This window comes from Actinomadura rugatobispora, assembly GCF_055379765.1.
In genome coordinates this window covers 3,589,326-4,044,668 of sequence record NZ_AP029191.1, presented here as the reverse complement: position 1 = coordinate 4,044,668, position 455,343 = coordinate 3,589,326, and the positions used below count along the sequence as shown (strand labels likewise).

Annotated in this window: 414 protein-coding genes, 2 tRNA genes, 5 pseudogenes and 1 riboswitch (1 of these 422 cut by a window edge); of the genes and pseudogenes, 224 read left to right on the top strand and 197 right to left on the bottom strand. The window is 71.6% G+C overall.

Features of this window, described 5'->3' with window-relative positions:
- The 11 genes in view from ACZ466_RS17380 to ACZ466_RS17330 are tightly spaced (at most 24 nt apart) and all read left to right on the top strand, a layout consistent with a single transcriptional unit that may run on beyond the window.
- A protein-coding gene (locus ACZ466_RS17380; protein ID WP_378280074.1) for a T3SS effector HopA1 family protein crosses the window boundary here: on the top strand, positions 1-434 show its 3' end. Its footprint begins 553 nt before the window's first position; only the last 434 of its 987 coding nucleotides appear in the window; the start codon falls outside the window, past its left edge; its stop codon occupies positions 432-434.
- Entirely contained in the window at positions 431-1,303 is an 873-nt protein-coding gene (locus ACZ466_RS17375; protein ID WP_378280073.1) for a hypothetical protein, read from the top strand. Before ACZ466_RS17380 ends, ACZ466_RS17375 begins: the two co-directional genes overlap by 4 nt.
- Positions 1,300-1,896 carry a flavoprotein gene (locus tag ACZ466_RS17370; protein WP_378280072.1) on the top strand — a complete coding sequence of 199 codons (597 nt, stop codon included), beginning with the start codon at positions 1,300-1,302 and terminating at the stop codon, positions 1,894-1,896. Before ACZ466_RS17375 ends, ACZ466_RS17370 begins: the two co-directional genes overlap by 4 nt.
- Entirely contained in the window at positions 1,893-3,122 is a 1,230-nt protein-coding gene (locus ACZ466_RS17365) for a 50S ribosomal protein L11 methyltransferase (protein WP_378280069.1), read from the top strand. Before ACZ466_RS17370 ends, ACZ466_RS17365 begins: the two co-directional genes overlap by 4 nt.
- A complete protein-coding gene (locus ACZ466_RS17360; protein ID WP_378280067.1) occupies positions 3,119-4,471 on the top strand; it encodes a YcaO-like family protein in 1,353 nt (450 codons plus the stop codon). The genes ACZ466_RS17365 and ACZ466_RS17360 overlap by 4 nt, the downstream gene beginning before the upstream one ends.
- On the top strand, positions 4,471-5,148 hold the full coding sequence (locus tag ACZ466_RS17355; protein ID WP_378280066.1) for a TfuA-like protein: 678 nt from the start codon (positions 4,471-4,473) through the stop codon (positions 5,146-5,148). Before ACZ466_RS17360 ends, ACZ466_RS17355 begins: the two co-directional genes overlap by 1 nt.
- Positions 5,145-5,960, top strand: coding sequence for a phytanoyl-CoA dioxygenase family protein (locus ACZ466_RS17350; protein WP_378280064.1), 816 nt, complete (start codon positions 5,145-5,147; stop codon positions 5,958-5,960). The genes ACZ466_RS17355 and ACZ466_RS17350 overlap by 4 nt, the downstream gene beginning before the upstream one ends.
- A complete protein-coding gene (locus ACZ466_RS17345; protein ID WP_378280062.1) occupies positions 5,957-6,667 on the top strand; it encodes a C1 family peptidase in 711 nt (236 codons plus the stop codon). Before ACZ466_RS17350 ends, ACZ466_RS17345 begins: the two co-directional genes overlap by 4 nt.
- Positions 6,664-7,527, top strand: a complete 864-nt coding sequence (locus ACZ466_RS17340; RefSeq protein ID WP_378280060.1) for an SDR family NAD(P)-dependent oxidoreductase — start codon at positions 6,664-6,666, stop codon at positions 7,525-7,527. Before ACZ466_RS17345 ends, ACZ466_RS17340 begins: the two co-directional genes overlap by 4 nt.
- Entirely contained in the window at positions 7,524-8,687 is a 1,164-nt protein-coding gene (locus tag ACZ466_RS17335) for a cytochrome P450 (RefSeq protein WP_378280058.1), read from the top strand. Before ACZ466_RS17340 ends, ACZ466_RS17335 begins: the two co-directional genes overlap by 4 nt.
- A gap of 24 nt (positions 8,688-8,711) precedes the next feature.
- Positions 8,712-9,608: a JmjC domain-containing protein gene (locus tag ACZ466_RS17330; protein ID WP_378280056.1), complete on the top strand. Its 897-nt coding sequence runs from the start codon at positions 8,712-8,714 to the stop codon at positions 9,606-9,608.
- A 43-nt stretch (positions 9,609-9,651) separates the two neighbouring features.
- Here ACZ466_RS17330 and ACZ466_RS17325 read toward each other — a convergent pair whose 3' ends face one another.
- On the bottom strand, positions 9,652-10,041 hold the full coding sequence (locus ACZ466_RS17325; RefSeq protein ID WP_378280054.1) for a hypothetical protein: 390 nt from the start codon (positions 10,039-10,041) through the stop codon (positions 9,652-9,654).
- Between the two features lie 204 nt (positions 10,042-10,245).
- Here ACZ466_RS17325 and ACZ466_RS17320 point away from each other — a divergent pair, with 204 nt between their 5' ends.
- Positions 10,246-10,770 carry a pyridoxamine 5'-phosphate oxidase family protein gene (locus ACZ466_RS17320; protein WP_378280052.1) on the top strand — a complete coding sequence of 175 codons (525 nt, stop codon included), beginning with the start codon at positions 10,246-10,248 and terminating at the stop codon, positions 10,768-10,770.
- 227 nt (positions 10,771-10,997) lie between these two features.
- Entirely contained in the window at positions 10,998-13,049 is a 2,052-nt protein-coding gene (locus ACZ466_RS17315; RefSeq protein ID WP_378280050.1) for a WD40 repeat domain-containing serine/threonine protein kinase, read from the top strand.
- Positions 13,050-13,506: 457 nt separating this feature from the next.
- On the opposite strand, the gene sigJ is transcribed toward ACZ466_RS17315, so the two are convergent.
- Complete coding sequence (gene sigJ, locus ACZ466_RS17310; protein WP_378280048.1) at positions 13,507-14,418, bottom strand: RNA polymerase sigma factor SigJ; 912 nt, start codon at positions 14,416-14,418, stop codon at positions 13,507-13,509.
- A 157-nt stretch (positions 14,419-14,575) separates the two neighbouring features.
- Between sigJ and ACZ466_RS17305 the strand changes: the two genes are divergently transcribed.
- Positions 14,576-15,205, top strand: a complete 630-nt coding sequence (locus ACZ466_RS17305; RefSeq protein WP_378280046.1) for an LUD domain-containing protein — start codon at positions 14,576-14,578, stop codon at positions 15,203-15,205.
- A 293-nt stretch (positions 15,206-15,498) separates the two neighbouring features.
- Here the strand turns inward: ACZ466_RS17305 and ACZ466_RS17300 are convergent, their stop codons facing one another.
- Entirely contained in the window at positions 15,499-16,650 is a 1,152-nt protein-coding gene (locus ACZ466_RS17300) for a hypothetical protein (protein WP_464043879.1), read from the bottom strand.
- 649 nt (positions 16,651-17,299) lie between these two features.
- Here ACZ466_RS17300 and ACZ466_RS17295 point away from each other — a divergent pair.
- From ACZ466_RS17295 to ACZ466_RS17255, 9 genes are all read left to right on the top strand, one after another.
- On the top strand, positions 17,300-17,734 hold the full coding sequence (locus ACZ466_RS17295; protein WP_378280042.1) for a hypothetical protein: 435 nt from the start codon (positions 17,300-17,302) through the stop codon (positions 17,732-17,734).
- Positions 17,735-17,777: 43 nt separating this feature from the next.
- A complete protein-coding gene (locus ACZ466_RS17290; RefSeq protein ID WP_378280040.1) occupies positions 17,778-18,146 on the top strand; it encodes a hypothetical protein in 369 nt (122 codons plus the stop codon).
- 33 nt (positions 18,147-18,179) lie between these two features.
- Entirely contained in the window at positions 18,180-18,566 is a 387-nt protein-coding gene (locus tag ACZ466_RS17285) for a rhodanese-like domain-containing protein (RefSeq protein WP_378280038.1), read from the top strand.
- Positions 18,567-18,673: 107 nt separating this feature from the next.
- On the top strand, positions 18,674-20,464 hold the full coding sequence (locus tag ACZ466_RS17280) for an AfsR/SARP family transcriptional regulator (RefSeq protein ID WP_378280037.1): 1,791 nt from the start codon (positions 18,674-18,676) through the stop codon (positions 20,462-20,464).
- A 152-nt stretch (positions 20,465-20,616) separates the two neighbouring features.
- The gene (locus ACZ466_RS17275) at positions 20,617-21,498 is read left to right on the top strand and encodes a glycosyltransferase family 2 protein (protein WP_378280035.1); all 882 of its coding nucleotides are present in this window, start codon (positions 20,617-20,619) and stop codon (positions 21,496-21,498) included.
- A gap of 893 nt (positions 21,499-22,391) precedes the next feature.
- A complete protein-coding gene (locus ACZ466_RS17270; protein WP_378280033.1) occupies positions 22,392-22,754 on the top strand; it encodes a hypothetical protein in 363 nt (120 codons plus the stop codon).
- 9 nt (positions 22,755-22,763) lie between these two features.
- Positions 22,764-24,440, top strand: coding sequence for an NAD(P)/FAD-dependent oxidoreductase (locus ACZ466_RS17265; protein ID WP_378280031.1), 1,677 nt, complete (start codon positions 22,764-22,766; stop codon positions 24,438-24,440).
- Positions 24,441-24,505: 65 nt separating this feature from the next.
- Entirely contained in the window at positions 24,506-24,649 is a 144-nt protein-coding gene (locus tag ACZ466_RS17260; RefSeq protein WP_378280029.1) for a hypothetical protein, read from the top strand.
- A gap of 22 nt (positions 24,650-24,671) precedes the next feature.
- The gene (locus ACZ466_RS17255; RefSeq protein ID WP_378280027.1) at positions 24,672-25,973 is read left to right on the top strand and encodes a cation:proton antiporter; all 1,302 of its coding nucleotides are present in this window, start codon (positions 24,672-24,674) and stop codon (positions 25,971-25,973) included.
- Between the two features lie 198 nt (positions 25,974-26,171).
- Here ACZ466_RS17255 and ACZ466_RS17250 read toward each other — a convergent pair whose 3' ends face one another.
- The 4 genes from ACZ466_RS17250 to ACZ466_RS17235 form a co-directional block, all read right to left on the bottom strand.
- Entirely contained in the window at positions 26,172-27,725 is a 1,554-nt protein-coding gene (locus ACZ466_RS17250) for a tripartite tricarboxylate transporter permease (RefSeq protein WP_378280025.1), read from the bottom strand.
- 12 nt (positions 27,726-27,737) lie between these two features.
- Positions 27,738-28,193, bottom strand: coding sequence for a tripartite tricarboxylate transporter TctB family protein (locus ACZ466_RS17245; RefSeq protein ID WP_378280023.1), 456 nt, complete (start codon positions 28,191-28,193; stop codon positions 27,738-27,740).
- 15 nt (positions 28,194-28,208) lie between these two features.
- Positions 28,209-29,189: a tripartite tricarboxylate transporter substrate binding protein gene (locus tag ACZ466_RS17240; protein WP_378280021.1), complete on the bottom strand. Its 981-nt coding sequence runs from the start codon at positions 29,187-29,189 to the stop codon at positions 28,209-28,211.
- 269 nt (positions 29,190-29,458) lie between these two features.
- Positions 29,459-30,235: an IclR family transcriptional regulator gene (locus ACZ466_RS17235; protein ID WP_378280019.1), complete on the bottom strand. Its 777-nt coding sequence runs from the start codon at positions 30,233-30,235 to the stop codon at positions 29,459-29,461.
- 165 nt (positions 30,236-30,400) lie between these two features.
- On the opposite strand from ACZ466_RS17235, the gene ACZ466_RS17230 reads away from it, so the two are divergent.
- From ACZ466_RS17230 to ACZ466_RS17215, 4 genes are read left to right on the top strand one after another with little or no spacing between them, the layout of a single operon-like run.
- Positions 30,401-32,110 (top strand): thiamine pyrophosphate-binding protein, encoded by a 1,710-nt coding sequence (locus ACZ466_RS17230; RefSeq protein WP_378280018.1) that lies wholly within the window; start codon positions 30,401-30,403, stop codon positions 32,108-32,110.
- A gap of 26 nt (positions 32,111-32,136) precedes the next feature.
- The gene (locus tag ACZ466_RS17225; RefSeq protein ID WP_378280016.1) at positions 32,137-33,411 is read left to right on the top strand and encodes an aspartate aminotransferase family protein; all 1,275 of its coding nucleotides are present in this window, start codon (positions 32,137-32,139) and stop codon (positions 33,409-33,411) included.
- Complete coding sequence (locus ACZ466_RS17220) at positions 33,408-34,805, top strand: amidase (protein WP_378280014.1); 1,398 nt, start codon at positions 33,408-33,410, stop codon at positions 34,803-34,805. The genes ACZ466_RS17225 and ACZ466_RS17220 overlap by 4 nt, the downstream gene beginning before the upstream one ends.
- Positions 34,802-35,539 carry an SDR family oxidoreductase gene (locus tag ACZ466_RS17215; RefSeq protein ID WP_378280012.1) on the top strand — a complete coding sequence of 246 codons (738 nt, stop codon included), beginning with the start codon at positions 34,802-34,804 and terminating at the stop codon, positions 35,537-35,539. The genes ACZ466_RS17220 and ACZ466_RS17215 overlap by 4 nt, the downstream gene beginning before the upstream one ends.
- Positions 35,540-35,554: 15 nt before the next feature.
- Here ACZ466_RS17215 and ACZ466_RS17210 read toward each other — a convergent pair whose 3' ends face one another.
- The 9 genes from ACZ466_RS17210 to ACZ466_RS17170 form a co-directional block, all read right to left on the bottom strand.
- Positions 35,555-35,701, bottom strand: a complete 147-nt coding sequence (locus ACZ466_RS17210; RefSeq protein WP_378280010.1) for a hypothetical protein — start codon at positions 35,699-35,701, stop codon at positions 35,555-35,557.
- 79 nt (positions 35,702-35,780) lie between these two features.
- Positions 35,781-36,041, bottom strand: a complete 261-nt coding sequence (locus ACZ466_RS17205; protein ID WP_378280008.1) for a hypothetical protein — start codon at positions 36,039-36,041, stop codon at positions 35,781-35,783.
- Positions 36,041-36,802: an SDR family NAD(P)-dependent oxidoreductase gene (locus ACZ466_RS17200; protein ID WP_378280006.1), complete on the bottom strand. Its 762-nt coding sequence runs from the start codon at positions 36,800-36,802 to the stop codon at positions 36,041-36,043. The genes ACZ466_RS17205 and ACZ466_RS17200 overlap by 1 nt, the downstream gene beginning before the upstream one ends.
- A gap of 19 nt (positions 36,803-36,821) precedes the next feature.
- On the bottom strand, positions 36,822-38,801 hold the full coding sequence (locus ACZ466_RS17195) for an acetoacetate--CoA ligase (protein WP_378280004.1): 1,980 nt from the start codon (positions 38,799-38,801) through the stop codon (positions 36,822-36,824).
- Positions 38,785-39,621 (bottom strand): mycofactocin-coupled SDR family oxidoreductase, encoded by an 837-nt coding sequence (locus ACZ466_RS17190; RefSeq protein ID WP_378280002.1) that lies wholly within the window; start codon positions 39,619-39,621, stop codon positions 38,785-38,787. Before ACZ466_RS17190 ends, ACZ466_RS17195 begins: the two co-directional genes overlap by 17 nt.
- A gap of 15 nt (positions 39,622-39,636) precedes the next feature.
- Entirely contained in the window at positions 39,637-40,611 is a 975-nt protein-coding gene (locus ACZ466_RS17185) for a fumarylacetoacetate hydrolase family protein (RefSeq protein WP_378280000.1), read from the bottom strand.
- Positions 40,608-41,444 carry a cupin domain-containing protein gene (locus ACZ466_RS17180; RefSeq protein WP_378279998.1) on the bottom strand — a complete coding sequence of 279 codons (837 nt, stop codon included), beginning with the start codon at positions 41,442-41,444 and terminating at the stop codon, positions 40,608-40,610. The genes ACZ466_RS17185 and ACZ466_RS17180 overlap by 4 nt, the downstream gene beginning before the upstream one ends.
- A 114-nt stretch (positions 41,445-41,558) precedes the next feature.
- A complete protein-coding gene (locus ACZ466_RS17175; RefSeq protein WP_378279997.1) occupies positions 41,559-42,734 on the bottom strand; it encodes a serine hydrolase domain-containing protein in 1,176 nt (391 codons plus the stop codon).
- A gap of 30 nt (positions 42,735-42,764) precedes the next feature.
- A complete protein-coding gene (locus ACZ466_RS17170) occupies positions 42,765-43,277 on the bottom strand; it encodes a nuclear transport factor 2 family protein (RefSeq protein ID WP_378279995.1) in 513 nt (170 codons plus the stop codon).
- A gap of 152 nt (positions 43,278-43,429) precedes the next feature.
- Here ACZ466_RS17170 and ACZ466_RS17165 point away from each other — a divergent pair, with 152 nt between their 5' ends.
- Positions 43,430-44,203: an IclR family transcriptional regulator domain-containing protein gene (locus tag ACZ466_RS17165; RefSeq protein ID WP_378279994.1), complete on the top strand. Its 774-nt coding sequence runs from the start codon at positions 43,430-43,432 to the stop codon at positions 44,201-44,203.
- Between the two features lie 204 nt (positions 44,204-44,407).
- Here ACZ466_RS17165 and ACZ466_RS17160 read toward each other — a convergent pair whose 3' ends face one another.
- Both ACZ466_RS17160 and ACZ466_RS17155 read right to left on the bottom strand, forming a co-directional pair.
- On the bottom strand, positions 44,408-46,381 hold the full coding sequence (locus ACZ466_RS17160) for a sensor histidine kinase (protein ID WP_378279992.1): 1,974 nt from the start codon (positions 46,379-46,381) through the stop codon (positions 44,408-44,410).
- Positions 46,371-47,060 carry a response regulator transcription factor gene (locus tag ACZ466_RS17155; RefSeq protein ID WP_378279991.1) on the bottom strand — a complete coding sequence of 230 codons (690 nt, stop codon included), beginning with the start codon at positions 47,058-47,060 and terminating at the stop codon, positions 46,371-46,373. Before ACZ466_RS17155 ends, ACZ466_RS17160 begins: the two co-directional genes overlap by 11 nt.
- Before the next feature lie 93 nt (positions 47,061-47,153).
- Here ACZ466_RS17155 and ACZ466_RS17150 point away from each other — a divergent pair, with 93 nt between their 5' ends.
- From ACZ466_RS17150 to ACZ466_RS17140, 3 genes are all read left to right on the top strand, one after another.
- Positions 47,154-47,909 carry a L,D-transpeptidase gene (locus tag ACZ466_RS17150; protein WP_378279989.1) on the top strand — a complete coding sequence of 252 codons (756 nt, stop codon included), beginning with the start codon at positions 47,154-47,156 and terminating at the stop codon, positions 47,907-47,909.
- Between the two features lie 22 nt (positions 47,910-47,931).
- Entirely contained in the window at positions 47,932-48,153 is a 222-nt protein-coding gene (locus ACZ466_RS17145) for a hypothetical protein (protein WP_378279987.1), read from the top strand.
- Between the two features lie 187 nt (positions 48,154-48,340).
- Positions 48,341-49,588 carry a tetratricopeptide repeat protein gene (locus ACZ466_RS17140; protein WP_378279986.1) on the top strand — a complete coding sequence of 416 codons (1,248 nt, stop codon included), beginning with the start codon at positions 48,341-48,343 and terminating at the stop codon, positions 49,586-49,588.
- Between the two features lie 315 nt (positions 49,589-49,903).
- Here the strand turns inward: ACZ466_RS17140 and ACZ466_RS17135 are convergent, their stop codons facing one another.
- Positions 49,904-50,983, bottom strand: coding sequence for an endonuclease/exonuclease/phosphatase family protein (locus tag ACZ466_RS17135; protein WP_378279984.1), 1,080 nt, complete (start codon positions 50,981-50,983; stop codon positions 49,904-49,906).
- A gap of 23 nt (positions 50,984-51,006) precedes the next feature.
- Entirely contained in the window at positions 51,007-51,606 is a 600-nt protein-coding gene (locus tag ACZ466_RS17130; RefSeq protein ID WP_378279982.1) for a M15 family metallopeptidase, read from the bottom strand.
- 168 nt (positions 51,607-51,774) lie between these two features.
- Between ACZ466_RS17130 and ACZ466_RS17125 the strand changes: the two genes are divergently transcribed.
- The 6 genes and pseudogenes from ACZ466_RS17125 (at position 51,775) to ACZ466_RS17100 (ending at position 56,730) form a co-directional block, all read left to right on the top strand.
- Positions 51,775-52,470, top strand: a complete 696-nt coding sequence (locus tag ACZ466_RS17125) for a response regulator transcription factor (protein WP_378279980.1) — start codon at positions 51,775-51,777, stop codon at positions 52,468-52,470.
- A gap of 10 nt (positions 52,471-52,480) precedes the next feature.
- Positions 52,481-53,575 carry a HAMP domain-containing sensor histidine kinase gene (locus tag ACZ466_RS17120; protein ID WP_378279977.1) on the top strand — a complete coding sequence of 365 codons (1,095 nt, stop codon included), beginning with the start codon at positions 52,481-52,483 and terminating at the stop codon, positions 53,573-53,575.
- Between the two features lie 513 nt (positions 53,576-54,088).
- Positions 54,089-54,988: a TIGR04222 domain-containing membrane protein gene (locus tag ACZ466_RS17115; RefSeq protein ID WP_378279976.1), complete on the top strand. Its 900-nt coding sequence runs from the start codon at positions 54,089-54,091 to the stop codon at positions 54,986-54,988.
- Positions 54,988-55,844: pseudogene (locus tag ACZ466_RS17110) on the top strand (MbnB/TglH/ChrH family RiPP precursor modification enzyme). Before ACZ466_RS17115 ends, ACZ466_RS17110 begins: the two are co-directional and overlap by 1 nt.
- Entirely contained in the window at positions 55,844-56,368 is a 525-nt protein-coding gene (locus tag ACZ466_RS17105) for a hypothetical protein (protein WP_378279974.1), read from the top strand. Before ACZ466_RS17110 ends, ACZ466_RS17105 begins: the two are co-directional and overlap by 1 nt.
- Entirely contained in the window at positions 56,365-56,730 is a 366-nt protein-coding gene (locus tag ACZ466_RS17100) for a hypothetical protein (RefSeq protein ID WP_378279972.1), read from the top strand. Before ACZ466_RS17105 ends, ACZ466_RS17100 begins: the two co-directional genes overlap by 4 nt.
- A gap of 274 nt (positions 56,731-57,004) precedes the next feature.
- Here ACZ466_RS17100 and ACZ466_RS17095 read toward each other — a convergent pair whose 3' ends face one another.
- The gene (locus ACZ466_RS17095; protein ID WP_378279970.1) at positions 57,005-57,409 is read right to left on the bottom strand and encodes a RidA family protein; all 405 of its coding nucleotides are present in this window, start codon (positions 57,407-57,409) and stop codon (positions 57,005-57,007) included.
- Between the two features lie 206 nt (positions 57,410-57,615).
- Here ACZ466_RS17095 and ACZ466_RS17090 point away from each other — a divergent pair, with 206 nt between their 5' ends.
- A complete protein-coding gene (locus ACZ466_RS17090; RefSeq protein ID WP_378279968.1) occupies positions 57,616-57,996 on the top strand; it encodes a winged helix-turn-helix transcriptional regulator in 381 nt (126 codons plus the stop codon).
- A gap of 545 nt (positions 57,997-58,541) precedes the next feature.
- Here the strand turns inward: ACZ466_RS17090 and ACZ466_RS17085 are convergent.
- The 4 genes from ACZ466_RS17085 to ACZ466_RS17070 form a co-directional block, all read right to left on the bottom strand.
- Positions 58,542-59,186, bottom strand: a complete 645-nt coding sequence (locus ACZ466_RS17085) for a DNA alkylation repair protein (RefSeq protein WP_378280445.1) — start codon at positions 59,184-59,186, stop codon at positions 58,542-58,544.
- Between the two features lie 59 nt (positions 59,187-59,245).
- Entirely contained in the window at positions 59,246-59,890 is a 645-nt protein-coding gene (locus ACZ466_RS17080; protein WP_378279966.1) for an SRPBCC family protein, read from the bottom strand.
- Positions 59,887-60,237 carry an ArsR/SmtB family transcription factor gene (locus ACZ466_RS17075; protein ID WP_378279964.1) on the bottom strand — a complete coding sequence of 117 codons (351 nt, stop codon included), beginning with the start codon at positions 60,235-60,237 and terminating at the stop codon, positions 59,887-59,889. Before ACZ466_RS17075 ends, ACZ466_RS17080 begins: the two co-directional genes overlap by 4 nt.
- A 1,601-nt stretch (positions 60,238-61,838) precedes the next feature.
- Complete coding sequence (locus tag ACZ466_RS17070) at positions 61,839-63,299, bottom strand: alpha/beta hydrolase (RefSeq protein WP_378279963.1); 1,461 nt, start codon at positions 63,297-63,299, stop codon at positions 61,839-61,841.
- Positions 63,300-65,778: 2,479 nt separating this feature from the next.
- Between ACZ466_RS17070 and ACZ466_RS17065 the strand changes: the two genes are divergently transcribed.
- The 3 genes from ACZ466_RS17065 (at position 65,779) to ACZ466_RS17055 (ending at position 69,112) form a co-directional block, all read left to right on the top strand.
- Complete coding sequence (locus ACZ466_RS17065) at positions 65,779-66,105, top strand: hypothetical protein (protein ID WP_464043878.1); 327 nt, start codon at positions 65,779-65,781, stop codon at positions 66,103-66,105.
- A 567-nt stretch (positions 66,106-66,672) separates the two neighbouring features.
- Positions 66,673-68,037, top strand: a complete 1,365-nt coding sequence (ltrA, locus tag ACZ466_RS17060) for a group II intron reverse transcriptase/maturase (protein WP_378279961.1) — start codon at positions 66,673-66,675, stop codon at positions 68,035-68,037.
- Positions 68,038-68,341: 304 nt separating this feature from the next.
- On the top strand, positions 68,342-69,112 hold the full coding sequence (locus ACZ466_RS17055; RefSeq protein WP_464043877.1) for a transposase family protein: 771 nt from the start codon (positions 68,342-68,344) through the stop codon (positions 69,110-69,112).
- A gap of 489 nt (positions 69,113-69,601) precedes the next feature.
- On the opposite strand, the gene ACZ466_RS17050 is transcribed toward ACZ466_RS17055, so the two are convergent.
- The 3 genes from ACZ466_RS17050 to ACZ466_RS17040 all read right to left on the bottom strand — a co-directional run bounded on the left by ACZ466_RS17050 (position 69,602) and on the right by ACZ466_RS17040 (position 72,170).
- Positions 69,602-70,180, bottom strand: coding sequence for a dihydrofolate reductase family protein (locus ACZ466_RS17050; protein ID WP_378292925.1), 579 nt, complete (start codon positions 70,178-70,180; stop codon positions 69,602-69,604).
- Positions 70,181-70,323: 143 nt separating this feature from the next.
- The gene (locus ACZ466_RS17045; RefSeq protein WP_378292927.1) at positions 70,324-71,505 is read right to left on the bottom strand and encodes a sensor histidine kinase; all 1,182 of its coding nucleotides are present in this window, start codon (positions 71,503-71,505) and stop codon (positions 70,324-70,326) included.
- An 8-nt stretch (positions 71,506-71,513) separates the two neighbouring features.
- Entirely contained in the window at positions 71,514-72,170 is a 657-nt protein-coding gene (locus ACZ466_RS17040; protein WP_378292929.1) for a response regulator transcription factor, read from the bottom strand.
- A gap of 116 nt (positions 72,171-72,286) precedes the next feature.
- On the opposite strand from ACZ466_RS17040, the gene ACZ466_RS17035 reads away from it, so the two are divergent.
- The 4 genes from ACZ466_RS17035 to ACZ466_RS17020 are packed head-to-tail and all read left to right on the top strand — an operon-like array spanning position 72,287 to position 75,877.
- Positions 72,287-72,793 carry a hypothetical protein gene (locus ACZ466_RS17035; RefSeq protein WP_378292931.1) on the top strand — a complete coding sequence of 169 codons (507 nt, stop codon included), beginning with the start codon at positions 72,287-72,289 and terminating at the stop codon, positions 72,791-72,793.
- 14 nt (positions 72,794-72,807) lie between these two features.
- On the top strand, positions 72,808-73,977 hold the full coding sequence (locus tag ACZ466_RS17030) for a peptidoglycan-binding protein (RefSeq protein ID WP_378292933.1): 1,170 nt from the start codon (positions 72,808-72,810) through the stop codon (positions 73,975-73,977).
- The gene (locus ACZ466_RS17025; RefSeq protein WP_378292935.1) at positions 73,974-74,678 is read left to right on the top strand and encodes an ABC transporter ATP-binding protein; all 705 of its coding nucleotides are present in this window, start codon (positions 73,974-73,976) and stop codon (positions 74,676-74,678) included. The genes ACZ466_RS17030 and ACZ466_RS17025 overlap by 4 nt, the downstream gene beginning before the upstream one ends.
- Positions 74,675-75,877 (top strand): ABC transporter permease, encoded by a 1,203-nt coding sequence (locus tag ACZ466_RS17020; protein ID WP_378292937.1) that lies wholly within the window; start codon positions 74,675-74,677, stop codon positions 75,875-75,877. The genes ACZ466_RS17025 and ACZ466_RS17020 overlap by 4 nt, the downstream gene beginning before the upstream one ends.
- Positions 75,878-76,032: 155 nt before the next feature.
- Here the strand turns inward: ACZ466_RS17020 and ACZ466_RS17015 are convergent, their stop codons facing one another.
- Positions 76,033-76,833: an SDR family NAD(P)-dependent oxidoreductase gene (locus ACZ466_RS17015; RefSeq protein ID WP_378292939.1), complete on the bottom strand. Its 801-nt coding sequence runs from the start codon at positions 76,831-76,833 to the stop codon at positions 76,033-76,035.
- A 102-nt stretch (positions 76,834-76,935) separates the two neighbouring features.
- Here ACZ466_RS17015 and ACZ466_RS17010 point away from each other — a divergent pair, with 102 nt between their 5' ends.
- From ACZ466_RS17010 to ACZ466_RS17000, 3 genes are all read left to right on the top strand, one after another.
- On the top strand, positions 76,936-77,568 hold the full coding sequence (locus ACZ466_RS17010) for a TetR/AcrR family transcriptional regulator (protein ID WP_378292941.1): 633 nt from the start codon (positions 76,936-76,938) through the stop codon (positions 77,566-77,568).
- 120 nt (positions 77,569-77,688) lie between these two features.
- Positions 77,689-78,705: an SPFH domain-containing protein gene (locus tag ACZ466_RS17005; protein WP_378292943.1), complete on the top strand. Its 1,017-nt coding sequence runs from the start codon at positions 77,689-77,691 to the stop codon at positions 78,703-78,705.
- Entirely contained in the window at positions 78,702-79,595 is an 894-nt protein-coding gene (locus ACZ466_RS17000; RefSeq protein ID WP_378292945.1) for a diacylglycerol kinase catalytic domain-containing protein, read from the top strand. Before ACZ466_RS17005 ends, ACZ466_RS17000 begins: the two co-directional genes overlap by 4 nt.
- A 16-nt stretch (positions 79,596-79,611) precedes the next feature.
- On the opposite strand, the gene ACZ466_RS16995 is transcribed toward ACZ466_RS17000, so the two are convergent.
- The 8 genes from ACZ466_RS16995 to lanL all read right to left on the bottom strand — a co-directional run bounded on the left by ACZ466_RS16995 (position 79,612) and on the right by lanL (position 93,644).
- Positions 79,612-81,177 carry an ABC transporter substrate-binding protein gene (locus ACZ466_RS16995; RefSeq protein WP_378292947.1) on the bottom strand — a complete coding sequence of 522 codons (1,566 nt, stop codon included), beginning with the start codon at positions 81,175-81,177 and terminating at the stop codon, positions 79,612-79,614.
- 233 nt (positions 81,178-81,410) lie between these two features.
- Positions 81,411-83,246, bottom strand: a complete 1,836-nt coding sequence (locus tag ACZ466_RS16990; RefSeq protein ID WP_464043876.1) for a WD40 repeat domain-containing serine/threonine protein kinase — start codon at positions 83,244-83,246, stop codon at positions 81,411-81,413.
- On the bottom strand, positions 83,247-85,229 hold the full coding sequence (locus ACZ466_RS16985) for a WD40 repeat domain-containing serine/threonine protein kinase (RefSeq protein ID WP_378292909.1): 1,983 nt from the start codon (positions 85,227-85,229) through the stop codon (positions 83,247-83,249).
- A gap of 48 nt (positions 85,230-85,277) precedes the next feature.
- Positions 85,278-86,984 (bottom strand): ATP-binding cassette domain-containing protein, encoded by a 1,707-nt coding sequence (locus tag ACZ466_RS16980; protein ID WP_378292911.1) that lies wholly within the window; start codon positions 86,982-86,984, stop codon positions 85,278-85,280.
- On the bottom strand, positions 86,981-88,753 hold the full coding sequence (locus ACZ466_RS16975; protein ID WP_378292913.1) for an ABC transporter transmembrane domain-containing protein: 1,773 nt from the start codon (positions 88,751-88,753) through the stop codon (positions 86,981-86,983). The genes ACZ466_RS16980 and ACZ466_RS16975 overlap by 4 nt, the downstream gene beginning before the upstream one ends.
- Before the next feature lie 147 nt (positions 88,754-88,900).
- A complete protein-coding gene (locus ACZ466_RS16970; protein WP_378292921.1) occupies positions 88,901-89,056 on the bottom strand; it encodes a VenA family class IV lanthipeptide in 156 nt (51 codons plus the stop codon).
- A gap of 5 nt (positions 89,057-89,061) precedes the next feature.
- A complete protein-coding gene (locus ACZ466_RS16965) occupies positions 89,062-90,921 on the bottom strand; it encodes an alpha/beta hydrolase family protein (protein WP_378292915.1) in 1,860 nt (619 codons plus the stop codon).
- Positions 90,918-93,644 carry a class IV lanthionine synthetase LanL gene (gene lanL, locus ACZ466_RS16960; protein WP_378292917.1) on the bottom strand — a complete coding sequence of 909 codons (2,727 nt, stop codon included), beginning with the start codon at positions 93,642-93,644 and terminating at the stop codon, positions 90,918-90,920. Before lanL ends, ACZ466_RS16965 begins: the two co-directional genes overlap by 4 nt.
- Positions 93,645-94,324: 680 nt before the next feature.
- Between lanL and ACZ466_RS16955 the strand changes: the two genes are divergently transcribed.
- Positions 94,325-95,422: a GNAT family N-acetyltransferase gene (locus tag ACZ466_RS16955; RefSeq protein ID WP_378292919.1), complete on the top strand. Its 1,098-nt coding sequence runs from the start codon at positions 94,325-94,327 to the stop codon at positions 95,420-95,422.
- Here the strand turns inward: ACZ466_RS16955 and ACZ466_RS16950 are convergent.
- The 3 genes from ACZ466_RS16950 to ACZ466_RS16940 form a co-directional block, all read right to left on the bottom strand.
- On the bottom strand, positions 95,419-97,128 hold the full coding sequence (locus ACZ466_RS16950) for a nuclease/transposase family protein (protein WP_464043875.1): 1,710 nt from the start codon (positions 97,126-97,128) through the stop codon (positions 95,419-95,421). The genes ACZ466_RS16955 and ACZ466_RS16950 overlap by 4 nt on opposite strands.
- Positions 97,129-97,449: 321 nt before the next feature.
- Entirely contained in the window at positions 97,450-97,650 is a 201-nt protein-coding gene (locus ACZ466_RS16945; protein ID WP_378289306.1) for a DUF397 domain-containing protein, read from the bottom strand.
- 16 nt (positions 97,651-97,666) lie between these two features.
- The gene (locus ACZ466_RS16940; protein ID WP_378289308.1) at positions 97,667-98,536 is read right to left on the bottom strand and encodes a helix-turn-helix domain-containing protein; all 870 of its coding nucleotides are present in this window, start codon (positions 98,534-98,536) and stop codon (positions 97,667-97,669) included.
- Positions 98,537-98,710: 174 nt separating this feature from the next.
- Here ACZ466_RS16940 and ACZ466_RS16935 point away from each other — a divergent pair, with 174 nt between their 5' ends.
- Positions 98,711-99,457: an ATP-binding protein gene (locus ACZ466_RS16935; RefSeq protein ID WP_378289310.1), complete on the top strand. Its 747-nt coding sequence runs from the start codon at positions 98,711-98,713 to the stop codon at positions 99,455-99,457.
- Positions 99,458-99,478: 21 nt separating this feature from the next.
- Here the strand turns inward: ACZ466_RS16935 and ACZ466_RS16930 are convergent, their stop codons facing one another.
- The 10 genes from ACZ466_RS16930 to ACZ466_RS16885 form a co-directional block, all read right to left on the bottom strand.
- Entirely contained in the window at positions 99,479-100,795 is a 1,317-nt protein-coding gene (locus tag ACZ466_RS16930) for a hypothetical protein (RefSeq protein WP_378289312.1), read from the bottom strand.
- Positions 100,782-101,198: a hypothetical protein gene (locus tag ACZ466_RS16925; protein ID WP_378289314.1), complete on the bottom strand. Its 417-nt coding sequence runs from the start codon at positions 101,196-101,198 to the stop codon at positions 100,782-100,784. The genes ACZ466_RS16930 and ACZ466_RS16925 overlap by 14 nt, the downstream gene beginning before the upstream one ends.
- Complete coding sequence (locus tag ACZ466_RS16920) at positions 101,195-102,328, bottom strand: molybdopterin-dependent oxidoreductase (protein ID WP_378289316.1); 1,134 nt, start codon at positions 102,326-102,328, stop codon at positions 101,195-101,197. The genes ACZ466_RS16925 and ACZ466_RS16920 overlap by 4 nt, the downstream gene beginning before the upstream one ends.
- A complete protein-coding gene (locus ACZ466_RS16915; RefSeq protein WP_378289318.1) occupies positions 102,304-102,930 on the bottom strand; it encodes a methyltransferase domain-containing protein in 627 nt (208 codons plus the stop codon). Before ACZ466_RS16915 ends, ACZ466_RS16920 begins: the two co-directional genes overlap by 25 nt.
- A complete protein-coding gene (locus tag ACZ466_RS16910) occupies positions 102,927-103,592 on the bottom strand; it encodes a TIGR04282 family arsenosugar biosynthesis glycosyltransferase (protein ID WP_378289320.1) in 666 nt (221 codons plus the stop codon). The genes ACZ466_RS16915 and ACZ466_RS16910 overlap by 4 nt, the downstream gene beginning before the upstream one ends.
- Positions 103,589-104,260 (bottom strand): glycosyltransferase family 2 protein, encoded by a 672-nt coding sequence (locus ACZ466_RS16905; RefSeq protein ID WP_378289322.1) that lies wholly within the window; start codon positions 104,258-104,260, stop codon positions 103,589-103,591. Before ACZ466_RS16905 ends, ACZ466_RS16910 begins: the two co-directional genes overlap by 4 nt.
- Positions 104,257-105,270, bottom strand: coding sequence for an NAD-dependent epimerase/dehydratase family protein (locus ACZ466_RS16900; RefSeq protein ID WP_378289324.1), 1,014 nt, complete (start codon positions 105,268-105,270; stop codon positions 104,257-104,259). The genes ACZ466_RS16905 and ACZ466_RS16900 overlap by 4 nt, the downstream gene beginning before the upstream one ends.
- Positions 105,271-105,390: 120 nt before the next feature.
- Positions 105,391-106,506, bottom strand: a complete 1,116-nt coding sequence (locus ACZ466_RS16895) for a sensor histidine kinase (RefSeq protein ID WP_378289326.1) — start codon at positions 106,504-106,506, stop codon at positions 105,391-105,393.
- Positions 106,503-107,225: a response regulator transcription factor gene (locus ACZ466_RS16890; RefSeq protein WP_464043868.1), complete on the bottom strand. Its 723-nt coding sequence runs from the start codon at positions 107,223-107,225 to the stop codon at positions 106,503-106,505. Before ACZ466_RS16890 ends, ACZ466_RS16895 begins: the two co-directional genes overlap by 4 nt.
- A gap of 26 nt (positions 107,226-107,251) precedes the next feature.
- Complete coding sequence (locus ACZ466_RS16885) at positions 107,252-107,809, bottom strand: helix-turn-helix domain-containing protein (protein ID WP_378289328.1); 558 nt, start codon at positions 107,807-107,809, stop codon at positions 107,252-107,254.
- A gap of 62 nt (positions 107,810-107,871) precedes the next feature.
- Between ACZ466_RS16885 and ACZ466_RS16880 the strand changes: the two genes are divergently transcribed.
- The 3 genes from ACZ466_RS16880 to ACZ466_RS16870 all read left to right on the top strand — a co-directional run bounded on the left by ACZ466_RS16880 (position 107,872) and on the right by ACZ466_RS16870 (position 111,337).
- Positions 107,872-108,819 (top strand): alpha/beta hydrolase, encoded by a 948-nt coding sequence (locus ACZ466_RS16880; protein WP_378289330.1) that lies wholly within the window; start codon positions 107,872-107,874, stop codon positions 108,817-108,819.
- 48 nt (positions 108,820-108,867) lie between these two features.
- Positions 108,868-109,752 carry a CPBP family intramembrane glutamic endopeptidase gene (locus ACZ466_RS16875; protein ID WP_378289332.1) on the top strand — a complete coding sequence of 295 codons (885 nt, stop codon included), beginning with the start codon at positions 108,868-108,870 and terminating at the stop codon, positions 109,750-109,752.
- 148 nt (positions 109,753-109,900) lie between these two features.
- Positions 109,901-111,337 (top strand): serine/threonine protein kinase, encoded by a 1,437-nt coding sequence (locus tag ACZ466_RS16870; RefSeq protein WP_378289334.1) that lies wholly within the window; start codon positions 109,901-109,903, stop codon positions 111,335-111,337.
- Here the strand turns inward: ACZ466_RS16870 and ACZ466_RS16865 are convergent.
- From ACZ466_RS16865 to ACZ466_RS16840, 6 genes are all read right to left on the bottom strand, one after another.
- Positions 111,250-113,517: a transglutaminase TgpA family protein gene (locus ACZ466_RS16865; RefSeq protein WP_378289336.1), complete on the bottom strand. Its 2,268-nt coding sequence runs from the start codon at positions 113,515-113,517 to the stop codon at positions 111,250-111,252. The two genes, ACZ466_RS16870 and ACZ466_RS16865, sit on opposite strands and share 88 nt — an antisense overlap.
- Positions 113,514-114,629, bottom strand: coding sequence for a DUF58 domain-containing protein (locus ACZ466_RS16860; RefSeq protein ID WP_378289338.1), 1,116 nt, complete (start codon positions 114,627-114,629; stop codon positions 113,514-113,516). The genes ACZ466_RS16865 and ACZ466_RS16860 overlap by 4 nt, the downstream gene beginning before the upstream one ends.
- Positions 114,630-114,631: 2 nt before the next feature.
- The gene (locus ACZ466_RS16855) at positions 114,632-115,636 is read right to left on the bottom strand and encodes an AAA family ATPase (protein ID WP_378289340.1); all 1,005 of its coding nucleotides are present in this window, start codon (positions 115,634-115,636) and stop codon (positions 114,632-114,634) included.
- 33 nt (positions 115,637-115,669) lie between these two features.
- Complete coding sequence (locus ACZ466_RS16850; protein ID WP_378289342.1) at positions 115,670-117,460, bottom strand: YncE family protein; 1,791 nt, start codon at positions 117,458-117,460, stop codon at positions 115,670-115,672.
- Positions 117,461-117,763: 303 nt separating this feature from the next.
- The gene (locus ACZ466_RS16845) at positions 117,764-118,063 is read right to left on the bottom strand and encodes a WXG100 family type VII secretion target (protein ID WP_378289344.1); all 300 of its coding nucleotides are present in this window, start codon (positions 118,061-118,063) and stop codon (positions 117,764-117,766) included.
- A gap of 11 nt (positions 118,064-118,074) precedes the next feature.
- Complete coding sequence (locus ACZ466_RS16840) at positions 118,075-118,416, bottom strand: hypothetical protein (protein WP_378289346.1); 342 nt, start codon at positions 118,414-118,416, stop codon at positions 118,075-118,077.
- 356 nt (positions 118,417-118,772) lie between these two features.
- Here ACZ466_RS16840 and ACZ466_RS16835 point away from each other — a divergent pair, with 356 nt between their 5' ends.
- Together ACZ466_RS16835 and ACZ466_RS16830 are read left to right on the top strand one after the other, a co-directional pair.
- A complete protein-coding gene (locus ACZ466_RS16835) occupies positions 118,773-119,114 on the top strand; it encodes a hypothetical protein (protein WP_378289348.1) in 342 nt (113 codons plus the stop codon).
- Entirely contained in the window at positions 119,114-121,627 is a 2,514-nt protein-coding gene (locus ACZ466_RS16830; protein ID WP_378289350.1) for a TPR repeat domain-containing protein, read from the top strand. Before ACZ466_RS16835 ends, ACZ466_RS16830 begins: the two co-directional genes overlap by 1 nt.
- Positions 121,628-121,684: 57 nt before the next feature.
- Here ACZ466_RS16830 and ACZ466_RS16825 read toward each other — a convergent pair whose 3' ends face one another.
- Positions 121,685-123,076 carry an EsaB/YukD family protein gene (locus ACZ466_RS16825; RefSeq protein WP_464043861.1) on the bottom strand — a complete coding sequence of 464 codons (1,392 nt, stop codon included), beginning with the start codon at positions 123,074-123,076 and terminating at the stop codon, positions 121,685-121,687.
- A 222-nt stretch (positions 123,077-123,298) separates the two neighbouring features.
- Between ACZ466_RS16825 and eccCa the strand changes: the two genes are divergently transcribed.
- On the top strand, positions 123,299-127,240 hold the full coding sequence (gene eccCa / locus ACZ466_RS16820; RefSeq protein WP_378289462.1) for a type VII secretion protein EccCa: 3,942 nt from the start codon (positions 123,299-123,301) through the stop codon (positions 127,238-127,240).
- A gap of 15 nt (positions 127,241-127,255) precedes the next feature.
- Here the strand turns inward: eccCa and ACZ466_RS16815 are convergent, their stop codons facing one another.
- The 4 genes from ACZ466_RS16815 to ACZ466_RS16800 all read right to left on the bottom strand — a co-directional run bounded on the left by ACZ466_RS16815 (position 127,256) and on the right by ACZ466_RS16800 (position 132,291).
- Entirely contained in the window at positions 127,256-128,920 is a 1,665-nt protein-coding gene (locus ACZ466_RS16815; RefSeq protein WP_378289354.1) for a serine/threonine-protein kinase, read from the bottom strand.
- A gap of 73 nt (positions 128,921-128,993) precedes the next feature.
- The gene (locus ACZ466_RS16810; RefSeq protein ID WP_378289356.1) at positions 128,994-130,250 is read right to left on the bottom strand and encodes an ABC transporter substrate-binding protein; all 1,257 of its coding nucleotides are present in this window, start codon (positions 130,248-130,250) and stop codon (positions 128,994-128,996) included.
- 2 nt (positions 130,251-130,252) lie between these two features.
- Positions 130,253-131,236 (bottom strand): hypothetical protein, encoded by a 984-nt coding sequence (locus ACZ466_RS16805; protein ID WP_378289358.1) that lies wholly within the window; start codon positions 131,234-131,236, stop codon positions 130,253-130,255.
- Positions 131,237-131,382: 146 nt separating this feature from the next.
- The gene (locus tag ACZ466_RS16800; protein WP_378289360.1) at positions 131,383-132,291 is read right to left on the bottom strand and encodes an alpha/beta fold hydrolase; all 909 of its coding nucleotides are present in this window, start codon (positions 132,289-132,291) and stop codon (positions 131,383-131,385) included.
- Between the two features lie 267 nt (positions 132,292-132,558).
- On the opposite strand from ACZ466_RS16800, the gene ACZ466_RS16795 reads away from it, so the two are divergent.
- The 3 genes from ACZ466_RS16795 to ACZ466_RS16785 all read left to right on the top strand — a co-directional run bounded on the left by ACZ466_RS16795 (position 132,559) and on the right by ACZ466_RS16785 (position 135,751).
- Positions 132,559-133,713, top strand: a complete 1,155-nt coding sequence (locus tag ACZ466_RS16795; RefSeq protein ID WP_378289362.1) for a sensor histidine kinase — start codon at positions 132,559-132,561, stop codon at positions 133,711-133,713.
- Positions 133,710-134,369 carry a response regulator gene (locus ACZ466_RS16790; protein ID WP_378289364.1) on the top strand — a complete coding sequence of 220 codons (660 nt, stop codon included), beginning with the start codon at positions 133,710-133,712 and terminating at the stop codon, positions 134,367-134,369. The genes ACZ466_RS16795 and ACZ466_RS16790 overlap by 4 nt, the downstream gene beginning before the upstream one ends.
- Positions 134,370-134,461: 92 nt before the next feature.
- Entirely contained in the window at positions 134,462-135,751 is a 1,290-nt protein-coding gene (locus ACZ466_RS16785; RefSeq protein WP_378289366.1) for an alkaline phosphatase family protein, read from the top strand.
- Positions 135,752-135,842: 91 nt separating this feature from the next.
- Here ACZ466_RS16785 and ACZ466_RS16780 read toward each other — a convergent pair whose 3' ends face one another.
- Positions 135,843-136,646, bottom strand: coding sequence for an alpha/beta fold hydrolase (locus tag ACZ466_RS16780; RefSeq protein WP_378289368.1), 804 nt, complete (start codon positions 136,644-136,646; stop codon positions 135,843-135,845).
- A gap of 81 nt (positions 136,647-136,727) precedes the next feature.
- Between ACZ466_RS16780 and ACZ466_RS16775 the strand changes: the two genes are divergently transcribed.
- Complete coding sequence (locus ACZ466_RS16775) at positions 136,728-137,651, top strand: hypothetical protein (RefSeq protein ID WP_378289370.1); 924 nt, start codon at positions 136,728-136,730, stop codon at positions 137,649-137,651.
- Between the two features lie 44 nt (positions 137,652-137,695).
- Here the strand turns inward: ACZ466_RS16775 and ACZ466_RS16770 are convergent, their stop codons facing one another.
- Complete coding sequence (locus ACZ466_RS16770) at positions 137,696-140,950, bottom strand: hypothetical protein (RefSeq protein ID WP_464043855.1); 3,255 nt, start codon at positions 140,948-140,950, stop codon at positions 137,696-137,698.
- Between the two features lie 211 nt (positions 140,951-141,161).
- Between ACZ466_RS16770 and ACZ466_RS16765 the strand changes: the two genes are divergently transcribed.
- Positions 141,162-141,713 carry a dihydrofolate reductase family protein gene (locus tag ACZ466_RS16765; protein WP_378289376.1) on the top strand — a complete coding sequence of 184 codons (552 nt, stop codon included), beginning with the start codon at positions 141,162-141,164 and terminating at the stop codon, positions 141,711-141,713.
- A gap of 38 nt (positions 141,714-141,751) precedes the next feature.
- On the opposite strand, the gene ACZ466_RS16760 is transcribed toward ACZ466_RS16765, so the two are convergent.
- Positions 141,752-142,309 carry a maleylpyruvate isomerase family mycothiol-dependent enzyme gene (locus ACZ466_RS16760; protein ID WP_378289378.1) on the bottom strand — a complete coding sequence of 186 codons (558 nt, stop codon included), beginning with the start codon at positions 142,307-142,309 and terminating at the stop codon, positions 141,752-141,754.
- 82 nt (positions 142,310-142,391) lie between these two features.
- Between ACZ466_RS16760 and ACZ466_RS16755 the strand changes: the two genes are divergently transcribed.
- Entirely contained in the window at positions 142,392-143,000 is a 609-nt protein-coding gene (locus tag ACZ466_RS16755; RefSeq protein WP_378289380.1) for a TetR family transcriptional regulator C-terminal domain-containing protein, read from the top strand.
- On the opposite strand, the gene ACZ466_RS16750 is transcribed toward ACZ466_RS16755, so the two are convergent.
- Together ACZ466_RS16750 and ACZ466_RS16745 are read right to left on the bottom strand one after the other, a co-directional pair.
- Positions 142,997-143,137: a hypothetical protein gene (locus ACZ466_RS16750; RefSeq protein WP_378289382.1), complete on the bottom strand. Its 141-nt coding sequence runs from the start codon at positions 143,135-143,137 to the stop codon at positions 142,997-142,999. The genes ACZ466_RS16755 and ACZ466_RS16750 overlap by 4 nt on opposite strands.
- A 330-nt stretch (positions 143,138-143,467) precedes the next feature.
- Positions 143,468-144,109, bottom strand: coding sequence for a TetR/AcrR family transcriptional regulator (locus ACZ466_RS16745; RefSeq protein ID WP_464043852.1), 642 nt, complete (start codon positions 144,107-144,109; stop codon positions 143,468-143,470).
- 140 nt (positions 144,110-144,249) lie between these two features.
- Here ACZ466_RS16745 and ACZ466_RS16740 point away from each other — a divergent pair, with 140 nt between their 5' ends.
- The 5 genes from ACZ466_RS16740 to ACZ466_RS16720 are packed head-to-tail and all read left to right on the top strand — an operon-like array spanning position 144,250 to position 148,354.
- Complete coding sequence (locus tag ACZ466_RS16740; RefSeq protein ID WP_378289386.1) at positions 144,250-145,083, top strand: TauD/TfdA dioxygenase family protein; 834 nt, start codon at positions 144,250-144,252, stop codon at positions 145,081-145,083.
- 1 nt (position 145,084) lies between these two features.
- Positions 145,085-145,660: a nuclear transport factor 2 family protein gene (locus ACZ466_RS16735; protein ID WP_378289388.1), complete on the top strand. Its 576-nt coding sequence runs from the start codon at positions 145,085-145,087 to the stop codon at positions 145,658-145,660.
- Positions 145,661-145,691: 31 nt separating this feature from the next.
- A complete protein-coding gene (locus ACZ466_RS16730) occupies positions 145,692-146,618 on the top strand; it encodes a TIGR03564 family F420-dependent LLM class oxidoreductase (RefSeq protein ID WP_378289390.1) in 927 nt (308 codons plus the stop codon).
- Complete coding sequence (locus ACZ466_RS16725) at positions 146,615-147,367, top strand: SDR family NAD(P)-dependent oxidoreductase (RefSeq protein WP_378289392.1); 753 nt, start codon at positions 146,615-146,617, stop codon at positions 147,365-147,367. Before ACZ466_RS16730 ends, ACZ466_RS16725 begins: the two co-directional genes overlap by 4 nt.
- Before the next feature lie 12 nt (positions 147,368-147,379).
- Entirely contained in the window at positions 147,380-148,354 is a 975-nt protein-coding gene (locus tag ACZ466_RS16720; RefSeq protein ID WP_378289394.1) for a TIGR03621 family F420-dependent LLM class oxidoreductase, read from the top strand.
- A gap of 11 nt (positions 148,355-148,365) precedes the next feature.
- On the opposite strand, the gene ACZ466_RS16715 is transcribed toward ACZ466_RS16720, so the two are convergent.
- A complete protein-coding gene (locus tag ACZ466_RS16715) occupies positions 148,366-149,136 on the bottom strand; it encodes an SDR family NAD(P)-dependent oxidoreductase (RefSeq protein ID WP_378289396.1) in 771 nt (256 codons plus the stop codon).
- The gene (locus ACZ466_RS16710) at positions 149,133-149,888 is read right to left on the bottom strand and encodes an SDR family NAD(P)-dependent oxidoreductase (protein WP_378289398.1); all 756 of its coding nucleotides are present in this window, start codon (positions 149,886-149,888) and stop codon (positions 149,133-149,135) included. Before ACZ466_RS16710 ends, ACZ466_RS16715 begins: the two co-directional genes overlap by 4 nt.
- Before the next feature lie 75 nt (positions 149,889-149,963).
- Between ACZ466_RS16710 and ACZ466_RS16705 the strand changes: the two genes are divergently transcribed.
- Positions 149,964-151,154 carry a cytochrome P450 gene (locus tag ACZ466_RS16705; RefSeq protein WP_378289400.1) on the top strand — a complete coding sequence of 397 codons (1,191 nt, stop codon included), beginning with the start codon at positions 149,964-149,966 and terminating at the stop codon, positions 151,152-151,154.
- Between the two features lie 8 nt (positions 151,155-151,162).
- On the opposite strand, the gene ACZ466_RS16700 is transcribed toward ACZ466_RS16705, so the two are convergent.
- The 6 genes from ACZ466_RS16700 to ACZ466_RS16675 all read right to left on the bottom strand — a co-directional run bounded on the left by ACZ466_RS16700 (position 151,163) and on the right by ACZ466_RS16675 (position 154,953).
- Complete coding sequence (locus ACZ466_RS16700) at positions 151,163-151,750, bottom strand: TetR/AcrR family transcriptional regulator (protein WP_464043846.1); 588 nt, start codon at positions 151,748-151,750, stop codon at positions 151,163-151,165.
- A 60-nt stretch (positions 151,751-151,810) separates the two neighbouring features.
- A complete protein-coding gene (locus ACZ466_RS16695; protein WP_378289404.1) occupies positions 151,811-152,407 on the bottom strand; it encodes a cadmium resistance transporter in 597 nt (198 codons plus the stop codon).
- 139 nt (positions 152,408-152,546) lie between these two features.
- Positions 152,547-152,921, bottom strand: a complete 375-nt coding sequence (locus ACZ466_RS16690; RefSeq protein WP_378289406.1) for a hypothetical protein — start codon at positions 152,919-152,921, stop codon at positions 152,547-152,549.
- Positions 152,922-152,987: 66 nt separating this feature from the next.
- Complete coding sequence (locus tag ACZ466_RS16685) at positions 152,988-153,590, bottom strand: response regulator transcription factor (protein ID WP_378289408.1); 603 nt, start codon at positions 153,588-153,590, stop codon at positions 152,988-152,990.
- Positions 153,587-154,714 (bottom strand): sensor histidine kinase, encoded by a 1,128-nt coding sequence (locus ACZ466_RS16680; protein ID WP_378289410.1) that lies wholly within the window; start codon positions 154,712-154,714, stop codon positions 153,587-153,589. The genes ACZ466_RS16685 and ACZ466_RS16680 overlap by 4 nt, the downstream gene beginning before the upstream one ends.
- A 20-nt stretch (positions 154,715-154,734) precedes the next feature.
- Positions 154,735-154,953: a hypothetical protein gene (locus tag ACZ466_RS16675; protein ID WP_378289412.1), complete on the bottom strand. Its 219-nt coding sequence runs from the start codon at positions 154,951-154,953 to the stop codon at positions 154,735-154,737.
- 162 nt (positions 154,954-155,115) lie between these two features.
- Between ACZ466_RS16675 and ACZ466_RS16670 the strand changes: the two genes are divergently transcribed.
- The 4 genes and pseudogenes from ACZ466_RS16670 to ACZ466_RS16655 form a co-directional block, all read left to right on the top strand.
- Entirely contained in the window at positions 155,116-156,000 is an 885-nt protein-coding gene (locus ACZ466_RS16670) for an ABC transporter ATP-binding protein (protein WP_378289414.1), read from the top strand.
- An 11-nt stretch (positions 156,001-156,011) separates the two neighbouring features.
- Positions 156,012-156,731: an ABC transporter permease gene (locus ACZ466_RS16665; protein WP_378289416.1), complete on the top strand. Its 720-nt coding sequence runs from the start codon at positions 156,012-156,014 to the stop codon at positions 156,729-156,731.
- Positions 156,732-156,833: 102 nt separating this feature from the next.
- On the top strand, positions 156,834-157,601 hold the full coding sequence (locus ACZ466_RS16660; RefSeq protein ID WP_378289418.1) for an SDR family NAD(P)-dependent oxidoreductase: 768 nt from the start codon (positions 156,834-156,836) through the stop codon (positions 157,599-157,601).
- A pseudogene (locus tag ACZ466_RS16655) lies at positions 157,598-157,883 on the top strand (sigma factor); the annotation flags it as partial. The gene ACZ466_RS16660 and the pseudogene ACZ466_RS16655, both read left to right, overlap by 4 nt.
- A gap of 15 nt (positions 157,884-157,898) precedes the next feature.
- Here ACZ466_RS16655 and ACZ466_RS16650 read toward each other — a convergent pair.
- Positions 157,899-159,578, bottom strand: a complete 1,680-nt coding sequence (locus ACZ466_RS16650; protein WP_464044076.1) for an IS200/IS605 family accessory protein TnpB-related protein — start codon at positions 159,576-159,578, stop codon at positions 157,899-157,901.
- Between the two features lie 132 nt (positions 159,579-159,710).
- Between ACZ466_RS16650 and ACZ466_RS16645 the strand changes: the two genes are divergently transcribed.
- Entirely contained in the window at positions 159,711-160,427 is a 717-nt protein-coding gene (locus tag ACZ466_RS16645; protein WP_378289420.1) for a sigma factor-like helix-turn-helix DNA-binding protein, read from the top strand.
- 41 nt (positions 160,428-160,468) lie between these two features.
- Positions 160,469-161,335: a TIGR03620 family F420-dependent LLM class oxidoreductase gene (locus ACZ466_RS16640; protein WP_378289422.1), complete on the top strand. Its 867-nt coding sequence runs from the start codon at positions 160,469-160,471 to the stop codon at positions 161,333-161,335.
- Between the two features lie 18 nt (positions 161,336-161,353).
- On the opposite strand, the gene ACZ466_RS16635 is transcribed toward ACZ466_RS16640, so the two are convergent.
- On the bottom strand, positions 161,354-162,109 hold the full coding sequence (locus tag ACZ466_RS16635; RefSeq protein ID WP_378289424.1) for an SDR family oxidoreductase: 756 nt from the start codon (positions 162,107-162,109) through the stop codon (positions 161,354-161,356).
- 203 nt (positions 162,110-162,312) lie between these two features.
- Here ACZ466_RS16635 and ACZ466_RS16630 point away from each other — a divergent pair, with 203 nt between their 5' ends.
- The 3 genes from ACZ466_RS16630 to ACZ466_RS16620 are packed head-to-tail and all read left to right on the top strand — an operon-like array spanning position 162,313 to position 164,334.
- The gene (locus ACZ466_RS16630; RefSeq protein WP_378289426.1) at positions 162,313-162,759 is read left to right on the top strand and encodes a VOC family protein; all 447 of its coding nucleotides are present in this window, start codon (positions 162,313-162,315) and stop codon (positions 162,757-162,759) included.
- A 37-nt stretch (positions 162,760-162,796) separates the two neighbouring features.
- Complete coding sequence (locus tag ACZ466_RS16625) at positions 162,797-163,000, top strand: hypothetical protein (RefSeq protein ID WP_378289428.1); 204 nt, start codon at positions 162,797-162,799, stop codon at positions 162,998-163,000.
- Positions 162,997-164,334 (top strand): dihydrolipoyl dehydrogenase family protein, encoded by a 1,338-nt coding sequence (locus ACZ466_RS16620; RefSeq protein WP_378289430.1) that lies wholly within the window; start codon positions 162,997-162,999, stop codon positions 164,332-164,334. Before ACZ466_RS16625 ends, ACZ466_RS16620 begins: the two co-directional genes overlap by 4 nt.
- Before the next feature lie 54 nt (positions 164,335-164,388).
- On the opposite strand, the gene ACZ466_RS16615 is transcribed toward ACZ466_RS16620, so the two are convergent.
- Positions 164,389-164,940: a dihydrofolate reductase family protein gene (locus ACZ466_RS16615; protein ID WP_378289432.1), complete on the bottom strand. Its 552-nt coding sequence runs from the start codon at positions 164,938-164,940 to the stop codon at positions 164,389-164,391.
- Positions 164,941-165,043: 103 nt separating this feature from the next.
- Between ACZ466_RS16615 and ACZ466_RS16610 the strand changes: the two genes are divergently transcribed.
- Together ACZ466_RS16610 and ACZ466_RS16605 are read left to right on the top strand one after the other, a co-directional pair.
- Complete coding sequence (locus ACZ466_RS16610; RefSeq protein WP_378289434.1) at positions 165,044-165,502, top strand: MarR family winged helix-turn-helix transcriptional regulator; 459 nt, start codon at positions 165,044-165,046, stop codon at positions 165,500-165,502.
- Between the two features lie 45 nt (positions 165,503-165,547).
- Positions 165,548-166,879 carry an FAD-binding oxidoreductase gene (locus ACZ466_RS16605; RefSeq protein ID WP_378289436.1) on the top strand — a complete coding sequence of 444 codons (1,332 nt, stop codon included), beginning with the start codon at positions 165,548-165,550 and terminating at the stop codon, positions 166,877-166,879.
- A 3-nt stretch (positions 166,880-166,882) separates the two neighbouring features.
- Here the strand turns inward: ACZ466_RS16605 and ACZ466_RS16600 are convergent, their stop codons facing one another.
- The 3 genes from ACZ466_RS16600 to ACZ466_RS16590 all read right to left on the bottom strand — a co-directional run bounded on the left by ACZ466_RS16600 (position 166,883) and on the right by ACZ466_RS16590 (position 169,180).
- Entirely contained in the window at positions 166,883-168,052 is a 1,170-nt protein-coding gene (locus ACZ466_RS16600; RefSeq protein WP_378289438.1) for an erythromycin esterase family protein, read from the bottom strand.
- Between the two features lie 133 nt (positions 168,053-168,185).
- Entirely contained in the window at positions 168,186-168,650 is a 465-nt protein-coding gene (locus ACZ466_RS16595) for an iron chaperone (RefSeq protein WP_378289440.1), read from the bottom strand.
- A gap of 62 nt (positions 168,651-168,712) precedes the next feature.
- Entirely contained in the window at positions 168,713-169,180 is a 468-nt protein-coding gene (locus tag ACZ466_RS16590) for a carboxymuconolactone decarboxylase family protein (RefSeq protein WP_378289442.1), read from the bottom strand.
- Positions 169,181-169,354: 174 nt separating this feature from the next.
- Here ACZ466_RS16590 and ACZ466_RS16585 point away from each other — a divergent pair, with 174 nt between their 5' ends.
- On the top strand, positions 169,355-171,841 hold the full coding sequence (locus ACZ466_RS16585) for a tetratricopeptide repeat protein (RefSeq protein ID WP_378289444.1): 2,487 nt from the start codon (positions 169,355-169,357) through the stop codon (positions 171,839-171,841).
- A gap of 12 nt (positions 171,842-171,853) precedes the next feature.
- On the opposite strand, the gene ACZ466_RS16580 is transcribed toward ACZ466_RS16585, so the two are convergent.
- The 5 genes from ACZ466_RS16580 to ACZ466_RS16560 form a co-directional block, all read right to left on the bottom strand.
- On the bottom strand, positions 171,854-173,269 hold the full coding sequence (locus ACZ466_RS16580; RefSeq protein ID WP_378289446.1) for a sensor histidine kinase: 1,416 nt from the start codon (positions 173,267-173,269) through the stop codon (positions 171,854-171,856).
- Between the two features lie 237 nt (positions 173,270-173,506).
- A complete protein-coding gene (locus tag ACZ466_RS16575) occupies positions 173,507-174,265 on the bottom strand; it encodes an ABC transporter ATP-binding protein (RefSeq protein ID WP_378289448.1) in 759 nt (252 codons plus the stop codon).
- Positions 174,265-176,088: a branched-chain amino acid ABC transporter ATP-binding protein/permease gene (locus ACZ466_RS16570; protein ID WP_378289450.1), complete on the bottom strand. Its 1,824-nt coding sequence runs from the start codon at positions 176,086-176,088 to the stop codon at positions 174,265-174,267. Before ACZ466_RS16570 ends, ACZ466_RS16575 begins: the two co-directional genes overlap by 1 nt.
- A complete protein-coding gene (locus tag ACZ466_RS16565; RefSeq protein ID WP_378289452.1) occupies positions 176,088-176,978 on the bottom strand; it encodes a branched-chain amino acid ABC transporter permease in 891 nt (296 codons plus the stop codon). The genes ACZ466_RS16570 and ACZ466_RS16565 overlap by 1 nt, the downstream gene beginning before the upstream one ends.
- Positions 176,979-177,242: 264 nt before the next feature.
- Positions 177,243-177,923 (bottom strand): TetR/AcrR family transcriptional regulator, encoded by a 681-nt coding sequence (locus ACZ466_RS16560; protein WP_378289454.1) that lies wholly within the window; start codon positions 177,921-177,923, stop codon positions 177,243-177,245.
- Between the two features lie 330 nt (positions 177,924-178,253).
- On the opposite strand from ACZ466_RS16560, the gene ACZ466_RS16555 reads away from it, so the two are divergent.
- The 3 genes from ACZ466_RS16555 (at position 178,254) to ACZ466_RS16545 (ending at position 180,827) form a co-directional block, all read left to right on the top strand.
- A complete protein-coding gene (locus ACZ466_RS16555) occupies positions 178,254-179,408 on the top strand; it encodes an ABC transporter substrate-binding protein (protein WP_378289456.1) in 1,155 nt (384 codons plus the stop codon).
- 88 nt (positions 179,409-179,496) lie between these two features.
- On the top strand, positions 179,497-180,312 hold the full coding sequence (locus tag ACZ466_RS16550) for a class I adenylate-forming enzyme family protein (protein ID WP_378289458.1): 816 nt from the start codon (positions 179,497-179,499) through the stop codon (positions 180,310-180,312).
- The gene (locus ACZ466_RS16545; RefSeq protein WP_464044075.1) at positions 180,222-180,827 is read left to right on the top strand and encodes a hypothetical protein; all 606 of its coding nucleotides are present in this window, start codon (positions 180,222-180,224) and stop codon (positions 180,825-180,827) included. Before ACZ466_RS16550 ends, ACZ466_RS16545 begins: the two co-directional genes overlap by 91 nt.
- A gap of 61 nt (positions 180,828-180,888) precedes the next feature.
- Here the strand turns inward: ACZ466_RS16545 and ACZ466_RS16540 are convergent, their stop codons facing one another.
- Together ACZ466_RS16540 and ACZ466_RS16535 are read right to left on the bottom strand one after the other, a co-directional pair.
- A complete protein-coding gene (locus ACZ466_RS16540) occupies positions 180,889-181,215 on the bottom strand; it encodes a hypothetical protein (protein WP_378292756.1) in 327 nt (108 codons plus the stop codon).
- Between the two features lie 124 nt (positions 181,216-181,339).
- The gene (locus ACZ466_RS16535) at positions 181,340-184,525 is read right to left on the bottom strand and encodes an AfsR/SARP family transcriptional regulator (protein WP_378292754.1); all 3,186 of its coding nucleotides are present in this window, start codon (positions 184,523-184,525) and stop codon (positions 181,340-181,342) included.
- Positions 184,526-185,277: 752 nt separating this feature from the next.
- Here ACZ466_RS16535 and ACZ466_RS16530 point away from each other — a divergent pair.
- Together ACZ466_RS16530 and ACZ466_RS16525 are read left to right on the top strand one after the other, a co-directional pair.
- Entirely contained in the window at positions 185,278-186,453 is a 1,176-nt protein-coding gene (locus ACZ466_RS16530) for a hypothetical protein (RefSeq protein ID WP_378292752.1), read from the top strand.
- 245 nt (positions 186,454-186,698) lie between these two features.
- On the top strand, positions 186,699-187,106 hold the full coding sequence (locus ACZ466_RS16525) for a hypothetical protein (protein ID WP_378292750.1): 408 nt from the start codon (positions 186,699-186,701) through the stop codon (positions 187,104-187,106).
- Here ACZ466_RS16525 and ACZ466_RS16520 read toward each other — a convergent pair.
- Positions 187,090-189,228: a hypothetical protein gene (locus ACZ466_RS16520; protein WP_378292748.1), complete on the bottom strand. Its 2,139-nt coding sequence runs from the start codon at positions 189,226-189,228 to the stop codon at positions 187,090-187,092. The two genes, ACZ466_RS16525 and ACZ466_RS16520, sit on opposite strands and share 17 nt — an antisense overlap.
- A gap of 860 nt (positions 189,229-190,088) precedes the next feature.
- Between ACZ466_RS16520 and ACZ466_RS16515 the strand changes: the two genes are divergently transcribed.
- Complete coding sequence (locus ACZ466_RS16515) at positions 190,089-190,253, top strand: hypothetical protein (protein WP_378292746.1); 165 nt, start codon at positions 190,089-190,091, stop codon at positions 190,251-190,253.
- A gap of 1,282 nt (positions 190,254-191,535) precedes the next feature.
- On the opposite strand, the gene ACZ466_RS16510 is transcribed toward ACZ466_RS16515, so the two are convergent.
- Positions 191,536-191,904 (bottom strand): nitroreductase family deazaflavin-dependent oxidoreductase, encoded by a 369-nt coding sequence (locus tag ACZ466_RS16510; RefSeq protein WP_378292744.1) that lies wholly within the window; start codon positions 191,902-191,904, stop codon positions 191,536-191,538.
- Positions 191,905-192,052: 148 nt separating this feature from the next.
- On the opposite strand from ACZ466_RS16510, the gene ACZ466_RS16505 reads away from it, so the two are divergent.
- Positions 192,053-192,664 carry a TetR/AcrR family transcriptional regulator gene (locus tag ACZ466_RS16505; protein ID WP_378292742.1) on the top strand — a complete coding sequence of 204 codons (612 nt, stop codon included), beginning with the start codon at positions 192,053-192,055 and terminating at the stop codon, positions 192,662-192,664.
- A gap of 9 nt (positions 192,665-192,673) precedes the next feature.
- On the opposite strand, the gene ACZ466_RS16500 is transcribed toward ACZ466_RS16505, so the two are convergent.
- Both ACZ466_RS16500 and ACZ466_RS16495 read right to left on the bottom strand, forming a co-directional pair.
- Entirely contained in the window at positions 192,674-193,270 is a 597-nt protein-coding gene (locus ACZ466_RS16500; RefSeq protein ID WP_378292740.1) for a class I SAM-dependent methyltransferase, read from the bottom strand.
- 59 nt (positions 193,271-193,329) lie between these two features.
- Entirely contained in the window at positions 193,330-193,764 is a 435-nt protein-coding gene (locus ACZ466_RS16495) for a WapI family immunity protein (RefSeq protein ID WP_378292738.1), read from the bottom strand.
- A 360-nt stretch (positions 193,765-194,124) separates the two neighbouring features.
- On the opposite strand from ACZ466_RS16495, the gene ACZ466_RS16490 reads away from it, so the two are divergent.
- On the top strand, positions 194,125-195,015 hold the full coding sequence (locus tag ACZ466_RS16490) for an NBR1-Ig-like domain-containing protein (protein WP_378292736.1): 891 nt from the start codon (positions 194,125-194,127) through the stop codon (positions 195,013-195,015).
- A 47-nt stretch (positions 195,016-195,062) separates the two neighbouring features.
- Here the strand turns inward: ACZ466_RS16490 and ACZ466_RS16485 are convergent, their stop codons facing one another.
- The 3 genes from ACZ466_RS16485 to ACZ466_RS16475 are packed head-to-tail and all read right to left on the bottom strand — an operon-like array spanning position 195,063 to position 197,767.
- Positions 195,063-195,995 carry a peptidase inhibitor family I36 protein gene (locus ACZ466_RS16485; RefSeq protein ID WP_464043834.1) on the bottom strand — a complete coding sequence of 311 codons (933 nt, stop codon included), beginning with the start codon at positions 195,993-195,995 and terminating at the stop codon, positions 195,063-195,065.
- A 34-nt stretch (positions 195,996-196,029) separates the two neighbouring features.
- Entirely contained in the window at positions 196,030-196,908 is an 879-nt protein-coding gene (locus tag ACZ466_RS16480) for a peptidase inhibitor family I36 protein (RefSeq protein WP_464043832.1), read from the bottom strand.
- A gap of 31 nt (positions 196,909-196,939) precedes the next feature.
- The gene (locus ACZ466_RS16475) at positions 196,940-197,767 is read right to left on the bottom strand and encodes a peptidoglycan-binding domain-containing protein (RefSeq protein ID WP_378289874.1); all 828 of its coding nucleotides are present in this window, start codon (positions 197,765-197,767) and stop codon (positions 196,940-196,942) included.
- Positions 197,768-198,367: 600 nt separating this feature from the next.
- Between ACZ466_RS16475 and ACZ466_RS16470 the strand changes: the two genes are divergently transcribed.
- On the top strand, positions 198,368-199,990 hold the full coding sequence (locus ACZ466_RS16470; protein WP_378289872.1) for a SpoIIE family protein phosphatase: 1,623 nt from the start codon (positions 198,368-198,370) through the stop codon (positions 199,988-199,990).
- Positions 199,987-201,126 carry a cobalamin B12-binding domain-containing protein gene (locus tag ACZ466_RS16465; RefSeq protein WP_378289870.1) on the top strand — a complete coding sequence of 380 codons (1,140 nt, stop codon included), beginning with the start codon at positions 199,987-199,989 and terminating at the stop codon, positions 201,124-201,126. The genes ACZ466_RS16470 and ACZ466_RS16465 overlap by 4 nt, the downstream gene beginning before the upstream one ends.
- Positions 201,127-201,147: 21 nt before the next feature.
- Here the strand turns inward: ACZ466_RS16465 and ACZ466_RS16460 are convergent, their stop codons facing one another.
- The 10 genes from ACZ466_RS16460 to ACZ466_RS16415 form a co-directional block, all read right to left on the bottom strand.
- Positions 201,148-202,068 (bottom strand): hypothetical protein, encoded by a 921-nt coding sequence (locus ACZ466_RS16460; protein WP_378289867.1) that lies wholly within the window; start codon positions 202,066-202,068, stop codon positions 201,148-201,150.
- 438 nt (positions 202,069-202,506) lie between these two features.
- Positions 202,507-203,379, bottom strand: a complete 873-nt coding sequence (locus ACZ466_RS16455) for a hypothetical protein (protein ID WP_378289865.1) — start codon at positions 203,377-203,379, stop codon at positions 202,507-202,509.
- Between the two features lie 122 nt (positions 203,380-203,501).
- The gene (locus tag ACZ466_RS16450) at positions 203,502-204,764 is read right to left on the bottom strand and encodes an MFS transporter (RefSeq protein ID WP_378289863.1); all 1,263 of its coding nucleotides are present in this window, start codon (positions 204,762-204,764) and stop codon (positions 203,502-203,504) included.
- On the bottom strand, positions 204,761-205,936 hold the full coding sequence (locus ACZ466_RS16445) for a PLP-dependent cysteine synthase family protein (protein WP_378289861.1): 1,176 nt from the start codon (positions 205,934-205,936) through the stop codon (positions 204,761-204,763). Before ACZ466_RS16445 ends, ACZ466_RS16450 begins: the two co-directional genes overlap by 4 nt.
- Positions 205,937-206,094: 158 nt before the next feature.
- Positions 206,095-206,553 carry a hypothetical protein gene (locus ACZ466_RS16440; protein WP_378289859.1) on the bottom strand — a complete coding sequence of 153 codons (459 nt, stop codon included), beginning with the start codon at positions 206,551-206,553 and terminating at the stop codon, positions 206,095-206,097.
- 46 nt (positions 206,554-206,599) lie between these two features.
- Entirely contained in the window at positions 206,600-206,839 is a 240-nt protein-coding gene (locus ACZ466_RS16435) for a hypothetical protein (RefSeq protein ID WP_378289857.1), read from the bottom strand.
- Between the two features lie 47 nt (positions 206,840-206,886).
- Positions 206,887-207,192, bottom strand: a complete 306-nt coding sequence (locus tag ACZ466_RS16430; RefSeq protein WP_464043827.1) for a hypothetical protein — start codon at positions 207,190-207,192, stop codon at positions 206,887-206,889.
- 62 nt (positions 207,193-207,254) lie between these two features.
- Complete coding sequence (locus ACZ466_RS16425) at positions 207,255-207,407, bottom strand: hypothetical protein (RefSeq protein ID WP_378289855.1); 153 nt, start codon at positions 207,405-207,407, stop codon at positions 207,255-207,257.
- A gap of 89 nt (positions 207,408-207,496) precedes the next feature.
- Positions 207,497-208,657 carry a L,D-transpeptidase gene (locus ACZ466_RS16420; protein WP_464043825.1) on the bottom strand — a complete coding sequence of 387 codons (1,161 nt, stop codon included), beginning with the start codon at positions 208,655-208,657 and terminating at the stop codon, positions 207,497-207,499.
- Between the two features lie 279 nt (positions 208,658-208,936).
- The gene (locus ACZ466_RS16415) at positions 208,937-209,314 is read right to left on the bottom strand and encodes a hypothetical protein (protein ID WP_378289850.1); all 378 of its coding nucleotides are present in this window, start codon (positions 209,312-209,314) and stop codon (positions 208,937-208,939) included.
- Between the two features lie 386 nt (positions 209,315-209,700).
- On the opposite strand from ACZ466_RS16415, the gene ACZ466_RS16410 reads away from it, so the two are divergent.
- The 4 genes from ACZ466_RS16410 to ACZ466_RS16395 all read left to right on the top strand — a co-directional run bounded on the left by ACZ466_RS16410 (position 209,701) and on the right by ACZ466_RS16395 (position 212,460).
- Positions 209,701-210,081, top strand: a complete 381-nt coding sequence (locus tag ACZ466_RS16410; protein ID WP_378289848.1) for a BlaI/MecI/CopY family transcriptional regulator — start codon at positions 209,701-209,703, stop codon at positions 210,079-210,081.
- Entirely contained in the window at positions 210,078-211,019 is a 942-nt protein-coding gene (locus tag ACZ466_RS16405) for a M56 family metallopeptidase (protein ID WP_378289846.1), read from the top strand. Before ACZ466_RS16410 ends, ACZ466_RS16405 begins: the two co-directional genes overlap by 4 nt.
- Before the next feature lie 93 nt (positions 211,020-211,112).
- A complete protein-coding gene (locus tag ACZ466_RS16400; protein WP_378289844.1) occupies positions 211,113-211,841 on the top strand; it encodes a DsbA family protein in 729 nt (242 codons plus the stop codon).
- Complete coding sequence (locus ACZ466_RS16395) at positions 211,822-212,460, top strand: vitamin K epoxide reductase family protein (protein WP_378289842.1); 639 nt, start codon at positions 211,822-211,824, stop codon at positions 212,458-212,460. Before ACZ466_RS16400 ends, ACZ466_RS16395 begins: the two co-directional genes overlap by 20 nt.
- Positions 212,461-212,501: 41 nt before the next feature.
- On the opposite strand, the gene ACZ466_RS16390 is transcribed toward ACZ466_RS16395, so the two are convergent.
- Entirely contained in the window at positions 212,502-213,110 is a 609-nt protein-coding gene (locus tag ACZ466_RS16390) for a methyltransferase family protein (protein WP_378289840.1), read from the bottom strand.
- A gap of 137 nt (positions 213,111-213,247) precedes the next feature.
- Entirely contained in the window at positions 213,248-213,634 is a 387-nt protein-coding gene (locus ACZ466_RS16385) for an ArsR/SmtB family transcription factor (protein ID WP_378289838.1), read from the bottom strand.
- Between the two features lie 191 nt (positions 213,635-213,825).
- Between ACZ466_RS16385 and ACZ466_RS16380 the strand changes: the two genes are divergently transcribed.
- Complete coding sequence (locus ACZ466_RS16380; RefSeq protein WP_378289836.1) at positions 213,826-215,256, top strand: phenylacetate--CoA ligase family protein; 1,431 nt, start codon at positions 213,826-213,828, stop codon at positions 215,254-215,256.
- Positions 215,257-215,273: 17 nt separating this feature from the next.
- Here ACZ466_RS16380 and ACZ466_RS16375 read toward each other — a convergent pair whose 3' ends face one another.
- Positions 215,274-217,442, bottom strand: coding sequence for a serine/threonine-protein kinase (locus ACZ466_RS16375; protein ID WP_378289834.1), 2,169 nt, complete (start codon positions 217,440-217,442; stop codon positions 215,274-215,276).
- Complete coding sequence (locus ACZ466_RS16370) at positions 217,439-219,526, bottom strand: protein kinase domain-containing protein (RefSeq protein ID WP_378289832.1); 2,088 nt, start codon at positions 219,524-219,526, stop codon at positions 217,439-217,441. Before ACZ466_RS16370 ends, ACZ466_RS16375 begins: the two co-directional genes overlap by 4 nt.
- A 550-nt stretch (positions 219,527-220,076) precedes the next feature.
- On the opposite strand from ACZ466_RS16370, the gene ACZ466_RS16365 reads away from it, so the two are divergent.
- Genes ACZ466_RS16365 through ACZ466_RS16350 form a run of 4 tightly spaced genes read left to right on the top strand, consistent with a single transcriptional unit; the run spans position 220,077 to position 223,569 of the window.
- Positions 220,077-220,649 carry a MauE/DoxX family redox-associated membrane protein gene (locus ACZ466_RS16365; RefSeq protein WP_378289830.1) on the top strand — a complete coding sequence of 191 codons (573 nt, stop codon included), beginning with the start codon at positions 220,077-220,079 and terminating at the stop codon, positions 220,647-220,649.
- Positions 220,646-221,212 carry a TlpA family protein disulfide reductase gene (locus tag ACZ466_RS16360; protein ID WP_378289828.1) on the top strand — a complete coding sequence of 189 codons (567 nt, stop codon included), beginning with the start codon at positions 220,646-220,648 and terminating at the stop codon, positions 221,210-221,212. Before ACZ466_RS16365 ends, ACZ466_RS16360 begins: the two co-directional genes overlap by 4 nt.
- Positions 221,213-221,221: 9 nt before the next feature.
- Positions 221,222-223,081, top strand: coding sequence for an ABC transporter ATP-binding protein (locus ACZ466_RS16355; RefSeq protein ID WP_378289826.1), 1,860 nt, complete (start codon positions 221,222-221,224; stop codon positions 223,079-223,081).
- Entirely contained in the window at positions 223,078-223,569 is a 492-nt protein-coding gene (locus tag ACZ466_RS16350) for a S26 family signal peptidase (protein ID WP_378289823.1), read from the top strand. Before ACZ466_RS16355 ends, ACZ466_RS16350 begins: the two co-directional genes overlap by 4 nt.
- Before the next feature lie 32 nt (positions 223,570-223,601).
- Here the strand turns inward: ACZ466_RS16350 and ACZ466_RS16345 are convergent, their stop codons facing one another.
- Positions 223,602-224,612, bottom strand: a complete 1,011-nt coding sequence (locus tag ACZ466_RS16345) for a SagB/ThcOx family dehydrogenase (RefSeq protein ID WP_378289821.1) — start codon at positions 224,610-224,612, stop codon at positions 223,602-223,604.
- Between the two features lie 345 nt (positions 224,613-224,957).
- Positions 224,958-226,733: an AfsR/SARP family transcriptional regulator gene (locus tag ACZ466_RS16340; protein ID WP_378289819.1), complete on the bottom strand. Its 1,776-nt coding sequence runs from the start codon at positions 226,731-226,733 to the stop codon at positions 224,958-224,960.
- A 673-nt stretch (positions 226,734-227,406) separates the two neighbouring features.
- Between ACZ466_RS16340 and ACZ466_RS16335 the strand changes: the two genes are divergently transcribed.
- The 12 genes from ACZ466_RS16335 to ACZ466_RS16280 all read left to right on the top strand — a co-directional run bounded on the left by ACZ466_RS16335 (position 227,407) and on the right by ACZ466_RS16280 (position 238,637).
- Entirely contained in the window at positions 227,407-228,648 is a 1,242-nt protein-coding gene (locus ACZ466_RS16335) for a hypothetical protein (RefSeq protein ID WP_378289817.1), read from the top strand.
- 16 nt (positions 228,649-228,664) lie between these two features.
- Complete coding sequence (locus tag ACZ466_RS16330; protein WP_464043815.1) at positions 228,665-229,387, top strand: alpha-ketoglutarate-dependent dioxygenase AlkB; 723 nt, start codon at positions 228,665-228,667, stop codon at positions 229,385-229,387.
- Positions 229,388-229,628: 241 nt separating this feature from the next.
- Positions 229,629-229,808: a hypothetical protein gene (locus ACZ466_RS16325; protein WP_378289813.1), complete on the top strand. Its 180-nt coding sequence runs from the start codon at positions 229,629-229,631 to the stop codon at positions 229,806-229,808.
- A gap of 508 nt (positions 229,809-230,316) precedes the next feature.
- Positions 230,317-231,255, top strand: a complete 939-nt coding sequence (locus tag ACZ466_RS16320) for a LysR family transcriptional regulator (RefSeq protein WP_378289811.1) — start codon at positions 230,317-230,319, stop codon at positions 231,253-231,255.
- Between the two features lie 319 nt (positions 231,256-231,574).
- Positions 231,575-232,840: an aromatic ring-hydroxylating oxygenase subunit alpha gene (locus ACZ466_RS16315; protein ID WP_378289809.1), complete on the top strand. Its 1,266-nt coding sequence runs from the start codon at positions 231,575-231,577 to the stop codon at positions 232,838-232,840.
- A complete protein-coding gene (locus ACZ466_RS16310) occupies positions 232,824-233,147 on the top strand; it encodes a hypothetical protein (protein WP_378289807.1) in 324 nt (107 codons plus the stop codon). The genes ACZ466_RS16315 and ACZ466_RS16310 overlap by 17 nt, the downstream gene beginning before the upstream one ends.
- Positions 233,148-233,235: 88 nt before the next feature.
- A complete protein-coding gene (locus ACZ466_RS16305; RefSeq protein WP_378289805.1) occupies positions 233,236-234,498 on the top strand; it encodes an aromatic ring-hydroxylating oxygenase subunit alpha in 1,263 nt (420 codons plus the stop codon).
- 4 nt (positions 234,499-234,502) lie between these two features.
- Positions 234,503-234,838 carry a hypothetical protein gene (locus tag ACZ466_RS16300; protein ID WP_378289803.1) on the top strand — a complete coding sequence of 112 codons (336 nt, stop codon included), beginning with the start codon at positions 234,503-234,505 and terminating at the stop codon, positions 234,836-234,838.
- Positions 234,795-236,198 (top strand): cytochrome P450, encoded by a 1,404-nt coding sequence (locus ACZ466_RS16295; protein WP_464043812.1) that lies wholly within the window; start codon positions 234,795-234,797, stop codon positions 236,196-236,198. Before ACZ466_RS16300 ends, ACZ466_RS16295 begins: the two co-directional genes overlap by 44 nt.
- Positions 236,199-236,367: 169 nt before the next feature.
- Entirely contained in the window at positions 236,368-236,670 is a 303-nt protein-coding gene (locus tag ACZ466_RS16290) for a DUF1330 domain-containing protein (protein WP_378286420.1), read from the top strand.
- 2 nt (positions 236,671-236,672) lie between these two features.
- Positions 236,673-237,701, top strand: a complete 1,029-nt coding sequence (locus ACZ466_RS16285; RefSeq protein ID WP_378286419.1) for an LLM class flavin-dependent oxidoreductase — start codon at positions 236,673-236,675, stop codon at positions 237,699-237,701.
- A 3-nt stretch (positions 237,702-237,704) separates the two neighbouring features.
- Positions 237,705-238,637, top strand: coding sequence for an LLM class F420-dependent oxidoreductase (locus tag ACZ466_RS16280; RefSeq protein ID WP_378286418.1), 933 nt, complete (start codon positions 237,705-237,707; stop codon positions 238,635-238,637).
- 613 nt (positions 238,638-239,250) lie between these two features.
- Here the strand turns inward: ACZ466_RS16280 and ACZ466_RS16275 are convergent.
- The 14 genes from ACZ466_RS16275 to ACZ466_RS16210 all read right to left on the bottom strand — a co-directional run bounded on the left by ACZ466_RS16275 (position 239,251) and on the right by ACZ466_RS16210 (position 253,053).
- A complete protein-coding gene (locus ACZ466_RS16275; RefSeq protein ID WP_378286417.1) occupies positions 239,251-240,033 on the bottom strand; it encodes a hypothetical protein in 783 nt (260 codons plus the stop codon).
- The gene (locus ACZ466_RS16270; RefSeq protein WP_378286416.1) at positions 240,030-240,347 is read right to left on the bottom strand and encodes a hypothetical protein; all 318 of its coding nucleotides are present in this window, start codon (positions 240,345-240,347) and stop codon (positions 240,030-240,032) included. The genes ACZ466_RS16275 and ACZ466_RS16270 overlap by 4 nt, the downstream gene beginning before the upstream one ends.
- 26 nt (positions 240,348-240,373) lie before the next feature.
- Positions 240,374-240,907 (bottom strand): nuclear transport factor 2 family protein, encoded by a 534-nt coding sequence (locus ACZ466_RS16265; protein ID WP_378286415.1) that lies wholly within the window; start codon positions 240,905-240,907, stop codon positions 240,374-240,376.
- The gene (locus ACZ466_RS16260) at positions 240,900-242,150 is read right to left on the bottom strand and encodes an aromatic ring-hydroxylating oxygenase subunit alpha (protein ID WP_378286414.1); all 1,251 of its coding nucleotides are present in this window, start codon (positions 242,148-242,150) and stop codon (positions 240,900-240,902) included. Before ACZ466_RS16260 ends, ACZ466_RS16265 begins: the two co-directional genes overlap by 8 nt.
- A gap of 28 nt (positions 242,151-242,178) precedes the next feature.
- Positions 242,179-243,681: an amidohydrolase family protein gene (locus ACZ466_RS16255; protein WP_378286413.1), complete on the bottom strand. Its 1,503-nt coding sequence runs from the start codon at positions 243,679-243,681 to the stop codon at positions 242,179-242,181.
- Complete coding sequence (locus ACZ466_RS16250) at positions 243,678-244,139, bottom strand: (2Fe-2S)-binding protein (RefSeq protein WP_378286412.1); 462 nt, start codon at positions 244,137-244,139, stop codon at positions 243,678-243,680. The genes ACZ466_RS16255 and ACZ466_RS16250 overlap by 4 nt, the downstream gene beginning before the upstream one ends.
- Positions 244,136-247,108: a molybdopterin cofactor-binding domain-containing protein gene (locus ACZ466_RS16245; RefSeq protein WP_378286411.1), complete on the bottom strand. Its 2,973-nt coding sequence runs from the start codon at positions 247,106-247,108 to the stop codon at positions 244,136-244,138. The genes ACZ466_RS16250 and ACZ466_RS16245 overlap by 4 nt, the downstream gene beginning before the upstream one ends.
- On the bottom strand, positions 247,105-247,344 hold the full coding sequence (locus ACZ466_RS16240; RefSeq protein WP_378286410.1) for a hypothetical protein: 240 nt from the start codon (positions 247,342-247,344) through the stop codon (positions 247,105-247,107). The genes ACZ466_RS16245 and ACZ466_RS16240 overlap by 4 nt, the downstream gene beginning before the upstream one ends.
- A gap of 88 nt (positions 247,345-247,432) precedes the next feature.
- Positions 247,433-248,578, bottom strand: a complete 1,146-nt coding sequence (locus ACZ466_RS16235; RefSeq protein WP_378286409.1) for a hypothetical protein — start codon at positions 248,576-248,578, stop codon at positions 247,433-247,435.
- A 102-nt stretch (positions 248,579-248,680) separates the two neighbouring features.
- Positions 248,681-249,547, bottom strand: a complete 867-nt coding sequence (locus ACZ466_RS16230; RefSeq protein WP_378286408.1) for an ABC transporter permease — start codon at positions 249,545-249,547, stop codon at positions 248,681-248,683.
- Between the two features lie 53 nt (positions 249,548-249,600).
- A complete protein-coding gene (locus ACZ466_RS16225; protein WP_378286407.1) occupies positions 249,601-250,386 on the bottom strand; it encodes an ABC transporter ATP-binding protein in 786 nt (261 codons plus the stop codon).
- On the bottom strand, positions 250,383-251,225 hold the full coding sequence (locus ACZ466_RS16220; RefSeq protein WP_378286406.1) for an aspartate dehydrogenase domain-containing protein: 843 nt from the start codon (positions 251,223-251,225) through the stop codon (positions 250,383-250,385). Before ACZ466_RS16220 ends, ACZ466_RS16225 begins: the two co-directional genes overlap by 4 nt.
- Positions 251,222-252,619: a gamma-glutamyltransferase gene (locus ACZ466_RS16215; protein WP_378286405.1), complete on the bottom strand. Its 1,398-nt coding sequence runs from the start codon at positions 252,617-252,619 to the stop codon at positions 251,222-251,224. The genes ACZ466_RS16220 and ACZ466_RS16215 overlap by 4 nt, the downstream gene beginning before the upstream one ends.
- Entirely contained in the window at positions 252,616-253,053 is a 438-nt protein-coding gene (locus tag ACZ466_RS16210; protein ID WP_378286404.1) for a VOC family protein, read from the bottom strand. Before ACZ466_RS16210 ends, ACZ466_RS16215 begins: the two co-directional genes overlap by 4 nt.
- A gap of 194 nt (positions 253,054-253,247) precedes the next feature.
- Here ACZ466_RS16210 and ACZ466_RS16205 point away from each other — a divergent pair, with 194 nt between their 5' ends.
- Positions 253,248-253,913, top strand: coding sequence for a GntR family transcriptional regulator (locus tag ACZ466_RS16205; protein WP_378286403.1), 666 nt, complete (start codon positions 253,248-253,250; stop codon positions 253,911-253,913).
- A 225-nt stretch (positions 253,914-254,138) separates the two neighbouring features.
- Positions 254,139-254,294: a hypothetical protein gene (locus tag ACZ466_RS16200; RefSeq protein WP_378286401.1), complete on the top strand. Its 156-nt coding sequence runs from the start codon at positions 254,139-254,141 to the stop codon at positions 254,292-254,294.
- 231 nt (positions 254,295-254,525) lie between these two features.
- Here ACZ466_RS16200 and ACZ466_RS16195 read toward each other — a convergent pair.
- Positions 254,526-254,611 (bottom strand) — tRNA-Leu (locus ACZ466_RS16195).
- Positions 254,612-254,715: 104 nt separating this feature from the next.
- Here ACZ466_RS16195 and ACZ466_RS16190 point away from each other — a divergent pair.
- Positions 254,716-256,014, top strand: a complete 1,299-nt coding sequence (locus ACZ466_RS16190) for a M20/M25/M40 family metallo-hydrolase (RefSeq protein ID WP_378286400.1) — start codon at positions 254,716-254,718, stop codon at positions 256,012-256,014.
- Between the two features lie 1,667 nt (positions 256,015-257,681).
- Here the strand turns inward: ACZ466_RS16190 and ACZ466_RS16185 are convergent.
- Positions 257,682-257,867, bottom strand: a complete 186-nt coding sequence (locus ACZ466_RS16185; RefSeq protein WP_378286399.1) for a DUF5703 family protein — start codon at positions 257,865-257,867, stop codon at positions 257,682-257,684.
- A 233-nt stretch (positions 257,868-258,100) separates the two neighbouring features.
- Here ACZ466_RS16185 and topA point away from each other — a divergent pair, with 233 nt between their 5' ends.
- The 6 genes from topA to ACZ466_RS16155 all read left to right on the top strand — a co-directional run bounded on the left by topA (position 258,101) and on the right by ACZ466_RS16155 (position 267,636).
- Complete coding sequence (topA, locus tag ACZ466_RS16180) at positions 258,101-260,842, top strand: type I DNA topoisomerase (RefSeq protein ID WP_378286398.1); 2,742 nt, start codon at positions 258,101-258,103, stop codon at positions 260,840-260,842.
- Between the two features lie 27 nt (positions 260,843-260,869).
- Positions 260,870-263,035, top strand: coding sequence for a dTMP kinase (gene tmk / locus ACZ466_RS16175; RefSeq protein WP_378286397.1), 2,166 nt, complete (start codon positions 260,870-260,872; stop codon positions 263,033-263,035).
- 58 nt (positions 263,036-263,093) lie between these two features.
- Complete coding sequence (locus ACZ466_RS16170) at positions 263,094-264,233, top strand: DNA polymerase III subunit delta' (protein ID WP_378286396.1); 1,140 nt, start codon at positions 263,094-263,096, stop codon at positions 264,231-264,233.
- A 180-nt stretch (positions 264,234-264,413) separates the two neighbouring features.
- The gene (locus tag ACZ466_RS16165; RefSeq protein WP_378286395.1) at positions 264,414-266,141 is read left to right on the top strand and encodes a S8 family peptidase; all 1,728 of its coding nucleotides are present in this window, start codon (positions 264,414-264,416) and stop codon (positions 266,139-266,141) included.
- Positions 266,142-266,271: 130 nt separating this feature from the next.
- On the top strand, positions 266,272-266,742 hold the full coding sequence (locus ACZ466_RS16160) for a low molecular weight protein-tyrosine-phosphatase (RefSeq protein ID WP_378286394.1): 471 nt from the start codon (positions 266,272-266,274) through the stop codon (positions 266,740-266,742).
- Positions 266,743-266,757: 15 nt separating this feature from the next.
- A complete protein-coding gene (locus tag ACZ466_RS16155; protein WP_378286393.1) occupies positions 266,758-267,636 on the top strand; it encodes a fructosamine kinase family protein in 879 nt (292 codons plus the stop codon).
- A gap of 19 nt (positions 267,637-267,655) precedes the next feature.
- Here the strand turns inward: ACZ466_RS16155 and ACZ466_RS16150 are convergent, their stop codons facing one another.
- Positions 267,656-269,605 (bottom strand): WD40 repeat domain-containing serine/threonine protein kinase, encoded by a 1,950-nt coding sequence (locus ACZ466_RS16150; RefSeq protein WP_378286392.1) that lies wholly within the window; start codon positions 269,603-269,605, stop codon positions 267,656-267,658.
- A gap of 211 nt (positions 269,606-269,816) precedes the next feature.
- Here ACZ466_RS16150 and ACZ466_RS16145 point away from each other — a divergent pair, with 211 nt between their 5' ends.
- The 3 genes from ACZ466_RS16145 (at position 269,817) to ACZ466_RS16135 (ending at position 272,648) form a co-directional block, all read left to right on the top strand.
- The gene (locus ACZ466_RS16145; protein WP_378286391.1) at positions 269,817-270,836 is read left to right on the top strand and encodes a hypothetical protein; all 1,020 of its coding nucleotides are present in this window, start codon (positions 269,817-269,819) and stop codon (positions 270,834-270,836) included.
- A gap of 103 nt (positions 270,837-270,939) precedes the next feature.
- A complete protein-coding gene (locus ACZ466_RS16140) occupies positions 270,940-271,761 on the top strand; it encodes a PSP1 domain-containing protein (RefSeq protein WP_378286421.1) in 822 nt (273 codons plus the stop codon).
- A gap of 2 nt (positions 271,762-271,763) precedes the next feature.
- Positions 271,764-272,648 carry a GNAT family N-acetyltransferase gene (locus ACZ466_RS16135; protein WP_378286390.1) on the top strand — a complete coding sequence of 295 codons (885 nt, stop codon included), beginning with the start codon at positions 271,764-271,766 and terminating at the stop codon, positions 272,646-272,648.
- Positions 272,649-272,663: 15 nt separating this feature from the next.
- Here the strand turns inward: ACZ466_RS16135 and ACZ466_RS16130 are convergent, their stop codons facing one another.
- The 6 genes from ACZ466_RS16130 to ACZ466_RS16105 form a co-directional block, all read right to left on the bottom strand.
- Positions 272,664-273,584 (bottom strand): AfsR/SARP family transcriptional regulator, encoded by a 921-nt coding sequence (locus tag ACZ466_RS16130; protein WP_378286389.1) that lies wholly within the window; start codon positions 273,582-273,584, stop codon positions 272,664-272,666.
- Positions 273,585-273,801: 217 nt separating this feature from the next.
- Positions 273,802-274,359: a hypothetical protein gene (locus ACZ466_RS16125; protein WP_378286388.1), complete on the bottom strand. Its 558-nt coding sequence runs from the start codon at positions 274,357-274,359 to the stop codon at positions 273,802-273,804.
- Between the two features lie 87 nt (positions 274,360-274,446).
- On the bottom strand, positions 274,447-275,574 hold the full coding sequence (locus tag ACZ466_RS16120) for a fatty acid desaturase family protein (RefSeq protein ID WP_378286387.1): 1,128 nt from the start codon (positions 275,572-275,574) through the stop codon (positions 274,447-274,449).
- A gap of 30 nt (positions 275,575-275,604) precedes the next feature.
- Positions 275,605-276,705 carry a ferredoxin reductase gene (locus ACZ466_RS16115; RefSeq protein ID WP_378286386.1) on the bottom strand — a complete coding sequence of 367 codons (1,101 nt, stop codon included), beginning with the start codon at positions 276,703-276,705 and terminating at the stop codon, positions 275,605-275,607.
- A gap of 294 nt (positions 276,706-276,999) precedes the next feature.
- On the bottom strand, positions 277,000-277,662 hold the full coding sequence (locus ACZ466_RS16110) for a response regulator (protein WP_378286385.1): 663 nt from the start codon (positions 277,660-277,662) through the stop codon (positions 277,000-277,002).
- Positions 277,659-279,083 carry a sensor histidine kinase gene (locus tag ACZ466_RS16105; protein ID WP_378286384.1) on the bottom strand — a complete coding sequence of 475 codons (1,425 nt, stop codon included), beginning with the start codon at positions 279,081-279,083 and terminating at the stop codon, positions 277,659-277,661. Before ACZ466_RS16105 ends, ACZ466_RS16110 begins: the two co-directional genes overlap by 4 nt.
- 122 nt (positions 279,084-279,205) lie before the next feature.
- Between ACZ466_RS16105 and ACZ466_RS16100 the strand changes: the two genes are divergently transcribed.
- On the top strand, positions 279,206-279,967 hold the full coding sequence (locus tag ACZ466_RS16100) for an ABC transporter ATP-binding protein (protein ID WP_378286382.1): 762 nt from the start codon (positions 279,206-279,208) through the stop codon (positions 279,965-279,967).
- Positions 279,964-280,803 (top strand): ABC transporter permease subunit, encoded by an 840-nt coding sequence (locus ACZ466_RS16095; RefSeq protein ID WP_378286380.1) that lies wholly within the window; start codon positions 279,964-279,966, stop codon positions 280,801-280,803. Before ACZ466_RS16100 ends, ACZ466_RS16095 begins: the two co-directional genes overlap by 4 nt.
- Before the next feature lie 20 nt (positions 280,804-280,823).
- Here ACZ466_RS16095 and ACZ466_RS16090 read toward each other — a convergent pair whose 3' ends face one another.
- Positions 280,824-281,576 carry a DUF427 domain-containing protein gene (locus ACZ466_RS16090; RefSeq protein WP_378286379.1) on the bottom strand — a complete coding sequence of 251 codons (753 nt, stop codon included), beginning with the start codon at positions 281,574-281,576 and terminating at the stop codon, positions 280,824-280,826.
- A gap of 80 nt (positions 281,577-281,656) precedes the next feature.
- On the bottom strand, positions 281,657-283,168 hold the full coding sequence (locus ACZ466_RS16085; RefSeq protein WP_378286378.1) for an MDR family MFS transporter: 1,512 nt from the start codon (positions 283,166-283,168) through the stop codon (positions 281,657-281,659).
- A 107-nt stretch (positions 283,169-283,275) separates the two neighbouring features.
- Here ACZ466_RS16085 and ACZ466_RS16080 point away from each other — a divergent pair, with 107 nt between their 5' ends.
- The 4 genes from ACZ466_RS16080 to ACZ466_RS16065 all read left to right on the top strand — a co-directional run bounded on the left by ACZ466_RS16080 (position 283,276) and on the right by ACZ466_RS16065 (position 286,636).
- A complete protein-coding gene (locus ACZ466_RS16080) occupies positions 283,276-283,935 on the top strand; it encodes a TetR/AcrR family transcriptional regulator (RefSeq protein ID WP_378286377.1) in 660 nt (219 codons plus the stop codon).
- 78 nt (positions 283,936-284,013) lie between these two features.
- A complete protein-coding gene (locus ACZ466_RS16075; protein WP_378286376.1) occupies positions 284,014-285,531 on the top strand; it encodes an alpha/beta hydrolase in 1,518 nt (505 codons plus the stop codon).
- A 55-nt stretch (positions 285,532-285,586) separates the two neighbouring features.
- A tRNA-Thr gene (locus ACZ466_RS16070) sits at positions 285,587-285,662 on the top strand.
- Positions 285,663-286,057: 395 nt separating this feature from the next.
- Positions 286,058-286,636, top strand: a complete 579-nt coding sequence (locus ACZ466_RS16065) for a dihydrofolate reductase family protein (protein WP_378286375.1) — start codon at positions 286,058-286,060, stop codon at positions 286,634-286,636.
- Here the strand turns inward: ACZ466_RS16065 and ACZ466_RS16060 are convergent.
- On the bottom strand, positions 286,618-287,328 hold the full coding sequence (locus ACZ466_RS16060; protein ID WP_378286374.1) for a helix-turn-helix domain-containing protein: 711 nt from the start codon (positions 287,326-287,328) through the stop codon (positions 286,618-286,620). The genes ACZ466_RS16065 and ACZ466_RS16060 overlap by 19 nt on opposite strands.
- Positions 287,329-287,818: 490 nt before the next feature.
- Between ACZ466_RS16060 and ACZ466_RS16055 the strand changes: the two are divergent.
- Positions 287,819-288,106 (top strand): annotated as a pseudogene (locus ACZ466_RS16055) (RNHCP domain-containing protein); the annotation flags it as partial.
- A 300-nt stretch (positions 288,107-288,406) separates the two neighbouring features.
- Here the strand turns inward: ACZ466_RS16055 and ACZ466_RS16050 are convergent.
- The 4 genes and pseudogenes from ACZ466_RS16050 to ACZ466_RS16035 form a co-directional block, all read right to left on the bottom strand.
- Positions 288,407-288,911 (bottom strand): annotated as a pseudogene (locus tag ACZ466_RS16050) (DinB family protein).
- 47 nt (positions 288,912-288,958) lie between these two features.
- Positions 288,959-290,935 carry an ArnT family glycosyltransferase gene (locus ACZ466_RS16045; RefSeq protein ID WP_378286373.1) on the bottom strand — a complete coding sequence of 659 codons (1,977 nt, stop codon included), beginning with the start codon at positions 290,933-290,935 and terminating at the stop codon, positions 288,959-288,961.
- 31 nt (positions 290,936-290,966) lie between these two features.
- Positions 290,967-292,226, bottom strand: a complete 1,260-nt coding sequence (locus ACZ466_RS16040) for a bifunctional glycosyltransferase family 2/GtrA family protein (RefSeq protein ID WP_378286372.1) — start codon at positions 292,224-292,226, stop codon at positions 290,967-290,969.
- A 72-nt stretch (positions 292,227-292,298) separates the two neighbouring features.
- Positions 292,299-293,117, bottom strand: a complete 819-nt coding sequence (locus ACZ466_RS16035) for a response regulator transcription factor (RefSeq protein ID WP_378286371.1) — start codon at positions 293,115-293,117, stop codon at positions 292,299-292,301.
- A gap of 199 nt (positions 293,118-293,316) precedes the next feature.
- Here ACZ466_RS16035 and ACZ466_RS16030 point away from each other — a divergent pair, with 199 nt between their 5' ends.
- The 3 genes from ACZ466_RS16030 to ACZ466_RS16020 all read left to right on the top strand — a co-directional run bounded on the left by ACZ466_RS16030 (position 293,317) and on the right by ACZ466_RS16020 (position 299,594).
- Positions 293,317-294,777 (top strand): sensor histidine kinase, encoded by a 1,461-nt coding sequence (locus ACZ466_RS16030; protein WP_378286370.1) that lies wholly within the window; start codon positions 293,317-293,319, stop codon positions 294,775-294,777.
- 454 nt (positions 294,778-295,231) lie between these two features.
- Entirely contained in the window at positions 295,232-299,068 is a 3,837-nt protein-coding gene (locus ACZ466_RS16025) for a Pls/PosA family non-ribosomal peptide synthetase (protein WP_378286369.1), read from the top strand.
- Positions 299,069-299,264: 196 nt separating this feature from the next.
- Positions 299,265-299,594: a DUF4326 domain-containing protein gene (locus tag ACZ466_RS16020; RefSeq protein ID WP_378286368.1), complete on the top strand. Its 330-nt coding sequence runs from the start codon at positions 299,265-299,267 to the stop codon at positions 299,592-299,594.
- Here ACZ466_RS16020 and ACZ466_RS16015 read toward each other — a convergent pair.
- A complete protein-coding gene (locus tag ACZ466_RS16015; protein WP_378286367.1) occupies positions 299,591-299,989 on the bottom strand; it encodes a MarR family winged helix-turn-helix transcriptional regulator in 399 nt (132 codons plus the stop codon). The genes ACZ466_RS16020 and ACZ466_RS16015 overlap by 4 nt on opposite strands.
- Positions 299,990-300,049: 60 nt before the next feature.
- Here ACZ466_RS16015 and ACZ466_RS16010 point away from each other — a divergent pair, with 60 nt between their 5' ends.
- A complete protein-coding gene (locus ACZ466_RS16010; RefSeq protein WP_464043793.1) occupies positions 300,050-301,546 on the top strand; it encodes an MFS transporter in 1,497 nt (498 codons plus the stop codon).
- A gap of 2 nt (positions 301,547-301,548) precedes the next feature.
- Here the strand turns inward: ACZ466_RS16010 and ACZ466_RS16005 are convergent, their stop codons facing one another.
- Both ACZ466_RS16005 and ACZ466_RS16000 read right to left on the bottom strand, forming a co-directional pair.
- A complete protein-coding gene (locus ACZ466_RS16005; protein ID WP_378286365.1) occupies positions 301,549-304,149 on the bottom strand; it encodes a VIT domain-containing protein in 2,601 nt (866 codons plus the stop codon).
- Positions 304,146-304,835, bottom strand: a complete 690-nt coding sequence (locus ACZ466_RS16000) for a MerR family transcriptional regulator (protein WP_378286363.1) — start codon at positions 304,833-304,835, stop codon at positions 304,146-304,148. The genes ACZ466_RS16005 and ACZ466_RS16000 overlap by 4 nt, the downstream gene beginning before the upstream one ends.
- Positions 304,836-305,340: 505 nt before the next feature.
- Here ACZ466_RS16000 and ACZ466_RS15995 point away from each other — a divergent pair.
- The 3 genes from ACZ466_RS15995 (at position 305,341) to ACZ466_RS15985 (ending at position 309,807) form a co-directional block, all read left to right on the top strand.
- A complete protein-coding gene (locus ACZ466_RS15995) occupies positions 305,341-307,281 on the top strand; it encodes an RNA polymerase sigma factor (RefSeq protein WP_378286362.1) in 1,941 nt (646 codons plus the stop codon).
- Positions 307,282-307,449: 168 nt separating this feature from the next.
- Positions 307,450-308,667, top strand: coding sequence for an NlpC/P60 family protein (locus tag ACZ466_RS15990; protein WP_378286361.1), 1,218 nt, complete (start codon positions 307,450-307,452; stop codon positions 308,665-308,667).
- A gap of 225 nt (positions 308,668-308,892) precedes the next feature.
- The gene (locus ACZ466_RS15985; RefSeq protein WP_378293641.1) at positions 308,893-309,807 is read left to right on the top strand and encodes an IS982 family transposase; all 915 of its coding nucleotides are present in this window, start codon (positions 308,893-308,895) and stop codon (positions 309,805-309,807) included.
- A 29-nt stretch (positions 309,808-309,836) separates the two neighbouring features.
- On the opposite strand, the gene ACZ466_RS15980 is transcribed toward ACZ466_RS15985, so the two are convergent.
- The gene (locus ACZ466_RS15980) at positions 309,837-310,328 is read right to left on the bottom strand and encodes an inorganic diphosphatase (protein ID WP_378292905.1); all 492 of its coding nucleotides are present in this window, start codon (positions 310,326-310,328) and stop codon (positions 309,837-309,839) included.
- A 114-nt stretch (positions 310,329-310,442) separates the two neighbouring features.
- Between ACZ466_RS15980 and dacB the strand changes: the two genes are divergently transcribed.
- From dacB to ACZ466_RS15925, 11 genes are all read left to right on the top strand, one after another.
- Positions 310,443-311,864, top strand: a complete 1,422-nt coding sequence (gene dacB / locus ACZ466_RS15975) for a D-alanyl-D-alanine carboxypeptidase/D-alanyl-D-alanine endopeptidase (RefSeq protein WP_464043790.1) — start codon at positions 310,443-310,445, stop codon at positions 311,862-311,864.
- Positions 311,865-312,017: 153 nt separating this feature from the next.
- The gene (locus ACZ466_RS15970) at positions 312,018-313,127 is read left to right on the top strand and encodes a zinc-dependent metalloprotease (RefSeq protein ID WP_378292903.1); all 1,110 of its coding nucleotides are present in this window, start codon (positions 312,018-312,020) and stop codon (positions 313,125-313,127) included.
- A gap of 211 nt (positions 313,128-313,338) precedes the next feature.
- A complete protein-coding gene (gene tilS / locus ACZ466_RS15965) occupies positions 313,339-314,376 on the top strand; it encodes a tRNA lysidine(34) synthetase TilS (protein WP_378292897.1) in 1,038 nt (345 codons plus the stop codon).
- A gap of 58 nt (positions 314,377-314,434) precedes the next feature.
- Positions 314,435-314,998 carry a hypoxanthine phosphoribosyltransferase gene (gene hpt / locus ACZ466_RS15960; protein WP_378292895.1) on the top strand — a complete coding sequence of 188 codons (564 nt, stop codon included), beginning with the start codon at positions 314,435-314,437 and terminating at the stop codon, positions 314,996-314,998.
- Positions 314,999-315,517: 519 nt separating this feature from the next.
- Entirely contained in the window at positions 315,518-317,524 is a 2,007-nt protein-coding gene (gene ftsH, locus ACZ466_RS15955) for an ATP-dependent zinc metalloprotease FtsH (protein ID WP_378292893.1), read from the top strand.
- A gap of 5 nt (positions 317,525-317,529) precedes the next feature.
- On the top strand, positions 317,530-318,144 hold the full coding sequence (gene folE, locus ACZ466_RS15950; RefSeq protein ID WP_378292891.1) for a GTP cyclohydrolase I FolE: 615 nt from the start codon (positions 317,530-317,532) through the stop codon (positions 318,142-318,144).
- A 176-nt stretch (positions 318,145-318,320) separates the two neighbouring features.
- Positions 318,321-319,280, top strand: coding sequence for a dihydropteroate synthase (gene folP / locus ACZ466_RS15945; protein WP_464043786.1), 960 nt, complete (start codon positions 318,321-318,323; stop codon positions 319,278-319,280).
- Positions 319,277-319,708: a nuclear transport factor 2 family protein gene (locus ACZ466_RS15940; RefSeq protein WP_378292889.1), complete on the top strand. Its 432-nt coding sequence runs from the start codon at positions 319,277-319,279 to the stop codon at positions 319,706-319,708. Before folP ends, ACZ466_RS15940 begins: the two co-directional genes overlap by 4 nt.
- A gap of 8 nt (positions 319,709-319,716) precedes the next feature.
- On the top strand, positions 319,717-320,091 hold the full coding sequence (gene folB / locus ACZ466_RS15935; protein ID WP_464043784.1) for a dihydroneopterin aldolase: 375 nt from the start codon (positions 319,717-319,719) through the stop codon (positions 320,089-320,091).
- Complete coding sequence (folK, locus tag ACZ466_RS15930; RefSeq protein ID WP_378292885.1) at positions 320,088-320,669, top strand: 2-amino-4-hydroxy-6-hydroxymethyldihydropteridine diphosphokinase; 582 nt, start codon at positions 320,088-320,090, stop codon at positions 320,667-320,669. Before folB ends, folK begins: the two co-directional genes overlap by 4 nt.
- A gap of 150 nt (positions 320,670-320,819) precedes the next feature.
- Positions 320,820-321,293, top strand: a complete 474-nt coding sequence (locus tag ACZ466_RS15925) for a DUF3180 domain-containing protein (protein ID WP_378292883.1) — start codon at positions 320,820-320,822, stop codon at positions 321,291-321,293.
- Here ACZ466_RS15925 and ACZ466_RS15920 read toward each other — a convergent pair.
- Entirely contained in the window at positions 321,290-322,003 is a 714-nt protein-coding gene (locus ACZ466_RS15920) for a hypothetical protein (RefSeq protein WP_378292881.1), read from the bottom strand. The genes ACZ466_RS15925 and ACZ466_RS15920 overlap by 4 nt on opposite strands.
- Positions 322,004-322,043: 40 nt before the next feature.
- Positions 322,044-323,192: an NADH-quinone oxidoreductase subunit D gene (locus ACZ466_RS15915; protein ID WP_378292879.1), complete on the bottom strand. Its 1,149-nt coding sequence runs from the start codon at positions 323,190-323,192 to the stop codon at positions 322,044-322,046.
- A 208-nt stretch (positions 323,193-323,400) separates the two neighbouring features.
- On the opposite strand from ACZ466_RS15915, the gene ACZ466_RS15910 reads away from it, so the two are divergent.
- From ACZ466_RS15910 to ACZ466_RS15900, 3 genes are read left to right on the top strand one after another with little or no spacing between them, the layout of a single operon-like run.
- The gene (locus ACZ466_RS15910; RefSeq protein WP_464043780.1) at positions 323,401-324,120 is read left to right on the top strand and encodes a PH domain-containing protein; all 720 of its coding nucleotides are present in this window, start codon (positions 323,401-323,403) and stop codon (positions 324,118-324,120) included.
- Positions 324,117-325,787 (top strand): PH domain-containing protein, encoded by a 1,671-nt coding sequence (locus tag ACZ466_RS15905; protein ID WP_378291365.1) that lies wholly within the window; start codon positions 324,117-324,119, stop codon positions 325,785-325,787. Before ACZ466_RS15910 ends, ACZ466_RS15905 begins: the two co-directional genes overlap by 4 nt.
- 39 nt (positions 325,788-325,826) lie before the next feature.
- Positions 325,827-327,041: a cytochrome P450 gene (locus tag ACZ466_RS15900; protein ID WP_378291363.1), complete on the top strand. Its 1,215-nt coding sequence runs from the start codon at positions 325,827-325,829 to the stop codon at positions 327,039-327,041.
- Positions 327,042-327,045: 4 nt separating this feature from the next.
- Here the strand turns inward: ACZ466_RS15900 and ACZ466_RS15895 are convergent, their stop codons facing one another.
- Entirely contained in the window at positions 327,046-328,077 is a 1,032-nt protein-coding gene (locus ACZ466_RS15895; protein WP_378291361.1) for an SAM-dependent methyltransferase, read from the bottom strand.
- Positions 328,078-328,207: 130 nt separating this feature from the next.
- Here ACZ466_RS15895 and ACZ466_RS15890 point away from each other — a divergent pair, with 130 nt between their 5' ends.
- The 11 genes from ACZ466_RS15890 (at position 328,208) to ACZ466_RS15840 (ending at position 340,291) form a co-directional block, all read left to right on the top strand.
- Positions 328,208-329,431: a sensor histidine kinase gene (locus tag ACZ466_RS15890; RefSeq protein ID WP_378291359.1), complete on the top strand. Its 1,224-nt coding sequence runs from the start codon at positions 328,208-328,210 to the stop codon at positions 329,429-329,431.
- Between the two features lie 98 nt (positions 329,432-329,529).
- Positions 329,530-330,189, top strand: coding sequence for a response regulator transcription factor (locus ACZ466_RS15885; protein WP_378291371.1), 660 nt, complete (start codon positions 329,530-329,532; stop codon positions 330,187-330,189).
- Between the two features lie 182 nt (positions 330,190-330,371).
- Positions 330,372-330,620, top strand: a complete 249-nt coding sequence (locus ACZ466_RS15880; RefSeq protein WP_378291357.1) for a hypothetical protein — start codon at positions 330,372-330,374, stop codon at positions 330,618-330,620.
- A 392-nt stretch (positions 330,621-331,012) separates the two neighbouring features.
- The gene (locus tag ACZ466_RS15875; protein ID WP_378291369.1) at positions 331,013-331,711 is read left to right on the top strand and encodes an ABC transporter ATP-binding protein; all 699 of its coding nucleotides are present in this window, start codon (positions 331,013-331,015) and stop codon (positions 331,709-331,711) included.
- A 3-nt stretch (positions 331,712-331,714) separates the two neighbouring features.
- Entirely contained in the window at positions 331,715-334,321 is a 2,607-nt protein-coding gene (locus ACZ466_RS15870) for an ABC transporter permease (RefSeq protein ID WP_378291355.1), read from the top strand.
- Positions 334,322-334,676: 355 nt separating this feature from the next.
- On the top strand, positions 334,677-335,606 hold the full coding sequence (locus ACZ466_RS15865; protein ID WP_378291353.1) for a Rossmann-like and DUF2520 domain-containing protein: 930 nt from the start codon (positions 334,677-334,679) through the stop codon (positions 335,604-335,606).
- 26 nt (positions 335,607-335,632) lie between these two features.
- Entirely contained in the window at positions 335,633-336,511 is an 879-nt protein-coding gene (panC, locus tag ACZ466_RS15860; RefSeq protein WP_378291350.1) for a pantoate--beta-alanine ligase, read from the top strand.
- 9 nt (positions 336,512-336,520) lie between these two features.
- Positions 336,521-336,934, top strand: coding sequence for an aspartate 1-decarboxylase (gene panD / locus ACZ466_RS15855; RefSeq protein ID WP_378291348.1), 414 nt, complete (start codon positions 336,521-336,523; stop codon positions 336,932-336,934).
- Between the two features lie 68 nt (positions 336,935-337,002).
- On the top strand, positions 337,003-338,640 hold the full coding sequence (locus ACZ466_RS15850) for an L-aspartate oxidase (protein ID WP_378291345.1): 1,638 nt from the start codon (positions 337,003-337,005) through the stop codon (positions 338,638-338,640).
- Entirely contained in the window at positions 338,637-339,494 is an 858-nt protein-coding gene (nadC, locus tag ACZ466_RS15845) for a carboxylating nicotinate-nucleotide diphosphorylase (RefSeq protein ID WP_378291343.1), read from the top strand. Before ACZ466_RS15850 ends, nadC begins: the two co-directional genes overlap by 4 nt.
- Before the next feature lie 14 nt (positions 339,495-339,508).
- Positions 339,509-340,291, top strand: coding sequence for a type III pantothenate kinase (locus ACZ466_RS15840; RefSeq protein ID WP_378291341.1), 783 nt, complete (start codon positions 339,509-339,511; stop codon positions 340,289-340,291).
- Positions 340,292-340,479: 188 nt separating this feature from the next.
- On the opposite strand, the gene ACZ466_RS15835 is transcribed toward ACZ466_RS15840, so the two are convergent.
- The 5 genes from ACZ466_RS15835 to ACZ466_RS15815 all read right to left on the bottom strand — a co-directional run bounded on the left by ACZ466_RS15835 (position 340,480) and on the right by ACZ466_RS15815 (position 343,630).
- On the bottom strand, positions 340,480-340,920 hold the full coding sequence (locus ACZ466_RS15835; protein ID WP_378291339.1) for a hypothetical protein: 441 nt from the start codon (positions 340,918-340,920) through the stop codon (positions 340,480-340,482).
- The gene (locus ACZ466_RS15830; protein ID WP_378291336.1) at positions 340,917-341,723 is read right to left on the bottom strand and encodes a phosphotransferase; all 807 of its coding nucleotides are present in this window, start codon (positions 341,721-341,723) and stop codon (positions 340,917-340,919) included. Before ACZ466_RS15830 ends, ACZ466_RS15835 begins: the two co-directional genes overlap by 4 nt.
- 14 nt (positions 341,724-341,737) lie before the next feature.
- Positions 341,738-342,274: a hypothetical protein gene (locus ACZ466_RS15825; protein WP_378291334.1), complete on the bottom strand. Its 537-nt coding sequence runs from the start codon at positions 342,272-342,274 to the stop codon at positions 341,738-341,740.
- A 372-nt stretch (positions 342,275-342,646) separates the two neighbouring features.
- The gene (locus tag ACZ466_RS15820) at positions 342,647-342,961 is read right to left on the bottom strand and encodes a hypothetical protein (protein WP_378291332.1); all 315 of its coding nucleotides are present in this window, start codon (positions 342,959-342,961) and stop codon (positions 342,647-342,649) included.
- Between the two features lie 366 nt (positions 342,962-343,327).
- Positions 343,328-343,630: a hypothetical protein gene (locus ACZ466_RS15815; protein WP_378291330.1), complete on the bottom strand. Its 303-nt coding sequence runs from the start codon at positions 343,628-343,630 to the stop codon at positions 343,328-343,330.
- A 162-nt stretch (positions 343,631-343,792) separates the two neighbouring features.
- Between ACZ466_RS15815 and ACZ466_RS15810 the strand changes: the two genes are divergently transcribed.
- The 4 genes from ACZ466_RS15810 to lysX all read left to right on the top strand — a co-directional run bounded on the left by ACZ466_RS15810 (position 343,793) and on the right by lysX (position 347,729).
- Positions 343,793-344,920, top strand: coding sequence for a helix-turn-helix domain-containing protein (locus ACZ466_RS15810; RefSeq protein ID WP_378291327.1), 1,128 nt, complete (start codon positions 343,793-343,795; stop codon positions 344,918-344,920).
- On the top strand, positions 344,917-345,192 hold the full coding sequence (locus ACZ466_RS15805; protein ID WP_378291325.1) for a hypothetical protein: 276 nt from the start codon (positions 344,917-344,919) through the stop codon (positions 345,190-345,192). The genes ACZ466_RS15810 and ACZ466_RS15805 overlap by 4 nt, the downstream gene beginning before the upstream one ends.
- 92 nt (positions 345,193-345,284) lie before the next feature.
- Positions 345,285-345,803: a 2'-5' RNA ligase family protein gene (locus tag ACZ466_RS15800; RefSeq protein WP_378291323.1), complete on the top strand. Its 519-nt coding sequence runs from the start codon at positions 345,285-345,287 to the stop codon at positions 345,801-345,803.
- Positions 345,804-346,238: 435 nt separating this feature from the next.
- A complete protein-coding gene (gene lysX, locus ACZ466_RS15795; RefSeq protein ID WP_378291320.1) occupies positions 346,239-347,729 on the top strand; it encodes a bifunctional lysylphosphatidylglycerol synthetase/lysine--tRNA ligase LysX in 1,491 nt (496 codons plus the stop codon).
- 2 nt (positions 347,730-347,731) lie between these two features.
- Here the strand turns inward: lysX and ACZ466_RS15790 are convergent, their stop codons facing one another.
- Complete coding sequence (locus ACZ466_RS15790) at positions 347,732-348,949, bottom strand: cytochrome P450 (protein WP_378291318.1); 1,218 nt, start codon at positions 348,947-348,949, stop codon at positions 347,732-347,734.
- Between the two features lie 52 nt (positions 348,950-349,001).
- Positions 349,002-350,030, bottom strand: a complete 1,029-nt coding sequence (locus ACZ466_RS15785) for a LacI family DNA-binding transcriptional regulator (protein WP_464043768.1) — start codon at positions 350,028-350,030, stop codon at positions 349,002-349,004.
- Positions 350,031-350,599: 569 nt separating this feature from the next.
- On the opposite strand from ACZ466_RS15785, the gene ACZ466_RS15780 reads away from it, so the two are divergent.
- A complete protein-coding gene (locus tag ACZ466_RS15780) occupies positions 350,600-350,830 on the top strand; it encodes a LuxR C-terminal-related transcriptional regulator (protein ID WP_358399412.1) in 231 nt (76 codons plus the stop codon).
- A 558-nt stretch (positions 350,831-351,388) separates the two neighbouring features.
- Here ACZ466_RS15780 and ACZ466_RS15775 read toward each other — a convergent pair.
- The 3 genes from ACZ466_RS15775 to ACZ466_RS15765 form a co-directional block, all read right to left on the bottom strand.
- A protein-coding gene (locus tag ACZ466_RS15775) for an IS5 family transposase (RefSeq protein WP_378291367.1) occupies positions 351,389-352,287 on the bottom strand; the annotation gives its coding sequence in 2 pieces (ribosomal slippage) (positions 351,389-351,945 and positions 351,945-352,287; 900 coding nt in all).
- 60 nt (positions 352,288-352,347) lie between these two features.
- The gene (locus ACZ466_RS15770; protein WP_378291312.1) at positions 352,348-352,977 is read right to left on the bottom strand and encodes a class I SAM-dependent methyltransferase; all 630 of its coding nucleotides are present in this window, start codon (positions 352,975-352,977) and stop codon (positions 352,348-352,350) included.
- A gap of 311 nt (positions 352,978-353,288) precedes the next feature.
- Positions 353,289-354,248, bottom strand: a complete 960-nt coding sequence (locus ACZ466_RS15765) for an NlpC/P60 family protein (RefSeq protein WP_378293442.1) — start codon at positions 354,246-354,248, stop codon at positions 353,289-353,291.
- A 36-nt stretch (positions 354,249-354,284) separates the two neighbouring features.
- Positions 354,285-354,405, bottom strand: a riboswitch (cyclic di-AMP (ydaO/yuaA leader).
- Between the two features lie 321 nt (positions 354,406-354,726).
- Here ACZ466_RS15765 and ACZ466_RS15760 point away from each other — a divergent pair.
- The 5 genes from ACZ466_RS15760 to ACZ466_RS15740 all read left to right on the top strand — a co-directional run bounded on the left by ACZ466_RS15760 (position 354,727) and on the right by ACZ466_RS15740 (position 361,133).
- Complete coding sequence (locus ACZ466_RS15760) at positions 354,727-355,275, top strand: amino-acid N-acetyltransferase (protein ID WP_378293444.1); 549 nt, start codon at positions 354,727-354,729, stop codon at positions 355,273-355,275.
- A 3-nt stretch (positions 355,276-355,278) separates the two neighbouring features.
- Complete coding sequence (locus ACZ466_RS15755; RefSeq protein WP_378293446.1) at positions 355,279-356,136, top strand: RDD family protein; 858 nt, start codon at positions 355,279-355,281, stop codon at positions 356,134-356,136.
- Between the two features lie 8 nt (positions 356,137-356,144).
- Positions 356,145-357,206 (top strand): RDD family protein, encoded by a 1,062-nt coding sequence (locus ACZ466_RS15750; RefSeq protein ID WP_378293448.1) that lies wholly within the window; start codon positions 356,145-356,147, stop codon positions 357,204-357,206.
- Between the two features lie 711 nt (positions 357,207-357,917).
- Positions 357,918-358,241, top strand: coding sequence for a histone-like nucleoid-structuring protein Lsr2 (locus tag ACZ466_RS15745; RefSeq protein ID WP_197009256.1), 324 nt, complete (start codon positions 357,918-357,920; stop codon positions 358,239-358,241).
- Between the two features lie 375 nt (positions 358,242-358,616).
- Positions 358,617-361,133, top strand: coding sequence for an ATP-dependent Clp protease ATP-binding subunit (locus ACZ466_RS15740; protein ID WP_464043765.1), 2,517 nt, complete (start codon positions 358,617-358,619; stop codon positions 361,131-361,133).
- Positions 361,134-361,247: 114 nt separating this feature from the next.
- Here ACZ466_RS15740 and ACZ466_RS15735 read toward each other — a convergent pair whose 3' ends face one another.
- Positions 361,248-361,619 (bottom strand): hypothetical protein, encoded by a 372-nt coding sequence (locus ACZ466_RS15735; protein ID WP_378290651.1) that lies wholly within the window; start codon positions 361,617-361,619, stop codon positions 361,248-361,250.
- A 72-nt stretch (positions 361,620-361,691) separates the two neighbouring features.
- Between ACZ466_RS15735 and ACZ466_RS15730 the strand changes: the two genes are divergently transcribed.
- Positions 361,692-362,312 carry a hypothetical protein gene (locus ACZ466_RS15730; RefSeq protein ID WP_378290649.1) on the top strand — a complete coding sequence of 207 codons (621 nt, stop codon included), beginning with the start codon at positions 361,692-361,694 and terminating at the stop codon, positions 362,310-362,312.
- A 483-nt stretch (positions 362,313-362,795) separates the two neighbouring features.
- Here ACZ466_RS15730 and add read toward each other — a convergent pair whose 3' ends face one another.
- Positions 362,796-363,773 (bottom strand): adenosine deaminase, encoded by a 978-nt coding sequence (add, locus tag ACZ466_RS15725; RefSeq protein ID WP_378290644.1) that lies wholly within the window; start codon positions 363,771-363,773, stop codon positions 362,796-362,798.
- A gap of 741 nt (positions 363,774-364,514) precedes the next feature.
- Here add and ACZ466_RS15720 point away from each other — a divergent pair.
- The 5 genes from ACZ466_RS15720 to ACZ466_RS15700 all read left to right on the top strand — a co-directional run bounded on the left by ACZ466_RS15720 (position 364,515) and on the right by ACZ466_RS15700 (position 368,889).
- Positions 364,515-365,141 carry a dihydrofolate reductase family protein gene (locus tag ACZ466_RS15720; protein WP_378290642.1) on the top strand — a complete coding sequence of 209 codons (627 nt, stop codon included), beginning with the start codon at positions 364,515-364,517 and terminating at the stop codon, positions 365,139-365,141.
- A 12-nt stretch (positions 365,142-365,153) separates the two neighbouring features.
- On the top strand, positions 365,154-365,489 hold the full coding sequence (locus ACZ466_RS15715) for a YciI family protein (RefSeq protein ID WP_378290640.1): 336 nt from the start codon (positions 365,154-365,156) through the stop codon (positions 365,487-365,489).
- On the top strand, positions 365,486-366,745 hold the full coding sequence (locus ACZ466_RS15710; RefSeq protein WP_378290638.1) for an RNA polymerase sigma factor: 1,260 nt from the start codon (positions 365,486-365,488) through the stop codon (positions 366,743-366,745). The genes ACZ466_RS15715 and ACZ466_RS15710 overlap by 4 nt, the downstream gene beginning before the upstream one ends.
- An 879-nt stretch (positions 366,746-367,624) precedes the next feature.
- Complete coding sequence (locus tag ACZ466_RS15705) at positions 367,625-368,116, top strand: VOC family protein (RefSeq protein ID WP_378290636.1); 492 nt, start codon at positions 367,625-367,627, stop codon at positions 368,114-368,116.
- Positions 368,113-368,889 (top strand): MerR family transcriptional regulator, encoded by a 777-nt coding sequence (locus ACZ466_RS15700; protein ID WP_378290655.1) that lies wholly within the window; start codon positions 368,113-368,115, stop codon positions 368,887-368,889. Before ACZ466_RS15705 ends, ACZ466_RS15700 begins: the two co-directional genes overlap by 4 nt.
- Positions 368,890-368,913: 24 nt before the next feature.
- Here the strand turns inward: ACZ466_RS15700 and ACZ466_RS15695 are convergent, their stop codons facing one another.
- On the bottom strand, positions 368,914-369,786 hold the full coding sequence (locus tag ACZ466_RS15695; protein WP_378290634.1) for an HhH-GPD family protein: 873 nt from the start codon (positions 369,784-369,786) through the stop codon (positions 368,914-368,916).
- A gap of 67 nt (positions 369,787-369,853) precedes the next feature.
- Here ACZ466_RS15695 and ACZ466_RS15690 point away from each other — a divergent pair, with 67 nt between their 5' ends.
- Positions 369,854-370,447 (top strand): hypothetical protein, encoded by a 594-nt coding sequence (locus ACZ466_RS15690; protein WP_378290632.1) that lies wholly within the window; start codon positions 369,854-369,856, stop codon positions 370,445-370,447.
- 100 nt (positions 370,448-370,547) lie between these two features.
- Here the strand turns inward: ACZ466_RS15690 and disA are convergent, their stop codons facing one another.
- From disA to ACZ466_RS15670, 4 genes are all read right to left on the bottom strand, one after another.
- On the bottom strand, positions 370,548-371,630 hold the full coding sequence (disA, locus tag ACZ466_RS15685) for a DNA integrity scanning diadenylate cyclase DisA (RefSeq protein WP_378290630.1): 1,083 nt from the start codon (positions 371,628-371,630) through the stop codon (positions 370,548-370,550).
- 113 nt (positions 371,631-371,743) lie between these two features.
- Entirely contained in the window at positions 371,744-373,354 is a 1,611-nt protein-coding gene (radA, locus tag ACZ466_RS15680) for a DNA repair protein RadA (protein ID WP_378290628.1), read from the bottom strand.
- 55 nt (positions 373,355-373,409) lie between these two features.
- Positions 373,410-374,468, bottom strand: coding sequence for an alpha/beta fold hydrolase (locus tag ACZ466_RS15675; protein WP_378290626.1), 1,059 nt, complete (start codon positions 374,466-374,468; stop codon positions 373,410-373,412).
- A gap of 48 nt (positions 374,469-374,516) precedes the next feature.
- Positions 374,517-375,215 (bottom strand): class I SAM-dependent methyltransferase, encoded by a 699-nt coding sequence (locus ACZ466_RS15670; protein WP_378290623.1) that lies wholly within the window; start codon positions 375,213-375,215, stop codon positions 374,517-374,519.
- A 129-nt stretch (positions 375,216-375,344) separates the two neighbouring features.
- Here ACZ466_RS15670 and ACZ466_RS15665 point away from each other — a divergent pair, with 129 nt between their 5' ends.
- From ACZ466_RS15665 to ACZ466_RS15630, 8 genes are all read left to right on the top strand, one after another.
- Complete coding sequence (locus ACZ466_RS15665; protein WP_378290621.1) at positions 375,345-376,229, top strand: sugar phosphate isomerase/epimerase family protein; 885 nt, start codon at positions 375,345-375,347, stop codon at positions 376,227-376,229.
- Positions 376,226-376,843, top strand: a complete 618-nt coding sequence (locus tag ACZ466_RS15660; protein ID WP_378290619.1) for a TetR/AcrR family transcriptional regulator — start codon at positions 376,226-376,228, stop codon at positions 376,841-376,843. Before ACZ466_RS15665 ends, ACZ466_RS15660 begins: the two co-directional genes overlap by 4 nt.
- 120 nt (positions 376,844-376,963) lie before the next feature.
- Complete coding sequence (locus tag ACZ466_RS15655; protein ID WP_378290617.1) at positions 376,964-377,728, top strand: ABC transporter ATP-binding protein; 765 nt, start codon at positions 376,964-376,966, stop codon at positions 377,726-377,728.
- Positions 377,725-378,459 (top strand): ABC transporter permease, encoded by a 735-nt coding sequence (locus ACZ466_RS15650; protein ID WP_378290615.1) that lies wholly within the window; start codon positions 377,725-377,727, stop codon positions 378,457-378,459. Before ACZ466_RS15655 ends, ACZ466_RS15650 begins: the two co-directional genes overlap by 4 nt.
- Positions 378,460-378,605: 146 nt before the next feature.
- Complete coding sequence (locus tag ACZ466_RS15645) at positions 378,606-379,871, top strand: LCP family protein (RefSeq protein ID WP_378290613.1); 1,266 nt, start codon at positions 378,606-378,608, stop codon at positions 379,869-379,871.
- 114 nt (positions 379,872-379,985) lie between these two features.
- A complete protein-coding gene (locus ACZ466_RS15640) occupies positions 379,986-380,906 on the top strand; it encodes a proline dehydrogenase family protein (RefSeq protein ID WP_378290611.1) in 921 nt (306 codons plus the stop codon).
- Between the two features lie 64 nt (positions 380,907-380,970).
- Entirely contained in the window at positions 380,971-381,765 is a 795-nt protein-coding gene (gene proC, locus ACZ466_RS15635) for a pyrroline-5-carboxylate reductase (protein WP_378290609.1), read from the top strand.
- A gap of 112 nt (positions 381,766-381,877) precedes the next feature.
- Positions 381,878-382,330, top strand: coding sequence for a hypothetical protein (locus ACZ466_RS15630; RefSeq protein ID WP_378290607.1), 453 nt, complete (start codon positions 381,878-381,880; stop codon positions 382,328-382,330).
- Positions 382,331-382,346: 16 nt separating this feature from the next.
- On the opposite strand, the gene ACZ466_RS15625 is transcribed toward ACZ466_RS15630, so the two are convergent.
- A complete protein-coding gene (locus tag ACZ466_RS15625) occupies positions 382,347-383,417 on the bottom strand; it encodes an alpha/beta hydrolase (protein ID WP_378290605.1) in 1,071 nt (356 codons plus the stop codon).
- Positions 383,418-383,616: 199 nt separating this feature from the next.
- On the opposite strand from ACZ466_RS15625, the gene ACZ466_RS15620 reads away from it, so the two are divergent.
- The 6 genes from ACZ466_RS15620 to ACZ466_RS15595 all read left to right on the top strand — a co-directional run bounded on the left by ACZ466_RS15620 (position 383,617) and on the right by ACZ466_RS15595 (position 388,945).
- On the top strand, positions 383,617-384,834 hold the full coding sequence (locus ACZ466_RS15620; RefSeq protein ID WP_378290603.1) for an acetoin utilization protein AcuC: 1,218 nt from the start codon (positions 383,617-383,619) through the stop codon (positions 384,832-384,834).
- A gap of 49 nt (positions 384,835-384,883) precedes the next feature.
- Positions 384,884-385,687 (top strand): phosphatase, encoded by an 804-nt coding sequence (locus ACZ466_RS15615; RefSeq protein ID WP_378290601.1) that lies wholly within the window; start codon positions 384,884-384,886, stop codon positions 385,685-385,687.
- Between the two features lie 348 nt (positions 385,688-386,035).
- Positions 386,036-386,239, top strand: coding sequence for a helix-turn-helix domain-containing protein (locus ACZ466_RS15610; protein ID WP_030163775.1), 204 nt, complete (start codon positions 386,036-386,038; stop codon positions 386,237-386,239).
- A gap of 567 nt (positions 386,240-386,806) precedes the next feature.
- Positions 386,807-386,905 carry a 30S ribosomal protein bS22 gene (locus tag ACZ466_RS15605; protein ID WP_018654693.1) on the top strand — a complete coding sequence of 33 codons (99 nt, stop codon included), beginning with the start codon at positions 386,807-386,809 and terminating at the stop codon, positions 386,903-386,905.
- Positions 386,906-386,952: 47 nt separating this feature from the next.
- Positions 386,953-387,969: an NAD-dependent epimerase/dehydratase family protein gene (locus ACZ466_RS15600; RefSeq protein ID WP_378290598.1), complete on the top strand. Its 1,017-nt coding sequence runs from the start codon at positions 386,953-386,955 to the stop codon at positions 387,967-387,969.
- A 46-nt stretch (positions 387,970-388,015) separates the two neighbouring features.
- Positions 388,016-388,945: a lysophospholipid acyltransferase family protein gene (locus tag ACZ466_RS15595; RefSeq protein WP_378290596.1), complete on the top strand. Its 930-nt coding sequence runs from the start codon at positions 388,016-388,018 to the stop codon at positions 388,943-388,945.
- A gap of 850 nt (positions 388,946-389,795) precedes the next feature.
- Here ACZ466_RS15595 and ACZ466_RS15590 read toward each other — a convergent pair.
- Complete coding sequence (locus tag ACZ466_RS15590; RefSeq protein WP_378290594.1) at positions 389,796-392,030, bottom strand: sulfatase-like hydrolase/transferase; 2,235 nt, start codon at positions 392,028-392,030, stop codon at positions 389,796-389,798.
- Positions 392,031-392,094: 64 nt separating this feature from the next.
- Here ACZ466_RS15590 and ACZ466_RS15585 point away from each other — a divergent pair, with 64 nt between their 5' ends.
- Positions 392,095-392,694, top strand: a complete 600-nt coding sequence (locus ACZ466_RS15585) for a TetR/AcrR family transcriptional regulator (RefSeq protein ID WP_378290592.1) — start codon at positions 392,095-392,097, stop codon at positions 392,692-392,694.
- Between the two features lie 54 nt (positions 392,695-392,748).
- Here the strand turns inward: ACZ466_RS15585 and ACZ466_RS15580 are convergent, their stop codons facing one another.
- Positions 392,749-393,321, bottom strand: coding sequence for a dihydrofolate reductase family protein (locus ACZ466_RS15580; RefSeq protein ID WP_378290590.1), 573 nt, complete (start codon positions 393,319-393,321; stop codon positions 392,749-392,751).
- Between the two features lie 537 nt (positions 393,322-393,858).
- Here ACZ466_RS15580 and ACZ466_RS15575 point away from each other — a divergent pair.
- Positions 393,859-394,107: a hypothetical protein gene (locus tag ACZ466_RS15575; protein ID WP_378293383.1), complete on the top strand. Its 249-nt coding sequence runs from the start codon at positions 393,859-393,861 to the stop codon at positions 394,105-394,107.
- A 12-nt stretch (positions 394,108-394,119) separates the two neighbouring features.
- Here the strand turns inward: ACZ466_RS15575 and ACZ466_RS15570 are convergent, their stop codons facing one another.
- Entirely contained in the window at positions 394,120-395,079 is a 960-nt protein-coding gene (locus ACZ466_RS15570) for a threonine ammonia-lyase (protein ID WP_378293381.1), read from the bottom strand.
- Between the two features lie 158 nt (positions 395,080-395,237).
- Here ACZ466_RS15570 and ACZ466_RS15565 point away from each other — a divergent pair, with 158 nt between their 5' ends.
- Positions 395,238-396,218 (top strand): small ribosomal subunit Rsm22 family protein, encoded by a 981-nt coding sequence (locus tag ACZ466_RS15565; protein WP_378293384.1) that lies wholly within the window; start codon positions 395,238-395,240, stop codon positions 396,216-396,218.
- A gap of 107 nt (positions 396,219-396,325) precedes the next feature.
- Here the strand turns inward: ACZ466_RS15565 and ACZ466_RS15560 are convergent, their stop codons facing one another.
- Complete coding sequence (locus ACZ466_RS15560; protein WP_378293379.1) at positions 396,326-396,892, bottom strand: HEAT repeat domain-containing protein; 567 nt, start codon at positions 396,890-396,892, stop codon at positions 396,326-396,328.
- A gap of 496 nt (positions 396,893-397,388) precedes the next feature.
- On the opposite strand from ACZ466_RS15560, the gene ACZ466_RS15555 reads away from it, so the two are divergent.
- Genes ACZ466_RS15555 through ACZ466_RS15530 form a run of 6 tightly spaced genes read left to right on the top strand, consistent with a single transcriptional unit; the run spans position 397,389 to position 403,259 of the window.
- On the top strand, positions 397,389-398,816 hold the full coding sequence (locus tag ACZ466_RS15555) for a hypothetical protein (RefSeq protein WP_378293377.1): 1,428 nt from the start codon (positions 397,389-397,391) through the stop codon (positions 398,814-398,816).
- Between the two features lie 3 nt (positions 398,817-398,819).
- A complete protein-coding gene (locus ACZ466_RS15550) occupies positions 398,820-398,975 on the top strand; it encodes a hypothetical protein (protein WP_378293375.1) in 156 nt (51 codons plus the stop codon).
- A gap of 27 nt (positions 398,976-399,002) precedes the next feature.
- Complete coding sequence (locus ACZ466_RS15545) at positions 399,003-399,968, top strand: DUF1152 domain-containing protein (protein ID WP_378293373.1); 966 nt, start codon at positions 399,003-399,005, stop codon at positions 399,966-399,968.
- A 54-nt stretch (positions 399,969-400,022) separates the two neighbouring features.
- A complete protein-coding gene (gene deoC, locus ACZ466_RS15540) occupies positions 400,023-400,973 on the top strand; it encodes a deoxyribose-phosphate aldolase (RefSeq protein WP_378293371.1) in 951 nt (316 codons plus the stop codon).
- Positions 400,974-400,975: 2 nt separating this feature from the next.
- Complete coding sequence (locus ACZ466_RS15535) at positions 400,976-402,406, top strand: aldehyde dehydrogenase family protein (RefSeq protein ID WP_464043750.1); 1,431 nt, start codon at positions 400,976-400,978, stop codon at positions 402,404-402,406.
- Entirely contained in the window at positions 402,399-403,259 is an 861-nt protein-coding gene (locus ACZ466_RS15530) for an aldehyde dehydrogenase family protein (protein ID WP_464043748.1), read from the top strand. The genes ACZ466_RS15535 and ACZ466_RS15530 overlap by 8 nt, the downstream gene beginning before the upstream one ends.
- On the opposite strand, the gene ACZ466_RS15525 is transcribed toward ACZ466_RS15530, so the two are convergent.
- On the bottom strand, positions 403,147-404,565 hold the full coding sequence (locus ACZ466_RS15525) for a hypothetical protein (protein ID WP_464043746.1): 1,419 nt from the start codon (positions 404,563-404,565) through the stop codon (positions 403,147-403,149). The two genes, ACZ466_RS15530 and ACZ466_RS15525, sit on opposite strands and share 113 nt — an antisense overlap.
- Between ACZ466_RS15525 and ACZ466_RS15520 the strand changes: the two genes are divergently transcribed.
- Both ACZ466_RS15520 and ACZ466_RS15515 read left to right on the top strand, forming a co-directional pair.
- Positions 404,564-404,809 (top strand): DUF2630 family protein, encoded by a 246-nt coding sequence (locus ACZ466_RS15520; RefSeq protein ID WP_378293294.1) that lies wholly within the window; start codon positions 404,564-404,566, stop codon positions 404,807-404,809. The genes ACZ466_RS15525 and ACZ466_RS15520 overlap by 2 nt on opposite strands.
- A 2-nt stretch (positions 404,810-404,811) precedes the next feature.
- The gene (locus tag ACZ466_RS15515; RefSeq protein WP_378293296.1) at positions 404,812-405,693 is read left to right on the top strand and encodes an LLM class flavin-dependent oxidoreductase; all 882 of its coding nucleotides are present in this window, start codon (positions 404,812-404,814) and stop codon (positions 405,691-405,693) included.
- Positions 405,694-405,720: 27 nt separating this feature from the next.
- Here the strand turns inward: ACZ466_RS15515 and argS are convergent, their stop codons facing one another.
- The 6 genes from argS to ACZ466_RS15485 all read right to left on the bottom strand — a co-directional run bounded on the left by argS (position 405,721) and on the right by ACZ466_RS15485 (position 411,336).
- Positions 405,721-407,466: an arginine--tRNA ligase gene (argS, locus tag ACZ466_RS15510; protein WP_378293298.1), complete on the bottom strand. Its 1,746-nt coding sequence runs from the start codon at positions 407,464-407,466 to the stop codon at positions 405,721-405,723.
- A gap of 59 nt (positions 407,467-407,525) precedes the next feature.
- Complete coding sequence (plsX, locus tag ACZ466_RS15505) at positions 407,526-408,806, bottom strand: phosphate acyltransferase PlsX (RefSeq protein WP_378293300.1); 1,281 nt, start codon at positions 408,804-408,806, stop codon at positions 407,526-407,528.
- A 145-nt stretch (positions 408,807-408,951) separates the two neighbouring features.
- A complete protein-coding gene (locus tag ACZ466_RS15500; RefSeq protein WP_378293302.1) occupies positions 408,952-409,341 on the bottom strand; it encodes a hypothetical protein in 390 nt (129 codons plus the stop codon).
- 95 nt (positions 409,342-409,436) lie between these two features.
- Positions 409,437-409,796 (bottom strand): hypothetical protein, encoded by a 360-nt coding sequence (locus ACZ466_RS15495; RefSeq protein ID WP_378293304.1) that lies wholly within the window; start codon positions 409,794-409,796, stop codon positions 409,437-409,439.
- Positions 409,793-410,620 carry an alpha/beta fold hydrolase gene (locus ACZ466_RS15490; protein ID WP_378293306.1) on the bottom strand — a complete coding sequence of 276 codons (828 nt, stop codon included), beginning with the start codon at positions 410,618-410,620 and terminating at the stop codon, positions 409,793-409,795. Before ACZ466_RS15490 ends, ACZ466_RS15495 begins: the two co-directional genes overlap by 4 nt.
- Positions 410,617-411,336 (bottom strand): DUF998 domain-containing protein, encoded by a 720-nt coding sequence (locus tag ACZ466_RS15485; protein WP_378293308.1) that lies wholly within the window; start codon positions 411,334-411,336, stop codon positions 410,617-410,619. The genes ACZ466_RS15490 and ACZ466_RS15485 overlap by 4 nt, the downstream gene beginning before the upstream one ends.
- A 319-nt stretch (positions 411,337-411,655) precedes the next feature.
- Between ACZ466_RS15485 and ACZ466_RS15480 the strand changes: the two genes are divergently transcribed.
- From ACZ466_RS15480 to ACZ466_RS15455, 6 genes are all read left to right on the top strand, one after another.
- The gene (locus tag ACZ466_RS15480) at positions 411,656-412,942 is read left to right on the top strand and encodes a KamA family radical SAM protein (RefSeq protein ID WP_464044017.1); all 1,287 of its coding nucleotides are present in this window, start codon (positions 411,656-411,658) and stop codon (positions 412,940-412,942) included.
- A 95-nt stretch (positions 412,943-413,037) separates the two neighbouring features.
- Complete coding sequence (locus ACZ466_RS15475; protein WP_378292233.1) at positions 413,038-413,628, top strand: YHS domain-containing protein; 591 nt, start codon at positions 413,038-413,040, stop codon at positions 413,626-413,628.
- Positions 413,629-413,648: 20 nt separating this feature from the next.
- Positions 413,649-416,606: a BTAD domain-containing putative transcriptional regulator gene (locus tag ACZ466_RS15470; protein WP_378292235.1), complete on the top strand. Its 2,958-nt coding sequence runs from the start codon at positions 413,649-413,651 to the stop codon at positions 416,604-416,606.
- A 21-nt stretch (positions 416,607-416,627) separates the two neighbouring features.
- Positions 416,628-416,948 (top strand): ArsR/SmtB family transcription factor, encoded by a 321-nt coding sequence (locus tag ACZ466_RS15465; protein WP_378292237.1) that lies wholly within the window; start codon positions 416,628-416,630, stop codon positions 416,946-416,948.
- Positions 416,945-417,457: an SRPBCC family protein gene (locus ACZ466_RS15460; protein WP_378292239.1), complete on the top strand. Its 513-nt coding sequence runs from the start codon at positions 416,945-416,947 to the stop codon at positions 417,455-417,457. The genes ACZ466_RS15465 and ACZ466_RS15460 overlap by 4 nt, the downstream gene beginning before the upstream one ends.
- A 70-nt stretch (positions 417,458-417,527) precedes the next feature.
- A complete protein-coding gene (locus ACZ466_RS15455) occupies positions 417,528-418,724 on the top strand; it encodes an NAD(P)/FAD-dependent oxidoreductase (protein WP_378292241.1) in 1,197 nt (398 codons plus the stop codon).
- On the opposite strand, the gene ACZ466_RS15450 is transcribed toward ACZ466_RS15455, so the two are convergent.
- Entirely contained in the window at positions 418,694-419,077 is a 384-nt protein-coding gene (locus ACZ466_RS15450; protein WP_378292272.1) for an ATP-binding protein, read from the bottom strand. The genes ACZ466_RS15455 and ACZ466_RS15450 overlap by 31 nt on opposite strands.
- A gap of 180 nt (positions 419,078-419,257) precedes the next feature.
- On the opposite strand from ACZ466_RS15450, the gene ACZ466_RS15445 reads away from it, so the two are divergent.
- The 5 genes from ACZ466_RS15445 to ACZ466_RS15425 are packed head-to-tail and all read left to right on the top strand — an operon-like array spanning position 419,258 to position 421,385.
- On the top strand, positions 419,258-420,136 hold the full coding sequence (locus tag ACZ466_RS15445) for a helix-turn-helix domain-containing protein (protein WP_378292243.1): 879 nt from the start codon (positions 419,258-419,260) through the stop codon (positions 420,134-420,136).
- A complete protein-coding gene (locus ACZ466_RS15440) occupies positions 420,133-420,345 on the top strand; it encodes a DUF397 domain-containing protein (RefSeq protein ID WP_378292246.1) in 213 nt (70 codons plus the stop codon). Before ACZ466_RS15445 ends, ACZ466_RS15440 begins: the two co-directional genes overlap by 4 nt.
- Complete coding sequence (locus tag ACZ466_RS15435; RefSeq protein ID WP_464043738.1) at positions 420,284-420,550, top strand: DUF397 domain-containing protein; 267 nt, start codon at positions 420,284-420,286, stop codon at positions 420,548-420,550. The genes ACZ466_RS15440 and ACZ466_RS15435 overlap by 62 nt, the downstream gene beginning before the upstream one ends.
- Positions 420,489-420,749: a DUF397 domain-containing protein gene (locus ACZ466_RS15430; protein ID WP_378292250.1), complete on the top strand. Its 261-nt coding sequence runs from the start codon at positions 420,489-420,491 to the stop codon at positions 420,747-420,749. The genes ACZ466_RS15435 and ACZ466_RS15430 overlap by 62 nt, the downstream gene beginning before the upstream one ends.
- 36 nt (positions 420,750-420,785) lie before the next feature.
- A complete protein-coding gene (locus ACZ466_RS15425) occupies positions 420,786-421,385 on the top strand; it encodes a cadmium resistance transporter (RefSeq protein WP_378292252.1) in 600 nt (199 codons plus the stop codon).
- Between the two features lie 3 nt (positions 421,386-421,388).
- On the opposite strand, the gene ACZ466_RS15420 is transcribed toward ACZ466_RS15425, so the two are convergent.
- Positions 421,389-422,282 carry a LysR family transcriptional regulator gene (locus ACZ466_RS15420; RefSeq protein WP_378292254.1) on the bottom strand — a complete coding sequence of 298 codons (894 nt, stop codon included), beginning with the start codon at positions 422,280-422,282 and terminating at the stop codon, positions 421,389-421,391.
- 61 nt (positions 422,283-422,343) lie between these two features.
- On the opposite strand from ACZ466_RS15420, the gene ACZ466_RS15415 reads away from it, so the two are divergent.
- The gene (locus ACZ466_RS15415; protein WP_378292255.1) at positions 422,344-422,679 is read left to right on the top strand and encodes a DoxX family protein; all 336 of its coding nucleotides are present in this window, start codon (positions 422,344-422,346) and stop codon (positions 422,677-422,679) included.
- Here the strand turns inward: ACZ466_RS15415 and ACZ466_RS15410 are convergent.
- From ACZ466_RS15410 to ACZ466_RS15395, 4 genes are all read right to left on the bottom strand, one after another.
- The gene (locus ACZ466_RS15410; protein WP_378292256.1) at positions 422,661-423,605 is read right to left on the bottom strand and encodes an alpha/beta fold hydrolase; all 945 of its coding nucleotides are present in this window, start codon (positions 423,603-423,605) and stop codon (positions 422,661-422,663) included. The genes ACZ466_RS15415 and ACZ466_RS15410 overlap by 19 nt on opposite strands.
- A 122-nt stretch (positions 423,606-423,727) precedes the next feature.
- Positions 423,728-424,249 carry a YbhB/YbcL family Raf kinase inhibitor-like protein gene (locus tag ACZ466_RS15405; protein WP_378292257.1) on the bottom strand — a complete coding sequence of 174 codons (522 nt, stop codon included), beginning with the start codon at positions 424,247-424,249 and terminating at the stop codon, positions 423,728-423,730.
- 131 nt (positions 424,250-424,380) lie between these two features.
- Positions 424,381-425,205: an ABC transporter ATP-binding protein gene (locus tag ACZ466_RS15400; RefSeq protein WP_378292258.1), complete on the bottom strand. Its 825-nt coding sequence runs from the start codon at positions 425,203-425,205 to the stop codon at positions 424,381-424,383.
- Positions 425,198-426,172, bottom strand: coding sequence for an ABC transporter permease (locus ACZ466_RS15395; RefSeq protein WP_378292259.1), 975 nt, complete (start codon positions 426,170-426,172; stop codon positions 425,198-425,200). Before ACZ466_RS15395 ends, ACZ466_RS15400 begins: the two co-directional genes overlap by 8 nt.
- Positions 426,173-426,348: 176 nt before the next feature.
- On the opposite strand from ACZ466_RS15395, the gene ACZ466_RS15390 reads away from it, so the two are divergent.
- Positions 426,349-427,953 (top strand): bifunctional phosphatase PAP2/diacylglycerol kinase family protein, encoded by a 1,605-nt coding sequence (locus ACZ466_RS15390; RefSeq protein WP_378292261.1) that lies wholly within the window; start codon positions 426,349-426,351, stop codon positions 427,951-427,953.
- Here the strand turns inward: ACZ466_RS15390 and ACZ466_RS15385 are convergent.
- Positions 427,913-429,106 carry a cytochrome P450 gene (locus tag ACZ466_RS15385; RefSeq protein WP_378292262.1) on the bottom strand — a complete coding sequence of 398 codons (1,194 nt, stop codon included), beginning with the start codon at positions 429,104-429,106 and terminating at the stop codon, positions 427,913-427,915. The two genes, ACZ466_RS15390 and ACZ466_RS15385, sit on opposite strands and share 41 nt — an antisense overlap.
- A 76-nt stretch (positions 429,107-429,182) precedes the next feature.
- Between ACZ466_RS15385 and ACZ466_RS15380 the strand changes: the two genes are divergently transcribed.
- The gene (locus tag ACZ466_RS15380) at positions 429,183-429,404 is read left to right on the top strand and encodes a DUF6158 family protein (RefSeq protein ID WP_378292264.1); all 222 of its coding nucleotides are present in this window, start codon (positions 429,183-429,185) and stop codon (positions 429,402-429,404) included.
- Between the two features lie 28 nt (positions 429,405-429,432).
- On the top strand, positions 429,433-429,975 hold the full coding sequence (locus ACZ466_RS15375; RefSeq protein WP_378292266.1) for a YceI family protein: 543 nt from the start codon (positions 429,433-429,435) through the stop codon (positions 429,973-429,975).
- 1 nt (position 429,976) lies between these two features.
- Here ACZ466_RS15375 and ACZ466_RS15370 read toward each other — a convergent pair whose 3' ends face one another.
- The 6 genes from ACZ466_RS15370 to ACZ466_RS15345 all read right to left on the bottom strand — a co-directional run bounded on the left by ACZ466_RS15370 (position 429,977) and on the right by ACZ466_RS15345 (position 437,332).
- Positions 429,977-431,584: an ABC-F family ATP-binding cassette domain-containing protein gene (locus ACZ466_RS15370; RefSeq protein WP_378292268.1), complete on the bottom strand. Its 1,608-nt coding sequence runs from the start codon at positions 431,582-431,584 to the stop codon at positions 429,977-429,979.
- Positions 431,585-431,660: 76 nt separating this feature from the next.
- Positions 431,661-432,821 carry a methyltransferase domain-containing protein gene (locus tag ACZ466_RS15365; RefSeq protein ID WP_378292270.1) on the bottom strand — a complete coding sequence of 387 codons (1,161 nt, stop codon included), beginning with the start codon at positions 432,819-432,821 and terminating at the stop codon, positions 431,661-431,663.
- Positions 432,822-433,220: 399 nt separating this feature from the next.
- Positions 433,221-434,597 (bottom strand): IS1380 family transposase, encoded by a 1,377-nt coding sequence (locus ACZ466_RS15360; RefSeq protein WP_378293550.1) that lies wholly within the window; start codon positions 434,595-434,597, stop codon positions 433,221-433,223.
- A gap of 204 nt (positions 434,598-434,801) precedes the next feature.
- Complete coding sequence (locus tag ACZ466_RS15355) at positions 434,802-435,959, bottom strand: methyltransferase domain-containing protein (protein ID WP_378288046.1); 1,158 nt, start codon at positions 435,957-435,959, stop codon at positions 434,802-434,804.
- Positions 435,960-436,244: 285 nt separating this feature from the next.
- On the bottom strand, positions 436,245-436,487 hold the full coding sequence (locus tag ACZ466_RS15350; RefSeq protein WP_378288047.1) for a DUF397 domain-containing protein: 243 nt from the start codon (positions 436,485-436,487) through the stop codon (positions 436,245-436,247).
- The gene (locus ACZ466_RS15345; protein WP_378288048.1) at positions 436,484-437,332 is read right to left on the bottom strand and encodes a helix-turn-helix domain-containing protein; all 849 of its coding nucleotides are present in this window, start codon (positions 437,330-437,332) and stop codon (positions 436,484-436,486) included. Before ACZ466_RS15345 ends, ACZ466_RS15350 begins: the two co-directional genes overlap by 4 nt.
- 88 nt (positions 437,333-437,420) lie before the next feature.
- Here ACZ466_RS15345 and ACZ466_RS15340 point away from each other — a divergent pair, with 88 nt between their 5' ends.
- On the top strand, positions 437,421-437,843 hold the full coding sequence (locus ACZ466_RS15340) for an ATP-binding protein (RefSeq protein ID WP_378288049.1): 423 nt from the start codon (positions 437,421-437,423) through the stop codon (positions 437,841-437,843).
- Between the two features lie 275 nt (positions 437,844-438,118).
- On the opposite strand, the gene ACZ466_RS15335 is transcribed toward ACZ466_RS15340, so the two are convergent.
- Positions 438,119-439,816: a proline--tRNA ligase gene (locus ACZ466_RS15335; RefSeq protein ID WP_378288050.1), complete on the bottom strand. Its 1,698-nt coding sequence runs from the start codon at positions 439,814-439,816 to the stop codon at positions 438,119-438,121.
- A 65-nt stretch (positions 439,817-439,881) separates the two neighbouring features.
- Between ACZ466_RS15335 and ACZ466_RS15330 the strand changes: the two genes are divergently transcribed.
- On the top strand, positions 439,882-441,987 hold the full coding sequence (locus ACZ466_RS15330) for a hypothetical protein (protein WP_378288051.1): 2,106 nt from the start codon (positions 439,882-439,884) through the stop codon (positions 441,985-441,987).
- A 40-nt stretch (positions 441,988-442,027) separates the two neighbouring features.
- The gene (gene proS / locus ACZ466_RS15325) at positions 442,028-443,476 is read left to right on the top strand and encodes a proline--tRNA ligase (RefSeq protein ID WP_378288052.1); all 1,449 of its coding nucleotides are present in this window, start codon (positions 442,028-442,030) and stop codon (positions 443,474-443,476) included.
- Here proS and ACZ466_RS15320 read toward each other — a convergent pair.
- The 7 genes and pseudogenes from ACZ466_RS15320 to ACZ466_RS15290 all read right to left on the bottom strand — a co-directional run.
- Positions 443,470-443,934: pseudogene (locus ACZ466_RS15320) on the bottom strand (DUF6328 family protein); the annotation flags it as partial. The gene proS and the pseudogene ACZ466_RS15320 sit on opposite strands and share 7 nt — an antisense overlap.
- Before the next feature lie 128 nt (positions 443,935-444,062).
- Positions 444,063-446,210, bottom strand: a complete 2,148-nt coding sequence (locus ACZ466_RS15315; protein WP_378288054.1) for a SpoIIE family protein phosphatase — start codon at positions 446,208-446,210, stop codon at positions 444,063-444,065.
- A 106-nt stretch (positions 446,211-446,316) separates the two neighbouring features.
- Positions 446,317-447,078 carry an ANTAR domain-containing protein gene (locus ACZ466_RS15310; protein WP_378288055.1) on the bottom strand — a complete coding sequence of 254 codons (762 nt, stop codon included), beginning with the start codon at positions 447,076-447,078 and terminating at the stop codon, positions 446,317-446,319.
- Between the two features lie 179 nt (positions 447,079-447,257).
- On the bottom strand, positions 447,258-447,683 hold the full coding sequence (locus ACZ466_RS15305; RefSeq protein ID WP_378288056.1) for a CBS domain-containing protein: 426 nt from the start codon (positions 447,681-447,683) through the stop codon (positions 447,258-447,260).
- Between the two features lie 121 nt (positions 447,684-447,804).
- Positions 447,805-448,284 (bottom strand): SSI family serine proteinase inhibitor, encoded by a 480-nt coding sequence (locus tag ACZ466_RS15300; protein ID WP_378288057.1) that lies wholly within the window; start codon positions 448,282-448,284, stop codon positions 447,805-447,807.
- Between the two features lie 174 nt (positions 448,285-448,458).
- A complete protein-coding gene (locus ACZ466_RS15295; protein ID WP_378288058.1) occupies positions 448,459-449,052 on the bottom strand; it encodes a sigma-70 family RNA polymerase sigma factor in 594 nt (197 codons plus the stop codon).
- 492 nt (positions 449,053-449,544) lie between these two features.
- Entirely contained in the window at positions 449,545-452,730 is a 3,186-nt protein-coding gene (locus tag ACZ466_RS15290) for a M14 family metallopeptidase (RefSeq protein ID WP_378288059.1), read from the bottom strand.
- A gap of 264 nt (positions 452,731-452,994) precedes the next feature.
- Here ACZ466_RS15290 and ACZ466_RS15285 point away from each other — a divergent pair, with 264 nt between their 5' ends.
- On the top strand, positions 452,995-453,882 hold the full coding sequence (locus ACZ466_RS15285; protein WP_378288060.1) for a hypothetical protein: 888 nt from the start codon (positions 452,995-452,997) through the stop codon (positions 453,880-453,882).
- 52 nt (positions 453,883-453,934) lie between these two features.
- Positions 453,935-455,137 carry a hypothetical protein gene (locus ACZ466_RS15280; RefSeq protein ID WP_378288061.1) on the top strand — a complete coding sequence of 401 codons (1,203 nt, stop codon included), beginning with the start codon at positions 453,935-453,937 and terminating at the stop codon, positions 455,135-455,137.
- Positions 455,138-455,343 lie beyond the last annotated feature (206 nt).

The following is a 455,343-nucleotide window of genomic DNA, read 5'->3' as shown; positions in this document are numbered from 1 at the left end:
CGGCCCTGCTCAAGTCGGTGCTGGACGAGCTGAACCGGCACCGGATCGCGTTCGAGGCGAAGACGGTCAACAACCCCGCGTCGTTGCTGCGCCGGGACTCCTTCGTCGTCTACTTGGAACGCCCGCACTGGGAGCGGCACCGCGAGTTCTTCACCGACCTGCGGCGCACGCACGAGGCGGACCTGCGTGAGGACTACCCGCGTTTCGCCCTGCGCTTGGCCAGGGGCATGTCGTTCGCGCAGGATCCAGACCTCCCCGAGGGGACCATGAGTTTCGGCGAGCACCGCAGCCTGCTGGTGGCCGAAGGGCTGCTGGACGCCTTCGACGCCGGCGTGCGCACCCCGGCCGGGCGGTTCGGCGCGATCTCCGCCCGGTACCGGGCGGCCGGACTGGATGTGCGCACGCCCTACCTGAACCAGGAGGCGGTGCGGTGACCGGCGCCGAGCGCGTCCGCGACATCCGCGGCCCCATCGCTGATCGGCTGTGCTTGCGCACGCGGTCGGGCTTCCAATGGGTCGAACGCCTCCACCGTCCCGGCCCGCACTACCTCGGCCGGGCACAGTTGTCCTTGCTGCGCGAGGCTTTCCCGGGCGCGCACGTGCCGTGGGCGTACTCGGCCGCGGTGGCGGTGTGGCCCGCCGTGCCGTCCCCGGCACTGCTCAGCGACCGCATGCTGACATCCGCCTTCGCCGAGGACGACCCAGACTGGCCGCGGACCCTGCGTGCACTGGGCGCGCTGGCGGCCAGGGTGCACCGGACCCCGCTGACCGACGAGTTGCGCGCCGCCCTGCCCGACCGCAGCGGTGGCCCCGCCTGGCTGGCGGAGGAAGCCGTCGCCGCCGAGGTGCGGGCGCATCGGGCGCTGCTTCCGCTGGAGACCGCACCGGAGTTGGCCGCGGCCGCGGCCCGCCCGCCCGCCTCCGGCCCCGCGACCCTGGTCCACGGCCGGCTGTCCGCCGGATCGTGCGCGGACGGCCCGGTGCCGCTGGCGTGGCGCGAGGCCGGGATCGGCGACCCGCAGCGGGATCTGGCACATCTCCTCGCCGAGATCGTGGAGGCCGCGGCGTTGGTGAACTGCCCGGCACCGGTGGCGCGGGCGCGCGTGGAGGCGTTCCTCGACGGTTACCGCGACCTGGCGCCCGCCGGCCTCCCGCCGCTGTGGGACGCGGTCGCGCGCCGGATCGTCGAGCACTACGCGCAGGGCGTATGGGCCGGCGGCGACCTGGCCGGCGCCGCCGCCGCGCTGCCCTCGGTGGAGCGCTGCTGGGCCGAACTGCGACCGGCGGGAGTGGCGCACCGGTGAACGGCGACAAGATCGACCTGTCCGGTGCGCGGATCGTGCTCGGGGTGAGCGGTTCGGTCGCCGCGCTGGGCACCGCGCACCTGCTGATGTGGTTGCGCACCCGGTTCGGCATCTCCGACGTCTGCGTCGTGCTGTCGGAGGTGGCGCAGCGGTTCGTGACCCCCGCGTCGCTGACCGCCGTCGCCGACTGCGCGGTCGTGACCGGCTGGTCCGACCTGCCCGAGGGCACCAGGTCGCACGTGGGCGTCGCCGCGCGCGCCGACGTCGTGCTCGTGGTGCCCGCCACCGCGAACACCCTGGCGAAGATCGCCAACGGTATCGCCGACACCACGCTCACCGCCGTCGTGGCCGCCGCGAGCTGTCCGGTGATCCTGGCGCCGTCGATGAGCGAGATCACCTGGAACAAGCCCGCCACCCGGCGCAACGTCGCCCAGCTGGTCGCGGACGGCCACCAGGTCGTCGACCCCAAGGAGGGGATCTCGACCAGCACGTCCGAACTGGAGCTGGGCTCGGTCGGCGACTTCCGCGGCCCGCTGGTGCGCGCGCTGATCGCCACCCGTACGGCAACACCCTGGGGAGAGGAGCGACCATGATCACCAAGGACACGGTGCTCATGAGGAGACCGGACCTGATCGTCCAGCTGGACAGTGCCAACACCGTCCGCGTGCACCACGGCAGGGTGGTGTCGGAGTTCGGCGCGCACGCGCTGGCGTTGCTGGACGTGTTCTGGCGATCGCGCACCGTGGGAGAGGCGCTGCGCCTGCTCGCACCGAGGCTGGCCGGTGCGCGGGCACTGGACGAGGCGGTGAGCACCCTGAGCCAGCTGGTCTCGGCGGGGGTGCTGGCCACCGAGCACCGGCTGGGCTTCACCGACCTGGTGTTCCCGATGGGCGGCTACGGCATGGCCTACCCGAACATCCGGATGCTGGACGACCCGATGCGCAAACGGCTGTTCGTGCGCGCGGTCAAGGAGGTCGTCCAGCCCGGTGACGTCGTGCTGGACCTGGGCACCGGCTCGGGCATCCTCGCCGTGGCCGCCGCACAGGCCGGCGCCCGGCTCGTCTACGCCGTCGAGCCCGCGCAGTCGATCGGCGTGGCACGGGCGGTGGCCGAGCGCAACGGCTTCGCCGACCGGATCACCTTCCTGCGCGACTGGTCGTCCTCGGTCGACCTGCCGGAGAAGGCCGACGTGCTCACCACCGACATCGTCGGCAACGACGCGCTGGACATGGCCATCTGGGAGACCGTGCAGGACGCCCGCGAGCGCCTGCTCGTCCCCGGCGCGCGACTGGTACCCGAGGTGATCACCGCCTACGCGACCCTGGTGCGCCTGCCGCCGGAGTTCGTCGCGGCGCACCGGGTGGTGCCCGAGCACGTCGAGGAGTGGAACGCCCGCTACGGGATGGACTTCTCGCCGGTACTGGAGCACGACCGCGACCGGGTGGCCGGGTTCTACGAGCCGCCGGACGTCGCCGCGCGGTGGGCCCGGCTGTCCCCGCCGGTCCCGCTGTTCGACGTGGACCTGCACCATCGCGCCCGCGCGTTCACCAGCACCGCCGAGGTGGTCGCCGACCAGGCGGGGGCCGCGAACGGTGTGATGATCCACTTCGAGGCCCGGCTGTCCCCGGGCACGACCCTGTCCACCGACCCGGCGGGCGGTTGCGCCAAGAGCCACTGGTTCACCGCCGGGTGGGCCTTCCCCCGGCCGGTCGACGTGGTGCCCGGCACCGCGGTCACCCTCGCGTACCACTACACCGGCGACGGCCGTGCCGCCGTCGAACTCGCCGGGTCGGCGGCGCTGGAGGAGGTGACGGCGTGAGGATTCGTGACCACGCACCGAAGTTCGCCGGCAGCGGCACGCACCGCGAAGTGGCCACCGAGGAGACCGCGGCCCGGATCTGGCCGTACCTGCGGCACGTCGGGGTCACCCGGGTCGCCAACATCACCTGGCTGGACTCCATCGGCATCCCTGTGTACAACGCGATCGCGCCCCGCTCGCGCGACCTGATCTCGGTCTACAACGGCAAGGGCCTGCGGCCGGTGGACGCCAAGGTGTCGGCGGTGATGGAGGCGGTGGAACGGTTCGCCGCCTGGCAGCCGCGCACGCCCGCCGCCATCGCCTCCTACAACGAACTGGTCAAGGGCGGCACCGCGGTGCTCAACCCGGCCGACTGCAACACCAGGCTGCACGCGCGCTACCACGACGACCTGCCGGTGTCCTGGTTGACCGGCTACGACCTCGTCAGGCGGGAGCCTGTGATGGTCGCCATGCACGGCACCACCTACAGCGACCAATACCACGAGTCGCCGGTCTATCACATCGCCTCCACGAACGGCCTCGCCTCCGGCAACACCCTGGAGGAGGCGGTCACCCACGCGCTGTGCGAGCTGATCGAACGCGACTCGATGACCCTGGCCGAACTGGTGACCACCTACCTGGAAGGCGTGCTGCGGACCGGGACATCGGTGCCCCGCCAGCCCGAGGCGGTGACCGCGGCGATGCGGTCCCGGCACCCGCACTTCGACATGGACCGGCTGCCACCCGCGGTGGCCGAGGTGGCGGCCCGCTTCCGCGCCGCCGGCGTCGAGGTGCGGATGGTGGACATCACCTCGGAGCTGGGCGTGCCCAGCGTCTGGTGCGCCACGGTGGACACCTTCGGCCCGACCTTGGAGGCGCAGGGGCACGGCGGATTCGGCACGCACCCCGACGTCGAGGTGGCGATGATCCGCGCGCTGACCGAGTGCGCGCAGAGCCGGGCGGTGGACATCCAGGCCATGCGCGAGGACATCAGCACCCCCGACGAGGAGGTCCCCAAGCACCTGCAACACGTGCACCGGGCCGCCACCATCAACAAGTCCGGCTGGTGGTGGGAGCCGACCGACGTGCTCACCACCGCGGCCGACGTGCCCAGTCACCCCTCCGGCGACGTCACCGCCGACCTGCGGTTGCTGCTCGACCGGCTGGTGGCCTGCGGACTCGACCGGGCCATCGTGGTGGACCTGTCCCCGCCGACGGTGCCCGCCTCGGTGGCCAGAGTGATCGTCCCCGGTCTGGAGTCCTGGTCGGTGGACCACAGCAGGCTGGGCGCGCGGGCGGCCCGGCTGTGGAACGAGACCGTCACCGGCCTGGCCCGCCCGGCCGAGGCGGCCGCGGGGAGGGGGGTCTGATGCGCGCGGTGGTGTTCTGCGGTACCAGCCTGAGTCACGCGGACGCGGCGCGGGTGCTCGACGCCGAGTACCTGCCGCCGGTCGGCAAGGGCGACGTGGACCGGCTGCTGGCACGGCCCCGGCGGCCGGACCTGATCGGCATCGTCGACGGCCGGTTCTTCCAGTCGCTGTCCATCTCCCCCAAGGAGATCCTGCGCGCGCTGGACGCCGGCGTGGCGGTCTACGGATCCTCCAGCATGGGCGCGCTGCGCGGGGTGGAGTGCGCCCCGTACGGCATGGTCGGCATCGGCGCGATCTTCGAGGCCTTCCGTTCCGGGGAAACCGACGAGGACGATGAGGTGGCCATCACCTACTCGGCCGAGACGCTGGAACCTGTGTCCGAGCCGTTGATCAACCTGCGGTTCGCGATCGCGGCGGCGGTGCGCGCGGACGCGGCGACCCCGGAGCTGGGAGAGCGGTTCCTGCGCGTGGCCAAGGAGATGTACTTCCCGAGGCGGACCGCCGCCGCCGTGCTGTACGAGCTGCGGCGGGAGTTCGCCGCCGACGAGGTGGACGCGCTGGCCGCGTACCTGCGCACGAGCGCACCGGACACCAAACGCGCGGACGCACTGCTGTTGCTGGAGCGGATGGGCGCGGATCTCACGGCCGGACAGGCCCCCTCAGGGGTGCGCGGATGACCGGTGCGGCGCAGGACCTGCGCGAACGCCTGCTGGCCGACGGCTACGCCTTCCCGGTGCCGGTGCTGCGTCCGGAGGAGGCCGCCGAACTGCTGGCCGCCGTGCGCAGGCACGAGCAGATCTCCCGCCGGGTCGGCGGCCGGGTCGCGCAGCGGTGGAACTCGCCGAAGCTCCACCTGCTGGCGCCGTGGGCGGACAGGCTGGTGCGTGACGAGCGGCTGCTCGACATGGTCACCGGGATCATCGGCCCGGACGTCCTGGTGTGGTCCACGACCGTGTTCACCCGCCCGGCGGGCGGCGCCGGACGGCTCGCCTGGCACCAGGACGCCCTGCACTACGGCTGGACCAACCCGCGCGGCAACGCGGTGCGGGTGTGGCTGGCGCTCACCGGCACCACGCGGGAGAACGGCACGATGCGTTTCCTGCCCGGCCCGCACAACAGCGAGCTCGTGCCGCACCGGGCGAGCGGCGGGCCGTACGGGCTGGAGGTGGACATGGACATCGACGAGGCCGCCGGCGTCGACGTACTGCTGGCGCCGGGCGAGGCGTCGCTGCACACGCCCACGACGGTCCACTCCTCCGGCCCGAGCACGGCGACGACCGACCGCGTGTGCTTCGCCATCGACTACATCAGCCCGGCACTGCGGCAACTCCCCGCGCCCGACAGCGCCCTGCTCGTTCGCGGCAGCGCCACGCCGGGCTCCTTCGCGCTGGAGGAACCGCCGGACAGCGAGTACGGCGCGGCCGGCCTGCGCCGCTTCCACGAAGCGGTCCTGGTGCGGGACAAGCACTTCGCCGCGGTCGGCCGATGATCGCCGGCGCCGGTCTCCCAGAGCGCGTCGCCCTGGACCCCGCCGCGTTCCCGCCCGTCGAGGACCACCAGTGGTACCCGACGTGCGCGGCGGCGGTCACGGCGACGCTGGCGGCCTTCCACACGCATCGGCTCACCGGGGCGGTGCGGCGCCCGTCGGTGCTGTTCAACTACTTCACCTCGCGGATCGTCGGTGACTTCATCCGGGGCGAGGGCTCGCGGGTGGACTGGTGCCTGGCGGCGTGGCGGCGGTTCGGCATCCCCGACGAGGCCGGCTGGCCGTTCACGGCGGCGGCGATCGACCGGATGCCGGACGCGCACGCCTTCGTCCAAGCCAAGGCATACCGGGGCATCGGCTACCGCAGGCTCGACGGCGCGGGCACCTCCGGGCGAGCCCGCCTGGAACGCGTCCGCGAGCACCTCGCGGCGGGGGCACCGGTGACGGTGGACTACCCGCTGAACCCGGTGCAGGCCCCGGCGGGCGAGACCGGGGAGATCCCCGAGTTGCCACCCGGCGCCGAGCACCACGCCCGGCACGTTGTCCTCGCCGTCGGATACGACGACCGGCGCGGTGCCCTGCGCGTCCGCAACAGCTGGGGCACAGGCTGGGGCGAGACGGGGCACGCCTGGCTGCCGTACCGGTACGTGCTCGCGGGCCAGACGGAACACCATTGGACGGTCGAAACAGCCCCCTGGGAGAGCACATGACGGACACGGTTGCGGTGGTCACCGGCGCCAGCGCCGGCATCGGCGCGGCGACCGCCCTGGAACTCGGCAGGCGGGGCCTCCACGTGGTGCTCGTCGGCCGCGACGAGGAACGCCTGCTCGCGGCCTCCCGCGCGGTCGACGAGGTCGCGCCGACGCCCTCGCGCCCGGTGCGCGCGGACTTCACGCGCCTTGACGACGTGGAGGAGCTGTCCCGCGTCCTGCACGGGGACTATCCGGGGATCGACGTCCTGGTCAGCAACGCGGGCGTGCACACCACGCGCTGGGAGCTCACCGGGGATGGACACGAGATCACCAACCAGGTCAACCATCTGGCGCCGTTTCTGCTGACCGGCCTGGTGTGGGATCTGCTGTCGGCGCGCCCAGGCGGCCGGGTCGTGCAGACAGGCTCGCTGCTGGCCGAGGGACTGGACCCCGAGGATCTCAACCGCACGCGCAGCCGCCGCGCGGGCTGGGGTGCCTACAAGGCGTCCAAACAGGCCAACGCGTTGGTCGCGGTGCACCTCGCCGGCCTCACCGGTCCGGCCGGACCGGTCCCGACGTGCTGCCACCCGGGCATGGTGCGGACCACCTTCGCCTCCGGATCACTGCCGTACCGCACGTTCCGCCGGGCGTTCCCCTTCCTGTTCCAACCGGTCGAGACCGCCGCCCTGGCCCTGGCCGATCTCGCGACCGGCGAGGACGGGGTGAACCACCCGGGGGCGTTGTTCAACGGCACGAAACGGGTGCGGAGCCTCAAACGCTGGCGGGATCCCACGCTGGCGCGGCGACTGTGGGAGGCCACTGAACGGGCGCTCGGTAATGACCGGCTCGGCCCGGCGCACCCGAGAGTCGGCACATGACGGCGCTGGAGCGGTTCCTCGGCGCGGACCTCTTCCACCAGGACATCCACCCGCTGATCGCCGAGGTGCGCGCCGGGACCCCGGTCGCGGCCGTCGACGTGCCCGCCACCGGCGAATCCCCCGCGTCCCGGCAGTTCTACGTGTTCACGCATGCGCTGGTGCGCGAGGTGATGGGTGATCCGGCGCGGTTCTCCAACCTCGCGTACGCGCCGCAGATGCGCATGTTCGCGGGGCGGACGATGCTGGAACTCGATCCGCCCGAGCACTCCGAGTACCGGGGCCTGATCGCGCCGCTGCTGCGGTCGTCGGTCGTCGGCCGCCGCTACCGGGAGCTGGTGGACTCGGTCGTCACCGCCGGGGTCGGCAGGCTCACCGGACGAGCGGAGCTGCTGGCCGACCTGACCTCGTGGGTGCCGGTGCGCGTGATCGGCGGGCTGCTCGGCGTGCCCGAGGCGGACATGGAGAAGTTCTGCGCGCTGGCCCTGCGGCTGATCGACGTGTCCTCGGAGTGGCGGGAGGTGGCCGAGGCGCGGACGGAACTGGCCGGATACTTCGCCGAGCTCGTCACGACACACCGGGGCGGGCCGGACCTGCTGGGCGACCTGCTCGCGATCCGGGCACCCCGCCGGTTGAGCACCGAAGAGCTGGTGTCGTTCCTGCTGCTGCTGATCCCGGCGGGCATCGAGACGACCCACCGGGCCGCGGCGAGCCTGCTGCTGACCCTGTTGCAGCGCCCGGCGCTGCTGGACGAGGTACGAGCGGACCGGTCGCTGCTGCCGAGGGCGATGGAGGAAGTGATGCGCTGGGAACCCGCCGTGGCCGGCGGGCTGCGGATCGCCCGGCGGCCGACGACCCTGGGCCGGGTCACGGTGCCCGCCGGTGCGGTGGTGTACACGTCCTTCCTCGCCGCCAACCGGGACCCGGCGCGGTTCGCCGATCCGGACGTCTTCGACATGCACCGCGACGGGCTGCAGCACGTGACCTACGGGCACGGGCCGCACCTGTGCCTGGGGATGCACCTGGCCAGGTTCGAGGTCGTCGCACTGGTGAACCGGGTCCTGGACGTCCTGCCGGGCCTGCGGCTCGATCCGTCGGCTCCGGAGCCGTACTTCCACGGCAAGATCTACCGGACGCCGAACGCCCTGCCCGTTGTTCTCTAGGCCGGACCGGAGGTTGAGGGACCCATGTACGTACCGGAGTTCACCGAACTCGTGGGTGAGGAATCCGAGTTCTTCTCTTCCGTCTTCAACAAGAGACCGATCCTGCGGCCAGGCGCGTTGCTCGAGCGGCATGCGGAGCTGCTGACGGTCGCCGACCTGGACGAGCTCCTGCGGTCGGGCACGGCCCGGCTGCCCTACGTGCGGGTCACCAAGGACGGCGATCCGGTGCATCCCATGAGCTACACGAAATTGCTGCGGGTGCAGGGGGAGTATTTCGCCGACGCGGTGGTGGCGGAGCAGGTGCTCGGCCTGTTCCGGTCCGGGGCGACCATCACGTGGAATACGATCAACCACCTCCACGCGGGCGTGCGGGGACTGACGACCATGCTGGGCGCCAAGTTCTCCACCAGATGCGACGCGGTGGCCTTCCTGACGCCGTCGGGTACCGAGGGCTTCCGTCCACACCATGACCCGGTGGACGTGTTCGTGGTGCACCTGCACGGCCGGAAGCGGTGGCAGGTGTGGGGGCTCCCCGAGACGCGGAAGGGGGACGCCGCCCAGTTCTCCCGGGAGGACCTGGGCGACCCGCTGTTCAGCGAGGTGCTGGAACCCGGGGACGTCATGTACATGCCCTACGGAACTCCGCATGTCGCGATGGCGGAGGGTGGTGTGTCGCTGCACCTGTCAGTGGTGGTGCGGCCTCGTATGTGGGGGGACTTGGTGCAGCAGGTGGTGCGATCGGCCGTCGCAGGCAATTCCGCGTTCATGACCTACCCCTATGTGAATGTGGACAACGTTGGGGAGTTGGTCGTCGGGGTGAAGGAAATGCTGGGGACCCTCGTGGAGGAGTTGGAAAAGGTCGATATCAGAGAGGTCGTCGCCGGATTCACGCAGGACGGCGGGAAGGAAGTCCGACTGTAGGAACGGAGGAGCGCCTGTCGCGTCGCGTGGCCGCCTGTGCGTCCTACCGAGGCTGGACGCTGCCTGTTTCGAACCATTCCCGCGATGTCCCTGACAGCAGCCAGATGACGGCGCCGATGACGGCGAGGGTGACGACGGTGACGACACCGCCGATGAGATCCGGCGCCGTCAGCAGCACGGTGAACTGGATCAACGCACCGAACAGGAACAGCGACTCCAGCACGAGCGCGAGGTAGCGGCCCCACGGCACGCCGCGCATGACCTGGACGGCGCTGAGCCCCAGGGCGGCGGTCAGACCGACGCACATCACCCCCAGCATGATGAGCGGGCCCGCACCGTCCTGGCCATGCTCGTGCTTGGACGAGGCGTCCATGAACAACCCGGACGTGCCGAGGGCAAGGACGGCGGTGTGCAGGCCCAGCAGTGCGACCACACACCTGATTCGATTGGGGACGCGTGGGGACGTCCCGGGCTTGGGATCTGTCATGTGCGCCATTGTGAAGGCGCCACGTCGAGACCCCTCCCGAACCGGTCCATGCTGTGGCGTGAGGGTTGCCCACGTTGGCGTTACAGCGATGAGTTCTGGGCCTGGCGCTGGTCTGTTTCTTGTCAGTACTCGTGAGGGAGGGGCGGAGACATGACCGATCGCGATCCCGCTGAGGCCGTCAATCTCGACATCTACGGCTCTGGTCCACTGCCATGGAGCACGGCGCACGACCGGTTGGCGGCAGAGTTGCCCCGGGCGGATGTCCCGCTGTTCCTTGGGACGGTCCGTCCGGACGGGCGTCCGCACTCCGCCGCCGTCGGAGCTTATTGGTTGGAAGGCGACCTCTACTTCACCAGTGGCCCCGGCACCCGCAAGGCCCGCAACCTGGCGGCGAACCCGGCGTGCACGATCTCCGTCCGGCTGACCGGCGTCGACCTCGTCCTGGAGGGCGAGGCGGCCAGGACCGTCGACTCCGGCATCCTGGCCCGCGTCGCGGCCGGGTACCGGGAGGGCGGCTGGCCCGCGGAGGTGGACGGCGACGCGCTCACCGCCCCCTACAGCGCGCAGAGCGCGGGGCCCCCGCCGTGGCATTTGTACCGGTTCACCTTCCACACCGCTTTCGGAGTGGCCACCAGCGAACCCTTCGGCGCCACACGCTGGCGCTTCGACCGCTGAACCACCCTCCAAAGTGGTCCACTGCCCAACAATGCGCTGCCCGGCCGGGACGGGCCACTCTGAGGAATGGACGCGGGGCGGCCTGGAAATCGGCTATCGCGGCACGCCAAAAGATCACGTGGAGGTTTCCGGGCGACGAGGGGCGTAGGGTGATGGCCTCATGCTCGGGCCGGGCGATCAGTAGAATTCCCCTGCCGCTGCTCCTACGTCTTGAGGGTGGGCCGTTGGTGGACTCTTTGCAGCCTGGCGACCCGGCCAAGGTGGGCGACTACCTGCTGCTGGGCCGCCTGGGCCGGGGTGGCATGGGTCAGGTGTACCTCGGACGATCTCGCGCCGGGCTCAGGGTCGCGGTGAAACTGATCCATGCCCAGTACGCGGACGACCCCGACTTCCGGCGGCGGTTCTCACGGGAGGTCGAAGCCGCACGGCGGGTGGGCGGGCACTACACCGCCCAGGTCATCGACGCCGACCCCGGCGCGGATCCGCCCTGGATGGTCACCGCCTATGTGGACGGCCCGTCCCTGTACGACGCCGTCGACACGATCGGCCCGTTGCCGCCGGACACTGTTCAGACGCTGGGCGCGTGTCTGGCCGAAGGGCTGGCGGCCATCCACAAGTGCGGGCTCGTGCACCGTGATCTGAAGCCGGGCAACATCGTTCTCGCGGCCGACGTGCCCCGGATCATCGATTTCGGTATCGCCCGTGCTCTCGGCTCCCGGGGTATGACCACCCACGGGAGGGTGCTCGGAACCTACGCGTACATGTCTCCGGAGCAGGCCCGGGCATGGCCCACCGGGCCGGCGAGCGACATCTTCTCGCTCGGCTCCGTGCTCGCCTACGCCGCCGTCGGCCACCCCCCTTTCGGTCGAAAGGACGATTCCGAGCTGCTGGAACGCATCATCGACGGATCACCTGATCTCACCGGAGTCCACGAATCGCTGCGCGGCCTGATCGAGGCCTGCCTGCAAAAGAGTCCCGCCGACCGGGTCACGGTCACCGAAATTCTCGAGCGGCTTGAGGCGGCCGACACGCGGGAATGGCCGCCGCCCGTCATCGCCAGTCTCATCAGGGCGAGAGCCGCCCAGTCGGAGGGGCAGTCCCCTCCGGCATTCCCCAGGCCCGTCCCTCACCACGAAACCCTCACGCCGCCCGGGCAAATCCCGGGTGCGGCATCCCCGCGCGGTGTGGGGGCGACTCCGCCCGACGCGTCGTTTCCGCCGTTCAATGCCGGGTTCGCGCCACAGGGGCCTCGCTCTCCCGCGATTCCCGCCGCCATTCGGCGCCGTACGCTTCTGTTCGCCGGGGGCATCGGCGCGGCGGCTCTGACCGTCGTCGGCGCCCCGGTGGTCGTCGCGCTCGCGCGTTCGGACGAGGAGAAAAGCCCCCGCGGCGGCAGCACCGCGCCGTCCGACCCGAACCAGCTGACCGGGCACAAAGCCTCGGTGACCTCGGTGGCCTTCAGCCCGGACGGCAAAACGCTCGCCAGCGCCAGCGCCGACCACACCATCCGAGTGTGGGACACGGTGAGCAGGAAGGCCCGCGCGTCGCTCACCGGGCACACCGCCGGTGTCACGTCCGTGGCGTTCAGCCCCGATTGGAAGACCCTCGCCAGCGGCAGCGCCGACAGGACCATCCGGTTCTGGGACCTGCGGAGCAGCACCACCAAGGCGACGCTCGCCGGGCACACCGGCCCGGTCACCTCCGTCGACTTCTCGCCCGACGGCGGTTTCCTCGCCAGCGGCAGCACCGACCAGACCGGGCGCCTGTGGAACGTGGCGACGGGACAGAACACCGCGACGCTGAGGAAACGGCCGGTCACCGTGAACTTCGTGGCGTTCGGGCCCGACGGGACGGTGCTGATGACCGCTTACGCCGACAACACCGTCGGCTTCTGGCGGACGGCGAAGCCCGGCGAGGATCCCGGCGTCCTGACCATCAACGACATCAGTTCCGTCAACGGCCTGGCGGTGTCGAGGGGACTCATCGCCATCGGCGCCACTCCCGGCATCGTCTCGCTGTGGGACGGAGAGAAAAGCGTCCCGCCGCCACTGCGCACGACGAGTCCGGTGAACGCGATCGCGTTTCATCCTGACGCGACGAGGCTGGCCGTCGGAACCAGCGGCGGAACCATCCTGCTGTGGGACACCAAGAAACACCAGGTCGTCGGCGCCCCGTTCACCGGGCACAGCGACGCCATCACCTCGGTGGCGTTCAGCCCCGACGGGAAACTTCTCGCCAGCGGCAGCGCCGACAAGACCATCCGGCTGTGGAACACCTGACTGAGAATTTCCGTGTTCTCATGCGGCTCCCGCCAGGCTGAGCCGGTCGACGTTGTCGCATTCGGCGTCCAGGACGGCCCGCAGCGCGCGGGCCCGAGCGCCATGGTGTCGTCCGGCTCGGTTTCGTGGTCGACGACGCCGGCGCGGGCCCGTCGTCGAGGGTGTCACACTCGGCCCTGCCTCGCCGTCGACCAGGCATGGGGATGACAGACCGGGACGCCGAGGAACTGCTCGCGCGGTCCTTCGAGACCCCCGGCCGCGGCTGCTGCGCGGGCTTGACGTCCGCGACCTGGCCGCCCGGCGCTGCTCGTCCTGGAACTGCGAGCGCACCGAGTTCGGCGGAGATCGCCCAGGTCGTCGGCCGCACCTCCGCCGCGGTGCGGCACCTTGCCTCACGGGCCCGGCGGCACGTAGGGGATCGTCGGCCCCGTAGCTTTCAGAGCCAGGGAGAGGCGCCTCAGCCGGTCGTCCAGCGACGGAGTTTGTCGGGGTTGCGTACTACCCAGATGTGCCTGATCCGGTCGCCCGCGACCTCGAACGCGAACACCGTCACGGTGACGCCGTCCTGCTGAGCCACCAGACCGGGCTGACCGTTGACCGTCCGTTCCAGGAAGGTCATGGTGGCGGGCGTGCGGCGGGCGAGCTCGACCCAGGTGCGCGCGATCCGCTCACTGCCTTCGATGGGGTGCAGGAAGGTGGTGGCGAGGCCGCCGCCGTCGGCGATCGCCGTGGCGTCGGGGTCGAGCAGGCCGATCAGGGCGTCGATGTCCTTGGCCTCCCAAGCCTGCTTGAAATCCCTGATGACTCGGGTGGGCTGGGCTGCCGGAGTCGTCGCGGAAGGCTGTGAGTCCCGGATGCGGCGGCGGGCCGAGGAGGCCAGCTGGCGGCACGCCGCCGGGGTACGGCCGACGACCTCGGCCACTTCGGCGAAGGAGTGGCAGAAGACGTCGTGCAGGATGAACGCGACGCGTTCGGCCGGGGTCATCGATTCCAGCACGACGAGGAAGGCCAGGTTGACCGACTCGTCCAGGGTGACCCGGTCGGCGGGGTCGGCGACGGTGCCGTCGGGGAGCGGCTCGGGGATCCACTCGCCCACGTAGGTCTCTCGCCGGGCCCGTGCCGAGCCGAGCACGTTGAGGCAGACGCGGCTGGCGACCGTCGTCAGCCAGGCGCCGGGAGACTCGATGGCGTCCTGCTGCCGCCGGGACATGGCGTACCAGCGGGTGTAGGTCTCCTGCACGGCGTCCTCGGCCTCGGTCAGCGAGCCCAGCAACCGGTACGCGAGATTGATCAGGTGACGCCGCTCGCTCATGATCGCGTCCAGGCCCGGGGCGGGCCGGCCCTGTTCCGGCTCGGATCGCGTGGTCATGGCGCCGTCGGCTCCCTCTGTCGCATCGGTCCTCACCAGTTCGACAAGACGGCGCACCGGAATGTGAGGCGACGCACCGGCCTCACATTCCTGAGGGCTGCGTTGTCGAACTGCCGAGACCAATCGTCATCCAGCGCACAGGGAGCTCAGAGACATCATGACCAGCTCGACTCCGGAGACACCGTTCGCCGACGCGGCGCCCCCGCAGAGTCTGGAGCGGGCGGCTGCCGCGCTGACCGCGCACGGTTTCACCGTCGAGATCCTCGATGACGCCGCCGCCGCGCGTACCCGTGTCAGCGAGCTGATACCCGACGGAGCCAGCGTGTTCACCGGGGCCAGCGAGACCCTCCGACTGTCCGGCATCGATGAGGACATCAACACCGGTGGGCGATACGAGGCCGTCAAGCCGCGCACCCTGGCGATGGACCGCACCACCCAGGCGGACGAGATCCGGCGGCTGCGCGCCGGCCCCGACGTCGTCGTGGGCAGCGTCCACGCGGTCACCGAGACCGGTTCCCTCGTGATCGCCTCGGGCAGCGGAAGCCAGCTGCCCGGCTATTCCGGCGGCGCCGCCCGCGCGATATGGATCGTCGGGGCGCAGAAGGTGGTGCCCGATCTGAGCGTCGCGCTGCGTCGCGTCGAAGACCACTGCCTGCCGCTGGAGAACGCCCGCACCCAGGAGGCCCATGGGTGGCCCAGCGCCATCAACCGCCTTCTCATCCTCAACGCGGAGTACCAGCCTGGACGCGGCACCGTCCTGCTGCTCCGCGAAGCCATCGGATTCTGAACAACCCGTCGGGCAGTGGGCCCAGATGCTCCAGCCGGAGTTACGGGCCGATCAGACGTCGCGTCTGAGCACTGTCCTCGGCGGCCGCGATGGCGCGCTGAGCGGCGAACCTGACGCCGTGCTCGTCGACAGCGGCGGCTTCATCCGCCTGAGGTCGCAGGCTGGCTTCGGGACCGGGCCGGCCAGCAGATCCTGTACGCGGACCTACCGGCCGACCTCGCCCCGTGGCCGGCGCCGGCGGTCACGGGCTGTCGGCCGCTCCGCCGCCGGGACGCGCGTGAGGTATCGAGGGCTTATCGGGTCAGCCGTCCGTGCTTCCAGATCGCAGAGTCGGCGGAGGCCCTGTCCACCGGGAAGACTTCGCCGACCGCCCACAGCCGCGGGCTGCGCGGCACGGTCGTCAGGTCGTAGACCAGGACCGCCTTCCCGTCGGGACGTTGCGGTCGCGCCGTCGTCCACCGCCCGTTCGCGTAGTGCAGAAGCTCAGGCGCCTCATACGGCTGGTCGGTGCCCGAAATGAACCACACGCCCCCGCGCCCGTCGGGAATTGCCTGCCGCAGGGACCTGGCACCGATATCGGGCACCTGGACGCGGCGCCACGAGGTCCCGTCGAAATGCAGCGCGAGAGGAGTCTCGGTGTAGTTCTCTTCGCTCGCCTGGTATTCGAACCCCACCACCCACACGTCGTGGGGCGACTGGGCGCGGATGTCGAAGAAGCCGACGCTGTGGTCGTCCTCCTCCGGCAGATCCGGGAGGTCCACCTTGCTCCAGGTGCGGCCGTCCCAGTGCGCCACCATGTCGTAGCCGGTCGGTGCGGTGCCCACGGCCCAGATGTCGTCCGCGGCCACGGCGTCGGCGCCCGCCAAAGTCCCCGGCGGGGTCTCGACCTGCGTCCACGTGCGGCCGTCGAAGCGCCAGGTGCCGACGCCCGGCCCTACGCGCGAGCCGCCGAACACCCACACGTCGCGTCGGCTCAACACCACGGCATCGGTGATGAGCTCGCCCGACGGCCACCGCTTGGAGACGCTCCACGTGCGCCCGTTCCAGCGAAGTGCGAAGGCCTCCCCGGCGAAGTCACTGCCGCCGAACGCCCAGACGTTGCGCGGGCCCGACGCGTTCGCCGCAGAGATCGGACGTTCCAGCCCGGCCGGTAGCGGAACCTTCTTCCACGACGTGCCGTTCCAACGCTCGGCGGTCGGGACGGATCCGGCGTCCGACAGGCTCCCGCCGAACGCCCAGGCATTGGCCGGTCCGGTCGCGACCACCTCGTCCAGCCAGTCGTAGTGGCCCCGATCCTTGATGTCGGCGATACGCCATGCGGGCGTTCTGGCCGTGTCCGCCGGAGCCGCCCCGGTCGTGTCCGACGCAGCCGCGGGAGCGATACCGACGCCGAGCCCGAGAACGGCCGCCGTCAGGGCAGCATGCAAGGCGAATGCTCGAGACATTCCCCCGTCCTTCCTTCCACCCGATCCACGTAGATCGAGAAAGGCGGTGACCGGGCTGAACCGCGCTCGATCTGCAGGACGTTCGGATTCATGGAAGCGTTGACACGAATGTCCGGGAGTGGTCAAGAGGCGCAGCAAAGGGATCTTGGTGGTGCTGCGCCGTCAGGTCGTGGCTGGACTGGGACGACCGCGTCGTGCTCAGGCGGTGGTGCCTCGGCTTCACTTCAGGAACTCGTTCTCGGTCTCCAGTTGCCGGTTACGCGGCCAGTTCCTTCTTCTCCGCCGAGGTCGGCCGGCCGGATCCGTTGTCGGCGCTGGCCTGGTTCACCCAGTTCTGCGGGCAGGTCCGGCTGATCCACAGGTCCTTGCCATCGAGGTGTCACCCTGGCGCGCCGGCTCGACCGCGGCGCCGGAACTCGGGCGGGTGCGGTGCGGGCATGACGGTCATCCTTCCTGGCGATCGCGCCGTCACACGTTCGCTCACACGCCGGCACCGCATCGTCTATGTCAACGGCAGTCGGAAACTGCCGCGGGGCGCACGAACGGGGGATGAAATGCCACGCACCGCCGTGATGGCCGGCTGGCGTGCCTTCACCGATGCCGGGGAATCCGGGGCGTGCGCCTTCTCGACGACGTGCAGAAGGCGAACATGAAGGTGAAAACTCTGCGGGGGAGAGTCGCGGGCACGCTCGCGCTGGGCGCGCTGGCGACCCTGGTCACCGGCGCACTGCCAGCGGCGCCCGCGGGTGCCGCGACCGCGCGGTGCACGCTGCGCATCTCGGCGTCCTTCGAATACCAACTGGTCAAGTACAACCGGGTCACCAACACCTGCACGCCCGCCGACACGCGCGACCGGATGGTCCAGTCCATCATGTGGGGCGCCGACTGGCCGGACGGCGACGATTTCCGGTACTCGCGGAGCCCGGTCCTCCTCAACGAGACGTACACGGTCCAGACGGTCCTCCTCAACGAGGACAGGGCCACCGGGGACGAGGTCTACACGGAGAACAGGTTCGTGCGGCCGAACGGGTCCATCTACACCGTCGAATCCAATGAGGTGCACGGCGACTTCTGGCCGTTCTAGCGCCGCCGGCGGAACACGCGGGAACCGAAGAAAGGACAATGCCATGGCCATTCGCGGGAAACTGCACGCGAACGCGGCCCATCTGCTCCACCCGGGCGAGCCGCTGCAGGCGGCCTTCTGCGCACAGACGACGAACCCGTTCCTCGCGCTGCTCTCCATCTGGATCATCATTGTCAAGGACGCCTACCGCGTTGTCGTGGTCACCGACAGGCGGATCCTGGTGTGCCGGTCCGGACGGCTCAGCATGAGCAAGGTCGGCGGCGTCATCAGCGAATATCCGCGCAATCTGCGGATCGGGCCCCCGAGCGGCGTCTGGTGGCGCTGCGAAACGCTGGGCGAACGACTCTACGTCCACAAGCGCTTCCACAGGGACGTGAACGCCGCAGACGCGGCTCCGCACATCGGAAACTGAGCGATTCCGCTCGGAAGGAGAACTGGAGAAACCATGAGAAAGACCGTCAAGGACCTGGTGGCCAATGCCAGGCAGCAGGTCCGTGACATGTCGGCGGCCGAGGTCGCCGAGGCACTGGAAGGCGGCACCGCGGTCGTCGTCGACCTGCGCGAGCCGGACGAGGTGCGCCGCGACGGCGCCATCGCCGGCGCGGTGCTCGCACCCCGCGGGATGCTGGAGTTCTGGGCGGATCCCGCCTGCCCCTACCACCGGCCCGAGTTCGACCCCGCTACGCGGACGATCCTGTACTGCGCGTCCGGTGGCCGGTCCGCGCTGGCCGCGCGGAGCCTGAAGGAGATCGGGTACACCGACGTCGCCCATCTCGGCGGCGGGCTGACGGCGTGGGAGGAGGACGGCCGCCCGGTCACGTCCCAGCCGTGACAGGTGGCCGGATCCGGATGGCCGCGTGCGGGGGCGCCGCGTGCGGGGACACACTGGTGACTCTCCGGACGGGCGCCCCGCGCGCGCCGTCGAACGAGGTGGGAGCCATGGTGACGATCCGGCTGCTCGGCCCGCCGACCATCGAGCGGGACGGGCAGCCGGTGCGGACGCCCCGGGGCCGGAAGGCGTGGGCCCTGCTCGGCTACCTGCTGCTGGCCGAGCGGCCGCCGAGCCGGCAGCGCCTGGCCGAGCTGCTGTTCGGCGACGCCGGCGACCCGCTTGGGGCGCTGCGCTGGGCGCTCGCCGAGCTGCGCCGCGCGCTCGGCACCCCCGGCCTGTTCGGTGGCGACCCCGTGGCGACCGAACTGGGGGGCGGGGTGCGGGTCGACCTCCACGTGCTCAAGGACGCGAGTGACGACCCCGCCCCGCTCCTGGACCTCGGCGGCGAACTCCTCGAAGGCGTGAACCTGGCCGCGAACCCGGAGTTCGAGTCGTGGCTGCTGGTGGAGCGGCACCGCGTGTCCGCGGCGGTCGAGGCGCGGCTGCACCAGGCGGCGGTCGCGCTGCTGGCGGCGGGAAACGCTCGCGAGGCGATCCCGTACGCGTCGCGTGCCGTCGCCCGCAACCCCGTCGAGGAGGGCCATCACGAGGTCCTGGTCCGCGGCCTGGCGGCGGCGGGCGACCGGGCCGCGGCACTGCGGCAGGCCGCGGTGTGCGAGGACATCCTGCGCCGCGAACTGGGCGTCGCGGCCTCGCCGGCGCTCCGGGAGGCGGCGGCCGTGGCCCCCGTCCCCCCGCCCGTCCCGGCGCTGAGCGCCCGGGCGACGGCGTCCAGCCGGCTGGAGGCCGGCCGCGCCGCCATCGTGGCGGGCGTCATCGACGCCGGCCTGCAGTGCCTCCGCGCCGCCGTGGCGGAGGCGGCCCGCTCCGGGGACGTCGCACTGCGGGCCCGCGCGGCGGCCGCGCTGGGCGGCGCGCTCGCCCACGCGACCCCGGGCCGCGACGAGGAGGGGCCGCTGCTGCTGCACGAGGCGATCCAGCTGGCCGACCGGGCGGGGGACCGCGCCACCGCGGTGACCGCCCACCGGCAGCTGGGCTTCCTGGAGGTGAAGGCGGGCCGCCGCAAGACCGCCGACGCCTGGCTGGCGAAGGCCGAGGCGCTGGCGGAGACGGACGAGCAGCTCAGCGCCGTCCTCGGCGTCCGCGGCATGAACGCCTCCGACCGCGGCGACTACCCGGCCGCCCTCCGCCACCTCCGGGGGTCGGTGGAGCGGGCACGCTGCTGCGGCGACCACCGGCAGCGGGCGTGGTCGCTGTCGATCCAAGCCCGCGCGCACCTGCTGCGCGCCGAGCGCGCCGAGGCGATCGCCGCGCTGGCCGACTCCCTGGAGCTGGTGTACGAACAGCGCTGGATGGCGTTCCTGCCCTGGCCGAGGGTCCTGCAGGCGGAACTCGACCTGGCCGCCGGCGAGGCCGACGCCGCGGCCGACGCGCTGGAGCAGTCCTGGGTGCTGGCCTGCCTGCTCGGCGACCCGTGCTGGCAGAGCATGTCCGCGCGAGGGCTCGGCCTGCTCGGCGTCCACCGCGGGGACCGCGCCGCCGCCACCGGCTGGTTCGAGGACGCGGCGACCCGGTGCACCCGGATCCCGGACCGCTACCAGTGGGTCCACGGCTACGTCCTCGACGCCATGATCACCGCTGCGCTGGACGACGGCGACGCCGACCGCGCCGGGCCGCTCGTGGCGGCGTTCGCCTCGCTGGCCGCCCGCTGCGACATGCGCGAGTTCGTGGTGCGCGCCCATCTGCACCGGCACCGCCTCGGAGACGGGAGCGCGCTCACCGCCGCCCGGCTGCTCGCCGCCGACATCGACAATCCCGCGCTCGCGAAGCGGCTCTGAACAGGACGGTGCCGACCAACGACTCGTACTCGGCCAGGCCGGGCCGCCGCCTATCGGGCAGGTTCGTGGCGGGCCAGGTGAGGGCGCCCGCGGCGGTGAGGATCGATGACGACAAGCGCGCGGCGTCGGGTTCCGGCGCGGACGCGGGCCGCTTGAGCACTGAGTTTTGGGCACCGGCCGGGCGGTACGCGCCGCGGACCCGGATCGTGCTGGCCGCGCTCCCGCTGGCCGGATTCGCCGCCTGGGCCATGACCCACCTCGTCGCGATCGTCACCACCTTCCGGACGCCGTTCGGGGCGACCTGCGTGGCCTGGACCGTGTCGTTCCTGACGCTGCGGTGGCTTCCGGTCTCCTGGCTGGAGCGCCCGTTCCGTGCGTCCGGCGAACGGCGCGCGGCCCTCGACAAGCTGACCGTGACCGTCCAGGTGCCCGTCTACAACGAGGACCCGGCCGCGCTGCGCGCCTGCCTGCGCTCGGTGCTGGAGCAGAGCCGGCGGGTGGACCGCGTACGGGTCGTCAACGACGGGTCCGCGGACACCGACGGCGAGCCCGTCACCTACGACGACGTGCGCCGCGACTTCGAGGCCGCCGCGTCCGCGCTCGGGATCGACACCACATGGGAGCTCACCGCGAACCGCGGCAAGCGGTTCGCGCAGATGCACGCCCTCGCCGGCGACGACGCCGACGTCTTCGTCACCCTCGACAGCGACTCCGTCCTCGACCGGCACGTCGTCCGGGAGGGGCTCCTGTCGTTCGCGGACCCGCGCGTGCAGTCGGTGGGCGGGCACGTCCTCGTCCTCAACCGAAGGGCGAACCTGCTGACCCGCATGACGTGCGTGCTGTATCTGCCGTTCACGCGCGGCATGCGCAGCGCCCAGTCGGTGCTGCGGCGGGTGACCACCAACTCCGGGACGCTGGCGTTCTACCGGGGCGAGGTGGTGCGGCGCGCCGCGGGTGTGTACGAGCACGAGCGGTTCGCCGGCCGAGTTCGATCGCGTTCACGCTGGTCCCCGAACGGCTGGACCACTACCTGAAGCAGCAACTCCGCTGGATGCGCGGGACCACCGTGCGTCACCTGTGGTGGCTGCGCTACCTCGTGAGCTACCTGTCGGCCCTGCGCATCTTCGTCGTCCGGCGCAGCGACGAGCCGTAGGCCGACCGCCGGCCTGAGGGATGCAAGCGACCGGCAGCGCACCGGGCGTCAACCTCACCCGCGTCAACCCGCCGCGTCAGTCCTGACCGATCGGCCGGATGGTGTGGAGCCCCGTGAAGCCCCGTGTGGCGGAAGTCCAGCAGGGGCTATGACCGAGCTGGCAGTGATCACCCTGCGCTTCGCGCCGGTCCGCGGATCGTGACCGTCGGGTGCGTCCTGGGGCTCGTCTACCTCGCCGAGAAGACCGCAGTGGTGATCACGCAGTGGCTGGGGCCGCCGACGCCAGGGCACGACCGGCCGTGCCCCAGCTCTCTCCACCCACCTTGGTGCGTGTTCTCGGTCGGCCTGCCGGTGCTGACAGCACTGGCGATCAAGTGTGGCGGGCGCTGGCGGAGGCGATCGCGATCCGCTCCGCCCTGACCGCCTACCAGGCGCGGCGACCGGCCAGGGCGAGGGGACCTCGACAGCGGGGCCGGCTGGCTGATGCAGGTGTCCTCAGCCTTCGACGCCCCCGGCCGGAAACATCCCCTGGCGCCGCGTTGCGCCTCCCGGTGTAGCGAGTGAGGGTTTCGTCCCGCGGCGCGCTGGCCGACCTGCGGCTGAGCAGGGACATCCAACGCTTCGGGGCGACCGCGCTCGGTGGCCGCTGAGATCCCTCTGGTGTCCCGCTGGCGAGACGGCTGGATTTCGCTCCGGCAAACGTCGGCCCTCTGGAAACCGGCGGCGGCTGATCTAGCCTCATTCAGTCAGCTCCCACCGACGGCTGGAGGCGCGATGAGTCTCGAAGAGCAAATCCTCGAGGTCGAACTGGAGCAATGGAAGATTCTCTCCTCCGACGACGGTGCGGCGTTTTACCGCGACCGTTTGTTGAAGGACGCGCTCATGGCCGTGCCCGCGCCGCATGGGATCATGGACCGGGACACCGTCGTCAGCGAGGTGACCGGGGCGCCGCCGATCGTGGAGTACGAGCTGTTCGACCCCAAGGTCGTCCTCCTGACCCCCGACAGCGGCGTCATCGTCTACTCGATGTGGCAGCGCCGCAAGGGTCAGGAAGGCTTCAAGGCCGCCATCTCCAGCGTCTACACCGTCCAGGACGGCGAGCTGTACATGGCCTACCACCAGCAGACTCGGCTCTAGGCCGTTTCCATGGCCAACGCTACGGATCACGACGTCGTCATCCTCGGTTCGGGCATCGCGGGCTCCGTCGCGGCGGCCTGCCTCGCCCGGTCCGGACTGGACGTCCTGATGGTCGACGCGGGCAGCCACCCGCGCTTCGCGGTCGGCGAGTCGACCATTCCGGTCACCTCCACGATGGAACGGCTGCTCGCCGAACGCTATGGCGTTCCCGAACTGGCGCACCTTTCCTCGTTCGAGGGCGTCCAGGAGCACATCAGCACCAACTGCGGGGTGAAACGCAATTTCGGCTTCGTGTACCACGAGGCCGGGAAAGAGGTCGACCCCGGGCAGGTCCACCAGTTTCCCATCTCGAAGATCGCGCATACCGAGAGCCATTTCTTCCGGGCCGACGTCGACCACTGGATGGTGCGCGTCGCGCAGCGGTACGGCGCGCGGCTGCAGGAGAACACCCGGGTCGGCGACATCCGCATCGCCGACGACGCCGTCACGCTGCTCGCCGAGGACGGCGTGGAGATCAGCGGCCGCTTCCTGATCGACGCCAGCGGGTTCCGGTCGCCGCTGGCGGTGCAGGAGGGGTTGCGCGAGACGCCGACGCGGCTGCGCACCCATTCGCGTTCGATCTTCACGCACATGACGGGCGTCGTCCCGTTCGAGAAGACCCTCGACCGCGCCGACGCCTACGGCAACCCCAGCCCGTGGAGCGAGGGGACGCTGCACCATGTGTTCCCCGGCGGCTGGATGTGGGTCATCCCGTTCGACAACCACGCCGGGTCCACCAGCGACCTGTGCAGCGTGGGCATCAGCTACGACCCGCGCATGCACCCCAAGGGGGACGACCCCCAAGCGGAGTTCGACCGGTTCCTGGCCGAGCACCCTTCGGTGCGCGAGCAGTTCCATGAGGCGAAGGCCATCCGGCCATGGGTGTCCACCGGGCGGCTGCAGTACTCCTCCAACCGCACCGTGGGCGACCGCTGGTGCCTGACCGCGCACGCGGCCGGGTTCATCGACGCGCTGTTCTCGCGCGGTCTGCAGAACACGATGGTGGTGCTGAACGAGCTGCTGTGGCGCGTCATCGAGGCATGCCGCGACGATCACTTCGAGGCCGGCCGCTTCAAGCCCGTCGAGGACCTGGAACAGGGACTGCTCGACGTCAACGACGAGCTGGTCGCCGGGGCCTACACCTCGTTCGGGCACTGGGACCTCTGGGACGCCTGGTTCCGCGTCTGGGAGAGCAACCAGGTCCTGTCCACGATGGAGGTCTCGCGAGCCTATGCCAAGTACCTGCGCGACCAGGACTCCGAGGCCCTGGCCCACCTGGCGGCGGTCGGCCCGAGCGGGCTGCTGCCCGACCACGCTCCGCTGCGCACGATGACGCAGCAGGCGAACACGGTCGCCGCGGAGGTCCAGGAGGGGCTGCGTACGGCGGCCGAGGGTGCGGACCAGATCTTCGCCCTGCTGCGGGAGGCCGACTTCATCCCGCCACCGTTCGGCCTGGCCGACCGCGCCCACCGGTGGTTCGACATCACCCCGGCGAAGCTCGCACAGACGGTGCTCTGGACCCGGAAGGAGGCTCCTCCGGAGATCGGGAGGCTGTTCGCCGAGGGCATCTTGCTGCCGCTGGACAGCCAGATCACCGGCCACGAGAACGCCGTCCGCCGGGAGATCAAGGACTTTCTGGGTGAGTGATCCACGGGCCGCCTTCTGTGAAGGCGGCCCGTTTCCTTTTCTCGAGCAGCCGACGGAGCCGAACCTTGCCGACCGGGTCATCCGGTCGCGGTGCCTCGGAGCTGGTGTCGAGCTACTTCGTCGTCGCCTACCTGGGCCTGACCGTCCCGGTCATCGGCGTGGCCGTCGTGCCGGCCAACGGCACCCTGCTGGTAGTGGGGGCTTGGTGACCCTCAGGACCAGGAGCGTGCGATGAGCCTGTCCGACGCCGACCTGTTCCGGCTGCTGGCGACGATGGTCCTGCTGCTGGTCGCCGCCCGCCTGCTGGGCAGGTTGTTCGCGCGGTTCCGGCAGCCGCCGGTCGTCGGGGAGATCCTCGGCGGGCTGCTGCTGGGGCCGACGCTGTTCGGCCTGCTCGCCCCGGAAGCGCAGCGCTGGCTGTTCCCCGCCGACGGCCCGGTCGCCTCCGGCCTCGGGCTGGTCTACCAGCTCGGGATGCTGCTGCTGATGTTCGTGGCGGGCGCGGAGATGCGCAGCGTGTTCTCCCGCCGCGACACCGCCGCGGTGACGGTGATCGCCGTGGTCGGGATGGCGCTGCCGCTGGCGGCCGGGCTGCTGGCGGTCCGGTTCGTGGACCTGTCCGCCCTGGCCGGACCCGCCCGCGACCACACCGCCCTGGTACTGGTGCTGACCGCGGCGCTGGCGGTCACCAGCATCCCCGTCATCTCCCGCATCATGCTCGACCTGGGGATCATGCAGACCTGGTTCGCCCGCACGGTGCTGTCGGTGGCGGTGCTGGAGGACATCGTCCTCAACATCCTCCTCGCCGTGGCCCTGGGTCTGGTGAACGAGGACCAGGGCGGCGGCTTCGGGATGACCGCCCTGCTGCACGGCCAATCCACCGCCACGGTCGCGGGCTACCACGCGCTCGCCTCGCTCCTCTTCTTCGCCCTGGCACTGGCCGCCGGCAGGCTGCAGGCACGCGATCGCCCACACCGCCTGACCGTCGGGCGCACCGACGACCGCGTCACCGCCCAGGTGGCGCTCACCCTGGCGGTCACTGCGCTGGCCCTGCTGCTGGGCGTGGCACCGATGTTCGCGGCGTTCGTCGTCGGGCTCCTGGTCGGCTCCCGCGATGGCGAGTCGGCGGCGCTGGCCACGACCCGGACGTTCGCCTCGGCGTTCTTCATCCCGATCTACTTCGCGATCGTCGGCCTCAAGCTGGACCTGGTGCATGGCCTGGCGCCCGGCTTCACCCTGGCGTTCCTGCTGTTCGCCTGCTTGGTGAAGATCTCCAGCGTCTACGCCGGGGCCCGGCTGACCGGCCACGGCCCGGTGGACGCCGGTAACCTTGCTGCCGCGATGAACGCCCGCGGTGGCCCCGGCATCGTCATGGCCACCCTCGCCTACGACGCCGGGATCGTCAGCCAGCAGCTGTTCACCGCCCTCATCCTGACCGCCGTGGCCACCTCCCTGCTGGCCGGCGCCCTGCTGGACCGCGCCGTGGCCCGCGGCCACTTGCTCCCCCAGATCCCTGAACCCGCCGCGCCATGACGGGGCGGCCTGGCGGGCTGCGGGTGGCCGGCGGGGTGCCTCAACGTCCTCGCGGCCCATGAGATGTGAGCTTCGGAATGCTCCGGCAAGCTTCCTGCCGGCCATGTCCTTCGTGCCCTCGTATCCCCTGGTGGTGACCGTCGCCGCCGCCCGGGCGGTCTGGGAGTCGACGACGATCGCCACCGGAACGGGGCAGTCTCAATCGTTCATGCTGCGGACCGTTTTCTCCTGGTGATCGGGGGCCGGTTCGGAGGCGTCTGTCGGCTCCGCCGGGTCGGGGCGCTTCCTGGAACGCCGGATGTTGCCGATCAGGGGACTGAGCAGCAGGGCAAGGGTGAGGACGAGGATGACGGCGGAGACCGGGCGGGTGGCGAAGATGCCGAGGTCGCCGTTGGAGATGAGCAGGGACTGGCGGAAGGAGCGTTCCAGAATGGCGCCGAGGGCCAGGGCGAGGACCAGCGGGGCCGGGTCGAAGCCGGTCTTGCGCATCAGGTAGCCGATGATCCCGCAGCCGAGGGCCACCCACACGTCGAAGGTGCTGCTGTTGATCGTGTAGACGCCGAGCAGGATCACGGTGACGGTCAGCGGGGCGAGCAGGGTGAAGCGCAGCCTGAGCAGCCGGATGAACATTCCGACGAGCGGGACGTTGAGCACCAGCAGCATGAGGTTGCCGACGTACATGGACGCGATCACGCCCCAGAAGACCTCGGGGTGCTCGTTGATGAGCTGGGGTCCGGGGGTGATGTCCTGGATCAGCAGCGCGCCGAAGATCACCGCCATCACGACGTTGGACGGGAGGCCCAGCGTGAGGAGCGGGATGAAGGCCGCGGTGGACGAGGCGTTGTTCGCCGTCTCCGGCCCGGCCACGCCCTCGATGGCCCCCTTGCCGAACCGCTCCGGTTGTTTCGCCCGGCGTTTCTCGACCGCGTAGGAGACCAGCGAGGAGATGACGCCTCCGCCGCCGGGGACGATGCCGATCAGGAAGCCGATCACGCCGCCGCGCAGCACCGACCCGCGGGCCTGCCGCCAGTCGCGCCGTGACGGCCAGACCCGGGAGACCGGAGGCAGCGAGCCCGGCGTGGTGGTCTGGTGCTCCAGGTTGTAGAGCATCTCGCCGATGCCGAACAGGCCCATGGCCACGGCGACCATGTCCATGCCGTTGAGCAGTTCGCCGAAGCCGAAGGTCAGGCGCGCCTGGCCGGTGATGGGATCCTGGCCCACGGTGGCGATCAGCAGGCCGATTCCGACCATGACCAGGCTCTTGGCGAACGATTTCGTCCCCAGGAACGCGACCATCGCCATTCCCAGGACGGTCAGCGCCGCGTACTCCGGTGGCCCGATGGCCAGCGCGGCCCGCGCGAGCAGGCCCGACACCAGGGTCAGGCCGATCACCGCGACCGTGCCGCCGAGGAACGAGCCGACCGCCGCGATGCCGAGCGCCGGGCCGGCGCGGCCCTGCCGCGCCATCTGGTAGCCGTCGAAGGTGGTGACGATCGACGCGGACTCACCCGGTAGCCGCAGCAGTACGGACGTGATCGTCCCGCCGTACATGGAGCCGTAGTAGATCCCGGCCAGCATGATGATCGCTGACTCGGGGCCCATGGAGAAGGTCAGCGGGAGCAACAGGGACATCGTCGCCACCGGTCCGAGACCCGGTAGCACTCCGATGACCATGCCCGCGAACACTCCGATGAAGACGAACAGCAGGTTCGCCGGTTGGAGCGCGACCGCGAGGCCGTCGAGCAGGCCCATATGCCGTCTCCCTCAGATTCCCCAGATGATGTCGCGGGGCAGTGGAACCTTCAGCACCAGCGCGAACAGGCAGAAGAACGCGGTCGAGGCGGCCGCTGACACGGCGACCGTGAGCAGCCACGGCTCCTTGCCGAGCACCCGGATCCAGAACGTCAGCAGCAGGAACGCGGGGAGTGTGAACCCGGTGTGCGGGAACAGCAAGGCGTAGCCGATCATGCCGGCGACGGCCGACCAGACGGCTCCGGCCCCGCCGGTGAACGGTTCGTGGTCGCTGAAGTCGCGGCGCAGCAGGAGCGCCAGTGATCCGAGCACGGTCAGGCAGCTCACGATGAGGGGCCACATGCCGGCCCCCGGGTCGCTCGGCGTCCCGGCGTCCAGGGCCAGCGAGCCGGCCATGCCGAGGCAGCCCGCGGACAGGGACGCCACGGCGGCGGCCCGACGGCCAATGATCTTCAGGGGGTGTTCCATGCCGGACTCCGGGGGTCAGCGCTTGAAAATCTGGCGGTAGGTCTGCTGGAGGTCACTTATCGTCTTCGCATAAGCATCGGGACCGACGAACTGCTTGGGAATGTAGTTCTCCCCGATCGTCGCGACGACCTTGGGGTCCTGGAGGGTCTCCCGCAAGGCCGTCTCGAGCTTGCGTGTCACGGCGTCGGGCATGCCCTTGGGACCGGCGAGGCCGTTCATGCTGACGCTGAGCGTGAGGGTGGTGAACCCCAGTTCTTTGAGCGTGGGGACGTCGGGCAGGTAGGGAGCCCGTTCGGGGGACGTGATCGCCAGCGCGCGCATCTCTCCCGCGCTGACGCGGCTCAGGATGTCCTTGCTGGCGTCGACGATCGCGGCGTCCACGTTCTTGCCGAGCAGGGCGGTCAGGGCGGGCGCCACGCCCTCGAACGGCACCGGTTTGATCGGCACCTTGTACTCGCGCTGCAGGCGTTCCATCTCGATGTGCCCGGACACGGTCGCTCCGGCCGTCGCCACCTCGACGTCGCCGGGTCTGTCCCGCGCCGCGTCGAAGAACTCCTTCGCGCCCCGGTACTTCGAGTCGTTCGGGACGACCAGGACGCCGGCTCCGCGGTAGGTCTGACCGATGGGCTGGAACCTGTCCATCGTGAAGCCGACGTTCTGCCTGGTGGAACTGATGACCGCGAACGGCAGGCTCAGGTCGCAGAGCGTGTACCCGTCGGGCTTGGCGCGCAGCACCTCGTTGTAGGCGTTGCCGCCGCCCGCGCCCGGCTTGTTCTGGACGACCACCGCCTTGCCCAGCCGCGGTTCCAGGCCCTTGGCGACCGTTCTGACCAGCAGGTCCGTCGTACCGCCCGCCGCGAACGGAATGAGGATCCGCACCTCCTTGGCAGGGTAGTCCGCCCCGTCCGACCCGGAGGGCCCGGCGCCCGCGAGGCCGCAGGCGGCGGAGAGGAACACCGTGCAGAGCGCGGCGGCCGGCAGGCTGCGTTTCATCATCACGTCTCCCGTGGTCCGCGTCGGGCCATCGGCCCGCGAGTGTTCACATTGTGGTGATGTTGACCTCAATGTGTACGGGATACTATGAGGCGGCCCACGCGAGGCTGTCAATGGCCTGGAGACGTGGAGATCGGCGCGGCCCGCCCGGCCGGCCCGCAGGTGTCGAGGAACCTCGAACGTGCAGGCGACGGCCTTGGGACGTGCCGGTGAAGGGCTCGATCAGACCTGAACGAGTCGTGTCGTGGGGCGCGCTCGGGTGAGCGCGGTGTTCAGTTCCGCGGGGGAGGATAGGGGCCGGTGTAAGCCAGTCCGCGGCTGATGGCCTCGCCCGCGGCCATCACCGCGTCCGCCAGCTCCGGCAGGCGGGAATCGCTGAGGCGGCCGACCACGCCGCTGACGCTGACGCCGGCGACCGCCTCGTCCCCGTGAGCGTCGAAGACGGGGGCGCCGACCGCGCCCGTCTCCGGCAGGAACTCGCCCCGGCTGACGCAATAGCCCAGCTCACGGATCTCCTCGATCCGGTCCCGGAGCGCCGGGCGCTGGTAGGCCGCCAGGCGCGCGAGCACGGATTCCTGCAGTTCCTTGCCGCCGAAGGCGAGCAGCGCGAGGCTCGATCCGCCCCGGTCGTAGGGAAGCCGGCCGCCTTCGTCAAGAGCCTGGCTGACGACCGGGTAGGAGCCGACGACCCGGATGAGGCAGACGGCCGCGTCGTCCTGTTTCACCACGAGGTTGGTCGAGTCGCCCGTCTTCTCCGACAGCTCGGTGAGGATGGGATGGGCGACGCCGCGAATGCTGAGCCGCCGCCTGGTCAGCACGCCCAGTTCCACCAGGCCCAGGCCCAGGCGGTAGCTGACGCGCGAGGTGTCCTCGCGTTCCAGCAGCCCATGGCGGACGAGCGTCTCGCAGATCCGCACCACGGTCGTCCGGCTCTCGCCGATGGACTCGACCAGGTCGGCCGGGGTCACCCGCTCGCGTTCCCTCAAGACGTCCAGGATCGTGGCGGCCTTGTCCAGAACCTTGATCGTGCCGATCTTCGCTGGATCCATCGAAGCGGAGCACCCTTTCCGTCTTCGGCCACGCGCCGCGCACCCTTCGGTCGCCGCATCGTGGACAACGTGTTCATGATGTGTTGACGCTTACACTACTCTCATCGTACTGTTCGCGATGAGGTTAGAGTAACCGTCATGTGAACGATTTAACGGGAGCGGTTCGTGCATGTTGGTGAGCGCCTCGGCGCGCTACTCGTCGCCGCCGGTGTCCGGCGCGTGTTCGGCGTCCCCGGAGGCCAGACGACCCCGCTCTACCACGGGATCGCGGGACAGGACGGGGCGATCACGCACACCCTGATGCGCGACGAGCGGAGCGCCGCCTTCGCGGCCGACGCCTACGCGCGGATGTCGGGCAGGGTCGGCGTCTGCGACGCGACCGTGGGGCCGGGCGCGAGCAACCTGGTGTCCGGCCTGCTGGAGGCCTACACCAGTTCCATCCCGGTGCTGGCGATCATCGCCGACATCCCCCGGCACTGGGAGACCCGCCGCCGGTTCGGGTCCGCCTCGCAGGGCTTCGAGCAGCGCTCGTTCCTCGAACCGTGCGTGAAGTACTACGGCCGGGTCGAGCTTCCCGAGAACCTGGACGGCGTGCTGGCCACGGCACTGCGGATCGCCACCTCGGGACGGCCGGGCCCGGTCGTCCTGGAGATACCCGACGACGTCTTCTCGGCTCAGGCGCCCGGCCCCCTGCCCGTCGCCCGGCTCAGCGCCGCGTACCCGCAGTCGCGTACGAGCCCGGACCCCGCCTCCGTGGACGCCGCCGTGGAACTGCTGCGCAACAGTCGCAAGCCGCTGCTGCTCGCCGGCGGCGGTGCGCTGGGCGCCGGGGCCTGCGACGAGGTCCAGCGGCTGGCCGAACGTCTGGGCGCGCCCGTCGCGACGACCCTGAACGGCAAGGGCGTCCTCTCCGAACACCATCCGCTGGCCGTCGGGCCCGCGGGGTCGTTCGGGGTGCCGCTGGTCAATGACCTGCTGGCCGAGGCCGACTGCGTGGTGTTCGTCGGCACCAAGGCGGCCCAGGGCGCCACCCTGAACTGGACGCTGCCGCCGCCCGGCACGCCGATCGTCCACCTGGACCTGGACGCGACGGAGATCGGCCGGAACTTCCCGCAGAGCCTGGGGCTGGAATGCGACGCCAAACTCGGCGCGCGGGCCCTCGCCGACGCCCTCCCGGAAAGGGGGCGCGGCGGCTGGGACCTGGAGCGCGTCCGGCGGCTGTCCGAGCAGTGGTGGCGCGGCGCGGAGGACGACGGCCTGGACGAGGACGGCGCGGTGAAGCCGCAGGCGGTGATGCGGGCCCTGGACGCGGTCATGGGCCAGGACGACGTCCTCGTCACCGATGCCAGCCTGTCCTCCGGATGGGGCGCCGCGTACTGGCGCACCCGCAGGTCCGGCCGCACCTTCCTGGCCCCGCGCGGGCTCGCCGGTCTCGGCTGGGGCCTGCCTGCGGCGATCGGCAGCGCGCTGGCGCTCAGGGACGCGGGCGAAGACGCGCGGGTGTACTGCGTCGCCGGTGACGGCGGGTGGGCCTACTCCCAGTCGGAGCTCGAAACGCTCGCCCGGCTGCGGCTTCCGGTGGTGGCGACGGTGCTGAACAACTCGGTGCTCGGGTGGACGCGGCACTCGGCCGCGCACCGCTACCCGGACACCGAACCGATCTCCCAGGACTTCACCGACGTGGACTTCGCGGCGGCGGCCGTGGCGATGGGCACTCTCGCGCATCGCTGCACGACGCCGGACCAGTTCACGGAGGCCGCGACGAAGGCCGCCGCCGGCCAGGCCGACGGTCCGGTCGTGCTCGAAGTGATCTCGTCCAAGACCGAGTCCCCGGTGATCAAGCCCGGGGGCCGGCAGGCCGTCACCGCCTACTGAAACACGCCACGCTAGGGAGCAAGCCGATGACCGACAACCGAACCGACGAGGGCGGCGCCGATCTACGTCCGCGTGCCCTGGACGTGGCGCCGGGCGGGGTGCATTCCAACGCCCGTCTCGCCCACGCCGGGGCGTTCTTCGAGCGTGGCAGCGGGGCGCATCTGTGGGACATGGCGGGCCGCCGCTACATCGACTACGTCCTCGGGCGCGGGCCCAACCTGCTGGGGCACGCGCCACCGGCCGTCCTGGAAGCGGCGAACACGGCGGCGGCGTCCGGCATGAGCCTCGGGTCGCAGCATCCGCTGGAGGTGCTGGCCGCCGAGAAGCTGCGCTCACTGCTCGGCTGGGCAGAGATGCTCCGGTTCACCACGACCGGCAGCGAGGCCGCCGAACTGGCCCTGCGCGTGGCGCGGGCGTACACGGGCCGCCAGGAGATCGTCCGGTTCGAGGGCCACTACCACGGCTGGCTGGTGGACGACGTTCCCGCGCCCGGCGGCGATCAGGCGGCGACGCGCTGGCCGTCCGGCGTGGATCCGTGGACGCACCTCCTGCCTTGGAACGATGCAGACGCCCTGAAGGCGCTCCTGGACCGCCGCGGCGCGCACATCGCCGCCGTGATCATGGAGCCGGTGATGTTCAACCATCGCGGCACCCTTCCGGCCCCCGGATACCTCCAGACGTGCCGCCGCCTCACCGAGGCGTGCGGCGCGCAGCTCATCTTCGACGAGATCGTCACCGGTGCCCGCCTGGCGCCCGGCGGGGCGGCCGAGCTGTTCGGCGTCACCCCGGACCTCGCCTCCTACGCCAAGGGCATCGCCTCGGGCTGGCCGGTGGCGGCGGTGGCGGGTCACCGCGCGGCCCTCGGCAAGGTCGAGGACGGGACGGTCAATCACCGCGGGACCTACAACGGATCGACCGCGAGCATGGCCGCCGTCGTGGCCACCGTGGACGCCCTCGCCGACGGCAAGGTCCACCGGCACATCGACGACGTCGGCTCGCACCTGATGTCGGGCCTCGCGGACAGCGCCGAGGAGGCCGGGATCCGGGTGCGCGTCCGCGGCTTCCCGGCGGCGTTCTACCTCGCCCTGGTCGACCGTGACCCCGGTGAGCCCTGGGAGGAGAAAGTACCGCCGGACATGCGGGGCTACCAGCGGCTCGTGGAAGGGCTGGCAAGACGGGGCGTCTGGGCCAGCGCACGCGGCAACTGGTATCTCTCGGCGGCCCACACCCACGACGACGTCGCGGCCACGCTCAAGGCGTTCCGCGGCGCGCTCGCAGAACTCACGGAGGACGCCCGATGAGCACCGATCTGTGGCGGCTGTCCGCGCATGAGTCCGGGGCGCTCATCGAGTCCGGGAAGCTCTCCCCGGTCGAGCTCACCGAGGCCCTTCTCCAGCGCGTCGACGCACTGAACCCGCACTTCAACGCGTTCATCACGGTCACGCCCGAACGAGCCCGGCAGGACGCGAAGGCGGCCGAGGCACGCGCCGTGCGGGGAGAGCGCCTCGGCCCGCTCGACGGCGTCCCGCACTCGCTCAAGGACCTGGAGCCCACCGCCGGGATCCGCACCACCGGCGGCTCACTGTGGACGAAGGACCACGTCCCGGACCACGACTCGCTGGTGGCCGCGCGGCTGCGCGCCACCGGCTCGCCCCTGCTGGGCAAGACGAACACCCCGAACGCCGGCTACAAGGACATGACCGACAACCTGCTGGGTCCGCCCGCCAGGAACCCCTGGGACCCGACCCGGACCCCGGGCGGCTCCTCGGGCGGCGCGGCCGCCGCGGTCTCCGCCGGGCTGGGATCCCTGGCGCAGGGCGGGGACGGCGCGGGCTCGGTGCGGATCCCCGCCGCACTCTCCGGGGTGGTGGGGGTCAAGCCGTCCAACGGGCTGATCCCCAAGTGGCCGAGCAACGACTGGTACGCCACGCTGGCCACCGCCGGGCCGCTCACCACCACCGTCACCGACGCCGCCCTCATGCTCAACGCGCTCGCGGGACCCGACCGGCGGGACCCGCTGTCGATCGACCGCGTGCCGCCCGACTTCACCGTGGCGTGCCAAGGATCCGTGCGCGGCCTGCGCGTCGCCTGGAGCCCTGACCTCGGTCACGCGACCGTCGACCCGGAGGTCGCCGAGATCACCGCGCTGGCCGCCCGGCGGTTCGAGGAGCTCGGAGCGTCCGTCGAAGAGGTGCCGATCGCCTGGGGAGAACTCGCGCGGGAGATCATCGAACCCACCTGGGGGATCCACTTCGTCGCCCGCTTCGCGGAGAAGGCCGAGGAGCGTCCCGAATGGGTCGAGCCGAGCCTGCTGGAGTACGTCCGGGACGGGCACACGCGCGGCGCCCTGGAGTATCGGCGGCTCCTCGCCCGCCGTGCCGAGCTCTACGACCGCGTCCGGCAGCTGTTCGACACCTACGACCTGCTCCTCACCCCGACGATGCCGCTCGCCGCCTGGCCCGCGGAGCCGGAACCGGACACCCCGCTGTTCGACCGCCTGCCCTTCACCTACCCGTTCAACCTCACCGGGCATCCGGCGGCCAGCGTCCCCTGCGGCCTCGACGGCGCGGGGCTGCCCGTAGGGCTGCAGATCGTCGCCGACCACCATCGCGACGACCAGGTGATCGCGGCCGCGGCACGCTTCGAGGAGGCCCAGCCCTGGACGCCGCACGCCCCGCTGCCGGGTGACCAATGAGCAGGCACGCCCTGGTGGTGGGCGCGTCCAGCGGCATCGGCGCCGCCGTCGCGCAGACCCTGCTGCGCTCCGGCTGGCGGGTCACGGTCGCGGCCCGCCGCCTGGACGCGCTGGCCGAACTCGCGGAACGACTCGGACCCGCCTGCGTCCCCGCCGCCGTGGACGTCACCGACGCGGAGTCGGTCGACCGCCTCGCCCGCTCCATCCGGAACGGGCCGGAGCTGAACGCGCTGGTGAACTGCGCCGGTCACGACCTCGGCGGCCGGACCCCGTTCCACCGGTCAGAGATCGATGACGCGCTGTCGGTGCTGCACACCAACGCAGCCGGACTGCTCCGCCTCACCCACGCGATGCTGCCCGCCCTGGCCGAGGCCGATCCGGCGGACGTGGTCAACGTCGGATCGGTCAACGGCGTGCGCGCCGCGGCGGGGCTGGCCGCCTACAGCGCCAGCAAGTTCGCGGTGCACGGCTTCACCGCGGCGCTTCGCGAAGAATGCTCCGAGATCGGGGTACGCGTGACCGAAGTGCTCCCGGGCATGACCCGCACGGACTTCGCCGCCACGCGCTGGCGCGGCGACCAGGCCAAAGCCGCCGCCTACTACGACAGCTATCCCGCCCTGCTCGACCCCGCCGACGTCGCGAACGCCGTGCGGTTCGCACTGGAACAGCCGCCTGGCGTCTGCCTCAGCGAAATCACCATCCTGCCGTTCCCCACGCGAGACTCACGACCTTGACCGGCTTGCTGAACCTCAGAGTCTCAACGCCGTGCAAGCCCCCGGCCAGTCGGGTGCCGTGAAGGTCGCGGTGTTGTGGTCGGGGTCGACTCCTGCTCCGTCCAGGTAGGACGTCAGGCCGTCGACCCTGACCTGGTAGGTCCGGCCCGCGGCCAGGTCCACGGCGTGTTCGATCTGATGCTGGAGAAGCGCTGGACGCCGCTGGCGATGGCCATGGCGAGCCAGTGGTGGTTGAGTTCCTTCAGGCGGCCAGTCCGCCGGTGACGATGACGATCATCTTCAACCCGACGTTCGTCACCGGCGGCCACTGACCGACGTACCTCGGGTCCAGCGGGGCCGCGAAATCCAGCGCCGGGGGCAGGTCCTGGGGAATGCTGATCGAGCCGTTCCCGGTCAGCGTTCTCAGCCATTCCCGGGCACCCTTGAGCGGGTAGGGGCTTCGGTCAGCAGCACCACCAAGCTGGATTGGGCGAGGCGGCCGGACAGCGCCCGGCACCGCCATCAGAACGCCACCTCCCCCTGGCCGCCGCTCATGACCAGGTCGTGGCCCGTCAGGAACGCGGCCTCGTCCGAGGCCAGGAACAGCACCCCGTAGGCGATCTCCAGGGGTTCCGCGGCTCGTCGGAAGTAGCGGTTCGACTCCTGTTTGCGCGCCCAGGCGGCGTCCGTTCCGTCCCTGATGCCGCGAGCGGCCGGGGTGTCGACCAGTCCGGGAGATAGGGAATTCACTCGGATGTGCGGCGCGTAGTCGAGCGCCATCTGCCGCGTCAGTGCGCGGATCGCGCCTTTGGAGGCGTGGTACGAGGCCAGCCGGGGCGAGGCCACGGTGGCGTGGTTGGAGCAGGTGTTGACGATCGCCCCCGAATTCTGGTCCACCATGACGGGCAGGGCCGCACGCGAAACGAGAAACGTGCCCGTGACGTTCACCTCCATCACCCGGTCCCAGTCCGCTCGGCTGGTCTCGTGAACCGCGCCGGAGATCGCCATGGCCGCGTTGTTGTGCAGGACGTCCACCCGTCCGTAGATCGCCACCGTGTGGTCGATCAAAGCCTGAGCAGCGGCCTCGTCGGACACGTCGAGCACGAACGGCGACGCGTCCCCGCCTTCGGCGACGATGGCTTCGGCCGCGGCTTCGGCCGCGTCGGCCGACAGATCCGCGCAGACGACACCGCGGGCCCCGTGCCCGGCGAACAATGCGGCGGTCGCCGCGCCGATACCGCCGCCGGCTCCCGTCACGATGCAGACCTTGCCGGCGAGCCGCATGTCCGTCACCACGTCCTCCCTAGCGTTTCAGGTGCTTTCTCGCGAGATCGACGAACACGCCGAGTGAGTCCGGGTCGGCGAGCGAGGCGGCGTCCAACGCCTTCTCCGGCGCTACCCCTTGGAACAGCCGTTTGAGGGGCACTTCGACGCGCTTTCCGGTCCGCGTGCGCGGGATGGCGGGTACCGCGATCACTTCATCCGGGACGTGGCGGGGGCTCGCCCGGGTACGGATGGCCTCGCGGACAGTGGCCACCAGGCGGTCGTCCAGGTCGATGCCAGGGGACGTCGTGACGAACAGCGGCATGTAGTACGTGCCGTCCCCATGCTCGACTCCCAGCACGAGGGCGTCGGCGATCTCCGGGACCGCGTCGACCGCCGAGTAGATCTCGGCGGTGCCCATCCGCACGCCCGCCCGGTTCAGTGTCGAGTCGGAGCGGCCCATGATCCGGCAGGTGCCCCGGTCGGTGATCTCGAGCCGGTCCCCATGCCGCCACACGCCCGGCCAAGGCTCGAAGTACGCCGTTCGATGGCGTTCACCGTCGTCGCGCCAGAATCCCAGCGGCATGGAGGGCATCGGCCTGGTCACGACGAGTTCGCCCACCTCGTTCACGACGGGCCGTCCGCTGTCGTCCCACGCCTCGACGGCGACGCCGAGCATCGGACGCTGCAGTTCTCCGGCCGTCACCGGCAGGAGCCGGGTACCGCCGACGAAACCACTGGCGACGTCGGTGCCTCCGGAGCACGAGCTGAGGAACACGTCCGGCTTGACCGAGTCGTAGACCCACGCGTACGTCGACGCGGGGAGCGGAGATCCCGTCGAGCCGATGCTGCGCAGCGCCCGCAGGTCGAAGCGGTCACCCGGCCGCAGTCCCGCCTTCTCACAGGCGCTGAGGTATCCGGCGCTCGTGCCGAGGTAGGTGATGCCGGTCTTCTCGGCGATCGCGAACTGCACGTCGAGCACCGGATGGGACGGGCCGCCGTTGTGGACGACGACGGTCGCCCCGGACAGCAACGCCGACGTGGCGATGTTCCACATGATCCACGCCGTCGACGCGTACCAGTAGAAGCGGTCACCGGGCCCGACGTCGTTGTGGAGAGCGGACTGCTTGTGCTGTTCGAGGACGATTCCGCCGTGACCGTGCAGGATGCCCTTGGGCGGGCCCGTCGTCCCCGACGAGTACACGATCCACAGCGGATGGTCGAAGGGCAGGGATTCGTACCGGGGTTCCTGCTCGTGCCGTACGGCCTCCTGCCAGGAGATCGTGCCGCCACGGTCGTCGTGGGGCCGCAGGACCGGAACGACGATGGTGGCCCGCAACGTGGGCAGCGCCGCGCGGATCTCCGCGACCTGTGCGTTCCGGTCGTAGGCCTTGCCGTTGAACCGGTAGCCGTCGGCGGTCACGAGGACGACCGGTTCGACCTGGGAGAACCGGTCGAGAACGGCCCGCGCGCCGAAATCGGGAGCGCAGACCGTCCACACCGCGCCGATCGAGGCGGCGCCGAGGAAGGCCACCACCGCCTCGGCACTGTTGGGGAGGTAGCCGGCCACCCGGTCGCCTCGGCGCACGCCCAGGCGGCGCAGCGTGTCGGCGAACGCTCCGACCTGGACGCTCAGCGACGCCCACGACACCTCCGCGGTCTCCAGATCCTCGTCCACCACGATCAAGGCGGGATGAACGTCGCTCCGGTTCCTCAGTGCCTGCTCGGCGAAGTTGACGTGAGCCTCTGGGAACCACACGGCGCCCGGCATCTCCGGGTTCGCGAGAGCGGCGCCGGGAGGATCCGGCAGCACCCCCGTCCAGACGGCCAGGTCCGACCAGAACTGCTCGAGGTGGTCGACCGACCAGCGCCATACGGCGTCGTAGCCGGCGGGATCGCCGAAGTCGAGCCCGCGGCGCTCGGAGACCCACGCGGCGAAGCGGTGGAGGCGGGTCCGGGCCGCCGACTCCGGCGTCGGCCGCCACAGCACCCGCCCCACCGGGTCAGGAGCCGTTCGCATTGAAGGCCGCCGCGACGTCGATCGTCGTACCGGAGATGTAGCGCGCTTCCTCGCCGGCGAGGTACAGCACGGCGTGGGAGACGTCCCGCGGCTCGATCCAGGTGACCGGCATCGGGTTCATCTGTTCCAGCCGCTCCTCCAGATCGGTCAGCGACGGTGCCGGGACGTCGGGCGCGAAGACGGCGTACACCTCGTCGTGGTGCATCATCGGGGTGTCGACGGCTCCGGGGAGCACGGCGTTGCACGTGATCCCCAGCATCGGCGCCGTCTCCAGCGCGACCGTCTTCACCAGCCCGATCAGTCCCCATTTCGACGCCGAGTAGTGCGCCAGGTTCGGGACGCCGCGGCGCCCGGCCTGCGACGACGTCACCACGATGCGCCCGTAACGCCGGTCGATCATGTGCGGCAGCACGGCGCGCAGGGTGTTGGCCACGCCCGTGAGGTTGACGTCGATGGTGTCCTGCCACATCCGGTCGTCCATGTCGGCCAGAGGGCGGTAGGTGACGATGCCCGCGTTCGCCACCACGATGTCGACCGCGCCGAAGCGCTCCACGGCCTGGTCCACGGCCCGCCGCATGCCGTCCCCGCCGCGTACGTCGGCCTCGATCGCGAGGGCGCGCCCGCCTTCGCGCTCGACCAGGGCCGCGGTCTCGCGCAGCTCCTCGGCCGTGCCCAGCGGGTAGGGCACCGATTCGATCCTGTCCGGGACGTCGACGACCACGACGTCCGCGCCCGCGCGGGCGAACTGAACCGCGTGCTCGCGGCCCTGCCCGTGGGCGGCACCGGTGATGAAGGCGACCCTTCCCTTGAATCCGGACATGAACTCAGCTCTCCTTCATGTGGCGACGACGGTCTGTCGGATGCGGCCGAAAAGCGACGTCCCGTCGTCGCCCACGGCCTCGATGGTCACCGTGTCGCCGGCGTCCAGGAACGGCGTCGCGGGTGCGCCGTCCCTCGCGAGCTCGACGGCGCGCTTCTCGGCGATGCAGGCGTAGCCGGCCGCCGGGTCGGCGTTGGAGACCGTCCCGGTGCCGACGATCGACCCGGGCACCAGGGGCCTGCTCCGCACCAGGTGGGCCAGGATCCGCGGGAACTCGAACGCGATGTCCCTGTCGGTGCGCGGGGCGCCGAGCAGGGCCCCGTTGACCTCGCATCGCGTGGTGGCGGACAGATTCGTACCGTTCCACGCGGCGCCGAGGGCCGACGGCGAGACCACGAACGGCGCGTAGGCGCGGCCCGGCTTGGACCCGTAGACGCCGGTCCCCCGCCGCCGTTCGGCCACCAGCAGTTTCCGGTAGGTCAGGTCGTTGGTCAGGCCCACGAGCCGGATCCGGGCCGCGGCCTCGTGCTCGTCCGCGCCGACGGGGACACCGCCGCTGATCACCACCACCGTCGCTTCGAGGTCGAGCTCCCACCCCGGATCGGGCAGCGCGATGTCGTCCCGTGGCGCCATGTTGGTCGCGCTGCCGCTCTGATAGACGATCGGCTGATCGCGGTGGTCGTCCGGTAGGGCTTCGCCGCGTCCGCCCCTGATGCGCTCCATGTGCCGCAGGTAGCAGCTGCCCTCCGCCCAGTGGTAGGCGCGCGGGAGCGGCGCGTCGAACACCGCGCGATCCGCGGGGAGGCCGTACCGCTGGTCGTCGAGTTCGCCATAGGTGTCTTCGAGCGCCCTCTCCCACGACGGCCATTCGTCCAGTGCCTGCTGCATCGTCCGCGGGCCCCTCGGCGGGACGACCAGTCGGCGGCGGTCTCGGCTCACCACCACCAGCGTCCCGTCGGCTCCTCCGCCGCGCAGGGTCGCGAGGATCACCGCGCCACCGTCGTGTACTCGGCCGGGACGCAGAACTCCAGCGTCATGTAGTCGGGCGAGGCGTCGAACGCGTCGTGGACCGCGCCCCGCTGGAGCATCATGAAGTCGCCGGCGTGCAACCGCCGGTCCGGCCGGCTCTCCGCCGCGATGTCGATCCAGCCGCGGATCGGCAGGAACCACTGCGCCATCGAATGGTGGTGCGCGCCGGTGCCCCCGGGCGGGGACGGCCGCTCGGTGTCCAGCTTGATGATGTGGATGTGCACGCGGCCGTCCGTGGGCGTCCGGGTGCCGAGATCGCGGTACAGCGACCAGGCGCGGGGGCCGTCGCCGCGGACGTACTCGTCCGGGTGGTCAAAGGTGTAGACACCTTTCAGGTGCGCGAACTCCGCGGCGCGCCCCGGTTTGACCGCGTCTCTGCCGGTGACCGTCGCGTGCTCTGCGGGGCCCGTGACCTCGACGGCCTCGTAGTCGCCGGAGACCGAGGTGATCTGATGGCGCCAGAACGGCGGCTGGTAGGCCGAGGCGCCCCGGCCCAGCGTCAGGTTTCGGCCGTCCTCGGTACGGACCCCGATCTCGCCGTTCAGCACGAAGAACCACTGGAAGTCCAGGTCGTGGAACTGCCAGTCGGTCCTGCCGTCGGCCTCGGCGGAGCAACGCGTGTGCCGGGCCTTGAGCAGGCCACCGGTGGCCGCGGCCAGACCGAGATCGCGGTGGAGCATCCCCGGCACCGGGCCCTGCTCCCATGTGCCGTCGTCCCTGCCGACCAGTCCCGTCGTGATGTCCAGCGGGTCCTCCGCGTCCCAGCCGGACTTCCATGTCGTCGATGAGCTCATGGATCTCGCCTTTCTCCCGGCGTCGGGAGGCATTCGATGCCGCGACGATGTCGGGCGTCGTCCCCGAAACGGCCCGCGCCTCGTCGTCGGCCAGGTGCAATGAGGGCGGCTCGGCTACGCGTCCAACGCCGCGTAGGTGGCTCGGATCAGTTCTTCGCTCCGGACGCCGCCGACGATGCCCTGGTAGGTACCGAGGACACCCGGCTCCATCCGGTTCATGACGTAGGCGAAGGTCATGCGCCGGTCGAGATCGTTGATGACCATCGAGCCGCCCCAGCCCGCCCAGAAGCAGATGCGGCCGTCCGGCAGGTAGGGGAACGCCTCCGGATAGGACAGGGCGTAGCCCACGCCCCACCGGATCGGCAGGCCCAGATAGAGGTCGGTGCCTTTGGCCTGCTCCTGGAAGATCAGGTCGCAGGTCTCCTCCGAGAGCAGGCGGACCCCGCCGAACTCGCCACCGTGTGACACGACCGCCTGGACGGTCGCCAGGGAACGCGCGTTGCCATGTCCGTTGCCGGCGCCGCAGATCGTCGAGCGGCGCCATCGCACGTCCCACGTCGTCGCCGGGTCGGTGGCCAGGCCGGCGGCCGTGAGCTTGTAGCCCACGCTGTCGGTGTCGACGCCGGCCAGTTCGGCGTCGAAGGCGGGGCCGGGCGGGGGAAGGATGAGCGGCGAGATCCGCGGATCCTCGGACTCCGGCAGTCCGATATGAAAGTCGGCACCCAACGGCGCCGCGATCTCCTGCGCGACGAATCGGCCCAGGCTGAGCCCCGTCACCCGCCGGACGAGTTCGCCGACGAGATGCCCGATGCTCAGCGCGTGGTAGCCGCCGGCGGTGCCGGGCTCCCACCACGGGGCCTGGGCGGCGAGCATCTCGACCGACGTCACCGGATCGTAGATGTCGTCCATCGTGACCGGCACGTCCCAGCCCGCGACTCCGGAGGTGTGGGACAGGATGTGCCGGACCTCGATGTCCTCCTTGCCGTTGGCGGCGAACTCCGGCCAGTAAGCGGCCACCGGGGCGTGGAGGTCGAGCCGGCCGCGATCGATGAGGATCAGCGCGGCCAGCGCCGTGACGGTCTTGGTGTTCGACCAGACGTTGGTGATCGTGTCCCGCTCCCACGGCCGGGTGTGAGCCTGGTCGACCCAGCCGCCCCACAGGTCGACGACCGGCTCGCCGTCGAGCATGACGGCGACCGAGGCGCCGACGTCCTCGCCCGAGGCGAGGTTCTTCTCCAGAATGGTCGCGAGTTCGGCGAACCGAGCGTCCCAGTGTCCCTGAACGGCCATCACGGTCTCCCTTCTGCTTCGCCCTTACCTCTAGTCCCGTCCCCACCAATAGACCGGGTCGGTCCTGTCCCGCCGTGAGGCCACCCAGTCGGGGCGGCGCGCGTCCACGACCTCGACCGAGAGCGTCTCGTCGAACACCACGACACGGTCGGCGATGGCCCATCGCCCGTCACGCCGCTCGAAGCGGTCCACGTAGCGGCACCTGGTGACCGCCTCCTCCTGCGACGACGCGCCCTCGACGGGCCGTTGCCGCAGGAACGCCAGGCAGTAGGACTCCACGAAGGCCCGGTCGTCCCCGTCGAAGTCGATGAGCACGTTCGTCACGAAGTGCTGCGCGGCGTCGATGGACCGGTGCCGCAGCCTGATGTCCTCGACCAGGCCCGCGGCGGGCCCCACATACGAGCCGTGCGCGTCGGTGGCGTCGTCGAAGTAGCTCCCGGCGATGCCCGCGTAGTCGAGCCGGTCGACGGCGCGCGCGTAGCGATAGAGGCAGTCCTGGATCGCGATCCGGTCGGCGATCCGGGAGACGGTCGGCTCTCCCACTCGACACTCCTTGTGCGTATAGCGCATACTCATGCTCTAAGCGCACAAAGCGTGGCACCCGGGCACGGCGCCTGTCAACCATCGGGGCGGCGAATCGGGCAGGATGTGGCGGTACCAGGGATGCCCTCGACCAGTGGTGGAAAGGGAGACGAATGCCTCGCACGGGTGACGGCCCGTACGTCCAGTCCCTCGATCGCGGGCTCGCCGTCCTGCGGTGCTTCGGCGAGGACCGCCCCCGGCTGTCCATCTCGGACGTCGCCCGCGAGGTCGGCGTGGACCGCGCCGTCGCCCGGCGCCTCCTGGGCACACTCGTCCAACTCGGCTACGTCGGGCAGGACGGGACGAACTTCTACGTCCGGCCCAAGGTCCTCGAACTGTCGCAGGCCTACCTGGGCGCCGTGGCCTTCCCGGACGTGATCCAGCCGCACCTCGCCCAGCTCACGAGCGAGATCCACGAGACGTCCATGGCGTTCGTCCTGGACGGCGACGACGTCGTGTACATCACCGGAGTCCAGGCCCGGCGGCTGGTCAGCATCAACGTCCGGGCAGGACTACGGATACCGGCCTACCAGAGCCCGCTCGGGCATGTCCTGCTGGCCGCACTCCCGGACGACGCGCTCTCGGACTATCTCGAGCGCACGGAACTGGTGCCGGTCACCCGGTACACGATCACGGAGACGTCGGTACTGCGGCAGCGGCTCACCGAGGTGGCCGAACAGGGCTATGCGATCGGCGCCCAGGAACTCGAGATAGGGCTGCTCACCATCGCGATCCCGGTGCACGACCGGGACGGCGCCGTCGTCACCGCCATCTCGATCGGCGTCATGGCGGCTGCCTACTCGGTGGATGTGCTCGTCGGCGAACTCCTCCCCAGGCTCCGGCGAACGGCGCGCCAGATCGAGTCGGACCTGGCGGTGCTCAACTGACGCCCGTCGGCGAGTTCGGCCGATCAGGTCCGAGAAGGCCGAGTCCGCGTCACACAGACTCGGATCGTTGAACGTCGTCCGCCCGGGGCGTGACGCCGGTGGTCGGCCGGCGGCCCGGTGAGGTCGTCGTCTCAGGAGCGCCGCTCCCAGCGCCGCCACCACCCCGGATCGCGTGGTCACGACGGAGGGGCGTCTCCGCCGTGATCACGCGGTCTCCGTCGTCCGGGGCAGCCGCAGGACGAACGTCGCGCCCTGGCCCGGCTCGCTGCGCACCGCCGCGGATCCGCCGTGCGCCTCGGCGAGCTGCCGCACGATGGCCAGGCCCAGTCCGCTGCCGCCGGTCTGCCGGCTGCGCGACTTCTCCGCCCGCCAGAACCGGTCGAACACGTGGGGCAGGTGCTCGGGCGTGATGCCCGGCCCGGTGTCGGCCACCTCGATCAGCACGTCGTCGCCGTCGGCGTACGCGCGCAGGCTCACCCGTCCGCCGGCCGGCGTGTAGCGGACCGCGTTGGCGAGCAGGTTGCCGACCGCCTGCCGCAGCCGTACCGGATCGGCGTCCAGGTGCGGACGACCGGTCACCTCGACGGTCAGCACCGGTCCGGCGGCCGCGGCGCGGTGGACGGTCGCGATCTGCTCGACCAGGTCGGCCACGTCGACCGGCTCGGGATGCAGCCGCAGCCTGCCCACGTCGGCGAGCGCGAGCTGCTGCAGGTCGTCGACGATGTGCTGCAGCAACATGGCCTCCTCGACCAGCGAAGCGGTCAGCGCCGGGTCCAGCTCGGCCACGCCGTCCTGGGTGGCCTCCAGCCAGCCGCGGATGTTGCTCAGCGGCGTGCGCAGCTCGTGCGACACGTCGCTGACCATCGCCTTGCGCTGCCGCTCCATGCGGTCCAGGTGCTCGGACATCTCGTTGAACGCGGCGCCGAGCTCGCCGACCTCGCCCTTGGCGCGCACCATGACCCGCGCAGACCCGTCGCCGGCCCGCATCCGCCGGGCCGCCGCGGTCACCGCCCGCACCGGCCGCACCAGCCGGGTGGCGACGAGCACGCTGACCCCGACCGCCAGGACCAGGATCACCGCCGTGACCCCCGCGATGCCGTACGGGTCGATGGCCGGCGCACGGTCCTCCGGCGAGCCGATGTAGAGCAGCGCGGCCGGCGCGACGTACGGCTTCAACTGGGTGCGGCGCGCGGTGGCCAGGCACTCGGCGGCCGACGCCGGAGCGGCCGGCGTGCCGGTCTCGTCCAGCCACACGTCGACCCGGCTTCCGTGGCACTGCCGGACCAGGGCGGCGAGCTGGTTGAGCGCGCGCTTCTCGGTGGTGGTCGGCCCGGGCGCGTCCGGCGAGCACGGCGGCGAGCCGGGACTCGGCGGCTCGGGCGGCACCGTGCGCTCCGGCGTCACGGGAGGCGGGTCCTCCGGCCGGCCGCCGGGGGCGCCGGTCGGCGTGCCGGGCGCGGTTCCCGGCTGCCGCGCCCTTTCCACCGGCTCGATCGGCGGAGCAGGTTCCAGCGTCGTCGCGACCGCGACCGACCGCGCCCCTGCGAGCGCCACCCGCGGTGTGGAAGGGCCGTGTCCGGACGGCGCGCCGCCAGGTGGGCGCGGGCGTTCCATGCCCGGTGCCGGGGTGGCCGGACCGCCCTCGCGGCGGAGGTACGGGCGGCCGCCCGGCCCGACGACGACCGTGGCGCGCTGGCGCACCTGGCGCAGGCACGCCGCCTGCGCGTCGACCTCCTCGCGCAGCCGTACCCGCTCGGCCTCCGGCAGCCGGAACGGCCCGACCGCGCGCGCGTCGATCCGGTCGGTGGCCGCGCCGGGCACCAGCGAGACATCGACGGCGAGCGGGTCGACGACGGCCGAGGCGCGCGCCGGAAGCGGCGGCCGGCCGCCCGCCGAATCCGCGATCCGGGTGCCGCCCTCGGTCGCCAGCGCGACCCGCTGGCCGCTCTGGCGGGCCAGCCCGCGCACGGTCTCCTCGACACCGTCCCAGCGCGGGTGGCTCGCCGCGTAGCCGAGCAGCGCGTCGTTGACGCGGGCGTCGCGGGCGAGCGTCTGGCCCTGCCGGTGCCGGATCTCGCCGGACGTGCTGCGCGCCGCCAGCCACGCGGTCGCCACGATCGAGCACACCGCGATCAGCACCGAGCTGGCGACCAGTCGTACGAGCAGGCTATGGCGCACGGTCGCCGACCAGCTTGTACCCGACGCCGTACACCGTGCAGAGCCGGACCGGCCGCCGCGGCTGCGGCTCGATCTTCTTGCGCAGGTTCTTCACGTGCACGTCGACCGTGCGCTCGGTGATGAAGCGGTCGAAGCCGTGCAGGTGCTCCAGGAGTTGCGCCCGGGTGAAGACCCGCTCCGGCCGCGCGGCCAGCGCCTCCAGGATCCGGAACTCCGCGGGCGTGCACTCGACCTCGCGCCCGTCCGCGAGCACCGTGTGCCGCTCGGGGTCCACCGTGATTCCGCCGACCCGGTACACCCGCTCGCCGTTCTCCCACCCGGCCCGCCGCAGCAGTGTGCGCACCCGGGCCATCAGCTCGCGCGGGCTGTACGGCTTGGTGACGTAGTCGTCGGCGCCGAGGTCGAGGCCGAGCAGCAGGTCGTCCTCCGTCGAGCGGGCGGTCAGCATCAGCACCGGCACGTCGGACTCGGCGCGCAGCCCGCGGCACACGTCGAGGCCGTCGACGCCCGGCATCATCACGTCGAGCAGCACGAGGTCGGGGCGGCGGGCGTGGGCCTCGTCGATCGCGGCCCGCCCGTCGTGGACGACGACCACGGAGTGCCCCTCGCGCCGGAGATAGCGGCGCAGCAGCTCCGCCTGTTTGGCGTCGTCCTCCGCGACCAGGACATTCGCGCACATAGCCCCCGAGCGTAGGCGACCCGTGACCGGCACCACGGGATCATCACATCGGCCTCACAGCTTCTTCACATTCCTTGGCCAGCATCTCGCGGCATGCGCCACGTCAAGATTCACACCGGCGCCCTGCTCGCCGCCGGACTGATCGCCGGGCTGGCCGGCTGCGGCTCGTCCACCGATGGGACAGCGGGGGACGACCCGCCGCCCAAGGCGGACCACTCGGCGGCGGCCGCCGCCGAGCCACAGCGGCAGGGCGGTGCGGAGATAGCGACCGTGCGCGGCCGCCGGATCGCCGTGCACAGGCACAAGGGCGACGGCGCGGCCTGGAAGACGCTGTCCAGCCCCAACGAGATGGGCGCCACCCGGGTCTTCCTCGTCGACGCCAAGGACGGCGACTGGCTCAGGGTGCTGCTGCCGATCCGTCCCAACGGAAGCACCGGCTGGGTCAAGGCGTCCGACGTCAAGCTGTCGTCGACGACCCACCGGGTGGAGATCGACCCGAAGGCGTTCACGTTCACCGTCTTCGACGGCGACAGGGTGCTGCGCACGGGCAAGGTCGCCACCGGCGAGAGCGGCACCCCCACCCCGGCCGGCCGCTTCTACTTCACCGAGCTGGTCAAACCGCCGAACCCCGGCGGCGACTACGGCGCGTACGCCTTCGGGTTGAGCGGCTTCTCGCCGACGCTGACGACGTTCGCCGGCGGCCCCGGGCAGCTCGCCGTGCACGGCACGAACAAGGCGTCGGCGCTGGGCGGCACGGTCAGCCACGGCTGCGTGCGGGTCGGCAACGACGACATCACCTGGATGGCCCAGAACCTGGCGATCGGCACGCCTGTCGTCGTCAAGGAATGAAACAACACCGGAAGGAACATCGATGCGCCTGAAGTCCCTCATGGCAGCCGTCGCGCTGGGCGTCGGCCTGGCCGGCACCGGTCTGGCCGCCGCCGAGGCCACCACCGCCACGCCCACGCCGCCCGCCGCGCCCGGCCACCCGAAGCGGAGCCACCCCGGCGACAAGCCGTCAAAGCCCGGCGAGCTGCCGCCCGCCGCGCCGCCCGGCAACGCCATCCCCAAGATGCCGACCTACACCGGCTGACCCCTTGGACGGCAGGCCCGCACGTCTCCCGTCGTGCGGGCCTGCCGGGATTCGGCTGTGGCCGATCTCGATCCAGATCTGCTCAAGACCTCCGCCAGGCTGCGCGCGGAAGGTGATCACGAAAAGGAGAAGGCCCGTGGTCAATGACGGACAATGGGACCGGCGTTCGCTGTTCCGGGGCGCCGCCGTGCTGGCCGGTGCCGCCGCGACCGCCCCGCTGCTGGGCCAGCCGGGCACGGCGCTCGCCGACAGCGGTGATGCGGATGCGTTGTTCAAGGCCGGGAAGTTCGAGCAGGCCGGCCGCGCCTACGAGGAGATCCTGAAGAAAGATCCCACGAACCTGCACGCGGCCCGCCGGCGCGGCTTTGTCGGGCTATTGGCCAACCGGTTCCCCGACGCCGAGAAATACCTCAAGATGGCGCTTCAGTCGGCCCCCGACGACAAGGACGCCCACTACTTCCTGGCCGACTGCTACGTCCGGCAGGACAAGTTCTCCCTGTCCGCACCACACTGGCGGGCGATCGGCGAGGAAGCCTACGCCACATGGTTCGCGGCGGTCCGCGGCGAGGCGTATCAGGTCCACGGCGACATCGCACGGCTGCCCTGGCAGCAGATGGACCCGATGCCGCTGGTAGAGGCCTCGGTCAACGGCGGACCGCCGAAGCGCTTCACGTTCTACACCGGCGCCCCGAATCTGAGCTTGACCTCGACGATGGCCAAGGAAGCCGGGCTGAGCCCCGTCGCCAGTCAGAAGATCGATTACGAGGGCGGCGCCATATGGGCGCACTACGGGCTGCTGGACTCCTTCAAACTGGGCGGCATCGAACTGCGCAACGTCCCCGTGGGCTGGTCGTCGACGGAGTCGGGCGAAGACGTCGACAGCGACAGCGACGGCATGATCGGCACGTGGGTCTTCTACCACCTGCTGACCACGTTCGACTACGCGGGCCGGTCGCTGATCCTGCGCCGCCGCACCCCCGAAACGGCCAGGACGGCACGCGCCGCCGCCACCCGGGCAGGCGCCGAGCCCCTGCCGCTGTGGCTGGCCCGTGAGCAATATCTGCACAGCAGAGGCAGCGTCGCCGGCTCCGGCTCACGGGTGGTGGGTGTGAACTTCGGCGGACGGGGCGAGACCGCCGCGATCGTGTTCGGGGACACGGCCGAGCGGCTGGGGATCCGTACCGACCACGACCGTCCGATCGGGACGTTCGCCCAAAGCCACCCGGCCGTCGCCTACCCCTGCTACCCGAAGGAGATCCGGCTCGGCGACGCCGTCGCCAAGGAGGCCTACTGCTACACGAACCCGAAGGCTTCGCTCGCCCCCTTCGGGTTCGACGTGCCGGTCTCCTTCTCCCACTGCTTCCACAAGCCCTACAACATCACCGTCGACTTCACCGCCATGAACCTCTACGTCGCCCGCGGCAAGGCCACCTGATCACCGCGACCGCACGGGCGTCATGAAAGCCACCTGGTACGGGGCGCGGGGGTGAGCACGTCACGCCCGTGCCCGGTGCCGCACGGCCGATGACGGCTTCGCGACCCGCTTCGATCGGCGGGGCTCCACCGCCCGGGTCGCCTAGGAGCTCTTGGACGGGCCGGAGCCGACCCGGTCATCACCACCACTTCCGGCCCGCACCAGGGCCAGACGCCCGCCGACGCGGTACGGGCCCAAGGCCACGGCCGGGGCTGGTTGCGCTCAGCTCTGGTGCCTCCTGTGGGGGGCCCGGAGGGGCGGGGACGGATCCGATGTTCACCAGCTGATTCCGGCTGCCACCGGCCGGTGGTCGCTGCCGGTGGACGGCAGTACCCACGCGCTCTCCGGCTCAATGCCCCTGACCATGATCTGGTCGATCCGCACCACCGGGAACCTCGCCGGCCAGCTGAAGCCGAAGCCGTCCCCGGCCGTGTCCTGGGCCGAGCGCATCTGCGAGGTGATGTCGTCGAACGCGCGGTCGTTCATGGTGCCGTTCAGGTCGCCGAGCAGCACCACCCGGTCATTCCGCTCGGCGGCGATGGCTTTGCCGAGCGCCTGCGCGCCTCTGTCACGGTGGGCCGTCCAAAAGCCCGCCCTGGGATTCACCCGGACCGATCCCAGGTGGGCCACATACACCGCCAGCGGCCCGTGGTCCGTGGCCACCGTGGTGCGCAGCGCCCGGTTGTCGGCCATTCTGGTGTCGATCGGCTTGGTGTCCGCCAGCGGTCCGTAGTCCATTTTGATGTCGACCGGCCGGGTGCCCGACAGCGGCAGCTTGCTCCACAGCCCGACCGTGGCCTGCACCGTGTGGTGCGGGTACGCCTTCGCCAGCTCCTTCTCGTACGTGGGCAGAGCCTGCTGGGTCAGCTCCTGCAGAGCCAGCACGTCCGCACCGGAGGCGGCCAGGGTACGGGCGGTGCCGGTCGGGTCGGGGTTGCCGGCACCGACGTTGTGGCTGGCCACGGTCAGATCGCTGCCCGGGTGCGACTTGTCGTCGAGCAGCCCGCCGAAGAGGTTCAGCCACACCACGACCGGCAGCAGCAGCGCGGCCACCGCGGAGGCGGAGCGGCGCCACAGCGCCCCGGCCAGCAGCACCGGGATGGACAGGCCGAACCACGGCAGGAGGGTCTCCATCAGGCTGCCGAGGTTCCCGATCCGGTTCGGGATCTGTGCGTGCAGCAGCATGAACAGGCCGAGCAGCAGCGCCAGCGCCGCAAGGACCAGGCCACGTTGCCAGGGCCCGGGCCGGGAGCCGATGCGGATCGCCCGGCGGAGGCCCGCGCGCCAGGGGCCGGAGCCGGCATCCCGGCGGCCGGTGTCGCCCTGTCCGGTCTCCGCCGTGTCCACCTGCGTCATCGTCTGTCCTCGCTCAACGCCGGTCACTGCTGCATCCTCGGGTCGTGGGTGGGGTCGGCATACATGGGCGGGCAACCACGATCGACCGCGTCGGGGCGCAGTTCGTAGTGCCAGGGTTCGTTGCGGTAGATCTGGCAGAGCCCGTGGCCGGCGCCGTGCTCGGACAGCCACGCCGTGGCATCGGACCGCCCGATGTCGACCGCGTCCCCCGACACGTGAGGAGAGGTGTCCGCGGTGGCCACCCATCGTGCGGCTTCCTCTTCCGAGCCGTACCTGGAGACCGCCTCACGCAGGAGCTGATTTTGGTACTCCGGGGAACGCCAGCCGCTATTGACGTAGAACTTGACTCCGTCGTCCGCTGCATCCGTCGCAGCCTTGCGGAGGGCCTTGAGCAAATCCAGGTCGAGGTTGGCCACAGCCGGAATCGCGTCATTGAAGACGGTCACGCCGTCCGGGACGGCACCGTTGGCCTCGCCAAGCGCACCCCGGGGCTCGCGGCGAGGAGCATCCAGAGGGGGTGCGGCCAAGGAAGACAGTGATGGGGCCGAGGAGGGCGGTAGGGCGTCCGAAGAGGACGAGGCATTCTGCGACTGATAGACGAGGGCTGCGGCGATCGCTGCCATGACGACTATCGGGCCGACGACAAGGAGCCGCCGGTAGACCTTCCGAGGCGCTATCCGTGCCGATGGTGGGCTCTGACTCATGCCGCCAGTCAAGGCGGCGTGGTGTTGCCGGTACGTATGCGGTTTTGGATATGCCGACGATATGCGCCTGCTCGTAGCATCGACGGCATGCGCGTGCTGATCGTCGAGGACGAGCCCTACCTGGCCGAAGCCGTCCGCGACGGCCTGCGCCTGGAGGCGATCGCGGCCGACATCGCGGGCGACGGTGACACCGCTCTGGAAATGCTGAGCGTCAACGCCTACGACATCGCCGTCCTCGACCGCGACATCCCCGGACCGTCCGGTGACGAGATCGCCAAACGCATCATCGCCTCCGGCAGCGGCATGCCGATCCTGATGCTCACCGCGGCCGACCGGATCGACGACAAGGCCTCCGGGTTCGGTCTCGGCGCCGACGACTACCTCACCAAACCCTTCGAACTGCGCGAGCTCGTGCTCAGGCTCAGAGCACTCGACCGCAGGCGCGCGCACAACAGGCCGCCCGTGCGTGAGATCGCGGGCCTGCGGCTGGACCCGTTCCGCCGCGAGGTCTACCGCGACGGCCGCTACGTCGCGCTCACCCGGAAACAGTTCGCCGTGCTCGAAGTCCTCGTCGCCGCCGAAGGCGGTGTCGTCAGCGCCGAAGAGCTCCTGGAACGCGCGTGGGACGAGAACGCCGACCCGTTCACCAACGCCGTGCGCATCACCGTCTCGGCACTGCGCAAACGGCTCGGCGAACCCTGGACCATCGCCACCGTGCCAGGCGTCGGCTACCGCATCGACACGGCATCCGGCACCGGGCGTGCGGGAGGAGACCGTGGATAGAGCCCCCGGCTTGAGCGTCCGCCTCAAACTCACCGTCAGCTACGCCGGATTCCTCGTGCTCGCAGGTGCCTTGCTGCTCGCCCTGTGGGTGTTCCTCATGCGATATTTCCCCCATGCCGCGGTCATCAGAGACACGAGATCCGGCATCGGCGGGGCGTTCGTTCCAGGCCGCTCCAGCACCCAGCGGGCCTTCGGCCAGATGGCAGCCGCGATGTTGGTGTTCCTGCTGGTGTTCGGTCTGCTGGGCGGGTGGCTTCTCGCCGGCCGCATGCTCGCCCCGCTGACCCGCATCACGGACGCCACGCGCATGGCCGCGAACGGATCGCTGTCCCACCGGATCCGGCTACCGGGCCGCAGAGATGAGTTCCGCGAGCTCGCCGACGCCTTCGACGCCATGCTCGCGCGGCTCGAAGCACATATCGCCGAACAGCAACGGTTCGCCGCCAATGCCTCCCACGAACTCCGCACCCCGCTGGCGATCACGAAGACCCTGCTCGACGTGGCCCGCAACGATCCGAACCGCAGCAACGGCGAGCTCGACGACCGCCTCCGCGTCGTCAACGCCCGAGCGATCGACCTCACCGAAGCCCTGCTCCTGCTCAGCCGCGCCGACCAGCGGTCCTTCACCCGAGAACACCTCGACCTGTCCCTCATCGCGGAAGAAGCCACCGAAACGCTCCTGCCCCTCGCAGAGAAACGCGGCCTCACCATCGCCACCTCTGGCGACATCGCCCTCACCACCGGCTCGCATGCGCTTCTGCTGCAGATGACGACGAACCTCGTCCACAACGCGATCGTCCACAACCTGCCTGAACAGGGCACCGTGTGGGTCACGACCAGTGCCCACCCCAAGACCGTGGTGCTCACCGTCGAGAACATGGGCGAAAAGCTCGCCCCCCAGGTGGTCGCCACGCTCGTCGAGCCGTTTCAGCGCGGCACAGAACGCATACGCACCGACGAGCATGCCGGCGTCGGCCTCGGCCTGGCCATCGTCAGAAGCATCACCCAAGCACACGACGGAACCCTCACCCTCACCCCCCGCCCCGCTGGGGGCCTCCGCGTCACGGTGCAACTACCCGCCGCGCCACCGCACACCGGCAGATGAGCGGCGCCCCAGCACGTCCACGCCGGCCGACATGATCCTTTGGAGCCATCCGCTGGGTAGCCCGCAGTCGATCCGGCCGCTCCCGCAAGGTGGTTGGCTTCTCCTGTCGAGCCGTCGAGAACCTACGTCGTCCGGTGGGGCAGGGAGCGGGTGCTCCGGGTCACGCCGCTGATGCCGCGGTGGGCGTGTGAGCCCGGGTGCGTGGCGCGCAGGAGGTGTGTGGCTGACCGCACCGGCGAGCCCGCCCGGCCACGCAGGAACGCGGCCAGCGCCCGGATTGCGTCGAACACCTCGGTCATGCCGCCGTGCCGCACCACCGGCACCGACCCCGCGCACAGATCAACCGCTCGGCGTTGGACGCCATAGGCGTCTCGTCGGTGGTGACTGCGGCGGCGGCTCATGGGGATCCCCCACCGGCGTCTCGACCGGAACTCCGAGTGACATCCCCGCCGTGCGTTGCTGATCACCACCAGAGGACAATGTCCCCCTGGACGTGAGGAAACGGGGTAGGCGATGCATCCGTGGGGGCTGTCGGGGCCGGAGTTCCTCTGGCTGTACACCGCCGGCCTGGTCGTCGGCCTGGTCGTGGCGTTCGGTGTGCGGGTCGCGGCGCGCCGCCCACGACTTTCCGAGCCGCCCCACCGGCCCGCCCCTGAGGAGCTGGGCTTCCTCGCCGGCGGACCCCGGCACGCGGTCCAGGTCGCCATCGCCCGGCTGGTCGATAACGGTCTCGTCCGGGTCGATCGCCGCGGGACCCTGAGCTCCATGGCGGATGGCGGTCCGACCGGGCACCCGCTTGATGACGCTGTGCTCGCCGAGCTCACCAGACCGCGCAAGGTCGCCGCCGTGGCCACCAAGCTCGCCGGCGAACCGGTGGTGACCGAGATCGGCGAGTCGCTGGCCCGTCGGGGCCTGCTCGTCCGGCCGGGCCGGGCGGTCCGGACGCGTCGGCTCGCCCCGATCCCGCTGTATCTGCTGTTCGTGATCGGCGTGGCCCGGTGGATCAACGGGACCGTCAACGACCTGCCCACCGGCTACCTGGCCTTTCTGCTCGCTCCGACGCTCGTCGCAAGCGTTTACCTGAGCAGCCGGATGACCTCTGCCCTCAAGGCCCGCACGGTGCACGGCGACCGGGTCGTGGCCGAGGTCAAGGCGAGTGGCCAGGCGGATCCGCTGGAGCGGGTGGCGGTCAGCGGCCTGTCGGCCTACCCGGACGCGGAGTTCTCCCGGGCACTGGCCGACGGTGCGGCGGTGGCGTTCATCGGGGGAGCGTGGAGTTACGCCTCCGCCGGCTCGTTCGACTCCTTCGTCTCCACCGGCTCGTCCGGCGGCAGCACCTACACGCACAACTACGCGTCGTCGTCCGGCGAAAGCTCGTCGTCGGGCGGTGGCTGCGGCGGCGGCAGCTCCTGATGTCCGCTGCGGGCCGAGATCGCACGACGGTGGGTGGCACCATGACGCGGCCGAGATTGGGCATCGGGATCGGCTGGCGGCCGGAGATCGACCTCACGGTGGAGCGGTTGCCCGGCGTCGACTTCGTGGAGGTGCTGGCGGAGAACGTCCACCTCGACCCCCTGCCCGAGTCGCTGACCGTGTTGCGTGCACGCGGGGTGCCGGTGACCGCGCACGCGGTGTCGCTGTCCCTCGGCGGGGCAGAGCCGCTGGACCGCACGCGGATCGCGCATCTGGCGGCGGTGGCGGAGGCCGTGGACGCGCCGCTGGTCAGCGAGCACGTGGCGTTCACGCGCGCCGGCGGCCTCGACACCGGGCACCTGCTGCCGGTGCCGCGCACCCGTGAAGCGCTGAAGGTGCTGGCGGACAACGTCAAGCAGGCGCAGGCGGAACTGCCGGTGCCGTTGGCGCTGGAGAACATCGCGGCACTGCTCGGCTGGCCGGACGACGACCTGACCGAGGGCCAGTTCCTCGCCGAACTGGTCGAGCGCACCGAGTGCCGGCTGCTGACGTGGCCAACCTGTATGCGGGCGCGGTCAACTTCGGCACCGAGCCGGAGACCTTCCTCGACGAACTGCCGCTGGAGCGGCTGGCCTACGTGCACGTCGCGGGCGGGGTCGTCCACGACGGGCTCTACCACGACACGCATGCCCACGCGGTACCGCACGAGGTGCTGGACACACTCGCCGCATTGTGCGCCCGCGTCGACCCGCCAGGGGTCATGCTGGAACGTGACGACGACTACCCGGCGGACGCCGACCTGGCCGCCGAACTCGCCGCGATCCGCGCCGTCGTAGCGGCCGCCAAGGAGTCCTGATGCACTCGTGGGCCGTCTCGGTCCTGCGGTTCCTGCTCTCCTGCCCCGTCGCCGTGATCGTCGGTCGGGCCGCGGTGTGGTACGGCCGCCGCTGGGCCGGCAGGACCACACCGGTCGAGCCGCCGTCCACTGTGACCTTCCTCGCGGGTGGGACCGACCGGGTGGTCGACGCGGCCGTCGCCCGGTTCGTCCAGTTCGGGGAGAACCGCAAGGATGCACTGTCCGCGCCGGATGATCCGGCCTCGGACCACCCGATCGACCGGGACGTCCATCAGCACCCGGCGAAGGTCCACGCGCTGCGGCGCCGCCTCAAGGTGATGCCGCGGGAGCGGGCGCTCGCCGAGCACACCTCGACGGGCTGCCGTGCCTGCCGGTCGCGGTCAGCCTGGTCCGCCTGGTCGACGACACCGCCCTCGACCGCGACCCGATCGGTCACCTCCTGGCCGGCATGGCGATCATCGCGGCGTTCTCCATCGTGGTCCGGTCGCTTCCCGCCAGTGACACTGGCCGCTCTCCGCCGGTGACAGAGCGAGCGGAACTGGCCGCGCGGCAGCGAGACCTCGTTCGCGCGTTGCTGGCCGGCGGCCAGGTGCCTGACGGGTTCGACGCGCACCGGGTCGAGGTCGAGGCCCGGTCGCTCCGGTCCAAACGCCGGTCGGTCGCCGCCAGGTTGCGCCCTGACCTGGCCGAACGGCTCGGTGCGGAGTTCCGCCCGCTGTTCGACGCCTGGGCGCTCGACCACCCGAAACCGGTCGACTCGTCGTTCCGCGCCGACCTGGACCGCTTCGAATCCTGGCTGCACGACGGTGGCCACCTCGACGAGACACCCCGCGAACCACGCCGCTGGTTCCGCCGGCGTGCACGCGGGGAGAACGGCCGGTCATAGGTCGACGACGTCCCGGCGGGTACGCGTCGGCGGTCGCCTCCGGCCACCGCGCTGGCCAGGTCGCCGCCACCCCGCCCGAAGGCGCCTGACAGTTCGCCTCGGCCCGGGACCAGGTCCCGGGCATTGGTCACATCGACCGCGTCGCCAGTGCCCATGGACTGTGCGACAGTCCCGCAATCCGCTGAAGGAGTGGGAGGAGCCGGGTCGGCCGCTGCGCCGACACCTGACGGTCCACCGCGAATGCCTTGATCGCCTTCGCCGGCTGCGGCCGTCCTCACTCGATGATCGCGGTGACTTCGGCCTCGATGAGGATGCCGGGCTCGAAGAGGATGTCGACCCCGATCAGTGCAGCCGGCGGGGTGGCGATATCGAACTCACGGGCTGCCTGTTCAACGCCGGCGTTGAAGGCGTCGTACATTTCTCTCTTCCAGCCTGCGGCGTACCACGTGAACCGGACCACGTCGTGGAACGTCGCTCCCGCGGCGTCGAGTGCCCTGGCGAGGTTGCGGTAGACCTGGGCCACCTGTCCCGCGAGATCACCCGGTGCCACGAGCTCGCCGCTCTCGTCCCAGGCGACCTGCCCCGCGATGTGAACCTGCCTGCTCCCCGTCGCCACCGCGACGTGATGGTAGAGCGGGACTTGGACGAGCCTGTCAGGGTTGATGAGCTGAACAGCCATACGATCTCCTCTTCACTTCATCGGACAAGGGTGAGCGCGGAGGCGGCGAGCGCCGTGGCGGGCCGCTCCAGGCGGTACGCCGGAGTGAGGGCCATGCCGCAGGCCTCCTTGTCCAGGCACCCCGTGCTCACTTGTGGTTACCCGGAAACTGTAGGAGAGTGAGCGCTGACGTGGAAGAACGCACTTTTCGGTGACTGGGGAACCTGATGGTGACCAAGCGGTTCACAGGCTCGTCCGACGAGGCGGATCTGAGGCGCGCGGACTCCCTGGCGCGGGAGATCTTCTCGGATGTCGCCAACAAATGGGCGCTGCTGATCATCGAGGCGCTGGGTGAGCGCACCCTGCGCTTCAGCGAACTACGGAACGAGGTCGAGGGCATCAGCCACAAGATGCTGACCCAGAACCTGCGCATGCTGGAGCGCAACGGACTGGCCGAGCGGAAGGTGTACCCGACCGTCCCGCCGCGGGTCGAGTACACCCTCACCCAGCCGGGCCAAGCCCTTCGAGCCACGGTCGACCTGATCTGCGGCTGGACGCACGAGTACTTCGGTCACATCGAGGGCGCCCGGCGGCGCTTCGACGCCTGACGGCTCGAAGCACGTAGCCGAGAGGAAACGCGTCCCGGCCGGCTCACGGTGCACCGCGCCCAACGCACGTAGCCCGGCAGCTTCGCCGCGCCGTAGCCCACGTAACGCGATCAGGTGATTGGCCGTGTACAGGCGATGCGAGGTGATCGCGTCCAGGAATTGGGCGCTCTGTGCTGCGAGCGTGGGCCGTTCGCTGGTCTTGCGCCAGCGCTCGATGTGGGTGGCGGTCTACCCCACGGCTCGGAACGGCCGCGTCGGCGGCAGCACTACCAGGGATGCTGGGTTCTCCTCGAGTAGCCCTTGACGGAGTGCGGCGTTCAGCGCCGCGCAGGCGGGCGAGGATCCGGTCCAGGAGCGCGGCCGTCAACCGGCGCCCCGCCTGCTGGTGCTAGCGGGAGATGACAGCGAACATCTCCTCCACGTGTGCGACCGACGGTCGTTCGGCCAATGAGTGGGCTCCAGGCGCTCCCACGCCTCCGCCGAAGCCGCTCCGACGGAGGGCGGCGGCAACCATCGGGCCCAGTTCCAAGTCCCAACTTGGGTCATCACCTATCGTGCCGGCGGCGCACCACCTCGGTGATCCAGGTGGGCGCGAACGGAGAGGTGCAGTTCGGTGGCGTCGGGTAGTCCTTGAGCACCTGCAGGCGCTCGCCGATGTCGACGGCCCGGGTGCGGTGCTCGACGTGCTGAATCCCGATCTGGGCCAGGCACTCGTTCATCGCCCATTGCAGCCGAGTCGGGGCGTCTTTCATCTCCGCCTCGATGACGTCGAGCAATCCCGCGAGGTCAAGCCCCTCGGGCTTCTTCCCCACCCGCTCGGTGGTCAGTGCCCAGCCGGCACTCGCGACCGCTGGATCCGGATCCGTGAACCAGGCCAGGCGCAGCTCTTCGGAGCCCGGGTTCTTCTTCACCACGTAGTTCACGAGCCAGTCGTGCACCTTGGGGGTGCGCGCCTCGCGCAGCATGACGTCCAACTCGCCAGGCTCGAACGCCTTCGGGCGGCAGATCAGGAGCGCCAGCAGTCTCGCCGCGGTGTCGTCGGTCTCCCAGAGCCGGCGCGCGAGTTCCTGCTGCGTCTTCAGCCGCTTCGCGAGCGCGCGCAGCCTGCCGAGGTTCACACCGTGATCGTCGCCGTGTCTCTCGTTCACCGCGCGGATCTTCGGGTCCTCGAGCGCGGCCAGCTCGGCCATCACCTCGGCCACCGTCGCCTCGGCCACCTCAGCCTCCTGTCCACCATGACGACTCTGTGTCATGCGCTCCCGGTCGCCCCGGCAGCTTCAGGCGTGTCAGGTGCGTACTGCGCAAGCGCCATCGCTCGTCCTTGCTTGACCTCCTCCGGTGTGGCGCCGGCCTGGTCGGCGACGGTGGTCCACCGGTCGATTGAGGCGACGTTGAACTGCACCACCTCCGGCGAGTTCGCGGCCTCGCGCGGGTCTCCCATGGCTTCACCGGCGACGTAAAGGCCGAGACCAAGGAACGCGCCGTCCCAGCCAGGGCCGACGAACAGCGCACCTGCGACACTCTGCGCCATCGACAGGGGAACGGTGTGGTCCAACTGGAGCTCGGTCTCAGCATCCCCTTCCGGTGTGAGCGTCACCGTCAGGATGCTCTCGGGGCCACCGAAGGTCGTCCGCAGCAACGACGGAGGGCGGCAGGTGAGGATCTCGCCGTTCGCATTGCCCTCAAGCTGGAACGACCCGCCCTCGCGCAGGTCGCCGGAGACCGGCATGAACCACCGCGCGATCCGCTCGGGTTCGGTCAGCGCGGACCACAGGTCTGCCGCGTCCGTCGAGTACCGACGGCGCATCGTCACGCGCACCACCTCGCCGCCGTCCGCGTTCTCGCGTGCCACGTGACGGTGCACCGCCGCCAGTTCGTCGATCAGGTCCCTCATGTCTCGTTTCCCTCTTCCTTCGATTGCCGCTGCGCTTTGCCGCGCGCGATCTCTGTTTCCAGGGCGTCCAGCCGCGCCCCCCACAGGTGGCGGAAGCGGTCGACCCAGGCGTCCACTTCCTGGAGCCCCGTCAGGTCCAGCGAGTAGAGCCGACGGGTCCCTTCCGGTCGCATCGTCGCGAAGCCGGACGTACGCAGCACCGCCAGATGCTGCGAGACCGCCGACTGCGAAATACCGAACTCCGCCCCCACGGTCGCCACCACCTCACCGGCGCTGCGCTCACCCTCGGCCAGCAGTTCGAGGACGCGGCGACGAACCGGATCACCGAGGACATCGAACGCATGCACGAATCCTTTATATCAGGCTCCACGAATATTAGCCGCATCTAAAGTTCATGCCAAGCGCAGGCGAGAGGAAGCACTCCAGCAGCAGGAGCGGAGCCGGACGAAGGTGGCGCACCGCCAGAGCCCCTCTGCGACACCCCGTCCGTGCCCCACGGCCACGAGCTGGTGCTCCTCTCACCAGGACTGCCTCAGATACCCACCACGCACTCTCGCCGCCGACCATCGTGACCCGCCATGTGACCTGGTCAAACTTCCACGGCTAGGCATCCCGGCGATCACGCCTGGGGCCACCTTGCGGCTAGAACAACGCGCACTCCGGCACCACGTCCTTCGACGTACCGCTGCTCGATCGCGAGCGAGGCTGTCCCCGCGCCGACCTCGTCGAGGCTGACGCGCCTTTGATGTGCGGTTAGTCCTTTCGCAGGTCGTCAGGCAGCGGATGCTCTCGATCATTCCGCCGGTGTCGCGGTGCGCGAGCGGGCATGGCCAGGTGGCCGAGCCCGAGTGCGTGGCCGTACCAGTCAAGCCGCTGACCCACGGCCCGGCGGCAAGGTGGTGGTGGGCGGCTGGACACCGCTGTACGTGGCGGCCCGGGAGCGGCCATCGCCTGGCGGCGTCACGCTGGCGGCCACCGCAGCGCGGCCGACGTCCCGGGACGCCGGCCCGGCGTGCCGCGCAACTCCCGGGCGTCCCAGGAAGCCACCCGGTGGGCGGGCTCGGTTTGGGATGCAGGGTGTTCACGCGGTGCTGCACCGGACTCGATTGAGGGTGGCTTCGCGTAGGGCGCTGACGGTGGGCTGGGGCACGGCCGCGGTGGCGGGAGGTCCCGGGCATGATGCCCGCGGCACTCAGCGGGTGCGCGGCGGTCTTCTCTGCTGCGTGGTGCGCCATCCTCCGGCAGCACTGGTTGTAGTTGCGGGCGCGGATGTCGTAGAGGCTGGTCTGGGAGTTTCGGTATTGGTCGTGGAAGCGCAGTGGGGTGCGCCGCTGGTGGTGATCGGCGAGCCGTACGGGTTGATCAGGGCGGTGGTGGAGCGTCGGTGATGCTGTCCTGGAAGTCGTCCAGCGGCTAGAGCGGGGGCGCGTTGGCCGGGGTCTTGAGCAACGCCGTGCTCAGCGAAGTGATGGGGTCCCTCACCATTGGTGAGTGGACGCAGGCGGCGTTGGGTTCGCTGATATGGACGGGGGCCATTGCTATCCGGCGTCTTGGGCTTTGTTGGGGGAGCGGCTGGTGCGGTTGCCGTCTGCGAGGGTGACCTGGTGCAGAGTGGCGGCCCAGCCGCCTGGTTTTGGATCGGGCAGCATGCCGGTCGGCTTTAACTCACGGTGTCGTATTTGGGCGCACCAGTCACCGCGTCCGCCGGAACACGCTCGGGGGAGTCGGTGCGGCGGCGCCGCAAGTAGTGCTCGATGGGGGTGGAACCCGCCTTGTTGGCGCTCCAGCACGGTGATCTGATGCCGCAGCACCACAATCGCAGTTGCCAAGAGCAGAGCTGCCCATCATTCCGCGGCGACCGCCTTGCCGCGGCTCGTCCTGCATCTCCTGGCTGCTGAGCTACCGCCGGGTCAGGAGACGATGCCGGGCCAATTGCTCCCGCCGGTGGCTACGCGCCCATTGACTTGCCTTCCGAAATCGGGGGCGTGTCCTGGTGGCACACGGTTCCGGCCGGGGGGAGGGTGCCGTCGATGAAGTATCGGCTCTCGTGCTCGTTGATGCAGCTGCTGGGGTTGCTCAGTGCGGTGTGCCCGTACCCGCTGTTGGTGAGCAGGCGGGCGTTGGCCAGCTCCTTGGCCATGGCCTGCGAGCCCGAGTAGGGGGTGGCCGGGTCGTAGGTGGTGCCGACCACCAGGACGGGGTGTGCCGTCGGTTTGTTCCACGGGCCGCGATAGCGGTTGGCCGCTACGGCCGGCCAGGTGGCACACGGCTCTGCGGCCCAGGTCCAGTAGCGTCCGGCGTCGCCTGAACGGGAGGCACTGGCCTTCTCCAGGGCGTGGTAAGCACCGGGGTCACGCGGATTGGGGCTGTCGCCGCAGAACACCGCAGCCGCCTGTTCCTCGCCCAGATACGGATTCGGATTCGGGACCGGTGGTGCGGGTGGGGGTGCGGACGGCTTCGGGACGCGGCCGTGCCACAGGTCCTGCAGCCTGCCGGCGAGGTTCATCCATCCGGGGTGGACGATGTAGAGGCTGTTCACTGTGTCACCGACCGTACGGCCGTAGGTCCAGGTGCCCACCGGATGCTCCCGGAGGCGCCGCATCAGCTGGTCGAACTTGGCCCGCGTCGCTTTGGGGCCGCCGGCGGAGAAGGCGCAGACGGCGGTAGTGGTCGACCCGCACAGGGAGAGGAACTGGTCCAGCGTCGCGGCGGCGCTGCGGTCCGCCCCCATGCGCAGGAGCGTCGGGAGCCGGGGGGTGTCGTTGGCGTGGTTCGTCCAGGCCTGCGGGTCGATATTGCTGTCGAGGGTCATGGCGCGGACCTTGCCGGGGAAGAGGTTGGCGTAGGTGGCGCCGAGGATCGTGCCGTAGGAGATCCCGAAGTAGGTGAGTTGTGGTTCGCCCACCGCCTGGCGGAGGTGGTCGAGGTCGCGAGCGCTGTCGACGGTCGATACATGACGCAGGAGTTCCGGGTCACGCTGGTGACAGCGCTGTCCCAGATCCTTGTACGCGGCAATCCAGGTCGTCCGCTCCTGCTCGCCCACAGGGAAGCCTGCCGGTTTGCTCGAAATCCAGGCGTCGGCTTCCTCGCGACTCTTGAAGCAGTTCACCGCGGTGCTGTTGCCGATCCCGCGGGGGTCCCAGCTGACGATGTCGAACCGCTCCCGCACCTTCCGCGGGAAGAACTCGTATCTCTGTGGCATCTGCACCGTCCCGGGCCCGCCGGGGCCGCCGGGGTTGAAGAACAGGGTGCCGATGCGCCGTCCGGGACCGGTTGCCTTGTGCTTGATGACGGCCAGCTCGATGGTGCGACCACCTGGGCTGTCGTAGTCCAGTGGCACCTTCGCGGTCGCGCAGTCGAACTCACTGCCTTGGACGCAGGGACTCCAGTCCAGCTGCGGGGTGGGCACCGAAGGTGACGGTCGGTGGGACGTGCCGACGTCCAGCCCGTTGCATGCCGTCGAGCAGACCACCGCCACGGCGATGACCGCGGCGGCACGTCGGCGAGCCGCCAGGGGTCCAGATATGGGCATGCTCTGTCCTTCCTTTTTGGCTGAACGCCCGATGCCGCCAAAGCGCTGGACGTCGGCACACATCCGTGTCAACTGCCGTCGAGGCGGCCAGCGACTGCGCCCGGCGCAAGGTCGCATCCGGCGCCAGGCCCCAGCGACTTTGGCCCCGCAACCTCTTTCATCGGATGGAGTGATCGTGGGACGGGCCCGCCCTGTCTCAGTGCTGCATCTGTCCGACCAGTTCGCGGTCACCGGCGATGATGTGCTCGTAGCGCTCACGGGTGACCGCGGCGGTGGACGTGGGAGCGGGCCTAGCGGTCACCATCCCTCACGGGGCGGGGCCCGGCAGACCGGACCACCGGCGACCAGACCTGGCCCAACGCCCGCCACGGGCGAGCCAATTCGAGATCCACCACCGGCAACGACGGCAAATGACCGTTCGAAACCAGATCCGGCGCATGAACCGTTCGCCGGAGCGTTCATCCAGACGCTTGGACGAACGCTCCCTTTCGAGCGACCCAGGCCCTCGGGCGGGACTGCGGCGAGCTGTACACCGCGTTCCTGTGGTGTTCCAACTCGGCCACTCGCACCGGACACACTCGCCGACCCTCGTCCCGCTCCATCGCGGCCGTACGGAGACGGACCCGCCGCAGCCGGCGCGCCTGCGACGCTTCCCCGTCTGCACCCCCGGCGAACGGGTGAGAACGGGCTCAGCAGCACGGAACGCCTCCCGCACGACCGCCGAAGTACGCATATGAGCACTGCACGACGCAGAGACCCACTCGGCGGGAGCACGGAAGGTGTCGAACTGGCTGGCGAGAGGAGTTGTGTAGCACGGGCGTCAGTGGCGGACGGCAGCTCATTAGCCACCGCGTAGATGTCGCTGGACATCTTCCGCTCAACCGTCCCGGGCGGAGCCACGATCAAGGCAATGTCACGGCGCGGTGCGTCATGTTGATGCTGGGCCTCGTCGGCGCCGGCGTTCTCTAGTGCCAGGGCTCAACCGGGGAGATCAGCCACTCACCCATACCCGGGCGTATCGCCGGAAGGTCACGCCTCTCCCCGCCCGGCGACGTCCAGCTCGAACCGTTCCACAGGTCGGACACTTCTTGTCCGGCCGTGTTGGCGTGCGGCGCTGCGGTCTCCAGCGCGTGAAGGGCGGCGCCGGCGTCCAGGAACTTACCCAAGCTGCAAACTCCTCGATTCAGGCATTGTCAGTCATTCCCGCCCCGCTGTCCGCGAGATCAAGCAGCGATCGAGGACGAAAGTAGATGGCCAAGGCGGTCTATCGCCCGCCGATTACCGCGCTCGGGGTGACCCATCCACCTGCAGTTATTCCCGGTTCGGGTCTGGTCAGGTGACCCCAGAGGTCAAGGCAGATAACTTCCTCGCCATGTGGGGGGCAAGCCGAAAAATGATGTTCGTCCGTTATCTGGCACCGGTTTCCCTATTTCCATCCGGCGCTCCCTCTGAGGAGCGTGCGCAGCACCCCGCCAGGTCGCGAACGGCTCGTTAATTGGAGGGAGGCAGTCCAGCGCGTCGGCATCCTGGGCTACCTGCTCAACGTCCTGCCCGTCTGCGCGGGATCACTGCCTGCGCGGTGCAGCCGTGGAGGCCCCACGTCGGGTTCTCCCGCGCCATCCGCTCGGGGAGTAGTTCCGCTCGCGCAGGATCGTCCCTGGGGTGACCGTGAAGATCTCCGCCCAATGTCGGCGGTGCATCAGTCGCGACAGCGCCACCGGCCAGAGCCGATCGGCGTGCTCCCGGCGTGGCCGACCGTGGAGATCGGTGTAACACCTGGTTCTCGTGCCGCAGTACCACGTCCTTGGACGGTCCCAGCGGACCAGCTCCCCGATCGGACGGAGCAAGATCCGGAGCAACCGGTAGAGCAACGGTCGCGACCATGCCGCTTAGCTCACAGAAGGGAGCCGGTGCCGCGCGGGACACGGTGCCGCGACGGATGATCCGCAGCAGCCATGGCCCTTCATTGTCATTGAGGTGGCGCCCCGCACCGGTTCACGCCGTTGACGGCGCCTCCAGTGACAACTAGCATGTGTACTTAACGAGTCTTAATGTGTAAATAGCGAAAAATGGTGGTGTCGCACCGCGGGTAGGGCGAGGGGCGGCGTCGGCAGGGAGGGTTCGCCGTGTCCGTTGACCTGTGCGCGCTCTCTCGCTCGCCGCTCAGCCGACGATGCCCGATCTTGGTCGCCGGGCTGTTCCCGAGGAGGCGGTCTGATGGCCGGATCGGAGGTCTACCTCCTGGACGTCACGTTGCGGGAGGGGATGCACGCCATCACGGCCGAGGGCGTCCGGTGATCGAGATGGGCCACGGCGACGGGCTGGGCAGGCATACCGACGACGAACGGCAGAATCGATGACCATATTGCGGATCAATTATCTGGCCCACCGCAATCCGGGCATGACACGCGAGCAATGGGTTCCGCGGTGGCGGCAACACTGGCGTCTCGCCGAATCCCAGAAGGAGTCGGCGACCGTACGGCGATACATCCAGTGTGAGGTCCTCCACGACACCTCACCCAGAATGCACGACGGTGTGGCGAGCTCCGAATACTTCTCTGCCGAAGCCCGCGACGCCAACCGTAGTGCCGCGGGCTACCACCGCATCATGCGTCAAGATGAGATGCAGGTCTTCGACTCGCTCATTGAGCCTTTTTCGTGCGCCCAGCAGAGCAGGAGGTGAAGCCGTGACGTAGCGGTGGATCTTGTTGTTCGCAAGCTCGTCGTCGCTTGCCGGTGGGAGTCCGGTCCGGGTAGCTGCCAGGAGGCCCGGTAGCAGGCTGGCGGCTTCGTCTGGAAACGGGCGGGGTCGAAGCCCAGCGTCAAAAGCCCTTTCATGGGGGAGCGATGGTGCGGTCCGTAGCATGAAGCGAAGCCTGCGGCGTCGTTACTCAGCCCGCCCGCTCGGGTGGGACAAGGGAGTGCCGAGCCTCTCGAAATCGGGGCGAAGGCCAGGGACGCGGTGAAGAGCCTGGAAGCGCAGCCGCCAAGGACTCCCCGGCGTATGGGGGCGCGGAACGCATCAATAGTGGCGGCGGGAACTGGGGAGGCCCTCCCCGGCCCGGCAACCTGCGGAAGTGTCGTTGCCGGAGCATCGCGCTCTATAACCGATGACCTCGGGAAATGAGCGGGTGCCGGGTGGGCGTCGGAGGCGGCCGTAGTACCGCTTGAGCCGACCGGACAACACAACCGGCGGTGAGGGAAGGGCCGCTGCTTCGTCGATGCGCAGCGATTTCAAGGAGGAGACCCGGTGAGTGCCGGTCAGGCTATCCCCGCCGCGAAGGGATCCCTTGGGGATCCGGTCCGTGCCTTGCAGCATGCGCTTTACCGGGCGGCCAAGGCCGATCCCGGGCGGAGATTCCACGCGCTGTTCGATAAAGTCTGCCGCAGGGACGTGCTGCAGCGCGCGTGGGTGGCGGTGCGCAACAACAACGGCGCACCGGGTATCGACAAGACCACCCTGGCCATGGTCGAGGAGTACGGAGTGGACCGGCTCCTTGGTGAGGTGGCCGGCCAACTGCGGGAGCGGCGGTATCGGCCGCTGCCGGCGCGGCGGGTGCTGATCCCCAAACCTGGGCTGAAAGATCAGTTCCGGCCGTTGTCGATTCCCGTGGTCGGTGACCGCATCGTGCAGGCCGCGTTGAAGATCGTGCTCGAGCCGGTCTTCGAGGCGGACATGGCCGACTGCTCGTTCGGCTTCCGCCCGAGGCGGTCGGCACACGACGCCCTGCAGGTGCTCATTGATGAGTGCCATCGGGGGCGGCGGTGGGTGGTCGAGACGGACATCGCCGATTGTTTCTCGGCGATTCCGCACACGGAGTTGATACAGGCGATCGAGGAACGCGTCTGCGACCAGTCCGTGCTCAAACTGCTGCGCGCGATCCTGCGTGCCGGGGTGATGAAGGACGGGCAAGTACGGCGAGAGATCACCGGAACTCCGCAAGGAGGGCCGGTGTCACCGCTGCTCTGCAACGTCTACCTGCATCGATTGGATCGGGCGTGGGATGACGGTGATGGGGCGCTGGTGCGGTTCGCCGACGACGTGGTCGTGATGTGCTGGTCGGCCAGTCAGGCCGAGCGGGCGCTTGCGCGCTTGGTCGAGTTGCTGGCTGAACTTGGTTTGGAGCCCAAGGCGGCCAAGACCCGCATCCTGCACCTTGAGGTTGGAGGTGGCGGCTTTGAGTTTCTGGGCTTTCACCATCGGCTGGTGCGGTCGCGGGGCGATCGGGGCCGCCCGAAGGTGACGTTCCTGGCTCGCTGGCCTGCGGACAAGGCCATGCAGCATGCCCGTGACCGGGTCCGGGAAATGACGTCCCGGCGGTGGCTGCTGCTGCGGCCAGAGGTGATCGTGGAGAGGCTGAACGCTTTTCTGCGAGGCTGGGCGGCCTATTTTCGTTACGGGCACTCGGCTCAGCGCCTCAGTAAGATCAGACGGTATGCGCAGTGGCGGTTGGCGCAGTTCATGCGCCGACGTCACCGCCGCAGCATGATGTTCGGCTGGCAGGTGTTGATCAACTCCCGGCCGGTCGATCTCGGTCTGATCGGCTTGTATGGAATCACCGTCGCACCCAGGGCGGGCAAGCCCTGGCGGGTGAGGCCGAATGCCCCCGTGTGAACGGCGTCGGTGAGCCGTGTGCGGGAGAACCGCATGCACGGTTCGAAGTGGCGGGAGCTGGAAACGGAGCAAGGACCTGGCCATGGTCATCGGGGAGGGCACAGCCGTCCGGGAAACCGGCGGAAGAAAGACCCCGAGCCCTACCGCCAGGAACGCCACCGCGCCAGCTCCCGACCCTACAGCAGTGGTTTGAGGTGGGCTGATCACAGCATGATCGCGGGCGGCGTGGTGGCTCCAAGAAGAGAAGAAGCCCCTGGTAGGACGGTTGATCTCTCACAACCGGCCGTCCACACCAGAGGCTTCCATGCTTTTCTACCGTGCTTCGCTGCCGTTGTCGCGCCGAACCCTGGCCTACGCCACCGGCGTGGTCCGCCGCCACCGCAGGGCGATCGGCAGCAGGGGCCGGGCGCTGCCGCCCGGCACCCAAGCCCTGATGACCCTGGTCCACCTGCGTAAAGGCGAGACCTATGCCGCGCTGGCCGCCGGGTTCGGTGTATCGGTCGCCACCGCCTGGCGCTATGTCAACGAGGCCATCGACCTGCTGGCGGCCCGGGCCCCGAAGTTGCCCGCCGTGCTGCGCAGAGCGCGTCGCGACGCGCTGCCCTACCTGGTGCTGGACGGCGTCCTGATCGCGATCGACCGGGTCGCCGCCGACCGCCCCTTCTACTCGGGCAAGCACCGCCGGCACGGAATGAACCTCCAGGTCATCGCCGGACCGGACGGAACATGGCTGTGGGTGTCGGGGGAACTGCGCGGCGCCGTCCACGATCTGAGGGCCGCGCGGATCTGGGGCATCATCCGGGCGCTGGCCGAAGCCGGGCTGCTCACCCTGGCCGACAAGGCCTACCAGGGAGCCGGTGAACACGTCCTGACGCCCTACAAAGGGCGCGGCAAGCCAGAGTCCCAGAAGGAGGCCAACCGCGCCCACGCACGACTCCGCGGACCGGGAGAGCGAGCAAACGCCCAGCTCAAAGCATGGAGGATCCTACGCAAACTGCGGTGCTGCCCCTTCCGCGCCGGCCGCATCGCCAAGGCCGTCCACACCCTCCACCTCCGCGAAACCGCATCACGTTGAAAAAGCCTCACTGAGCTATGCACAGAACCTCGCCGTCAAGCCGGAGCGGCCCGAGGGGTGGGGTCTCGATGTCGACGGCTCTGAGGAACTCTGGTTCGACGGTCTGCAGGCGGCGATTGCGTACGCTCAGTCCGAAGAGCTGCGCGAGATCGACGCGGGAGCATCACGCCTCTTCCAAGTTACTGCCCAGGTCGTGACCAACGAGGTGATCCTCAAGGACGTGCGCCGCGGCATGAATGCTGTCGCGACCGCCACACGCTGATCATCGCTCGCGTCCGGGTGCGGAGTCGGACAATCGCCAGGTCGCTCTTCCCCGCAGATGGACCATTGCGGCTCGCTCATCAGTCGATCGCCCGCCCTGGTCCACACAAGGGCGCTCTTCTGCGGACGGTGGAACGACCCCGGCAGAACGGGTGCGCTGTCGGGTCTGAGCGCCGTAGGTGGCGGTTTCTACCGGTCAGGGTCGGCTGCTTGACGGGGTTGAGGGACTCAGGCATGCAGGGTGGGCCGGTAGACGAGCTCTTGGATGTGGTCGTCGAGCGTCCGGTGCTCGATCAGTTCGAGGTCGAAGTCGGCCGCGCCCTCGAAGATCGGGTCCAGTCCGGTCCGACCGGTGATCACGGGGAAGAGCGTCACCTGGACGCGGTCGACCAGGCCGGCGGCCATGAGCGCCCGGTTCATCGACAGGCTGCCGTGCGAGCGCAGCGGCACCTCGGACTCCTCCTTGAGCCGGGCGACGACGTCGACGGCGTCGCCGCTCACGACGGTCGCGTCCGGCCAGTCGAGGGCTCCTCGCAGTGTGCTCGACACCACCGTCGCCGGTAGGTTCCGCATCCGGGTGACCCACGGGTCACGCACCTCGGACTCCTCGGTGCTCGAAGCCAGCATCCGCGCGAACGCCCGATAGGTGTTGGCCCCGAAGACCATCCGCTGCTCCTCGCCGTACAGGGCGAGGCGGTGGTCGAGGAGTTCGGGGCCTTGCTTGCCCCAGTAGCCGGTCCAGCCGCCGCCGGCGGCGCCGAAGCCGTCGAGGCTGGAGAAGACGTCGAATGTGTAGGTAGCGGTCATGATGCTCTCCTCGCGTGCGGTTGATGGCGGTGATACAGACTGGGGACCACGGCGAGACTCATCGCCCCTGGACTCCTGAAGTCCGGGCGTCCCGGATACGGCCCGGCCGGCCGGTGGCGTGCGGCCTGGAGTTTGAGCGTTGATCATCCAGCCGGGTTGCGGTGTCGCGCTCCAGCCTGATCGGTTTGGCCGGTGGGGAAGGTGGCCTGGACGACGAGACCGCCACCTGGGCGCGGGAGCGCGCTGAGGGTTCCGCCATGCGCGAGTGCGATCGCGTGCACGATGGACAGGCCGAGGCCGTGGTGCCCGTCGCCGCGTGCGGACCGGTCCAGCCGCTGGAACGGTTCGAGCAGCCGGGCCACCTGCTCGGGCGGGACGACCGGGCCGGTGTTGCTCACGCTGAGCACGGCTTGGCCGTCCCGCGATCCGGTCGCCACGTCGACGCTCCCCCCGGGCACGTTGTACCGCATGGCGTTGTCGACGAGGTTGGCCACGAGACGTTCGACCAGGGCGGGGTCACCTGCGGTCGTGGCGGGTTCGATCCGCGGGTACAGGCGCGGGCCGTCGGACGGCTCCGGCCGGGCCGCCAGGACCTGGTCGGTGAGCGCGGCGAGGTCCACCGGGACGCGGCCGTCCAGGCCCCGCTCGCTGGTCGCCAGCGTGAGCAGGGACTCCAGCAGCCGTCCCTGCTGGACGCTGATCGTCAGGATCCGCTCGAAGGCCGTGCGGAACGCCTCGACGGTCGGCCGGCGGTCGGTGAGCGTCTCCTCCAGCAGCGCGCGTTCGAGCGTGAGGGGGGTACGGAGTTCGTGCGCGGCGTTGGCGACGAAGCGCTTCTGCGAGTCGAGCGCTGCCTCCAGGCGCCCGAGCAGGCCGTCCACGGTGTCGGCGAGGTCCTTGAGTTCGTCGCGGGGGCCGGTGAAGGACAGCCGCTCATGCACGTTGCGCGCCGAGATGCGCTGCACGGTGGTGGTCATCGTGCGCAGCGGGCGCAGTACCCGTCCCGCGACGAACCAGCCGAGCGCCAGGGAGACCAGCAGCATGATCGCCAGTGCGATCCCGGACTGGACGGCGAACTCGCGCAGCAGCGCATCATGCTGCTGCTCCAGCATGCGCATCGGATCGCGCGTGCCGGGATTCATGCGGGCCAGCCGATACCGGCAGTCCTCCTTGTCGATGCCGGCGCACGGCAGCAGCACCTTGAAGACCGTGTTCCTCCGGACGAGCAGGAACGTGATGGCCAGCAGGGCCGCGCCGGAGGCGGTGAACAGCGCCCCGTACAGCAGCGTGAGGCGCATCCGGACCGTCCGCGGCGCCTTGCGCATGAGCGGCCTCATATCCGGTAACCGCTCTTCGGGACGGTCTCGATCACGGGCGGGGATCCCAGCTTGGCGCGCAGGCGGTTGATCGTCGCCTTGACCGTGGTGGTGAACGGGTCCGCCGCCTCGTCCCAGACGCGTTCCAGTAGTTCCTCGGCGGAGACGACGCGCCCTCCCGCGGCGAGCAGGTACTCCAGCACCGCCAGTTCCTTGGGGCTGAGCGCCAGGCGCAGCCCGGAGCGGGTGGCGAGGCGCTGCGCCGGGTCGAGCCGCAGGTCGCCGTGCTCCAGGATCGGCGGCAGCGCCGGCTGGGCCCGCCGGCCGAGGGCGCGGATCCGCGCGACCAGTTCGGCGTAGGCGAACGGCTTGGGCAGGTAGTCGTCGGCCCCCAGGCTGAGCCCTTCGACCCGGTCGGCGATGGTGCCCGAGGCGGTGAGCATCAGGACCCGGGTCCGGCGGCCCGGCCCGGCCACCAGCGCGCGGCAGACGTCATCGCCGTGCACGCCGGGGAGGTCGCGGTCGAGGACGACCACGTCGTAGTCGGTCACGGCCGTGCGGTCGAGCGCGGCCCGGCCGTCGAGCGCGACGTCCACCGCCATCCCCTCGCGGTGCAGGACCCGGGCCACGGAGTCGGCCAGCTCCGCGTGATCTTCGGCCACCAGCACTCTCATCGCCGTCAGCGTGCCCGATGCCCGGTCACAGCCGCGTCACAGCCTCTCGCACCGTCATGTGACCGCCCCTTCTCTAGAAATGGCCTCGTCAGCCATACCCCTCGGAAAGGGGAACGATGAACAGGGGCTCCATGTTGCTGGCCGTCTCGGCCGCCGCCCTCGCCCTGACCGCCGCGGGATGCGGTGGCTCCGGCGACTCCACGACCACCGCGTCCGGCGCGAAGCCGGCCGCCACGGTGGACCAGGGGGTCAAGCACGCGCAGTGCATGCGCGACAACGGCCTCCCGGGCTACCCCGACCCCGACCAGGGCGACGAGAGCACGGCGCAGAACCTTCCGGACCGCGACTCACCGGAGTTCACGAAGGCGCTGCGGGCATGCCAGTCGCTGGAGCCGCCCGAGAAGCGGGCCGGTACGCCGGAGAACGCCGAGCTCCAGCAGAAGATGCTCAAGTGGGCGCAGTGCATGCGCACGAACGGCGTCCCGAACTTCCCCGACCCGCAGAACGGGCGCGTCCGGGTGAAGAAGGGCACCATCGACGGCGACTCACCGCAGTTCGAGAAGGCCGTGCAGGCCTGTCGCCACCTCGAGGCCGGCAGTACCGGCAAGCGCCCCGGCGGCTGAGGGAGACGGACTCGATGAGCACCGAAGTGACCGAACCGGGCCTGAGGACGCGAGGCACGCCCGCCCGGCCGCGGCGGCGGAACAGGCGCCGCGGAATACTCGGCGGCGTCGCGCTCGCGGCCGTGGCCGCGGTCGGCGGCGTGGCTCTCGCCGTGACGGGCCCGTACGGCGACGACGGCGAGCCCGCCGTGAGCGCCGGCACCGGGACCTCGCTTGCGGCGGTCCAGGAGGGCCCGCTCTCCTCGCAGGTCAACCAGAGCGGGACGCTCTCGTACGCGGGCGGCGCCGACGGGACCCCGTACCCGGTGGTCAACCAGGCGAAGGGGACCTACACCTGGTTGCCGGCGGCGGGCACCCAGGTCGACTGCGGCGAGACGCTGTACAAGGTCGGCGAGAAGCCTGTGATCCTGGTCTGCGGAAGCACGCCCGCGTACCGGGACCTGGCCGTGGGCGACGACGGCAAGGACGTCCGGGCGCTGAACAAGACCCTGGTGGACGCGGGCTACGCCGACAAGTCCGACGTCGATTCCGAGTGGGACCACTTCGGCTGGGGGACCGCGGCTGCCCTGGAGAAGCTCCAGGACAAGCGCGGCGCCGACGTGACGGGCAGGCTGGACCTCGGCCAGGCGGTGTTCCTGCCCGGTCCGCTGAGGATCGGCACGGTGACGGCCGGGAACGGCACGAGCGCGGGGCCGGGCCGTCCGATCATGGAGGCGGCGTCGAACCGGCGCGAGGTGATCGTGAAGCTCGACCCGTCCCAGCAGTCGGCGGTCAAGAAGGGCGCCCAGGCGCAGATCACGTTGCCGGACAACCGGACCACGTCCGGCGTGGTCAGCCGGATCGGCACGGTCGCGGCGTCCTCCGAGAAGGACGACTCCGGCTCGGGGCCCGCCACGCTCCCGGTCTACATCGCGCTCAAGCACCCGAAGGACGCCGGAACCCTCGATCAGGCACCGGTCCAGGCGCAGATCACCACGGGCGGTGTCAAGCAGGCGCTGATCGTGCCGGTGACCGCGCTGATCGGCCAGGCCGGCGGGGGATACGCGGTCGAGGTCGCGGCGGGGGACACCGGCCGGACCCGGATCGTGCCGGTCACGCTGGGACTGTTCGACAACGCCGGCGGACGGGTGCAGGTCTCCGGTGCGCTGACGGCCGGTGACCGCGTGGTGGTGCCGTCGACATGAGCGAGAGGAACGTCCTCGAACTGGAGCGGGTCACCAAGACCTACGGCACGCAGCCCCCCGTCCACGCGCTGCGCGGCGTGAGCTTCACCGTGCGGAGCGGGGAACTGGTCGCGATCGTGGGCCCGTCGGGGTCGGGCAAGTCCACGCTGCTGCACATCCTCGGCACGCTCGACCGGCCCAGCGACGGCACGGTACGGATCGACGGGGAGGACGTCGCGTCGCTCACCGACCGCCAGCTCGCCCAACTGCGGGCGCGCAGCATCGGCTTCGTCTTCCAGCAGTTCCACCTGTCCGAGCACACCACCGTTCTGGAGAACGTCGCCGACGGGCTGCTGTACGGCGGCGCAGGCCGCGCCGAGCGGCGCGAGCGCGCCGCCGAGGCGCTCGTCCGGGTCGGGCTGGAGGACCGGGCGGGCTTCCGGCCGGGCAAGCTGTCGGGCGGGCAGCGCCAGCGCGTGGCGATCGCCCGCGCCCTGGTCGGCCGCCCGGCCATCGTGCTCGCCGACGAGCCGACGGGCAACCTCGACAGCGGGACGGGCGCGGCCATCATCGAGCTGCTGCACGAGCTCAACGCCGGCGGGGCGACCATCGTCCTGATCACGCATGACAGCGGGCTGGCCGCCCAGGTGCCCCGGCAGCTGCAGGTCCTCGACGGGCGGATCGTCGCCGACAGCGGGGCGCGTTCGATGGAGGGCGTATGAGGCTGTCCGACCAGATGCGCGTGGCGAGCATCGGAATCCGGGCCCGCCGCCTGCGGGCAGCCCTGTCCGCGCTCGGGATAGCGATCGGCACCGCGGCGATCGTGGCGGTGCTCGGGCTGTCCGCGTCCTCCCAGGCCGGGCTCCTGGCCCAGATCGACCGGCTCGGCACGAACCTGCTGACCGCGAACACCGGCCAGTCGGTCGCCGGCGAGAAGGCGCAGCTCCCGGCCGCCGCGCCGCTGCGGATCTCCCACCTGCCCGATGTCGAGCAGGTGGCGCACGCCGGTGCCCTCGACGACGCGAACGTGTACCGCAGCCCGCTGATCCCGGCGGTCAACACCAACTCCCTGCGGGTGCGGGCCGCCAGCCTCAACCTGCCCGAAGTGATCGGAATCGGCGTGGCGCAGGGCCGCTGGCTGAACACCGCGACCGAGCGTGGGCCGGTGACGGTGCTCGGCGCGCTCGCCGCGCGGCGCCTCGGGATCGAGCGCGTCCACCCCGGGCAACGGATCTGGCTGAAGAACCAGTGGTTCTACGTCGCCGGCATCCTGGAGCCCGCGACGCTGTCGACCGACATCGACACCAGCGCCCTGATCGGCTACCCGGCCGCGGAGCGCTACCTCGGCTACACGGCCGTCGACCAGGGCAAGGCGGTGGCCGGGCCTCCGACGACGGTGTACGCGCGGGCCCGGATGGACAGGGTGGACGCGGTGCAGGGGGTGCTCGCGCAGACCGCTAACCCCGAGTCGCCCGGCGAGGTCGACGTCGGCCAGCCGTCCGAGGCGCTCACCGCGCGAGCCGCCGCGGAGGGCGCGTTCAACAGCCTGTTCCTCGGACTCGGGCTGGTGGCGCTGATCGTGGGCGCGGTCGGGGTCGCCAACATCATGATCATCTCGGTGCTGGAACGGCGCTCGGAGATCGGGCTGCGCCGGGCGCTCGGCGCGACCCGGGGACACATCCGCACCCAGTTCCTGTCCGAAGCCGTCATGCTCGCGTTGCTCGGCGGGGCGGCCGGAGTCGCGGCCGGGGTGCTGACCACCGCGGTCTACGCGAACACGAAGGGCTGGGCGGTGGTCATCCCGGCCCAGGCGTGGGCGGGCGGGATCGGCGCCGCGATCGTGATCGGCGCGATCGCCGGCCTGCTGCCGGCCCTCCGAGCCGCCCGCCTCTCGCCCACCGAGGCGCTGCGCACGCTGTGAGCGCCATGCCGCCATGCGTTGCGTTCGTCCAGGTCCGATCGGACGCGCTCGACGTGTGGCGGCGCCGCCCGTCACCACCGCGCTTCCAGGGCTCCCTTGCCTGGGGGGCGGGTGGGCGGACGGTGTCCGGCGGCACTGCGCCGGACGGGCGGAGGTCACTGCGCCACGGGCGTGAGGGCGTCCGCGACCCGCCTGGTGACTCTCCGCCCGATCACAGCGAGGAGCTTGCGCGGGCGCCTGGGCATCAGGTGTGCCATGGCCAGGTTGCCGCGGCCGGGCACCACGTAGCCGCGGTCGCGTTCAAGGGCGCGGAGCGCCGCGGTGACGACCTCTTCCGGGGTGCTCATCTTCGCCCCGATGGCGGCCTCCTTTGAGCCGACCACGTCGAAGAACGGGGTTTCGACCGGGCCCGGGGCCACGGTCAGCACCTTCACGCCGGTGCCGCGCAGCTCGCTCCAGAGAGCGAGGCCGAAGTTGAGCACGAAGGTCTTGGAGGCGGCGTAGGTCGCGAAGTAGGGGGAGATGGTGAACCCTGCCGTGGAACCGATGTTGACGACCGCGCCCGAACCCCGGGCGAGCATGCCCGGCAGGAGCGCGTGGGTCAGGTCCACGAGGGCGACGATGTTGACCATCAGCTCGTCGTGCTCGCGTCCGGGGGCGATCTGCGCGAAACGTCCGGCCGTTCCGAAGCCCGCGTTGTTGACCAGCAGATCGATGGTGAGCCCGCGGGCAGTGAGCTCCCCGGCCACCCGGTCGGCGGCGTCGGGGGCGGAGAGGTCCTGGCTGACGACCTCCGCACGGATGCGGTGGCGCGCGGTCAGCTCGTCGGCCATCGCCTTGAGCTTGTGCTCGGTGCGCGCGACGAGCACCAGATCGTGCCCGGTGGCGGCCAGTCTGCGGGCGAACTCGGCGCCGATCCCGGAGGACGCACCAGTGATAAGAGCGGTCTTGTTCATGATTTCCCTCAATCTGCATCGTGGCGATGTGTCTCAGAGATTAAGTGCAACAGACCGTATCAGATAGAAGCGTTTACGGGTCAATGCTGTAGCCTCCACTCCATGACTGCGACGAGCGGGCGACGCCTGCGCGCGGACGCCGAGCGCAGCATCCGCGCGATCATGACGGCGGCGGAGCGGCTGCTCAGCGAGAACCCGGCGGCCACGATGGAGCAGATCGCCGAGGCCGCGGGGGTCGCCAGAACGACCGTCCACCGCAGGTTCGCCAGCCGGGAAACGCTGATCGAGACCATGGAGACCACCGCCTGGCGGGAGATCGCCGAGGCCGTCGACGCCGCCCGCCCGCACACCGCCCCGCCGCTGGTGGCGCTGCACCAGGCGACCGCCAACATCCTGCAGATCAAGTCGGGCTGGCGCTTCACGCTGGCTCGGCCGGTGCCGCTGGCGGCAGGGGCACAGGCCGCGCAGGCCGAGGTCATGGGCAAATGCGAGCTGGTCTTCACGCGCGCCAAGGAGTCGGGCATCCTCCCCGCCGACGCCGACGTGTCGTGGATCAGGCGGGCCTACCTCGCGCTCCTCGCCGAAACGGCGCACGGCTCCCGGTCGGGAGACCCGGCCCCGGCGGGCTCAGGTGCGGCGGCCGACGCCCCAGCGCCGAACGAGACCTCCGACGACCCCGACGCGCTGTCCTCCCGATTGATCGACACACTTCTCTACGGCGTCGCCGGCAACTGACCACCGGCACATCGCCCGCGGCAAGGCCGCCTGATCGTCGCGGTCGGCTTCGCGGTGTTGTTCTCGGTTTGAGAATGACTTACCCTTTTGGTGTCGGCGTGGCGACATGAGGAGGGGATCATGGCGGACATCCAGCGGCGGCCGTTGCTGCGGCACCTGCGCGGAGCGCCCACCACCTACGTGCGGCATCTGCGGCGCGGCAGGACCGTGCACGAGGGTGTGGGCGTGTCCTTCTGGTTCCGGCCGCTGAACGCCGTCATCAGCGAGATCCCGGTGGACGACCGCGAACTGCCGATGCTCTTCCACGTCCGCACCTCCGACTACCAGGACGTCAGCGCGCAGGCCACGGTGACCTACCGGATCGAGGACCCGGTGCTGGCCGCCCGCCGGCTGGACTTCGCGATCAGCCCGGACACCGGCGCCTGGCGGTCGGCCCCGCTGGACCAGGTCGCGACCATGCTCACCGAGATCGCCCAGCAGTACGTGCTGACCCTGGTCACCGGGATGCCGCTGCGCGAGGCGATCACCACCGGCCCGGCCGCGATCCGGGACGCGGTGACCGATGGCCTGGCCGGGGACGGGCGGCTCACCGACATCGGGGTCACGGTCGTGGGGGTCCGGGTGGTCGCGGTGCGTCCCGAGGCCGAGGTGGAGCGGGCCCTCCAGACGCCCGCGCGCGAGCAGGTCCAGCAGGAGGCCGACCGCGCGACCTACGAGCGCCGCGCCGTCGCCGTCGAACGGGAGCGCGCCATCGCCGAGAACGAGATGCAGAACCAGATCGAGCTGGCGCACCGCGAGGAGCGGCTGGTCGCCCAGCGCGGGGTCAACGACCGCAGGCGCGCGGAGGAGGCCGCGGCCGCCGCCTGGGTCGCGGCGGAGGCGCAGGCGGAGCGGAACCGGCTGGACGCCGCCGTCCAGGCCGACGCCCGGCGGGCGCTCGGTGCCGCCGAGGCCGAGGCCAACTCGGCTTACCTGGCCGTCTACCGGGACATGGAGCCGTCCGTCCTGCTGGCGCTGGCCGCCCAGGCGCTGGCCGAGCGGCTGCCGGAGATCGGGCAGCTCAACCTTTCCCCCGACGTGCTGACCACCGTCCTGGGCGGGCTGGCCGCGCCCTCGTCCGACGGGGGCGGGGCGTGACGCTGGCGCCGCGCGCGGTAGTCGTGCACCGCCGTACCGAGTACGAGGAACTGCTGGCGCGGCACGGCAGCCGTGGCCAGGCGGAGTTCTTCCTGCGCTCGCGCGGCCGCGACATCGGCGGGGTGGCCGCCGCGCACGAGGCGACCGCCGCCGCGCTGGCCGCGGTGGCGGCGGCGATCCCGGTCTCCTGGCGGCGCGGGCTGGTGGAGCGGGCCGACCTGGACCGGTTCTTGTTCGCCCCGGACGACGTCGTGGTGGTGGTCGGGCAGGACGGTCTGGTCGCCAACACCGCCAAGTACCTGGACGGGCAGCCGGTGGTCGGGCTCAACCCCGATCCCGCCCGCAACCCCGGCGTCCTGGTCCCGCATCCCGTCGAGGCGTGCGCCGACCTGCTGCGGACCGTGGCGGACGGCGGCGGGGCGCGCGAGGAGCGGGTCATGGCCAGGGCCGTCACCGACGACGGACGGGAGCTGACCGCGCTCAACGAGGTCTACGTCGGTCACCCGGGCCACCAGTCGGCGCGCTACCGGCTCGCCCGCGGGGACGAGGCGGCCGAGCGGCAGTCCTCGTCGGGCGTTCTGGTCGCGACCGGGACCGGCGCCACCGGCTGGTGCCGGTCGGTCCGGCTGGAACGCGGCAGCGGCCTGCCGATGCCCGGCCCCGCCGAGCCGTCCCTGGCCTGGTTCGTGCGCGAGGCGTGGCCGTCCCCGGCGACCGGCACCTCCCGCACCGAGGGACGGCTCGCCGGGCGCGACACGCTGGACCTGGTCTGCGAGAGCGACGGCCTGGTGGCCTTCGGCGACGGGATCGAGGCGGACCGGCTGACCCTGTCGTGGGGCCAGCGGATCGCCATCGGCCTGGCCCCCGGCAGGCTGTCCCTCGTGCGCTGAGCGCCCTGGCCGGGTGTCACCGGTTCATCCACAGCTCCTCCGGCATCAGTGACCCGAGGCCGTACATCCTGGCTCCGTGGACGTTCCCGGCGGTCTCGACGGCGGGTGCGGTGCGTGTGACGGGGATCTGGGGGACGAGTGCGGCCAGCCGCTCCTGCGCCACCGTGTAGGCGGCCTTGCGCTCGTCCAGCGATGTCGACAGGCGCCCCTTGTCCAGTGCCGCGTTCAGCCGCGGATCGTTGAGCCCGGACATGTTGGCGGTGGATCTGCCGTGGTAGTTCGCCCAGAGTTGCGGCTCGGGATCCACCATCATGGTCGAGGAGATGACCATGTCGAAGTCGCGGGCGGCGTAGATCCTGCTGGTGTCGGCGGAGTCGATGGTCTTGATCTTGACTTCGACGTTCCTGAACGCGCTGAGCTGCGTCTGGAGGCTCTCTGACAGTCCCTTGGCCTCCGAGGTGGCCTGGGCGCTGAAGGTGAAGGAGAGCCGTTTGCCCTCGCCGGCCAGCTGGTCGAGCAGACGCTGCGCGAGTTGCCTGTCCTGCCTCGCCAGTCTGATGTCGGTGTAGAACGGCGAGGAGCGTTCGAAGAGCCTGTCGGCACGCTTGCCCTTGCCGTTGTAGACGGAGAGGTTGGCCGCGTCGAGATCCAGTGCCGCGGCGACGGCCTGGCGTGCCCGCAGATCGTCGAAGGGCGGTCGGCGCGTGTTCATGACCACGCCCTGGCCGCCGCTCAGCGGCATGACCTGGGTCGGGAAGCCCGCCTTGCGCGCCTTGTCGATGGTCTTCCAGCTGGTGTCGATGCTCACGTCGACGCCGCCGCTGGTCAGGCTGCTCAGCCGCTGCATGCTGTCGGGCGTGGCGCGCAGCACGATGCGGTCGAGGTAGGGCTTGGGCGGGTCCCAGTACCGGGGGTTCTTCACGAGCTCGAACTTGTCGTTGCGGGACCACGATTTCAGGATGAACGGGCCCGCGCCGACCGGGGCGGCGTCGAAGGCGCGCTGGCCCTTCGCCAGCGCCTTCGGCGACGCGATCCAGTTCATTCCTCCGTTGACCAGCGCGTGGGCGTAGTTCGGGACCGGCATCCTCAGCGTGACCTTCAGCGTTCTGGCGTCCACCACCTCGGTCGAGGCGATGAGCGCCGCCTCCCTGATCGAGGACGAGGCGGTCGCCGGGTTCCGGAGCCGGTCCCAGTTGAACTTCACGGCCTGCGCGTCCAGCGGGCCGCCGTCGGTGAAGGCCAGGTTCTCGCGCAGCGTCAGCGCGAAGGTCCTGCCGTTGTCGTCGCTGGTGAAGCTCTCGGCCATCTTGTAGTCGATCCGGCCGGTCTGCACGTCGTTGGCCATCAGCGTCCCGTACAGGGCATTGCCCAGGACGGCGTTGAACGCCCAGGCGTTGGACATGGCGGCGGGGTCGACGCTCCGCGGCTCGCTGTACATGATCACCCGGGCGGTGCCGCCGAGCACCGGGTCGCCGGCCGGCCCCCTGGTGGTGATGGCGGACGATCCACTGCACGCGGCCGTGGCCAGTGCCACGGCGGCCGCCAGTGCCGCGGTCGGGAAACGTCTGGTCGGGGGCACCATTGATCTCTCCTCAGCGCTCCGGGGTGGGAGGGGCGGTCGGTCGTGCCGGAGGTGGTCGGATCGGCGCCGGGGTGCTCACCGGGCAGGGGTCGGCGCGAGCACGGTAATGAGGATGACCGGTCACAAGAACAGTATTTCCGGATGTGAATAAAAACAAGTTGTAATTTGGAGAATGGGCCTCTACGATTCGCGCATTGCTCTTTTCGGGGCATCGGTGTGCCCGCGGCCTCTGATCAGGGGAAGCGCCAGAGGCGGATCGTGCCGCTGCCGGTGGCGCTGGCCATGGAACGGCCGTCCCGGGAGAACGCCAGCGCGTCCACGCTGTCGGTGTCGACGGTCAGCGTGGCGAGGGACGCGCCTGTCCGCGCGTTCCACAACCGGATGGTCTTGTCCTTGCTGCCGGTGGCCAGCGTGCCGCCGTCGGGGCTGAAGGCCAGGGCCTCGACGTAGCCGGTGTGGCCGCGCAGGGTCCGGGTCTCCCGCCAGGTGCGCGTGTCCCACAGGTGGACGACGGCGCCGGGGTCGGTCGAGCCCGCGAGCATCGTGCCGTCGGGGCTGAAGGCCAGAGCCATGGGCGAGTGACCGCGGTAAAGCTCCGTGAGCGAGCGGCCGGCCGCGGTGTCCCAGACCCGGATCGGACCCCTGTACGCCTTGCCGCCCGCGAGGAGCCGTCCGTCCGGGCTGAAGGCCAGGTGGTTGAGGCCGTCGTCGAAGGCCGTACCGATCTTGCGGCGGGTCCTGACGTCCCAGAGTTCGGTGGCGCCGTCGCGGGCGGAGGCGAGCGTGGCGCCGTCGGTGGTCAGCGCCAGCGCGTAGGCGTCGCCGGGGAGGTCGATGCGGCCGGTCGTCCGGCCGGTGGCCGGGTCTGCCAGCGCGATGTGGGTGTCGACGGCGCCGGCCACGAGCCGGCCGTCGGGGCTGAGCACGTCGGCGCCGTAGTCGAGCACCTCGGGCATGTGGACGGGGTTGCCCTGGCCCGTGGACAGATCCCAGTTCCAGAGGGTCCTCAGACCGGCGGCCAGCAGCCTCCGGTCGCCGTCGACGAACGCGATCTGCCGGACGGCGATCGGGTCGCCGACGAGCACGGTCGGGCTGGGCGTGCCGGTCGGGGTGAACGGGGCCGGCCGCTTCGCCGGGGCGCCGTCGTCCGGGCGCGACAGCAGCAGCGCCGCGGGGACGCCGGCCGCCGCGGCCGCGGTGGCGGCGACCGCCCCGGCGAGTAGGGCGCGGCGCGGGACCCGGCGCGGGACGCGGCGCGGGCGCGAGCCGGGCGGCGCGGTCAGCCCGCGGCCGATCCGGGCGGGGGAGGGGCGCCGGTCCGGGTCCTTGTCCAGGCAGGCGGTGAGGAGGTCGCGAAGGTCGTCCTGCACGCCGTCGAGCCGGGGAGGCTCGCTGACGATCCGCTGGACGATCGCGGGGACGGTGGACGCGTCGAACGGGCTCTTCCCGGTGGCGGCGTAGGCGAGCACGCAGCCGAGGGCGAAGACGTCCGCGGGCGGGCCCGCGCGGTCGGCGCGGACCTGCTCGGGGGCCATGTAGGCGTAGGTGCCGATGACGGCGCCGGTGGCGGTGATCGTGGTGGAGTCGGCGGCGCGGGCGATGCCGAAGTCGATGATGCGGGGCCCGTCGGGGGACATGATGACGTTGCCGGGTTTGAGGTCGCGGTGGACCAGCCCGTGGGCGTGGATGGCGGTGAGCCCTTCGGCGAGCGCGGCGCCCAGTTTCCGTACTTCGTCCGGGGCGAGCGGGCCGTGGCTGAGGACGTGTTCGCGCAGGGATCGGCCGGGGACGTAGGCGGTGGCCATCCACGGTGCTTCGGCGTCCGCGTCGGCGTCGACCACCTGGGCGGTGTGGAACCCGCCCACCTTGCGAGCGGCCTCCACCTCCCGGCCGAAGCGGGCGCGGAAGCCCGGATCGGCGGCGTGCTCGGCGCGGATCAGCTTGACCGCCACATGCCGGCCGCCGGGCGAAGTACCGAGGAACACCTGTCCCATCCCGCCCTCGCCCAGCCGGCCCTCAAGGCGGTACGGGCCGACCGTCAGCGGATCCTCCGGCCGCAATGCCCGCATCTACCCGACCTTCCAGAGCCGGACGGCCGCGTCGTCCTTGCCGCCGCCGGCCGCGACCGTCCTGCCGTCCGGGCTGAACACCACCGTGTCGAGCCGCTCCGTGTGGCCGGCCAGGACGGCGGTCGCACGGCCGGACGCCACGTCCCACAGCCGCACGGTGCGGTCGAGGCCGCAGCTGGCGAGGACGGTGCCCTTCCTGCCGAACGTCACCTCCCACACCTCGTCGATGTGGCCGGAGAGGGTGGCGATGACGCGGCGGGAGGCGAGATCCCACAGCGAGATGTTCTCGCTGCCGCCGCAGGTGGCCAGGCGCGTCCCGTCCGGGCTGATGTCCAGCGTCAGGTTCTTGGTGGTCTCGACCCGGGTCAGCGGCCCTTTCCGGCCGGTCGCCGTGTCCCAGGTGAGGATGGCGTCGCGGTCGTCCCCGTCGCCGTAACCGTCGAGGGCGGCGATGAGGGTCCTGCCGTCCGGGCTGAAACGCAGCCGGTGGACGCCGTGGTGGACGGGCCCGTCCAGCCCGCGGGTCAGGGGGCCCGTGTCCAGGGTGGTGTGGCGGCCGGTCGCCACGTCCCACAGCCGCACGTCCGGGTTGCCGGTGGCGAGGGTGCGGCCGTCCGGACTGAACGCGACGGTGAGGAGCGGATACTTCTCGGTGTCCAGGGTCCTGATCTTGCGGCCGGTCGCGACGTCCCAGAGCATGGCGCACGAGTCGAAGTGCGCGGTCGCCAGGAGCCTGCCGTCCGGGCTGAAGGCCACCTCCATGACCCCGACGCCGCCGGCCAGCGCGCGCAGCGGCCGGGCGGAGGCGACGTCCCAGATGCGTGCCTCGTCGTTGTAGCTCGACCCGCTGGCCAGGAGCCTGCCGTCGGGGCTGAACGCCAGGGCGCCGACCCCGCGCCGGTGGCCGGTGAGCGTGCTGGCGATCGGCTGCCGCGCGGACGGTGCCGGATCCGGGCGGCGCGTGCCCGCGCTGCTTCGCGTCGCCAGGAAGGCGCCTCCGCCGCCCACGGCGACGACGGTGGCGGCGGCGGCCGCGCCCGCCAGGAGGGTGCGACGCGGCACCCGGCGCCCGCCCGCGGGACCGGGCCGAGCCCCTTCCTCTCTGGTCACGACCATCGTCCCGGGAGGGAGCGTGGCCTCCCCATCGCCGGCGGGCGGCACGACCGGCAGAGGAGCGGACCGCGGGTCGGCGAGGTGGCCGAGGAGAAGGGAGAGCGCCGGCCTCGCGCACGGGTCCTTGGCCAGGCAGGCGGCGATGGCGCGGGCGATGTCGGCGGGGACCCCGTTCAGCGGCGGGTCCTCGTTGAGGACGCGATGCACGATCGCGGGGACGGTGGAGGCCTCGAACGGGCTGTTCCCGGTGGCGGCGTAGGCGAGTACACAGCCGAGGGCGAAGACGTCCGCCGGCGGGCCCGCGCGGTCGCCGCGCATCTGTTCGGGCGCCATGAACGCGTACGTCCCGAGGACCACACCGTCGGACGTCAGCGAATCGGCGTCGGCGGCGCGGGCGATGCCGAAGTCGATGATGCGGGGCCCGTCGGGGGACATGATGACGTTGCCGGGTTTGAGGTCGCGGTGGACCAGCCCGTGGGCGTGGATGGCGGTGAGTCCTTCGGCGAGCGCGGCGCCCAGTTTCCGTACCTCGTCCGAGGGCAGCGGGCCATGGCCGAGGACGTGTTCGCGCAGGGATCGGCCGGGGACGTAGGCGGTGGCCATCCACGGTGCTTCGGCGTCCGCGTCGGCGTCGACCACTTGCGCGGTGTGGAACCCGCCCACCTTGCGAGCGGCCTCCACCTCCCGGCCGAAGCGGGCGCGGAAATCCGGATCGGCGGCATGCTCGGCGCGGATCAGCTTGACCGCCACACGCCGGCCGCCGGGCGAGGTCCCCAGGAACACCTGTCCCATCCCGCCCTCGCCCAACCGGCCCTCAAGCCGATACGGACCGACCGTCAGGGGATCACCACGCCGCAAGGGATCGGTCACGCTGCCAGAGCCTAACCGGACCGAGCACCGTTCTAGACCGATGCGGCCTCACGACTGCCAGTGGCCGACCAGTTCGGCGTAGAGGGGGCTGAGGTCGAGGAGCGTGCGATGCGTTCCGAGGAGCGGGCCCGAGGCGTCCAGCAACAGCACTTGGTGGGCCCGCTGCGCGGAGCTGATCCGGTGGGCGATGACGATGAGCGTCCCGCCGCGCGCCGCCAGCGCCTCCTCGGCTCGGGCCTCCGCGGCGGGGTGCAGGTGGCAGGTCGCCTCGTCGAGGATGACGACGGGCGCGGCCGACAGGTACGCGCGGGCGAGGGTGATGAGCTGCCGTTCCCCGTGGGACAGCGTCCCGCCGCCGGGCGGGACGTCGGCGTCGTAGCCGCCGAGCCGGCGCAGCGTCTCGTCCAGGCCCACCGCGCCGGCGGCCTCGTCGAGCTGCGCGGTGGTGGCGCGGGGACGCAGATAGGCGAGGTTCTCCCGCAGGGTCCCCGCGAAGATGTAGCTCTCCTGCGGGATGAGCGTCACGGCGTCCCGGAGCCGCGCCGCGTCGAGCCGGGGGAGCGGCACCTTGCCGAGCGTGACGCTGCCCCGCTGGGGACGTGCGAGATCGATCAGGACGTTCGCGAGGGTCGACTTCCCCGTGCCGCTGGGGCCGACCACGGCCAGATGCGTGCCCTCCGGGATGTGCAGGCTCAGATCGCTGAGGACGGGGGCGGCCCGCGGCGAGTACGCGAACGTGACGTGGTCGAGCTCGATGTCGGACGACGCGGGGACGAGCGCCGGTGCGGCGCGGGCCGTGCGGGCGGCGGGGCCGGCGGAGACCTCGGCGAGGCGGCCGAGGAGCACCGCCAGGCTGAGCAGCAGGGTGCCGCCCGCGTCGACCAGCAGGACGATCCCCGGCTGCAGCCCGGTGACCAGGTAGCCGACCGCGCCGGCCACCTCCCCTTCGGTGAGCCGCCCGCTCCCGGTCAGGGCGGGCGACAGCGCGAGCAGCACGAGCAGCGGCAGGTGCACGCCGAACGCCAGCACCGGGAGCCGGACGAGGCGGGAGCGGGCGAAGGCGCGCAGCGCCTCGGCCTGGGCGTCGATCGACGCGGCGACCGTGCGGGCCGCGCGGTCCTCGGCCGCGCACGCGACCACGTCGCGCACCCCCTCGACGATGATGCCGGCGGACTCCCCGATCCGTTCGGCGTGCCGCACGACGGCCCGGTACCGGCGGACCTGCACGCCCAGGAACGCGGCGAACACGGCCAGGGCGAGCGCCACCGACAGGGCGATGGCCAGCGCCAGCGGCGGGGAGAGCAGCGCGAGCCCGACCAGGGCGGCGATCCCGGCCGCGAGCAGCTGCCGGACGTTGCGCAGCGCGGTGCCGAGCAGCGCCCGGACGGCCTCGGCCTGCTCGGTGACCTGCGAGACGCCCGCGCCCGCCGCGCCGTCCGCCCGGCGCAGGGCGGCGGCGACGACGTCGGTGACCAGGGAGTCGCGGAGCGGCTCGACGGCCGCGGCGAGCCAGGGGTAGACGCGGCGGGTCGCCGCGGCGCCGAGCACGTGCAGGACGACCAGGGCCGCCAGCCAGGCCAGGCCGACGCCGGGGCGGCCGGCCAGGAACCCTTCGTCGATGGCCCGGGCGAGCAGCAGGCCCGCCCCGAACACGGGCAGGCCCTCCAGGACCGACCACGCGGCGAGCCGGCGCAGCGCCCGCCCCTGTCCGCGCAGGTGGTGGCGCAGCAGCCGGGCCGCGGCCGGGACGCTCATGCGCCGGAGGCGAGTTCGGGAGCGGCGGCGAACACGGCCCGGTACTCGGGGTCGGGCCACAGGTCGGCGTGCGGGGCGAGCGCGCGGATCCGGCCGCCGTCGAGCCAGGCGACCAGGTCCGCGCGGGCCGCCGTCGCCGGCCGGCGCGCCACCACCAGGCTGGTGCGGCGGGCCAGCAACCGCTGGAGCGCCCGGGTCACCTTCACCTCCGTGGCGGTGTCGAGGCTGCTGGTGGCGTCGTCCAGGACGAGGACCCGGGCGTCGGTCAGCGCGGCCCGTGCCAGCCCGAGGCGCTGCAGTTCGCCGCCCGACAGCGGCGCCCGGTCGAGCGGCGTGTCATACCCGGCGGGCAGCGCCAGGACGAAGTCGTCGGCGGCGGCCGTCCGGGCGGCCCGCCGCACCTCGTCGCGGCCGGCCTCAGGACGCGCGTAGGCGATCATGTCGTGGACGGTGGCGCCGAGCAGCGCCGGACGCTCGAAGGCGTAGGCGACGGCGCGGCGCAGCTCCGGCGGCGCGACGGCGGTGACCGGGACGCCGTCGAGCTCGACGCGTCCTTCGTGCGGGTCGACAAGCCGTCCCATCAGCGACACCAGCACGCTCTTGCCCGTCCCCGACGCGCCCACGACGGCGACGCCGGCTCCGGCCGGGACCGTCAGGTCGAGCCGGTCGAGCACGGTGCGGCCGCCGATCCGGACGGTCACGTTCCGCAGGGTCACCCGTCCGGGGCCGTCCGGCAGCGCGACCGGGCGCGGCGGCGGCGCCACGGCCGGGGCCGCGTCGAGCACCTCCTGGACCCGTCCGGCGCTGACCTCGCTGTTCAGCAGCGCGACGAAGGTGTCGAAGAGCGCGGCGGCGCCGACGGCCATGGACGCGTAGGACGCGGCGGCGACGAGCTGGCCGGTGGTGATGTCGCCGGTGGCGAGCCGCAGCCCGGCGACGGCCACCACCAGGATCTGCGTCAGCGGCGCCAGCAGGGACAGCCGCCAGCTCACCTGGCCCTGCGCGGCCCAGGTCCGGTGCCCGGCCGCGCGCAGGAGGGGGAGCGGCCGCAGGATGCGTTCGACCTCGCGGGCCGCGGTGCCGCCGGCGCGGATCGTCCGGATCCCCTGGCGGGCGTCCAGCAGCCGGGTCGCGATCGCCGCCTGGTGGCGCTGGTAGTCCGAGAACGGTTCGCCGGCCTGGGCGACGAAGACGCGCAGCACCACGACGGCGACCGGCACGCAGAGCGCGAACGCGGGCGCGAGCGTCCAGTCGATGAGGGCCAGCGCGATCACGGCGCCGGCGGCCGTCGCCAGGGTCGCCGCCACCGACACCAGCTGGACGGGCAGGGCGGCCAGGGCGCTCGCGCTCTCGGTGAGCCGGGACAGCACGTCCCCGGTGGGGAAGCGCCGGCGGCCGGGCACCCCGAGCTCCAGGACCCGCCCGACCAGCCGGTGCCGGAGCCAGGCGGTGATATGGCTGCCGCAGTAGGCGCCCACCAGGTCCTCCCCGGCGTCGGCCAGGGCGGCGACGGCGAGGACGAGCGCCAGCCCGGTCAGGGCGGTGCCCACCGGGGCGCCGGTATGGACGGCGTCGATGGCGCGGGCGAGCATGACCGGCGTCGCCAGCGTCGCCAGGACGCGCAGCAGCGTGCACAGCGCCAGCAGCGCCATCCGCGGACCGGCGCGGTGCACCGCCGCGCGCAGCAACCGCCGGCCGCCGGCGCGAAGCGCGCCGGGTGTGAGGGGTGTGGCGGGTGCGTCGCCGCCGGTCGGGTCGGTGGGGGCCACGTGGGTCGGCTCCCTTCCATCCCGGCGGGTATTGGCTACAGTGAGAAGTGGGTCCGGTCACGGACCGGCCGGTCTTCCGGCCGGCCCGTGACCGGTGTCTGCGGGCCGGGGCCGCTCACTCCCCGGACCGCCCGCGGGCGATCGGCATCACGAGCAGGAGATGCCGACGCACACGGTGTTCAGCAGCGTCAGCAGGCCGGTGCACGCGCACGTGCCGCCGAGCTGGATGCCGTCGATCTCGATCGGGTCGGTCTCGGGCAGTTCCTGCAGTTCCGCCACGAGGTCACCGTCGAAGATGTCCATCTGGTTCACCTCCTCTCCATGTCGGGTGCCAAGGTCCGCCCCGCGCCGAGGCAGAAGCGGACCACAGCCGTCCGCAGGACCGGGGACCACGCCTGGACGACCGCGGTGTGGTCGCCGTCGACTTCGAGGTAGTCGAAGTCGGTCCCTTCGGTCCTGCCGAGTTCGAGGAGGCGGCGGCGCAGCGCCCGTGACTGGCCGACCGGGACGACCTCGTCCCGGGTGCCGTGCGCCACCAGGAGCGGCACGGTGAGCGCGCCGCACAGGGCCAGGACGTCGCGCCGCGCGTCCCGCTCCGTGCCGTCGGGCCGGTTCAGGTGCGCCACCCGCTCCCGGACCGGGGCGGCGGCGTCGCGGTACAGGCTCGCGGCGGAGGCGAACGGCGCCAGCGCCGCGCATCCGGCCCACAGGTCGGGGTTGCGGCAGGCCGCCAGCAGCGCCAGGAAGGCTCCGTAGCTGACGCCGAGCAGGATCGGGTTCCGCGCCGCCTCGCCGGCGGGCGCCCCGGTGACGGCGTCACGGCGGCGATCGGCGATGGCGCGCCCCAGATGGACGACGTCCTCCAGGTCGGGCCCGCCCCAGTCGCCGACGACCGCCCGCAGATGCCGCTCGCCGTAGCCGGTGCTGCCCCGGTAGTTGGGGGCGACGACCGCGATGCCAGCGGCGGCGAGATGCTGGAAGAGCGGGTCGAACTCCAGCCGCCAGGCCGACAGCGGGCCGCCGTGCAGCGCGAGGACCACGCGGTCGCTCTCGTGCCAGCGGGGACCCCCGTAGACGATCGCCTCGATGGGCCCCTCCGGGCCCGGCAGCTCGATCAGGTCGGCGCCCGCCCAGGCCGCCGCGGTGCCCGGCTGGGCGGACTGCGCGAACGACCAGCCGGCGCGGGCGCGGCGGTGCACGGTCGCCAGCGTCGGCGGCCGGTGCGGCGCCGAGAAGCGCAGGTGAACGCGCCCGCCCGTCCAGGACGCCGGGGGCGACAGGACTCCGGGCGGCCCGGCCACTGCTTCGACGCGATCGCTCGCCCGGTGGTGAACCAGGAGGCTGGACGCGGCGCCGGAATCCTCGCAGACCAGCAGGTTCTCACCGCCGCCGTCGAAGCACAGCGGGGTGCGGGCGACCCCCGGACGGTTGAGGGCCCTGGAGAACCGCACCCGGCCATCGCCGGGCGACCACAGCCCGATCCCCCGGACGCCGGTCGTCACGGCCAGCACCCGGGAGCGCCGGTCGCAGGCGACGATCCGGTCGGTCGTCGTGCTGGACACCGACCAGACCCGGCGCCAGGAACGCTCCCGCAGGTCCACGACGATCCCGTCCGTCCGGTGCCCGGCGCCGGTGTGATCGAGCGCCAGCGTGCGGCCGTCGTCGAGCCAGACGCCGCCCGACAGCACGCCCGGGATCCGTACCACCGCCACCGGCTCCGCGCCGGAGTCCGGCAGGGCCCAGATCCGCGAGTGCCGCTCGTCCTCCACGGTCACCAGGACCAGCGTCTGCGGCGATCCCGGCCCGGCCAGCGGGTATCCGGCGAGCATCGGGGCGATTCGCCACGACCGGGTGACGGTCGCGGCGCCGTCGCCGCCCGGACGGACGGCGATGACCGTCCCGTGGCCCGCCGGAGTCCCGTCGTCGCCGACCGCGGGCCGCGCCACCAGGACCTCGCCGTCGTCCAGCGGGACCGGACGGCTGTGCCGATCGACGGCCTCGCCGCCGGCGGCGAGCGTGCGCCCGGACGGCGCGGTGCCGCCGAGGGTCCACCGCTCCAGCGTCACGCGGTCCTGGACGGCGCTCAGGCAGGTCGCCCACCGGCCGTCGCCGGAGAAGGCGAAGCCGAACCGGGAGGGGATCTCGGGAAGGTCGGGAACGGCTGTCATGACCACCGTCCCGTACCGGCCGCGGCGCTGGCGGCCGTGTCGACGGTCCAGAGGCGCGGCGCCCCGTACCGCAGCCGCAGCAGGAAGCCGAGGATCCCGCTCATCCCGTCGCCCCAGGTCACCGAGACCTCGCCCTGCTCGTCGGGGAAGACGAGCCGGCCGTCGCGGCGCGCGCGGGCGGCGACGATGATCCGGCCGAGCCGCCACGCCGCCGCCCGGTGCCGGTCGTCGCCGGTCAGCGCGGCCATGTCGAGCAGGAAGTCGCCGTTGCCCGCCAGTCCGTGGCACTGCCCCAGCACCGCGCGCCACGCGTGGTCCGTCACGGCACGGGCGGCGAGGCCGGCGGCGTCGAGGAAGCGCGCGTCTCCGGTGGCCGTGCCGAGCCGGACCAGGAAGCTCCCGATGCCCGACGCGCCGTGGCACCAGTAGGGGGCCGTCGGCGCGTCACCCGCCCCGGCGCCCCACATCGCCGAGCCCCGCGCGACGACCGCCGCGTCCAGCAGCTCCTCGCCGACGCGGACGGCCAGTTCCCGGCAGTCGTCGCGTCCGGTGGCCTCCGCGCAGGCGATCAGGAAGTAGCCGACGCCCGCGATGCCGTGCGCGAACCCGTAGTAGGACCTGCCCGCCAGCTTGGAATCGACGTCGGCCGGTGTGCTCCAGACGAGCCCACCCGCACGCTCCTCGACCGTTTCGAGCAGCGCGTCGGCGGCGGCGTCCGCCTTCTCGGCGAACAGCGACCGCCCGGTGCGGGCCCACAGGTGCAGGGCGGTCAGGCCGAGGCCGGCCGTCCCGTGGGTGACATCCGGGCTGGCGACCGCGAGCGGCAGCTCCCCGGCCACGGCGGCGGCGTCCCCGGCCAGCCGCTCGTCGCCGAGCGCCAGGCCCGCCTCCAGCAGCGACCACGCCGCGCCGGCGGTCCCGAAGTACAGCCCGGGGGGCCGGTTCGTCCCGTCCGCCAGCCGCTCGCGGATCCACCAGGACGCCTCGGCGATCGCTCCCGGAAGGCGCGGATCGGCGGTCGACTGCGAGCAGCGCACCAGGGCGCCCAGGCAGCCGGCGGCGCCGTGCTGCAGGGTGCACGGGTCGGGCGCGCCATGGACGCACGACACCGGCCACAACGCCTGCGACGCGTCCGGGTCCATGGAGGCGAGCAGTTCCTCGGTGATCCCCTCGATGGCCTGCTCGACCCTTTCGCGCAGCCACGGGGGCTCGGCGTCGTCGTGGCCGCTCCGCGCCCGGCGCGGGTGCTCGGCCACGAGCGTGTCGCGCGCCCGGTCCGCCGTCCAGCGGAGCTCGGGCTCCTCCGCCATCAGGCCGACGAGCATCGCCCTCCAGGGGTCGGGAAGGTCCAGGCCCTGGGTCCGGGCCGCCAGCCATTCCTCGAACCGCTCCGTCAGCGGCCTGCTCTCCGGGGACTCGTCCAGGAAGTAGGGCGGGCTCCCGGTGAACAGGTAGCAGAGCGTCGCGCCGAGGCTGTAGTGATCGGCGGACGCGTGCGGCGGTGCGCCCCGCAGCTGCTCGGGAGCCCCGAACGCCGGCGTCCCGGCCCGCAGCGGGCCGTCCTCCCCGTCGGCCACCGCGAGTTCGAGGTCGATGAGAACGGGGGTGCCGTCGGGGCGGACCATGATGTTGTTGGGGTTGAAGTCGCGGATCAGGATCCCGGCGGCGTGCGCGTCGCGCATCAGCTCGACGAGACGCCGCGCCATCTCCGCGGCGCGCCCGAGATGCTCACCCCATCCGGCCTCGATGATGCGGTCGGCCACCCATTCCCGCAGCGGCGCGCCCTGGATCATCTCCTGCGCGAGGAACAGGTGCCCGCTCTGCGGGAACACCTCGACGAGGCGCGGCGCCAGTCCGCGGCCCTGCAGCCGCTCCAGCGCCCTGGCCTCCGCGCGCAGCCGGTCGCGGGTGTCGCGCCCGTCCAGATCGGCGGCGACGTGCGGGCGGGCCTCCTTGATCACCACCGGTTCACCGGTCCGGGAATCCACCGCGCGATAGACGCCGCCCTTGTTGGAATGACGGATCGCCTCCCGTACCGTGAACCGTCCCCCGAGCAGGATCGGCCCGGAGCCACGTGTCCGCGGGGTGCCGTTCATCCCATTGTCGGGAAAGGGAGATGTCACCCAGGAGGGAGGTTCGTACCGTCCGGTACGCCGATCCTCGACGGGCTTTCCATCCGGGTCGAGAATCGTCCAGGCATAAAAGCCGTCATTGGTGAGCCGGCGCTCCTCGACAAAGGCGCCATAGCGATAGTTCACGAGGCTGTCCCGCGCGTACGGCCGATCGGACAGGATACGCGGCCCCGGCAGCCCCTTGGTCGCCTCGTGCAGTTCGCGGGCCAGGCGCACGGCCTCCTCGTCGCTCCCGGGGTACACGGTAATGAACTTTCCCGAATGGCCGCGCGAGGTGTTGCGCGCGTTGAGCGCGGCGACGAAGTCGACCGCGGCGGCGAACTTGAACACCGAACCGGAGGCCAGCAGCACCCCCAGGGCCCGGCCGAGCACCTCCTCCGCGGACGCCGGCGTGGCCGCGACGTGCAGCTTCCACCCCTGAGGGCGCAGCCTGGCGTCCTCCGGGGAGACCGAGCACCAGATCCCGGAACGCCTGACCCGCCACCGATCCGGCGCGTCCGCGATGGCCCGCATGAGGACGTCGACAAGAGGATCGTCTCCAACATCCGCGGCCGACGCGGCCGTGAAGATGCTGAACTTGAAATCCACCATGAATTATCTCCGCTGCCCCATGTCCATCGTCGAATCCGTTTTCCCGGAGAAGATCGCGAACCGTTTCAGTCGCAACTCCGCCCTCTCGGGCAGGGCCCATGTAACCACGGGCTCGACGGGGGATCCAGGGGCATTCACCCCCCTTTGTGTCCACATCAGGACTGAGAGTGATCTTGACTCGAACTCGGATCCTGACTGTCAAGTCATGATCGTTTCGACGGTTGCGCACTTCGGGCGCCGGTTCCGTTCACGCGAACTCATCCGACCGGATCAGTGGAGAGTCCGCCGATCGTTCCAGCCCGAAGTCGAGCACCCTGACCCGATTTGGCCATCTCTTTCCCCGGAAATGCCAAAATGGTCATCAAATGACAAACCCAAGGCAACCAGGATCTTCCCTGGCAAATAGCGCCCGACCCCTGCCAGGAGGAAGGGAAAGATCATCCACGCTCGGCGACGTGGTAGCGTCGTGCTCGCAGAGACAACCGGGTCGGCTGCTGACCAGAAGCGGGAGGTGAGTTGATGAGTGCCGCCAAGGCCGCTGCCGTGTGCAGCGCCCACCGGACCATCCTCACGTCCCGGGCCCTGGTCTGACCTGACGTTCACCACTCCCTCGAAGCCGTGGCGGCTTCCGGGAGGCTGCGCTCTGTGCTGATCGGGGCCCTTGTTGAAGGGGCTTCACGTTGTCTCAACACTCTTCCCCTCTGATCGAGGCGTTCTTCGCCCTGCACCACGGGTTGCCCCGGCAGGGACCCGGCTCGGACGCCACCACGCGCCGGTTGCTGAAGGCGGCCGGTCCACTCCCCGAGCACCCGCGCGCGCTGGACGCCGGCTGCGGCCCCGGCCGCGCCGCGCTGCTCCTGGCCCAGGAGGCCGGCGCGCACGTCACCGCGGTCGACCTGCACCAGCCCTTCCTGGACGACCTCGCGGCCCAGGCGGCGCAGCGGGGCCTGAGCGAGCGGATCACCGTCGTCAACCGCTCGATGACCGAGCTGCCGTTCCCCGATCACAGCTTCGACGTGATCTGGGCCGAGGGCTCGGTCTACACCGTCGGCTTCGACATCGCCCTGCGAGCCTTCCGCCGCCTCCTCGCCCCCGGCGGCGTCCTGGCCATCACCGAGATCGAATGGACCGTGCCCCGCCCCGCCGCACCGGCGCGCGCCTATTGGGACGCGGCCTACCCGTTGCGCTCCCACGCCGCCAACGGCGACGCCGCCCAGGCCGCCGGCTACCGGGTCCGCGCGCACTGGCCGCTGCCGGAGAGCGACTGGTGGGACGAGTACTACACCCCGCTCACCGAGCGCATCGCCCGCGCGGACCCGCGGGCACCCGGCATGCCGCAGGCGCTGGCCGATCTGCAGGCAGAGATCACCATGCGACGCGAGCACGGCGGCGACTACAACTACGCCGCCTACGTTCTGGACCCCCACGACGACTCCTCCGCCATCGAGAACAGGACCACCATGCCCACCTGGACCGCCCACCCCGAGACCGCCGACGACGTGCCCGCCATCCGCGACATCGTCCTGGCCGCCTTCCCCACCGCCGAGGAGGCCGACATCGTCGACGGCCTGCGCGCCGACCCGGAGGCGTGGATCGATGGACTGTCCATGGTCACGACGGCTCCCGACGGCACCCCGGTCGGGTACGCGCTGCTTACCCGCTGCCACGTTGACGGCGGGCCCGCGCTCGCCCTGGGCCCGTGCGCCGTGCTGCCGTCGTACCAGCGCACCGGCGCCGGCTCGGCCGTAGTTCCCGCGGTTCGGCTTCACCGTTCCTAAACAGTGTCCAGGAGCATCATCTGATGTCGGCCCTGGGTACTGCGCGTATCCCGAACGGTGTTGGATGCGCTGGTTGCCCGCGTTCGTCTGCCCGTCCGGCTGGGTGCATCGTGTGCACGTTCCGTGAGGGGTGGGCGGGTTCCCTCGCGCTCCCGTGCGCCCGGTCGGGCCTGGGCGGTCCGATGCCCGCGGCGATCACTCCGGTCGTCGCGGGGCGGTGCCGTCCGTCGCCGGATCGGGTGCCCGAGGGCGCGTCGCCCGATCGCGATGCTCGCGGCATCGTGTCGGGACATCTTTCGTTTGCTGCTGGTGAGGGGCTTGCGCCAGTGTTCATCGCCCCACATCGAGGTGTAGGCCGGGTCCACCGCGACGATGGCGAGGTCCTGCTCGGCGGCCATCGAGACCAGTCGGGCTTTGAGCCTGCCGGTCGGGATCGCGGAGATGAGCTGCCGGAATCGCTTCTTGCGGCCATGCTTCTCGCGGGTCTTGTCGGCGGTGAAGTCCAGGTTCTCGATGCCGATCGCGGTGACACCGCACCGCTTGGCCCAGTGCAGCAACCGGCTGATGGCGTGCCGCACCTGGGCGTCGCGGTGGTCTGCGGTGCCGGACAGGTCGTAGCCGAAGCGTTTCGGGTCACCGACAGGGTTGCCGTGCGGATCAAGGCGGTAGGCGGCGAGGTGGTCGGCGTTGGTGTCCACTCCGATCACGCCCCGCGCGCACGCCGCCTGGAGGGGGAGGGTGCGGGCGGGGGTGCGCTGCCAGGACGCGGTGAGGTACCAGCGGTCGCGTTCGGGGTCGTGGTGGATGCGGTAGGCCACGGCACGGTCGGCGGCGATGCGGTCGGCCCACTCGGCTCCCCGGTGCCGGAACGCGACGCGGGCGGTGAGGACGTAGCGGCCGTGCGGAGCGTTGGCCAGATGGGCCAGCAGGGCGGGGAGCTTGAGGGACACTTGCCCGCCGGGGGTGAGGCGGATGGTCTCGTTGCCGTACCGCTTCCCGCTCTCGCCATCGGCGGCCAGGAACAATCGCCGGGCCTCCCAGCGCTGGCGCCACTGCCGCTCGGTGAGCCCGGCGTTCTCGAGTTGGTGGCGGGTGCGGGCGAGTTTCTTGCCGCCGCGGACCACGTGCACGATCCCGGCGTCCCGGTCGGCCCGCTCACGGGTGAGCCGGTCTTTGAGGATGCCCAGGCGGCGGGACTTGTGAAACCACTCGCGCCGGGACCGGTACCCGCCCGGGGCGCGCCTGGTCCCTTCGGCCCCGATCGGCAGGGACAGCCGGTGCTCCAGCGTCCGCACCCCCGCCTCCAGGCCCTGGACGTGGGCGTGCTGGGCGCGGCGGGCCAGGGCCCACTGGTCATGGGTGGCCTTGGTGATCGAACCGGCCCACCGCGCCGACGACACCTGCGTCAGCTCCCGCTTGCGCGCCGCCCACCGATCCGCATCATGGTCCAGGCCGGCGCCGCACCGGACCTTCAGATCCCGCGCGGCCAGCGACCCCAGATGCGCCCCCACCAGCCGCAGCACCCGCTCGTCGGCAGCGGTCAGGCCCTTGAGACGGTCACGCACCGCCACCCCCGACGGGCCCGCCGCCACGAACGGCGCCGCGACCGGACGCACCCCGCCGCCTGGGGGGCGGGTTGTGCGGCCGGGGGCGGCGTGGCGGGGCGCCGTCTCGGCGGCCACACCACCGGAAGCGGTACGCGACATGACGAACACTTTAAGTGACAGTATTCGAACATGCAATCGACTCTCGCTGCTCGGACACTGTGACGGCACGCCGCCATGGGTACGCGCGGGTATTCATGGACACTCCTGGACACTCTCCCGCCGACAGGTCCGAACCCCACCGCGGTGGTGCTCTGAGGATGCCTTTCCGTCGCCTCCCCGCCGGCGGTGCGCTCGATCACCGTGCGGCGATTGAGCGCACCCGGCACCGCTCGTTGGCGGCGGTGCGTCGTCGGGCCTTGAAGGAGGCGACAGCGTGACGGCCCCTGCATCCGCACGGATGCAGGGGCCGCAGACGTTCTGCTAAAGGTCGAACGTTCCTTGCTTGATCTTCGACAGCAGCGTGTTCCAGGCCGCACCGTGCAACACCACACACCCGCCGTCCGGATCCTGGGAATCTCTAACAAGACGACGTGAGCCGATGACACAGGTTTCCACGCAACCATCGGAGCCGCTGTAGCTGCTCTTGCGGAAGACGCCCTGAGCAAGATCGAGATCGGACACTTCGTCCTCCTGGCAATCACTGTCCGGCAAGTCGTTCGAGCATGGCCAGCGACTCCTCAGGACTGAGGGCCATCGCTCCCATCTGCTCGAACGCGAGGGAGTACGTGTGAACCTCCCTCTCGTCCTCAATGTACAGAGCGCTGGTCATGTTCTCGACATACACGACTTCCGGGGTGAAACGCTCAGGGAACCCCATGACCGTGAAGCTGCCGACCACGCCCGGGTGTCCCCCGGCGTGCAACGGCATGACCTGGAACATCACATTGGGCAGTGCAGCCAACTCGATCAGGCGTAGGTACTGGTCACGCATCACGTCGGGGCTGCCAATGACGCGTTTGAGCGCCGTCTCGTCCGTGATCGCCCAGAGTCGGGTCGGCTCCTCGCGCTCCGACCAAGCCTTCTGTCGTGTCATCCGTGTTGCGACTCGTCGCTCGACATCAGACGCGGGCGCGAAGCGCATCAGTACCGATTTGGTCGCATGCATGGCGTAATCAGCGGTCTGCATCAGCCCGTTGATGATTCCCATGCTGTAGGCATTGAGCCACTCGGCTTCGGCCTCAAGACCCATGTAGGTGGTGTAGTCGGCGGGCAGACTGTTCGCATAGGCGTCCCACCAGCCGCGCTGTCGCGCCGAACGAGCGAAGCGGACGAGCGCATCGGATCGCGGGCCGTCGATCTCGTAGACGGCGAGGATCTGCTGAACCTCTGCCGGAGAGACCCGACGCAACGAGTTCTCGATACGAGACAGTTTGGTCTTGCTCCACCCCAACTTCTCGGCGGTTTCTTCGAGCTTGAGAAGTGCGCACGTCTCCCTCAACCTGCGTAGTTCGCTGGCGAGTCGGCGCTCACGGATGGTCGGCGGTCTGGCTGTCATGTGATCGAGCATGCCCGCTCCGTAGTCGGGCTACAAGCGATTTCGCACCTTTGCAAAAAAGATCTTGATGTCATTATCTGAAACCGTTGCGGAGTTCTGTGTCGGCAGCGCACTATGTGAACCCCAAGTCGATACGGACGGTGACTGACTGATCACTTGTCCGCGCGGGATGGAGGTGGCTCCCGGATGGTGATCTCTCACACCCCCAACCTGGCCGCCGGCGGTATGTGCGCCTGGCGGCTTCCTTCCGATGAGAGCGGGCCGGCCGCGGCGCGCTCCCTGCTCCAGCAGGTCATGACCCGGCTCGGGCTGCGGCGGGACGTGATCGAGGACGGCAGGCTCGCGGTCTCCGAGGCCGCGACCAACGCGCTCCGGCACGCGCGGCCGGAGCCGCTCGGCTCCTGCACCCCGCCCGAGCTGTGGATCTGGGCGCGGACGATCCCCGCCCCGCAGCTGGTCGTCTCGGTGTTCGACTGCGCCAGGGGCGCCCTTCCCCGCGCCTCCGGTACCGGGCTGCTCGACGAGCACGGCAAGGGACTGGGGCTGCTCGCCGCGTTCACCGCCGAGTGGAGCACCGCCCCGTCCCGGTCACGCCTGTCCGTGCAGCGCACCCCCGGAAAGACCGTCTGGTTCGCGCTGCCGCTGCCGTCCGACTGGCCGGGGCTGAACCTGGAGGTCCAGCCGGGCACGGCCGCGCAGTGCCTCCTTCTCAACCTCGGCGAACGCGGCTACAGCGGGGCACGAAGCAGCGGTGACGAAGGCGTTTTCGTGGTCGAGCTGCGGGGCCTGAACGTCTGGGTGCTCGGGGGGCAGTTCCGCTGGCAGGCCGAGCCGGGCCGGTGCGTTCGGCGTCCGCTCGTCGATCTCCAGGAGACCGCCGAACTCGTCGTCCGGCACCTGGAGGGGATTCCGAGCGCTTCGCCTACTCCTTGAGGAACTCGCTCCTTCCAGGCGTCACCAATGCGAGTGGACGAGCGCCTGGATCGCCAGGGTCAACCCCGCCTGCGCGGCCAGGAATCTGCGTGCGGGTGGATCGTGCTGGGCCGAGGCGAGGACGACCCACGCCGCGTAGGGCACCCATATGCGTTCCACCTCTCCCCTTGTCACGCCCGACACGTCCAATGCGAGGAGGCCCAGCAGGGCTGCCCCCACAAGCCAGGCCAGGGGACGGCGCTGTGAGAACACCGCCGGCAGGGCGTAGGCCGTCGCAGGGCCGACCAGTAGGCCGAGCACAGCGATGTTGGCGATGACGAAGTAGGCGTAGGAACGTTGCGCCGACCCTCGGCTGATGAGGTAGGTCTCGTGGGTGGCCGCGACACCGTCCGGCCACCAGAAGCCGCCCGTGCTGAAGGCCAGGGGCGCGACCGCGGCACAGCACAGCAGTACGGCGAGGACGCGACGGCCTGGGCGAAGCAGGATCACGACCGCGAGAGGCAGGGCGAACAAGGGCAGCAGGCCGTAACTGAGGTACGGCAGAGTGCCCAGCAGGAGACCGGCTCCTGCGGCTGCGACGAGGCTGCCGCGTTTGGCCGCGATGGCGGTGAGGGCTGTGGCCCAGGCGCCGACACCGAGAAAGAAGGCGTCCATTGCCGTGGCGATCCACAGTGTGAGCGGCGCCAGGACGAGGAAGGGCAGGGCACGCCGGGCGAGTGGCTCACCGGCGACGTGGCGGGCGGTGACGGCGATGCCCATGACGGCGGACGTCCCGGTCGCGACGATGAGTGCGGAGGACCAGCCCGTACCGCGCAGACCGGTCTCCTCCAAGGCCCACAGCACGAGGGTGGGAAGCGGCGGGTGGCCGCGCACGTGGGTGGTGTAGCCGCCGAGTCTCTCGGTGAACGTTCGCAGCCATTCCGCGGGGTCCGCCCGGACGGCGTCGAGTCCCGCGGGGTACTCGGTGGGGGCGTCCAGTGGACGGTGCAGGGCGTCCGGGCCGTCGCTGAGGGCCAGCGCGACCGTCCACACCATGGACGCGGCCCAGGACACCGGCAGCAGAACCCGCCAGGGCAGCCGTCGCGCAAGGGGCGGCAGCATGGCCACGGCGACCCCGCCCAGGCAGGCGGCGGGGACGATCTGCCAGGTGAGCAGGCGGGGTGCGGCGTGCAAGGGGGGCAGTTCGTCCTCGGTGGCGAGCCCAGACCTCCTGAGGATGTCGCCGGCGACGAACGCGCCGGTGATGAGCAGGGCCCATGCCGTGATCGCGATCCGCCCATACAGGTGGGTCCTGCTCTGGGGGTGATGCCGTTGCCGTTCGAGCTCACCGGTCGCCATGGGAACGCCTTCCGCGGATTCCCTGGCACAGGGCGATGCAAGCGGCGAGGGCGAGAACAGCGGCCAGGACGATGAGAAGGTTGCGGCCGTAGGGGAGAGGCAGGATGGACGGGTTGTCCGCGCGCCGCCCCAGGCCCAGCACGAACGGCAACGCCACCAGCGTCACCGTTCCGCCCACCATGAGCGCGCCCTGCACAAGCCGCCGGTAGGAGCGGGGCAGGCGCGTGGTGGCCGCTCCTACGAGGAGCACGCACGGGACCAGGACCGCGTCATGGGCGAGGACCGCTCCCCCGAACCAGACCGCCCAGCCCACGAGATCGACGTCGGATTCCCTGGCAAGGCCCCACAGGCCGGTGGCGATGAGCGCCCCGCCCACCCCGTGACCCAGGATGCGCCTCTTCATACGACCGTCACCTTGGACACCCACTTGGTCTGCATCACCCCGGGGCGGTTCGGCGCGATGAGCCTGCAGGGATGGCCGTGGTCGAGGTCGAGAGGCGCGCCGTTCACCTGGAGCGCGAGCAGGGTGAGAGGGTCGTTCCAATGGGGAGGGTCGACCCAGGACGTTCGGTAGAGGCCGCCGCGCTCCAATGACTCGATCCGTATGCGCGCGTCCTCGGAGACACCTGCCATGTGGAGGAGGTCGCGTAGCCGCACCCCCGTCCAGGTGGCTCCCGCACTCCACCCCTCCACGCACGCGATCGGCAGTCGCGCCGTATGGGACGGGAGCGCATTGAGGTCGTCCAAGGAAAGGGCGAGTTCGCGTTGGACGCGGCCTGTGACGAGAAGCCGGTAATCGGGGTCACGGGCTGCCGTCGTGACGCCCGCGGCGGCCGCCGACTTGTTGACCGGTAGTCCCTGTGGACCGACCCCGCGACGCCTGGGTGCGAGTACCGCGAGCTTGGCGAGGGGCGAGAAGGCTTCGCCGACCGTGGTCAACGTGACGATCCCCCCGGCGGCGGCGACGGTCAGCAGGAAACCGCGGCGTCCCAGGCCGTCCTCCGGACGGGTCATGACCGTGCGCCGTACCTTGGCCCACTCGTTGGTCACGTGCACGACCAGTGCTCCGATGAGGATGTAGGCCGTCCAGTAGTGCGCCGTGGGGAAGAAGAACGGGAACGGATACCAGTAGGCGATGTTGAACAGCCCCGTGACGAGCTGGAACAGAGAGCCCGCGACCAGGACGAACACCAGGATCCGTTCGATCGCGTGCCCGGCGGAGCGCACGGGCGGCCACTGCAGCAGCTTGGGATAGACCGTCCACAGTTTGGCCAGCAGCAGGGGGATCGTCGCGAGTCCGCCGATCACGTGCAGGCCCTGGGTGAACCGGTAGAGGTTCACCGGACGGGAGGGCCACACCATCCAGCCGGGCGGGTGCTGCATGAAGTGGCTGATCAGGCCCGTGACGAACGCCGTGGCGAACGACAGGCCGAGCGCGATGCCGAGCCAGGCCGCCACCCGCTCGTCATGCAGCCGGCTCGTGAAGGCCGCCCGGCCGCGGACCCGGCTCAGCGGCTCAGGGACGCGAACCACCGGCCCGCCTCCTCCCACACCTCGGTGACCTCCGCCCCGTGGGCGGCGGCGAGCCCGATGACGTCGTCGGCCGACACCCACGCCCACGGGAACCATCCGCCGACGATCCGGCCGGTGCGGAGCCGGAGCCGTCCGGCGCGCGAGCGGGTCCCCGGCTCCAGCACCTCCACCAGCACCCGGCCGCGGCCCGGCGCGAGCAGGTCGAAGGCCCTGCCCAGCAGCGCGGACGGGTCGCCGCCGATGCCGATGTTGCCGTCGGCCAGCAGCACGGTCGTCCAGATCCCGGCGCCGGGCACCCGGCCGTACACGTCCCTGACCAGCGCGAGGCCGCCGGCCGCGACGGTGAGCGCGACCGCGGACGGGGCGACGTCGATGCCGAGGGCAAGCAGCCCGCGCTCGGTCAGCGCCACGGTGAGCCGTCCGGGGCCGGAGCCGACGTCCAGCGTGGGGCCGTCGCACCGGTCGAGCAGGCCGGCGTCGCCGGGGCGCAGGGACATCCACTCCCCGACGGGCAGCGGACTGCGGCGGCCCGCGCCGTCCTCGACCTCGACCTCCAGGCCGTCGCGCCGTTCGAGGGCCCGCTCGTACAGCTCCCCGATCATTCCGTGCCCGCCCGGAGAGCCTCCCCGGTACCGGCCTCGCCGTTCCGGACGGCCCGGACGGCGGCGGCGAACCGGCCGTGCGGGGCGAGCGCGGCGACCCTGGCGGCGTCGGCGGCGGTGTCCACGTCGGTGAGGCGGGGCAGTTCGGCCACGGTCAGTCCCGCCGCACGCAGCCGGTCGAGCTGGGCCCGCCCGGTGCCGGGACGCGACATCGGCACGCCGCGCAGCAGCGCGGCGTCGGGACGGGCCAGGCCGAGCAGCCAGAAACCGCCGTCCTCCGCCGGGCCGAACACCGCGCCGCGGTGCTCCAGAGCCCGTCCGGCCCGTTCCAGGAGAGCGGTCGTGACCTGCGGGGTGTCCATGCCGATCAGGACGATGGGCCGCCCCTCGTACGCGTCGTCGAAGGCGTGCGCGAGCCGTTCGTCGAGGCCGTCGCCACGCTGCGGGATCACCCGCACGCCGGGCGGCAGCCACGGCCCGGGGCTGCCCCGCAGCGCGAGGATCCGGGCCCCGGCGGGGGTGCGCGCGACGGTGGCGAGCGTGTCGGCGAGGGCCGCCTCGGCCAGAAGGGCGGCTTCCTCCGCCGTGTATCCGGGGGTCAGCCGCGTCTTGACCCGTCCTGGCACGGGCTCCTTGGCGATGACGACCAGGTCGGCGTTCACGGAGTCACCTCGGCCAGCACGCGGCGCATGTCGCGGACCGCCCGTACGGTCCCGCCGACGGTGCCGGTCACTTTGGAGCGGCCTCGGCGCGGGCGGTACGTCACGTCGACCTCGGTGATCGCCCAGCTGGCGGCGGCGGCCTTCAGGACCATCTCCAGCGGGTAGCCGAAACGGCGATCGGCGAGCGCCAGGTCCAGCAGCCGGGCTCGCCGGACGGCCCGCATGGGGCCGAGGTCGTGGAGGGCCGTTCCGGCCCTCCGGTTGAGGGAACGCGCCAGGACGGCGTTGCCGAGGCGGGCGTGCAACGGCCAGGCGCCCCGTCCTGACGGGCGCCTCCTCCCGAGCACCAGGCCCGGGCCTTGCCCGCACGTCTCCAGAGCCGCCACGACGCGGGGCAGTTCCCGCGGGTCAAGGGAGGCGTCGGCGTCCATGAAGCACACCACGTCCGCCGAGGCCGCCAGCAGGCCGGTATGGCACGCGGCACCGAACCCGCGTTGCGGAGCCTCCACCACGACCGCGCCGTGGCCTCGCGCGATCTCCGCCGAATCGTCGGTGGAGGCGTTGTCGACCACGATGGGCGTGAACCCGGCAGGCATCCGTGACAGCACCCAGGGCAGAGCCTCCGCCTCGTTCAGGCACGGCAGGATGACATCGACGACGTCGTTCACCGGTCGGCGCCCGCTTTCGCGTTGGCGAACTCGGCCATGCCCGAGGCGAAAGGCACGTGTGCCGTGTAACCGAGTTCGTTCCGCGCGCGCTCCGGGGTCGCCACGATGTGGCGCACATCGCCCAGGCGGTAACCACCGGTCACCTGCGGCTCTGGGCCGCCGTACACCTCGGCCAGCGCGTGAGCCATCTCGGCAATGGAACGAGGGGTACCGCTGGCGATGTTGTACGCCCGCGACTCACCCTCGCTCCTGTCTTTGAGCGACTCCAGAGCGAGGACGTTGGCGCGGGCCACATCGCGCACATGGACGAAGTCGCGTCGCTGCCGCCCGTCCTCGTACACCAACGGCGGTTCTCCGCGCTCCAACCGCGAACGGAAGAGCGCCGCCACCCCCGCGTAGGGCGTGTTCAGGGGCATCCGTGGGCCGTACACGTTGTGGTAGCGCAGGGCCGCGACCCTGCCCCCGGTCATGCGCGCCCAGGATGCGGCCAGATGTTCCTGGGCCACCTTGGTGTCGGCGTAGACGTTGCGCGGATCGAGGGCGGCCTCCTCATGGACGAACCCGGGTTCTAGAGGGTTCTCGCACACGGGGCACGCCGGCTCGTAGCGTCCTGCCTGCAGATCCGTCTCCGACCGTGGGCCCGGCCGGACGTTCCCATGGACGTCGCAGGTGTAGGCGCCTTCGCCGTACACGACCATCGACGACGCCAGCACGAGCCCTCGCACCCCCGCACGGGCCATCTCGGCCAGCAACACCGCCGTGCCCTGCACGTTCACACCCGCATAGGCCGGGAGATCGAACACGTCCACGCCGAGGCCGACCATCGCGGCCTGGTGGCAGACCGCGTCCACGCCGCGCAGGCGGCGCGCCACCACCTCGGGGTCCCGTACGTCTCCGGCTTCCTCGCCCGCGCGCAGATCGAGCTCGCGGACCTCGTGCCCAGAGGCCGCGAGGGCCTCGGCGACGTGCGAGCCGATGAATCCGGCCGAACCTGTGAGCAGCACTCGCATGCGACGAACGTAAGGGGGCGGACGTACGGAAACGCGGCCCGAGCCCATCCCGTACGAACCTCGTAAGATTTGCCGCCGACGATTTGACCCGAGGGACGGAGACGGCCGGGCCCGCCGCCGTCAGGGGGCCAGCGGGAGGCGCACGACGAAGCGGCAGCCGGGACCCGCGTTGGCCACGCCGATCTGCCCGGAGTGCGCCTCCACGATGCCGCGCGCGATGGCCAGGCCGAGGCCCGCGCCGCCGCCCGGGGTGCGGGCGCTCTCGCCGCGGAACGCCACGTCGAACACCCGGGGCAGGTCGGTCTCGGGGATGCCGCCGCACCCGTCGGCGACGCTCACGCACGCCATGCCCTCGTCCACCTCGCCGGTGATCTCGACGGTGCCGTCCTCGGGGGTGTGCCGGATCGCGTTCACGATCAGGTTGCGCAGCGCCCGTTCCATCTCACCCGCGTCCACCTCGACGGGGGTGCGGCGCCGGACCTCGCCGCGCAGCCGGACGCCCTTGGCCTTCGCCAGCGCCTCGGTGCCCGTGACGACCTCGGCGACCAGGTCCTGAAGCCCGACCCGCCGCCGCGACAACCGCAGCGCCCCGGCGTGGATGCGCGAGAGCTCGAACAGGTCGTCCACCATCTCCGACAGGCGGTCGGCCTCCACGCGGATGCGGCCGTGGTAGCGCGCCACGGTCTCGGTGTCGGCCACGACGCCGTCCTCCAGCGCCTCGGCCATCGCCCGCAGCCCGGCCAGGGGCGTGCGCAGGTCGTGGCTGACCCAGGCGACGAGGTCGCGGCGGCTGGACTCGAGCGCCCGTTCACGGGCGCGGGCCTCGGCCAGCCGCCGGTAGGCGTCGTCCAGTTCGCGCGCCAGCTCGGCCAGCTCGGCGGGCAGGCGGGCGCCCGGCACCCGGTACGGATCGGCGCGCACGGCCGCGACCAGGACGCGGTTGGCGGCGACCAGGCGGCGGCCCAGCAGCACCGACACCCCGGCGGCGACCGCGCCGGAGGCGGCGACGACGGCGAGCACCACCGACTGGTCGTGGTCGTTCAGCACCATCATGAACGTGATCACGACGATGCCGGAGACGGTCGCCAGCACCGTCGCGACGCCGACCAGGCCGAGCTGGACGGCGATGGACCGGCCGCGCAGCAGGTGGAGGAGCGCCAGCCCGGCCGCGGCGACGCCCAGCGCCGCGACGGCCGCGTACCAGACCACCTGCAGCAGGTCGGACAGGGGGATCACGGCGGCGCCTCCCCTGCGCCGGCGGGCTCGTAGCGGTAGCCGACGCCCCAGACGGTGACGATCCGCCGCGGCGCGGTCGGGTCGTCCTCGATCTTCTCCCGCAGCCGCCGGGTGTGGACGGTGACCGTGGCGGTGTCGCCGAACGACCAGCCCCACACCCGCTCCAGCAGCTCGTCCCGGGTGAACACCCGCCGCGGGTGGCGCATCAGGAACGCCAGCAGGTCGAACTCGCGGGCGGTCAGGCTCAGCGGGGCGCCCCGCAGCTCGGCCCCGTGCGCCAGCGCGTCCACCCTGAGGTCGCCGTCGCGCAGCACCCCGGTACCGGCGGGGACCACCAGGCCGCGGGCCCGGCGCAGCACCGACCGCACCCGGAGGGCCAGCTCCCGGGGACTGAACGGCTTGGTGACGTAGTCGTCGGCGCCGGTCTCCAGACCGACCAGCCGGTCGGTCTCCTCACCGAGCGCGGTCAGCATCACGACCGGCACCGAGGAGGTCTCACGGAGCCTGCGGCACACCTCGAGACCGTTCAGACCGGGCAGCATGAGGTCGAGGACGACCAGGTCGGGCGGGTCCTCCAGAGCCCGCCGCAGAGCATCGCGCCCGTCGGCCACGCACTCGACCCGATGACCGTCGCGCACCAGGTAGCGGGCGACGACCTCGGCGACGGTGGGATCGTCGTCCACCACCAGCACTCGCCCGGTCTCCCCCGACACGATCACCCATGCAGCGTAAGGCAACCGGGCGTTCAAGGTTCGTCGCCCGGGGGGCTCTCGACGTCGGGTTTGTCGGGGACGAAGACGAGGCTGAGGAGGTGGCGGGTGCGGCCGTCGCCGGGGGTGGTCCGGGTGCGGCGGGCGACGGCGGCCTCGATCTCTTCGACCAGCGCGGCGAACTCGTCGGCGGTCACCCATACCGCGCCCTGCCGGTAGAGGACGCCTTCGCGGGCGGGTTCGGCGTCGTCGCGGGAGAGGTAGCGGTCGAAGTCGGCCATCAGGGCCCCGGTGAACACGGCGAACGCCTGCCGGTGGTCCTCCTTGGTCATGGTGGCGCGGGCGTCGGCGTCGACGAGGGCCTCGTCCTGGCGGACGCGGTAGCTGCGTTCGACGGTGCCGCGGACGGGTCGTTCGCGGACCACTTCCAGGATGCCGGCCTGGGTGAGGGTGGCGATGTGCCGGTACATGGTGGCCGGGGGGATGTCGGGCAGCCGTTCGCGCAGCTGGGCGGTGGTCATCTCGTCGGCGCCGACGAGGGTCTGCAGGATGCGCAGCCGGACGGGGTGGAGGAGCAGGTTCGCGGTCGCCATGACTTCATGATCTCATGCCTGATAACGTTCTCAGAGTTGAGAACAAAACGAGAGGCGACGTCTTGCCCGACACCGACATGACGGTCACCGCCGACGACGGGACCCGACTGGCCGGCACCCTGACCCTGCCGGCGGGCCCCGGTCCGCACCCCGCCGTCCTGCTCCTGCACGGCTCAGGGCCCCTGGACCGCGACGGCAACACCCCCAAGCTCCCCGCGAACCTCGGCCCCCCGCTGGCCGCCGCCCTCGCGGAGAAGGGCATCGCCACGCTGCGCTACGACCGGCGCGGCGCGGGCGCCACGCCCGGCCGGTGGCAGGCCACCGGCTTCACCGACAACCGCGAGGACGCCGCCGCCGCCCTGCGCGCCCTGGCCGGGCACCCCGCCGTCCGTGCCGACGCCGTCGGCGTCATCGGCCACAGCGAAGGCGCCCTGCACGCCATGGCCCTCGGCGCGCGCCACGACGTGCGGGCGGTGGTGCTGCTGGCCGGATACGCCCGCCTGGGCGAGGACGCCTTCCGCTGGCAGGCCCGCTCGATCCTCCAGGGCATGCCCGCCCCCGTCCGCCTCCTGCGGCGGCCGCTGCGGGCATTGGGCGGCCGGGTCCTCGCCCGGCTCAAGGAGACCCGGACGGACGTGGCGCGCGTGGCGGGGCTCCCGGTCAACGCCCGCTGGATGCGCGAGATGCTCGTCCACGACACCCGCGACGATCTCACCGCCATCCGGGCTCCCGTCCTGGCCGTCACGGGCGACAAGGACGTCCAGATCGATCCCGCGGACCTGGACGAGATCCAGCGGCTGGTGCCCGGCCCGACCGAGATCCATCGCGTCCCCGGCCTCACCCACGTGCTGCGCCACGACCCGGGGCACCACACCGTGCGCTCCTACCGCCGCCTCCTGCGCGGCCCGGTCGACCCCGACCTCCTGGCGCTCATCGCCACCTGGCTCACCCGCCGACTGGACGCGACTCCCGGGGAGAGGCCCGCCGAGGAGAGAACGACCTCTTCCTGACCCCCGCCTGCACGCACGCAAGACAGTGGACACCGACAGAGGGAACCCATGACCGCTTCACACGCACGCCCCGCCGCCCCCGGCCGGTACCGGAACGACCTGGTCCTGTTCATGGCCATCGCCTTCGCCCTGAGCTGGGCGTCCTGGGCCGTGGCGATCGGGATCGGCGGATCCTCGACCAAGCCTCCCACGCTCGCGTTCCACGTGTTCGGCGCCTTCGGCCCTCTGATCGCCGCCCTGGTGATCCGGATCCGCCGCGCCCGCCGCGGCGAGCCCGTCCCCGAACACGCGGTCCGGTTCCGGCCGGCGGCCCTGGGCTGGACGCCGCTGCTGCTGGCGCTGGCCTCGGCGCTCGTCCTGGGGGCCGCGTTCGTGGCGCACGCGGCGGGCGGCCCCGCGCCGAGCCTGGAGGACGCGAAGGACGTGATGACGACCTACCCGGGCGGCCCCGTGGCGTTCCTCGTCAACATCCTGGTCGCCGGCCCGCTGGCCGAGGAGCCGGGCTGGCGCGGCACCGCCTACCCGAGGATGCGCGCCTCGCTGAACCGCTTCCAGGTCAGCCTGATCCTGGGCGTCATCTGGGCCGTGTGGCACATGCCGCTGTTCTTCATCGACGGGACCGTCCAGAACCAGCTGGGCGTGACGAGCCCCAGCGGCGTGCTCTTCGCCGTCAGCGCCGTCCCGATGGCCATGCTGGTCTGCTACGCCTACGAGCGCGCCGGTGTCCTCGCCGCGGTCGCGGTGCACTTCGCGACCAACCTGACGATGGTCCTGCTGAGCGTCCAGGCGCCCGTCACGCAGGCCATCGTCATGGGCGTCCAGCTGATCGCCGCGGTGGTCCTCCTGGCCACCGTCCGCCCGGCGGGCAGGCCCGTCGCGGACGGCCCGAGCCTTCCCGCCATCCCGGCGAACCGCGGCGCGCACGTCCGCTGACGGTGAACGCGCGGTGGACGTCCGTCGCCCGGACGGTGACGGAAGGCCGAATGATCACGTTCGTGCCGCCCGGCGTCTCGTGCGGCTCCGGCCGCGCCTGCACACTGGACGGTGGCCTGCCGAGCGGTACCAAGGGGAGGGCGCCGCCATGTCCGGCGACGGGGACGCACCGAGCCTTTTGCCCGGGTACCGCGAGCTGTCGGTGATCCGCCGCAGCGCGGGCGCGGTCACCTACCGGGCCGTCCACGAGGAGTCCGGGGACGCGGTCACGGTGCGGGTGCAGCGCGACGGCGGGCAGATCCCGCAGGACGACCTCGACGCGCTCGGCCGCGCGTCCCGCGACGAGCGCGCCCTCACGGTGCTCGGCACCGGCATGACCACGACCGGGCGCCGGTACGTGACGCTGCCGCACCATGACGGGACCACCTACTCGGGCGGGGGACCCATGCCCGTCCGGCAGGCGGTCGAGGTGGCCGCCGCGGCCGGAAGGGCGTTGCAGGCCCTTCACGACGAAGGGCTCGTCCACGGCGATGTGCATCCGGGCAACATCCTCCGGGGCGTCGACGGCCCGCTGCTGACGGGCGCGGCGACTCTGCGCGGGCTCGCCGCCCATTCCGCCCTCGGAGTGCTGGACCCGGTCGACCTGGACCGCGTCGACGCCGCGCACGCCGCCCCGGAAGCGCTGCGGCGGCAGCGGCTTACGGCGGCGGCCGACGTGTACGGCCTCGGCGCGGCCCTGTGGACGCTGCTGGCCGGGCGTCCGCCCTACACGGGCGACGACCTGTGGACGATCCGGAAGAGCGCCCTGAACCAGCCGGTGCCGCCGCTGCCTCGCGACGACGTGCCCGGCTGGCTGGTGAGCGCGCTGGGCACCGCGACGGCGCCCGAACCCGGCGACCGCTTCCCGTCGGCGGCGGCGTTCGTCCGGACGCTGGCCGACGGCCTGGGCGAACTCCCGGCGCCCGCCGAACCGCCGCGCCCGGTGCCACCGCCTCCGGGGCCGTCCCGTGACTGGGACCGGCTTCCCGGCTGGTCGTGGGGCGAGGACGGCATCGGCGGCGACGACGGCCACCGCGCGGCCGAGCCCGCGCCGGAAGCGACCGAACGCAGGCGAGGGCCGCTAGGAGGGCCGTCACGTCCGCGCCGCCGCGTCGGCCCGGTGGTCGCGGCGGTGGTCGCGCTCGCGGTCGTGGGGGCCGGGATCGGCGTGACCGGCCTGCTTTCCGGCGGGCGGACGGCCGAGGAGCCGCCCCGGGCGGCGCCGTCGGTGCCGACCTCCACGCCGACCGCGGTCCGTCCGGCCAAGGAGTACCTGCCCGGACGGGTGCGGATCGTCGACGGCCGGGTGTCGATCGAGGTGTCCTGGGAGGACCGCAGCGGGGGCAGGGCGGCCCACTACGTGGTGGGCGGCCCTGAGGGCCGTCCGGCGTCCACGCTGGCGAGCGCCCCGGCCGGGACGGAGAAGGTCGTGGTCACCGCGCTGAATCCGAGCGTGGACTACTGCCTGACCGTGGTCGCGGTCGTGGACGTCGACCGCGTGGCCCACGCCGAGCCCGTCTGCACCCGCCGGGTCAAGCGGGGCTGAGCCGGCCACCGCAGCGGGCGCGGGTCCCACCACCACGACGCCCGCCGCCACCACGGCAGCGATCTGCGCAGCGCGCCGATCAGAGAACGCGCCGACGCGACCGCGAACGAGGCGTCGGCCGCCGTGACCGGGCCGCCGAAGCCCGCCGCGTTCACGATCCCGGCCATCCGCCTGAGCCGTGGCGCGTCCGTGCCCGGAAGGGAGCGCTCAAGGTGGCCCGCCACCTCGGAGGCGGTCGCGGCGGCTGAGGCCGGGACACCGGCGAGACGCATCGCGACCAGCACTTCCGTCCAGGCGGTCAGGGCCTGCCGAGCGTGGCCTTTCACCCGGCGCATCCGCCGGAGCCGCCGCCACCGCAGCAACGGTACGACGACGAGGTACAGCGCAAGAACGGCTGCGGCGGCGCCTCCCACGACCGGCCACACGGACGATCCCGGACGGGTGCCGGTCGCCGCAGCACGAGGCGGTGTCAGGGTCTGCACGCCGCCGCGCGGGCCCGTCCCGCCGGAAGCGCCCTCATCGCCCCCTGGACGGGCGGCCGCCGCCGAGCGCACGCGCGGGTTGTGGTCGTACGACACCCACCCGAGACCCTCGTAGTAGATCTCTCCCCAGGCCACGGCGTCCCCGGTGCGGACCACGCGCCCGCCGTCGCCCCCGGTGCCCGGCCCGAACCCGACCATGATCCGGCTCGGCAGCCCGGCGGCCCTCGCCAGGACCGCGAACGCGCTGGCGAACTGCTCGGACGTCCCGCCGCCGCCCTTGCGTCCCGGCTCCACGAGGAACTCGTTCAGGTCGGCGTAGCCGTGCCCGCCGCGTGCCGCGGACCCGAAGGTGTAGCTCTCGCGGAGGTATTCGGCCAGGCGGGAGGCGCGCTGGTGCGGGGTGCCGTCCCCGGCGGCCTTGCGGGCGATGTCGGCCAGCCGCGCGGGCGCGCCCTGCGGCAGCCGCACGTACCGCTCGAAACCGGGACCGAGCGCGGGCGTCGCCCGAGAGGCTTCACCGCCAGACCAGTCGGGGACGGAACCCGCCGCGCGGTACGTCCTGCCCGTCATGGGGCCGGCCGAGGACAGGGCCGTGCCGGAGACCTCGTCGTAGCCGAAGTCGAGCCCGTCGATGCGGGTGGGCGTCCCAGGGACGGGCACCCAGTCACCGGGCAGGTCTCCGACAGAGACCTCCACCGACGTGCGCGTCGCACGCGGCGGCCGCACCTTGGCGGACGGCACCGAAGGCCCCGACGGCCGGTACGAACTGTCCGGCAGCCAGGTCGGCCCGGTGAACTCCGCGAGCGCCACCCACCGAAGGCTGGTGCGCGGCCCCCGCACCGTCATGAGGGGACGGTCCGGATCGGCCGCCCACGCCGACAGGTACGCCAGCGGATTGCGCACCTCGCGCGGCTCCTCCGGGGAGTCCACGACGGTGCGCGGGTCGGCCGCCCGTACCGGCCAAGCGTTCAGGACGCCGGGCGCCGCCACGACCACGGCGAGCACGGGAGCGACCACCGCGCAGGCCAGCGCAGCCCCCGCTGCACCACGGCGCGTCCGGAACCCGCCGGGGGCGGGCTTGGGGCCGTCCGCGAGCACCCGGACCGTGATCCCCGCCGCCGTGGCGGAGGAACGCTCCGGCGGCGACAAGACGAGCAGCACCACCCCGGCGAGGGCGAGCAGCGCCGCCGACCAGTAGCCGGGGCCGTCCGCGTCCGGGTTGAGCGCCGCCGCTCCCGCCAGCAGCAGCGTTCCCGGCAGCAGCGCGGGCAGACCGCGTCCGTCTCGGCGCAGCGCCGTGCCGGTCGCGCCCGCCAGCCACACCGCCAGCAGCGGGAACGCGACCAGGTCCACGGTCATCGGTGCCTGGGAGGCGGTGGTGAGGATCCGGGCGCCCGAATGCAGGACGGCGTCCAGCGCGCCGGGCACCGGCTCCCGCACCGGCCCCGGCCGGAAGGCGGCCAGCGCGACCAGCCCGGCGAACGCCACGGGCAGCCCGGCCGGAAGCGCGACGGCGGGACCGAACCTCGGCAGCGCCCGATACGTCCCGGCGGTCACCGCGACCGCGGTCACGGCGGCGGCGAGCAGCACCGCCCCCACCGGTCGCGGGCTGTCGTAACCGGCCGCCAGCAGCGGGACCGCGGCGCCGGAGGCCGCCACGATCGCGAGCGCCTCCACCAGGGCGCGGACGCGGCTCATCGCGCCCACCACCGCGTCCGGTTCCAGCGTTCGGTGAACGCCGCCGCGTCGGGCGCTTCCAGGAGTCTCACGCCACGCGGGGGCTCCACGCCGCTCGCCGTTCCGAGCACGCCCACCAGCGAGAGCGCCGTGCGCCCGGTCAGGGCCGCGAGCGCGGTAGGTACGTCCTCCTCCGCCGCGCCCGGGAGCAGCACGACCACCCGGCCCGACCCGGTGCGCAGCCGCCCGCACGCCGCCGCGAAGTCGGCGCCGGGCAGGGCCCCGGCCTCCGCCAGCAGGTCCAGGTGCGCGGTCCGGCTCGCCGTCGCGGGCGACAGGGCGCCGGAGGCCAGCCGCAGCTCGACCGGGACGGCGGGGTGGTGCTCCACGATCGAGGCCGCGACCTCGGCCAGCTCGTCCAGCTCGGCGGGGCCGTGACGGTCGTCCACCAGCACGGTCACGCCCGCCTGGACGGCGTCGGCCTGCTCGCGCACCACCAGCCGCCCCCGGCGCGCCGAGGTCCGCCAGTGCACCTGGCGGACGTCGTCGCCCGGCGCGTGATCGCGCAACCCCGCGAAGGCCCCCTCGCTCGCCCGGGTCGCCGCCGTCGAGGTGTCCCGCCCGCCCGTGCCGCCCGCGGGCACGGCGGCGAGCGGATGGTGACGCGGATGGACCAGCACCCGGACCGGCACGTCGTCGGCGGGGCAGGACGTCCGCGCCAGCCCCAGCGGATCGGTCCGGACGAGGCGCAGCGGGCCCGCCTTCACGACCCCGCGCCGCCCGGCCGCCACCTCGTACCGCATCCGGGCGCGGGCCGTCCCCAGCGAGATCACCGCCTCGCCGTCGGGCCCCGCCACCCGCTCGACCACCTCGGACGGCCGCGGGCGGTCCAGCGCCAAGGTGATCGTCACGGGTTCGCCCGCCCGGGCGCGCACGGCCGGGCACCGCCGCCGCACGTCCACCGGACGGGACCGGCCGGCCAGCAGCAGCCCCGCCGCGACGGCGGGAAGGGCCAGCGCCCCCAGGACGGCCGGCGCCAGATACCCGAACCCGAGACCGCCGCCGCACAGGCCGGCGCCGGCGGCGAGCAGCCCCCAGCCGCGGGCGGTGGGGCGGGGCGACCCGGCGGCCACCGCTAGCGCGGGTTCTCGTGCGGGCCCGGAGCCGGGACCTCGCCCAGTACGCCGTCCAGCAGCTCGGCGGCCTCGTCGGCGGTGGCCAGGCCCGACAGCGGCACCAGCCGGTGCCCCCACACAGGAGTCACCAGCGCCTTGACGTCGTCGGGCGTGACGAACGGGCGGCCGTCGGCCAGGGCGTGCATCCGCGCGACGCGGCACAGCGCGATGGTCGCCCGCATCGAGACCCCGGCGCGCAGCCTCGGATGGCGGCGGGTGCGCTGGGCGAGCCGCAGCACGTACTCGTAGACCGGCTCGGCGAACGTGACCCGGCCTGCGATCAGCCCCAGCCGCGACGCCTGCTCGCCGTCCAGCACCGGACTCAGGTCGCCGGGGGCGGTCAGGGACGAACCGCGCATCAGCGACAGCTCGGCCTCCTCGCCCGGGTAGCCGAGCGACAGCCGCATCAGGAACCGGTCGAGCTGCGCCTCGGGGAGCGGGAAGGTGCCCTCCATCTCGACCGGGTTCTGCGTCGCCACCACCAGGAAGGGACGGGGCACCGGATGCGCCGTGCCGTCCACGGTGACCTGCTCCTCCTGCATCACCTCCAGCAGCGCCGACTGCGTCTTGGGCGAGGTCCGGTTGACCTCGTCCACGATGACGACGTTGGCGAAGACCGGGCCGGGGTGGAACTCGAACTCCCGGCTGCGCTCGTTGAAGATCGTCACCCCGGTGATGTCGGACGGCAGCAGGTCGGGCGTGCACTGGACGCGCCGGGACGTGCCGCCGGTGACCGCCGCCAGAGCCCGTGCCAGGGTCGTCTTGCCCATGCCCGGCAGGTCCTCCAGCAGGACGTGCCCGCCGGTCGCGAACGCCGTCAGGACCAGCCGCACCGTCGCGGGCGCGCAGCGGGCCGCCGACTCGATGGCCGCCGCCATCCGGTCGAAGGCGTCGGCCGCCAGCACCGCCTCCTCCTCGGTCACGGTGCCTGCCGGGGTGGGGGACACGGCCGTGGGGGCGCTCACCCTTCTCCTCTCGATCGTGCGCGTCGGAGCGGATCAGCCACAGTTGGCCCAGCCCGCGGAGGCGCTGCCGCCGTTCGCGCCGCCCGAGTACCGGACGCAGTCGCCGGGCGCGTTCACGTACACCGGCCCGGCGTAGTACTTGAAGGAACCGCTGTCGGAGACGACCTTCGCGCCCCGCTGGCTCTCCAGCCGAACCCACGCCGGGGTCGCCGTGCCGATGCTGGAGGTCTTCATGGCGACCGCGCAGTTGTTCTTGGTGGCGGCGCTGTAGAGCTGGTAGACGTGCCCGCCCGCGAACGACGAGGACCGCTGCACCTTGTAGCCGCTGCCGCAGACCTGCTGCGGCGTGTACGGGTTGGTCGCCGGAGGCGGCGGAGGCGGAGGGGGAGGCGGCGGTGCCGGATTCGGGTTCGTCGGCGTCGACGAGCGAGGCCGCTCCGTGGACGGCTTCCCCTCCGGCGACGGCGAAGCGGACCGCTCCCGCGGCGCGGCCTTCGGGCTCGGCTCCCCGGACGGCTTGGGCGACGGCCGCTCCTCGGGCTCTGCCGACGGTCTGGAGGACGGCTCGTCCTCCGGGACGCGCGGGCGCAGATCGACGACGGGCCTCCGCGTGTCCACCGGCTCGGGGAAGTTCGGCACCGCGGGCGGCGCCGCCACCTGCGGCGGTGGCGCCCCGGGCCGCGTGACACCGGGACCGTCGCCGCCCGGCCCGGTGCCGAGCCCGTCCTTGCCGACCGGACGGGCCTGGCCGTCCGAGCCCACGACCTGCGCGTCCCTGCCGCCCGGCGCGTTGACGAACAGGCTGCCCTCACGCACCTGGAGCTCGATGTCGCCGCGCCCGGACGGCATCGTCAGCACGCCCGTCTGCGGCCCGGACGGGTCGTGCACCCGCACCTGGCCGGTCTCCCGCACGGGCACGTACACCTTGCCCGAGAACGGCACCGCGGGCTCCTGCACGGGGTCGCTCAACCGGAACGAGCGGATCGGACCGCCCTTGCGCACGTCCGCGACGGTGACCACGGCCCCGGCGGCGGGCACGGTCACCGCGGCCAGCGCGCCATGGGTGCGCTCCGGCATGATCGCGCCCGCCAGGGCCACCGGCGCGGTCAGCCGGCGGGTCGCCTCGCCGCTCGCCACCACCAGGTCCCGGCCGCCGCGGTCGGCCACCAGGGCGCCCTGGTCCAGGACGGTGACCGCCAGGTCCCGGCCCGGTTCGGCGACCTCGACGGTGCGGACCGCCTTCGGACCCCGCTCGGTGATCTTCAACCCGGTGACGGTGCCCTGCTGCGGCAGCGCCACCCACAGCACGCCGGAGCCGTCGAACGCGCCGCCGACCAGAGGCCCCGGCAGCCGCAGCACCGCCCCGGTCGGCCGCAGCGTGGCCGGGTCGACGGCGCGGACCTCCCCGCCGGTCCGTTCGATCACGGCGGCGGCGCCGTTCCCCATCGCCAGGTGCGGGTCGCCGCGCAGGCCGACGTCGGCCTGCCCGGACAGCCCCAGGGCGCTGAGGTCCAGCGACGACACCCGGCCGGTGTCCAGGTCGTGGATCAGCAGGTGCCGGTCGTTCTGCGTGACCCGCACCCGGTGACCGCCCGATCCGGGGACCTGGAGGGTGCGCTCGACCTGCCCGGTCTGCGCGCTGACCTTGCTCACCGTCCCGCCGGGCCGGCTCCACAGCCAGGCGCTGCCGTCCGAGGCCGCGGTGGCGTGCCCGATCCGGCCGCCGCCGAGCAGGCTGGCCAGCAGCGCCAGGGTGATCACCGTGGCGGTGGCCCAGCCGCCGATCCGCGCCCGGACCGGCACCCCGGTCCCTTGCTGCCGCACTGACACGTTCTCTCTCTCGCTACCCGGACGGCCGGGACAAGGCGGCGACCCCGTCGCGCAGTTGCTGCTCCCGGTTCAGCTCCTGCTGCCGCTGGAACGCGGCGGCCAGGGTGAGCGCGCCGATGACGACGGACACGACGACCACCCCGGCCACCACGGCGGGCCAGATCCGCTGGCGGCGGCGCCAGCTGCGGCCCGACCCGTACAGCAGCGCGCCGTTCAGCTGGCGGCGGCGCAGCGCGTCGGCCTGCAGGACGTACCGCTCGGCCGACGGCGTCGCCTGGAAGGCGGACGGCGGATCGCTCAGAACATCCCGTCCAGCCGCCGGGCCAGCGCGCCGTACTGGGTCCCGGCGCTCTCGGTGGTGGTGACCAGCCTCTGGAACGCGGCGTTCACCTGGTTGAAGTGCTGCTCGTACTCGTTGAACAGCCGGGTCGCGCTCTCGTTGCCCGCGCCCTCCCACTGGCTCAGCGTCGTGCGGGCCTGCCCGTCGATCGCGGTCAGCAGCGCGCGCAGCCGGCCCAGGTGGTGGGCCTGGTCTCCGGCCAGCCCGGTCAGCTTGCCGGAGTTGCCGTAGACCTCGAAGCCTCCGTTGTTGCCCATGCGATGTCCTCTCAGGCCGTGATGGGACGCTCGAGCGAGGTGAACTGGCCCTTGGCCGCGCTGAAGTCGTCGACCGTCTGCGTGACGGTCTGGCCGACGTCGTTGTTGGCGGTGACGAGCTTGACGCCGTTCTGGTCGCACCAGCGGATCAGCTCCCCGCAGCGGGTCATCAGCTCGCCGATCGCCCCGTTCAGCGAGGACAGCCCCGCTCCCTGGATCGCCTCCCCGGCCCGCTCCATGTCCGCGCCCAGCGTTTGCACCTGGGCGAGCAGGTTCCGCGCCTCGGCGCTGAGCTGGTCGCCGCCCTGCCCCAGGGCCCCGCCCTGGGTGAGCCCGATGAATTCGGCCCCCATGCCGCCTCCCGATCGCATTCGATCGCCCCGGTATCCAGACCAGGACACGCCGAGCAAAGCCAATTCGATCAAGATGAGCGCCGGGCGACGCACGGGTGAACACCTTCCCCCCGGTTCGTGTGGAGCGCGCCCGCGAAGTGAAGGTGCCGACGGTACCCCAGCGCGGATCCGTAGGGGATGGGAGCCGATCCCCGCCCTTCGGTAATTCCGAAGGGCCCGTACCCGAACGGTTCGATGGTCGATTAAGGGCAGGTGTCCACGGGGTGAACTTCGCTCGGAGAAATGTTCACCGGGCGCTCACGGTACGGCCCCGGAGATCGCTTACGCTCCCCGCAAAAACGTGTGAAGGGGGCGTCATGGCGGAGGTCGGGGCCAATCCGGGCCAGGCGGTGACCCAGGGGAATGTGGCGGAGGAACTGGCCGGCACCTTCGAACAACTGGTCATGGAGTTCCAGATGGTGGTGTCGGAAACGAACATCCGGGCGGTCGAGGCGCCCATCCAGCGCGGTTACCTGGCCTACTGCGAGGCCAACGTGTCGGCCATGGCCCGCGTGCAGACGCACGGAGTCACGCTCAGCGGCAACATCGTGGCCGCCGGAACCCACGTCGGGCAGACCGACCAGACCATCACCGGCGACATGAGCGCCACTCAGGCGCTGCTCCGGAACCTCAACTACGAGATCCCCCGGGGGCAGTGATGAGGGAATTCCAGCCAACGGACACCGCGGCGGACCCCGCCCTGATCGAGGCGGCGGCGAACCTGTTCTGGGCGACCGCCGGCCGCATCATCGGACGCTCCGGTGACCTCAGGGCGACGCTGGACAGCTCGGCGCTCAACTTCACCTCCCTGGTGGCGAGCGAGATCACCAGTCAGACCGGATACAACGTCGAGGACTGGAAGACGGCGGTCGAGGCCGTCTACTTCGGTGCCGGGGTCACGCTGGCATGGGCCAAGGCCGTCCGGGACTTCAAGGCGCGCCGGCAGCAGCTCATCGACGAGTGGAACACCGCCAAGGGCAATAATTTCGGTGTCGTGGGGTCGGAGCTGACGCTCTACGAGCAGACCCTTCCCAAGGATTCGCAGCAGGCGGTGAAAGGGGCGGGCGGCCCCACCTTCAACAGAGAAGACCTCGAGGTGGCCGCGGAGGAGAAGCTCGGATATCTGAACCAGCAGATCGACAGCGCCTGGTCGACCCTGCAGCAGACGGCCGCGGACCTCGGCAACCGGCTCACCGCCGGACCGACCCCGGAGAACGTGAGGTACCTGGTCGAGGCCGGGGCGTTGTCCTGGGCACCGTTCAACATCCGTGGTGCCGAGGCCCCGCTGCCGCTGAACCCGGAACTCGCCGCGGCGGACGCCGAGAAGTTCAAGGCCTACACGACCGGCAAGCTTCCGCCCGACACCGAGTACGCCGCCATGATCGCGGCGCTGAACGCCGCCGTGCAGGCGGGAACCTTCCGCACGGCGCAGGGCGGGCAACTGGACCCGAGGACCATCCAGTACCTGCAGAGCTTCTACGGCGCGCTCGGCCCCGACCTGTTCAAGACGCTCCCCGGCTTCCTCAACGGCAAGGGCGACAAGAGCCTTGGCGACGACCCGCTCCTCCAGCGTGACACGATCAACGCGCTCGGCGGCGGCCTGCTGCTGCTGTCCGACGAGAAGGTCGGCGGCGGCTATGACAAGCTGCCGCCGGTCATCCACGAACTGTTCAAGGGCGTCCCGGTCGGAGAAGGCGACGGGAGGACGATCCAGTACGCCTGGAGCCAGAACTACAAAGCCCTCAGCCAGCTGCTCGGTGGCGATCACCAGTATGCCGGCGGCAAGGAGTTCTCCACCCAGCTCGTCTCCGCCACCTCTTACTACCTCGATCACAGTCTCAACAACCCGCACCCGGACATGCGGCAGGGGTGGGACGACAAGCCCGCGATCACGATGCTGAACGTCGCCACCCGCAACATCGAGGCGAACCACGCGCTTCTCACCGGCGACCACGATCCGGGCGAGCTGGGTCTGCCGACCCCGGACCTGCTGAAGTCGCTGTACTCCCACGACTGGAGCGACGGCGGCAAGGCCGTCACCGGCCTCACCGACTGGATCTACGAGGAGAGCACGAACGACCGGGACGACACCGACGACGTGCGGCGGCAGCTCGCCGGTGAGGCCGCGGCCGCCCTGATCGAGACCGTCACCGACGCGGACAACGGCCTGTACCCCGCCCTCGCCGACATCGGCTCGGACATGCACTCGGTGGGCATGGTCAACCCCGAAGTGGCCAAGGAATTCGCCAAGATCGCCATCCACCACCTCGACAGTTTCGCCGCCGATGTCGTGCCCAACCCCCAGGGAGCCGACGCCGCTTTCATCTCCGCCGACAAGGGAAAGATGACGGATCCCACGGTGACCGCCTACGCCGGGGGCAACCTGAAGGTCGGCGAGGGCGACGCCGCCCGCTTCTTCGAACTGATCGCCGGCGACGAGAAGGCGGCGTGGCACCTGGGCACCGGGGTGGAGGCGTACGAGTACGCCAATCTGCAGCGCTATGTCACCGAGCAGATCACCACGGGCCAGAACAAAGCGTCCACATACGGCGGTGCCAACGGCAAGCTGCGCGCTCTGTATGACGCGGGCATGCTGAACGAGGCCATGGACCGCACCGGCAACGAGCAGCAAGCCCGCACCGATGCCGAGTTCCGCTCCACCAACGCCAAGACCCTCTGGTCCGGCCTCGCCAAGGAGACGGTCGGCAACTTGTTCAAATGGTCGGGCTACGCCAAGTCGATCATCGGTTCGAGCACTGAGATCTACCGGGCCGACGTGCGTGCCGGCGTGACCTCGCCGACGGTCGAGGTGCAGCTGCCGAACGGCAGCGACAAGTACACCCAGACCGCGCTGGAAGCGGAGGCCACGCTGTCGATGCTCGAGTCCGCCGTCCGCAACGGCAAGGTGCCGCTGGAGGTGGTGCCAGTGGACCTCCGGACCGATAAACCGGCCGACCCCATCAAGAGGCTCAACCAGGTCACCATCGGACAGCGCGAAATGCAGGATTTGATTCGGCCGCTGCTCGACTCGGCGGTACCGCCCAACCGCGACCCCATCGGGGAGATGTCCAAGACCTACGCGCAGTACTACAACACGTTCGCCGCCAACAGCCTCGACAAGTACAACAGGGACATCCGCAACGGCGTCGAGATGACCTCCTACCACGGGTGAACCATGTGTGGCCGGACCAGGGATTCACGGACGGTTCCTCCTGGTCCGGCCTTCTCGTCAGAAGGGGAGGGGGCCGAGGCGGTCGAAGAGGCCGAAGGTGTGGGCGGCGGTGACGACCATCGCGACGATCACGGCCAGTTCGGTCCAGTCGAGGAGGCGGCGGAGGCGGGCGCGGGGGACGGTCGCGAGCGGCACGGCGCTCAGGCCCACCGCCACGAGCGCCGCCGTCACGGCGAGGGCGGGCGTCCAGCCGGAGAGGGCGGTCCCGGAGGCCGCGGCGACGGCCGCGGCTCCCAGGCCGGCGATGCCCGCGACGCGGGGGCCGAGGGCCTGCGGGACGCGGTCGAACAGCCGGGAGCGGAGCAGCAGCGCCAGCGCGGCCACGGCGGCGAGGAGCCGGTCGCGGCCGTCGCCCGCGGCCAGCAGCACGAGCAGCACGCAGGCGGCGCCGGACAGTCCCAGCAGCGCCCCGATCAGCACGTCCTCGGTGGTGCGGAGCCGGTCGTCGAGGTGGTCGGCGGGGACCCGGCCGTGGTCGCGGGCCTGCTGGTCGGCGTCGGCCAGGCCGCCGAGCGTCAGCGCGGCGCGGGGCAGCGCCCCGGCGGCGAGGACGAGCAGCACCGCGCCCGTGCGGACGCCGAGCCCGGGTTCGCCGAGCAGTTCACCCGCCGTCACCGCGCCCGCCGCCGCGACCGCCACCGCGGACCCGCTCAGGAACGGCAGCGCGGACGGGGCGCGCGACCAGACGAGCCCGGCCGTGCCGAGCGCCCCGGTGGCGGCCAGGACCGCGAGGACGGCGGGGACCGGGGCGGTTCCGGCAACGGCGGTGGCGCCGAGCGCCGCGGCCAGGGCTCCCCATGCGCAGGCCGCGCCCGTCATCAGCCGGGCGAGGAAGGTGCGCTCTCCGCACGCCCACGCGCCCACCACGGCCAGCAGGGCGGCGATCGCCGCGCAGCCCGCCCGTCCGGCCGCCGTTCCCGCCGGGACGTCCCAGGAGGTGGCCCAGCCCGCGGCCACGGCGACGGCGGGCGGTCCGAGCGCGGCCAGCGCCAGCGCGAACCCGTAGGTGGTGGACGGCCCCCAGATCCAGGTGGCGTCCACATGGTCCTCGACGGCGCCGCGCACGTCCTCGACCTCGGCGGGCCGGACCCGTACCGCGCGCGGGTGCAGCATCAGCACCTCGCCGTCGGCGATCCCGGCGGCGGCCAGCGGCTCCGCGCCGGGCAGGTCCCGGCCGTCGAGCCGGGCCAGCCGCCAGGCGGCGGGGTCCGGGTCGGGGCGGTCCGGCGCGCAGAGCGCCATCAGCTGCGGGAGCAGCACCGACACCGGCACCCCGGCCGGCAGCACCAGGTCGGCGCGGCGGCCCGGCCCGGCGACCGTGACCCGGCAGTACCCGCCTTGCGTCGCGGTCTCCTCGGCCGCCGCCCGGCGCACCAGTGCCCGCTTCACCCCTGCGAACCTCCGCTCGTCATGTGCGGGCCACCCTCCGTTCGCCGTCCGGCCGCCGCCCCGTTGGATGATCTCCCCCGCGGCCGGAGCGATCGTCAGCATCGTGGTCCTCGCTGACGCGGAGCCGACCGGCGGGTGTACGGGAGGAGAACTCAGGTGGCCACGACCCCGGTGCGGCGGCCGCCCAGGCGGCCGGTGCCCGATCCGGGCGGCGAGCGGCTGATGCTGGCCGCGCCGCCGCAGCTGCCGGAGAACGCTCCGCTCGGCGGGATGAGCGCGATGCTGATGATGCCGATCGTCTCCGGCGCGGGCGGGCTGCTGATGACCCTGACGATGGGCCGCAGGCCGCTGTTCGCCGCCGCCGGCCTGCTGTTCATGGTGGCCAGCGTGGGCGTCGGCCTGGTGATGTTCCTGTCGCAGTACAACGGGCCGCGCCGCCGCGTCCGCGAGCAGCGCGAACGCTATCTGGACTACCTCGACGGGCTGCGCGGCACGCTCCGGAAGGTGGTGGCCGCGCAGCGGGCGGCCGGGGCGATGCGGCACCCGCCGCCCGGGGCGCTGCCCGACCTGGCCCGGCTGCCCGGCCGCCGGTGGGAGCGGCGCCCGTCCGACCCCGACTTCCTGCGGCTGCGCGCCGGGACGGGCACCGCGCCGCTGGCCCGTCCGCTGACCGACCGGATCGACCGCGACGACCCGCTGACCGTCTACGACCCGGTGTGCCTGGACGCCGCCGACCGCCTGGTGCGGCACTACGGGCAGGTCGCGGGCGAGCCGCTGGAGCTGGCGCTGGCCGAGGCCGGGATGGTCTCGGTCGTCGCCGGCCGGAGCGCCGGGCGGGACCTGGCGCGGGCCCTGGCCGCGCAGCTGGTGGCGACCACCTCGCCCGCCGACGCGGGCCTGGCCGTCGTCCGCGCGGAGCGGCTGGCGGTGGAGTGGGACTGGCTGAAGTGGGTGCCGCACAACGCCGCCGAGGGCCGGCTGGACGGCCCGCTGCCGGCCCGGCTGGTCGCCGCCGGCACGCTGGGCATGGCCGAGCTGCTGGAACAGGAGATCGAGGAGCGCACCGTCGCCTGGCAGCGGCGGCGCGGGCGCCCGCCGGGGCCGGGCACCCGGCGGCTGGTGGTCGTGGTGGACGGCGAGTACCAGGCGACCCTGGCCGGGCTGGAGCCGGTGCCGCCGGTGCCGTCCCTGGCCATGCTCGGCATCCACGTGATCGTGCTGATCACCGACCGGCGGGAGGAGCCGGAGGCGGTGGACGTCCGGGTGAGCGTGGACGGGGACGGCGCCCTCACCCTGGAGCGGCTGACGCCGGTCCCGGGCGCCGACCGGCCCGGCGAGGCGTCCGAGGAGCCGCTGCCGGAGCCGGTCACGGGCGTCGCCGACCGGGCGGGCGTGGCGTTGCTGACCGAGCTGGCGCGTGAGCTGGCGCCGCTGCGGGCGTCCGCCGACGACACCGGCGACGCGCTGCACGCCACGATCGGGCTGGCCGACATCCTGGGCGTGCCCGACCCGGCGGCGCTCGACCCGTCCCGCACCTGGGGGCCCCGGCCGGCGGGCGACTTCCTGCGGGTGCCGATCGGGGTGGGCCCGGACGGCCGTCCGGTGCTGCTGGACCTGAAGGAGTCGGCGTTCGGCGGGATGGGCCCGCACGGGCTGGTGGTGGGCGCCACCGGCTCGGGCAAGTCGGAGATGCTGCGGACGCTGGTCAGCGCGCTGGCGATCGCGCATCCGCCGGACCGGCTGGCGCTGCTGCTGGTCGACTTCAAGGGCGGCGCCACCTTCGCCGACCTGGCCGCGCTGCCGCACTCGGCCGGCATGATCACCAACCTGGCGGACGACGACGCCCTGGTGGAGCGGTTCCACGAGGCGCTGTACGGGGAGCTGACCCGCCGCCAGCAGTTGCTCAAGGACCTGGGCGCGCTGCCCAACGTGCACGCCCACGCCGAGCTGCGCGACGGCGGCCGGACCGACCTGGAGCCGCTGCCGCACCTGCTGGTGATCATCGACGAGTTCTCCGAGCTGCTGGCCGCCCATCCCGACTTCGCCGACCTGTTCGTGGCGGTGGGCCGGATCGGCCGGTCGATCGGCGTGCACCTGCTGCTGGCCACGCAGCGCCTGGAGTCGGGCCGGATCCGCGGCCTGGAGTCGCACCTGTCGTACCGGATCGGGCTGCGCACCTTCTCCGAGGCCGAGAGCCGCGAGGCGATCGGCGTCCCGGACGCCTACCACCTGCCGCCCGAGCCCGGGTCGGGGATCCTCAAGGTCGACACGTCGGTGTTCGAGCGGTTCAAGGCGGCGATGGTGTCCGGGCCGTACACGCCGCCGCGTCCCGACGAGGGCCCCGACCTGCCGGTGCTGCCGCTGCTGCCCGGCAACGGCCTCGGCGCGCTGCTGCGCGCCGGCCCGGTCCCGGCCGGGGAGGAGGCGCCCGCCGATCCCGCCGGGCGCAGCGTCCTGCGGGTGATCGTGGACCGCATCGCGGACGCCGCCGCGCCGCCCGTCCGGCCGGTGTGGCTGCCCCCGCTGCCGGAGGCGCTGCCGCTCGGCGCCGTCCTCGACGGGACGGGCGGCGAGCCCGGCCCCGAGGAGATCACCGCGGTGCTGGGCCTGACCGATCTGCCGCGCGAGCAGCGGCAGGAGCCGACCGTCTGGGACTTCGCGGGCGGCGACGGCAACGTGATCGTGCTCGGCGGCCCGCAGACCGGCAAGTCGGTGCTGCTGCGCACGCTGGTGGCGAGCCTGGCGCTGCGCTACCCGCCGGGCCGGGTCGCGATCTACTGCCTGGACTACGGCGGCGGGTCGATGACCCCGCTGGAGCGGCTGCCGCACGTCGCCTCGGTCGCCACCCGGTCCGATCCCGAACGGGTGGAGCGCGTCCTGTCCGACCTGACCGTCCTCCTGGACGAGCGGGAGCGGCTGATGCGCAGGCACCGGCTCGACTCCCCGGCGGCGCTGCGCCGCGCCCGCGCGGACGGCCGGATCCCCGCGTCGGTGTACGGGGACGTGTTCCTGCTCATCGACGGCCTGGCGGCGGCCCGGGAAGCGTTCGACGACCTGGACGAGAAGCTGGCGGGCCTGGTCACCCGCGGCCCGGCGCTGGGCCTGCACACGGTGGTCACGGCCGGCGCCGGTTCGCAGGTGCGGGCGCGGACGCAGGCGGCGTTCGGCGGGCGCATCGAACTGCGGCTGCCGGACCCGTTCGATTCGACGCTGGGGCGCAAGGCGGCCGAGCGCCTGCCGCACGACGTCCCGGGCCGTCTGCTGCTGGCGGGGGAGCGGTTCGCGCAGGCTGCCCTGCCCCGCGTGGACGGCGGCACCGGCCTGGACGATCTGCCGGCGGCCGAGGCGGAACTGATCGAGCGGGTGCTGGCGCGCTGGTCGATGCCCGCCGTGCCGGCGGTGCGGACGCTGCCGGAGAAGGTGGAACTGGCCCGGCTGCCCGGCGGGGACCGCCCGGACGAGGTGACCTCGCCGCTGCTGGGCATCGGCGACCGCGATCTCGGCCCGGTCCGGCTCGACCTGCTGACCGATCCGCACCTGGTGGTGTTCGGCGACTCGCGTACCGGGAAGTCGGCGCTGCTGCGCACCCTGCTGCGTCAGATCGCCGCCGTCCCCTACGAGCGGGTGGGCTTCGTGCTGGTCGATCCGAGGCGCAGCCACCTCGGCCTCGTCGACACCCCGCACCAGCTCGCGTACTGCACCGAGCGCAACCACGCCGGGCAGGTGCTCACCGAGGTCGCCGCACAGATCCGCCAACGCCTGCCGGGACCGGACGTCACCCCGAAGCAGCTCCGCGAGCGGTCCTGGTGGCGCGGGCTGGAGATGTTCGTCGTCGTCGACGACCTCGACATGCTCACCGCGGCGGGCGCGACGAACCCGCTGTCGCCGCTGATGGAGTTCGTCCCGCAGGGCGCCGACCTCGGCCTGCACCTGATCGTCGCACGGCGCACGGGCGGGGCGGCGCGGGCACTGTACGAGCCGGTGCTGCAGGCGCTCACCGAGATGTCCTCGCCCGCGCTGCTGTTCTCCGGCGACCGCATGGAGGGGAGGCTGGCCAACGGCGTCGCCTCCCGCCGCCTGCCGGAGGGCCGGGCGCTGCTGGCCAGACGCGGCGTCCCGCCCGAGCAGGTCCAGGTCGCCTGGACCGACCCCGCCACCGGCTGAAACCCGGCAGCGTGCTCACCCCGTGGGCCAGCTTCCGGGGACCGTTCGGGCGTGCTCCACCATCTGAGTCCAACGTTGCCCTGCCGAGCCGAGGCTGAGTGAGCGCGTCTCGGTGTCCGTCGAGGGTCGGCAGAGGAACGCCTGCGCCGGGCTGTTGGGCCGCGCCCCGGCGGGGAAGGGCGACGCGACCACGCATCGCAGGTCGAGCCGTCCCGCGATCCACAGGACGAGAGGGCCGGGCGGAAAGCATTCCATCACCATGCCTCCCGAGGCGGTGTCCACCTGGGTGAGCGAGGTGACGGGCCGGCCGCCCGGATCCATCAGGGTGATGAACCTGGTGTTCGTTCCCGTGGCGGCGTCCACGTCCTCGGTCACCATGCACGGCCATACCTGCCACGGATTGCCTCTCATGACGGCCCGCATCCGCGTGGAGCCTTTGCCGGGGCCGAGAGCGATCGCCAGTCCGCCGGTGATTCCGCCGAAGCACGCCCAGAAGGACACCGGGGCAGGCCAGGGAATGACGTCGCGCGCGGCAACGCCCATGCTGTGGAGGATCGCATGGAGCACCGCCAGAGCGATCGCCGCGAGAAGGATCGTTGTTCCGAGCCGGGTCCGGAACCGCCGTCGTTCGCGTGCGATACGGACTTCCTGGGACAGCTGCTCGAAGAGCTCGGGGGAGACGGTTCTCGCGGGCCGGCCGGAGACCCGGTATCCGAACCGGCGCGCGGCCTGGTCACGCTCGTCGAGCCGCAACGCGTCGAGTTCGACGGGATGTCCGGTCAGCGTGCCGGAGTCTTCCGGCAGGGCGCTGCTCCCCGGAGCATCGGGCTGTGCGGTCGGTTGCTCTTGGACGAGTGAGGTGAGCCGGGCCCGCAGGCGTTCGGCGGTAGGACGCCGGGACGGCTCACGGCGCAGCAGCGTCCGGAGCACCGGTTCGAGGGGACCGGCGTGCACGGGCGTGGCGGGGTCCTGGGTGGCGACGGCGACGAAGATCGCCCCAGGGCTGGCGCCCTCGAACGGCGGGTGCCCCTCCACCGCCGTGTAGAGCATGGCCCCGAGCGACCACAGGTCGGAGGCGGCCGTGGCCTTCTGGCCGCGGACCTGCTCGGGCGACATGTAGGCGGGAGTGCCCAGGACCGCGCCCGTTCCGGTCAGCGTCACATCGCCCTCGACGGCCGCGATGCCGAAGTCGGTCAGGACGGCGCGGTCACCCTCGAGCAGGACGTTGGCAGGCTTGACGTCGCGGTGCGTGATGCCCGCCCGATGGGCCGCGTGCAGGGCGTCCAGCACCTGCAGCCCGATCCGCGCGACCCTCATCGGTGGCAGCGGCCCCTCGGCCTTCACCAGGTCCTGCAGCGAACTCCCGCGCACCAGCTCCATGACGATCCAGGGGCGCCCGTCCTCGCCGGTGACGCGGTCGTACACGGTGACGATCCCCGGATGCCGCAGCCGCGCGGCGGCACGCGCCTCCCGCTCCAGCCGGGCGACCCAGATCCGGCGCGCGGCGTCGTCCAGATGCTCGGGCAGGCGCAGTTCCTTGACCGCCACCTCACGGTCCAGCTGCTCGTCACGGGCCAGCCAGACCGCCCCCATGCCGCCCCGGCCCAGCAGATCGGTCAGCCGGTACCGGCCCGCCAGCACCTGCCCGTCCGCGTCCCCCGCCTGGTTCAGCGGTCCCAAGGGCGCCACCCCACACGAAGACTTTCGTACCCGGCCAAGCTGAGATCCTCCCAAACACCGGCCACCCAGGCACTCAGGACGGGAAGCGAGTGGTTCGGCGGACCTGGTCCAGGGCGGTCAGGATGGTGTCGAGGCGAGGGTCCCTCGGGTCGGCGGCGAACTCCAGGACGGCGTGGTCGAACGCCGCGGCCATGACGGTCGGCATGGAGTCGGACGCGTCGAAGCGCACGGTCTGCGCGCTCGTGAGGGTCTGGGCGATGCGCTGGGAGAGCCGGTCGGGGTAGCGCTCGGGCGGGACGGCCCGGTTGAGCGAGAACGCGCCGCTGCCCGCCCGTTTGATCCAGATCTCCTGGGCGTGGGCGGTGGTGAGGTAGGCGATGAGCCGGCGGGCCGCGGGGGTGTCGCGGAACATGCCGAGGACGTCGCCGCCGATCTCGACCGCGCGGCGGCCGGGGAAGGGGATGAAGTCGTAGTCGCGTCCAGGCTGCGGGCGGCTCGCGGCCTGGTTGTAGAAGGCGGTGGCGAAAGAGCCCGCGTGATCGAGGAGGCACCCCGGCGGATCGGTGAACATCGGTGCCCCGGCCTGGCCGTAGCCGGTGAGCAGGATGCCGTTGGTGCCGCCGCGGGCACCTGCGACGACCGAGCCGAACGCCCGCCAGGCGTTCCGTACCGGCGCGGAGTTCCACGGCAGGCGTCCGGAGACCCAGGCGTCGTAGACCTCCGGGCCGGATTCGTGCAGCAGGACGTCCTCGATCCAGTCGGTGCCCGGCCAGCCCGAGTTGGACGTGTCGGCGAGCCCGAGGCACCAGGGGCGGGCACCGGTCGACTCGGCCGCGGCTTCGGCGAGGTCGGCCCAGCTTCGAGGCGGTGCGGTGAGCCGGTCTCGGAGCCCGGACGGGATCGTTCGCGGGTTGTACCAGATGAGGCTTTTCACCGTCGCCTTGACGACGATTCCGTACGGGCGGCGACCGCCGTCCGGCCCGGCGGCGGTGGTCAGCCCGTCGTCGGCCCCGTGCGGCAGTCCGCTGAGGGGACGCAGATCGCCTCCGGCCGCGTAGCCGCGGAGGTCGCCGATCCTGGACAGGACGGCCGTGTCCGGTGGGCGGCCGTCGTGCAGCTCGCTGGCCAGCACCGCGCGGGCGTCCCGGGTGCCGGTGTAGTCGACGTGGATGCCGGTGCGCTTCTGGAAGTCGGCCAGCACCGCCCGGAACGAGACCTCCTCCTGACCGGTCCAGGAGCCGAGCACGGAGACGGTCGTGTCCGAGCCGGAGCCGCCGCAGCCGCCGAGGACGACACCGCAGAGCAGCAGGAGGGCCGTCAGAAGTCGCATGATCATCCCCGGTACTCGCGGAGCCGGAGCGCGAAGCCCGCCGCGGCCAGGCCCGCCACCGCAAGGCTCAGCAGCGGCAGTCCCCAGGTCAGCCCGCCGGTGTCCGCGGCGTCGGTGAGCCGGGTCGTGAGCGGCCGGCGCGCACGGTCGGCCGCGGCGACGTTCAGCCCGCCGGTCAGGTCGGCGCTCCGGCCCGTCCTCAGCGCGCCGGCACCGGCGTCGGCCATGGCGATCTGGGTCTGCCAGACGCGGTCGAGTGCGGGCAGCTCCGTGTCGTGGGCGTGGGTGAAGGCCCGCTGGGTCTGCACGAGCGTGACCGTCGTCCAGACGACCAGCACGGACAGCACGACGCAGGCGGCCAGGAGCGGCAGGTTGAGAACGCGCCGGAACCGCCGCGCCATCGCGACCTGCGCATAGACCAGCGCCGCCATGAGAACGACCCCGACCGCGACGGGGGCGATGACGACACCTGAGCCGATCCAGGCGGAATCGCGCTGATCTTCGACGGCCTGCCGGTCCCGCCGCGCGATCTCGTCGATCCTGGCCAGCAGTCCACCGTCACCGTGCAGCAGGTCGGAGGCGTAGGTCAGATAGGCGAAGCCGAGCTTCTCCATGCCTTGCCGGTAGGTGGCATCGGCCTGTTCCACGAGCCCCTGATAGGTGACGACCTGAGCGTTCACCGCGTGCAGCAGGTCGCGTCCGGTGGCGCCACCGCGGTCGGTCCCGGCGACGCGCGCGAGGCTCTGCCCGGCCGTCGTGAGGTCGTCCCGGAACCGCTGACCGGGGCCGATGAGTTTGGCCGCCCCGGAACGAAAGCTCTGCCACGCGGCGCGGTCGGCGTCCGACAAGGCGGCACGGGCGGCGCGGGCGCTGACATACGCGGGAACGTCCTGCTCCCGTGCCGTCGTCACCGCGGCCTGGCCGCCCACCGAAACGGCCGTCGCGACCAGCCAGAACAGCGATGCCAGCGCCAGGACCAGGGCCATCGCCGACCAGAGCCAACGCGGCGTACTCCATTTCCGCGGAACCGCCCGAGCAGCGCGTGACACCCACGTCACACTAGACGAGAAATCCGCTGCCGATCAGGGGCCGGTGCGGGCCGGTTCCGGCCCCGAACCACTGAAGCGGGCGGTCATCCGCCGTTCGCCTGCCGCACGGCCTGGGAGGCGACGCGCTGGACGGCCTGGACGGCGACGTCGGGCTGGTCGACGTAGATGTAGTGCCCGCTCTTGGCGGCCGTGCTCAGCTTGGCGCGGCCGGACAGCGCGAGCCACTTGCGCTGGCCCGCGGACCACGCCTGCTCCAGCCGCGGCCCGTACTCGGGGATGGCCGCGAGGTACGGCTTCCCGTGCTGGATCACCTCCACCGGGATGTTCCCGGCGGAACGCACCTTCCCGTCGGTGATGGCGAGCTTCTCCGGGTTCTGCCCCTGGAAGATCGCGAGGTTCTGCGCGCGCACCTGGGCCCCCGGACCCGTGGCGGACGCGGGGATCGTCTTCGTGATGTCCTCGACCATGGTCGGTGACGTGGTGTCCAGCAGGACCAGCCCCTTGACCCTGTCCTGGTGGTCGGGGGCGTACCTGGCGGCGACCAGCCCGCCCAGCGAGTGCCCGGCCAGGACGACCGGGCCCTTGCCGGCGATCCGGTCGAGTACCCCGGTCAGGATCTTCCCGGTACCGGTGAAGTTCTGCGGGCCGTCCGGCTGGTCGCTCGCTCCCGCGCCGAGCCGGTCGTAGGAGCAGACCCGGTTGCCCTCGCTCAGCGTCTTCTGGACGGCGGCCAGCTTGTCCAGCCCGTCGCCCCCTCCGTGCATCAGGACGATGACCGGCTTGCCGTCGGCCTGGGCGCCCGAGCAGGACACGTTCACCGACTTCCCGCCGATGTCGATCTTCTTGGTGCCGGTGAACCGGTCGACCTCGGCCTTCCCGGAGGCGAACGGGTCCCAGTCCTCCACCGCGTCGCCGTCGCAGCCGACGAGCCCGGCGCCGACCACGGTGCAGCACAGCGCGGCCACAGCGGATGCCTTGATCTTGCGAAGCATGATGTCCTCCAGTGAGGGGAATCGGCGTTGCGCGGCGGTGTTGCGGGAGCGCCGCGGCCATGCCGAAACGCTATGGAACCGGAGGCTCATGAAGCGTCACCGTGCCGTGGACATTCGCTGGTAGCTCGCACGGGGGACAAGGGCGCCGCCCTCGGCCCCGGCCGGTCGCCGTGACCGAGTCCGCGGGATCCTGTTGCGCACGCTGTCCGGCTGGCGGGTTTCCGGTCGGCGCAGCGGCCGTGCCGAGGCGACCGCTACGCTCTCCCGGTGATCGATCTTCGTCGGGTTCCGGCCCTTTGGCGGCGTTGCGACGTCACCGTCCGAGATCTTCCGATCGCGCTGCTGCTGATCGTCGCGTCGTTCCTGCCGGTGCTCGAAGGCCACGACACGCAGGTCGGCGACCTGCCGGCCCGTCCCTTCGACGCGGTGGCCGCCGTGGCGCTCGCCCTCGAATGCCTCCCGCTCGCCCTCCGCCGCCGGTGGCCGGCCGCGTCCCTCGTCCTGGTGACGCTCGGCTTCCTCATCGCCGAGCTCGGCAGCCACCACATGGTCGCCGGCACCGCGATCACCATCGCGGTGCTGAGCGCGGGCGCCCATCTGGAACGGCACCGGCGCGCCACCCTGGTCGTCCTCTCCATCGTGTACGTGGCACTGGCGGTCACGCTCGTCCGGCTCGGCTCGACCGAGGGGCTGGACGGATTCGTGGCGTTCTACCTGGGGCTGACCGCCGCGTGGTGCGTCGGGACCTGGCTCCGCGCCACCCGGACCGCCGAGGCCGAACGCCGCCGCCGCGTCGCCGAGGCCACCCGCACCGCCGAACGCACCCGCATCGCCCGCGAACTCCACGACGTCGTCACCCACCACGTGACGGCGATGGTCGTCCAGGCCGAGGCGGCACGCTACCTGACCGCCGCACCCGAACGCCTCGACGAGACCCTGAGCGCCGTCACCGACACGGGCCGGCGGGCCATCACCGATCTGCGGCACCTGCTCGACCTGCTCAACCCCGACCACGGCACCGACGCCAGGACGCCGTCCGCCGGCGAACTCCACACGCTCGTGGAGCAGACGCGCCGGGCCGGGCAGCCGGTGGAGTTCACCGAGGAGGGCAGGACGGCCGAGTCGGGCGGAAGCGCCGGGGTCGTGGCCTACCGGGTGGTGCAGGAGGCCCTGACGAACGCCCTCAAGTACGCCCACGGCAGCCGCACCGCGGTCCACGTGCGGCATGGCGAAAAGGAGATCACCGTGCGGGTCAGCACCGACGGGTCCGGCTCGCGGGCCGGCTCTCCCGGCGGGAGCGGGCGGGGCCTGGCCGGGCTCCGCGAGCGGGTCGACGCCCTCGGCGGCGAGTTCGGCGCGGACCCGCGGGCGGACGGCGGCTTCGTCGTGCGGGCGCGCATCCCCGCGGGGAGGCCGTCGTGACCGCGCCGGTCCGGGTCCTGGTCTGCGACGACCAGGCGCTGATCCGCACCGGGTTCGCGACGATCATCGACGCGCAGCCCGACCTGGAGGTGGTCGGCGAGTGCGGGGACGGGCGCGCCGCGGTCGACCTCGCCCGCCGGCTGGACCCGGACATGGTGGTGATGGACGTCCGGATGCCGATCCTCGACGGCATCGAGGCGACCCGCCTGCTGGCCGGCGCCGGGGTCGCGCAACCCGTCAAGGTGCTCGTGGTGACGACGTTCAACCTGGACGAGTACGTGTACGAGGCGCTGCGCGCGGGGGCGAGCGGGTTCCTGCTCAAGGACGCCCCGCCCGCCCAGCTGCTGCACGGCATCCGCACCGTCGCGTCGGGCGCCGCGCTGCTGGCGCCCGAGGTGACGCGGCAGCTCGTCGGCAGGTACGCGGCGCGGATCCGTCCCGCCGGGAGCAAGGCGGACGACATCGCGCTGACCCCGCGCGAACTGGAGGTCCTGCGCCTCATCGCCGACGGCCTGTCCAACGGCGAGATCGCCGCGGCGCTGGTGATCAGCCCGGAGACCGTCAAGACGTACGTGTCGCGCATCCTCACCAAGCTCGACCTGCGCGACCGCGTGCAGGCGGTGGTCTACGCCTACCGCAGGGGCCTGGTGACCTGAGAGCCGGCGGCGCGGGGTGATTTTCGGGGGCGTTTACCGGGGGACACCTCGTCGATCATGCGGAGGCCACCGGATGCCGGTCGGCTGGCGGCATGAAACTTCGTGTTCGCGCACTTCGCACCGTTGCGGCCGGTGCCGGTGCCGCGCTCCTGGCCGGGCTGTGCTCCGGGTTGACCGCCCCCGCCTCCGCCGCCCCGGCACCGCGGGCGGACCATGTCGTGTTCCTCGGACTCGACGGCTTCGACATCGACTACGTCGGGGACGCCCCGATGCCGAACCTCGAGCGGCTCCTGCGGCGCGGCAGCCTGACGACCTCGACGGGCGTGATGACCTCCATCACCAACCCGTCGTGGTCGTCGGTGGCCACGGGCGCATGGCCGGAGCGGCATCGCAACACCGCGTACTGGTACGACGCGGCGTCCGGGACGGCGCGCGGGCAGCAGCGGGAACTGGCCGTCCCCACGATCGCGCAGGCCGTGCGGGACCAGGGCGGGACGGTGATGTCCGCGCAGTGGTTCATCCTGCAGAACTACGGGACCGCCTACGGGGACCCCGAGGGGATCTACACCCAGCCGGGCGGCGAGTGCTCCAGGCGTGTGGACGACGCGGTCGCCGTCCTGGAGGGCAGGCCGGTCTCCAGCGGCGGCGCGCCGGTCACCGCCCCGAAGATCCCGGACCTGACCGCCGTCTACTGCGACACCTTGGACGCCATCGGCCATTCCGGCGGTGACCGCGACCCGCGGATCCCCGGCGCGCTGCAGATGATCGACGAGCAGATCGGACGGCTCGTCCAGGCCACCAAGGACGCGGGCGTCTACGGCCGCACCGCCTTCGTCATCACGGGCGACCACGGGATGACCACGTTCATGAACGGCCTGGACACCCAGGTCGTCGAGGCGATCGCCAAGGCCGGGTACAAGGCCGAGTACCTCGCCTCGGGGCAGCGGCCCGCGGCCGGCACCGACGCGGTGATCGTGGTGGGCGGCGTCGGGAGCCTGCACCTGGTCGGGAAGGCCGCCGGGGACCCGGTGGCGGAGCGGCGCATCGCCGCGGCGCTCCGCGCCGTCCCGCACATCCGGTCCGTCTACGCCAAGGACGACCAGCGCCGCATGCGGATGAGCCCCAACTACGGCGAACTGGTCGTCGAGCCGGAACCCGGATGGACGCTGGGCGCCTCCCGCACGACCCCGGCGGGCGCGCACGGCACCACCAACGACCTCCGGATTCCCCTCGTGCTCGCGGGCGCCGGGGTGAAGCCGGGACGGGCCCCGCACCGTCCGCGCCACGTGGACGTGGCTCCGACCATGGCCGCCCTGCTGGGCATCGCCCCTCCCTCGGGCGTCCAGGGCCGCGTCCTGAACGAGGCACTGCAGCGACGCTGACCGGCGGCCACCGCTGAGGGCCTCGTCCGAGCGCCCTCAGCGGTCGTTCCGGAAGGAGACCGAGATCGCTCCCCGTGCCGGGCGCCGGTGGTCAGCCGGGGCGCTTCACCTCGGCGAGGAAGCCGAGGACGACCCGGTTGAACGCCTCGGGGACCTCCAGGTACGGTGCGTGCCCGCTGCCCGGCAGGACGACGCGCTCGGCGCCGGGGATGGCCGCCTCGACGGCTCCGCTGTGCGCGTGCACGTCCGGGACGTCCAGCTCACCGACCACGATCAGCGTCGGCACGGCTATCTCGCCGAGTCGCGGGAGCACGGGCCGCGCCAGGTCCCGTTCCAGGTCCATCGGTGGACGCAGGTTCTGCGGGTTGGCGGCCAGCAGCGCACGCAGCCGTTCCCGCGCGGCGGTGCTGCCGGGCGCGGTGAACCACGGGTCCTTCCCGCTCCAGTAGGCGATCTGCTCGGCGTCCGAGGTGTCGGGCGTGGGAACCTCGCGGCCGCCTCGGGTGAGGAAGTGCTCGCTGAGCGGCAGGCCGGTGACGGTCGGTCCGACCAGCACCAACGCGGCGACGGTTCCCGGATGGTCGAGCGCGCACCGCACCGTGAAGAGGCCGCCGATCGAGGAGCCGACGAGCACCGCCGGAGCGTCGGACACCGCACGGACGACGGCCGCGAGGTCATCGACGCTGGAGAACGGCTCGGTCGGCCGAGGTGAGCGTCCGTAGCCGCGCCGATCCCACCGCGCCACCCGATGGCCGGCCGCGAACACGCCGAACTGCGCGTCCCAGGACTCGCTGTGCAGCAGCCCATCGTGGGTGAGCACGACCGGCGCACCCGCCCCGGCCACCTCACCGTGGACGGCGTCGACCGCGATCGGTTCCACATCTCTGTGCACCATGTTCCCAACCTGACGACCGGTCACCGTGCGGGACGGCGAAGCCCGTCTGTGTGTCGGAGGTGTGGACTAACGTGGCCGGGCATGGGTTTCGACACGAGCTTCCATCCCGTCGACCTGTCGCTGATCGAGAACCGGCTGCTGCCGTACCTCGCCGGTCACGGGCAGGACGACGCCATCGACGACCTGATCGCCGGCGCCGTCGCCCTGCGCAAGACCCGCTTCCGCGCCAAGGCGTGGGCGCTCGGCGCCCTCAAGTTCGAGCCCGCCGGTTTCGAATCCGATCTGCACGTGTGGGGGCGTCCGTTCTTCATCGTCGCGGACGGGGCCGAGCGGGTCGCGGAGGACGTCCAGCGTTACCTGGCCACGCCCAGCGACCAGGTGGACGATCTCGCGGCGGAGATGCTCAACCGGCTCGACCCCGCCCTGGCCGGGCGGATCGAACCCGACCAGGGCGGACGACTGCCCGACGACGCGGCCCTCGCCGACAGTCTCTCCGCGGCGATGCGGATCCTGCGCGGCGCCGCCCTCGCCCTGCGGGCCGGGGAACGGACCGTCCGCCACCCCGACGGCAGGGAGTTCGACGCGGCCGACCTGCTGGCCCGCGAGGTGCCCTACAACCTCCTCGACTTCGCCGCCGCCCTGCTGCCGGGCTGGATGTCGCGGGGCTACACCTGGCCCACCCGCCTGTACGGCGACGCCGGCATCGCCGATGAGGGCTTCACCTCCTCGGTCGCGCTGACCGGGCTGCTGCGCGAGGAGTTCCCAGGGCTGGACTGGCCGGCGCCGTCCCACACCATCGACTCCAACTACATGGTCGGCGGCCTGGTCCCCGCGTCCGACGTCGCCGGCGCCCGCGCGCACCTGAACCGCCACCGGCTCCGGCTGGACTGCGAGCCCTTCGACGCGCAGAAGATCGACGAGGCGATGGGCGTGGCCGAGCACCTCGGCGTCGCCTTCTGCGAAGCCACCGAACTGTACAGCGGCATGGAGGGCAACCTGAACTGACCACGGCCGCCGCCGGGGATCGCGGTGACAGCGGTCTGCCCTGGTCACTCCAGGTCTTCCCACGTCCAGGGAGCAGTGGCGGTCGTGTCCGGTTCCCGGCCGAATCGGAAGCGGTCCTGGTGGTCACCGATGTCCATGAACAGATCGAACCTGCCGGCGGCGGGCAACCGTTCGACCAGTGCGGCAGCGGGGCCATGTGCCCCGGCGTCCCGCAGGACGGCCAGCAGCTCCGCTACGGCGGCCGGGTGCCCGTGGGCGGCGGCTCGCTCGGCCAGCACGGCGACCTGGTCGCCCCGCAGGACGCTCAGCAGCTTCGCGACCTCGAATGAGCCGTCAAGGCAGACGTGCGAGGCGGCTCGCCCGGCCAACGCAGCCGCATCGTCGTCCGCCCCGGCCTCCCGCAGACCGTTCAGCAGGTCCGCCACGCTGTAGGCGTTGCCGAGGGCAGTGTGAGCGGCGGCTCGCTCGGCCAGCGCGGCGACCTGGCGGTCCGTCCCGGCCTTCCGAAGGCTGTCCAGCAGCCACCTTGCATCCTCTGGCTTGTCGGGAGTGATGCGGGCGGCACGTTCGGCCAGGACGGCGACCGGCCCGTCCGCCCCGGCCTTCCGCAGGCTGTCCAGCAACGCCGCCACGCCACTCGGGTCGTCAAGGGCGGCGCCGGTGGCGGCGCGTTCGGCCAGGAGTGCGGCCAGGCCGTCGGCTCCGGCCTTGCACAGGCAGTCCAGCAGTTTCGCCACGTTCCTCGGATTGTCGAGGGCGGTGTGGGTGGCGGCGCGTTCGGCCAGGAGTGCGGCCAGGCCGTCGGCTCCGGCCTTGCACAGGCAGTCCAGCAGTTTCGCCACGTTCCTCGGATTGTCGAGGGCGGTGTGGGTGGCGGCGCGTTCGGCCAGGAGAGCGGCCGGGCCGTCGGCTCCGGTTTGGCAAAGGGTGTTCAGCAGCCGTGCCACCTGGTCAGGCTTGTCGAGAGCTGTGTGGGCGGCGGCGCGCTCAGCCAGCGCGGCGGCCTGGCGGTCTGCCCCGGCCCTCTGCAGGGCGTCCAGCATGGTCGCTACGGCACGCGGGTCGTCGAGGGCGACGTGGGCGGCCGCCCGTTCGGCCAGCGCGGCGGCCTGGCGGTCCGCTTCGGCTTTCTGAAGGGCGTCCAGCAAGGTCGCCACGGCGCTCGGGTCGTCGAGGGCGACGTGCGTGGCGGCGCGCTCGGCCAGTACGGCGGCTGCGCCGTCCGCCCTGGCCTGCTGCAGAGAGCCCAGCAATACCTGCACGCCATATGGGTTGTCGAGGTTCGCGTGGGTGGCGGCTCGCTGGGCCAGTTCGGCGGCCGGACCGTCCGCCCCGGCCTTGCACAGGGTGTCCAGCAGCGTCGCCACGGCACGCAGATCGTTGAGGGCCGTGTGGGTGGCGGCGCGTCCGGCCAGTTCGGCGGCTGGACCGTCGGCACCGGTTTGGCGAAGGGTGCTCAGCAGCCATGCCACCTGGTCAGGCTTGTCGAGGTCGGCGTGGGTGGCGGCGCGTTCGGCCAGCACTGCGACCGGACCGTCCGCCTCGGCCTCTCGCAGGGTGTCGAGCATGACCTGCACGTCGTACGGGTCGTCGAGGTCGGCGTGGGTGGCGGCTCGCCGGGCCAGCTCGGCGGCCGGACCGTCCGCTCCCGCCATGCGCAGGCCGTACAGCAGTGCCGACACGTGGTGCGGCTCGTGCAGGGCCACGTGCGTGGCGACTCGCTGGGCCAGTGGTCTGATGTGGTCATCGGCCCCGGCCCTCAGGAGGCTTTTGATCAGCCACGCCACGGCGAGCGGGTCGTCAAGGGCGACGTGGGTGGCGGGGGCACAGGCCGCCAGCAGTACATCGATCTGGTCGTCGGCCCCGGCCTTGCGCAGGCTGTCCAGCAGCACCGCCACGGCGTAAGGGTCACGGGGGGCCGCGTGGGCCGCGGCCCGTCCGGCCAGTTCGGCGGCTTGGCCGCGGGCTCCGGCTTCCCGCAGGCTGTCCAGCAGCTTCGCGACGGCGAACGGGTCGTCGAGGGCGGCGTGGGCGGCGGCGTGCTGGGCGGGACGCTGGTCGGCAGGGTGCAGGGCGTGCAGGTTGAGGACGAGGGCGGCGGCGGCTTCGGCGTCGCCGTAGGTGGTCGCGATTTTGTGGAGTTGGGCGGCGACACGGTAAAGCCCTCGGTCCCGGGTGGCGTTGCCGAGGCTGGTCAGGTCGGCCGGTTGGGCGTGGGCGGCGGCCGCGTCCCAGAAAGCGGCCGGAGGGATCTGCCCGGTGCGGTGGCGGCGACCGTGCTGGTCGAGGTGGTCGGCCAGCCGGTACAGCGGCCCCGCCGCGTGGGGATCTGTGGTCGTGACCGGGGTGAGGATGCCGGTGATGCCGTCGCACGGGGCGGCGGCGTAGTCCAGGGCCTGCCGCAGCCAGTCGTCGCCGGTCTGCGTCCGCTGGGACTCGGTCAGGTAGCCGGGGGCGGCGTCGGCCAGGAGCCTCAGCGGCAGGTCCGGCCCGCAGCCCAGCCGACGAGCGTCCATCGCCGCCCAGATCAGCGCACGGGTCGCGCGTGGGGCGCGGGCGTAGCGCTCCCTCAGCACCCCCATGCCCGCCAGGTATTGCGTGATCTGCTTCTCGTCGGCGTGCTCGGCGGCCCGGCCCAGCCGCGGATCGTCAACGGCTTGGGCGGCAAGGGCGTTCAGGTCGGTGCCGCTGAAGGCTTCGGGCACCGTTATGGCATGCGCGTCCAGCAGTTCGCGGGCCTGGACGTGCACATCGGGTTCGTCGCGGCCGGTCAGAGCGTCCCAGTGGGCCGGCCGCAGGGTGGCCATCACCAGCACCGGGCCCTGTCCCGGCTCGCTCAGCAGGTTCCGGAGCCCTGCGGCGACCTTCTCCCCCAGCTTGTCGGGAGTCAGGTAGAGCTGGGCCTCGTCCAGCCACACCACCGTGTACGGCGCGATGTCGCCCGGACGGGTGAGATCGGCAGGCTGCCACAACCGCCATGGCTCGGCCCGCTCGCGGAGCAGGTCGAGGGCCTGCCAGCAGGCGCGGGTCTTGCCGGTCGACGGTCCGCCCACCAGTACCGCGACCTGGCTGGTCCCCTCGGCGGCCCGCGCGACGACCTCGCCCAGCCGCACGTCATGCTCGCGCGGCACGTACACCGGAAGGTCGGGCAGGTCAGGGGCCGATGCACCGATCGCCGGGCGGACCCCCAGCGAGAACGGGTCGGTCACCTCCTCCAACGGAAGCCCGGGCGCCGTGCGCGGCTCTGTCTCCTCGGCGCCGGTGACGTCCCGCGACGCATGGTCAGGAGCAGTGTCCACCCAACGCCACCCGTCCCGGCTCGACCCCATCCGTGTCCGCGCCATGACACCCGATCACCGAGCGCCCGTCAAGATCAGCTCCGTCCCGGCGTGCGGCCGGCGATTAGAAAATCTGTGCGGGCGCGTCGATCTATGGGGGCGTCGTTCGACCTGTGATTGACGGTACCCGTCCAGGGGCGCCCGTCCCGGACGCGATCAAAGGAGCATCCCGATGGGATTCATCAAGTCCAGCCTCTTCATCTCTCTCGACGGCGTGATCGAGTCGCCGGAGGCATGGCACTTCCCCTACTTCGACGACCAGATGGGCGCCGTCGTCGCCGAGCTGATGATCGAGGCGGAGGCGACCCTCCTCGGCCGGAACACCTACGACGGGTTCGCCTCCTACTGGCCGGACGCCGACCCCGCCGACCCGATGACCAAGGCCATGAACAGCGCGCGCAAGTACGTCGTGTCGAACACGCTGACCGAGGCGGCCTGGGAGAACTCCACGCTGATCAGCGGCGACGTCGCGGCGGAGCTGACCAGGCTCAAGGCCGGCACCCGGCTCGGCACCACCGGTAGCGCCGCCCTGGTGCGCTGGATGCTCGAACAGGGCCTGGTCGACGAGCTGCACCTGCTCGTGCACCCGATCGTCGTCGGACACGGCGCGAAACTCTTCACCGACGGCGCGACCGTGCCTCTGAAGCTGGTGTCCTCGACGACGTTCGAGGCCACCGGCGTGGTGCACCTCGTCTACGCGGGCGCGGACGCCGCCAAGGAGTGAGCGGCGGCCGGTCACCGGGCGCGGGGTCGGCCGGCGTGTCACGCCGGTGGAGACCAGCGGGGGTCACGGCCCAGGAGGGCGACGATGGTGTCCATCGTGGGACGGGACGGGTCCTCGGCGAGAGGTGGGTGGTAGGCGCCGCCGGGCTGGTTGAGAGGGCTGCCGGGCGCGGTGTTGGCTCGGGCGAGGGGCAATGCGATCTGGGTCAACCGGTCTGGGACGGCGGGTGCGGTCTGTAGCGCACGGGCCAGGTCCCAGCGGTGGACCAGCATGTCGACGAGGTGGACGCCGAGTACCCATTCGGTCGAAATCGGCCCTCTCCACGGCAGGTTCACGGTCTCGCCGGTCTGTTCGAGGGCGGCGACCCAGCGTGCGGTGATGCGGGGGAAGTCGTCGCGCGGGTCGCCGCTGTCTTCCAGGGGCGGCAGCACGGTCCGGGCGACGGCCTCGTGCCGCTCGTTCATGTGGTGGAGCAGATCCGTCACCGTCCAGCCCTCGCACGGTGTCGGGTTCGCCATCGCGGCATCGGGGATCAGCGCCACGTCGTGGCCGATCAGGGCCAGGGCCGTGGCGTCCGGCCGGAGCAGGTCGGTCATGTCGGGTTCCGTTCGAGTGGCGATATAGCGAACGCTCGTACGCCAAAAATATAGCGTACGAGCGTTCGCTATAGTGGTGGGCATGTCTCCTCGCCACTCGACCGTCGAAGCGGCCCGGACGCGGGAGCGGATCGTGCGGGCCGCGGTGGAGGACGCCTCGCGCCTGGGGCTGGAAGGGCTGACTGTCGGCTCACTCGCGCGGCGGCTCGGCATGAGCAAGGCGGGCCTGGTCGGTCCGTTCGGATCGCGGGAGCAGTTGCTCGCGGCCGCGCTCGAGCAGGCCGGTCAGGTCTTCCGCGCGGCGGTCACCGAACCGTTGGAAGGTCTGCCCCCGGGGCCGGGACGACTTGAGCAGCTGATCGACCGATGGGTGGACTATCTGGCCGACTGCCCGTTCCCCGGCGGCTGCTTCGTCACGGCCGCGTCGTCCGAACTCGACGGGCGTCCGGGTCCGCTGCGCGATCGGTTGCGGGAGATCGTCACGTCATGGCGGCGGCGGCTGGCCACGGAGATCGCCGCCGCCCAGGCCGAGTCGCCGGGGCGGCACCGTCCACCGGACGAGGTCGCCACGACCCTGATCGGCCTGTCCATGGCGCTCAACCAGGAGATTCAGCTGCTGGAGGATCCGTCGGCCGTGCCTCGAGCGCGCGAGGCCATGCGTCACGCGGTCGGCCTGGCCGTGGGCCCTTAGGGCGCCATGCCGGTCTCGCGCTGGAGGGTGGCGGTGGGGGTGGCGACCGTGATGGTGGCGAGGATTCTGGCGCGGGTGGGGCCGAGGAGTTCGGCCAGCGCGTTGGGGCCGGCGCGCGGCGGCGGCCTGTGGGGCAACGGGTAGACCATCACGGGGGGGCAGGGACGGGTCGGCGAGGACGACGGGTGCCGCCGAGCAGAACCATGAGGGGATCAGCCGCAGACCCCGGCCGCCGAGGTGGACGTCGAGGGGAATCGGGTAGCGGGCCTGGAGTATGCGGTCGGCCGGGTTCCAGAAGGCGAACGGCCGCAGGGCCGACAGCGTTTCGTGCGGCCAACGGCTCGAACCGCGGGGCGGCCTGCCGGAATCTGCTGGTGAAGGCGGGCGTGCACGTTCAGCACGCCATCACCGGCTGCCGCGAAGCGTTCAGGTAACCGAAGAACGTCGCCGGCGGCGATGCGAGCGGTTCACTGCTCGCATCGCCGCCTCGCCAGTGGCGCCGATTCCTCAGGTGCCGCCTGCAAGGCCGGGGACGGGGCTTCATGGGGCGGCCAACGCGTCAGGCGGTCCTCGATGAGGGCCAGTACCTCGTCGTGGCCGTCGGTGATGCCGAGCATGCCGTCCATGGACAGGATGCGGGCCAGTGCGGCGATCACGACGGTCGCCGCGGCGGGGGTCGGGGTACCGGGGTCCTGGGCGTCGCTGACCTGTTCGATGATCTCTCGCTGCTTCCGCCGGAATCTGCGGGTGTAGTCGGCCAGCTCGGTGCGGATGGCCTGCCGGTGGTTGGCCAGGGCGATGAACTCGATGGTCAGGGCGCTGCCCTGGGGTTCGCTGCTGACCTGCCACAGCGTGCGCAGCGGGTCGTCGGAGCGCGCCGCGTCCTCCAGCCGTTTGAGGCTGGCCTCGGCGCCGCGCCGGAAGACGGCCAGGAAGAGCTCGTCCATCGTGCCGAAGTGGTAGTACACCAGGGCCTGGTTGACGTCCGCCCTCGCGGCGACCTTGCGGGTGGTGACCGCCGCGTACCCGTCCTCCAGCATCAGCCGGGTCGCCGCGTCGATCAGCGCGGCCCGGGTCGTGGACTCCCTGGCCGGCGCGGACTCGCTCATGTCGCCTCGGATCTGCCGGTGTCGAGCACCCGGCCACTGTAGCGGGGCCTTGACCCGCACGATCCGCCGGTGTTAGGCATATGCCTAAGAAAGTCTTAGGCGAACGCCTAAGGCCCGCTGCTGTACATGGGAGGTGCGTGATGGCCGTCGCGTTCACCGGGCTGGAGCCGTTCGGTGTCGAGATCACGGGTGCGTCCGGCGGGCGGCTGGTCGATCGGCGGGCCGCGGACGAGTGCCGGGCGGCGCTGGACGAGCACGGGGTCGTGATCTATCGCGAGCTCGGCATCGGCGACGACGACCTGGTCGCCTTCACCCGGCTGCTGGGGGAGCCGGTGGTGGCCAAGACCAGCGAGCACCGGCATCCCGAGATCGACACGATCACGCTGGATCCGGCGAAGACGAACGCCGCGCTCGCCGCGGTGCGGAGGGGCAACTTCCACTGGCACATCGACGGTGCCACCATCGACGTCCCGCAGCAGGCCACGCTGCTCACGGCCCGGGAGGTCGACCCGGCCGGGGGCGACACCGAGTTCGCCAACACCTTCCTCGCCTACCAGGCGCTGCCCGAGAAGGAGAAGGCGGAGCTCGACGGCCTGCGCGTGGTGCACAGCTTCGCCGCCGCGCAGCTGCGCGCCAATCCGGAGGCGTCGGAACGGGAGCGTGCCGTCTGGGAGCGCGTCTCGCCCAAGGTCCATCCGCTCGTGTGGACGCGCCAGAACGGCCGCAGGTCGCTGCTCGTGGGCGCCACCGCGGGCGAGGTCGTCGGGCGCCCGCCCGAGGAGGGCCGGGCGCTGCTCGACCGGCTGACGGAATGGGCGACCCAGCCGCGGTTCGTGCTGCGCCACCGCTGGCGGCGCGGCGACCTGGTCATCTGGGACAACACCGGGATGCTGCACCGCGCGATGCCGTTCGAGCCGACGTCCCTGCGGCTGATGCACCGGACCACGCTCGTGGGCGAAGAGGCGGTGGCCTGAGATGACCGACGAGGAGTTCGAGGCGCTGCGCGATGACGTGCGGTACCTCAAGGACCGCGCCGAGATCCTCGACTGCGTCGCCCGCCACGCGCGCGGCTGCGACCGCCACGACGAGGAGCTGATCGGCAGCGCGTACCATTCGGACGGCACCGACGAGCACGGCTTCACGCTCAACTCCGGCGCCGACTACGCCGCCTGGGTCAATCCGACGCACGCGGCGACCTCGCAGGCGCACCTGCACAACATCACGACGCAGTCCTGCGAGATCGACGGCGACGTCGCCCACTGCGAGAGCTACTCGATGGTCGTCCTGCTCGGCCGGGACGGGCGGACCGCCCAGGTGATCAACGGGCGCTACCTCGACCGTCTCGAACGGCGCGACGGGCGGTGGCGGATCGCGCTGCGCCGCTCCACCGTCGAGGCCATGTTCACCGCGGACGCCTCCGTGCTGAAGTCGCCGTTCTTCACCGAGCAGGGCTACCTGAAGGGGACGCGGGACCGGGACGACCTCTCCTACCGGCGTCCGCTGCTCCAGGAGACGCCCCCTCCCGCTCGCTGGTCGGAGAGCGTCCGCTAGCCCGCCCCCACCTCACGACGAAGGACATCGCATGCGCATCGGCCTGACCGGCGGCGCCGCCACCCCCGACAAGATCGTCCAGCAGGCGAAGCGGGCCGAGGCGGACGGCTTCGCCTCGCTCTGGTACGCCAGCATCGTCACCGGCGACCCGCTGACCCCCATGGCCCTCGCGGGACGGGAGACCTCGGCGATCGAGCTCGGCACCGCCGTCCTGCAGACCTACCCCTGCCATCCGCTGCTGCAGGCCAACCGCACCGCCTCCGCCGCCGCCACGATGGGCCGCCCCGGGCTCACCATCGGCATCGGCCCCTCCCACGAGCCGATGGTCCGGGACGTGTACGGCATGTCCTACGACCACCCCGGCCGCAGCACCGAGGAGTACATCCGGATCCTCACCGGCCTCCTGCGCGGCGAGGACGTGGACTTCCAGGGCGAGGACTGGTCGACGCGCAGCGCCGGCCGGATGGCGCCCGTCGCCCACCCCGTCCCCGTGCTGCTGTCGGCGCTGTCGCCGCGGATGCTGCGCGTCGCGGGCCAGTACGCCGACGGCACGATCCTGTGGATGGCTCCCGTCAAGGCGATCGAGGAGCACATCGCGCCCCGGATCCACGCCGCCGCGTCCGCCGCCGGGCGTCCGGCGCCCCGCATCGTCGCAGGGCTGCCCGTGGCCGTCCACGACGATGAGGCACAGGCCCGGGAGGCGGTCGCCGCGACCGCCGGTGCGTACGCCGGGATGCCCAACTACCAGCGCATCATGGACATCGGCGGTGCCCGCTCCCCGGCCGAGGCGGCCCTCGTCGGGGACGAGACGTCCGTGCGCAAGCAGCTCCAGTCGCTCCTGGACGCGGGCGCGACCGACATCTGGGTCAACATCGTCCCCGTCGGGCCCGACCGCGCCGCCTCCAGCCGCCGCACCCGCGACCTCCTCCGCGACCTCGCAGGCGGGGCGGCGGAATGAGCGGGGGACGGCTGGCCGGCAAGGTCGCGGTGATCACCGGCGCCGGTTCGGGCATCGGACGGGCGAGCGCCGAACTGTTCGCGCGGGAGGGGGCGAGGGTCGTCTGCGCGGACGTCAGCGGCGAACAGGAGCGGACGGCCGCCGGCATCGGGGACGCGGCGGTCGCGGTGCACGCGGACGTGAGCGTCTCCGCCGACGTCCGGAACGCGATCGCCACGGCCGAGCGGCGCTTCGGGAGGCTGGACGTCCTGTTCAACAACGCCGGGATCGGCGGCCCCAAGCGGCCGATCACCGAGCAGGACGAGGAGGACTACGACCGCGTTCTCGACGTCAACCTCAGGAGCGTGTTCCTTGGCATGAAGTACGGGATCGCGGCCATGCTCCGCACCGGCGGCGGGTCGGTCATCAACACCGCCTCGGCGGCCGGGCTGGTCGGCTGGAGGAAGAACGCGCTCTACGGCGCCTCCAAGGGCGGTGTCGTCCAGATGACCAAGGCGACCGCTCTGGACTTCGCCGACCAGGGCGTCCGCGTCAACGCCCTCTGCCCCGGCATGACCTGGACCGCTCTGGTCCCGGCGGCGAAGGACGGGGCGCCCCCGCCCGCCGATGGTTTCGCCCCGCCGCAGCCGATGGGCCGGTGGGGCCTGCCCACCGAACTGGCCGCGGCGGCGCTGTTCCTCGCCGGTGACGAATCGTCGTTCGTCACCGGGGTGGCGCTCCCGGTCGACGGCGGCTACGTCTGCGAGTAGGAGGCGACCGGGATGCGACCGTTCCGTTTCGGGGTTCAGACGACGACGGCCACGTCGGCGGGGCAGTGGCGGGATCTCGTCCGCAAGGTCGAGGAGCTCGGCTATTCCACGCTGTTCCTCGCCGACCACTACATCGGGCCCGGCCCCGTGAGCGACCGCACGTTCCTGCGGCCGCAGCACCTGGCCCCGATCGCGGCGATGGCCGCGGCGGCGGCGTGGACGTCCACGCTTCGCGTGGGCTGCCGCGTCTTCTGCGTCGACTACCACGTGCCCGCGGCGCTGGCGAAGGAGGCCGCGACGATCGACCTGCTCTCCGGCGGCCGCCTCGAACTCGGCCTCGGGGCGGGCACGAACGGCGGCGAGTACGCGGCCATGGGCCTCGCCTTCGAGGACGCTCCGCGCCGGGTCTCCAAGCTCGAGGAGGTGGTCGCCCTCATCAAGGCGCACTCGACCGGTGAGCCGATCGACCAGGACGGCGCCCACGTCAAGGTCGGCGGCTACTCCGGCCTCCCGCTCCCGGTGCAGCGCCCCCACCCGCCGATCATGATCGGTGGCTCCCGGAAGAGGGTGCTGTCGCTCGCGGCCAGGGAGGCCGACATCGTCAGCCTCGCCAACGTCCCGTGGACCCCGGTCAACGACGCCGGTCTCACCCCGCCGCAGGAGGCGCTACGGCGGTCCCGCCTGGTCCGCGACGCCGCGGGGGAGCGGTTCGCGGCACTGGAGCTGGAGAGCTCGCCCTACGTCCTGGAGGTGACCGGCGACGCCGGCGAGGCCCTGGAGCGGTGGGCGGCCCGCCTGCGCACCGCCGTTCCCGAAGTCCGGGCCGAGACCCTGCGCGACCATCCCAACGTCCTCGTCGGTTCCGTCGGGGAGATCGTCGAACGGCTGCGGGAGCGCCGCGAGACGCTGGGCGTCAACTACGTCACCGTGCCCAGGAAGCAGATCGACGCCTTCGCCCCCGTCGTGGCCGAGCTGACCGGCACTTAGAGGCCGTCCGGTCAGACTCCCGCGGGGCCGGGCCCGCCATGGATGTAGAGGGTCTGGCCGGAGCAGAAGCTGGAGGCGTCGGAGGCGAAGAACAGGACCCCGTAGCCGATCTCCTCGGGTTCGCCGAGGCGGCCGGAGGCGTTGGTCTTGCCGATGGCGTCGAGGTCGTGCCCGTACCGCTCGGCCTCCTCCAGCAGGGTCGCCGCCCGCACGGCACCGACGGCGATCGTGTTCACCCGGACGCCCTTGCGCGTCCAGGTCGCGGCCAGGGAACCGGTGAGGTTGTTCACCCCCGCCTTCGCGGCGCCGTACGGGGCCGCCTGCGGCATGGCCAGCAGGCTCGCGCCGGACGAGATGTTCACGATCGCGCCCCCGCCCTGCTCGATCATGGGCTCGGCGGCCGCCCGGGACAGGAACCACACGCTGCCGAGGTTGAGGGCCAGGACCCGGGTCCACTCGTCGTCGGTCCACTTCATGGGCGACTTGGTCTCCGCGCCGCCCGCGTTGTTGACCAGGATGTCGAGCCGCCCCATCCGCTCGACGGCGGTGCCGACGAGCCGCCGGCACTGCTCGGGGTCGGTCACGTCGGCCGGCACGGCCAGCGCCCGGCGGCCGAGCGCCTCGATCTCCCGCGCGGTGGACTCCAGCGGCTCGGGGCGCCGTCCCGCGAGGACGACGTCGGCGCCGTGCGCGGCGAGCACCAGCGCCGTGCCGCGGCCGATGCCGGTGCCGCCGCCCGTGATGACGGCCACCCGCCCGCCGAGATCGAATCTGCCGCTCACGTGACCGCACCTCCGTTGACGCCGATGACCTGGCCGGTGACGTAGCCGGCTTCGTCCGAGCACAGGAACGCGCACACCGCCGCGATGTCGTCGCCGGTGCCGAGCCGTCCCGCCGGGACCATCCGGGCGAGCGCCTCCGGGCCCGGCAGCCTTCCGGCCTCCTGGTTGTTCCGCAGCATCGGAGTGTCGGCCGTGAAGGGCGGGATCGTGTTCGCCGTGATCCCTTTCTTCGCGTATTCGAGGGCCACCGTTTTGGTGAGCGCGATGACGCCGCCCTTGGACGCCGAATAGTGCGCCTGGCGGGGCACGCCGGTCTGCCCCGCGGCGGACGAGATGGTGACGATCCGGCCCCAGCCCGCGGCCGCCATGTCGCCGATCGCCGACTGCAGGCAGTGGAAGGTCCCGGTGAGGTTCACCGCGATGGTGCGGGCCCAGTCGTCCGGCGTGACCTCGTCGAACGGCACGAACCCGGACACGCCCGCGCTGGTGACCAGGATCTCGATCGGCCCCAGCGCGGCGCGCACCGCGTCGAAGGCCCGGTCGACCGCGGCCCGGTCGGACACGTCGACCTCGCCCGCGACGGCCTCGCCGCCCCGCGCGCGAAGGCCGTCCGCCGCGCGCGCGGCGGCGTCCCCGTCCAGGTCGAGCACCGCGACGCGGCCGCCCCGCCGGGCGAGCCGCTCGCAGATCGACAACCCCAGCCCGGACGCGCCGCCCGTCACCACCGCCACCCGATCCGACCGTTCTCCCACGGGCCCTCCTTTCTTCGACTATACGACCGTACAGCATATGCTATACGATCGTGCAGCACCGTTCGAGGAGGAGAAGTGAGCGATCTCTATTACGACCCCTACGACGTCGAGATCGACCGCGATCCGTACCCGATCTACCGGCGGCTGCGGGACGAGGCGCCGCTGTACTACAACGAGCGCCACGACTTCTGGGGGCTGAGCCGCTTCGCCGACGTCGACGCGGCCCTGAAGGACGTCGCGCGCCTCAGCTCGGCCAAGGGCGACATCCTGGAGGTCGTCAAGGCCGATCCGGTCATGCCGCCCGGCGTGTTCATCAACGAGGACCCGCCGCGGCACACCGTCCACCGCGCCCTGGTCGCCCGAGCCTTCACGCCCCGGCGGATGAGGATGGTGGAGGAGAAGGTGCGCGCCTTCTGCGTCGCGTGCCTGGACCCGCTGACCGGCTCCGACCGGTTCGACTTCGTGGCCGATCTCGGGAACGAGCTGCCGATGCGCGCGATCGGCATGCTGGTCGGCATCCCCGACGCCGAGCAGCCCAAGGTGCGCGACCACGCGCAGCGCAGCCTGCGCAACCAGCCCGGCGAGCCGCTACCGGTCGACAAGGACCACTACTTCGACGGCGACATGTACGCCGACTACGTCGCCTGGCGGGAGCGCAACCCCTCCGACGACCTCATCACCGAACTGCTCGCCCTGGAGTTCGAGGACGTGGACGGCACGGTCCGCCGGCTGTCCAAGGACGAGATCCTCACCTTCCTGGCGGTGATCGCCGGAGCCGGGGTGGAGACCACCGGGCGCCTGTTCGGCTGGATGGGCAAGGTGCTGGCCGAGCACCCCGGCCAGCGCCGCGAGCTGGCCGAGGACCGCTCCCTCATCCCGAACGCGATCGAGGAGCTGCTGCGCTACGAGCCGCCCGGACCGCACGTGGCCCGCTACGTCGCCGAGGACGTCCGCTACCACGGCACCACGGTCCCGGCCGGGTCCGCGATGCTGCTCATGGTCGCCTCCGCCAACCGGGACGAGCGCCGCTTCGAGGACCCGGACCGCTTCGACATCCACCGCGCCATCGGCACGCACGTCACGTTCGGGCACGGCGCCCACTACTGCCTGGGCGCGGCGCTGGCCCGCATGGAGGGACGCGTCGCCCTCGACGAGGTGCTGAACCGCTTCCCCGAGTGGGAGATCGACCTGGCCGGCGCCCGTCGCTCACCCACCACGACCGTCCGGGGGTGGGACGCGATGCCCGCGATCATCGCCCGGGGATGACGATGTCCTCAGGAGGGCTCCACTGAGTCGAGGAACTCCTCGAACTCCGCCATCACCCCGGCGTGCTCGGAGGAGATGCCGACGCCCTCCTCCAGCCGCACCAGCTTCGGGATCCCCGTCACCAGGAACAGCAGCGTCCCCGGTGACAGGTTCCCGAGCGTGACGGGCCGCTCGCGGGACGCCTCGGCCAGCGCCTCGGTCTGCAGCCGCCGCAGCCGCTCCGCCCACTCGGCGATCTCCGCGCGGATCGACTTGCGGTGGTTGCCCAGGGCCAGGAACTCGGTGGTGAGCGCCGCCGCCGACTCGTCCTTGCTGTACTCCCACAGGACGTGCAGCGGTCGGTCGGCACGGGTCCGCAGGTCTTCGGCCAGCTTCTCCAGGTTCTGCCCGGACCGCCGCCGGACCGCCGCGACGAACAGCTCGTCCAGGGTGGGGAAGTAGTACTGGACCAGCCCCGGGGTCACGCCCGCCCTGGCCGCCACGGCGCGGTAGGACACGCTGGCGTAGCCCGTCTCCAGCATCAACCGCTCGACGCAGTTGAGCAGGAGATCCCTCGTCTTGGACGTCTCGGCGCCCACGCGCCGGGAGGATGCCATGCACGACCTCGCTCTCACCCTGCACGGGCATTGTCGCAGACCAGCCGATCACACCGCCGTTCAGAGGCCGAAGGCGCCGCCCTCGACGAGGATGAGCAGGCCGATGCCGATCAGGACGACCGGCAGCAGGACGTGGCCCCATCGGCTGAGCGCCCTGGCGACGAGGGGGCGCGTGGCGAAGAACCGTCCCGCCGCGCACCACACGGCGACCAGGACGAGGAACACCGCGGCGTACACCGCCATGCCGCCGGTGCCGGCGGTGGCGAAGACCGGGACGTACACGCCGATGTTGTCGCCGCCGTTGGCGAAGGTGACCGCGGCGACCTCCAGGACGCCCGGTCCGCCTTCCCGCCGCTCCTGCTCGCCGTCGTCCTTGCCGCGGTGCCTCCACGCCTGCCAGGCCGCCTTCAGGCCGAGGGCCAGCGGCAGCAGCCCCAGGTAGGGGACGGCGGACTCGGGCAGGAACGTCGCGCCGAACGCGGCGGCGATGGCGACGGCCAGGATCGCGGCGAACCCGAGGTACTGGCCGATCACCACCCGGCGGCCCGCTCCGGGGTGCCCGGTGGCCTGGGCGTAGAACAGCGCCAGGATGAGGATGTCGTCGATGTTGGTGACGGCGAACAGGCCGGCGGCCTGGCCGACGATTCCCGGGTTCACGTCCGGCCGCCGTGGCCGGAGGAAACGGAACACTGCATGATCTGATCAACCCTCGGAAGTCGTAGTGGGGGGACACGGGTGCGCCCAGGGCGCCGCGCCGCCGGGACGGCGGCGCGGGCGGGCGCACGACGAGTGCTGATCAGCAGCGAAGGACGCGCAGGAGGCTGAGCGCCGGCTGGAGCACGGCCAGCCGGTTCCAGGTTCCGGACCGTCCGCCGGGCGGCCCGCGCTCCGACGGCACCGTCCACGCGGGCGCCGCGAGCCAGGGGACGTCCCAGGCGAAGACCGGAGACAGGTCCGGGAGCGTGTCGCGCGGCGGCATGGTGACCTCGTCCGAGGTCATCTCCTCGGGACCGGGCCGCTCAAGCGCCCCGGCGGAGGACGTCCCGCCCGACGAGGACACCGTGGACGGCGTCTCGCCCGCCTGCCGGGACAGCAGGCCGTTGGGCATCACGAGGTACACCAGCAGAGCGGCGGCCATCACGATGACGACACCCCGCACCCGCCGTGCCACCGCGCCTCCCATGATCCAGCCGCATCAAACCCTCCCATACCGGCCGCCCTCGCGTTCGGTCCAGGGTTACAGCCAGTCGCGTTCGCGCGCGTACCGTGCCGCTTCGTGGCGGGTGCGGGTCTGGGTCTTCTGCATCGCGTTGGAGAGGTAGTTGCGCACCGTGCCTTCGGCCAGGTGCAGGTGGGCGGCGATGTCGGCGACCGAGTAGCCCTCGCCGGTCTCCCGCAGCACGTCGATCTCGCGGTCGGTGAGCGGGCAGTCGTCGACGACGGCGAGCGCGGACACGTCCGGGTCGATCCAGCGCCTGCCCTCGTGCAGGGTCTTGATGACCGACGTGATGTGCGCCGGTTCCGCGGACTTGCTGACGAAGCCCTGGACGCCGAGTTTCAGTGCCTTGCGGAGCACGCCGGGCCTGGCGTGCCGGGTCAGCATGAGGATCACCTGGTCCGGACGCTCGCGGCGGATCTCCGCGACGGCGCCGAGCCCGTCCACGCCGGGCATCTCCAGGTCGATGACGAGCACGTCGGGCCGGTGCTCCAGCGTGGCCCGGACGGCCGCCGCACCGTCCTCCGCCTCGGCGAGCACGGTGATCTCGCCTTCGAGCGGGAGCAGCGCGGCCAGCGCCTTGCGGAGGAGGGCCTCGTCGTCGGCGAGCACCACGCTGGTCATCGGCCCTCCCGTGCCTCGGGACGGAGCCGCGGGAACGCCGCGGCCGTCAGGAAACGCCCGTCCTTCTGCTCCACCGTCAGCTCTCCTCCTTCGCCCACCACCCGTTCCCTGAGCGTGGCCAGGCCCCTGAGCTCGGGGAGCGGGGCCTCCTGGACGCCATCGTTGACGATGGCGATGCCCGACCTGGACAGGGTGATGCGCACCTGCTCGGCCTGCGCGTGCCGCAGGATGTTGGTCGTCGTCTCCCGGAGGACCTGGCCGAGCAGCTCGTTGGCGCGCGCGTCGACCTCGGCGTCGCGGTCGACGCGCACGCGGATGCCCGCGGCCTCGAAGAGGTTCTTCGCGTTCTCCAGCTCCGCGGAGAGGTTGAGCCGCCGCTGCGCGTAGGCGAGCTCCTTGGTCTGCGTGATGGTGTCGCCGACCAGGGCGCGCACCTCCCGGAGCTCCTCGGCCGCCCGGTCGACGTCGCTGCGCAGCAGCTTCTCGGCCAGCGAGGTCTTCAGCTTCACCACGTGCAGCGTGTGCCCCTGGATGTCGTGCAGATCGCTGGCGAAACGGATGCGCTCCCGGGCGACGGCGAGCTCGGCTTCGCGTTCCCGCGACTCGTCCAGCTCCGCGACGAGGTCGTAGAACGCCTGGCCGGCGAACAGGAAGCCGGTCACCACCACCGTGACGCCCGTCGGGATGAGGACGTAGGAGATCAGGACGTCGGGCGCGTCCTCCGACGACACCAGCAGCCTTGTCGCGCCCACCGCGGCGACGAACGCGACCAGCCCGGCGGCGGCCGCGCCGCGGTGGCGCGGCAGCTTCGGGGCGTAGACGGAGCCCACGACGCAGAGGCCGTAGTACGCCGTGTGGCCGCCCACCACGAGCGCTCCGGCGACCCACACCGCGGCCGCGACGATCAGGCAGTAGAGCACGACGCGGGGGGTGCCCTTCGCCCGCCACCGCGCGGCGGCCACCAGCGCCGCGCCCAGGCCCAGGCCCAGGATGACGGCGTGCCACCACGTCTCGGAGTCGGTCACCACCAGCAGCGCCCCCACGGGGGCGACGGACACGACCATCGAGGTGACGTTCAGCCTGTCCAGCCGTCTCCACGGCCCGTCCTCGCGCTTGGACGTCATGCGTGCCCCCCGTTCCGGCGTCACCGCCGAGTCTTCATGCTGAGCAGCGGCAGCGCCAAGGCGCTCGCCCCGGTGAGGGCCGTGGCCGTCCACATCAGCCACTGGTTCTCCTCCAGCCACGACTCCATCCCTCCGGGGAAGAGGCCCAGGCCAAGGTAGTGGACGAGGAACGCCACGCAGACCAGGACGAAGACGGCCAGGTTGGCCGTCAGCAGCAGGCGCAGTGGTCTGGTGTCCATCGTGGCTCTCCGGGATAGCACAGCAGAGTCCACCCCAGCATTCTTCGCGTTCGGCGGTGCCGACAGTGACACCGCGTCATGCCTTCACCCGGAGAAACGTCATGGTCAAGTGGTGACGCGGTCCCACTGCCCGGCGGGCGCGGCGGCGGCTGGAATCGGTGCATGACCTCCACACCAGTCATCGACGTCGAACGTCTCAACCTCAAGTACGGCGACTTCCACGCCGTGAAGGACGTGTCCTTCCAGGTGCGGAGCGGGGAGTTCTACGCGCTGCTCGGCACGAACGGGGCGGGGAAGACCTCGACCCTGGAGATCATCGAAGGCCATCGCACCGCCACCTCGGGGACCGTGCGGGTGTTCGGGCATGACCCGCGCGACCGCCGCGCCGTGCGGCCCAGGATGGGCGTGATGCTGCAGGAGAGCGGCTTCTCACCGGATCTGACGGTGAAGGAGTCCGTCCGGCTGATCGGGAAGCTCAGCGGGCGCGCGGACACGGCCGAGCGCGTGCTCGGGATCATCGACCTCACCCGCAAGGCCGGCACCAAGGTGTCCCAGCTGTCCGGCGGCGAGAAGCGGCGCCTGGACTTCGCCACCGCCGTGTACGGGGCGCCCGAGCTGATCTTCCTGGACGAGCCCACCACCGGCCTGGACATCCAGTCCCGGGACGACCTCTGGGGCGCCGTGGACAAGCTCCGCGAGGACGGCTCCACCATCGTCCTCACCACGCACTACCTGGAGGAGGCGCAGCAGCGGGCCGACCGCATCGGGCTGATGCACAAGGGCGCCTTCCACCGGGAAGGGACCGTCTCCGAACTGACGCGGACCCTCCCGTCCACCATCCGCTTCGCCCTCGCGGGCGACCCGCCGGCGCTGCCGCTGCGGGCCACGCTCGAAAGCGACGGCAGGTTCCTCGTCGAGACCTTCGACCTGGCCAGGGACCTCTACACCTTGCTCCACTGGGCGCGGCAGCACGCGGTGGAGCCGCGGGACCTCGAAGCCGGACCGACCCGCCTCGACGACGTCTTCCGCTCCATCGGCAGCGAGTGAAGGGACTTCCCATGCTTTCCATCGCGCTCAGCGAGCTGATCCAGATCTTCCGGAACCGGCTGGTCCTGGTCACCAGTCTCATCATGCCCGTGGCCGTCAGCGCGCTCTTCATCCGCCAGCACGAATCCTTCGCGAAGCTGGGCAGCCTCGGCTATATCGCGGCGGTGCTGGTGTTCACCGTCGGGGCGTTCGGGCTCTACGCCACCGCGGTGACCACGCTGGCCGCGCGCCGGCAGAACCTCTTCCTCAAGCGGCTGCGCTCCACCGCGGCGGGCGACGCCGGCATCCTCACCGGACTGCTGCTCCCGGTCACCGCCATCTCGCTCGTCCAGGTGGTCGTGCTCCTGACCGTGCTGGGCGCGGTCGCCGGCGGACCGGCCGACCTCCTGCTGCTGGCGGCGGCGATCCTCGCGACAGTGATCATGATGATCGGGCTGGGCCTGGCCACGGCCGGGCTGACCAACTCCCCCGAGCACGCCCAGGTGACCACGCTGCCCGTCAGCCTCGGCACCATCGCCGTGGCCAGCTGGGTGGGGATCAGCGGCACCGAGGAGCTCGCCCTGCTCAAGCGGCTGCTCCCCGGCGGCTCGGCCACCGAGCTCGTCGTCAACGCCTGGAACGGCGGCGTCCCCGTGGCGGACTCCCTGCTCCTGCTGGCGCCCACGCTGGCCTGGGTCGTGGTCGCCGTCGCGCTCGCGTCCCGGCTCTTCCGCTGGGAGCCGCGCCGCTGACGCCCTTTCCGCTCGCATGTCACAGGAGGCGGGGCTGTCTCGTCTCGGGTCTCGACGACGGAGTCCGAGACGAGCACACCCTCCCACGGCAAGGAGCCGATCATGAACGAGCGGGCCGCACACCGGAAGGTCGCCCTGGTCACGGGCGCGAACAAGGGGATCGGCCGCGGGACCGCCGAGCGACTCGCGGCGCTGGGCGCGACGGTCCTCGTCGGCGCCAGGGACCCGCGGCGCGGCGAGGAGGCCGCCGCGGCGCTGCGCGCGGCGGGCGGCGACGCGCACGCGGTCGCCCTGGACGTCACCGACCCCGCCACCGTCCAGGAGGCCGCCCGGCGGATCGGGGAGCGCTTCGGCCGCCTCGACGTCCTGGTCAACAACGCCGGCATCACCGGCTCCGGGCAGGTCTCGCCCGCGGACGCCCACGATCAGGTCCCCAGTACCGTCGACCTGGACATGGTCCGGACGGTGTTCGAGACCAACGTGTTCGGGGTGATCGCGGTGACCAACGCCATGCTGCCGCTGCTGCGGCGGTCGCCGGCGGCGCGCGTGGTCAACGTCAGCAGCCACGCCGCGTCGCTGACCCTCGGCAGCGACCCGGACGGCCCCCTGGCGGGACTGCTGCCGTCGGCGGCGTACGCGCCGTCCAAGAGCGCCCTGTCCGCGCTGACCGTGCAGTACGCCAACGAGCTGCGGAAGGACGGCATCCTCGTCAACGCCGTCGCGCCCGGTTTCGTCGCCACCGACAGCAACGACCACACCGGGTTCCTCACGGTCGAGCAGGGCGCCTCGGTCGTGGTGCGCCTGGCCGTGCTCGGCCCGGACGGGCCGACCGCCGGGTTCTTCGGCGAGGAAGGCCCGGTGCCCTGGTGACCGCGCCGGAAGGGGCCGGGACGGGCCGGGTCGAGGAGTTCCAGGAGTTGCGGCCGCTGCTGTTCTCGATCGCCTACCGGATCCTGGGCAGCGTGAGCGAGGCCGAGGACGCCGTCCAGGAGACCTGGCTGCGTTACGAGTCGTCCACCGCGCGACCCGCCTCGGCCAAGTCCTTCCTGTCGGCCGTGGTGACCCGGATCTCGATCGACGTGCTGCGCTCGGCCCGCGTCCGGAGGGAGGAGTACGTCGGGCCGTGGTTCCCCGAGCCGCTGCTGACCGACCGTTCCTCATCAGTGTTCAGGAGTGGGTCTTGGGCCCACGTCCCGAAACTGCGCGCATCCCGAACGGTGTTGGATGCGCTGGTTCCCCGCGTTCTCGTTGCCCGGTCCGGCGACGTGCATCACGTGCACGGTCCGGGCCGGGTCGGCGGGGTCCCTCACGCCCCGAGGCGTCCGGTCGGGCCTGGGCGGTCCGATGCCCCGCACGATCGCTCCGGTCGTGCGGGGGCGGTGCCGTCCGTCGCCGGATCGGATGCCCCAGGGCGCGTCGCCCGATCGCGATGCTTGCCGCATCGTGCCGGGAAATTTCACGATCAGGAGTGCACAGCGGCTTCTGCCAGTGCTGCGCACCCCACTTGCTGGTGTAGGCCGGATCCACGGCCACGATCGCCAAACCGTGCCCGGCTGCCATCGAGACCAGGCGGGCCTTGAGCCTGGCGGTGGGAAAGCCGGAGATCAGCTGCCGGAACTGCTTGCGGCGCCCGTGCTTCTCCCGCGTCTTCTCGCCCGCGAAGTCCAGATCCTCGACCGCGATGGCCGTGACGCCGCGGCGGCGGGCCCAGTGCAGCAGGCGGGTGATGGCATGCCGGATTTGGGCGTCGCGGTGGGACGCGGTGCCGGTCAGGTCGTGGCCGAACCTCATCGGGTCCCCGACCGGGTTGCCGCAGGCGTCCAGGTGCCAGGCGGCGAAGTGGTCGGCGTTGGTGTCGACACCGATCACACCGCGGGCGCGTGCGGCGTCCAGGGGGACGGCGTGGACGGGGCCGCGCTGCCAGGAGGCGGTGAGGTACCAGCGGTCCCGGTCCCGGTCGGGGTCGTGGTGGATGCGGTAGGCCACCGCCCGGTTCGCTTCGATCCGGTCGGCCCACTCGGCGCCCCGATGCTGAAAGGCGACGCGGGCGGACAGGACGTACCGGCCGTGCGCAGCATTCGCCAGATGCGCCAGCGGGGCGGGGAGCCGGATCGACACCTCACCATCAGGGGTGACACGGAGGGTCTCGTTGCCGAACCGCTTCCCGCTCTCACCGTCAGCCTGCAGAAACGACCGTCCGGCCTCCCACCGCTCCCGCCACTCCCGCCCGGTGAGCCCGGCATCATCCAGATGATGCCGGGCACGAGCCAGTTTCCCACCGCCCCGGACGACGTGCACGATCCCGGCATCGCGGTCGGCCTTGGCGGCCGCGAGCCGGTCTTGCAGGACGCCCAGGCGGCGGGACTTGGCGAACCACTCCCGCCGGGACCGGTACCCGCCCGGCGCACCCTTGGCGCCCTTGGCGCCGATCAGCAGCGACAACCGGTGTTCCAGCGTCCCGACACCGGCCTGGAGTCCCCGGATGTGCGCGCTCTGGCTGCGGCGGGCCAGGGCCCACTGGTCGTGGGTGGCCTTGGTGATGCTCCCGGCCCACCGCGCCGACGACTCCCCCGTCAACTCCCGCTTGCGCGCCGCCCACCGGCCCGGATCATGATCCAGGCCATCGCCGCACCGGAGCTTCAGATCCCGGGACGCCAGCGACCCCAGATGCGCCCCCGCACGCCGCAACACCCGCTCGTCGGCCGCGGTGAGGCCCTTGAGACGGTCACGCACCGCCACCCCCGACGGGCCCGCCACCACGAACGACGGCGCGACCGGACGCAGTCCGCTCCCCGTGGCCTGGTCCTCGTGGCTGCGAGCATGGCGGCTGGCCGCCTCGGCGGCCACTCCACCACAAACAGCGGTACGTGACATGACGAACACTTTAAGTAAGAGTATTCGAACATGCAATCGACTTGCGTTGATCGCATTCCCTGGCAACACCTCCCGCAGGGACCTTCTGATCGTTCATTGACACTCATGAACACTCAAACGCCAAAAGTTCCGCACCTCTACCAGGACCCGCAGCGCTCGGCGGAGCTGGCCGACTCGGTGTCGATGGCGGCCCTGCTGCTGCTCGAACGGCTCAGTCCGCTCGAACGCGCGGTCTTCGTGCTGCGCGAGGTGTTCGGGTTCGGGTTCCCCGAGGTCGCCTCCGCCGTGGGGCGCTCGGAGGCCGCGTGCCGCCAGCTCGCGGTACGGGCGCGCCGCCACATGGAAGCGGGCCGTCCCCGGTTCGAGGCCGGCCGGGCCGAGCGCGAGGAGCTCGCCGGGCGGTTCCTGGACGCCTTCCGGGACGGGGACGTCGACGCGCTGACCGTGCTGCTGGCCGCCGACGTCCAGATGGTCGGCGACGCCGGCGGCAAGGCCCCGCAGTGGGCGGACCGCTTCGCCGGCGTCGAGAACGTGGCCCGGGCGCTCGCCGCGCTCGTGCCGCTGTTCGCCCGCATCGGGGCCCGGGTGGAGCCGCACCAGGTGAACGGCCGGCCGGGCGCGATCTTCCGTGACCGGGACGGCAAGGTCCTCAACACCTGGGCGCTCGACGTCCTCGACGGGCGGATCCAGACGATCCGGACGGTGAACAACCCCGACAAGCTCGGGCACTTGGGCCCCGTGGCGGACGCCTGGGCCGCCCTCCGCGAAGGCGGTGGTGCAGCGCGTACCCCGGGGCGCGGCCGCGATCGGCGGGCGCTCTAATATCGACGTCGAAAACAAAACTGCCTAGGGCGGGAGTCGGGATGGGCGACGAGAGCGGCACGCGCGGCGGGCTGCCCGGCGGTGTCGGGCTGTGGGGCGGGTTCCTCGACCGCCTGCCGGTCGCCGAGGCGGTCGCCGCCGTCCGGGACGTCGAGCACGCGGGCATCGGGACGGTGTGGCTCCAGGAGTACAGCGGCGTCGACCCGTTCGTACGCGCCGCGCTCTACCTGCAGGCGACCGACCGGCTCACCGTGGCGCTCGGCGTCGCGACGATCCACGCGCGCGACCCCGAGGCGATGGTGGCGGCGGCCTCGACCCTGCACGAGGCGTTCCCCGGACGCTTCGGGCTCGGACTCGGCGCGAGCCACCGGCACCTCGCCGAAGCGCGCGGCGGCGCGTACGCACGGCCGCTGAGCGCCATGCGCGAGTACCTCGCCGCCATGGACGCCGCCGCCGGGCGCCGCACCCTGCCGCCCCGGTTCCTCGGAGCGCTCGGCCCCCGGATGATCGAGCTCGCCGGCTCGGCCACCGACGGCCTGCACACCTACTTCGCCCCGGTCGCGCACACCGCGGCCGCCCGGGAGGCCGTCGGCGACGGCGCGTGGATCGCCCCGTCGCAGATGGTCTCCATCGGGGAGCCCGAGGCCGTCCGGCACTACCTCCAGCTGTGCCTCGGGATGCCGAACTACCGGCAGAACCTCCACCGGTTCGGCTTCTCCGAGGAAGACCTCGACACGACCGGCGACCGCCTCGTCGACGCCCTCGCCGTCTCGGACGATCCGTCCGCGCTGCGGACCCGCCTCGACGAGCAACGCGCCGCCGGGGCCGACCACGTCGCGCTGCAGCTCGTCCCGCCGCCTCCGTCGGCGACCGTCCTCGAACGCGTCGCCGCCGGGCTCGTTCCCTGAGCCGACCGGCGGCCCGCGCTAGACGAACTGCTGGCCGCCGTCGATGTCGTAGGTCGCGCCGGTGAGCGCCGTGTTGCTCATGAGGTGGACGGCGAGCGCGGCGACGTCGGTGGGGCCGACGACGCGGCCGATCGGGAGCGTCGCCCGCAGCTCGTTCCGGCGCTCCTCCACCCGGTCTCCGAGCAGGGCTGCCGACAGCGGCGTGTCGACGAATCCGGCGGCGATGAGGTTGACGCGGACGGGGGCGAGTTCGAGCGCGAGCGCCGCGGTGAACGGGGGCAGCGCGGCGGTGGCGGCGGAGGCGATCCCGAGGCCGTGGCCGATGCGGCGGCCGCCGGTGCCGCCCATGAGCAGCAGCGCGCCCCCGGGCCTGATCTTGGCGGCGGCGTTGCGCGCGACCTCGAGCCCCAGCACCAGGTGGTCGCTGACCGCATCGCGCACCTGGTCCGCGTCCATCTCGAGCAGGGGACCGTAGCGCGGGCCGCCCGCCGTGACCATCACATGGTCGATCGGCCCCGGCAGGTCCTGGAAGAAGCCCTTCAGGGAAGCCGGGTCGTGAGCGTCGAAGGCGGCGGTGCGTCGCGTTCCGAGGTCTTCTGCCGCCTGCTTGAGCCGGTCGGGGTCGCGGCCGGTGATGACGACCTCGGCCCCTTCGGCGAGGGCGCGCCGGGCCGTCGCGAACCCGATGCCCGCGCTGCCGCCGATCACGACGACGGTCTGCCCGATCAGTTCCGGTTCGCGGTGGACGGAACCGGGAGCGGTCGCGCTGGTCATGGTGCCCACCCTCATCGCCGCCGCCGACGGATGAAAGCCCGCACCGGCAAATAACCGCCATTCCAGGTAAAGGCGGGCCGAAACGGAGTCACTCCCGCAGGCTTTCCCCGATTATTTGCTGAAATTTGTCGACTTCGGGCAATGGGGGGCGTGAGGTTGGAGGTCAGGATCGGGCCAGCCGTCACCGGGGGAAAGGAACCGACATGGTGGAGACCAAGCTCGAGGTCGTGGTCCTGCCCGTCGCCGATGTGGACCGCGCCAAGGACTTCTACACGGCACTGGGCTGGCGGGAGGACGCCGACGTCACCACTGGTGACGATTTCCGGGTGGTGCAGATGACGCCGCCCGGTTCGGCGTGCTCGGTCATCTTCGGCACGGGCGTCACCTCGGACGCGCCGGGCTCGGCGCACGGCCTCCACCTGATCGTGGACGACATCGAGGCGGCCCGCGCCGAGCTGGCCGACCACGGCGCCGAGATGAGCGAGGTCTTCCACGACACCGGCGGCGTGTTCCACCACGCCGGGTCCCGGGAGCGGGCCTCGGGCCTGGCCCCGGACCGGACGAGCTACGGCTCGTTCGCCTCGTTCAGCGACCCCGACGGCAACGGCTGGTACCTGCAGGAGATCACCACGCGCCTGCCGGGCAGGTGATCGGGCGAGGCGCCCCGCGCGAAGAGGGAGTGACCGCATGCAAGCGACCTATGGTTCCGCGGCCGACCTGGCCGCCGCGTTGCGCCGTGCGGAGGACGCGCACGGCAGGCACGAGAAGGAGATCGGCCAGGCCGATCCGGACTGGCCCGACTGGTACGCCCAGTACATGCTGGACGAGCAGGCCGCCAGGCACGCCGACCCCGGCACCGGTGGATCGTCCGGACCGGGCGAGGGCACGTGACCGACTACGACGCCATCGTCGTGGGCGGCGGATCACCGGGTGAGCACTGCGTCATCGAACTGGCCGACGGCGGCCTGCGCGTCGCGCTGGTCGAGCGGGCCCTGGTCGGGGGCGAGTGCTCGTACTGGGCGTGCATCCCGTCCAAGACGCTGCTGCGCCCCGGCGAGGCCGTGCACGACGCGCGCGACGCGGCGGCCACCGCCGAGCTCGACGTCGGGGCGGCGCTGGCCTGGCGCGACTTCATGGTCTCCGGCTACTCCGACGCCCGGCAGGAGCGCCTGCTGGCCGACAAGGGCATCGCCCTGCTGCGGGGGACGGGCAGGCTCGCCGGGACGGGCGTGGTCGAGGTCGACGGCGTTCACCACTCGGCCCGGGATGTCGTGCTGGCGACCGGCTCGGATCCGGTCATCCCGCCCGTCCCGGGCCTGCGCGAACTCGACGGCGTGTGGACCAGCCGCGAGGCGACCGGCATGAAGGCCGTCCCGCGCCGCCTGCTCATCCTGGGCGGCGGGCCGGTCGGCGTCGAGATGGCCCAGGCCATGCGGCGCCTGGGCGCCGAAGTGGCCCTCGTCAACGGCGCCTCCCACGTGCTCGCCCGCGAACCGGCGCCGCTGGGCGAGGCGCTCGGCGAGGTGCTGCGGGAGGACGGCGTCGAGCTGCTGCTGGGCGTGCACGCGACCGTGGCGCGGCGCGACGGCGACGAGTACGTCCTGTCCCTCGAAGACGGCGGCGAGCTGCGCGGAGACCGCGTGCTCGTGGCCACCGGACGGCGCCCGCGCACCGCCGGGCTCGGCCTGGAAACGGTGGGCGTGCAGGCCGACGGGCACGGGATCCCGGTCGACGCGCGGCTGCGGGCCGCCGACCGGCTGTGGGCGATCGGCGACGTCACCGGCATCCGGCTGCTGACCCACGTGGGCAAGTACCAGGGCGAAGTCGTCGCCGCGAACCTTCTCGGCGAACCGCGTGAGGCCAACTACGAGGCCATACCGGACGTCGTCTACACCGACCCGCAGGCGGCCGCGGTCGGTGCGGCCGAAGCCCCGTTCACCGCGACCGTCCCGGTGTCGGAGGTGGCCAAGAGCGCCACCTACACGCGCGCCTACGCCGAGTCCAACGGATTCCTGACCCTGCTGTCGGACGGCGAGCGGCTGACCGGCGCCTACGCGCTCGGCCCCGAGGCGGGCGAGTGGATGCAGCAGGCCACCCTGGCCATCCGCGCCCGGGTCCCGCTGGCGGTGCTCCGCGACACCATCCAGCCCTTCCCCACCTTTTCCGAGATCTACGTCGGTGCCCTCAAGGCGCTCCGCACCACGATCGACCGTGCCGCCGCCTGACCCCTCGCGCCCCGGTGGGGGAGGGTGCGAGGGGTCCGTGGCGCGCGGGCACGTTCAGACGCCGGTGGGGCGGTAGGTGAGGACGGTGACGCCGGATTCGAAGGTGGTGGCGCCGGCCGCCTCGATGCCGGTGACGCTGCCGGGACGGAACAGCGGCTCGCCCTCGCCCTTGAGGACGGGGTAGATCCAGACCCGGTACTCGTCCAGCAGGCCGTGGGCGGCCAGCCCGTCGGTGAGGCGGCCGCTGCCCCAGATCAGGATGTCGCCGCCGTCCTGCTTCTTGAGGTCGGTGATCTGGCCGGCCAGGTCGGTGCCGTCGATCGCGACGGTGGGGTTCCAGGCGGAGGTGTCGACCGGCCGCGAGGCCACGACGTACTTGGTCATCGTGTCGTTGACGTGGTCGGCGTAGGGGTTGCCGCCCATGTGGGGCCAGGCCTGGGCCATGCCCTCGTAGGTGACGCGGCCGAGCAGCAGGGCGTCGCAGCCGGTGGTCATCTCGAAGGCGTAGGCCATGGCGTCGGGGCTGTTGTACTGCAGCGACCACTCGTGCGGGTTGTCGATGAAGCCGTCGACGGTGCTGTAGGTGGAAGCGATGATCTTGCGCATGATGGGGCCTTCCCGAGGTCGGTGGCGATCAACTGACCAGAACGATATAGTCACAGTCATTGATCGTCAAGAAGCTTGACTAATTTCCCCCAGGAGTTCCCGCATGACAAGCGACACCCTGCTCGACCTGGGCGTACTGACCGGCCAGCTGATGCGCGCGATCCAGGACGAGCTGTTCCAGCGGCTGGCCGAGGGCGGCCACCCCGACGTCCGGCCCCGGCACGGCACGGTCCTGGCCCACCTCCACGCGGGCGGGCTGCGGGCCACCGAGCTGGCCGAACGCTCCGGCCAGCACAAGCAGATCGTCGGCACGATCGTCGACGAGCTCGTCAAGCTCGGCTACGTCTCCCGGCAGCCCGACCCCGCCGACCGGCGCGCCAAGCTCATCGTCCCCACCGACCACGGAAGGGATGAGATCGAGACCGCCCGCGCCATCCTCGCCGGCATCGAGCGGCGCCATCGGGAGGCGCTGGGGGCCGACGGCTACACCGACTTCAAGCGGACCCTTCAGCGGATCACCGACCGCCAGCGCGGCTGGCGCGACGATGACGGAGGAGAATAGTCACGATGATTGACTATCAATATTCGTGACCATAGCCTGGCCGCCATGAACTCCACCTCCACCGCCGTCCGCGAGGTGCGCGCGGCCTTCGCCGGCGCCGTGCATCTGCCCGGAGAGACCGGCTACGACGAACTCCGCGGCACCCCGTTCGCGCCGATCGACCCGCGCCCCGCACTGGTCGCCGAGGCGACCGGGGCGGACGACGTACGGGCCGCGGTCCTGGCCGCCCGCGACGCCGGAATGGGGCTGACGGTGCAGGCCACCGGGCACGGCACCCACGTCCCCTGCGACGGCGGCCTGCTGCTGAGGACCTCCCGGATGGCCGGAGTGCTCGTCGACCCGCACCGGCGCCTCGCCCGCGTCGGCCCCGGCGCCGTGTGGGGGCAGGTCCTCGCGGCCGCCGCGCCGTTCGGCCTGGCCGGCCTGTCGGGCTCGCACGCCGGCGTCGGCGTGACCGGCTACACCCTGGGCGGCGGCCTGGGCTGGCTCTCTCGCGCGCACGGCTTCGCCGCCGACAGCCTGCTGCGCGCCCGGGTCGTCACGGCCGACGGGCGGATCGTGACCGCGTCCCCCGGCAGCCACCCCGACCTGTACTGGGCGCTGCGCGGCGGCGGGGGCAACTTCGGCGTGGTCACCGCGATGGAGTTCCGGCTGCACCCGGTGGGCCAGGTCTTCGCAGGCACGGCCTGCTTCCCGATCGAACGCGCCGCCGAGACCCTGACCCGCTACCGCGACTGGATCGACGGCGCGCCGGACCGGCTCAGCACCGCGCTGCTGCTCACCCCGATGCCCGACGCCCCCGAGGCGCACCCGTCCGTGCGCGGCCGCCGCGTCCTGCAGCTCAAGGCGATGTACGCCGGGAGCGCCGACCAGGCCCGGCGCCTGCTGCGGCCGCTGACGCGCGCCGCCGGCCCGGCGCTCACCGGGGACTTCCGCGTCCTGCCCTACGCGGAGGCGGCGATGGGCGGCACCGCCCCCGGCCAGGTCGAACTCCTCGGCGAGCTACCGGACGCGGCGATCGCGGCGATCGTGCGCGCCGCCGAGCCGTCCCACGGGCCGGCGGTGGAGATCCGGCACTGGGACGGGGCGATGGGCCGTCCCGGCACCGGCGCCGGACCGGCGGGCCACCGCTCCACCCGCCTGTCGGTGATCGCCGACACCCGCTCCCCGGCCCTGGCCGACGCCCTGCGCCCGCATTCCGGAGGCCGGGCGTTCCTGAACTTCCTGCACGACCCCACCCGGACCGCCGACGCGTACAGCGGCGCCGACCACCACCGGCTGGCCACCGTCAAGCGCCACTACGACCCCGACAACACCTTCGGCCTCACGCACAACATCGCGCCCGCCCCGCCCGCCGCCGTCCGCACCGCAGGATGAGGGCTAGCTCTGCGGGACGTCCTTGACGAACACGATGCCGTCGTAGTTCGCCAGGTGGGCCGGGTCCAGCGGTCCATAGCCGAAGTAGGGGGACACGCGAGGGACGAGGCGCGTTTCACCGAGTCCGTGGACGTCAACGACGGATTGGTCCTCGGGAAGCGCGTACAGGAGTCCCTCGATGGTGTCCGGGGGCGGAACGTCCACACCCTGGCGCCGCATCGTGCCGAGGGCCATGGCCAGGAACGCGTACTCCTCGCCCAGGTGGGCGCTACCGATCGCGCCGGCACTCCACCACTCCAGCCGCAGATCGCCCAACCGCATCGAGCTCCTGTCCCGCTGGAGGTGGGCGTTGTGGGCGAAGACCAGTGCCGGGCCCCGCTCGGCGACGGCGAGGAGGTTGGCCGCCATCATCGAATCCCGCAGGCCCAGCAGCCGCGGCATGCGGCCCGGCGAGGCGTCGGCCATCCAGTAGTGGTAGCGCAGCAGGCCGGTGGCGGTGCGCCCGTACAGGCGCGCCCGGTCCCACTCGTCCCGCGAGGTCGCCGCGATCAGGTGCGGCGTCTCCGCCTCCAGCAGCGCCACCAGATCGTCGGCGAGCAGTCGCAGCTCCCGGGCCTCGGCCGACCGCCCCACGGACCGGGACGGGTCCATCATCGCGTCGGGCTCGGTCCACCGGTCGTCGGCGCCGAGCAGGCGGTCGAGCGTTTCCGCGTCGCAGGGGAGCAGGTCGGCGCCGACCCGGGCGGCGAGGAAGTCGTGGAGCGCGGTGAGGGCCTCCCGTGGGGCGGCGGCGCCGGTGATCTCCAACGGGCCGTCGATGCCGGCGAACCGGAGTCGCTCGGACGCGGGCCGGCCGTCGTTGTAGGCGCGCATCCAGCGCACGAGCTCGCGGTTGGCCGCGGACGCGCCGAACCCGTGGCTGAATCCGCGCTCCATGACCTCGTCGAGCGTGCCCGTGCCCGCGGTGACGTGGTCGTCCACGACCAGGCCCATCATGCAGTCGCTCTCGATCGCGATCGACCGGTAGCCCTCCTGCTCGACGAGCTGCCGGAAGAGCTCGTTGCGCAGGACGAGCAGGGAGTCCTCGCCGTGGGTGGGCTCCCCCAGGGCGAGCACCCGCGGCCGGGACGGGAGCAGTCTCATGACGTCGGCGGCCTCGATGCCAGTAACCATGGCTTCAACCGTATCGTTGAACTAATCGGTTGAGACTTTCCCGCGATACCAGCAGAAACAATGGCTGAAACCTTCAACCGCGCTCAGCGCCTGACCGTACGGGCGGGCGCCGAGCGCGGCGTTCGGGCGGCGGTCAGCCGGCGGCCCTGGCGATGAGCTCGCCGATCCGTGCCTCGACGTCGGGGGTCAGCTCCGCCAGGGCGAAGGAGGTCGGCCACATGGCGCCGTCGTCGAGGCTCGCCACATCGTTGAAGCCCAGCGTCGCGTACCTCGCCTTGAACTTCTGCGCGCTCTGGAAGAAGCAGAGCACCTTGCCGTCCTTGCTGTAGGCGGGCATCCCGTACCAGGTCCTCGGCACCAGGGACGGCGCCGCGGCCTTGACGACGGCGTGGATCCGCTCGGCGAGGACCCGGTCCTCGTCCGTCATCTCGGCGATCTTCGCCAGGACGTCGCGCTCCCCGTCGGCCTTGGCCGAGCGCGGGCTGCGGCGCGCGGTCTTCTTGATCTCCTGGGCGTGCTCCTTCATCGCGGCTCGTTCGTCGTCGGTGAAGCCGTCGAACTTCTTGCCGGCCGCGGCGGTCTTCCGGGCTGCGCTCATGGTGGATGTCTCCCTCGTCCTTGCCTGCGAGTCGTCTGGTCGTTGCGTGGGCGGGTCCTGCCCTACCCCCAGGCGCCGGCGATCTGCCTGGTCGTGGCGTTGAGCCGGTTGAACAGGTTGGTGACGCCGATCATCAGGACGATCGCGGCGAGCTGCTTCTCGTCGAAGTGGGTGGCGGCGGCGTCCCAGATCTCGTCGTTCACCGCGTCGGCGCGGTCGGCCAGCCGGGTCGCGGCCTCGGCCAGCGCGAGCGCCGCCCGCTCCTCGTCGGTGAAGTACGGGGCCTCCCGCCAGGCCGCGACGGTGGCCAGCCGCTCCTCGCTCACCCCGGCCTTGCGCGCGGTCTTGGCGCCGCCGTCCACGCAGGCGCTGCAGCCGTTGATCTGGCTGACCCGCAGGTGGACCAGTTCCAGGATCGCGCCCGCCACCCCACCGGAGTGGACGGCCTTGAAGATCTCCTGGATGGGCTGCATCGCGCCGGACAGGACGACGGCGGGGTTCTGCATACGAGGCTGCGTACGGGACTGCATCGGGTTTCTCCTCTACCGGGTCGGTGCCCCTCGGGGGCGTGGCCCCATCACATCCGGAGGGGGCCTACCATGACGACGGCGGTGGGACGCCCTGGGACACCTGCAACGGCTCTGAGCAGCGAAGACCCGTCCCGGGAAAGCTCCGCCGGGGTGGGACGGGAAGGCGGGGGAACGGTGGTCGTACAGCGGCAGCCGACGGGGAAGGACGATCCGCAGGACGAGCTGGCGGCCCGGCTGCGCCTGCTCCAGGAGGTGTCCGGACGCGGCGTCCGGGCCCTCGCGCGGGACGCGGGCCTCAGCTCGTCGTCGCTGTCGCGCTACCTGAGCGGCCAGACGGTGCCGCCCTGGACGGCGGTGATCGCGCTCTGCCGACTCCTCAAGCGCGACCCGCGCCCGTTGCGCCCCCTGTGGGAACGGGCCTCCAACCCGCTGCCGGCGCCTCCGAAGACCAGCCGCCAGGTCCAGCCCCCGGCGCCGCCCGCCGGGGCGCCGCGTCCACCCCGCAACGATCTGCCGCGCGACGTGCCCGACTTCACCGGGCGCGAGGAGCAGCTCGCCGCCGTGCTCGCCGCGGTGGAGGGCAGCCGGGTGGTCGCCGTGGACGGGATGGCGGGCGTCGGCAAGACCTGCCTGGCGGTGCACGCCGCGCACCGGCTCGCCGCCGAGTACCCCGACGCCCAGCTCTACGTCGACCTGCACGGGTTCACCGCCGGGCGGGAGCCGCTCGATCCCGACCCCGCGCTGCGGACCCTGCTCGCCGCCCTCGACGTGCCGTCGGAGAAGATCCCGCAGGAGGGCGGCATCGAGCCGCTGGCCGCCTGCTGGCGGTCGGAGCTGGCGCACCGGCGGGCCGTCGTGGTCCTCGACAACGCTGCGGACGCCGACCAGGTCCGCCCGCTGCTGCCGGGCGCGGGCCCGTCCGTCGCGCTGATCACCAGCCGCAACCGGTTGCTGGGCCTGAACGAGGTGCCCCCGGTGTCGCTGGACGTGCTGACCGAGCGGGAGAGCGCCGAGCTGCTGGCCCGCGCCAGCGGCGACCCGGCCGGACCGGACGGCCGGCTGTCCCGCGACCCGGAGGCCGCCGCCGAGGTGCTGCGGCTGTGCGGCCACCTGCCGCTGGCGCTGCGGCTGGCCGCGGCGCGGCTGCGGCACCGGCCGGGCTGGACCGTGGGCGTCCTCGTCGAGCGGATGGCCGAGGGCGCCTCCGAGTTCGACACGGCGTTCGCCATGTCCGTGCGGCAGCTGGACCGGGCGCAGCGCCGCTTCTTCCGGCTGCTGGGCCTGCTGCCCGTCGCGGCCTTCGACGAGTACGTGGCGGCGGCGCTGGCGGACGTGCCGCTGCGCACCGCCCGGGAGATGCTGGAGGACCTGCTCGACGCGCACCTCGTCCAGCAGCCCGCGGCGGGCCGCTACCGGCTGCACGATCTGGTCCGCCAGCACGCGCGCCGCGCCGCCACCGAGCAGGACCCGCCGGCGGAGCCGGAGCGGGCGCTGGGCCGGGTGCTCGACTACTACGTGCACGCGGCGGCCGCCGCCGACGCCGCGATGTCGTACCTGCCGCCCGTCCTGGAGGTCTCCGCGGGCCGGCCTCCGGCCGAGCTGCCGGCGTTCGCCGGCAAGCACGCGGCGCTGTTCTGGTTCGGGACGGAGTACACCAACCTGATGGCCGTCTTCGAGGCGGCGGTCGCGGCCGGAGCCGACGCGCACGTGTGCGAGCTGCCGCGTTTCATGCGGGCCTTCTTCGCGCGGCGCTGCGGCACGACGCACCTGAACGTCCTCTTCGAGCGGTCGCTGGTCGCCGCGCAGCGCCTGGGCGATCCGCTGCAACTGGCCGAGGCGCACAGCGATCTGGGCTTCGCCCGCTACAACGCGGGCCGGATGGCGGAGGCGGACGCCGCGTACGAGGCGGCGGCGCCGCTGGTGTCCCAGGCGGGGGGCGGCAGATCCGAGGCCGAGCTGACCATGCGCCGCGGCTACCTGAGGTGGGACGAGGGCCGCGTCGAGGAGCCGCTCGACCTCTTCCGGCTGGCGGGCAGGCTGTACGCGGACGCCGGCTGCCCGATGGGCGCGGCCCACGCGACGGCGTACGAGGCGTGGGCGATGCTGCAGCTGGGACACCGCGAGGAGGCGGCGCGGCTGGCCCGCGAGGCGCTGGACGTTCCGCACGCCGATCCCGCCTGGCCGCCCACACTGACGGCCCGGATCACCCTCGGCGTGGCCATCGCCGACGAGGAGCCCGAGGCGGCGATGGCGCACCTGGAGCAGGCGCTCGCGCTGGCCCGCGAGGACGGGCACAGGCACAACGAGGCGTGGTGCCTCAACTGCCTGGGCGTCGCGCTGCGGCGGACGGGCCGGTACGAGGAGGCGCTCGCCGGCCACCGGCGGGCGTTCGCCCTGCTGGACGAGCTGTTCGAGGAACACTGGAAGATCCATTTCCTGGACGGCTACGCCGAGACCTGCCGGCTGGCCGGCCTTCCCGGCGAGGCCCTGCGGCTGCACCGGCAGGCGCTGGAGCTGGCCCCGCGCCTGGGGTACAGGTACGCGGAGGCGCTGGCACACGAGGGAGTCGCCGCCGTCCTCGACGAGACGGACCCGCCCGCGGCCGCCGAGCACCGCGCGGCCGGGCAGGCCATCCTGCGGGAGCTCGCCCCGGGCGCCTGACAGGGGCGCCCGTCAGGGGCGCCGGCCGTCGGGGAGCGGGCCGAGGGGGAGGCGCAGGACCAGGCATGCCCCGCCCAGCGGGGAGTCCTCGACGGTGAGGGTGCCCTGGTGGGCGTGGGCGATGTCGCGGGCGATGGCCAGGCCCAGACCGGTGCCTCCGTGGTGGCGGCTGCGGGCGCTGTCGAGCCGGGCGAACCGCTGGAAGACTCTGTCCCGGTCGGCGCTCGGGATGCCGTCGCCGTCGTCGCAGACGCGCAGTTCGGCGCTGCCCGAGTCGTGGCTGACCTTGAGGCGCACCTGGTGGTGCGCGTGCCGGTGGGCGTTGTCGAGCAGGTTGCCCAGGACCCGGTCGACCAGTTCCGGCGAGGCGTTGATCATCACGGCGGGTTCCAGGGACGATTCCACCGGTTCCCCCGGACGCCCCGACAGGTGCCGGCGGGCGAGTTCGGTGAGGTCGAGCGGCTCCGCGGTCTGGGCCGTGCCGGCTTCGACGCGGGCCAGCAGGAGCATGTCGGCGATGATGGACTGGATCCGGTCCAGGTCGCTCAGCGTGCGGTCGAGCAGCGGAGCCAGGTCGGTGTCCTCCGGGTGCAGCCGCGCCTCCTCGAGCTGGACGCGCAGGCCGGCCAGCGGGGTGCGCAGTTCGTGCGAGGCGTCGGCGGTGAACTGCCGTTGCCGCTGCACGGCGTGCTCCAGCCTTCCCAGGGTGGCGTTGACGGTCCGGGCGAGCTGGGCGACCTCGTTCCGCGTCCCGGGATCGGGAACCCGGTCGGTCAGGTGGTTGACGTTGATCCTGCCCAGGGCGCCGCTGATGGCCTGCACGGGGCGCAGCACCCGGTCGGTGATCTTCCACGTTCCCCATCCCGCCAGGCCGATCAGCGCGAGGGCCTGGAGCGCGAAGAGCGTGTCGAACGTTCCGACGGTCAGGCCGCTGGGGGCGCGCCTGCCGGCATACACCACGGGCGAACCGGCGGCGGGCCACACGCGTTCGGCCGAGATCCGCAGGCACCCGCCCTGGCCCCGTCCGCAGACCCGGACGTTCATCCAGGGCCGGACCGCCGTCGGCCACGCGGTGGCGATCGGCGGCCGCCCGCGGGCGGCGGGCGAGGCGGCGATGACCCTCCGGCCGGGCGCCACCACCTGGACCAGGTCGGTCTTCGGCACGTGCGGCACCACCGAACCCGCCTCCGCCCCGGCTCCCGTGCCGGCGGTCGTTCCGGCCACCGCGCCCTGCCGTACCGCGGTCGCGGTCGTCGCGGCGGTGCTCCGCAGGTGGCGCCAGGTGCTGCCGGCCAGCACGTTCCTGGCCAGCACCGCGCTGGCCAGGCAGGCCGGGACGAACAGCAGCGTCGCCACGACGACCGCGATGATCGTCAGCTGCCCGCGGATCGATTGCGGCCAGTGGATCGGCCCTGCGGGAACCTTCATGCCAGTCACCCGGGCATCTCTGGGCAGCGCCCGGCGTCCATGGCGCACCGGCATGATCAAGAGGTGGCCGGCAGGGCCCGGTGAGGTCCTTGACGGCCACGCCCGATGACCGGCCTCGCCCGCGTGCGCTACGTGGAGACCGTCGTCGCTCGTCTAGCGGATAGGTCCTTACCAGCAACAATACCCGTTATGCCGGAAGGGGCCCGGTGGGCACCGGGCCCCTTCGCAAGCCGCCGGCTACAGGCGGAGGTAGGCGGCCTGGACCTCGTCGTTCGCCCGCAGCTCGTCCGACGTGCCGGACACCTGCACGCGGCCGCGTTCCAGGACGTAGGCCCGCGCGGCGATCCGCAGGGCCGTCCTGGCGTTCTGCTCGATCAGCAGCACGGACGTGCCGGCCGCCCCGAGCGCGGCGATCTCCTCGCCCATGCGCTCGACGGCGATCGGTGACAGGCCCAGCGACGGCTCGTCGAAGACGATGAGGCGGGGGCGCACCACCAGCGCCATCGCGATGGCGAGCAGCTGCGCCTCCCCGCCCGACAGCGAGCTGGCGTAGGCGGACCGCCGCTCGCCGAGGATCGGGAAGCGGCGGAGCAGCTCCTCGATGTCGCGCTGGACCGCGTCGGACTCGTGGCGGCGGACCCAGGCCGCGATGAGGAGGTTCTCGACGATCGTCTGGCGGGCGAAGACCCGGCGCCCCTCCGGCACCAGCGCCACCCCCCGCCTCATGATCTCGCCGGTGGGGCGCCCGGTGATGTCGTGCCCGTCCAGGGTGATCCGGCCGGAGCCGGGACGCAGCTGGCCGATGATCGACTTCGCCAGTGTCGACTTGCCCGCGCCGTTCGCGCCGAGCAGCGCGACGATCTCCCCCGGGGCGACCTCCAGGCCGACCTCATGGAGCACGTCGGCGCCGTAGCCGGCCACGAGCCGCTCGACGACCAGCGACGCGCCCCCCTCGGGGAGGGTCGGAGGGGCCTTCTTCCAGGCTCGCAACCGCATCAGTGGGCATCCTTCATCGTCTCGTGGCCCGTGGAGTCCGTGCCGAGGTAGGCCTCGACGACCGTCTCGTCGCGCGCCGCGCCGGACGGCGTCCCCCGGAAGATCACCCGGCCCGCGTCGAGGACGGTCACCTCGTCGCAGACGCGCAGCACCAGGTCGAAATGATGCTCGATGAGGATCACCGTGACACCGCGGTCGGCGACGGCCCGGATGATCCGTTCGACGGTCCGGAGCTCCGCGACCGTCAGCCCGGCCGCCGGTTCGTCCAGGAGCAGGACCTGCGGCCGGGTCGCGAGGGCGCGCGCGATCTCGAGCTGGCGGCGCTGGCCGGGCCCGAGCGTGCGCGCCTCGTGGTCGCGCACCCCGCCGAGGCCGACCACCTCGAGCCACCGCTCGGTCTCCTCGCGCATCGCGCGCCGCTCGCGGACGGCCCGGGGCAGGCGGAACAGGTACTCGGCGTAGGTCGCCCGCCGGTGCGAGTCGATGCCGGGCATGAGGTTCTCGAGGACGGTGTGGTGATCGAGCAGCGCGGGGTGCTGGAAGGTCCGCGACAGCCCCGACCGGCTGCGCTTGGACGGCTTCCCCGTCAGCGGCCGGCCGGCGATCGTGAGCGAGCCGGCCGAGGGCTCCAGGTAGCCGCAGACGCAGTTCAGCAGGCTCGTCTTGCCCGCCCCGTTCGGCCCGATCAGCCCGTGCACCGTGCCGGGGCGGGCGACCAGCGAGACGTCGTCGAGGATCCGCGCCGCCCCGACGTTCCACGAGACGCCCTTCGCCTCCAGCGTCGCACCCGCGGTCTCGGGCATCGTCCGCTCGATGAGCTCCTCGACCGGTGCCTCCTCGGCCGCCTCGGCCGCGGCGCCTTCCGGCGGCCGCCGGAACCGGCCCGCCAGCATGCTCCACAGCCGGTTGACGAGCTCGACCGTCCCGCCCGGGGCCAGCAGGACCACGGCGAGGACGATGACGGCATAGGCCAGCGAGGAGACCGTCCCGCCCGAGGCGAACTTCTCGTTCAGGCCGAGCGTGATCGCGGCGACGATGATCGAGCCCGCCACCGGCCCGTTCACCGACGCCTGGCCGCCGACCACCACGATGACGAGGATGAGGATCGCGTAGCTGAGCGTGAACGTCTCGACGCTGGTGAAGCCGTTGAGGATCGGCCACATCGCGCCCGCCAGGCCCGCGAGCCCCGAGGAGATCCCGACGGCGGCGAGCTTCGTGCGGGGGACGTTGACGCCGAGGGACTCCGCCAGCTCGGGCGCGACCCGTCCGATCTCCCACGAGCGGCCGAGCGGGCTCTTGATGAGGTTGCGGCAGAACAGCCACGCCACCGCGGCGACCGCGGTCACCAGGTACCACTGCTGTGCCGTGCCGAGCTCGGCGGGGAACGCCGGGACGCCGTCACCGCCCAGCGTGAAGCTCTTGAAGTACTGGATCGACGAGTTGAGCGCCGCGAGGTAGAGCAGCGTGATGACCGCGATCGCGAAGGGCGCCATCCGCAGCGACGGCACCGACGTCACGACGCCGACCACCACGCACAGCAGCGTCGCGACGACCGCGCCGACGCCGAACGACCACTCCCAGTGGTACTGCCCGAGCGCGACCGTGTAGGCGCCCAGAAGCGCGAACGCCGCGTGCCCGAACGAGATCGTGCCCGCGTACCCGAACACGATGTTGAAGCCGAGCGCGGTGATGAAGTACGTCGCCGCGGTCGTCAGGGTCGTGAGCCGGAAGGAGTCGAAGAAGACCGGCGTGGCCAGGATGATGGCGAGGGGGACGAGGATCGTCCGGGCGATCGAGATCCGCCCCAGCACGTTCATCGCCATCAGACGACCCGGTAGGACTGGCCCAGGATGCCCTGGGGACGGACATAGAGCAGAGCGACCAGCGCGATGAGCACGATGGGGTCCTGGAGTCCTGTGTCTAGATAGCCGACGGTGAACTGTTCCACTGCGCCGAGGGCCATCCCGCCCGCGACGGCGCCCGAGATCCTCGGCATGCCGCCGATCGCGGCGGCCACGAAGCCCTTGATCGTCAGCGCGGCGCCCATGGCGACGCTCGCCTGGGTGACGGGCCCGGCGGCGAACCCGGCGATCGCCGCCAGCGCCGCGCCGACCGCGAACGCCATCGTCTGGAGCGACCGGACGGGGATCCCGCGCATGGCGGCGGCCTCCCGGTCGTCGGCCAGCGCCCCGAGCGACCGGCCGGGGGCCGTCGACTTCGTGAACCACCGGACGAACAGCAGCATCAGACCGAGCACCACGATGGGGAACAGCCGATCGGGCGTGATGAACACGCCGCCGATCGAGTACGTCTCGGTCCAGGGCAGGAAGCTGTCGAACCTGCGGGTGTCGGTCCCCGTCGACCCCTGCACGATCACCTCGGTGAAACCCGAGGTCAGGAGCAGGGCGATCGCGAGGGTGGACACGATCGCCGTGGTGTGCGCCCGCTCTCCGAGGGGCCGGACGGCGACGCGGTCGGTGACCGCGCCGAACAGCGCCGCCGCCGCGACGGCCACGGCCGCCGCGAGCACGACCGGCAGGCCGGCCGACGACCACAGGATGACGCCGAGCATCGCCCCGATCATGACGGCCTCGCCGTGCGCGAAGTTGAAGATGCGCGTCGCGCCGATCGTGAGATTGAGCCCGACGGCGATGCTCGCGTAGATCGCGCCGGTCTGCACGGCGCGTAGCACGATGTTCAGCAACTCGATCAACCGGAACCTCCGTGTTCCGGCCGAACGTAGCAGGCTTTCAATTTTGACATCAATACCAAATTTGCGCCCGTTCCGACCCGCTCCGTCTCCGAGTCCGTGCCGGGTGCGCGCGGACCGCCACCGACCCGTCGGCCCGGACCGCCCGGAACGACCGAAACCCCGGCGCGGTCACAAGTTCACAAGCCCGGCCGCCCGTGACCCCGCGCGGTCACGCGGTCATGGGGTCATGGGGTCACGCGGTCCGGGAGCACGGGGGCGCGGGGCTCAGGACGGCGGCGAGGGGGAGCCGATCGCGTTTCCCCAGAGCAGCGTCAGCTGGTCGAGGGCCTTCTCGAGCTCGTAGGTGCCCTGCCGGACGTACATCTCGGCGAACTTGGCGACCATGCCGCCGAGGATGTTGGCCGCGTACCAGGGGTCCACCCGCGCGTCGGCCACGCCCTCCTTCTGGAGCCGCCGGATCGAGCGCTCCAGCCGGGAGGCGAACTCGTCGTCGCGGGCGGCGCGGGCGGCCCGCACCTCGTCGTCGTACCGGGAGACCTCCTCGATCACCTTCATGATCTCGGCGGACTCGATGTAGGCGGTCAGGTACGCGCGGTTGGCGGCGCGGATCCGCTCGATCGGGTCGAGGGGCCCGTCCTCGCCCGTGACGAACGACAGCAGGCTCACCTCCTGCTGCTCGGCCACCTCGCGGAAGATGTGCTCCTTGGAATTGAAGTAGTGGTAGAAGGAACCGTGCGACATCGACGCCTCGTCGGCGATGTCCGCGATGCGCGCGTCCAGGAAGCCGTCGCGCTCGAACACCCGCTTCGCCGCTTCGAGAAGGCGTGCCCTCGTGCGGGCCCCTTTGGGGGAACGCGGCGTCGGGTCGGCCTGAGATGAGGATCGGGCATGCGGTCGTTTCGACGCCGCGTTCGGCCGCCGTGCCCGCTTCTCTCTCTCGGCCATCGTGCCCCTTCCTTCAGACTGCGCCGGAACGCGAACCCACGTTAACGGTCGCTCCTCCGCGGCAGTGAACCCGAAGTCATGGCGAAAGTCACGGTCCCGGCGCGCGGCCGGGCCCGCGCCGCCCGGCCGCCTCCCGGGGTGGTCCGGGGCGTCACCTGCGGCGGTATCGGCCCCCTCCGCGGGACGGCACCCAGCGTGTCGGCGACACTACATCTTGTACTCAATATTGATATCGATGCAGAAATCAGCCATCATCGGCCGACGCGACCCATCGACCTCCTGGGAGGCAGCGTGAGGCTCACCGGTTCACGCCCTCGACCACCCCTGTTCATGACAGCCCTCACCGCACTCCTCCTCACCGCGACGGCGGCGTGCGGCGGCGGGGCGTCCACCGGCGGGCAGGGGGGCGACGACGGCAAGCCGATCAGGGTCGGCGTCCTGCTGTCGAGCGTCGGCGCGCTCAAGTCGATCACCGAGGGGTACAACGAGGGCTTCGAGTTCTTCAAGAAGAAGAACCCGACGATCCTCGGCCGGCCCATCGAGTACGTCCGGCTGGAGGACGGCGCCACCCCGGCGACCGCGGTGCCCGCCGCGCAGAAGCTCATCCAGAAGGAGAAGGTCGACGTCATCGTCGGGCCCTATCTCTCCGGGCCGACCAGCGCCGTGCTGCCCTACTTCAACCGGGCCAAGCTGATCAACATCAACATGTCCGCCCTCACCGACGCGGGCAATGCCGAGAAGTACCCCTTCACCTTCCACAACGAGTGGTGGAAGGACGCCGAAGGCAAGGCGCAACTGGCGCACGCGTGCAAGCTCGGCGCGAAGACGGTCGCCACGATCGTCGTCAACAATCCGCTCGGAACGGAGACCGACGCCTCGATCAAGCACAATATCGGCAGCGCCCCGTGCAAGCTCCAGTATCTCGGCGCGCAGCAGTTCTCGGCCGGGGCCCCGGACGTCACCGCCCAGGCGACGGCCGCGCGGAGCGCCGATGTCGTGGTGACGGGCGCCGCCGCCGCCACCGACTTCGCCTCGATCATCAAGTCGCTGATGCAGGTCCAGTACAAGGGCTGGATCATGGGCAACCAGGCGATCGGTGAGGACAACACGCTCAACCTCCTGCCCGCCGAGGCCGCCAAGCAGATCATTCCGTTCGGCAGCACGCCGCAGACGCAGAAGCCGCTGGGCAAGGACGTCCAGGGTCTGTTCGATGGCGTGCGCCAGAACCTGGGCAAGGACCCGGGCGGCTTCTGGGGCAAGGCGTACGACTCCATGCTCATGATCAAAATGTCGGCGGAGGGCGCCAAGTCGCTCGACAGCGCCGCGATGAAGAAGTGGCTGGAGACGAACAAGTTCTGCGGCGCCTGGGGGTGCTTCGGCTTCACCGCCGCCTCGCATCACCCGTTCGAGCCCAAGGACAACCTGCCCTACCAGCCGGGCACCTCCGTCGGCGGTATCGCCGAGCCCTGGAAACAGCCGAAGTGACCGGAGGGTCGCGCCGCCCGGGGCCTCGGGCGGCGCGACCGCCGGCGTCGGAGACGTGACCGCGGCACCCCCACCCGGGAGACTCGCTGTGAGCGGTGGAAGCGCACTGGTTTTCGAGGAGCGGGAGTACACGGCGGCGGAGCTGGACGGGCTCGCCGGCGGGTTCGCGGCGGAGCTCGCGGAACGCGGCGTCCGGGCGGGCGACCGGGTGGCGCTCATGTCGTCGAACCGCCCCGAGTTCGTGATCGCCGTCCAGGCGATCTGGCGGCTGGGCGCGGCGGCCGTCCTGCTGAGCCCCGCGTGGAAGCGCGGCGACGTCGAGCACGCCCTGGCGATCACGAGCCCGTCGCACGCGGTCGGTGACCACGACGTGCTGGCCGGCCTGATGCCCATGCGCCACCTGGACGCGCCGATCACCCCCGGGCGGCGCACGTTCCCCGAGGTCGACCAGCACGCCGACGCGGCGCTGGTCTTCAGCTCCGGGACGACCGGGCTGCCGAAGGCGGTCCGGCACACGCACGCCTCGTTCGGCGCCGCGGTCCGGCACTGGCGGGACGCGTTGGGGCTGACCGCCGCCGACCGGCTGCACATCACCACGCCCCCCTCGCACATCCTCGGCCTGCTCAACATCGTCACCGCCCTGGACACGGGGATCCGGCTGCGCCTGCACCGCCGGTTCGACCTGGATCTCGTGCTGAGGCACATCGAGTCGGACCGGATCACCGTGGAGATGGCGGTCGCGCCGATCGCGCTCGCGCTGGCCTCGCACCCGGACCTGGAGTCGTACGACCTCTCCTCGCTGCGCTTCATCATGTGGGGCGCGACCCCGGTGACCCCGAGCGTCGCCGAGACCGTCACCCGCCGGACCGGCGTCGGCTGGCTCCCCGCCTACGGCGCCGCCTGACCGGCCTGGACGACACCCGCACCCTCTCCCTGGACGTCCTGCCGCCGGCGCAGGCGGTCGCCCTGTTCAGCCGCGCGGCCCGCGTCCCGGACACACCGGCCGTGGCCGAGATCGCGGAGCGATGCGGGCACCTCCCGCTCGCCCTCCGCATCGCCGCCGCCCGCCTCCGGGCGCACCCCAGCTGGAACCCGGCCCACCTCCTGGACCGGCTGAACGACGACCGGCTGGCCGAACTGCGGGCGGGCCGCCACAGCGTCGCCGCCGCCCTGGACCTCTCCTACCAAAGGCTCACCGCCGACCAGAGACATGCCTACCGGCTGCTGGGCTCGCACACCCCCGGCGGCTTCAGCGCCGCCGACGCCGCCGTCCTCCTGGAAACGACCGAGCCGCGCGCGAGACGCCTCCTGGACCACCTCCTGGACGTCCACCTCCTCCAGGAGCCCGCCCCGAGCCGGTACCGCTTCCACCCCCTGATCCGAACCCACATCACCACCCGGCTCACCGCCCAGGACTGAGGGCACGCCAGGGGAGGACGTGCCTTCTCGGGCCTCGGTTCGCGCTGAACGCCGTGAAGGCTCAAGATTCTCGTTCTTCGTTCGGGGGAGGGAGCGCGCCCAAGTGGACGTTCTTCGCCTGGATCGCAGTGCCGGACACGGGTCCGCCTATCGTGTTGTGAACGCTGCCGGGCGTGGCGCGTTGTGCGTCATCATCCCTGTCCTCTCGCCTGGACGAGATCAGGCCGAATACAGCGACTCCGAGCCCCGCGAGCCCGATGAGCGCGCCGAGCGAACTGGCTATTTTGTCGGCTCTATCGAGGCCGACGATCACAAAGAGGGCGGCGACTGCGACGATGGCGATCACCCCGACGATCAGTCCGCACCAGCCCAGCACGCGTCTCGACATGCTGCCATCATCGGCCGTAACGCGGAATGGGGGAAGTTGATCGCTTGGATGGGCGGCGGCGCGGCAGGTACACCGGATCTCCGAGGCCCGGTACCAGGAGTTCTCACAGGCCGGACGTGCTTCGTCAGGAAGCGATCTCGTTGATCGTATGCAGCCTTATCGCGATGGACTCCGCCTCCGGCACACCCAGTTCTTCAAAGATCTCCAGGGCCTGGCGCCAGTGGATGCGCGCGGCCTGCTCGCCCTCCAGGTGGAAGATGGTCGCGGCGATGCCCTCATGCACCTTGGCCTGCTGATACGGAGCGCTGATGTCGCGGGCCATGGCAAGGGCTCTGTTGTAGTGGTCGAGAGCGACCGGGTAACGGCAGCAGGACTGGTGGGCGTCCGCCATCCCGCGCAAGGCCCGCACCCGCTGATACCGGTCACCGACCTCCTGGGCGGTGTCCTCCGCCTGTTGGTGGTGGACGAGTGCCTCGCCGGGGTGTCCCATCAGCAGATAGGTGGTCCCGATGCTGTTGAGCGTGTCGGCGACGTTCCGCCGGTCGCCGATGTCGCGGAAGACCGTGATCGCCTCCCGGTAGAAGCGCAGTGCGGTGGTGTAGTCGCCCTTGTACTGGTGGACGCCGCCGATGTTGTTGTTGAGAATCGCCTGTTGCTGCACCCCGCCGATCTTTTTGAAGATCGCACTCGATTCCTGGTAATGGCGGATTGCGTCCCGGTGGAATCCGCGCTGCCGCTGGACGTCCCCGATATTGTTGAGCACCATCGCCTCCCGGCGCCGATCTCCCAACCTCCGAAGCATGGCGAGAGAGAACTCCAGATGCTGCAGGGCTTCCCCATAGCGGCCGAGATGCCACAGCACGATGGCGGCGTAGCCGAGCGAGTCCGCCTCGCCGTGCGCATCATCGGCCTGCCGGTGGAGATCCTGCGCCTCCTGATGGTGGGCCAGAGCCTCCCGGTAGCGTGCCGTGGTCCACAGGACGATGCCGATGCGGTCCAGGGTTTCGGCTTCGGCCGCCCGATCGCCCAGTGAACGAAAGATGGGCAATGCCTCAGCGGCGTGGTCCAGCGCTGCCTTGTGATCACCAGTGCGGAACCGCGTGAAGCTCAGTTCGAAGAGTGCCTGGGCCAGCGCCTCCGGGCTGCACGTCTCCCGTGCCGCCCGCACGGCCGCCTCCTGACCCCGGCCGGCGTCTTCGCGTTCCCCCTGTGTTTCGAGGTACTGAGAGAGCGTATGGATCAGCAGTGCACCGCTCTCCTTCATCTCATGCTTGATGGAATGTTCGGCCAGTGCCAGGCAGTTGCGCCATTCTCGTTCCAGCCACGCCGCCGCGTCGGCGGGGTGCACCAAATCGTGCACCCGGTCGCGGTCGTGAGAGGTCGGTGCGTTCCCGCGGACCTCGGAGAGATCGCGCCTGCGCCGGTGCGGATAGAGCACGCGATCGGCACTGTCGGCGCGTCGCAGGTAGTGGTGCACGAGCCGGGACAGGACGCGTCTGCGCTCACCGCCGGAATCCTCGTCGAACGCCCGCGCGCGGGCGAAACCGCGCACGATGTCGTGCATGCGCACTCGTCCCGGCGCCTGCTCGTGAAGGAGATGGTGATCGATGAGGACGTCGAACTCCGCCAGTACCTCTCTTGTGGGCCGGGCGACGAGCGCCGCCGCGCCTTCCGCCGTGATGTCCGGGCAGGGGCTCCATCCCAATCGCCGAAACAGGCATTGCTGCTCTTCGGTGAGGTCGCGGTAGGAGCGATCGAAGGCCGCACGTGCCACCGGTTCATCCAGTTCGTCGCTGTCGTCCGGTGTGGCCCCGGCACTCCGGTACAGCCGGTGCCGTTCCCCTCGGTGCACGTCGGCGCCGGTTTCGGCAGCCCTGGCGGCCTGTGCCGCGGCGAGGCGCAGTGCCAGCGGATGTCCACCGCTCCGGCGTACAACTTCGTCGACGGCGTCCGAGCCCAAGCCGTCCCCGGTGACGTGGACCACCAACCGGCGTGCCTCCCCCGGCGGGAGGACGTCCAACCGCAGGTACCGCGCGCCGGGCAGTCCGGCCAGCTTGCGCCGGCTGGTGACCAGGACACGGCAGGTCGGGATGCCCGCGATGACGGGACGGATGTGATCCAAGCCGATGGCGTCGTCCAGGACCACGATGGCACGCCGTCCGGACATCTCCCGCCGCCACAGCTTGGTGCGCTCGACGCGGGAGACCGGAATGCGATGCGGCGGAACGCCGAGCGCACGCAGCAGTTCGGTCAGGACGGCACCGGCCGAGAGCGGCGGTCGCGCCTCGTCATGCCCGCAGAGTCGCACGTGCAGCGCCGCATCGGGGAACCTGCCGGTCAGTATGTGCGCGGCGCGGAGGGCGAGGGCGCTCTTGCCGATCCCGCCCATGCCGGTGACGACGTCGACCATGGGTTGCGGCGCACCCGCATCGGCAGGAGCGGTGAGGACCTCCAGTTCGCGCACACGTCCGGTGAAACCGGCGGGCGCTTCGGGCAGCGAACGCGGTCGCGGCATTCCGCCGCCCCGAAGGAAACGCGGTGTCACGCCGAGATCCGGGTCGCGCCGCAGGATGCGTTCGTGCAGATCCCTTAACCGCGGACCGGGGTCGGAGCCTTGCTCCGAAGCCAGCAGGCGGGCGGCGCGTCGGTAGACCTCGAGCGCGTCCGCCGCTCGGTCAAGCCGGTAGAGGGCTGTCATCAACTGGGCGGTGGCCCGCTCGTCCATGGGACGCTCAGAGGTCAGCCGCTGCAGTTCGGCGATGACCTCACCGTGCCGTCCCAGCCGAAGTTGCAGGTCGATGCGCTCCAGCCGCGTACCGTGCCGCTCCTCTTCCAGGCTCTCCCGCAGTGCCCGGATCCAGTCCCCGGTCAGGCCAGCCAGTGGCTCGCCGCCCCACAGCTCCTCGGCTTCGGCCAGGAGCGCGACGGCGTGCTCGTCGTCCCCGCTCTCGGAGATCGCGCGCGCCTGGCGGCGAAGCCCACGGAACCGGTGCAGGTCGACCGACTCCGGGTGCAACGTCAGGCGGTAGCCGCCATGACCGGACTCGACCGGGGACGGTCCGCCCGGCTCCGCTCCCGTCCGGCCGCGGAAGCGACTCCGCAGCCGGGTGACATAGCTCGTGAGTGTGGTGCGCGCCTGTGCGGGCCGGCGCTCACCCCAGATCCGTCCCGCCAAGGTGTCCGCCGAGACGACGCTGCCGCATTCCACCGCGAGAATCGCGAGCAGACAGCGTTCCTTCGGCGATCCGAGCTCCTGCGAGACCCCGCCCGCTCGCAGTTCCACGGCACCCAGAAGCTTGATCTCCTCCATCTCCGCTCCCCGTGTACAGCCCCGATTTTGGATATTTGGGAGTGTTTCATGCGGTTTGTCGTATTACCAGCCGCTGGACCTTGAGTCGAACGTGAGAGTGTCCTCACTTCCGCGAGGAGGTGCGAACGTTCTTTCGAACAATGATGGTGCAACTATTGAAGGTACAACGAAAGGGTCGGACCTATAGCAGAGGCTGCTGGCGCCCGGTGGGTCATAAATCAAGATTGTTGTGATTTGGGAGACATGATCTACTTGCCTGACAGGCCTGGTCTAAACTGTGGCGCGTGCCTTGATCGGGGCGGGAGTTCCGGATTGGGGAAGTGCTAGTCTGCGTGTGCATCTGCATGCGCAGGTGCACGGTCACTTGCGTGGCTCTTAATGTTCGAAGAGGCAGAGAGATCAATATCGATGCACAGGCGCATTCATGAGATTCTCAGTTTCATCGTCAACACGGGCTTTGTCGTCCTGGCGGTGATGATCTTCATGGTCTGACGTTTCACACGCGCCGGAGGGCGGGACCGGTTCCGGTCCCGCCCTCCGTTCTGCGGCAGGTGAACCGCGGTGTGCAACATCTTCGTCCCGTCCGGTGCAGGCGCCCCGTCCACATGCCCGACCCATCGTGACACCACCGGCGGCCCGCTGCGGGCCGCGACCGTCACGTTGCGGGAGGCGCGATGCCATCTGAAGGTTGGTCCCCGGGGCCCTACGGACTGGACGCCGCGAAGGGGGCGACCGTCCGGACGCGGCGCACCGTGCTCGCGGTCGTGCACCACCTCACCGCGGTAACGCGGCTGAACGACGTGCTCACACTGGTGGAGCCGGACCAGCGCGTCCAGACAGTGCACACGGTGGCGCCGTCGTCGGTGTTCTCAAGAGGGGTCGTCGATCATCTGCGGGCGACGGGAGCGTGCCTGGTCCCCTTCGACCACGCGACGCAGATGCCATGGGACCTGGCGGTCGCCGCAGGCGACGGAGCGCTGGAGCGGCTGCACGCTCCGGTCCTGCATCTCCAGCACGGAATGGGCCCGACCATGCTGAGCCGGCGCTGGGCCGGCGCCGGAGACGCGGCGTCCCGGCCGGTCGCGGGACTGCGGCGGGAAGCGTTTGTGGCCGGCGGCCGGGTCATTCCCTCGACGATCGCCCTCGCCCATCACGATCATCGGAACCGTCTGCTGGAGGTCTGTCCCGAGGCCGGGTCCGCCGTCCGGGTGGTGGGCGATCCCGCCTTCGACCGCCTGTCGAAAAGCCGTCCGTCACGAGCGGCCTACCGAGAGGCGTTGGGCGTCGCCGGAGACCGGCGCCTGGTCCTCGTCTCGTCCACCTGGGGGCCGCGCGGCCTCTTCGGCGTGGATCGCGAACTGATCCGTCGACTCGCCGCGGAACTGCCCCCAGAACGGTACGCCGTCGTGGTGGCCCTCCATCCATCCATCTGGTCCTGGCATGGCCGACGGCAAACAATTGCTTGGTGTGCGGCCGGGATGCGGGCCGGCGCCGATCTGCTGCCGCCTCATGAGGGCTGGCGTGCCGCGCTGGTCGCCGCCGACCTGGTCGTCGGCGATTACGGGACGGCAACGTACTTCGGGGCCGCGCTCGGTACTCCGGTACTGCTGGCGACCTTCCCCGACGGCGACGCGTTCCCTGCCTCCCAGGCGGAACTGCTTGGCCGCCTCGTTCCGCGCCTGGACCCGGAGCGGCCCTTGCTCCCGCAGATCGAGACGCACGCCGGACTCCGAGCCCAAGGCGGGCCGTCCATCGGCGCCGTCCTCCGAGACAGGCTCACCTCCGAGCCGGGGCGCTCAGCCGTCCTTCTGCGCAGGGAGATCTACCGGCTGCTGCGTTTGGAGGAGCCTCCGGACCCCCCTCTCCTGGATCCCGTGCCCATGCCCCGGCTTCTCACAGGCCCGTCCGACTTGGAGGCGGTACGTTGAGCGCCGTCTTCGTCCAAGCCCGCATCGTGCGCGATGACCTCACGCACACCGCGCCCGGCTTGGGAGTCTCCGCACTGGCCCCGGACGCCTCAGATCCGGTCGGCCTGGCCCGGACTCCGCACCAAGGGCCGGTACACGTCACCGCTAGGACCGGACATGGAGTGATCAGCGTGACGCTGTGCGCGCTACGGGCCTCGCGAGTCCTCTCCGGACTGGAGGGACCGATGTGGCCGTCAGGCCAGGTGATGGACGAGCACGTGGCGGTGCGCCAGGTCGCTGATCAAGGCCGGAGCGCGGATCGCTTGACGTCCATCGCCGACGTCACCGTCCGGAGCACTGGCGGTCCCCACACTGCTTCCGCGCGCACATCGGGCGCCGCGCTGGTCGCTTGCGTCACCGACCTGGAGGCGCGAACGTGCGCCATCACCGCCCGCGATGAAGCGAGCGTATGTTTCACCGCCTGCGACACACCCGCCGAGCAGGTGGCTCCTGACGCCGCGACCGCCTTTGCGTGGGCTGCTTCGTTCGTCCACTGCCTGCTGGTGGGCGGGCACACGCTGGGTGAGCTGCGGTCGGCGCGGCTGGTCATCCGAGGCTCGGGGGACGGGGGCGTCGAACTCATCCCGCACGGGCGGCTCACCGATCTGGAATGACCCGCGGTCGCTCCGCACCGCCATCGCGAGACCCGATCTCGGCTAGGCGATCACGTGTCTCCGTGGCCTGCGGAGCCCCCAGCGCCTCGAAGACCGCATGTGCTTGCTCCAGATGAGCGTGTTCCGAATCGGCGTCCCCGTCGTGCCTCGCCAGGCGGGCCAGCGCGAGGTGAGCGTTGCCCTGCTCGTGCCGGGCACCCGCGCGAGTGGCGGCTTCCAGCGCGCTACTCAGCCTGTCGCCGGCGTCCCTCAAGCGGCCCTCCGCGGCCAGGGCGCCGGCGATCCCCATGAGGATCCGGGCGCGGTTGTAATCGTCTCCTTGCTCGTCGAAGTAGCCGAGCGCGCGCGAGAGGTGGTCGATCGCCTCGGATGTGCGGCCGTCCCGCGCCAGGGCCTCGCCCAGGCGCCGCGTCATCATCGCGACACCACGCTCGATCCCGATCTCCCCCTGGATCTCCCGTGCCCGGTTGAACGCGTCAATGGCACCGGCGATGTCGTCTGTTGCGAGCCGGGCGACACCAAGACACTCGAGTGCGACCGCTTCGCCACGTGCGTGTCCTGCTTCACGTTCGAGTTGCAGCGCGCGCACGGAGAGGTCGGCCGCGGTGCGGAAGTCGCGCAGATTGAGGTGGGCAGAGGCCAGTGCCTCCAGCATGCGTGCCTCGGCACGTGGATCGCCAAGCGCGGACGCCGACGCGGCCCCCGCCTCATGCGTCCGGATCCAGGACGCGTAATGCTTCCGGAAGGTGAACAGCCCCCACATCGCCTCGCACAGTTCCCAGACCTCGCGGTGCAGGCCGAGGTCATGCGCGGTCGTGACCATGTCGACGAGGTTGGGCAGTTCCCGTTCCAGCCAGTCGAGCGCGTCGGCGGTATCAGTGAACGACGCCGCAGAGGCGGCCTCATAGTGGCGGCCGAGGTGCCAGCGACCGGGGATGACCGTCCGATCGGCGGCCACGGCGATTCCCAACCTGCTTTCCAGCAACCGCTCGAAGGCCCGTACACGACTGTCCTCGGTCTCCTCCCTGTTCGCCATATCGCGGGCGTGGAGCCTTGCGAGGTCGTGGAAGCGATGACGGCCGTCTGGCTCCTCCTCCACCAGGTTGGCATCCGCCAGCGTCTCCAATGGCCCGGCCACCTGCTCCGTGGACGAGTCGACGACCGCCGCCGCGTCGCTCACGTCGAAGTGCACGCCTGGATGGACGCTGAGCAACCGATACAACCTCGCGGCATCCGCCGGCAGGTCGCGGTAGGTGACGTCGAAGACCAGTCGCACCGAGATCTCGCCTTCGTCTCCGTGGCTGAGCGAGGCGAGCCGGCCACGCTCGTCGGCCAGTTCTCCCACCACACGCGAGATCGGCCAGTTCCCCCGGATGGCGAGCCGGGCCGCGGACGTGCATAGCGCTAGTGGCAGGCGCCCGCACAGCGCCGCGAGGGAGCGGGTGGCCGCGGGCTCGGCGCGGGTGCGGACGCCGCCCAGCATCCGATCCAGCAACTGGACGGCACCGTCCTCGTCCAAGGGACCGAGTGGCAGGAACGACGCGCCGTCCAGCGCCAGGCCCGGGAGCCGCCGCCGTGAGGTGACCAAGACCAGCGTCGGGCCGTGTCCCGGGAACATCGGGCGCACCTGCGCCGCCGAGGCGGCGCCGTCCAGCATGATGATCAGTCGGCGTCCCGCTGTGAGCGAGCGGAACAGCGCCGCCTGCTCGCCGAGATCACTGGGAACCACGTCGGGAGGCACGCCCAGGGAGCGCAGAAAGTATCCCAGTGGCTCGCCGGGGGTGACCGGATCCGCACCGGAGAAACCTCGCAGATTCGAGTAGAGCTGGCCATCGGGGAAATGTTCCCTGACCCGGTTCAACCAGGCCAAACCCAGCGAGGTCTTTCCCACTCCACCCACCCCGCTGATCACTACGGTGGCGGGATCGCCACTTCCGGTCACCGCGTCGCTCACCTGGATGAGTCGCTCCAACTCGGCCGTCCGGTCGGCGAAGTACGGGCGTGGCGGCAGCAACTGCGCCGGCGCCGGGAGTGGCCAACCCTTGGGGACGACCTGGTGCAGGTGAACGCCCCCTTGGACCGTTCCCGCCTGGATAATGGAACCGACGACACTGCCAGACATTTCGTTCTGGGATCCCTGGCCTGGGTATCCGCTTTCTCTGGAATCTCCGCGCCGTCCACCGCGTTCCCTCACGAGCCGCCCACTTCATGAAGTCCTGCAACCGAGGTCCTTTACAGTACCGTGGATCAAAAGTCAGGACCATTTCATGAATGTGTATACGTTTCACTTACCATGGTTCGCGGGAGTATGGAGCTTCTCTTCGGTCGCCGAACACGGGCTCCGACCGCCGAAGCCGAACCGATGGACGGACTCAGACGACACTGAGACTTGCCGCCCCGGTGGTCCGGGCGGCGGATCGCGCCTGTCCGTCCTTGCCGGTCTGTGCGGGGAGGAGACGTTCTACGACCCGGCCGCTGAGCTCTAAGGCTCGATCATGACCACCTGGCGGGTGCCCGATGGCCGTCACACGGTCCCTGTCTCGAACACCTAGCCCTGTCACCCGCGGTCTCCCGCGCGAGAGCAGCCGCCAATGAGGATGGAATAGATCACCAACACACTGCTCTCCAAGCAATATTCGTGTAACTCGTTGTAGCGCTTCCCTGGCGAAGGTGGATGACGATGTTTCTGATTCGCCCCCGGCTCGCCCGGAGTGTCGCTCACTCGCAGCATCAACGTTCGAACGCTGCTTCAAGATGCCGTGGGTATTTCATCGCCTACCCTCCTGAACAGCTTCTTCTGGCCTATGGTCACGAACCGCTTGCGACACATCACCGGACCGATCAAGGTATCTTAGTATCGTCCTCCCTGTGTGAGTAGAACTGTTTAGGAACAAACAGAAAGCGTGGGCGAGTAGCGGCTGAACGCCACTTTCGGAGGGACGCCATCCAGGTGGATCGTGTGTTCGGAAATGTCGGAATGCGGTGGGCGAACCCGTGGCGGCGGAGCGGCGATGCACCCGGGCCCCGGCTCCCGGCCCGTCCGGGTATTCAGGAGGCGGCGCGAGCATCATCGAGTCCTCCGTCCACGGGACGAGCCTGCGGATCGGCCAGGAGGGCGACGACGTCGACCTCGACGGCACCACCTGATGGTGTGGAGGACACGTTCTCCGAGGACACCGATCAGTCGGTCTCCGGCTCCACCGCCAGGCGGGACATGATCCAGGGTCAGCGGGTCGATGGGGCGTCCGGTTCGGCGCCGGCCCCGGCTGGACGACGCCGGAAACGGATGGTCGTGACCACGGCGCCGCCGGAGTGTTCGCGTTCACCGAACGGGGACGCCAACTGATCTCAGCGCGCTCGGGTCCTGAAGTCACCTTCAAGCCTGTTGACGACCAGTGTGGCCAAGGCTGGACAACGACCGACAAGCAGGACCCGCCGCCGGGCCCTATCGACGACCGCCGTTTACGGGCGTGGCTTGCAGACCATCACGCCGTGCGGGCCGGGGCATCGGAGACGCGATGGTCAATCTGTACGATCTCCTGGTCAGCCGGTCGTTGTCGCTGCGGGCCGCGACCGCCTCCCGCCAGCACCACCAAGGTGCGGACCCGCCCCTTTTGCACGGTGCGGCTCGTCCAGTGCCCTTTCATCGTTACCAAGGCCGCTACACCAATCCCATCGCCCAGGCCGAGAAGTGCGATTGCACCTGGAAGGTGGAGGTCGAGTGGCTTTATGGTGCCGTCGTAGCGCCTGACCAGCAGCCATCGCTGGAGATCGGCGGGATCGCTCTCGAGGCGTGGGGCCAGCGTGGCTATGGCCCAGTCGTACAGGCGCGGACCTTCAGACAGGCGCTTCCATGCCTGCTCGGGCGCTCCCGTGCCAGAATGTCGGCCCGGAAGCCCGACCGCGGACCCGCCGAATGGCTCCTGGGGACGGCGACCATGTGCCCGATCTGGCGTCTCTCCAGGCAGAGACGGAACTCGTGGTCTTGTCCGTAGGTCTGGCCTCCGTAGCCCAGCGGGCCGGAAACTCGCCGCCCTCCAGCATCGGCCGCGCGAGCGCGGGCTTGCTCGTGAACGCGGCCTGGTCCGGGATGCCAGCCCGGGTACATCGCTGCCGGTCCGCCAGCCACGACGCAGGCAGAAACACCCGCCCGCCGTCCCGGAGTCTGCTCCCTCATGAGGAACCCGGTCCCATCCATGATCAGCACACCCGGCGGGTTCCCCGAAGACGTACTCCCGCAGGTCATTCCGTATGCCATGGGGGTCCCAGCGGGCCTGGTTCAACAACCGCTGCATCCGGCCCGGAGCTGCATCACCCGCCAGCCGTTCTTGCGCTCCACCGGAGCGAGCAACCCCACCACGTACGCCCGCGCCTGCCATCGGGGAAACCGGCCCGCCACACGGGCGAACAGGTCATCCAGGCAGAGTGGCTAGGCGAGGTCCATGCGGAGGAACTCGGTGATGCGGAGCATCCTCGGTGGGCGTGCCACCTCGTCGGGGAGGACCTGGAACGCCTCGTCCCTCCCGATGAGGCGTGGGGCGGCGAGTTCCAGCTCCCGCCCGTCCACCCGGAGCCGCGCACGGTCGGCTGCCAGGACGTTCCGCACCCAGTCCGAGCCCGATCCGTACACCAGGACGAACAGGTAGCCGCCGTCGACAGGGTGCGCGTCGAGCGGCGTGCGGTACGTCGCGCCAGAGGTGCGACCCACGTGAGTCAGCACCGGCCACTTCCCGCCCGCGACCGCGCGCGGGTTGAACACCCGCTTGTTCACGTGCCCCCACCACCTCGGCATCGGCATCGGGATCTCCTTCTCCCGCCCCGGCGGGGCGCGTCGGTCGAGACTTACGCTCGTAAGGATGACTTACGCCTGTAAGCTTGGCAACCCGCCCCTCCCTGGAGCCGCCTTGTCACCGTCACCGCCCCGGCGACCACTCAGCCGAGACCGCGTGCTGGAAGCCGCGATCCGGGTCGCGGATCGCGGCGGCGTGGAGGCGATCACGATGCGCCGGGTGGCGCAGGAACTGGGCGTGGAGGCGATGTCGCTCTACCACCACGTCCCGAACAAGGAAGCGGTCCTGGACGGCGTGGTCGACGCGGTCTTCGCGGCGATCGAACTGCCCGCAGAGTGCGCCGACTGGCGCGACGCGATCCGTGCCCGCGCTTTCTCCGCGCGTGCGGTCCTGTCGCAGCACAGCTGGGCTCTCGGCCTCATGGACTCCCGGCGCGACCCGGGGCCGGCGACGCTGCGCCACCACGACGCCGTCCTCGGCGTCCTCCGGAAGGCGGGGTTCACGCTGCCGATAGCCGCGCACGCCGTCTCGCTCATCGACAGCTACATCGGCGGGTACGTCCTCCAGGAGGCGAACCTGCCGGTGACGACGCCGGACGACGTCGAGGAAGTGGCCGGCGGCATCCTCGCGCACCTGCCGGCGGGCGAGTTGCCGTACCTCACCGAGATGATCGTCGACCACGCCCTGCAGCCGGGCTACGACCACACGAGCGAGTTCGGCTACGGCCTGGACCTGATTCTGGACGCGCTCGAAGCCCGTCGGAGGTAGAGCCGGAGGTCAGGTGCGCCGGCGCAGCCGGTACCACTGCGGCGAGGTCCTGTTCATGGGCCAGCCCAGCCCCGCGGTGTCGGCGGGCTGGACGTCGAGCAGTTCCCAGTCCGGAAACGCGGCCTCGACCTCGGCCTGGGAGACTCCTCCGATCCGGGAGCGCAGCCGGGTGAGGCCGAAGGCGAGCATCAGCAACGTCGAGTCGGGGTTGGCCAGCGCGGAGACGCCCCGCCCCTCGGCCCGCCGCTGCTCAGCGTCGAAGCCCTGGAAGCAGCCGATGTCGAGGAAGAAGTCGAACGTCCCCAGGCCGGCCGACGGCAGGTCCGTCACGTCGCCCACGACGTAGGTGACGCCCTCCGCACCCTGACGCTCGGCAGCTTCGATCGCGGCCGGCACGTAGTCGACGCCCACCGCTTCCCAGCCCCGGCGTCCGAGCTCGGGGGTGAACTGGCCACGGCCGCAGCCGAGGTCGAGGGCCCGGCCGAGCGGGCGGGAGCGTCCGGTCTCCTCGCGGTCCAGCAGGGCGGCGATGCTGGACGCCGCAGCCTGTCCGTAGCGCTCCCAAGGGGTGACGCCGAAGCGGTACATACGGGCGTAGTTCGTCATTTGATGAGACCATCTCACGGCACATCCACGAGGCCGCAGCGGGGCCCGTCGAGCGGTCGTCAGCCGGGGAAGCGGGCGGACTCGGCGGCCCAGTCGTCGGCGGCGGCCAGGAGGTCGGCCGTGGAGAGGCGGGCCGGGATCGTGTACGGGTCGCCCGCTCGGATGTGCTTGCGCCAGGGCGGCGAGAACTCCAGGTCCAGGCCGATGCGCAGGACGGTCTCGTCCGGTCCCCGCGCCGTGAGGGCAAGGGAGAGGTTGGGCTCGGTGAAGCGCAGGGTGTCGCCGGCCTCCGCGGTCCGCAGCCAGGCTGCCAGGTGGACGGCGTCCGGCGGGGTCAGCGCCTGCCAGCGGAACGACCAGGACCCCTCGGGCCCGTACGCGGTCCCGGCGATCATCAGCCAGCTTGTGCGGAGCCGCTCGTCTTCGGCGTCCGGGAACTGGTAGCCGTCGATCCGCAACTCGATCCCGTGCCCGTCCCGTCCCACCAACCGCATCCGCTCACCCTAGCCCCGGACCCGCTGGACGCCGCCCCAGCGACTCCCAGTGATCATCCGTAAAGGGGAGAACGAACCCGAGTCAGATACGCCGCAAACTCCGCTGAAGCACCTGCGAAACAGGTCACCTCGGGGGAGTTATCGCGGTCGTATCCGGCTCGTGTGGGCGTGGGTGCTGATACCGATTCGAGCTTGAGTGAAGGCCGTGGGCGCTGTTAGCTTCACCCGGTGGACCACATGCGTGCACAGGCGGAGGCCATCGCGGACTTCGCGGCGAGCCTGAGTGAGCTGCGCACATCGGTGGGCAACCCGTCTTTCCGGGAGATGTCCGGCAGGTCAGGGGCTATCTCGCACACGACATTGCATGAAGCCACAAAGGGCAACAAACTCCCGAGTTGGGGGACCACCGTCGAGTTCGTCAAGGCGTGTGGAGCGGACCCGGCCGCGTACCGGGAACGGTGGGAAAACGCGAACCGGACGGTCAGATCGGCGAGCGCCGAAGGGGCCGCGACCGTCGCGGGCACCTCGGCGGCCCGTTCGCCGGGTGGGTTCGACGCCTCCGCCGCGGAACGTCCTGCCCTGCACACCGCCATCGGCGCGCAGGCGCCCCGGTCGGTGGGCGAGACCTCGCCGGCCGTGCCCCCGCCGCCGCCGGACGGGAGCGCGGGTGACGGCCGGCCGCCGGGAGGCCGCGGGCGATCCAGGCTGACCCGCCCGGCCGCGGTGGCGCTCGTAGTGGCGGCCGTCGGTGTGGGGACGGTGGTCGTGGTCGCCGTCAGCCGCGGCTCCGGGCAGGAAGGGGACGGCCCGAAACCGTCCGGCGGCCCGTCGAAGGCCGCGCTCTCCCCGGCCGACTGCCCGGTGCGCGTGTTCAACCCGGCGCCGGCCCCACCGGCGCACCAGGGCGACAAGGCCGTGTTCATCGCGGACATCACGCTGCCCGACTGCACGCGCGTCGGCGCCGGCACGACCGTGACCAAGGTATGGCGGCTCAAGAACACCGGGACCGTGCCGTGGGAGGGCTACTCGCTGCGCCGCCTTGACCTCCCGCAGCGGGCCGACCAGTGCCAGACCATCTCCGACGTGCCGATCAACGACACGCGGCCGGGCGCGATGGTCGACATCCGGACCGACATCACCACGCCGAGGAAGCCGGGCCTGTGCTACGTGCGGTTCAAGATGGTGGACGCCGCGGGAAAGGTCGCCTTCCCCGGAAACCGGCCGGTCAACTTCCAGGTCATCGTTGAATGACTCTGGTTCCCCGCCGCGGAGGACACGGCGGGGAACCGGAGGCGGGGTCAGGAGAGAACGATTCCGCTGTAGTAGGACTTGAGGATGCTGGAGTGGCTTGAGCCCGCGTTGGCCTTGTCGCGCGAGCCGTACTGCGACATCCAGTCCCCGGTGACCCACCCGCCGCACGCCGTCGTCGTCGCGCAGTAGTGGGCCTGCAGGATCTTCCCGTCGCGGGTCATCCTGGTGCCCCAGGTCGCGTCCACCGCGGCGTTCGTGGACGCCGTCGCGGAGCCGGGCCTGTAGACCTGGCTCGACGTGTTGTCGTAGACGTCGAAGCACTGGCCGCTCGACGTCTTGCGCGTCGAGTGCAGCGCCCAGTGCCAGCCGTAGCTCTTGACGGCCATCGCCCCAGCCCTGAGGGACTCCCTCGGCCAGCTCGGCACCCACTCGTTGGGCAGGACGTCCTTGACGTAGGACTCGAACGGCACCCGCTCCACGCGGTTGAGGGACACCCGGTACACCAGGATCGTCGTGGGCGGCTTGCTGTGCGTGCCGTCGGTCTTGCACCCGGTCGGCGGCGTGGAACCCAGGAACTGGTGGGAGGCGTTCTGGTTCTTCAGGCCGGCGTTGAGGTTGCCCTTGGCGCCTGCTTTGAAGTCCTGGTAGGTGCCGCCGTAGTTGCTGTTGAAGTGGACGCGGACGGTTTTGGTGCTGCGGTTCCAGACGGAGGCGGCGGCGTTCTTGATGCACTGGCCTTTGCCGTTGCCGGCGCCTTTGAAGTCGTAGCAGGAGGGTTGGGTGGTGCCGTAGTCGGCGACCGAGCCGGTGAAGTCGGAGATCGATCCCTGGTTGTCGCTGTTGAAGTAGTAGCAGAACTCGCCGTTGTCGCACACGCCGTCACGGTTCGCGGCCGAGGCGGGCGATGCCGGGATGAAGACCGTCCCGCCGAGCGCCGTCGCGGCGACCCCCGCGGCGAGCCGCGCGGTTCGTTTCGACACAGTTGTCTTCCTCGTCTGTGAAGGCCGGAGCGCGCTATCGGACGTTGTAGTTCTGGGAGTTCCAGAACGAGGTCGGGTTCGGGTTGTCCAGGTGCGGGTCGTTGACGCTCTTGGCCGCGTGCGTCTGCCGTCCGAGACGCATCTCGACGTGGGTGTGCGCGGACGCGCTGGACGACACCCCGCGCCACGCCTCGTCGGCGATGATCTGGCCGCGGCTGATCTGCTGGCCCACGGCCAGCGAGGACCGCGGAGCGGTGTGCAGGTAGATCACCGTCTTGTTCAGCGAGGCGTTGTAGATGGAGATCGTGGAGAGGCCTCCGCTGCCGTTGGCCCCGCGCGCGAGGTGGATGACCTGACCGCTCACCAGGGCGTGGACGTCGGAGCCGACGCCGCGGGCGATGTCGATGCCCTCGTGCCGCCCGGGGGTGGTGGTGTAGCCGTCGAAGCCGCAGGTGATGCGGCCGCCGCTCAGCGTGTACAGCCCGTACGACATGTTCGTGCGCGATGACGGGCTGAACTGGTGGGAGGCGTTCTGGTTCTTCAGGCCGGCGTTGAGGTTGCCCTTGGCGCCTGCTTTGAAGTCCTGGTAGGTGCCGCCGTAGTTGCTGTTGAAGTGGACGCGGACGGTTTTGGTGCTGCGGTTCCAGACGGAGGCGGCGGCGTTCTTGATGCACTGGCCTTTGCCGTTGCCGGCGCCTTTGAAGTCGTAGCAGGAGGGTTGGGTGGTGCCGTAGTCGGCGACCGAGCCGGTGAAGTCGGAGATCGATCCCTGGTTGTCGCTGTTGAAGTAGTAGCAGAACTCGCCGCTGTCGCACACGCCGTCACGGTTCGCGGCCGAGGCGGGCGATGTGAGGGCGAACGCCGCTCCGCCGAGCGCCATCGTGGCGGTGAGGATCCTGGTGAACCGTCTCATTTGTTCTCCTTCTGTCGTGCGGGAGCCGGGGTCAGCCGAGCTGGTACTCCTCCCAGGTACGGATGGTCACCTTCGGGCCGTCGTCCGGGTTACGGCCGGCGAGCCCGTCCAGGCCGAGGTAGTAGTCGCCGATCTGGTGCTGCGCCTGGCCGGAGAGGTCGGTGTCGCTGATGGCGACGGCGTGGATGTGCCACGGCCAGTCGCCCTGATCGGGGGTGCGCACCCACGCCGCGAAGCCGACCCGCCGCAGCGCGCGGGCCGCCGCGGTACGGGTGGCGGCGTTCATCCCCTGGACCGAGATGTCGACGGTGCCGCCGCCGTCATGGGTGCCCGCGGACGTGGGGTCGCCGCCGGGGTTGTACGACCCCTGCTCCAGCACGAGGTCGCGGCCGAGCAGCCGCTTCGCCTCGGCCAGCATGCTCCGCGTGCGGGTGTTGATGACGAAGCCGCCGGTGGACACCCGGGCACCCGGTTCGATGACGCGGGTGACCGTGAAGCGGCCGGCTCCGAGCCTGGTGAGCGACGTCTTCCCCGGCAGGCCGTTGGCGCCGAGACCGGTGAAGCCGAGCGACTTCTGGTACTTGGCGAAGGCGGCGACCGTCGTGGTGCCGAAGTAGCCGTCCACCCACTTCGCGTCGAGCAGGCGGCGGTCGCGCAGCGCCTGCTCCACCAGGAGCACGCTGGCCTCGGCCCCCGGGGTCAGCGTGTCGTCGGCCCGCCGCGGATCGATCTGGGCCGCCTTGACGGTGGCCTCCATGTCCACACTCGGAAGGGCTTCGGCCGCCTGCGCCGCCGATCCGGTCAGGGAAGCGAGGAGGACGACGGCCGCGAGGGCAGCGGCACGCGAGGGTAGTTTCATCGAGTCTCCCGGACGCGGGCGCTAGGGGGAGCGAAGCCCGCGGCGGACTCCACCGTCACGGACAGCCCCCGCGACCACAAGAAGATCGGTGTTGTCAGCCTGTTCCCGAACACGCGATCTGACAGCTGACCGGCGCCCGTCCGCGCGCAGGGCGAGCCACGGCGGACCTGACGGGCCGAGGACGAGGCCCGGTCGCTCCAGGGGGCCGCCGGGGTCATTCGAGCATGGTCGTGACCGGCGGACGGCAGGCCGATGATCGCCGCAAGAAGAGTCCAGGTGTGTAGAGACCTGCATCAGTGGGGACGGTCACCGAATACCCGTGAGTACGGTGCCGCCCAGCGGTGGCGCCGACGACCTGGGCTCTCGAAGATCGGCGACGGACTCTCGGCAGCGCGGGGCGCAGCCTGGCCTGGCCGGCAGGACGACGACATCGCCCATCCGGCAGGCCGGGAATGAAGATCCGAGCCGCCGGCCCCCCGTTGACCGCCCCGCAGGGCGGTTGGTCCAGATTCTGGGGCGGGCTCCGGATTCGGGAACGAAAGTGCTCTTGGAGGTTGTGGCGTGACGGAACCGGCTCCGTGCGAAGGCGGCGCACGGGACGTGCTCGATACGGTGCTGCGATCCGCTCCCTGCGCGGTTCTGACCGTCGACCCGTCCGGGGGCGTCGTTCAGCTCAACGACGCTGCGCGTCTGCTGCTGGGCGTGCCGCCGGACGGGCCGCTGACCGGGGCCGTGCCGGGCTGGCTGGCCGAGGCCCAGCGATCACTCGACGCTCCTTCCGCGGCCGCGCGAGCCGATCTCCCCGGTACGGGCGACGGAGGGCGGCGAACGGGCGCGGTCGCCCAGGGGCCGATCGGTGACCGTGTCTTCGAGGCCCATTCGGTGCCGGACGGCAGGGCGGCGGGGACACCGGCGGCCACGATCTGGTGGCTGGTCGATGTGACCGAGCGGGAGCGGACGGCGTTCCTCGCCGAGGCGTCCGACGAGCTGCTGGCATCGCTCAACCTGGTGCGCTGCATGGAGGTGACCGCGCGGCTGGCCGCCCGTTACCTGGCCGACGCGGCCGTGGTGATCGTCCCGCACTCCGGGCGGGGCCACCCGGTCGCCTACTGCGGGCCCGACGGGCAGGTCGATCATCAGGAACTGCTCGTCGACCCGGCGGAGGTCGAGGGGCTGGCCGACGCGATGCGGGGCTTTCCACCGGTGCCCCCGCGCTGGATCGATCCACGCGCCGCTCCCGCCTGGATCGCGCGTCCGGCGCCGGAGAGACCCGCCGCGATGGTCGTGGTCGCGCTCCCAGGCCACGGTGTCTCGGCCGGGGCGCTGGTGCTGCTGCGCCGGTCCGGCCGGGAGGCGTTCCCCGCGGGGGAGGAGCCGACCGTCCGGCTCTTCGCGGCCCGTGCCGGCGCGGTGCTGTCGGCCGCTCGCCTGTACGCCGAGCAGGCGTCCATCACCGCGACCTTGATGGACGACCTGCTGCCGCCCCGCACGCACGAACTGGACGGGGTGGAGCTGGCGGCGCGCTACCGGCCGGCCGGTGACGAGGACCTGATCGGAGGCGACTTCTACGACGTGTACCCCGCCGACCCGCAGGATCCCGACGCCGGGTCGCTGGTGGTCCTGGGCGACGTGTGCGGCAAGGGCCTGGAGGCCGCGGTGCTGACCGGCAAGATCCGCAACACGCTGCGGGCTCTGCTGCCGATGGCGGGCGACCACCGGCGCGTGCTGGAACTGCTCAACGGGGCCCTGCTGCACAGCGACGCGACGAGGTTCGTCACGCTGGTGCTGGCCTCGGCCCGCGGGCAGGACGCGCGGGTGCGGCTGCGGCTGACCAGCGCCGGACACGCCGCCCCCCTGATCCTCCGGGCCGACGGGACGGTCGAGACGGTTCCGACCGGCGGCTCGCTGATCGGCGTGCTCGAGGACATCCATTCGACGACCGCGGACGTGACGCTCGAGCCCACGGACACCTGCCTCCTGTACACCGACGGCATCACCGAGGCCGTCGGCGGGCCGCTGGGCGGGGAGGTGTTCGGTGACGAGCGGCTGTGCGCCGGGCTGCGCCGGTGCGGCGGCATGCACCCGCAGGCCCTGGTGGAGCGGGTGCACATGCTCGCCGCCGACTGGGTCGGAGCCGGCCGGCACGACGACATGGCGGTGATCGCGATCACCGCTCCCCGGGGTGACCGGCTCGGCGCCGCCGGGGGAGGGGGCATCGCATGACCGGCCCGTCCGGTGGGAGGGCCGGGGCAGGCCCCTGGATCGACGCGCTCTGGCCCGCCGTCATCGCGGGGGACGAGTACGCCGCCACCGGCCTCGCGATGTCGGCGCTGGACGACGGTACGGACCCCGAGGACCTGCTGCTGGAGGTCATCGCACCGCTGCAGGCCCGGGTCGGGCACGAGTGGGCGGCCGACCGGATCTCCGTCGCGCAGGAGCACAGCGCCACGGCCGTCAACGAACGCGTGATCGGTGCGGTCGCGCGGCATCCGGCCGTCCCGCGACGGCGGGAGGCGCGGGAGCGACCCGGCCGGATCGCGGTGGCCTGCATCGACGGCGAGTGGCACGCCCTGCCGGCCCGGCTCGTGGCCGAGGTGCTGCGGCTGCGCGGCTGGCAGGTCGACTACCTCGGCGCCCAGGTGCCGACCCGGCATCTGATCTCCCACGTGCACCGCAACGCCCCGGTCGCGGTGGCGCTGTCGTCGTCGATCGCCACCCGGCTGCCGGCCGCGCACGCGGCCATCACCGCCTGCCAGGCGACCGGCACCCCGGTCCTGGTCGGCGGCGCCGCCTGGGGCCACGACGGCCGCTACGCCGCCCTGCTGGGCGCCGACATGTGGGCGCCCGACGCCCGCACCGCCGCCGACCGGCTGGCGGACGACCCGCTGCCCAGGCCGCCGCCCGTCCACCGGATGATCGATGACCTGCCGCATCTGGCCGACCAGTCCTACGCCCACGTCACCAGGACCGCTCCCCAGCTGATCCGGCACGTGCTGAGCGGGCTGCGGTCGCGCTTCCCGGCGATGGCCGGCTACACCGACGAGCAGCGGGACCGGACGGCCGAGGACATCTCCCACATCGTCGAGTTCTTCGGCACGGCCCTGTACTTGGACGATCCCGACCTGTTCACCGGATTCATGACGTGGACCGTCGGCATCCTCACCGCCCGCGACGTCCCCGCGCAGAGCCTCCTGCCGGTGCTGGACCTGCTCTTCGATCAGGTCGCCGACTATCCGCGTGCCGCCGACCTGCTCACGCGCGCCCAGGCTGCGGTGAGAGAACGGCTCCCGGACGATGCCCTCGGCCGCGCGCCGGGACCGGGCCCCGACGGGCCCCGCACTTGGCAACCCGGCCCCTGATACGATCGGCCGCTCCCGGCGTCACCCGTCCTCCGGCTCCGGGTGTCTTTTCAGAAGGTCGGCGGCGGGGGTCCGGTAGGGGGCGAGGGTCTGCAGGATGTCCCGGGTGTTCTCGATCCTGTCCTCGTTGATGGTGAAATGGCCCGCGTCGACCATGGCGTCCTCCCCGTCATTCCCGGGAATGACCACGCCGACGATGCCGCCCTTGTCGGTGACCAGGGCACGGTCACCGGTCAGGCATTTCTGGTCCAGCGGCGACACATCGTCCCGGATGACCACGTCCAGCAGGATTCCCGCGTCCAGTTGCTCCCGCAGGACCCCGAGCATGGCGCCGTCGAGCTCCGAATTCGACAGCACCAGGATCCGGTGCAGCGTCAGGCCGCCGCCCGTGACCGCGGACCGTTCCGCCGCGAGATAGGTGGTGTCGCGGCCGGTCCACCAGTAATCGTTGCCGGTCGCGCTGAGGGCGGTCATCTTCGTCAGCTCGGGCAGGATTCCGGGACGGAATTCCTGGCGGCGCCCGAGCGGCGACTGGCCGTTGGCGAGGTCGCGCATGTCCTCGGTGAACGCTCGCTGCCGCGCCTCGCGCAGTTTCAGCAGGATCGCGCTGTTGCGGTCGTCGATACGGATCCACTGCTCGGCGATCTCGCGGACGAACGCCTGGCACTCGGCGGGGGCGTCGGCCAGCGACTTGGTGATCGCCAGCGCGGCGGAGATCTCCGTGAGCTGGTTCTGGTCGTGGTGGATGCTCTCCTCGCGGCGGAAGAAGGCATCGACGACCAGGGTGAGGATGACGCCGGCGAGAGTGACGAGCAGGGCGAGCCGCCCGGTGGTGCCTCCCAGTCCGGCCACGACGGTCAGGGCTCCGAGCGCGACCGAAAGCAGCCCGCCGAAGACGAGTCGCCCGCGCTGCCACGGAACCGCCGGCTTCCGTTCCGCCACGACATCGACTCCTCGCTGCTCAGGCGCTCATGAAAAGGTCCCGATTGATCATTTGGGGCGGGTCCATTGCCGAGCGTTAACCGCACCAACGGGTCGCATGGCAGCATTTCAGGACCTAGGCCCTGAAGTCTGTGCTCTCTGCCACATTGATCCCGTTGGGGATCACCGATGCCCGCCGTCCGCAAGGCGGTCGCAGAAGGTGAGAAATCCCGAAAGATCGGATGTGAGCGGGCCCAGGGCGCTTTTGCCGCGTACTGCTCGCGGAGAGACTCGGACGCGGCCGCGCTCGAACTGGGCTGAAAGCGACTTCCCAGTCGACCAGGAGAGGCCGATACGGGTCAGCACGTCACGGCGGCGCCGCGGTGACGTCCCAGACACAGGCAGCCTGGCGGGCACGGTGGTGGGCGGCCGGTCCCGCAGCAGAACGATTGAGGTCGTCTACCTGGTGACGTCAAGTTCGGTGTACATGCCGGCCGCGTAGTGGCCCGGCAGGTTGCAGATCAGCTCGTAACGTCCGGGGGCGAGGCGCAGGGTGGTCCATCCGGCCGTGCCGGGGGCGATGCCCATCGGCCCTGCCCCGGCGCCACAGGTACGCGACGCCTCCCCGAGGCTGCCGGTCTCGGCGACCGTGTCGCCGGTGCCGAAGGGACGCTGCCCGGCGTGTTGACCGGTCGGCAAGGGCATCACCAACACCTCATGGGGCCACGCGCCGGTGTTGTACGCCCGCAGCGACACGGTGCCCTCCCGGACCTGGGTTGGGACGGCGGAGAGGCGCATCATGCCGCGCATCGGCCAGAGCCGTCCCCCTGGAAACCGACCCGTCAGCGGGCCTGGACCGTGCCGGGTGCCCATCATGGCGCCCATGTCGGTCAGGTCCACGTTCACCACCGAACCAGCGAGCGCAGGTGCCCGGCATTCGCCGCTGTAGGCCGCGCCCAGGCGCGCCGCGTCCGGTGGCCCGCCGTTTCGCCCACCCAAGGTGCCGGCGAGCGCGGCCGTTGAGGCCGTCCCCAGCACCAGGGCGGCCGCCGTCCCGGCCGCCAGCCGTCCCCAGTGGTGGCCGGTCGGGTTCACTGGCGTGTCCCGTACGTGGTGCCGCTCGTACTCGTCGGCGCCGATCTCGCCACGCGCGAACCGCTCCGCCAGTACCTCCTCTTGCCTCGACGGCCCGCTGTTCCCCTCCGGCCTCCTGGGGCGCCGGGCGCCGCCGGTGCGGCGGACCAGAACGAAGGCCCCGGCGATGATCAGCCCCCAGAACAGGGCCATGATCACACCCATGCCCAGCCAGTGACCGGGACTGCCCCACATCATCACCGCCCCCTCGGGGTGAGTGTTCGTCCAGGTGCTGTCAGTATCCGCCCCCGACAGCCGGGCCGGTAGAGCCGTTCGGCCCTGGGACCTGCGACAACGGTCGGTTACGGAATCCCAGGTGGTCATCCCACCGGGGAGCGTTCGCGCCGGCCGCGGGCTTCCGGTGCGGTCAGGCGGACCCGATGGTCCAGGGCGCGTACGGCCGTCGCGGAGAGTCCGCCGATGGCCATCAGCACCAGCCAGGGCAGCATCGGAAGGCCGATGCTGCGGGACAGGTCCATGGCGCTTCCGGCGACCAGGTTGCCGATCAGGATGCCGACGCCGGACAGCAGGTTGTAGAGGCCGTAGTAGGTGCCGAGGAGCCGACCGGGTCCCAGAGTGGTGATCAGGGCCATCTCGAAGGGGAACACCAGCATGGTCCCCAGGCCCAGCAGGGCCGCGCTCACCAGAATGGGCGCGAGCTGCCACCTCCCGCCCGGAGCCTGCGTGCTCACCAGCGCCAACGGCAGGAACGCGACGGCCATGACGGCCAGGCCCCGGGTTATGGCCTGGCCCGGCGACCAGCGGGCTCTGCACCATTCGGTGAGACGGACCTGGCCGGCCAGCGCGAGGGCCGCCTGTACGGCGAAGACGGCCACCACTCCGCCCTGGCCCGCGGTGAGACGTTCCACCTCAAGGGGAAGCCCCAGGTAGACCTGGAAGGACAGGGCGTAGGAGGCGAACATCGCCGCCGCGAAGCCCATGAAGGGGCGATTGCCGATCGCCTGCCTCCAGTCGGTCAGCAGGGGCTGGGCCGGGCCCGCCGCCGTCCCCCTCCGGGCCGGCAGGTACGTCACCTGCAGGACGGTCAGGACGGCGAAGATCGCGCCGGCGGCCAGGCAGACGACACGGAAGTCGACCCCCAGCAGGGCGATGCCGATGATCGGGCCGATCAGGATGCCGAGTTGGTAGAAGACGTTGAAGACCGCGAACGCCTCCACCTCGCGGTCGGCGGCTTCGCGGGCGATGTAGGCCCGCGCGGCGGGATTGAACAGGGCGCCGGCCAGGCCCGTGATGGCGGCGGCCGCGATCAGTGCCGGAAGCGCCGTGGAGAAGGCGAACAGCGCGAATCCGATGACGCGCAGGCCGCACCCGGCGATGATCATGCTGCGGTAGCCGATCCGGTCGGCGAGCGTGCCGCCGATGAGGAACATGCCCTGCTGGCTGAAGTTGCGGATTCCCAGGATCAACCCGACCAGCCAGGTCGCCAGGCCCGCCGTTCCGGCCAGGTGGGCGGCCAGGTAGGGCATGAGCATGTAGAAGCCGATGTTGATGCCGACCTGGTTGACCAGCAGCAGCCGGACGGGACGGGAGAAGGAGCGCGCCTGGCGGAGGGTCCTGATCACGACAGGGCCTCCTGAGGTGCCCTGCCCTTCCGCGGGTCGCTGATGGCGGCGGCGGATATGGTCCGGCAGCGGGTCCATCGTTCGACTTCGCGGTCGTCCGGGCGATCGATCTCATCGGGCTGTTCGTCCGGGCGGACGCCGAGTATGCCGTGCTGGACGCAGTAGTCGTCGCTGTAGACGGTGTCGAAGTAGCGGTAAGGGCCGTCCGGGAAGACGGCGGCGATGCGGGTGTCCGGTGGCAGTGTGCGGCTCAGCCAGGAGGCGACCAGGGCCACCGCCCCCACGCTCCAGCCGCCGGTGGCGTAGTGGCGCTCGGCCAGCCGGCGGCATGCCCAGACGGCCTCTCCGGGGGCGACCCAGTGCACTTCGTCGAACGCGTCGTGGTCGACGTTCGCCGGAAGGATGCTGCTGCCGAGTCCGCGCATCAGCCGCGACCGGGCGGGCTGTCCGAAGATGGTGGAGCCGATGGTGTCGACGCCCACCAGCCGCAGTTCCGGGTAGAGCCTGCGCAGGACGCGCGTTATCCCGGCGCTGTGCCCGCCGGTGCCCACGCTGCACACCAGAACCTGCAGGGGGCCGAGCTGGCCGGCGAGTTCGAGGGCGAGCCCGTGATAGGCGGCGACGTTGTCGGGGTTGCTGTACTGGTCGGGGCAGTAGGCGGACGGGTGGGCCGCGAGCAACTCCGCGACGCGCTCGCGCCGCGCCTGCTGCCACCCGCCCTCGGGATGCGGTTCGCGCACCATCGACACCCGGGCGCCGTAGGCGTGCAGCAAGCGCCGCATCAGCGGTTCCATGCCCGGGTCGGTGACGACCGTGACGGGATGGCGGTAGCGGATTCCGGCCAGGGCCAGGCCGAAGCCGAGGGTGCCGCTGGTCGACTCGATGATCGGTGCGCCCTCGGCCAGGACGCCGCGGCGGCGGGCCTGCGCGATCATGTGGAGGGCGGGACGATCCTTGATCCCTCCGGGGTTGCCGCCTTCGAGCTTGGCCCAGAAGCCGTGGCCGGTGGCGTGGCCCGGTTCGGACGAGCCGGCCCACAGCTGGGGAATCCAGACGACCGGAGTCTGCCCGACGGTCCCGACCATGGAAGGGCAGATGGGCGCGGGGCCGAATCCGGCGGTGAGTCGCTGGTCGCTGTCGATAACGCTTGAGGACGTGCTGGTGCGGTCCACGATGACCTCTTCACGGGTAGCTGCTGAGACCTCCCTTTCCGTCTGCGGTCGATTCCCGGCGCGCTGAGGTGCCCGGCTCATGACGGGCATGGCCGGTACACGGCTTCACGCCATCACGCCAGGAAGGCAGGCTGGAACGACTCGACCGCGGGGAGCCGTCATGTCCGCGATATGCAGACCCGATGCAGCAGGTCGACGCCATGGCCGGTCGTGGGCCGGGTCATGGGTGACAGGAAGGGCGGCCGTCGCCCGTCGGCAGGGGCCAGGAAGGCGGTCGCCGAGGACACCGGTACCGGCACGCTGATCGGCAGGTCCTCTGACACGGGCGTGCCACGTGTGCTCAGGCAGTCGGCATGATCCGCATGACGCCCATCGGAGGACCGGTTCGGCTCCGCGGCTGCTTTGGTTTCCGCTTCCGTGCCGCCGGCCAGGGGACCCGCCGCCGGCCCGGCCGGTAGATCGGCCCGGGCGTGATCGAAGGAGTCCGAGCGATGTTCCTGGACCTGGTGCTGGTGCAGGCACAGGCCCACGTGCACGCTCATGACCGCGATCAGCAGCACGCGCAGCGCGACGAACGCACGCGCCTGTGGCGTAAGGAGACGAGGTGCCGCGGTCACCCGGACCACGCTACATCACATCACGTAGTCGATCGGTAACGTGTTGTCACTCGATCGGCTTGTCGCCGCCCTGCTCGTCCGAGTCCCCGCCACCGGACCTGAACTGACGTACGGTCGTGATCACCAGACCGATGGCCACCCCAGCGACGGCGCCCAGCAGGCCGGTCCCGATCGCGCTGTCCGCGGGCTCGTAGTCGTTGCCGAGCGCGCCCCAGGCGGCGCCCGCGCAGCTGCCGAGGATCAAGCCGATCAGCCATTCCCGCCCGCGTAGCCGGGGATCACGCATTCCTCACCCCATCGCCCGCCCGTCACGGGCGTCTCCAGGAACCTGGTCTAGAACACCGAGATGTGATTGTGGTCCATGTGGTTCTGGGTGATGCTGCCGCGGTCGGACATCGTCGTCCAGCCGGGGCTGCGCATGTCATAGATCCGCTGCCGCCAGATCACGTACTTGATGCCCAGCCGGGAGGCGGATCGTTGGGATCGGCGCCGGACAACATCTGCACCGAGGGGTCCACGCCGTTGCTCATGTACTGCGAGGCGGCCAGTTGCGCGACCACCGCCCGCGCCTCGGCCAGTTCGGTGCTGAGGCCGCGCGACCTCTCCAGTGCGTGCTTCGCGTCCAGGCGGGCGTCCCACGGGCCTTCCTCCTTCGGATCATTGGCTGGACGGGCCTGGGGCTCGGGTTCTGGGACGGCGTCTCAGGCGCGTTCGTCGTGGGAGGGCTCTGCCGGGTCCACGAGCCGTTCTCGCTTCCGCTCCTTGCGTTCGCTGCGGAGCAGGGCCCGTCCGGCGAGGAGGAACAGGCCCGCCAGCGCGATGATCTGCAGAATCGCCGCGGCGTCCGCCGCCATCTCGCCCTCCCGGTATCTTCTACGTTGTGTAGAAGGTACCTGGTGCCGCCGACCGGTGCGGGACGGCCCCGGTGATCGTGAGCCGCGGGCTAGGCGACGGCGCTGCCCTTCCTCCAGGAATCCCACGGGAGCTGCCAGAACGACCAGCCGTTGTTCCACTCAAGCTTGCGACGTGAGCCCGCGATGTACACGACGTCGCCCGGCTGGGCCGTCCGGAAGAACCAGAGGGCGTCCCTGGGATGCTGCCGGACGCAACCGTGACTGCAGTTGGCCTTGCCCAGGCAGTGGTACTCGCCCGCGCTCTGATGCAGGTACTCCCCGCTGTTGGAGATGCGGACGGCGTAGTTGATCAGCTCGTCGTAGTAGCCGGGGTCGCCCTCCCTGCGACCGGGCGCGATCATGCGCACCGGATCGCCCTTCTCCATCGTCAGATGGACGCCGCTGGTGGTGGTGTACTCCATCGTGGTGCCGTTGCCCGCGCTGATCGGCACCGACCGGGCCCTTCTGCCGTCGACGCTGACGAGCATCCTGTACTTCTTCAGGTTGATCCTGCTGATCCGGGCGGCCCCGATGTCGATGGTGCGCGTGAAGTCCCTGAGCCCGTAGACGCCCTTGGCCGCCCGTACCCCGGCCATGTGCGCCGTGACGGTCACCTTCTGGTGCGCGGGCCAGTAGGTCTTCGTCCGGTAGATCACCTGCCGGTCGCCGACCCACCGCCAGGCGCCCTCCACGGGCTTCTCGGCCTTCACCTCCAGGGCCTTCTCCACCAGTCCCTTGTTGAAGACGGGCCGGTCGAAGTTCAGGATGATCGGCGTTCCGACGCCGTAGGTCCTCCCCTGGTTGCCCTCGAGGATCCAGTCCAGCGAGGTGGAGATCGTCCGGGCCGGTTTCAGCGTCCTGAAGCCGCTGCCCGCCGTCGCGGTCTTGCCGGCGGCGTTCCTGGCCGTCGCGGTCACGGTGTACGACGTGGCGGGGGCCAGCGTCCATCGTGATCGCCACACGGTCCGCGCGGCGTTGAAGGACCCGGCGACGCTCCTGCCGCCCGCTCTCACGACGACGGTGCCGAGCTCGCCGTTGGCCGCCTTGATCACGACTCCACGGTCGGGGCGGGCCCTGGCGGCCCCGTCGGCCGGGCTGATCGTCAGGACAGGGTCGGTCGTGCTGCGTTGGGCGGCCCGTTCGTCGGCGGGGGTGACGGCCTGGGAGCCCGTCTGGCAGGCGGCGAGCAGGAGCACGGAGCAGGCCAGCACGGCTCTGCTCGAGCGAGTCCGGTCGAAGACGCGCAACGGTTCTACCTCGGGGGAGGGCCCGATCGCGGACGGCTTTGCCCGCCCGGACGGGCTGATGTGCGGGATGGGGTCGCGAGCGGGGGGTTTGGGCATCGCCCCATCACTCAGGGCATGGACGAATCCGGCCCAGAGGCGCGTAGGCAATACTTCTACACATCGTAGAAGAAAGGGATGGGGGTGCGCAGCCAAAAGATCACTATGGGTATCGGTCGGCTGTCACCGTGGCGGCGTTCGCCTGCCTTACTGGACGGATCGCGCGCTCTGAACGCGGCCGCCCAGCCGTCCGCGTGCCGATTCCAGCGACCGCGGAGTCGAGACGAGGACCCAGCGCGGCCCGACCAGATAGGTGCCGCCGTACATCGCGGAGTGCCGCAGCCACTCCCGCTGCCCCTTCTCGTCGTCGAAGGTGTTGATGACGTACCGGCCCGAAGCGGTGGTGCAGATCGCCTGCCGGTAGTCGGACGGCCTGCCGCGCGTCTGCGGGGTGCAGCCCATCCTCGCGGCGAGGCCGCGCATTCCCGCCTCGGCCGAGGAAAAGGTCAGAGCGCTGCTGGAGGCCGCTGTGGGGGAGGGCGCGCCGGACGTCCCCTCCGAGCAACCGCCGACCGACACCAGCACGGCCGCCCCTCCCAGCGTGAAAAGGGCGCGCCTCGTTCCGGAGGCGATGGAACGCGCGCACCGGACTGCGGCGGCTTGAGGGGAGGGTCGGCCATCCTGACGCGGGACTGTCATCGTCGCACCTCGACGCGGCGTTGGGGGCACGTCTTCTACAGCGTGTCGAAGGTCGATACGCGCCGCGCGCGGCGAGGGTTCAGCCGACTCGGCGACACCCATGCCATGGCGTTGGAGGCCGCTCGGTCGAAGGACACCAATTTTCTACATACTGTAGAAGTTAGGTGTCCGGTTGGCGTAGAACACTCGGGAAGAGGCGGCGCCGGTCGAGGCGGGCAGCGGGCTGCGAAGCCTTGGTTCAGGAGCTTTTCAGGTGGTCAGGGTGGTGAAGCATGCGGCTCGGTGAGCTCGAACGCGCGGTGATGAACGAGCTGTGGGTGCGGCCCGATGGCGCGCTGGCGCGGGAAGTGGCCGAGTCGCTGCCCTCGCGACCGGCTGTCACGACGGTTCTCACCATCCTTGACCGGCTGGTCCGCAAGGGCCTGGTGACGCGGGAGCGGGAAGGACGCGCGCACCGCTACCACCCCTCGCGCACCAAGGACGCGCACGTCGCCGGCCTCATGCACGAGGCGTTCGCCGGGGCGGGAGATCGCGAGTCGGCGCTGAGCCACTTTCTCGACTCGGTCAGCGACGAGGACGTCGCCGCGCTGAGACGAGCGCTCAGCGCGTTGGAGGATCGCGATCCCGGCACCGATCGGGAACGACCGCGATGATGGTGAAGCCGCTGCTCGTGGCCGTCGGCTTCACCGGGCTGGCCATCGTGCTGCTCGGACCGGTCCCGTCCGTGCTGGCGAAGGCCGCCTGGACCGAACGCGGCCCGAAGGCCGCGCTGGTCCTCTGGCAGGCGGTGATCTGCACCGCCGGGCTGTCAGTGGTGATCGCGTTCCTGGCACTGGCGGTCGCGCCGCTGGCGGCCACGTTCCGGCACGGAGTCCACGTGTTCGCCGTCCAGGCTCTGGACGGCGACCCGCTGCGCGGGCTCGGGACGGAGGAGGTCGCGGCCCTGGCCTGGGCGCTGGCCGTCGTCGGCTGGCTGCTGGGCCTGCTGGTGCGCACCGCCACGCAGAACGCCCGGTTGCGGCGCAGGCACCGCGGCCAGATCGACCTGCTGGGGAAGCGCTCCGATCGCCACCGCGGCGTGTACGTCCTCGATCACCCGGCGGCGGTCGCCTACTGCCTGCCCGGCGTCCGCGCCCGGGTGGTGATCACCACCGGACTGATCGATCTCCTCGACGAACGGGAACTCGTCGCGGTACTCGATCACGAACGGGCGCACGCGCGCGGGCGGCACCACCTGGTGCTGCTCCCGTTCGACGCGCTGGCCGCCGCCATCCCCCGCCTGCCCGCGGGGCGCCTCGCCCGGCAGTGCGCCGTACGGCTGGTCGAGATGCTGGCCGACGACCACGCACGGAGCCGCCACGGCGGACCGCGTGTCGCCGTCGCCCTCCTGCGCCTGGTGGAGCACCGAGCCGACTCCGGGCCGCTGCCCGCCGGCGCACTGGGCGCCACCGATCACGCGGTCCTCGCACGGGTTCGCCGGTTGACCGAGCCGGTGCGGCCGGTCCCCGCCTGGCAGCGCGCGCTCGCCTACGCGGGCGCCCTGACCATGGTGGCCGCGCCGATGGCCCTTCTGGTCCCGTGCCTGAACTGAGCGCCGAAGAAGCCGAACCCGCGCAGCGTGCGCCGCAGACCACGATCACCAGGCCGTCAGGCCGTTCATCTTCGTCACGTCAGGGAGGTCGGGGTGTCGAAAGCCCGGGAGACGAGCAGCGACCGCAGAGCGGAGTTGCGGGAGCGGCGTGACAGGGAGCGCCGTCAGGTGGCCCGGCGCCGCAATCTCACCGTCTCGGCCGCGGTCGTCGCGGCCTTCGCGGTGGTCGCCGCCGCCTTCGTGGTCTTCGCCGGCCGGGGCGAGGACACGGCCGGACCCGCCGCGGGCGAGTCCCGGTACGTGCGGGCCGACAGCCACAAGCTGTCCACCGCGGCGGACGGCAAAGTGACCCTGGTGGAGTTCCTGGACTTCGAGTGCGAGGCGTGCCGGGCCTTCTACCCGATCGTGGAGGAACTGCGCACCACTTACAACGGCAAGGTGACCTTCGTGGCCCGCTACTTCCCGCTGCCCGGCCACTTCAACGCCGAGCGCGCCGCCCGCGCGGTCGAGGCGTCCGCCCAGCAGGGCAGGTTCGAGGCGATGTACACGAAGATGTACGAGACCCAGAGCCAGTGGGGCGAGCAGCGAGTGCCCGCCGACGATGTCTTCCGCGGCTTCGCCAAGGACCTCGGCCTGAACATGACCGCCTGGGAGAAGTCCTACAACGCCCCCGCCACCCTGAACCGGGTCAACAAGGACGTCGCGGACGGCCGGGCCCTCGACGTTCAGGGGACACCGACCTTCTTCCTCAACGGCAAGAAGGTCCAGCCGCAGTCGATCGACGACTTCAAGAAGGCCATCGATGCGGCCCTCGACAGCTGAACCGCCGACCCGGCAGGAGGAGGGCGGTCCCCCCGGCCCCGCTCCGTTCGCGCGGATGCTGCCGTGGCTGCTGCTGGTCGGAGGCGCGGCAGGACTGCTGGCCGCCTTCGTCCTGGCAGTAGAGAAGATCGCCCTGCTCAAGGACCCCGGCCACGTCCCCAGTTGCAGCATCAACCCGGTGTTCTCCTGCGGCTCGGTGATGAACACCCCCCAGGCCGAGGCGTTCGGCTTCCCCAACCCGCTCCTGGGGGTCGCGGCCTTCGCGATGGTGGTCGTGGCCGCGACGGCCATGCTCGCCGGGACGCTCCGGGCCCGGTGGTGGTGGCTCGGCCTGCAGGCCGGCGTCACCTTCGGCCTGCTCTTCGTCCACTGGCTGATCTACCAGAGCCTCTACGCCATCGGAGCGCTCTGCCCGTACTGCATGGTCGTCTGGGCGGTCACCGTGCCGCTGTTCTGGTACGTCACCCTCCACAACCTCGACCAGGGACACCTGCCGGGACCGCGCCGCGTCGTCGACGCGGTCACCGGTCTGCACGCCGTCCCGCTCGTCGTCTGGTTCCTCACGATCATCACCCTGATCGGCACCCGGTTCTGGTCGTACTGGACCACCTTGCTGTAAGCCGGTGCGCCTGGCGGGTGTCCGTCCGGGGAGCGATGGCCTCAGGCGCGGTGGTGGCGGCCGACGCCTGGCAGGAACCGGCCGACGGCCGCCGCGTAGCGGTGGTAGTCCTCGCCGTGGACGCGTCGCAGATAGGGCTCCTCGACCGCGCGGACCTGCACCTCGATGGTGGTGACGGTGAGGACCAGGGCCGATATCGAGACGGCGTTGGGCACCATGGCGGCCAGGCCCGCCGCGGTGAGGATCATGGCGGTGAAGACGGGGTTGCGGGCCAGGGCGAAGGCTCCGGTGGTGACCAGGGCGGTCCGTTCGTTCTCGTCGACTCCGACGCGCCAGGAGGCGCCCATCGAGATCTGCGCCGCCAGTGTGGCGGCCACGCCCGACAGGGCCAGCAGCAGTCCGGCACCACGCACGAGCGGGTCGTCCAGGGAGGCGAGCGGGTTCAAGCCCGCCAACTCGGCGAGCGGACCGATCGCCCCGCCGAGCAGTGCGGCGATGAAGGTGATGCGAGCCCACCACTGCACGCTGCCCGGGGCCAGGCCCGCACCGCGGAATCCGGAGTCGCCGGTGCGCCGTCGTTGCACGAGGCTGCGCAGTCCGAAGGCCAGCAGGCCCCACACGAGGTAGATGATCAGCGCGGTCAGCGCCATGACGTCCTCCGGAAGGTGTCGTGGGACGAGGCACAGGAAGCCGGCCCGAACGCCACGAGCGCGCCGGATCAGGCGAGGGGCCCGGCGCTGATCGCGAGGGGCCGGTGGACGGCCCTAGGCGGTCCGGGTGGTCATGGTCAGCAGCAGCCCTGCTCCTCGGCGTCGGGGCAGGTGCGGTCTGTGGCCACCGCGACCACGGCGGCGCGGAGGTCGTCCAGGGCGTGGCCGAGGCGGGCGTCGGCCAGTTCGTAGCGGACTCGGCGGCCCTCGGGCACGGCCACCACCAGGCCGCAGTCACGCAGGCACGCGAGGTGGTTCGACAGCCGGGTGCGGGAGATCTCCAGCGCGTCGGCCAGGTCGGCGGGGTGGACCGTCCCGCGCTCGCGCAGCACCAGCAGGATGCGGCAGCGGATCGGGTCGGCCAGCGCCCGGCCGAACCGGGTGAGGGCCTCCACCTCGGTCGCCAGGCCACCGGGCGCACCCAGGGTCAGGTCGGGAGTCGCATCGGGGGAAACGTTCGGCATGGACACCACGATACATGCATGCTTGAATTCACGAAATCCTGAACTATTGGAGATCTCGCCGTGCCCTGTCATCGTTCGTTGCGCCCCCGCACCGCCGTCGCGCGCCGTCCACACCGCCCAGGCGCCCCCGCGCCGGGCGCGCAGCCCGGCACCACCACGGCCGTCGGCGTGGTGGGCCGGGAGGCACGGCGGTGACGCTCGCAGCAAAGCCGTCGGCCGTGCGGGTACTGGCCGACGCCTGGACGGCCAAGCGGCGCGGCGAGCGGGCCATGTCCGAGCGGCAGCGGGCCCGGCTTGCCGCGCTCGTCGCGCACACCCGCACCCGTTCGCCCTACTACCGCCGCCTCTACCAGGAGCAGGGCGTGCCCGCCGAAGTCGGCGACCTGGCCGCTCTGCCGATCACCGGCAAGAGCGCGCTGATGGATGCCTTCGACGACTGGGTCACCGACCCCGCCGTCCTCCTGGACGAGGCCCGCGCTTTCGCCGACGACCCCGAGATGATCGGCCGTCCCTTCGCCGACCGCTACACGCTGACCACCACCTCCGGCACCACCGGCACGCACGGCATCTTCCTGCAGGACGCCCGCGCGGCCGCGGTGACCGGCGCGATGATGGCGCGCATGCTGACCGGCTGGCTGACCGTCCGGGACGCGGCCCGAATCGCGGCCCGGGGCGGGCGGATGGCGCTCGTCGTGCCCGAAGGCGGGCACTTCGCCTCCACGGTGGCGGCCGCCCGGCTGCGGGGCCGCTCACGTGTCGCCGCTTTGAGCGTGCACCAGCCGCTGGAGGAACTGGTCGAGGCGCTGAACGCCTTCCGGCCGGCGGTGCTCGCGCCCTACGCCAGCGTCGGCGCGCTGCTGGCCACGGCGGCCGAGGCAGGGCGGCTGCGCATCGATCCCGCCCTGGTCATCTTGACCGCCGAGGGCCTGCCGGTGCCCGAGTATGAACGCATCAGCCGCGCCCTGGGCGGGGCGAAGGTGCGCACCAGCTGGGCCGCCAACGAATGCCCGTTCCTCAGCTACGGCTGCACCGCTGGCTGGCTGCACGTCAACGCCGACTGGGCCGTCGTCGAACCGGTCGACGAGCACTACCGGCCGGTGCCGCCGGGCGAGCCGTCCCACACCGTGCTGCTGACCAACCTGGCCAACCACCTCCAGCCGATCCTGCGCTACGACCTGGGCGACGCCGTGGTGGTGCGTCCGGATCCGTGCCCGTGCGGCAACCCAGGCCCCGCCCTACGCGTTCAGGGCCGCGCCGCCGACCTGCTCACCTTCCCCGGCCCGAACGGCGCGCCGGTCACCCTTGCCCCGCTGCCTCTGGCCACGCTGCTGGAGGCGGTACCCGGCCTGGAGCTGTTCCAGATCGTCCAGACCAACCCCACCACGCTGCGGCTTCGACTGCTCCCGGCGCCCGGCACCGACCACGAGGCCCTGTGGCGCACCACCCAGACCCGGCTCAGCGAGTTGCTGGCCCGCCACCGCCTCGGCCATGTGCGGGTCGAACGCGCGGCGGAGCCGCCGCAGTACGGCACGGGCGGCAAGATACGCGCCGTCATCCCCATCGCCGGCCCCGCGACCAAGGCCGGCATGGTCGGCCCGGAAGGCACATGTCCGCCGGTGTGACCTGGGAGCCGCCCAACTCAGGGGAGGCGGAAGGCGAGGAGGGTTTTGTCCTGGGCGGCCACGAGGGTGCGGTCGCGGGTGTTGAGCGCCCATTGCTTGGTCGGTGCGGAGGTGGAGGCGGGGTGGTTCCAGACGAGCTCGCCCGTCTCGGCGTCCCAGCCGTAGAGTCCCGCGCCCGTGGTGCCGGTCACGCCGGTGCAGATCATTCCGCCGGCGGCGATCAGCGGGGCGGTGCGGGCCGCGGGCGTGTTGACGGACCAGACCCGGCGGCCGGTGCGGGCGTCGAGCGCGATGAGCCGCGGGTTGTCGAGGATGTAGGCGTACTTCCCGCTGACCAGGAGGCTCCGTTCCTGCCCGCCGGGCGAAGTCGGTGTGTACGTCCACCGCTCCCGGCCGGTGGACGCGTCCAGGGCGTACAAGGTCGGGCTGCCGGTGTAGACCGTCCCGCCGGCCACGGTGAAGCTCTGCGAGAGCTGCGTCTCGCCGTGGGGCTTCGCCGCGGCCTTGGGAAGTTCGGCGGTCCAGAGCCTGCGGCCGGTATCGGCGGCCAGCGCGTCGAGCCTGACGCCCGACGGGTTCTGGAAGATCAGGTTCCCGCCGCCCTCGGGGACGAGGGTCAGGCTCCCGTCCGGATCGGACCAGCGGAGCGCGCCCGTCGCGGTGTCGAGCCCGATGAGCAGGCTCGTCGCCCCCAGGTTGCCGATCGCGACGAGGGTGCGGTTCGTGATCCCGTAGAGGAAGACGAGGGACGGCGTGGAGGGCCACTCGTGGGCCCAGGCCTGCATGCCGGTGGCGGCGTCCAGTCCGAAGATGGTGCGGTTCCGGCCGACGAGGACGAGCTTTCCGTGGTCCGGCCCGAGCAGCTCGGGGTTGGAGACCCCGCCGACCACGTCGCTGGTCCACCTGACCTGGTGGGACTCTTCCATGGCGACCAGCCCCTCGCCGTCGTCCAGAACCCCGTAGACCAGGCTCGGTCCGGTGGCCGCCATGGAGAACTCGCTGGACCACAGCTGCCGCCCGGTGTCGAGCGAGTGCCAGCGGTACACCTGTCCCTCGTCGTGGGAGACGACCGTCCGGGAGAGGACCTCGGCGGTGAAGGCCCGGCCGCCGAAGTCGTCGATCGTCGTCCGCCACAGCGGCTTCGGCGGGGCGGGCCTGCGTCCGGCCCCGCCGTTGGCCGCGGCCAGCGCCGCGGCCGTCCCGCCGCCGATGACGGCGAGTCCCGCGGCGGCGGCACCGCCGAGCAGCAGCCGCCGGCGGGTGCGGGCCTTGGTGATCTCCCGCAGATCCAGGATGAGCGTGTCCTCCCGCCGCCGCAGCTCCTCGCCGAGGGTGCCCGGAAGCCAGCCGGGGGCCACCGGCTCGGCCGCCAGCAGTGACGGCAGCAGGTCGGCGGGCGGGCGTTCACCGGGGGCGCGGCTCAGGCAGGCGGCCACCATCCGCTCCAGGGACGCCGGTACGCCGTTCAGATCGGGCGCCTCGTGCAGGGTCCGGTGAATGACCGCGGCCAGCTCGTCCCGGCCGAACGGGGGACGACCGGTGGCGGCGAAGGCCAGCACGGCCCCGAAGGCGAACACGTCGGCGGACGCGGCGAGCGTCCCGCCGCGGATCTGCTCGGGGGACATGTAGCCGGGGGAGCCGATGATCTGCCCCTCGGAGGTGAGCGCCCGCGTGGGCCCGTGGGCGGACGCGTCAGGGTCGGCGGCCTTGCTGATGCCGAAGTCGATGACCCGGGGCCCGTCCTTGGCCAGCAGGATGTTGGCCGGTTTGAGGTCGCGGTGCAGCAGCCCCGCCGCGTGGATCGCGATCAGCGCCTCGCCCAGCCCGGCGCCGAGCGTGCGCAGCAGCGGCTCGGGCATCGGCCCGTACCGTTCGACCGTCTCCTTCAGGCTGAGGCCGTTGACGTACGCGGTCGCCAGCCACGGGACGGCCCCGTCCGGCTCGGCCTCGACCACCGGGCTGGTGAACGCGCCGCTGACCCGCTGGGCGGCCTCGACCTCCGCCCGGAACCTGGCCCGGAACCCCGGGTCCCCGGCGAGCTCCGGCCGCACCACCTTGATCGCCACCGCTCGCCCGGCCGGGGACGCGCCCAGGTAGACCCGTCCCATGCCGCCCTCGCCCAGCCGTCGCAGCACCCGGTACCTGCCGATGCGGCCGGGGTTCCCGGACCCTGGCGGGGCCGTCACGCGTCTGTCCGGAAGCAGAGCAGCCGCTGATGGTCGGTCGCGAAGATCGACGAGCCGGACACGGCGACGTCCCACTCCTCGGCGCGGTGGACATCACCCCAGTGCGCCCACAGCCCCCGGCCGGAGGCCGTGGCGGCGAAGAGGCCGTTGGCCGAGCCGCCGCCGAACGCGGCCGCGAGGACGTCGTCCGACGCCGCGTCGTGCTGGTCGACGAACTTCTCCGGGCCGGCCAGCGTCCACGCGGGGGCCCCGGTCGCGCGGTCGTGGGCGTGCAGGTCGTCGCCCTTGAAGATCACGTTGCCGGCCGCGAACAGGACGGAGGGGAAGTGCGTGCCGGTGGTCCGCGACCACACCGCCTTCCCGCCGGCCGTGTCGACCGCCTGGAGTGTGTCGGCGAAGTTCCCGAAGACCCTGCCGCCGGCGACCGCGATGCCCTGGGTCGGCCAGTCCCGCCCGGGTTCGGACCAGTCGACGGCCCAGCGCGTGCGGCCGGTGGTGAGGTCGACGGCGCTGAGCGTGTGCTTGACGTTGAGGTACAGGCCGTTCTGGTCGACGGCGCCGTTGACGGCCGTGCCGGCGAGGGGGAGCCGCCACCGGGCCTTGCCGCCGGCGAGGTCCACGGCCCACACGGCCGGGGAGCCCTCGTCCGAGTACGTCCCCGATTCCAGCAGGACCGCGCCGCCGGCCACGCCGAAGACGGAACCGGGAAGCTCGCCGCCGGGCATCGGCAGATGCGTCGGCTCACCGGACGCCGCGTCGACCAGGGTGATCGTCGTCTTCTCGTCGGTGCCGCCGCCGTCCGGGAGGATGAACGCCGACCCGTGGACCGCGCAGCCCGCGCGCACGCGGACGTCCGCCGTCCACAGCCGCCGCCCCGACGCGGCGTCCACCCCGTACGTCGCGTCGTCGCCGCCCCACAGCACGACACCGCCCGCGACCAGCAGATGCGATGCGTCGGACGCGACGGGCGCGGGCGGGACGAAGGTCCACGCGGGCGCGGGCGCCGCGGCGAGGGCGGTCCCGCGGGGCGCGGGCTCGGCGGGCCTGGACCTCCCGCCCGCCAGGGCCCAGGCCGCCGTCCCCGCGCCGATACCGGTCACGGCGACCGCGGTGCCGGCGGCCAGCCCCAGGACGCGCCGCCGCCGCAGGCCGCCGGGGACCGTCTCCTCGATCCTCGGCAGCGGCGGCGGCAGCGTCACGGGTCCGGACGAGATCCGGTTCGCCTCGGCCTCCCTGGCCGCCAGGTCCCGGCGCAGGGCCGGGGAGATGAGCGCCGAAGGATCGGCGGGGGTCAGCGCCGCGAGCACGTCCGCGAGCGAAGGCCGCTCGGCCGGTTCCTTCTCCAGGCAGGCGGCCAGGGTGCTCCGCAGCGAGGCGGGCAGCCCGTCCAGGCCGGGTTCGCCGTACATGATCTCGTAGAGCAGCGCGCCCGGGTCGCCCTCGCCGAACGGCCGGGCTCCCGTGGCCGCGTAGACCAGCACGCCCCCCAGCGCGAACACGTCCGCCCGGGGCCCGGCGTCCTTGGCACCGGTGATCTGCTCGGGCGCCAGGTACGCCAGCGTGCCGATCATGCCGCCGGTACGGGTGATCTGCGTGGCGTCGACGACCTTGGCGACCCCGAAGTCGATGATCTTGGGGCCGTCCTCGGCCAGCAGGATGTTGCCGGGCTTGAGATCGCGGTGCACCAGCCCCGCCTCGTGGACGGCCTGCAGCGCCTCGGCGAGCCCCGCGCCCAGAGCGCGGACGGCGGGTTCGGGCAGCGCCCCGCCGTCCTGGACGGCCTCTTTCAGCGTGGGCGCGGGAACGAAGGCGGCGGCGAACCAGGGCTGGGGCGCGTCGGCGTCGGCGTCCAGCACGGGAGCCGTGTACAGGCCGCTGACCTTGCCCGCGGCGGCGATCTCGCGGCGGAACCGCTCCCGGAAGCCCGGGTCGTCGGCGGAGTCCGGCCGGATGAGCTTGAGGGCCGCCAGCCGGCCGCCCGGCGACCGGGCGAGGTAGACGACGCCCATCCCGCCCGCGCCGAGCCGGGCGAGGATCCGGTACCCGCCGACGCCGGAAGGATCCCCCGGCTGGAGTGGCCCCATCCCGCTCCCACCTCGACAGAACGAAACTGTCTATAAGACTATCGGACCTCCCTCGGCACATCCGCTCGACCCGAGGGCGTGCCCCCGCCCCACCACCCCCTGGAGCTGCGGCGGGGCGGGGGTGAAGCCGGTCTGAAGCCGTCTGGTGGTCCGATGGAGATCGGCTGACGCACGCGCCGCTGTGCGCGAGACCGGCGGCCGGTACCGCAGTGGTGGCTCGAGGGAGGCTGGAAAGCAATGATCAACAAGATCGAAAGGCTCGGCGACCGCCTGCTCAGCATGGTGGTCCCCCACGCGCGCGCGTCCGCCGAATGCACGTGCACGTACGTCGGGGACTGCGACGTCAGCCGTATCCGGTGGTACTGCTGCAGGTACACCCCGGCTGGTTCGAGTTGTTACTACGAGTGCAACTACCGCAACCCCTGTTGACATCGCTCGTCCGGGTGTTCGCCCGCGTGCGATGTCGCCCCGCGATGTCGGCCACCGGCTGGAGTCCGAGCGGTGAGTTCATGGCCCCGGCCGCCCTCGGCGGCTGCGGGGAGGGTCTGTGATGGGTTATGTGGTCCTGGGATGCCGGTGCGCGGTCGGGTTGGTGTTCCTGGCCTCGGTCGTGGGCAAACTGCGCGGTCGGAAGCCCTACGCCGCGTTCGTGGCGGCCGTCGGCAGGCTGGGCCCCGAGTGGGTGGTCTCCCGGGTTCCGGCGGGCGTCGTGGCCGGCGGTGTGATCGCTGCTGAGGCGGCCGTGCCGCTGCTGCTCGTGCCGCCCGGTACGGCGTGGGCGGGTTTCGTGTCCGCCGGCCTGCTGGCCTGCGCCTTCGCCGCGGTGGTCCTGGCCGCACTGCGACGCGGGGATCGCGCCCCCTGCCGATGCTTCGGAGGCTCGGACCGTCCGGTCGGCGGCGCGCATCTCGTCCGGAACGGTGTGCTGGCCGCTGCCGCCGGTCTCGGGCTGGCCGCCGACGCGGCCGCGGCCGGGCCGCTGGAGCCGGCGGGCGTCGCCGTCGCCGTGGTCGCCGGTGCGGTGGTCGCTCTCGCCGTGGTGACCGCCGACGACGTCGCGGACTTGTTCCGGCCCGTTGTCCCTGCCGATGCCGACCATGCTACGAAGGGAGCCGTGCGATGACGTCCGTCGCCGCCGCGCTGGCCTTTCTCGCTCTCGCGGTCTGCCTGCTGGATCTGGTTCTCACGCTCGGCGTGATCCGGAGGCTCCGCCGGCACACCGAGCTGATCTCGAACCTGTCCTCAGGCGGGCGGCGGCCCTACGCGATACTCGCCGAGGGGAAGGCCGCCGGGCCGTTCGAAACCGTCGCCACCACTGGAGAGCCGGTGTCCCGGGACGGCCTGTCCGGCCGGACGCTGGTCGGCGCCTTCACCCCGAACTGCTCCGCCTGCGATGAGAGGCTGCCCGCTTTCACCGACCTCGCGAAGACGTTCCCCGGCGGACGCCGCCAGGTGATCGCCGTCGTCGTGGGCCCGGAAGACGCGGCGGCGACCTACCGCGCGCGGCTGGAGCAGGTCGCCCGCGTCGTCATCGAACCGCCGCTGACCGGTGAGATCGGCACGGCACTCGGCTTGGAGTCCTTTCCCGCGTTCGCCGTCCTCGACGAATCCGGGACGGTGGTCAGCAGCGGCCTGGAGCCGGACCGATCGACCGGCGCCGCCTCACCCGCCACCAGCGGGGTGTGACCGCCGCTCATGGGCGACACGCTGGGCGGGGCCAGAACCGGAGCCAGGGCCGGTGGCGCCAGGATCCGGTACGCCCTGGCCCTGGCATGGCGCTCCGGCCGGTTCCAGATCCTCGGCTACGGGACGCTGGAGCTGGTGGCGGCCGTGGTGCCGGTCGGGGCGGCGTGGCTGACCAAGCTCGCGCTGGACGCGATCGTCGGGCGGTCCATCGGCGGTACGGCTCTGGCCTGGCTGGGCGGCGGGCTCCTGGCCGCCGGACTGACGGCAGCCGTACTGCCGCACCTGTCCCGTTACCTCCGGCAGGAACTCGAGCGGCGCATCGGACTGACCGCCCAGGACCGGCTCTTCGCGGCGACCGAGCGGCTGACCGGTCTGGCCAGGTTCGAGAACCCGGTGTTCCTGGACCGGCTGGCGCTGGCCCAGGGGGCCGGTGGCAGCACACCCGGCATGGTGGTCTTCGGCGTGCTGGCCGTCTGCCGGGGCGCGATCACCATCGTCGGGTTCCTCGGTTCGCTGCTGATGATCAGCCGGTGGCTGGCGTTGGCGGTGCTGCTCGCGGCCGTCCCCGTGCTCGCCGCCGAGCTGCGCCTGTCCCGGCTCCGCGCGGCGATGATGTGGCGGATCAGCCCGATGGAGCGGCGGGAGATCTTCTTCCAGCGGATGCTGGCCAGCGTGCAGGCGGCCAAGGAACTGCGCCTCTTCGGGACCACCCGCCACTTCCGCGACCTGATGACCGCGGAGCGGCGGGAGGCCGACGCGCAGCGCCGCCGGATGGACCGGCGCGACCTGATCACCCAGTCCGGCCTCGGAGCGCTGGCCGCCGGGATCGCCGGGGCCGGCCTGCTGTGGGCGCTCTTCACCGCCCGGGCCGGCGGGTTCACCGCCGGCGACATACCGCTGCTCATCGCCTCCGTGGCGGGGGTCCAGACCGCCGTGGCCTCACTGGTGAGCGAGCTGACGCAGGCGCACCACAAACTGCTGCTCTTCGACCACTACCTCACCATCACCGCGAGCGGACCGGATCTGCCGGTGCCCGCCGAGCCACAGCCGACTCCGCCGCTGCGTCGCGGCATCGAGATCCGCGGGGTGTGGTTCCGCTACTCGCCGGAGCATCCCTGGGCGCTGCGCGAGCTGAATCTCACGATCCCGTCCGGACGGTCCGTGGGCCTGGTGGGCCGGAACGGTGCCGGGAAGAGCACGCTGGTCAAGCTGCTGTGCCGGTTCTACGACCCCGAGCGCGGCGCGATCCTCTGGGACGGGGTGGACCTGCGCGACATGGATCCGGCCGAGCTGCGGTCGCGGATCGGCGCGGTGTTCCAGGACTACATGGAATACGACCTGTCAGCGGCCGACAACATCGGGCTCGGCGACGTCCGCGACAGGGACATGGACCGTGTGCGGGCCGCGGCGCGCAGGGCCGGTGTGCACGACGCCCTGGCCGCGCTGCCCCGCGGCTACGACACGCTGCTGTCGCGCCTCTTCTCCGCGAAACCCGGACATGACGACGACCACGAGGTCGGCGTCCACCTGTCCGGCGGGCAGTGGCAGCGGATGGCGCTGGCCCGCGCGTTCCTGCGCGACCGGCGGGACCTGCTGATCCTCGACGAGCCCAGTTCCGGCCTGGACGCCGAGGCCGAGCACGAGATCCACACGCGGCTGCGCGAGCACCGCGCGGGCCGGACCAGCGTGCTGATCTCCCACCGGCTGGCGGCGGTCCGCGACGCGGACCTGCTCGTCGTCCTGGACCGGGGACGGATCGTCGAACAAGGCGCCCACGCCGAGTTGATGGCGAGAGGCGGCACGTACGCCAAGCTGTTCACGTTGCAGGCGGACGGCTACCAGCCGGCCATGGACGTGCCGGCGCCATGACCTCGACCGCCGTCGCCGCCGTGACCGCACTCGCCGGGACCGCCGCGCTCATCGCCTGGCTGCGCCGCCGCTTCGTCGTGATCAACGTGGACGGCCCGAGCATGCAGCCGACGCTCTACGAAGGCGACCGCGTCCTGGTGCGGCGCCGGCCGCTGTGGCACCTCCGGGCCGGGGACATCGTCGTCGTCGAGAAAGCGGGACACCGCCGGCCGGGCCGTCACCGGCGCGTCGCCGCGCGCGGAAGCCGGAACCTCTCCGGCCACCGCTGGGTGATCAAGCGGGTGGCGGCCGTGCCCGGTGATCCGGTGCCCGCATCGGTGGCCGCCGCGGTGTCGGCCCCCGCCGGCGCCCGCGTGCCGGACGGTCGCCTCCTCGTCCTGGGCGACAACAGCGGCCGCAGCCTCGACTCCCGCCACTACGGCTACCTTCCGGGCGACGGCGTGCTCGGCGTCGTCGTACGCCAGATGCACAGGCATCACCAGGGATGACCCGCGCGATCGGTCCTCGTCGAGGTTCCGGGTCAGGGTGCGGAAAGGGTGATGTCGCGCCAGGTGGCGGGCGTGGTCGGTGATGGGAGGTTTTGCGGGTCGAGGTGGGGGCTGCCGGAGGCCAGTACGTACAGCGGGGTGCGCCCGGTGTTGTCCAGGCGGCACCGCTCGGCGATGGCGGAGTCGCGGAAGGCCGCGGTCTGGGCGGGCCCGAGCCCGAGCGCGGTGGCGGTCAGGGCGAAGGTCTGCCCGAGGTGGCCGGCGTCGAGCAGGCAGGCGCGATAGGTGCGCGGCGCGCGGTACTTGACGCTCATACGTTCCAGCCGGGCGGCGAGGACGACCAGGAATGCCGCGTCGCGACACCAGTCCTGGTCGGCGCACAGGTAGCCGGCCTCCTGCCCGGTGAACCCTTCTGTGAGCAGTTCCAGGCTGTGCTGCAGCGCGTTGTAGTGATACCAGCCGGGATCGAGATCGGAGACGTTGAGGACGCCCAGGTACGCGTCGATCTCCTGGCGGGCGCCGCCCTGCGGGCTGGTCCGGCGGAACACCGGCCCCTGCCCGCTGTCGATGAAGTCGACGGGGCCGAACACGGTGGCCATGAGCGCGGCGAGCACGTCCAGGGGCACCGGGTCGGGCGAGAAGTCGCGGTGCGTGCGGCGCCGATACAGGACCCGCTCGTACGGCGCGCGAAGATCGGCGGGGCGGCGGGGCAGCGGCAGCCGGGGCACGTCCGGATAGCCGGTGAACATGGCGGGCAACCCGACCGGCTCGACGAGCACCGGCTCCTCGGCGAAAGGAACGTCGTCGTAGACGTCCTGGACGGCGTAGTGGAAGAAGGACGCCTCAGGGGTCCAGGCGCCCCAGTCGTGGTGCACACGCGCGTCCCGCTCGGCCTCGGGGGTGTCCTCGGCGACCAGCGCCCCGGCATCGAAAAGGGTCCGGGCGGCTTCGTCGACCGTCTCGCGGGTCAGATGGTCCAGCGTTTTGGCCGCCTGCTCGACATTACTCCAGTCCTCGAATGCCGACAGGATTTCGGACGCCACCGGATGCACCGTCACCGGCGTTCCCGCCGGATACGGGTGCAGGACGAATTGGCCGTCGTACCAGTAGCACATCAGGCAACGGGAACGACGAAAACGCATGAAAGCTCCAGACCAGGTATGACGGTGAGGTGGGGCCGGGGCCCAGGCGGCCGCGCCCGGGCCCCGCGTTGTCGTTCAGATCCACCAGGGGAGCAGAACGACGGCGCCTCCCCTGGGCCGCTCGGTCCGGACCACCGGCCGCGTCTTCATCGAGATCGTCCGCATGGGATCCTCCCATTCGCCATTGACAAAGCAATCGAGAGTTTTCCACGGGCAGGCTTCATTCCGGCTTCATCGGACGCGGTGTCACGGGGCCTGCGCCAACTCGGCGGCATAGGCACGCAGCAGATCGTGGAAGGTGTACCGGCCGGGCTTGTGCTCGGTCAGCAGATGCGCGTCGCTCAGCTCGTGCAGCAGCCGTCCGGCCCGCGGCACCGCGACCCCCGCGAGGCGCGCCGCCGCGGACGCGGTGACGTCCGGGCCGGGCTGAAGGCCCAGCAGCCGGAACAGCCGGGCGGCGTCCTCGCTCAAGGCCCGGTAGGACCAGGAGAAGACCGTCCGGAGCTCGGTCGCGTCATCGGTCCCCGCGAACGCGTCCAAACGCGCCGGGACGGACGTGAGCCCGGCCGCCAAGGCCGGGAGCCCGAACCCGGGCCGGGCGGCGGCCCGGGCGGCGACGATGCTGAGCGCGAGCGGCAACCCCGCGCACAGGTCGATGATCGCCTTCACCGCGGCGGGCTCAGCCCTGACCAGGTCGGCGCCGAGGCGTGCGGCCACCATCTGGTGTGCTTCGGCGGGCGTGAGAAGGTCCAGCGCCAGCGGACGCGCCCCCTCGACGGCCACCAGCCCCGAATGCCGGTTCCGGCTGGTGACCAGGACGAGGTTGCCGGGTGCTCCGGGAAGAAGCGGCCGTACCTGTCCGGCCTCGCACGCGTTGTCGAGCACGATCAGCATCCGGCGGCCGTCCATCAACGACCGGTAGAGGCCGGCCTGATCGTCCAGGCCGACGGGAACATCGGTGTCGGTCACGCCGAGGGCCCGGAGGAAACGCCGCAGCGCACGTTCGGGCGGTACGGCCGTCCCCGGTCCGTGGCCGCGCAGATCGATCCACAGCTGACCGTCGGGGAACCGGTCGGCGACCCGCCGTGCCCAGTGGACGGCGAGTGCGGTCTTGCCGACCCCGGCCGTCCCGGTGATGACGCCGATCGCGCCGGCGGGATGACCGGCCGCCAACGCGTCCAGCGCCGCCAGTTCCCTCAGCCGTCCGGCGAAGGCGGGGACGCCCGGCGGCAACTGCCTTGGAATCGGCACCGCGGGCTCGGGGCCGCCGGTGCCCGGCCGGGACGCGCCGACGAGCACCTGCCTGTGGAGGTCCAGCAGATCCTGGCCGGGGTCGATGCCGAGTTCCTCGACCAGATTGCGGCGGATGGTGTGGAAGGCGTCCAGGGCGTCGGTCCGTCGGCCGCTGTCGCGCAGCGCCTGGATCAGCAAGGCCCAGGACCGTTCGCGCAAGGGGTGCTTGGAGGTCAGTTCGACCAGCGCCGCGATCGTCTCCGCGTGCCGGCCGCGCCGCAGTTCGACGCGCAGGTACCGCTCGGCGGCCTGGAGCCGCTGCTCCGCCAGCCATGGCGCCACCTCCCGCTGCAGCGTCTCCGACCGGATCCCGGCGAGCGGGTCTCCCCGCCATAGAGCCAGCGCCTGCTGCAGCGCCGCCGCCTCGCCGTCCAGGTCGTCGCGCCGGGCCGCCTCCTCGGCACGGCGCAGGAAACGGCGGAACCTGGTGAGGTCGACCTGATCCGGCTCCGCCTCGATCCGGTAACCGTCCCGGCAGGTGGTGATGATCTCCCCGGCGGACCAGCCCGCCAGCGCCTTGCGCAACCGGGTGATGTGCAACTGGAGCGCGCGGCGCGGATTGCCGGGCACCGCGTCGTTCCACACGGCCTTCGCCAGCGTCTCAACGGACACCGTGCTCCCGGCCTCAAGCAGCAATGTCACCAGCAGGACGCGATGCTTCGGCGACGTGACGTCGACGACGCGTCCACCGGCCCGCATCGAGAACGGGCCGAGCAACTGGAACTCCATGCCCTGGCACGCGCCTACCGGCTCGGCAAGGGCCTGCCTTGCGTGGACCATGCGAGGTACCCGTCTGCTGAAACGATCAACATCGCGGGGCGGGGGACCGTCAACGCTCGTCACGCGGGCGAACTTTCGGAGAGGTCTCGATTCGCCCGGTTTCCGGTTCGACCTGATCTTAAACCGCCGTACTCTGCCCCAGGAATGAAGCTCTCTGCTATGTCCTGTCAATGTCCGATGGCATGCCCAGCCTCGTCCACTCCGGGGAGCAAGCTTTTATACGCATACGAGAATCAGAATACGGGGACCTGTGCAACGTCACCGGCCGCCCGAAATGGACTCGGCACACGGGTGCGGCCCCAGCTAATCCGCTGACCATTCTGAGACGGCCATGATCGCCATCGCATGGTGCGCAACGCCGTCCGGCGGTTCGCCCGAGCCACCGGCCCTGAGCTCCGATCAACAAGTGGGAAAACGCCCTCAACGCCATGCTCTACTTGAGGGCTTATAAAGAATCTTCCGGTGCGGCGGACACCGTACGGCCAGGGCGCGGCCGGGCGAAGGATGCTAATCTTACCTCGTCTACCGTCCGAAAGTTCATGGGATGGGCCGAGCGGGCCGGCAGGCCATCTGGTCGGCTCTGCGGGTTCGTGTCTCAGAGTGCGAATGGCGGTGCGGTTTGTTGGACACAACAGAGCTGACGGAAGCCTGCACCGACGACGCGAACAACACCTTGGTCGCGCCTTCGACGTTGCAAGACAATGACTTGATCAGGGACTTTTTCGGGTCCACGATCACGCCAGAGTACCTTGCTTCTGGTTCGCCCGACCTCGAGCGGAAGACCGTCTACCTGTGTGGCGATGTATCCGGGATCAGCGACCGCCACCTGCGTGCGGCGGCCCGGGTATTCGTCATCCGGGAGCTATCACACGGCTACCACGAGGACGTCGACAAACCTTGGACCCTCGTCGACCTCGGCCAAGTTCCCATCCGCGTACACAACGCCGGCGTGTACTACCGCCGCTTTTTCGACCTCGGCGCCGATCACTTCGGACGGATCCGTGCGGACCACGCGTTCCAGTCCCTGACGGAGTCCACCAAGCCTGGAACGGCCCATCGCAGCGGAATCTATCTGACGCCTGTCGCACGACACGGTGACGAACTGCATTTCCGCCTGCTCCGGTGCTCCACGAATCTCTCGGGACCGACCGAGAGCTTCAGCCCGACCGACACGCGCATCGTCGACGCTCTGAACCGCGAGGCCGCCGCCGTCTTCCGGAACCAGGCACCGCTCAATCACGTCCTCGCTCAGACTTATCACAACACCCCTGCCACGGCCGAGCGCAAGCAGTCCAAGGCCAAGATCTCGGCCCATGCCGACAAGACCAAGGACATGCCCGTCAACGGCATCATGGCCTTTTGCACCTTCTATGACGGGCTCGACAGGCTGCAGCCCCTGGCCGTAGACGCCTTCGACTACGGTGTGAAGGGTGCCAGCGGGCTGACCAAGCTCCACTTTCGCCTCAAGGAGCCGACCGAAGAACGCAACGGGGTCACGCTCCCCCCGCAGTTCACCGTGACTCTCTACCCCGGCTCCGTGTTCTTCATGCCGCTGTCCACCAACCGCCTGTATACACACGAAATCCGGCCCTCGACGTTGGCCGCCGAGTTGCTCCCGATCCGCCTGGGATACGTGGTGCGCTGTTCGAGCACCGAAGCCGTGCACAAGAACGGCCAGACATTCCTCAAGGCGAACGGAGATCTGGTGAAGCTGGAGCCGCCCACACCGACGGGCATGGACGAACTGCGCAGGCTGTACGCCGAGGAGAACAAGAACTCGTCCTTCATTGATTACGGCGACGAGTTTCTCTTCAGCATGAACACGGGAGACTACCTTGCCCCCCGAGTCCAGAATCTCGGATGAGATCCTCTCAGACGCATTGCCGACCAAGGAAGATCTCTTTGCGGAGCTGTCCGCGTCGGCTCGTTTGGAAGACGTGGGAAAAGGCCGGCGTGGCGCCGTGCTCACCAGGATCGACGAAGCAGATGGTGTGCCTCTCGTACGTACCACCACTCGATACAGCAGCCCGCCGCAGCGTTTCCGGGCGGTGCACGAACGGCTGGCGCAACAGATTCAAGAACGTGCGGCGCTTCCGGTCAACTTCAACAACGCGCTCATCGAGCGCTACACGAACGCGTACAAAACCATGGGCAGCCATTCCGACCAAGCCCTAGATCTGGCCGACGGGTCGTTTATCGCCGTCTTCTCCTGCTACCAACACCCCGAAGCGAACCCGCCCAGAAAGTTGATCTTCGAGTCAAAGGGGTCAGACGGCGAGAAGTTCGAGATCCCTCTCACTCACAACAGTATCGTCGCGTTCTCTGTCGGCTCGAACCGGCGACTCAGGCACAAGATCGTACTAGACACGGTCCAGACGACCGACAACCAATGGCTGGGCGTAACCTTTCGAACGTCAAAGACCTTCCTTCGGTTTCGCGACGGACATGTATATCTTCCGCAGGGTGCACGCCTCACATCGGCCGACGATGACCAGAGGCGCGAGTTCTACCGACTACGGCGTCGCGAGAACAAGGAAACGGACTTCATCTACCCGCAGCTGACGTACACCATCAGCGAGAGCGACCTGATGCCGCCCGTCTGACCTTGATCGTTCACGCCCGACCTATCAACCAGGGCGAATGCGTGGAGACCGAGTAGCTGTAGTTCGTGGTCGGTGGCGCGGCTGCTCCATGGCGCGAGGTTGCCCTGCCGCCCCGGATCTTTGAGGCGTCTTCGCGGTAAGTGGAGGTGTGGAGCAGGCAGCGCAAGGACGAGATCCTGCTGGACGTTGATGACGTCGCGCTGGGGACCACCACTGTGATGCGCTGGAACGATCGTGATCAATGGGTGTGGTCGAACTGCAACGAGAGAGGACTTCCAGCGCGCCCAGCGGGTCCGCCGGAGGCGAGCACACGGCCAGTACTCCAAGAGGGGAACTGGAAGAACGACCAGGCGTACCACCGGTGCGCTTCCCCGACGAGTACGCCCTGGTCAACAAGCTCGAACACCCCAAGGTCGTCTAACTGCGCGAGGCCGAGATCATCGATCCCGTCCAGGCGTAGCCGGCGACGGCGGCCCGGCTCCGCAAGCGGCCGGCTGACAGGGGACACCGTCCAAGATCGATAACCCTCCGCCGGCACACGCCTGCCTTCCCGAGGAAGGAGTCGCCCGACCGGGAGGCCGATCGCGCGGCTCTGCGGCTCGTTGACACCGCGACCGTCGCCATGAGAATCTTACCTTCATATTAGAGAATAGCATTCTCAAAAATTGTGAGACTGGGCTTCACGCCTGGTGAGCGTGGTCCGCCTGCTGGGCCCCGGCGTGCGGAATGCTGGAGAACGGCACCCCAACGGTTGGTTCACGGACGTCGCGGCGCAGGACCGGGCGCCGTGCCGCGGCAGCCCGGCACGGGGCGCGCACCGGCCGACCGGGGCGTGGTCACGACGCGTTGCCGGCCCGCCCTCGTGCGGACCGCCCCCGAACGGCGACCCGTATGGTGCCATGCCCCCATGCGGGGCGAGGGGAAGGACGTTGGACTTCAAGCAGCTCAAAGCGCTCGTCACGGTGGCCGAGGTGGGCAGCGTCACCAGAGCCGCGGAGGTTCTGTACCTGGCGCAGCCGGCGGTCACCCGGCAGATCCGCGCGCTGGAGCGGGAGCTCGGCGTGGTCCTTTTCGAGCGGACCCGGGAGGGAATGCGGCCCACGGAGGCGGGCGCGGTCGTGGTGCATCACGGGCGCCGCGCGCTGCACGCGCTGGAGCGGGCCCGCGCCGACGTGCAGCCCACTCCCGGCGTGGTGACCGGCAACGTGACCCTCGGCCTGCTGGAGAGCACGAGCGACCTGCTGGTGGAGCCCCTGGTCGCCGTCCTCGCCGATGAGCATCCGGGGATCCGGCTGCGGCTGGTCATCGGGTACTCCGGGCATCTGCGGCAGTGGCTGGACGACGGCGACCTGGACCTGGCGGTGTTGTACAACCTCGGCAGCACTCCGTCACTGAACACCCACCCCCTGCTGCGCGAGCGGCTGTGGGCCGTCGCACCGGCGTCCGACGGCCTGCGCGGCGACCGTCCCATCCCCTTCGCCGAGGCGGCGGACCACCCGCTCGTGATGCCCGCGGCCGACCACGCGCTGCGCACCCTGGTCGACGGCGCCGCGGCGCAGGCGAAAGTCGAGCTCGACGTCGCCGTCGAGACCAACTCCATGAGGGTGCAGAAGCAGCTCGTCCAGGCCGGGCACGGCTGGACCGTCCTGCCCGGTGTGGGCGTCGCCGAGGAGGTCGCGGCCGGTCTTCTGAGCGCCGCCCCGCTCGGCGACCCGGAGGTGCGGCGCTCGATCGTGCTGGCCGCGCCGAGGATCACCCGCTCGCTCGCCGCCGTGAACGTCGTCGCCCGGACACTGATCCACCAGGTCCTGTCCGCCGTGGCGGAGGGCAGGTGGCCGTCCGCGCAGGCCCGTCCGCCGCACTCCTGAACCGCACTCCTGAACCGCACTCACCGGCCGTCGGGCCACCTGAGTCGATCTTCCCTTGGGTCATGCCGAACAGGCATACAGGTATGACACATCACTATTTTTCACGCATATGCCTTCGGCTTCATGATGGGCGGGAATTGAGCCGAAGGAGCGGTGAAACCACGGTGAGCCACGGTCCTGTCCCGGAGAAAAGGCGCCGTTCACTGCTTCTGACCTTGACGCTGCCCCCACGGCTGCGCGAGCCGACCATCCTCCGGGTCACCGGCCGGCGAGTCTGCGCAACACCTTCGGCATAGAGCCGGAACAGAGAGGTGAACACGTGCCCTACTTTCCGAAACCCGCCGAGGGCAGTTGGACCGAGCGCTATCCGGAGCTGGGAACCGGCACCGTCGACTACGGCGACTCGATCGACCCGGCCTTCTACGAGGCGGAGCGGGAGGCCATCTTCAGGCGGTCCTGGCTGAACGTCGGCCGGATCGAGCGCGTGCCCCGCGTCGGTGGCTACTTCACCAAGGAGCTGGCGGTCGTCGGCACGTCGCTGATCATCGTGCGGGGCAAGGACCAGAAGATCCGCGCCTTCCACAACGTGTGCCGTCACCGCGGGAACAAGCTGGTTTGGAACGAGCATCCGGGCGAGGAGTCCGCCGGCACCTGCCGCCAGTTCACCTGCAAGTACCACGCGTGGCGCTACGGCCTCGACGGCCGGCTGGCCTTCGTCCAGCAGGAGGAGGAGTTCTTCGACCTGGACAAGTCCGCCTACGGGCTCAAGGAGGTCGCCTGCGAGGTCTGGGAGGGGTTCATCTTCGTGAACCTCGACCCGCAGGAGAGCCTGCAGGAGCACCTGGGCGAGCTGGGGAAGGGACTGGAGGGCTACCCGTTCCACGAGATGACCGAGGTCTACACCTACAACACCGAGGTCGGCAGCAACTGGAAGCTGTTCATCGACGCGTTCGCCGAGTTCTACCACGCGCCGATCCTGCATCATAAGCAGGCCGTCCAGGGCGAGGCCGACAAGCTCAAGAACCACGGGTTCGAGGCGCTGCACTACGAGCTGTTCGGCCCGCACTCGATGGTCTCCTCGTGGGGCGGCATGGCACCGCCCAAGGACCCGTCCATGGTCAAGCCGATCGAGCGGGCGCTGCGCAGCGGCCTGTTCGGCCCCTGGGACCGTCCCGAGATCGAGGGCCTGGACGAGCTGCCGCCGGCCATCAACCCGTCCCGGCACAAGTCCTGGGGAACCGACTCGTTCATCATCTTCCCCAACTTCATGCTGCTGGTCTGGGCGCCCGGCTGGTATCTGACCTACAACTACTGGCCCACCGCCGTGGACCGGCACCTCTTCGAGGCCAACCTGTACTTCGTCCCCGCCAAGAACGCCCGCGAGCGGCTGGGCCAGGAACTCGCCACCGTGACGTTCAAGGAGTACGCGCTCCAGGACGGCAACACCCTTGAGGCGACCCAGACCATGCTCGCCTCCCGCGCCGTCACCGAGTTCCCGGTGAACGACCAGGAGATCCTGCTCCGGCACCTGCACAGGGTGGCCCGCAAGCGAGTCGAGGAGTACAACGATGCCGCTGCCCGCTGATTTCACCGACCTGGAGCCGTACGCGGACTGGGCGCTGGCGACCGAGCCCGAGCGCTACGCCAAGCGCCTGGCCTCCTCCATGGCGGACATGCAGGCGCTCTACGACGCCGCCTTCCCCCGGCTGGACGACGCGATCGCCTACTGCGACACCTTCCCGTGGGACGACCTTCCCGACGAAGCCCGCACCCTGATGCACCTGATGCAGTCCCTGGTCATGGTGTCGTTCCCGGTCGAGGTGTGGAAGCAGGCGAGGGTCCCCGACGCCGGCGCGGCCTACCTGGACCTGGTCTCGGGGCACGTGGTCTGAAGGGCCGTGCCGGCTCAGGTGGCGCGGACCCGCCCGGTCCGCGCCGCGACCGCCGTCACACCCGCGGCATCGCCATTGGAGGACTGACATGGCTCTTTATCCGAAACCGGCAGAGGGCAGCTGGACCGAGCACTACCCCGACCTCGGGACCGGGGTGGTGTCCTTCGAGGACTGCATCTCTCCGGAGTTCTACGCCGACGAGCGCGAGGCGATCTTCAAGCGGGCCTGGCTGAACGTCGGGCGCGTCGAGGACGTGCCGCGCAACGGGCGCTACTTCACCAAGGAGATCGAGGTCGCCGACACCTCGATCATCGTGGTGCGGGACATGCGGGGGCGGATCCGGGCCTTCCACAACCTCTGCCGGCACCGCGGCAACAAGCTGCTGTGGAACGACTTCCCCGGCGAGGAGGTGCGGGGCTCGGCGCGCCAGTTCACCTGCAAGTACCACGCCTGGCGCTACGGCCTGGACGGCGCCTGCACGTTCGTGCAGCAGGAGGGCGAGTTCTTCGGCCTCGACAGGTCCGACTACGGCCTGGTGCCGGTGCACTGCGAGGTGTGGGCGGGGTTCGTCTTCGTCAACCTGGCGAAGGAACCGGCCCAGTCGCTGCGGGAGTTCCTCGGCCCGATGATCACGCCGCTCGAGGGCTACCCGTTCGACCGGCTGACCGAGCGCTACGACTTCCGCGCCGACATCGGTTGCAACTGGAAGATCTTCTCGGACGCCTTCCAGGAGTACTACCACGTGCCCGTCCTGCACAGCCAGGAGGCCACACCCGCCGCACGGCCCAAGGTCACCGGGTTCGAGGCGCCGTACTACCGGCTCGACGGCCCGCACCGGCTGGTCAGCATCTCCAGCGTTCCCCGGCGGCTGTGGCCCGCCGACTACCAGTACCCCATCGAGATCGCGACCCGCAGCGGCCTGTTCGGGCCATGGAACGAGCCGGATCTGGGCGACGACCTGCCCGGGACCAACCCCGGCGGGGTCAAGGACTGGGTCACCGACAACTTCCAGATCTTCCCCAACATGGAGATCCTGATCATGTCGAACGGCTGGTACTACCTGTACCGCTACTGGCCGACCTCCTACAACACCCACCGGTACGAGGGCACGCTGTTCTTCCCCCCTGCCGAGCGTGCCAGCGACCGCGCCGCGCAGGAGTGCGCGGTGGTGATGTTCAAGGAGTTCGCGCTGCAGGACGCCGGCATGCTCGTGGGCACCCAGCAGGCGCTGGAGTCGCGGGCGGTCCAGGACGACTTCCCCCTCAATGACCAGGAACTGCTGGTGCGCCACTTCCACAAGTCGGTCGGCGACTGGGTCGAGGACCACCGAAACGCGCGTCAGGAGGTCTGAAGAGATGCCGGACACGCTCCTCCCCGCCGAATTCTCCGATCTGCAGCCTTTCGCCGAGACCTGGTGCCTGGCCACCGAACCCGAGCGCTGGGCACAGCGCATGGCGAGCACCATGCCGCAGATGCAGGAGTTCTACGACGCCGGGTTCCCGCGCATCCAGGACGCCCTCGCCTACTGCGACAAGTTCCCCCTCGACGACCTCACCGACGACGCACGCAACCTGCTCCACCTGGTGCACTCGATCACCATGGTCGCGATGTGCGTCGAGATATGGCACCAGCCCAAGGTCATCAACGGTGCCGACGCCGAGATCCACCGCATCGGCGAGCCCCCGCCCTGACGGCAAGGGCCGCACGAGGCCGGTCAGTCAGTCCGAGGCGCGGCAGCAGGCGCGCAGCATCGAGAAGGCGGTGAGCACGGTGGACGATGTCGAGGCGGTCGACTTCTTCCGGGGTGAGGAACTGGTCGAGGACCCCTACCCCTACTTCGAGGCGCTGCGCGGGCAGTGCCCGGTCCAGCGCGAACCCCATCACGACGTGGTGATGGTGACGGGGTACGACGAGGCGGTGCAGGTGTTCAACGACACCGAGACCTTCTCCTCGTGCACGTCGGTGACCGGCCCCTTCCCCGGTTTCCCCGTCCCGCTGGAGGGCGACGACGTCTCCGAGCTCATCGAGCGGCACCGCGACGAGCTGCCGATGAGCGACCAGCTCCCGACGTTCGACCCGCCCGTGCACACCGCGCACCGCGCGCTGCTGATGAAGCTGATCACCCCCCGGCGCCTGAAGGAGAACGAGGGCGCCATGTGGCGGATCGCCGACGGGCTGCTGGACACCTGGCTGCGGGGCGGCGAGGGCGAGTTCATCAACGGGTTCGCCAACCCCTTCACCCTGCTGGTCATCGCCGACCTCCTCGGCGTCCGCGAAGAGGACCGCGAGGAGTTCGCCGCCGTGCTCCAGCAAGGGCACAAGGCGGGGGGCGGCATCGGCGGCACCGGTGAGAAGAGCCTGGCGCACACCCCGCTCGAATACCTGTACGGGCGCTTCACCACTTACATCGAGGAGCGCCGCCGCGAGCCCCGCGGGGACGTGCTCACAGGGCTGGCCACCGCGACCTTCCCGGACGGCTCGACCCCCGACGTCGGCGACGCGGTGCGGGTGGCGGCCAACCTGTTCGCGGCGGGCCAGGAGACCACCGTGCGGCTGCTGGGCTCGGCGCTCAGGATCCTCGCCGAGAACCCCGACCTGCAGCGGCTGCTGCGCGAGGAGCGCGACCGCGTCCCCAACTTCATCGAGGAGACGCTCCGGTTCGACAGTCCGATCAAGGGCGACTTCCGGCTCTCCCGCGTGCCGACCACGGTCGGGGGGGTGGACATCCCCGCGGGCACCACGCTGATGGTGCTCAACGGCGCCGCCAACCGCGACCCGCGCCACTTCGACGACGCGCAGACCTTCGACGTCGGCCGCAAGAACGCCCGCCACCACATGGCGTTCGGGCGGGGCATCCACACCTGCCCCGGCGCGCCCCTGGCCCGCGCCGAGGCCCGGGTCGCCATCGAGCGGCTGCTGGACCGCACGACCGACATCAGGATCTCCGAGCGCGTGCACGGCCCGGCCGGCGAGCGCCGCTACCGCTACATCCCCACCTACATCCTGCGCGGCCTGACCCGCCTGCACCTGGAGTTGACCCTCCCCCGATGAAGGTCTCGACCGACGAGGACAACCGCCGCGGGCACGGGGTCTGCTTCGCGGTGAGCCCCGAGGTCTTCGACCGAGGTGCCCCACGAAGCGGTGAGAACCGCCGCCTCCCAGTGCCCCGAACGTGCCATCGCAGTGGAGTGACCGCAGGCCGGAACACTAAGGAGAGCCGATGCCCAAGGGATATGTCATCTTGACCGAAGCCATCAAGGACCAGGCGGCGATGGAGGAGTACGGCCGGAAGTCGGCGCCACCGCTGATCGAGTCCCGTGCCCGCGTCCTGGCGGTCGATACGGAGCCGCTGACCCTGGAAGGGGAATGGCACGGGAACCGGACGGTCGTCCTGGAGTTCGAGTCGGTCGAGGCGGCTCACGCCTGGTACGGATCGGAGTCCTACCAGGAGGCCCTGCCGCTCCGCCTGGCCGCGGCCGACTGCAACCTCGTCATCCTCTCCGGCTTCGAAAGGCCCGCGTGACCATGACGACGAGCACCGACACGACCGGGCCGGAACTGTCCTGCGGGCTCCCACCGGGGCCGGACTTCGCCGATCTCGCCGTGCTGGCCGAGGACCTCGGCTACGCCAGGGTGTGGATCTACGACTCGGCGCCGCTGTGGGAGGACCCCTTCGTCCATCTCGCCCTCGCCGCGGAACGCACCACCCGCATCGGGCTCAGCACCGCCGTGCTCATCCCCGGTCAGCGGTCGGTGATGGCCATGGCCTCAGCGATCGCCGCCATCGCCCGCCTCTCCGACGGACGCTTCCGGGCGTGTTTCGGCACCGGTTTCACCGCCCGCCTGGCGGTGGGGCAGCGCCCCATGACACTGGACGCGCTCGCCGGCTACGTCACCGCCCTCCGCCGGCTGCTGGCCGGGGAGACCGCCACCGTGGACGGCGGCCGCGTCCGGATGCTGCACGCCGACGGCCTGGCCGCGCCCCGTCCGATCGACGTGCCACTGTGGCTCAGCGCCTTCGGCCCGCGAGGCACCGCGCTGGCCGGCGAGGTGGCCGACGGGCTCATCGGACCTCCGCACCCCGCCCTCCCCACCGCGACGATCATCAACGGCACCGTCCTCGACCCGGGCGAGGACCCCGCGTCCGACCGGGTCCGGCAGGCGGTCGGACCGTGGCGGGTCGTGGACTGGCACAACGCCTACGCCAGGGGCGGAGCGGAGGCGGTGGACGCCATGCCCGGCGGCCGCGCCTGGCGCGAAGAACTCGAGGCCCTCGCGCCAGAAGGTGAGCGCCACCTGCTGACCTTCGAAGGCCACGTCACGCACCTCCCCGCCCGCGACCGCCCGCTCCTGGAGCACATCGACATCACCACCATGGTCGGCGACGCGGCGAGCATCGGCAGGAAACTGACACGGCTCGGCGCCGCCGGCTTCCACGAGGTCATCTACACGCCCACCGGCCCCGACGTGGCCCGGGAACTGCGCGCCTTCGCAGCCGCCCACCGGCCGCAGGCGAACCCGGCTCCCCGACGGTCAGGGCTGCCCGTCCCCTGACCGGTGGGCGAAGCGCCCGTACAACGCCCGATCGTGCGCTCGACGAAAGAGGAGTTCATGGACCTGTCCGGAGTCGGTGTCTGGAGCACCCATCTGCGTTACGGCGACCAGGCCGAGTCCGCGGACGCGGCCGCCGAACTCGAGGATCTGGGATTCCGGGCCCTGTGGATCCCTGATGCCGGCGGACCGGTCTTCGACACCGCCGGCCGCCTGCTGACCGCGACCCGCCAGACGATCGTCGCGACCGGAGTCCTCAACCTCTGGATGCACGACCCCGCCGATGCCGCCGCCGGCCACGCGACCCTGTCCGCCGCCCATGGAGACCGGTTCCTGATGGGCATCGGGGTGAGCCACCCGTCCCGGGTCGAAACCGCCGGGTCCGGCCCCTATGGCAAACCCCTGGCCACGATGGCGGCCTTCCTGGACGACCTGGACCGCACCACCCGGCCGGTACCCGCTGAGACCCGGGTCCTCGCCGCCCTCGGCCCCAAGATGATCGAGACCGCCGCCAAGCGCGCCCGCGGAATCCACACCTACCTCGTCACGCCCACGCACACCAGACGGGCTCGCCAGGCTCTGGGCGAGGGTCCACTCGTGATCCCGGAGCAGACGGTGATCCTGACTTCGAACGCGGACGAGGCCCGCGCGATAGGAACCGAGTGGCTGCGGCGCTATCTCGCCCTGCCGAGCTACGCCTACAACCTGGTGCGCCTGGGCTTCCTGCACGAAGACCTGGAGAAGGTGAGCGACCGCCTTTTCGACGCCCTGATTGCCTGGGGAGACGAGGAGGCCATCAAGCGCAGGGTGGACGAGCACCATGCCGCCGGTGCGGACCATGTCTGCGTACAGGTCCTCACCGCCGACCCGAGCGCCTTCCCGCGCCAGCAGTGGCGCCGCCTCGCCCCCGCTCTCTGCTCGACTGCGCGCCGTCCATGATCGCATCGGTCTCGGGCCGGTCTTGACCGACGTACCTGATCCCCGCCGTCGCTTCACCGGGCGCCAGGCATCGTCAAGCGGGGGATCATCGGCGGTCACAACCTTGATCAGGGGCTCTCCGTGCCCTCGGGCGGGGTCGAGGCGGAGGAGTCCCTGGGGGTTTCCGCGGGCCCGGCGTCGGCCATAGCGGCTGCGGTGCCGGCCAAGGCGTCGGCGCCGTACGCGCGGACCTGCCGCCCACGAATGGCCGGGCGTCCCCTTGGCCGGGCCTCTTGCAGGAACATACGGGGGCTTGTGTCCAGGAGCCCATCGCTCATCCCGTTCGCTGCTCGGCCAGCGGTGGCCTGCAGCCTCGGCGATGGCAACGGGATCGGCCCCGACCGGACGAGATGCTTGAGCCGTTCTTCGCGGTCACCCCGCCCACGTAGTTGCTGCGGTGTCTTCATGCTGGATCTATGCCATGCCCACTTTGGCGCCGATCGCCATGGGGAGTGTCGAAAACCGTACAGACCCGCCACCGGCACCTGAGCCGCCGGCCACGACACCGGCGGGCGCCCGTCCTCCCGCAGGACGGGCGCCCGCCCAGCGCCGCCCGGCGCCGGACGTCTCGGGATCAGTAGGTGAACATCCGCTCGCCCATGAGGAGTTTCAGCGGTTCACCGTCGAAGCGGTGTGCGCCGGCGGCGAACTCACCGCCCTCGAAGAGCTCGCCGTCCAGGTCCGGGTCGCCGGTGGCGGTCACGCTGACCGGCTGGGTTCTGCTCAAGGAACCCGGCTTGACCAGGGACAGCTCGGTGAAGCCGGCCGCGCCGAGGGCTTTGAGCAGCGGGTCCAGGGCGGCCAGCCCGGCGCCGTAGGTGGACCAGACCACGACCGCGCCCGGTGCGCAGAGCCGGGGGAGCATACGCACCGTGCGGAGCGTGTCGTCCTGGCCGATGCTCGCGAACGGCCCGCTGATCAGCAGCATGTCGGCCGGCACGGCGCCCAGGTAGGCGTCGGTCGACCCGGCGTCGGCCACGATCACCTCGACGTCCTGGAGGTCTGTACTGCCGATGGCGCCGTACAGGAACGAGGCGTTCAGCGGCTCAAGTTCGATCATCCGCACCGCCAGGTCGTGCCCGCGGGGATGGCTGATCAGCACCGGCAGCAGGTCACGGGCCTGACCTGAGCAGATGCTGACCGCCTTCAGCCGGTGTGGCGGGGCGGCGTCGAGCACCGTGGAGATGATCTCCTGTACGGCGCCGAGCCGGTCGGTCTGCACCGAGCGGATCTCGTCGTACGGAGCGTGCCAGGTGTACCAGGGCTGCTCCTTGAGCGCCGCACCCGGCGGGAAGCCGGGCAGCGTGGTGGCCCCGGCCGGGTGTTGCGGCGCCGGGGCACCGTCGAACGTGCTCATCGAGCGGGGAGGCCCAGTCGCTGCAGCCGGTCCTGGGCCGTGCCCTCGATGACGCACTCGAGCTGTTCGGCGTTCAGCGTGGCCATGCCCTCGATCTTCTTCTGCGCCAGGTGCTCGGCCTCGAACGCGGCCATCGACTCGAAGCGGGCCTCCAGCACCAGGTGGTGCAGCCCGCCGAAGGCCGGCGCCCAGATGTCGTACGGGGTCAGCCCGGCCCCGGCCAGTAGCTCGTTCTTCTTCTTCTGCAGCTCGGTGAAGCGGGGCAGGGTGCCGAACTTCAGGTTCCGCATGATCTGGTGGCGGTAGGTGAGCACGTCTGTTCTCTCCAGGTTCTGCTTGTCTACGGGGTCTGCATGTGCGGAACCTTCACCCAGCCCTGGTCGAACGGGGTGGTGAAGAAGTTGTGCACCCGCATGTACGAGAGGAGCCACATGCCGTTGACGCGGCGGAAGTCGTTGTCGTACTTGCCCGCGATCCACAGCGGCTGGTCACCGCGGTAGGTGCAGGCCTGGAAGTACATGAACCGGCCGGTGGCCTTGTCCGGATCGCCGTCCACGCCCACCTGGATCGCCGTGTTGGTGACGAAGTGCGCGGAGAACGGCATGCGCTCGACGTTCCGGTCGAACTTCTTGATCAGTGCCTCGTGGCCGGTCGCGGCCCAGCCCGGGTTGCCGTGCGGGCCGACGCTCTCCCAGGAGCCGTCCTCGGTGAAGAGCGCTGCGACCTTCCGGCCCTTGCCGGACTCGGCGTCGGTCGCGGCCATGTAGCCGACCATCAGCTGTTCGATGGCCTTCTCCGACTCCAGGACGTCGACCCTGGCGGCCAGGGCCGCGACCAGGGCGCCCACGTCGGTGTCCGCGGCGAGGTCAGTCATCGAGCTCCTCCAGAGCCTTCTGGTAGCGGGTCAGCAGCCAGGTGTTGAGCTGCGGGATATTGGATTCCATCCAGGAGAGGGGGCCGCGGGGCGCGTAGCGGGAGTTCAGGCCCTCCTGGACGGCGGCGGTGGTGACGGCGTCCTGGTGGATGGCCAGGGCCTTGCGCTCCATGAACTTCTCGTAGGCCTCGTGGAAGCCCGGCTCCTCGACCGCGCTCTTCGGGTAGAGGTTCACCCGGCGCAGGTTCATCGAGCCCGGGCCGTTCGGGTGGATGAAGGCCAGCTGCACGAACGTCGGCTGGAGGATGGAGAACAGCATCGGCGGGATGGAGGCGAACATCACCCGCCTGCGCTGCTCCTCGCCCAGGCCCGGGATGATCTGCGTGGTGCGCCTGCCGTCGGTGCTGGCCAGCCCGGCGTTCTCGTCGAGCAGGTAGGTCGGGTGCATGACCTGCCCGTCGCCTTCGTCGAAGGTGATGAAGCGGGCGTTCTTCGCCGGCGCCGCCTCGTGGACGCCCCGGTGCACATAGCTGGTGTGGTACGGCTCAAGGGCGTTGTCGTGATGGATCTTCCAGTTCCACTTCTGGTCCTTGAACTCGACCGGCTTGAGCGGCACCAGCTCCGGGATGCCGAACGTGCGCAGTTCCTCGTCCATCTTCGCGAGGGTCGGCGCGAGCGGTGCGGCGTCGTCGTCGAAGTTGATGAAGACCAGTCCGTGGAAGATCTCGTGCCGGATCTGGGGCAGGCGGATGGTTTCGCGCAGCCGCTTCACCGGAACGGTCGCGGTCATCGAGGGTGCCGCGACCAGCTTGCCGTCCAGCGTGAACTGCCAGTTGTGGTAGGGGCAGACCATCCGGGTGGACGAGACGCAGGTCAGTGACTTCCCCTCGGCCTCCCGCCGCTCCGCCGCCAGGCCGCCGAAGATCGGGTGGCCGCGGTGCCGGCAGACCGCCGACATCACCCGGATGCCGCCCGCCGTGTCGCGCAGCAGGACGATCGGCTCGCCGATGATGGTCATCGGGAGCTGGTCGCCCGGCTCCGGCACCTCGCCCACGTGGCCGACGCACAGCCACTCCCGGGAGAAGACGGCCTCCTTCTCGAACTGCCAGAAGGCCTGGCTGGTGTAGACCTCGGCGGGCAGCAGCCGGGCGGTGGCGACGGGGTCGGTGACGTGGTCGACGTCGGACAGGATCCGACGGGCCTCCGCGATCACGTGTGGTTCCAGGCGCGCGATGCGACTCATGGTTCTCCTCGGGATCTTGTATCCAAAGCTATCCGACGTTTGTTTCGTCAAAATGTCGTGGGGGCGAACCCGGTCGGGGCGTGGAGCGAGTACGGCGCGGTGCGCGGCTGCGCCAGGGGCGCACGACCGGGATGCCGGCCTGGCCGGTGATGCGCGCGGCCCGCTCGTTCACCTCGTGCACCATGGATTGCTCCTCGGCGGGATCGAGCCAGTCGGCGACACCGTCACGGATCACCACCCGACCGGCCACGAGCACGGTGTGGACGTCTCGGCCGGTCGCCTGCCAGGCCAGCATCGCGGCCAGGCTGGGCGCCGGATTGAGGTGCGGCGCGGCGGCGTCCAGCAGGATCACGTCGGCCCGCAGACCGGGAGCGAGGGCCCCCGCCGTCCCCTCGAGGCCGGCCGCGCGGGCACCGCCGACCGTGGCGATCTCGAGCAGTTCCTCGGCGGTGATCGCGCCCGCGTCCTGGTTGACGGCGCGCTGCAGCACACCCAGGGTCTTCAGGTCGGAGAGCAGGTCGCAGCCGTCGTTGCAGTTGGCGTCGTCGGTGCCGATCCCGACCGTGATCGAAGCCTGCAGCATGGCGGGCACCGGCGCGATGCCCGAGCCCAGCACGCCGTTGCTCACCGGCTGGGTGGAGATCCGGGCGTCCGCGGCCGAGATCGACCGCAGGTCCCGCGGCTCCAGATGCACGCCGTGGCCGATCAGCAGGCGGTCGTCGAGAAGGTGGTGAGAGGCCAGGTACTCGACGGGGGACATCTCGGCGACCGGCCTGTCACCCGGGGTCTCGGCCAGATGCAACGCCCAGATGCCGTCGTGCTCGTGCGCCCAGGCCCGGCTCTGGGCCAGGGCCCTCAGGCTCGCCGTCCCGGCGGTGGACGGGGAGGCGCAGACCCGGATCCGTCCCGCGGCCGCCCGATCGTGCCGCCGGTACATCTGCTCCAGATCGGCCAGGATCGCATCGGTGTCACGCAGGACGGACGCCGACCGCACGCCGGGTTCGCGGGCCCTGACCGTGTTCATCAGATCCGGAGACCCCGGTCGGCGGGCGTCGCTGAACATCCGGGCGTAGACGGCGCGGATGCCGGTTTCGCTGAGGACGCGCACCGCCGTGTCGATCGCCGGGAGCGGGTCGAACGGGTGCACATGGTCGTTCAGCACGACCGTGGTCACCCCCGCACGGAGACTCTCCAGCACGTAGTGCCGCAGTCCCAGCTCCAGGTCGGCCAGTGTGTACTGGGCCAGACCGGGATAGAGATCGTTGAAGAGCCAGTCGGTGAGGTCACGGTCCTGGTTTCCGCCGGCCCGCAGCAGGATCTGTGATCCGTGGGTATGCGCGTTGATCAGCCCGGGCATCACCACCGAGCGGGCCGCGTCGATTCTCTCGCAGGCTTCCGGAAGCTCCACCTCGTCCGCGGCGCCGACCGCGATGATGGTGTCGTCCTCGATCAGGACGGTGCCCCGGTCGAGGACGCGGCGTTCGGCGTCCATGGTGAGGACTCGGCCGCCGACGATGGCTTTGAGGGTCATGCCTCGATCCCGCATCCTTCGATCTCACGGTGGGCTAGGAGGGTGGCCGCGACGATGGCCGCATAACCGGTGCAGCGGCAGAGGTTTCCGTCGAGTGCGCGGCGGACCGTCGCGGCGGTCAGCGGCTTCTCATGGCGCTCGCGCAACAGGGCCGACAGGGTGACCAGCATTCCGGGCGTGCAGTAGCCGCACTGGACCGCACCTTCGGCGGCGAAGGCCTCGACCAGCCTCGCATCGGCCGCGGTCTTCACCGTCGCTACTTCGCACCCGTCCGCCTCGGCCGCGCTGACCAGGCACGACGGAACCGGGGTGCCCTCCAGTAAGACCGTGCAACTGCCGCAGTGGCCGGCGTCGCATCCGGTCGGCAGCGGGTGGGCGGCGGCTTCGATCAATTGCCGCAGGCTCGACCAGGGATGCGCGTCGGCGTTGACCGGTTCGCCGTCCAGGGTGAATTTCATGGTGTCGCCTCCAGGACGCGGCGTACGAGAACGCCGAACAGGTGCGAGCGCTCGGCGCAGGCCGCGGCCACCTCGTCGAGCGGTGCCCGCTGGGCGAGGAGCCGCTCGGCGTCGTGCAGGCGCTCGGGCCGTGCCGTTCGCAGCCGCGCGACCAACCGGACGCGGGGGGCGTGCGCCGCCGGGCCCGCGGGCGCGGATCGGCGCGGCCACGCGATCGCGACGGCCGCCTCGGGCGCCGCGACGGTGGGACGAACGCCGGTGCGGGCGTAGCGCAGGCGCCGCGGGATGTCCGCCTCCACCGCGATGACCAAGCCCGGGTCGGTGCCGCTGAGCACCTCGTCGAGGCCGACCGCGCCTTCCGGGGTGATGAGGACCGCGCCGGTGGCGAGGAGGGGCACGGCGAGGTCGCGGCGCCCGCCTTCGGCCGCGAGGAGATTGCCGACGATCGTCGCCCTCCGGCGGACGGCGGCGGTGGCGAACCAGCCGACGTCCTCCGGCAGGAGATGAGCGATCGTCCGGGCTCGGTGAACCGTGGTACGGGCATCGAACCGGATCCGTCCCTCGCGGATCCTCGGAGGTTCCGGAGCGATGCCGCTCAGCGGGATCAGCGTGGTGGGGCGGAGCGTGCCGGTGTTGAACCGGGGCAGCAGCGCGGTGCCGCCGGCCAGCACGATGGCGTCCGGGTGCTCGCGGTACATCGCCTCGGCCTCGGCCCAGGTGCGGGGCCGCAGCACGACGCCCGGACGCGCGGTCCGACTTTCGGCGCCGGGAGCGGAACGTGCGTGATCACGGGGTACTCGGTGAGTTCGGCCGGCGGGGATGCTGTTCACCGGAGTGCCGGCGGCCGCTCTCAACGCGGCGGCCACGGCCGCCGGGCTGGAGACCAGGGGGCCCTCGCCGATCCCCTTGGCTCCGAACGCCAGCCGCTCGTCCGCGTTCTCCAGCGGAACGGCGATCACCTCGGGGACGTCGCCCGCCGTCGGCAGCAGGTAGTCGCCGAAACCCGTGACCTCGGGACGGCCTTCGGCGTCCACGGGGATCTCCTCGAACAACGCCAAGCCCGCACCCTGCACCGAGCCGCCGATCAGCTGGCCGCGCACGCCGACCGGGTCGATGGCCCGGCCCACGTCCTGCGCGACGACCAGCTGCACGAGCCGGGCCGTGCCGAGCTCGACGTCCACGTCCACCACCGCGCGGTGCGCCACGAGCTGGAACGCCTGGTGGAGGGTGCCGGTGCCGCTGACCTTGTCCGCCTCCTCCGTCGCCATGCCCGGGTTCGTCACCTCCGCGTTCAGCACGGTGCCGCCCAGCAGCTCGGGCAGGCCGATCGTCTGCCAGTGCGGGCGTCCCCGGGCTTCGGCCAGTTCGGTCAACCGGGCGAGCAGTTGACGGCAGGCCAGGTCGGCCGCTCCGCCGCTGGCCATCGACTGGCGGCTGGCCTTGGAACCGCCCGCGTCCGGAAGACGCGTCGTCGCGTCGTCCAAACGAACGGGGATGCCCGGGAAGTGGCTTCCGGCGATGCGCGTCAGCACCGACCCGACGCCCTGGCCCACCTCCGCCGCCGCGCTGAGGATCGTCAGGCCGGTGGCGTCGAGCCGGAGCCTGATGCCGGCCGGGTCGGGACGGCCGTCGCCGAGACCCGCGCTCTTGACGCCGATCGCGTAGCCCACGCCTCGTCGTGAGGTGTCGTGCCGCGCCGTGCCTGACGGCAGGGGGACGTCGTCCAAGGCGGACAGGACCGCGGAGGGGGAGGCCGTCCCGGTCAAGGGCTGGTGACTGGTGGAGAGCGGCTCGTTCCGGGACAGCAGGTTGCGGTGGCGCAGCGCGCGCGGGTCCAGGCCCAGTTCGGCGGCCAGCAGGTCGATCGTGGACTCGATGCCGAAACACACCTGCGTGGCGCCGAATCCGCGGAGGGCGCCGGAGACCGGGTTGTTGGTGTAGACCGCCCGGGTGCGGACGCGCACCGACGGGATGCGGTACGGCCCGGCGGCGAAGTAGTGCACGATCTTGCAGATCGGCAGGGACGTGCTGGCGTAGGCGCCGCCGTCGAGCAGGATCTCGGCGTCGAGGGCGACCAAGCGGCCGTCGTGGTCGGCGGAGAGGGTGTAGTCCATCGTCGCCGGGTGCCGATGCGGGTGGGCCTTCAGAGACTCGGCCCGGCCGTAGACCGCGCGAACCGGGCGCCCGGTCCTCAGCGCGGCCAGGCAGAGGTGGACGTGCAGGGTGATGTCCTCGCGTCCGCCGAACGCCCCGCCCACCCCGGCCAGGCGCACCAGCACCTTCTCCGGCGGCAGGCCCAGGGCGAGGGCGATCGAGCGGCGGTCCTCGTGCACGTCCTGCGTGGCCACGTCGAGCACCACCGAGCCGTCCGGTCCGGGAGTCGCGAGCCCGGCCTCGGGCGCGAGGAAGGCCGCGTCCTGCCTGCCGGTTCGCCAGCGGGCGCCGACCTTGACCGGGCCGTGCAGGCCGTCCCCGTGCCGCAGGTCCAGCTCCGTGACCAGGTTGGAGGCCGGCCCGACCAGCGGAGCTCCCGCCTCCAACGCCAGGAACGGGTCGAGAAGCGGCTCGGTGGGCCGGATCACGGGCTCGACCAGTTCGGCCATGCGCCGTGCCGCTTCGGCGGTCTCGGCCACCGCGAACGCGATCGGCTCGCCGGCGTACCGGATCCGGTCGATCGCGAGGACCGGGGTGTCGGCGACCTTGAGCCCGAGCAGCCGCGAGCCGGGGACGTCGCCGGCCGTCAGCACCAGCCGTGCACCGGGGACCCGCATCGCCGCATCGACCCGGACGCCGTCCAGCCGGGCGCTCGCGATCGTGCTGCGCACCGTCACGCCGTGCAGTTCGCCCGGGGCGTGCAGGCCCGTGGCATAGGGGAAGTCACCGGCGAGTTTCGCCGCGGCGTCGGGCCGGACGCCGCTCGATCCGACCCTGAGGCCGGAACCGGGGCCGTTCGGAGTCCGCCGGCTCATCGGGCCACCCGAGGGGTGCGGCTCAGCGGTGCGGTCAGAACGACGGCGCGGCAGGTGAAGCCGCCGAGTCTCGGCGGCGCCGCGGCCAGGCCCCGGCCTGGTGGGCAGGACGGCCCCGCGGCCGGGACCTGGACGCCGAGGCGCAGAACCCATCGCCCGGCGGCGGTGAATCCGATCGCCGCGTCGGCGCCCTGGGTGTAGCCGGTACCGGCGGTGGTCTCCGCCACGGTCGCCACGGTGCTCCTTCCGGCGGTGTGCGGGTGAAGAGGGCCCGAGCCGCCGGGGGTTCGCGTTCCCGGCAGCCTGGGCGTGCAGTGCGGTGGATCAGCCGGCCAGCCCGATGGCGGGGTCGACGAACTCGTTGGTGAACAGGTCGGCCGGCTTCAGGCCGTCCTTCACCGACTTGTTCTGGTTCGCCAGGATCGGCTTCAGGACGTCGATCATCTTCTGCATTCGGGCCGCGTCGAAGTTGCCCAGCGTGCCCTTGGCGTCGTTGGTGATGAGCTTGCGCTCCTTGATCACCTTGATCGCGTCGGCGTTGAGCCCGGCCGAGGTCTTGCTGGGGGAGCTGAGCTCCTCGTTCATCGTGGTGATGCGCTTGGTGATCGGCGTCGGGTCGGCCAGGTAGCCGGCCGTGGCCTTCTGCGCCATCGGCACGAACGCCTTCAGGCAGGAGGAGTGCTTCTCGATCTGGTCCGGCACCATGGAGAGCATGGACGCGTAGTTGTGGTAGCCCGAGTCGTACACCAGCAGCGAGCCGATCGGCTTCTTCCACTGCGCGTACTCGTTCGTGAACTTGTACGGCTCACTGGTGATCAGGCCGGACTGCACGTCCTTGCCGCCGTCGGCGATGAAGGTGTCGGGCCCGCCGCTGTAGGAGCCGTCGAGCTGGCTCTTCTTGATCTGGCCTGAACCGACCAGGTAGTCCATGTAGGTGGAGCCCTCGAAGTAGAGCACCTTGGCGTTGGTCTTGCCGATGTCGGCGATGCTCCGGAAGTCGTAGGTCGCCGGGTCGAAGACCAGAACCTGCGGGTCCTTGTCGAAGTAGTTCATCACGGCCTTGGTCGGCTGCTTGGCCGAGTTCTGGATCGCCTCGTCCGAGGCCAGCAGGCCGATGTTCATCGTGTCGCTGTCGTCCGCCGTGTAGAGCTGGGTGGTGACCTGCTGGTTGCCGGTCAGCGGGCCGCCCGCGCGCACCTCGACCTTCACGCCCGCGACGTTGCCGGAGTAGACGCCGGCCTTCTTGTCGAACGTGCCGTTCGGGCCGATCAGGTTGTACATGCCTCCGTACTCGGCCTCGGGGAACCAGCTGGTCTGGATCGCGATGGTCGAGGGGCACTTGGCGTCGACCAGGGCGCCGGTACCGGAGCCGGCCGCGGCGCCGTCCGATCCACTGTCACCGCCGCCGCAGGCGGCCGTCGCCGCGAGCATCAGCACCGTCGGCACGATGAGGAGCATCTTGCGCTTCATGGTTCTCCTTGGAAGAGGGCAGGGCAGAGCTGTTCGAGGGGCGGAGCTGTTTGAAGGGCGGAGCGGTTACCAAAGGCGGGAGCCGGTTCAGAGGCGGAGCGGTCAGTCCCGGACGGAGGCGTGCCAGTTCTTCAGGACCCGCCGCGTGATCAGCGTGTTCAGGATGAACAGCACCAGGCCGAGCAGGGACGAGAAGATCAGCGCCGTGTAGAGCCTTTCGGTCTCCAGGTTGGTGCGGTAGACGTCGAGCAGCCGGCCGATGCCCGGGTCACCCTGGCGGAAGAAGAAGTCCGCGACGATCGCGCCGATCACGGCCAGACCGCCCGAGGTGCGCAGACCGGTGAGGACGCTCGGCATGGCGGAGGGGAGGTCCAGCCGCCAGAACCGTTCCAGGCGGCCGGTCTTCATCAGCGTGAACAGGTCGCGCTGGCTCGGCTCGACCGACTGCAGGCCGAACAGGGTGCTGGTGATGATCGGGAACAGGGCGAGGATCGTGCAGATGATGATGCGGCTGGACGAGCCGTAACCGAACCACAGGCCGACGAGCGGGGTCATCGCCAGAACCGGGAGCGTCTGCAGGATCACGGCGTAGGGATAGAACGAGCGCTCCACCCACTTCGCCTGCGACATCATGATCGCGAACAGGGTGCCGACGCAGATCGCGATGGCGAAGCCGGACAGCGCCACGATCGCGGTCGTCCGCAGGCCCTCGAGGATCTCGCTGAGGTTCTCCCAGTCGAGCATCCCGACCCTGACCACCTCGTGCGGGGGCGGCAGCAGGAACCGGCGGCGCTCCGACAGCAGCACGTAGGAGACCAGGTACCAGATGCCGATCGCGGCGAGGAAGACGCCGATCGGGGGCAGGACGGTCCTCAGCGTGCCGGTCAGGCCGCCGGACTTCTTCGCGGCGACGCCAGAGGTCGCCGGAGCGGCCACCACGGCGGCGGCCGGGGTGTCGGTGGTGGTCACTGTGCTGCCTCCCGCGCTGGGCTCGGTCTCGGTCCGGGTGGCGGGCCGCGCGCTCACGCGGCGGCCCGCAGGCACTCGCCGATCTCGCCGGTCAGCCGCGCGAAGGCCGCGTCGGCGCGCAGCGAGGGTTCGCGGTCCGCGTCGAACGGGACGTCGAAGTCACCGACGATGCGTCCCGGCCGGGCCGACATCACCACCACCCGGGTGGAGAGGAACGCCGCCTCGGCGATCGAGTGCGTGACGAAGACACCGGCGAAGCGCTGAGCCCGGAAGATGCGCAGCAGCTCACCGTTCAGCCGCTCCCGGGTGATCTCGTCGATCGCGCCGAACGGCTCGTCGAAGAGGAACAGCTCCGGGTCCAGGGTGAGCGCCCGCGCCAGACTGGCCCGCATCTTCATGCCGCCGGACAGCTGGCTCGGGTAGTTGTCCTCGAATCCCTGAAGCCCGACCATCTCGATCGCCGCCTGTGCCTTCTCCCGCCGCACCGGCTTGGCCAGGTGCTGCAACTGGGTGCAGAGCTCCACGTTGCCGGTCACGGTGCGCCAGGGCAGCAGGGTCGGGTCCTGGAACACGTAGCCGATGGCGTCGGTGGACACGTCCATGCTGCCGCCCGTCCGGGTCTCCAGGCCCGCCGCGATCCGCAGCAGCGTGCTCTTACCGCAGCCGGACGGGCCCACGAGGGAGACGAACTCACCGCGCCGCACGGCCAGGTCCACGTTGTCCACCGCGTGCACGCCGGTGCCGAAGCGCATGTCGACGCCGCGCATGTGCAGCAGAGTGCCGTGCCGGGCCGAACGCTTCTCGTCCTTCGCCGGAGCGGCGGTCGCCTTCGTGCTCATGTTCTGTCCTCGGTGTCGTGGCGGAAATCGTTGGCGGGGTGCACCAGTAGTCCGGCGCCGTGGCCGGCGGCCAGCGACTCCAGCAGGGTGACCACCGACCAGGGGGTGACGGCGGAGGTGCGGCCCCCGGAGCCGGGTGCGACCGCGTTGGTCACTCCCAGCTCGTACTCACCGAGCGGTGAGGACATCGTCACCAGGTGCCGGGTCCGGGCGGCGGCGGGATCGGCGACCATCACCACGGTCACCTCGTCCAGCCCGATGGTGGCCAGGGCCAGGGCGACCGCGACGTTGGCCGTCCTCGGGTACTCCCTCGCCGCGCTCCGGGCCGACCCGCGGAAGACCTCGATCGGACGGTCGGTCTCGACGCCGAGCGCGGACGGGCGCTTCGTCGTGGTCAGCACCACCGACGCCCGTACCGGCCGGTCGCCCGCGAGCCGTCCGGCGGGCGCGCTCAGCGCACGGCCGGCGGCGGCGAACAGGTCGAGGCCGCCGATCGCGCCGGACGGCACGAGCACCCGCCCGGTGCCGTCGCCATCGGCCAGTTCTCGGGTGAAATCAAGGTCGGCGAGGACACCGCACGAGCAGAGGACGACGTCCACCCCGGCCGCGATCGCCCGTGGGACCCAGGCGCGGGCCGCCTGCGCCCCCGCCGACTCGACGAGAACGTCGATGCCGCTGAGCAGGTCGGCGGGTGACAGGGCCGTGGTGGAGCGGATCGTGCCTGCCGGGGAGCAACCCGCGATGTGGCCCGCCCCCAGCAGGTCGGCGATCGTGCCGCCGAGCGCGCCGACGCCGAGGAGACCCACCCGCAGACCTCCGGTCATCCCGATCGTGCTCATAGCGCGACCGCCGCGGCGTCCTGGCGCGGGTCGGCGGCGGCGACCAGCGTGCCGTCGGCCTCCCGCCGGACGATCGTGTGAGCGGACCGGGCGCCGAACTCGGCCAGTTGCGCGCCTTCTCGCGACAGGTCGCCTCCGGCGGCGAACTCCCACCGCGGCGAGGCCAGGGCGGCGCCGAGCGCGGCGGGTGTGAAGTCGGGCGTGGGCCGCAGCAGCCGCTGCAGCACTTGGGCGTTCCAGGGCACCTGCTGCTCGCCGCCGGGCGTGGCGCCGAGGACCCAAGAGCCGGTGGTGTCCCGGGCGCCCCAGGCGTGGAGCGTGGTCGGCGGCCGGGATCCCGGATGGGGGGCGTTCGGGTGGTCAGGGATGAAGGTGAAGCCGCGGCCGGCCCGGTTGGACAGCACCAGGTCCAGCCCGGGCACCACCAGTCCGCTGCCGTACCTGGGGAACGAGTTGGAGTGCACGAGTACCACGAGGTTGCCCTCGGCGTCGGCCGCGGCGATCGTGGAGGTACCGTCGACCAGCGCGGGCGGGCGGCCGGTGGGGGCGCGAAGACCGGTCAGGGCCGCCCTCACCGCCTCCGGCGCGGAGCCCGCGGCCAGCGCCTCGAGCAGGGCCGGGCCGTAGGTCGGGGCGGGGGTGGCCCAGACCTCCGTCCCCTCGATCAGCGCGTATCCGGCGTCCGTCTCCAGCGGCGGGACCGGCCGCAGGTCGGCCATCTCCAGGACACCGCCGTGCCCGGCGACGTAGGTGCAGATCCGCTCACCGAGCGCACCGGTGAAGAGCTCGGCGCCGCGGCGCGCGAATTCGGCCAGGACGTCGGCCAGGCCGGGCAGGCGCACCCGGGAACCGGGCGGGATCGGGCCGCTGGAGGGAGAGTAGCGGGTGCCCTCCGGCTGCCAGGCGGTGAGCACGTCGAGGGACTCGGCGACCAGCCTGTGGTTGACCGAGGACCAGCTGAAACCGCGTCGGGCCAGGTCGATCGCGGGCTGGGCGAGTGCGGCCAGACCGAGCCGGCCGCGCGCGGCCAGGGCGGCGTAACCGGCGGGGGCGCCGGGCACGCCGACCGACAGCGGGCCGGTCACGGAGCGGGCCCAGCCGCCTGCCGCGGCGGCCTGGTAGAGCCGGGCCGGGGCACGGCCGATGGAGAGCAGGGATGCCGGACGATCGGCGCCTGGCCCCAGGTGCAGGGCCACGACGTCACCCGCCAGGCCGCATTTCGACGGCAGCAGGACGGTCTCGGCCAGGGCGGCGGCCACCGCCGAGTCGAATGCGTTACCGCCCTGGAGCAGCGTCGCGGTGCCGACCGCGGCGGCGGGGCGCACACCGGTCGCGATCGCGCCCAGGGTGCCGGAGGCGACCGCCCGTCGCGCCAGTTCGGCGTGCTGCGTCATTCGCCCGGGTTCACTTGGCTCGGACCGTAGTGGCGCAGTTCGATGGTGTTCCCGTCGGGGTCGTCGACGTACAGCAGGTCGGCCGGGCCCAGCGCGCCCCAGCGGCGGTGCGGGCCGTCGGCGCCCGCGAACTTCTCCTTCAGCGCGTACAGGTCGGTCTCGTCGATGACCAGCGCGAAGTGCGAGACGTTGGTGCCGGTCGCCTCGTTGCGGGCGTCCAGATCGAGGATCTGGCCGGGGCAGACCTCGACGGAGGGGAAGGGCACGGTGCCGGCGCGGAACTCCTCCAGCCGGTGCACGAGAAACCCGAACTTCTCGGTGTACCAGCGCACCGACGCCTCGGGATCGGTCACGCGGAGGACGATGTGGTCGATCTGCTGGACCCGCACGAGCGCGGTGTCGAGGGTGGCGGGGATGGAGGAGTACGCGATCATGGGGATTTTGTATCCCGACGTGGTAAACGGCAAAGACGCGCGTTGTAACAAGCCTGTTTCCGCCTGGCCTGGGGAGATCCGGCCCAGGGAGGAGGATCACGCGATGCGGGCGTCCTCCGTGGTGCATCATGTATCCAAAGATGGTTCTGTCTGATGTCGCCCGGTCACCGGGCACAGGGTGGATGGAGAGCAGAGTGACGACCATCGGCGCCCGGCACCGCAATCTGCGTGACGAAACGGTCGACGAACTACGCCGGCTGATCCTCAAGGGCGACCTCGAGCCGGGTGCCCACCTGACCGAGCTCGCGATCTCCGAACGGCTCGGTGTGTCCCGGCTCCCCGTGCGCGAGGCGTTCCGCCGGCTGGAGACCGAGGGACTGCTGGAGGCGCTGCCCCGGCGCGGCGTCCGGGTGGTGCAGCTGGACAACGACGAGCTGGAAACCGTGCGTGAGATGCGCGTCGCGCTGGAACTGATGGCCGTCAGACGCACGGTCGAGCGCGGCGACGAGGACATCCTCGCCGAGCTGCGGGCCCTGCTCAAGGCCGGAAACGAGCAGTCGCACGAGGTGGACGCCGCGACGTTGGACAAGCTGAACGACGAGTTCCACGAGCTGCTCTCCCGGGGCAGCGGATCCCGGTTCCTCGCCGACTCGCTGCGCGCCGTCCGCAACCAGGCCCACCACCTGGTCGGCGGCAAGAGCGCGGCGGTCGGGCACTCCTGGGAGGAGCACGCCCGGATCATCGAGGCGGTGCTCTCGCGCGACGCCGAGTTCGCCATGCTGCTGATGCGCCGTCACCTCACCGCCCGGCACGAGAACCAGGGCCGCGCCAAGGGCGTGGCCCGGGAGTCCTCGTCCTAACGGGTGAAGTACTCCACCGGCTCGCTCAGGTGAGGGCGGAGAACCCCGCAGGGGGTCGAGCCCGCACTCAAGGCCGTCTTCGACCCCAAGAATCTGCACGCGACAACCGCAACGGACCCTGGTCCTCACCGTCCAGGACAAGGCTCCTGCGAACAGGGTGTCGGCGCCGTCGGCGAGGCAGGTCAGGCCGACGATGTTCGCGGTGATGGGGAGAGCGCTTCGGCGATGCGTGCCAAGGGTCAGATCGCCGACTGTGAGACCAAGCTGGCCCGCCACCGTGCCGCCTTGGAGGCGGGTGCCAACCCGGTCACGGTCGCGACCTGGATGGCCGACACCGAAGCCCAGCTCGCGGCGGCCCAGGCCAAGCTTCGTGCCGCGTAGGGCGGCAGCGCCGGATCTTGACCGGGGAGGCGATCGAGAAGGCTGGTCACTGGGCTGGGTGATCTTGTTAATGCCCTGCGAGACGCCGATGCGGCGGCGCGTCAAGGCGTCTACCATCCCCTGGGCGTCCGGCTCGTCTACGTCCCTCAGAAACGCGAAATCCGGGCCGAGGCGAACCTCGACCCGGATCGGATCATGATGTCCACCGCCCCCATTTGGGGGAACGGTACGTGTCCGAGGGGGGACTTGAACCCCCATGCCCCGTGAAGGGCACTAGCACCTCAAGCTAGCGCGTCTGCCTATTCCGCCACCCGGACATGCCGCAAGGGCGTTGCGGCGGGCTTCACCATACCAAAGGTCCAGACTCGCGGCGAAGTCGAGGACGGGGCACGATGGTCGGGTACGAGACGGCGGCGCGAAGGTGATCACTGTGGACGAGGTCGTCCAGCTTTGTCAGGAACTGATCCGGATCGACACCAGCAACCCGGGTGATCATTCCGGGCCCGGTGAGCGGGTGGCGGCGGAGTACGTGGCGGAGAAGCTGGCCGAGGTGGGGCTGGAGCCGCAGATCTTCGAGTCGCATCCGAAGCGGACCAGCCTCGTCGCGCGGATCGAGGGCGAGGATCCGTCGCGGGACGCGTTGCTCCTGCACGGGCACTTGGACGTGGTGCCTGCGCGCAAGGAGGACTGGACGCACGACCCGTTCGGCGGGGAGATCGCCGACGGGTGCGTCTGGGGGCGCGGGGCCGTGGACATGAAGAACATGGACGCGATGATCCTGGCCGTGGTGCGGCAGCGCCTGCGGGAGGGGCGGAAGCCTCCGCGGGACGTGGTGCTCGCCTTCCTGGCCGATGAGGAGGCCGGGGGCAAGTGGGGGGCCCAGTGGCTCGTTCAGGAGCATCCGGAGCTGTTCGAGGGGTGCACGGAGGCCGTGGGGGAGGTCGGGGGGTTCAGCCTGACCGTCCCGGGCGACCGGCGGATGTACCTGATCGAGACGGCGGAGAAGGGCATCGCCTGGATGCAGTTGACGGCCGACGGGACGGCCGGGCACGGGTCGATGGTGCATCCGGACAACGCGGTGACGGCCCTGGCGGCGGCGGTCGGACGGCTCGGGTCGCACGAGTTCCCGATCCGGCTGACCAAGACGGTGCGGGCCTTCCTGGAGCGCGCCTGCATGGCGTATGGGGTGGAGTTCGATCCGGACGATCCGGAGAAGTGCCTCGCGGAGATCGGCCCGCTCGCGCGCATGATCGGGGCGACGCTGCGGAACACGCTCAATCCGACCCGACTGGATGCCGGATATAAGACGAATGTCATTCCGCAGGAGGCGACGGCCCAAGTGGACGGGCGCTTCCTGCCGGGGTACGAAGCGGAATTCTTCGCCACCGTGGACGAACTGCTCGGTCCGGATGTGCGGCGCGATTTCGTGCACCACGACCATGCCGTGGAGACCGAGTACGAGGGCGCCCTCGTCGCGGCGATGGAGTCCTCCCTGACCTCGGAGGACTCCGGTGCGCTGCCCGTCCCCTACTGCCTCAGCGGCGGGACGGACGCCAAGGCCTTCGCCAGGCTGGGGATGCGCTGCTACGGGTTCGCGCCGCTCCGGCTTCCCCCGGATCTGGACTTTTCGGGAATGTTCCACGGAATCGACGAACGGGTGCCGATTGACGGACTCCAGTTCGGGGTCCGGGTTCTCGACCGCTTCCTTGATCGCGCTTGAGATTTTTTCCGGGGAAAGACTCTTCGTATTGCCGTGCGTGGTGATACGGTTACTTTCCGTACGGGCGATTGGCTCGCCCTTGGGGGTTCCGCAACCGACGGGGAGCACTGGTGGCGCGTGGCGTGGTGAACGGAGGTGCGGTCGCCGTCCTGCTGCGCCGCGGCGCCACCACCGGCCGTAAGGTCCTCCGGCTGTTCGCGGCCGGTGGGCTCCTCGTCGTCGGGTGGTCGCCGGGTGGTACGGCCTGGGCTCATAGTGCCGTGCCGCCCGGCGACGCCCGACGAGCAGCCGCGGATGAGACGCGGGGGCGGGTTGTCTCTGGTGCATGGGCCCGGGGTCGTCCCCTCCGGCGGGGCGTGCGTACGCAGCCTCGCCGAAGACCGCGGGCCCGGCCGTCCGTACGACCGCGGAGACCATCACCGCGGAGGTGATGGACCCGGGTGTTTCTTGGATGTCAGGGCGTACCGTCATGGACGCACAGGGCGCTCCGCATTCGATGTCGCCCCATCGTGTTAGCGCGGCCGCCGTTTCGGGGGCGTCCAAGACCACCCGGGTCAAATCCGTGTCGTTCTGTGAACGCGGCTGTGTTTTCTTCTTCGGCCATGACATGGCTGGTCAGGGGTGCCGTCGCGGGGTGACGGACAGAGCCGGGTGTGATGGTGGGAATGGTGTGCCCTCGGGGATGGTGTTTCTTCGGGGAGTGGTTGGTGGATGGGTATGAGTGTGGTGGGGCCAGCTTTGTTTCTGTGGTGTGGTGATGGGGTGGGTTGACGGCGGCCCGGTAAGTGCGGCTGTTCTGCCCTGAGGAAACGTGCCGTTTTCTATGGTCGTGCGATCGGCGTGACGCGCCGCGGCTTCGGCCCGGTCGGAAGGCGTCGCCGCGGCTGAGCGCGCAGCCGTGCCGCGCCGAGCCGCCGGGCCGGGTTCGCAGACCGGTCGCCGGGCCGGGTTCGCAGACCGGTCGCCGGGTCGGGTTCGCAGATCGGCCGTCAGGTCGGGGTTCGTAGACCGGTCGCCGGGTCGGGGTTCGCAGATCGGCTGTCGGGCCGGGTTCATGGATTGGTGGCCGGGCCGGGTTTGCAGATCGCTGCCCGTCCCGGCGGCGGGACGGGCGGGGCGCGTGACGGCTTCACCCGCTCACCGAAGAGCTGCCGCCTCTTGCGCCGCACACGCTGCCGCAGGACGGTTTCTGCTGGGGCGGTGCCTGGATCCGGATGCGCTTCGCCCAAGGGCCGTTGCCCTTGGAAAGCGGGGGTGCGACTGATGGTCGCGCCGCTCAAGTGCCTGGGCGGCTTGCGCGTTGAACCGCGTCGACGCCGCGGCCGAACCGCTCGGCCTGGGTGATCAGCTCGTCGTCGCCGGGCGGCGCCAGCTCGTCGGCCACGGACGCCAGTCCCCCGCGGCGAAGATCGCGCTGGCGGCGGGCTGCGAAGCGCCCGCGGGCGCCTGCCGGCGCTCCAGTGGCGCAGGGGTGGCGGCTTGGTCCTCGCCTCCACGACACGCCAGTGCCGCTTCCGCCGGGCGGGTGGCCTGCGTCGGGTTTATCGGGGTGGGAGGCTTGGAATCGGAAATTTGGGTGGGGGGAGAGGTGTTGTCGAGGGGGAGTGAGGTCTTGACTACGACCTGTCATCGGTTTGGTGCTTAGTGCTACCATCCGGGCGAGGTGGTCAGAACGTGCGGACCTGGCGGATGATCTTGCGGCGGAGTTGGATTCGGCGGCTACCGTCTGGGTAGAGGCGCAGGCGGTCGAGTTCCCAGCCGCCGTGTTCGGCGTGCTCGGTCAGCACCTGCCGGGCGGTGTCACGCGTGGTGCCGCGCGGCAGTCTCAGAACGAGATAGGTGTACTCCACCATCGCGGACCATTATGACCTGGCCGCGGCCGGCGGGTAAGCCCGGAGGCGGCCTTGGTCCGCGGTTCCGGTGGCGACGTGTCATCCTGTCTGAGGTTCGCAGCGGTGAGACAGGTGGTTCGCTCCCACGGTGGGGGCGATGGGCAACGGTGGGAACTCTCGGGCATGAAAACGTCGTCAAGGAACGTTGTTAGCTAGCTCGTGCAAGAAGACCAGACAGCGAGGTTGGAGCGACTGTGCCAGCCAAGAACGGCACTGCGAAGCGTGGTCAGGGCGGGGGAGACCGGGGAACCGGCACCCGCCTGGTGATCGTCGAGTCGCCCGCGAAGGCGAAGACGATCGCCGGATACCTGGGCGGCGGCTACGTCGTCGAGTCCAGTATCGGCCACATCCGGGATCTTCCCAGGGCCTCGGAGGTGCCGGCCAAGTACAAGGGCGAGCCGTGGGCCAAGCTCGGCGTGAACGTCGAGAGCGGGTTCGAGCCGCTCTATGTCGTCAACAGCGACAAGAGGCAGCAGGTACAGAAGCTCAAGAAGCTGCTGGCCGAGGCGGACGAGCTCTACCTCGCGACGGACGAGGACCGCGAGGGCGAGGCGATCGCCTGGCACCTGCGCGAGGTCCTCAAGCCCAAGGTGCCGGTGCACCGGATGGTCTTCAACGAGATCACCCCGGACGCCATCCGCGCCGCCGCGGCCAACCCCCGCGACCTCAACCTGCTGCTGGTGGACGCTCAGGAGACCCGCCGGATCCTGGACCGGCTGTACGGGTACGAGGTCTCCCCGGTGCTGTGGAAGAAGGTCATGCCGGGCCTGTCGGCGGGACGGGTCCAGTCCGTGGCGACCCGGCTCGTGGTGGAGCGGGAGCGGGAGCGGATCGCGTTCGTCCCGGCGCACTACTGGGACATCCAGGCCGAGTTCGACACCGGCAAGGAGATCGAGGGCGAGCCGCCGGTGTTCAAGACCGGGCTGGTCTCGGTCGACGGGAAGCGGGTGGCGCAGGGCCGCGACTTCGCCTCCGACGGCACGCTGAAGACCCGTGACGTGCTGCACCTGGACGAGGACGCGGCACGCGCCCTGGCCGGGCGGCTGACGGGGCGCCCGTTCGAGGTCAAGTCGGTCGAGCGCAAGCCGTACACGCGCAAGCCGTATCCGCCGTTCCGGACGACCACGCTGCAGCAGGAGGCCAGCCGCAAGCTGAACTTCTCCGCCAAGTACGCGATGTCGGTGGCGCAGAAGCTGTACGAGAACGGCTTCATCACCTACATGCGGACCGACTCGATCACGCTGTCGGAGACCGCGATCACGGCGGCGCGGCGGCAGGCGACGACGCTGTTCGGGGCGCAGTACGTGCCGGACAAGCCGCGGGTGTACCAGAGCAAGGTCAAGAACGCGCAGGAGGCGCACGAGGCGATCCGCCCGGCGGGCGAGACGTTCCGGACGCCGGCCGAGACGGGCCTGAGCGGCGACCAGTTCCGGCTGTACGAGCTGATCTGGAAGCGCACGATCGCCAGCCAGATGAAGAACGCCGAGGGCCAGTCGGTGTCGGTGCGGGTCACCGGCACCTCGACGGGCGGCGAGGTGGCGGAGTTCGGCGCGACCGGCAAGACGATCACCTTCCACGGGTTCCTGAAGGCGTACGTGGAGAGCGCCGACGACCCGTCCACCGACCGGGACGACCAGGAGCGGCGGCTGCCGTCGCTGGCCGAGGGCGACGCGCTGGCGGCGCGGTCGATCCAGGCGGAGGGGCACTCGACCCGCCCGCCGGCCCGGTACACCGAGGCGAGCCTGGTCAAGGAGCTGGAGGACCGGGAGATCGGGCGGCCGTCGACGTACGCCTCGATCATCGGGACGATCATCGACCGCGGCTACGTGTTCAAGAAGGGTACGGCGCTGGTGCCGTCCTTCCTGGCGTTCGCCGTGATCAACCTGCTGGAGCAGCACTTCGGCAACCTGGTCGACTACGACTTCACCGCGCACATGGAGGACGGTCTCGACGAGATCGCCCGGGGCGAGGCGGAGCGGGTCCGGTGGCTGGAGCGGTTCTACTTCGGTGACGGCGACGGCGGCGAGGGCGGTCTCAAGGAGCTGGTCGGCGACATCGGCGACATCGACGCCAAGGGGATCAGCTCGTTCCCGATCGCGGGCACCGACATCATGGTGCGGGTGGGCCGGTACGGGCCGTACCTCGACCGGGACGGCGCGCGGGTCAACATCCCCGAGGACATGGCGCCGGACGAGCTGGACGCGGCCAAGGCCGAGGAGCTGTTCGCGCAGCCGAGCGGTGACCGGGAGCTGGGCGTCGACCCGGGGACCGGGCATGTGATCGTGGCCAAGAGCGGGCGGTTCGGCCCGTACGTGACCGAGATCCTGCCGGAGCCGGAGGCCCCGGCGGCGGGCGCGGACGGCAAGCCGGCGCCGAAGCGGCGGGCGAAGAAGGACGCGCCGAAGCCGCGCACGGGTTCGCTGTTCAAGTCGATGTCGCTGGACACGGTGACGCTGGAGGACGCGCTCAAGCTGCTGTCGCTGCCGCGGATGCTGGGCGAGCTGGACGGCGAGCCGGTGACGGCGCAGAACGGCCGGTACGGGCCGTACCTGAAGAAGGGCGCCGACAAGGGCGAGAGCCGTTCGCTGGGCTCGGAGGACGAGCTGTTCACGGTGACGCTGGAGCAGGCCAAGGAGCTGTTCGCGCAGCCGAAGCAGCGCGGGCGCGGGCGGCAGGCCGCGGCGGCGGCGCCGCTGCGGGAGCTGGGCGATGATCCGGCGAGCGGGAAGCCGGTGGTGGTGAAGGAGGGCCGGTTCGGTCCGTACGTCACCGACGGTGAGACCAATGCCAGCCTGCGTAAGGGTGACGAGGTCGAGTCGGTGACGATCCAGCGCGCTGCGGAGTTGCTGGCGGAGCGTCGTGAGAAGGTGGCCGCGGGCGGGGGGAAGAAGAAGGCGGCGCCTCGGCGTCGCACCTCCGCAAAGTCCGGTTCCTAGGACATCTACGCCGATACCCTGACCGACATGAACAGAACGGGCGCCTCCCGGCCGCTGCGGGCCGCCGAGTCACAGCCGGGCGAGTCGGCGATCAGGCCGTTCCGGCGGCTGTGGATCGCGCTCTCGCTGTCCAGTCTCGGCCACTGGCTGAGCGTTCCGGCGCTGACCGCGCTGGCCGGGACGCTGACCCGCGGCGACGACCTGCCGGTACGGGCGCAGGCGATCGCCGGGGTGCTGGTGCTGATGGTGCTGCCGGCGCTGCTGCTGGGGCCGCTGGCGGTGCTGGTGGCGGGACGGCTCGACCGCCGGATCACCATGGCCGTGGTCGACGTCGTCCGGTTCGCGCTGGTGCTGTCGGTGCCGCTGGTGGACGCGGTGCCGTGGACGCTGGCGGCGGCGTTCCTGGTGGCGTTCGCGACGCTGCTGTGGATTCCGGTGGCGGGCGGGGCGCTGCCCGCCCTGGTCGACGGGGAGCCTGAGGAGCGGTACGAGGAGGCCCGGCGGTCGCTGCTGCGGGGCGTGTACGGCTCGGCGCCGGTCGCCGCGGTGCTGTTCGCCGTGCTGGCGCTGATCGCGGACGCGGTGTTCGGGGTGGCCGAGCGGGCCGATCTGGCGGTGTACGCGACCGCGGTGGTGTTCCTGGTGGCGGCCGCGGTGACGTTCACCGCACGCGAGCTGTCGGCGGTGGATGCGGGCGCGGCCCGCGCGCCGGGTCTGGGCACGATGTCGGCGCCGCTGAAGCTGCTCTTCCAGGGCCAGCGCCGCTCCGGGCGGGCGCTCCCCGACGGGCCCCCGGTCGCCGGGGCCGGCGCGGACGCCGAACAGGCCGGCGCCCACGCCGCCGTGCCGCCGGGCGCGGGCGCGATCCGCGGGCTCGCCCTCGCCGGGACGGTCATCGCGCTCCCGGCCGCGGCCCTCATCGCCGTCGCCCGGCTGCACGCCCGCGACCTGGGCGGCGGGGACGCCGGCTACGGGTCGCTGCTCGGCGGGCTGGCGATCGGCGCGGCCTTCGGGCTGTTCCTCGGCCCGCGCATGCTGGCGCCGTTCAGCCGCCGCCGCCTGCTCGGCCTGGCCGTGATCACCGCCGCGCTGGCGCTGGTCCCGGTGGCGCTGGTGCAGAACCTGGCCGTCGTGGTGTTCCTGGCGGCGTTCCTGGGCCTGGCCTGCGGGGTCGCCTGGGCGGTGGGGACGCGGCTGGCCGGCGACGCCGCCCGCTCGTACGCCTACCTGCGCGCGCTGGCGCTGGTCACCGGGCTGATCGCGGTCGCCGCGGTGCCGCCGCTGGCCGGGCTGATCGGCGCGCACCGGATCTCGCTGGGCGAGGCCGTGTACGACCTCGGCGGCCCCGGCGTCGCGCTGCTGATCGTCGCGGTGCTGTCGGTGCCGGCCGCGGTGGTGGCGTTCCGCCGCCTGGACGACCGGCGCGGCATCCCGCTGCCGCCCGACCTGTCGGCGGCGCTGCGCGGGCACGTCTACACCCCGCCGGAGCAGGCCGAGGCCGGTCCGGCGGTGGTCCGCGACCGGGGCGTGTTCATCGCGTTCGAGGGCGGCGAGGGCGCGGGCAAGACCACGCAGGCGCGGCTGGCCGCGATCTGGCTGCGCGACCACGGCTACGACGTGGTGTCGACGCAGGAGCCCGGCGCCACCAAGATCGGGATGCGGCTGCGGGCGATGCTGCTGGACCGCGAGACCACCGGCCTGTCCGCGCGCGCCGAGACGCTGCTGTACGCCGCCGACCGCGCCGACCATGTGGCCAACGTCATCCGCCCGGCGCTGGAGCGCGGCGCGATCGTGGTCACCGACCGCTATGTCGACTCCTCGCTGGCGTACCAGGGCTTCGGGCGGGAGCAGAACGTGTCCGCGATCGCCCGGGTGAACGCGTGGGCGATCGGGGGGCTGCTGCCCGACCTGACCGTGCTGCTGGAACTGCCGCCGGAGCAGGGGCTGGGCCGGCTGGCCTCCCCGGCCGACCGGATCGAGTCCGAGCCGCCGGAGTTCCACGAGCGGGTCCGGGAGGGGTTCCACGCCCTGGCCGAGGCCGACCCGGACCGCTATCTGATCGTGGACGCGAGCCGTCCGCAGGCCGAGATCACCCGCGAGATCCAGTACCGGATCCGGGAGATCCTGCCCGACCCGATCCCGTCCGGCACCGAGGACGTCACCAGCACCTTCCCGGCGATCACCGACGCCTGACCCCGCGCCCTCCCGGTACGCGCCGTTCCGGTGCCGCCGAGCCCGTAGCCTTGACCCCATGAGCGTCTGGGATGACCTGGTGGGGCAGGGGCCGGTCGTCGAGCAGCTGCGCTCGGCCGTGGAGACCGACGGGAAGATGGCGCACGCCTGGCTGTTCACCGGGCCGCCCGGGGCGGGGCGTTCGGCCGCGGCCAGGGCGTTCGCCGCGGCGCTGCAGTGTGCGGAGAGCCCGCGCGGGTGCGGGCACTGCGCGTCCTGCCACCAGGTGCTCCAGGGCACCCACGCCGATCTCGAGGTGGTGCGGCCCGCGGGGCTGTCGTACGGGGTGAAGGAGACCCGCGAGCTGGTGCTGCGGGCGTCGTCGTCGCCGAGCGGCGGGCGGTGGCAGATCGTGCTGTTCGAGGACGCCGACCGCGCCACCGAGGCGGCCGCGAACGCGCTGCTGAAGGCGATCGAGGAGCCGCCGCCGCGGACGGTGTGGCTGCTGTGCACGCCGTCGCCGGACGACCTGCTGGTGACGATCAGGTCGCGGTGCCGGCTGGTGACGCTGCGCACCCCGCCGGTGGCCGCCGTCGCCGAGGTGCTGGTGCTGCGGGACGGCGTCGACCGGGAGACCGCCGAGTTGGTGGCCCGGGCCGCGCAGGGGCACATCAGCCGGGCGCGGCGGCTGGCGACCGATCCGGAGGCGCGCCGCCGCCGGGCGGAGGTGCTGGCGGTGCCGCGCCGCCTGACCGGGGTGTCGCCGGCCGTGACCGCCGCCGAGGCGCTGGTGAAGGCCGCCGAGGCGGAGGCCAAGGTGATGACCGAGGAGCTGAACGAGAGCGAGACCAGCGCGCTGCGGCAGGCCCTCGGGGAGAGCGCCAAGGGGCGGATGCCGCGCGGCACGGCCGGGGCGCTGAAGGAGCTGGAGGACCGGCAGAAGTCCCGGGCGACCCGGGTGAAGCGCGACTCCCTCGACCGGGCGCTGCTCGATCTGGCGTCCTACTACCGGGACGTGCTGACGCTGCAGCTCGGCGCGGGCTCGGAGCTGGTCAACACCGATCTGGCCGCGGAGCTCCGGACGGCCGCCGGGCGGGGCACGCCCGAGGGCACGCTGCGGCGCCTTGACGCGATCATGGACTGCCGGGAGCGGCTGGAGGCGAACGTGAACCCGCTGCTGGCGGTGGAGGCGCTCACGCTGGCGCTCCGCACCTCCTGAGCCTCTGACCTGCCCGGCCGGCCCATCTGGGGCATTGGGGGCGTTTTCCGGCGTTGGGGCGATAACAGGAGTTCTGCCCTTTCGTTACATATCCGTACGCCTTCCTCAACATCAACACGCGTAGCGTCTCCTGGCTGAGTCCATAAAACGGGCTCATCCCCCCAAACCAGGAGGTGTGCATTGCGGCGCGCCGTGATCACAGCCGCGGCAGCGTGCGCCGTCGTCACCACGACGGCACTCGCGCTGCCCGCGTCGGCAGTACCGAGCAAGCCTCAGGAGCCCGGAACGTCCAGCGAGTACGTCGTCCTCTACAAGGACGGCGCCTCCCTCGACCAGGCCCGGGCGGCCGTGAAGGCGGCCGGCGGCACCATCGTCCGCGAGAACACCGACGTGGGCGTCGCGACGGTCCGGACGTCCAACGCGCGGTTCACCGCCCTCGCCGCCCGGCAGGGCGCGCTGGACGGCGCCGCCGCCAACCGCGTCATCGGCAAGGCTCCCAAGACCCCCTCCGCGCCCGCCGCCGGCAAGGGCGTCGAGCGCGAGACGGGCGTGCGCGGCCCCGTCCAGGTGAAGAAGCCGGCCAAGGGCGAGGAGCCGCTGGCCGACATCCAGTGGGACATGAAGCAGATCAACGCGACCGCCAAGGGCTCGTACAAGACCGAGCCGGGCGACCGGCGCGTGCTGGTCGGCGTCATGGACACCGGCGTGGACGGGAACCACCCCGACATCAAGCCCAACTTCAACGGGAAGCTGAGCCGGAACTTCACCACCGACATCCCGGTCGACGCCAACGGCGGCGAGGTCGACGGGCCCTGCGAGGACGAGCCCGACAAGTCCTGCAACGACCAGGCGGACGTGGACGAGAACGAGCACGGCACGCACGTCGCCTCGACCATCGCGTCCCCGCGCAACGGCCTGGGCATGGCCGGGGTCGCGCCGAACGTGTCCCTGGTCAACATCCGGGTGGGCCAGGACTCGGGCTACTTCTTCCTGCAGCCCACCGTGGACGGCCTGACCTACGCGGCCAAGACCGGCATCGACGTGGTCAACATGTCGTACTACATCGACCCGTGGCTGTGGAACTGCGCCACCAACCCGGCCGACTCCCCCGAGGACCAGGCCGAGCAGCGCACCATCATCAAGGCCACGCAGCGGGCGCTGGACTACGCGCACAAGCGGGGCGTGACGCTGGTGGCGGCGGCCGGCAACGAGTCGGTCGACTACACCAAGACCAACGTGGACTCCTCCAGCCCGGACTTCGCGTCGGAGCCGGGTGAGGCGCCGTACGAGCGGACCGTCCCCGCCAGTTGCATCTCGCTGCCGTCCGAGGGTGAGAACGTCATCCCGGTGTCGGCGACCGGCATCAGCACCCGCAAGTCGTACTACTCCAGCCACGGCAACGGGTACGTCGCCGTGGCCGCCCCCGGCGGCGACAAGGTCGACACCGCCGACGGCAAGCCCGACGACGCGCGCGGCATCTGGGCCGCCTACCCCGAGGCGATCGCCCGCGCCCGCGGCGAGCTGAACCCGGACGGCTCCCCGAAGACCAGCCGCGTCGTGCGCGACTGCAAGGGCGGCACCTGCGCGTACTACCAGTCGATCCAGGGCACCTCGATGGCCTCGCCGCACGCGGCGGGGGTCGCCGCCCTGATCGTCAGCAAGTACGGGAAGCCGGACCGCGCGCGGGGCGGCCTCACCCTGTCGCCGCGGACCGTGGAAGGCGTCCTGCGCGGCACCGCCAACGCCAAGGCCTGCCCGAGCCCCAGCACGGTCGAGTACGTCTGGTACCGGCTGGAGAACGGCCAGTGGGTGAAGTACACGTCCAGCCAGACCTGCGAGGGCGGCAAGGAGCGCAACGGCTTCTTCGGTGACGGCATCATCGACGCCCTGGGCGCCGTCAAGCGCTGAGCGTTGAACACTGAGCGGTGAACGCTGAGCGTTGAGCTGAAGCCGAGCGTGGCCCCCGGCCGGGGAGGGTTCCCGGGCCGGGGGCCACGTCGTTGTCGGAGCATCCGGGGGGCTCGGGCAGGATGGAGCCATGCCGTACCGCGTCACCTTCGTCTGCACGGGCAACATCTGCCGCTCGCCGATCGCCGAGTGGGTCCTGCGCCACCATGTGGAGGAGGAGGGCCTCGAGGTCGAGGTGGACAGCTCCGGGACGGGCCCGTGGCACGCCGGGGACGGCGCCGACGACCGTACCGTCGAGGCCCTGCGGCGCGCCGGATACCGGTCGGCGCACATCGCGCGGCAGTTCGAGGCGGGCTGGTTCGACTCCTACGACCTGATCGTCGCCCTCGACCGCGGGCACCTGCGGGATCTGCGCGCGATGGCGCCGGACGAGAAGGCGCGCGCGAAGATCCGGCTGCTCCGCGAGTTCGACCCGGCCGCGGGCGGCGCCGATCTCGACGTCCCCGACCCGTACTACGGCGAGCACGCCGACTTCGACCACGTCCTCGCGCTGGTGGAGGCCGCCGTGCCCGGCCTCCTCGACGAGATCCGCCGGACGTAGGAGGGGGGGCGGGCCGTGCTTCGCCGGGAAAGGGTCGAGGAGCTGCTCGGCGGGGGCGTACGGGTCGAGCATGTCAGTGACCTGGGCTCCAGCCACGCCTGGACGCTCCACCGGGCGGCCCTCTCCGACGGCCGCGAGATCTTCGTCAAGGCGGCCTTCGACCAGCCCGGGGTGTTCGCCGCCGAGGCGGCCGGGCTGCGCTGGCTGGCCGAGGGCCGCGGCACCTCCGGCCCGCCCCCGCCCGTGCCGGAGGTGCTGGCGGACGACGAGCGCATGCTGGTCCTGCCGTGGCTGCCGTCCGTGGCGCCCGGCGCCGAGGCCGCCGAACGGTTCGGGCGCGAACTGGCGGCCATGCACACCTCCGCCCCCGCCCCCGGCGCGTACGGCGCCCCCTGGGACGGCTTCATCGCCGATCTCCCGCTCGACAACACGGTCGTGGAGGGCCAGTGGCCGCGCTGGTACGCCGAGCGCCGCCTGGAGCCGTTCCTGCGCCGCGCGCGGCGATCGCTCACGTCCGCCGACGTGGGGCTGGTCGAGCGCGTCATCGAGGAGATCGACGTCCTCGCCGGCCCGCCCGAGCCGCCGTCCCGCATCCACGGCGACCTGTGGTCGGGCAACGTCCTGTGGACGGACGGCCGCTGCATGCTGATCGACCCGGCCGCGCACGCGGGGCACCGGGAGACCGATCTGGCCATGCTGGAGCTGTTCGGCGCCCCGCACCTGGACCGGGTCCTCGCCGCCTACGACGAGGCCGCGCCCCTCGCGGACGGGTGGCGGGAGCGTGTCCCACTGCACCAGCTGCATCCCCTGCTGGTCCATGTCGCCCTGTTCGGCGAGGGCTACCGGGCGCGGACGGTCGAGGCCGCCCGGGCCGCCCTGGCCATCGCCCACTGACCACGCTCCCCGGAGAGTCTCAGGCGCGGGCCAGTCGGCTCAGGTCGTGCAGCCGCACGGTCCGGTCGCCGTCGGCGCCGCCGGTGGCCATGACCGTCCCGCCGCGGTTCACCGCCAGCCCCCGGACCGGCCCGGAATGGCCGGTCAGCGTGGTGATCGGTGCCCGCTCCGGGCCCTCCCAGGCCGCCGCGAGCACGTCCCACACGCGGACGGTGGCGTCGTCGGACGCGGTCACGGCGATCTTCCCGCCGAGCCCGAACGCCACGGCGTTGACGTCCGCCGCGTGCCCGGCCAGCGGGCCGAGCGGACGGGCGCCGCCGTCGGTGCTCCACAGCCGCAGCTCGCCGCCGTCGACGGTGGCCGCGTGCGTCCCGTCCGGGCTGAACGCCAGCGACTCGCCGGGCGCGCGGTGCCCGTCCAGCGTCGCCACCAGGGGGCTGCGGAACCGCCGCCGCACGTCCCAGAGCCTCGGCTGCCCGCCGTGCCCCCAGGACAGCAGCAGCCTGCCGTCCGGGCTGAAGCACAGGCTCCACGGGTTCTCCCGCTGCCCGGTCAGCACGTGGAAGCGCTCGTTCCGCGCGGTTTCCCACAGCTCGATCTGATACTCGTCGCTCCCGTGGACGGCGGCCGCCACCGCGAGGACGCGCCCGTCGCCGGTGAAGGCCATCTCGCCGGAGGTCTGCTCGGCGTTGTCGCAGTCGACCCGCACGCTGGCCCCGCCGGCCTCGTGCAGCAGCACGCCCTCCCGGACGTCGGACTTGGTCGCCAGCAGCACCCGGCCGTCCTCGCGGCAGCCGACGGCGACATGGGTGAAGCGGCCGTCGGTGTCGAGGACCGGCTGCGGCGCCCGTCCACGCGCGACGATCGAGAACACGGCGCCGTCGCCGACGATCAGCCTGCCGTCGGCGAGGAAAACGGCGAGGGCGTCGTCCGTGCCGCCGGGCGAGCGGGCGACGGTGAGCAGCCTGCGGCCGGTGGCCACGTCCCAGAGCCAGGCCGCGGGCCCGCCGTCCACCGCGGCCGGTACCGCGGTCGCCAGCACCGAGCCGTCCGGGCTGAGCGCGAGCCGGTCGATCGAGCAGGGCAGGTCGTCCAGGGAGGTGGGCTCGCTCCCCTGGACGAACGCAGGCGCCGAGGGGCGTTCGGGGGCGGCGGCGGTTCCAGCCGCGGCGGACAGGAGCCGGGCGGCCTCCTCCGCTGCCATGCGCTGCCCGGGGTCCTTGCGCAGCAGCCCTTCGAGGACGGGACGCAGCGGCCCCGCCCTGCGCGGCGGCTCGGGCTCCTCGGTCATCAGCGCCGCCAGGACGGCCATGGGGGTGGCCCCCTGGAAGGGTGGACGCCCCTCGACCGCGGCGTACAGCGTCGCGCCCAGGGCCCACAGGTCGCTCGCCGGTGACGCGGCGTTCGACCGCACCTGCTCGGGCGCCATGTACGCGGGTGTGCCCAGGATCGCACTGGACGCGGTCAGGACGGTCATCCCCTCGGCGGTGGCGATGCCGAAATCGGTGATCACGACGCGCCCGCCGTCCAGGAGCACGTTGGCCGGCTTCACGTCCCGGTGGACGACCCCGGCCGCGTGCGCGGCGACCAGTCCCGCCAGCACCTGGCCGCCGATCTCCGCCGCCCGCGCGGGCTCCAGCGGGCCGGGCCGCAGCTCGTCGGCGAGGCTGCGGCCGGCGACGAACTCCATGACGATCCAGGGGCGCTCGTCGTGCCAGACGACGTCGTGGACGGTGATGATCGAGGGGTGCCGCAGCCGCGCGGCCGAGCGCGCCTCGCGCATCGTGCGCGCGTACCAGGCGGTCAGGTCGGCGCCGGGGACGCCGGCCGGGGGCAGCACCTCCTTGACCGCGACCTCCCGGTGAAGGACCTGGTCATGGGCGCGCCACACGGCGCCCATGCCGCCGCGTCCCACCGGCTCCGCGAGGCTGTAACGTCCGCGGAGGACGGGGTGCGGATCTTGCGGCATGGGGCGACTCTAGCCGGGACGCCCGGCCGGGCGCCCGGCCCGGCGTTCAGCCGGTGGTCGGAGGGCGGGTCGGACGATCTCCGGCGTGGTGCCGCATTCGCTTCGAGTTGGTAACTCCGCAAACCTGGCTGTTTGTCGCCAGGAAGATGAGATAGAAACGACGGGTCGATGAACGGGGCAGGATCGGAAGGGCGGGTGCGGCGTTACCCCTATGGACGGTAAGCACAAGGATCCGGCTCCGGGCGGCGGGCTCGGCGCCGCCTGGCGGGGCATCGTCCCGATCGGTGTCGCCTCGTTCGTGGCCCTCGCGATCGGCGGCGGCGTGGACATCGTTCACCGGCACCAGAAGTCCGGCGAGAAGGAGCGTTCCGCGCAGCCCGCGGCGGAGCGGGACGAGACGGGGCCGCGCCACGTGGTGGCGATCCGCGGGGCGGGCGGCGCCCTGGTCGTCCGTGACGTCCGCAGCGGGCGCGATGTCGGACTTCCGGTCGCGGCCCCGCGCGCCCAGCGCTTCCAGCGGGTGGCCGCGGCGGGCGACGGCTCGTTCGTGGTGGCCGCGGCGGCGTCCGGGCAGGTGACGTTCCAGCGGCTGCGGCTGAACGAGGACGGCGGCCCCGAGGAGCTCGCGGCGCTGCCGAAGGCGGCCGTGACGGGCGCGTCCACGGCCTGGTCCGACATGGCCGTGGCCCCGGACGGCGACCGGATCGCGTACGTGACGTACCAGAGCGGCGGCATCGGCCGGCTGGAGGTCGTCTCCGCGCAGACCGGGCAGCGCAAGGCGTGGACGACCAAGACCCCCGCCCGCGTGAGCAGCCTGTCGTGGGCCGGTGCGACGCTGTCGTTCGTGTGGAGCCCGACGCGCAAGGTCGGCGGGCGGATCGTCCACCAGGTCAGGACGCTCGACACCGCGGCGGCCCCCGGCGACCTGAAGACCAGCAAGCCGGTGCTGAAGCTGCCCGAGGGCAGCAGCGGCGCGGCCGTGCTGGGCCGGGACGGCCGCACCATCGTGGCGGGCCTCGCGCAGAACGCGCAGATCACGTTGCAGGCGTTCGCGATCGACACGGGCCGTCCGGGCGGGGTGCTGTGGCGGCAGAAGGGGGCGGGGCAGGTCACGCGGGTGTCGGCCGACCACGCCGGGGAGCACCTGCTGGTCCTGGCGAGCGACGGGCGGCTGCACATGGACGGCGCCCAGCCCATGCCCGCGGACGATCTGGTCGACGCCGCCTGGTGACCCGCGGCCGTGACGTGCGGCGGTGAATTCCGTTCGACTTCCGGGTGGTGGAACAACGTAGGGTGTTCCCACGAAACCGGGCGAACGGAGCGAAACCGTGGGCATGGTGATGGCCGTCAGTTTCACCCGCTACGGACGCCTCTACTACCTCGACCCCGGCCCGCACTCGCCCCGGGTGGGCGACAGGGTGCTGGTGCCCACGGACGCGGGTCCCGAGGTGGCCGAGTGCGTCTGGGCGCCGCAGTGGGTGTCGGAGGACATCGACGGGCTGCCCGTCTGCGCCGGGCCCGCCACCGACGAGCACCTGGCCCGGGACGAGGGCAACCGGCGCCGCCGGGCCGAGGGCAGGAGCATCGCCAAGCGCCTGATCCGCAAGCACGAGCTGCCGATGAAGGTCATCGGGGTGGACTACCTCGACGCCGACAACGTCTTCAAGATCTACTTCACCGCGCCGCACCGGGTGGACTTCCGCGCGCTCGTCCGGGACCTGGCCCGCAACATCAAGGCCCGCGTCGAGCTGCGCCAGGTGGGCCCGCGCGACGAGGCCCGCCTGCAGGGCGGCATCGGCCCGTGCGGCCGCGACCTGTGCTGCGCCACCTTCCTCAAGGACTTCGAGCCGGTGTCGGTGCGGATGGCCAAGGAGCAGGACCTCCCGGTCAACCCGCTGCGCATCGCCGGGGCGTGCGGCCGCCTGATGTGCTGCCTCAAGTACGAGCACCCCCTGTACATGGAGTTCAAGGAGAAGGCGCCGCGGCTGGGCGCGGTGGTCGACACGCCCGAGGGGCAGGGGCAGGTCATCGGCTACAACGTCCCGGGCGACAAGATCACGGTGAAGGTCGGCTCGCGGCGCTGCTCGTGCCCCTCGGCGTCGGTGTGCTCGCCGCGCAAGCAGCACGACGCCCACTACGGCGAGTCGTCCGACTGAGGGTGAGCGGGACGGACGCCGAGACGCTGGACGGGACGCCGGTGCGGCGGCTGCGCGTGGGCGACGACCTGGCGGCCTGCACCGAACTCGCGCAGGACCGCGACTGGCCTCCCGAAGAACACAAGTGGCGGCTGCTGTTCCGGATCGGCCGGGTGTACGGGGTGGACGATCCCGCCTCCCCCGGCAGGCTCGCCGGGACGGTCGTGTCGACGCCGTACGGGCGGGACGTCTCCGCGATCAGCATGGTCCTCGTCGCGCGCCGGTACGAGCGGCAGGGCCTGGGCGGGCGGCTGATGAGGCACGCGCTCGACCACTGCGGCACGGCCGGCGCCTGCCTGACGGCCACCGAGTACGGGCGTGTCCTTTACGAGCGGCTCGGCTTCCGCGCGGTCGGGAAGTGCGTCACGTACAAGGGCGAACCGTCTGGACGGGCGGGCTCCGCGGGTGCGGCGTCCCGGCGGTTCGAGGACGGGGACATGGCGGACGTGCTCGCGCTCGACGCCGAGGCGTTCGGCGCTCCGCGGACCGAGCTGCTCCGGCGCCTCCCCTCGTTCTGCGAGGACTTCCGCGTCGTCCGCGGCGAGGGAGACGGGCCGCTGCTGGGATTCGGGGGCGCGTGGCGCAACGGGGACCTGCTGATGGTCGGCCCGGTCACCGGACGGGACGCGACCACCGCGCTCGGCCTCGTCGAGGCCCTCGCCCTCACCGACGGGGTGGCCGGGACGGTGGTGCGGCTCGACGTCGACCGGCGGCATCCCGAGCTGCTCGAATGGGCCGAACGGAACGGGATGAAGGTCGCGTTCACCACGACCGTCATGGAGTACGGCGCGTCGGCCGGCGGCGATCAGTCGCGGCTGTTCGTCCCGGTGATGCAGGCACTCGGCTAGAGGCCGGCGTCGGGGTCAGTGGGAGCGGAAGCGGCCAGGGCCGCCGCGCCACCGTTGCGAGCGGGTGCGCGGGACGGCGCCCGCGCAGCAGCGGCTCTCCCGGGGCGCCGGCGCGGACGAGGCCGGTGATGGCGGAGCCGGGGCGGAGCGGGACGCGGGCGTTTGCGACGTCCGGTGGACGGGGAAATCGCCGCGCAGGATCGCCTCGTGCAGTTCGCGGAGCTCCCGTCCCGGCTCGAGACCGAGCTCCCTGGACAGGATGCGCTGGCCCGTGCGATAGACCTCCAGCGCCTCGCTCTGCCGGCCGGCGCGCACCAGCGCCATCATCAGCAGGCCGCGCATCCGCTCACGGAACGGATGCTCGGTGACCGGCCCCCGCAGGCCGCCGATCAGCTCGTGGTGGCGGCCCAGGAGCAGCCCCACCTCCGCGGCCTCCTCGATGGCGGTGAGCCGCAGTTCCTCCCAGCGGAGCGCGCCCGCGACGATGAGGGCGCGGTCGAGGTCCGCCAGCACCGGTCCGTCCCAGAGCGACAGCGCCGCCCCGAACAGCTCCGCCGCCTCCCGGTGGCGGCCCGCCCGCACGGCCGCCCGCGCCCGCCCGATCGTCCGCGCGGCCGTCACGGCGTCGACCGTGCCCGCCTCGGGCGCGATCCGGTAGCCCGGACCCGCGGTCTCGATCACCCGGCGGGTACAGCCCGCGTCCCGGAACGCGCGGCGCAGCCCGGAGACCGCGATGGCGATCTGGGTCTGGGCCGTGACGGGCGGCTCCCCGTCCCAGACCGCCTCCACCAGCCGGTCCACCGGCACGATCCGGCCCGGCTCCAGCAGCAGCGTCGCCAGGACGAGCCGGGTCCGGCCGTCCCCGAGATCGACCGGTCCCCGCCGCGCACCCGCGCGCAGGGGGCCCAGAATTCGGAACATCACGCTTTCGGTCACCCGATCCGTCACCCTTTCCGTGGCGGTCAATCCGTCTCGATCTCGCGCGGGAACGGCGGGGCGTGCGAGTCAGCGGGGTGTTGCGGGTACCCGGGGCCCGGGTCACCGCAGAAGGTTAGACATCCGGGCAGGCCGAGGGGCCGAGGGAACCGTGAACGGACCGTTCGGATCTGTTCAGAACAAGCACAAGCGCAGGTCAGGGGAGTGTTTCCCCGGGTCAACCAGCGGTGCCGCCCTTACCGCCGGGACACTGCCGCGTGACTGCGGGATCGGGATGCTCGGCGGCCTGGAGATCGCCCGCGGGCACGTACCCCCAGGAGTCCAGCTCCGGACGCTGCGCGGCCCGGTTGCCCCGGGTGTAGTACCAGACGTCGTTGCCGCCGGAATGCGGCTCGCCGCGCGTCCAGCAGATGAACCAGCTGGGATCGGTGTCCAGGACGCCGACCTTCGTCCCGAACCGGGCCTGCTCGTAGACGTCGGCGTGCGGGCGGTTCGGACACTGGTAGAGGTGCGGCCAGGTTCGCTTCATCCGCGAATCCTGGATCGTGCCACGCATGTACTGGCAGTGCGTCGCGGGATCGGGGCGCTCGGCGCCGGGGGCGACCACGAACGCCACCACGCCCGCCGTCAACGCCACGGCCGCCACCGCCGCCCCGGCGACCGCGTACCGGCGAACGCCGCCTCCGCGGGGATCTTGCGGGGCCGCGGCCGGAGGCTCCGGCTCGGTGGCGTCGTCGGGAGCGGGCGGTGGCGGAACGTCGGGCGCGGCGGGCAACAGCACTCTCCTGTGGCGAGGTCGGGTGTGCTCATTGTGACCGCCCGACCGCTCACCCGCTAAGTCCCGCCCCGGCGCCGCGCGCGGTCAGGCGGCGGCCGGCTCCCTGACCGGGGCGGACGGCTCCGGGGCGGACCGGCGCGGCCCGGGGAACGCGTACCGCACGATCTTCTTCCAGGTGCTGCCGACCTGCCTGGCCAGCGGCCCCGTGTGGTACGGCAGCCCGTACCGCTCGCACAGCGCCCGGACCCGGGGCGCGATCTCGGCGTACCGGTTGCTCGGCAGGTCGGGAAAGAGATGGTGCTCGATCTGGTGGCTCAGATTGCCCGACATCAGGTGCAGGAGCGGCCCGCCGCTGATGTTGGCCGAGCCGAGCAGCTGCCGGACGTACCACTCGCCCCGGGTCTCCGCGTCGAGCCGCTCCGCGGTGAAGAACTCGACGTCCCCCGGGAAGTGCCCGCAGAAGATGATCATGTGCGCCCAGACGTTCCGGACCACGTTGGCGGTGAAGTTGGCCGCCAGCGTGCTGCCGAACTGCGGCCCGCTGAGCAGCGGGAACACCAGATAGTCCTTGGCCCACTGGCGGCGGATCTTCCGGCCGATGGCGCGCAGCTTCGCCCGGGTCTCCTCCGGATCGTTCCGGCCCGCCAGAACCTTGTCGATCTCCAGGTCGTGCACCGCGACGCCGTACTCGAAGAACATCGCCAGCAGCAGGTTGACCAGCGGCTGCGGCAGGTTCGCCGGATGCCACCCCTGCTCGGCGGAGACCCGCAGGATCCCGTAGCCGACGTCGTTGTCCCGGCCGACGATGTTGGTGTTGGTGTGGTGCACCACGTTGTGCGAGTGCTTCCACTGCCCGGCGGGCGAGACGTTGTCCCACTCCCAGGTGGTCGAGTGGATCTTGGGGTCGCGCATCCAGTCCCACTGGCCGTGCATGACGTTGTGCCCGATCTCCATGTTCTCCAGGATCTTGGCGACGGCCAGCGTCGCCGTCCCGGCCAGCCAGGCGGGCGGCAGCGAGGAGGCCATCAGCAGCGCCCGCCCGCCGATCTCCAGCCCGCGCTGCCAGCGGATGACGCGGTGGATGTAGGCGGCGTCGCGCTCGCCCAGATCGGCGGTGATCTCCTCGCGGAGCGCGTCCAGCTCGCGGGCGATCGCCTCGTAGTCGGCCGGGGTCAGGTGCGCCACGGTGGCGGAGGCGGTGGCGGTGGTCATGACGTCAGGTCCCCCTCGGAGGTGGTGCGGTCACAGGTCGATCTCCACGGCCCCGGCGGCCGCCGACACGCAGGTCTGGATCATGTGGCCCTCCTCGCCGTGCAGCTCGCCCGTGCGCAGGTCGCGGACCCGCCCGGACCGCAGCCGCCCGACGCAGCTGTGGCAGATGCCCATCCGGCACCCGCTGGGCAGCAGCGCGCCCGCGCCCTCCCCGGCCTCCAGCAGCGGGGTGGCCCCGTCCGCGTCGGTCTCGACACCGCTCGCGGTGAACCGCACGCGCCCGCCCCCCTCCTCGATTCCGGCGTTCGGGAAGGAGGTCTGGAAGCGTTCGATGTGCAGCCCTCCGGCGGCGCCCGCGGCTGCCCAATGGGCGGAGATCTCGTCCAGCATCCCGGCGGGCCCGCACGCCCAGGTCTCGCGGGACGCCCAGTCCGGGCAGAGGTCGTCCAGCGCGGCGGGCTTGAGGCGTCCCTCGACGGCGGTGTGCCGTTCGTGGAGCCGCAGCGTGCCCGGGAAGCGCGCGGCGATCTCGCGCAGCTCCGCTCCGAAGATCACCTCGCCGGGGGTGCGCGCCGAGTGCACCAGCACCACGTCCGGCATGGGCCGCGCGCCGTCCACCAGCGCCCGCAGCATCGCCCGTACGGGGGTGACGCCGCTGCCCGCGGTCACGAACAGGATCCGTCCGGGCAGCGGATCGGGAAGGACGAAGTCGCCCTCCGGCCGCCCCAGCCTGACGATCGTCCCGGGGGCGATCTCGTGGACCAGGTGCCGGGACACCCGACCCTCGGGGCCTGCCTTGACGGTGATCGTGAGCCTGCCGTCGGACCGGGGCGGCGAGGACAGCGAGAAGCTCCGCCAGTGCCGGACGCCCCCGATGTCCACGCCGATCTTCAGCCACTGGCCGGGACGGTGCCCGGGCCAGGTGACGCCCGGCCTGATCAGCAGGGACGCCGCGCCGGGGGCCTCATGCCGTACGGCCTCGATCCGGCCGCGCGGGTCGGCCGCGGACCACAGCGGGTTGAGCAGGGCGAGGTAGTCCTCGGGCAGCAGCGGCGTGGTCAGCCAGCGCGCGGCACCGGCCAGCCGGCGCCGGACCGGCGCGGATCCGGTGGTGGCGAGCGGAGCGGTCAACGGGCCTCCCCCGGGGGCGCTCTAACTTACTGATCCGTAACCTACGGTCGCGTAAACCTGGAGGGCCTAGCAAGAGCCGCCCGGCAAAAGCGACGGCCATCACACCATCGCATGATGTGACATCGCCTGGTGTAAACCGAGATGACAAAGAACCGCGCCCGCTTAGCACCCACTCGCTAAACGTCGCGACACACGCTCCAGGTGCGCTTCTCCGGCCCCTTCGGGGCGAATGCCTAGACTCCGCCGCACGCCCCACACGCCCGACGGACCGTCCCGACGCCGTCACCGACCTGATCAACCGGCTCCGGGGGTGACCAGGCCCGTCTCGTAGGCGACGATGACGAGCTGCACGCGGTCACGGGAGTCGAGCTTGGTGAGCAGCCGCGTCACGTACGTCTTCACCGTGGCCACGCTCAGGTGCAGCTCGGCGGCGATCTCGGCGTTGGTCAGGCCGAGCCCGACCAGCGTCAGCACCTCGCGCTCGCGTTCGGTGACCGCGGTGAGCCCCCGCGCGGGCACGACGGAGGCGAGGCGGGCGGGACTCGCGGCGAAGCGCGCGATCAACCGCCGCGTGACGCCAGGCGCGATGAGACCGTCCCCGGCGGCGACGACCCGGACGGCGGCCAGGATGTCGTCCAGCGCCATGTCCTTGACCAGGAACCCGGCCGCGCCGGCGCGCAGCGCCCCGAACACGTGATCGTCGTCGTCGAACGTGGTCAGCACGACCACGCGCGCCCCGCCGGGACGCGCGGTGATCAGCCGGGTGGCCTCGATGCCGTCCATGACCGGCATGCGCAGGTCCATCACGACGACGTCGGCGTCCTCGGCGAGCCCGACGGCCTCGGCCCCGGTCGCGGCCTCCCCGGACACCTCCAGGTCAGGCGCGTCGGCGATGACCATCCGCAGCGCCGCCCGCACCAACGGCTGGTCATCGGCCAGAACAACACGCACGCTCACCCCCCACCCCCCACCCACTCCGCCCGATCCGCCGAATCCGCAGGAGTCGGCGAAGCCGCGGGATCCGCGGGAGCAACAGGAGCCGCCGTCCCGGCCGGAGCCGCCGGAGCCGCTGTTCCCGCCAAAGCTGTGGGAGCCGACATCCCCACTGTCCCCGCCGTTCCCAGCGAAGCTGCGGGAGCCGTGGGAGCCGGTGGGACGGGTAGGCGGGCGGCTACCCGGAAGCCGCCTCCCGGACGCGGGCCGGCGGCGAGTTCGCCGCCCAGCAGGCCGACCCGCTCGCGGATGCCGACCAGCCCGTACCCATTGCCCACCACGCCACCGGAGCCACTCTTCCCGGGGCCGCTCGCGCCGGCGCCGCGTCCACCGGCCGCGTTTCCTTCGTCCAGAATCTCGACGGCCAGCTCGCCGGCGCCGTGCTCGATGGTCACCTGGCAGCGGCGGGCGCCCGCGTGGCGCAGCACGTTGGCCACCGCCTCCTGGACGATCCGGTAGGCGGACACGTCGATCTCCGGCGGGAGCGGCCGTGGCTCGCCCCGCCACCGCACGTCCACGTGGACGCCCGCGGCGGTCGTCGTGGCGGCGAGGCGGTCGACGTCGGCCAGCCCCGGGGCCGGTTCGAGCGGAGCCTCCCCCGCTTCGGCGTGCCGGAGCGCCCCGAGCATCCGGCGCAGCTCCGCGAGGGTCTCCCGGCCGGCTTCCTCGATGCTGCCGAGCGCCTCGCGCGCCCCGGCCGGCTGGGTGTCGATCACGCGCCGTGCCGCGCCCGCCTGGAGTGCGATGATGCCGATGCTGTGCGCCACCATGTCGTGCAACTCGCGGGCGATCCGGAGCCGTTCGGCGGTGACCGCCTGGGCGGCGGCCTGGGCGCGCAGCCGCTCGGCGTGCAGGCGGGCCTGGCGCGCGGAATTGCCGACCAACCAGGCGATGACCACCGTCAAGACCATGAACGGCTCCGAGGCGATCCCGTTCTCCTCCGACCACAACAGCCGCACCGCCAGGAAACCCGCGAGCATCCCGGCCGCCATGGACGCGGCGGCGACGGAGACGCGGCGGGCCCGGGTCGCCGCGATGAAGCACAGGGCCACGTCCACCGCCAGGAACTGGGCGGAGGGAAGCTCCGGCTGCCGCCACGCCACTGCCGATACGACCGTGCCCGCGATCAGCAGGACGTACCCGGTCACCGGCCGGCGACGCAGCAGTACGCCGCCCGCGACCGCCAGGACGAACGCCAGTCCCAGCAGCGCCTGCGCCGGGAACGAGTCGAGGCCGTCCGCCGGATATTTGTTGGAGTACCCGTGCTCGGGCGGGAACCAGACGAACTCGACGATCGGCCAGATCGCCATTGCGCACCACGTCACGGCCGTCCAGGCGCCCGGCGGGACGCGCTTCAGCACGGAGAACGGCGGCGAGGCGTGCATGCGGTGATCGTAACCGCGTGTTCCGTCCTCGGGATCGGACTGGGGATGTAGGTCCACGGTCGACCCTCAATGTCCGCGCGGGCCCGATGCCCGGCGGCGCGGCGGGCGGCACCGTGGGCCGGGTGATCGAAGCGAGCGAACTGACCAAACGCTACGGAGGCGTCACCGCCGTCGACGGGCTGAGCTTCACCGTGCGGCCGGGACGCGTCACCGGATTCCTCGGGCCCAACGGCGCGGGCAAGAGCACGACCCTGCGCATGATCCTGGGCCTGCACGCGCCCACGGCCGGGACCGTCACCGTCAACGGCCGGCCGTTCCGCCACCGCCCGCGCGGCCTGCGCCACGTCGGCGCCCTGCTGGACGCCGGCGACGTGCACGGCGGCCGGAGCGCCTCCGCCCACCTGTGGGCGCTGGCCCGCGCCAACCGCATACCGCGCTCCCGGGTCGGCGAAGTCCTGGACCAGGTGGGACTCGCCGATGCGGCGCGCCGCCGCATCGGCGGCTTCTCCCTCGGTATGCGGCAGCGCCTCGGGATCGCCGCCGCGCTGCTCGGCGACCCGCCCGTGCTGCTGTTCGACGAACCGCTCAACGGCCTCGACCCGCAGGGCGTGCGCTGGGTGCGCGGCCTGTTCCGCACCCTCGCCGCTGAGGGACGGACCGTGCTGGTCTCCAGCCATCTGATGTCGGAGATGCAGAACACCGCCGATCATCTCCTCGTCATCGGCCGCGGCGCGCTCCTCGCCGAGGGGTCCCCGGACGAGCTCAGGCGGTCCACCCGTACCGCCTCTCTGGAGGAGGCGTTCATGCAGCTCACCGCGGACACCGGTTCCGCCGAGGCCGCCGCCGGGGGCGGCGCCGACCGTCTCGGTGGAGGGAAGGGATGACCGCCGTGAACGCCGCCTCGGGCGTGGTGGTGATCGACGAGCCCCGCGCCCGCTTCCGTGACCTGGTCGCCGCCGAGTGGATCAAACTGCGGTCGCTGCGTTCGACCGCGTGGGCCCTGGCGCTCAGCGCCCTCGTCGTCGTCGCGTTCAACGTGGGCCAGGCCTACGACGACTACCGCGGCTGGACGGGGGAGGACCCGCGGGCGTCCGGGTTCGTCCCGGTCGGCGCGCTGCACGACGCGTTCACCCAGCCCGCCGCCATGTGCCTGGTGTTCGCCGCCGCGGCCGTCGGGGCGGTCGCGATCGCGGGCGAGTACGGCACCGGGATGATCCGCACCACGTTCACCGCCGTGCCCGCCCGGCGTCCGGTGATGGCGGCGAAGGCGGTCGTCGTCACGGCGGTCACGGCGGCGTTCGGCGCGGGCGTCGCCGGGGCGTCGTTCGGGCTGACCCAGGCGATCCTGTCCGGGCGGGACGCGGGCATGTCGATCACGGAACCGGGGGCGTTCCGCCTGGTGGCGGCGTCGGCGCTGCTCGCACCGGTGTGCGCGCTGGTCGGGATGGCCGTGGGTGCGATCGTCCGGCACGCCGCGCCCACGCTCGTCGCCGTGTTCGTGGTCCTCCTGGTTCTGCCCGCCGCGTTCGGCATCGACGGCCACTGGTCGGCGGTCGTCGCCCACGCCTTGCCGTTGAACGCGTGGGAGCGCCTGGGGCAGGCCGTCCAGGACGCCGTTCCCTACCCGTGGACGACCACCGGCGCGTGGACCGTCTACGCGGTCTGGGCCCTGGCCGCCGCCGCGCTCACCGTGGCCGGTGTCGAACGCCGCGACCAATGATCGGGGGCCACGGCGGACGCTCAGCTGAAGTGAGTCTTGGGGCGTTCCTGCTTCACGCCGTCGACGAAGATGTCCACCTTCTCGTTGTAGAAGCAGACCAGGCCGCCCACGCCCTGGCTCTCGGGCAGCGGATGCGGGTACGACCACGCCAGGTCCTTGTGGGCGGTGCCGTTCACCTTGACCGCCCAGTAGACGGCCTCGCCCTTGTAGGGGCAGCCCGTGACGGTGTCCGTGGACTCCAGCAGGTCCCAGCGCACATGCGGCTTGGGCAGGTAGTAACGCACCGGCAGCCCGGTCTCGAACAGCAGCCGGGGGTTGCTGGACTCCGCCACCGTCACGCCGTCGATCTCAACGCGCACGTGCCGCGAGGACGGCAGGACGTCGACCCGCTTGTGAGGGTCGCGCGGATGGACGAACACCTCTTCGTCCTCCTCGAACCAGGCGTCCATGGCGTCCCACTCGAGACGGACCAGGTCGCGGAGCTCCTCCACGGGCGACTCCTCGTAGCGGAGCGCGGCGCCCTCGGCCTGGGTCCCGTCGACCTTCACCGTGTAGAGGGTGGCGTCGCCCCGGCTGGGGGAATGCTTGCCCGCCCCCTCCTTCACCAGCTCCGCCCGTACGTCCTCCACAGGGATGTAGTAGGTCGGGTAGTACGGGATCTCCCACACGAGGAACGGCTTGATCGTGTCCGCGACGAGCCTCCCGCCCAGGTACGCCCTGACGCGCTTCGCGCCCTGCTCGGTCCGGACGCGGGTCTTCTGTGATGTGCCCATGTCCGGGCAACAGCCCTGCACCACCCCCTATTTCGACCACATCCGGCAATCGGCGCCCCTTCGAGGGCTCCCGTCGTCCCTCAGGCCCCCCGCGTCTCTCGCTGCTCTCCGACCGATGTCGTTGGTGCGGTGAGGGCGGCCCGGCGGGGGACGGCGAGGATGGGGATCACAGCGATGGCCGCGATCACGGTCGCCCACCAGAAGGTGTGGGTGAAGGCCCCGTTCAGCTGGGACGAGGCCTGCGCCGTCGCGGTTTCGCGCAGGTTGCCGGACGTGCCGGGGACGGTGTCGCGGATGGCCAGTTGCAGGACGATGGCGAGGCCCGCGGTGCCGATCGAGCTCCCGATGCGTACCAGGATGTTCGCCCCCGTGGTCGCGCCCGGGATGGAGGGGCGCGGGAGCCCCTGGTAGGTGGCCGCCATGAGGCTCGGGGCCATGACGCCATGCCCCAGACCGATGACGAAGATGGCGCTCATCAGGGCGGTGCGACTGGTGTCCGGACCTGCCTGGGTGAGGGCGAGGGCTCCGCACAGGGCCAGCGCCAGGCCCCCGGCCGCGAGCCAGCGGCTGCCGTGCCGGTCGGCCAGACGGCCCGCCAGGGGCATGGTGACGATGGCGCCGAGCCCGAGCGGTGCCAGCAGCCAGCCCGCCTCCAGCGGGGATTCGCCCCGTACCACCTGCGAGTACAGCGGCAGCAGGATCATCAGCCCGAAAACGGCGGCGCTGTAGAGGAACAGCCCACTCGTGGCCGTGACGAACGGCCGGCTCCGCAGCAGGCGCAGATCGATCAGGGCGCTGTCGCCCTTCCGCGAGGCGTGCACGGCGAAGAGCGCGATGAGGAGGGCGCCACCGCCGACCCCCAGCAGGACGCGGACACTGCCGGGGCCCGCCCCGTTCCCGGCCTCCGACAGCCCGTACACCAGCGCCGCCAGGCCCGGAGAGAGCAGCGCGATGCCCAGGACGTCCAGGCGGGCGCCGGGGACGCGCTCAGTGTCGCGCGGCAGCATGCGCACGGCGGCGACCAGGGCGATCACGGAGAACGGCAGGTTGACATAGAACAGCCAGCGCCAGCTCAGATCGTCCACGATCACCCCGCCGAGCAGCGGGCCGAGCACCGGCGCGAGCATGGCGGGCACGGACACGATGCTCATCACCCGTCCCATCCGCTCCAGGCCCGCGGCCTGGGCGAGCATCGTCTGGCCGACGGGCAGCAGCATGCCGCCGCCCAGGCCCTGCAGGACGCGGAACGCGATCAGCGACGGCGCCGACCAGGCCACACCGCACAGCAGCGACCCGGCGGCGAACAGGCCGAGCGCGGTCAGCCACATCGTGCGGGCGCCGAAGCGGCGCACCGACCAGCCGGTGAGCGGGATCGCCATGGAGAGCGCGAGGGTGTAGCCGGTCACCACCCACTGGATGGTGGACAGCGAGGCGTCGAAGCTCCGGCCGAGGGTGTGCACCGCCACGTTGATGATCGTCGTGTCGAGGATCGTCATGATCGCGCCGAGCAGCACGACCACGGCGAGCCGGCGGAGCCGCGGGTCGATGTCCTGCCGCTCCTCCGTGGAGGCCCCGCTCTGGGCTGTGGTCATCAGCTCCCCCTCGACCGATACGCTGTATCGGCAAAACGATACGCCGTATCGGCGAACTTGTACAGCGTATCGATCGAGCCGTACGCCGTACGGGTACGATCGGGGGCGTGGCAGCAACGAACGAGCCGGTGTGGATGCGGCAGCGCGGTGACCGCCGCCGCAAGCTCTCCCGCGAGGCACTGGTCGCCACGGCGATCGAGATCGCCGACGCCGAGGGCCTGGAGGCGGTGTCCATCCGCCGCATCGCCGGAGAGCTGAACGTGCGGGCGATGAGCCTCTACACCCACATCGAGCGCAAGGAGGACCTGCTCGACCTCATGTTCGACGAGGTCGCCGGCGAGCTGGTGATCGAGGATCCGCTGCCGGACGACTGGCGCGAGGCGATCAGCGCGATCGCCAGGCGGGAGCGCGACACGCTGCTGCGCCACCCCTGGATGGTCGATCTCGCGGCGCGCCGCCCCCAGGTCGGCCCGAACGCCCTCAAACACGGCGAGCAGTCACTGGCCGCGCTGTCCCGCCTCGACGTCGGCATGAAGGACGCCTCGAAGATCGTCATGGCGGTCGACCACTACATGACCGGGTACTTCGTCCGCGCGCGCATGCTGCGCGAGCGAGGCGGCGAGCAGCCCTACATGCGCGACATGCTCGCCACCGGCCGCTTCCCCCACCTCGAACGCGCCTTCAAAGAAGGCGCCGAGGACCAGGAACCCTTCGAGCAGGGCCTCACCTGGCTCCTGGACGGCATCGCGCGCGAATACGGAGCGTGACGCTGGCCTCCGCGCTTGCGGGCCCGTAGCGTGGGATTCCCTGCCGAACCAACGGAACCACAGAACGGGGACGACCAGGTGCGGGCAACGACGACCATCGGCGTGGTCATGGCGCTCACGCTTGCCGTGACAGCGTGCAACGGCAGCGCCCAGGAAAAGCCCGCCACACCCCAGACGCCCCCCGCAGGATCCCCGGCCGGCACCGACTCCTTCTACAAGCAGCGCCTCTCGTGGTCCGACTGCGGGGGCGGCTTCCAGTGCGCCAAGGCGAACGTCCCGATCGACTACACCAAGCCGTCCACCGGGCAGATGCGCATCTCGCTCATCAGGCTCCCCGCCCAGAACAAGTCCGAGCGCATAGGGTCCCTCTTCACCAACCCCGGCGGCCCGGGCGGTTCAGGAGTCGACTTCATCCGCCAGGCCGGACGCAGCTTCGGCAAGGACCTGCGGGACCGCTTCGACATCATCGGATTCGACCCCAGAGGCGTGGGCTCAAGCGACCCCGTCCGATGCATGGACGGCCGCCGGCTCGACCAGTACTTCAGCACGGACTCGTCCCCCGACGACCAGCGGGAACTGGACACGCTGGCCGCCCAGAGCAAGGGCTTCGCCGAAGCGTGCAAGGGCCGGGCCTCCGCACACCTCCCCTATGTCGGCACCCTCAACGCGGCCCGCGACATGGACGTGCTGCGCGCCGCCGTAGGAGACGAGAAGCTCACCTACTACGGCGCCTCGTACGGCACGTACCTGGGGGCCTTCTACGCCGAGCAGTTCCCGAAGAAGGTCCGCGCCCTCGTCCTGGACGGCGCGGTCGACCCCAAGGAATCCTCCACGCAAACCCTGGTCGAGCAGGCCAAGGGCTTCGAGACGGCCCTGCGCGCCTTCGTCGCCGACTGCGTGAAGCGCGCCGACTGCCCCCTGGGAAGGTCCGAGGACGCGGCCATCGACAAGATCTCCGCCTTCCTGAAGCAGGTCGACAAGACCCCGCTCAGGAACCGCCAGGACGCCCGCAAGGTCACCGAGTCGTGGACCACCATGGGCATGGCCACGGCCCTCTACCTGAAGGAGTACTGGGCCGTCCTGCGCCAGGCCTTCACCCAGGCATTCCAGCAACAGGACGGCACCCTCTTCATCACGCTCGCCGACCAGATGATCGAGCGCAAACCAGACGGCACCTACAGCAACCAGTCCGAAGCCAACATGGCCGTCAACTGCGTCGACAAGCCCAACCCGCCCAACCTCGCCACCTACGAGAAGTCCGTGGACCAGGCCGAGAAGTCCTCCCCCCTCTTCGGCGCCTTCGTCGTCTGGGGCGGCCTCCCCTGCGTCTACTGGCCCGTCCAGACCAAGCAGCAGCCCAAGCCCATCACCGCCAAGGGCTCCGCCCCCATCCTGGTCATCGGCACGATCCGCGACCCGGCAACCCCGTACAAGTGGTCCCAGAGCCTCGCCTCACAGCTCGACTCGGGCGTCCTCCTGAGCCTGGACGGCGACGGCCACACCGCCTACCTCCAGGCCAACCCCTGCATCTCCCGTGCCACCGACAACTACCTCGTCACCACCAAGCCCCCAAAGGACGGCACCGTCTGCCGCTGATGCACGCTCACCCCGCAAGACCCGGTAGACTTCTGCCCGCCGTCCCGTACGGCAAGCCGCCTTAGCTCAGTCGGCAGAGCGGTTCACTCGTAATGAACAGGTCATCGGTTCGATTCCGATAGGCGGCTCCACGTCAAAGGCCCCTTCCCGGTCCGGGAGGGGGTCTTTTGCTTACGCCCTTGCGCAACTGGGGACGCGGGCGCCGATACGGCTTTGAATTGGCCGCTGCGTGGCCGGGGCCGGTCCGTCTGGGGTAGTCAAGTCCGGGATCGGTCCGGGTTCACTCGTCTGAGGCGTGTAGATGACTGTTGCGGTGAGGTTCACGCACCCGGCTACTCCTTCCTGAAGGGCTGCAGTGAGGCATGGGGGGTGGGGCCGAGTCCCGGCCGACCTGGCGGGGGGCTGTGCGCATCGAGGGTGGGGTCATTGAGGTGTTCAGGTGAACTCGTGTCGTTTCCGTCCAAGACGGCTGGGGTGGCCACGATCTAGCGTGGACCTAGCGGTCCGATTATGAGGAGACAACACCATGCGTAACTTGGTCTACACCGGTTTCATGTCGCTCGACGGCGTCGTGGACTCGCCCGGCGGCGGGCCGGGGGAGGAGCACCGCAGCGGCGGCTGGGTGGTCAAGGACCTCGAGTTCGTCCCGGAAGCCTGGTCGCTGAAGGGCGAGGAGCTCAACGACACGACGGCGCTGATGTTCGGCCGCCGCAGCTACGAGGCGTTCGCGCCGGTCTGGCCCGGCTCGGAGGACCACGCCGACTACAAGGAGCTGCCCAAGTACGTGGTGTCGACCACGCTGTCCGAGGACGCCCTCGTCGACGGGTGGGGGCCGACGACGATCCTGCGCTCGACCGAGGACGTCGCCGCGCTCAAGGAGGGCGAGGGCGGCGCGATCTTCATCCACGGGAGCGCGGAGCTGGCCCGGCGGCTGTCGGACGCGGGTCTGATCGACCAGTACAACCTGCTCGTCTTCCCCGTGCTTCTCGGTGCCGGGAAGAGCGTGTTCGGCCGGGCCGACCGCGACAAGCAGATGCTGGCGCTGCGGGAGTCGGAGAGCTACTCGAACGGGATCCTGAAGCTCGTCTACGACGTCAGGCGCTGATCCAGGTCAAGGGCGATCGGGCCGCCGGTGCCCTCGCGCAACTGCCCGGCGGTGCGTCCGACGTAGGAGCGCAGCGCCCGGGCCAGGTGCGACTCGTCGAAGTAGTCGAGTTTGGCGACGACGTCGGCGGCCGTCTCGCCGAGCGCCAGCAGCTCCGCCGCCCTGCGGGCCCGCTCGATCTGCCGGACGCCGCCCCGCGTCAGCCCGGTCGCGGCGCGGAACCGGCGTTCGACCGTGCGCCCCGAGACGGCCGGGCGGCGGCCCCGCAGCGCCTCGGCGACGAGCGGGTCACGGACCACGATCCCGGTCCGGACGAGACGCCCGACCAGGACCTCGGCGTCGTCGGGGCCGGGCGTCTCCCAGCGCGCGCCGTCCAGCCGGAACGTCCGGCGTGTGGTGTCGGGGAGCTCGATGCCGCCGTTGACCAGTGCCGACGTGGGCACGGCCTGCAACGAGGTGCCCACGGCGAACTCGATGCCCATGAAGGTCACGCCATCCGGCACGGGTGCCGTGCCGGTCCGGGTCTCGGGACCGCTGATCCCCGCGTACGCCCGCCCGTCCTGTTCCCAGAACACTAGGCCCCAGCGCGCCCCTGCGACCGATGTCATCGCCGTGACCTGCTCGCTCGTGCAGGTCCACACGGTGTCGACCCACGGCGAGTCGGACCGGCGCGTCTCGAAGCGCAGTTTCACGGGCGCAGGATACGCCGTTGCTTGAACCGGAGCCGGAAATCGCGTTGTCCTCGCCTGCTCGGGCTGCTGTGATCGGTGAGGATGCCGGCCGAGTTGAAGGAGGGGGATGCGCCGACCATACGGAGCGGGCACCGCTGTGCTCTGATCACAGGGGACGGCGCCGACGCCAGTGAGCGCGGGACGACACCTACCGCTGGCAGCTGAGGAGGCTCGGCTGACAGTGACCGGAACAATGACCCCCAAACCCGGTCGAGGTTCGGATCCGGCGGCTGAGAGATGCCCCGGTGAAGCAGGAAGCGGAAGTAATCGCCGACCCCTGAGGAGGGGGAACGGGCGGTGAACCGGTCCCTCGCCCGCGTCGAGCCTGGGAGCCGCCCGAGCGCGTACGAGCGGCGAGAAACGAACGGAACCCTGCACTCCCGATTGAAGATCACTTCTTCGATCTGGAGGCAGAGCCGTCGGCAGGTCCGCCCAGAACCAGGGTTTCACGTGCGAGAACTGCGGTGCGAGCGTCGTACCGCTCAGCGGTGGGAGCTACCGCAACCACTGCCCGGCGTGCCTGTGGTCCAAGCACGTCGACGTCGTTCCCGGTGACCGGGCTTCGGGCTGCCGCGGAATGATGCGCCCCGAGCGTGTCGAGCACCGCGGCGGTAAGGGGTTCGTCTTGGTCCACCAGTGCGTCGTCTGCGGTTTCGTCCGGCCCAACCGGGTCGCCGAGGATCCGGTGCAAGGCGACGATCTCGGCGCGATCATCGTGCTGATGTCCAGAGCCGGGTAGCGCCGGCGGTGCCCACGAGAACCCCTCGTGGGCACCGCATCAACCCAGCGAACTAGGGCGGTGCCCCTCGGTCGGGTGGCGTTACATGCGCATGCTGCGGCTCGGTTTGCGGGTCACCGGCCTCGAACGCTCGCTGGCCGTCCACGGCAGCCTGACCACGGCCTCGAACTCGTGCACGAGCCCGCGAGGCCGGTCGTCGTCCGGTGGACGTTCTCGCTGCCAAGGGCGTTACGGCCGAGGGCGGGGATGCGGACGTGCTGGCCGACCGATCCCGACGGTTACAAGATCGAGCTCGTGGTGTTACTCGCCGGTGGTTCCGTCGATGCGTTCGCGCAGGAGGTCGGCATGCCCGTTGTGGCGGGCGTACTCCTCGATCACGTGGGTGAGGACCCAGCGGAGTGAGAACGCCTGATCCTCAAAGCGGCCGATGACGTCAAGGGATTCGGCGGCGTCAACGATGGCGCGGGACCGTTCGCACTCCTGCCGCCAGATCTCGAACGCCTCCTCGGCATCGGCGTCCTCGACGTCGAAGGCGGCGGTTCCTCCGTCGGGGCTCTGCCAGTAGCGGGGGGGTGGCCTCGCCTTTCACGACGTTGCGGAACCACGCCCTCTCGCCCTCGGCCATGTGCCGGATCAGCCCGAGCAGGGACAGATTCGACGGTGGCACGGGGCGCGACCTGAGCTGCTCGGCGGTCAGCCCGGCGCACTTCCAGGCCAGGGTGTCACGCTGGAACTGCAGGAAACCGGTCAACGTGTCGCGTTCGCCGCCTTCGCGCGGGGGACTGGCCCTTTCCCGATCATCCACCTGTTACCGTCCCTCGTCGTTCTTGAGCCTGCTGCCGACGTAAGTGATCAGGTGGTTCGGGCACGTGGCGATCCGCTCACCGGTCGGGTAGATGATCGTGAACTCCACGTTTGCACACTCCCGAACCGCCCTGGGCGCATTTGCCTCGGCCGGGTCAGATCGTAGACGGTCTGGCCGCCGATGATGACCGCCTGGTAGTTGGCCTGGACCCAGGCGCTGATCGCAGTGCTGTTGCCGGGCGCGCCACCGCCGGGGGTGCGGCCGGGGCGCCTGCCGCTGGGTGCGTCGGCCCTCGTGCTGCGGGGGACGAAGTAGTGGATTCTGCCGGCCTTGACCTCGTGCTCGAACGTGGTGAGGCCGGGCCAGGGGTCGCCGCCGGAGAAGCCGCCGATCGCCATGATGGCCTTGCCGCTGGCCAGTTGCAGGTTCGACGTGGTGGCCGACCCGATTCCGGCCGCCGCCCAGCGGCTCGTGGTCGCTTGCACCGCCTTGACCAGTTCGGGGTTCACGGCGCTCCGCGTTCCAGTCGAACCTGTGTGGCCGACCTTGCCGGCGGGGCCGGATGTCGGGATTTCGGGTTTGGGTTCCGCCGCGGTGGCCAGCGCGTAGGCGCTGGTGCCGCCGAGGCCGGTCACGAGGGCGCAGGCGAGCGTCACCACCGTGAGGCGGCGGGTCTGGGGTGCCACGAGCGCGATGACGGTGATGACGCCGAGTGCCAGGAGGCTCCAGCGCAGGCCCGGCATCCAGGAACCGGTGCGTTCAAGGAGGGCGAATCCCCAGGCGACGCTCACGGCGACCATCGCGGCGAGCGTGCAGCGGGCTGTCAGGTTCGCCCGGCTCTCCCAGAGCCGGACGCCGGCGAGGGCGATCAGCGCGCCGATCGCGGGCGCGAGGATCACCGAGTAGTAGGGGAGGATGATGCCCTCCATGAGGCTGAAGACCATTCCGATCCCCACCAGCCAGACGCCCCACAGAAGGATCGCGGCCCGGGTGCGGTCGGTGCGCGGCGCCCGCCGGGTCAGCCAGAGACCCGCGATCAGGGCGATCAGCGCGGGGGGAAGCAGCCAGGAGATCTCGCCGCCGAGCTGGTCGTTGAACATCCGGGCGATTCCGGGCTCGCCGCTGAAGCCGGTGCCTGCTCCTCCGCTCGTGCTGTTGCGCTCGTTCCCGAGGATGCGTCCGATCCCGTTGTAGCCGAGCGCCAGGTCGAGGACGGTGTCGTCCTCCGAACCGGCGATGAAGGGCCGGGTGCCCTTGGGCATCAGGTCGACGAGCGCGATGTACCAGCTCGTGGAGACCACGACCGCCATGCCGGCCGCGCCGAGGTGGTTCAGGCGCCGGACGATGCCGGTCGGGGCCGCGACCAGGTACACCAGCGCGAGCGCAGGCAGCACCAGGAACGCCGCCAGCATCTTGGTCAGGAAGCCGAACCCGATGGCGGTGCCCGCCAGCAGAAGCCAGCGCAGGCCGGCCCTCTCGGTGGCGCGCACCGTGCAGTACGCCGCGGCGATGAGCAGCAGGGTGAGCAGGGAGTCGGGCTTGTTGAACCGGAAGATCGACGTGGCGACGGGCGTCAGCGCGAAGACGGCCCCGGCGAGCAGTCCGGCGGCAGGCCCCGACCAGCGGCGCACGGTGGCGTACAGCAGCCCGACCGAAGCGATGCCCTGCAGGGCTTGGGGAACCAGGAGGCTCCAGCTCGAGAATCCGAAGATCTGCCCGGACAGCCCCATCACCCACAGCGAGGCGGGCGGCTTGTCGACGGTGATCCCGTTGTTCGGGTCGAGGGAGCCGAAGAACAGGGCCGCCCAGTCCTGCGAGCCGGCCATCGCGGCGGCGGCGTAGTAGTTGTTTCCGTGGCCGGACACGCTGAGGTCCCACAGGTACAGCAGCGAGGTGAGGGCGAGGAGGGCCAGCGCCGCCGGGCGTACCCACGTCGGCTGGTCGCTCGGGCCGAGCAGGAGCCGCTGGACGGTGCTCCGCTCATCTGACGGCCGGTGTGCGTGCGCACCGGCCGGGGTCGACATGATGATCTTGGTCTCCAGGGGGGACGGAACGTCAGGACTCGGAACGGCGGTGCGGGGCGAACACCCAGCCGCGCAGAAGCAGGAAGCGCGACATCGTCGCGACGAGGTTGGCCAGGACCAGCACCGCCAGCTCGATGTCCTGGCCCGGCGTGGCGACGGCGTGCAGAACGCCGAGCGAGCCGCTGGTCAGCGCGAGCCCGAGGGCGAACACGACCAGCCCTTCGAACTGGTGGCGACCCGCGTTCGACCGTCCGCGCACGCCGAAGGTCAGCCGCCGGTTGGCCGCGGTGTTGGCGATCGCGGTGACCAGCAGGGCCAGCAGGTTGGCCGCCTGTGCGTTCATTCCGGTGCGCAGCAGCATGAAGAGCCCGAGGTAGGCGAGGGTGCTCACCACGCCGATCACGGCGAACCGCGCCAGCTGCCTGGCCAGCCCGCGGGGGACTCCGGGGGCGTCGACCGGGATCGGGTTCCTGCCGAGTTGGGCGCGCAGATGCGCGATGGGCACCGTGCCGGTCGTGAGCGCGCGTCCGAGCCGGAGGATGCCCAGGATGTCGGCCGCCGCGGTCGAGACGATGTCCACTCGGCTGTCGGGGTCGTCGACCCAGTCGACGGGAACCTCGTGGATGCGGGCACCGGAACGTTCGGCGAGGACCAGCAGTTCGGTGTCGAAGAACCAGCCGGTGTCCTGCACGTGCGGCAGCAGCCGCTCGGCGACGTCGGCCCGGATCGCCTTGAAACCGCACTGCGCGTCGGAGAATCGTGCGGCGAGCGTGCCCCGCAGCAGCAGGTTGTAGCAGCGGGAAATGATCTCGCGCTTGGGGCCGCGCACGACCCGGGCCCCCTTGGCGAGCCTGCTTCCGATGGCCATGTCGGAGTGGCCGGAGATGAGCGGTGCGACCAGCGGAGGAAGCGCGGCGAGATCCGTGGAAAGGTCGACGTCCATGTAGACCAGCACCGGGGCGTCCGACGCCGTCCACACTGCGCGCAGCGCCCGCCCCCGGCCCTTTTCCTCCAGGCTGACGGCGACCACCTCGGGAATCTCCGCTTCGAGTGCCTTGGAGATCTCGGGGGTGCGGTCGGTGCTCGCGTTGTCCGCGACGATGATCCGGAACCGGTAGGGGAAACGTTCCGTCAGGTGCTCGTGGAGACGCCGGATGGACGGCTCGAGGCCATTCTCCTCGTTGTGGACGGGAACCACGACGTCCAGGACCGGGGCCGTGCCGCCGGTCGGGATGGGAAGGACGCTGGGGCGGGCTCTGGGCGAGGGGGCGGTGTGCAGTGTCGTCGGCATGGCCCCGAGATTCGGGCCCGGCCCTGGGTCCAGCTTGTGCCGAAGCTGTGCGGCGGCTATGAGCCTCGATGCCTAGCCGTCGGCGGGTTTAAGCACATATCCGGCGCCGCGCTTGGTGTGGATCATGGGCTGGCGCCCCGCGTCGATCTTCTTGCGCAGGTAGGAGATGTACAACTCGACGATGTTGGCCTGGCCGCCGAAGTCGTAGCTCCAGACGCGGTCCAGGATCTGCGCCTTGCTCAGCACCCGCCTCGGGTTGCGCATCAGGAAGCGCAGCAGCTCGAACTCGGTCGCGGTGAGCTGGATCTCCTTGCCCGCGCGGCGCACCTCGCGGGTGTCCTCGTCGAGCGTCAGGTCGCCGACCGTGACGGTGGTGCCCGCGGTGGCCTCCGTGACGCCGGTGCGCCGCATCAGCGCGTGCAGCCGCAGCACCACCTCCTCGATGCTGAACGGCTTGGTCACGTAGTCGTCGCCGCCCGCGGTCAGCCCGGCGATCCGGTCCTCGATGGCGTCCTTGGCGGTGAGGAACAACACCGGGAGGCCGTCGAACCGCCCGCGTATCCTGCGCAGAACTTCCAGGCCGTCGAAGTCGGGCAGCATCACGTCGAGCACGACCGCGTCCGGACGGAATTCCCGCGCGACGCGGACGGCGCTCGTCCCGTCGGGGGCGCTGCGCACCTCCCAGCCCTCGTAGCGCAGGGCGAGTGTCAGCAGTTCGGCGAGGGCGGGTTCGTCGTCCACGACGAGCACCCTGACCGACTGCCCGTCGGGGCGGCGCAGTTCCGGGCGCCCGGAGGCGTTCATGATCGGCATGTCCTCGTCGTCGGTGGCGGCTGTGGCGGCATTCGCGCCGTACCTGTGTATCAGCCGGATGTCCCCGTGGTGGTCCATCACAGCGACAGCACAGGACGCGCACAGGGAACGCACAGATTCGCCGCTGACACTGGAGCCCGCGCCGTGCTGGATCCCGGCGCGGTCCGCAGCGCCGTGACGGTCCGGATAGCATCGGGCGGGCAGCGTCACCGGAGCGCCCGCCGATACCGCCGGGCGCGGCGGGCACACCACGGAGAGTCGCCGGAGCAGAGGTGTGATGTCGTCCGACCTGCGGGCCGAGCCGAAGCTTTCGCGGCGGTCGCTGCGTACCCGGCTGATCGCCGAGCAGCTGGCGCTGCTGGCGCTCGTCTGCCTGGTGATCAGCGTGCTCACGGTGGTGGTGCTGCGCGCGTTCCTCGTGGGCCAGCTCGACGCGCAACTGGACGCGGCGAGTGACCGAACCGTGAGGTGGTGGTCCCTGCCCACCCGCGTCACGCGGTCCCCGGTCGACGCGCCGGGGCAGAGCGTCGGGACCATCAGCGCCCTGATCAGGGGCGGCAGGGTGATCGAGGCCGGCAGAGTGGCGCCTGAGACGGGGGAGCGGGAGCCGTTGAGCGGCCGGCAGCGCGCGGTCCTCGCGGCCGAACCGCCCGACGGCGGCGCGCGCACCCGTGATCTCGACGAGCTGGGGCGCTATCGGCTGACCGCGCGGCACGCCGGCGTCGGATACGTGATCGTCACCGGGCTGCCGCTGGGTTCCGTCGACGACACCGAGGTCCGCGTGAGCGTCGTGCTCGGCGCGGTGTCGCTGCTGGGGCTGGTCACGACCGGTATCGCCGGCGTGGTGATCATCCGGCGGACGCTGCGTCCCCTGAACCGGGTCGCGGCGACCGCGGGCCGGGTCGCCGAGCTGCCCCTCGACAAGGGCGAGGTCGCGCTGCCGGTGCGGGTGCCGCACGCCGACACCGATCCCGGCACCGAGGTCGGGCGGGTCGGGGCCGCGCTGAACCGGATGCTCGGGCACATCGGCGAGGCCCTGTCCGCGCGGCACGCCAGCGAGACGCGCGTCCGGCAGTTCGTCGCGGACGCCAGCCACGAGTTGCGCACTCCGCTCGCGGCCATCCGCGGGTACGCCGAGCTCGCCCAGCGGCACCCGGAGTTGCCGCCCGAGGTCGAGCACGCCATCGGCCGGGTGGACTCCGAGTCCCGCCGGATGACCGTGCTCGTTGAGGATCTGCTGCTGCTGGCCAGGCTGGACTCGGGACGGCCGCTCGAACGCGAGCCGGTGGACCTGTCCCGGCTGGTGCTGGACGCCGTCGGCGACGCGCGGGTGTCCGGCCCCGACCATCTGTGGCGGCTGGAGCTGCCCCCCGAACCGGTCTACGCCGTGGGCGACCAGGTCCGCCTGCACCAGGTGCTGGCGAACCTCCTCGCCAACGGGTGCAGGCACACCCCGGCGGGCACCACGGTCACGACCGGGCTGTCGCCCCAGGGGGGCGCGGTGGTTCTGACGGTCACCGACGACGGTCCGGGGATCTCGCCGGAGATGCGGCCGAAGGTCTTCGAGCGGTTCGTCAGGGGTGACGGCTCGCGTTCCCGTGCCGCCGGCAGCACGGGACTCGGCCTGTCGATCGTGGCCGCGGTGGTCAGCGCGCACCACGGCACCGTGGGGCTCACCAGCCGGTCCGGGGAGACCCGCTTCACCGTGAAGCTGCCCGCCGCGAACATCCCCGGCTGACCCACCCCCGGGCGGCGTTCCCCGGGCGGCGTTCCCCGGGCGGCGTCCCCGCACGGCGTCCCCGCACGGGGCACTCGCAGGCTCACCAGCACGAACGCACCCGCGCGGCCTGGCCGCCGCATCGCGTCGGCGGGCGGTCGATGGCGGTTCACCGCGTCCCGTTTCCGCCGTGAGCGGGCCGTTTCCCGTGCACAGGTTCCGCACAGCCACCGCTCAGCGACCTCCTAAACGCGCCCGTCAATCTTCTTCCTGGCCCACCCGGACGAGCGGTGGCGCATGGCACGGAGTAGTCCACGACCTGGCGACGGCCGATCCGTTCGACGGATCGCGCGTTCTTCTCCTGAAAGGGCACGCGGTGACCACTCGGGATCTCGCAGTACTTGAATCGGAACAACCCGCGTTTTCCCTGGAAGACGCGGCGATATACAAGCCCGCGCCGGGGGCCGGCCCGCGGATGCTGCTCCACATCCTGGAGCACACGGTGATGCAATGGCCGGACCAGCCCGCGATTGATGACGGGGAACGGGTGCTGTCCTATACGGAGCTGGCCCGCGCCGTCCAGGCACGGGCCGTCGAGCTGCGTTCCATGGGCATCGGCGTCGGTGACCGGGTCGGGGTGCGGGTTCCCTCTGGATCCGCCGAGTTGTACGTGGCGATCCTCTCGGTGCTGGCGGCGGGTGCGGCGTACGTGCCCGTGGACGCCGACGACCCCGACGAGCGCGCCGAGCTGGTCTGGCGAGAGTCCGGCGTCTGTGCCGTCATCGGCGCGGGTCGGCGGATCGCCACCGGGCCGATCGTCCCGCCGTCCCGGCGCGGGACGGCCCCCGGCCTCGCCGACGATGCGTGGATCATCTTCACCTCCGGTTCCGGCGGCACCCCGAAGGGCGTCGCGGTCAGCCACCGTGCGGCCGCGGCGTTCGTGGACGCGGAGGCGCGGCTGTTCCTGCGGGACGACCCGGTCCGGCCGGGTGACAGGGTCCTGGCCGGGCTGTCGGTCGCGTTCGACGCTTCCTGCGAGGAGATGTGGCTGGCCTGGCGCCACGGTGCCTGCCTGGTACCCGCGCCGAGGTCGGTGGTGCGGGCAGGTGCGGACCTCGGCCCGTGGCTGGCCGAGCGGCGCGTGACGGTGGTGTCCACCGTTCCGACGCTGGCCGCGCTGTGGTCGCCGAAGATGCTGGCCGGTGTCCGGCTGCTGATCGTCGGAGGTGAGGCATGCCCGCCGGACGTGGTCCGGCGTTTCGCCACACCGGACCGGGAATTGTGGAACACCTACGGCCCCACCGAGGCGACCGTGGTCTCCTGCGCGGCCCGCCTGTACGACGGCGAGCCGGTGCGGATCGGCCTGCCGCTGGACGGCTGGCGGCTCGCGGTCGTGGACCCCTCCGGGCGGCCCGTGCGCTGGGGCGAGATCGGCGAGCTGGTGATCGGCGGCGTCGGGCTCGGCCGCTATCTGGACCCCGGGCGGGACGCGGAGAAGTACGCCGCCATGCCGTCGCTGGGGTGGGGGCGCGCCTACCGCAGCGGTGACCTCGTCCGCGCCGTGCCCGAGGGGCTGGAGTTCGTCGGGCGCGCCGACGACCAGGTGAAGATCGGCGGTCGGCGGATCGAGCTCGGTGAGATCGAGGCCGAGATGCTGGCGCTGCCGTCAGTGGCGGCCGCGGCGGCCGTGGTCAAGCGTACGGCGGGTGGGCTGGACGTGCTGGTCGGCTACGTGGTCCCGGTGGACGGTGACCCCTGCCGCTTCGACAAGGCCGCGGCGGCGCGGCGGCTGCGGGAACGCTTGCCCGCGGCGCTCGTGCCGCGGCTCGCCGTGCTCGAGTCCTTCCCGGTTCGCGGCTCGGGAAAGGTCGATCGCACCGCGCTGCCCTGGCCGCTGCCCGCCGGACGAGATACCGGACCGGTCCGTGCCGACGAGACCACGGCGTGGCTCATGCGGCTCTGGACGGAACTGCTCGGCACCGAGGCGGGACCGGACGATGACTTCTTCGACCTCGGCGGCACCAGCCTGGCCGTGGCGCGGCTCGTGACGACGCTTCGCGAGCGGTACCCCTCGATCTCGATGATCGACGTCTACCGTCATCCGACCCCGGCGACCTTGCGCGGCCTCCTGGCCGGCGCCGGGTCCGCGGGCACCGAGCCATCCGAGGGCGCCGAGGCGGCACCCGCCGACACGGCGCGGCCTGCCGGGGGCGACACCAGGACGCCCAGGTGGACGGGTTGGGTCCAGGCGACGATCCAGACCGTGCTGCTGGGCGTGTCCGGGCTGCGGCTGGTGCTGGCCATCGGGCTGGTGGGCGCCTTGTGCTCCGCGGCGGGCGCCGACCCTGTGCTTCCGGCCCTGCCGTGGTGGGTGCTGCTCGTCGGGCTGCCGGCCTTGTTCACCCAACCCGGCCGGGTGGTCTTGGCTGCCGCCGGAGCGCGCCTGCTGCGTGGGCGGCTGAAGCCCGGCGACCACCGGCGCGGCGGTGGCGGGCACCTGCGGCTGTGGGCGGCGGAGCGGCTGGTGGCCACGCTCGGTGTCACATCGGTGCTCGGCACTCCCCTGGCCGTCCTCTACGGCCGCCTGCTGGGCTGCCGTGTCGGCAAGGACGTCGATCTGCACGCGCTCCCGCCGGTCACCGGGCTCGCCCGGATCGGCGATGGCGCGGCGATCGAACCCGGGGTCGACATGGCCGGCTGGTGGCTGGACGCCGACCGGCTGCGCATCGGCGAGGTGCGGGTCGGCGCGGGCGCCCGGGTCGGGGCGCGCAGCGTGCTGATGCCGGGCACGGCCATCGGTGACGGCGCCGAGGTGCTGCGGGGCGGCTGCGTCACCGGGACGGTCCCGGACGGCGAGTGCTGGGGTGGATCCCCGGCCGCGCGGCGGGCGAGTTCCTCGCAGTGGCCCGCCGCCAAGGCGAGCCGGTCGTGGGCATGGCAGTGCGCCTACCTGCTCGGCACGGGCCTGCGCTCGCTGATCTCCGGGCTCGCCGCGGTGCCTGCCGTGGCGCTGGCCGTCGCGGTCCTGCTCGATGGCACGTCCCTGACGAGCTGGATTCTGACGCTGGCGGCGTGGATGCCGGTGCTGGTCGTGGTGACCACGGTCTGCCACCTGCTGCTGCTCGCCGCGACGATCCGGACCGTCGGTCTGGCGCTGAGCCCTGGCACCTACCGGGTGCACGGCGCGGCCGCCTGGGCCGCCTGGATGACCCACACGCTGCTCGACGACGCGCGCAGGACGCTGTTCCCGGTCTACGCGAGCCTGATCACCCCGCTGTGGATGCGGCTCCTCGGCGCGCGCATCGGCCGCTCGGTCGAGGTCTCCACGGTGCTGGCCCTGCCGAAGCTGCTCGACGTCGGCGCTGCGGCGTTCCTCGCCGACGACGTGCTCGCCGCGCCGTATGAGCTTCGCGGCGGCCGCATGAGGCTGGGCCGCTCGCGGATCGGCTCACGGGCGTTCGTGGGCAACTCCGGGATGGTCGGCCCGCAGCGTGAGGTCGGCGACGACGCGCTGATCGGGGTGCTGTCCGACACGCCCGACTCCGTACCCCCGGGCACGTCGTGGCTCGGCCGCCCGGCGATGCGTCTGCGCCGCAAGACCGAGACCCACGACCCGGCCAGGACCTTCGCCCCGCCGAGGTCGCTCCTGGTGGCCCGTGGCGCGGTCGAGTCGTGCCGCGTCGTGCCGCCGATCCTGTCGGGGCTGCTCCTGCTGGCCGTGGCAGCCGTGCTGCTGTTCACCTGGTCCGTGGCGGGGGCCTGGGCGGCGGTAGTGGTCGCGGGCCCCGTGCTCTTCCTGGCCGGGATCATCGCCGGGGCGGTGACCACGGCGGCCAAGTGGGTGCTGATGGGCAAGTTCTCCACCGGACGTCACCCGCTGTGGAGCGCGTTCGTCTGGCGCAACGAACTCTGGGACGTCTTCATGGAAACCCTCGCCGTGCCCTGGTTGGTCCAGAACTCGCTGGGCACTCCCGTCCTGAACTGGTGGCTGCGCAGCCTGGGAGCCCGTATCGGCCGTGGCGTGTGGTGCGAGACCCACTGGCTGCCCGAACCCGACTTGATCGAGCTCGGTGAGGGCTCCAGCGTGAACCGCGGCTGCGTCCTTCAGACCCACCTGTTCCACGACAGGGTGATGCAACTGGACGCGGTGCGACTCGACCGCGGCGCCACCCTGGGGCCGGTCACGTTCGTGCTGCCCGGCGGCAAGGTGGGTGAGGCCACCACGGTCGGCGCGGGCTCACTGGTCATGGCGGGCGAATGCGTTCCTGGCAGAGACCGCTGGCACGGCACGCCGGTCATCAGGGCCGCATAGCGGCCCCGCCCCAGGCCCCCGGCCACCCCCGAAATCAGGGACATCGGTCTTCCGCCGACCATCACGCTCACACCCTTACCACGGCTGCGTCCACCAGGTCGGCGCGGTGTCGCCCACGCCACAGAGGCCACTGACAAAGGGACGTTCGCGGGACGCGGGGATGGACTGGGTAGGGGTGTGAGTCGGGGGGTGTTGTATGCCTGAGCGGATCCGGCTTCGGCGGGCCAAGGGGTGGCGGAAGCCTGAGGGGGTGGTGGTCGTCGCTCGGCCTTCGCGGTGGGGGAATCCCTGGAAGATCGGCAAGGGGATGACCCGCGAGGAGTCGCAGCGGCGGTTCGAGGAGTACATGCGGGTGCGGCGCGATCCGCCTGAGGGGTGGGTGGACGAGGTCGGCTATCCCGGCGACGAGGAGATCCGGCGGGAACTGGCGGGGAAGGACCTGGCCTGCTGGTGCCCGTTGCCGGAGAAGGGGCAGCCTGACCTGTGTCACGCGGCGGTGCTGCTGCGGATCGCCTCGGGTGTTTAGGCGGTCGTGGCCGGGACGGGGTCCTGGGCGAGGTGCTCGGCGATGACGGCCAGGTGGGTCCGGTGGGCCTGGGTGTGGCGTTCGCGGCCGGCCTCGGTGATTTTGACGAAGACGCCGCGGCGGTCGTCCTGGCACAGGGTCCGTTCGACCAGGTCGTGCTTCTCCAGGCGGGCGACCGTGCGGGAGAGGGCGCTCTGGCTGAGGTACATGTGGGAGAGCAGGTCCTGCATGCGGCACTTGTCGCAGCCCGCGTCGACCAGCCGGTCGAGGGTCTCGAACTCGCTCATGGTGAGCCCGTGCGCCTCCTGGAGCGCGCGGTCGAGGTGGCACGCGATCTGGTTGTAGCTGGTCAGCAGCCGCCGCCAGCGGCCGACCAGGACGCTTCCGGACTCCATGGCGCGCATCCTAGCATGCGCGCGCATCATATGCATCTGCATTAAATTCCTCGACATCAGATGCATGCGCATGTAATCTTCTGCGCCGTGACCATCACCGACACCTCGACCGTCTCCGCGCCGCCGGCGTCCGCGATCGCCGAGCAGAAGTGGACGCCCCGGCTCTGGGGCGTCCTGGCGGTGCTGTGCGCCGTGCTGTTCCTGGACGGGCTCGACGTCTCCATGGTGGGCGTGGCGCTGCCGTCGATCGGAACCGAGCTCGGCCTGTCGACCACCGCCCTGCAGTGGATCGTGAACGGCTACGTCCTCGGGTACGGCGGGCTGCTGCTCCTGGGCGGCCGCACCGCCGACCTGCTGGGACGGCGCCGCGTCTTCCTGATCGCGCTGGCCGTGTTCGCCGTCGCCTCGCTCGTCGGCGGCCTCGTGGACGACGGCGCGCTGCTCATCGCCACCCGTTTCGTGAAGGGCCTGGCCGCCGCGTTCACGGCCCCGACCGCCATGTCCATCCTGACCACCACCTTCCACGAGGGACCCGCCCGCAACCGGGCGCTGTCGGTCTTCTCGGTGTTCGGCGCCAGCGGCTACTCGTCCGGGCTGATCCTGGGCGGGCTGCTGACCAGCTTCGGCTGGCGCTGGACGTTCCTGACCCCCGTGCCGCTGGCGATCCTGGCGCTGGTCGCCGGCATCGCCCTGATCCCCAAGGACCGCCCGGCCGCCGGCGGCGGACACGACCTGGCCGGCGCGGTCACGCTGACCGGCGGGATGCTGCTGGCCGTCTACACCGTGGTCTCCGCGCCCGAACGCGGCTGGCTGGACCCGCTGACCGTGGGCTCGATCGTGCTCGCCGTGCTGCTGCTGGCCGCGTTCGTGGTCGTCGAGAACAGGGTGGCGCACCCGCTGATCCGGCTGGGCATCCTGCGGATCGGCACGATCGTCCGCGCGAACCTGAGCATCGTCGCGCTGTTCGGGTCGTACCTGAGCTTCCAGTTCATGATGACGCTCTACCTGCAGGACGTGCTGGGCTGGTCGCCGCTGCGGATGGCGCTGGCGCTGCTGCCCGCGGGGCTGCTGGTGGCGGTCGGCTCGCCGTTCGTCGGGCGGCTGATCGACCGGTACGGCACGCCCCGGCTGATCCTGGCCTCGATGACCTCGCTGACCCTCGGGTACGCGTGGTTCCTGGCCACGGCCGGGAACGCGCCGCACTACACGGTCACGATCCTGCCGACGATGCTGCTGCTGGGCGGCGGTTTCGCGTTCGGGTTCAGCTCGATCATGGCCCAGGCCACCGACGGCATCCACGACGACGAGCAGGGGCTGGCGTCCGGCCTGGTCCAGACGTCCGGGCAGGTCGGCGCCGCGCTGGTGCTGGCCGCTGTCACGGCGCTGGTGGCGGGCGGCTCCCACACCGGTACGGCCGCGGCTGACTTCGGCCAGTACCACCCGGGGGTGAACCTCGTCACGGGCGTCGCGGTGGTGGGACTCGCCCTCAATCTCATCCCGTTGGTGCGCCGCTGGACCGTGGGCGCCCTCCCCGGGGGAGGGCGCCCACTCTCCTAAGGTCAGCGCGAGCGCTTCCAGAACGCCCGGCGCTCCGGCTTGGCCTTGTCTTCGACGAATGCCTCCAGGGTCTGGATCGTCCGGTCCCACAGTTCGTCGAACCGGGGGTCGGCCTGGACGGCGAGCTCGATGCCCGGAGACGACGCCAACGCCCTGAGGTCGTTCACCAGGACGGACAGGGGCGTGGTGAGCGCGGCGTCCACACCACTGCTCTGCATCGCCCGGGTGAACGTGTCGAGCGTGGGCAGCACCGAGCCCACAAGGTGGGTCTGACGCAGCTCGCGCGAGTCGGCTGCCATCGCCCGGAGGTCCTGGAGCAGCCTGGCGAACTGCCTGCGCGCCTCAGCCAGGTCGCGTTCGGCAGGGCTCTGGGCGGGCGGGGCCGCGCCTGGACGTCCCCCCGGCCGCTTCCTGGCGGTGCCCCTGGACGGGCCGCCGCCTCCCCTCGCCTGCTCCTCCTGCATCCAGTCCATGGCGGGGGCCGGTGCCGGAGGCGGGCTGCCCTGGAAGGACGGGGCCGGGGGCGGGCCGCCGGGGGCCGCGCCGTAACCCGGCTGGGCCGGGGCGCCGGCCGCCGCCGGAGGCAGAGGTGCGGCTCCGTAGGCCTGGGGGGCGGCCATCCTGGGTGCTGCCGGCGGGCCCCCACCCAGGAAGTCCGGTAGGTCGAGGTCGTCCTCCCAGCCATCGGGCGTCTCCACCGGCTGGACGACCCGATGCGGGTCTCCGCCCTCGGTCACGACCCGGCTGTCCACGGCCACGAACGCGGTGAAGCGGCACAGCACGTTGAAGTGCAGCGAGGTCTCGACGATGCGCGCCTCGAGGGCGCCGGACCCGACGACCGCGTACTTGTCCTCCAGGTCGCGCAGGTGCGCGCGGGCCCAGATCGCGCCTGCCGCCGGGGCCTTGGTCTCCGTGCCGACGGCACGCCGTTCCCAGGCCGTCCCGTCGGGCGTGGTACCGCGCACGACGATGCTCCCGGACGGCGCCCCGCGGAACCGGCCCGAGACGACCAGCGGCACGCCGGGGAACAGCGCCCCGATCCGTTCGGGCGCGGTCGTGTCCGGGAGGATCTGCAGCCCGTCCGTCGCCTCCAGCCGCAGGTCCGTGACCAGCGGGGACCCGATGCGGTGGTGGATCTGCTCCATCGCCTCGTCCAGCCGGTCCTCCGACTCGACCAGCTCGAAGCGGCCCTGCCCGGCCTCGGCCAGCCGTCCCAGGAACCCCGCGTTCACGGCCCGGTCGATGCCGACCGTGTGGACGCGGACGCCGTTCAGCCGCGGGACGAGCCCGGCCAGGATCTGGTCCTCGTTCCCGATCTGCCCGTCGGTGATCAGCACCAGCACCCGGTCGCGCGACGGGTCGGCGAGCAGCCCGCACGCCTCCTCCAGCGGCCGCAGCATCTCGGTGCCGCCGCGGGCGCCCAGCCCGGCCAGGTGCTCCACGGCGCGGAACCGGTTGCGGTCGGTGCCGGGCACCAGCCCGGCGCCGAGGTCCCGGGGGCGCTCGATGGTGTGGTCGAACGACAGCACCGCGAACCGGTCGCCGGCCGTGAACGTGTCGACGATCCGGCCGGCCGCCCGCCGTGCCGCGACCATCTTCCAGCCGCCCATGCTGCCCGAACGGTCGAGCAGCAGCACGATGTCGCGGGGCCGCGGGCGGCTCTCCCCGGAGGGCAGCACCGTCAGCGTGAACGTCCCTTCCTGCTCCGTGGCGGTGTCGGGTGTCAGGGCGAGGACGGGTTCCGAGGAGGACTCCGCGGCGTAGTCCAGGCGCAGGATGAAGTCGCGGTTCAGGCGCTCGCCGGGACGCAGGCTGATCCTCGTACGGTCGCCGGACTCGCTCTCGGCCACCACGTGCAGCGCCGAACGCAGCCGCGTCAGCGCCAGCCCCGCCGGGTCGACGTCCACCGTGATCGACAGCCGTACCGGGAGGGGGAAACCGGGCAGCAGCACCGGCGGGCTGATGCGGGACGCGTCGGGCACCGCGTCGGTGTCGGCCGCGACCCCCGCCCCGGCCTGCTCGCCCTCCAGCGGCGCACCCGGGATGTAGCGGGGCGCCACGACCAGCGGGAAGCGGAACGTGGCCGACCCGCCGGTGTCCGTGCCGCCCCCGGTGCCCGCCCCCGTGGCGGCGCCGGGGGCGGGGGTGTCCACCTCGTACGGCAAGGGCTGGTTCAGCGTCAGCCGGATCGTGACCCGCTCGCCGGGCAGGATGTTGCCGACCCGCATGCTGAAGACGTCGGGACGGTCCTCCTCGGCGATCGCGGCCCGCCGGCCCGAGGCGATGGCGGCGTTGTACTCCTGCCGCGCCTGGCCGCGCTCTTTGAGCACGCCGTCCACCACCCGGTCGGCCGCCTCCATGCGCAGCGCGGTCACGGCGGCCCGGTCGGGCAGCGGGAAGATGTAGGTGGCTTCAAGCGGCACGTCGTAGGGGTTGTGGAAACCCTGGACGACCTCGATCCCGGCGGCCAGGCCGGTGATGGAGGCGTGCACGTCGACGGAGTCGAGGGGCAGGTTGCCGCGGCCGGTCGAGAGCGCGCCCAGCCCGCCGTCGGGGACGGGCGGCGCCGCGGTCTCGGGTAGTGGAGCGATGGGCAGTGTCACTGGGTTCTCCCGGAAGGGTCTGCGGGCCGGTGGTCGGGAAGCGGGGAGGGCCGGTCGATCAGGCCCCGCCGCCGCAGCTCCTCCAGGAGCGGGCGGGCGGCCGTCTCGATCGCGGCGAGATCGTCGTCGTTGAGCGCGGACGGGGCGGGGCCGTCCAGCAGGAGGGTGAGCCCGGTCGCGAGCCGTACGCCCTGGACGAGGGAGACGGTTCGCTCTGCCGCCGCCTCCGGGTCGCCGAGCGCCACGGCCGGTGCGGCGGGGGGCGCGGCGGGCTGGGCCGTCCAGAAGCGCGGCCTGCCGGTGTCCTCGCGACGCTGTGACGGGGCCGGGGCCTCCGTGGACGGGACGGGCCCGCCGCCGTCCGGGCCGGGCGACGGCAGCCGGGCGATCTCGCCGAGCCGGTGGTCGGTCGCCCCGGCGAGCTCGACCTGGATCTCGGCGATGGTGCGGCCCGCGGCCTGGCGGCGCTTGACGGCGACGATCTGGAGGAGATGGCGCGTTCCGTACAGGGCGGTGCGGCCCCGCCGGCCGAGCGGCGGGTCGACCAGCCCGATGGTGGTGTACCAGCGGATCAGCCGCTCGTTCGGCATGTCGCGCACCCGCCCGTTGACCCGCACGGACGCGCCGGCGGTGAGGGCCTCGACGGCCCGCTCCGCCAGTTCCGTGATGGTCCAGGTGCTCTCCATGGTTCCGATAGTGACACTGTCATGATGACAGTGTCAACGTCTCGATCCAGGCGAAGCCGCCCAGCGGCGTTCCGGCGCGGGTGCGTCCGCGTTACCGCGCGGCGGGCTGCGGTCGGGCGAGACGGGGCGGAAAAGCGATACGAGGGAGTATCCGTTCGGCGTAATGCTGATCGCGAGAAGGTGATTGGGCGCGCAAAGGAGGTCATGATTCCGTCAGGGTGCCTTGTGGTTTTCGGAATGACGCCCCGGGGTGGTGGTGGGGCGTGCGAGGGTGGGCGCGCCGGGCGTGCAACGCTGCCGCAACCCCCTGCGTGGTAGGCGCTCCGGGCTGCTGGTGCGACGAGTTGGACATTAGCCTCGTACTCCGACAACTCCGAATATATTGAGCAATCTACTCTGCGTTCGGGGAGCGTCCGGAAATGGCCGTGGCAAAGGGCGGGACCCGGCCAGTTCGATCTTTTGAAATGGCATGTCAAGAGAGCCTCGAGGCTTTATTTTTCTGTCCATGGATGACCGACGACTGGCCGAGGCACTGCGCGCCCGCGATCCGGGCGCGTCGGCCGCCGTCTACGACGCGTACGCCGACCGGCTCTACGCGTACTGCTGGTTCCAGCTGCGCGGGCGCGACGCGGCGCAGGTGGCCCTGCGCGACGCGTTCATCGTGGCCGAGGCGCACGTCGACAAGCTGCGCGACCCCGACCGCTTCGGCCCCTGGCTGTACGCCGTCGCCCGGCTGGAGTGCGGGCGCCGGCTGCCCGGCCGCTTCCACCCGCCGGACCTCCCGGTGGCCAGCCACGACCAGGACGACGTCGACCAGCGGGTGATGGCCTGGCAGGCGGTGCTGGCCCTCGATCCGCTCAGCCGTGAGCTGCTGGAGTTGCTGATCCGGCACCGGCTGTCGGTGCCCGACCTGGCCTTGGTCTTCGACCTGCCGGCGAAGGAGGCGCACGCCGCGCTCGACCGGGCGCACGCCGCGCTCAGGGTGTCGCTGGCCGCGGAGATCCTGGCGCACCAGGGCCCGTACGGCTGCGCCGCGCGCGGCCGGCTGCTGCGCGAGCGGCGCGGCGACCTCGACGCCGGGCTGCGCGAGCGGCTGGTGGAGCACGCCGACGGGTGCGAGGTCTGCGGGGCCTCCCTGCCCCGGACGATCTCGGCCGCCAAGGTCTTCGGCCTGCTGCCGCTGGCCGACCCGCCCGCGGAGCTGCGGCTGCGCGTGATGAGCGGCTTCCTCGACCCGGAGCTGATCGGCTACCGGCTGTTCGTGGCCACCCGGGTGACCGATCTCTCCTCCAGCGGCTTCCCGGTGCAGCCGCGCGGGACGCTGTCACCGTCGGGACGCCCCGCCGGCGGGCACCGCTCCGGCCGCTCCTTCCGCCTCCTCCGGAGGCCACGCCACCGGCCACCGAGAAGCGCCTGGACGCCAGGTCTCGATCCATCGCCGACCGGGATCGGCCCGACGCAAGGTATGCCGCCGTCGTTCGGGATGGGTTCGACGTCAGGCGCGGCCCCGGCATCCGGGATGGGGCCGTCGTCGGGCGGCAGGGCGCGAACGGGTGGTGCCGGGTCTCGGTCCGGGACGCGGGGGGTGCCGCGTGGAGTCCGGCCGGCGGTCCGCCTGCCCGATGACGGGGGGCGCCACCGCGCTGCCGGGAGGCTTGCGGCGGGTGCCGTCACGGCCGCCGTGCTGCTCGGCGGCGGCGCCGCGATCGTGCGGGCGCTGGCGCCGCACGCCGCGCGCCCGGGTGCGGTCAACGCCGGGTCCGGGCCGCAGCGCTCCGTGCCCACGGCCGTCCCGCAGCCTTCCCCGACGCTGCCCAGCAGGGGCGGCGACCACACCGGGGTTCCGGTGTCGGCGACCTTCCCGCTGGGGGCGCTGGCCTCGTCCGCCCCGCCCACGGCGCTGCCGTTCCCGCCCGGAGGCGATCCGGTGCCCGGTGGGGCGGACGGCGGCGCGGGGCAGCCGCCGGGCGGCGGCAACGGCACGCTCGCGGTCGCCCCGCTGTTCCTGGACCTGGCCGACGGCTCGGAGGGCACCGTCCTGCTGCGCGCCGAGGGCGGGCCGGTGAACTGGTCCGTCCAGGGGTGGGGTCCGGTGCGGCCCGCCGCCGCGTCCGGCCGTATAGAGGCGGGGCAGACGTTCAGGCTCGACGTGCACGTGTCGCGTTCGGCGCGCTCGCAGGGGGAGGGAGGGCTGACCTTCCAGCCCGGCGGCACGCAGGTGCGCGTGAGTTGGCGTCCCGGGCCGGACCCCTCGCCCACGCCTTCGCCCACGTCTCCGAGCCCCACTCCCACACGCCCGCCCTCTTCGCCCACGCCGGCGCCCAGTCCGACGGAGCCGTCGCCGGCCTCGCCCGCGGGGCCGCAGCCGTCCAGCCCGTCCTCGCCGCCTCCGCCCGAGCCGGACGACGGTTCGGCGCAGGATGACCCGCCGCCCTCCGGCGGGTGACGGCGGACACCAATGCGACAGAGGTTCACATTGTGTGGTGAGTGAACTACTCTCAGTGTCGATCATGCCCGTGTCGATCACTTGCGGTGGGCGTGAACGCGGTGAGGGGGGACCGTGTTTCTCAACGCGGCGATACTCAACAGGGGCGGGGCGGGCGCAGGAACCGGGATGCGCCTGGCCGTGCTCACGCTGGGCGCGGCGGGTTTCATCGGCCTCACGGCCGTCGCCGCGCCGGCGGCGGTGCGCTCCGATCCCGCGCCCAGCGCCGAGGACGTGGCGCGCGGCCGCGAGCAAGTGCGCGAGCGGGCCGCGAAGGTGGGCCGTACCAAGGCCAGGCTGGCGCAGGCGGGAGGCGAGCTGGAACGGCTCGCCTCGACCGCGGCGCTCGCGGTGGAGCGTTACAACGGCGAGCTGGTCAAGCTCGGACAGGCCCGGCGGGCGCACGCCGAGGCGCAGCACCGGGTGGCCGAGGCGGCCCGGCGCGTCGGCGCCGCCCAGACGGAGCTGGCCGGGTTCGCCGCCGACGCGTACCGGGCCAATACCGGGTTCAGCTCCTGGTCGGCGGTCGTGGCGGGCGAGGGCGGACCGCAGGGCTTCATGGACCGCGCCGGTATCGTCGAGATGCTCGCCAAGCGAAGGGCCGGGGCGTTCCAGCGGGTCGAGGTCGCGCGCAACGTCGCCACCCTCTTCCAGCGGCAGGCGCGGGCCGCCTACGACGAGCAGCACCGCGCCACCGAACGCTCCGACGGGGCCAGGCGCGCGGCCGAATCCGCGGTCGCCCTGCAGCAGACGACGGTCCAGGGGATCGAGGACGAGAAGCGCCGCCTGGAGAAGAGCCTCGGGCGGGCACAGGCGCGTGCGGCCGAGCTGGCCCGCGAACGGCAGGCCGCCCTCGAACGCGCCGAGGAACGCCGCCTACGCGAGGCCCTCAAGGCCAAGACGGAAGGGGACGTCCCCAGCAGCGCCCTCTCCGGTTCGAGCCGAGGGGCGGTCGCCGCACGGGCGGCACTCAGATGGCTGGGCACCCCGTACTCCTGGGGCGGGGGCAACGCGAGCGGCCCCAGCTATGGCATCGCCCACGGATCGCGCATCCACGGGTTCGACTGCTCGGGGCTCGCGCTTTACGCGTGGTCCAGGGCAGGCGTTGAGCTCGACCACTGGACGGGCACGCAATGGACGTCCGGCCCGCGCATTCCCCTCGACCGGCTGCGGAAAGGGGACCTGGTGTTCTTCGCCCACAACACCTCCGACCCCGACACCATCCACCACGTGGGCATCTTCATCGGGGAAGGGCGCATGGTGGAGGCCCCGTACACGGGTGCGAGGGTCCGCGTGTCCAGCATCCACCGCAACGGCCTCATCGGCGCGACCCGCCCGGCGGGCTGAACCTGAACCCGCCAGGGGACAGGCCGAGCCGCGCCGGGGGGGACGGGGCCCGCGCGAAGCAAAACACTTCCGCACGGACCTGAGCCGTGCGGAAGTGTTCCTCGCGCCTCGACCGGACGGCAGGGAGCGGATCGAAGCCGTCGCGGGGGGATGGAGCGCTCCGGCTAGACGGTTGATTCCAAGGGATCGCCTGCGGAAATGGGGCGAGGGTGTCCATGGTCGGTTGTGACCCCAGACCTGAACACCCTCGCCACCGCACTGTATGTGAGGATCGACGACTGGTTGCGGGCTTTCCCGGACCTGGCCCCCTGGCGCCCGGCCACCGGCATCCAGCCCAGGCTCAGTGACGCCGAGCTGGTCACCCTGGCGGTGATGTCGGCGCTGCTGGGCTTCACCTCCGAGCGGCGATGGCTGCGCTACGCCCGCACCGACCTGGCCGTGATGTTCCCCCGCCTGCCCGGGCAGTCCGGCTACAACAAGCGGCTGCGGGCGGCCTCGGTCCTGGTCGTGCACATGATCCAGATGCTGGGCCGGGACACCTCGCTGTGGAGCGATGACGTCTGGGTCGTCGACTCCACCCCGGTCGAGTGCGGCCGCTCCCGCGACACCACCCGGCGCAGCGAGCTGGCCGGATGGGCCGAATACGGCTACTGCGCCTCCCACTCGCGGTTCTTCTGGGGGCTGCGGCTGCATCTGCTGTGCACCCTGGGCGGGCTGCCGGTCGCCTTCGCGCTGACGGGTGCCAAGGCCGACGAGCGCGCCACACTGCTGGACATGCTGGGCGCCGACCCGGACCTGGCCGCCCGCCACCCGGGGCAGACGATCATCGGTGACCGCCACTACTACGGCCGCGCGTTCGAGCACGCTCTCACCGAGGGCGACCTGGTCCTGCTACGGCCCGCCCGCAAGGGCGAGCCCGAACGCCCCACCGTGCATCTGTTCAAGCCGCTGCGGCAGACCATCGAATCGATCAACCAGACCCTCAAGGGCCACCTCGACCTGGAACGTCACGGCGGACGCACCCCGGCCGGCGTCGCCGTCCGCATCGCGGTCCGGGTGCTGGCACTGACCGCAGCGATCTGGCACAACGACCACACCGGCCAACAGGTCAAACGATCACTCACCGCTTTTGATCACTGACCGCACCCAAACCCCTTGGAATCAACCGTCTAGTGGCCGCCCTTCTCGGCGGCGCGCTTGAAGGAACGCTCGATCTCCAGCTCGGCCTCGACGCGTCCCACCCAGCTGGCGCCCTCGACGGACTTGCCGGGCTCCAGGTCCTTGTAGACCTCGAAGAAGTGCTGGATCTCCAGCCGGTCGAACTCCGGCACGTGGTGGATGTCGCGCAGGTGCTCCTGGCGGGGGTCGGTCGCGGGGACGCACAGCACCTTGTCGTCGCCGCCGGCCTCGTCGGTCATCCGGAACATGCCGACCGCGCGGCAGCGGATGAGGCAGCCGGGGAACGTCGGCTCCTGGAGCAGCACCAGGGCGTCGAGGGGGTCGCCGTCCTCGCCGAGGGTGTCCTCGACGAACCCGTAGTCGGCCGGGTACTGGGTCGCGGTGAACAGCATGCGGTCCAGCCGGATCCGGCCGGTCTCGTGGTCCACCTCGTACTTGTTCCGCTGGCCCTTCGGGATCTCAATGGTGACGTCGAAATCCAAGGTGTCCTCCGCTCCCTGCACGGTCGCAGTGAATAGTCTTTCCGGAACCCGCGCGGGCGAGGCCGTCCTCAGGGCCCCGGATGTGGGTGTTCCCTTATACAAGGATGTCGCACGTTGGAGAGTGCTGAGTGGGAGAGGGTGGTCGGTCACGTGCCGAAACAGGCCACCGTCCTGGCTTTGATCACGCTGTCCCTCCTCAATGGTTTCATCGCCTCCGCCGGCGTGGCAGTGGCGAAACTCACACCCGAACGGCGTCTGGCGCCCCGTCCGCCGGCCGTGGCCGAGCGCCTCACGGTCCGTACCGGCGCGGTGCTCCCGGCCGCCGACGAGGCCGCCCGCGTCCCGGACCCGGCCGTCCTGGCGCGGCGGCTGACCCCGCTGCTCGCGGACGCCGGGACCACGATCGGGGCGGTCGTCACCGACGCCGCGACCCGCCGCCCCCTGTTCGCCTCGGACGGGGACCGGCCCGCGACGCCGGCCTCGACCACCAAGCTCGTCACCTCGGTGGCCACGCTGGCCGTGCTCGGCCCCGCGCACCGCATCACCACGCGGACGGTCCGGGGAGGTGACGGCGGGGTGGTGCTGGTCGGCGGCGGGGATCCTACACTGACCGCCCGGTCGCCCCGGACCGGGGCCGGGCCCGCGTACGCCTCGCTGGACGACCTGGCCCGGCAGACGGCCGCCGCGCTCAAGGCCGCGGGCGTCCGGGAGGCGCGCGTCGACTACGACGCGTCCGCCTACGCCGGGCCCCGCACCGCCTCCGGCTGGAAGCCCAACTACCTGCCCGACGGCGAGGTCGCGCCCGTCTCGGCGCTCACCGTGGACCGCGGGCTCGTCGCGCCCGGCGACCCCGGCCGCGACGACCGGGTCGCCGACCCGCCCGCCGCAGCGACGGCCGCGTTCGCGCGCCTGCTGACCCGCGAGGGCGTGACCGCCCGGCCGGGACGCTCCACCACCGCGCCGCGGGGGGCCGCGCAGCTCGGCGCCGTACGGTCCCCGTCCGCCGCCGAGCTCGTCGAGCACCTGATGACCCACAGCGACAACGACGTGGCCGAGGCGATGGCCCGCCAGGTCGCGATCAAGCTGGGCCGCCCGGGGTCGTTCGCCGCCGCCGGGCAGGCCGTGGCCCAGGTCCTGGCCGGGCTCGGGGTGCCCACCGGGATCCTGGTGAACGACGGCAGCGGCCTGTCCACCGGCAACCGGATCACCCCGGCCGCGCTCGCCCAGGTCGTGTCGCTGGCCGCCGCGCCCGGCCACCCGCGGCTGCGCGCCGCGATCACCGGGATGCCCGTCGCGGGGTTCTCCGGCACGCTGGACGCCCCCCGCTACACCCTCCCGGGCAGCCAGGCCGGGGCCGGCGTCGTCCGCGCCAAGACCGGCACGCTCGCCGGGGTCAGCACGCTGGCCGGAGTGGCCCACGACGCCGACGGCCGCACGCTCGCGTTCGCGTTCATGATGGGCGACGGGCGCGGCCCGGTCGACCCCGGCCGGCTGGACCTGCTCGCCGCGGCCGTCGCCGCCTGCGGCTGCCGCTGATCGCTGAACGCGGGGGAACCGGCGCTGAACATGGGAGAAAACGTGTGGCACCGGCCGTACGGGAGATAACCAGAACGGTTGTTCGTTGAACCAGCGAGCAGGGCGCTCCGGCGCCGGATACCCGAACGTACGGTGGAGTACATGAGCGCCTCAATGATCGACTGGCACGTGGCCGTCCAGACCGGCACCCGGCTCCTGCGCCCCGGACCGCAGGTCGGCCATGACGAGGCCCGCGAGGTCGTGGAGCAGCTGCGCGAGCTGTCCAGACTCGCCCAGGGGCACGTTCGAGAGTTCACCGGGATGAGCGCGGAGGAGGATCCGGCGCCGGCGACGATCGTCGACCGGCCGGGCTGGATCCGGGCCAACGTGGACGGCTTCCGGGTCGTCCTCGAACCGCTCATGGAGCAGATGGCCGACCGGCGCGGCACCGGGCTGCTGAGCGGCGGCGCGGGCGGCGTGGTCGTCCAGGCCGTCGGATCCCGCGTCACCGGCATGCAGGTCGGCGCGATCCTGGCGTACATGGCCGGGCGGGTCCTCGGCCAGTACGAGCTGTTCCTGCCGCCCGACCCCGACGGCCGCGCGCCGACCGGCCGGCTCACGCTGGTCGCGCCCAACATCGTCCACGTGGAGCAGGAGCTCGGCGTCGACACCCGCGACTTCCGCCTGTGGGTCTGCCTGCACGAGGAGACCCACCGCGCCCAGTTCACCGGGGTGCCGTGGCTGCGCGAGTACGTCCAGGACCAGATGACGCAGTTCCTGCTGGCCTCCGACCTCGACCCGGGCGCGATGCTCGACCGGATCCGGGACGCCGCCGAGGCGGTCGCCGACGCCGTGCGGGGCGGCGAGGGCAACCTGATCGACGCGATCCAGTCGCCCGAGCAGCGCGAGATCCTCGACCGCCTCACCGCCGTGATGACGCTGGTCGAGGGGCACGGCGACTACGTGATGGACGCGGTCGGCCCCGAGGTCGTGCCGTCGGTGCAGCAGATCCGCTCCCGCTTCCAGGGCCGCCGCGAGGGCGGCTCCAGGCTGGACCGCACGATCCGCCGGCTGCTGGGCATCGACCTGAAGATGAAGCAGTACGCCGAGGGCTCGCGCTTCGTCCGCCGGGTCGTCGGCGAGGTCGGTATGGACGACTTCAACAAGGTCTGGCAGTCTCCGGAGAGCCTCCCCACCCACGCGGAGATCAAGGAGCCCGACCTCTGGATCGACCGAGTGGTGGGCCCCAGGGCCCTGGACACCTCCAAGGCCAACGGCGCCTGACCCCCAACCCCCCACCAATGGGGGGCAAGGGGGCAAAGCCCCCAGGAATCCGGGGGGCTAGGGGCGGCGAAGCCCCCCAGCGGGGGGTGCGGGGGGCGGAGCCCCCTGCCAAGGGCCGGGTGCACCCGTAGGGAGCGCCAGCGACCGGAGGGGGTGCGCGGCCCGGCCGTGGGGGTCTGGGGGGTCGCCCCCCAGAAGACAGGGAGTTGCTTTGGGGCCTGACCCGGCTGTCGCGGCTGTGCGGGTGGCGGTTCGGCGGGTGCTCGCCGACGTGCCCCCTGGGGCGATGGTCGTTGTGGCGTGCAGTGGTGGCGCGGATTCGCTGGCTCTGGCGGGGGCGCTGGCGTTCGAGGCTCCCCGGTGCAGGCCGGAGGGGCGTCCGGCCGGGGCCGTGACGGTCGATCACGGGCTGCAGACGGGGTCGGAGGAGCGTGCCGCGTCGCTTGTGCGGACGCTGGCCGATCTCGGCCTTGACCCGGCGGGGTCCGTCGCGGTGGTCGTCGGGCAGGACGGCGGGCCGGAGAACGCGGCGCGTGAGGCGCGGTACGCGGCTCTGGACGAGGCGGCGGCGCGTTTGAAAGCGGCCGCGGTGCTGTTGGGGCATACCCGTGACGACCAGGCCGAGACGGTGTTGATGGGGTTGGCCAGGGGGTCGGGGGCGCGTTCCGTCGCCGGTATGCCGCCCTCGTTCGTGCGGCGGGCCGCCAAGGACGGTTCGGAGGTTCTCTACCTGCGGCCCTTCCTCGACCTGGATCGGGCGACGATCCGGCGTGCCTGTGAGGCGATGGGGTTGGTCCCCTGGGACGACCCCCACAATGTCGATCCTTCCTACACGCGTGTGCGCGTACGGCATGAGGCGCTGCCCGCGCTGGAGAAGGCTCTCGGTCCCGGGATCGCGGAGGCGCTGGCCCGTACCGGGAAGATGCTCCGCGACGACGCCGACGCCCTGGACGAGATGGCCGCCCGCTGCCTCACCCAGGCGCTCTCGCCCCCGGAGCAGGCGGAGAGCCCGGAAGAGGGGCTCTGGCTGGACGTGGAGCGGTTGGCGGGCCTGCCGCGGGCGGTCCGGTCGCGGGTGCTGAGGATGGCGGCGATCCGGTCGGGGAGCCCACCGGGTAGCCTCGCGGCCGTCCATGTCGACGAAGTGGATCGGCTGGTCACGGCGTGGCGCGGGCAGCGGCACGTCGATCTCCCGGGGGGCGTTCGCGCGTTCCGGCGGTATGGCAGGCTGCTCTTCGGCCCGTCCTGATGCCCTGCCGCCGTCAGGGGGACGGCCGCGTCACTTGAGGGCTACGAGGGTGGGGTTTGTGGACGAGAAGGACCTGGGCGCCGACCTGGCGAAGGTGCTGATCCCGGAGGACCGGCTGCGGGCGAAGGTGCGCGAGCTGGCCGAGCAGATCGACGCCGACTACGCGGGCCGGGACCTGCTGCTGGTCGGGGTGCTCAAGGGCGCCGTCATGATCATGGCGGATCTGGCCCGGGAGCTGCACACTCCGGCGTCGATGGACTGGATGGCGGTGTCCTCGTACGGGTCGGGCACCAAGTCCTCGGGCGTGGTCCGGATCCTCAAGGACCTCGACACCGACATCCTGGACCGGCACGTCCTGATCGTCGAGGACATCATCGACTCGGGTCTCACGCTGTCGTGGCTGGTGAGCAATCTGCGGTCGCGGAATCCGGCGTCGCTGGAGATCTGCGCGCTGCTGCGGAAGCCGGAAGCGGTCAGGACCGAGATCGAGTGCCGCTATCTCGGTTTCGACATCCCGAACGAGTTCGTCGTCGGATACGGGCTGGACTACGCGGAGCGGTACCGGAACCTGCCGTTCGTGGGCACGCTCGCCCCGCACGTGTACGGCGGCGACGGCTCCTGATCCTGCGGCGGCCACCGCCGGAGGCATCCGCTCCCACCACGTTCGCTCCCGCCGCCGCGCCTGCTCCCTCCGCAGGCCGGGCGGCTTACGCCTTGGGCGGAACGCCCGTCCGGGAGGGCGTTCCCGGCGGCGGATCCCCGCCGCGGAACGGGATCGCGGGCGGCCGGATCTGACAGCGCGGCGGGACGTCGCCTACCGTGGACCGATGTCCTCCGGCGGATGTCCATTAGCGGGTTCCGGCGCCGTTTGGCAAGTGGCCGGGCGCGCTGATGTGACGCGCAGGGAACAAGGGGACGTACCGGATCGTTGCAAGGGGCGTCGGCGGGTATGTCGTACTCCGGTGTACCGTCGATATCCGGGCTTCGTGTCGGGTAGCCATGAAGGAGGCCGTCGCGGTGGCCGGAGCGCCCGGCGCAGAGCCCGCGGTGCAAGGACCCGGTTCACAGTGGCGCGCGTCCCATGGGGACGGGCGATCTCGCAAGGTCAGGAGGGACGGGCCCCGAAGGGGTAACCGGATAAATGGACGTGAAGCGCTATTTTCGCGGGCCGCTGCTGTGGATCCTGCTGTTCGGCCTCTTGGTCGCCCTCATCATGTGGGGCGTCAACCCCGGTCGTTCCTACGAGAAGACCGACACCTCCACGGTGGTCCGGGAGATCGCCAGTGGGCAGGTGAAGTCCGCCAAGATCATTGACAAGGATCAGCGGATCGAGGTCACGCTCAACAACGGCAAGCAGCAGCAGGCGTCCTGGGTGGACGGCCAGGGCCTCCGGCTCCAGGACCAGCTCCAGCAGCAGGCGAACAACGGCAAGCTGCCCGGCGGTTACAACGTCGAGGTGCCCAAGCAGAGCGTCTTCCTGAATCTGCTGTTCAGCCTGCTTCCCATCGTCGTCATCGTGCTGATCTTCCTGTTCATCATGAACCAGATGCAGGGCGGCGGTTCACGGGTGATGAACTTCGGGAAGTCCAAGGCCAAGCTGATCACCAAGGACACGCCGAAGACCACCTTCGCCGACGTGGCCGGGGCCGACGAGGCCCTGGAGGAACTGGAAGAGATCAAGGACTTCCTGCAGAACCCGGCGAAGTTCCAGTCGATCGGCGCCAAGATCCCCAAGGGCGTGCTGCTGTACGGCCCGCCCGGCACCGGTAAGACGCTGCTGGCCCGCGCCGTGGCCGGCGAGGCCGGGGTGCCGTTCTACTCGATCTCCGGTTCGGACTTCGTCGAGATGTTCGTCGGTGTGGGCGCGTCCCGCGTCCGCGACCTGTTCGAGCAGGCCAAGGCCAACGCCCCCTCGATCATCTTCATCGACGAGATCGACGCCGTGGGCCGGCACCGCGGCGCCGGGCTCGGCGGCGGCCACGACGAGCGCGAGCAGACCCTCAACCAGCTGCTGGTCGAGATGGACGGCTTCGACGTCAAGGGCGGCGTGATCCTGATCGCGGCGACCAACCGTCCCGACATCCTCGACCCGGCGCTGCTGCGTCCGGGCCGGTTCGACCGGCAGGTCACCGTCGACCGTCCGGACCTGGAGGGCCGCAAGGGCATCCTGCGGGTGCACGGCCGCGGCAAGCCGTTCGCGCCGGACGTCGACCTGGACGTCATCGCGCGCCGCACCCCCGGGTTCACCGGCGCCGACCTGGCCAACGTGATCAACGAGGCGGCGCTGCTGACCGCCCGCTTCGACCGCAAGCTGATCGACATGGACACCCTGGAGGAGTCCATCGACCGGGTCATGGCGGGTCCGGAGCGCAAGACCCGGGTGATGTCCGAGAAGGAAAAGAAGATCATCGCCTACCACGAGGGCGGGCACGCGCTGGTGGCGCACGCGCTGCCGAACTCCGACCCCGTGCACAAGGTGACGATCCTGCCGCGCGGGCGGGCTCTCGGGTACACGATGACCCTGCCGATGGAGGACAAGTTCCTCACCACGCGGTCGGAGATGAACGACCAGCTGGCGATGCTGCTGGGCGGCCGTACCGCCGAGGAGCTGGTGTTCCACGAGCCGACCACCGGCGCGGCCAACGACATCGAGAAGGCGACCTCGATCGCCCGCAACATGGTCACCGAGTACGGGATGAGCGAGCGCCTGGGCGCCCGCAAGTTCGGCACCGGTCAGGGTGAGGTCTTCCTCGGCCGTGACGTGGGCCACGAGCGGGACTACTCCGAGGACATCGCCTCCGCGATCGACGACGAGGTGCGGCGCTACATCGAGGGCGCCCACGACACCGCGTGGGAGATCCTGGTCGAGTACCGCGAGGTCCTGGACGACCTGGTGCTGCAGCTCATGGAGAAGGAGACCCTTTCCAAGGACCAGGTGCTGGAGATCTTCGCGCCGATCAGCAAGCGTCCCCAGCAGAACTCCTACACGGGCTACGGCAAGCGGCTGCCGTCCGACCGGCCGCCGGTGCTGACGCCCAAGGAGCTGGCACTGATGGGGCCGCAGGACGTCGCCGACCTGACCAAGAACAACGGCCAGGGCGCGACCGCGGCGGAGCGGGCCGGCGACCCGGCCCACGGCGAGAGCTGATCGAGTTGGCGATCCAGTACGACGACGAGCCTCTGAGGGAGGACCCGCCCGGGTTCGACCACGCCCGGATCGAGCGGGCGGTGCGCGAGATCCTGTTCGCGATCGGGGAGGACCCCGATCGCGACGGGCTCCGCGACACCCCCGCTCGGGTGGCCCGTGCCTACGCCGAGCAGTTCGCCGGTCTGCGGCAGGTTCCCGAGGACGCCCTGAACAAGGTCTTCGAGGCCGACCACGACGAGATGGTCCTGGTCAAGGACATCGAGGTCTACTCCACCTGCGAGCATCACCTGGTGCCGTTCCACGGGCTGGCGCACGTGGGGTACACGCCCAACAAGAAGGGGCAGATCACCGGGCTGTCGAAGCTGGCCCGGCTGGTCGACGTGTACGCGCGGCGGCCGCAGGTGCAGGAGCGGCTGACCAGCCAGGTCGCGGACGCGGTGATGAACATCCTGGAGCCGCGGGGGGTGATCGTGGTGGTGGAGGCCGAGCACCTGTGCATGACCATGCGCGGGGTGCGCAAGCCGGGCGCCAAGACGGTCACCTCGGCGGTCCGGGGTGATTTCCGCGACCATCCCGAGACCCGGGCCGAGGCGATGGGTCTCATCCTGGGCCGGCACTGACCCTTTCTGGACCGCGCCATTCCTGTTGCGTCCGGGCCGCTTTCGGTGGCCCGGACGCATCCTTTTTCCGGCGTTCCGAGCGTGCCCGCAGGCCGTGGCGGCAAGGGTTCCGGGTGTGATCAAGGGCGCGGGCCCGGGGCGTGGCGCGGTCGGCGCCAGGGCATAGGCTGGGTCGCATGACCGGTGCCGATGTTCCGGGCCTGCCCGCGCCGGGGCGGTGCCTTGTGATGGGCGTGGTCAACGTGACGCCCGATTCGTTCTCCGACGGCGGGGCCTGGTTCGACGCCGACAAGGCGATCCGGCACGGGTTCGACCTGGTGGCCGAGGGCGCCGACATCATCGACGTGGGCGGGGAGTCGACCCGTCCGGGCGCGCAGCGGGTGTCCCTGGAGGAGGAGCTGCGCCGGGTGGTCCCGGTGATCGAGGCGCTGGCGGAGGCGGGCGTCCCGGTGAGCGTCGACACGATGCGCGCCGAGGTGGCCGAGGCCGCGGTGGTGGCGGGGGCCCGGCTGGTGAACGACGTCAGCGGCGGCCTGGCCGATCCCGACATGCCCCGGGCGGTCGCGGCGGCGGGCGTGCCGTACGTCGTCATGCACTGGCGCGGCCACAGCCACGACATGCAGACCCGCGCCGTCTACGCCGACGTCGTCCGCGAGGTCCGCGAGGAGCTGCTGCGCCGGGTGGAGGCGATACTGGCCTGGGGCGTCGACCCCTCCATGATCGTCCTGGATCCGGGGCTGGGCTTCGCCAAGAGCCCCGAGGCCGGGCACAACTGGTCGCTCATCGCCCATCTGGACGCCCTGAACGGCACCGGCTACCCGGTCCTGGTCGGAGCGTCCCGCAAGCGCTTCCTGGGCCGCCTGCTGGCCGGGCCCGACGGGACGCCGCGCGCGTTCACCGACTGCGACGACGCCACGGTCGCGATCACGGCGCTGGCCGCGGCGGCCGGGGCGTGGTGCGTCCGGGTGCACCGGGTGCGGCCCAACGCCGACGCGGTACGGGTCGCCGCGGCCGTCCGCGCCGCCGCCGAGGGCCACCCAGGCCCCGGCGGCCCTTCGTCGCACGAGCGTTCTGAGGCCGGTGGGTCGTCGGGGGCCGGGGCCGCCTCCCGGCGCGGCGGGAGCGCGGGCCGGTGAGCAATACCGTTGACCGGGCCCGGCTCGAAGAGGCCAACGCCGAGTTCTACGCCGCGTTCGAGGCCGGCGATCTCGACCGGATGGGGGCGGTGTGGGCCGACGGCCCGTACGCGGCGGGCGTGACGTGCGTCCATCCCGGCTGGTCGCTGCTGCGGGGCCGGGAGGAGGTGCTGCGCTCCTGGGCGCTGATCATGGCCAACACCAGCTACATCCAGTTCGTGCTCACCGATGTCCGCACCGACGTGTACGGCGACCAGGCCGTGGTGACGTGCAAGGAGAACATCCTCACCGCGGACGAGGGCACGGAGGCCGGATTCCTCGCCGGGGGAAGCATCGTGGCCAGCAACGTGTTCGTACGTTCCGGCGGGGAATGGCGGCTTTTGCTGCACCATGGATCCCCCATCCTGAACGGCGCAGAGGAAGAATGAGCCCCAGAGTGAGCCTGGACCATCTGGACCGGATAGAAGTGCGCGGACTGCGCGCCCGGGGGCGGCACGGCGTGCTGCCCGCCGAACGCGAGCTCGGCCAGGAGTTCGTGGTGGACGTGGTGCTCGGGCTGGACACCGCCCCCGCCGCGGCGGGCGACGACCTGTCGCGTACCGTCGACTACGGATCGCTCGCGAGCCGGCTGGTCGCCGTCGTCGAGGGGGAGCCCGTCAACCTCATCGAGACCTTGGCCGAACGCCTCGCGGCGGTCTGCCTGCACGACGCGACGGTGGCGGAGGCCGAGGTCACCGTCCACAAGCCCAGTGCCCCGGTGCCGCACCCCTTCACGGACGTGGCCGTGAAGATCAGGAGGAGTCGCCCATGACAGCGTCCGATCGCATGCCCGACCGCACCGCGACCGGCGGCCACATGCTGGTCGCCCACCGTGTCGTGTTCTCGCTCGGCAGCAACCTCGGCGATCGCCTGGACAACATCCAGGAGGCCGTCGACGCGCTGTTCGACGCGCCCGGGCTCTCGTTCGTCGCGCTGTCCCCGGTGTACGAGACGGCGCCGTTCGCCCCGCCCGGCGAGAAGATCCCCGAACAGGGCGACTACCTCAACATCGTGCTGGTGGCCGACACCCGGCTGCCTCCGGAGAACCTGCTGGAGCGCGTCCTCAACATCGAGACCTCGATGCAGCGGGTCCGCGAGGTCCGGTGGGGTCCGCGCACCCTCGACATCGACATCGTCGTGTTCGGGAACGTGACCATGAACGACCCGGATCTGACGCTGCCGCACCCGCGGGCGCACGAGCGGGCGTTCGTGCTGGTGCCGTGGGCCGACATCGAGCCGGACGTGCTGCTGGCCGGGCACGGCCGGGTCGGCGACCTGGCCGCGGCCAAGACCGCCGCGGAGGGCCCGCTGCGCCGCCGCGACGATCTGAGCCTCCAGCCCCCTGCATGAGCGAGCCGGAGGGGTGCGGCGTCGTCCGGGTCGAGGAGCGAGGGACGAGCGGCGAGGGAAGGCGATGCCTCGAAGCGCCCCGCGGGCGAGCGGGGAACACGGTATGAGCGAGTCTGAGGGGTGCGGCGTCGCCCGGGCGGGGGCGGCGGTATGAGGCCGACGCGTCCCGCGTTCCTCATCGCCCTGGTGGTCGTGGCCGCACTGATCACCTGGGCGGTGATGAAGACCGCGTACGTCACGCTGCCGCCGCTGCCGTGGACGGCCTTGCCGACGCTGCTGCTGCTGGCGCTCGGCGAGGCGTTCACGGGCTGGAACGTGCTGCGGCGGATCCGCCGCAAGCCCGGGACGCGGCCGGTGGAGCCGCTGGTGGTGGCGCGGATGGCGGCGCTGGCGAAGGCGAGCGCGCACGCGGCCGCGGTGCTGGGCGGGGTGTTCGCCGGGTTCGCGCTGGGCCTGTCCGACTCGCTCGACAAGCAGACGCCCCGTGACGACTTCTTCGTCTGCCTCGGCACGTTCCTGGCCGCGGTGGTGCTGGTGGGGGCGGCGTACTTCCTGGAGTACGCGTGCCGCGTCCCCAAGGACCCGGAGGAAGAGGACCGCGACCGCGGCCGCTCCCGCGCCTAGGCGGTCCCGCCCTCGGCGGTCTCCGAGACGTGCTGGAGGAGGTCGTGGACGAACCACGCCTCCATCCGCCGCCCGTCGAGCTGGAACGGTATGGCGTGCCAGTACGCGTTGGGCATCCGGGTCTCCTCCCAGCCGAAGAACGCCTGGGCCTCGGGCAGCAGGACGGACCAGGGGCGCAGCTCGTCCGTTGACCGCAGCGGCTCGCCCGACCTGCGGACGAACCGGCGATCGAGGACGTAGCCCCCGACTTCGGTGTCCATGGTCGTGTGCTCGAGCCAGAAGCCGGGCCAGAGCGGGAGGGCGAACCGGTGCCGGGAGGGCCCGCCGCTGACCGGTTCGCCCAGGATCGCCGCCAGGTCCTCGATCTTCTGCGATTCCAGGGCGTTCCACCGCCCGGCCTCCTCCCGGAGGTGGGCCGGCGGATCGTCGTAGGGCGCCGGCGGTTCCAGGACGGCCTCCGGAACCGTGCGGCGCATCTCGTCGAGCAGGGAGAGCTGGTAGCCCGCCATGGTCAGCGTTCGCGGGGGACGCGGTTCGGGGTCGGCGAACCGCTCGCACGACCAGCACCACCACGGCTCGGGTCCGCCCATGCACGAGCCGGTGAAGTAGATCTCGCGGCGCTCGTGCCGCCGGTACGGCTCGTCGTCGACGGGCATGCCGTACACCACCGGGACCAGCGTCCCGTCACACCGTTCGCACCGTGGGCTCATGATCCCTCAGACGCCGCGGGCCTCCCCGATGTTCGGCCGGTCACTTGTCGATGTCGCCGACGACGAAGAACATCGAGCCCAGGATGGCGATCATGTCGGCGACCAGGTTGCCGGGGAGCAGCTCCGACAGCACCTGGACGTTGTTGTACGACGCGGAGCGCAGCTTGAGCCGCCACGGCGTCTTCTCGCCGCGCGACACCAGGTAGTAGCCGTTGATGCCGAGCGGGTTCTCCGTCCAGGCGTAGGTGTGCCCCTCGGGGACCTTCAGCACCTTCGGCAGCCGCTGGTTGATCGGTCCCGGGGGCAGGTCGGCCAGCCGGTCCAGGCAGGCGTCCGCCAGGTCGAGGGAGGCGTGCACCTGGTCGAGCAGGCACTCGAAGCGGGCCAGGCAGTCGCCCTCGGTACGGGTCACGACGCGGGTGTCCAGCTCGTCGTAGGCCAGGTACGGCTCGTCGCGGCGCAGGTCGAAGTCGACGCCGGAGGCGCGGGCGACGGGGCCCGACACCCCGTACTGGAGGATCTGCTCGCGGGACAGGACGCCGACGCCGCGGGTGCGGGCGCGGAAGATCTCGTTGCCCATGATCAGGTCGTCGATGCGGCCCATGCCGGCGCGGACGTCGCCGACCGCGTGGCGGGCCCGGCCGGCCCAGCCGGCGGGCAGTTCCTCCTTGAGGCCGCCGACCCGGTTGAACATGTAGTGCATGCGGCCGCCGGAGACCTCCTCCATCACCCGCTGCAGCGCCTCCCGCTCCCCGAACGCGTAGAAGATCGGCGTCATCGCGCCCACTTCCAGGGGGTAGGAGCCCAGGAACATCAGGTGGTTGAGCACCCGGTTGAGCTCGGCCAGGAGCGTGCGGACCCATACGGCCCGCGCCGGGACCTCCATGCCGAGCATCCGCTCCACGGCCAGCACCACGCCCAGCTCGCTGGAGAACGCCGACAGCCAGTCGTGCCGGTTGGCCAGCACGATGATCTGCCGGAAGTCGCGGACCTCGAACAGCTTCTCCGCGCCGCGGTGCATGTAGCCGATGATCGGCTCGGCCGCCGAGATGCGCTCGCCGTCCAGCGCCAGACGCAGCCGGAGCACACCGTGCGTGGACGGGTGCTGCGGGCCGATGTTGAGGACCATGTCCTCGGTGGCGAGCTCCTTCGCCCCGGCCCCCACCCCGACGGTCCGCTCCGTGGTCATGGTCGCGCTCCAGGGTTCACGTCTCTCATCGTGTCATGCTTCCGGCTCGCGGTAGCCGGGGCGTTTCCTGTTGACTGGTCGCATAACTTAGTGACTGATCCCTATACAGGCGTACGTGGTGGTACGCGGTTAGACATCCCATGAACCCAGATGCAGTGCGCGGCCCGGCGGCATCGAGTGTGGTCGCCGGGCGACGCGTCGGAGCCACATGAATTCGGCCCACGAGCAGCAGCCGCCCCACCCCGGCCAGCCGGGCCCGCCCGCGGCGCCCGGCCCGCCCGGCCCGCCCGGCCCGCCCCCGCCCGGACCGCCGCCGTCCCCGCCGGGCGCCGCCGCGCAACCGGGCGTGCCGCCGCACATGGTGACTTCGGCGGACGGCCCCGTCCCCGGCGCGCCGGTCGCCGCGGGCGGCTACCAGGCCGCCCCCTCCTACCCGGCGGACCAGGCGTTCGCCCCCGGCGCAGGGCTGTCCTGGTCGCACATCTCCAGGCGCTTCACCTGGCACCGCGGCGTCACGGCCACGCTGACGGCCGTGCCGGTGGGCCTGGTCGGGGCGTTCGTGGTGTTCCGCGGCAGCGGCACGCTCGGGACGGTGCTGTGGGCCGCCGCCGTCCTGCTGTCGGTCGTGCTGGCCTGGATCGTGGCCGAGCTGGCCTTCCGCTCGCACGGATACGCCGAGCGCACCGACGACCTCATCGTGACGCAGGGCGTGTTCGTCAAGCGGCTGATCGTCGTGCCGTACGGGCGGATGCAGTTCGTCGACGTCACCGCGGGGCTGCTGGAGCGGTGGATGGGCATCGCGACCGTGCGGATGCACACCGCCGCGGCCGCGACCGACGCCCTGATCCCCGGCCTGCCCGCGCACGAGGCGGCCCAGCTACGCGACCGCCTCGCCCAGAAGGGCGAGCAGCGGAGCATGGGCTTGTGAGCGCCCCTCCGCCGGGACCGCCGCCCGGACCGCCGCAGGGAGGGCCGTACGGGCCGTACAACCAGCCGCAGGGGCCGTACAACCAGCCGCGCGGGCCCTACGGGCAGCCCCAGGTCCCCTACAGGCACCCGCAACCGCCGTACGGCCAGCCGCAACCGCCGTACGGCCAGCCGCAACCGCCGTACGGTCAGCCGCAGCCGCCCTACGGGCCGTACCGGCCGTACCGGCCGTACGGGCCCCACGGGCAGCCGGGCTACGGGCAGCAGCCGGGCTACGGGCAGCCGGGCGGTCCGGGTTACGGGCAGCCGCCCGCGGGATATCCGCCCGCGCCGCCGCCGGTGCGGTTCTCCGAGGGCACGCACCGGTTGCACTGGGCGACCGCGCCGCTGCGCGCGTTCGTCATCCTGATCATCTACTTCGTGCTGCTGGGCTTCCCGCTCCTGCTGACCCAGACGAGCCGCGGGGTCGCGCTGGTGCTCTCGCCCGAGGTCCTGCTCCGGTTCGTGGTGGTGACCGTGCCCGTCATGGTCGTCGCCGTGGTCGCGGGGCTGTGGGGCTGGCTGGCGCTGCGGTTCCGCGTGGACGGCGACGACCTGGTGGTGGAGACCGGGCTGCTGCGCAAGCGCAAGCGCCGCATCCCGCTGTCGCGCGTCCAGGCGATCGACCTGGTCCGCCCGCTGGTGACCCGGGTGTTCGCGCTGGCCGAGGTGCGGGTGGAGCTGGCGGGCGGTGAGCAGAGCGAGATCGCGCTGCGTTACCTGGGGCGGCACGCCGCCCAGCAGTTGCGGGCCGAGTTGCTGGCCCGCGCCGCAGGGCTGCCCGGCCACACGCCCGAGGCGCCCGAGCGGCCGCTGTGGCGGGTTCCGTTCGGGGCGCTGTTCGGGTCCCTGGTGCTGAAGCTGCCCGTCCTGGGGACGCTGCTGCTGTTCCTCGGCTCGCTGTTCTTCATGTTCTTCCTCGTGGAGGGCGGGCTGCTGGTCGTGCTGGTGCTGACGCTGCTGGGGCTGATCAGGGGCGTGCTGGCGCCGCTGGTCACCTACGCCAACTGCACCGTCGCGATGTCGCCCGACGGGGTGCGGCTGCGGTACGGGCTGCTGGAGACCCGGATGCAGACGCTGCCGCCGGGCCGGGTGCAGGCGGTCGGGATCGTGGAGCCGCTGCTGTGGCGGTCGTTCGGCTGGGCGCGGCTGGACGTGACGGTGGCCGGGTACGCGGGCGAGCGGCAGGCGCTGTCGTCGGTGCTGCTGCCGCTGGCGCCCCGGCATGTGGCGGTGTACCTGGCCGGGCAGATCTTCCCGGGCGCCGACGTGGACGCGGTGCCGCTGCTGCCCGCCTCGTCCCGTGCGGTCGCGCTGGAGCGAGCGGACGGCGCTGGCACCGATGACGTGGTCTTCGTGACCCGGCGCGGGATGCTGTGCCGGCGGACGGACGTGATCGCGCACGCCCGGGCGCAGAGCGTCCGGCTGACGGTCAACCCGCTGCAGCGGATGCTGGGGCTGGCGACGGTGCACGTGGACGCCCCGCCCGGCCCGGTGCAGGTGGCCGCGGCCGATCGCGATCTAGGGGAGGCACGGGCGATCGTGGAGTCGACGGCGCGGCGGGCGCAGGCCGCACGCCGGTCGGCGTCCGGCGATCCGGGCCGCTGGGCCGCCCGCGAGGCCCGCTGACGCCCGCCGTCCGCGGCACGGCGGGCCTATCGTCGCGGTATGAGTGATTTGGCGGCTTATGACCCTTGGTCCGCGGGCTTCGTGGCCGACCCCTACCCCGCGTTCGCGGCGCTGCGGGCCGACCGGCCGGTGTTCTTCCACGAGCCCACCGGCCAGTGGGTGGTCTCCCGGTACGCCGACGTGGACGCGCTGCTGCGCGACCGCAGGCTCGGCCGTACCTACCTGCACGTGGCGGGCCACGAGGAGTTCGGCCGGGAGCCGGACGCGGACTTCCTCAAGCCGTTCTGGGACCTGATCCGCGCCGGGATGCTGGACGTCGAGCCGCCCGTGCACACCCGGCTGCGGCGCCTGGTGTCCAAGGCGTTCACGGCCCGGATGGTCGAGGGGCTGCGCCCGATGATCCGCGCGCTGGCCGAGGAGCTGGCCGGGGCGCTGGCGGCCGGGGGCGGCGGCGATCTGGTGGCCGAGCTGGCCGAGCCGCTGCCGGTGAACGTGATCGCCGAGATGCTGGGGGTGCCCGCCGAGGACCGGCCGCTGCTGCGTCCCTGGTCGGCCGACATCTGCGGGATGTTCGAGCTGAACCCCTCGGAGGAGGCGCAGCGCACCGCCGTCCGCGCCGCCGTGGAGTTCTCCGGCTACCTGCGCGGGCTGGCGCGGGCGCGCCGGGACGTCCCGCGCGACGACCTGATCAGCGCCCTGGCCCAGGTGGTGGACGAGGGCGGCGACCGGCTCACCGAGGACGAGCTGATCGGCACCTGCGTGCTGCTCCTCAACGCCGGGCACGAGGCGACCGTCAACGCCACCGGCAACGGCTGGTGGTCGCTGTTCCGCAACCCCGGCGAGCTGGCCCGGCTCCGCGCCGACCGCGCGCTGGTGCCCACCGCGGTCGAGGAGCTGATGCGCTACGACACCCCGGCGCCGATGTTCGAGCGGTGGGTGCTGGAGGACGTCGAGGTCGCGGGGGCCGTCATCCCGCGCGGCGCCGAGATCGCGCTGCAGTTCGCCTCGGCCAACCGGGACCCGGAGGTCTTCGCCGACCCGGGCCGCCTTGACCTGGCCCGCGACCCGAACCCGCACATCGGCTTCGGGCTGGGCGTCCACTACTGCCTGGGGGCTCCGCTGGCCCGGATCGAGCTGGCCGAGTCGTACGGGGCGCTGCTGCGGCTGGCCCCCGGGATGCGGCTCGCTCAGGAGCCGGAGTGGAAGCCGGGGTTCGTGCTGCGCGGCCTGAAGGCGCTGCACGTCGAGATCTGATCGTTCACGTCGGTATGCGGGCCGGGGCCTCCGCGAGCCGGGCCAGGGGGGACGGGACCGGGATGCCGGCGGTCTGGACGAGCCAGCCGAAGCCGCCCAGCCCGCCGGGGTCGATGAGCTCGGCGTCCTCGCCCGCGGCCCCGAGCGCGACCAGGTACCCGCCCGGGTCGCGGCGGGCCAGCTCCAGGGGCGGGCGCGCGCCGGTGAGCCCGAGCGCGCGCAGCGCGGCGCGCTGGGTGGTGAGGAGCGTCCCGGTCGCCCCGGCGGCCTGGCCGGCGACGGCGCAGGCGTCGAGGGCGACATGGGCGGTGACGTCGCAGGAGCCGTCCGGGACGGCGGGCACGGTGGCGCCGTCGCGGTAGCCGGTGAGCGTGCCGTACACGGGACGGGACGCGCGGACGTGGGAGTAGTCCATCGCCACCGCCAGCCCGCCGCGCAGCCGGCGGACGACCGCGGCCCAGGCGGCGCAGCGCGGGCCGCCGATCTCGGCGCGGTCGCCGGTCTCGCTCAGCGGCCACCAGCGCTCCATCCAGTCGGCGTCGGAGGCGGAGGGCGGCGGGCCGTGGCTCTCGGCACCGGTGGCCGGGTCGACCAGGACGGTGCGCGGCCCGTCGGGGGTGCGCTCGACGACGTCCAGCGGCACGTTGTCCAGCCACTCGTTGGCGATGACCATGCCGGTGATCTCGCGGGGGATGCGGTCGCGCCAGCGCACCCGGGCGGGGGTCCCGGCGGGGCGCGGGGCGATCTCGACGGCGGTGAGGTCGAGCCGCGCGGCCAGTCCGGGCGGGACGGCGGCGGTGACGCCGGTGAGCAGCCCGCCGCCCCCCGCGCCGACGTCGACCAGGTCGAGCCGGTCGGGGTGGCCGAGCGCGGCGTCGACCTCCACCAGCACCCGGGCCAGGGCCGCGGCGAAGCGGCCGGAGATGTGCACGGAGGTGCGGAAGTGCTCCACCGGGCGCTCGCCGCGCCGGTAGAAGCCGTCCGGCCCGTACAGTGCCCGCTCCATCGCGGTCTGCCACGTCAGCAACGCGCCCACGCCAGCGACGTTACCCGCCCGGGCCCCCGGGCGCGGCCATCCTCGGGCCATCTTGGGCCATCCTCGGGGCGTACGCGGGTCAGACTCGAGGCGGATCCGGGGACGATCGCGCTGAAAGTACGCTTCCGGGATGGGCGGCAGACTCCGGGCGCGGTGGCGCGGCGTGCGGCCACTGGTGGACGCCCTCCGGGTGCGGCCGCTGGTGGACGCTCTGCGCTCGCGCCCGCTGGTGGACGCGTTCCTGGCGGCGCCGCTGGCCTTCTATTCGCTGAGCGGGCTGGTGTTCGACACGACCGCGATGCCCAAGCCCGAGTACGTGGTGTGGTGCGCCGGGCTGCTGGCGCCGCTGGTGCTGCGGCGCACGTACCCGCGCGCCGCGTTCGCCTTCATCTGCCTGGTGTCGTTCGCGCAGGTGGTGGTGAAGGTCATCCCGATGACGCCGAACCTGGCGCTGCTGATGGGGCTGTACACGATCGCGGCCGGGCCGTCGTTCCGGTGGGGCGTGGCGGCCGCGCTGGTGACCGAGCTGGGCGTGTTCGTCGCGGTGTTCCGGTACGTGGGCGGGTGGGGCGACCAGCGGTACGGCCTGGCCCTGATGTCGGTCATCGTGGCCGGGGTGTGGCTGCTCGGGCTGCACATGCGGACGCGGCGGGCGTACCTGCGCTCGGTGGAGCTGCGGGCGGCGCGGCTGGAGCGGGAGCGGGACGCCGAGGTGCAGGTCGCCAAGGCGGACGAGCGGGCCAGGATCGCCCGGGAGCTGCACGACGTGGTGGCGCACAACGTGAGCGTGATCGTGGTGCAGGCGGACGGCGCCTCGTACGCGATCGACACCGACACCGCGCGGGCCCGGCAGGCGCTGGAGACGATCTCGGCGACCGGGCGGACCGCGCTGGCGGAGATGCGCCGGATGCTGGGGGTGCTGCGGGAGGGCGACGACGCCGGGTCGTACGCGCCGCAGCCGGGCGTGGCGCAGCTGGCCGAGCTGGTGGAGCAGATCCGCGGGTCGGGGCTGCCGCTGGAGTTCGAGGTCGAGGGCGTCCCGCTGGAGATGACGGAGGGGCGGCAGCTGACGGTGTTCCGGATCGCGCAGGAGGCGCTGACCAACACCCTCAAGCACGCGGGCCCGCGCGCCACCGCGCGGGTTCTGCTGCATTACGGCGACGAGGCGATCGAGATCCGCGTCACCGACGACGGACGGGGCGCCGCGGCGCGCGGTGACGGGCGGGGGCACGGGCTGGTGGGGATGCGGGAGCGCGCCGCGGTGTACGGCGGCGAGGTGACGGCGGGTCCGCGGCCCGGCGGCGGGTTCGAGGTGGTCGCGCGGATTCCGGTACGCGAGGAGGTGCGCAGGTGAGCTGGGGCGCGACGGGCGCGGGCAGAGGCGCGGGCACGGGTGCGGACGGGGGGCCGCCGGGCGATCCGGAGGAGCCCGCCGACCGGCCCGTCCGGGTGCTGCTGGTGGACGACCAGGAGCTGGTCAGGGCCGGTTTCACGATGGTCCTGGACGCCCAGCCCGACATCGAGGTGGTCGGCGAGGCGGGCGACGGCGCGCAGGCCCTGGAACGGCTGCGCACGGCCCCGGCCGACGTCGTCCTGATGGACGTCCGGATGCCGCGGATGGACGGGATCGAGGCCACCCGCCGGATCACCGCCGCGGGCGGCCGTCCCAAGGTGATCATCCTGACCACCTTCGACCTGGACGAGTACGCCTTCGCCGCGATCAAGGCGGGCGCGGGCGGCTTCCTGCTGAAGGACGCCGGCCCGGCGCAGTTGATCGAGGCGATCCGGGCGGTGCACTCGGGGGACGCGGTGGTCGCGCCGAGCACGACCCGGCGGCTGCTCGACCGGTTCGCGGTGCACCTGCCCGACGCCGCGCAGCGGGCGAGCGGGGCGCTGGCGTCGCTGACCGCACGGGAGGGCGAGGTGCTGCGGCTGGTGGCCCGGGGGATGTCCAACGCGGAGATCGCCGAGCGGCTGTACGTGTCGGAGGCGACGGTCAAGACCCATATGGGCCGGATCCTGATGAAGCTGAACCTCCGGGACCGGGTCCAGGCGGTGGTCTTCGCTTATGAGACGGGTCTGGTCAAGAGCGGGCAAATCGATAACACATAGTAACGCTATGATTACGCGGTGGTGACCGTCCCATTTCGAAGCCGAGCTTCCGCTTGGCATTACCGATCAGTAGTTGACTAACTACCGTATGTGACGCCGCCCGCGACGGGACGGGGGCGGCGGAGCGCGCATGTGAAATGCAGGAAGGGCCTTGACGGCCTCACGTACGGGAGGATTTCAACGTGCTCAAGAAGCTTGCCGCCACCGGTGTCCTCGGCTTCGCCATCACCGGCGCCCTCATGACGGCCGCCGGCCCCGCGAGCGCCGACGCCTACACCCACGGCGGCCACGGCACCGTGCTGTCCGGCAACCAGATCCTGTCCGGCAACGACATCAAGATCTGCGGCAACTCCACCCAGGTCATCTCCGTCATCAGCGGCGCGTTCGCCCAGTGCGACGTCCCGGGGCACCACCCCCACCGGCACAGCTGATCGGCGGCAGCGCGCCGTAGTAGAGAGCGCCGGGGACCCTGTGCACGGGGTCCCCGGCGCTTTCGCGTGTGCGGCCGGGGCCGGCGGAGGCGGCCGGGCGGAGGACGGCCGGCGTGTGCGCGGTCAGCCGTGGCGGTGACGGCGCCGTACGACTCAGGTCGTACGCGGGGACTCCCGCCAATCCTGAAGCTGACGCCGATCGTGGCCGCGCGGGCGATGGCACGGAAGGCGCCCGTTCCTAGCGTGGTCACGGTCGTCATCGATCAGCGGACACGGACGAAGGAGCCATCGTGACCAGTACGTTCGCCGGCCAGGCCGGAAGCGGGGGAGCCCCGGGAGCGCCGGGCGCGCCGGGCGCCGGCCCGGCCGGGCCGGCCGTCTCGGCCGCCGGGGTGACCAAGGTGTACGGGATCGGCGACGCCGCCGTGCACGCGCTGCGCGGGGTCACCGTCGGCTTCGCCCGCGGCGCCTTCACCGCGATCATGGGGCCGTCCGGGTCCGGGAAGTCCACGCTGATGCACTGCCTGGCCGGGCTGGACACGGTCGGCGGCGGGCGGGTGCTGCTGGGCGACGCCGAGATCACCGGGATGAGCGACCGGCAGCTCACCCTGCTGCGCCGCGAGCGCGTCGGGTTCGTCTTCCAGGCGTTCAACCTGCTGCCCACGCTCACCGCCGAGCAGAACATCCTGCTGCCGCTGCAACTGGCCGGGCGCCGTCCGGAGCGGGAGTGGTTCGACCGGGTGGTGGACGTGGTGGGGCTGCGGGACCGGCTCGGCCACCGGCCGAGCGAGCTGTCGGGCGGCCAGCAGCAGCGGGTGGCGTGCGCGCGGGCGCTGGTGGCCCGTCCCGAGGTCATCTTCGCCGACGAGCCGACCGGCAACCTGGACTCCTCGTCCGGCGCCGAGGTGCTGGGCTTCCTGCGCACGTCGGTGCGCGAGATGGGCCAGACGATCGTGATGGTCACGCACGACCCGGCGGCCGCGTCGTACGCCGACCGGGTGGTGTTCCTGCGGGACGGGTCGATCGTCACCGAGCTGTACGGACCGACGCCGGACACCGTCCTGGACCGGCTCAAGAGCCTGGGCGGCTGAGCGATGCTGCGGACGACACTGGCGGGCCTGCGGGCCCACAAGCTGCGGCTGCTGCTCACGGCGGTCGCGATCACCCTCGGCGTGGGGTTCATCGGGGGGACGTTCGTCCTCACCGACGCGATGGACACCGGCGTCCAGAAGACCTTCGCCCGCTCCGCCGGCAAGGTGGACGTGGCGGTGCTGCCCGGCAAGGACTCCGGCGAGAACTCCGGTGCGGAGTCCGGCAAGGGCCTGCCCGCCGACATGCTGGCGCGGATCCGCGCGGTGCCGGGCGTGCGGGAGGCGCACGGCCTGGTCCGCGGGGACGCGGCGCTGGTCGGCCGGGACGGCAAGGTGGTCGGCGACATGCCGACGGTCGGGCTCTCGGTCACCGGCGGCCGGATGCCCCGGTTCGGGTTCGACGAGGGACGGGCGCCGAACGGGCCGGGCGAGGCCGTCCTCGACTCGCGGGTGGCGTCCCGGGCGAAGTACCGGGTCGGCGACACGATCACCGTGCTGGACCCGCGCAAGGCCCCGCACCGGTTCACCGTCGTCGGGCTGGTCGGGGTCGGGCTCGACGGCGACGCCGGTTTCCGCGGGGCGGTCGGGTTCGACCCGTCCACCGCGGCCCGGATGACCGGCGAGCGGACGTTCCAGGAGATCGACGTGGCGGGCGCGAGCCCCGCCGCGGTCGCCGCCGCCGCGGGGCGGGGTGACCACCGGGTCATGACGGGGGAGCGGCTGGCGGACGAGCTGGCCACCGCCGCGGGCGCCGACACCGAGGTCATCCGTACCGGGCTGCTGCTGTTCGGGCTGGTCGCGGTGCTGGTCTCGGCCCTGGTCATCTACAACACCTTCTCCATCCTGATCGCGCAGCGGATGCGGGAGATGGCGCTGCTGCGCTGCGTCGGCGCCACCCGCCGGCAGATCTTCGCGGGCGTGCTGGCCGAGTCCGCGGCGGTCGGGCTGGTCGGCTCGCTGCTCGGCCTGGCCGCCGGGCTGGGCCTGGGCGCCGCGACGCTGGCGCTGCTCGGCGGGCTGGGCGTCGCCGGTCCCGCCGGGCCCGCGCTGTCGCCGGCCGATGTGACGCTGGCGCCGCGCACGGTGCTGGTCGGCCTGGCCGTCGGGGTGGTGGTCACCGTCCTGGCGGCGCTGCTCCCGGCGCGCGGCGCGACCCGGGTGGCGCCCGTCGCCGCGCTCCGCTCCGACCTGGAGCCGGGCACCGGCCGGTTCCGCCTCGGCCGGGCCCGGACCGTCCTCACCGTGCTGTTCGCCGCGGCGGGGACCGCGGTGGTCGTGCTCGGGTCGGTGGTCATGGACAAGGGCCAGACGGCCATGTTCGCGGTCGCGGCGGGCGGCGCCCTGGTGTTCCTCGCGGTGATCGCCGTGATGCCCGCCCTGGTCCGCCCGCTGGGCCGGGTCGTGGGCGCGCTGCCGGGCCGCGCCGCGGGCGTGCCCGGACGGCTCGCGGTGGAGAACGCCCGCCGCGCGCCCCGGCGCACCGCCACCACGACGATCGCGCTCACCATCGGGGTCGGGCTGATGAGCCTGTTCGCGGTGATCGCCGCCAGCGGCAAGGCGACCTCCGTGCGGCAGCTGGACGAGCAGTTCCCGATGGACTTCCAGATCCAGGCCCAGTACGGCGGCGACCGGCAGGAGGGGGTGCCCGCGGCGCTGGGGCAGGCCCTGCGCGGCCGTCCCGAGATCGGCGGGGTGGTCGAGCTGCGGCAGCGGGACGCCGAGATCGCCGGGCGGGAGGGCGCCGTCGCCACGATCACCCAGTCGGCGCTGGGCGGTCTGGTGCGGCCCGAGTTCGCCAGCGGCTCGCTGGAGGGCCTGCGTCCCGGCGCGGCGCTGGTGGACGAGGAGACCGCCAAGGCCCGGAACCTGCGGACCGGGCAGACCGTGACCGTCCAGGGCCTCGGGCGGGAACCGGACACGGCCGACGGTGGGACCGGGGCCTCGGCGGCCCGGCGGCCCGTGGCCGGGCAGGCCATGCAGGTGAAGGTGGCCGGGATCTTCACCGGCGACGTGCCGATCTACGGCCTGGTGCTGACCGAGGCGGACTTCGGCCGGATGTACGGCGCCGCCGACCCGTACCGGGTCTTCGTCAAGGCCGCCGCCGGGGTGCCCGCCGAACGGGCCCGCGCCGCCGTGGAGGCCGCCGCCGAGCCGTACCCGGCCGCCCGGTTCACCTCCGCCGCCGAGCTGCGCGAGGAGTTCACCAGGGCCATCGACACGGTGCTGCTGGTGTTCGGCGGGCTGCTGGCGCTGGCGATCGTGATCGCGCTGTTCGGCATCGCCAACACGCTGACGCTGTCGGTGGTGGAACGGACCCGCGAGTCGGCGCTGCTGCGCGCGCTCGGCCTCACCAAGCGGCAACTGCGCCGGATGCTGTCGGTGGAGGCGCTGGTCATGGCCGTCATCGGGGCGCTGACCGGGGTGGTGCTCGGGGTGGTGTTCGGCTGGGCGTCCACCCGGGCGATGGGCGAGAGCGCGGTGTTCGCGCTGCCCTGGCTGCAGGTCGCCGGGTTCATGCTGCTGGCCGGGGTGGCGGGGATGCTCGCCGCGGTGCTGCCGGCCCGGCGGGCGGCGCGGGCCTCGATCGTGGAGTCGCTGTCGTACGACTGAGCACGGCCCCGGCTGATCCGGGGCCCCGGGGCCCGGGCCCCGGGGCCCCTACTCCGCCCCACCGCCCGTACGGGATGAGCGGTGGGGCGGAGGCGTTGGCGGAGCACTGTCATACACTCCGCGTGACCAGCGCCACTCAGAGCTATCCGGCGCAGGTCAGAGGGTGCAACCGGTTTTCAGGAAGCCTTGCCTGACCCGGCGGTGACTGTGGCGTTCGCGCCGAGGGTTCCGTAACGTGCGGTAGCCGAACCCTTGCCGGACCGCCAGGGTCCCCGCGGGTGCTGTACGGCCTCGGGCTCGCGGGTACGCTGGGTCGCGCACGTCCGGTACCTACCCGAGGACTGGAACGGATTTCATGGATCGACACCGCACGCCCTCCTCCGGCACGCCCGAAAACGGCCCGGTCCGCCCTGAGGACCGTCCCGCGCGGCTCGCCGTGGGCATCGTGGGCGCGGGACGCGTCGGCACGGCGCTGGGCGTCGCGCTCACCCGCGCCGGCCACCGGGTGACCGCCGCCGCGGCGGTGTCCGACCGCTCGCAGCGGCGCGCCGGGGAACTGCTGCCGGGCGCGGTCCTGACCACCCCGCAGGAGGTCGTGGCCGCCGCCGACCTGGTGCTGCTGACCGTCCCCGACGACGCGCTCCCCGAACTGGCCGCGGGGCTGGTCGCCACCGGCGTCCCCGTCACCGGCAAGCTGGTGGCGCACACCAGCGGCCGGTACGGCACCGCCGTCCTCGACCCGATCACCCGGGCCGGCGGGCTGCCGCTGGCGCTGCACCCGGTCATGACGTTCACCGGGCGGCCCGACGACGTGAGCCGGCTGACCGGCATCTCCTTCGGCGTCACCGCGCCCGAGCCGCTGCGCCCGGTCGCCGAGGCGCTGGTGCTGGAGATGGGCGGGGAGCCGTCCTGGATCGAGGAGGCGCGCCGCCCGCTCTACCACGCCGCGCTGGCCGGCGGCGCCAACCACCTGGTCACGCTGGTGGTGGAGGCGATGGACATGCTGGCGCGGGCCGGCGTGGCCGAGCCGGGGCGGATGCTCGGCCCGCTGCTGGGCGCCGCGCTCGACAACGCGCTGCGGCTCGGCATCGACGGTCTCACCGGCCCGGTCGCGCGCGGCGACGCCGGCACGGTCGCCGGCCATGTCGCGGCGCTGGGCGGGGAGTCGCGGGAGGGGCGCGCGGCGTACGTGGCGCTGGCCCGGCTGACCGCCGACCGCGCCCTGGCCGCCGGGATGCTCAAGGCCGAGGACGCCGAGCGGCTCCTGGAGGTGCTGGCGGATTGATCCGGAACGAACATCGAGGAGGCCCGGTGGAGGGGACGACCCCCGTGATCGCGCGTACCCGTGAGGAACTGGCCGCGGCGCGGTCGCGGGTCTCCGGGACGCTGGCGCTGGTGCCGACCATGGGCGCGCTGCACGAGGGCCACCGGTCGCTGATCCGCCGCGCGCGGGAGATCGCGGACACGGTGGCGGTGAGCGTCTTCGTCAACCCGCTGCAGTTCGGCCCGGACGAGGACTTCGACCGCTACCCGCGCACGTTCGCCGGGGACCTGGCGGCCTGCGCGGAGGAGGGCGCCGGCCTGGTGTTCGCGCCGTCCCGCGCGGTGATGTACCCGGCCGAGCCGCAGGTCACGATCCGCTCCGGGCCCATGGGCGAGGTGGTCGAGGGCGCCGCGCGGCCCGGCCACTTCGACGGGATGCTGACCGTGGTGATGAAGCTGTTCCAGCTGGTCCGGCCGGACGCGGCGGTCTTCGGGGAGAAGGACGCCCAGCAGCTGGCCATGATCCGCCGGATGGTGGCCGACCTGGACGTGCCGGTGCGGGTCGTCGGCGCCCCGACCGTCCGGGAGCCGGACGGCCTGGCCCTCTCCAGCCGCAACCGCTACCTGTCCGAGCTGGAGCGGGAGACGGCGCTGGCGCTGTCGCAGGCGCTGCGCGCGGGCGGGGACGCGGCCGCCGCGGGCTCCGCCCCGTCCGCGGTCGTGCGCGCCGCCCGCGCGGTGCTGGACAAGGCGGCGCACGCCGCGCCGCCACTGGACCTGGACTACCTGGTCCTGGTCGACCCCACGACGTTCACCGAGATCGACGACGCCCACACCGGCCCGGCAGTGCTCGCCGTGGCGGGCCGGGTCGGCGCCACCCACCTGATCGACAACCTCCCGATGCGGTTCGGTCCCTCCGAGATCTAAGGAGCCCCCATGTTCCGGACGATGTTCAAGTCCAAGATCCACCGTGCCACCGTCACCCAGGCCGACCTGCACTACGTGGGGTCGCTGACCATCGACCAGGACCTGATGGACGCCGCCGACCTGCTCCCGGGCGAGCAGGTGCAGGTGGTCGACATCGACAACGGCGCCCGGCTGGAGACCTACCTGATCGCCGGGGAGCGCGGCTCGGGCGTGATCGGCATCAACGGCGCCGCGGCCCGGCTCGTCCAGCCCGGCGACCTGGTGATCATCATCAGCTACGCGGCGATGACCGACGAGCAGGCGCGCTCGTTCACGCCGCGGGTGGTGCACGTGGACAGGTCGAACACGATCATCTCGCTGGGCGACGACCCGGCCGAGCCCGTCCCGGGGTCGGCGGAGCTGCGCGGCGACCTCGTTCGCTGACCCCGGCGCACGGCCTCCCCAGGGATTAATGTCACAATGACGAAAACAGACCTCCTGGGGAGGACCCCATGACCCCTCGGCACCTGGCCGCCCCCGAGCCCGGCTGGACCGTCCACACCGACGTCGTCGTGATCGGCTCCGGCATCGCCGGCCTGGTCGCGGCGCTGCGGTGCCGCGAGCGCGGACGGGTCCTGCTGGTCACCAAGGCGCTGCTGGACGAGGGCTCCACCCGCTGGGCGCAGGGCGGGATCGCCGCCGCGCTCGCGTCCGACGACAGCCCCGAGGAGCACCTGGCCGATACCCTGACCGCGGGCGTCGGCCTGTGCGACGAGGACGCGGTGCGGACGCTGGTGACCGAGGGCCCCGCGGCCGTCCGGCGGCTGATCGCGCTCGGCGCCGAGTTCGACCGCGCCGAGGACGGCGGGATCGCGCTGACCCGCGAGGGCGGCCACCACCGCCGCCGCATCGCGCACGCGGGCGGCGACGCCACCGGCGCCGAGATCAGCCGCGCCCTCCTCGCCGCCCTCAAGGAAGCGGAGGGTGGGGCCGCCCGCCCATCGGGCGGGGAAAAGGGCATCGAGGTGATCGAGCACGCCCTGGTGCTCGACCTCCTCCGGGACGATTCCGGCCGGGCCGCCGGGGTGACGCTGCACGTGATGGGCGAGGGCCAGCCCGGCGGGGTCGGCGCGGTACGGGCGGGCGCCGTCGTGCTGGCCACCGGCGGGCTCGGCCAGGTGTTCTCGGCCACCACCAACCCCGAGGTCTCCACCGGCGACGGCGTGGCGCTGGCACTGCGCGCCGGGGCCGCCGTGACCGACCTGGAGTTCGTCCAGTTCCACCCGACGGTGCTGTGGCTGGGGGACGGCGCGCGCGGGCAGCAGCCGCTGATCTCCGAGGCGGTGCGCGGCGAGGGCGCCCACCTCGTCGACCACGCGGGCGAGCGGTTCATGCTCGGCCGGCACGAGCTGGCCGAACTGGCGCCGCGCGACATCGTCGCCAAGGCGATCATGAACCGGATGCGGGAAACCACAACACCGCACATGCTGCTGGACGGCCGCCACCTGGGCGCCCGCACATGGGAGCGGCGCTTCCCGACCATCCTCGCGGCCTGCCGCCACCACGGCATCGACCCGGTGACCGAGCCGATCCCGGTCGTCCCGGCCGCGCACTACGCCAGCGGCGGCGTCCGCACCGACCTGTACGGACGCACGTCGGTCCCCGGCCTGTACGCGTGCGGCGAGGTCGCCTGCACGGGCGTGCACGGCGCCAACCGACTGGCGTCCAACTCCCTCCTCGAAGGGCTGGTCTTCGCCGAGCGCATCGCCGAGGCCCTCGAAGCCTCGCCCCCACCGGACCAGGCCGTCCCGCCAAAGGGACAGCAGGGCCTGATCGACCCGGCCGCCCGCGCGGACATCCAGCGGATCATGACGGCGCACGCCGGAGTGCTCCGCGACGCCGCCGGCCTGGCCGCCGCCGAACGCGAACTCCGCGACCTCGCCACCACCGCGGAACCGGGCGTGGAGGCGTGGGAGGCGACCAACCTGCACGCGGTCGCGACCGCGATCGTCGCCGCCGCCCGCCGCCGCGAGGAGACCCGCGGCAGCCACTGGCGCGAGGACTTCCCCGACCGCGACGACACCGCCTGGGCCGGCCACCTGGTCACCGCCCTGGACGGCACGACCACCTACGAGAGGAACGTGACATGACGCCGGAGCTGGAGGGACGGCTGCGCGACGCCGGACTCGATCCACAGGCTGTGGAAAACCTGGTGCGAACCGCACTGGCCGAAGACGGGCCCACCGACGTCACCAGCGAACCGATCTTCGCGCCCGGCGACACCGCCTCCGGTGACCTCACCGCCCGCGAGGACGGCGTCGTCGCCGGGATCCCCGTCGCCGAGGTCGTGTTCGACCTGCTCGACATCGACCACACCGCCAAGGCCGCCGACGGCGACCGCGTCACCGCCGGGCAGGTCCTCCTCTCGGTCGCCGGACCCACCAGGGCCGTCCTGCGCGCCGAGCGCACCGCCCTCAACCTGCTCACCCACCTGTCCGGCATCGCCACCGAGACCCGCCGCTGGGCCGACGCCGTCGCCGGCACCAAGGCCAGGGTCCGCGACACCCGCAAGACCCTCCCCGGCCTGCGCGCCCTGCAGAAGTACGCGGTGCGCTGCGGCGGCGGCGTCAACCACCGCCTGGGCCTGCACGACGCCGCGCTCATCAAGGACAACCACATCGCCGCCGCCGGCTCCATCACCCGCGCGTACCGGGCCATCCGCGACGTCTACCCCGCGCTGCACGTCCAGGTCGAATGCGACACCCTCGACCAGGTCGACGAAGCCGTCGCGGTCGGGGCCGCCTCGATCCTGCTGGACAATATGAGCGACGCCGACATGGCCGAGGCGGTACGGCGCGTCGCGGGCCGCGCCGAACTCGAGGCCAGCGGCGGACTGTCGTACGACCGGGCCCGAGACGCGGCCGTGACCGGCGTGGACTACCTTGCAGTGGGCGCGCTGACGCACTCGGCGCGCGTGTTCGACATCGGCCTTGACTTCACCTGATCAGCGGGGACCTGATGCTGCTCACCATCGACGTCGGTAACACCCACACCGTCCTCGGCCTGTTCGAGGGCGAGGAGGTGATCGAGCACTGGAGGATCAACACCGACCCGCGGCGCACCGCCGACGAGATCGCCGTCGTCCTCCAGGGCCTGGTCCAGCAGAGCCCGCTGCTGGCCGAGACCGACATCAGCGGCATCGCGCTGTGCTCCACCGTCCCGTCCGTCCTGCACGAGATGCGTGAGATGTGCCGCCGCTACTACGGCGACGTCTCCGCGGTGATCGTCGAACCGGGTGTCAAGACGGGCGTCCCGGTCCGGATGGACAACCCCAAGGAGGTCGGCGCCGACCGCATCGTCAACGCGCTCGCCGCCGTCCACCTGCACACCGGCCCCGCCATCGTCGTCGACTTCGGCACCGCCACCACCTTCGACGCCGTCTCCGCCAAGGGCGAGTACGTCGGCGGCGCGATCGCCCCGGGCATCGAGATCTCCATCGACGCCCTCTCGGTCCGCGGCGCCCAGCTCCACAAGATCGAACTCGTCCGGCCGCGGAACGTGATCGCCAAGAACACCGTCGAGGCGCTCCAGTCCGGCATCATCTTCGGCTTCGCCGGCCAGGTCGACGGCATCGTCGAACGCATGTCGGAAGAGCTCGCCGCCGACCCCGACGAGGTCACCGTCATCGCCACCGGCGGCCTGGCCCCCCTCGTCCTGGAAGAGTCGAGGAGCATCGACGTCTTCGAGCCTTGGCTGACCCTGGTGGGCCTACGCCTGATCTACCAACGAAACGCCGTGTAATCGCGGATAGGCGGGGGGCCCATGAATCGGTCCTCGCTCCGCTCGGGCCGCGCCCCCTGGGGCTCCCGCCCCAGACCCCCAAGGCAGGGGGCTCCGCCCCCCACACCCCCCGAAAAACCCCGGACCGGCAAGCCGGGACAACGCTCGACAAGCGCCAATGGCGTCACCGACTCGGCAGCCTGACCCGCTTATGGAACCGCTCGACTCCCCGCCTGGTCTTCGGCGGAAGCCCGCCGGAGGAGTTCGGCAGCCGCGGTGATGTCCCGTCGGGGGAAGGTGATCGACATCCACGCCTCGGGGTCGTTGCCCTTGGTGACAGGGAATGACCGCCAGGTGCCCGCGCTGGCCAGAGATCGTACGGCCTTCAGCAGCGCGGGACCGTCGTCGACGCCCACGATGATCCAGGCCCTGCCAGCGTGGCAGGCCGACTGGCGGTCCCGGTCGGAGGGAGCCACACGGGTTCCGCCGTGCAGGATCGCCTCGCCTGCATCCTGGCACGCCAGCTTGGTCGTGTAACCCAGCCGCCAGAGCTGTTCGACCAGAGGCGCGATCTCCACATCGATCTCGACGGCCCGGCCGTCCCGCGTGGTCATCGGTGTGGTGGGGTGATGCTGTATCCAGTCGGTCATGGTCGGCTCCCGAGCCTGTACTCCGCCCACCGGCCAGTGAGGTCGGCGTGCAACCGCACCCAGTCGGCGGTGTTGGTCTGGCCGTTGGCCCACCACTTGGCCGCGAACACTTTCGAGAACAGGTCGATGTGCGCGGGGTCAGCATCGGTCCACGAACCGAACCGGGTGACCCACGCGTCGGCCTGCTCGGGGGTGTGGCCAGCCTTGAGCAGCCACGGGATGAGCAGCCCCAGTTCGACGAACGGGGCGCCGCGAGCGGCGAACGCCCAGTCGACCAGGTACGCGTGCCCGTCGGCGATCAGGAAGTTGTCCTCGTTCAGGTCGGTATGCAGCAGCGCGCCGCCGGCCAGCGGTGTGACGTCGTCGCCGACGGAGGTCCAGCGCCGCTCCACGGCCATCCGCACCACGTCGGGGCAGGATGTGGTCTGGAGAGCGTGGACGGTCTTGGCGAGGATCTCCAAGTCCGCCGAGCCTGGGGTGAAGTCCGCGGCTCGTCCGGTGATGTGTTCGAACCCAAGGGCGAGCCACTCCCCGGCCTCCACCGTCCAGTGGAGCCGGGGAGTGAACTCGGTCACGAAGGGATTGATGGCCGCCTCGCGGCGCAGCGACATGACCTCGGGGCCGTCCCGGTCCGCGAGCTTCCGCGCAGCCTTGACGAACACCCGCCCGTCCAGGGCGTGGAGCGTGGAGGCGACGTCGGCGTGGTTTCCCGTCGGCGCGGGCTCGACCCTGCTGATCGGGCCCGTCTCGGCGAGGATCCCGTCCCGAACCTGGGTGGGCAGCTCACTCCAGTCGGTGCGCATTGAGGCTCCTTCGGTCAGAACGAGATGGTGAGCGGCCCGTCGGCGACCCGGCCCTCCCAGGAGCCGAGGAACTCCCGGCCGCCCTGGTCGTTGCACTCGGGCGGGCAGCAGGACGACCCGGCCTCGGCGTTCCAGAACTCCGGGTCGACGTACATGCCCGTGCGGTGCAGGTACGGGATGGTGCGGGCGAGGGCGGCCCCGGAGGCGATGTCGTCGTCCATCACAGGCCGGTGGTGGATCATCGAGTTCGCGAACGCCAGGCTCATCGGAAGGTACACCTCGGTCCGCTGGAGGGCCTCGTGCCACGCTTCATCGACCGGCCTGGTCGGCACGATCCTGACGTAGGCGCCGGGGTCACGCCGCGCCTCACGGCGAATCTGACCTGCGGCTTTCAGGAACACCAGGGTCTGGCCGACGACGCGCTCGGTGTAGGCGTGCGAGGTGTGGTGCTTCTTGCGGAAGTCGTACACCAGCAGGTCGAACGCCCAGCTGGGGATCAGCGTGCGCGGGTTCTTGACGGCGCTGGCCGTCTGGTCGGTGGCGATGGTCATGTGCACCTCCGGCGCGCTGTGGATGTTGCTGCTCTGGCCCCGGCGCGCGCCATCTACCGGAGCCGCAGCCTGTGGGTGCGGCCGGTGCCCTCCGGGGGGACTGAAAGAGCACCGGCCGCACGATTCCCTTGCTTCCCGGGCGGTGACGCTTCCGCCTCACCGCCCGGGGATCTGGACCGTGCGGCCAGCCCCGGGGTGCATGGAGATTTCCCGCGAGGAGGTGTGATCGGCGCACGGCTTCGATGCGGAGCGGGCTGGCTGCCGCGCCGTTTCGGCCAGCCCGCCCCGCCGTCTGGACGGGCGCGCGTCGGAATTGGGTTCAGCGTCACTGGCGCTCGGTGAGCCGTCCTAGCCGCGTCTACGTGCGGCGTGTCAGCACCGCAGCACGTCGGTGGTCACGCCGAGCGGGCGCGCGACGCGCTGTGCGGTTCGCTCGACGTAGATGAGGGTGCCGACGGGCTTGTCCTTGTCAGGACCAGAGGCCCAGACGAACAGCTCGTCGCCGTCGTCCCAGCAGATCCGCCAAGGCCCCCGGTGCCGGTAGGCGACGGTGAGGAACTCCGACGGCATCCTGACGCGCGCTGCGCTCACCTGGGGGAAGGCTCGGCGGAGTGCGCCGTGCAGGCTGTCGAGCGGGCCGAATGGCGCGTACGGTGCCAGGCCGGACGGGTTGGTGAAGCGAGGCATGCTTCGCGCTCCAGAAATCGTCGCGGGTGTCAGCAACGCCCGCAAAGCGGGCTGTGCCCGAGGAGTCCCCGGCGGCCGTGCGTTTGCGGCCCGGGTTTGCGCCGGGCCGACCGGCGTCGGGTGTGCCGGGCGTCCGACGGCTTTGGCGGTCGTGGGCGAATCGGGGCGTGGTGAGGACGGACCGCACGCGGCGAGACAGCTCGGCCGGGTCGGGCGCCTCCACCAAATGGTCACGGCCAAAGCCGTCGCGGGTCAGCGCCCACCAACTCCCCGTGGAGCGTCCCCACCAGGCCACAACGCCCGGAAAACGGCGGCCGAACTCGGCGACGATCCGGGAGACCTCCGCCGGTGGCGGAGCCATCGCGCTCACCGCGCGACCTCTCCCAGTGCGCGACGGGCGAGGTTGCCGCGGATGATCAGGGCGGCGTCGACGATGTGGTCGGCCTCGGCGATCGGCTCGCCCCACGACGTCCACAGCCACAGCCGCCCGCCGTCCTCCGGCCGCGGACGGCAGGTGACCGTGTCGGCCGCGTTGGCCGAGCAGCACCCGGCGATCTCCGGGTTGACCACCTTCAAGCCGCGCTCGGTCAGCTCGGTCTTGAGGCCCTGCCCGCCCAGGAACGCGGCAAGCTGGGCGAGGGGATCGGTGATGGATCTACCATCAGCCATAGGTCGGAGTCTCCTTCCGGCCGAGGCTCCGGGCTCCCCCGGTGTTCGCGCACCGGGCCGGGGCCGTCTTTCGTGTCGGGTGACACGCTGTGCGCAGCACGGTAGGAACGGTTCGTCCAGCTGGGTAGTCACCCCATAACGCGCCGTTATACGTTGCGAGGCATGGGCGTGAGCAGCCTCGGCGAGGCGTTTACGGTGGTCATGAAACGCCACGGCTTGACTGGTGCCGCACTCGCCCGCAAGCTCGGCGTCCCGCAGCCCTGGGTCTCGATGGTCCTGTCAGGCAAACGCGACCCTGGGATGGCCCGATCCGCCGACCTGCTGCGCCGCGCGGGCTGGGAGCTGGAGCTGGTACCCAGCCAGGAGGAGGACCCTGTGAAGAGACGCCGATTCCTGGCGTCGGCGGCGAGCGTCGCCTTGATCCCCTCGGCGACCCAAACGAACCCGTATCGTGACGCAGCGTTCGTGCAACTGCTCGCCGACCGCCTTGCCCATACTGAGGAGCAGATCGGCGGCGCCCCGCTCATCCGCGAGGCCATGCGCCACGTCCACCACATCGCCCCTGCGGTCGGCGAGAAGGACACCGGCCTTCAGGTCGCCGGGTCCGAGTTGGCCCGGCAGGCCGCGCTCGTGCTCCACGACACCCGGCACCTGGACCAAGCTGAGCGAGTCGCCTCGCTCGCCCTCGCGCTCGCCGTCAAGGCGGAAGACACGCGCGGCCAAGCGCACGCCTACGCAACCCTGTCGCTCATCCGCACCTATGGCGTACCGAACTCCCGCGCCGCTGAATACGTTCGCTGCGGCCTTGCCCTCGACGGCCTCGATGACGCGACCCGCGCAATGCTGCTGGTCCGCCTCGGCCGCTCCCTAGCCGTGCTCCCCGGACAGGAACGGCCTGTGCGGCGGGCGCTGGAGAAAGCCCAAGGCCTTGCCGGTCGGCTGAGTCCGGTCGACGGCGCCGAGCTGATGGCAAACTCGGGAATTGCGCTGAGCGACTGTGGCCTGCACAGCCAGGGCGCTGTCGACCTTCAAGCGGCCGTCGCGTCGGTGGAGTCCCGATCTCCGCTGCTGCTCGGCCTCTATCGGGCCCGGCTCACCAAGTCGGCGATCAAGGCCCGTGACCTTGGCGCGGTCGCCGAGGGGATGAGCGCCCTTGCAAAGATCGTTCCGCTGGTGACCTCGCGTCGCCTGACGATCCACGTCGGCCACATCCTGTCGAGCACCCTCCCATGGGGACGGGTGCAGGAGATCGGCGAGGCACGCGACCAGCTACGGGAGATCAGCAGATGAATGAGACGCCCGGCATGGAGGACGTCCTGAACGGCGGCGGTCACAAGGACGCGACCTTTCACCTCGCCAATACGAAGGTCATCGTGCTGACCGACGACGACGGTCAGACATGGCTGTGCCGCCGCGACGACGGCGTCGCAGAATCGGCCACCCCCATGGGGCGGGTCGAGGCGTTGGAGAAGTTCGCTGCGGCTCTGGCCGAGGTCCTGGCGACCGGCGACGTCACACCCCGCCACCACGCCAGGGACTCGTGCGGACGCCACCGCGGATAACCGCAACTCCGCATCCACGCCTTCCAGCTCAGTTCGCTTGAGCACGCGGCCCTCGCCACCCCGGAGGCCCTATGAGCCCATATCCGATCCGTATGTCCGATCACTGGTGGTGGCGGCCCGGTGCCAGGCCGGGTCGGCGCCTTTTGGTGTGGCACATCCTGCTGCACGACCAGCCCGAGCCCCGCGAGCTCGTACGCCAGTGCCAGGACAAGCTCGCCGGATTGGACGGCCTGGACTTGATCCCGGAGGAGTGGCTGCACATGACCACGCAGATCATCGGGTTCGCCGACGAGATCAGCGTGGCCGAGGTCGACGCCATGCTTGAAGGGGCTGCGGAACGGCTCGGCGCCTTGGCCCCTGTGGAGGTGGAGCTGGGCAAGCTGTGGTTCCACAGCGAGGCGATCATGCTCGGCGTCCGTCCGCCGCAGGCCCTCGACCCGGTGCGCGAGGCGCTCCGAGACGCCGTGGCCGCATCGGTACGTGCACCAGCTCGCCGACGAGCCCGACTGGGGCCCGCACGTCTCCGTCGCCTACAGCCACCGGGATGGCCCAGCGAAACCCATCATCGACGCGCTCGCGCTCCAATCCCGGGGCCGCCGGCGGGTCGGTGAGGTTCACCTTGTCGAGCAGGTCCGTGACGGACGGCTCTACCGATGGGATCACAGATCAGCCGTTCCGCTGGGCAAGCGGGAGAACCCCGTTGGTCAGTGACCGAACGGCAAGTGGGCGTGTGATCCAGGATTCGTGTTGGTGGACTTCGGGCGTCCCTTGAGGGCTTGTCTTCTGCTTGTCGTCCCGGGTTTTCGGGGGGTGTGGGGGGCGGAGCCCCCTGCCTTGGGGTCTGGGGCGGGAGCCCCAGGGGGCGCGGCCCGAGCGGAGCGAGGACCGATTCAAACACCAGCCCCCTCGCCTCCGGCGGGGGCTCCGCCCCAACGGGCCCTGCGGGGCTTCGCCCTCGCCCCCTTGAGGAGCGCGGCCTGGGCGGGCGGCCGCGTAGGGCGGGTGGTGGGCTTAATTGGTTGTGTCGGGTCGATAGCCTTGGGCGGGTGAGTGACGAGACCTACGACGAGCTCCCGGAGCAGATGCGCGTGCGCCGGGAGAAGCTCGACCGGCTCCGCGAGAGCGGGATCGACCCGTACCCGGTGACCTTTCCCCGCACGGCGACCATCGCCGAGGTGCGGGAGAAATACCCCGAGCTGGAGCCGGGCACCGAGACGGGCGAGAAGGTCGGCGTCGCCGGTCGCGTCATGCTCGTCCGCAACACCGGCAAGCTGTGCTTCGCGACGATCCGCGACGGCAGCGGCGACGTCCAGGTGATGCTGTCGCTGGCGAAGGTCGGGCAGGAGCAGCTCGACTTCTGGAAGCGGGAGGTCGACCTCGGCGACCATGTCGGGGTCGAGGGCGAGATCATCACCTCGCGGCGGGGCGAGCTGTCGATCATGGCGGACCGGTTCGCGATCACGTCCAAGTGCCTGCGGCCGCTGCCGGAGAAGCACGCGGGGCTGACCGACCCCGAGGCGCGGGTGCGGCAGCGGTACGTGGACCTGATCGTCAACGACGAGGCCCGTTCCATGGCCCGGATCCGCAGCGCCACGGTGCGCGCGGTCCGCGACTTCTGGCACGACGAGGGCTACCTCGAGGTCGAGACGCCGATGCTCCAACCGATCCACGGCGGGGCGGCGGCGCGGCCGTTCCAGACCCACATCAACGCCTACGACATGGATCTGTACCTGCGGATCGCGATCGAGCTGTACCTCAAGCGGCTCGTCGTGGGCGGCATCGACAAGGTCTTCGAGATCAACCGGAACTTCCGGAACGAGGGCGCCGACTCCACCCACAACCCCGAGTTCACGATGGTCGAGGCGTACGGCACCTACCTCGACTACAACGACATGGCCGACCTGACGCAGCGGATGTACCAGCGCGCCGTCGTCGCGGCGCTGGACACCACGGTGGTCGTCCACGAGGGCGCGGAGTACGACCTCGGGCTGCCCGAGTGGCCGCGGATCACGCTGTACGGGGCGGTGTCGGAGGCGCTGGGCGAGGAGATCACCCCGCACACGCCGATCGAGACCGTGCGCAAGCTCGCCGACGGGCGCGGCGTCTCCTGGGACCCGAAGTGGGGGCAGGGCAAGCTCGTCCAGGAGGTGTTCGAGGAGCTGGTGGAGCACACCCTGGTCCAGCCGACGTTCGTCATGGACTACCCGCTGGAGACCTCGCCGCTGACCCGGCAGCACCGCGCGGAGCCGCTGCTGACCGAGAAGTGGGACCTGATCGGCTTCGGCACCGAGCTGGGCACCGCGTACTCGGAGCTGGTCGACCCGATCGAGCAGCGCCGGCGGCTGACCGAGCAGTCGCTGCTGGCGGCCGGGGGCGATCTCGAGGCGATGCAGCTGGACGAGGACTTCCTGCGCGCCCTGGAGTACGCGATGCCGCCGACCGGCGGGATGGGCGCCGGGATCGACCGGATGATCATGGCGTTCACCGGCAAGGGCATCCGCGAGACGATCCTGTTCCCGTTGGTCAAACCGGAGTGACGCTACGCCACGTTCACCCGGAGCTCGGAGAGGCCGCGTAGGACGAGATTGTCGCGGTAGGTGAGCGGGGCACCGGTCAGGGTCACTTCGCGCTCGAAGAGCCGTCTCAGCGCGATCTGGCCCTCCAGCCGGGCCAGGGGAGCCCCCAGGCAGTAGTGGATGCCGTGCCCGAAGGCGAGATGGCGCGGTGCCTCGGAGGCGGCGTAGCGGGACAGGTCCAGCCGGTCGGGGGCGGCGAAGGCGGCCGGGTCGCGGTTGGCGGCGCCGGTGAGGAGCAGCACCATCTCGCCCTGCCGGATCGTCTCGCCCCCCAGTTCGCGGTCGCGCAGCGCGGCGCGCAGGGTGAGCTGGACGGGCGGGTCGTACCGCAGCAGCTCCTCGACGGCCGCCGCGACGTCGTCCGGGCGGGCGCGGAACCGTTCGCGTGCGGCCGGGTCGCGGAGCAGCGCCAGCGCGCCGTTCCCGATGAGGTTGACGGTGGTCTCGTGGCCCGCCACCAGCAGCAGCACGCAGGTGGCCAGGAGCTCCTCCTCCGACAGCGTCTCGCCGCCGTCCGACACCGCGACCAGCGCGCTCAGCAGGTCGTCGCGCGGCTCGGCGCGGCGCCGGTCGGCCAGGCCGCGGAAGTAGGCGGCGAACTCCTCGCGTGCCTCGTCGCGGCGCGCCAGATCGGCGGCGGGCAGCACGAAGTCGGGGTCCAGGCCGCGGGCGAGCGCGTCCGACCAGCCCTTGAACAGGTCGCGGTCCTCCGGTGGCACGCCCAGCAGCTCGCTGATCAGGATGACCGGCAGCGGGTAGGCGAGCGTGCCGATCAAGTCGACCGTGCCGGCGGTGGCCGACTCCCGGGCCGCCGCGTCCACCAGTCCGTCGACCAGTTCCTCCACCCGCGGCCGCAGCCGCTCGACGAGGCGGGCCGTGAACGCCTTGCTCACCAGCCGCCGCAGCCGGGTGTGGTCGGGCGGGTCCATGGTGAGGAACGAGCGGCGGCGCATCGGCGCGTCACGCCACAGGCCGGCGTTCTCGGGACGGTGGCCGAAGCCGGGATCGCGCAGCGCCTGCTCGCACAGCGTGTGGGAGGTGGTGACCCACAGCCCGGCCGGGGTGCGCGCGGGGACGCCGGAAGCGTCGAGCCGCCGGTAGTGGCCGTACGGGTCGGCGCGGAAGGCGGGGTCGAACGGGTCGAAGCCCAGGACGCCGGCCGCGTCGATGACGTGTGCCATGCCCCCCAGCCTGGCACTGTCGGACAGGTTGTCAACAGCGGTCGGTCCGGCGTCAGGCGGACTCCCGTTCGACCAGCTCAGGCGTCAGGATCACCTGCCGGTGCAGGTGCGACTCGCCCTCGGCCCACTCGGCCAGCGCGAGCTCCGCGGCCTCCTCGCCGACCGAGAACCGGGGCTGCCGGATGGTGGTCAGCGGCACCGCCGAACTGGTCGCCAGCTCGATGTCGTCGTAGCCGATCACGGCGATCTCGTCCGGTATGGACACGCCCAGCCGCAGCAGCTCGTTGGTGAGGCCGATCGCCAGCAGGTCGTTCGCGCAGAACACGCCGGTCGGCACCGGCGACATCTTCAGCAGCCGGTGCGCGGCGGCCCGCCCCTCGGTGGGTGACAGCGCACGCTGCGTCAGCGTGATCATCTCGCCGCCGCCGGCCTTCGCCAGCGTGCGCGCCGCGCCCTCGCCGCGCTCCACCACCGGCAGCGGGGCCGGCCTCCCGGTCACGAACACCAGGCGTTCGCGCCCGAGCGTCAGCAGGTGCGCCGCGGCGATGTCGCCGCCCGCCACATGGTCGACCTGGACGGAGCACACGTCCGGGCCGGCGTGGTCGATCAGTACCACGGCCATGCCGGACGAGGAGCGCAGCCGGTCGATCCCGGCCGGGTCGAGCCCCACCGGGACGACCAGTACCCCGGCAGCCTCGTGCTCCACGAGCATGTCCAGGTTGCGGCGCTCCTTGCGCGCGGAGTACTCACTGCTGAGCCAGAGGGCGTCGTGCCCGGCGTCGTTGAGCGTCAGCTCCGCGCCGCGGGCGACGTCGGTGGCGTAGGGGTTGGTGAGGTCCTCCACGACGATGCCGAACGCCCGGGGGCGCGGCTTGGTCGCGCGTCGATCAGAGGAGCGCCGCGGGCCCTGGCGGAGCCGCCGGGCCGACTCGTTCCGCACGAATCCGAGCTCCTGGATCGCCGCGCGAACGCGGTCACGGGTAGCTTCGGCCACGAGGTCTGGCCGGTTTAGGACATTCGAAACCGTCCCAACTGAAACTCCGGCGCGCCTCGCAACCTCGCGGATGCTGGTCTGTGGCAACTCTCTCCTCGTCCGACCCCGGGCTTGTTTTCGCAGGTTATCGAGTTTTCCGCAGGATGCCCCCGTGCGGTCGACCACGGTGTGTGTTCATACGCGTGCACAAAGTGCTTAACGGGCGCTTGACGGGCCGGATCCGGCCGCCTAGCGTTCCGAGCCGAAGCGTGGCTTGAAACGATTCACGATCTTCGTCCACGGCCGGGACGGGGGAGTCGGAAGATCGAGCGAGAAGGGACGGGTGGAGATGGCTGGCGATCAAGACCCGTCTCGGACAAGACGCCCTCCTCTCCGGCGGGACCGCCGTCCACTCCATCGTGGGCGCGTCCGTCGCACCCGGAGGTGCGTCCGCGTTCGGTTGGCCAACGAGTGCATCGTCACCTGGAGTTCCCCCATGGCGCCCGTCAACCGGCCCATCGGCCACCTCCGGCCAAGCGCGCGCTTCGGCAAGAGAGATGATCTCAGTCCGGAGGGTCCGGACCCGGCAACCAACGCGTACAGATCGAGGCCTACCCGTGCCTGTGTAGCGAACGGCTGCATCCCCGCGGTCATCACCACGGACGAGGGAGGACGGAGTGGAACAGGCCACACTCGCACGTCGTGGCACCGACGATCTGCGATTGAGCGAGGAGGAGATCCGCCTGCTCGCGCAGATCGCCAGCGGTGTCACAGCCGATGTGGCGGCACGCAAGCTCGAGCTCAGCGCGCGCACCCTGCGGCGCAGGCTTCGGACGATCTGCGATCGGCTCGAGGTCAACACCCCTATCGAGGCCGTTGTGTGGGCGGCCCGTAGGCAGCTCATCTAGGTCGACGATCCGTTCAGGGTCGCACGGCCCCGCTCGTCAGGAGGAGGCGGGCGGAATGCAGGAACCGGCAGTAGAGAAGACGAACTCCGTCCTTCCCCCGTAGCGGCGGCGTCGCCCCCTGGCAGGTAGGTCCCTGCGAGGCGTCGCCGCGGACGTTGTTCCCTACCCCCTGGCTAAGGCCCCCCGCCCAAACAACCTCCCGCCGCGTGAAGCCCTCCCCGGCACCGCGGCCTCCCCTTCGCCAAGCCCCAGGCGAGCGACGCCCCCGCGAGTGGACGAGCCCTCGGCGGGCGAACCCCCGGCGGGCGAGCACCCCAAGCGGGCAAGCCCCGAGGCGACGAGCCCCCGAGTGGACGAGCCCAGCCAGACCACCGCCTCGAGCAGGCAAACCCCAACGGGCGAACCCCTCAAGTAGCGAGCCCCCCGAGTGGACGAGTTCCCGCGCGGACCAGAGCCCCGAGCGGACGAGCCCTCCGAACGGGCGAATCCCACGAGCAACCTCGCCCTCTGGCGGGCGAGGCCCCTGAGCGGGCGAACCCTCTAGGCCGTGTCCCGTGATCATGTGACGGGGTCGCGGAGCCAGATGCGGATCGAGGCGACGTCGATGGTGCCCTGGTAGATGCGTTGTCGTTTGTCGTAGCGAGTGGCCACGGCACGATGCTGGCGGAGTTTGTTCACGCAGCGCTCGACGGTGTTGCGTTCTTTGTAGGCCTCCCGGTCGAAGACCGGGGGCCTGCCGCCTTTGGAGCCGAGTCTCGTGCGGTTGGCGGCCTGGTCCTTCTTCATCGGGATGACGGCCTTGATGTTGCGTTTGCGCAGGTAGCGGCGGTTGGTGCGAGAGGAGTAGGCCTTGTCGGCCATCGCCCTGGCCGGCCGGTTGCGGGGTCGTCCAGGGCCACGGCGCGGGATGCGGATGGACTTCAGCAGCGGGATGAACTTCGGGCAGTCCGCGTGCTGGCCCGGGGTGAGGATCCGGCTGATCGGTCGGCACCGCCGATCGGCCACCAGGTGAATCTTCGTGGACAGCCCGCCCCGTGACCGTCCCAGGGCCTCCCGACCCGCCGACGTCACTTCGTGATCTTTGCAAGCCCCTTTGAAGGCAGGTCGACGGCCGGAGCGTGCCGTGCCCCGGCCGCGTGCTGGTGCGCGCGGACCACAGTCGAGTCCGCGCTGACCGTCCAATCCTCGCCCTCGACCTCGTCGCAGCCCGCCCGCAGCCCGTCCAGGATCCGCTCCCACGTCCCATCCAGCGACCACCGGCGATGCCGGTTGTAGACCGTCTTCCACCTGCCATAACAGGGCGGCAGGTCACGCCACGGCGTGGCCGTACGCGTCCGATGGAAGATCCCGTTCATCACCGTCCGATGATCATTCCACCGAGCTCCATGCACGGTCTGTGACGGCAGCAGCGGCTCCAACAGCAGCCACTCCGCATCCGTCAGATCATGACGCTTCAGACGTTCCTCATCCACATGGATGATCTACACCAAACCGCCCCCAAAGGCCACGGGCACGATCTAGGGGAGGCGGGCCAGCAAGTGGGCGTCGAGGAAGCCCCGCTCGGAGGCCGGGTCGTGGAGCAGCCGGGCGAACGGGAGGAGCCCGGCCCCGGCCAGCAACTCGGCGAACCGGTCCGCTGGCCAGCTATAGGCGGGCGTCACCTTGTGGTCGAAGCGGACCGGCTCCGATCCGTCGGTCGCGAAGAACGAGACCAGGAGCAGGCCGCCCGGTGCCAGCACACGCACCTGCTCGGCGAGCAGCGCGGGCAAATCCCCAGGAGGGGTGTGGATCATCGAGTAGTGGGCCAGCACGCCGCCGAGCGCGCCGTCCTCGACCGGCAGGGCCTCCATCCGCGCCTCATCAAACCGCAGCGCCGGATGGGCCCGCCGGGCGTGGTCGACCATGCCCGGGGAGAAGTCGAGCCCGAAGGCGTCCAGCCCCAGATCGTGCAGCATGGCCGTCAGATGTCCAGGCCCGCACCCGACGTCGACTGCCCGCAGGTTCCCCGTCCCGCGCACCAGCTCAGCGAAGGTACCGATCATGTTCCGCGAGAACGGCTGCGTCTCCAACTGATTAGCGAACATCGACGCATACAGCTTGACGACCCCGTCGTAGGCCGCCCGGGTGTCGTCCTGATGTTCCATCACGGGGAAGGAAACTAGCATCCGCGCACGTTCGCAGTTTCTCGGCCCCGTGTCCCCCAACCCCTTAAGGTCTGGCTGTCCGATCACATGATCACGGGACAGGCCCTAGCGGGCGAGTGCTCTGGGTGGCCGAGCGCCTTGAGCGAGCGAACCCCCCGCGGTCGAGCACCCCGAGTGGGCGGGCGCTCCGAGTGGGCGAGCCTCCCGGCGGGCGAGGTCCGGGCGGGCCAGCGGCCTGGGTGGGCGAACCCCCCTGCGGGCGAGATGGGTTTGGTGTTTGAGGTGTGCCGCTTCCGGATGGTTTTCGAGAGGGATCAGGCGACCCGGACCGCCCCCGCGAACGGGCGACCGGCGATCGGGGCGATCTTCACCACGTCACCGGTCTGCGGGGCGTGCAGCATCTTGCCGTCGCCCACGTACAGGCCCACGTGGTGCAGGTCGGAGTAGAAGAAGATCAGGTCGCCCGGCTGCATCTGGCTCTTGGAGATGTGCGTGCCGGCGTTCCACTGGCTGCCGGTGTAGTGCGGCAGGCTGATCCCGACCTGCTTGTAGGCCCACATGATCAGGCCGGAGCAGTCGAAGGTGGACGGGCCCTCGGCGCCCCACACGTACGGGCGCCCGATCTTGGTCATCGCCAGCCGCAGCGCCTGCGCGGCCTTGCCGCTGCCGACGACGGGCAGCTTGGCGAGCTGGGTGGGGTCGCGCTTGACGAGCTTGCCACGCACCTTCTCATACAGCGTGGTGACCTTCTTGCGCTGCGAGTCGAGCTGGCCGCGCAGCTTCTCCACCTGCTGGGAGCGCTCGTCGGCGGACTTGCGGGCGCGCTGGGCGGCCTGCATGGCCTGCATCATGCTCGCGACGCGGGTGCCGTCCTGGGTGGCGAAGTAGCGCAGGGTCGCGGCCTGGTCGAGCATGGCCTGCGGGTCCTGGGCGGCGACGAAGGAGACGGTGGGGTCGGTGGCGCCGCCCTGCATGTAGCTGGTGGCGGCCAGGCTGCCGAGCTTCTCGCGGACGCCCTGCAGTGCCTTCTCCTGGCGCGCGGCGTTGTCGGTGGCGACCTTGGCGGCCCGCTGCGACTGCTGGAGCTTGACCTTGAGGCCGTTGTACTGCTCGGTCAGCTGCTCGAGCTGGTCGGCGAGCTTGTGCGCCTGGGTCTGCAGCTCCTTGGTGGACGGCTCGGGGTCGGCGTGCGCCGCGACGGGCGGTGCCAGCACGGTCATCGCGGCGACGGTGCCGGCCAGCGTGCCGGCGCGCAGCCGTGCGGCCGGTCTCATGCGCGAAAAGGAACCAGGGCGCGAGCGCTCCACCAACTCTCCTCTCCTCGTCCGCCTACCGAGTTAGCTGACGGGTGCGGGCAAGGAGCAGCCCGTCCGCGGCGATGGACGCGGATTGACCCCGGTCGGTCTCGGCTCCGGGAGGCTCCCGGAACGCTTCCGACATTGGGTTCCCGGCTCCCGGAACGCTGGCGGCGGCCCGTGGACTCGGCGGTCCGGCCGCCCGTGTCCGGGCGGATGTCCCGGCGATCGGTCCCGGCGGCCGATGTCAGCGCAGGAGACTAACGGAACCGGAGGGGCGTGCCAACCGGATGTGACGAAAACCCAGGTGCCGTGACCGATTCTGAGTTGAATGACTGGTATGTCTGGTATTTGGGTTGTGCTTTGCCGTATTTTGCCCGCCGTCCCCCAGAACCGTTCCGCGCGCTCACACCCTTCGTCGGGACGGGCCGCGGCCGTCCGATAACGTCGGTTGTTTGTGGAAGTCGTGATCAGGCGTGCCCGCACCGCCGACGTCCAGGACATCAGCCGGCTGGTCGGCCTGTACGCGGGATCGGGGCGCCGCCTGCTCAAGAAGTCCACCGTCAAGCTCTACGAGGACGTGCAGGAGTTCTGGGTCGCCGAGGAGAGGTTTCCCGTACCGGAGGGGGACGGCCCTGTGGCCCCCGGCGGTGGCCGGATCGTCGGATGCGGCGCGCTGCACGTCATGTGGGAGGACCTCGCGGAAGTCCGTTCGGTCGCCGTCGAGCGGGGATACGGGGGACGCGGGATCGGTCACCGCATCGTGGCCCGCCTGCTGGACACGGCACGGGAACTGGGCGTGCGAAGGGTGTTCTGTCTTACCTTCGAGGTGGAGTTCTTCGGGCGTCACGGGTTCCGTCCCATCCTCGGGACTCCCGTTTCACCAGAGGTGTACGAAGAACTCCTCCGCTCCTACGACGAAGGCGTGGCAGAGTTCCTGGACCTCGACCGGGTCAAGCCGAATACGTTGGGCAATACCCGGATGTTGCTTCGCCTGGAGGACTGACCGATGAGTAGATCCCCCCGACGCGGCAGGCACTCCCAGCCGCCGCAGCCGGGCCCGCCGCAGGGACAGGGACAGGGGTCGTACGGCCCGCCGCCGCCCTACCAGGGGCCCCAATGGCAGCAGCCGCAACAACAGCAGTGGCAGAACCAGCCGCAGTGGCAGAACCAGGCGCCGCCTCCCCAGCAGCAGGGGTGGCAGCAGCAGCCCGTCCAGGACCAGGGGTACCAGGACCAGGGGTACTACGGCGGCGACCAGGACGACGTCTCCGAGGCCGCCAGCCTGCCCCTCGCCCCCATCTACCGGCGCGCGGGCGCACGCCTGCTCGACAACGCGCTGGTGGCGGTGTTCGGGTTCGCGCTCGTCCTGCCGATCGTCATCGGCACGATCGGCCTGGACAGCGCGGGCAGCAAGACCGACACCGAGGGCGGCATCTGGAACTGGCCCATCATCTTCACGCTGTTCGCGGTCCTGTCGGTGCTGCCCTTCATTTACGAGGCGGTGCAGCTCTCCCTCTGGGGGCGCACGCTCGGCAAGCGGATGCTGCACCTGGGCGTCGTCCAGGTGCGTCCCGCCGGTGACGCCCTGACGACCACCCAGGCGGTGTGGCGCGCGGGCATCATCCACGTGGGCTACCTGATCGGCGGGTTCTTCTTCCTGGTCCTGGCCGTGATGGTGTGGGACTACCTGGCGTACGGGATGCTCCTGGTCTGGATCGGCGCTCTGATGGCCTACCTGTGGGCGATCTGGGACCAGCCTCTGCACCAGTCCCTGCACGACCGCTTCGCGGGCACGCTTGTCATCGACGAGCGGGTCGAGGACGGCGATGCGGGTTACGACGAGTACTCCGAGTACAGGGAGTAAGGCGGGACATGGCGGCGGCGGATCAGTCACCGAAGGCCGACCCGCTCCCCGACGAGGGGCCTCCTGACGAGGGGCCGCTCCCGGAGGTCGTTCCCGGCCTGGCCGAGCCGGGGCAGCGGCTGCTCGCCCGGATCGTCGACACGCTCGTGGTGGGGCTGCCCGTGGTGGCGGTCGTCCGCGAGGTGGTGCCGGCCGCCGACTTCGACGTCGTCGCGCCGCCGGCCGTCGCCGGTTTCCTGCTGCTGTACGAGTGGATCCAGCTCTCCCTGTGGGGGCGCACGCTCGGCAAGCGTTTCGCGGGCATCGAGGTCGTGCGGTTCCCCGTCCCGGAGGGGGCGGCGGCGCCCGCGGACGGTGCCCTGGGAGCCTCCCAGAGCGTTTCTGAGGTCGCTGAGGGGCCTTGGGTCGGCTCGGGTCTGCCGGGCGTGCGCAGCGCGGCTCTCGCGGCCTCAGGGGGCGTGCCGGGGGCGCCGGGGCCCGTCACGGCCCGGCGGGACGTCGAAAGCGCGCCAGAGCCCTCCATAGCGGCGGAAGGCGAAGGCGCCGAAGAAGCCGAAGGCGTCCGGGAAGGCGTCCGGGAAGGCGCTGTGGAAGGCGGCGTGGAAGGAACGGTCGAAGGCGCCTCGGAACGCGTCCGCCAAGCGGATCGCGAAGGCGCCGCGGAAGGTGTGGCGGAAGGCGCTCCTGAAGACGGCTGGGAACATGCCGCGGAAGGCTTCCGGGAAGGCGGGCACGAAGACGTCCTGGAAGACGTCCCGGAACGAGTCCCGGAAGGCGCCGTGGAAGGAGCTCCCGTAGCCGCGGCGGAAGTCGCTCTGGGGGATGCCTCAGAGAACGGGAGCGTTCCGGAGGAAGAGCTTCAGAAGCCCCCACGGCTAGGGGTGGCGCGTTCCCTGCTGCGGTCGGCCACCTATGCGCTTCCTATTGCCGTACGGCCCGTCCCGGTGTTCGGTCTGATCGCCGGTGTCTTCTGGGTGGGGAACGCGGGCCTGATGTACGAGGGCGTGCGCCGGCAGGCGTTGCACGACCGCCTTGCGGCCACCGTCGTCGTGAAGCGCGGCGCCGCCTGAGCAACCGCCCAGCGGACACAACGCGGCGGCACCCCGCCGAGCCTTGTGTGACGACATTGAGGACTTATCCGCTGTAATCGGTATGCAGTAGAGTCACCCGCGCCGTACTCGCCTACGGAGCACTTCCCCTGGCCGAGCCCCCCGCACGGCAACGGATTTCGCCGACCCCGCCCCCGCCGGTATCGATGTACATCCCCCCGGTGGAGGCACGTGATCAGGCTGCCGTGCGGGCGTCCGGCCTGCCGTGCATTCCCCCTGGGCCGGTGTGGTTAGTGCCGTTACGTCAGGGTTAATCGATGGCTCCGGGGTGGGTGTTGCCGCCCCGGTTAAGGTGGTGCCCGGCCTAATTTCTTCGCCCGCGGACCCGGCCGGGAAAGCCCGGGGGCCCGCGAAACCGGTCCAATGCATGATCGATCGTGCTGGTCAGGGCCTCCGGAGGTGACCCCGGTCACCTCCGAAATCCCCGTCCCGGCCGGGGCTGCCGGACAAATACATACAGCCTGCCACCCCGGGTCGACCGCCGGTGGCGGCCCGTCGCGTATCGCCCCTTGCCGCCGCGTATCGCCCGTGCGTCGGATTCGGAGGGCGGCGATTACGAAGAGTTACCGAGGGGGAAGGCTACTTCCGCGCGAGTTGAATTGTCATCGGCAAGCATCGCGGTATATCTTTGTCAACCGAATGCAGTTTGCTCCAGCTGAAAGGTCTGTCCCCATGGCACAGAAGGTTCAGGTGCTTCTCGTCGACGACCTCGACGGTGGCGAGGCGGACGAGACCGTAGCGTTCTCGATCGACGGCGCCTCGTACGAGATCGACCTCAGTAGCGCCAACGCAAAGAAGCTGCGGGATTCTCTGCAGCCGTTCGTGGAGAAGTCCCGTAAGGCCGGCGCCACCACTCGCCGCCGTCGCCAGCGCGGTGCGTCCAGCCGTGAGCGCAGCGCCGAGATCCGTGCCTGGGCCAAGGACCACGGCATCAAGGTCAATGAGCGCGGCCGCATCCCGGCGAATGTGATCGAGAAGTACGAGGCCGCCCACTGAGACGCCTCGCCGCGACGGCCCGTCTCCGATGGTGAGACGGGCCGTTCGCTTGTGGCGTAGAGATCTTTGGGTTGTATCGGGCATGTCGCGGTAGACAGGATGCAATCGGCCATCGCGTCGGCGGCCGTGCGCGCGTCGTGGTCCAGTGGTGGTCCACCTGCGGGAAGGTTCCGTTCGCTTGGGGCGTAGCGGGAACATGACGCAACCGTGCGGTAGTTGGATGAGACTGAACAGCGCTTAGCTGGGGAACGTCTCTCGGTGGGCAGCACCGGGCGGCCTCCTCGGGGCGGGCTAGATTGATTGGTGCCAGCACCTGCGGAAGGACAGGTTCGGACATCCCGGACTCTGACCAACCGCTCTGTGAGGAGCGACGAGATGTTCGAGAGGTTCACCGACCGTGCGCGTCGGGTTGTCGTTCTGGCTCAGGAAGAGGCCAGGATGCTCAACCACAACTACATCGGTACCGAGCACATCCTCCTTGGGCTGATCCATGAGGGCGAGGGTGTGGCCGCCAAGGCCCTGGAGTCGCTGGGGATCAGTCTGGAGGCGGTGCGGCAGCAGGTCGAGGAGATCATCGGCCAGGGTCAGCAGGCGCCGTCGGGGCACATCCCGTTCACTCCGCGTGCCAAGAAGGTGCTGGAGCTGTCGCTGCGTGAGGCGTTGCAGCTGGGTCACAACTACATCGGGACCGAGCACATCCTTCTGGGGTTGATCCGTGAGGGTGAGGGTGTCGCGGCTCAGGTGCTGGTGAAGCTGGGTGCGGATCTGAACCGGGTGCGGCAGCAGGTGATCCAGTTGCTGCACGGGTACCAGCAGGGCAAGGAGCCCGCGGCCTCGGGCGGTCCGTCGGAGTCGGCGCCTTCCACCTCGTTGGTGTTGGACCAGTTCGGGCGGAATCTGACGCAGGCGGCGCGTGAGGGCAAGCTCGACCCGGTGATCGGCCGGGACAAGGAGATCGAGCGGGTCATGCAGGTGCTGTCCCGCCGTACCAAGAACAACCCCGTGCTGGTCGGGGAGCCCGGTGTCGGTAAGACGGCGGTGGTGGAGGGGCTGGCGCAGAAGATCGTCAAGGGTGAGGTGCCCGAGACGCTCAAGGACAAGCAGCTCTACACCCTTGACCTGGGCGCGCTGGTGGCCGGCTCGCGTTACCGCGGTGACTTCGAGGAGCGCCTGAAGAAGGTCCTCAAGGAGATCCGCACGCGGGGCGACATCATCCTGTTCATCGACGAGCTCCACACCCTCGTCGGTGCGGGCGCCGCCGAGGGCGCGATCGACGCCGCCAGCATCCTCAAGCCGATGCTGGCCCGCGGCGAGCTGCAGACCATCGGTGCCACGACGCTGGACGAGTACCGCAAGCACCTGGAGAAGGACGCGGCGCTGGAGCGCCGGTTCCAGCCGATCCAGGTGGCCGAGCCGTCCCTGTCGCACACCATCGAGATCCTCAAGGGCCTGCGCGACCGCTACGAGGCCCACCACCGGGTCTCCATCACCGACAGCGCCCTGGTGGCGGCGGCGCAGCTGGCCGACCGCTACATCTCCGACCGGTTCCTGCCGGACAAGGCCATCGACCTGATCGACGAGGCCGGCTCGCGGATGCGGATCCGCCGGATGACCGCGCCGCCGGACCTGCGCGAGTACGACGAGAAGATCGCCGACGTCCGCCGCGAGAAGGAATCGGCGATCGACGCCCAGGACTTCGAGAAGGCCGCGGCCCTGCGCGACTCCGAGAAGCAGCTCCTGGCCCAGAAGGCGCAGCGGGAGAAGGAGTGGAAGGCCGGCGACATGGACGTCGTCGCCGAGGTCACCGACGAGCTCATCGCCGAGGTCCTCGCCACCGCCACCGGCATCCCGGTCTTCAAGCTCACCGAAGAGGAGCAGACCCGGCTGCTGCGCATGGAGGACGAGCTGCACAAGCGCGTCATCGGCCAGGAGGACGCCATCAGGGCCCTCTCCCAGTCGATCCGGCGTACGCGCGCCGGTCTGAAGGACCCCAAGCGCCCGGGCGGCTCGTTCATCTTCGCGGGGCCGTCGGGTGTCGGTAAGACCGAGCTGTCCAAGACGCTGGCGGAGTTCCTGTTCGGGGACGAGGACGCGCTGATCCAGCTGGACATGTCGGAGTTCATGGAGAAGCACACCGTCTCGCGGCTGTTCGGCTCCCCGCCCGGCTACGTCGGGTACGAGGAGGGCGGCCAGCTCACCGAGAAGGTGCGCCGCAAGCCGTTCTCGGTCGTGCTGTTCGACGAGATCGAGAAGGCCCACCCCGACATCTTCAACTCGCTGCTGCAGATCCTGGAGGACGGTCGCCTGACCGACGCCCAGGGCCGGGTGGTGGACTTCAAGAACACCGTCATCATCATGACGACCAACCTGGGGACGCGCGACATCTCCAAGGGGCAGTCGCTGGGCTTCACCCGCGCCAACGACGAGCAGGGCTCGTACGAGCGCATGAAGGCCAAGGTGAACGAGGAGCTCAAGCAGCACTTCCGTCCGGAGTTCCTCAACCGTGTCGATGACACGGTGGTGTTCCACCAGCTGACGCCGAAGGAGATCATCCAGATCGTGGATCTGATGATCGCCAAGGTGGACGAGCGGCTCAAGGACCGGGACATGGGGATCGAGCTGCGGCAGGAGGCCAAGGACCTGCTGGCCGAGCGCGGCTACGACCCGGTGCTGGGCGCCCGTCCGCTGCGCCGCACGATCCAGCGCGAGATCGAGGACAACCTGTCGGAGAAGATCCTCTACAACGAGGTCAAGGCCGGCCAGATCGTCATCGTGGGCACCGAGGGGACCGGCGAGGAGGCCAAGTTCACCTTCAAGGGCGTCCCGAAGCCGTCCACGGTTCCGGACAGCCCGCCGCCCATCGAGGGCGCGGTCAACTTCAACAAGGACTGACCGAGCGAGCGACGAAAGGGCCCGCTCCCAGGGTGTGCACCCGGGGGCGGGCCCTTCGCCATTCCCGGAGAGCGTCCGCCCGCGCCTTTGCCGCCGCCTGGGAAGTCGCCGGAATCAGGTGATACGACGCCGTATCCGGCGGATACGGGATTCTGCTTGATCGGGAGCGGCGTTTCCGTCTTTGACGCGCCGCAGCAGCCGGTATTCGATCACCTCGTTCAGCGGCGTGTCAGGGGCCTTGCGCCACTGGGCGTTGGCGGGACGCTTTTCCTTGAGGCGCTGTTCGACCGCGTCGTCGTGCCTCTCGTCCGGAACGCCCCGGGCCTGCCCCAGCGTCTGGCGGACGCGGTGGCGCTCGGTGCGGTGCCTGATCCGCCGGTTGCGCGGGATGTTCTTGCGTGACGACTTGTGGTTCTCGCCGTAGAGGTTGCGGCGGTCCTTGAGATAGCTCAGCCGCTTCTTCTCCTGGGGTGTCCGACCACTCATGCGCGCGAGGCTAGGTCGCGGACGGCGTGCGGCCAACCGGATTTTGTCGGAGGCGGCTCGTAGGGTTCGAACATGCGATCGAATCTGCGTGGTTCGGCGGTGGACTTCCGGTCCCGGTTGCAGGGCGAGCTCCTGGCGCGGCTGCTGCTGGGCCCGGCGCGGGAGTCGAGCATGCTGGACCTCGCGGTGATGCTCCGTACCGACCTCGGCACGGTCGTCCGGGAGGTGGAACGCCTGGCCAGAGCGGAGGTGCTCGTCCTCCGGCACACCGAGACCGGCAGGCTGGTCTCGCGCAACGCCGCCACCCCGCTGTACGAGCCGCTGGTGCGTCTGCTGATGCTGACGTTCGGGCCGTCGGCCGTCGTCGCCGAGGAGTTCGGGAAACTGCCCGGAACGGAAGAGGTGCATCTCTTCGGGGCGTGGGCCGACCGCTACGCGCAGCTCCCCGGCCCGCCGCCCGGCGACGTGGAGGTACTGGTCATCGGCTATGTCCAGCGCGAGCCGGCGTTCGACGCGGCCCAGGAGGCCACCGCGCGGCTCGGCCTCCCCGTGCACCCGGTGGTGCGCACGCCGGCGCAGTGGGCGAACGACGACGACCCGTTCCTCCGCGAGATCAGGGCGGGCGGCCTGGTCCGCGTCCTCCCCGCCTACCCGGTCAGCCGCCGGCCCTCCGACCCCCGGCCAGGGAGGTGAACCCGTCTCTCCCACGCAGCGAAAGCGCATGGTCGCCAGTGGTGCTGCAGCAGGCCCCGACGGATCTGAACGCCGCCCACCGCATTTCCGGCGCGGCGGCCGACCGGCAGCGCCCTGGGGCAGCGGCGCACCTGGACCCGCGCCCCCCTCGGAGACACGGCGCTCTCGGCCGTCAGCCGCGCCGCTACGCGCGAGCCGGCCGACGGCTCCTCGCGGCGCGGGCCTCGCTCACCTGCAACCGCCGAGGCCCCGGTCCGGGACGTCCCGGCGCGCAACGCCCGTTGCGCCATCACCGGGGCGGTCCGGTCGGGGCTGCCCGAGATCGGAGAAGCGCCGGTGCGAGTGGTCACGTCCGTTCCTGACCGAGGTCGGGATGACCAGAAGGGCGGAGAGGCACAAGGCCTGCGGAGGGGCCGCAAGGCCACGGCATGACCGCCATGGCGCACCGGGCAGGCCGGAATTCCGCCCTCAGGAGGGAGGACGTCAATGGGGATGACCGTTGTGGGCGAGCCAGCCATCGATCTCCGCGTTCAGCCGGGCCTTCGTCGCCGACGGCGCGAACGACGCCGCCACGCCCGCGCGGGCCAGCTCCGCGAGCACGGTGTCGTCGTAGCCGAACGCCTCCCTGATCAGCGCGTACTCCCCGGCCAGCGATGTCCCGGTCATCGCCGGGATGTCGGTGTTGACCGTGACCGTGAGCCCCGCCGCCCGCAGCCGCTGAAACGGGTGCTCCGACAGCGACGGGGCGAATCCCAGGGCCACGTTCGACGACGGGCACACCTCCAGGGGCAGCCGCCGCTCCCTGACCTCGGCGACCAGGTCGGGATCGTCGAGGACGCGGATGCCGTGTCCGAGTCGTTCGGTCCTCCCGCCCGTGATGGCCTGGCGGATGCTCGCGGCGCCCTCAGCCTCGCCCGCGTGGTGGACGACGTGCAGCCCCGCGTCCCCGGCGGCCTCGAAGACCGCCACGAACGGGTCGCCCGGGTGCGCCTCGTCCCCGGCCAGGCCGACCGCGACCACCTGCTCGTACCGCCGCCCGAGGTCCAGCGTCCGCCAGGCCCGCTCCACCGACCGGCGGCGCGAGTGGTCGAGGATCAGCCGGCACTCGATGCCGAACTCCGCGCCGCCCCTCTCCAGGCCCTCCAGCACGGCCTCAAGCGGCATCTCCAGCGCGCCGAGGCGTTCCCCGTGCCCGGCGGCCGTGAACGACACCTCGGCGTACTGCGTGCCCTGTGCGGCCTCGTCCTCGCAGTACTCGTAGGCGATCCTGCGAAAGTCCTCGGGCCGCTGCAGGCAGGCGCGCACGAGATCGTTCTGTACGAAGAAGTCCGCGAAGCCCCCGAACGAGTGCCCCGCCGCCAGATGCTCCGGGACCGCGACCCCGTTGCGCTTCCCTATCTCGCGAAGCGTGGACCACCGCACGGTGCTCTCCAGGTGGACGTGCAGATGAGCCTTGGGCAAACCAACAAGATCGCGCACCGGCTCAAGCTAGCCCTTCCCTCCACCCCCGGGCGAAGCATTTTCCGGCCCCCACCAGGCACGCGACCACCCCGATGGGCTTTCCGAGCACGCCCGGGACACGCTCGATGCCCTGGGCGGGGCCCCAGCCGCGAGCCGGCGCCCTGCTGCAACGCCGCCCTGAAGCGCTGGCACCCTGCGCCAGCGGCTACGGCGGCGGTGGGCGAGTACAGGATGCGCCGCCCATGGATGTGGCTGGCGCCCCCTCGCGCGGACCGGCGCGCTGGGCTGGGCGCTGGCGCGGGAGCCGCACGCGCCGTTCGGCGCACTGCAGCGCGTGGCCCAGCCAGGAGCGGCGGACGGCGTGACCGCGCCCTGAACCGTCCTGCCGTCGGCTGCTGCGCTACCAGGGCTGCAGTGGTCGCAGGAAAGCGTCGCTGCGGGCCTCCAGCACTGCGGCCGGGCGCGTCAGGGCCACCTCGGCGTACGCGTCGTGCGCGCCGGGGCCACCGCGGCGCACGCGTCGTCCGCGCCGGCGGCGGCGCGCTGCGCGCCGGGGCGCATCCTGGTTCGCCGCGTTCTGGTCGCTTGGTTCAGTTGGACGTGGGGCCGTCCTTGCTTGCCGTTCGAGGCTGTATGGCGAGCTCGTGGGGAGATTTTCGGGGGCGGGTGTCGATTGCGGGCGGTCTCGTTCGCCGTAGTGGGTGAGGGGCGGCACCGACGCCCCGGAGCGAAGGAGGCGGCATGCGGAAGCTGATGGTGATGGCACTCGTGTCCCTGGACGGGGTCGTGCAGGCGCCGGGTGGGCCCGACGAGGACCGCGAGGGCGGCTTCGAGCACGGCGGGTGGGCCGTGCCGTACATCGACCGGCAGGTCATCGGGCTCAATGAGGAGCTCACTGGCCGGGCGGGCGCGCTGCTGCTCGGACGCAGGACGTACGAGACGTTCGCGGCGACCTGGCCGCTGGCCGAGGCCGATGATCCGATCGGGTCCAGGATGAACGGGCTGCCCAAGTACGTCGCGTCGCGGACCCTGGAGGCCGTCTCGTGGCAGAACTCGACCCTGCTGACCGGCGACGTCGTCGAGGCGGTGAGGAGGCTCAAGGAAGAGGAGGGCGGTGAGATCCAGGTCCACGGGAGCGGCGGGCTCGTCCAGACGCTCATCGAGCACGACCTGGTCGACGAGTTCCATCTGCTGGTGGTCCCGGTGCTCATCGGCTCGGGCAAGCGGCTGTTCGCGGAGGGGACGGTCCCGTCCGGCCTCGCGATGACCGGTACCGCGACGACGGACACCGGCCTGGTCGTCAGCACCTACGCCAGGACGGGCAAGCTCGAATACGGTGCGATGGGCCCGGAGACCGGGAACTGGTGACAGGGGGGAACGATGCCGCAGTACGCGATCCTGATCTATGAGAAGGAGACGCCCGGGGGCGTGGACGACATCCCGCCCGAGGTCATGGAGGCCAACCTGGCCGCCGGGGAGAAGATCGCCGCGATGGGGGCGCGGGTCGTCCACGAGCAGGCGCTCGAGCCCAGCGCGAAGACGCGGACGATCCGCAGGGGCGGCGTGGTCACCGACGGGCCGTTCCTGGAGAGCAAAGAGGTGATCGCCGGGTTCTTCGTGGTGGAGGCCGCCGATCTCGACACGGCGGTCGCCATCGGCAGACTACTCCCGATCATGGACGGCGCCGTCGAGGTGCGGCCGTTGCTGGTGGTGTGACCGGGGTTCGGGAGGCGGTCGCCGACGCGCACCGTCGCGAGTGGGCCGCGGTGCTCGCCGCGACGGTCCGCGTCACCCGTGACCTGGACCTGGCCGAGGAATGCGTCCAGGACGCCTACGCCGCCGCGCTGGACTCCTGGACGCGCGGCGGCGTCCCGTCCAGGCCGGGAGCGTGGCTGACGACCGCGGCCCGCCACAACGCGCTGGACGCACTGCGCAGGGCGGCGACCCTGAGGTCCAAGCTGCCCCTTTTGGTCGAGCCGCCATCGGACCGCCCAGCCGATCCGGTGGTGCGCGACGACCGGCTGCGGCTGGTCTTCCTGTGCTGCCATCCGGCGCTGGCCGTCGAGGCCCAGGTGGCGTTGACGCTGCGGCTGGTCTGCGGCGTGGCGACGCCCGACGTCGCCGCGGCGTTCCTGGTCTCCGAGCCGACGATGGCGGCCCGGATCACCCGGGCGAAGAAGAAGATCGCGGCGGCCCGGATCCCGTTCCGGATGCCCGCCCTCGCCGAACTTCCGGACCGGTTGGACGCCGTGCTCACCACGATCCACCTGCTCTTCACGACCGGCCACACCGCGCCCGCGGGACCCGATCTGACCCGGAACGATCTTGCCCAGCGCGCTCTCGACCCGGCGCGCATGCTGCGGTCCCTGATGCCGGACGAGCGCGAGGTGCGGGGCCTGCTCGCGCTGATGCTGGCCAACCACGCCCGCCGGGCCACCCGTACCGCCGCGGACGGCCGCCTCCTGCCGCTGGAGGAGCAGGACCGTTCGGCCTGGGACCGGGACGCCATCGCCGAGGCGGACGGCTTGGTCGAGAGCGCGCTCCGCGGCGGCGCCCCCGGCCGGTTCGCGCTGCAGGCCGCCATCGCGGCGCTGCACGCGACCGCGCCGTCCTACGAGGACACCGACTGGGACCAGATCCTGGTGATCTACGACGAGCTGGTACGGATCTGGCCGTCGCCGGTGGTCGCCCTCAACCGTGCCGTGGCGGTCGCGATGACCGACGGTCCAGCTCTCGCGCTGGCCGAGATCGAGGCCCTCGAACGGGACGACCGGCTGTCCGGCTACCGCTACCTCCCCGCCGTCAAGGCCGACCTGCTTCGCCGCCTGGGCCGGACCGCCGACGCCGCCGCAGCCTACGAACGCGCGATCGCCCTGACCGCCAACGAGGCCGAACGCGCCTTCCTGACGTCCCGCCTCACCGAGACCACCGCTCGGGGCAACGGCGCAGCGCCGAAGCCTTCCTCGTCCTAGGGCCTTCTCAGGCAAACAGGACGCCTTCTCTTCAAGGGTCGGCCGTTGTCGTACTCACTCCGTCCGGGCACGCTCTCATCGGGGAGGCAGCATGCCAAACCCCGCCAGATCGCCCCTTGTTTTCGTTCGGAAACCTTGTCAAGGACAAGCCTTCGACTCGTCGGCAAGGCAGCCCGTACGCCTTATCGGCGAGCACGGGCCCCTGGTCGGCCCGGATAATGCGTCAAGGGCGGTTGTCAGAAAGCGGGTCAAGTCACCCCTATTTTCTTGGACCGAGCGGCCATCGGCATGCGCAGCCGGGATGTCGATCAGATCAGGTTCATGCGTCAGGCCAGGCCGCCCATGCGCTGGAGCTGGTCGGCGACCAGCTCCGCCTGGCGGAGGTCGCGGGTGATGGCATGCACGTCGTGGCCGAGCATGGCGCGGGCTCGTTCCGTCCACAGCACGGCGCGCCGGTTCTTCGCGGGCAGGGCGCGCGGTTCTACCGCGTCGGTGTGGGCCAGCGCGGGGGCGCCTCGCCGGACTCGACGGCCGCCAGACCCCGGCGTTCGCGGGGGCGTAGCGGTCTTCGCCGAGTTCCGCAGCGTGGCGGGCCGCCTCCGCCGCATTGGTCGTCCGTCGATCTGGCGGGCGACCGTACAGCTGGTGGAAAGAGCGGCCGGTTCGACGAACTGCGCGTGTGCGCACGACCGTACGCCGGGGCGCCCAGCTGCCTGTGCTCGCCCGCGATCCAGGACCTCGTCGGGTGCAGGAGCGGCAGGCACGTACGACGAGCCGCATGGCCTCGGCACGCACGGGCCCGTCAACGCCTGCCGCGTGCACCGCGGAGTTCGCGTTCGGGTTGACCCTGACGCGACAGGAGCCTCGACGATCAGAGGCATGAGCGACTACATCAGTCCCGTGCCGATGCCCGCCGCCGACGCGGTCGCCCCCGAGCCCTACCGGGACTTCTACGGCATGCCGATGTTCATCACCGTGCCCGCCCGCGACCTCGCGGCGTCGAAGGACTTCTGGATCCGCGGGCTCGGGTTCGTCGACCTCTTCACGATTCCGGACCGGCTGACGCATCTGCGACGCTGGGCCTTCCAGGACGTGCTGCTGGTGTCCGGGGAGCAGGACGGGGAGGCCCCGGCGCTGAGCACCAGCTTCTCCTGCGTCCTCGGCCAGATCGACGAGATCGCCGCCCGCTGCGAGGAGCTCGTGCCGGGATGCACCAGCGGTCCGAGGGAGATGCCATGGAATTCCATCGAGTTGACGGTCGTCACGCCGGAGAACGCGCGGATCGTGATGACGGCCGCCCAGCCGATCGATCCGCGCAGTGCGAAGGCGGACGAGTTGCGGGCGATCGGTATCGAGATCCCGGAGGGCTGACGGTCGGTCGGGCGGCGGCGCTCGTCGGGGTGAGCGTGAAGACGCTGCACCACTGGGACGCGATCGGCCTCGTGCGTCCGGGCGGGCGCACCGGGGGCGGGTACCGGGTGTACTCGGGGGACGACGTCGCCCGGATCCACCGCGTCCTCGTCTACCGGGAGCTGGGGTTCCCGCTCGCCGAGATCGGCCGGATCCTCGACGACCCGGACGCCGACGCGCGCGACCACCTGCTCCGGCAGCGCTCGCAGCTCGTCGAGCGCATCTCCCGCCTGCGGGCCATGGTGGGCGCGGTCGACCGGATGCTGGACGCGTCGGGCACCGGGATGCGGTTGACGCCGGAGCAGCAAGTCGAGATCTTCGGCGCCGACTGGCGGCCCGACTGGACCGCGGAGGCCGAGGAGCGCTGGGGCGGCAGCGCGCAGTGGGCGCAGTACGCCGAGCGGGCCGCCCGGATGACCCCGGAGGACTGGAGGCGGGTCGCGGCCGAGACCGAGGCCTTGAACGCCGATTTCGCCGCCGCGCACCGGGCGGGCGTCGCGCCCGGCTCGGACGGGGCGAACGTTCTCGGGGAGCGCCACCGGACGCTGCTCTCGACGTACTTCGACTGCACGCACGCCATGCACGCCTGCATCGGGCGGATGTTCCTCGAAGACCCGGGGTTCGCCGCGTACTACGACGGGATCGAGCCCGGCCTCGCGGTCTGGCTGCGCGATGTGATCTTCGCGAACGCCGAGGCGCACGGTGTCGACCCTGCCTCCGCGGTATGGGAGTGACCTGGGGCCCGTCCCAAAGCGCGGCTAGGCGGGGAGGGCGTAGCGGCCGTCGTCCAAGGGGTCTACCAGGCCGTCGGCTACCAGGGCGTCCAGGGCGCGTTCGCGTTGGACGGGGTCGGACCACACCGCGTCCAGGGCGGGCTTGGCGACCGGCCCTTCGGCGTCGCGGAGCACCGCCAGGAGGCGGCCGCGGCATTGGCGGTCGGTGCCGGCGTAGGTCTGGCCGCGGCGCGGCGGGCCGTCGTAGGCGGGACGGCCCGCGCGCTGCCAGGCGCATCGGGCGATGACCGGGCAGTCGACGCAGCGGGGTGTCCGGGCCGTGCAGACCAGGGCGCCCAGCTCCATGACCGCCACCGACCAGCGGGCGGCCGTGGGCGGGTCCAGGGGCAGGAGCGATTCGGCGAGCCGTACCTCGGCCCTCGTCTGGGACTTCGGCGGGTACTCCTCGGCCGAGCACAGCCGGGCCAGGACGCGCCGGACGTTGGTGTCCAGGACGGCATGCCGCTGCCGGTAGGCGAAGCTGGCGACGGCGGCGGCCGTGTACGCGCCGATGCCGGGCAGGTCGAGCAGGGCCTCGTGCGAGGACGGGACCTCGCCGTCGTGCCGTTCCACGATCGCGGTGGCGGTGGCGTGCAGGCGCAGCGCGCGGCGCGGGTAGCCCAGGCGGCCCCAGGCCCGTACCGCCTCGCCCGACGGCTCGGCGGCGAGTGCGGCGGCCGTGGGCCAGCGCTCCATCCAGGCGTGCCAGACCGGCAGCACGCGGGCGACGGGGGTCTGCTGCAGCATGATCTCGCTGACCAGCACTCCCCAGGGGGTGGCGTCCGGCGCCCGCCACGGCAGGTCACGGGCGTGCTCGTCGTACCAGTCGAGGATCGGATCGGTGATGGCTGTGCTCATGATGTGCCGCCATTCTGGCACGGCGGGTCGGCACGCCAACGAAGATCAAAGAACGCATACTTTCCGTATGGGTTCGGAAGCGGAACGTGATCTCGGGGAGGAGCGGTACTGGCGGCGGCGCGTGGCCGCCCTGGCCGGGGTGTTCGGCGCCATCGCGTTCGTGGGTTGGGCGTGCTCCGCGTCCGGAGGGGAGGAGGCGGAGGTGGAGACCGCGGCCCCGTCGGTGCCGGCCGCGATGCCGACCGTCACCGTGACCGCGAAGGTCACCAGGAGCGCGCGGCCCGTCCGGAGCGAGGGCTGCGCTCCGAAGTCCGTCGTCGTCACCCTGACGCCGGACAGTGGCGCCTACGGGCCCGGCGGGCGGCCCGAGTTCCGGGTGACGGCCGTCAACACCGGGTCGCGGCCGTGCCGGTTCGACGTGGGGTCGCACCATCTGGACCTGCGGATCACCTCGGGGGACGACCGGGTCTGGTCGTCCGCCGAATGCGTCCCCGGCCGGGCGTCGGAGGTGCGCACGCTGCGGCGGGGCGTCCCGTACGTCGACACCGTGGTCTGGGACCGCAGGCGCTGCACGGGGGAGCACGCCCGTCCCGGCACGTACGTCGCCTCCCTTCACTCCGGCACCGTCCGCGTGCCCGGGAAGGTCTTCCGGCTGAGCTGACCGCCGCGAGCGTTAGATCTGCGGATCGCAGGGGTCCAGGACTCCCACCACCTGGTGATTAGGGCATGGGTGTAATCGGGTCGGAGCGGAGTGTGACCACTCAGACGTACCGTTCGAGGATCGACGACTCCGCGAGCCGCGACAGGCCCTCGCGGACGCTGCGGGCCCGGGCCTCGCCCACGCCGCCGACGCCCTGCAGGTCGTCGATGCTGGCGGCCAGCAGCTTCTGCAGCCCGCCGAAATGCTCCACCAGCCGCTCGACCACCAGGCTGGGAAGCCGGGGGACCTTGGCCAGCAGCCGGAAGCCCTTGGGGCTGACCGGCAGGTCGAGGGCGGCGGGGCCGGAGAACCCCATCACCTCGGCCACCGTGGACAGGTCGAGCAGCTCGTTGGCCGACAGCCCGTCGAGGTCGGCCAGGACGGCGTCGAAGCCGCGGTCGCGGGCGTCCGGCGACGGGTAGTCGCGGACGATCAGCTCCCGGTCGACGTCCACCCCCGACACCAGCTCGTCGAGCTGCAGCGACAGCAGCCGGCCGTCGGTGCCCAGCTCGACGACGTAGCCCTCGATCTCGTCGGCGATCCGGCGGACCATCTCCAGCCGCTGCACGACCGCGCTGACGTCCCGGACCGTGACCAGGTCCTCGATCTCCAGGGCCGACAGCGTCCCGGACACCTCGTCGAGCCGCAGCTTGTAGCGCTCGAGCGTGGCCAGGGCCTGGTTGGCCTTGGACAGGATGGCCGCCGAGTCCTCCATGACGTAGCGGATGCCGTCGAGGTAGAGCGCGATGATGTGCATCGACTGGCTCACCGAGATCACCGGGTAGCCGGTCTGGCGGGCCACCCGCTCGGCGGTGCGGTGCCGGGTGCCGGACTCCTCGGTCGGGATCGTCGAGTCGGGCACCAGGTGCACCGCGGCCCGGACGATCCGCGAGTGCGAGCCGTCGAGGACGATCGCGCCGTCCATCTTGGCCAGCTCGCGCAGGCGGGTGGCGGAGAACTCCACGTCGAGCTCGAACCCGCCGGTGCAGAGCTCCTCGACGAGCTTGTCGTAGCCGAGCACGATCAGCCCGCCGGTGTGCCCGCGCAGGATCCGCTCCAGTCCGTCGCGGATCGCCGTGCCCGGGGCCACCGCGGCGAGCGTGGCGCGGCGTCGTTCGTCATGACCCTTGTCGTGTGCTGGCACCTGGCCCCCGGAGGTCGCTGGACGGCGTCAGTTTACCGAGGAGCCCTCGTCACGGGTTCCCCACCTGGCCCTAAGCGTGAACAGTGTGGCGCAACACTCCGGTGTGAAGAGGGTTACGGTGCTGTAAAGGCCACCTGCAACGCCTGCGTCAGACTGTCCACTTCCATCACTTTCATGCCTTCATAGCTCATCAGTTGAGGATCGGCACGTTTGAGGGGGGTTCCGTCGCCGAGTTCGAGGGAGCCCCGCGGCACGACGGCGTGCTTGAAACCGAGCCGCGCGGCCTCGGCCAGGCGGCGCTGCACCCCCGGTACGATCCGTACCTCTCCGGCCAGCCCGACCTCGCCCAGCGCGATCAGGCTGCCGGACAATGACTGTTCCACGGTCGACCCCGCCACCGCCAGCGCCAGCGCGAGATCGACCGAGGTCTCCGAGAGCCGGACGCCGCCGACGGTGGAGACGTACACGTCCTGCTCGTGCATCGAGATCTTGCAGCGCTGGGACAGCACGGCCAGCACCATCGCGACCCGCGAGGTGTCGAGCCCGGACGTGGCGCGCCGCGGCGAGGGCAGGTGGGACTTGGCGACCAGCGCCTGCACCTCGGCGACCAGCGGCCGCCGCCCCTCCAGCGTGACGGTGACGCAGGTGCCCGGGACGGGCTCGTCGCGGCGGGTCAGGAACAGCCCGCTGGGGTCGGGCACGCCGACGATCCCGACCTCGGACAGGTCGAAGCAGCCCAGCTCGTCGGTGGGGCCGTAGCGGTTCTTGACCGCGCGGATCATGCGCAGCCGGCTGTGCCGGTCGCCCTCGAAGTACAGGACGACGTCGACCAGGTGCTCCAGCAGGCGGGGCCCGGCGATGGCGCCCTCCTTGGTGACGTGGCCGACCAGGACGACCGTCATGCCGCGTTCCTTGGCGACCCGGATGAGGTTGGCGGCGACCTCGCGGATCTGGGTGACGCCGCCGGGGGCGCCGTCGACCTCGGAGGTGCCGATCGTCTGGATCGAGTCGACGACCAGGAGCGTGGGCTCGACCTGGTCGATGTGGCCGAGCACGGCCGACAGCTCGGTCTCGGCGGCGAGGTAGAGGTCGTCGGTGATCGCGCCGACGCGGTCGGCGCGCAGCCGCACCTGCTCGGCCGATTCCTCGCCCGTGACGTACAGCACCGGCCGCCGCCCCGCCCGGTCACCGTCCGCCCCGCTGCCGTCCGGCGCGGCGCCGCCCGTTGTGCCGCCGCCGCGCGTCGTGCCGCCGCCACGCGTCGTGCCGCCGCCACGCGTCGTGCCGCCGTCCGGGGCGCCGTTCTCGGGGCGGTGGCCGTTCTTGGACGGGGGCGGGCCGTCCGGCGCGCCGTCGGCGGCGGTCTGGAACGACTCCGGTGAGGAGGCCAGCGCGGCCACCTCCAGGAGCAGCGTGGACTTGCCGATGCCCGGCTCGCCGGCCAGCAGCAGCACGGCGCCCGGCACCATGCCGCCGCCCAGGACCCGGTCGAGCTCGTCCAGGCCGGTCGGGCGGGTCTGCGCGGACCGGACGTCGACCTGCCCGATGGGCCGCGCCGGCGCGCTGACCGGCCCGGCCGCGACGACCCGCGCCGGGGTGGCGGATCCGGCCTCGGTGACCGAACCCCAGACCTGGCACTCCCCGCAGCGCCCCACCCACTTGGAGGTCTGCCAGCCGCACTCCGCGCAGCGGTAGGTCGGCTTCGCCGTCTTCGCCTTCGCCATGCGCGGAAGCGTAGAGGTCCGGACCGACAGCCGCGGCGCGGCGGCGCGCGTCCGGTCAGGCGGCCAGGGCCTTGTGCGCGCGGTGGACGAGGTCGAGCAGGTGGTCGGTGACCGCTCCGGGACGTTCCAGCATGGCCATGTGCCCGGCGCCCGGGACCACCTCCAGCCGGGCGGACGGCACGCATTCGGCGATCGTGAAGCTGTGCTCCACCGGGGTGAGCCGGTCGTGTTCGGCGCCGATGACCAGGACGTCGGCGTCGCCCAGGGCGGCGCAGTCGCTGATCACCTCGTGGGTGAGCATCGAGTGCAGGAAGTCGAGGAAGGCGTCCATCCGGGTGTCGGCCATCATCTCCTCGGCGAACGCGACCGCGGCGGGCCCGGCGTCCGGGCCGAAGGCGATCAGGTCCTCGATCAGCATGGAGCCGCTGCGGCCCAGGTGCCGCACCTTCTCGATCACGGCCGAGCCCGCTCCGGCGGCGCGCAGCGCGCGCGGGACCAGGACGCGGGTGGCGCGCGCGAGGGCCACCGGCAGGCCCAGGGAGACCTCGGCGAGCGCCCCCGAGGACGTGCACAGCAGCCCCGCGCCGACCACCCGGCGGCCGATCTCCTCGGGGAACTCGTCCGCGTACCGCATGATCGTCATGCCGCCCATGGAGTGCCCGACCAGCACGATCGGGGTGTCGGCCGGGACGGTCGCGTCGATCACTGCGGCGAGGTCGTGCGCGAGGCGGGGCAGGTCGTTGCCGTCGCGCTCGCCGCCGTCGGAGCGGCCGTGCCCGCGCTGGTCCCACAGGACGAGCCGGCCGTGGCCGCGCAGGGCCTTGCGCTGGAAGTGCCAGGAGTCCTGGGTGAGCGTCCAGCCGTGGCAGAACACGATGGCGAGGTCGGTGCGTTCGATGCCGTCGATCTCGGCGTACAGGCGGGTGCCGTCGTGGGCGCGCACCGGCACGGGGCGCCCGCGCACCGATCCGAAGGGTTCGCCCGCGTACGGGTCGGGGCGGAGCTGGAGGCGGCGCAGGGCGCGGCGCTGCGCGGCCAGCCCGGCCCCGGCGGCGCCCGCGCCGAGCGCGGTCACGGCGAGGATGTTGCGGCTCGTCCTGGCGGCACGACCCATGGATGCGTCCCCTTCACGCCCAGTGACCCACTGGTCAGTAACACGGGTTCAGAGGCAACGCCACCACAGATTCACCGCGTAGTCCACCTCCAGGCCCGCGTGCTCGCGCAGCACCGCGTCGGCGAGCTCGGCGGGGAACTCGATGCGCAGCACGGCGGCGAAGTCCTCGCGGCTGCCGAACTCCCAGCGGATGGTCAGCGGCTCGCGCCGGAAGCCGCGGCGCGTCCAGAAGCGCTCGACCGCGGCGGGGTCGTAGGAGGGCAGGCCGCGGCGGAACCAGCCGCCGAAGGTGGACCGGGTGGCGTCGTTGTCGATGATGAAGATCGCGCCGCCGCGCCGGACGACCCGGTCGAGCTCGGCCAGCCCCGGTTCGCAGCCGGGGCCGAAGAAGTAGGCCCAGCGGGCGTGGACCACGTCAACGGAAGCGTCCGGAAGCGGCAATGTCTGGGCCGCGCCGATACGAACGGTGACGTTCGGGACGTCCTGCACGCGCCGCCGGGCGGTCGCGGCCAGCCCGGCATGCGGCTCCACGCCGATCACCCGGGCCGCCTCGCGGGCGAAGAGCGGCAGGTGGAAGCCGGTGCCGCAGCCCACGTCCAGCACCGTGGCCCCGGCCCAGGGACGGATCGCGCGCATCGCCGCTTCCAGCGTCCCGTCGGGGTCCACGGCACGGTTCTCGATCTCGTACACGTGCGGGGAGTTCCAGATGTTGGGGCTCGGCACGGCCCCCGGTGCGATCGCGGCCACGGAGACCCAGGGTAGTCATTCCGGACGTCAAGATATCGGTTCACCGGCTCCCGAGGGTTCCTTCGGCTTCGCGGGCGCATAGGCTTTCGGTCCAGGGAACTGCTCAGCGACCACCCAGGCGAGGGAGCCTTGACCCCGCAGCACAACGGCGCCACCGTCCCGGCCATCCGCGTGCCGGACGCTCCTATCACGCTCTCCACCGCGTCGGTCTATCCGGAGAAGGTGCCCAGCGCCTTCGAGATCGCCGCGATGCTGGGGTACGACGGCGTCGAGGTCATGGTGTCCACCGACGCCTCCTCGCAGGATCTCAACGTGCTGCGCCGGCTGTCCGACTACCACCAGGTGCCGATCAAGTCGATCCACGCGCCGTGCCTGCTCCTGACGCAGCGGGTCTGGGGGCGGGAGCCGTGGGGGAAGTTGGTGCGTTCCAAGGAGGTGGCCGAGGAGCTGGGCGCCGAGGTGGTCGTCGTCCACCCGCCCTTCCGCTGGCAGCGCGAGTACGCCCGCGAGTTCGTCGAGGGCCTGGCCCGCATGCAGGACGAGACCGACGTCCTGTTCGCGGTCGAGAACATGTTCCCGCTGAAGGCGCGCGGCGCCGAGGCCGGCATGTACCTCCCCGACTGGAACCCGGTCGACCAGGACTACCCGTACGTGACCCTCGACCTGTCCCACACCGCCGTCTCGGGCTCGGACGCCCTGGAGATGGCGGGCGAGCTGGCCGGGCGGCTGCGGCACGTCCACCTGGCCGACGGCGTCGGCATCACCAACAAGGACGAGCACCTGGTTCCCGGCCGGGGCAACCAGCCGTGCGGGCCGATGCTGGAGAAGCTGGCCGACGACGGCTACCACGGCCACATCTGCCTGGAGGTCAACACCCGCCGCGCGGCCAGCCGGGCCGACCGCATGGAGGACCTCGCCGAGGCGCTGGCGTTCGCCCGCCTCCACCTGGCCGCCGCCGACCACACCTGGGAGGTCACCTCGGGCGGCGAGGTGACGCGGCGGAGCGTGCGGTGACCGAGCCCGTCCGGCCCGGCGGGAACGGCACCGACCGCCGTTCCGGGCGGGGTCCCGGGCGGCGTCCCGGCCCGACCGAGACCCGCGAGGCGATCCTGGCCGCGGCGCGCGACCTGTTCGCCGAGAAGGGGTACGACGGCGCCTCCCTGCGCGCCATCGCCCGCGCCGCCGACGTCGATCCGGCCCTGGTGCACCACTTCTTCGGGAACAAGGAGGGCGTGTTCGTCCAGGCCATGCAGTTCCCGGTGGACCCCGAGAAGCTGGTGCCGCGGATCCTGGGGGCGCCCCGGGACCGGCTGGGCGAGACGATGGTCCGCACGTTCCTGGAGATCTGGGGCGACGAGGAGCGCCGCGCGCCGATCCTGGCCATGCTCCGCTCGGCGATGACCAACGAGCAGGCCGCGGTGATGATGCGGCAGTTCGTCAGCGCGGCGCTGTTCCGCCGGGCGGCGGAGACCCACCGGATCCCGATGCTGCGCATCAACGCAGCCGTCGGGCAGATGATCGGCGTGGCGCTGCTGCGGTACGTCCTCAAGGTCGAGCCGATCGCCTCGGCCACCGACGAGGAGCTCGTCGAGCTGATCGCGCCGGCCGTCCAGCAGTACCTCGGCTGATCGCCCCCTTCCCTTTCTCCTTCCCGCACCCCGCCCGGGGCCGGTTTCGTTGCTGGGTTCTTCCGTGCCGCCGGGGTCGGCGGGGTTGACCGCGGCGCATCGCCGACTTAAATTCAACACATGATGAGTTCCGACGGATCCAGCCCGGCGGTGCGCGTGCGCGACCTGCGGGTGGACCGGGGCGGCCGGCCGGTCCTGCACGGGCTCGGCTTCGAGGTGCCGCGCGGCTCGGTGGTGGGGCTGCTCGGCCCGAGCGGCTGCGGCAAGACCACGCTGATGCGGGCCGTGGTGGGCGTGCAGATCGTCAAGGGCGGCGAGGTCACGGTGCTCGGCCTGCCCGCCGGGTCCGCGGGGCTGCGCCGCCGCGTCGGGTACGCCACCCAGTCCCCGGCCGTCTACGCCGATCTCACCGTCCGCGAGAACATGCGCTACTTCGCCGCCGTCCTCGGCGCCCCCCGCTCCGACGCCGACCGGGTGATCGACGAGGTCGGCCTCGGACGCCACCGCGGCCAGGTCGCAGGCACCCTGTCCGGCGGGCAGCTCAGCCGCGCCAACCTGGCCGTCGCGCTGCTCGGCACGCCCGAGCTGCTCGTCCTGGACGAGCCCACCGTGGGCCTGGACCCGGTGCTGCGCCAGGAGCTGTGGGAGCTGTTCCGGGAACTGGCCGATCGCGGCGCCACCCTGCTGGTCTCCAGCCACGTCATGGACGAGGCGGTCCGCACCGACCGGCTGCTGCTGATGCGCGAGGGCCGGATCCTCGCCGACGGCGCCCCCGAGTCGCTGCGCGACCGCACCGGCGCCGCCGACCTGGAGGGCGCCTTCCTCCACCTGATCACCGAAGGGGCCGGCGGCGGAGCCACGGCGGCCGAGGGGAGCGCGGCATGAGCGTCTCCATCACGCTGGCCACGATGCGCCGCATCCTGGGCCAGCTCCGGCACGACCACCGCACGATCGGCCTGATGGTCGGGGTGCCGGCGCTGCTGATGATCCTGCTCAGGTACGTGTTCGACAAGCCCGGGACCTTCGACCGGATCGGCCCGATGCTGCTCGGGCTGTTCCCGTTCGTGATCATGTTCATCGTGACCAGTGTCGGCACGCTGCGCGAGCGCACCAGCGGCACGCTGGAGCGGCTGATGACCATGCCGATCGGCAAGCTGGACCTGCTGCTGGGCTACGCGCTGGCGTTCGGCCTGATCGCGCTGGTGCAGGTCGGGGTGGTGCTGGGGATCTCGCTGACCTGGCTCGGCCTGGACCTGGCCGGCTCGGGGTGGACGCTGCTGCTGGTGGCGGTGCTGGACGCGCTGCTGGGCATGGCGCTGGGCCTGTTCGCCAGCGCGTTCGCCCGGACCGAGTTCCAGGCGGTGCAGTTCATGCCGGCGTTCGTCCTGCCGCAGACGCTGCTGTGCGGGCTGATCGTGCCGCGCGACCAGATGGCGTCCTGGCTGGAGGCCATCTCGAACGTGCTGCCGCTGTCGTACGCGGTGGACGCGATGCAGCGGGTCACGGTGGAGAGCGGCTTCTCCGGCGGGCTGACCCGCGACGTCGTCGTCATCGGCGCCTGCGCCGTGCTGGCGCTGCTGCTGGGCGCGGCGACGCTGCGCCGCCGCACCGACTGACCCCCCGATCGGACGGTCCGGGAGGGGGATAACGTCCCGCCTTTACCACAAGATCGGCAAGAGTCGGTGCGGGTCCTTCCCGCGGGGTCCCATGCGGGTTCGAATGCCCCGATTGCGCTGCGGGGGTGCTGATAATCTCCCGCGGCATGAGTCCCGTTGACCTCCCGGGTTCGCCGGCGCCGCAGCCGCACGGCGGATCCGGTGCCGCATCTGTTCCCGGCGCCGCCGGACCGGGCACCGCCCGGCCGGGCGGGTCCGGTCCGGGCGCTCCCGGGCAGGGCCCGGCCGCGCCGACTCCCGCGGGCGCGGGACTGCTGGACCCGGGCGGGCCGGGAGGCCCGTTCGGCCCCGGCGGTCCGGACGGCCCCGGCGGCCCCGGCGGCGGCTCCGGCAGGGCCGGGCGGAAGCGCCGCTGGCCCCGGGTCCTGGCCGCGGTGGTGGTCTTCGTCCTGCTGGTGGTGGCGGGGGTCGGCGGGCTCGTCTGGCAGCGCCAGTCGTCCTACAACGGCAACATCGACCGGCTCCCGGGCGTGATGCCGACCGGGAAGAAGCGTCCCGAGCGCAGCGTGACCGGCACCGAGAACTGGCTGCTGGTCGGCTCCGACACCCGGGCCGAGGTCGGCACCACCGGGGACGGCGGCAAGGTCTGGAAGCCGGGCGAGCAGCGCTCCGACACGATCATGCTGCTGCACCTGCCGGCCGACCGCAGCAAGGCGTACGTGATCTCGCTGCCCCGCGACTCCTGGGTGCCGATCCCCGGCTACGGCCCGCAGAAGATCAACGCGGCGTTCTCGTTCGGCGGCCCGCGGCTGCTGATCGAGACCGTGGAGAGCCTCACCGGCATCCGCGTCGACCACTTCGGCGCGATCGACTTCAACGGGTTCAAGTCGATGACCGACGCGCTCGGCGGCGTCGAGGTCGACATCGCCGAGAGCGTGTACGACTCGGCCAACAAGGTCCACTGGCAGGCCGGCCGGCAGAAGCTCGACGGCGAGAAGGCGCTGCTGTTCGTCCGGCAGCGCTACGGCCTGCCCAACGGCGACTTCGACCGGATCCGGCGGCAGCAGGCGTTCCTGCGGGCGCTGGCGCAGACGGCCGCCGACGGCGGCACGGTCACCAACCCGCTGAAGCTCGACCGGTTCCTGTCGGCGTTCACCAAGTCGATCAGCGTGGACGACTCGGTCACGGCGGGCAGGCTGCGCTCGCTGGCGCTGAGCCTGCGCGGCATGCGGCCGGGCAATGTGAGCTTCCTGACCCTGCCCAACAAGGGCCCCGCGGCGCGCGGCTCGCAGAGCGTGGTGCTGCTCGACAAGGCCAAGTCGACGGCGCTGTTCGAGGCGGTGCGGACGGCCGAGGTCGACAAGTACATCCAGCAGCACGGCGGCACCAACCGCGTCGGCACCGTCTCCTGACCGGTCCCGCTTTTCCCGGCCGGCCCGGCCCCGCCGGTGATCGGAGCCTTCGCCCCAGGGGATTAACCTGGGGAGGGCGGACTGAGCCGTGCCGTCCGGAAAAGGGGATGGGAAGTGCTTCGGCAGGCCCTGCTGGCCGCGTCGCGCAGCGACGGGGTGCGGAAGGTGATGGAGACCGCGCCGCTCACCCGTGACGTGGTGCACCGGTTCATCGCGGGCGAGACGATCGACGACGCGCTGCGCGTCACCGGCGCGCTGGCCGACGAGGGCCTGCTGGTCAGCCTGGACGTGCTCGGCGAGGACGTGCACGACGCGAGCCAGGCCGAGGCGGCCGTCAAGCACTACGTCGAGCTGCTGGAGCGGCTGGCCGCCGCCGGGTTCGGCGGGCGCGCGGAGGTGTCGCTGAAGCTGACCGCCGTGGGCCAGGCCATCGACGAGGACTTCACGCTGGAGAACGCCCGCCGCATCTGCACGGCGGCGCGTTCGGCGAGCACGACGGTGACCCTGGACATGGAGGAGTACCAGCGGGTCGAGTCCACGCTGCGGATCCTGCACGAGCTGCGGCGCGACTTCCCCGACACCGGCGCGGTCGTCCAGGCGTACCTGCGGCGCGCCGAGGAGTACTGCGCCGAACTGGCGTACGAGGGGTCGCGCGTGCGGCTGTGCAAGGGCGCCTACGCCGCGCCCGAGTCGGTGGCGTTCACCGGCAAGGGCGAGGTCGACAAGTCGTTCGTGCGGTGCATGAAGGTCCTGATGGGCGGCAAGGGCTATCCGATGCTGGCCACGCACGACCCGCGCCTGGTCGAGATCGCGGGCGCGCTGGCGGTGCTGTACGACCGCGACCCGGACACCTTCGAGTACCAGATGCTGTACGGGATCCGCCCCCAGGAGCAGCGGCGGCTGGCCGAGCTGGGCGCGCGGGTGCGGGTGTACGTGGCGTACGGCGAGGAGTGGTACGGCTACTTCATGCGGCGCATGGCCGAGCGTCCCGCGAACCTGGGCTTCTTCCTGCGCTCGGTGGCCACCCGGTCGTGACGGGCCGCGCCCGCGCGGTCGCTAGGCTGAGGGCGTCGATGGAACCCCACGTCAAGGTGTATGAATGATCGCGATTCTGGGTGCCGGCAAGATGGGCGAGGCGCTGCTGTCCGGGGTGCTCCGGGCGGGCCGGCCCCCCGCGGAACTGATGGCCACCGTCCGCCGGGAGGAGCGCGGCGCGCTGCTGCGGCAGCGGTACGGCATCGAGATCGTCCGCAACGTCGAGGCCGCGGCCGCCGCCGACACGCTGGTGCTGGCGGTCAAGCCGCAGGACATGGGCGTGCTGCTGGACGAGGTCGGCCCGAAGATCCGTCCCGGCCGGCTGGTCATCTCGATGGCGGCGGGGATCACCACGGGCTTCATCGAGGAGCGGGTCCCCGCGGGCGTGCCGGTGGTGCGGGTCATGTCCAACACGCCGGTGCACGTGGACGAGGCGATGAGCGTGATCTCGGCCGGGTCGCACGCGGGCGAGGAGCATCTGAAGCTGGCCGAGGAGCTGCTGTCGCCGGTCGGGAAGGTGCTGCGGCTGCCGGAGTCGCTGCAGGACGGCGCCACGGCGCTGTCGGGGAGCGGCCCCGCGTACTTCTACTACCTGGTCGAGGCGATGGTGGACGCGGGCATCCTGCTGGGGATGCCGCGGGCGGCGGCGCTGGAGATGGTGGTCCAGTCGGCGGTGGGCGCGGCGGTGATGCTGCGCGACTCGGGCGAGCATCCGGTGATGCTGCGGGAGGCGGTGACCTCGCCGGGCGGCACGACGATCGCGGCGATCCGGGAGCTGGAGCGGCACGGCGTCCGGGCGGCGGTGCTGGAGGCGATCGAGGCGGCCCGGAACCGGGGCCGCGAGCTGGCCGGCGGCTGACCCGCCGGAGGCCGACCCGGCCGACCCGGCCGCTCAGGGAAGCCCTGCCTATCGGAAAAGTCACGGTCCAGGATGGTTGATCCGATCGGGTGGTTGTGGCCGTGTAGTAGGTATGGGAGTTCTGCTGCGCGTTCTGGTGGCCGCCGGTCTGGCGGCCGATGCCTACGTCCACTGGGTCTTCGCGTCCGACATGGCCTTCGTGGACGGCGGCAGCGTCGGGGGTGACGTGCTGTTCCGCGTCCAGGCCGTGGTGGCGGCGCTGGCCGGGATCCTGGTCCTGGTCCTCGCGCGGCGCTGGACCTACGCCGTGGCGTTCCTGGTGGCGGCGAGCGCGGTGGGCGCGCTGCTGCTGTACTACTCCGTGGACGTGGGCGCGATCGGCCCGCTGCCGGACATGTACGAGCCGGTCTGGTACGGCGAGAAGACGATCAGCCTGGTGGGCGAGGGCATCGCCGCGCTGGCCGCGCTGGCCGGGGTGCTGACCGCCCGGCGGAAGCGGGCCGAGGGGACGCCGGGTCCGTCGGAGAGCGCTTCGGAAGGCCCGGTGCGGCAGCAGCCGCTGTGACCACCTGACCCGGCCGTCAGGCGGCCTCCGTCCCGCTCCCGGCCTTGGAGCCGGTCCTGGCCTCGGGGGAGGCCCCCGTCCCGGGCTCGGGGGCCGTTCCCGGCTCGGGGAGGCCGGGCACGACGGAGCGGATGAAGCGGTCGGTGTCGGCCATCGCCGCGTCCGCCTCCGGCAGGACGCGGTTGAGCATCTGGAAGACGTGCATCTGCCCCTTCCAGACCTGGAGTTCGCAGGGGGTGCCGGCCGCGTCCAGCGCCTCGGCGAACGCCTCCGCCTCAGGCCGCAGCACCTCGGCGCCGCCGACCTGGAGCAGGAACGGCGGCGTGTCCGTCCAGGGCGAGGTCAGCAGCGCGAACCGCGGGTCGTCGAACCCGGTCTGACCGACGATCAGCCGCGCCATCCGCCGCGCCGTGGTGGCGCTGATGTACGGGTCGCGGACGAGCCGCTGCGCCGGCTCGGACAGCTCGCAGGTCAGGTCGATCCACGGGGAGAACAGCACGGTCCCGGCCGGGCGCGGCAGCCCCGTGCGGCAGATCTCGCCGGTCAGCGCCGCGGCCAGGTGCCCGCCCGCCGAGTCGCCCGCGATCACGATCCCTTCGGCCGGGACGCCCCGGTCCAGCAGCCATTCGTACGCGGCGACCGCGTCCTCCAGCGGCGCGGGGAAGGGGTGCTCGGGCGCCAGCCGGTAGCGGGGAGCGAAGACGGGGAGCCCGGTGTCGAGCGCCAGCCGGGAGGTGATCGGCCGGTGCGTGCGGGGCGAGCAGAACATGTACCCGCCGCCGTGCAGGTAGAGGATCGCCCCGATGGGGGAGGCCTCCTCGGCGTCCTTGGTCACGACCCACTCGCCGCGTACCGACCGGCGCAGCCGCCCGGTCTCCACCCGCGGGTCGACCACCTGCCTGACCCGGACGCGCTGGGACGGCCGCAGCAGCAGGGAGGCGGCGTCCACGGTGGAGCGGGCGGTGCGTATGCTCCCGGCGTGGGCCGGTACGCGGTGCATGAACGCCCTGGTCCCGAGCCTGAGCGCGCTGGAGATCGCCTTGCTCCGGACGCTCGGGGAGCGCTCGTACGCAGGACCCGTGTCCACCTGCTCCCGGACCATCTGCGCCCCCCAACCGTTCGTTTCGTGCTTGTAAAAAAGATGCCCAAATAATGAAATAGTTCACATAATGACCATGCTGCACGTCAAGTAGGGGTCAAGTAAAGAATCCGGCGCTGGTCACGGCGGGTGGCTGTGACCCAGGCCACGCGGCCGGGACCGCGGCCGGAACGGTAGCGTGAGGGCCATGAGCAGCGCCCCGCCCCCCGCGTCCCCGAACGACTGCGGGCTCAAGGTCTTCTGGGACGACCGGCTCATCTCCTACGACTTCGGCGCCGGTCACCCCATGAACCCCGTCCGCGTCGAGCTGACCATGGCCCTCGCCCGCGAGTTCGGCCTGCTCGATGAGACGAACGTGCGGGTCGAGGGGTTCGAGGCCGCCGACGACAAGCTGCTGGGGCTCGTCCACGACGCGGTCTACATCGCGGCCGTCAAGCACGCCGGGGACACCGGCCTGCCCGACCCCCGGTACGGCCTCGGCAACACCGACAACCCCGTCTTCCTGGGCATGCACGACGCGTCCGCGCTGGTCGCCGGGGCCTCCGTGGCCGCCGCCCGCGCGGTCTGGACGGGCGAGGCCGAGCACGCCGCCAACGTCTCCGGCGGCCTCCACCACGCCCTCGCCGAGGCCGCCTCCGGCTTCTGCGTCTACAACGACCCGGCGATCGCGATCGCCTGGCTGCTGGCCAACGGCGCCGAGCGGGTCGCCTACGTCGACGTCGACGTCCACCACGGCGACGGCGTCCAGGCGGCCTTCTACGACGACCCACGGGTCATGACGATCAGCCTGCACGAGACGCCGCGCACGCTGTTCCCCGGCACCGGCTTCCCGAACGAGTCCGGCGCCCCGGGCGCGGAGGGCACCTCGGTCAACGTGGCGCTGCCGCCCGGCACCGGCGACGCCCTGTGGCTGCGCGCCTTCGACGCCGTCGTGCCGCCGCTGCTGGAGGCGTTCCGGCCGGACGTGCTGGTCACCCAGCACGGCTGCGACAGCCACGCGCTGGACCCGCTGGCGCACCTGACCCTCAGCGTGGACGGGCAGCGCACCGCGTACGCGTGGCTGCACCGGCTGGCGCACCGGGTGGCGGGCGGGCGCTGGCTGGCGACCGGCGGCGGCGGGTACGAGCTGGTCCAGGTCGTGCCGCGCGCCTGGACGCACCTGCTGGCCGAGGCGGCGGGCCGTCCGATCGAGCCGGAGACCGCCACGCCCGAGCCGTGGCGCGACTTCGTCCGGCGGCGGACCGCGGAGATCGCACCGCGCCGGATGACCGATGGGACGAGCGTGGTGGAGGTGGTCACGTGGGGGAACGGCTACGACCCGGCGAACCCGGTGGATCAGGCGGTGCTGGCGACCCGGCGGGCGGTGTTCCCGGAGCACGGCCTGGACCCCATGACGGACCTGTGACCGGGCCTTCGCCCGCGTCCGCGGCCGTGCGGCCCGGGGCGGGAGCGTGATGGCGGCTCCGGAGCGGGCGGAGCTGCGGGCCCACCTGGTCCGCACGATGATCGCCGGAGACGTGGCCACGCCGCGCCAGAACAACCTCCTCCACTACCGGCGGATGGCGGCGCGCAACCCGTACTACCTGTTCGGCCTGGACCTCAAGCGGGCGTGGACGGAGCGGGACGTGCTGGAGGCCATGGTCGAGCGCTGCGGCGTCGTGGCCGACCCCCTGCACCTGTACGGCGACGACACCATCGACCCCGACCTGACCCTCGACGCGCTGGAGGCGATGGGCGACCGGATCGGCCGCGCCGCCCGCCGCCGGGAGCCGGTGGTGCTGGCGACCGGGCACCCGGCCACGCTCACGCCGGTGTACCAGGCGCTGGCGGGGGCGCTGCGCGAGGCCGGCTGCCGGGTGCTGACGCCCTCGGCGGGCTGGTCGTACGAGATCGAGACCTACTACGGGTCCGAGCCGCGCCGGATCGTGTACGCGCCGGGCGGCGTGGCGATGCTGGAGGACGCGGACGGCCGCACCCACCACACCCACGACTCGGCTCCGATGGAGGCGATGCTGGCCGAGCTCGCAGCCGAATCGGGGGATTGGCCGGATCTGGCCATCGCGGATCACGGCTGGGCCGGCGCGGCCGGCGAGGCCGGCATCGACACCGTCGGGTTCGCGGACTGTAACGACCCCGCGCTGTTCGCCGGCGCCGCCGAGGGCAAGATCGACGTGGTCGTCCCGCTGGACGACGGCATATCGTCGCACCATTACGCGCCCATGACCGAGTTTTTGCTCGAGCGCGCAGGGCTCTCCTGACCGTTACCGGCCCGTCCTCCTGTCCGCGAGGCCCCGAAGGCGTCACGCAGTGTGACACGGGGCCCCTGGCGGGGCCGCAGCACGCGCGGGGAGCCGGGTTCGACGCCTGAGTCGCAGGTCATCGGGTGATCCGGACCGGCGCCCGCTCGCCGTGCCACCGCCAGTGCACACAGGGTCGACGCTCGGTGCGCAAGCACACTGTGGCTCCTGGGACAGGTCGGGATACGGAAATGGGTGGAACTCCCCTCTTGCGACTGTCGGTACACGATTTACGCTGGGGGAAGTACACGTGCGTGATCAAAGTCACCCAAAGGGCCGGTGCGCGGCACGTGTGGAAGAGGGCGTCCGATGAGCTCAGGCGAGCGACCTCTGAGTGAGGTCAGGTTCCTGACCGTGGCCGAAGTGGCGGCGGTGATGCGGGTGTCCAAGATGACCGTCTACCGTCTCGTCCACTCGGGCGAGCTGCCCGCGATCCGCGTGGGCCGCTCGTTCCGGGTTCCCGAGCAGGCCGTTCACGACTATCTGCGCGAAGCTTTCATCGAAGCCGGATAACGGGGTAGGGCGGGGCCATGACCCATGACCTCGCCGCACACTCCCGCTCCGGCCGTGCAGGGGGCGTCCGCGCGGGTCTCGCGATCCGCGCGGCCAGCTGGGGAACAGAGCAGGACAAGAACCGGTCGGCGGCCTTGGGCCAGCCGAGGCCGGTGTCCGGGGAGCCGGGGGCATCTCCGATGTCCGCGGCACCCTGGACACCGGGAAAGGTCTTGCCCGGACGCGGGGCGACGAGCCCCGCCGCCGGGCCCGTCGTCGTGTGCCCGGCGACGGCACGCTCGCTCACCGAGCGGGCGATCTCCGAGCGGATGCTCTCCGTCCGGATGATCACGCAGCGTCCCGGCCGCGCCGTGCCGGAGGGCCGTCCGGCACCGGCCACGGGCCCCGCCGAGGCGACCGCCACAGGTGGACGGGGAGGTCGGCGCGCCGTGCCGGGGGTGACCGGCGGACAGAGCGCGACCGGCACAGCGGTACGCTTGGGCCTCGGCCCGTGCACGCCGGGAGAGCCCAGCTCGCCGGACGGCACGGCCGACTCCTGTCGGCACCCAAGACACCGAGCGAGGTCACGTGGGCTCTGTCATCAAGAAGCGCCGCAAGCGGATGGCCAAGAAGAAGCACCGCAAGCTGCTGAAGAAGACGCGTATCCAGCGCCGCAACAAGAAGTAAACGCACCGGCCACTCAGCCGTAAGGGGTGGAGCGCACAGTGTCGTCCATGCCCTCCGCTGCGGCCCGTGTCGTTCTCGTCACGGGAGTCTCCCGATTCCTCGGGGCCCGGGTCGCGAACACCCTTCAGGCAGACCCGGGCATCGAACGGGTCATCGGGGTCGACACCGTTCCGCCCGCGACGCCGCTCGGACGCACCGAGTTCGTGCGCGTCGACATCCGCACGCCGAGCATCGCGAAGGTCATCTCCTCCGCCGGGGTCGACACCGTCGTCCACCTGAACCTGGTGACGGCACCGTCGGCGCCCCGGTCGAAGGTGAAGGAATTCAACGTCATCGGGACGATGCAGCTGCTGGCCGCCTGCCAGCGGTCGCCCGACATGCGCAAGCTCGTCGTGCGGTCCTCGGCCGCCGTCTACGGCTCCTCGCCGATGGACCCGGCGGTGTTCACCGAGGGCGACGAGCCCGTCGAGGCGCCCGCGTCCGGCTACGCCAAGGACGCGGTCGAGGTCGAGGGCTACGTGCGCGGGCTGCGGCGGCGGCGCTCGGACCTGACGGTGTCGGTGCTGCGCTTCGCCAACTTCCTCGGGCCGGGCGTCGACTCGCCGTTCACCCGGTACCTGCGGATGCCCGTCGTCCCGACGGTGCTGGGCTTCGATCCCCGGCTGCAGTTCCTGCACGAGGACGACGGGATCGAGGTGCTGCGCCGGACGACGGTGGAGGACCATCCCGGCACCTACAACGTCGCGGGCGACGGGGTGCTGCTGCTGTCGCAGGCCCTGCGGCGGGCCGGGCGCTCCTCCGTGCCGCTCCCGGGCCCGTCGATCTCGGTGATGGGCGACGCGGGACGCCGGTTCGCCGGGATGACGGGCTTCTCCCCGGCGCTGCAGCGCTGGCTGACCTACGGCCGCGTGGTCGACACGGCCCGGCTCGTGGCGGAGCTGTCCTGGCGGCCGAAGTACACCACCGAGGCGGCGTTCGCGGACTTCGTCTCCGGCGAGGGGCTGGGACGCGGCGCCCCGCTCCACCTGATCGACCGGCTCGCCGCGGCGCTGCACCGCGGCTGATCATCGCGGGGGGCGACCCCCGCACGCCCGGCAGGGAGGCCACCCGATGAACGCCCACCACGAGGAGCGGTTCGCCCGCGAGGACGAGGGCGCCCGGGTCATCCCGCTGAACGCCGCGCGGCACGACGAGCCGCCGCCGCGCTCCCCGCTGGAGCGCAAGGTCGCCTCTGGGCTGGCGTTCCTGCGCCGCCGCCTGGCCGGGGAGTACGAGGTCGACGAGTTCGGCTTCGACAGCGAGTTCAACAGCTCCGTCCTGCTGCCCCTGGCCCGCGCGTTCTACGAGCACTGGTTCCGGGTCGAGCTGTTCGGCCTGGAGCACCTGCCCGCCGAGGGCGGCGCCCTGATCGTCGCCAACCACTCCGGCACGCTGCCGCTCGACGGGATCATGCTGTCGGTCGCCGTCCACGACCACGCCCATCGCGACCTGCGGCTCCTCGGCGCCGACCTGGTCTACCAGGTGCCGCTGCTGGGGCACCTGTCCCGCAAGGCCGGCCACACCCTGGCCTGCCCCGCCGACGCGGGCCGCCTGCTGGGCAAGGGCGAGCTCGTCGGGGTCTTCCCGGAGGGCTTCAAGGGCGTCGGGAAGCCGTTCAGCGAGCGCTACCGGCTGCAGCGCTTCGGCCGCGGCGGCTTCGTCGGCACCGCGCTGCGCGCCGACGTCCCGATCATCCCGTGCGCCATCGTCGGCGCCGAGGAGATCTACCCCAAGATCGCCGACCTGCGGCCGCTGGCCCGCCTGCTGGGCCTGCCGTACTTCCCGGTCACCCCGACGTTCCCGCTGCTCGGCCCGGCGGGACTGCTGCCGCTGCCGTCCAAGTGGATGATCCAGTTCGGCGAGCCGATGCCGCTGGAGGACTACGACGCCTCCGCCGCCGACGACCCGATGACGGTCTTCAACATCACCGACCATGTGCGCGAGGTCGTCCAGCAGATGGTGTACGACACCCTCCTCCGCCGGGGCCCCGCCTTCCTCTGAGGTGACCGGGCAACCGGGAAAGCCGATCACTTTGCCCCGGTTTCCTGTTGTTTTTCAGCGACGGGAATTCGCGTCTCGGGTTCTATCGCTTCAGCAGGACACGGACGAGTTCGATGACCCAGTGCGGTGCCCAGTCCGAGGCCAGTGACAGCACCGGGACCAGGAGGACCAGGGCGATCCAGGGAGCCATTCCCATCGCCCAGCTCCGTGTCCCGTCGGACGGCTCCGTGCGCTGGGAGGGCGGGGAGGGCGGGGCCGGCCCGGTCGCGGAATTCGCGCAGCAGGCGTGCAGGTGGCCCGCGCAACAACGGCTGGTTTCCGTACCGGCCTGACGATGGTCGTGATGGGCATGGGCAGCCGTCGGAGTGGTCATGGTGGGCGTGGCCGGGTTGCGCGGGCAGTTGGGCCCCGTGCCTGCGTCCGCAGGCACAGGGCAGCCGCACGAGTACATGCGCTCCATGTGCTGCGCCTCCGTGGAGAGACGGCCCACGTCGCCTGTGCCGGCAGGAGATCAGAGCGACGGGAGCCTGAGCCGGTGGTGGTGGGAGAAACTCTGGCGCGTCACTGACGAGAGGGCTACCAGGGCTGCCCATAAATGCCAGATTTGCGGCGACGCTCTGGTGTGAGATAAATCACGCATGGATATTTCCGACCGCTTTTCCTATTTGGGGTCGATCGGAAGCGCTATTAGGTGCACGCACCGTGTGGAGGTGTGTGAGGGAAACGTCCCGCGTCGTTCGCTCCGGCGGGAAGAACGACAGGGGCATAATCAAATCACTGATCTCGGCTAATCCGCCCTATGTGCCGATATCTAATGCCGATTGCCGACCTGTGGTCTGACCGCGGCGGGTCAGTCGGAGTGCAGGGCCGTCCGTAGCTCGTCGACCGGGTCGATGCGTCCGGGGCCGGGGGTCTGGAGCCGGACGGAGATCAGGTCGCCGTTCCAGGGGGAAGGCGTCCGGTAGCGGTCCGAGACCGGCAGCCCGGCGTCGAAGCCGAGGCGCAGTCCCGCGCCGCCGTGCTGCACGGACGCGGGCAGGTGGCCGTCGAAGGTCAGCGTCCCGACCGGGGTGTCGCCGTGCAGGAGGTGGAAGGCGGCGCCCGTCGTGTGGACGACGCCGAGGCGCTGCCGTCCGGCGGGCACGGGACGGTCGGCGACCACGTCGAGGGGCTCGCCCGCGCGCGAGAACGCGAAGGTGAGACGGCCGTCGGCGACGAAGAGCGCGAACCCGCCGTTCCAGTCGCCGAGGGCGAACAGGACGCCGTCCGGGGCGTCGGCGGCCACCACCTCGGCGGTGAACCGGAAACCGCCCGACAGCATCGGAAGCGACTCGTCGCAGACGGGCGAGGCGCCGGGACGGAAGGTGCGGTCGCCGCCCGCGGGCCAGACCGGGCCGATGAAGCTGCCGAAGCGGTCGACGAGGTTGTCGAACAGCGGCAGCACGTGGTTGCGTTCGGCCTCCCGATCCCACAGACCGCGGAGTTCGCCGACGACGCCGGGATGCTCGGCCGCCACGTCGGCGGACTCGGAGAAGTCCCCGTCGAGGTCGAACAGGGCCCAGTGGTCGTCCTCGAAACGACGGCTGCCGGTCAGCAGCTCCTCCTCGTCGAGCACGCCCTTGGAGACGTGGTCGGTGGTGGCCTTCCAGCGTCCGTGGATGAGGGAACGGGAGCCGAGCATCTCGAAGTACTGGGTGTCGCGGGGCGCGGGCGCCGCCGGGTCGTCGAAGGTGGCGCGGAAGCTGGCCCCGTCGACCTGCTGCTGGACGATCCCGTCGACAACCTCCGGGGCCGGGATGCCCGCGGCGTCCAGGAGCGTCGGGAACAGGTCGTTGACGTGCACGACCGGGTCGCGGACCGCGCCGCGTTCGCGGATCCCGGCGGGCCAGTGGACGATCAGCGGCGTCCGGGTGCCGCCCAGCCAGGTGTACCGCTTCCACAGGCGGAAGGGCGTGTTGCCCGCCCACGCCCAGCCCCAGGCGTAGTGGTTGTAGGTACGCGGACCGCCCCAGTCGTCGTAGTGCGCGAGATTGTCGGCGAGCGACTCCCGGACGCCCACCGAGAAGCGGTGCTCGTTGACGCTGCCCTCCACACCGCCCTCGGCGCTGGCGCCGTTGTCGGAGAACAGCACGACGATCGTGTTGTCGAGCCGCCCGGCCGCCTCCAGGTGGTCGAGCAGGCGGCCGATCTGGGCGTCGGTGTGGGTGAGGAATCCGGCGAAGACCTCCTGCTGGCGGGCGTACATGCGGCGGTGGTCGCCGTCCAGGCCGTCCCAGGCGGGCACCCAGTCCGGACGCGGCGTGAGGGACGTGCCGTCCGGGACGACCCCGGAGGCGAGTTGCCGCTGGAAGATCTGCTCCCGCCATGCGTCCCAGCCCTGGTCGAACCGTCCCCGGTACGGTTCGACCCATTCGGGCGTCACATGGTGCGGGGAGTGCATGGCGCCCGGCGCGAAGTACAGGAAGAACGGCTTGCCCGGGGCCGCGTAGCGCTGGTCGTCCAGATACCGGATGGCGCGGTCGGCCAGGTCCTCGGTGAGGTGGTAGCCCTGCTCGGGCGTGGCGGGCGGGTCGATGTAGTGGTTGTCCTGGACGAGGTTGGGCGCGTAGTGGTTGGCGTCACCCTGCAGGAAGCCGTAGTACCGCTCGAACCCCACGCCCAGCGGCCAGTGGCTGAACGGACCGGCCGCCGAGCGTTCGAACCGCGGGGTGAGATGCCACTTGCCGACGGCCAGGGTGGAGTAGCCGTTGTCGCGCAGGATCCGCGGCAGGGCCGCCGCCGACCGGGGCAGCCGGGCCGTGTACCCGTGGTGGTCCAGCGGGATGTCGGCGAGGAACCCCATGCCGACCGCGTGGTGGTTGCGTCCGGTGAGGAACGACGCGCGGGTCGGCGAGCACAGCGCCGTCACATGGAACCGGTTGTAGCGCAGCCCTCCGGCGGCCAGCCGGTCCATGTGCGGGGTGGCGATGCCGGAGCCGAAGCAGCCGAGCTGGGCGAATCCGGTGTCGTCCAGGACGATGGCGACGATGTCGGGCGCGCCGCCGGGCGGACGGCCGGCCCGGCGGAAGACGGGTTCCGAGTTCATGGCTGCCCTCCAGATTAAGACAACTTGTCTTAACCCGCCGAACGCTAGGGCATCCAAGGAGAAGATGGCAACGATGCGAGCGAACGAGAAGATCCTGGGCGCCGCCGAGCGGCTCTTCGCCGAGCGCGGCTTCGAGGTGTCCCTGCGCGAGATCGCCGTCGCGGCCGGGCAGCGCAACCACTCGGCCGTCCAGTACCACTTCGGCGACAAGGCGGGCCTGGTCAACGCCCTCTACGAGTCCCGGATGGCGCCGCTGAACCGCCGCCGCCGCGAGCTCATCGCCGAGATCCGGGCCACCGGCCGCGCCCGCGACCTGCCCGCCCTCGTCCGGGCCTACCTGGCCCCGCTCGCCGAGCATGTGCTCGCCCACCGCGGCACCAGCTGGCACCTGCGCCTCACCAGCCGCTACGTCCTGGCCGGAGGCCACCGGGCCTGGCCGTTCTCCAGCGAGCACTACGCCGGAATGACCGAACTCGTCGCCCTCCTGACCGACGTCCTCCCCGGCCTGAGCGACGAACGCCTGCGCGTGGTCAACCTCCACATCGTCATGGTCCTGGCCGACCTGGAACAACGCCTCAGCAGCGATCTCGACGAGCCCCAGGCCACCGCCGCCATAACCGACCTGCACACCACCACCGAGGCCATCCTCACCGCAAGCCCCTGACCGCCGAATCGGCCCTCGGGCGGGGTGTGTTGTTGCGCCGCCGGCGGGTGAGTGTCAGGGCTTGGGGACGCGGTAGCGCAGGTGGGTCACGGAGCCCGTGGTGGCCTTCCGCTCCGGGATCAGCTCGGAGCGCTCGCCGAAGAACAGCGGTGTGCCGTCTCCCAGGAGCAGGGGGACGAGGTGGATGCGGACCTCGTCGAGCAGGCCCGCTCGCAGCAGTTGCCGGGCGATGTCGGCGCCCAGCACCCAGACCTCCTTGCCCCCTGCGGCGTCCTTGGCGCGGCGGGCCGCGGCCTCCAGGCCGTCGAAGGCGAACGTCCCGCCGTTGTCGCCGAGCAGGTCCTCCCTGGTGCGGTGGGTGACCACGAAGGTCGGGATGCCGGGCCACGGCGTGCCGCCCCAGTTGCCCACGCCGAGGTCGAAGGTTCGCCGTCCGGTGATGACGGCCCCGATCGTCCCGTCGGACTCCCGCATGACGTCGAGGTCGGCCCGGCCGTCCGGTCCCTTCCCGGCCATCCACTCGTGCAGCTGTTCGCCGCCGTCCCCCATGGGCTCTTCCGGCCTGACGTTCGGTCCGGTCGTGAATCCGTCCAGGGACACCGAGACGTCCAGTACCACCTTGCTCATCGCGAGACTCCTTCGCTCCATCGGCGCCTGAGAGAACTGTGTCTCAAGGACACTGTGGACCATAGGGGCCCAGGCCCGCCTTCGACGTCGCCCAGGTGGCTGCCGCCGCGGTGAAGGTCGCCGACGCCGAGGGGTGCGAACTGTTCGCCTGTGAGGTCGGTTGAGTGAACATGTGGGTGATCAAGTGATCCGACTTGACGCTTTGTGTTCGTCTCTGTACTTTTGGTAGCGCGATCTGGGACGCCGGGTTCGATGTCAGCGTGCGGGGCCCCCTTTCCACCGGAGTGATGGTCTGGGGCCTCCCCGTCGCCTCTGGTCGAGCCCACTTGGCCAGGTCGCGTAGGGAACCGGCCTCCCGGGAACGGACCACGCACAGGATGCGTGTCGCCGCCCCGGGGTCGAGTACGCCGGGGACCAGTGCGTCCAAGACCGTTCGGGGCGCGCGGCTGAGCAACTTATGCACAGTCCTTAGGAACGGTTGAAGGCGGTCTCCATGCAACGGGCTGCCGCCGAGCTCGGACTGACCAAGATGGCCCTGTGCTGGACGCGGTCATGCTGGTGTCCCACCACATCCGCGCGACCCACGCGGCCGCCACCCCGGGCACCCAAACCTGGACGACCGGTGATGCCGCCCCGATCATGCGCGACCTGCTCCTTCAGAACGCGGACCGTTTCCCGCTGCTGGCCACCACCCAGACCGGCCCCTCGGCCACCACGACCCAGGAGTTCGGCCTCCACGCCATCCTCGACGGTCTCGAACACGCCATCGCCCTACGCGCCCGTTGACGGACGAGAAGGTCAGGACCTGGCGCCGACCCAGCGGTGGTAGGCGTCCATGTCGACGTTGCCGCCGCACACGATGGTGGCCACGTGGCGGTCGGCGAAGCGGTCACGGTCTTCGAGGATCGCCGCGATGCCGAGCGCGGCCGAGGGTTCGACGACCAGGCCGGCGTGGTCGAGGAGCATCCGCATGCCGGCGACGATCGACTCCTCCCGGACCAGGACGGCGTCGTCGGCGACCACGAGGAGGTCGTCCAGGACGGCCGGGATGGGGCGCCGGCCGGCGACACCGTCGGCGATGGTGTCGGTCGAGTCGGTGGTGACGACGCGCCGTTGGTGCCAGGAGTGTGTCATCGCGGGCGCGCCCAGCGGCTGGACGCAGATCACCTCGACGCCGGGCGCCCAGGTCTTCACCACATGACCCACACCGGTGGCCAGCGCCCCGCCGCCGAGAGCGATCAGGACGGCGTCGAACGGCGGCGCGGCGTCCACCAGTTCAAGGCCGATGGTCGCCGCGCCCTCGCAGGTCTCGATGTCCAGGCTGTCTTCGACCAGCCGGATGCCGTCGGAGCGGGCGATGGCCGCCGCCCGTTCGCGGGCCATGTCGAAGTCGCCGTCCACCAGTTCCAACCTGGCGTCCAGCGCGCGGATGCGATCGAGCTTCGCGGCCGGTGCGAAGCGGGACGCCACGACGGTGACGTCGAGCCCCCGGCCGCGACCGGACCAGGCGAGGGCTTGGCCGAGGTTGCCCGCGCTGGCGCACACCGCGGCCCGCCCGGCGAGCAGGCTCGCGACCAATTCGGTGCCGCGGGCCTTGAAACTGCGGACCGGGTTCGCCGTTTCGAGCTTGATGCTCACCGCGCACCCGAGGACGGGCTCCAGCGCCTCGCAGCGGTACAGGGGGGTGTCGAGAAAAATCGGGTCGATCACCTGGCGGGCCGCCCGGATCCGGGCGGTGTCGAGGCGCGTCTCCTGCATGGCACAGCAGCGTAACGCCCGGCGTGATCAGAAGGCGCTCCTTCTGCGGGGAATGCAGCAGGGAATTGCGTACGGGTGAATTGTCACGGGTCCTTTGAAATGGGTGAACGAGTTGTTGTGTAAACGTGGGTAGTGGCTGGTGGTAGTGTCCCAGGGTGATGAGCGAGGGCTTTGCCGGTGATCTGCTGGAGGCGGCGGAGCGGGAGATCGAGGGGGAGCGGGGGAATCTCGGGCGGGCTTACAAGGAACTGTCCGACGGGTACCGTGGCGGCGGTGCGACCCCCGATGATGCCGCTCTGTCGCGCGACCACGTTCTGGCCTATCTGGCGGCGCGGCTTCCCGCCACCTACGCGGTGAGCGAGGAGACACTGGGGGCCATCGCGGCGGAGCGGCCCGAGTGGGAGCCGCGTTCGGTGCTCGATCTGGGGGCCGGGCCGGGCACCTCCACCTGGGCCGCCGTCGCCACTTTTCCCTCGCTGGAGAGTGCCGTTCTGGTGGAGCGGTCGTCCTCGATGATCCAGGTCGGGCGGCGCCTCGCCGAGCGGTCGGACTCCGCGGCCCTGCGGTCGGGCAGCTGGCGGCGCGGGGGCGTCGTCGGTGCGGAACTGCCCGCCGCGGATCTCGTCGTCGCATCCTACGTTCTTAACGAGCTCCCCTCTGGGCAGGTCGACGAGGCCGTGGCGCAGTGGTGGGACGCCGCCAGGGGCGAGTTGCTCATCATCGAGCCGGGGACGCCCGCCGGGTTCGCCCGGATCTCGCAGGCACGAACCCGGCTGCTTGCCTCCGGCGCCACGATCACGGCCCCGTGCCCGACCGACTTCGCCTGCCCCATGGCCGCCGACGACTGGTGCCACTTCGGGCGGAGGATCTCCCGCACCGCGCTGCACCGGTGGGTGAAGAGCGGAACGCTGGGGTTCGAGGACGAGAAGTACTCCTATGTCGTGGCGTCCCGGCAGGAACCCGTCGTTTCGGGGCCGCGCGTTCTGCGCGCGCCGCAGGTTCGTTCAGGACATATTCGCTTGACCGTGTGCGCGGCACCGGAAACGCAAGACGTGGTCGTCGCCCGCAGCAAGCGCGACGCCTATCGCTGGGCCAAACGGGCTCGCTGGGGAGACGCCATGCCGCTGGAATTCTCCTAACTCAGATCTCGACGAGGTGGACCGCCACCTCCATTCGCTGCCAGTATCCGGCCGAGGTGTTTCCCTCGCCGGAATCGCCGCGGCCAAGGTCCTGTTTCAAAGGCAGATCAACCAGCTGCTGGTGCGATCCTGGCCAGGCCGCGGACGGCGAACCGCCGCACCTGCTCATCAGGGTCGTCGCGCAGGAGCCGCAGCGCCGGCTCGGCCGCTGGATCGCCCAACCCGCCAAGGTGCCGGCCGAGGATCATTCGCACGTGCGCGACCGGGTCCTCGACCAGCGGCAGCAGCACCGCGAGCGCGCCAGGTCGGCCGTAGAACGCGACCATGCCGACGGCCTTCGAGCGGACCATCGGGTCCGGGTCGTCCAACAGCGATCGGGCCACAGCGTCGACCCGGTCGACATCCGGCTGGTCGGCAAGCGCCTCCAAGGCCGTGAACCGCAAGCCCGGGTCGGCGAGAGCCGCAGCGATGCGGCCGAAGTCGGCCGGATCACCAAGGACGCCGAGGGCCCACACGCGCATCTCTTCGTCACCGGCGTGGCCAAGAATGACCGTTCGGCTTCCCACTGGGTCGTCGGCGATGAGCGCCTCGATCGCATCGACCAGTGAATCCTTGTCCGCGGCGGGATCCGCGGCACGCAGGGCGCACAGAAGCTCGTCGAGCGTCTCGGGCATCCACCCAAGGTACTCATAAGCGGCGGTACTCGCGCGCAGCCGCCTTCATGTCGTCGGCACATTGATCCAGGCCCAGGGCCTGTTTCCTGGATCAGGTGCGCAACCAGATGAGCAGGACGGCGATGGTCATGGTGCCGGGTGAGGTGCAGGCGCGCTCGTCCAAGTGAACGAGCACGCCACACGGCGTTAACACGGCCCACGAACGCCGCGCTATGGCGCGGAGCCGGGCGGGGGTTGTTGTTCGGTGGTGGAGGTGGAGCGGGTCTGTCCATACGGGGCGGAGTGGCCGGCCTCTTGGGTTCGAAGCTTGTCAAGTCATAGGAACATCGCCGCATCGCCTTGTTATTGCCCCTTATGGCCTTTCTTGGTGCTCTTGTCATATTCCAAGGCTGACGTTTGGATCGAGGGAGATCTTTTATAGCGCGTCCGCGGGCGCGCCGGTTCCCGTGGGCACGTCCTTTGCCTGCGTCGTCTTCCAAGAGAAGGAGCGTTGATCATGACCGCGCTGACCTACACCATTTTCACCGACCCGGCGCCCCTGGAGGCATCGGCGTCCGGGCGGCGATCCAGGTCCATCGCGACCGTGTACTTGGTCGTCACCAACACGGCGAGGAAGGTGGACTGGCGCTCGATCGAGGTGAAGGTGCCCGTGGGCGACGGTGCCGGGCACGTTGGCCCGGACATCCCCGAGATGAAGGGCGAGTACACCACCAACCCGTGGGAGGGCGAGGCGACGACCGCGAAGGTGCGGGTTGAGCGGCAGCAGGGCACTAACGTTTTCAAGGTCACTCCCCAGGCCGGTGACGATACCTCTTTCAAGTTCGGCGACTACCTGGTGCTGAAACTGGAGAACATCGCCGTGGCCACCACGGCCGGGCTGGCCGTGCTGACGGTGAGGGAGAAGACCGAGGACGATGACGGGGAGCACACCCGCTACACCTCGGTGGCGCTGGTGAAGACCGCTCCAAAGGAGATCGCGGCGCCGCGCGACTTCCGCCCGGACAAGGCGATGGTGGACGAGGGGGACACGCTCACGCTGAGTTGGGAGGGGTCCGCCGAATTCGATTACAAGGTTCTGTTCCCCGGCGGGGAGGAGAAAGTGCCCGCGGGCAGCCGTGCCTGGCGGCCGGCCAACGCCCCGAAGCGCGCCACCACCTACACCCTCGTCGCCACCGACCCCGTCACCCGGCAGCAGCACTTCCTCACCACGACCGTTCAGGCGCGTTATCCCGTCCTGGAGAAACTCACCGCCACGACCGGCATTGATACTCCCTGGGTCCAGGGGAGGGCGGATGAGACCAGGGGGCGCCTCACCTTCACCGGCGCAGGTGTGGAGATCTTCGGCAACTCCGGCGCCAAGGGAACCGTGACGGCCGACAAGGCCGACCTCAACGGCGTCACAACCGAATGGGTGCAGGGAAAGAACACCGACGACGGAAAGATCACCTTCCCCAAGGACGGGCTCGACATCAGGCAAGGAAGCGGGTCATGGGGAGTCGTGCACGCCGACAAGGCCGACCTCAACGGCATCAACACCAAGTGGGTGCAAGGCAGGAGCACCAACGACGGATGGATCTCCTTTCCCCAGGACGGGCTCAACGTCAGTGAAGGAGGCGGGTCTTGGGGAGTCGTGCACGCCGAGAAGGCCGACCTCAACGGCATCAACACCAAGTGGGTGCAAGGCAGAAGCGCCGACGACGGATGGATCTCCTTTTCCCAGGAAGGGATCAAAGTCAACCGCGAGGACGGCGATCATCTGACGCATCTGGTCGTCGGTTATGCGACCCTCGACATCGTGAAGACCCGAGTCGTTCGAGGACTGAAGGACGATGACGGATGGATCAGCTTCCGCAAAGAGGGGCTGAACGTCCACCGGGAGCGCGGTACAGAACGGGGCACCGTGTTCGCCGACAAGCTGACCTGAACGATGCCCGATCCAGGTCGCTACAGCGCGACCTACAACGGCCGGCATCTGCACGACCATTCACGATCGGCACACCTGGAGACGGTGGTCGACGTGCGCCAGGTCAACCGGGAAGGCCACGAGTACCAGTCCTCCCTGGTCTCGACCCGCCGTCCCTGAACTCTCGGCAGGGGCTACGGTCGCAGGGTGTATTCGCTTTGGGAGCCGCCTCTGTTCACGCGCCTGAAGAAGGCGCAGCGCATCCTGGTCGCGGGGGCCGGGGGTGGGTTCGACGTCTACGCGGGCCTGCCCCTCGCCCTGGCGCTGCGCGGCGCGGGCAAGGAAGTGCACCTGGCCAACCTCTCGTTCAGCGCCCTGTACGGCCTGGGCGACGAGGTCTGGTGGGAACAGAACGTCGCCAGGATCGGGCCGGACACCAACAGCCGCGACTGGTACTTCCCCGAGGGCGTCCTGGCCCGCTGGCTGGACCGGCACGGCGAACCCTCCACGGTCTACGCGTTCCCGAGGGTGGGCGTCGCGCCGCTGCGCGACGCGTACCAGGTGCTCGTGGAACGGCTCGATCTGGACGCCATCGTGCTGGTGGACGGCGGCACCGACATCCTGATGCGCGGCGACGAGCAAGGGCTGGGGACGCCCGAGGAGGACATGGCGAGCCTCGGCGCCGTCCACGGCCTCGCGGGCGTGCAGGAGAAACTCGTCGTGTGCGTGGGATTCGGGGTCGACGCCTACCACGGCGTCAACCACTCGCTCGCACTGGAGAACCTGGCCGCCCTGGACGCCGCCGGGGCCTACCTGGGGACGTTCTCCATCCCGCGCGACAGCCGGGAGGCCGCCCTCTACCTGGACGCCGTCGAGTACGCCCAGGCCGCGACCCGGGACCGTCCCAGCATCGTGAACGGCTCGATCGCGGCGGCCATCCGGGGCCAGTTCGGGAACGTGCGCTTCACCTCCCGGACGGACGGCAGCGAGCTGTTCATCAACCCGCTGATGGCGATGTACTTCGCGGTCGACCTGGACGGCCTGGCCGCGTGCTCCCTCTACCTGGACCGGCTGGAGGGCACCCGGTTGATGCGCCAGATCAGCTCGGTCATCGAGGACTTCAGGGACGAGATCGCCGGACGCTCACGGCCGCCCCGCCAGTACCCGCACTGACCGGTATGCCCGGATATCGGGTGGGTCGTTTGGTACGGAGGCCACCCGTGGGCGATGCTGGGGCTTGTGTCAACGGAGACTCTCACCGCGGACGGCGGAACGGCCGAACTACGCGCGTTCCTGCATGGTCTGCCCGGTGTCGATCAGGTGGGTGCCGAGGAGCGGGCGGCGCGTTTGTCGACGCGTTCGATCAAGACCTCGGCGAAGGCGGAGGCGATCGATCTGGCGATCGCGATGGTGGATCTGACCACCTTGGAGGGGGCGGATACGGCGGGGAAGGTGGGGGCGTTGTGCGCCAAGGCCGTCCGTCCCGATCCGTCCGATCCGGGGGTTCCCAAGGTCGCGGCGGTGTGCGTGTACCCCGACCTGGTCGCTGTCGCCGTCGAGGCGCTGCGCGGGTCGGGTGTCGGCGTGGCGAGTGTGGCGACGTCGTTCCCGTCAGGCCGGGCGCCGCTGGAGGCGCGGTTGGCCGACACCCGTGCGGCGGTGGCGGCCGGCGCGTCGGAGATCGACATGGTGATCGATCGGGGCGCGTTCCTGGCGGGGGATTACGGCAAGGTGTTCGGTGAGATCGCCGCGGTCAAGGAGGTGTGCGGGGGTGCGCATCTGAAGGTGATCTTCGAGACCGGTGAGCTGGTCACCCTGGACAACGTGCGCCGGGCCTCGTGGCTGGCGATGCGCGCGGGCGCCGACTTCATCAAGACCTCCACCGGCAAAATCTCTCCGGCCGCGACCTTGCCGGTGACGCTGGTGATGCTGGAGGCGGTCCGTGACTTCCGTGAGGCGACCGGTCGCCAGGTGGGGGTGAAGCCGGCCGGGGGCATTCGCACGACCAAGGACGCTATCCGCTACTTGGTGCTGGTGAAGGAGGTCGCTGGTCCGGACTGGCTGACCCCGGAGTGGTTTCGCCTGGGTGCTTCGAGTCTGCTGAACGACTTGCTGATGCAGCGGCGGAAGCTGGCCACCGGGGTGTACTCCGGTCCCGACTATTTCACCTTGGACTGAGCATGGTTTTGGAGTATGCCCCGGCGCTGGAGTCGCGGGACATCGTCGACATCCGCCCCTCCTACGGCCTGTTCGTCAACGGCGCGTTCGTCGACGGCCATGGTGAGCCGTTCAAGACGATCGATCCCTCCACCGAGGACACCCTGGCCGAGGTCGCCTGCGCCGATGCCTCGGATGTGGATCGTGCGGTGGCCGCCGCGCGCGGCGCCTATGAGCGGGTGTGGGGGCCGATGCCGGGTCGGGAGCGGGCCAAGTACCTGTTCCGGATCGCGCGGTTGGTGCAGGAGCGTTCGCGTGAGCTGGCGGTGCTGGAGTCGATCGACAACGGCAAGCCGATCCGTGAGTCGCGGGATGTGGACGTGCCGCTGGTGGCGGCGCATTTCTTCTATTACGCGGGGTGGGCCGACAAGCTGGGCCATGCGGGGTTCGGGCCTGATCCTGGGCCGGTGGGGGTGGCGGGGCAGGTGATCCCGTGGAACTTCCCGCTGCTGATGCTGGCGTGGAAGATCGCGCCCGCGCTGGCGTGCGGGAACACCGTGGTCCTCAAACCGGCGGAGACGACCCCGTTGACGGCGTTGGCCTTCGCCGAGATCTGCGTCCAGGCCGGCCTGCCGCCGGGCGTGGTGAACATCATCACCGGTGCGGGGGAGACCGGGCGGGCGCTGGTGGAGCATCCGGGGATCGACAAGGTCGCCTTCACCGGCTCCACCGATGTGGGCCGCCAGATCGCCCGCGCGGTTGCGGGGACCTCCAAGAAGCTGACGCTTGAACTGGGTGGCAAGGCCGCCAACATCGTGTTCGACGACGCTCCGCTGGATCAGGCGGTGGAGGGGATCGTGAACGGGATCTTCTTCAACCAGGGGCACGTGTGCTGCGCCGGGTCGCGGTTGCTGGTGCAGGAGTCGGTCGCCGAGCCGCTGCTGGAGCGGTTGAAGACGCGGATGCGCACCCTTCGTGTGGGGGATCCGCTGGACAAGAACACCGATGTGGGGGCGATCAATTCGGCGGCGCAGTTGGAGAGGATCCGGGAGTTGGCCGCTTCGGGTGAGAGCGAGGGTGCGGTGGGGTGGGCGCCGGAGTGTGCGTTGCCGGAGCGGGGGTTCTGGTTCGCGCCGACGGTGTTCACGGGGGTGGCCCAGTCGCATCGGATCGCGCGGGAGGAGATCTTCGGGCCGGTGTTGTCGGTGCTGACCTTCCGCACTCCTGAGGAGGCGGTGGTCAAGGCCAACAACACCCCGTACGGGCTGTCGGCGGGGGTCTGGTCGGAGAAGGGGTCGCGGATCTTGTGGGCGGCGCAGCGGTTGCGGGCGGGGGTGGTGTGGGCCAACACCTTCAACAAGTTCGATCCGGCCTCGCCGTTCGGGGGGTTGAAGGAGTCGGGGTTCGGCCGTGAGGGCGGACGGCACGGGTTGGAGGCCTACCTTGATGTCTGAGCAGCGGTTGGTGGTGCGCAAGACCTACAAGCTGTTCATCGGGGGTGCCTTCCCCCGCTCGGAGTCGGGCAGGACGCTGGTGGTGAACGACACCAAGGGCAACTTCCTCGCGCACGCCTCCCGGGCCTCGCGCAAGGACGTGCGGGACGCGGTCGTGGCCGCTCGCAAGGCGTTCGAGCCGTGGGCGGGGCGGACGGCCTACAACCGGGGGCAGATCCTGTACCGGATCGCCGAGATGCTGGAGGGCCGCCAGGCCCAGTTCGTCGAGGAGCTGCGCGCGGCCGGCCTGGGCAAGGCCGCGGCCTCGGCGGAGGTGGGGGCGGCGATCGATCGGTGGGTGTGGTACGCGGGGTGGGCCGACAAGCTGGCGGCGGTGCACGGGTCGGCCAACCCGGTGGCGGGGCCGTTCTTCAACTTCTCCACCCCCGAGCCCACCGGTGTGGTGGGGGTGCTGGCCCCGGATTCGGCGTTGCTGGGGCTGGTGTCGGTGCTGGCGCCGGTGATCGTGTCGGGCAACACCTGCGTGCTGGTGGCCTCCGAGCCGGCTCCGTTGCCGGCGGTGACGTTGGCGGAGGTGCTGGCGACCTCCGATCTGCCGGGCGGGGTGGTCAACATCCTCACCGGCCACCGCGCCGAGCTGGCGCCGTGGCTGGCCTCGCACATGGACCTCAACGCGGTGGATCTGGCCGGGGTCGGGGCCGGGCAGGTGCCGGTGCTGGAGGAGGCGGCGGCAGGAAATCTCAAACGGGTCCTGCGTCCGCAGGAGGGGGCGGACTGGTCCGCAGCCCCCGGAACCGGGCGGATGACCGCGTTCCTGGAGACCAGGACCGTATGGCATCCGGTGGGCGTCTGACCCCTTCATCAGCGGAAATGCGTGTAGAGCGGCACGATCTGTGGAATAGATCTCCCCGAAACTGATCATCACGGGGGGGGAGATCAGTGCCTACCAAGACGACATCTCGTACGACGTCGGGCCGAGGTACGGCCGCGCGTACGACGTCCAAGAAGAGCAGTACCGCGAAGCGGTCGGCGAGCACCGCCGGGCGTGCGGCGCCCAAGCGTTCGAGCGCCGCCCGGACCAGCACCGCCGGCCGCACCACCGTCCGCAGGACCACGGGCACCGCGTCCAGGTCCTCGGGCACGACCAGGTCGACGGGCACCACCCGGCGTACGAGCACGTCGAGCCGCGGCACCGCCGCGCGCAGGAGCACCGGCACCACGCGTGCGAGCACGACCGGGACCGCCCGCAGGAGCACGACGGGGCGGACGGGCACCACCAGGTCGACGAGCCGGACCACGGCCGCGTCGAGCCGCACCTCGGCCGCCGCGGCCACCAAGGTCACCAAGGCGGCGACCGAGGCCAAGGCCGCCGCGACGAAGATGAAGTCGGTGGCGACCAAGGCGACGTCCTCGGCCAAGGCCATGACGGCCATGACCAGGGCGATGACGACCGCGACCAAGGCGATGACCGACGCGTCCAAGGCGATGAACGCCGCGGCGAAGGCCATCACCACGCAGGCCAAGGCCACGCCCAGGGCGAGCACGTCGCGCACGGCGGGCACCCGGACCACGACCTCGCGCACCGGTACCCGGGCCGCCGGCACCGGCACCCGGGCACGGGCGGGCACGCGCAGCACGACCTCGCGCGGCACCGGCACCCGGAGTACCGCGGCCCGGTCGAGGAGCACGGGGACGGGGACGCGGAGCACGGCCTCGCGGAGCACCGCGTCGCGGAGCTCGGGAACGCGGGCGTCCGGCACCCGGAGCTCGGGCACGCGCGCCACGAGCACGCGGAGCTCCGGCACCGGCCGCACGTCCTCGCGGTCCAGCTCGTCCCGGCGGACGAGCACGGCGGCCAAGTCGGCGCCGTCCCGCACCACGAAGAACGAGACGGCGCCGCCGCCGGCGATGGTCGAGCCCAAGACCGAACCGGGCTCGGTGCGGCAGTCGGCGAACACCACCGAGGGCGGGTTCCTGACGGGCATCACCGGGGGCGGCCGGAACGGCTGAGGCGGATCGGCCGCCCGGCGGCGGAGCCCCTGCCCGCGCACGCGCACGGCGCGGACGCGCACGGCGCGCACGTGGGACGGGGCTTCGCCGGGCGTGCCCGCGTGCCCGCGGGCGGCCGGAGGCCACGGGATCAACGGAGGCCAGAGCATGGACGACAAGCAGATCCTGGCGCGCATCGGCGAGTACGTCGCGGACGAGCAGCGGCTGCGCGAGCGGCACCTGCGCGGTGAGCTGACCCGGGACGAGGAGCGCGAGCGGCTGGAGCGGCTGGAGGTGGCCCTGGACCAGTGCTGGGACCTTCTCCGGCAGCGCCGGGCGCGGCTCGGCGCCGGGACGGACCCTGACGAGGCCGAGGTGCGGCCGCCGGGCGAAGTGGAAGGCTATCTGCAGTAATCATGGGCGAGAACGGTCGGCGCCTCCGGTTCGGATACTTCCTGATGCCGGAGGCGGACGCGCCGCTGCTCGACATCGCCCAGCGGGCGGACCGGTACGGTCTCGACCTGCTCGGCATCCAGGACCAGCCGTACCAGGGCCGGCACGCCGACGCGCACAGCCTGATGGGGGCCGTGCTGGGCGCCACGGGCCGGATCCGGGTGTTCCCGGCGGTGTCGTGCCTGCCGTTGCGGCCGCCCGTGCTGCTCGCCAAGGCGATGGCGACCCTGGACCTGGTGAGCGGTGGCCGGGTGGAGCTCGGCCTGGGCGCGGGCGCGTTCCGGGACGCCATCGGGGCCTACGGCGGGCCCCGGCTCACGGCCGGTGACGCGCGCGCCGCGCTGGAGGAGGCGGTGCTGCTCATCCGGTCGATGTGGGACGCGGACGGCGGCGGCGTGTGCTTCCGCGGCGAGCACTACCGGCTGGACGGCGCGCCGCCCGGCCCCGTGCCCGGACGCCGGATCGACGTGTGGCTGGGTGTGACGGGGCCGCGCGCGCTGGCCCTGACGGGACGGGTCGCGGACGGCTGGATCGCCTCGTCCGCGCGCGTGCCGCCGGGGCGGCTGGTGGACGCGCGGCGCCGGATCGACGAGGCCGCCAAGGACGCGGGCCGCGACCCGGCGGACATCCGCCGGATCTACATTCTCAGCGGCTCGTTCGGGCCGGGCGGGCCCGGCGGATTCCTGAACGGCGACTCCGGCCAGTGGGTCGGTGAGATCGCCGAACTGGCCCTGGGGTACGGCGTCGACTCGTTCCTCTACGACGGCGACCCGGAGTATCTGGAGACCTTCGCGCTGGAGATCGTGCCGGCCGTCCGCGAGACCGTCATGCGCGAACGTGCCTGAACCACCGGCGTCGCCGCGGGTGGACGGTCACATGCGTTCGGGCGTGGGGACGCCGAGGAGGCCGAGGCCGGTGACCAGCGTGCGCAGTGTCGCCGCGGCGAGGGCCAGCCGGGACGCCTTCGTCTCCTCGTCGGGCGCCTTCAGCACCGGGCAGTTCTCGTGGAACGTCGTGTAGGCCGACGCCAGCTCGAAGATGTAGCTCGCCAGCCGGTGCGGCTCGGCGTTCGCCGCCGCCTGCTCCAGCGCCGCGCCGAAGCTCAGCAGGTGCAGCGCCAGCGCCCGCTCCGCCTCGTGCCCGACGACGATCGGGCCGGTGGCGTCCTCAGGCGCCAGCCCGCCCTTGCGGAAGATCGACCGGATCCGGGCCACGGCGTACTGCAGGTAGGGGCCGGTGTTGCCGCGGAACGCGATCATCCGGTCGAAGTCGAAGATGTACTCGCTGTCGCGTGCCACCGACAGGTCGGCGTACTTGACCGCGCCCATCCCGACCGCCTCGACGATCGCGGCCCGGGTGGCCTCGTCGAAGGCCTCGTCGCGCTGGATCTTGTCGTACTCCACGCCGGCCCGCTCGACCGCCTCGTCCAGCAGCTCGACCAGCTTGACGGTGCCGCCGGCCCGGGTGCGCAGGATCTTGCCGTCGGTGCCCAGCACGTTGCCGATCTCGGCGTGCTCCGCCACCACCTCGCCGTCCAGCCAGCCGGCCATCCGCGCCACCGCGAACACCATCTGGAAGTGCAGCGACTGCGGGGCGCCCACCACGTAGATCATCCGGTTGACGTGCTCGGTGTCGACCCGGTACCGGACGGTCGCCAGATCGCTGGTGGAGTAGTTGTAGCCGCCGTCGCTCTTGCGGATGATCACCGGGAGCGGCTCGCCCTCCCGGCCGGTGAACCCGGGCGGGAACGCGCACAGCGCCCCGTCGCTGATCACCCCGATGCCCTTGGCCTCCAGCTCCTCGGCCGTCGGCGCCAGCAGGTCGTTGTAGAAGCTCTCGCCCTTGATGTGGTCGTCGGTCAGCGTGATGCCGAGCCGCTCGTACACCGTGTTGAAGTACCGCTTGGACACGTCCACGAGGATCTGCCAGAGCCGCAGCGTCTCCGGGTCGCCCGCCTGCAGCGCGACCACCCGCCGCCGCGACCGGTCGGCGAAGCCCTCGTCGCCGTCGAACTTGGCCCGCGCCGCCTGGTAGAACGCGGTCAGGTCGCTGACCGAGGCGTCGTCGCGCGCGGCCGCGTCCTCGCCGAGGTCCAGCAGGTGCTCGATGAGCATGCCGAACGGGGTGCCCCAGTCGCCGACGTGGTTGTCCCTGATGACCTCGTGGCCGAGGAACTCCAGGATCCGGGCGATCGCGTCGCCGACGATCGTCGTCCGCAGATGCCCGACGTGCATCTCCTTGGCCACGTTGGGCGAGGAGTACTCCACCACGACCCGCTGCGGCGCCTCGACCGGCGGGACGGCCAGCCGGTCGTCCTCCAGCACCTGCTGCGCCTGCCCGGCGATCCACTCGTCCCGGAGCGTGATGTTGATGAACCCCGGGCCGCTGACCTCGACGCCGGCGGTCAGGTCGGCGACGTCCAGCCGCTCGACGATCTCCGCGGCCACCTCGCGCGGCTTGCGGCCCAGCTTCTTGGCCAGCGGCAGGGCGACGTTGGCCTGAAGGTCGGCGAACTGCGACGGCCGGATGACCGGGTCGGCGTCCGCGTACGACGGTCCGAAGGCGGCGGCGAGCGCGCCTGAGACCCGGGCGGCGAGAACGAGTTGCGGATCGGGCATGCCCCAAGGTTATCGGCGCGACGGAGTGCAACCGGTAACCCTTTACGCGAGCCTCGCGGTCAGCGCTCCGAGGGGCCCTTCTCGGCCGCGCCGGCGGTGCACTCCGGGGCCGGGGGCACGTCCTGCCGCGGCTCTGCGGGCGCAGGCGCGGGCGCGGGCGCGGCCTCCGCGTCCTGCTGCTCCGGCTTCTCCTTCTCGGCCTCCGGCGCCTCGGGCGCGGGGACGCCCTCCCGCTTGTCGCCCTTCTCCCTGTCCTTGTCGCCGTCGCGGTCGCCGTGCATCAGCCGCCCCAGCCTGGACGGCGTCCGCGTCGCGGCGATCTGCTCGCGGATCCGGTCCACGATCCGGCCCGCCGCCAGATCGTGCGCCAGCAGGCAGGACGAGGTGATGGCGCGGGCCCTGGACGCGCCGTGCGCGATCACCACGGTCCCGTTCAGGCCGAGCAGCACCCCGCCGCCGTAGGTCTCCGAATCCAGCCGGTCGCGCAGCTCCAGCAGCCGCCGGCGCTGCAGCAGCGTCCCGATCCGCGCCGTCCGGCTGCCGGACATCGTCGCCCGCAGCTCGGAGAGGGCCATCCGCACCGTGCCCTCCATGGTCTTCAACGCCACGTTGCCGGTGAACCCGTCGGTGACGACCACGTCGACGGTCCCGGCCAGCAGGTCGTGACCCTCCACGTTCCCCGCGAACTCGATGCCGTGCTGCCCGCCGGACAGCAGCTCGTACGCCCGCTTGGTCACCTTGTCGCCCTTGCCCGCCTCGGCCCCGATGTTCAGCAGCCCCACCCGCGGCCTGGGCAGGCCGAGCAGGATCTGCGCGTACGCCGTCCCCACCGCCGCGAACTGCACCAGCGTCTCCGGCTTCACATCGGCCGTCGCCCCCGAGTCCAGCAGCACCGTCGGCCGCGGCCGCGTGGGCAGCGTCACCGCGATCGCCGGCCGCAGCACGCCCTGCTGGCCCTTCAGCCGCAACCGCGCCGTGGCGACCACCCCGGCCGTCGTCCCCGCCGACACCAGCGCCGACGCCCGGCCCTGCTTGATGAGATGGCACGCGATCGCGATGGACGAGCGCGGCTTGCGCCAGCCGGCCAGCGCCCCCTCGTCCATGTCGAGGGCCTCGTCGGCGTGCACGATCGGGATCTCCCCGACCACCCCGTGCCGGTCCAGCTCGTGCCGGATCCGCGGAGCCTGCCCCACCAGGACCAGCCGCACCCCGTGATCGCGGACCGCGGCCACCGCCCCGGCGATGACCTCCTCGGGCGCGTGGTCGCCGCCCATCGTGTCGACGGCGACGGGCGCGGGACGGTCCGGCGACGGGCGCGAAGGCCCGCCCGTGCCGGTCATGGCGGCTCCAGATCGTGAAAGGACGGCGACGGCCGCAAGAACGCAGCTCATCGCATGTTAAGGCCCTTTCATCGTGGAGGGGCGCGTCATCGTGGAGGGACGACCCTCCACACCTGCTCATCGTGGGGGGACGACCCCCGCGATGTCAGTTGGTCTTGGCGTGGCAGTCGGGGCCGAGGCAGCCGGCGTTCTCGACGACCGGGCTGCCGTCCACCAGGATCGTGTAGTGGTGCGCCTTGGACTTGTCCTCGCCGGTGCCGATGACGTGGACGATGCGCTTGTCGGACGTCGTGCCGTAGCAGCCGGCGCGGAGCTTGAGCTTGGTCCAGCCCGGCATGTCCTTGCAGGTCAGGGATTTGCCCAGGGAGATGCCGCGGCGGCGGAGCTCGTCGGTCGCGGTGGACGCGAGGGCGCCGCGCAGCGCGGACTGGGTCGGGTAGCGCAGTTGCTTGGAATCGGTCAGCAGCAGATAGGCGATCCCGGCCGCGGCACCGGCCAGGAGCAGGCCGGTGAGGCCGGCCGCCAGGGCTTTCACTCGCGTGATCTTCACAGGTCGTACATCGCCCGTGACCCCGGGTGCATGCGAGGCGCGCCGAGGTTTTCCCGAGTCCTTGCGCGTTCTCGACGGATTCAGCAGCCGCGGCCGAGGCACCGCTTGCGGAGCGGTGCGCGGCCGTCCACCGTGATCACGTACGACTCGCGGGGGTGGGCGGTGTCGGCCTCCACCGCGCCGCCGGTGACGACGACCTTGGCGCCGGTGGCGGTACGGCCCGTGCAGTGGATCCGGACGACGGCGTCGTTGCCGGTCGCGGGGGTCGTGCAGTCGGGGCGCCGGTTCATCCGTACGCCGTGGGCGGCCAGTTCGGCGACCGTGCCGTCGGCGACGGCGTTGCGGTAGGCGCCCTCGGAGATCCGCTTCATCAGCTGGCAGCCCGACAGCGCCAGCGTGAGCGCGACGGCCAGCGCGCAGATCCGGACGGTGCGCATCATGGTTTCGCCACCGCGGCGACGGCGTCGGCGATCGCGTCCGGGCGGTCGAGCTGGAGCATGTGCTTGGCGCGGGGCAGTTCGACCTGGCGTCCGCGTGGGCTCATGGCGGCCAGCCGGCGGTGGCCTTCGGCCCAGGACGGGCCGGCGTCGCCGAGCGCGGTCAGCACGACGAGGGGGAGGTCGGGGAACGGGCGGCGGTCGCGGAGCGCGTCCAGGTCGGCGGCCATCTCCCGGTAGGCGAGTTCCTCCGCGACGATGGTGCCGAGCACGGTGCCGCGGCCGTAGACGTCCCGGACGGTCTCCGCCGGGACGGTGTCGTCGCGGTCGCTGGTGAAGCGCAGGACGAGCCGCCGGCCGGCGGGGCCCGCCAGGCGGGCGAGCCGGGTGGCGTTCAGGCCGGTGCCGAGGGCCCTGGCCAGCGGGTCGAGGGCGGCGGCGAGGCGGGGCCGGGCGCACGGGTCGCGTTCCTGGCTGGGGTCGACGAGGACGAGTCCGTTCAGGAGTTCGGGGTGCAGCCGGGCGAGGGCTTCGGCGGTGAAGGCGCCCATGGAGTGCGCCAGGACGGTCACCGGGGGGCCGATCTCGTCGGCGAGGGCCGCCATGATCCGGACGTTGCGCCGGAGGCTGGGCGGCGCCTGCGCGGCGGGGCTGCGGCCGAGCCCGGGGTTGTCGTAGACGACGACCCGGTGGTCCTCGCGGAGCAGTTCCACGGTGGGGTCCCAGTCGAACCAGGCGCCGCCGAGGCCGGAGGCGAGCAGCAGCGGGGGGCCCTCGCCCGATTCGACGACGTGGACCTGCTCGCCTGCGGCGTTCGCGATCCTCACAGGTGGGCTCTCTCTCGTACGGGCGGCGGGCCGCCGGTCCGGACGCGCCGGTCCTGGTAGAGCGCCCAGGCGATGGTCAGCAGGCCCAGGACGAGGATGCTGATCTGGACGCGCTGGATGATGCCGAGCCAGCGGCCGAGGAGCATCGCGAGCAGGGTGCCGAGGGCGCAGACCGTCTCGACCAGGGCCAGCAGCCAGCCCCAGCGGGCGAGGACGGGCCACCAGCCGTACCGGCGGGCGGCCAGGGACAGCGCGAGCAGCGCCGCCACCCCGAAGGTGATCACCAGGCTGCTGGTGACGGCGTGGAAGGAGTGCGAGAAGCTGACTTTCTCGGCGCGTTCGCGCAGGGCGCAACTCGTCTCGAGGCTGGGGGCGCAGTCGAGGGGGAAGACGGCGTCGCCGATGGCGCACAGCCCGAACAGGGCCAGGGAGATCCAGCCGATGACGGCCAGCGGCCGCCGCCGCAGCGTGAGCAGGGCGATGACCGCGACGGTGATGGCCAGGGCGCCGGTGATGAAGTCGCCGCCGCTGTAGACCGAGTGGTAGGGCTGGTCGACGGCCGACAGCTCGCTGACGTAGCCGTTGATGCTGTCCTGGTGGGGGCTGAGCCAGTGCTCGAGGAAGAACGTGCTGTAGGTGATCGCGGCGACCAGCGCCAGCAGCGCGGCGAGGGCGGGCGCGGAACCCGGCCGGTCGGGTTGCTGCGATGCGTTCACCTGGCTCCCACCGGTCGGTTCGACGTCCCCACAGCATAGGGACCCGGGCAAGGGGTCTCACTCACGTCCCGTAACCGGTGGGGCGGGCGGGGCGGCAGGTGGCGACACTTCGGTCATTTATCCGATCTACGGTTGACCAGCATCTTTGTAGTCGCATAAGGGTAGATATTCGGCATAGGCAGGGTTCAACCGCTTCAATGGGGGTGGCCTGGGCCGAACCGATCACTGTTCGTGACATGCGTGCCCCAGGGTGCGTGCACTGCACCGCGAATTCAAGGAGACCCAACACGTGACACTGGTGAACGACGCGGCTCCCGCAATGCGATCGTCCGGTCGCAAGTTCCGCGCCTTCACGGCGAAGCACCTCGACGAGCTGACCGCCCGGGCCGGGCTGAGCGAGCAGGAACGGCTGGAGACCAGGGCGGTCGCGACCGTCCTGCCCTTCCGGACCAACGCCTACGTCATCGAGGAGCTCATCGACTGGTCGGCCGCGCCGGACGACCCCATCTACCGGCTGGTCTTCCCGATGGCGGACATGCTGCCCGCCCAGGACGTCGCCGAACTGGCCGGCCTGCTGCGCCGCGAGGCTCCCAAGGCCGAGATCGACGCCGCCGCGCACAAGGTCCGGATGCGCCTCAACCCGCATCCCGCCGGGCAGATGGAACTCAACATCCCCAGCTTCGGCGACGGCAAGATCCCCGGACTGCAGCACAAGTACGACGAGACCGTGCTGTACTTCCCCAAGCAGGGCCAGACCTGCCACGCCTACTGCACCTACTGCTTCCGCTGGGCGCAGTTCGTCGGAGAGCCCGACCTGAAGATGGCCGGGGACGACTCCCACCAGCTCCGCGACTACCTGCTGGCCCACCCCGAGGTGACCAGCGTCCTGTTCACCGGCGGCGACGCCATGATCATGGGCGAGCCGGTGCTGCGCCGCTACGTCGAGCCGCTGCTGGACCTGGAGCAGCTGGAATCGATCCGCATCGGCACCAAGTCGCTGGCCTACTGGCCGCAGAAGTTCGTGACCGACCCCGACGCCGACGCCATGCTCGGCCTGTTCGAGCAGGTCGTCGAGTCCGGGAAGAACCTGGCCTTCATGGCCCACTTCACCCACCCGCGCGAGCTGGAACCGCTGGTGGTGACCGAGGCGGTACGCCGGATCCGCGACACCGGCGCCGTCATCCGCACCCAGGCGCCGCTGATCCGCACGATCAACGACGATCCGGACGCCTGGAAGAGCATGTGGCGGACCCAGACGCGCATGGGCATGGTCCCGTACTACATGTTCGTCGAGCGCGACACCGGCCCCCAGGACTACTTCGCGGTGCCGCTGGGGCGCGCGTACGAGATCTTCCAGACCGCCTACAAGGACGTGGCGGGACTGTCGCGGACCGTGCGCGGCCCGTCCATGTCGGCCACGCCCGGCAAGGTCTGCGTGGACGGTGTGCTGGAGCTGTTCGGCGAGAAGGTCTTCGCCCTGCACTTCATCCAGTGCCGCGATTCCGACCTGGTCGGCAAGCCCTTCTTCGCCAAGTACGACCCCGAGGCGGTCTGGCTGGACGACCTCAAACCCGCCTTCGCCGACCGCTTCCCCTGGCAGTCCTGACGTAGACCCCGGCCGGGTGCGCCCGCCCGGCCGGGACCTCCGTCCGGCAGCCGGCTGTGAGCGATCTGACAGACGGCGCGGGCAGCGTGGCCCGCATGCTGTTCATCGAAATCTTCGTACCTCGGGACGCCCTCGACGCCGACCGGTGCCGGCAGCTGGCGCAAAGCCTGCTGGGCCTCATGACCGGCGACGGGGAGGAGGGGATGGCGGGACCGGCCGCCGACATCTTCGCGTCCCAGTTCCACGTCGTCGTGCACCGGCCGGAGACGTGGGTGGTGGGGGACCGCCTGGCGGACGACCCGACGCCCTACATGGTCCGCGTCCACGCACCGGGGCCCTGGCGCAAGGACACCAGCGGGCACATCATCGGCGCCTTCACCAAGGCGATCACGGACGTGGACCCGGGGGCCGCCGTCCAGGTGCACGTCTTGGGCGTTCCGGAAGGAAGCATCGGCGTCCGGGGGGAGGCGAAGACCTCCACCGAACTCGTCGAGATGATGAACGACCCCCTGAAATATGCCTACGCCGCGGGCAAGGCGCTCCTCGACCCCATGTGCGGCATGCTCGTTGAGCCCGACAAGGCCCCGACCCTGGAGTACGAGGGGACGCTCTACGGCTTCTGCTGCGAGGGCTGCCGTACGGAGTTCATCGCCAAGAAGGAGAAGGCGGCCGCCGGTACCGGTTGAGCCGGTGGCACAGTGGGCTCATGCGCGTTGGCATCCTGGGCCCCCTCCAGGTCACGGACGACGACGGCACCATCGCCCGGATCGGCGGGGCGCGGCTTCGCGCGCTGCTGATCCGGCTGGCCCTGGACGCGGGGCGCGTCGTCACGACCGATGCGCTCTGCCACGCGCTCTGGCCGTCCTCTGAGGGCAGCCCCGGCAATCCGGCTCACGCGCTGCATTCCCTGGTCGCCAGACTCCGCCGTGCCCTCCCCCAAGAGACGGCGCTGCGTTCCCTGCCCGCGGGCTACTGCCTGGACGTCCCGCCCGAGTCGGTGGACGCCCAGCGTTTCGAGAGCCTCGCGGGCAAGGGGCGCGACAGCCTTCGCCAGAGCAGGCCCACGGCGGCTCTGGACTTCCTCCAGGAGGCGCTGGTGTTGTGGAGGGGCGAGGCACTGGCCGACGCGGCTCCACGTATGCCCTTCGCCGCCAACGCCGCTCTACGGCTGAATGAGCTGCGCCTGAACGCTCTTGAGGACCGCCTGGACGCCTCCCTGCGTGTTGGGGTCGCCCCGTCCTCCCTTACGGCGGAGCTGGAGGAACTGACGGCCGCCCACCCCTACCGTGAGCGACTCCGGTACCTGCTCGTCCAAGCCCTGCACGCGGACGGCAGGCAACCCGAGGCCCTCACCGCCTACGAGGACTACAGGCGTTTCCTGGCCGACGAACTGGGCGCGGACCCGAGCCCCAGGCTCCAGGACCTCCACCGCACCGTCCTGCAGAACAAGGCGCCGCCCACGGGCAACCTGCGCGCACCCCTCACAAGCTTCGTCGGCCGCGAACAGGAGCGAGCCCAGCTGAAGGCCCTCCTCGCCGACAACCGCCTCGTCACCCTCGTCGGCCCCGGCGGAGTGGGGAAGACCCGCCTCGCCACCACCGTCGCCACCGGCGCCTGGCTCGTGGAGCTGGCACCCGTGACCGACCCGGCCGAGGTCCCGTACGCGGTCACCGCGGCCCTCGACCTCCACGAACCCGGCCGGTCCGCCGACGTCGTGCTCCGCCTGGCCGGTGCGCTCTCCACCTCCCGGAACCTGATCATCCTGGACAACTGCGAACACGTGCTCGACGCCGCGGCCCGGCTCGTGGACGACCTGCTGGGACGCTGCCCCGACCTCACCGTCCTGGCGACCAGCCGCGAACCCCTCGCCATCGCGGGTGAGACCGTCTACCCCGTCCCGCTGCTGGCCGGAGACCCGGCGACCCGCCTCTTCATGGACCGCGCCAGGGCCGCCAGCCACGGATTCACCTTCGACCCCCGGGTGCCCGCCATCTGCCGCCGCCTGGACGGCCTGCCGCTCGCCATCGAACTGGCCGCCGCACGCCTGCGCTCCATGCCCCTGGACCACCTGGCCGACCGCCTGGACGACCGCTTCCGCGTCCTGACCGCAGGCAGCCGCACAGCCCTGCCCAGGCACCGCACCCTGCGCGGCGTCGTCGCCTGGAGCTGGGACCTCCTCACCGACACCGAGCGCGACGCCGCCGAACGCTTGGCGGTCTTCCCCACGACGTTCACGCCGTCGTCCACCGGCATCGCCGTGGAAACCCTGGACGCCCTGGTCGACAAGTCGCTGCTCCAACTGGACGGCACCCGCTACCGGATGCTGGACACCATCCGCGAGTACGGCCTGGAACGCCTGGCCGAGACCGACCGCTTGCTCCCGTCCCGGGAAGCCTTCGTCTCGTGCTTCCTTTCCCTAGCCGAACAGGCCGACCTCCGAGGCCCCGACCAGCCGCACTGGCTCGAACGCCTGGACGCCGAACGGGACAACCTCCTCGCCGCCCTACGCCATGCCTGCGACTCCGGAGACACCGATTCCGCAGTACGCCTCGGTGCGGTCCTAAGCCTCTATTGGACGATCCACGGCGACCACATGGAGGCCGTCAGACGCCTGCGCACCGTCCTGGAAATGCCCGGCACAAGTAGCAGCCGCCTGAGCGCCCTGGCCGGGTTCCTCCTCAACGCGAGCTTCGCCGGTGAACTGGCCCAGGCGAAGGACTTCCCGGACGACCCGTCCCCGCGAGACCCGACCGGAGCCCACGTCCTCGCCCTCCAAGCACTCTCCACAGGCGACGTCCAAGCGGGCGTCCAAGCCCTGGAGAAACACCTGACCCACCCCGGCCCCTGGACCCGAGCCATCACGTGGCTGCTCCGCTCGTTCCTCAACGGCGCGCGGACGGGCAACGCGGCCGAGGGCCGCCGCGACCTCGACAACGCCATCAGCGCCTTCCGCGAGTCGGGCGAACACTGGGGCCTGTCCATAGCCCTGGCCTCACTGGCCTTCGCCCACTCGGCCGCAGGCGACTACGACGCCGCGACCACCGCCCTCGAAGAATCGACGAACCTCATCAACCACCTGGGCGCCGACAACCAGCAGCAACTCTGGCTCCCGATGATCCGCGTCCACACAGGCGACCTGGCCAAGGCCCAAGCCGAACTCCAGACCGTCCTGGCCCGAACCACCTCGCCCGCCCACCTCGCCCTGGCCCGCCTCCTCCTGGCCGATCTGGCCCGTTACAGAGGCGACCTGGACGAAGCCGCCCGCCACCTGACCCTCGCCGCCCCCGAGGCCAACGACCCCCCGTCCCGTGCCCTCTACCTGACGTCCCAGGGCAACCTGGCCACGGCCAAGGGCGACCTGCCCGCGGCAGAGAGCCACCTCCGCGAGGCCCTCTCCCTAGCCACGACCATGCCCGACATGCCCATGGTCGCCGTGATAGCCGTCGGCCAAGCCCAACTCCTGCTCGCCCAAGACCAACTCCACCAGGCCGCCGAACTCCTGGGCGCCGCACACGCGCTACGCGGCGGCCCAGACCCCCGCCACCCCGACGTCCAAGCCCTCTCCGAAGCCCTGCGAACCCGCCTGGGCACCCCCGCCTACGAGGCCGCCTACACCAAGGGCCGCGCCCACCCGGACCCCCTCTGTAACTTGCGTGTTACGTAAGCCAGATGTTACAAAGGGCCTGTGACCGCTAGTGTTTTCGAGGCCCTGGCCGATCCGGTGCGGCGGCGCCTGCTCGAACTCGTCGCCGAGCGGGAGCGGCCCGCCGGTGAACTCGCCGCCGAGTTCGACCTCAGCCGCCCAGCCGTCTCACGGCACCTGCGCGTCCTCAGCCAGGCCGGACTGGTGAGCTGGCGCCACCACGCGCAGCAGCGCATCTACCGTCTCGAACCCGCACCCCTCGAAGAGGCCGGCGCCTGGATCGAACGCACCCGCGACAACTGGGCGGCCCGGCTGGACTCCATCGAACGACACCTCAACGACATCGCGAAGGACACGGAATGACCGCAGGACCCGACCAGCCGCCCATCCCCACCGACCGCCGCGGCACCTTGGGCGCCGGCCCCGACGGCGACTGGCAGATCCGCTTCGAACGACGGCTCCCGCACCCGCCCGAACGGGTCTGGGCGGCGCTCACCTCTCCCGACCAGCAGGCGAGCTGGATGCCCGGGGTGACGATCGACGCCACCGAGGGCGGGGCGGTCGTCTTCGACTTCGGCGACGAGGGCAGGGCCGACGGCCTGGTGCTCGCCGTCGAGCCGCCCCGGCGCCTGGAGCACACCTGGACCTGGCCGGGCGAGCCCCCCGCGACCGTCCGCTGGGAGCTCACCCCCGACGGCGAGCACACCGTGCTGGTCCTGCTGCACCGCCCGCTGCGCTCCGAATCGGTGGTCGACTACGCCGCCGGCTGGCACGGGATCCTCGACGCGTTCGGTGCCCACCTCGACGGCGCCGACCTCGGCGAACCCGACTACGCCGCGTTCCACGACCTCTACGCCGCGATGGTGAAGTGATCTGACTCACGCGCTGTCACAACGATCGGTCGGGCGGCGTCTCCATGTCGAGCCTCGAAAAGGAGACACCATGACCGATGTGCTCGTGATCGGCGGCGGGTACGCCGGCGTGCTGGCGGCCAATCGCCTGACCCAGCGCGACGACGTGACCGTGACCCTGATCAACCCGCGCCCGGACTTCGTCCAGCGGCTCCGCCTGCACCAGCTGGTGGCCGGAACCCACGACGCGGTCGTCGACTACCGGAGGATCCTGGCCGACGGGGTCCGGCTGGTGGTCGACACCGCGACCCGGATCGACGCGGCCGGGCGCCAGGTGACGTTGGTGGCCGGCGGCACGGTCGGCTACGACTACCTGATCTACGCGGTGGGCAGTGGCAGCGCCGACCTGAGCGTGCCCGGTGCGGCGGACTTCGCCTACCCGATCGCCACCCTGGAGGCGGCGCGGCGGCTGCGCAGGGTCGTCGCCGCCGCGCCGGAAACTGCCCCGGTGACGGTCGTCGGAGCCGGTGCGACCGGCATCGAGACCGCCGCCGAGCTGGCGGAGCAGGGCCGCCGCGTGACCCTGCTGTGCGGCGGGGTGCTCGGCCCGTACCTGCACCCTCGGGGCCGGCGCTCGATCGCCAGGCGGCTGGCCAAGCTCGGTGTGACCGTGCTCGACGGCGCGACGGTGACGGCCGTGACCCGCGATGCCGTGCGGCTCGGCGATGGCCGCGAACTGCCGAGCGAGGTGACCGTCTGGACCGCCGGATTCGGCGTGCCGGACCTGGCCGCCCGCAGCGGGCTGAGCACCGACGCCCTGGGCCGCCTGCTCACCGACGAGACCCTGACCAGCGTGGACGACCCGCGTATCGTCGCGGCCGGCGATTCGGCGGCGCCCTCGAACCTGCCGCTGCGGATGAGCTGCCAGACCGCCAGGCCGCTGGGCGCGCACGCCGCTGACACGGTGCTCGACCGGATCGCCGGCGAGCTTCCCGCGACCATCGACCTGGGAGTCTTCGGCCAGTGCATCGGCCTGGGCCGGCACGCCGCCACCGCACAGCTCGCCTCCAAGGACGACACCGCGAACCGGTTCTACATCGGTGGCCGGCTCGGCGCGACGATCAAGGAAACCGCGATCAAGAAGATGGTCAAGGAGCTGGCGGAGGAGGCCCGCAAGCCCGGCTCGTTCTCATGGCACTTCAAGGACGACACCCGCCGCCAGGTCCTGAAGGCCAAGCCCGGCGAGGCGCCCGCCACTCAGCCCTTGTCCAGCTCGAACCACACGTGAAGGCGTCCCCGGTCGCCGTTGAAGTGCCCGCAGCGGTCGGCCAGGGACTCGATCAGCAGAACGCCGTAGCCGTGCTCACGCGCGCCCTCGTCCCGCCGCGCGGTGGGCACGGTCGCGGCGCCCTCGTCGACCACCTCGCACCGCAGCGTCCCCGCCGCGTCGTACAGCGTCAGCGTGATCATCCCGCCCGACCGCGACCGGGAGTGCCGGACGCTGTTGGTGCACGCCTCGGAGATCAGCAGCTCGGCCGTCCCGGCCCGCGCGTCCCCGTCCAGGACGTCGACGGCGAACCGCCGCGCCCCGCCCACGCTCCGCGCGACTCCGGGCAGCGTCACCGACCCGAGCACGACCATCTCCACGGCCCGCCCACCGCCTTCCCCTTGCGTCCGGTACGAGATTTTCGAGAACGTTGCGCGATCGCCTGATCTCACAGCGTCACCCTGCCAAGCTATGCAGAGAGTGCCTCAGCAGAGGCGAAGATGCAACCGATGCATAAAACTTCACTGCAAATGCTCTGAGGAAGGGTCGATGACATGCCGGGTCGCAAGCCAGCGCCGACCATCCGCCTGCGCCGTCTGGCCGCCGAACTGCGTCGCCTTCGCGAGGACGCCGACCTCACCCGGGAAGAGGTCGTCGAGCGCACCGGCATCAACACCGCGACCCTCTACCGCATCGAGGCCGCCCGCGTACGACCGCAGCCCCGCACGCTGGCGACGCTGCTGGAGGTCTACCGCGCCCCGGAACCCAAGCGCGCCGAGCTGTCCACCCTGCTCAAGGACGCCAAGCAGCGGAGCTGGCTGAACACCCTCGCGTCCGAACTCCCGGAGCACTACGCCTCGTACATCGAGTTCGAGACCGAGGCGAACGCCGTCCTCAACTACGAGTGCCTGTTCGTCCCAGGGTTGCTCCAGACCGAGGACTACGCCCGCGCGGTCATTCAGGGCACACTGCCCGACGCCACCAAGGACGAGGTGGAGAACCGTGTCGAGGCCCGCATGCGGCGACAGGCGATCCTCGCCGGGGACGACCCGCTCACGTTCTGGGGCATCGTCGACGAGGGCGCCCTCCGCCGCGCCGTCGGCGGAACCGACGTCATGCGCGCCCAGTTGAAGCACCTCTTGGACGTTGCCCAGCAGCCGAACGTCACTTTCCAGGTGGTCCCTTTCGAGGCGGGCGCGCATGTCGGGATGCCCGGCTCTTTCTCGTTGATGCGCTTCCCAGAGGCGGTCGGGCCTGATGTCGTGTACATCGACAGCCAGGCGGGTGACATCTTTCTCGAAGAGGAAGTCGACACCGGCCGTTATACGCTGGTTTGCGAACATCTTCGCGCCGTGGCGCTGAGCCCTTCCGCCTCGGCTGAGCTGGTCGCCACGGTTGCGAAGCGCGGGCTGTCCAGAGGAGGAGCCTCATGAGCACCCATCGCGAGAAGCACGGCGTCCGCTGGCGTAAGAGCAGCCGGAGCAGCGGCAACGGGCAATGTGTCGAGGTCGCCGCGCTCGCCGCGCACGTCGGCGTGCGGGATTCCAAGGCCCCGGCAGCTGGTCACCTCGTGATTTCGCGTGCTGCGTTCGGGGACATGGTCGCTCGGATCAAGGGCGGACGGGAAGACGCTCGTGAGTAGCTCTCGTGAGCAGGGCGGCGTTCACTGGCGTAAGAGCAGCCGCAGTGGTGCGAACGGCCAGTGTGTCGAGGTCGCCGCTGTGAGCGGCAAGATCGGGATGCGGGATTCCAAGGCTCCGGGAGCCGGCCACCTGGCGATCTCGCATGCGGCGTTCGCGGATATGGTCGCTCGGATCAAGAGCGGACGGGAAGACGCTCGTGAGTAGCTCTCCTGAGCTGGACGGCGTTCGCTGGCGTAAGAGCGGCCGCAGTGGTGGCAACGGGCAATGTGTCGAGGTCGCCGCGCTTGGTGGGCATGTCGGGGTGCGGGATTCCCAGGCTCCGGCGGCTGGTCATCTCGTGATTTCGCGTGCGGTGTTCGCGGACGTGGTTGCTCGGATCAAGGGTGGCGCCGTCACTCCGTAGCCGGAGGCCCTCCCGGCATCGGTAGGTTGTGCCGGGATGGACGGGATTTTCGGGACGGTCGCGGCCGCCGTCGGGATGTTCGCCGGGACGAATGTCGACGACCTCATCGTGTTGACGGTGCTGTTCCTGGCGGGACGGGCCGACGGGCGTCCGCGGGCGTGGCAGGTCTGGGCGGGGCAGTACCTGGGGATCGCGGCGCTGGTGGTGGTGTCGGTGGTCGCGGCACTGGGGCTGAGCGTCGTTCCCGACGACTGGGTGGGGTTGCTGGGGCTGGTGCCGTTCGCGCTGGGCGTGCGGGGGCTGGTCGCGGCGATCCGGGCGCGGGGGGACGACTCGTCGCCCGCGGTCGCGGGGAGTCTGCTGGCGGTCGCCGGGGTCACCATCGCCAACGGGGCCGACAACATCTCGGTCTACACGCCGGTGTTCCGCACGATCGGGGCCGGGGCCACGGTGGTGACGGTCGCGGTGTTCGCGGTCGGGGTCGCGGTGTGGTGCCTGGTCGCGTCCTGGCTGGGGTCGCACAAGCGCGTCATCGAGGTCGTGGAGCGGTACGGGCACTGGCTCGTTCCGGCGGTGTTCATCGCGATCGGGACGGTCATCGTGGTCGAGTCGGGGGTGCTCGGGAAGCTCGTGTGAGTCTCAGGGGGTCGCCGCGTCCAGGCAGCAGCGGACGAAGTCCTGGACGACCGGGTTGGTGTCGTCGGCGGGGGACCAGGCGATGGCCACCTGGGAGGGGCGCACGCCGCTGACGGGCCGGTACGTGACGCCCGGGCGTGCGTAGAAGCGGGCGGCGGACTCGGGGGCAAGGGCGATGCCGTAGCCGTTGGCGATCGCGCTGAGCCACTCGTCGGGCTGGTCGGTGACGGCCCCGACGCGGACCGGGTGGCCGTCGCGTTCGTCGGCGGCCAGCCAGAAGTCCCGCCACTCCGTCGTTTCGGCCGGGGCCGCCACGTACGGTTCGTCCCACAGGTCGCGGAAGGGGATCACGTCGCGTTCGGCGAGCGGGTGCGCGGAGGGGAGTGCGACCCAGCGGGGCTCGGTGAACAGCACCTTCACGCGGAGGTCGTCCTGGCCCGGGAAGGGGAGCCGGAGGAGGGCGGCGTCGACGTCGCCGTCGGCGAGGCCGGCGGTCGGGTTCGACCAGGCGGCTTGGCGCATGTCGGCCCTCCAGCCGGGACGGCGGCGGGCGAACTCCGCGATGATGCGCTGGGTGGCCTCGTTCGCCGCGCTGGCCAGGAAGCCGACGCGGAGTACGCGGGCCTCCTGGACGGCCGCGGTCCGCGTCTCGCGCTGAGCCTGGTTCCAGTCGGCGAGGAGGGCGGGCACCCGCGCGGCCAGGGCCCGTCCGGGTTCGGTGAGGGCCATGCCGGAGCGGGAGCGGGTGAACAGGCGCGTGTCGAGCAGTGTTTCCAGCTGCCTGATCTGTTTGGTCAGGGCCGGTTGCGACACGTACAGCCGTTCCGCGGCACGGGTGAGGTTCCCTTCCTCCGCGACCGCGATGAAGTACCGCAGCAACCGTGTGTCGACATCCATGCCGCCAGGTTATGGATGCGTGTATTGGACGTCGAGAACGGGGCCTGGCGAGGCTGAGCGCATGGTTGTCGTCACGCTCATCACGATCCTGGCGAACGCGGGGATGGCCGTCGCCGACTTCGCGCGGGCGCGGTTCGTGCTCGCCAACGCGGCCGAGGTGGACGTCCCCGAGCCGTGGGTCCCGGTGCTCGGCGCGTTGAAGGCGGCCGGGGCGGCCGGGCTGCTGCTCGGGCTCCTGGGCGTCCCGTACATCGGCGTCGCGGCGGCCGGGGGGCTCGTGTTGTTCTTCGCGGGCGCGCTCGTCGCGCATGTGCGCGCCCGCGTCTACCGCAATATCGCCTTTCCCGGCGGGTACTTCGCGCTGGCCGTCGCGAGCCTTTACGTCGCCGCGTCCTGACGGAGCCAGTCGACGAGGATGCGGTTGACCTCCGCCGGGCGCTCCTGCTGCACCCAGTGGCCGCAGCCCTCCAGGATGTGGGACGCGGCCAGCCCCGGAAGCGTGACGGGGAACGCCTTGATCGCGTCGGCCATCCAGGTGGTGGACGGGTCGAGCTCCCCGCCCACGAACAGCGACGGCTGGACGATCGGAGCCCCGCGCCAGGCGGCGAGGTCCTCCCAGTCCCGGTCGAAGTTGCGGTAGCGGCCCAGCGCGCCGGTCAGGCCGGTCCGCTCGAACTCGCCCGCGTACACGTCCAGGTCGGCCTCGGTGAGCCAGGCGGGCGGCGCGGTGCCGGCGAAGCGGTCGCGCATCGTGCCGCCCGGCGGGACGAAGGTCGGCGCCCCGCCCGCGTAGAAGCCCGCGAGCCAGCCGCGGACGTCGGGCTCGATCTCGGCCTCCGCCCGTCCGGGCTCCTGGAAGTAGGCGACGTAGAACTCCTCCTCCCCGCCCATCTGCGCGAACGCGAGGGTGGGACGCGGGCCGCCCGGCGGTGTGTACGGGACGCCCAGCAGCGCGACCGACGTGAACACCTCGGGCCGCAGCAGCGCGCTCGCGGCTGCGATCGGGGAGCCCACGTCGTGCCCGACGACGGTCGCGGTCTCCTCGCCCAGCGCCCGGACGACCGCGACGTTGTCGGAGACGTGCGCCAGCATCCGGTAGTCCCGCACGTCGCGGGGCTTGGACGACCGGCCGTACCCGCGCAGGTCGATCGCCGCGGCGCGGAAGCCCGCGTCCGCGAGCGCCGGGAGCTGGTGCCGCCACGAGTACCACGACTCGGGGAACCCGTGCAGCAGCAGGACCAGCGGGCCCGTGCCCTGCTCGACCAGGTGGACGCGCCCGCTCGGCACCTCGACGAGCCGGTGCCGTGCCTTGGAAAACGCCAATGGGACCTCCTCAGAACTCCCCTCGATCGTGCGGCCCCGGACGCGGCCACGCCCAACCGCGTTGCCGTTCCGGCAAGAGGCCGCCGGGTCGGGAACCCGGCGGCCTCGGACGAGGGAGATGCTCAGTGCCCGTACACCGGCACGATCGACGCCCGCGCCAGCGTGTGCCCGGTGATGTTGAAGCCCACGACGGCGGGCGCGGCGTCCGAGGGGACGCCCAGCGTCTCCACGTCCAGGGCGTGGACGGTGAAGACGTACCGGTGCGGGTCCCCGGGCGGCGGGGCGGCGCCGCCGAACGCCTTCAGGCCGTAGTCGTTCCGCGCCTGCACGCCGACCTTGGAGTCCTCGCCGCCCGCGCCGGTCGGCAGCGACGTGACGTCGGCCGGGACGTCGAACAGCGACCAGTGCCAGAAACCGCTGCCGGTGGGGGCGTCGGGGTCGAAGCAGGTGATCGCGAAGCTCCTGGTCTCCGCGGGGAAGCCCGACCAGCTCAGCTGCGGCGACAGGTTCCCGCCGCTGAAACCCCAGTCGTTGAAGACGTGCTTGTCCGAGAGTTGCTCGCCTTCGGTCACGTCCTCGCTGGTGACGGTGAACGAGGGAACCTCGGGCAGGTGTTCGTGCGGCAGCGGGGGCTTGCCTGCCATGGCGTGACCTCCTAGTGAGTCGATCTGTTCTTCCCATACCTATCAGCCGCCCCGCCGCCCGGTTCGGATCTTCCGCGGACGTGAAAGCCCCGGGCGCACCGTGGTGCGCCCGGGGCTCTCTCCGTCGTCGTCTACTTGCCGGTGGCGTCGGTGTAGGCGCGCAGGACTTCCTGGGGGTCGCCGTCCATCTTGACGCGTCCCTCGTCGAGCCAGATGACCCGGTTGCAGGTCTCCTCGATCACGTCCAGGTTGTGCGCGACCAGGAACACCGCTCCGGCGTCCTTCCGCAGCTCGTCGATCTTCTCCTTGCTGCGCTTCTTGAACTTGGCGTCGCCGGTGGCCAGGGCCTCGTCGATGAGCATCACGTCGTGGGTGCGGGCCGCGGCGATCGCGAACCGCAGCCGGGCGCCCATCCCCGACGAGTACGTCGACATCGGGTAGTCGATGAAGCCCTTCTTGAGATCGGCGAACTTGACGATCTCCTCGTACCTGGCCTTGGTCTCCTCCTGGGTGAGGCCCATGGCCAGGCAGCCCAGGACGATGTTGCGGGAGCCGGACAGGTCGCGCATCAGGGCCGCGTTCACGCCCAGCAGCGAGGGCTGGCCGTCGGTGTAGACGCCGCCGCGGGCGGGCGGCAGCAGCCCGGCGATGGCCTTGAGCAGGGTGGACTTGCCGGAGCCGTTGGTGCCGATCACACCGACCGCGTCGCCCCGGTAGGCGATGAAGGACACCCCGCGGACGGCGTGCACCTCCTTCATCTGCGGCCGGTTCTCCCGCTTGACCATGCGCAGCAGCGCGCTGGCCGCCGTGCCCTTGCCCCCGCCGCCGCTGTAGACGCGGTAGACGATGTGCAGGCCGTCGACGACCACGATCGGCTCCCGGGTGGGGTCGATGACCACCTCGGGCTGGGGTGTCGCTCCGGTCACCGCGGGCTTCTCCTTGAGCGCCTTAGCCACGGCCGTACCTCTCCTCCGCACGGTAGAAGTACCAGAAACCCCCGATGAAGGCGATCACGGCCCACAGGACCGCGTAGAGCCACAGCCGCGCGAAGTCGACGTCGTACGGCTGGACGTCCTTGCGGAAGCTGGTGAGCAGCGAGGCCCGCATCAGTTCCAGGAACACCGACGCCGGGTTGGCCTCCAGGATCTTGCCGACCCAGGGGTAGCCCTTCTCGGCGAACTTGCGGCCCATGTCGGGGATCAGGAAGAAGACCCCGGAGAAGTAGAGCCAGGACCGGGTGATGAACGGCAGCAGCTGCTGCACGTCCCGGACGAAGGCGCCGAGCCGGGCGATGGCCAGGCTGATGCCGGTGTTGAACAGCAGCTGGAGCAGCAGGATCGGCACCATCAGCAGCCAGTGCCAGGTGATCGGCTCTCCGGTGGCCACCACGATCACCAGCAGCACCGCCATGGAGATGAGCAGCTGCTGCAGCTCCATCAGCACGTGCGCGAACGGCAGCGAGGCGCGCGGGAAATGCAGGGCGCGGATCAGCGACAGGTTGTTGCCGATCGAGCGGGCGCCCGCCGTCAGTGAACGCTGGGTGAACGTGAAGACGAAGACGCCCGTGATCAGGAAGGCGGTGTAGTTGTCGATTCCGCGGTTGGTGCCGATCAGCACGCCGAAGATCAGGTAGTAGACGCCGGCGTTGAGGAGGGGGGTGAGGACCTGCCACAGCTGGCCCAGCCGGGAGCTGCTGTAGGTCGAGGTGGTCTTGGCGGAGGCGAACGCCCAGATGAACGTGCGGCGCTGCCACAGTTCCTGGACGTACCTGCGCGGCGAGGGGCGCGCCGCGCTCTGGGTCAGGCCGTGGCGAGCGGCGAACTCGGCCAGCGATTCGCTGCTCCTGCCGTTCATGTGAGGAGGCTCCGCGATCGTGCCGACCGGCTCGCCACCCGAGGCGCTGAGCCGTTCCGGGTGACTCATGCCGGGAAGCCTATTGCAGTCCACGATATGTGAGGGACGTTCGCCCATATGTGACCGCTGATTTGAGATCTTTGGGGAATCATGTCCGACCTCCTGGGGATACCCCCGACATGCATGTCGATCACCAAGCGCGACGCCCTTGGCGACCCAGCGTAATGTTGGCATCTCGTTACGCGATGTCCGCCCGGCGGGGTGGCGGGGCGGGGCGCCCGCGCACCCCGGCGGTCTACCGCAAGGGGCCGCTGCGCACGCTGGGACGGCTGGACCGCCGGGCGTTCGACCGGGTCGCCTCGACCCATCTGCCCGGCCTGGAGTACGTGCTGCCCCGCCTGTCGCGCGCCGCCGACCACGGCGTGCTGTGGTTCACGGCGGCGGGGGCGATGGGGCTGACCCGGCGCGCCCGGCTGCGGCGCGCGGCGCTGCGCGGGTCGATCGGGATCGCGGTGGCCAGCCCGGTGGTGAACGTGCTGGGCAAGCAGGCGTTCCGGCGGGCCCGCCCGGTGGTCGACCTGGTGCCGCCGATCCGCATCCGGTGGAAGCTGCCGACCTCGCACGCGTTCCCGTCCGGGCATTCGGCCTCGGCGGCGGCGTTCGCGACGGGGGTGGCGATGGAGGCGCCGCGGGCGGTCGCCGTCCCGGTCGGGGCCGCGGCGGGCGCGGTGGCGTTCGCGCGGATCTACACCGGCGCCCACTACCCGGGGGACGTGCTGGCCGGGGCGGGGATCGGGGTGCTGGCGGCCCTCGGCACCCGGCTGGTGTGGCCGGCCCGGCCGCCGGTCGCCCGCGTCACCCGTACCGCCACCGAGAAGGTGACGATCACCGGGGACGGGCAGGGGATCGTGGTCGTGGTGAACGGCGGCGCCGGTACGGCCGAGGGCGCCGGGGAGGTGCCGCTGCTGCGCGGCTCCGTCGAGTCCGCGGTGGGCGTGCTGCGGCGGGAGCTGCCCGCGGCCTCGATCGTCCGGCTGGGCCGGGACGACGACGTCGACAAGGCGCTCGGCGAGGCGGCGGCCCGGGCCGAGGTGCTCGGGGTGATCGGCGGCGACGGGACGGTCAACGCGGGCGCGCGGGCGGCGCTGGAGCACGACGTCCCGCTGCTGACCATCCCGGGCGGGACGTTCGACCACTTCGCGCGGGCGCTGGGCATCGAGACGGCGGCGGACGCGGTGGCCGCCTACCGGGGCGGGCGGCTCGGCCGGGTCGACGTCGGCGTGATCACCCCGGCCGGGGACGCCGAGGGCCGGGAGGCGGAACTGGTCTTCCTCAACACCGCCGGGCTGGGCGCCTACACCGAGCTGGTGGAGCGGCGCGAGCGGCTGGAGGGCCGGTTGGGCAAGTGGCCGGCGCTGGCGGTCGCGGCGGCCCGCACGTTCCGGCATTCCCGGCCGGTGCCGCTGCTGGTGAACGGGCGGCCCCGCCGGGTGTGGCTGGGCTTCGTGGGCAACTGCATGTACGGCTCGCGCGGGCCCGCGCCCACGTGGCGCCGCCATCTGGACGACGGGCGGCTGGACATCCGCCTGGTCGCCACCGGTGAGCGGGTGCCGAGGCTGCGGGCGCTCGCCGCCGTGCTGGCCGGTCATCTGCACGTGATGCCCGGCTACCGGGCGTGGCACTCCGGTTCGTTGGACCTGGTCGCGCCGGAGGGCGGGCTGCGGGTGGCCCGGGACGGCGAGGTGACCTCGCTGCCGCGGGCGGTCCGGATCGCCAAGCGGTCCGGCGCGCTGGCGGTGTTCTGCCCGCCTACGCCGCCACGGCGAGGGGGCAGCGGCGCAGACCGGTGACCACGGTGGATCCGGTGTGGACGGCCTCCCCGGCGAGCTCGATCCGGGTGGGGCCGCGGTCCAGGAGCTCCTCCAGGACCATCCTGATCTCCATCCGGGCCAGTGCCGCGCCCAGGCAGAAGTGCGGGCCGAAGCCGAAGGCGAGCGCGGTCGCGTCGGGGCGCCGGGCGATGTCGAAGGCGCCCGCGCCGGGGCCGTAGGCGGCGGGGTCGCGGCCCGCCGCCCCGTACAGGATCATGAGGCGGTCGCCCGCCCGGATCTCGACACCGCTCAATGTGACGGTGTCGGCGGCGGTTCGCATGAAGTAGACGACGGGGGACGTCCAGCGCAGGATCTCCTCGACCGCCGTGGTCATGAGCGTGGGATCCGGGTGGCGCGCGCGCAGGGCGGACCACTGCTCGGGGTGGGCGGCGAGGGCGTGCAGGCCGCCGGAGATCGCGTGCCGGGTGGTCTCGTTCCCGGCCACCAGCAGCTGGATCAGGAACATCACCAGCTCCAGGTCGGTGAGCCGGTCGCCGTCCAGCTCGGCCAGCGCCAGCTGCGTGATCACGTCCCCGCCGGTGCGGGCGGCCGCGCGGCGCTCGTGGGCGGTGCCGAGCAGGTAGGCGCCGCACTCGGTGCGGAGCGCGGCGCGCTCCTCCTCCGGCAGATCGTCGGCGGCGCCGGGCACGATGGCCTCCGACCAGCGGTGGAACCGGGCCCAGTCGTCCTCGGGGATGCCCAGCAGCAGGCAGATCACCTGGAGCGGCAGCGGCACGGCCAGGTCCGCGACCGCGTCGAACGGGCGGCCGGGCTCCAGCGCGTCCAGCAGCGCCCGGACCCGGGCCCGCACGTCCCCTTCCAGCCCGCGCAGCACGGAGGGGCGGAAGGCGGGGGCCACGAGCCCCCGGTAGCGGGTGTGGTCGGGCGGGTCGGTGTGGGTGATCGTCGGCGGTGCCGCGTACGTGCCGGCGGTCTCGCCCAGCAGGACGCCGTCGCGGGAGCGGAACAGCTCGGGCCGGGCCAGGACGGAGCGCGCGTCCGCGTGCGTCCCGACCACCCAGTAGCCCTCGGGGTGCCGGACGGGCCGTCCGGCCGTGTGGAGCCGCCCGTACAGCTCGTGCGGGTGCCCGGCGGTGAAGTGCGCGTGCGGGAAGTCGGCCGGCAAGGTCATGTAGCAAACGCTAGGTAGGTAAACGGTGGGGCGCAAGGGCATGTTTGGCACCCCCGCAGCGGGTACGAGGAGGACCATGTCGAACGGAGTCGATCCCGCCGAGCTCAGCGACGACGACCTCATGCGCGAACTGGGGCACCTGTACGAGACGAGGATGGACGCCCTGCGCCACGCCGCCGACCAGGCCCTCGCCGAGCACACCCGCCGCATGAGCGACCTGGAGGCCGAGTACCTGCGCCGCATCCCCGAACGCGAGGTGGACCCCGAACGCCTCCGGGAGGGCGCACGTGCCCGCTGAGAGAGAGGTTCCCGTCTAGGGTGACGTCATGGCGACGATCGAGCTGGGCCCCGACCGCGGGCGGCTGCTGATCAATACCGGGCGGAGCGGGCTCGGCCGGCGGGCCGGGCACGACCTCACGATCGAGGCCGCCCGCTGGTCGGGGACGCTCACCCTGCCCGGCGACGCCACCACGATCCCGGACGCCGAGGGAGGCTCGGTCGAGGTGACCGTCCCGGTGGCGGGCCTGGAGGTGCGCGAGGGCACCGGCGGCGTGCTGCCGCTCTCCGACCAGGACCGCACCGAGATCACCAAGAACCTCCGCAAGGTCCTCGACGCCGCCCGCCACCCGGAGATCACCTTCACCGCCCCCACCGCGACCGGCTCCGCGGCCGAGTTCACCGTCGAGGGCCGCCTGACGGTCGCCGGCCACACCGAACCGCTGACCGTCCGGGGCCGCGCCGAGGGCGCCCGGATCCGGGGCGAGGCCACCGTCAAGCAGACCCGGTGGGGGATCAAGCCCTACTCCGCCTTCTTCGGCGCCCTCAAACTGGCCGACGACGTCAAGATCACCTTCGACCTGACCCTCTGACTCAGCGGGCGCGGACCACCCGCGACTCGTCCCAGACCGGCTCCGGCGGCTCGTACACCGACCCGTCGGAGCCGAACACCAGGAACCGGTCGAACGACCGCGCGAACCAGCGGTCGTGCGTCACCGCCAGGACCGTCCCCTCGTACGACTCCAGCCCCTCCTGCAACGCCTCCGCGCTGGCCAGATCCAGGTTGTCGGTCGGCTCGTCCAGCAGCAGCACCGTCGCCCCGCCCAGCTCCAGCAGCAGGATCTGCAACCGCGCCTGCTGCCCGCCCGACAGCGTCTCGAACGGCTGCTCCGCGCACATCTGCAGCTCGTACCGGGCCAGCGTCGACATCGCCTCGTTCCGCAGCCGGGCGTGCTCGGTCATCACGATCTCGCACGGCGTCCGGCCCTCCAGATCGGGCCGGGCGTGCGTCTGCGCGAACAGCCCCGGCACGACCCGCGCCCCCAGCCGCGCCACCCCCGTGTGCGCCACGTCCTCCCCGGCCAGCAGCCGCAGGAAGTGCGACTTCCCCGACCCGTTGGACCCCAGCACGGCCACCCGCTCCCCGTACCAGACCTCGGCGTCGAACGGCCGCATCAGCCCGGTCAGCTCCAGCCCCTCGCAGATCACCGCGCGCTTGCCGGTCCGGCCGCCGCGCAGCCGCATCTTCAGCGACTGGTCCCGCGGCGGGACCTCCGGCGGCCCCGCCTCCTCGAACCGCCGCAGCCGCGTCTGCGCCGCCCGGTACCGGGAGGCCATGTCGTCGTTGAACGCCGCCTTCTGCTTGAGGGTGGTGACCAGCCGCTTCAGCTTGGCGTGCTCCTCGTCCCAGCGCCGCCGCAACTCCTCCAGCCGCTCGTTGCGGTCCCGCCGGGCCTGCGCGTACGTGGCGAACCGGCCGCCGTGCACCCACACCGTCCCGGCCTCGACCGTGACGATCCGCTCGGCCGCGCGGTCCAGCAGCTCGCGGTCGTGCGAGACGAGCAGCACGGTCTTGGGCGTCTCCCGCAGCCGCTCCTCCAGCCAGCGCTTGCCGGGCACGTCCAGGTAGTTGTCCGGCTCGTCCAGCAGCAGCACCTCGTCGGGGCCGCGCAGCAGCGCCTCCAGGACGAGCCGCTTCTGCTCCCCGCCCGACAGCGTCGCCACGCGCCGGTACCGGCACCGCTCGAACGGCACGCCCAGCGCCGCCACGGTGCAGGCGTCCCAGAGCACCTCGGCCTCGTAGCCGCCCGCGTCACCCCAGGCCGCGAGCGCGTTGGCGTAGCGCAGCTGGCTCGGCTCGTCCTCGCGCTCGACCATCGCCAGCTCCGCGGCCTCCAGCCCGGCCGCCGCCTCACGCAGCCGCGGCGCCGCCGTCGAGAGCAGCAGGTCCTGGACGGAGGACTCGTCGCGGACGTTCCCGACGAACTGCCGCATCACCCCGAGCCCGCCACTGGAGGAGACCGACCCGTCCTGCGGTGCCAGATCACCGGCGATCATCCGCATCAGCGTCGTCTTGCCCGCCCCGTTCGGCCCCACGAGCGCGGCGGTCACCCCGTCCCCGATCCGGAACGAGACGTCGTCGAGCAGCACCCGCCCATCGGGCAGCACGTGCCCCACATGGCCGACCTCGATATGCCCCACGCCGCTCCCCCCACAAGACCCGACCCACGAGTCTGCGAACCCCGAAGCAACGAAGGCAACCGGTTTTCCGGTGGCGTCAGCGATGCGAGCCGACGATGTCGTCGGGGCGGTCAAGCCACAGGCGCTCGCCGTCGGGGGTGACGGTCATCCCGAACCGGTCACGGTCAGGCTGTCCCCACCCGACCCACGTGAAGTAAGCGGAGGTGACCTCTCCCCACAGGTCCCGGTTTCCGGCCTGTTGTACCTCGTACTCGTCGTCGCCGGGCTGGTAGTTGACGGCCGTCCATCGGCCGGCGTCGTCGGGGTCCAAGACCCACAAGGTGAAACCGTCGGCGTCGGCCTCGGTGCGGGTGTGGACCCCGGTCAGAGCGAACACGGCGAGATCGGCTCCGGCGGAGGCATGGGCGATCGTGCGCGGGTCGATCCGGGTCGTGCTCCGGGTGATGTCGTGCTCCGCCCACTCGCGCCCGTTGGCCGCGCCGCGGCGTTGGGAACGCAGAAGCATGTAAGAAGCAAAGCCGGGGAACCGGCCTACCGCCGTACCGTCCGGCTTGACCACAAGCCGCAGTTCGTGGCTGTAACCGAACCCGGGACTGTAGGGGGTGACCACGGTTCCCCCTGGTCGTGTCTGCTCTATCCACTCATAAGGGACGCAGGACACTGCGCAAGTGGCGTGAACCCGGTCGAATGGGCCACCCTCTGGGCGGAGGGTGGCACCGTCCCCGATAAGCAGCTTCGGGGCGTACCCGGCGGCCGCCAGGTTGCTCGCCGCCTGCTTGGCCACATCGCCGTCCACCTCGATGGAGACCACACTGCCTTCTCCGACGATGTGCGAGGTGAGAGCCGCCGTCCAGCCGGTACCGGTTCCGATTTCCAAGACCCGGTGATGGCGCTCCAGGTCCGCCAACTCCAGAAGAGACGCGACGGTGCTCGGGGCCGAACACGATGACGTGTAGTCGCCGTTTCCGATATGCACGTCGGTCGCCCCGTCGTCCAGCTGGGTGACGATCGGGGCATCGTCGTACACGGCGTCCCACCATGCGCTCGGATCCCTGTCCCTGTCGATCACGTGCGCTTCCCGATCGTTGGGGCAGGCCAGCGCGATGCGCGGAACGAACCGGTGGCGGGGGACGTCTCGGAACGCTTCCCGCACATAGGTGTCGTGGAGCTGCCCGGATGAGGTGAGCCGCTCCATGAGCCGTGCGGCGCGCAGGGAGGCGTCGTCGACGGCGGTCATTTCTCTCGCTTTCCTCCGCCTTTGGTAGGAGTGTCGGGGTTTGGCTTCTCGGGCTGGGGTGATTTGATCGGCTGTGGCTTGCCCTCGTGCTTGCCCATTTCCTTGATCCTCTCTGCTGAACGCCAGCTTGAACACTACGAAAAGGCGTCCTGCATGGAAATGGCTGGAAAGATGGCACGCACTTACTGCCCGATGGCACTCGGGGAAGCGTAGCGATTCAGGCAAGGCTCAGTGGCAGTTAGCCTCGATCTTTCACAGCGCCGGTTGGGTCGTGTGGCGGCCTGACCGGTTTGTGTTTTCTGGTGGTGGTCAGGTCGGTGGCCCGGATGTCGCTCCGGGTGGGCGGGGTTCCACGGCCCCTGGTTCTCCTTCCTGGGTTGTGGGGACGGTTGGTGCTGGTCAGCCGGGGTTGGGTAGTGCCGCGAGGCGTGCGAGGGCGTCAGTGATCAGGGTGGTCCAGGGCCAGTGCCGGGCGATGCGCAGGATGCGGCGGCGTCCGGTGGTGACCAGCCGTCCGGCGGTGTGCAGCAGCCGCAGCCGCAGGCGGCGGGGTTCCCAGCGGCGGGCGGGGCCGGTAAGGGCGAGCATCGGCATCCAGGCGAGCAGGTCGAGGGCGAGTTGCACGATCTCCAGCCAGATCTGGTTCTGCGCGGTGTCGTGCAGGGGGAGGTTGCGCAGGCCGGTGGCGCGGGCGGCGCGGACGCGGTCCTCGGCCCGGGCGCGGCGGCGGTGCCGCAGTTCCAGTTCGGCGATCGGCGTGCCGGGCGTGTTGGTGGCGAAGCAGGTCAGGCGCATGCCGTCGGCGTCGGTGAGGCGCAGCTGGGCGCCGGGGTGCGGGCGTTCTTTGCGCACGATCAGCCGCATCCCGGGCGGCCAGCCGGCCAGCACCCGGCCGCTCAGCTCGGCCACCCAGGCGCCGTGGCGGATCCGGCCGTCCGGCTCGAGGGCCGGGGTCCAGGCCGGGTCCGGGATCTGCAGGACGGCGGCGTGGATGGACTCGGTGATGGTCATCCCGACCGAGTAGCCCAGCCACCGGCCCCGCGCGGCCAGCCACTCGACGAACCCGTGGGTGCCGCCGGCGGTGTCGGTGCGGATCAGGGTGCGGCGGCCACGCCGATAACGGGCGGGCAACTGGGCCAGCGCCAGCTTCGCTGCGGTGATGTGATCGGCGGCGGTGTTGGACCCGGCGTTCCCGGGCCGCAGCAGCCCCGCCACCGGCTCCCCCGATCCGCCGGGACCGTGATCGACGAACGCCATCAGCGGGTGGTGGCCGAAGGTCTTCTTCCAGGTCGGGGCGGCGTCCTGCTTGTCGGAATGCGCGATCACCAGCACCCCGTCCACATCCACGATCACCTGCCCGCCGGTGTCCGGGGCGGCGTCACCGGCCAGCGCCCACACCCGTTCACGCACCTGGGCACGAGCCCGGCGCAACGCCCTCAGCGCCCGCTCACCGCCACCGGCCAGGACATCGATCAGACGGGAGAACGTCGGGTCGGAGGCCACCGGCCCGAACAACCCCGGCTCGGCACGCAGCATCGCGACATCGGCCAGGCAGTCACCGCCCAGCGCCACCGCCAGCGCCATATCCATCACGATCTTGCCCGGATCATGCCGGGCTCGCGGCCTGCGCCAAGGCGCCAACGCCGCCGAAAGCGCGCCGTCCAGCCCGCTCTTGCGGACCGTTTCCACCAGCAGCACGGCCCCGGCCTGCGAGACCACCCCGCGACCACAGCCATCGACGCCCACACGCGGGTATGACCCGATACGCTTGCTCACCTGAAAAGTGCCTTCTGGACTGGTACGGACAGGACCTTCGACAAGCCCTATCCTCCCAGCACAGAGGCACTTTTCTTATCTAAACGGTCACTCCCGGCCCATCGCCCGGTGAAAGCCCGAGGTTAGCCCCGTCCGGGCAGATCACCCACGTGAGAGCCGAACGGTGGTGGGACGCTCAGTGCGCCTGGCGACGACGGCGGCCCGTTACCGGTCAATGGGGTGTTCCTCGACGTCGAGCCAGACGAACTGACCCTCCGGGGCCACGGTCAGGCCCCACCGATCAGCGGACGGACGGCCGAGCCCGTCCCACCAGTGGTAGGCGGCCTCCACCTCCGCCCACAGATCCCGGGCGCCCGACTGCTGGACCGGGAACGACTCCGCACCCGGCTCGTGCTCCAGGCTCGCCCACGAACCCGACCACGGATCCACCAGCCACACCGTGTACCCGCCATCGCCGTCGTGGGAGACGATCAGCTTGCAGTGCGGCACCCGCAACCCGGCCGCCAGCGACGCATCGTACTCACCCAGTGCGTGGGAAGGGTGCAGGTCGGTCACCGATCGGCGGGCCTGTCCGGTCCGCCGGACGTCACGGGCCAGCGACGCGCGCTTGCCGCGCTGGGCACGCAGCCGCATGAACTGCACGTTCCCCACGATCCGGCCCCGCATGACCGCGCCCGCATCCTCGCGGCCCACGGTGAACGCCACCAGCGCCCCGTTGTGGAGATCGGTCGTCCACGGCACCAGCACCCGACCGCCCGGCCGTGTCTGCGCCGCCCACACCTGAGGCACCCGGTCAACGGCCACAGTCGCGATCACCCGATCGAACGGCGCACCGGGTTCGTAGCCCAACGCGCCGTCCTCGGCCGCGACCGTGACCTGGTAGCCCGCCTCCCGGAGCACGCGACGGGCATGGTCGGCCACCAGCGGGTCCACCTCCACCGACGTCACCTGGTCGGCTCCGAGCCGCTCGGCCAGCAGCGCCGCATTCCATCCGGTCCCGGTCCCGATCTCCAATACGCTCATGCCCGGCTCGACCTCCAGGGCCGACAGCATCAACGCCACCACATCCGGGCGACTGGCCGAACTGGTGATCTCGTGCCCGACCTGGCCCGGCTCGGCGGGGACGCCGTCGTCCACCTGTGTGATCACCGCGTCGTCGGCGTAACACAACTCCAGCCACGCGGCCTCGTCGTCGGCCCGGTGGACGGGGACCAGGCGCTCACCGTCCTCGGTCCAGACAGTGTCGGGGATGAATCGGTGCCGGGGTACCGCTTCGAACGCCGCCCGCCAATCCACACCGAGCGCGCCCGAGTCGATCAGCCTCGCGGCCAGCTCGGCCGGTCGACTCGTGGTCTCGGCCACCTACTTGCCCTTCTCGTGCTTGCCGCCGTCCTTGGGGTTGTCCTTCTCCGCCGGAGGGATCGGCTTGTCCCACTGGCCGTCCTTCTCCTTGTTGTCATCGTGCTTTCCCATTTCCTTGATCCTCTCTGCTGAACACCAACGTGAACACTACGAAAAGGCGTCCTGCATGGAAATGGCTGGAAAGATGGCACGCACTTACTGGCCGATGGCACTCGGGGAGGCGTAGCGGTTCAGGCCAGGCTCAGTGGCAGTGCGCCTCGTCCGGGCGGATCGCCCACGTGAGAGTCACATGGTGGATTCCTGTGGGTCGGGCGCCGAGCCCTCGCGTCCTTGTGCGCCGCGCCCGCGTATCCGTCCGACCAGGCCCGCCCAGGCTTCTGCCGTCAGGACCAGGTGCGGCGGGTCGGGGGCTTTCGAGTCGCGGACCGCGATGACGCAGCCCAGCCGGGCCACTTCCACGCACTGGTTCGCGGCGGTGTCGGACCGGCTGCTCTTGCGCCACACGGCTCTGCTGATGTCATAGGTCACCGCCCCATCGTCTCGGACAATGTCCTGCGAAGCAGTACAAGGGTCGCCTTTTCCGACAAGGAGCTCTCGGCGATGTGCTTGAAGTCGGCGTGGAACCCGCCCACTTCCTGAGCGTTGTCGAAGTAGCGCTCTCCAGCCCGGTTCTCTACCAGGACCACGTCGGGGTCGACGGGCTCTGGGAAGCCGAGGATCACGAACGGATGGCCGGCCGAGGGGTACAGGCCCGCCGTGTACGGGACCACGCGCAGGTGGACATTGTCCAGGGCCGCCATCTCAATGAGATGCCGAAACTGATCTCCGGCGATCTGTGGCTGCCCCGCTGTGCGCCGCAGGGCGGCCTCATCGATGAGGGCGTGCAGGACGAGCGGGTCGGCCGAGGTGAGCCGCGCCTGACGCTGGAGTCGCGCGGTAATGCGGCGTTCCGCCTCCTCGACGGCGAGCGCGGAGCCGGTGCTGTGCATCAGGGACCGCATGTACTCGGGCGTCTGGAGCAGTCCGGGTAGCAAGGTCGGCTGGTAGTTGCGGATCTCGGCTGCCGCGGCTTCCAGTTGGACGTATGGGCCGGGCAGCAGGTCGTGGTAGGCGGACCACCAGCCGCCCCGTTTGCGGGCGTCCCGCCCCAGGTCGAGCAGCCGGTCCCGAGTGTCGGCGTCCACCTGGAACAGCGAGAGCAGCTGCTTGAGGTCGCTCGTGCTGACCGAGCTCTGGGCGTTCTCAATCCGGACGATCTTGTTCGAGGAGACGTCGAGCTCCCGGGCGACCTCGTCCTGCGACAGCTGATGGGCGAGCCGGAGGGCGCGGAGTTCGGCCGCGAGGCGGCGTCGCAGCACGAGCGAAGCGCTCATTATTAGCAACCACCTTGTTAGGTAACAGGTTGAGGACTATGTTCTGACGGTCACAGTGTGCCACCGAACGATCACAGGAGGGTGAGATTTGAGCAAGCGATGCGATGCCGCAACGGCGGAGGGGAGAGTCCTGGGCGCGGTCACACTGCCTGGGGAGACGGCGAGCGTGGGGGTGTTCCGGCGGTTCGTCGCCGACATCATCGGAACGTACTGTCCCGTCGAGGCCGAGCGGGTGGACGACGCAGTCCTGCTCAGCTCGGAAACGGTGACCAACAGCGTCGTCCACTCCGACTCGCGTCATGGCGGAGTGGTCACGTTGACCTTGAGTACGAGTGGTCACGTGCTGCGGGTCGAGGTTCTGGACGACGGAGGGAAGACCACGCCGACGCGGTGTGCCGAGGATGAGCTGCGCGCCAATGGCAGGGGTGTTCTCCTCGTGGAGGCGTTGGCGAAGAGTTCGGGGCACAGTGTCGATGCCGACGGGCGACTACTCTCGTGGTTCGAGATCTAGCCGTGTGGCGGGTGTGCCGTCCAACGTGCTCGTGCGGCCCCGCAAACCGGCGGTCGGCCCTGCCGCGTCTCTCCGGCGGGGCCTGTGTCGGATACGCGGGCAGCCCACCGCCAAGCAGACCAGATGGGGTATCGAGTCGCCTTCGTTGCTGGTGGCCTTCATGAGCGCGGGCGGCGGTGTCGCGATTCTGGTGTGGACGCTCCTTACGTGCGCTGTGGCCGTGCTGGCCACGTCGGCCACCGCCAAGGGCGGCACCGGGCTCCGTAGACGGCGGGTTAGGCGAGGAGGGCTTGCAGGTGGGGGACGGCTTCGGGGATGGGGATCTTCTCGGTTTCGCCGGTGGCGCGGCGGGTGACCTCGACTGTGCCTTCGGACAGACCGCGCTTGCCGACGGTGAGGCGGTAGGGGATGCCGGTCAGCTCGGCGTCGCGGAACTTCACCCCGGCGCGTTCGGGACGGTCGTCGATGATCGTCTCGATGCCGGCGGTCAGCAGGTCCCGGTAGAGGGTCTCGCCGGCCTGGGCGGTGGGCTCGTCGTTGGACTGGGCCACGACCACCGCCACCTGGTACGGGGCGACCGCGGTGGGCCAGACGATCCCCCGGTCGTCGTGGTGCACCTCCACGATCGCCGCCAACGCGCGTTCGACGCCGATGCCGTAGCTGCCCATGGTGATCGGGACCCGCTTTCCGCCCGGGTCCAGGACCTCGGCGCCCAGCGCGCGGGCGTAGCGGTCGCCCAGCTTGAAGATGTGCCCGACCTCGATCGTGCGGGTGATCCGGAGCGGCTCGCCGCAGCGGGGGCACGGCTCGCCCTTGCGCACCTCGCGCAGGTCGGCCCAGGTGCCGACCTCGATGTCGCGCTCGACGTCCACGCCGCGCAGGTGGACGTCGTCGCGGTTGGCTCCGGTGAACATGGCGCGGCGGCCGCGCAGCGCCTCGTCGGCGATCACCGGCAGGTCCCGGACGCCGACCGCGCCCAGGCTGCCGGGCAGCGCGCCCAGCGCCGCGCGGATCTCCGCGGCCTCGGCGGGACGGAGCTCGGCGGCGCCGGTCGCGTCCACCAGCTTCTGCTCGTTCAGGGGATGGTCGCCGCGCAGCAGGACGAGGGTGAGCCGCTCGTCGAGCAGGTAGACGAGCGTTTTGATCTGGCGGTCGGCCGGGGCGGCGTGGTCGCGGGCGAGGTCCTCGATCGTGCGGACGCCGGGCGTGTCGAACGGCTCGGGCGCGGGCTCGCCAGGACCGTCGTCGGCCGGGGGTAGCTGGGAGGTCGCGCGTTCGACGTTGGCCGCGTAGCCGCACTCCGGGCTGTGCACGACCAGGTCCTCGCCGGCCTCGGCCGGGCACATGAACTCGGTCGAACCTGCGCCGCCCATGGTGCCGCTGGACGCCTCCACCGCGAGCACCGGCAGGCCGAGCCGCTCGAAGATCCTCGTGTACGCGCCGTGGTAGGCGTCGAACGAGGCGTCCAGCCCGGCCTGGTCGAGGTCGAAGCTGTAGGCGTCCTTCATGGTGAACTCGCGGGTGCGCAGCAGGCCGCCCTTGGGGCGCGGCTCGTCCCGGAACTTGGTCTGGAACTGGTACCACTGCTGCGGCAGCTGCCGGTAGGAGCTCAGCTCCCGCGCGACCGTCGCGAAGATCTCCTCGTGCGTCATGCCGAGCGCGAGGTCGGCGTCCCGGCGGTCGCGGAGCCGGAACATCTCCTGGCCCATCAGCTCCCAGCGTCCCGAGCGCCGCCACGGCTCGGCCGGGTGCAGGGCGGGGAGCAGCATCTCCTGCGCGCCGATGCGGTCCATCTCGTCCCGCACGATGTCGATGATCTTCGTGCGGACGCGGACCGCCAGCGGCAGCAGCGAGTAGTGGCCCGCGGTGAGCTGCCGGACGTACCCGGCCCGCAGCAGCAGGCGGTGGCTTGGCGCCTCCGCCTCCGCGGGGTCGTCGCGGAGGGTCGGGATGTGGGCCCGCGACCAGCGCATCGGCGTGCTCCCTTCGGGGCGAAAATGCGGCGACAGGACGTGCGGCACAGTGTTATCACACGGTGATGCCCGCTCATGATGATCTTTATCGCGCACCGGACGGCGACCACGGCGACCGCGTGACGGCCGTGGCGATCTCACCCGGCGGCGACCTGGGGGCGACGGGCTCGCGCTCCGGTGAGGTCCGGTTCTGGGACCTGCGTTACGGCGTGCTGCGGGCCTCGGTGGGCGGTGTCGGCGATCTCCCGGTCACGGGTGTCGTTTTCACCGGTGAGACGGAGCTGGTCACCTCAGGGTGCGGCGCCTCTCGCTGGACGCTGGCCGACCGCCGCCTGGAATGGCGGCAGGTGGGCGAGGGGAACCACGCGGGGGCGCTGATCCTCGGGCACGGCGGACGGTCGGCCATGGTCGCCGACCGCGGCGACCTGCGGTGGTGGGCGCTGGACGGCTCGTGGCACGGCCGGTTCCACTGGTCCGGCACGCTCGACGCGCTGGCCCTGGCCGCCTCGGACCTCATCGTCACCGGCCATGCCGACGGCAAGGTCGCCGCCTGGCGCATGCCTCCCGCGGACCGGTGGTCGGATCCCGCGCTCGTCTGGGCCCGCAAGTGGGAGGAGCCGGCCCGCCAGTGGCCTATGTGCGCCTGCGACACGGGACGCCTCGTGGTGTCGCCGCGCCGGGAGGGCGTGGCCGTGCTGGACGCCGCCTCGGGCGAGACCGTCGCCGCGATTGCCCCGGACGAGCGGCCCACGGCGATCGCGGCGTTTCCGGACGCGCCGCTGGTCGTCCTCGGTGGCCGGGACGGCTTCCTGACCTGGTGGGACGCCCGAACCGGCCACCGTCTGGGGCGCGTCCGGGCGCACGAGGGCCGGGTGCGGGCGCTCGCCCTCGCCCCTCGCGTCGGGCTGGTGCTGTCGGCGTCACAGGACGGGACGGCGGCGCTGTGGCGCATGCACGAGCCCAGACCGCTCGCCCGTTTCTCGCCCGCGCCCGCGGACCGTCCGGCGGTGCCCCACGGCCACGAGGATCCGTGGGCGCTCACGGCCGCCGCCGGAACGCCGGACGGGCGGCGGTGGCTGGTGGGCGGGGCGGGCGGCCAGGTGCACATCCTTGCCCGGTCCCGCGGTGGCGGGTTCATGCCCGATCGGGTCGGCCGGCCGTCCCGCCCGGACGCGGAACTGGACGTCGAGATCCTTCTTGAGGACGTCCGCGCGCACTGGGCGGACGGCCCCGCGGCCGTGCGCGCCGCCCGCACCCTCGGGGAACCCGGTGCGCTCGACGCCGCGTTCCCGCGCGCGGAGGTGGTCGAGGCGCTGGAGACCCTGGTCGTCCGGGCCGACGATCCGGAGGTCCGGGAGGCGGCCGTGATCGCGCTGGCGGAGATCGACCGGGACGCCACCACCACCGCGCTCTACCGGATGTTCGACCGCGCGGACGGCATCGCCGCCGGAACGGCCGGAAGGCTGCTGGGGCACTTCACCGGCGAGGCCGCGCCGACGACGGACGAGCTGATCGCGAGCCTGCCGGGCATCGGGAACTTCCTCGGCGTGCTGACCTCCGCGGCCCTGGCCGAACGGGGCGCCGCCGCCGTCCCGGCGCTGTGCGACGCGCTGCGGGCGTTCCCGCTTCCTGCCGACCAGGAGGGCGGGAGGTGGATGCGGGATGAGACGACCAAGTACCGGCTCATGTCGGCGCTCCAGTGGATCGGCCCGGCGGCGGCGCCCGCGACCCCGATCCTGTTCGCGATCCTGGAGGACTGGGAGATTTACCGGGACACCCGCCACAACGCGAAGATCGCCTTGCAGTCGATCGGGCTGCCGGAGACCGCGGACCTCGTCGCGGCGGAGATCCGGCGCCGCGCCGAGCTTCCCGAGACCCCGTGCGACGTCCACGACCACGTCGACGAGGACTGCGAGGACTGCGAGGACTGCGACGGCGGCGAGGGCTTCGGCCTGCTGCTCGACGTGCTCTCGGGGATGCCGCCGGAGGCGCTCGCCACCGCGGACGAGGTCGAGGCGGCGCTGGCGGCGGTACGGCGGCGCTTCGGGGACGGCGTCGGGACCTACGAGCAGGACGGCGAGATCCACGAGTACACCGTCTACGAGATCAGCCTCGCCGAGTTCACCGCCGACAGGCTCGCCGAGGGCCGAGATCGCGGTGCGCGGCGGTAATGAGTCCTGGCAGGCCGCCGGGAGTGAGTACCCTCGGAGCGTGAGTCGAGAAGGTGTGACACCCCAGAGCGAGGATTTCTCCGCCTGGTACAACGAGCTGGTCATCAAGGCGCAGCTCGTCGACCGCGGGCCGGTGCGGGGCACGATGGTCATCCGACCGTACGGTTACCGGGTCTGGGAGCTGCTCCAGGCCGACCTGGACCGGCGGATCAAGGACGCCGGGCACGACAACGCCGTGTTCCCGCTGTTCATCCCGGAGTCCTACCTCAAGCGCGAGGCCGAGCACGTGGAGGGCTTCTCGCCCGAGCTCGCCGTGGTGACCATCGCGGGCGGCAAGGAGTTGGAGGAGCCGCTGGTCGTGCGGCCCACCTCCGAGACGGTCATCGGCGAGTACATGGCCAAGTGGATCGACTCGCACCGCGACCTGCCGCTGCTGCTCAACCAGTGGGCCAACGTCGTGCGCTGGGAGATGCGGCCCCGGATGTTCCTGCGCACCACCGAGTTCCTCTGGCAGGAGGGCCACACCGCGCACGCCGACGAGGCCGACGCGATGCGGGAGACGATGTGGGCGCTGGACGCCTACACGTCGGTGGCGCGCGAGCTGGGCGCGATCCCGGTGGTGGCGGGGGAGAAGACGCCGGGCGAGCGGTTCGCCGGGGCGGTCCGCACGTACACCATCGAGGGCATGATGCGGGACGGCCGCGCCCTGCAGTCGGGCACCTCGCACTACCTCGGCACCAACTTCGCCAAGGCGTTCGAGATCCAGTACCAGGACGAGGACGGCAAGCTCCAGCTCGCCCACACCACGTCCTGGGGCCTGAGCACGCGCATGATCGGCGGCGTGATCATGACGCACGGCGATGACAAGGGGCTGGTGCTGCCGCCGCGGCTGGCGCCGTACCAGGTCGTGATCGTGCCGATCGGGCGCAAGGAGCAGGGCGAGCACACCGCCGCCGAGGCCCGCAAGCTGGGCGCGGCGATCAAGTCCATGGGCATCCGGGTGCATGTGGACGACAACCGGCCGCAGCTGTCGCCGGGCTTCAAGTTCAACGAGTGGGAGATGCGCGGCGTCCCGGTCCGGATCGAGCTGGGCATGCGCGACCTGGAGAGCGGCGTCGCCACCCTCGCCCGCCGCCTGCCCACCGAGGAGGGGCAGGGCAAGGAGCAGATCCCGCTGGAGAAGGTGCCCGAGCTGCTGCCCGGCATCCTGGCCGACTTCCAGTCGTTCCTGCTGGCACGGGCCGAGGCGTTCCGCGACGAGCACACCGCCGAGGTCGACGACTTCGCCGCGTTCGGCGAGCAGGTCGCCGGCGGCTGGGCGCGGGTGTTCCACTGCGGCCGCACCGAGTGCGAGGACGAGATCAAGGCCGACACCGCAGCCACCCCGCGGGTCATCCCGGCCGACGGGCCGGAGGAGAGCGGCGCCTGCGTGAAGTGCGGGCGGCCGTCCGCCTACGGCAAGCGCGTGATCTTCGGCAAGTCCTACTGATCGTCGCCGTTGCCCGCCGCGCGCCGCGCCGCGCGGCGGGTCAGCAGCGGCTGGACGAACCACGCCCAGGCGCACAGCACCACCACGACAGCGCCGACGGCGATCGCGGCCGAGTCCGACACCAGCGTGTTGATGATCAGGGTGGTGGCGGCGGTGATCGACACCGCCAGCGCGACCGCGCCCAGGATGCCGAACCGGTTGGCCCGCCGGATCAGCAGCGGCTTCTGGTTCAGCCGGAACAGGATCCGGTGCTGGGTGACCGGGGCGATGAAGCAGATCGAGGCCAGCGCGGCGGCGAACAGCGCGACGTAGAACAGGTACCGGCCGTCGTCGTCGACCTCGTCGAAGCCGGGCGCGAACGGGACCGTGAGCAGGAACGCGAACAGCACCTGGACGCCCGTGACCGCGACGCGGAACCCCTGCAGCAGCTCCATCAGCTGCCGGTCGAGGCGTTCGTGCTCGGTCTCGTTGCGCGGGTTGGGGGGGCGGGCCGTCCGTCGGAATCATGAACCCGGACATACCCCTGCAAAAGGGTTCTAGTCGGCGTGTCGCCCCTTCGCCGATCATGCGGTGGCGCCCGCGCCGATCAGGCGAGGGACTGGGGCAGCACCCGCAGCGCCAGCATCGACACGTCGTCGCGCAGGTCGCCGTCGCAGAAGTCCAGCAGCGCCGCCTGCACCGCGTCCAGCATGTCCTGGACGGGCCGCCCCGCCGTCCCCGCCAGCGTCTCCAGCAGCCGCTCCTGCCCGAACTCCTGCCGGGCCAGGTCGCACGCCTCCAGGACGCCGTCCGAGTGCAGGAAGAGCGTGTCGCCCGGCCCCAGGTCGAGGAAGTCGAGCCCGGCCTCGAAGTCGTCGAACAGGCCCAGCGGGACGCCTCCGCGCGACGCGGTGCGGATCACGCCGTCCGCCCGGACCACCACGGCCGGGGGATGCCCGGCGGTGCCCAGCGAGATCCGGACCCGTTCGCCCGCCGGCTCCAGCTCCGCCATGATCGCCGTGACGAAGCGGTCCTCCTCCATCAGCGCCTCGTTCACCGCCGACAGCACCTCGCCGGGGCCCGACCGCCACCGCGACACCAGCCGCGCGCCGTGCCGGGCCGTGGCGGTCACCGCCGCCGCGTCCTCGCCCTTGCCGCACACGTCGCCCAGCACCAGGCCCCAGCCGTCCCGGGTGCGGAACGCGTCGTAGAAGTCGCCGCCGACCTCCGCGCCGTGCGTGGCCGTCATGTAGCGGGCGCCGAGGTCGACGCCCGGGATCTCGGGCAGCCGCTTGGGCAGCAGGCTGGCCTGCAGCGTGTCGGCGACCTCGGCGCGGCGCCGGTACAGCCGCGCGGCCCTGATCACCAGCGCCAGGTAGCGTCCGAGCCGCTGCGCCACGGCCAGGTCCAGCAGGTCGAACGGGCCGTGCTCGCCGCTGCCCGCCAGGGTGATCGTGCCCAGGCAGCGGTCGCCGTCCTCGACCGGGACGCACAGCACCGACGTGGCGCCGATCGTGCCGCAGACCGGCTGCCCGTCCGCGCCGACGCCCAGCAGGTCCAGCTCCTCCACGTGCGGGCGCAGCGCGCTCTGCCGGGTGGTGAAGACCGTGTACGGCAGCGTGCCGGGATCGGGCGCCAGCTCCTCCAGGGCCTGGGTGGCCTCGACCGACCGGTCGTCCTCCGGGCCCATCACCACCTGGCGGCTCAGCGCGCCCGCCGGGTCGGCGGCGGCCGGATCGTCCTGCCCGGACGCCTGCCAGGACCGCGCGTTCTGGGCGGCCTGCGCCGCCGCCTGGGCCGCCTGGGGCGTCGAGCCGTTCGCGCCGACCAGATCGATGATCGCCCAGTCCGCCAGCTCCGCGGCCAGCAGCCGGGCGCAGCGGCGCACCGCCACCGTCTCGTTGAAGACCGGCTCGTCCAGCAGCAGCTCGGAGGCGTTGGCCAGCACGTCCATGCGGTGCACGATCGTGGCCACGGCCTGGTCGTCGTCGGCGTGCGAGGCCGCGGGACGCGGCACCGCCGAGAGCCGTCCCGAGGGCGGCCGCGCCGGCTCCCGCACATCCGGGGCCTGCCCGTCCGGGGGCGGCGCGGCCGGGGCCTCCTGGACGGCGTGCTCGCGGGCCGCGTGCTGCCGGGCGGTGGGCTCGCGGCGGGTGCCGTCCGCCGCCGCCTCACCGGCCTCCCGGGTGACCGGCGAGCCCGCGGCCCCCGCCACCGCCACCACCATCGGATCGGGCTCGCCGCGGATCCACACCCGCGCCAGCGTGACCGTCGCGTCGATCGGCCGGTCCCGTCCCATGAACCGGACCGCCACGCGCCGCCGCCGCCCGGTGCGGACCACCGCGGCCAGCTGCGAGCGCAGCGCCGCCCGGGTCGCCAGATCGCAGAACGCGGTGAACTGCTTGCCCGAGACGTAGCCCGGCGAGGTGCCCAGCAGCGTGGCCGCCTGCCGGTTGACCCGCCGCACGCTGGTGTCGCGGTCCAGCAGGAACAGCGGCACGGGGGCGTCCTGGAAGACCGTGCGCAGCACCCGCCGCTCGGTCTCGGCCGAGGCCGAGTGCCCGGCGGCGCCCGGCCGGCCGGTGCCGATCGTGCGCAGCGCGGACAGGGCGAGCTCCAGCTCCACCAGGGCCGCGTCGAGGGTGGCCCGCAGATCGGGGGCGGGCATCCCGGCGGCCTGCCGGAGCTCGCCGATCCGGCCTTCGAGATCACTGATCTCGCGCATCATGGTCTCGGGTTCGAGATGGTCGGGCATCGCGAGATCTCCCTACGGTCCGAGGGGGCACGGTGAGACCGGGCCGTGCTGGTCAGCGCGCTGCGGCGGCCGCCGAGCGCAGCCTACGTCCTCACCGTTGGTGCGCCTAGCCGGCACCGTCGTCGGTCGCATGGCCGGTGGCCCCGTGCAGTCCTTGGTCCCCCACGATCCGCTGCGCGAGCGCGGTCAGCTTCACATGGCGGGTCTGGGAGATGCGCCGCATCTCGGCGAACGCCTCGTCGGCGTCACAGCCCAGCGCGTGCATCAGGATGCCCTTGGCCTGGTCGACCACGGCCCGGGCCTCCACCGCCTCCTGCAACTGGACGGCGGTGCGGTGCACGCTGCCGTACTGGAGCACGTTCGACATCGCCGCGCTGCCCTGCGCCACCAGCAGCGACGCCAGGGCGTGCTGCCCCGTGGCGAGGGCGCGGGGCGACACCCCGTAGAGGGTCAGGGTCACCAGGACCGGCTCGTTGAGGTGCGGGGTCGTCGAGAACGTGCGCACGCCGCGGCACAGCATGTCGGTCATCGCCTCGGGCCAGCGGGTCTCGGCCAGGATGTCGGCCGAGCTCACCGGCGTGCGGGTTCCCACGACGTCGAACACCGGCCCGTGCCTGCGGGCCAGCTGACGGTCGACGATCTCGGCCAGGTCGGGGTGGCTCGCGGCGGAGGCCAGCGGTTCGGGACGCTCGTCGCCGTCCGGGAGCGCCCAGCGGATGCTGGTGGCGCCGGCGCAGCCCGGCACGGCCTGCGGCGCCAGTTCGGTCACGCGGCGCAGGGTGCCGATGTCCGAGGACACCCCGACGACGCCCAGCCGGGCGATCTCCATCGCCAGCTGGTCGGTGAGCACGGACTCGGTGGGCGGCACAAGCCGACGGTACCGCGCGCAACCGGGGATTCGTACTGTCTCCAGACATCTACCTGCCTGCACACAGGCCGTCCCCGCGGGGCCCGGTAGCCCCGCGCGTCACCGCCGTCACGCGCCGCCACGGAGGCGGCGCCCAGAGGGGTCCAGAGGGTCTCGGGGAGGCTCAGATCCAGGGAGTCTCAGAGGCTCGGCGGGGCCCTGCTGATGTCGCAGAGCACGTTCGCGCCGGCCCCGTCCGCGATCACCAGATCGCCGATCGACACGATCCCCAGCGGGCGGTTCTGGTCGTCCACCACCGGCAGCCGCCGGACCGCCTCCTCGCGCATCAGCCGCAGCGCGGTGTCGGTGTCGTCGTCGGGCCCGAGGGTGATCGGCTCGGCCGTGCACACGTCGCTGAGCGGGGTGTGCGCCGGGTCCCGGTTGTCGGCGACCCCGCGGACCACGATGTCGCGGTCGGTGATCACGCCGCACAGCCGTCCCGCGAGGGTGACCAGCACGTCGCCGATGCCCTGGTCCCGCATGATGCGCGCGGCCTCGTAGAGGGTGGCGTCGAGCGGCAGGGCCCGAGGTCCGGCCGTCATGACCTCGCCGATTCTCCGGGACATGATGAGGTGGCCTCCCCGTCGGTACGGCTTCCGGGCAACCCGTCCGGTCCGCTCTACCCGGAGTTGGGGAGGGTATGCGGCCGCCGGGCGGGAAAACCGCGGCGGGTCGGCGCCGGGCGGTTCAGAACCGGAAGACCGCCCCCGTGGCGGCCGTCATCGCGCAGTCGTTGCCGTACTCGGTACGGAACCGCACGGGCCGGCCGTGCCAGTGCCCACTGGCCTCGGCGATCACCGGCGCGTAGATCATCAGGCAGGCGGTGTCGGCGCGCGGGTTGCGCCCGATCACGCCCTGGGAGCGGCCCAGCTCCTCGCAGGCCCGGCCCGCCTCGGGGTGGGTGCCGCCGGCGGGCTCGCACAGCAGGGTGACGGTGCGCGGCGCGACGCCGCTCTGCCCGGGGTGGGTGAGGGTGAGCCGCAGGAAGCTCGCGGTGACGGCCGCGGGAGGCGCGGGAGGCGCGGCGGCCGGGTCCGCCGTGCCGGCGGCGGCGGCACCGACCGGCCAGGGCAGCCCGCCGGGCAGGCCCCCCGACGGCGCGGGCGGGACGGCCGGCAGCAGCGCGAGGGCGGCGCCGGTGAGCGCGGTGGCGACGAGATGCGGCATCGATGCTCCAGTAGGGAAGGGCGGTTCTGCGCAGCGGCCTGCGCTGCGACCTCGCTCAATGTATCGATGCGACTACATATCGTGGCTATGAACGGGTGATCCCGCGGTCACGGGGCAACCGCGGGATCGCGTGGGGGAGGGGAGGCGCGGGAGGCGCGGGAGACGTAGGAGGCGTCAGGCGGCCAGGATGTGGGCGCGCCGGTGGTCGGCCAGCAGCTCGCGCAGCTGCTTGCGGCCGCGGTGCAGGCGGGACATCACCGTGCCGATGGGGGTGCCCATCATCTCGGCGATCTCCTTGTAGTGGTAGCCCTCCACGTCGGCGAGGTAGACGGCGTCCCGGAAGTCCTGCGGCAGCGAGCGGAGCGCGGCCACGACCCGGGTGTCGGCGATGCGGTCCAGCGCCTCGGACTCGGCGGAGCGGAAGCCCGCGGAGTTGGCCGCGGCCTGGGCGATCTGCCACTCCTCCAGCTCCTCGGAGCCCGCCCGCTGCGGCTCGCGCTGCCGCTTGCGGTAGGTGTTGATGAAGTTGTTGGTGAGGATGCGGTGCAGCCAGGCCTTGAGGTTGGTGCCCTCCTGGAACTGGTGGAAGTTCACGTAGGCCTTGGCCAGCGTCTCCTGGACCAGGTCCTCGGCGTCGGCGCTGTTGCGGGTCATCCGCACGGCGCTGGCGTACAGCGGGTCGGCGAGCGGCAGCACGTCGCGTTCGTAACGGTCGGTGGCCGCCGCGGCAGGGATGCTGTCGCGAACTGGCGAGGTCACAGCGGTCATCGTCGCTCCCCGTAAAGGTCAGGACCCGGAAGGGCCGGTCGTGATGCGCGCGCCGGAGGGTCGCGCGGCTACCGGGCGGATCGGGCCGCCCCCCGTGCAGGGGTACGTTCCACCTTTCCCGACGGGTTCGGAACCGGATCATGACGCGGATCAGGGTGCGAGGGTGGTGCGTCATTCCGGGCCGGGGTCTTCGTCGACCACGCTTTGGGGGGTGTGTCGAGGGCGGTGCGCCGATCGGCTCTGCCTGGCGACCCCTGGTGCGGGACGTCGCGGGCGTCGGGAGATCGGGGCGCTGATCGCGTTGGTGGCGTTCCCGCTCAGTAAGACGCCGGATGGGGGTCCGGAGGTTGCGTGGCGTCCATCACATTTACCCACTAAATAGCGGGAGTGGGGTTTAACGCCCTGTATGGCGAGATTCTATCCCGCGCCGGAACGGCCGAGGGCCCCGGCCGGTGGAGACCGGCCGGGGCCCTCGCGATCACTCCGGGCGGGCTACCCGAGCAGATGATCGAGCGCCCTGCGCATGAGCGCCTCCTGCTCCTCCCTCGTCTTCACCTGCTCCACGCCGAACCCCAGGAGTAGCGTGTCCTTGGTCGCCACCGCCGACACCGAGTCGATCAGCGCCTGCGAGCGGACGAACTCCGGCGAGTTCCCCGGGCTGCCCGCCGGGGCCCCGGCGATCGCCCACGGGCCCAGGCCGGACTCGAAGCCCTCCGCGTCCACCTGGCCGCCGGACGTGGTGACCCGCGTGTCGTCCACGAACAGCCCCGACCCGCCGGTGAACGGGTCGCTGACGTAGGCGATCGAGATCTCGACCCGCTTCCCGGCGTAGGCCGACAGGTCGAACGCCGCCGGCACCCAGCCGTTGGAGTTGCCCGTGAACGAGTGCCACTGGCCGCTGGTCCCGCTGTTCTGGCACGGGTTGCCGCCGGTCAGGTAGTGCCGCAGGAACGGGTGCATGGTGAGGAAGTAGTCCGCCTCACACTCGATCGGCACGTTGCCGGAGGTCCGCCCGTTCCGGTCCGGCAGCGTCGTCCAGTCCTCGCCGCCGGCCGTGCGCGCCTCCACGATCACGTGGTCGTACCCGGTCTCGGTGCTGTAGGACAGCTGCGCCTGCAGCGCCGGGGCCTGCGCCGCGGTGACCGACGTCAGGTCGATCGTCCGGGTCAGCCGCCGGTACTGGGAGTCGGCGTGCGGGCCGGCGACGTACCACTGGCCCTCCACCGGCTCGAACGGCGCCGCCGCGCCCAGGTAGTCGCCCGCCTTCCAGCTCCTGAACTGCGGGAACTGGCCCGAGGGCAGGACGGTCGAGGTCACCTGGAACCCGCCGGCCTCGTTCACCTGGTTGGACGGCGTGCCGCCCAGACCGGCCTTGGAACCGTCGAACGGGCGTCCCGTCCCGGTGAACTCGGTCGGCGCGCCCACCCGGGCCCGGTCGTACCCGCCGAGGTAGTACTGCAGGAAGTCGTCCGACAGCAGCTCGCAGTCGTCCCGGAAGCTGCCGGTGACGACGCAGGGCCGCTCCGGATGCCCCTTGAGGCCGTAGTAGATCCCGCCGCCGTTCAGGCGGTTCAGCGGCCCGTTGTAGCCCGCCGTCTCGCCCGTGTAGAGCAGCTTGCCGCCCTCGTTCAGGTACGACCGCACCGACAGCAGCAGGTCCTTGGCCCGGTCCGCCACCTGGGAGTCGGTCACGTTGTCCCAGGTAGAGCCGGGGGCGGCAACACGCACGACCTCGTCGGCCGCGTCCTGGGTGAGCCGGTTGTCGCCCAGGTACCAGACCACGCCCTTGAAGTGCTTCAGGACGCCGAGGTCGTGCGGGACGCCGTCCTTGTCGATGTCCCAGACCAGCGGCTTGTGCTCGGCCGACTTGATCAGGTCCGCGTACCGCTGGGCGTACCTGGGGGCGTTCGTCCCGGCCGGGTAGGCCGGGTTGATCCCCTTGTAGTCCTCGTCGGCGATCACCAGCACGTCGGCCTTGCCGGCGTCCCGGACGGTGTAGGTGAACTTCTGGCTGGAGACCCGTTGGCCGTTCTTGGTCCCCTCGAACCAGACCTCCACCCTGTCGCCGGGTTTCTGCCCGGTGACCTTGCCGCGGTACTCGGCGAAGTAGTGGTCGTTCTCGTCGCCGAACCGCTCGCCGCCCCGCCACTCGCGGGCGCCGTCGGAGCGGACCGGCCCGCCGTTGATCCGGTAGCGCAGGTCCTTGTTGGCCAGCGACCGCCGGACGACCGCCGCGACCTCCTGCGTGGAGCCGAACGAGGTCCCGAAGTCGTCCACCTCGAAGTCCGGGACCGTCCGGCCCACCGGCGAGATCGGCGTGTCGGGCGTGTGCGCCGACTTTCCGACCGAGACCGCGAACTTCAGGTTCTTCTGGAACTCCGCCTGGATCAGCTTCTCGTCGTCGGGGAACTCGAACCCGCTGCCGCAGTCCCCGGGCTCCCACTCGTCGTCCGGGTCGGACGCCGCCGCGCTCGCGCAGGTCGCCATCTCCGGCGTGATCGACAGCGCGCCGTGGCGGTTGTCGGCCTCGCCGTCGGTGTCGCCGTTGGTCACGTACAGCTGGGCCGCCAGCTGGGGCGTGTACCCCGGGACGGCCGGGTCGTCGATGTCGCCCACGACCGCGTCGTAGATCAGGTCGTCGGGGCTGCGGGTCAGCGCCTGCCAGCCCACCCCGTGCAGCAGCAGCTCCGCCGCCGAATGCCAGTTGATCAGGTACTTGGGCTTCAGCCGCGCGTACAGGCCCGTCTGCGCCCTGGTCTCCGGCTCCGAGCCCGCCGACGGGCCGCGGTAGGTCTCACCGCTGGGCAGCGGCGAGGAGCCCTCGTTGTCGTAGCCCCACTTGTAGGGGAAGTTGCGGTTCAGGTCGACGCCGTCCTGGCCGGTGATCTGCCCGTCGCCGTTGTTGTCGCGCACGTTCTTGCGCCACAGCCGGAAGCCGTCCTGGAACGTCAGGTCGTAGCCGTCCACGTTGACCACCGGGACGAACCACAGGTCGGTGGTGTCGACGATCTTGGTGAGCTCGGCGTCCTTGCCGTACCCGCCGACGTAGTGGTGCAGCAGCCGGCGCACCATCTCCGGCGTGATCCACTCGCGGGCGTGCTGGGTGGCCTGGTAGACGACCGCCGGGCGCTGGCCGTCCTTCAGCGAGGCCACGTCCTTGCTCACCCGGATCGCGGTGATCGGCTTGCCCTGGACCGAGGTGCCGATGTCGACCGCGGTGGCGATCCCCGGGTGGTCGGTGGCGACCTTCAGGATCTCCTCGCGGATGTTGCCCGGCCCGCTGTACGGGCGGAACACGTTCTGATCCGCGCGGGCCGCCTTCGCCCGCTGCGTCGTGTCCTTCCCTTCGACCTTCTTCACGGTCAGCTTGACGCCGCGCTTGGCGAGTTCGCCCGCCTGGACGCCGTTGACGACGACCTCGACGCGGGTCCGGCCGTCGCGCGCCGCCTTGCCGAAGGTGATCTCGCCCTGGTCGACACCGACCGCGTTCAGCTGCTTGATCTGGTCCGCCGTCAGGTCTCCGGTATAGACCTCCACCCCGCCGGCCGCCGCGGCGGGGCGCGGTTCGGCCTGGGCCGGTGCGGCGGCGAACGTCCCGATCAGGAGCGCCGCCGCGGCGAGTATCGGTAGGGACGCCGTTCTGAGCCGGGTTCGGTGCCTGAATCGCCTGCGCGCCATCGCGCCTCCCGAGGATCACTACGTGGCGGCGTGATCGTCTGCCCGGGGGCGAAAGGTGTCAATGTGCCTTCTGCGCTGTTTGCCGCATTCGGTCAGTTTGTGCTTTGTGTGCTCCTCGACCCGGTCCGGAACGTCGGCCCGCCCCGGTTGGCAGTGGATTGTCGCCTTCGCGACAGAAGTTTTCCAACGTCCGGCTTTGGTGTGATCGAGAGGACACAGGGATCGAAGGACCCCGCGTCCCGGGGTCCGCGTCGGGGGGACGAGTTGGGTGAGAGTCTGACGCTGCCGGTACCGGACACGCTGTACGCCACGTACGCCGTCGCGTACACGTCACCGCCGCCGGACCCGCGCGAGCTGGCCCGCGAAGGGGTCGCCCGCCGCTACCGCCCGCCGGTGCGCGACCTGGCCCTGCGGATGCTCGACAGCCCGCTGCTCACCCTCGACCTGCGGCCCGCCGCCGAGTTCCCGCCGCTGCCCGCCGACCTCCTCGCCGCCTTCGGCGCCGGCCGCCGCGACCTCGCAGGCATCGCCGCCGCCACCCACCTGCTGGCCGTGCACGCCGCGTACCGGCCCGGCTGGCCGCCCGCGCACGAATGGGTCACCCGCGCCATCGCCGCCGCCGCGGCGGCCGACGCCGACGCCCCGGTCATCGACGTGTTCACCCCCCAGGTCCTCGACCAGGACCGCATCCTGCGCTCACTGCCCGGCCCGGACGGCGGCGTCCGCCTGGTCGACTGGATCCTGCTGCCGCACACCCCCGGCACGCACGGCTTCTACTTCACCACCAAGGGCCTGGCCAGATTCGGGCTGCCGGAACTGCAGACCGAGAACGTCCCGCCGCACCTCGTCGAGCCCTGGGCCCGCCTCCTCAACGGCCTGGCCTCCCGCGTCCTCGGCCTGTGGCTCGACCGGCTCCCCGCCGGGGAGCACCCCGTCCTCATCGACCTGCCCGAGATCGTCCAGGTCGGCCTCCAGGACGTCGCCGCGGCCCAGGGCGAGCACGAGGAGATGCGCCGCGAGGTCCCGGTACGGCTCCGGCTCGACACCGACGAGGAGGGCGAACCGCTGCTCACCGTGCTGCCCGCCGACGACGGCCCCGACCGCCTCGAACACCTCTGCGCCACCCTCTTCGGCACCACCCGTCCGGCCTGACGCGCCGCGGGCGGCTTGCCGTGGATCATCGTCAGGGACCAGGATCGGGACCGTGAGATTCGGTCCGCGTGACACCCCCAGTCCCGAGCCCGGAGAAACCGCCGCCCCCGAGCCGGGCGACCGCCGCACCACACCACCGCCCCCACCGCACCCCGGCGACAGGCACGTGGCCGGCCTGCGCTACAACAACGACCCCTCATCCGGATCGAACCCCACACCGGAACCCGTCCCGCAACCCACCCCCGCACCACCCCCCGAACCGATCCCGCAACCGACCCCCGAACCGGGCCCGCCCGGCCCGGCCCCGGCCGACTGGGTCCCAGTCCAGGGCACCTCCCGCCCGGAGGACCTGACCACCCCCGAACCACCGCCGCCACCGGCTCCGCCGGCCCCGTCGGTGACCGTCCCCGACATCCCGCTCCCGCAGGAGCCCCCCAGGCCGGTGGACGTACCGGCGTCCTGGCGGGCCCCCGAGCCCCCCGCCGACCCCGGCCCCATGAACGACCCCGAACGCCGCAGGACGCTCGTCGACGCGTTCGTCGCGGAGTTCGTCGCCAGCGTGACCTGGCGGGCCACCCTGGCCGTCCTGGAGGGTGCGTTCCCCGGCCTCGGCATGGCCGCCACCCTGTCCCGCCGGACCGACGAGCTCTGGCGCACCATCGACACCCTCGACGCCGTCGGCGCGACCGGCCTCGGCGTCCCCGCCTGGCTCGACCACGCGGGCATGGCGTTCGACCTCAGCGCCCGCCTGCCCCTCCGCCCGCGCCCGGCCGACCCCGGCGCCCAGGCACGTCCCAGGGCCTCCTGGCCGTACGCGGGGGCGTTCGTCATCGACACCCTCGACCCGCTCCGCTACCACCGTCCCGTAGGCGGCCCGCTGGCCCCCCGCGACCTCACCCCCGAGGGAACGCCCGCGCCCCCGGGCGCCCAGACGCCCCCGCCCGGCGAGGAGGACGACAGCGGCGTGGTGATCGTCGCCGACCTGGCCACGGCGGGCCGCCGCGTCCTGGACTCCGCCGCCCTCTGGCGGTACGCGGGACGCGTCGTCACCGCCACCCTCCACGACCCGCTCCACCCGGAGACCCGCACCCAGACCCGCCGCGCCCTGAGAGCCCTCCGCCGCGTCGTCCTCATCGACCCGGGCCTGGGGTTGGGCCTCTGCCTGCAGATCGACGTGGCACGTTCCCCCCGCTGCCTACTGGCCTTCCACGTAGACCGAGACAACCCCCAAACCCCCCACTTCGTCCGCCCCTAGCCCTTTCGGGGTTGGGGGGAGCCCCACCGGGAGGCATGGTGGCTGGTGACCTCGGTCCTCGCTCCGCTCGGGCAGTCACATTGGGGCTCCCGCCCCAAACCCCAAGGCGGGGGCTCCGCCCCCCACACCCCCCACCAACCCCGGACGAAAGGCGCGAGACGCCATCCACGTAGTCGAGGGCACTCCACCCCAAGGCGGTGTGACTG

Coding starts and splice junctions, on each gene's coding strand:
- lanL (WP_378292917.1), bottom strand. CDS start 93,644: ATGGTGGATTTCAAGTTCAGCATCTTCACGGCCGCGTCGGCCGCGGAT.
- ACZ466_RS17335 (WP_378280058.1), top strand. CDS start 7,524: ATGACGGCGCTGGAGCGGTTCCTCGGCGCGGACCTCTTCCACCAGGAC.
- ACZ466_RS16640 (WP_378289422.1), top strand. CDS start 160,469: ATGGGCGACGAGAGCGGCACGCGCGGCGGGCTGCCCGGCGGTGTCGGG.
- ACZ466_RS16410 (WP_378289848.1), top strand. CDS start 209,701: ATGCGGCTCGGTGAGCTCGAACGCGCGGTGATGAACGAGCTGTGGGTG.
- ACZ466_RS16575 (WP_378289448.1), bottom strand. CDS start 174,265: ATGCGGTTGCGAGCCTGGAAGAAGGCCCCTCCGACCCTCCCCGAGGGG.
- ACZ466_RS16250 (WP_378286412.1), bottom strand. CDS start 244,139: ATGAAATTCACCCTGGACGGCGAACCGGTCAACGCCGACGCGCATCCC.
- ACZ466_RS15345 (WP_378288048.1), bottom strand. CDS start 437,332: ATGAGCGCTTCGCTCGTGCTGCGACGCCGCCTCGCGGCCGAACTCCGC.
- ACZ466_RS16625 (WP_378289428.1), top strand. CDS start 162,797: ATGCAAGCGACCTATGGTTCCGCGGCCGACCTGGCCGCCGCGTTGCGC.
- ACZ466_RS17115 (WP_378279976.1), top strand. CDS start 54,089: ATGCATCCGTGGGGGCTGTCGGGGCCGGAGTTCCTCTGGCTGTACACC.
- ACZ466_RS15610 (WP_030163775.1), top strand. CDS start 386,036: ATGAGCTCAGGCGAGCGACCTCTGAGTGAGGTCAGGTTCCTGACCGTG.
- ACZ466_RS17320 (WP_378280052.1), top strand. CDS start 10,246: ATGACCGATCGCGATCCCGCTGAGGCCGTCAATCTCGACATCTACGGC.
- ACZ466_RS15990 (WP_378286361.1), top strand. CDS start 307,450: ATGCGCCTGGCCGTGCTCACGCTGGGCGCGGCGGGTTTCATCGGCCTC.
- ACZ466_RS16845 (WP_378289344.1), bottom strand. CDS start 118,063: ATGGGCAACAACGGAGGCTTCGAGGTCTACGGCAACTCCGGCAAGCTG.
- ACZ466_RS15690 (WP_378290632.1), top strand. CDS start 369,854: ATGGGTTCGGAAGCGGAACGTGATCTCGGGGAGGAGCGGTACTGGCGG.
- ACZ466_RS16085 (WP_378286378.1), bottom strand. CDS start 283,168: ATGACCACAGCCCAGAGCGGGGCCTCCACGGAGGAGCGGCAGGACATC.
- ACZ466_RS16870 (WP_378289334.1), top strand. CDS start 109,901: ATGTCCGGCGACGGGGACGCACCGAGCCTTTTGCCCGGGTACCGCGAG.
- ACZ466_RS17040 (WP_378292929.1), bottom strand. CDS start 72,170: ATGAGAGTGCTGGTGGCCGAAGATCACGCGGAGCTGGCCGACTCCGTG.
- ACZ466_RS16555 (WP_378289456.1), top strand. CDS start 178,254: ATGACAGCCCTCACCGCACTCCTCCTCACCGCGACGGCGGCGTGCGGC.
- ACZ466_RS17200 (WP_378280006.1), bottom strand. CDS start 36,802: ATGCGGCTCGCCGGCAAGGTCTGCATCGTGACGGGAGCCGGCGGCGGT.
- deoC (WP_378293371.1), top strand. CDS start 400,023: ATGCTGGGGCTTGTGTCAACGGAGACTCTCACCGCGGACGGCGGAACG.
- ACZ466_RS16800 (WP_378289360.1), bottom strand. CDS start 132,291: ATGCTTCGCAAGATCAAGGCATCCGCTGTGGCCGCGCTGTGCTGCACC.
- ACZ466_RS17205 (WP_378280008.1), bottom strand. CDS start 36,041: ATGGCGGTGCCGGGCGCTGTCCGGCCGCCTCGCCCAATCCAGCTTGGT.
- ACZ466_RS15425 (WP_378292252.1), top strand. CDS start 420,786: ATGGACGGGATTTTCGGGACGGTCGCGGCCGCCGTCGGGATGTTCGCC.
- ACZ466_RS17105 (WP_378279974.1), top strand. CDS start 55,844: ATGCACTCGTGGGCCGTCTCGGTCCTGCGGTTCCTGCTCTCCTGCCCC.
- ACZ466_RS15480 (WP_464044017.1), top strand. CDS start 411,656: ATGCGATCGTCCGGTCGCAAGTTCCGCGCCTTCACGGCGAAGCACCTC.
- ACZ466_RS17045 (WP_378292927.1), bottom strand. CDS start 71,505: ATGCGCAAGGCGCCGCGGACGGTCCGGATGCGCCTCACGCTGCTGTAC.
- ACZ466_RS15705 (WP_378290636.1), top strand. CDS start 367,625: ATGAGCGACTACATCAGTCCCGTGCCGATGCCCGCCGCCGACGCGGTC.
- ACZ466_RS16500 (WP_378292740.1), bottom strand. CDS start 193,270: ATGACGAACTACGCCCGTATGTACCGCTTCGGCGTCACCCCTTGGGAG.
- ACZ466_RS17010 (WP_378292941.1), top strand. CDS start 76,936: ATGACTGCGACGAGCGGGCGACGCCTGCGCGCGGACGCCGAGCGCAGC.
- ACZ466_RS15650 (WP_378290615.1), top strand. CDS start 377,725: ATGAGCGTCTCCATCACGCTGGCCACGATGCGCCGCATCCTGGGCCAG.
- ACZ466_RS15520 (WP_378293294.1), top strand. CDS start 404,564: ATGGACGACAAGCAGATCCTGGCGCGCATCGGCGAGTACGTCGCGGAC.
- ACZ466_RS16510 (WP_378292744.1), bottom strand. CDS start 191,904: ATGCCGATGCCGAGGTGGTGGGGGCACGTGAACAAGCGGGTGTTCAAC.
- ACZ466_RS16915 (WP_378289318.1), bottom strand. CDS start 102,930: ATGATCGGGGAGCTGTACGAGCGGGCCCTCGAACGGCGCGACGGCCTG.
- ACZ466_RS16160 (WP_378286394.1), top strand. CDS start 266,272: ATGCCGTACCGCGTCACCTTCGTCTGCACGGGCAACATCTGCCGCTCG.
- ACZ466_RS16265 (WP_378286415.1), bottom strand. CDS start 240,907: ATGACTGACCTCGCCGCGGACACCGACGTGGGCGCCCTGGTCGCGGCC.
- ACZ466_RS16365 (WP_378289830.1), top strand. CDS start 220,077: ATGGGTTATGTGGTCCTGGGATGCCGGTGCGCGGTCGGGTTGGTGTTC.
- ACZ466_RS17025 (WP_378292935.1), top strand. CDS start 73,974: ATGAGCGAGAGGAACGTCCTCGAACTGGAGCGGGTCACCAAGACCTAC.
- ACZ466_RS15365 (WP_378292270.1), bottom strand. CDS start 432,821: ATGACCGCCGTCGACGACGCCTCCCTGCGCGCCGCACGGCTCATGGAG.
- argS (WP_378293298.1), bottom strand. CDS start 407,466: ATGCCCGATCCGCAACTCGTTCTCGCCGCCCGGGTCTCAGGCGCGCTC.
- ACZ466_RS15615 (WP_378290601.1), top strand. CDS start 384,884: ATGGCGGCTCCGGAGCGGGCGGAGCTGCGGGCCCACCTGGTCCGCACG.
- nadC (WP_378291343.1), top strand. CDS start 338,637: ATGACGCCGGAGCTGGAGGGACGGCTGCGCGACGCCGGACTCGATCCA.
- ACZ466_RS16760 (WP_378289378.1), bottom strand. CDS start 142,309: ATGACCGACCTGCTCCGGCCGGACGCCACGGCCCTGGCCCTGATCGGC.
- ACZ466_RS16980 (WP_378292911.1), bottom strand. CDS start 86,984: ATGAGCGTCCCGGCCGCGGCCCGGCTGCTGCGCCACCACCTGCGCGGA.
- ACZ466_RS17190 (WP_378280002.1), bottom strand. CDS start 39,621: ATGTCCGGATTCAAGGGAAGGGTCGCCTTCATCACCGGTGCCGCCCAC.
- ACZ466_RS16900 (WP_378289324.1), bottom strand. CDS start 105,270: ATGCGAGTGCTGCTCACAGGTTCGGCCGGATTCATCGGCTCGCACGTC.
- ACZ466_RS16740 (WP_378289386.1), top strand. CDS start 144,250: ATGGCCGTCGCGTTCACCGGGCTGGAGCCGTTCGGTGTCGAGATCACG.
- ACZ466_RS16670 (WP_378289414.1), top strand. CDS start 155,116: ATGACCTCCACACCAGTCATCGACGTCGAACGTCTCAACCTCAAGTAC.
- ACZ466_RS16615 (WP_378289432.1), bottom strand. CDS start 164,940: ATGCGCAAGATCATCGCTTCCACCTACAGCACCGTCGACGGCTTCATC.
- ACZ466_RS15790 (WP_378291318.1), bottom strand. CDS start 348,949: ATGGCACACGTCATCGACGCGGCCGGCGTCCTGGGCTTCGACCCGTTC.
- ACZ466_RS16425 (WP_378289855.1), bottom strand. CDS start 207,407: ATGGCGGCGGACGCCGCGGCGATTCTGCAGATCATCGCGCTGGCGGGC.
- ACZ466_RS15570 (WP_378293381.1), bottom strand. CDS start 395,079: ATGCAGGAGACGCGCCTCGACACCGCCCGGATCCGGGCGGCCCGCCAG.
- ACZ466_RS15430 (WP_378292250.1), top strand. CDS start 420,489: ATGCGGCGTTCGCGGATATGGTCGCTCGGATCAAGAGCGGACGGGAAG.
- ACZ466_RS15825 (WP_378291334.1), bottom strand. CDS start 342,274: ATGACCATCGCCACCGACCAGACGGCCAGCGCCGTCAAGAACCCGCGC.
- ACZ466_RS15335 (WP_378288050.1), bottom strand. CDS start 439,816: ATGCGCTGGTCGCGGGCCCACATCCCGACCCTCCGCGACGACCCCGCG.
- ACZ466_RS17280 (WP_378280037.1), top strand. CDS start 18,674: ATGGTGACGATCCGGCTGCTCGGCCCGCCGACCATCGAGCGGGACGGG.
- ACZ466_RS16435 (WP_378289857.1), bottom strand. CDS start 206,839: ATGCGTGATCCCCGGCTACGCGGGCGGGAATGGCTGATCGGCTTGATC.
- panD (WP_378291348.1), top strand. CDS start 336,521: ATGTTCCGGACGATGTTCAAGTCCAAGATCCACCGTGCCACCGTCACC.
- ACZ466_RS17035 (WP_378292931.1), top strand. CDS start 72,287: ATGAACAGGGGCTCCATGTTGCTGGCCGTCTCGGCCGCCGCCCTCGCC.
- ACZ466_RS17340 (WP_378280060.1), top strand. CDS start 6,664: ATGACGGACACGGTTGCGGTGGTCACCGGCGCCAGCGCCGGCATCGGC.
- ACZ466_RS16390 (WP_378289840.1), bottom strand. CDS start 213,110: ATGGCGCTGACCGCGCTGATCATCTACCTCGTGTGGGGCCTGCTGGCC.
- ACZ466_RS17220 (WP_378280014.1), top strand. CDS start 33,408: ATGAGCACCGATCTGTGGCGGCTGTCCGCGCATGAGTCCGGGGCGCTC.
- ACZ466_RS17130 (WP_378279982.1), bottom strand. CDS start 51,606: ATGGCAGCGATCGCCGCAGCCCTCGTCTATCAGTCGCAGAATGCCTCG.
- ACZ466_RS16540 (WP_378292756.1), bottom strand. CDS start 181,215: ATGTCGAGACGCGTGCTGGGCTGGTGCGGACTGATCGTCGGGGTGATC.
- ACZ466_RS16765 (WP_378289376.1), top strand. CDS start 141,162: ATGGGATTCATCAAGTCCAGCCTCTTCATCTCTCTCGACGGCGTGATC.
- ACZ466_RS15305 (WP_378288056.1), bottom strand. CDS start 447,683: ATGTCCCGGAGAATCGGCGAGGTCATGACGGCCGGACCTCGGGCCCTG.
- ACZ466_RS17225 (WP_378280016.1), top strand. CDS start 32,137: ATGACCGACAACCGAACCGACGAGGGCGGCGCCGATCTACGTCCGCGT.
- ACZ466_RS16255 (WP_378286413.1), bottom strand. CDS start 243,681: ATGACCCTCAAAGCCATCGTCGGCGGCCGAGTCCTCACCATGGACGCC.
- ACZ466_RS15835 (WP_378291339.1), bottom strand. CDS start 340,920: ATGACCGACTGGATACAGCATCACCCCACCACACCGATGACCACGCGG.
- ACZ466_RS17295 (WP_378280042.1), top strand. CDS start 17,300: ATGAAGGTGAAAACTCTGCGGGGGAGAGTCGCGGGCACGCTCGCGCTG.
- ACZ466_RS17265 (WP_378280031.1), top strand. CDS start 22,764: ATGGCCAACGCTACGGATCACGACGTCGTCATCCTCGGTTCGGGCATC.
- ACZ466_RS15415 (WP_378292255.1), top strand. CDS start 422,344: ATGGTTGTCGTCACGCTCATCACGATCCTGGCGAACGCGGGGATGGCC.
- ACZ466_RS15970 (WP_378292903.1), top strand. CDS start 312,018: ATGATCGACTGGCACGTGGCCGTCCAGACCGGCACCCGGCTCCTGCGC.
- ACZ466_RS16360 (WP_378289828.1), top strand. CDS start 220,646: ATGACGTCCGTCGCCGCCGCGCTGGCCTTTCTCGCTCTCGCGGTCTGC.
- ACZ466_RS16725 (WP_378289392.1), top strand. CDS start 146,615: ATGAGCGGGGGACGGCTGGCCGGCAAGGTCGCGGTGATCACCGGCGCC.
- ACZ466_RS16200 (WP_378286401.1), top strand. CDS start 254,139: ATGCGTGCCAAGGGTCAGATCGCCGACTGTGAGACCAAGCTGGCCCGC.
- ACZ466_RS17080 (WP_378279966.1), bottom strand. CDS start 59,890: ATGAGGGACCTGATCGACGAACTGGCGGCGGTGCACCGTCACGTGGCA.
- ACZ466_RS16950 (WP_464043875.1), bottom strand. CDS start 97,128: ATGTCGCGTACCGCTTCCGGTGGTGTGGCCGCCGAGACGGCGCCCCGC.
- ACZ466_RS16210 (WP_378286404.1), bottom strand. CDS start 253,053: ATGATCGCGTACTCCTCCATCCCCGCCACCCTCGACACCGCGCTCGTG.
- ACZ466_RS16215 (WP_378286405.1), bottom strand. CDS start 252,619: ATGACGCAGCACGCCGAACTGGCGCGACGGGCGGTCGCCTCCGGCACC.
- ACZ466_RS17155 (WP_378279991.1), bottom strand. CDS start 47,060: ATGTGCGCGAATGTCCTGGTCGCGGAGGACGACGCCAAACAGGCGGAG.
- ACZ466_RS16000 (WP_378286363.1), bottom strand. CDS start 304,835: ATGGAGAGCACCTGGACCATCACGGAACTGGCGGAGCGGGCCGTCGAG.
- ACZ466_RS17055 (WP_464043877.1), top strand. CDS start 68,342: ATGCTTTTCTACCGTGCTTCGCTGCCGTTGTCGCGCCGAACCCTGGCC.
- ACZ466_RS15695 (WP_378290634.1), bottom strand. CDS start 369,786: ATGAGCACAGCCATCACCGATCCGATCCTCGACTGGTACGACGAGCAC.
- ACZ466_RS15805 (WP_378291325.1), top strand. CDS start 344,917: ATGAATGAGACGCCCGGCATGGAGGACGTCCTGAACGGCGGCGGTCAC.
- ACZ466_RS16810 (WP_378289356.1), bottom strand. CDS start 130,250: ATGCGACTTCTGACGGCCCTCCTGCTGCTCTGCGGTGTCGTCCTCGGC.
- ACZ466_RS16275 (WP_378286417.1), bottom strand. CDS start 240,033: ATGAGCACGTTCGACGGTGCCCCGGCGCCGCAACACCCGGCCGGGGCC.
- ACZ466_RS17090 (WP_378279968.1), top strand. CDS start 57,616: ATGGTGACCAAGCGGTTCACAGGCTCGTCCGACGAGGCGGATCTGAGG.
- ACZ466_RS16025 (WP_378286369.1), top strand. CDS start 295,232: ATGCTGCTCCACATCCTGGAGCACACGGTGATGCAATGGCCGGACCAG.
- ACZ466_RS16475 (WP_378289874.1), bottom strand. CDS start 197,767: ATGAAACTACCCTCGCGTGCCGCTGCCCTCGCGGCCGTCGTCCTCCTC.
- ACZ466_RS16300 (WP_378289803.1), top strand. CDS start 234,503: ATGCCGGACACGCTCCTCCCCGCCGAATTCTCCGATCTGCAGCCTTTC.
- ACZ466_RS15560 (WP_378293379.1), bottom strand. CDS start 396,892: ATGCCCGAGACGCTCGACGAGCTTCTGTGCGCCCTGCGTGCCGCGGAT.
- ACZ466_RS15745 (WP_197009256.1), top strand. CDS start 357,918: ATGGCACAGAAGGTTCAGGTGCTTCTCGTCGACGACCTCGACGGTGGC.
- ACZ466_RS16830 (WP_378289350.1), top strand. CDS start 119,114: ATGAGGGAATTCCAGCCAACGGACACCGCGGCGGACCCCGCCCTGATC.
- ACZ466_RS16040 (WP_378286372.1), bottom strand. CDS start 292,226: ATGCCGACGACACTGCACACCGCCCCCTCGCCCAGAGCCCGCCCCAGC.
- ACZ466_RS15385 (WP_378292262.1), bottom strand. CDS start 429,106: ATGACCTTGCCGGCCGACTTCCCGCACGCGCACTTCACCGCCGGGCAC.
- ACZ466_RS16355 (WP_378289826.1), top strand. CDS start 221,222: ATGGGCGACACGCTGGGCGGGGCCAGAACCGGAGCCAGGGCCGGTGGC.
- ACZ466_RS17355 (WP_378280066.1), top strand. CDS start 4,471: ATGCGCGCGGTGGTGTTCTGCGGTACCAGCCTGAGTCACGCGGACGCG.
- ACZ466_RS16385 (WP_378289838.1), bottom strand. CDS start 213,634: ATGCCGAACGTTTCCCCCGATGCGACTCCCGACCTGACCCTGGGTGCG.
- ACZ466_RS15455 (WP_378292241.1), top strand. CDS start 417,528: ATGACCGATGTGCTCGTGATCGGCGGCGGGTACGCCGGCGTGCTGGCG.
- ACZ466_RS16685 (WP_378289408.1), bottom strand. CDS start 153,590: ATGACCAGCGTGGTGCTCGCCGACGACGAGGCCCTCCTCCGCAAGGCG.
- ACZ466_RS17135 (WP_378279984.1), bottom strand. CDS start 50,983: ATGACGCAGGTGGACACGGCGGAGACCGGACAGGGCGACACCGGCCGC.
- ACZ466_RS16340 (WP_378289819.1), bottom strand. CDS start 226,733: ATGGAGTTCCAGTTGCTCGGCCCGTTCTCGATGCGGGCCGGTGGACGC.
- ACZ466_RS17215 (WP_378280012.1), top strand. CDS start 34,802: ATGAGCAGGCACGCCCTGGTGGTGGGCGCGTCCAGCGGCATCGGCGCC.
- ACZ466_RS15865 (WP_378291353.1), top strand. CDS start 334,677: ATGGATCGACACCGCACGCCCTCCTCCGGCACGCCCGAAAACGGCCCG.
- ACZ466_RS17330 (WP_378280056.1), top strand. CDS start 8,712: ATGTACGTACCGGAGTTCACCGAACTCGTGGGTGAGGAATCCGAGTTC.
- ACZ466_RS17095 (WP_378279970.1), bottom strand. CDS start 57,409: ATGGCTGTTCAGCTCATCAACCCTGACAGGCTCGTCCAAGTCCCGCTC.
- ACZ466_RS15565 (WP_378293384.1), top strand. CDS start 395,238: ATGAGCGAGGGCTTTGCCGGTGATCTGCTGGAGGCGGCGGAGCGGGAG.
- ACZ466_RS15750 (WP_378293448.1), top strand. CDS start 356,145: ATGGCGGCGGCGGATCAGTCACCGAAGGCCGACCCGCTCCCCGACGAG.
- ACZ466_RS15740 (WP_464043765.1), top strand. CDS start 358,617: ATGTTCGAGAGGTTCACCGACCGTGCGCGTCGGGTTGTCGTTCTGGCT.
- ACZ466_RS17300 (WP_464043879.1), bottom strand. CDS start 16,650: ATGTCTCGAGCATTCGCCTTGCATGCTGCCCTGACGGCGGCCGTTCTC.
- ACZ466_RS17015 (WP_378292939.1), bottom strand. CDS start 76,833: ATGAACAAGACCGCTCTTATCACTGGTGCGTCCTCCGGGATCGGCGCC.
- ACZ466_RS15715 (WP_378290640.1), top strand. CDS start 365,154: ATGCCGCAGTACGCGATCCTGATCTATGAGAAGGAGACGCCCGGGGGC.
- ACZ466_RS15675 (WP_378290626.1), bottom strand. CDS start 374,468: ATGGGTCGTGCCGCCAGGACGAGCCGCAACATCCTCGCCGTGACCGCG.
- ACZ466_RS15445 (WP_378292243.1), top strand. CDS start 419,258: ATGCCGGGTCGCAAGCCAGCGCCGACCATCCGCCTGCGCCGTCTGGCC.
- ACZ466_RS16285 (WP_378286419.1), top strand. CDS start 236,673: ATGACGACGAGCACCGACACGACCGGGCCGGAACTGTCCTGCGGGCTC.
- ACZ466_RS15995 (WP_378286362.1), top strand. CDS start 305,341: ATGGATGACCGACGACTGGCCGAGGCACTGCGCGCCCGCGATCCGGGC.
- ACZ466_RS16595 (WP_378289440.1), bottom strand. CDS start 168,650: ATGAGCGCAGCCCGGAAGACCGCCGCGGCCGGCAAGAAGTTCGACGGC.
- ACZ466_RS16350 (WP_378289823.1), top strand. CDS start 223,078: ATGACCTCGACCGCCGTCGCCGCCGTGACCGCACTCGCCGGGACCGCC.
- ACZ466_RS16965 (WP_378292915.1), bottom strand. CDS start 90,921: ATGACAGCCGTTCCCGACCTTCCCGAGATCCCCTCCCGGTTCGGCTTC.
- ACZ466_RS16035 (WP_378286371.1), bottom strand. CDS start 293,117: ATGGACCACCACGGGGACATCCGGCTGATACACAGGTACGGCGCGAAT.
- ACZ466_RS16675 (WP_378289412.1), bottom strand. CDS start 154,953: ATGGACACCAGACCACTGCGCCTGCTGCTGACGGCCAACCTGGCCGTC.
- radA (WP_378290628.1), bottom strand. CDS start 373,354: ATGGCGAAGGCGAAGACGGCGAAGCCGACCTACCGCTGCGCGGAGTGC.
- ACZ466_RS15870 (WP_378291355.1), top strand. CDS start 331,715: ATGCTGCGGACGACACTGGCGGGCCTGCGGGCCCACAAGCTGCGGCTG.
- ACZ466_RS15290 (WP_378288059.1), bottom strand. CDS start 452,730: ATGGCGCGCAGGCGATTCAGGCACCGAACCCGGCTCAGAACGGCGTCC.
- ACZ466_RS16610 (WP_378289434.1), top strand. CDS start 165,044: ATGACAAGCGACACCCTGCTCGACCTGGGCGTACTGACCGGCCAGCTG.
- ACZ466_RS16260 (WP_378286414.1), bottom strand. CDS start 242,150: ATGAGTCGCATCGCGCGCCTGGAACCACACGTGATCGCGGAGGCCCGT.
- ACZ466_RS15440 (WP_378292246.1), top strand. CDS start 420,133: ATGAGCACCCATCGCGAGAAGCACGGCGTCCGCTGGCGTAAGAGCAGC.
- ACZ466_RS16140 (WP_378286421.1), top strand. CDS start 270,940: ATGGTGATGGCCGTCAGTTTCACCCGCTACGGACGCCTCTACTACCTC.
- ACZ466_RS16465 (WP_378289870.1), top strand. CDS start 199,987: ATGACCGGCCCGTCCGGTGGGAGGGCCGGGGCAGGCCCCTGGATCGAC.
- ACZ466_RS16495 (WP_378292738.1), bottom strand. CDS start 193,764: ATGCGGTTGGTGGGACGGGACGGGCACGGGATCGAGTTGCGGATCGAC.
- ACZ466_RS16590 (WP_378289442.1), bottom strand. CDS start 169,180: ATGCAGTCCCGTACGCAGCCTCGTATGCAGAACCCCGCCGTCGTCCTG.
- ACZ466_RS16780 (WP_378289368.1), bottom strand. CDS start 136,646: ATGGTGCACAGAGATGTGGAACCGATCGCGGTCGACGCCGTCCACGGT.
- ACZ466_RS16520 (WP_378292748.1), bottom strand. CDS start 189,228: ATGTCTGGCAGTGTCGTCGGTTCCATTATCCAGGCGGGAACGGTCCAA.
- ACZ466_RS17180 (WP_378279998.1), bottom strand. CDS start 41,444: ATGAGCTCATCGACGACATGGAAGTCCGGCTGGGACGCGGAGGACCCG.
- ACZ466_RS17065 (WP_464043878.1), top strand. CDS start 65,779: ATGACCATATTGCGGATCAATTATCTGGCCCACCGCAATCCGGGCATG.
- ACZ466_RS17345 (WP_378280062.1), top strand. CDS start 5,957: ATGATCGCCGGCGCCGGTCTCCCAGAGCGCGTCGCCCTGGACCCCGCC.
- ACZ466_RS15300 (WP_378288057.1), bottom strand. CDS start 448,284: ATGCCGCATCTCGTCGCCACCGCGCTCACCGGCGCCGCCCTCGCGCTG.
- ACZ466_RS15765 (WP_378293442.1), bottom strand. CDS start 354,248: ATGAGACCGGCCGCACGGCTGCGCGCCGGCACGCTGGCCGGCACCGTC.
- ACZ466_RS15840 (WP_378291341.1), top strand. CDS start 339,509: ATGCTGCTCACCATCGACGTCGGTAACACCCACACCGTCCTCGGCCTG.
- ACZ466_RS15460 (WP_378292239.1), top strand. CDS start 416,945: ATGACCGCAGGACCCGACCAGCCGCCCATCCCCACCGACCGCCGCGGC.
- ACZ466_RS15450 (WP_378292272.1), bottom strand. CDS start 419,077: ATGGTCGTGCTCGGGTCGGTGACGCTGCCCGGAGTCGCGCGGAGCGTG.
- ACZ466_RS16480 (WP_464043832.1), bottom strand. CDS start 196,908: ATGAGACGGTTCACCAGGATCCTCACCGCCACGATGGCGCTCGGCGGA.
- ACZ466_RS16220 (WP_378286406.1), bottom strand. CDS start 251,225: ATGAGCACGATCGGGATGACCGGAGGTCTGCGGGTGGGTCTCCTCGGC.
- ACZ466_RS17305 (WP_378280046.1), top strand. CDS start 14,576: ATGACCAGCTCGACTCCGGAGACACCGTTCGCCGACGCGGCGCCCCCG.
- ACZ466_RS15595 (WP_378290596.1), top strand. CDS start 388,016: ATGAACGCCCACCACGAGGAGCGGTTCGCCCGCGAGGACGAGGGCGCC.
- ACZ466_RS15515 (WP_378293296.1), top strand. CDS start 404,812: ATGGGCGAGAACGGTCGGCGCCTCCGGTTCGGATACTTCCTGATGCCG.
- ACZ466_RS16775 (WP_378289370.1), top strand. CDS start 136,728: ATGGGTTTCGACACGAGCTTCCATCCCGTCGACCTGTCGCTGATCGAG.
- ACZ466_RS17365 (WP_378280069.1), top strand. CDS start 1,893: ATGATCACCAAGGACACGGTGCTCATGAGGAGACCGGACCTGATCGTC.
- ACZ466_RS16605 (WP_378289436.1), top strand. CDS start 165,548: ATGAACTCCACCTCCACCGCCGTCCGCGAGGTGCGCGCGGCCTTCGCC.
- ACZ466_RS17245 (WP_378280023.1), bottom strand. CDS start 28,193: ATGGAACACCCCCTGAAGATCATTGGCCGTCGGGCCGCCGCCGTGGCG.
- ACZ466_RS16835 (WP_378289348.1), top strand. CDS start 118,773: ATGGCGGAGGTCGGGGCCAATCCGGGCCAGGCGGTGACCCAGGGGAAT.
- ACZ466_RS15295 (WP_378288058.1), bottom strand. CDS start 449,052: ATGACCGCTGTGACCTCGCCAGTTCGCGACAGCATCCCTGCCGCGGCG.
- ACZ466_RS16225 (WP_378286407.1), bottom strand. CDS start 250,386: ATGAGCACGAAGGCGACCGCCGCTCCGGCGAAGGACGAGAAGCGTTCG.
- ACZ466_RS16645 (WP_378289420.1), top strand. CDS start 159,711: ATGAACACTCAAACGCCAAAAGTTCCGCACCTCTACCAGGACCCGCAG.
- ACZ466_RS17350 (WP_378280064.1), top strand. CDS start 5,145: ATGACCGGTGCGGCGCAGGACCTGCGCGAACGCCTGCTGGCCGACGGC.
- ACZ466_RS16730 (WP_378289390.1), top strand. CDS start 145,692: ATGCGCATCGGCCTGACCGGCGGCGCCGCCACCCCCGACAAGATCGTC.
- ACZ466_RS16995 (WP_378292947.1), bottom strand. CDS start 81,177: ATGGTGCCCCCGACCAGACGTTTCCCGACCGCGGCACTGGCGGCCGCC.
- ACZ466_RS17150 (WP_378279989.1), top strand. CDS start 47,154: ATGCGCCACGTCAAGATTCACACCGGCGCCCTGCTCGCCGCCGGACTG.
- ACZ466_RS16635 (WP_378289424.1), bottom strand. CDS start 162,109: ATGACCAGCGCGACCGCTCCCGGTTCCGTCCACCGCGAACCGGAACTG.
- ACZ466_RS15755 (WP_378293446.1), top strand. CDS start 355,279: ATGAGTAGATCCCCCCGACGCGGCAGGCACTCCCAGCCGCCGCAGCCG.
- ACZ466_RS16925 (WP_378289314.1), bottom strand. CDS start 101,198: ATGAAGAGGCGCATCCTGGGTCACGGGGTGGGCGGGGCGCTCATCGCC.
- ACZ466_RS16865 (WP_378289336.1), bottom strand. CDS start 113,517: ATGAGCCGCGTCCGCGCCCTGGTGGAGGCGCTCGCGATCGTGGCGGCC.
- ACZ466_RS16325 (WP_378289813.1), top strand. CDS start 229,629: ATGGGTGTGGTCGAACTGCAACGAGAGAGGACTTCCAGCGCGCCCAGC.
- ACZ466_RS17085 (WP_378280445.1), bottom strand. CDS start 59,186: ATGGCCGAGCTGGCCGCGCTCGAGGACCCGAAGATCCGCGCGGTGAAC.
- ACZ466_RS15655 (WP_378290617.1), top strand. CDS start 376,964: ATGATGAGTTCCGACGGATCCAGCCCGGCGGTGCGCGTGCGCGACCTG.
- ACZ466_RS17125 (WP_378279980.1), top strand. CDS start 51,775: ATGCGCGTGCTGATCGTCGAGGACGAGCCCTACCTGGCCGAAGCCGTC.
- ACZ466_RS15475 (WP_378292233.1), top strand. CDS start 413,038: ATGCTGTTCATCGAAATCTTCGTACCTCGGGACGCCCTCGACGCCGAC.
- ACZ466_RS15580 (WP_378290590.1), bottom strand. CDS start 393,321: ATGAGCAAGGTGGTACTGGACGTCTCGGTGTCCCTGGACGGATTCACG.
- ACZ466_RS15910 (WP_464043780.1), top strand. CDS start 323,401: ATGAATTCGGCCCACGAGCAGCAGCCGCCCCACCCCGGCCAGCCGGGC.
- ACZ466_RS17030 (WP_378292933.1), top strand. CDS start 72,808: ATGAGCACCGAAGTGACCGAACCGGGCCTGAGGACGCGAGGCACGCCC.
- ACZ466_RS15720 (WP_378290642.1), top strand. CDS start 364,515: ATGCGGAAGCTGATGGTGATGGCACTCGTGTCCCTGGACGGGGTCGTG.
- ACZ466_RS15815 (WP_378291330.1), bottom strand. CDS start 343,630: ATGGCTGATGGTAGATCCATCACCGATCCCCTCGCCCAGCTTGCCGCG.
- ACZ466_RS15800 (WP_378291323.1), top strand. CDS start 345,285: ATGTCCGATCACTGGTGGTGGCGGCCCGGTGCCAGGCCGGGTCGGCGC.
- ACZ466_RS15920 (WP_378292881.1), bottom strand. CDS start 322,003: ATGAGCCCACGGTGCGAACGGTGTGACGGGACGCTGGTCCCGGTGGTG.
- ACZ466_RS15810 (WP_378291327.1), top strand. CDS start 343,793: ATGGGCGTGAGCAGCCTCGGCGAGGCGTTTACGGTGGTCATGAAACGC.
- ACZ466_RS17250 (WP_378280025.1), bottom strand. CDS start 27,725: ATGGGCCTGCTCGACGGCCTCGCGGTCGCGCTCCAACCGGCGAACCTG.
- ACZ466_RS15420 (WP_378292254.1), bottom strand. CDS start 422,282: ATGGATGTCGACACACGGTTGCTGCGGTACTTCATCGCGGTCGCGGAG.
- ACZ466_RS15495 (WP_378293304.1), bottom strand. CDS start 409,796: ATGATGCGCACCGTCCGGATCTGCGCGCTGGCCGTCGCGCTCACGCTG.
- ACZ466_RS16150 (WP_378286392.1), bottom strand. CDS start 269,605: ATGCCGCAAGATCCGCACCCCGTCCTCCGCGGACGTTACAGCCTCGCG.
- ACZ466_RS16745 (WP_464043852.1), bottom strand. CDS start 144,109: ATGAGCGAGTCCGCGCCGGCCAGGGAGTCCACGACCCGGGCCGCGCTG.
- ACZ466_RS16095 (WP_378286380.1), top strand. CDS start 279,964: ATGACCGCCGTGAACGCCGCCTCGGGCGTGGTGGTGATCGACGAGCCC.
- ACZ466_RS16245 (WP_378286411.1), bottom strand. CDS start 247,108: ATGAGCCGGCGGACTCCGAACGGCCCCGGTTCCGGCCTCAGGGTCGGA.
- ACZ466_RS17270 (WP_378280033.1), top strand. CDS start 22,392: ATGAGTCTCGAAGAGCAAATCCTCGAGGTCGAACTGGAGCAATGGAAG.
- ACZ466_RS15600 (WP_378290598.1), top strand. CDS start 386,953: ATGCCCTCCGCTGCGGCCCGTGTCGTTCTCGTCACGGGAGTCTCCCGA.
- ACZ466_RS15555 (WP_378293377.1), top strand. CDS start 397,389: ATGACCGCGCTGACCTACACCATTTTCACCGACCCGGCGCCCCTGGAG.
- ACZ466_RS16020 (WP_378286368.1), top strand. CDS start 299,265: ATGCCTGAGCGGATCCGGCTTCGGCGGGCCAAGGGGTGGCGGAAGCCT.
- ACZ466_RS17290 (WP_378280040.1), top strand. CDS start 17,778: ATGGCCATTCGCGGGAAACTGCACGCGAACGCGGCCCATCTGCTCCAC.
- ACZ466_RS16885 (WP_378289328.1), bottom strand. CDS start 107,809: ATGGCGACCGCGAACCTGCTCCTCCACCCCGTCCGGCTGCGCATCCTG.
- ACZ466_RS16700 (WP_464043846.1), bottom strand. CDS start 151,750: ATGGCATCCTCCCGGCGCGTGGGCGCCGAGACGTCCAAGACGAGGGAT.
- ftsH (WP_378292893.1), top strand. CDS start 315,518: ATGGACGTGAAGCGCTATTTTCGCGGGCCGCTGCTGTGGATCCTGCTG.
- ACZ466_RS16560 (WP_378289454.1), bottom strand. CDS start 177,923: ATGGCCGAGAGAGAGAAGCGGGCACGGCGGCCGAACGCGGCGTCGAAA.
- ACZ466_RS15820 (WP_378291332.1), bottom strand. CDS start 342,961: ATGCCTCGCTTCACCAACCCGTCCGGCCTGGCACCGTACGCGCCATTC.
- ACZ466_RS16535 (WP_378292754.1), bottom strand. CDS start 184,525: ATGGAGGAGATCAAGCTTCTGGGTGCCGTGGAACTGCGAGCGGGCGGG.
- ACZ466_RS17235 (WP_378280019.1), bottom strand. CDS start 30,235: ATGGATCCAGCGAAGATCGGCACGATCAAGGTTCTGGACAAGGCCGCC.
- ACZ466_RS16065 (WP_378286375.1), top strand. CDS start 286,058: ATGCGTAACTTGGTCTACACCGGTTTCATGTCGCTCGACGGCGTCGTG.
- ACZ466_RS15405 (WP_378292257.1), bottom strand. CDS start 424,249: ATGGCAGGCAAGCCCCCGCTGCCGCACGAACACCTGCCCGAGGTTCCC.
- ACZ466_RS16630 (WP_378289426.1), top strand. CDS start 162,313: ATGGTGGAGACCAAGCTCGAGGTCGTGGTCCTGCCCGTCGCCGATGTG.
- ACZ466_RS17165 (WP_378279994.1), top strand. CDS start 43,430: ATGCCTCGCACGGGTGACGGCCCGTACGTCCAGTCCCTCGATCGCGGG.
- ACZ466_RS15850 (WP_378291345.1), top strand. CDS start 337,003: ATGACCCCTCGGCACCTGGCCGCCCCCGAGCCCGGCTGGACCGTCCAC.
- ACZ466_RS15830 (WP_378291336.1), bottom strand. CDS start 341,723: ATGCGCACCGACTGGAGTGAGCTGCCCACCCAGGTTCGGGACGGGATC.
- ACZ466_RS16455 (WP_378289865.1), bottom strand. CDS start 203,379: ATGATGTGGGGCAGTCCCGGTCACTGGCTGGGCATGGGTGTGATCATG.
- ACZ466_RS16010 (WP_464043793.1), top strand. CDS start 300,050: ATGCATGCGCATGTAATCTTCTGCGCCGTGACCATCACCGACACCTCG.
- ACZ466_RS17020 (WP_378292937.1), top strand. CDS start 74,675: ATGAGGCTGTCCGACCAGATGCGCGTGGCGAGCATCGGAATCCGGGCC.
- ACZ466_RS17240 (WP_378280021.1), bottom strand. CDS start 29,189: ATGATGAAACGCAGCCTGCCGGCCGCCGCGCTCTGCACGGTGTTCCTC.
- ACZ466_RS16970 (WP_378292921.1), bottom strand. CDS start 89,056: ATGGACATCTTCGACGGTGACCTCGTGGCGGAACTGCAGGAACTGCCC.
- ACZ466_RS17005 (WP_378292943.1), top strand. CDS start 77,689: ATGGCGGACATCCAGCGGCGGCCGTTGCTGCGGCACCTGCGCGGAGCG.
- tmk (WP_378286397.1), top strand. CDS start 260,870: ATGAACAGAACGGGCGCCTCCCGGCCGCTGCGGGCCGCCGAGTCACAG.
- ACZ466_RS15380 (WP_378292264.1), top strand. CDS start 429,183: ATGTCGAACGGAGTCGATCCCGCCGAGCTCAGCGACGACGACCTCATG.
- ACZ466_RS15395 (WP_378292259.1), bottom strand. CDS start 426,172: ATGAGTCACCCGGAACGGCTCAGCGCCTCGGGTGGCGAGCCGGTCGGC.
- ACZ466_RS17255 (WP_378280027.1), top strand. CDS start 24,672: ATGAGCCTGTCCGACGCCGACCTGTTCCGGCTGCTGGCGACGATGGTC.
- ACZ466_RS16785 (WP_378289366.1), top strand. CDS start 134,462: ATGAAACTTCGTGTTCGCGCACTTCGCACCGTTGCGGCCGGTGCCGGT.
- ACZ466_RS17175 (WP_378279997.1), bottom strand. CDS start 42,734: ATGGCCGTTCAGGGACACTGGGACGCTCGGTTCGCCGAACTCGCGACC.
- ACZ466_RS16170 (WP_378286396.1), top strand. CDS start 263,094: ATGAGCGTCTGGGATGACCTGGTGGGGCAGGGGCCGGTCGTCGAGCAG.
- ACZ466_RS16395 (WP_378289842.1), top strand. CDS start 211,822: ATGCGGCCCTCGACAGCTGAACCGCCGACCCGGCAGGAGGAGGGCGGT.
- ACZ466_RS16930 (WP_378289312.1), bottom strand. CDS start 100,795: ATGGCGACCGGTGAGCTCGAACGGCAACGGCATCACCCCCAGAGCAGG.
- ACZ466_RS15925 (WP_378292883.1), top strand. CDS start 320,820: ATGAGGCCGACGCGTCCCGCGTTCCTCATCGCCCTGGTGGTCGTGGCC.
- ACZ466_RS16935 (WP_378289310.1), top strand. CDS start 98,711: ATGGTGATCTCTCACACCCCCAACCTGGCCGCCGGCGGTATGTGCGCC.
- ACZ466_RS17145 (WP_378279987.1), top strand. CDS start 47,932: ATGCGCCTGAAGTCCCTCATGGCAGCCGTCGCGCTGGGCGTCGGCCTG.
- ACZ466_RS15390 (WP_378292261.1), top strand. CDS start 426,349: ATGTCCGCCCGGCGGGGTGGCGGGGCGGGGCGCCCGCGCACCCCGGCG.
- ACZ466_RS16090 (WP_378286379.1), bottom strand. CDS start 281,576: ATGGGCACATCACAGAAGACCCGCGTCCGGACCGAGCAGGGCGCGAAG.
- plsX (WP_378293300.1), bottom strand. CDS start 408,806: ATGACCGGCACGGGCGGGCCTTCGCGCCCGTCGCCGGACCGTCCCGCG.
- ACZ466_RS15735 (WP_378290651.1), bottom strand. CDS start 361,619: ATGAGTGGTCGGACACCCCAGGAGAAGAAGCGGCTGAGCTATCTCAAG.
- folP (WP_464043786.1), top strand. CDS start 318,321: ATGACCGGTGCCGATGTTCCGGGCCTGCCCGCGCCGGGGCGGTGCCTT.
- ACZ466_RS16235 (WP_378286409.1), bottom strand. CDS start 248,578: ATGAAGCGCAAGATGCTCCTCATCGTGCCGACGGTGCTGATGCTCGCG.
- ACZ466_RS16720 (WP_378289394.1), top strand. CDS start 147,380: ATGCGACCGTTCCGTTTCGGGGTTCAGACGACGACGGCCACGTCGGCG.
- ACZ466_RS16660 (WP_378289418.1), top strand. CDS start 156,834: ATGAACGAGCGGGCCGCACACCGGAAGGTCGCCCTGGTCACGGGCGCG.
- ACZ466_RS16570 (WP_378289450.1), bottom strand. CDS start 176,088: ATGGCGATGAACGTGCTGGGGCGGATCTCGATCGCCCGGACGATCCTC.
- proC (WP_378290609.1), top strand. CDS start 380,971: ATGATCGCGATTCTGGGTGCCGGCAAGATGGGCGAGGCGCTGCTGTCC.
- ACZ466_RS16045 (WP_378286373.1), bottom strand. CDS start 290,935: ATGTCGACCCCGGCCGGTGCGCACGCACACCGGCCGTCAGATGAGCGG.
- ACZ466_RS16525 (WP_378292750.1), top strand. CDS start 186,699: ATGGACGAGCACGTGGCGGTGCGCCAGGTCGCTGATCAAGGCCGGAGC.
- ACZ466_RS16580 (WP_378289446.1), bottom strand. CDS start 173,269: ATGAAGGTTCCCGCAGGGCCGATCCACTGGCCGCAATCGATCCGCGGG.
- ACZ466_RS16600 (WP_378289438.1), bottom strand. CDS start 168,052: ATGGTTACTGGCATCGAGGCCGCCGACGTCATGAGACTGCTCCCGTCC.
- ACZ466_RS15590 (WP_378290594.1), bottom strand. CDS start 392,030: ATGAACTCGGAACCCGTCTTCCGCCGGGCCGGCCGTCCGCCCGGCGGC.
- ACZ466_RS15915 (WP_378292879.1), bottom strand. CDS start 323,192: ATGACCACGGAGCGGACCGTCGGGGTGGGGGCCGGGGCGAAGGAGCTC.
- ACZ466_RS15550 (WP_378293375.1), top strand. CDS start 398,820: ATGCCCGATCCAGGTCGCTACAGCGCGACCTACAACGGCCGGCATCTG.
- ACZ466_RS15470 (WP_378292235.1), top strand. CDS start 413,649: ATGCGCGTTGGCATCCTGGGCCCCCTCCAGGTCACGGACGACGACGGC.
- ACZ466_RS16105 (WP_378286384.1), bottom strand. CDS start 279,083: ATGCACGCCTCGCCGCCGTTCTCCGTGCTGAAGCGCGTCCCGCCGGGC.
- ACZ466_RS16405 (WP_378289846.1), top strand. CDS start 210,078: ATGATGGTGAAGCCGCTGCTCGTGGCCGTCGGCTTCACCGGGCTGGCC.
- ACZ466_RS15525 (WP_464043746.1), bottom strand. CDS start 404,565: ATGCTCTGGCCTCCGTTGATCCCGTGGCCTCCGGCCGCCCGCGGGCAC.
- ACZ466_RS15900 (WP_378291363.1), top strand. CDS start 325,827: ATGAGTGATTTGGCGGCTTATGACCCTTGGTCCGCGGGCTTCGTGGCC.
- ACZ466_RS15585 (WP_378290592.1), top strand. CDS start 392,095: ATGGCAACGATGCGAGCGAACGAGAAGATCCTGGGCGCCGCCGAGCGG.
- ACZ466_RS16305 (WP_378289805.1), top strand. CDS start 233,236: ATGGCTCTTTATCCGAAACCGGCAGAGGGCAGCTGGACCGAGCACTAC.
- ACZ466_RS16185 (WP_378286399.1), bottom strand. CDS start 257,867: ATGGTGGAGTACACCTATCTCGTTCTGAGACTGCCGCGCGGCACCACG.
- ACZ466_RS16290 (WP_378286420.1), top strand. CDS start 236,368: ATGCCCAAGGGATATGTCATCTTGACCGAAGCCATCAAGGACCAGGCG.
- ACZ466_RS16370 (WP_378289832.1), bottom strand. CDS start 219,526: ATGGGGCCACTCCAGCCGGGGGATCCTTCCGGCGTCGGCGGGTACCGG.
- eccCa (WP_378289462.1), top strand. CDS start 123,299: ATGCTGGCCGCGCCGCCGCAGCTGCCGGAGAACGCTCCGCTCGGCGGG.
- folK (WP_378292885.1), top strand. CDS start 320,088: ATGACAGCGTCCGATCGCATGCCCGACCGCACCGCGACCGGCGGCCAC.
- ACZ466_RS16940 (WP_378289308.1), bottom strand. CDS start 98,536: ATGCTCGATCACATGACAGCCAGACCGCCGACCATCCGTGAGCGCCGA.
- ACZ466_RS15535 (WP_464043750.1), top strand. CDS start 400,976: ATGGTTTTGGAGTATGCCCCGGCGCTGGAGTCGCGGGACATCGTCGAC.
- ACZ466_RS16120 (WP_378286387.1), bottom strand. CDS start 275,574: ATGACCACCGCCACCGCCTCCGCCACCGTGGCGCACCTGACCCCGGCC.
- ACZ466_RS15645 (WP_378290613.1), top strand. CDS start 378,606: ATGAGTCCCGTTGACCTCCCGGGTTCGCCGGCGCCGCAGCCGCACGGC.
- ACZ466_RS16310 (WP_378289807.1), top strand. CDS start 232,824: ATGCCGCTGCCCGCTGATTTCACCGACCTGGAGCCGTACGCGGACTGG.
- sigJ (WP_378280048.1), bottom strand. CDS start 14,418: ATGACCACGCGATCCGAGCCGGAACAGGGCCGGCCCGCCCCGGGCCTG.
- ACZ466_RS16680 (WP_378289410.1), bottom strand. CDS start 154,714: ATGACGTCCAAGCGCGAGGACGGGCCGTGGAGACGGCTGGACAGGCTG.
- ACZ466_RS16990 (WP_464043876.1), bottom strand. CDS start 83,246: ATGCGGGCATTGCGGCCGGAGGATCCGCTGACGGTCGGCCCGTACCGC.
- ACZ466_RS15730 (WP_378290649.1), top strand. CDS start 361,692: ATGCGATCGAATCTGCGTGGTTCGGCGGTGGACTTCCGGTCCCGGTTG.
- ACZ466_RS15890 (WP_378291359.1), top strand. CDS start 328,208: ATGGGCGGCAGACTCCGGGCGCGGTGGCGCGGCGTGCGGCCACTGGTG.
- ACZ466_RS16875 (WP_378289332.1), top strand. CDS start 108,868: ATGACCGCTTCACACGCACGCCCCGCCGCCCCCGGCCGGTACCGGAAC.
- ACZ466_RS17285 (WP_378280038.1), top strand. CDS start 18,180: ATGAGAAAGACCGTCAAGGACCTGGTGGCCAATGCCAGGCAGCAGGTC.
- ACZ466_RS16015 (WP_378286367.1), bottom strand. CDS start 299,989: ATGGAGTCCGGAAGCGTCCTGGTCGGCCGCTGGCGGCGGCTGCTGACC.
- ACZ466_RS16145 (WP_378286391.1), top strand. CDS start 269,817: ATGGACGGTAAGCACAAGGATCCGGCTCCGGGCGGCGGGCTCGGCGCC.
- ACZ466_RS15530 (WP_464043748.1), top strand. CDS start 402,399: ATGTCTGAGCAGCGGTTGGTGGTGCGCAAGACCTACAAGCTGTTCATC.
- ACZ466_RS16805 (WP_378289358.1), bottom strand. CDS start 131,236: ATGGCCCTGGTCCTGGCGCTGGCATCGCTGTTCTGGCTGGTCGCGACG.
- ACZ466_RS15620 (WP_378290603.1), top strand. CDS start 383,617: ATGAGCAGCGCCCCGCCCCCCGCGTCCCCGAACGACTGCGGGCTCAAG.
- ACZ466_RS16735 (WP_378289388.1), top strand. CDS start 145,085: ATGACCGACGAGGAGTTCGAGGCGCTGCGCGATGACGTGCGGTACCTC.
- ACZ466_RS17195 (WP_378280004.1), bottom strand. CDS start 38,801: ATGCGAACGGCTCCTGACCCGGTGGGGCGGGTGCTGTGGCGGCCGACG.
- ACZ466_RS17050 (WP_378292925.1), bottom strand. CDS start 70,180: ATGACCGCTACCTACACATTCGACGTCTTCTCCAGCCTCGACGGCTTC.
- ACZ466_RS15315 (WP_378288054.1), bottom strand. CDS start 446,210: ATGCCCGACCATCTCGAACCCGAGACCATGATGCGCGAGATCAGTGAT.
- ACZ466_RS15630 (WP_378290607.1), top strand. CDS start 381,878: ATGGGAGTTCTGCTGCGCGTTCTGGTGGCCGCCGGTCTGGCGGCCGAT.
- ACZ466_RS16840 (WP_378289346.1), bottom strand. CDS start 118,416: ATGGGGGCCGAATTCATCGGGCTCACCCAGGGCGGGGCCCTGGGGCAG.
- ACZ466_RS16030 (WP_378286370.1), top strand. CDS start 293,317: ATGTCGTCCGACCTGCGGGCCGAGCCGAAGCTTTCGCGGCGGTCGCTG.
- ACZ466_RS16665 (WP_378289416.1), top strand. CDS start 156,012: ATGCTTTCCATCGCGCTCAGCGAGCTGATCCAGATCTTCCGGAACCGG.
- ACZ466_RS15375 (WP_378292266.1), top strand. CDS start 429,433: ATGGCGACGATCGAGCTGGGCCCCGACCGCGGGCGGCTGCTGATCAAT.
- ACZ466_RS16755 (WP_378289380.1), top strand. CDS start 142,392: ATGTCTCCTCGCCACTCGACCGTCGAAGCGGCCCGGACGCGGGAGCGG.
- ACZ466_RS15330 (WP_378288051.1), top strand. CDS start 439,882: ATGCCCGCTCATGATGATCTTTATCGCGCACCGGACGGCGACCACGGC.